Source organism: Dyadobacter pollutisoli, assembly GCF_026625565.1.
Taxonomy (GTDB): Bacteria; Bacteroidota; Bacteroidia; order Cytophagales; family Spirosomataceae; genus Dyadobacter; species Dyadobacter pollutisoli.
This window is the reverse complement of record NZ_CP112998.1, coordinates 4,385,532-4,846,904: the sequence shown is the minus strand read 5'-3', so window position 1 is coordinate 4,846,904 and position 461,373 is coordinate 4,385,532. Positions and strand designations below refer to the sequence as shown.

The window sequence follows — 461,373 nt, the reverse complement described above, 5'->3', positions numbered from 1 at the left end:
CAGCCTCACTACACCATACAATATTTCGGCGAAGTATAAATGGGACCAGTTTGAGTTTGCCAACATTACTAAAACGCTCGTTCCACCTGATGAAGCGCAGGTAGTACCGCTGTTGAGCACCATTAAAAAGGCTTGGACGATTCCCTACGTGGAGGAAGCTGGGAAGGTTTTCTATAATAAGTATTCGCCGAAATTCTTTATTCTATCAGGAAGTAACGAATATAATGCCGAAGGCTCCATTACGCTGGGTACTGCCGAGGGCGGCCGTAAGGTGGTTTTATACGGTGTAAACTTGTTCAAGATCAAGGGTATGGAGGGCTACAATGCCTCCCGTGACTCTGCCTTCGTCAAAGACTGGTTTTTGCACACGATACACCATGAATTTGGTCATATTCTGCACCAGACAGTTTTGTATCCTGTTGAATATAAAAACGTTACCAAGTCGCTGTATCAGGGTGGTAACTGGATCAACTGGTCAGATACGGATGCGAGGCGTGACGGTTTCGTGACAGCTTACAGTTCTCTGAATTTCGATGAGGACTTCGTAGAAATGATCGCGATGATGCTGACTGAGGGGCGGGCGGGTTTTGATAAAATTGTAAACTCGATCCCCGAAGGTACCAGCCCGAGAGGTGTGACGAAAGCCCAGGCTCAGGCGTCATTGAGGCAAAAAGAGGCGATCATCGTGGCTTATTATAAAAATACCTGGAAAATAGATTTTTACAGCCTACAAAAACGGGTTAGAGGATCTATGAACAAACTATTTTAATTATTAGATGAAAAAATCCATTTTATACCTGCTTTTTCTGGCAACTGCTTTCGTTTCTTGCGAAAACAGTGATGATACGGTTTTTGAAGAAACGGCAGACGCACGTCTTAATGCTGCACTCGCGTCTTATGAAAAACAGCTGGTAGAAGCTCCCTACGGCTGGAACGCTGTGATTTATCCAAATGGCGGCGGCAGTTTTGGTTTTTATTTTAAATTCGATGATAAGAACAGGGTAGTCATGTACTCCGACTTTTCGGACGCATCAGCTGCCAAATCCAAGGAAAGCAGCTACCGTTTAAAAGCAGTTCAGACGCCAGCATTGATTTTCGATACCTATTCCTACCTGCACGTGCTTTCGGATCCGGACGAGGAAGTGAATGGCGGTGAACGCGGCGAGGGATTGAAATCTGATTTTGAATTCAGCATTTTTCCCGACTCGGTGAAAGCCGACCGAATTGCATTGATCGGAAGAAAGAACCAAAGCAGAATGGTGCTTACCAAGGCTACACAAGCGCAGGCGACCGCGTACGCAGCGGGGGATCTGGCAAAGGGATTGTTGTTCAACAATATTGCCAAGTACATTGCTTATTTCAAAAGAATTACGCTTGGAGGCGTTACTTACGAAATAACTGCCAACCAGACCGAAAGGGTAATGAAACTAACCTGGCTGGAAGGAAGCGTAGGCAGGACGTTTACAACCAATTACTACTATACTTCCGACGGGGTGACATTTACTTCGCCGCTGGTGAATGGTTCACGGACCATAACAGGGTTCAGTAACATCACCTGGAATGCCAATACATTGTCACTTGGGCTATCTGCTGGCGGTGCCTCGGGTGTAGTTGTGAGCGCTATAAAACCACTGTCGGTGGATTTGGCCGCCTCCAAAAGATGGTGGCAGGATCCGATCGAGTCGGGCGGTGACTGGCGTACAGCTGATGGATTTCACGTGAACGGGGTGGATGATGCGTTTGGAGTGAAAGACCTGACTTTTGAAGGAGCGCAATATGCATTTTACATTTATCAGCCGGGCGTCAATGCAAATTATGATCTTTTGGGGCCAGTTTTTTATGCAGATAATTCACTGAGCCTGGAATATGCGCACGCTCCAAGAAGGCCTACATTTCCGGCTGATGGAAGGGTTATTTTTACGGAATACGGAACACTAGGGCCTGCACCTACGACAGGGCCAGCAGCGAACACCGCTAACCTTTTATACGATCCAAGCGGTTTTTACCTCGTCCAGACTTCTGAAACTACTTATGATATGGTGAGTGCCAAGGACGCGAAGGCGTGGATCAGCTGGCAATAAGTTCGCTGCAAAGCATATAAAAAAATGCCACACCCGTCAAGGTGTGGCATTTTTTTATTGATTACTGGCTGACTAGTTGTAGCCTTCGTTTTGAACCAGCTGTTTGTTGACATCTATCTCGCGTTGCGGGATCGGCAGGATCAGTTTCGGAGAGTTGAATGCTAATGCCCCTACGCTCTGCTTGTTGCGCTTTGCATCGTGTAGTGCATGGCCTTCAAAAGCGAGTTCCAAATGACGCTCTTTCTGAATGGATGCCAATGTAACCGCTGTTGCTGCTTTCAAGCCGGCCCTGGTACGGATCATATTTAAGTCAGCCAGCGGAGCGGCACCGATCACGGTTCCCAGTCTGAAATTGGTCTCGGCGCGTGTCAAGTACATTTCTGCCAGGCGGAATTGGAGCACATTACCAAATTTATCCAGGTGTTTTTGGGTAAAAGTATTATTGGTACTTACAAAAAATGCGCCTCTTGCATCACCGGTCTCATAAAGCGCGCGGTGCTTGGGCAGTACACGAATATCGCCACGGCCAGCTGTGCCAGGTATCGAAGTGATGGTAGTTCCGAAGAAAGTATTCATTTCGTTCACACCGTCCTGCTGGGTTACGATCATCGAGAAAATATACTCATCCGGATTGGATCCGCCATTGTTCAGGAAGGTAAAAAACAACGACCCGAACTCAGGTACCAGAGAAAACTCACCTGACTCGATCACTGTATTGGCTTCATCACGTGCCAATGCGAAATTGGATTGCATCAGATATACCCTGGATAGCTGCGCCGACGCGGCATATTTATTGGCATAATTGGTATTGGTCTCGGGCAAAAGAGATTTCGCAGCAGTAAGGTCTGCGAGGACCTGCGTGTAAACTTCTGCCACTGAGTTTCTGGGGATCTTGTCAGCGTCTGTCACCCCTCTTGTTGGTTTCAAGACCAAAGGTACTCCCGGGTTTGACCCATTGTCGCCGTCTCCCCAAGCCTTTGCATACAATCTCACCAGGTCGAAATACAAAGAACCGCGAATAAAGCGTGCTTCACCTTCAATGCGTGCACGTTTGTCCTCATCCACGATATCGAGGGCTGATAGAACGTTGTTGCAGCGGTTGATCGTTACGTAAGAATCTCTCCATGTAGAAAGGGCTGTTGCGTTGGCTGTGGTAATTTCCTTGTTGTACATTTCAAGCATGTTCTGAAATGTACCTCCAAAACCCAGCTCGCCGTCATTTCCCAAAAGTTCTGATGCAAACTGAAACGCGCCGCCGTAAACATCAATGTCCTGTAAGCCGTCGTAACAGCCGATCAATGTTACTTCAACGTCCTTGGAAGTGCTCAAAGCCGCATTCTCGTCTATACTTTGTGTGGGTTTAACGTCCAGTTTACTGTCGCATCCGGTTGCCAGAAACAGTCCTGCTGACAAAGCCCATGCATATATATATACTTTCTTTTTCATAGTTCTTTAATTAATTAGCCTGATGTTTTAGAAACCGATATTGATACCAACGAGCACTGTTCTTGGCTGGGGAGCAGTGTAAAAATCATTACCCAGCGCGAACTTCATGTCTTTGGCACTAAGGTCATCCGTATTCACCTCGGGGTCCCAGCCTTTGTAATTGGTAAATGTCGCCAGGTTCAATGCTGAAACGTAGAGTCTGACACGGTCCATTTTGATGCGGCTGATCAGGCTTGCAGGCAGGTTGTAACCCAATGTGAGCGAACGAAGACGAAGGTAAGAACCATCAAAAATGTAGCGGGACGACGCCTGGTTACCATTTCCGCGATAAAAGCGCGCTTCCGGAACGTCTGTGTTTGGATTTTCAGCAGTCCATGCATTCATTTGGTCAGCCGTCTGGTTATCTTCATAGATTCCGTTTGCCGAAGAATACTGGCCCACACCGTAGAAGTTGATTTTGTTTCCTGCTACGCCATTGAAGAATACATTCAGGTCAAAACCCTTGTAAGAGAATGTGTTGGTAATACCGCCGACAAATTTCGGGTTTGGATTACCAGCCACAACCCGTTTGGCAGAGTTATAGCCATTGTTAGTTACCGTTGTCCGGTCAATAGCTCCGTCGGTACCAGTCGTATTCTTGTAAAAAAGTGCATTCCCATTGGCTGGATCAACGCCGGCATATTCAACAGTGTAGAAAACGCCAACCGGCTGGCCTTCCATTACCCGGCTCATGCTGCGGATGCCACCCTCAATGATCTGTCCCTGAATGTCAGTAACCTTGTTTTTGTTGTTCGCAATGTTGAACGAAGTGTTCCATTTGAAAGCTCCCACAATGTTTTGAGTATTCAACACAAATTCAAAACCCTTATTTTCGAGCTTTCCTACATTGGCAACCTGAATAGAAAACCCTGACGTTGCAGGGACGTTTACTTCAAGCAAAAGTCCGTTGGTCTTTTTTACGTAATAGTCCAGTTCACCGTTGATACGGTTGTTGAACAACCCGAAATCAATACCAAAGTCGGCTTGCTTGGTTGTTTCCCACTTCAAATCAGGGTTTCCGATCTGAGACGGACGTTGCCCCGCTGCGCCTGCATAACCCGCGTCACCTGCGAATAAACCCAATTGAGGGAAGTCGCCAATTTCGGAGTTACCAGTTGAACCGTAGCTGCCCCGGAGTTTAAGAAAGCTCAAAGTGTTGTTGTTTTTCAGGAAGCCTTCTTCTGTCAAAACCCAGCCCAGCGATACGGAAGGGAAGAAACCGTAGCGTGAATTGGCACCAAATCGTGACGAACCATCTATCCTGGCACTGGCCGAGAGCAGGTATTTGTCAGAAAACTTGTAGTTGAGTCTTAAAAAGTAAGACAGGAACCGATAGTTGGTTTCCGAAGAGCTACCGTCTGACTTGGTCGCAGCACTGGCGATTTTTTTGTAAGAATCAGAAGGGAATTGCGTTCCTTCAATGAAGCTCAGCTTGTTTTGAGACTGCTGATACGACATTCCCAATGTGGCTGCAATGCCATGAGAACCAAGCGTTTTGTTATAGGAAAAGAAGTTGTTGGTATTGTAATTGGTCACGAAAGTGCCATAGTTACTTCCTAAGCCATTGCCTGCTGTGCTGATGTTACGTACGTTTTGGCTTTGGTAATAGCCTTCTTCGTTTTGGTTCAACAAATCGATACCCAGCTCACTGCGGAATTTCAGTTCAGGTGTAAAGCTGATCTGAGCATATGCATTCGTCAGGTTGCGGAAAGATGTTGCCGTAAAGTTGGCATACGCAATCGAAATCAATGGGTTGAAATACAACGGCACGTTCACATCACCAGGAGGTGTGCCGGTAGGCAAGCCTGTTTCAGGATCAGTAAAAGGAGTCAGGGGAGTTAATGCAGCCATTTGTAGTGGGTTTGAAAATGCATTATCACCCGGCAATCGCTGGTTTACAGTCCGTGCAAGGCCCATTGATAAACCAATTTGTAACCATTTGTAAGCCTGATGATCCAGGTTCATTCTTGCGGAAACACGGTTCAGTTTGTTGCCTACCAATGTTCCTTTTTGATCCATATATTGGCCTGACAGGAAGAATTTGGTCTTTTCACTTCCGCCATTCAGCTGAAAATCAAGCTGCTGCATGGGTGCTTTACGAAAAGCTTCATCCTGCCACGAATAATTTTTCTGATCAGGCGTGTTGAATGTTCCTAAGCTGTAATAATCCAGGTTGCCAAGCATGTAAGTGGTGTAGGAATCAGGATCTGCCGGGTCGACACCGTCGATACGGTCGCGGTTATTTGCCGCCATCGTGTAAAATTTGACATACTCGTCAGCATTCAAAAAGCGTACGCGTCTGGTCGCTTCCGATGATCCGATCTGATAGTTGATGCTTACATTGGTTTTACCAGCTTTTCCTCGCTTGGTAGTGATCAGCACCACACCATTCGCCGCCCGGGAACCGTAAATTGCTCCTGCGGAAGCATCTTTTAGTATTTCAATGGATTCAATATCATTGGAATTGATGTCCGCCAGCGGGTTTGTGGGACCGCCACCGCTGTTGCTTAGGTCGGAAGTAGTAATGGGCATACCGTCCACCACGTACAATGGCTGGCTGCTCGCACTGATGGACGAGTTTCCGCGCACACGTACATTGATCGCCTGACCCAGCTTTCCGGAGCCACCATTCACATACACCCCCGCCGCACGGCCCTGTAATGCAGCATCCACGCTGGCAACCGGCATATTCTGAATTTCCGTGCCTTTTACCTGCGCAATGTTACCGGTAAGGTCCCGCTTGATCTGCGAACCAAACCCGGTCACGACTACCTCGCTCAAACTGCGGGTGTCACTTACCAATTTAACGTCAATTACGCTTTGGCTTCCTACCGTGATCTCCTGCGCGGTCATTCCTACAAAGCTAAAAACAAGGATAGATGAAGAGGATGGAACATTGATAGCGTAATTGCCCTCAGCGTCAGATTGTGTTCCTGTTGTTGATCCTTTTAGTTGGACAGAGGCCCCGGGGAGGGGAGAGCCGTCATCGTTTGTTGTGATTTTTCCGGTGATCTGCAAGCTTTGACCGATAACGGCCGCGCAAGCTCCCACCCATGTCAGAATTGACAAGAGCAAAATTCTTCTCATAATAGTTAGATTTGGTTGAGTCACATTACTGTAAAAACAAATATATGATTATACAGATGTCAACCAAATTTAATTACGAATATTTTAATTTTGTCTTGTGGTAAATGTTATAAGTATTGTGTGATTAAATATAATATTTTGCATTAGTATGAATTACCAGTATTTTCCATTCTTTCGTGCGAACCAGAAGCCGCGCCAGAAGATTAGCAAGTGGTTATACAATGCAGGTAGTAGTCCAAAATGCTTTTGAAGTACCCGGAAGCGGTCAAGCAGGGAGCGACGGTGGCTTTTGACTGATATTCCTCCAAGCAGATATTTGCAGAGTAAGATGGGAAGATGGGTTACCTGCGCAGCATTTTTCAAACAGATGATTTCCCATTCAATGTCCGCGCTTAGGTTGTCGATATCGTACTTTGGGGCAATGTCTTTTTTCGCTATAAAAGCCTGGTGGCATACCTTCATACCCAATGCAAAATCCTGCCATTTCAAATGATCTGGAAGCTTATGGGGCGTAAAAAGGCTTCTTAACCCAACCTCACTCCCATCGGCTTTCACAAACATGGCATCGCTATAATACACATCTGCATTGGTTTCTAGCAGAGGAAGCAATGTGGACAGGACGTGGCTATCGTAAATTTCGTCGCCAGCATTCAGGAACCAGATATATTTTCCGGTTGCAAGCGCCTGCCCCTTGTTCATGGCATCGTACAAGCCTTTATCGGGTTCGGAAACAATGCGGGTAATAAATGATTGGTACTGGTTGGCAATAGCGAGTGTATTGTCCTTTGAATTACCGTCAATGATCAGATATTCGAGTAACGAGGTGTCATTTACGCCTTGCAGCGCTTTTTGCACGCTTTCTAATGTCCTGCCGAGAAAACGTTCTGCATTGTAGGTAATCGTAATGATCGTAAGTATCGGTTGCTTATTCATTCGGACAATAACGACTTGTACAAGTTTTGATACTGATTTGCGACGATGTTTTCGGAGTAGGTGTTGAGGACTTTTGTACGTGCATTTGCCGAGACAAGTCCATTGGAATTATTATTTAAAATCCAGTTAATACCTTCCGCCAGCGAATCCGAGGACTTCAATTCGGAGACAAAACCATTGACTTTATGATCGATCATTTCGGGTATGCCCCCGGTAGCGAACCCTACCGCGGGTGTTCCGCAGGCCATCGCTTCCATAATGGTGTTGGGCAAGTTGTCTTCCAGCGACGGTACCACAATCATATCTGCCGCATTGTATGCGTCTGCCATGTCTTCCTGCCGGGTTATTTTGCCTAAATAATGAACAGGAGCGGGAAATGAATCAAAAACGGCCGGATTGGCTTTCCCTAAAACCAGTATTTCCACTTCATCAGGCAAAAGTTTCAATGAATCTTTAAAATAGGAAAATCCCTTGCGTGGGTCCTGGGTATTGGCACCGGCAAATAAGATGAGTTTTTTATCTGTCGGCAAAAGTATTTTTTTTCTGATCAACATTTTGTCCGACGGAGCAAAAAGAGTCGTATCAATGCAGTTAGGGATGCTGTCAGAATAGTTACTCCGGGTCAATGCGGCGTTTTTTACGATCTGGTCCAGCCAGCGGCTTGGCGATATGAGCGCCATTTTTGCCTTTTCGTAAATGCTTATTTTTCTTTCAAACTGCGAAAAGGAAATGTCGTACTGTTCCGGTTTGGCAAGATAGGGGCAATATTGGCAATGGGAAAGATAATGGTTGCAACCTCTGCTGTAATGGCAGCCGCCCGTGAAAGTCCACATATCATGCAATGTCCAAACGACCGGCTTGCCTAGCGAAAAAAGTTTTTCCAGCGATGATAGCGATAGAAACCCGAAATTGATCCAATGTAAATGTAAAATATCAGCCTGCCGAACCAGCGGATGGTTGCTGATATCCGCACCAATTTCGGCCGGGGAAAAAGCAAATCTCACCGAACTATCTCTTTCTTGCGGAAAGAAATATAAACGCTCGGCAACAAACCGGCCCCAGGCTTTTTTCGATTCCCAGCTGTTTTTCGCCAATGCAGCTACATTTTCTTCGGGATTTTGTAATGTGGGTACCAGCATCCGCGACTCCGTTCCCGACTTTTGCAAAGCTCTGTGCAATCTTGTTGCCGCAACGCCGGCTCCTCCTTCCAAATGAAAAGTACTCAGGTGAAGTACCATGCGAATTGCTTATTGATTACGATGTTCCGGCAGCCCTGAAAATTCAGGCGGGTAAAATTAAATAGTTCTGTGGTTAAATAATTTTTATTCGTTAAAAGTATCTTTATCCCAAAAACAAGTAATCGGTTAACAATGTCTAACGAAAAGCGGAGCCACGAGGCGCATTCTGAGTGGTATGAGGTACAGTATGCTACCAAAGAGGCGAAAGATAAGGCCATTGAATTGTGGGAGTATGATGAAAAGCATAATACCATCAATCACTGGATCCATCAGCGGATGCTCCGGCTTACCGACCCTTTTGTTAGGGAGCAAAAGTCGTGGCTGACGGTGGGAGACGGCTACGGATTTGATGCTAATCATTTTTACCGAAAAGGCCTTGACGTGACGGCAACTGACATTTCCGGTACTTTTTTACCCCTGTCGCAGTCACGTGGTTTTCTTGACAAATATTCGGTTGAAAATGTTGAAAAACTGACTTTCGATGACAATAGCTACGATTACGTTTTTTGCAAAGAGGCGTACCATCATTTTCCGAGGCCGTATCTGGGCGTTTATGAAATGCTGCGGGTAGCGAAAGAAGCAATCATTTTAGTAGAGCCGCATGACCCCATCTCAAAAATGCCTTTTTTACTTGCATTGAGAAATATTTTTGACCGTTTCGATACAACGCTTTTACAGAAGTACTGGAAAAACAGGTACTCATTCGAGGAGGTTGGAAACTACGTTTTCAAGCTTTCTGAGCGAGAAATGGATAAATTGGCCAATGGTATGGGACTTCCGATGGTGGCTTTTAAAGGGATCAATAATAACTACTACCACCCTTCGTACAGCAAAGAAAAAGCGGACGATTCTTCCGGGGCTTTCAGAAAAATAAAACGCAAACTAGCCTTTCACGACTTCCTGACGAGGTTCTCGTTTATGCCATCGCAGTTACTTTGTGCGGTTATTTTCAAGAAAATGCCATCGGAACAAGTAATGGCTGCCATGCGGAAGGAAGGATTCCAGATCCACGTTTTTCCGCCTAATCCTTACGCCAGATAATCGGGTCGGCTAGTCATCATTTTGTTTAAAACCAATCGATTTCCTTTCGGACTGCGGAGGTTCAAGCAGATAATTAAGCGCCTGATGAATATCATTGAATTTGACTTTCATCTCGCTTTCCAGTTTATCTATTCGCTCCCGCAGGTCGTTCGAATCAAGATAATATTGGCGTATCAGTACAAAAGCACGCATAATCATGATGTTGACTGTGAGCGCTTTTTTGCTTTTCAATACACTTGAAAGCATAGCGACGCCTTGCTCCGTGAAAGCGAATGGGAGATACTTGCTGTAATTTCCCCTGCCGTCTAAGGTCACAGTTTGTGACCTTAGAAATCTATACTCTTCGTTAGTCAACTCGAACATGAAATCGTTTGGGAAGCGATCTGAATTTCTTCGCACTGCCTGTTTTAAAACCTTGGTTTCTATTTCGTACATTTCAGCGAGGTCGAAATCGAGCATTACCCGGTATCCTCGAATTGTAAAAACTTTGTCTTGAATAACCAATAAATCCATAGCGATGATTCGTCAAATTTGTAATGCCTTTATAGGAATACGTACAAATAGCACATTGGTCACGTGAGGATTTATAATTTTTTGGTAGGATTAAATATGCATAGTTTTATGAGTCATTAAAACATGCACGCTTAAATGTTACCCTTATCAGATCATAGAATTGCCGTTATTGGACTTGGTTATGTAGGACTGCCGCTCGCCGTGGCATTCAGTCAGAAATATCCTGTATTGGGTTTTGACATTAATAAAAAGCGGATTGATGAACTGAAACAGGGGTATGACAAAACCCGTGAAGTTTCCGAACAAATTCTGCTTAATTCGCCAGGCCTTGATTTTACAACGGATGCACAGTTATTATCCTCATGTACTGTTTTCATCGTTACAGTTCCGACACCGATAGATAGTTATAAAAAACCCAACCTCGTTCCACTTCTGGACGCAAGCAGGACAATCGGTAGGATACTCAAAAAAGGCGATGTCGTCGTGTACGAATCCACCGTATATCCCGGCTGCACCGAAGATGATTGTGTGCCGGTACTGGAAGCGGAAAGTGGCCTGGAATACAATAAGGACTTCTTTTGCGGCTATTCTCCTGAGCGGATCAATCCAGGGGACAAGATCAATACCTTCACCAGGATCAAAAAAGTGACATCGGGATCGACGCCGGAAGCTGCCCGATTTGTGGATGAGTTATATGCCTCAGTAGTGGAGGCGGGAACGCATTTGGCATCCAGTATTAAGGTGGCAGAGGCGTCGAAAGCCATCGAAAATGCGCAGAGGGATATCAATATATCATTCGTGAATGAGCTGGCCCTGATTTTTGACCGGATGGATATCGACACCACCGAAGTGCTGGAGGCAGCTGGTACCAAATGGAATTTTTTGAAATACAAGCCTGGACTGGTAGGCGGACATTGTATTGGGGTAGACCCGTACTATCTGGCGTACAAGGCTGAATCGCTGGGATATTATCCTCAGGTAATATTATCTGGCAGGAGGGTGAATGACACAATGGGCATTTTTGTGGCTAACAAACTAGTGAAGCTGCTGATCAGAAAAGGCCATAAAATTGAAGGCTCCAAAGTGCTGATCCTGGGGATCACATTTAAAGAAAACTGCCCTGATATCCGCAATACCAGGGTTACTGATGTGTATCGGGAGCTGAAAGATTTTGGTATGAATGTGGAAGTATACGATCCCTGGGCGTCCGCGGAGCAGGTATCGACTGAGTACGGAATTTCATTGATTCCCAAACCGGCAGGCCGTTATGAGGCGGTTTTACTGACTGTCGCCCATGATGTTTTTCAGACTTTGGATTTCAAGGATTTTGTAAAAACCGATTCGGTTATTTTTGACCTGAAATCAATCTTGCCCAAAGAAAGTGTTGATTCCAGATTGTAGACGCTTATTTATTCGCGCCAGCCGAAAATGTTGAGTTGCAGGTCCATGACATCGTTGCCGCGATAACGATGGTTGGTAAATGGTTTCAGCCGGTGCTGGTTGCTGTCAATGTAATACCGGAAACCGCTTTCTTCAAAGATTTGCATCACATCCGCCAGGCCCTGGGGATTTCCAATGTAAGAGTGAAATTCGACGAAGAGATTTTGAACATGACTAAGCGCATCCCGGCAGTCGGCCAGTACCTGTGTTTCGGCTCCCTCAATGTCTATTTTGAGAAAATCAATCTGTTTTTCTTTTATAAGAAAGTCTTTGAGACGGACAGAGGCTATTTTTTTCTTTTCTGCTGTGGAATAAATGGAGGAAGAGTCAGCGGCTTCGCTGCCAAACCAGATGCCGTCTTCATCGATCCAGACTGCCTTATCAATGATCTCGACACCATTTACTGCGTTTGCTTTCAGGTTCTTAGCGAGTAGCGCAGCGATTTCAGGTTCGGCTTCAAAGGCTATTACCCGGGCCTGAGGGTAAAGTTTTTTGAAATATAAAACGCTCATGCCCACATTGGCACCGCAGTCAAATATGACGGGCTGTGAGTTCGGCGTTTCAAAATAATAAAAATCGTCCGCGAAGATTTCCTTGTGCTGCCACAAAAACGACATGGTATCGGGGACTTCGAGCTGGAAATTGCCAAACGTTACCTGCGTGCGAGTGTGCCTGCGACTGTTGCCATACCGGAGCAATAGGCTCATAAATTCCCGGTTTGCCGATGTCCGGAGGGAATTGTAAGGTTCTTTTAACAGGTAGCGCAGCCAGTACATATTACTCAGTATTAAATCAGATCTGGTACTTGATCCAGTTTTTTATTTTTAATTGAATGGGCAGGTGATAGTAGTCATGAAACGATTCAATGACCGCATGATCAGGTTTAATGTCAGGATCAATGGCCACTTTTTCGAGGCTCATTTCCTTGCCGTAGTAACCTGTTTTGAAGGTAAAGTTAGTACCGCTTCCGTCCGTACCAATATTTTTTATTTTGGAATGAACCGGATAGATGCCGTACGCATTGTTTTTGAACTGAGCATAAGTCCATCGAATGGCCCAGGAATCGATAATCCCGCGTTGCTGCTTGACCAACATCGGCCACAGATCTTCGCCGCCTTTGGTGAAAGCATTGATCGCCGCTTTTTCTCTTTTTAATGTATCGAAATCACGCACGTCCCAATCGGCCAGCCGCCATTTATCGAGCCAGGTACCCCAGCCCCAGGAGCTGGCGCGGGGAGCGATGAACAAATCGTGCTTGTAATGTGCCGGTATGGAAATGGGAGGACTATATGCGGTAACTGAAAATATGTCCCGGCGCGACTCGTAAGCATCCAAAGCCTCATTCATAAACGAAAGAAAATCGGGCGTACTCAGCATATCGTCTTCCAGGACGATTATTTTTTTATACTGCTCCAATGTAGCCGTTACGCCTTTGATCACCGACGCGGCAAGTCCGGTATTGGTCTCAGAAGCAATGATTTTTTTACTTTTAAAGCCTTCAATGCCGAAAAGATAGCTTCTGATTTCTTCGATCAGCTTTCCGTCCGACGCTTGCTTGGGTCCGTCGGAATAGATGATCAGGTCACTTTCTGCCGCAAGGGTGTTGAGCTGTAACGATTCGATGGTCTGACGTAAATGCCAGGGGCGATTGTAACAGAATAAAACAATGGGGGCAAGAGTACCTGAGGAGCTCATTTTTAGCTTTTATAGGCGTCAATAATTAAGGATGTATAGCCCAATTTGCCATCCTTGTTACGCTCATCATGATCGGCCGATCTCCTGATCATACCGTCTTCGGGATTCCAGGGAGCTTTGTGAAACTGGCCATTTTCATCGAAATATTCCAGAAGCTTTACTTTAAAACCGATTTCTGTCAGAAAACCGGACATGATCTGATAGTTATACAGGAGTTTATGGTCGTCGGCGCCATTTCCAGTTCCACCGGGTTTGACATAGTTAATGTACTCCTCGCTTGGATTAAAGCCATCCGGTACTGCTACACGAAGAAATCCGCCGGGTTTGAGGTAAGTATAGCAGTGTTGAAAAGCAAGCTTGCCTTGCTCCGGCGTCAAATGTTCCCAGACGTGTTCCGCGAGGATTTTGTCGATTGAATTTTCAGGAAAATAATTTTCCCAATCACTTTTTACCAGAAGATTAAGTGTCTCAATATCAGTATGTATCCAGCCTTTATAAAGCGAGTACATGGAGCCTACCACGACTTTAACCGGTTTTGTACGGTCGTAGGTAGTGAGTTGAAAAAGACTACGCGGTTGTTTGAACAGGCCGGCGATTATTCTCTGAGTAAATGACATTTTGAATGCTTGGGATTGATCAGTTTCATTGAAATGGATGAAACTTAATTTTTCAAAGATAGCAAAAGTTGAAATGGCAAAAATAATGTGCTGCCAGCGAAGGCCACTTTCGATTTTTTTAATAACATTATTTTGCTTTGAAAACAGTGGATCTGACGAACGACCATCCTGCCCTGAATCCTGTGGAAATATCCTCTGAAACATTCCAGGCTAGTATTCCGCCTCCGAAAATGACAGCTACGGTAATGGATCGGATCGCCATGTCCAGTAATGTCGCGGGTAAACTTCTGACTGAGGCGGGATATGGGATGAAATAAACGATCGTATAGACCAGGATTGCCAATGCGATGACTTTCAAAGTGCCCTGGGTGAACGGCTGGATTCCCATTTTTTTACGGATAAAAAACAGTTTCACTACATTATAAGTAACCGTTGAAAATAATGCGGCGGCGGCGGCACCATTGTAACCGTAAACCGGAATCAGAAATTGGCTACTCAGTAAAATGAGTACGGTGAAAAAAAGCATGAAAACAATGTCGTACCGATAAAATTTGGAATTCGTCAGGATCTCGGAATTAAGACCCGTGGCCATGTCGGCGATGCGGGAAACCCCGACCATTAGCACCACCCATTTGCCTTGTGAATAAATGTCAGATTTGGGAATAATACTGAAAATCGCATCGATATTGGACCAAATTCCGAGGAAGAGGAAGGTGCCGATAATGAACAGATTGAGGGACGATTTTTTATAAATGGTATCAATGTGCGCAATATCATTCCGTGCATAAGCTTCGGAGATAATCGGTGCGCTGATCATCACAATGCTGTTTCTGGGAATTGAAATGACAAGGGCAATGCGGGAGGCAATGTCGAAAATAGCGGTACTTCCGAGCCCGCCTTCAAAAGCGGGCAGCAGGACTTTTTCGATATGCGGAAGCAATGCAGCACTGGCCCCGCCGAGCAAAACCCAAAGGCCATAACGGTACATTTCTTTGAAAGCCGGGTGCCTGATAAAGCCGAAATCGAGCGAAGTATAAAGCCTTTTTTGAAAGTATAAATAGATCAGCATTGCGATAATGGCAAGCCCGTAACTGGCTACTGTAAGGCTGACCATGGTATCGAATGTGATGACTTTGTATCCAAAAAGGATCACAAATAGACTGTTGGCCAGGCGGAGGCCCACTTCTCGAATGAGAGAAGGTACCGCAATCCTCAGATTGATCCGGGAGTAGGATTCCAGCGCCAGCAGATAAACCATACCTACCGTTAGAGGAATAAAAATGTAATAGTACTTGACCAGCATCGGAGAATGGTCAAGGTAAACCTTTATGTAAAGCGGCTTAAAAAGTAGGTACAGGCCGGCAAAAGCGGCTAAGCCCACGAGCGGTGTTATGATAATAAATGTAAAAAGCTGCCTGCGCGACTCATGGTCCTGAAACCTGCTGTGAAACCGTACCGCGACTGACGGAACGCCCAGCAAGGCAAATGACATGTAGATAACGGGGAAGGTTAGCAGAGTAGAAGCGTACAAACCCAGTTGCTCCTGGGTCATATATTGATTGTAGAGGATCAGGATATTGAAAATTCCGATGACTACTCCAATGTAGGAAACAATGGAGCTCTTGAATCCCTGACGTACTATAATCCCCATTGAGGTTTTTCTTGGTTATTAACAAGGCGAAATAAGACAAAAACGGTTAGATACCCTAGCGAAGGCGAGCGATTAGTTATCTGCCTTGCTTCTTCTATATTTGTTCCAACAATTAAACCACACACACTTGAAAGTTCTGAATATTGTAGGCGCCAGGCCTAACTTTGTCAAAATTGCGCCATTACATCGCGCCTTCTCGCAGTATCCCGACATGATCTCGAAAATTGTCCACACCGGGCAGCATTATGATTCCGTTATGTCCGGAATCTTTTTTGATCAGCTCGATTTACCAAAACCTGATTTCTTTCTTGGCGTAGCGGCTGGTACCCAAACGCAGCAAACGGCTCAGATCATGGTTGAATTTGAAAAAGTCCTGATCAGCGAAAGGCCTGACCTGGTGCTGGTAGTAGGCGATGTTAATTCTACATTGGCCTGTACTTTGGTGTCGGTCAAAATGAATGTACCCTTGGCGCACGTGGAAGCGGGGTTGAGAAGTGGCGACAGGAGTATGCCGGAGGAAATTAACCGGATACTGACTGACGCTGTTTCGGATCATTTGTTTGTAACAGAACAAGCCGCGGTGGATAACCTGCTGAGAGAGAATGTCGCTGATAATGAAATTCACTTCACCGGTAACGTAATGATCGACTCTTTGGAATACTATAAAGATGCAATCGACCGTTCGCCGATACTGAAAAATCTTGGAGTGAATGCGGCATCCTATGTGCTCATGACAATGCACCGGCCAGCTAATGTTGACGGGAAAGCGGGTCTGCAAAGGATTTTGAAAATAGTAAAAAGGCTTGCTTTGCTGAAAACAGTGGTGTTTCCTATTCATCCACGAACCTGGAAAAACATTGAAATAAACGGTTTGAAAAATGAGTTTGAAAATGTCCAAAATCTAAAAATCTTGGAACCACAGGGCTACCTTGAATTTCTTAACCTGACAAAAAATGCTGCATTAGTAGTCACCGATTCTGGCGGTATTCAGGAGGAAACCACTTATTTGAATGTCCCCTGCATTACATTAAGAGAAAATACGGAAAGGCCTGTGACCTTTGAAGTAGGAACGAACTTTCTGTTGAAGAACGCGGACGCAGAATCCGTGAGTTTGCTGGCTACGGAAATATTTGCAGGAAACTGTAAAAAAGGAACGATACCGGCAGGTTGGGACGGGAAAGCAGCGGAACGGATCGTTGCAATTTTGAGAGAAAAATACATTAATTCGTACGTTTGTGACAAATAAGACAAACAGGCTGCTGAATGATACTGAGGAAAATAAAGACTAGCGCATGGAATCTGCTCAATAGGACCGGATTAGGCGGCAGTGTACAATTATATATGGGCGGGGCTTTGAAGCAATATGGCTGGTTTAGAAGCTATCATACCAAACAGTCTGTGGATCTCAATGGCGATCCTCTGCCTTGGTACACTTATCCTTTTATACTTTTTTTGAAACCGAGGATCAAACCTGAATTTGTTGTTTTTGAGTACGGTTCGGGGAATTCTACACGCTGGTACGCGGCACAGGTGCATCACATTACGGCCGTGGAGCATGACACTGAATGGATCAAACTTATTAGTCCGAAACTTCCTTCCAATGCAAAGGTGCTGGACAAGCCATTGGGCGACGCTTATGTAAAAGCAGTCCAGTCCACAGGAGAGCACTATAATATCATTATTGTGGATGGTCGTAACAGGGTCAAATGCGCTAATTTTGCGGTGGATTACCTTACCGCCGATGGGGTACTGATCCTTGATAATTCAGAACGGGAATGGTATAGCAAGGCCAAGGAATATCTTAAAGAAAGAGGCTTCCGGAGACTCGATTTTATTGGAATGGCACCTATTGTTGGAATCGAAACTTGTACCAGCGTATTTTATAGGGACGGGAATTGCCTCGGAATCTGATCGATAATTGCCTCATAGTCTAAGTTGGTAACTAATCTTTTCACATTCCTGCCCGCCAATATTTTTCTTAAACCTGCTCAACGTTGGTTTTGGATCTCCATTTTTGTCGAGTGAAATGCCCAGGTCAATGATGCGTACGCCCGTTCGCTGACAGAAGTTGTAAATGGTTTCTATGAGCAAAACTACCGGACTGTATTTCCGGTATTCAATAAGGTCAGCCATTAGGAAGTTGTACAGGGTATCGTCGGTAACCTTAATAGTCACGGAAAGTGCGATAAGGGCGGCATTATCGAAAACGCTAAATAGTAACATTCTTTCAGGAAACAGACCGGCGAGTTCGCGCATTTGACAGAGAGATAGTGGCAACGTATAGCCAGCCTGTTCTCTGCAGTGTATTAGAAAACGATAAGCTTCATCCAGGTTCAGGCATTTACCCGAATGTACGCTATACCCCGTTCTAATGCATTTATTCAATCTTCTTCTTTCCGCCGGACAGATTTTCCTGGCAAATTCATTTGAATCAACCGGGATAAAGTGACTGGTAAAGGTTTCCGACCTGTGAAAAGCGGCTGCTTCGAAGCAATTTCTAAGTAAACCATGCATTTCGGGCTGGTAGCACGATGGGGCGGTTTTAATGCTTAGCGACTTGCCGGATTGTTGACAAACGAATTCTTTGATACACGATAACAGAAACCCAATTTCTTCTTCAGTGCAGTCGGGAGCGCATTGAATGCCTCCGAATGGCGCACGGGGAGGTGAAATCCATTCTCCTAAAGGGGTAGGAGCACATTGAAATATTGCCACAGCGCTATTCTGTGTTTTCCTGTACATTGCAAAGAAAAAGACAGTTTCCGTCGTCTGCGTGAGCAAATGTGCGCAGGTCAGATAGAGAAACGGCTGGAAACCCGGTTCCGGGCATTTTGCTCCGGGTTGAACGACTACTCGAACGTAAAGATTCTCGTTATGCCATTCAGATTCAGTACTCTGTGTGTGATAGATAGTGCTGGAAGTTTACCGGTTTGCACCGAATTGTAACCTCTTAAAATTCAGAAATTTGGATTAATCGACTAGAATGACGCCAAATGTTAAATAATTGATATACTAATTTGATATTTTTTATGTTTAATACAATGCTGATTACTATTTTTGTTAATTCATCAAACAGTTCAAATTGGATGTACGATATTGTTCTGGTTGGTAATCAGGATCTTGAAGAAAGAGGCAATCCGTTACAGAAAGTTGATTGTTTAATTTAACTTTGACACCCAGATCTTTTATATTTATTAGAACCCATCCAATACATGAAACACATACTTATTGCTGAAGACCACGCAGTGGTGCGCATCGGCACCAAACACCTCCTCAAGTCTTTAATTCCGGAATCAACCATTTCTGATGTAGACGATTTCGATAAGATACTTCAGGAGCTTGAAGTTAAGTCATATGATCTGTTGATACTCGATATTAACATACCTGGCGGAAATACCACGAAAATGGTTGAAACCATCCGGTTGAAATGTCCTGGAATAAGAATATTAATGTTCTCAAGCTATGACGAGCAGCTATATGGCCTCATGTACCTGCAGGCTGGTGCGGACGGCTACTTGTCTAAGGATGCGCCGGAAGAAGAGTTCAAAACGGCCGTAATGAGTGTTTTGAACAATAAAAAGTATATGAGCGAAGATATGCAGCAAATGAATATCAATCGCCTTATCAATCCAAAAGAATATCTTCCGGATCCGATCGTAAGCCTTTCACCACGTGAAACGGACGTTATGAATCTTTTGAAGGAGGGCTTAGGGACCGCTAAAATTGCTGAAAAACTAAATCTGCAACTTTCGACCGTTAGTACTTACAAAGCCAGGATTTTTGAGAAACTGGGCGTCAAAAATATTGTAGAGCTGATCACCAAGATCAAATAGAGAAACTGAACTATGAGGAAAATCCCTGTACCCAGACTGGTGCAGGGATTTTTTATTTACTTTTGAATGACGTCAGCGTATATGCTGGTACAGTATGATTTTTAAAAAGAAAAAATAATTAATGCGGAAACTGGGTGTTGAGGAAATGGGTCGTCTGACGGTCGAGGAATTTAAGGGATCTGATAAATTTCCGTTTGTAGTTGTGCTTGATAACATTCGCAGCCTGAACAATGTAGGTTCGTTTTTCAGGACGGCTGATGCTTTCAGGGCAAAAAAAATAGTGCTGTGCGGATATACCCAGGAGCCTCCGCATCGCGAAATCACAAGGAGTGCGCTCGGCGCTGAACTCTCGGTTGAGTGGGAAAAAAGCGCTGATACATTGGAGGCAGTGGAACAACTGAGGGCGGAGGGTTATCGCATATGGTGTGTCGAGCAAGTGGAAGGAAGTGTTTTATTGCAGAATTTTGACCCCAAACCCGGTGTTCCACACGCATTTGTGTTTGGAAATGAAGTAGAAGGAGTGAGTGACGATGTTATTAAGATATCTGACGGATGCGTTGAAATCCCACAGTTCGGGACCAAGCATTCCTTTAATGTGTCTGTGTCCGCAGGAATCGTGTTATGGGACTATGTCAGGAAAAACTTAACAGAAATATAACACGGAAAATTTGGTCTTTCTGATTTAATAGACAGTATTTGCAGGTTCTAAATATATTTACATATCAGCTTATGAAATCCGCTACAAAGAAGTTATCGACCGAAATTGCTGAGACGCTTACCGGAAAAATTGACGCAATCTCCGCAGGGTCGAAAAAAATAAAAAAATCAATCGAGAGGGCTGCTGAGAAATTGGCGAAAAAGGTAGCCAAGTTCGAAAAGGAAACGCTCAAAAAGAAAGCGAAAGAGGCGAAGAATGCGGAGAAAAAGCTAAAAGCAAAGTCGAAAGACAAAAAGGACAGCAAAAAAGGCAAAGCTGAAAAAATCGCAGCGCTGGTTGCTTCCGCTTCATCGAAGCCACCGGTTGTTCCTCCCACTAAGCCAACAGTAGGAAAAGAGGCTAGCGTTGCGAAACCAGCTGCAGCTAAAACTCCTGCCAAGCCAGCCGCCAAAGTATCGGCTGAGGCAGTTAAAAAAGAAGTTTCTAACGAAGGGGCTTAGTCCTCTTCTGATAAAAGTGAAAGATTCAACTCATCAGGGTTGAATCTTTTACTTTTATGCTAAATGTGTTTTAAATGGTGACCAATCCGATCGTCGCCAGCATTCTGCCTGTCAGGCCTTTCTCGTGACGGTAAGAAAAGTAATCGGCATTGTGCAATATCGTCGAATATTCCGATACTTCAATATTTTCCGGTTTCAAGCCAAGCACAAGCAGCTGATCTTTGTTCGCGAGTTTCAGGTCTACAAAAAACTTCTCTTTTCCGGCATCCCAGCGCTTGTGTACCGAATCAAAATACTGAGCTACGTCTTCACCTACCTCGAAAGAGCATTCGTCGATACAGGTACCAATGTAAGCCAGGCAGTTTTCCGGCTTTGTTCCGAATTCTTTTTCCATTGCTTCAACCGTTTTTCGGGCGATTTGTCCGGCTGTTCCGCGCCAGCCGGCATGTATGGCTGCCATAGCCTTGCCGAAAGTGTCATAGATCAAAATAGGAGTACAATCGGCCACGGTTACGGCGAGCTGCACATGAGGAACATTGGTGATCAATGCGTCGTAGCCTTCAAACCTGCCGGGTATGCGTACCGTAAGTATCTCCGTTCCATGTACCTGGTGGGATTTGGCAACATGATTTAATGGTACACTTAAAGCTTCAAAAAAACGTCGGTTATTCTCAACTACATGCTCAGGACTGTCTTGCGTGGAGCCTCCGAGATTGAGCGAATGATAGGGCGCTGTACTTACCCCGCCATGTCGTGTACTTTCCGCTGCGATGAGGCCGGGAATGTCCCGAAAAATGGACGGGGAGCGAAATAGGGGCTGTTTTACTAATATATTCTGTTCCGCCATGTGGCTGTGATTAATGCTGATGATTTTTCAAATGTAGATGTTTATGACTTTTTAATCACTTTCAGGAGAATTTATTTCGTTACAATAGAGTTATCTAACTTGGGTAAAAAGTAAGGTTCGAAACAAATGCTGCCGGATAATAGCCGGATTCAGATATTGGCAATAAATGATTTAAATTTGTCAAGAGCGGAAAAGCTTCCATCAAGAATTAGTGATTATGATAAAAGTGAGTGTGTGTGTAGTCACCTATAACCACGAAAAGTTTGTAGCTAAAATGCTGGACTCCCTATTGATGCAGCAAACTACATTTCCTTTTGAAATCGTCGTAGGAGATGACTGCTCAAAAGACAGTACAGTTTCGATTTTAAAGGACTACCAACAACGTTTCCCGGATCAGATCAGGCTTTTGCTTCATCCTAAAAATATGGGACTGAACGGGAAATTCAACGCGCTAGCCACATTTGCAGCCGCCAAAGGTGAGTATATCGCCCAGTTTGACGGTGATGATTACCTTCTTACTAATGACAAACTGCAAAAACAGGTAGAAATGATGGATGCAAATCCACATTACTCCGCTTGTTTTCATAACGCACGCGTAATTTTTGACGACAACGCAGCGCCGCCATATCTGGTTAATACGCTTACAAAAAGGGAATTTACGGTTGATGACCTAATAGGAGAGGACGAGCTTTGTTTTATCGCCACGTCCAGTCTGATGTTCAGAAGGGAAGACTTTGCTAGAAACCCTGACCCGGAATGGACAAACCTTTCCACAAGCGGCGACATTCCCCGCAACATTATGTTCGCTACGCGTGGGCCGATCGGATACATTGATGAGGTAATGTCTGTATATCGTAAAAACAGGGGCGGGGCAAGCTTTGCGGACAACCATTACGGCGCCGACTTTTTGTTCAACAGGATCCAGTTGTATTCCAATATCAATAAAGAGCTGGATTACAAGTACAACGAAACGCTCAAAAAGAACATTGCTACCTATTATTACAAATTACTTTTTTCGAGGGAATACGGTAAAACATACTGGCCGAGAGTGAAGTATGCATTGAAGTACCTGTCGATGGCGGAGCCTTCCGGTGAAAGGCGAAAAGAAGTGATCAGAGACTTCATCATACCGCCATTTGTTATGAAGATATATAGCTTTCTGGCTCTCAGTCTTTATAATCTTAAATCGAAAGCCAAGGCTTAAAAAGTTTGGGGAAATAAAAAAGGGACTTCACCGTGATTTGGTTAAAGTCCCTTTTTTTATTTTTAGAATAATTTTTCCTGAGGTGGTTTCACACCTTTAAGGCGGATGTAAACCGTTGCTTGTCCTCTGTGGTGTGTCTGGTGTTCGAATGCTTTCTCAAACGCTACGCCAGTTTTCATATCCATTCCAAAAACTTTTACGTCCTTGGCCATATCCGCATCTGTCATTCCTTTCAGCGAGGCGATAGCGAAATCGTAGCTATCCATTACTACTTTTGATACCGTCGCTTTCGACTGGTCCGCCATTTTTTCAGCAGATCCTTCGAAAGGACTTTTTTTACCGGTAGCTCCTGAAATAAAGGCGAAGTTAGCGTCAGCAAGGTGATCCATTTGTTGTGCAAAAGAGCGGATCTCAGGTGTCGGTTTGAACGCATAACCATCGTCAGGCATAGCGTCCAGATATTCCTTCGTAAATGTCTTAGCTCTCTCCCAATCAGCGATTTGCTTGGAAAGTGAGGTCTGTGCAAATGCGGAAGTTACCGCAAAAAGCATCATACAGGTAATGGTCAGTCGTTTCATTCGATTTTTGTTTTTGGTGGTCGTGAAATTTCAACGAAAGGTAGTTCTAAGGAATGCTATTGTCAACTGTCAGGCAAAATAATTGGTAACGCCAGTCCGTCAAATGGTTACATATTTTTGTTTTTTAGTTTGAAGAAATTATCGGGACAATGATTGTGGTTCATCAGGTTATTATTTTATTTACCTCAAAACAACTTGTCATCAACATTATCGTCGCCCAATGCCGGAGTCTTCCAAGGAACGTGCTGAGAAATACCTGGATCTTGGACATAGTGAAGCAGAGAATCACGCCAAAACCCAGCAGGAACTGTATGAGAAACATGTGAGGGAAACTTCCAATGTTACCAATGTCATATCGGAGTTTTTTAAAACCAATTTGTTCGGCTTTGCCTGGCATTACATTCGGAGCCGTTTCGGGCCCAGACATCCGTATCAGGCCTATCCGCGAAATGGTGACTCGGGCGTTTTTAAGATGCAGTCTTCTATCCCTTCCCGCGAAGAATTAAGCGTAGCATTGCTTTCGGACTGGGCGAGCGATACGGCTGAATCCGACAAGGTTGCGCACCTGGTCGCGAAGTACGCGCCTGACTACACGATACATATGGGCGACATTTACTTCGTAGGCAGCCCGAAAGAAATAGAGGAAAATTTTACAGCTCCTTATGCTTCGTGGTACTATGGGGCGTCGGGCAGTCTGGCGCTTTCCGGCAATCATGAGATGTATTCCAATGGCAATGCATTCTTTCAACACCTGCTGCCCGCGATGTACGCGCTGGATGGAGAAGTGAAAAAGACCCAGCAGGCGGGGTTTTTCTGCCTGGAAAACGAACATTGGCGGATTATCGGAATCGATACCGGTTATACCTCGGTCGGACGGCCATTTGTCGAGATTCTTTCTCCTCCTGACTGTCATCTCCGCAAGGAGCAGGTCGACTGGCTGCGTGATGTGGTGCGGCTGGGTGATCCGACGGACACGCGTGGCATTGTCATACTAAGCCATCATCCCTACATTTCGGCGTTTCGGGAGGAATACGCTCGTCCCGGAGAGCAGCTTCTGAAACTGATGGGTACCTTCAAACGCCCGGTTGTATGGTTTTGGGGGCATGATCATCGCCTGGTTGTCTACAATGCAGCGAGCAATGGAAAAGGATTGCAGGCTTTCGGGCGTTGTATTGGTCACGGCGGATTGCCGGTAGAAACGGGTATGCCTGATGCCGGCGAGCTTTCCAAAATTGATTTGTACGATACCCGGATCCGCACTACAATCAGAAGGCATTCTCTCGGATATAATGGGTTTGTACGGCTGGTATTAAAAGAAGAAGCCTTACATGCCGAGTACCTCGATCTGGAAGATACACGGGTTTACGAGGAATCGTGGGTAATAAACAAAGAAAACGGCGAGCTCTCGTGGAAAGCAATTCATGCTATCCCAGAACTGGCCGTTCGTTAAATCTTCATGCTGGCACGGCATCAAAACTGATAGCCGTCGCATTCACAATCAGTGATGGTCTGCGTCGTGGCTTTTATCTCTATAAAATGCTGCGAAGGTCACCACAAGACCTATTGTTCCCAGAATAAAAATAAACAGGTCACCAAACACTGCAAGAATTGCAAATAGAATTAAAAAAACTGCAATGTAAACCCCGCTTGACAGTGAAGTAGATTCGGTATGTGATGTATCAGACATTTCGGAATGGATTAATCTTAGTCGTTTATTCTGCGAAAATAATAAATACAGGTCAAGTTTCAGTAACCCGGTAGTTTTTTTTGCGGAAATGCTGTTATAGCCACTTTTGGAGGTATTTTGATCGTAAAATAGGGTCGAATTGTATTATTTGAATAATGTGCATAGAGAAGAGAATATTCATGTTACCATTCAAAGATTTACGATTGTTATTTAAATAACTTTAATACAGGGTTATATTTGGTTATTGATTCTCATTTCAATACAATATATCTTTAAATCGTATTTTAATAAAATATAATTTTTCAACTATCACATTGTAGCTGAAAAATTTTCACTCCTAAATTCAAGAAATAATGAAATGCTTTTACACAATTCTTTTCCTGGCCGTGATGGCCTGTGCTGGTGCAAGCGCCCAGACGGTTCAAATAAACGACTCCGAAGCTTACTTCTCTGATTTCTTTATCATACAGGTCAAACCCATGCAGTTTGAGATGAGTTACAAATATCCCAAAACCGATCGCGTGCTGGTGAGGATCAAGGATGAAGAGAAGAACATACTTTTTGCAGAGAAGACACTTGTTTATAAAAAGTATCACAAGTACTTCGATCTGTCGACCATGAAAGACGGCATTTATACATTTGAACTGACTGATGGCGAACACAAATTTGTCAAGTCATTCACAGTGGCCACCAAAACGCTTAGGATGGCGACCGCTTTGTGACATTTTCTGACGACGAATCCATACATTTGTTTTGGTGAACTCATGCACCGCACTGGCTTTTGAAAGCCCGTGTTAATGCTACTAAAACAATTGCAAATGCCCTATATAATTGGTTGTGATATCGGCACAACAAACGTTAAATCAGTTGCTTTCGACTCGGTTTCAGGCGCCATCCTGACCTCGCATAGTGAAGGTTATGAAATGCAGCATCCTCAGCCCGATTGGAGCGAGCAAGATGCGGACGAGATTTACGAGGCGACCTGCAAAACGATCAAAATCGTTACTGATTTTTGCAAAAACAAAGGAGAACTGCTGGGTATCAGCTTCAGTGCCGCCATGCACGGCGTATTGGCATTAGATAAAGCGGGAAAGCAGCTCACAAACCTGATTATCTGGGCGGATAACCGGAGTTCTGACATTGCGATCAAGTTGCGTTCGTCTCAGATCGGTAAGAAAATATACGATCACAATGGTACACCGATCCACGCGATGACGCCGGTGTGCAAGCTAATGTGGCTGAAACAGAACGAGCCTGAGATTTATAAGAGTACGAGCCGTTTTGTAGGTATTAAGGAATATGTCGTTTTCCGCCTCACCGGAAAGTTTGTGGTAGATTACTCCATTGCTTCCGCGACCGGAATGTTCAATATCCGCGAACTGAAGTGGGACGCTTACACATTGAAAAAACTGGGTTTGAAATCTGAAAAGCTTTCAGACGCGGTTTCACCTTACCACATTGAAAAGCTTCCTGCCAATAATCCGGCCGGACTTCCCGAAGGTACTTCGCTGATCATGGGCGCCAGCGACGGTTGTCTTGCAAATCTGGGTAGCGGTGCCATCAGGACCGGTTCTATGGCCGTCACGATTGGTACCAGTGCTGCTGTCCGTATTTGTTCTGATAAGCCCTATTCCGATCCGCTTATGCAGACTTTTTGCTACGTGCTGGACGAGAAAACCTACATTGTCGGCGGACCGTCGAACAATGGTGCCGTCATTTTTGAATGGTTAATGAACACTTTTTTTCCAAAAGAGGAATACGATACTGTTTTCAAAGAAGCATCGAAAATAAAGCCCGGATCTGACGGGCTCATTTTCTATCCTTACCTGCTGGGAGAGCGCGCACCGCTGTGGAGCTCGACGGTGCGTGGAGGCTTTTCGGGGCTGGACATTCAGCATACGCGCCCACATTTTGCGAGGGCTGTCATGGAAGGCATTCTGTTGAATCTGTACAGCATTGGCAAGATCCTGATGGAAATGCAGAACATCGATACGATTTATGCTAATGGCGGTTTTGCCCGCAGCCCTGTGTGGGTGCAGATGCTGTCTGATATTTTTGGTAAAAAAGTGATGCTGAATGAAACTGTGGAAACCGGTGCGGTAGGCGCAGCGATGATGGGGTTGAAGGCCTTGGGCGTGAATAAGGAATTTTCAGAATTAACGGCATTTACAACCGTTGGGCAGGAGTTCGATGCTAAGGCCAGCGTACATAAAGAGTATCATGCTTTGAGTGAAAAATTCATAAAGGGAGCTCAGTTGATGATGGCTCAATAAAAAAGTCCCGGTTTTATCATGAAACCGGGACTTTTTATTTCTAACCTTGTTTAAAACTTATAAGTAAGGCTTAATCTGTAATTTCTTGGAGGATCAGCTTGCCAGTAGTAGGCATTCAGCCACTCGTAATATCCTCCGCTGTAAATGTATTTGTCCAGGATATTGAACACATTCAATGTCAATTTCATTTTGTCTTTTTCCCAGAAAACCCCACCGTCCAATTTGAATGAGTTAGGAAGATTCAGACTGCTGTTTGAATTGCTCCAATTGGAAGTAGCACGGTCGCCAAGGTAGGTAAAACCAGCGTAGATTCCTGTCCCTTTCAGCACGCCATTCTGGATCTTGTAGCTAAGCCAACTGTTCACGACATGTTTTGCATAACCTGGAATCACATCGCCCACCTTCACATCGGTCACACCTTCGGTAACCTTCGTTACTTCTGAGTTCGTGTAAGCGTAGTTTGCAGTTAGGTTCAGACCATTCACGATGGTACCGCGAAGGTCAAATTCAACTCCCTGTGCTCTTTTTTGACCTAATACAATGCTTAGTCCTGCATTTGGGGGACTATTAGGATCAGAGGTCAGCTCATTTTCTTTCAAAATACGGTAGATAGAAATCGTTGTGTTCCAGCGTCCGTCTGCCCAATCTCTTTTTACACCAAGCTCGGTGTTGTTACCGGTAATTGGTTTCGCGCTCGCACCACCCGCAAGTCTGCCCGACTGCGGCAAAAATGCCTGATCGTACAATGCGTACACAGACGTATTTTTATCAATCGAAACGCTTAATCCCACACGAGGCGTAAAATGATTCGCTTTCTGAGCCTCGCCACCGTACGCAGACTGACTCACTTTGGTATAGCGACCAGCCAATGTAAGACGGATTTTATTATCCAAAAGCCCGATCTCATCCTGTACGTAAAGCCCGGTATATTTCTGGTCAATCGTGCCACCGCCATTAACAGCTCTTGCTTCAAGGTTCAGCGTGCGGTCGAACACCGGATAACCGTTAACAGGAGTAGAGTAGTAAGGGTTTTTCGGGTCAAATTCATGGCCTAATGTATCGAGATTGTGCGATTGCGACCAGTCGGCGAAGTATTCTTTGGTACCAACGTCGATACCACCCAGGATTTTGTGCGTGACATTACCAGTTGTTACTTTACCATTGATAAATGCCTGCGCCAATGTCATTTCGCTTTTTGCATCCCAGATACCAACCGCCCGGATCAACGTCCCGTTAGGATTCACGGTGTTTGGCCACATGCTGCTGCCTTTTTGCTGATAGTTGAGATAAGCCACCTGCGCAGTCAGTTTCCAGTCTTCATTAATCTGGTGTTGAAGGTTTAGGTAAATGCTCTGGTCCTTCATTTTGTTAGGAGGAAGCCCCGGGGATAATGTCGTAAACTCGCGTGGCAATGATGCGTAACCCTCTGGCGAGAACACGTAATACGAGCCTACATCCGACATTTTCGCGTACTGCATCGTGTATTCCGCGGTCAATTTGGTCTTGTCGTCCAGTTGGTAAGACACTACCGGGGCAACGCTGTATCGGTTATTATATTCAAACGGGCGGAAAGAACCCTTGTTTTGACCTGCCAGATTAAGACGATAAAGCAATTTTCCAGTCTTGTTCAGCTTGCCGTCCAGATCAAGGGCAGCACGGTAAAGTCCGAAACTTCCTGTCGTAAATGACGCCTCACCTTTGTTTTGTCCGGTTGGTTTCTTGGTAACTACATTGTACAAACCGCTTGGATCGCCGTTTGCAAGCATGAAACCTGCCGGGCCTTTCACGAATTCAATGTGATCCACAAAACTCATATCCTCTGTCAATGGTCCCCAATAGGAGCTTACTACATTGAAACCGTTGCGGAAAGCCTGTATTTGAGAGCCACGCATTGAAATATTCGCATACATATCACCCCAGTGTTCCAGGCGGGTAGCACCGCTCACATTGCGGATCAGTCCGTCACTCATGCTGATAATCTGCTGGTCGGCTAGTATTTGTGAAGTAACAACCTGAATATTTTGCGGAGTTTCAAGAATTGGTGTCATTAATTTTAAACTCGACGAAACCTGATCTGATTTATAAAGGTTGCCGCTCTTTACAATTACCTCTTCCAACTGGTTCGCGCTTTCCGAAAGCGTAAATAATACATTAGTGGTTTCTCCTGCAACAACTTCAACTTGTTTTTCCTGAGTAGCCAATCCGACGTAGCTGACCAGTAGCGAATGTGTTCCTATTTTAACCTTTTCAATGTTAAATTTCCCCTGTGCGTCTGAAATTGCTCCTTTTGAGCTTCCTTTCAAACCTACGGAAACTTGTTCAGCGGGTTGTCCATCCGAGCTCAGTATTTGGCCTGTTATCCTGCCGGTCTGCGCAAAAGCACTACTCGCCGAAAGCAGAAATAGGATGAAAATATAAAGTTTTTTCATTTTTTATTTGAAATTGGTCTAAATAATTGTTCCGGCGACAAATATGGAAGCGCAATTCTTGCCATACAAGTTTTTATTTAGATTTATTTCAAATAGTGAATTTCAAATGGCTTATAATCTGAGTTTTCGATCAATTTCAAAACAGAAGAGCCGCGTGGCTTTCGACCACGCGGCTCTTGAAAAGATATCTCAATCTACTTTTTCTCTTTTAAATCCTCCACCATTTTCTCGGTGACCATCTTTTTTTCGGACGTATTGCCCCACGAATTCATGATGTAATTGACTAGGTCCGCGATTTCATCATTACCCAATCCTGGATTTGGCATCATGTTATCATAGTCAACACCATTCACTTTAATTTTGCCAATCAAACCGAATTTGACTGCTTTAATGGCGTTTTCAGGGTTTTTGTCAAAATAATCTGCTTTGGCAAGTGGAGGAAATGTTGCAGGAATACCCTCACCACCGCCCATATGGCAGGTAATGCAGTTTTCGGAATACACCATTTTTCCGCGCTCAATGCTTTTTGCCAGTTCATCGTCCTGTTGTGGGAAAACTGCCGAGCAAAAGATGAATGCAGCAAGTATAGATATTAAAGGTTTCATTATTTTAATTTATTCATTTTTTTGGCTGATGCGTGCTACTAAAAGTTGGTGCGAAGCTCTGCTTCGTATCCAGTATTTTTAGGCCTCCGACCATCTGGATTTTACGAGAGCCGGCCAGAGGCCTGAGAATAATCGGCACGAAGCGGGAGCTTCGCGCCAACTAGCTTTTTGGGCTGATACGTACTACTTTACCTGAGTTTTCAAGAACCACATATACATTACCATCCCAACCCTGACGTACATCCCGCACACGACCGATTTTGTCGAAAATGATCTCACGGCTCAACACCTTGTTACCCTTCACAACCAAATGCTGCAGGTACATAAATTTCAATGAACCTACCAGCAGATCACCTTTCCAGTCCTTAAACTTGTCACCTGTCAGGAAAGTGATTCCGCATGGTGCGATGGATGGTTTCCAGTACACAACTGGTTGTTCGAGACCAGCGCGTGCGGTGTCTTTTGAAATGATGCTATTATCATAATCAATGCCAAAAGTGATCAGCGGCCAGCCGTAGTTTTTACCTTTTTCAATGATATTCAGCTCATCACCGCCTTGTGGACCATGCTCATGTTCCCAGATCACGCCCGTAGTCGGGTGGATGATCATTCCCTGTGGGTTGCGGTGTCCGTACGTCCAGATTTCTGGTCTGGCGCCTTCTGTTTTCACAAAAGGGTTGTCAGTAGGGATCTTGCCATCTTCATGCAGGCGCACCACTTTACCCTGGTCGCGACCCAGATTCTGCGAGTTTTCTTTCTGCCCGCGCTCTCCAAGTGAGAGGAACACATATCCTTTTTTGTCAAACACAATGCGGCCTCCATAATGTACATTGGCTTTTACATTTGGAATAGCCTTAAACAGCTGCTGAATGTCTGTCAAAGCATGGTCTTTCAGTTTGGCACGCATCAATGCAGTATTCGCACCGCCGTCATCTCCTTCTTCTCCTGCCGCTTTCGGTGACGAGTAGCTGATGTAGATCCAGCCGTTCTTTTTGTAGTCGGGGTGCAGGTTAATGTCCAGTAAGCCTCCTTGTCCTTTGTAAAGCACCTCCGGGATACCTGTAATTTCCTGCGGGTCGAGCTTACCGTTCTTTACCAACCGCAGCTTGCCGCCGCGTTCGGTAACCAGAAGATCGCCATTTGGCAGTAAAGCCGAGGCCCATGGCATCGTCAGGCCGGTAGCGACAGTATCTACTTTTAAATTCGCCTCAGTCAATTTTTGATCGGCACGGGTCTCACTGGTGATACCGCTATTGCTCATCAAACCGATCGAAGCGGTTAGCAACAGACCTCCAAACGCAAGCGGGAGGTATTTTTTTAGTAAAGGAATGTTTTTGCTCATAGATTAAGGTGAATAACTGTGCGATTTTTGGATTTCCTATTTAACTAATTTCAATTCATTCAAATGTCCGGTAATGAAATCGATTTCTTCCTTATTCAGGCTGATATCGATTGCGGCGGCGTTTTGGAGCGCCTGTTCTGCATCCCTGGCACCTACCAATGCGATGGTAATGCCCGGCTGTTCCACCGTCCATCGCAAAACGAGTTGTCCTAGTGTCGCATTTTTCTCCTCAGCCAGCGGCCTGATCTGGTCCAGAAAGGCATTGACCTTCACAAGATTTTCATCTTTATAAAAATGAATGGAAGCGCGGTGATCGTCTGCGCCAAACTTGTAACCGGGCTTCATTTTACCGGTCAATAACCCGCGTTCCAATGGGCTGTAAGCGAGTATAGCCTTGTCATTTTCAATGCAGTAAGGCACAAGTTCCGCTTCAATATCACGTTTTACCATGCTATATGGAACCTGATCTGAAACCAAATGAATGTATTTGGCAGCTTCCCGCATTAGTTCTGCATTGTAGTTACAAACCCCCGCATACCGCACTTTTCCCTGATCGATCAGCAGAGAAACTGCCTCCATTGTTTCTTCAATAGGAGTGGTTTTGTCATGCCAATGGATCTGGTACAGGTCAATGTAATCAGTACCCAGTCGCGTCAGGCTTTGTTCGCATTCTTTGATAATGCTGTCTTTGGCCGCGTATTTGTAAATGTTAATGTCCTGGCCTTCATTGTTTTTGCTATGCATGGCAAAGTCACCTTTTTCAAGGTCCCAGCGCATGCCATACTTGGTCAGTATCTGAACCTGATCACGGGGCAGGTCTTTGATCGCTTCGCCGACGATCTCTTCACTGAGTCCCTGTCCATAAACCGGAGCGGTATCAATGGAAGTCACGCCCGCATGAAACGATTCCTGAATGGCTTTTACAGCCTGGCTTCTTTCGGTACCGCCCCACATCCAGCCACCGGCTGCCCAGGCGCCGAATGTAATGACGGACAGTTCAAGGTCTTTTTGTTGAGGATTGGCATTGGTTCCTATTTTGCGGTAGAGCATAGTTTGGTTGGCTATCGGCCGTCGGCTGTCAGCTTTCGGCGTTTTTTTTTAGTTTTTGTGAACTTTTAATGAGCAAAGAGATTTTTTACCGCCGACCGCCGACCGCCGACCGCCGACCGCCGACCGCCGACCGCCGACCGCCGACCGCCGACCGCCGACCGGCGACCGCCGACCTTATTTCGTCAACGAAAACGGTGCTGCCTCGGGCTTGGTACCCCACACTTTGGAAGGTTTGCTGGCCATGTTGAACTGCACGGTTCCGCCTTTTTGTATATCAGCATGTTCCAGGAATGTATTTCCGTAGGGTTTCCCATTCAATGTCGCACCCTGAATGTACATATTGGCATCGCTGGTGGCGGGGGCCTGGATCGTAAACTTCTTGCCGTCTTCCATGGTCATCGTCGCCTTTTTGAATAGGGGTGAGCCTATCACATACTGAGTAGTACCAGGTGTTACCGGGTAAAAACCAAGTGAAGAGAATACATACCAGGCCGAAGTCTGACCATTGTCTTCATCACCGCAGTAGCCGTCCGGAGAAGCCTGGTACAACTTACCCATTACCTGACGCAGCCAGTACTGAGCTTTGTCAGGAGCGCCGGCGTAGTTATATAAGTAGATCATGTGCTGGATCGGCTGGTTTCCGTGTGCGTAGTTACCCATGTTCATGATCTGCATTTCGCGGATCTCGTGAATCGGGAAGCCATAGTAGCTGTCGTCGAAGATCGGAGGCAATGTGAAAACAGTATCCAGTTTCTGAACAAATGCTTCCCTTCCGCCCATTAAACCGATCAATCCTTTCACGTCCTGGAACACCGACCAGGTATAGTGAATGCTGTTTCCTTCTGTAAATGCATCCCCCCATTTGAATGGATTGAATGGTGACTGAAACTTGCCATCCTTGTTTTTACCACGCATCCACTTACTTTCAGGGTCGAAAACGTTGTGATAATTCTGGCTTCTTTTGAGGTACAGATCGATCTCCTTTTGGGGTTTTTTCAATGATTTACCCAATTGGGAAATACAAAAATCGGCGTAGGCATATTCCAAAGTCCTCGCTACGTTCTCATTCACTTTAACGTCGTAAGGAACATAACCCAGTTCATTGTAATATTCATGACCAAATCGCCCAACAGAACTGACCGGGCCTGCATTTTCAGTGTTTTTAATGATCGCGTCGTATAATTTATTGATATCATAACCACGAACACCTTTCACATACGAATCAGCGATCAGCGATGCAGAGTTGGAACCGATCATGCAATCGCGGTGACCAGGACTTGCCCATTCAGGAAGGAAGCCGCTTTCATCATACGCGTTTGCGAGGCCTTCCATGATATGCGAATTCAGGGTAGGGTACATTAATGTAAAGAATGGGAAAACCGCACGAAATGTGTCCCAAAAACCATTGTCTGTGAACATATAACCCGGACGAACCTCGCCATTATACGGGCTGTAATGTACTACTTTGTTCGCTTTGTCGAATTCATAAAACTTTCTTGGGAACAACAGCACACGGTAGAGGCATGAGTAAAATGTGCGGATCTGGTCGATATTGTCACCTTCTACTTTAATGCGCGAAAGCTCGTCATTCCATGCTTTGTGACCTTTTTCTTTGGTTACATCAAAAGAATCATTCCCTAGTTCACGTTGCAGGTTCAATTCCGCCTGCTCAGGGCTGATAAAAGATGAAGCTACTTTCAGGCCAACCTGTTCACCTTTTTTGGTTTTGAAACCTACGACCGCTCCTGCATGGCCGGCTTTCAGCTCCAATGTATCTTTTGCCAATGTCTTGCCATGAAAAGCAGATGAGAATGTAAATGCTTTGTCAAAAACGAGAACGAAGTAGTTTTTGAAATTGGAAGGCACACCGCCACTGTTTTTGGTTGTATAACCAATGATCTTACGTTCGGAAGGAATAACTTTCACATAAGATCCTCTGTCGAAAGCATCAACAAGTACAAAAGAGCTGTCCGCCTTCGGGAATGTAAAGCGGAATTGTGCAGCGCGTTCTGTGGGCGCTATTTCCGTGGTTACATCATAATCTGCGAGGTACACCTTATAGTAATGTGGCTTGGCTACCTCCGCTTTGTGCGAAAACCAGCTTGCACGGCTTTCCTCATCAATTTTCAGTTTTCCGGTGATCGGCAGGATAGAGAACTGACCATAGTCATTGATCCAGGGGCTTGGCTGGTGTGTTTGTTTGAAGCCTCTGATTTTCTCGGCATCGTACATATAACTCCATCCATCACCCATTTTGCCGGTTTGCGGCATCCAGAAGTTCATCCCCCAAGGCAATGCGATGGCAGGGTAAGTGTTACCGGAAGAGAGGCTGAACTTAGATTGGGTTCCCATCAGCGGATTCACGAGATCCACCAGATTGGTATTGGCAGTGGATTGTCCGTAGAGAAGAGGTGTGGTTATAAACAGTACGAAAAGGCAATAAAGGATTTTTTTCATGTTAAGGACAATTCTTTATATTGAATCAGAAAAGAGATAGTGTAACAAAAGTAATGCAAGGTCATGTAACATAAAGTATCGGGAGAAAAGATTTGCGGCTTCTTGACTTAAACATGACATTTTGTACGGGCATAGTTCTTTACGACGTTAAAACTGAAACGGGAGTATACTTGAACAAAACCGGCCGCGGCTACCAATAGCTGCTACAGGCCAGTATGTCTCCCGGCATAAAAATAACATCTGAGTTACGTATCGATATAAAAACACAATGACTGAACACTTAAACCGCCTAACCCCGCGTCAGATCGTTTTCGAGCTTGACCAATACATCATCGGACAAAATGACGCGAAACGCAATGTCGCCATTGCTTTGCGCAACCGGTGGAGGCGAATGAATAGCCCTGAGGATATACAGCGGGAAATTATTCCCAACAATATATTAATGATCGGTGCTACCGGTGTGGGTAAAACCGAGATAGCACGCCGGCTGGCCAAGATCGCCGATGCGCCGTTTGTGAAAGTAGAAGCGTCGAAATTCACAGAAGTCGGGTATGTAGGCCGGGACGTAGAGAGCATGGTTCGCGATCTGGTAGAGCAAGCCGTGGGAATGGTCAGGACGCAAAAGAAAGAAGAGGTAAAAATCAAGGCTGAGCAGGCTGTTGAGGATATCATTCTGGACGCGCTCATTCCACCGATCCATGGTGCGGGGGCTGCAAAAGTAAAATCTGATAACGGTACTTCCGACGTTATGCCTGATGATGACGGTGAACTGAACCAACGTACCAGGGAGCGTTTTCGTGAAAAAATAAGAAACGGAGAGCTGGACAGCCGCAAGATTGACATTGAAGTGCAACAAAATCAGGCCCCGAATGTGGGTATGATCGGCGGTGCGGTTGACGACGTTTCTATGATGAACATTCAGGAAATGATCGGTAATATGATGCCGCGTCGTGGTAAAAAACGCAAGGTAACGGTAGAAGAAGCCAGAAAAATCCTGCTGGACGAAGAAGCTTCCAAGCTGATTGATATGGATGAAGTGAAGATTGAGGCGATTAGGAAGGCCGAAAACCTGGGCATTATCTTCATTGATGAAATTGACAAGGTAGCATCGAGCCGCTCCGGCGGCGGAGGTGGCCCTGATGTAAGCCGCGAAGGTGTGCAGCGGGACTTACTTCCTATCGTGGAGGGTAGTGCGGTGAATACGAAGCATGGTGTGATCCACACCGATCACATTCTTTTTGTGGCGGCAGGTGCTTTCCATGTTTCCAAACCGTCGGATCTGATCCCCGAGTTACAAGGGCGTTTCCCGATCCGGGTTGAACTGAACAGCCTGACAGAATCTGATTTTTACCAAATACTGAAGACGCCCAAAAATGCATTAACCAAGCAATACGAGGCGATGATGGCATCGGAAGGTGTGGAGCTGGAATTTGAAGATGGCGCGCTTCGGGAAATCGCCAAGATTGCTTTCGAAGTAAACAGTGAAGTGGAGAATATCGGCGCAAGGCGCCTGCAAACGGTGATGAGCTTGCTGCTCAACGACTTTATGTTCGACATTCCCGACGTTATCGGCTCGGACAGCCACATTGTCGTCACCGCAGAATTGGTTTCGGAAAAACTCTCGCACCTGGTGAAGAACCGGGATTTGAGTCAATATATATTGTAAGAGCTACAAACAAAAAGAGGAGAAATTGTTCTCCTCTTTTTTTATTTTATTCAGAATAAAGCCATTTCAGTGCAATGGGGAATTCTTTACTCCATTGCTTTTCACTATGCTCACCCTTCGGATCTATAGATGCCTGGATCTTGACACGATTATATCCGAACCGTTGATTTTCAAGCATTTCGTGGAATCTTGTAAAGTTAGGCATCATGTTGGCGCCTTCTTTTCCTCCCGCGTATAGATAAATGCGTGTCTCGAAAGGCTCGAAGAAATGAATCGTGTCGAAATAGACGCGCTGCGAAATCCATAGGGAAGGAGAGAAAATCATCAGTCTTCCAAATATATGCGGGAACATTAAAGCTGCGTAAACGCTCAGCAGGCCGCCCACTGAGCTTCCTCCGATTCCGGTATTCAATCGGTCCGCCTTTGTCCTGTATTTTGCGTCGACATGTGGCTTCAGTGTATCCGTTATAAAGCGCAGGAACGATGCTCCGAGTCCTTTTCCTAATTTGGGATTGTCATAAGGAGACAGCTCATGGATACGGTCCTCGCCGCCATGCTCTATGGCTACGATGATCACATTGGCCTTGCCTTCTTTGGCAAGTTTGGTAAGGCTCTTATCTATCTTCCAGTTTCCGTACTCCGATCCCTCGCCGAACAGGTTTTGCGCATCGGTCATATAATGTACCGGATAATGCTGGTCGGGCCTGTCATGGTAATCATGTGGCAAAAGCACATGAATGCGGCGGGTCCTGTTCAATTGCGGTATTTCGAATGCTTCCGAAAGCACCTCGACGATAGGAGAGTAGTCAACTTTTTTGGTAATGTCTTTTTGCCATCGGGTGACATTGTCCTGTATCACGCCTTCGAGTTTGGTAATGACCCTGTTTCCATACGGTCTGCCAAAACGATCCAGCTCCACCTGGTCCCAGCCACCACGCGTGTATTTATATTCCAGGGGACTGGGGAGTTCCAGATCTTCGGGGAACTGGTACTGATATTCTCCTGGACTGACCATTGTCATTCTGAACTCTTCGAGGTCAGGAAGCCATTTGCAAAAATTCCCGGTAATGAACACCGGTCGTTTATCAGATGAGATCGTGGTTAATTCTATACTAAGGGTTTCAACTTCTACTTGCATTCTTAATACGGTCACTATGGGTTACGTGACAACAAAATTACTTATAAATCCGCTTTCTTAATATAATTTACGAATTCAAATTTGAATTTATGCCGATCATCAGCCTCATGAACAGTGCGTTCTGATTCAATCCAGGCGGCTGGCTCTGCAATATCAAAGAAAGTGTCACCTTCGATGACGGTATCCACTTCGGTGATATATAAGCGATCGGCGAGAGGCTCAGCCAATTTGTACAATTCGCCACCACCGACAACAAATGCTTCCTGATCTTCCAGTTCCCGCGCTTTTGAGATAGCCTCTTCCAAAGAACCGGCAGTAAGCACACCTTCAAATTTGAAATCAGGGTTTCGGGTAACGATAATGGAAGTCCGGCCGGGTAGTGCCTTGCCAATGGATTCAAAAGTTTTTCTACCCATGATCATCGGGTGGTTCAAAGTCAGCTGCTTAAACCGTTTGAGGTCATCAGGCAGCCGCCAAAGCAGCTGATTATCCTTCCCAATAGCACCATTTTCAGAAACCGCAACTATAATTGATATAAGCATTGAATTGGTTAGTTCGATATTGTTAGTAAATGTATGTTGGTGATGTGGTGCATGTTGTTGCATCCCTGACGGGATTTTCATTATTGCGCCAATTGTTTTTTTGCTACCGAGGTGACATCGCTACGCGATTTATTTTTAAAAATGCCGTTAAGCATGTAACCCTTTTACGACCTCATTCCGGTATTTTAAAGATGTATTTCTCATTATATCCAATTTCAAATTCGTCTAGAAGGAGTTTGTACTCATCCAAAAATTTGATTTTCCCGTGGTGTTCCTTCTGATTTTGAATGTATCGAATAACTCCCGGAATTTGAGATTTGGAATAAGAGAATGCTCCATACCCTGACTGCCATTCGAATCTGGTCGGGCAAAATTTGTTATTATTAATCCATTGAGACGAATCAGCCTTTACGTCTTGAATCAGGCTGGGAATTGATTGTGCCGGTCGATAGCCAATTAGCATGTGAATATGATCTTCCGTTCCATTTATTGCCAGCATTTTGTGATCATTCTTTTGAACAATACCGGTGATGTACTTATGGAGACGTATCTCCCAGTCGGGAGTGATCAATGCTGCACGAAATTTTGGCGTAAATACAAAATGAAGATGAATCTCCGAATGGGTATTTGGCATGATTGATAGTGTTTATGTGTATAGAAATTCTTTTGCAATATAGTTACATCCCTAACGGGATTCTTGGCGGATCTGCAATGTTATTTTTGCTACCAAGGTTACATCGCTACGCGATTTTGTATTGTTCAAAATGCAGTCAGGCATGCACCTTATGACAGTCCTAAGTCCGTAACTCGATTTTTAACAATATTGCATCGCTACGCTACTCGACAGTTTCGAAATGCCGTTAGGCATGCAATCTCGGTAGCATCGTAGCATTACAACCCATTTTCCGAAATGCCGTCAGGCATGTAACCTTTCCCACAACCCTACAACCGATTCCCCCTCAGAAAATCCCCGATATCCATTCGTTTTTTACCTTCCAGTTGCAGGGTTTCGATTGAAAGCCAGCCGTCGGATGTACGGAAATAGAGGTAGGATTTGTGGTCTGTTGAAAAATCTCCGGGGTTGCCATCGCTGGTGAATTCCACGGGTTTTGTTTTAAATATCTTGCAGGATAAGCCATTCAATGTTGTCCACGCGGCCGGGTAGGGGGATAATCCGCGGACAAAGTTGTGAATATCTTGCGCGGGACGGTTCCAGTCTATCTCGCAGGTTTCGCGGAAGATCTTGGGAGCTGATTTGATATTTTCGGGCTCCTCCTGCGGCTCTTGTGGGTAGTTGCCTTCGGTTATCGCATCCACCGTTTTTACAACGAGCTGTGCGCCAAGTGCCATAAGCCGCTCATATAATGAACCCGCATCGTCGTCGGGATGAATGCTTTCTTTTTCCTGAAAAATGATCTTTCCGGTGTCAATGTCCTTTTCTATGAAGAATGTGGTCACTCCCGTCTCGGTTTCGCCATTGATCACTGCCCAGTTAATCGGCGCCGCACCACGGTATTGCGGCAAAAGAGAGCTATGTAAATTGAACGTGCCCTTTGCTGGCATACTCCAAACCACCTCTGGCAACATCCGAAACGCAACTACGACCTGCAAGTCAGCATTCAAGGCTCTTAGTTCCTGCAAAAATTCAGGATTCTTTAACTTCTCAGGCTGAAGAACCGGAATGCCCTGCTCTTCGGCATAGATTTTTACGGGTGATTTCGTTTGTTTCTGGCCCCGTCCGGCAGGTTTATCCGGTACGGTAACGACGGCCACTACATTAGAATGATGCTCTACCAGGCTTTGTAAACTTGGGGCCGCGAATTCGGGCGTGCCCATAAAAATTATTCTCAATGGTTTTGACATACATGTGGTCCCTTTTGGATAAAAATCGTGTTACCATTTACAAATATTGTTATTTTTGTCGTTCTTAACAGAAAATTATGGTGAAGACAAAATCATATATCAACCGAAAAGACAAGGTTTTCTAACCTCCTGCTACGAGTGTGTTACTCTTGTAGAGCGGTCTTAGAGCCGTTCTTTTTTTTTGTAAAAATTCAAAAATTGTAAGACTTATAAACTAAACTAGGGTCATGGCTAAGATTTCATACTATACGGAAGAAGGATTAAATAAGCTGAAGAATGAGCTGAATGATATGAAAACCAAGGGCCGCACGGAGATTGCAAAGCAGATTGCCGAAGCGCGGGATAAAGGGGATTTGAGTGAAAATGCAGAGTATGATGCGGCGAAAGATGCGCAGGGAATGCACGAAATGAAAATTGCCAAGCTGGAAGAAATTATGTCAAACGCCCGGGTGATCGATGAGTCGTCAATTGATACCTCGCAGGTTGCTGTTCTTTCCAAAGTGAAGATCAAAAACCGTAAGAATGGAATGGAAGTCACCTACACACTGGTGTCGGAGGAAGAGGCGGATTTGAAAGCAGGCAAAATCTCGGTAGGCTCGCCGATCGGCAAGGGGCTGCTGGGCAAAAAAGTAGGAGAGACAACAGAGATCAAAGTTCCGGCGGGTATGATGGAATTTGAGGTACTGGATATAAGCAGGTTCAGCGAATAGTGTTACTGAGTTTGTTATAAGATGTTGGATTGTCGATGGATATGCCATTTCACAATCCAACATTTTTATTTAAAATTGACCTAGAAAAATAAACCAGCCGAAAGCAGGAAGCCGACGGCCTCCAAAATGAAATTCAAAGGTTTTTTACTAAACGTTTCTTTCCTTTGGGTAGAGGGTATGGCCTTTTTTCCATTCATTCTTTTAAGGCATAAATCCCCCGACCGCTTTCTGTTAAACCATGAACGGATCCATTTGAAGCAACAGCTGGAACTAGGACTGATCCTCTTTTACATATGGTATCTGACCGAATATTTAATCAGGCTTGCCCGGTACAGAAAGCATTATTTAGCCTATCTTCATATCTCTTTTGAAAAGGAAGCTTACCAGAACCAGGGGGATCTTGACTATTTAAAAACAAGGACTTTCTGGGCATTTTGGAAGTATTTATAAAAGGAAATAAATTGCAAAACAGCGTCAATCGATATTAAGTAATTTAAATAAACAGTATGTCAGATCAGAGCAGAGAGTTTCTTTATAAGTATTTGAACAATGCCTCGCCGACCGGGTTTGAGTCCACAGGTCAGCAGATATGGCTGGACTACATCAAGCCATATATTGAAGAAGAAATTATAGACGTGTACGGTACAGCCGTGGGCGTTATTGGGCCCGGGCAGGACTATAAAGTGGTCATTGAGGCGCATTCTGATGAAATTTCGTGGTTTGTCAACTACATTTCAGATGACGGCTATATTCACGTTCGCCGTAATGGTGGCTCGGATGCAGCCATTGCACCATCGATGCGGGTTAATCTGCATACCGCAAAAGGAGTTGTCAAAGGTGTGTTTGGCTGGCCGGCTATCCACGTGCGTGACGTAGCCAAAGATCAGGTTCCAAAAGTGCATGAACTGTTTATCGACGTGGGCGCTACAAAAAAAGACGAAGTACTCGAAATGGGCATCCACGTAGGTACCGTCGCGACTTTTGCGGATGGTCTCGATGAACTGAATGATAAGTATTACCTCGGCCGTGCGCTGGACAACCGCATGGGCGGCTACATGATTGCGGAGGTAGCAAGAATGTTGCATGAAAACAATGTTCGTCTACCGTTTACATTATATGTGGTGAATGCGGTTCAGGAAGAGATAGGCCTTCGCGGGGCGGAAATGATCTCGCGAAGGTTGAAGCCCAACCTGGCGATTGTTACCGATGTCACGCATGATACACAATCGCCTATGTACAATAAAAAAGAGCAAGGCGATCTGAAAAGTGGTAACGGTCCTGTGATTTGCTACGGCCCGGCGGTGCAAAACAATGTACGCGACTTGCTGATCCGCGTCGCTGACGAGAAAAAAATTCCTTTTCAGCGCCAGGCAGTAAGCCGCTCTACCGGAACGGATACTGACTCGTTCGCATATTCGACGGAAGGTATCGCGTCGGCATTGATTTCCCTGCCATTGAAATACATGCACACTACCGTTGAAATGGTACACAAAGAAGACGTGAAAAACGTAATCCAACTGATGTACGACGTCCTGCTTTCATTGAAAGGCGACGAAGATTTCAGATATATTAAGTAAACAGCAAGACTTGGTAGGTTTTGGAAACCTGCCAAGTCTTTTTTCACACACTACATTCTTCATTATCAAAAAACATCATCAACAAATGAACATCATCAACAAATGGACAACCGGGCAAGAGGGAGGGGCGCTGCGATTAATCCTCGCAACAAGTTCTTCAAAAACGAGATCGAGTACACATCCGAAGACTGGCATCAATGGGAAGACCCCGAAGTAAATCCTAGGACACAGTTTATTGAAGAAGAATCCAAAACACTGCTAAGCGTATCCGACAGTCCGGATCTCCCTGACTTTCATTCCATCAATCCCTATCGAGGCTGCGAGCACGGCTGCATTTACTGCTATGCCCGAAACTCTCATGAGTACTGGGGATACTCTGCCGGACTGGATTTTGAGACCAAGATTATTGTCAAGAAAAATGCTCCGCAGCTGCTGGAAAAGCTCTTTAATTCCAAAAAATGGGTACCCAAGGGGATTCACATTTCCGGTAACACGGATTGCTATCAGCCTGGTGAAAAGAAATACCGGCTCACGAGACAGCTGCTGGAGATTTGCCTGAGGTACCGGAACCCGGTGAGTTTGCTGACCAAAAATGCACTGATTTTAAGGGATATAGACATCCTGGAAAAGATGGCGAAGCTTAACCTGGTACACGCTGCCGTATCTATCACCTCATTGAACGAAGACTTGCGGATTGCATTGGAACCCAGAACTGTAACCGGAAAAAGAAGGTTGCAGGTAGTAAAAACATTACATGAAGCCGGGATTCCGATGGGTGTCATGACTGCGCCGATTATTCCGGGACTTAATGATCACGAAATCCCTGCTCTGGTGCAGGCGGCAGCTGAAAACGGGGCATATTGGGCACATTATACCGTGGTACGGCTCAACGGAGCCATTGCAACACTTTTCGATGAATGGATCAATCATCACTTTCCCGATCGTGCAGCCAAAGTGCTGAACCAGATCAAGGAATGTCACGGTGGTGCTGTTAACGATTCACGTTTCGGCATCAGAATGGTAGGTGAAGGGAATTTTGCCGAGCACATCAGGCAGCTTCATGATATGGCGTGCAGGAAATATTTTAAAGACCGGGAGATGCCGGCGTTGGATACTACGCAATTTATGAGAGGCGGGCAGATGAAGTTATTTTAATTAGATATTGCCACGGATGCACGAATTGACACGAATATTCGTGCCAATTCGTGCATCCGTGGCAATTAAAAACTATTTTAGCTAGCTAATCCTGATCCTGATGAAAACCTTTTTGTTTGCCCTGAGCCTTACCGCAATGCTATCCCTGAATAGCAATTGCGTCAATTCCACTTCACAGAAAGGCCCGACCATAACGGAAGGCGACTCGCTGAATTCGCCCCATGGTATTGCTGCAGAAAAAAAGCCGGTAACAGGCGCTGATCAGATCGGGGAGTATGTCCGCTATTTGAAAGGTAAAAAGGTAGGTATCCTCGTGAACCAGACGTCGATTATCGGAAACAAACCTATTGTAGACAGCCTGGTAGCCCTGGGTGTTAACATTGTTACCATTTTCGGACCGGAACATGGTTTCAGGGGAACTGCCAGCAATGGCGATAAAGTGAGTGACAGCGTCGATCCGAAAACAGGTATTCCCGCCATTTCGCTTTACGGAAAACAAAAAAAGCCTACTAAGGAGCAAATGGCCGCTATCGACCTGATGATCTTCGACATTCAGGATGTCGGTGCGAGGTTTTATACCTATATCAACACATTGGGTCACGTGATGGAGGCTTGTGCCGAAAGCAACAAGGAAATGCTGATCCTCGACCGGCCTAATCCAAACGGCTATCTGGTAGACGGCCCGGTGCTGGAAGATCACCTGCACTCAGGCATCGGCATGTACAAGATACCCATTTCGCATGGACTGACGATCGCAGAATTTGCTCAAATGATCAACGGGGAAGGCTGGCTGCCCAACAAAATGCAGTGCAAGCTTAAAATCATTAAAGTAGCAAATTACACCCATACTACGCCGTACACATTGCCGGTCATGCCGTCACCCAACCTGAATACGCAGCAGTCGGTGATGTTGTATCCGCATATATGTATGTTCGAAGGTACGATTGTGAGCCAGGGGCGGGGAACTTATATGCCTTTTACGGTACTGGGAGCCCCTTTACTGAAAGGCAAGTACGATTTTTCGTTCACTCCGAAAAGCATCAAAGGCATGAGTGAAACACCATTGCACCAGGATACGGAATGCTACGGGCTGGATCTGCGCAAGTATGATATGAAGCACATTGAAAAAGCGGGCCAGATACATCTTAAATGGCTGATTGAGATGTACAATGCCTATCCCGACAAGGCACGGTTTTTCGACAGGACGCAAAGCAAGCAAATGGGGGATATTGATAAATTGGCAGGAACTGAAAATTTGAAAAAGCAGATTATAGCCGGGGTATCCGAAGCGGAGATCAGAAAAAGCTGGGAGCCGGAATTATCCTACTATAAAGCAATGAGGAAGAAATACTTGATTTATCCGTAAGTGCCAATATTTCAAATCATTATAACACAAAACATCCCAGGGATAGCTTCCCGGGGATGTTTAATTATTCTCAACGATATTTAATTAAAAAACTGATGGTAAAATTTAGTTTAGGTTTGAAATGAAAAACAATGTGTGCATAATGCAAATATTTATGCAAAAATGTCTATTCCAATGTTAGTTACGTTTTTTTGAGTAAAAAGGATGCCTGAGCTGCAAAATTTTTTTAATTATTTTTTAATGTAACCCAGGCACCTAATCGGGGTAGAATATATATAATAGAAGAGGGTATTACGTGTTATAAAATTAGTTCGTAGCGTAATGCCTGACAAATCAATGTGGTGAAATCCAACTTTTTGGGGGTGAAGTTGGCAAAAGTGAAGGTGATGAAAAAAGGCAGTTGAAAGAGGTACTTTTCAGGAGAATGTTTTGATCCTGCTCAGCAAATCGTTGCGGTTATCGTTCGTGATCGGTATCTCAATATCGTTGATCATCACGTGCACATAGTCAATCGCCGTGATCGCATTGAGGTTGATGATGAAAGACTTGTGAACGCGGAAGAAAAAGTTTGCAGGCAGCTGCTGAAGCATGTTTTTCAGCGTTTCCCTGATAGTGTATTTCTTCTTGCCGGTATGTAATTCGAGGTAGTTGTCGTCGCTCCTTATATATAGGATGTCCGCGAGCAGTATTTTCGTGAACATATGCTTTTCCTTAATGAACAATGCATCCTTGATGACCGTAGTGTCTTCCTTCTCCACAATGTCGCTTTCTCCGGCAAGTGCGGCGAGCCGATAATTTTTTAATGCAAGCTTAACTGCTGTATAGACGGTAATCTTCTGAAATGGCTTTTGCAGGAATGCGTGTGGTGCCGCTGCCAGGGCTGCATTTACGACTGCTATATCGTCGTGGCTGGAAAGGAAAAGAAAAGGGATCTTGAAATTCTCCCGGATGTAATGCGCCAGATCGATCCCCGTCTGGTACCCGTTTAAATTGATATCCAGCAGCGCCAGATGAAATACTTTGCTGTTCAGGATTTCTGTTGCGGATGTATAATCCGAAGCAACATCATTGGCCTCATAGCCAAATCCGTTGAGTAAAAACTGAAGATGTTTTGCGATAATAAAGTCGTCCTCAACAATTAGAATATTCATCTTAGAATTTAAGTATTCAACCCTTATGCGCTTGGATAAGAGATTAACAGGGATTTACGAATTCAAAAAACATGAGTAGTCGCATTCCGACACGCATCAAATGCATGATAATATACGAATTAATTACATGTTGCTACATTTTTTAGTACTAGTTAATCGTCCGGATCGGACTTATAGGAGAGGCTGTTTACATTAAAAATCTGATATACAGTAAGTTATTGAGGGTTTGTCCGGATTTCAAAATGTTTGTTATGCAGGGGAGAAACGCTTGATTGCTTTAATGATAAATGTATAACTTTTTGTGAAAAAATTTATACAGACCTGCATTTAAAAAGATTTCACATTTCTTTCTTCCCATTTGATCTTATTGCGGTTTTACCGCGTATGTCTGTCAATCACGGGCTTCGGTTCCGTCCCTACCTTCACGATAATATTGCGAGTGCTTGTTGAAAATTGAGTTTTCGGTGTGTCTTTAACAGGCTTTGTGTCGGGCGAAAAGGATACAAAGAAGCGATCAATTTCATTCAGTTTACAGAATTCATTTCAATCTAATTCCATTTCAAATAGTTTAAACTTCTACCTCATGCAAATTTCTAGTTTGGGTCTCAGCAGGCTCAGGAATGGTGTCCTGAGCTTAGCAACGCTGCTCTGCTCCTTAGGCAGCTACGCCTCCAGTCACAGGGAGGCACCTTTAATTTCCAATGATCCGTTGGCTGACAATACGGATTTGTATGCGTTTAAAAGTCCGGATGATCCTAATTCCATTACGATTATTGCGAATTACATTCCTTTTGAATCTCCGGAAGGTGGGCCGAATTACTTCAATTTCGGTCCTAATGTGCGTTATGAAATACACATTAAGAACAAAACCTCAACGGCTGGTGACGATATTACCTATCGCTTCACTTTTTCAAGCACAAATGAAGATCCTACCACTTTTTTCAACATCCGTTTAGGTAAGCAAAACCTCAAAACGACTTACAAATGTGAAAAGAGTACCGACGGGGGGCAATCGTTCACAACCATTATCTGGAACGGTGTAGTACCGCCAAACAACATCGGGCCACGTTCTATCGAAGGTAAAACGGTTGGACTGGAAGCACCAGACTACAATTCACTGGTTGACAAAGCGATTGCTACTGCATCAAGTGGAGAAAAAGTGTTCTGCGGACCGGTTGACGATCCTTTCTTTGTAGACCTGGCAGGTGCTTTCGACGTGGGTAACTTCCGTCCGGAAGGCAACACGACCAATGCTCCGAAAGATGGCCTTGCCCGTTTCAATGTGCATACCATTGCTATCAAGGTACCGATTAACCTTTTACAAAAAGACGGAAAGAATGTAGGCCAGGCTTCTACGATCCTTGATCCTGATTTTGTAATCGGTGTGTGGGCTTCGGCCAGCCGTCAGATGATCAAAACGCTTTATGGCGGCGGAGATGTAGGTTATGATGGCAAATATGTTCAGGTTTCACGCCTGGGAATGCCATTGACCAACGAAGCTGTGATTCCATTGGGTATGAAAGACAAATGGAACTCCATGACACCTTATGGAGGAAACGATCTTCAATTTGCCAAATATTTTACCAATCCTGAGTTGGCCCTGTATATGGACGATTCTCAGTTTGGTACTGCAGTGCCGTCCATGAACGCGCTCCGTATCCAATCTAAATCTCTGGGAGCATTTGATTTTCGAAACGGCAAACCAGGGCTGTTTGGTTTGAAAGGTAATGCAGCATTGGATGGTACCGCTTTGGCGGAGGCTGCCTTCGGGGGAGTTCTGCTTCCCGACAACATGAGCCCTCGCGCTGTCGATCTGTTGCCAATATTCTACACAGGTGTTCCAAACCTGATCCCTTACCAGCTTGCAACAGGCAAAATGAACAATCCGCTGGCAAAAGGTAAGCCATTCATTCACAACTTCCTGCCTACATTGGGCGATATGCTGAGGCTGAACATGGCAGTGCCTGCTACGCCGCGTAATGATCCTAAATTTAGTTCATTGGGATTAGTTCAGGCAGCAGTTCTCGGTATTACCGATCCTGCTTACAATGCTAATGCGGATCTGCAATGGATACCTAATATGGACGGCTTCCCTAATGGCCGACGGCTGGAAGACGACGTAACTACCATTGAACTGCAGGCAGTTTCCGGTATCGTGTTGGCGGCTGTAGGTCTGTTCTATGATGATGCGACCGCTCAGGCACCCGTTTCACAGCAGCTACTTAACGTTTTGACATTTACCTCGGGGCCGACCAAGAACGATGCAGCTTTGAAAGGTGCGTTCCCATATCTCGCCAATCCTTGGAGAGGGTATGACTATCCTGAAAAAGCCCGATTCTGATCCCATCACTTTATAACAATAGTGTAATATGAAAAATCTTTTATATCTGATCGGGATACTGGCCGCGATTTGTATCGGGTCCGGTCAATCGGTAGCTTCCTCGCACCGTGAAGCCCCGTTAATCTCAACTGATCCGCTGGCAGATAACACCGACGTTTATGCCTTCAAAAGCCCTGTAAACAAGGAAAATATCGTCCTTGTCGCTAACTACATACCATTTGAGCACCCGGCAGGTGGCCCGAACTGGTACTCTTTCGGAGAAAACATCCGTTACGAAGTACATGTAGATAACAATGCAGCCACACCCGGCGCGGACATCGTTTACCGTTTCACATTCAAAAAAATGAATGAAGATCCGTCGACGTTTTTCCTGATCCGTTTGGGCAAAGAAAATCTCAAAACTACCTACACCTGCGAACGCAGTACCGACGGTGGACAGAGCTTTACTACCATTGTTTCAGGCGGTACAGTTCCTCCTCCGCACATTGGTCCACGGTCCATTGATAACAAAACGGTAGGTTTGGGTTCTAGCTACGATGCATTGGTTACGAAATCAATCATGACAGCCAGTACCGGGGAAAAAATCTTCTGCGGCCCGGTTGACGATCCATTCTTTGTGGACCTGGGTGGGATATTTGATCTTGGAAATGTACGCAAAACAGGCGCCAGGGACGGTGTGGCGAAATTCAACTGCCATTCTATCGTGATCGAAGTACCGGTTGCTACTTTGCAAAAAAGCCACCAAACAGTTGCGCAGGCATCAACTATCCTTGATCCAGACTATGTAATCGGTGTTTACGCTTCATCAAGCCGTAAAAAAATCACTACATTATATAGTGGTGCCGATGTAGGCTATGACGGTGACTGGGTACAGGTTTCACGGCTAGGTATGCCATTGACCAACGAAGCGGTGATTCCAATTGGCATGAAAGACAAATGGAATGCAACTTCACCAGCTAATGACCTTCAATTTGCCAAATACTTCACTAACCCAGAGTTGGCATTGTATATGGACGACTCTCAGTTTGGAACAGCAGTACCAGGCCTTGCCCCGTTGCGCATTCAAAGCAAATCACTGGGATCGTTCGACTTCCGTAATGGCAAAGCAGGTTTGTACGGCTTAAAAGGTAATGCAGCATTGGACGGCACCGCGCTTTCCGAAGCGGCTTTTGGAAGTGTGTTACTACCGGATGCGACCAGCCCCCGCGCTGTGGATATCCTGCCAATTTTCTACACAGGTGTTCCTAACCTGCCTCCTTATCAGCTTGCTACCGGCAAAGAGGGTAACCCGTTGGCGGCTGGGAAACCGTTTATCCATAACTTCCTGCCTACATTGGGCGACTGGCTGCGCCTGAACATGGCTGTTCCTGCAACACCTCGTAACGATCCTAAATTCAGTTCATTAGGACTGGTTCAGGCTGCTGCACTGGGACTGACAGACCCTGCTTACAATGGCAACAAGGATTTGCAATGGATACCTAACATGGATGGCTTCCCTAACGGTCGCCGCCTGGAAGATGATGTGACTACCATTGAATTGCAAGCAGTGGGTGGGGTAGTATTGGCGGCCATTGGTTTATGGTATGACGATTTCACTCCTGGTGTAACGGCAAGCCCTGTAACGCCAAACTTGCTGAGTGTGTTGACATTCAATGCAGGGGTTACCAAAAATGACACAACATTGAAAGCCAATTTCCCTTATCTGCAAAATCCATGGCCTGGCTTCCGCGGACCAAGCTACGAAGGGCCCGGACCTGTAACTGAGCAACCATTGGCAGTAGCCATCACGAACTTCAACTGCGTAACCGGTAGCTTCACATTCGAGCGCTCGGGTGGAGATCCTGCCAAAGCAGTGGAATTCTCTGCAGCTGGCGTTGTGAACGGAGGCTGGGGTACCAGCGTAAATCGGATGGTTGAATCGGAACTTTTCAAAGACGGTAACAGCAGCGGCGTTCTTTGGGCCAAAGTACGATATATCAATGATCCTTCTTCGGAGGCGACAATGATGTTCGATTTCCGCGCCAAATGCGGTATGACCTGGCGGCAGGGAGTGGCAGAAGCTGAAACACAGCCTGTTCCATTGTCAGCGGTGATCATGGGAAATCCTACTACCAATGACGAAGTGATGATCGAGATCAGAGGTGCGGTTGGCAAAAGAGTTCAGCTTGACCTCGCCAACAGCAAAGGACAGGTATACGGCCAGCAGGTGATCGCAAAAGCCACTGCTTCCGAACGTCGTGCTGTGAAACTGGGCGGTCCGTCAGGTATTTATTACCTGAGAGTGACAACTGCTGACAGCAAATACACGGTTAAAATTCTTCGTAAATAAATTACCTTAGTCAACAAAAAGGCCGGAGAGAACTGGTAACACATTGATCTCCGGCCTTCTTTAAGATTCCACAATTGTCTCATTTCATGGCATGTCTCTAAATTTTATCATGAAAACTATCACTACCCTTTGCATCGTAATTTTGGTATTTGCCCAGCTAGGATGTACCGACAAAAAGAAAACTGAAACGCCTCAGACCAACACTGCCAGTACCGACATTCCGGCTCTGTTTGAAAGGCACGGCGAGCTGGCCACAGCTGTTGAATGGCAAAAGACCAAACAAAAGGTCGAAGAGCTAAAATCGAAGATCAAAGAGAACCCCACCGATGTAAAACCTCGTTTGCAGGTCGTGGTGATATATCTGGCAGAGGCCAGGATTACGGGAGAGCACCCTTACTATTATCCTGCCGTGCTGAAAATCCTCGATGGTGTACTAGCCATTGAACCAAAAAACTTTGAAGCCACTACTTTCAAAGCGTCTGTGAAAATGTCGCAGCACCAGTTTGGGGAAGCCAGAGAGCTGGCCGAAAAAGCAAGACAGATCAATCCCAATAATGCTTACGTTTACGGGGTACTGGTAGACGCGAACGTCGAACTAGGCAACTACGACGAGGCCGTGGCGATGTCCGACAAAATGCAGGAATTGAAACCATCATTGGAAGCATACTCACGTGCTTCTTACCTGCGCGAAATTTATGGGAACTATCCTGGTGCGATTTCTGCAATGAAACTGGCCGTTCAAGCAGGCCTACCCGGCTCCGAGCCACAATGCTGGAGTAAAAACACATTGGGACATTTATACGAAACCACTGGTCAGCTGAAAGAGGCTGAAATCCAATATCAGGAAATACTAAGTATGCGTCCAAGTTATGCTTTTGCTTTGCGTGGTCAGGCGCAGATTTTCAAAGCCAGAAAGGAATATGACAAGGCATTGGCAGAGCTTGAAAAAGCGGCGAAGATCATGCCCGAATTTTCTTTTCATGAAGAAATGGCCGATATATATGCATTGCAGGGTAATACAGATAAGGCCAATGCCAAATACAAAGAGGTAGTGAAAATGCTGGACGAAGACGCAGCCTCAGGACATGCCGTAGACCTTGAACTTTGCAAACTTTACATTAAAACCGGTCAGCTGGATTCAGCCGTCGTTTACGGATTGAAAGAATATGCAAAAAGGCCTAAAAACATAGATGTTAACCACGCACTTGCACACGCTTATTTTAAGGAAAAAAATAACGACAAGGCTCAGCAACATATGAAAGTGGCATTGAGTACTGGAAGTAAAGACCCTGAATTGTTACAAGTCGCCGGTGCCATAGAACTGGCAATGGGCAACAAAACACAAGGTGAAAAGTTGCTTGCACAGGCTAAGAAAACAAACCCTAAATTTGTACTCTGATCATTTTTTGGTCAATGACAATGTACCTTGCCCTATATTGAAATGAAAAGATTTTTACTTCCGTTCTGTCTGTTCCTGATCAGTATGAGTGCATATGCCCACCTTGGAAGCATTTCTGGGGTGGTATATGATCAGGCGACAAATATACCTTTGAAGGATGTTACCGTCCAGCTCTCCGGACTGGGGAAAGCGACGCTCACCAATGAACTAGGTCAGTACAGATTTGAAGGATTGGTAGCTTCAAAATACAAAATTGAGCTATCGCACGTCAGTTTCCAGCCGCAGGTACTGGAAGTTTCAGTTCAAAACGACAAGACGGAATTTATCAAAACACTGCTAACTAGTGCCAACGTAGAACTAAGCGAAGTTTTGGTTTCTTCACAGCGTGCGCACGACCAGCAGCTGATCAGTAGTCTGGACATTAAGTTGAGGCCCATTACCAATTCTCAGGAAATTCTGCGAATGGTACCGGGCCTTTTCATTGGACAGCATGCTGGCGGCGGAAAAGCAGAGCAGATATTTTTGCGCGGCTTTGATCTCGATCACGGTACCGACATCCGGCTGACTGTGGATGGAATGCCGGTTAATATGGTCTCCCACGCTCACGGCCAAGGTTACGCCGATCTGCACTTTGTGATTCCTGAGCTGGTACAAGGTGTTGATTTTAAAAAAGGCCCGTATAATGCTGAAAAAGGCAACTTTACAACCGCTGGCTGGGTCGATTTCAGGACGAAGGACGCATTGGAAAAATCATTCGTAAAACTGGAAGCAGGTCAATACGATTCGTACCGGGCAGTGGCGGGGATTGATCTGCTGGGGCAAAAAGGGAAGGATAAAAACCAGGCTGCCTACATTGCTTCGGAGTATTCATTTACCAATTCTTATTTCGACAACCCTCAGGATTTCAACCGGCTGAACGTCATCGGCAAGTTTCACGGTCACGTGGCACCTAACACCAATCTTACGCTCACAGGTTCCACGTTTTGGAGCAAATGGAACCACTCCGGCCAGATCCCGGACCGTGCTTACGAGTCGGGGGCGATCGGGTTCTATGGTTCGGTGGACCCTACTGAGGGAGGCGAAACAAGCCGTACCAATTTCAATGTACAGTTCGTCACCGTCACGCCTTCCAATTATGTGATTAAAAATCAGGTGTTTTACAGCAATTATAATTTTGAGCTGTATTCCAATTTTACGTTTTTTCTTGAAGACTCATTGAATGGGGACCAGATCCGCCAGAAAGAAAGACGTAACCTGTTTGGCTATAATGGTAGTATTTCGAAACAAACTTACCTGGGCAAAACCAGCTGGACTACCACGGTGGGAGCACAGTACAGGCACGATCTGACCCGAAATACGGAATTGTCACATACCAAAAACAGGTCAGAAACACTCGATCCGTATCAACTAGGCAACATTAATGAACTGAATGCGGCTGTGTACGCCGATGAATTGATCCAGCTTACCGACCGCTTTACCATCAATGCAGGACTGCGGCTCGACTATTTCAGGAACCAATATCAGGACTTCCTGATTCAGCCAGTTGTTAAAAAACACGCCACTGATGCCATCATTTCGCCTAAACTGAATTTTTATTACACATTCAATCAGCGACTGCAGCTATACCTGAACTCCGGAAAAGGGTTTCACTCCAATGATACCCGGGTAGTGGTGCCGCAAGGTGGCAAGCAAATTTTGCCCGGTGCTTATGGCTCTGACTTTGGAGTAATTTTCAAGCCTTTTCCTAAGATGTTTATCAATGCCGCCGCCTGGTATCTCTGGCTGCAGCAGGAGTTTGTATATGTGGGCGACGCCGGGGTGATCGAGCCTAGCGGCAAGTCGAAAAGGCAGGGGCTGGATCTTTCAGTGAGGTACCAGCTGACCAAGACATTGTATGCCGATGTAGATGTGAGTACTGCCAAGCCGCGTGCGATCGGTACATTGGAGGGGATGAATTACCTGCCGCTGGCTCCATTGTTTACTTCTACGGGTGGGCTATCATTGCAAATGCCGAATGGACTAAGTGGTTCGCTTCGTTACCGTTACATGGCTAACCGGCCTGCGAACGAGGATAATTCGATTGTCGCAAAAGGGTATTTCGTGGGCGATATGCAGGTTAACTATGCCAAAAAGAAGTACAATGTCGGTCTTTCGGTTCAAAACCTTTTGAATACGAAATGGAAGGAAACCCAATTCAACACCGAAAGCAGGCTGCAAAATGAAAGCGAGCCCGTGGAAGAAATCCATTTCACACCGGGTACTCCATTCTTCGCCAGGCTAAGCCTCACTTTGTTTTTCTGATTAATCCAAAATCAATTTACAGCGACTTATGCCGTCCCGTGAGGGTAAAGAATGCAGCTACCACTGCCAGTCCTGCAAAAAACCACAAGCTGAGCAGCGCATTGTAGTACACGATGGCGACAAGACATATGCCTGATAAAACCAGTGCTACCCCCGGAAAATAGGGATAAAATGGTACTGAAAACGGGCGTTCCAATTGAGGTTCTTTACTCCGAAGAACAAACAACGCGACCATACTGATCATGTACATCACCACGGCCCCCAAAGCTGCAAGAATGATCACCTGATCGGTAGTACCCAATAGAAGAGCAAGACACCCGACAAGCCCGCCAGCGATGAGCGCCCAGTGCGGAGTTTGAAAACGTACATTCACATTCCCCAAAAAAGAAGGAAGGTAACCACTTCGCGCCAATGCGAAAATCTGCCGCGAATAGCCGATGACGGTCCCGTGAAAAGAAGCGATCAGCCCGAAAAGGCCGAGACTGGCAAAAAGTTGCGTGAGGCTGTTGTCGCGGCCAAGCACAATGCCTAATGCTGCCGGCAGAGGGTAGTCAATTTCACTGAGCTGGCGCCATGGAGCAACTCCGCCTGTAAAGATCATGACGGCCATTGCCAGTACTACCAGGGTTAAAATGCCGTAAATGTAGCCCAATGAAATCGTACGCTTGGGATCTTCTACTTCTTCGGCAACCATCGCCACACCTTCGATAGCAAGGTAAAACCAGATCGCAAAAGGCAACGCTGCAAAAACACCGGCCCAGCCAAATGGCATCGGTTCTGCGACAAATGTACTGTATGAAAAATGGGGCGCGACAATACCAATGTAGATCAGAAGCTCCACCACCGCGAGTAAAGTGACTATCAATGAAAATAATGCTGACTCTTTGATCCCCAATAAGTTAATGAGAATGAAGATCACGTAGCAGGCGAATGCCACGTCGAGCACCTGCAATGAAGGATACAGAAAATGCGAGTAACTCCCGAGTGCAAATGCAATCGCAGGAGGCGTGACCAGAAACTCCACCAATGTGGCGTAACCTGCTATAAGCCCGCCCCACCAGCCAAATGCCCGATATGCATATGAAAATGGCCCCCCAGCTTGTGGAATCGACGTTGTGAGTTCTGTGAAACTGAAAATGAATGTCACATACATGATCGTGACTACGACCGTGGCGATGAGAAAACCAATGGTGCCAGAAACGCCCCAGCCATAATTCCATCCAAAATATTCACCGGAGATAACCAATCCGACCGCGATGGCCCAAAGATGTATAGGTTTTAAAACTTTTTTGAGCGCAGCGGTTTGTTCAGCAGACATGAAGGATGGTTTGACTTATTCTAAAACAATACAATATAGTCTATAACTATCCGAATGCTATTTGATACTATCTAAAAATTAAATTTTGTCGGTATTTTATTTCGATTTACTATCTCGGTGCAGTACGAAGGTAGTCGCCCATTTCTCTTACCTTATCGGTATTCAGGTAGTCGACGCCCAGTGCCATCATGGTTTTCCAGGAATTGATATTATCCGGCGTCGCCCAAATCCGCACCTTTTTTCCAAGGTTATGTGTCTGAGTAATCATCTTTTGAATGTTCTTTCTTTCTTTTTCAGGAAGCGGTCCCTCGCCATTCCAGCCTGAATATTTTTGAAACGCCTGGCTGATCAAACCAATATGGGCCAGCTGTGCCGGGGTATAAGAGACCTCCGGGCGGCCGTCAAAATAAATGTAGGCGGGGTATTTCTCAAATAATGCGGGATCAGGCACATTTCCGCTCACTACTATTTTGATGGTGCCAGTAGGTGCGAGTACCTTCCGGTGCGGTTCCAATTCTCTGATCAGCGCAGCAAGTGTTTCTTCTCCTGAGGTTTTTAAGTCAATCAGCAATTGCAGAGGAGCGTCTTTCTGAGCGTAAATGTTGCCGTCGTTTTTCTGTACAAGCTCTAAAATCGGGCCCAGATACAATGCATGGAAAGTTCGTTCAGGTTTAATGTCTTTCAGATTATGGGCAACAAAAAGTGAGTCGTTAACCAGGAATATATCCGCCTCGACAGAACCAAATTGTTGCTCGTAAGCATCCATAAGGGCTCTTTTTCGCTCATAGTCATTATGGGAGTGCGCCTGCGCGGTGGTGTACGCATTGATGCTTTGTCCATAAATAGTTTGGACAGAAAGGCAAATAAAAACAACCAAAGAAGTAAATAATTTCATACGAGGTAGTGGAGTAGGAACGGTGGTAAGTCAGGTCGATAACACAATCTTGGACCGTTTGATTTCTTAACCAAGAATTTTCTATGGAATTTTTGGCATTCAGTGAACAAATTTTCAACGGATGCGGCGATGAGTTTAGAATATCGTTATTTTAGCCAAACTTATTACATACTGATACCTGCCAATCAGCTCCTGCATGAAACAAAATTCTTCTCTATTTCGAAAAAAGACGGTTGAACAAATTCTCAAAGACGCCCATTCAAATGAGCACGGCGGGCTAGCCAAAATACTCGGTGTCCGGGACCTGGTTTCTTTGGGAATAGCGGCGATAGTAGGGGCGGGGATTTTCAGTACCATTGGGGTTGCCAGTTACAATGGTGGCCCGGCGGTATCGTTACTTTTCATTTTCACAGCGATTGCCTGCGTTTTCACAGCGCTATCCTACGCGCAGTTTGCGAGTACCGTTCCCGTTTCCGGGAGTGCGTACACGTATGCGTATGTGGCGTTCGGAGAGTTGTTTGCCTGGATCATTGGCTGGTCGCTGATCCTGGAATATGCCGTTTCCAATATGGTAGTGGCCATTTCCTGGTCGGAATACTTTACTGGCATGCTTCGTGGATTCGGAATTGTGCTTCCGGGCTGGCTTACTGTTAACCTGGAAACTGCGTCGGAAGCATTTGCAAAATTGCAAAGTGCGGGGGCGGCTGAAATGAGTACCTACGAAAAGTTTGCAGCTGCGGCTTACGAAACGGCACCGATGATCGGAGATTTTCACATTATGCTGAACCTGCCCGCAGGATTGGTCACATTGCTCATTACGGCATTGGTATATATCGGTATCCGTGAATCGCGGACGGCAAGTAACATCATGGTTGTGCTGAAAATCGGCGTTGTTTTGTTGGTGATTTTTGCCGGGGCATTTTATGTAAAACCTGAAAACTGGTCCCCATTTGCGCCCAATGGGATTAAAGGGGTAATGGGCGGTGTAGCATCCGTTTTCTTCGCATTCATCGGTTTTGACTCGATATCCACTACCGCTGAGGAATGTAAAAACCCGCAGCGCGATATGCCCAAAGCCATGATCTACTGTCTTGTGATATGTACCGTATTATATGTGCTCATTACATTGGTACTGACCGGAATGGTCAATTATTCAGAACTGAAAGTGAGCGATCCGCTAGCATTTGTTTTTGAAAAGAATGGCCTTGATTTTATGGCTGGGATCATTTCTGTGAGCTCGGTGATCGCGATTACGAGTGCCTTACTGGTGTATCAGCTAGGGCAGCCGCGGATCTGGATGACGATGAGCCGTGACGGTCTTTTATGGAAACGCTTTGCCAAAATTCACCCGAAATATCAGACTCCTTCATTTGCCACCATTGTTACTGGTTTCGTCGTGGGGATACCGGCACTGTTTTTCAAGATGGACTTTTTTGTGGATCTGACGAGTGTGGGAACCTTCTTTGCATTTATTCTCGTATGCGGCGGCATCCTTTATCTGGATCACAAAGGTATCTCAGCCCAATCTAAATTCCGGGTTCCTTATTTGAATGGGAAATACATTGTGGGGATACTCTTTTTAGTAGCTATCGCAGGGCTTTTGACTTATGGTCAGGAAGCGATCGCGGAATGGAAGGGGTTGTCGGGTATGGAAATTATTGAGCATAAGCTGCTCACCATTGTCTTTTGGATAACCTGGGCGACGCTTTCTGTAATGAGTTTCAAATATAACTTCTCAACATTGCCGGTAGCAGGAATCCTGACGAACCTTTATTTAATGACGGAACTAGGTTCGTCCAACTGGCTGATATTTGTGATCTGGCTGGCGATCGGGCTGGTGATTTATTTCAGCTACGGTTACAGGAAGAGCAAACTGGCGTAGCTAATAAGCATTGTCAGCCTGATCGCAGTCGAAGGTCGTTGCTGACTAGGAACAATCCCTTTGTATTGTGCATGCACTTCGACCGCCGGGCGGCCCCGTGCGCTCTTTGTGACAAAAACTGTATTTGTCTTGCTTTTTACTTTTTCTCGATTTTCAAGAGAATGTAAGTGTCCTCAATCTTTCTGGTAGAATCAACTTTTGGATAAGGCTTCACAGCGTTCAATATCAACCGGTAATCTTCTCCTGCGAACTTCTTGTCTAATGTATCTGCTTCTTTAAATTTTTGATCACATTGTCCCAGGCACATTTTAACGTGTTCATTCACTCCGCCTTCGGTAGTTACACCCGATAGCAATAAATCAACCGTCGCATTACCTGCCCACACACATTGTACATTCTCGGGGCAGCGGCTGTCTTGAAGTCCAAAAAAAGTCAATGTGGCTTTTGGAACATCATTCAGAGTAACGGTTTCCTTGTACTTGATACCCTCTTCCTTTTTATCGACGCCGGAGCTTTTACAAGAAACGATACCGGCGATAGTCAGTACAAACAAAAAATACCTTTTCATAGCGGTTTTTCGATTATAGTTTAGCCAAAGACAATTCTCTGATTGAAAAGGTTGGAAGGAAGATGGAGTCGCCTGGACTTAACAAGACTTGGTAAGTCTGTCAGACTTGCCAAGTCTAGGCGACCCCGTCTCAAATAATCAATGTAAAAACCGTGCCTTTTCCTACTTCTGAGGAAACATTGAGCTGGCCGTTGTGCTGTTGTAAAATCTGGCGGGAGAGGCTTAATCCGATACCTGAACCGGTTTTTTTGGTGGTATAAAAAGGAATAAATATATTTTCAATGGCCTCAGGTTCAATGCCATCGCCATTGTCTTCTACCTCAATCACAACATTGTCGGTCTGATAGGCGGTTAACGTGATCAGCCGGTTGGTTTGCGAAGAGAACGATTCGGATGCATTCTTGATCAGGTTGATCAGTACTTGTTGGATCTGGCTTCCATCGGCCTTCACGATCAGCGTTTCGGGCTTGATAGAAAGTTTCCAAAGCACGCCCGATTGCGTAAGGTCGGTTTGTAATAATTGCAAAACTTCCTGCAAAAGCTCGGCGACGCTAAGGTTCGCAAATACCGGCTTGGGAAGTGTCGTAAAATCACGGTATGCATTCACAAACTGCATCATGCCTTTGCTGCGTTTTTCCAGCGTGGACAATGCTTCTTTCAAGTCATTCACCGCTTCCTGGTCGCTGGTAGACTTTTCAATATCCTCATTTACAATCAGGCGCATGGTACCGACGAGTGAAACGATCGGCGTCATCGAATTCATGATCTCGTGACGCAGAACGCGCGTCAGGTTTTGCCAGGATTCCACCTCCTGCTGCTGTAATTCCGTTTGAATATTCTGTAAAACGACTATCCTTACCCACATTCCCCGAAGCTGAATAGCCGCCCCCTGCAACGCCAGCGGCTGGTCGGAAGGGGTTCGGTATAGTTCCCGGACGCCGCTATCGAGATGGGAAAGTAGTTCGTAGAGACGGGGGTGCTTGTCTTTCAGTTCGCTAAGCTGATGCAGCCGGTAAATGCCAAGCATCCGCAAAGCGGCATTGTTGATCAGGTTTACCTGTCCATTGTTATCAAAAGTGATCAGCCCGGTACCAATGTGCTGGACGATCGTGTTCAGATATTGAAGGTTAGCCTCTTTTTCGGCCCTCGCTTGGCGGAAAGCATGCAGAACCTCATTAAACTGCTGGTTCAGCTCCTTAAATGTCCTGCCCATTTTATTGTCCGACCGGAAATTGATCGTAAAGTCCGAGTAGCGGACCGATTCAAGAAAATAGGTAAGCTTCCGGTTTACATTCGTGACATACTGATAGAGCAGCGAGGCTTGAATGAATATGAAAATAGCCCCCAGCACATACACCAGTATTTCGTTCGTATGTTTGGAAGCAAGCCATGCCAGGGCAATGACACTCAGGACAATGATTATTATCCTGATCATGATCATAATACTGAAGTGCCGAAGTCCGATCATTAAAAGCTAACGAAATAAGGTGGAAGGTTTTTAGTTGTCCAGGACATTCTGCGGAACACCCGACATTTCACTCAAAATGAATTTCTCCAAAGAATTGATCTTATAATGAGCCAGATTAAATTTTGGATCATGGAATACTTCCATTGCAGGTACTGAAATCGTAACCATTCCGGCCGCGTGCGCAGCGCGAAGTCCCGCGTGTGAATCTTCAAAAGCAACGCATTCTTCCGGCAGTACGCCCAATTTGACTGCGGTCGTCAGATATACTGCCGGGTGTGGTTTGGTGAATTCTTCCAGTTCGCCTGAATGCCAGGTGTCAAAGTAATCAATAATTTCCAATCTGCGCAGTACGCCTTCAATCAGCTCCATGTGCGAAGCCGACGCCACCGCCAGTTTGAGTCCCTGCGATTTCAACTCTTTTACAAGGGCAATGGCGCCGGGCATTGCCTCCGCGTTGGCAAGAATGGTATGGTGGGCTTTTTCGAGGATTGCGCTTTCCAGTTCCTCGAAGCTAGGCGTATTCCACGGCTGGATCTGGTGGCAGAAATCAAGGAAGAGCTTAATGGATAGTCCCGTGGTTTGCAGTTTTAATGCTTCTGTAATCTCAAAATTGACTTTTTGCATTACTTCACGGGCGGCTTCTGTCCACATGGGTTCCGAATCGATCAGTAACCCGTCCATGTCAAATATGGCTGCTTTAATCATTATCAGGTGAGTGTATTTTTTTAATAACCACCCAAAACTACTACATTCGCCGCTTCTTTCCTTCGGTGAAATCCTTTTGTGAAAATTATAGAACGCTCTACATGAACCGATATCCCACCATACTAACCATAGCAGGCTCAGACAGTGGCGGCGGTGCCGGTATTCAGGCCGACCTCAAAACTATCGCAGCCTTAGGAGCATACGGTACCTCCGCGATTACAGCATTAACAGCCCAGAACACGCGCGGTGTCAGGGCGATTCACCCTGTTCCGTCCATATTTTTACAAGAGCAACTCGAAGCCGTTTTTGAAGACATTACCATTGATGCAGTCAAGATCGGGATGATCAATACCGCCGAGGCTGCGCTGGTTATCGCCGGAGTATTGGCGCGTTTTAAACCCCGGTTTGTAATTTTTGACCCGGTTATGGTGTCCACCAGCGGTTCAAAGCTCATTCGTGAAGAGACCATTGAGGTGTTATGGAGTGAGTTATTTCCTCTTGCAGACCTGATCACGCCTAACCTGGACGAAGGGGAGATTTTGATGTCAGGCAAAATCGATTCTTTGGAAAAAATGAAAGAAGCAGCCTCGGAGATGATACGGAACGGCTGCAAAGCGGTATTGCTCAAAGGCGGGCATCTGGTAGGGGAAACATTATTTGACGTTTTTGCGCAGCGCGGCCAGGATACGCTTACGCTGGAATCCGACTACATCGACAGCACCAATGTACATGGTACAGGCTGCACATTATCGTCCGCGATCGCAACGTGGGTTGCAAAAGGAAGTTCTCTCACGGAAGCGATCATTTTTGCCAAAGAGTACATTTCCGGCGCGATTGAAGCTGGTAAGGACGTCAAAACAGGTCAGGGCTCTGGGCCACTCAATCATTCGTATGCTCCGATGCCGATGCAAATTTTATAGGGGTAGTATGTGACCACCTCGTCAAAGCTACGTCTAAACAAGTAAGAGTAATGCGGGCCGCTTTCACGCAAGCTCTTTGATCAGGATCTTTTTTGTAAATTTGTTAAAAGCCAGCTTGTTATGACAGATCTGAAACTATACACCAAATTGTCCGGGTTACCCCAGCATCAAAAAGCTGAGGTGTCAAAATTCATTGATTCACTCAAACCTAAATCCCGGGTCAAATCAAGCAAAAGGGTTGCAGGGTTGGCAAAAGGACTTATTGAGATTCAGGATGGTTTTGATGATCCGATTTTAGGGTTCCAAGATTACATTTAATGGATTTCTTACAGAGTGTCATGTGGCAGGTATAACAAGAAAATAATTTTTCAAACCAAAATTAGGGTAAGCCGTAGCTGAGTTGTCAGAATTGAAAACAACAGCTATGAAAAAATTTTTCTTCACATTAATGGCCGGGGCGTGGTGCGCCCTGGCTCATGCTCAGCAACCTACGCAAACTGTCAAAGGCCGAATCGTCGACACTGAATCTCAGCAGCCTGTCATTGGCGCCAATGTTATCGTCACTTCCGTCAATCCGATAATGGGTGCTGCTACGGACACCGAAGGGAATTTTCGTATCGAAAATCTAGCGATCGGTCGTCATTCGTTCAAAATCACCAGCGTGGGTTACGACGATGCTTTTCTTCAGGAAATCAATGTTGGCTCAGGAAAGGAGGTGGAACTAAATGTTAAACTCACGGAATCATTTCGGTCATTGAATGAGGTGGTTATCAAAGCACAAAAGGAAAATGGCGCCCCACTCAATGATATGGTTAGTGTGAGTGGCCGCTCATTTACGGTGGACCAGACCAAGCGGTTCGCAGCCGCTGTCAATGATCCTGCCCGGATGGCTTTGTCATTTGCCGGCGTTGCTACCAATGATGACGGCAGTAACCAGATCATTATCCGCGGAAACAGTCCCAAAGGAATGCTGTGGAGGATGGAAGGAGTAGAGATTCCTAATCCGAACCATTTTGCCCAGGAAGGTTCCAGTGGAGGAGGGATAAGTGCGCTAAGTGCCAATGTGCTTGGTAATTCGGACTTTCTCACCGGTGCTTTCCCGGCGGAATATGGTAATGCGACTTCGGGTGTATTTGATTTAAAACTAAGGAAAGGAAACAATGAAAAGCGGGAATATGCATTGCAAGCCGGAATCCTTGGACTCGATTTCGCCGCGGAAGGTCCCATTGGCCCGAAAGGCGGAGCTTCTTATCTGGCTAACTATCGCTATTCTACCCTCTCTGTTCTTAATAAGATTGGGGTTAATCTCAACGGCGATGCTTCGATCGATTTTCAGGATGGTGCTTTTAAGGTATATATCCCTTACGACGAGAAAGTGGTGGTTACCGTCTGGGGAATGGGTGGATTGAGCACTTCAACAGTGGATGACGATGATTTTAAGGAGAAATTTAAGTCCAATCGCGGTATTATCGGAGTCAATTATTTGAGATATATCAACAACCGTTCTTACATGGAGAACATCGTTTCCTACTCAGCCACGAGCCAGAGCGGGGATTTCTATGACAAAGATCTGAAAGCGACATACCAGCAAAATTTCGTCAACCAGGCACTCCGGCTTTCCTCGCTCTATAACTACAAAGTGAATGCTAGAAATACTTTAAGGCTGGGTGTCATTATAAACCATCTTGATTTTAACCTGTTCGACAGGGACAATGAGGATGGGCCATTCCAGGTCAACGTTGACCAGAAAGGGAACACACAGCTGTTCCAGGGATATGCGCAGTGGAAGTCGCGTTTATCGCCTACCGTAACCGTGAATGGAGGCGTGCACGGAATGCTTTTGGGGCTGAACAATCAGTATTCCATTGAACCCAGACTTGGAATGAAATGGTCGGTTGCGCCGAAATCTACCATTAGTTTCGGGGCAGGTTTGCATAGTAAAACCGAGTCGATCTCTACCTATTTTGCTCAGGTGAAGGTACCGGATGGTAAGACTGATCTGCTCAATAAAAACCTCAAACTAATGAAATCGGCGCATTTGGTACTAGGCTATGAATTTCGACCGACTTCGAGCTGGCGCATTTTGGGTGAAACTTACTATCAGCATCATTATAATGTGCCGATCGGGCCTGCGAACACGACGACGCCTTTCCTGCTACACAATTCACAAATCAACGAGATCAGCGGTTTCGTCAGCGATTCGCTGACCAGCGACGGAAAAGGACGGAGCTATGGTGTGGAGCTGACCGTGGAGAAAGCATTGACCGGCGGTTTTTACCTGATGAGTACTACTTCGCTTTATCAGTCCAAATACACAGGACGTGATGGGATTGAGCGTGACAGCCGGTTTAATGGTCAGTATGTGCAGAATGTGCTGGCTGGGAAGGAATGGAAAGTCGGGAAAAACAAGACCAATATTTTCGCAGCAAATGTCAAGTTGCTGGCCTCAGGGGGTAACCGTACGACTCCGATTGATCTTGCGAAATCGAGAGAAACCGGTAAAACCGAGAGGGATTGGACGCGCAGCTACTCGCAACAATTGCCACATTACTTCCGCACCGATCTCCGGGTAAGCTATACCAAAAATAAGAAGCGCACTACTTCCACGATTTCCCTGGATATACAAAATGTGACCAATCGTTTGAATGCGCATGACCAGCACTATGACAGGAAAAATGACCGTGTGAAACTCATTACCCAAACCGGTTTGCTTCCAATCCTGAACTACCGCCTCGAATTCTAAAATTTGATGTTCGGTTCGTCACCATATTTTGATGCTTCATCGGAATAATTATTAACTCCATCGGAATCAGCAGGCTCCATGATCAAAGTCAATATATATTTGAATATTCAGTAACTGACGGACAGTCGGTTACTGATTCAAAAAAAATGTTCTGAACCAAAAAAGCCTAAAATCATGGAACCGCTACGCAATGAATTCGTTTGGAGAAAAGCTAAAAAACGAGCTGCTTTCGTCATGCACCTACGCACTTACCTGATCGTGAATGGAGGTTTGTGGCTGATTTACCTGGTTTCAACATTTCCATTCACAGGCAATGATATTTTCCCGTGGCCTGTGTTTCCAATGATTGGTTGGGGAATCGGACTGGCCACGCATTATTTCACAGCTTACGGAAACCTTGACGAAAAACAATTGGCTGAGCGTGAGTACGAGAAATTGATGCGTAGCTGACGCTTCACGACTTTGGAACGGTTGTTGTAAGGATCTTTTGAAAATGATTGTTTCAAAAGATGTAAAATACAACAGTTATGGAAAAGGATTTTGAAGACAGAGAAGCCATAAAAAAACTGAAATCATTGGCCGAAGACATCCGGTTTTGCATGTATACCACTTACAGCGACGGAAAAATAGAGTCCAGGCCGATGACTACGCTCGAAATAGATACTGACGGGAATGTATGGTTTTTTACCAGCCGGAATACGGAAATTGGTGATGAAACAAACCGCCGGGAGCCGGTAACGCTTATTTACTCCGACCCAAAGAGCAATACATATATTAGTGTTTCGGGAAACGCGGCCATTGTAGAAAGTGAAGCGAGAAAAGAAGAACTGTGGAACCCTATGTCGAAGGCGTGGTTCCCGGAAGGTAAGGACGACCCTAATCTGGTGGTACTGAAAGTGACCACCGATGAGGCGGCCTATTGGGACAGTACTTCGTCCAAGATGGTCGTATTTTTCTCTATGATCAAGGCTGTGCTGACCGGAACGACACCCGAGGGAGGCGATCATGGGAAGCTGAATCTGGTTGGATAGATTGAATATCGTGAAATGTAAAGAGCTGGTTGACAATTTGTCGACCAGCTCTTTTTGCTTCGAATGCGGCGCGATTACTCTGCGTTTGCTTCCTCGTTCACATACGTTTCAGCCAGCTCGGTCAGCTTATGATCCGTTTCGCCTTCCTGGTCAAGTGTTTGTTGCAGCAGGTCCGCAACGTCGGTGTGGCCGAGAGTGCGGGCGATGTTTCGCAGCGTTCCATAAGAGGCAATTTCGTAATGTTCTACTTTTTGGGCGGCCATAATCAGTCCGCAGTCGCGCACCATAGTTCCTTTATCAGTACTGCTGATGATCTCGTTTGCTTCTTCAATCAGTCCTTCCATAGCAGCACATTTTTTTGCTTGTGCTTTTTCACCAACCATCCCGAAAATCTCCTCCAATCTGCTTACATGTTCTTCTGTTTCAGTAGTATGCATATCGAAAGCGGATTTCAATTCTTCGGAAGTTGCGTTTTTAGCCATTTTGGGCAATGCTTTTGTCAGATTCTTTTCTGCCCAGTAAATGTCTTTAAGCCCGTCTATAAATAGTTCTTTCAGTTTTTCACTATCTGTATCCGTAATTTGTCGGGTGGCAGTTTTGCTTTTGGTCGCTTTCATAGTTAGTCGTTGATTAAAAGGTAAATGGTTTTAAAATCGAATGAAACCTATCATTCTTCACAATTCCGGTTTAAAAACCATACCAAAATCAAAATTGGCTGTCGTTGCAGATTGGTTGTCTGGAATGAAGACTAATGTCCACATATACGTTTACGAACAGTTTGTTTTATGTGGAAGCGGGGTAAACTATGGAATGGGTATGAAGAATATAGGGAATGATTTTTTTAACAGAAGATTATCGATTTCATCATATTAAATCATTCGATATGCGCGGCAACAGGTTTCCTAAAACTGTAATAACCCTTCTGGTCTTAATTTCGATTGTTGGTGCTGGCTGGTATTTTTTCAAAAAGTACAAAGGCGATAATGCAAATCCGGCGTCAGGACTGAAACCCAGGGTCGAGATGGGGATCGGGCGTATCAGCAACATTACCGACAGCACCATTGACCTGTCGTTGAAGTTACTGGTCGACAATCCGCTGCCCTTCGGACTGGATATTGAAGATTTTAGTTACCTGGTGAAAATGAACGGCGTGACCATTATAGAGAATAAACATGCCGAGCTGCTGAGACTGGAAGCAAGGGATAGCACTGTGGTGGAGCTTCCATCGCAGCTGAAAATTAAGAAGCTGAAAGCCGAGGGAGACTCGGAAGCTGCAAAAGGAGAGGATAGCGCCAATTATCATTTCGAAGGCCGGTTCCATCTGGCCAAGCCATTTCTGGGAAAAGATACCATTGTGCTGGACATGGACAAAAGGTTGCCGCTATACCGGCTTCCGAAAGTGGAAATTGTGGATTATGATATGACCAAATTCAGACTGTCGAAGTCTCAGGTGGTGCTAAAACTCAAATTTTCAAACCAAAATCCGTTTCCGGTACAGTTTGAAGATCCTTCTTATGTGGTGGATCTGGGCAAGCAGAAGCGGCTGGCGGAGGGAAGTGTGAAGGGTACTACCAAAATCAAAGGGAAAAGCCATGAAATTTACGACATACCATTAGCGATCGATATGGGTAAAATTTTGAAAGCGACAGGCCAGTTGATCGCCAAAGGCAAGTCGCTTCCATTTACATTATATTTCAAAAGTAAACTAGTTTCCGAGAATGAGGTGTTCAAAAACAGTGACGTCAATATCATCGTCAATGGTGAATTGAAGGACCTGGAAACGGTTCAGAAGAATTTATCGAAATAACCGTTACCTGGCATCAAACCAAATCGTCATTTCATTCGCACCGCGGTTTGCCCAGGCGTAATAGGGGATCAATGTGATGTTCCCTTCGTTTGTTTTAAGCACATTGATACCGCCGAGCATGTCTTTTTGATACTGCGGAACAAAGGACTGTGTTCCCGAAATGCGGATCGAAAGTGCCTTGCCACCATTGTCGTGCCCTTCCGCACAGTAAAGTACAGGGCCGCGCTCAATGGCGACCTTACCCTGATTCGTTTTAACATTTTCGTTTGACACAACTTTGCGAACAGGCATATCGAGCGTCAGTTCTACTAGGTCACCCTTTTTCCAGGGGCGGGTAATTTTGAGATAGCCTTTTTCAATGGTAGCATCGCTTTTCTTTCCATTGATCAATAATGTGACCGGCTTGGAAAGTTTGTCCTGATAAGTGTACAAATTACCGGGAATGGCCTCGCCGGTAGCCCAACCCGGAATGCGGATGGATAGTGGAAAAGTGGCTGGCTTTTCCGGGTAAACAGTGATTTTGATATTTCCCTCCCATGGATAGTTGGTCTGCTGGGTCAATTTGACCGGTACATTGCCAACTGTCAGATTAGCCTCATTATCAGCGAACAGGTTCACGACGAGCTCGTTACCACGCGTCGCGTAAATGTAACCCGGCATGGAAGGAAGGAAACGCGATACATTGGTGGGGCAGCAGGCCGTTCCGAACCATGACTGCCGCTCTGCGCCATGACCACTTTTGAAATCATTCACACCATTGGAAGCCATTGGATTAACATAAAAATACTTATCACCATTGACCGACATTCCGCCTAAAAAGCCATTATAAAGCACACGTTCAAAAACATCCATATACTTGGCTTCACCCGTGGAAAGGTACATTTTATGATTCCAAAGCATATTTGCAATGGCAGCACAGGTTTCCGCGTACGCATTGTCATTGGGCAGGATGTAAGCTTTGTCAAACGCCTCGCCGTCTTCCCGCGCACCCACGCCGCCGGTAATGTATTGCTTTTTATGAGTAGCATCATCCCAGATCGCGTGAATGGCAGTCTCGTATTGGGGATTGTTTTCGAGCGTCAGCATATCAGCGACGGCCGTGTACAGGTATTGCGCACGTACCGCATGGCCGACCGCCTCGCGCTGGCGAACAAACGGTACCTGGTCCTGAAAATAGGAAGGGCCAAGCTTGTGTTCGTCCAAAAACAGGGTGCGTTTGTCGGAGCGACCACGCATGTCGATAAAAAAACGGGACAGATTGAGGTACTCTTTTTTGCCGGTTGTTCGGTAAAGTCTGATTAATGCAATTTCGATTTCTTCGTGACCTGGAACCACTACCAATTGACCTGGTTTAGGGCCAATGGTTTTGACGAGATGGTCCGCGTTTTTGATGGCGACATTCAATAAATTCTTTTTGCCGGTAGCTTCGTAGTGTGCAACAGCTGCTTCATAAAGGTGCCCCACATTGTAGAGCTCATGGCTGCCATTTTCGAAAGAATACCGGTAAGGGCCGGCGATCCAGTCGAAGGAGCCGGTCGTGTCTTTGTTGATCGTACGGAGCGTGTAGAGGTAGCCGTCGGGTTCCTGGGCTGCTGCAAAAAGGGTGATCAGGCTGTCCAGGTAATGATCCAGCTTTGGATCGTAATGATTTTGAAGCACATACGAGGCTCCCTCCACTACTTTGAAAACGTCCGAATCATTGAAACGGACGCCTTCGAATTTCCCTTTTTTGAGTCCTCCCGCCACCGCGAAGTTATTAATCCGGCCGGACTCCTCGCATTGTTGTAACGCATGCGGAATGGTCACATTCTGAGCGGATTGGAGCCGGTCGTGCCAGAAACCCTGACTGGTTTTGACGTTTTTTAAATGTACGGGGACAATTTTACTTTCCTGGGCAAATAAAGAGTTACAGCAAAAAATGAGGCAGAAGAACGGAATATATTTGGTCATTACCGGAACAAATTGATTTATATCGAATACTATCGCTCCTGCTAGTCCAAAAAACATGCCAGTTACAGCCCGTACTTTTCCATTCGGCGGTAAAGTGCGGCCCGGCTCAGGCCAAGTTCGCGCGCTGCATCGGTAATGTTGCCATTGAAGCGTTTCATTGCCTTCACGATCATGGTCTTCTCCATGTCTTCCAGGTCAAAACCGGTGGCGGTGGTAGGTTGTCCGGCGGAACTTTTCAGGAAAAGGTCGTCGGGCTGCAATGTTTTTTCCTGCGAAAGAATTACGGCGCGTTCAATGGCGTGCTGCAATTCGCGAATGTTACCGGGCCAGTTATATTGCTGCATCTTTTTGATCAATGCATTGCTGATATCATTAACCGGGCGGTTGTATTTTTTGGCGTATTGTTTCAAATAGTAGTCGGCCAGGGCACCAATATCCTCGGGACGGTCGCGTAGTGCCGGCAGGTCAAGCTCAATGGTATTGATCCTGTACAAAAGATCCTGACGAAAAACTTTCTCCGTCACCATTTTCTCAATGTTCATATTAGTCGCGCAAATCAAGCGCACATCCAGGGCAATGGGCTTGTTGGAGCCCACGCGGGTTACCCGGCGTTCCTGGATAACGGTCAGTAACTTGGCTTGCAATGCCAATGTAAGGTTTCCGATCTCGTCCAGGAATATGGTTCCGCCTTTTGCTTCTTCAAATCTCCCGGCGCGGTCTTCTTTTGCATCCGTAAATGCGCCCTTCACGTGACCAAAAAGCTCGCTTTCAAATAATGTCTCGCTCAATGCACCGAGGTCGACCACCACAAAAGGTTTGTCGGCACGCTTGGAGTGCTGGTGTATATGCTTGGCGAGCTGCGTTTTACCGGTACCATTTTCACCGAGTACCAGCACATTGGCATCGGTAGCTGCAACACGTTCAGCGGTTCCGAGTACCTGGCGCATGATCTCACTCGTAGCAACAATGGTATCAGAGGCAGACTTGCTTTTCTTACCGTCGTCTTTTGATTTTTCTTCTGCTATGGGAGCGACTTTATCTTTTCCGCCTTCGAGTGCTACTGCAATGGTAGCGAGCAGTTTATCATTTTCCCAGGGCTTTAATACAAAATCAATAGCCCCTGCCTTGATCGCCCTGATCGCCATTTCAATGTCGCCGTAAGCGGTGATCATGATCACTTTCGCGGCGGGATTAATGTCCAGGATACGGTCGAGCCAGTGAAAACCTTCCCGTCCGCTATTCACGTCGCGGGTGAAGTTCATGTCTAGCAGGATCAGGTTGTAATCACCATTGGTGACCAGAAAAGGTAATTTCTGTGGGTTTTTTTCAATGTCGACGACTTTTGCATGTCTTTTGAGCAAAAGTTTGGCTGCGCTTAGCACATCTACATCATCGTCTATGATCAGGATTTTGGCTTCGGAGAGTTGCATGGCTGTTTTCTTGTGGTGCGCAAAAGGGGTAAATTTCTGCGATTATAGGCTCTATTCTGAATTGTTTGGTAAGATAGCGGATGCAATTTGAATTTTATTTCATAACAAATCAAAAAGTAACTATTTTACCTGAAAAAGGGCATAAATATTCTTGTCCGCCGCCGAACAAAAATGTCCGATAACGGACATTGGAAACTGGCAGAAATTATTCAATTGCATTGATTTTCAATATATTATATCGGTTTGGTTTCTTTGGCATAGTGATTGGATAATGAGTAGGAAAGTTCAACTATCGAATCTCAATCACTAGCATATAATGGAAGTTAAAACACCTAACTCAACAAGCACCAACAACGGATTTTCCGGAGGATCGTCGTCTATGGACAAAATTAAACCCAAGAAATTCTGGACTACCCAGCGGATCGGTATCATCGCCGGCAGCACCCTTTTGGTTGCTTTTCTGGTATATCAATTCTTTTTTGCCGATAAACGCAGCAAACTGAATGTAGAACAGGATAAACTGACAATCTCTACGGTGAAGCAAGGCAAGTTCGATGAGTTTATCGTGGTAACCGGTGTGGTTCAGCCATTGAAAACCATTCAGCTGGATGCGATCGTAGGAGGATATGTTACTGAAAAACTGATCGAAGGCGGTAACATGGTGAAACAGGGAGATGTGTTATTGAAACTGGAAAACCAAAACCTGAAACTGAGCTTCCTGCAATCAGAAACAGAAGCCAGCCGATTGGTTAACGATCTTCAAAATACGCGCCAGAGTCTTAGAATCGCACGATTTAATCTTCAAAAGACATTAAGTGAACTGGATTTTCAGATTGATCAGGCGAGAGATGCGCATGAGCGTAATACAAAACTATATAAGGACAAGGTCATCCCGGATGCAGATTATCTGAAAACAAAAAGGGAGTTTGAGCGCCTTACCAAGCAACGCGACATTGAAGTTGAATCTCAGAAATACCAGGAGGAAAACTCTAAAATGCAGATCACACAACTGGAAGGAACATTGGCCAGTACTCAGAAAAACGTAAATCTGTGGAGACAAACACTGGAAAACCTGTCTGTGAAAGCGCCTGTGTCCGGTTTGCTTTCTTCCATGAACGTGGAAGTGGGTTCTAACATCAACCAGGGCCAGAACATTGGCCAGATCGATGATTTGAATGGGTTCAAAATGCGCGTCAGCGTCGACGAGCACTACATTTCAAGGATTTTTGCAGGCTTGCAGGGCTCCATGGAATTCAATGGAAAAGACTACGGATTGAAAATTATCAAAATCTATCCTGAGGTACTGAGCGGTCGTTTTGAAGTAGATATGCAATTCGATAAAGGAGCTCCTGAATTGATCAAAAGAGGCCAGTCAGCACCGATCCGCCTGCAATTGGGACAACCTTCACAAGCGACATTGCTGCCTGTCGGTGGGTTCTTCTCCGAAACCGGTGGAAACTGGGTATATGTAGTAGGCGACGGCGAAAAACGCGCATCGAAACGCAAAATCACATTAGGTCGCAAAAATCCTGAATATTTCGAAGTACTGGAAGGTTTGCAACCAGGTGAAAAAGTAATCACCAGCTCATATGAGAACTTCGGGGATAATGAGGTGTTGGAATTCTAAAAAGGCTGTCGGCCGTCGGCAATCGGCTTTCAAGGGTCGACAGCCGACAGCCGATCGCCGTAATAAACTCTATTAGAAAGTAAATAATCAATCACAACCTGGCCGACAGCCGACAGCTGAAAGCCGATAGCCAAAGAAAACCCAATGATTAAGATTAACAACCTGCATAAGATCTTTTCTACGGAAGAGGTAGAAACCACTGCCCTGAACGGGATAGACATGGATGTAAGAGACGGCGAGTTCGTCGCAATAATGGGTCCTTCCGGTTGCGGAAAATCCACATTGCTCAACATCCTCGGCCTGCTGGATAATCCAAGCGAAGGTTCCTACGAATTTTATGGCACGGAGGTAGCGAAAATGTCGGAACGTCAGCGGGCGCAAATCCGTAAAGGTAACATTGGTTTTGTGTTTCAGAGCTTTAACCTCATCGACGAACTAACTGTTTATGAAAACGTTGAGCTTCCACTGTTGTACCTGAAAACACCTCCTGCTGAACGCAAGGAAAAAGTAGAAGCAGCGCTTACCCGCATGAACATGATGCACCGCCGCAACCACTTTCCACAGCAGTTATCCGGGGGACAGCAGCAGCGTACGGCCATCGCACGGGCGGTAGTAGCTACACCCAAAACTATTCTCGCGGATGAGCCTACAGGTAACCTTGACTCTAAAAACGGAGAAGAAGTAATGAACCTGTTAAGCCAGTTGAATGCAGCGGGGACGACCATTCTGATGGTAACTCACTCACCATACGATGCAGGTTTCGCCCATAGGATCGTCAACCTGTTTGACGGAAAGATCGTGACCGAAAAGGTGCATGTTTAAAAGGCGCTATGCCAAATACCAAATCTAACCATGAAAAAACTCCTTACCATTTTACTCGCTGGTGTCAGTACGCTGGCGATTGCCCAGAAAAGAAATCATCTGAGCAGAAGCATTGACGATGATGGTAAAACATTATCCATTCGCGTGACTGGCACTATCGACGGAAAGGAAATTAATTATGATAAATCTTTCAATGTAGAGGAGCTTTCCAGCGAGGAGCGAATGGCATTGCGGGATAAAGTCCTGGATTCCATTGAGGCAGGTAATATGGATCTTCCCGAACCTCCGAAACCACGTTCCGCTCCGAAGCCAGTACCTGGCGTTGAGCATGTGAAATCGTCGCCCGAACCGGTGGTGTACTCATCCAACGGATCGAATTCGGTCATGATGATTCATAAGGACCCCAATGAGGACTTGACAGAAAGTACAGATCCCAAAGGATTTACAAAGCATGTCAGATATAATCCGGATTCAGGCGAGATGTTCCTGAAATACCGGTTTATGAAAAACAACGAGGAATACATTTACGAAAAAACAGTAGACGCTTCCGACAAATCGGAAAGCGAGCGCCAACGTATCATCGAGAAATTCGAGAACGAAATAGAGCTTCCTGGCAAAGGGATAGAAATGTAAAATTATGCTGCAAAACTATTTGAAGATTGCGTGGAGAAACCTGCGCAATCATAAGTTTTATTCGTTTCTGAATATTTTCGGCCTTGCATTGGGACTGGCAAGTTGCTTGCTGATCACGTTGTATGTCATCGATGAGCTCAGCTATGACAAGTCTTTTGGTCACGCGGAACGTATTTACCGGATCAATGCAGATATACGCTTCGGCGGAGCAGATATGTCGCTTGCGGTAGCACCTGACCCGCTTGCATTTACATTGAAGAAAGATTATCCTCAGATTGAACAGGTTGTGCGGCTGCGGGAAAATGGCAGCCAGCTGGTACGCAGGGCGGAAGCAGCAGAAAACCTCAAAGAAGAGCATGTTGTTTACGCTGACTCCACTTTTTTTAAAGTATTCTCCGTTCCAATGTTAATGGGGGATGCAGAAAAAGCATTAAAAGATCCTCACACGGTTGTCATTTCAGAAACCGATGCTGCCAAATATTTCGGGGCAGAAAATCCGATCGGTAAAGCGCTGATCGTTGATAATTCTCAAACATATACCGTTACCGGTGTCATGCAGGACATTCCGGCGCAATCGCATTTGCGTGATATGAATATGTTGCTTTCCATGAGTTCTACTGAGGAAAGCAGGCTGGGAGGATGGGGAAGCCACAATTTTAATACATATCTTTTATTTAGAGAGGGCGTTGATCCTGTACAGTTCGAAAAGAATTTTGAAACAGTCCTGCAAAAGTATACTGCAAAATGGCTGGTCAGCTTTTTGGGTGCCTCGCTGGATGAGGTCCGCAAATCGGGAAGTTATTTGCGCTACACACTCATTCCGCTTACCGATATACATTTGCATTCAGACCGTACCTCTGAGATCAATGTCAACGGTAATATTCAGTACGTATATATTTTTGCGGTCGTAGCCTTATTCCTGCTGACCATTGCCTGCGTAAACTTTATGAACCTCGCGACGGCGCGCTCTGCGAACCGGGCAAAGGAGGTTGGTGTGCGCAAAGCTTTGGGTTCCGAGCGTTCTTCTCTCGTCAGCCAGTTTCTCACGGAATCAGTGATGCTGAGTTTCTTTTCACTCGCACTGGCAGTTATTCTGGCTTATGCAGCGCTTCCGTATTTCAATAATCTGGCCGGTAAGCAGGTTAGTTTTCCAATACAAAAGGTTTGGTTCTGGGCTGCTTTGTTGTTAACGGGTGGTGCCGTGGGAATGCTGGCAGGGAGTTATCCTGCGTTTTTCCTTTCCGCTTTCAAGCCGCTAAAAGTTTTAAAGAACAGCGTGGAACTCCAAGGAAAGGGAGGCTATCTGCGTAATGGGCTCGTTGTTTTTCAATTTGTGATTTCAGTAATGCTCATTGTAGGCACCGGCGTGATCTATCGTCAGTTGAATTTTATCCAGACCAAAAAGCTAGGCTTCAACAAAGATCAAATGCTGATCGTGAACGATGCCTATGCGCTCAATAATCAGGTTAAATCATTCAAGGAGCAGGTTATGCGGATTCCAAATGTGGAAAGCGCTACTGTGACGAGCTTTCTGCCTACGCCATCGTCCCGCACTGACCATACATTTTTCCCGGTTGGGCAAATGGAGCAGGACAAAGGCATTAATATGCAGAAATGGGCCGTTGACTATGATTTTGTAAAAACAATGGGTTTACAAATAGCCAACGGACGTCCTTTCCAAGAAGAATTTCCGTCCGATTCTGCGGGCATTGTCATCAATGAAGCAGCTGCAAAAGTGCTGGGATATGCTGATCCGGTTGGAAAACGAATATTCGGATATGAAGACGCAGCTTTGACCCAAAAAGTGACTTACACAATCATTGGTGTAGTAAAGAACTTCCATTTTGAATCTCTGAAGAAAAATATCGGCGCGCTGAGTTTGGTGCTTTACCGAAGCAATGGGAATGTGGTTTTCAAGTTAAGTGGCGGCAATGTGGCGCAAACCGTCGGTCAGGTTGAACAGCTTTGGAAGAAAATGGCACCGGGGCAACCGTTCAGTTACCGGTTCATGGACGAAGACTTTAATCAGGTTTATCGCAGTGAAGAGCGGGTAGGGAAGATTTTTATCACTTTCGCTGTCATTTCGATCATTATTGGCTGTCTTGGTTTGTTCGGGTTGTCCGCCTACACCGCTGAACGCAGGACAAAGGAAATCGGCGTGAGGAAGGTGCTCGGAGCAAGCGTAGCCAACATTGTTACACTGCTTTCGAAAGAATTTTTGAGGCTCATCATCATTGCCATTGTGATTGGTATTCCTATTTCCTGGTTCGGGATGAACCAATGGCTCAACGACTTTGCCTATCATGTAGATCTTGCCTGGTGGATGTTCGTCGCAGCCGGGGCACTCGCTATCACAATCGCCTTGCTGACCGTAAGCTTCCAAAGTATCAAAGCAGCACTGATGAATCCGGTGAAGTCGTTGAGGAGCGAATAGTTGACTTCGGCTGTCGGCAATCGGCGGTCGGCTTTTAATTCAAATGAAGGGATTGATGATGGTAAGGTGGTTTCGAAAGCAGAGACCGGGTTTTCAATCTCAAATGCGATAACTTCTATCTGTTTGCCGATCAGTTTGTCCGGCAGGTTAAGCAGCTCAGAATTGCTTGTAGGCACTATGATTTTCATAACTTCTTAGCAAAAAAATATAACTCCAAAATAGGCGACAGCCGATCGCTGAAAGCCGACAGCCCTACTAACTCATGTTCAAAAACTACTTCAAAATCGCATGGCGGAATTTGTTGAAAAACAAAACATTCAGCCTGATCAACATCCTTGGCCTCGCGCTGGGAATGGCCTGCAGCCTGCTCATTATGCTTTGGGTGCAGGATGAAGTCAGAATGGATCGCTATCACAAGAATGATACGCGGCTTTTTTCGGTCATGGAGAACCAGTACTATTCTGGTGCGGTCAATACATTCTCTTCTACGCCCGGTATCTTGGCCGAAAATATTGTCAAGGACATTCCTGAAATTCAGATGGCCAGCCAGTTGCTTTGGGAAGAATCGCCGGTGTTCACCGTGGGCAATGTGTTGGATAACGAAAAAGGACGCTATGCCCAGGGTGATTTTCTTTCGATGTTTTCGTTTGATCTAAGCCAGGGCGACCCAAAGACCGCATTGAAACGCCCGGACGGCGTGGTGATTTCGCAAAAGCTGGTCAACAAGTATTTCAAAGGCCAGGATCCAATGGGCAAAACGATCCGGGTTGATAACAAAGACGATGTGATCGTTACCGGGATACTCAAAGAAATTTCGCCCTACTCATCGATGACATTCGATTTTCTGATGAGCTACGACCGTTGGCAAAAAAATAATAAATGGTCGCAGGAATGGGGCAACAATGGTCCGCGCTGCGTGGTAATGCTCGCTGGCAATACATCCGTTGAAAAGGTCAATGCCAAGATTAAAAATTATATCAAAACAAAAAATAAGGACAGCAATGTTGAGCTGTTTTTGATCAACTACGGCGAGTCCTATCTTTATTCCAACTGGGAAGCCGGCAAGCAGAACGGGGGACGGATTGAATATGTACGAATGTTTACCATTGTCGCCGTTTTCATCCTGATCATTGCCTGTATCAACTTTATGAACCTGGCGACAGCCCGCTCGGTGAAGCGCGCGAAAGAAGTAGGATTGCGAAAAGTGGTAGGAGCTTACCGCAGCAGTCTGATCACCCAGTTTATGGGAGAATCCATTCTGATCACATTGCTGGCACTTTTCTTTGCCGTTGTGCTGGTAGTAGTTTTACTGCCTTCATTTAACGCACTGACGGAGAAAAAACTGGCACTCGATTTTCTCGACCCGTCTTTGCTTTTGCTGCTTTTGGCATTGGCAACTGCAACGGGCCTCGTAGCCGGAAGTTACCCTGCATTGTTTATGTCCTCGCTGAATCCGGTGGTCGTGCTGAAAGGTGCATTGAAATTCAAGCCCAGTGCGGCTTATTTCCGTCAGGGACTGGTCGTGTTTCAGTTTGGCTTGTCGATATTACTGATTCTCTCTATGATCGTGGTGTACAACCAGATCCAGTACATTCAAAGCAAGAACCTCGGTTTTGCGCGTGAAAACCTGCTGTATATCAGTGACATTGAAAGAGGGATGGCGAAGAATTTTGCGTCTTTCAAGCAAGCGCTGGAAAACGAGCCCGGCATTAAATCCGTGTCCAGCTCCCAGGCCAATCCGATGAATTATGGCAGCTCTACCCAGGGTGTGCGGTGGCCAGGTAAGGATACTACCCAGCAATTGCTCTTTAATGTAAATCCGTCGGGTTATGATTTTGTCAAAACAATGGGCATCAAGCTCTTGGACGGCCGTGATTTTAGTCCGGAGTTTGGTACTGACACTTCCAATTACCTGATCAATGAAGCTGCCGCTAAAAAGATCGGCTACAAAGATCCGGTAGGAAAAGAGTTGACCATGTGGGGCAAAAAGGGCAAGATCATAGGTTTAATGAAGGATTTTCATATTGGCTCACTACATGTCGCTATCGAACCGCTGATCGTCAGCCTGCAACCGAAACAGGATACCTGGGGTGCGGCGCTGATCAGGACAGAGGCTGGGCGTACGAGTCAGGCTATTGAAAATATCGAGAAACTATTCAAGCGATACAGCCCGGGTATACCGTTTAAGTACCATTTTGCAGACGAAGAATTTGGCAATTTGTACAAAGCTGAAAACGTAGTCAGCAAACTTTCCAATTACTTCGCTTTTCTGGCGATTTTCATTTCCTGCCTGGGCCTGTTTGGTCTGGCAGCATTCACCGCGGAGCAGCGTACGAAGGAGATCGGAGTGCGTAAAGTGCTGGGTGCCAGCATTGCCAATGTTGTAGGGATGCTTTCCATGGATTTTGTAAAACTGGTCGCGCTTGCTGCCTTTATTGCGTTCCCCATTGCCTGGTACTTTCTCAGAGGCTGGCTCGAAAAATACGCCTACCGCATCGACATTGAATGGTGGTATTTCGTCGTAGCAGGAGTCGCGGCATTGCTCATTGCATTGTTTACCGTCAGTTTCCAGGCCATCAAAGCGGCGCTGATGAACCCGGTGAAGAGTTTGAAGAGTGAGTAGGGGCGGCGGTCGGCTGTCGGTTGTTGGCGGTCGGCTATCGGCTGTCAGACTTCGGCTTTCGGCAGTTGGCTATCAAGACAATGCTATGTACCTGATTTTTGAGATATAACAAGATTATTCCTAACTCTAAAAAAAGGCCGACAGCCGATTGCTGAAAGCCGACAGCCATTAGCTATGTTCCAAAACTACATCAAAATCGCGTGGCGCAGCCTGATTAACTCGAAGGTCTTTTCCTTTGTCAATATCCTCGGACTTGGCATTGGAATGGCCGTTGCTATGCTGGTTTCATTGTGGGTATGGGACGAAATTTCTTTTGATCACGGCAGCCCAAATTCGGAGAGTGTAGCCCGTGTTATGCTGCAATCGGTACAAAACGGTGAGATAGTTACATCACCCAACATGCCCTTTCCGCTATCCGAAGAATTGCGAAAAAGCTATCCCGACGATTTTGAGCACGTGGCACTTTCCTGGGACACATCTGACTATGACCTTCTGGTAGGAAAGAACAGATTCAGGAAGCGGGGCAGATTTATGGAGCCCGAGGGAGCTGAAATATTGGCACCCGAAATGCTATCCGGTAAGCGTTCCTTTTTAAATGATCAATCTTCCATAATTATATCTGAATCAGCCGCAAGAGCCATGTTTGGCGAGACTTCTCCAACAGGAAAACTCCTCACGATCGATGGCGAAATGAAGGCCCAGATTGCGGGTGTTTTTAAAGATTTTCCCAATAATTCCCAGTTTAGCGACCTTTCATTTATCGGGCCATGGGATCTTTTTGTTTCGGTAAAAAAAAGGAAATGGATGCAGGAAGCCACAAGCAACTGGTCGCTAAAAACGTTTGAAATACTGGTTCAGGTTTCTCCAAAAACAACGATAGGGGCGGTCTCGGGCAAAATAAAGAACACCATGCTCAACCGGGTTGGTGATATCAAGACGGAGGCCATTTTGAAGCCAGGCATTATTTTACATCCTATGCACAAATGGCATCTGTATTCAAAGTGGGAGAATGGGTTAAATACCGGAGGCTTTATTACCTATGTCAGGTTGTTCAGTGTTATTGGTGTTTTTGTGCTGATCCTTGCCTGCATTAATTTCATGAATCTGAGTACCGCCCGTTCACAGAAAAGGGCACGAGAAGTTGGTGTACGCAAAGCCGTAGGTTCTTTTCGCAGCCAGCTGATTTTCCAATTTTTGTGCGAGTCGATGATGATGGTCGTTTTCTCGTTTCTGCTGGCACTGGTCTTTGTTGAACTTGCGCTACCTGCTTTTAATGGTTTTTCGGGCAAAAAAATGGTCTTTCTGTCCGGGAATGACCTTGCGGCCCAGCCGTTATTCTGGATCGGTAGCTTCGTTATTTGTATTGTAACTGCCGTTGTAGCAGGTATTTATCCTGCATTCTATCTTTCCTCCTTCAAGCCTGTTAAAGCTCTTCAATCGGGGTCGTTTTTTTCAGGCCATTCCAATGGTTTTCCACGCCGGCTTCTGGTAGTCATTCAGTTTTCATTATCGATTATGCTGATCACCGGAACATGGATTGTACTAAGGCAAATCCAGTTTGGCAGGGATAGAAATGTAGGTTATGATCGGGAGAGGTTAGTAAACATCAGAATGGCAAATTTTCACGGGTCGCTGGACGCGCTCACCAATGAACTGTTGCGTTCTCCCGCTATTGTCAATGTGGCACAATCTTCCGGAATGGTAACTGATGTTCGTTCCAATGCCAGTGGTTTTTTATGGTCTGGCAAAGATCCGGGGCTCCGAGAAAGTTTTGCCGTCATTGCAGCATCACATGACTACGGAAAGACGGTTGGCTGGCAAATACGTGAAGGCAGAGATTTTGCAAGATCGTTTTCGTCTGATTCCAATGCAGTTATCCTGAATGAGGCCGCTGTCAAATACATGGGCATCAAGGATCCGATTGGTCAGACGATCAGATGGAAGGACGATACTTTCAATGATGATGTCTATCACATCGTAGGAGTAGTAAAAGACATGGTAATGGAATCACCTTTTGCGCCGGTGAAACAGACCATTTATTTCATGACCTACGCGCCAAATTTTTTGCTTTTAAGGGTGAATCCGAATGCAGATTTTGTCAGGACTATTACCGGAGTGGAGGCAGTTTTTAGGAAATATGCACCGGAGGCTACATTGGATTACAAACTGGCGGATCAAGAATATCAGGGGAAATTCCATAGCGAAGAACGCATCGCGAGTTTGGCCCGGTTATCAGCTTTTCTGGCGATTTTTATTAGCTGTCTCGGTCTTTTTGGGATGGTATCTTTCATCATTGAACAGCGAACTAAGGAAATCGGCATCCGCAAAGTACTTGGTGCATCCTCACTCAGGCTTTGGAGCTTGCTAACCAAAGATTTTGCCGGTTCTATATTGATTTCCTGCCTGGTTGCGACGCCAGTAACGTGGTACCTGATGGATACCTGGTTAAATCATTACGAGTATCGTTCTACAATTCCCTGGTGGGTATTTATAGTCTCTTGCACAGGTTCATTGCTGATCGCATTGGCAACCGTCAGCTTCCAGGCCATCAAAGCGGCGCTGATGAACCCGGTGAAGAGTTTGAAGAGTGAGTAGGGGCGGCTGTCGGCTGTCGGCTATCGGCTGTCAGACTTCGGCTTTCGGCTAACGAAAAATTAAGTGCCTGGTCCCTGATGATTGATTGAAACGATTTTTTCTTAAACTATAAAGGCCGACAGCCGATTGCTGAAAGCCGACAGCCATTAGCTATGTTCCAAAACTATTTCAAAATCGCCGTTCGGAATCTGACGAGAAACAAGGTTTTCTCGCTGATCAACATTGCCGGCCTGTCGCTGGGCCTCACCTGCTGCATGCTGATCGTGCTTTATACGAAGGACGAAGTCAGTTTTGACCGTTTCCAGGAAAATAAAGATCAGTTGTACAGGATCAAGGTGACCATGTCTGATCCGCGGGAAACGCGCACGATTGGCAGTACCAATGCGATCCACGGTCCCACATTTAAAGAAGAAATCCCTGAAATCAAGGAAATTGTGAGGGCCCAAAGCAGTTCATTTGTGACTAAAAAAGACAATGAGCTGCTGTACGAAAATGTGCTTTTTGCGGATGATAACTTCTTCACAGTATTCTCCATGCCGCTGCTTTCGGGCGACCCCAAGACGGTTTTGTCCGATCTTCGTTCCATTGTGTTGTCGGAAAAACTGGCCCAAAAATATTTCAATACGACTAATGCCGTCGGCAAGAGCATTGAACTCAAAATTGATACAACTTTCGAGTCGTTCATTGTGTCGGGTGTAGCGAAACAATGTCCGCAAAATTCATCGGTTCAATTTGACGCGGTGCTCCCTTTCAAATTTCAGGAGGCCCGGGGGTGGACGGATAAGGAATGGCTGGGCTTTTATATGAACACATTTGTTCTATTGAATGCAAAGGCCGATTATCGCGCGGTTGTTCCGAAGATCAATGCGGTTTTTGCTACCAAATCGGCGGACGAGATTGGCAGGATCAAGGACTTTAACCAAAAAATCAAATTTGATTTGCAGCCATTTCTGGACGTACATCTCGACAGCGAGCTCAGTGACCTGCGCAATGGTTTGGACAAAGGCAGCAGTCCTATTTATTCTTACGTACTTTCAGGAATTGCCATTTTTATCCTGCTCATCGCCTGCATCAATTTCGTAAACCTCACTGTCGCACGATCGTTGAAAAGAGCGAAGGAAATTGGTGTGCGTAAAGTGATAGGAAGCGAACGGAAACAGCTGGTAGCTCAGTTTTTAGGTGAATCTTTCCTGCTGTCATTCATTGCATTTTCACTCGCAATTTTACTGACACAACTAGTACTTCCGACATTCAATGAGCTGGCTAACAAGCAACTCGCGCTTTCTTACCTGCTCGACAGCGGCCTGGTTTCGGGATACATTGCACTGTTTTTTGTGACGGGATTCGTCGCCGGATTTTATCCGGCATTGGTGTTGTCGGGTTTCAGTCCGGTTCAGACTTTATACAACCGTACGCGGCTTACCAACAAAAATTATCTGACCAAAGGTTTGGTGGTATTTCAGTTTGCATTATCCGTTTGCCTCGTGATCGGTACCATTGTGATTTATTCGCAGTTTAAATATTTGACGGACAAAGATTTGGGATATAATGACAAAAATCTGCTCAGTTTCAGCCTGGGGCGTGGCCGTGACGGTGAAAAAAAGCTGGATGTGGTGAAAAGCGAGCTTAGTACTGTGCCTGGTATCGCTTCGGTAGCAGCCTGGAATGGCAATTATAATGGTACTGGCGCAAAAGTCGATGGCAAGGAGATCGGTTTCGGGTACATCGGTGTGGACGACGGCTTTCTTTCGACACTACAAATTCCGATCGTAAAAGGACGCAATTTTTCTAAGCTTTTTCCTTCCGATCCTACCCAATCCGTGATCGTGAATGAGGCATTTGTAAAGGAAGCGGGCTGGAAAGACCCGGTGGGGAAAGTGGTTGATTTTGAGTGGAAAAATGCGAAGATGAATGTGATAGGTGTCATTAAAAACTATCATTACGCTTCTTTGAAAGACACGATCAAGCCGTTGCTTTTGACGCAGGATCCAGGTTACGGACGCGGGACTGTTTATGCCAAACTGGACACGAAGGACATTCCGGCGACGATCAAGGCGGTGGAAGCGATTTTCCGGAGAAATGTTAAATTCCTTCCTTTTGAGTACAAATTCGAAGATGTTACCAATTTGAAAAGATATGAAAAGGAAGCTAAATGGAAGGAAATGATCACATTGGCCGCCATTTTGTCCATCTTCGTTTCATGCATTGGCTTGTTTGGCCTGGCGACTTTCAATGCGGAAACGCGGGTGAAAGAAATCGGTATCCGGAAGGTACTGGGCGCGTCGGTAGCGAGCATTACTGCATTACTGTCTGCTGATTTTATCAAACTGGTGTTGCTGGCGATCGTCATTGCAATGCCGCTGGCTTACTATGCGGTTAATATCTGGCTGGAAAACTTCCCTTACCGGATCGATATTTCGTGGTGGTACTTTGCCATCGCCGGTCTCCTGGCCATTTGCGTAGCCATTCTGACTGTCGGTTACCAGAGTATCAAAACAGCCATGCTGAATCCGGTGCGATCATTGCGAACTGACTAACATCGGCTGTCGGCCGTCAGACTTCGGCTTTTTTTGGATGAAAAATATATTATAAATTATTTAAAACGCCGAAAGCCGACTGCCGACGGCCGAAGTCTCCCAGACTATGCTCAAAAATCACATCAAAATTGCATTCAGAAATCTTTTAGCCTCCCGGCTTTTTACGACGATCAATGTGATCGGGTTGACTGGTGGAATGGTTACCGCGATTTTTATTTTGCTATGGGTCAAAAACGAGCTGAGCTTTGACACCTATCATCAAAAAACGGACCGGATCAGTCGTGTAGTGACGCATTTGAAAGTAAGCAAGGAGGAAACGTGGCATTGGTCGAATACGCCGTTGCTGCTTGCGCAGTATGCCAAAACGGTTCCTGAAATTGAAATGGTGACCCGGAAGAATTTTGCAAGCAGCCTGCCTATCAGGATCGGTGACCGGAAAATAGTGGGCGACAATGCCATTTACGTTGATTCCAATTGGTTTTCCGTGTTTGACTACCAATTCATAGATGGCTCTGCGGCGCAGTTTGCGTCTGGTGTAAGAAATATCGTGATGGCAGAAGCAAGGGCTGAGCAATTTTTCGGGACGCCCAATGCCGTCGGGAAAGTCCTTAAAATTGATACACTGGATTATATAGTAGCAGGTGTATTTAAAAATAACCCGGCCAATTCGAGCTTCCAGTACGACCTGATACTGCCATTAGCCGCTCATTGGGCCAATCCCAAGAATTTTGAAAATGACAACAGCTGGAACCAGTTCAACTACGAGACATTCATTGTAACGAGCAAAGGCGCAGATCGTGATAAGGTTTCCAAAAAGCTTTCTGCGATCATCGCCAATTACAAAAGAGATGATAAAGGTAACCCCGGTACCGACACCATGCTGGAAGCTGAGGCGCTGACACATATGCATTTCAATGCCGACATCCAGGGAGCGGGGCAGAATAAAGGCGATAAGAGGACCATCTATATTTTCTTCGGCCTGGCTTTGGTAATCTTGCTGGTGGCCTGCATTAATTACATCAATCTGACCACGGCGCGGGCGAGTATCCGGCTGAAAGAAGTAGGGGTTAAAAAGCTGCTGGGTGCGAAGCATGCGCATCTTTTCAGCCAGTTTATGGTCGAATCTATCATTACCTGCCTCAGCGCATTCGCATTGGCTTTGACACTCGTTTATGTACTTTTACCTGCATTCAACGAGCTTACCGGTAAAGTATTTACATTTTCGCTCACCAGCGCGTCGCTTTGGTATGTGCTGGTGGGTACTACCTTGACCGCTATTGTTCTCACAGGTGTTTATCCGTCGTTGTTGTTGTCGTCATTCAAGCCTTTTGAAGCGCTGAGAGGTAGTAATGTGCTGGGTTCAACCAATGCAGGTTTCCGAAAGGGTTTGGTGGTTTTGCAATTTACAGTAACGGTTGTGTTTCTGATATCTACTTTGGTGGTGTTTCAGCAAATGAAATTTATCAGAGAAAAAGAGCTCGGTTTCGACAAGGGACATACATTTACTTTCCGCCTTCCGTGGGGTATGGTACCCAAGGTGGAAGCTTCGGTTTTCAAAGAAAGACTGCTGAGCGAGTCCAATATTGGAGACGTGACGATTGCGAGCCAGAGCATTATCCAAATCAACAGCAGTACCACAGGTTCCTACGACTGGAACGGCCGCCCGAAAGATTTCAATCCCACTGTTTCGCAAATCGCAGTAGAGGACAATTTTCAAAAGATGTTCAGCCTCAAAATGGCGTCGGGCCGTTGGTTTGCGCCGAACAGCATTGCCGACAAACAGAATGTGATATTAAACGAAACTGCGGTTAAAAAGCTCAATCTACACAAGCCGGTACTGGGCCAGCGTTTTGATTTTCAAGGCAAGAAAGGAGTGGTGATCGGTGTTGTAAAGGACTTTCATTTCAATAGCCTTCGTGAAAAAATTGCGCCGCTGGTGTTGTTCACAGACAGCAAATGGAGCTCGGGTATTTATGTAAAAGCATTGCCGGGAAAAGAGGCGCAGGCAATCAGGACCGTGGAAAAGGTATGGAATGAAATGATACCCAACTATGCGCTGGATTATAAATTCCTGGATGAAACTTACGACAGGCTTTACAGCAGCGAAGAACGCACGGCCTCATTGTTCAATACATTTACTTTGGTAGCCATACTGATTTCCTGCCTGGGTCTCTTTGGTCTCGCGACGTTCACAGCTGAGCGGCGAGTGAAGGAAATAGGTATCCGCAAAGTGCTTGGCGCCTCGGTTTCGACTATCGTTTCATTGCTGACGAAGGATTTTATCGTCCTGGTAGTGATCTCGATCATCGTTGCATCGCCGGTAGGGTATTATTTTATGAATAAATGGCTGGAAGGTTTCCAGTACCGCATTGACCTAAGCTGGTACCTTTTCGCACTGGCAGGCATCGCGGCGATTGTGATTGCTATTTTTACGATCAGTTACCAGAGCATCAGGGCGGCATTGGCGAATCCTGTGAAGTCGTTGAAGATAGAATAACAGATGGCTGTGATTGGCTGTCGGCTGTCAGACATCGGCTGTCGGCTTTCTTTGGATGAAGAGACTTATAATAATTAATATAAAAAAAGGCCGACGGCTGACTGCCGAAAGCCGATAGCTACTATGTTCCGAAACTACTTCAAAATCGCTTTCCGTACGTTGTGGAAGAATCGCTTATTTACGGCGATCAATGTCATCGGACTTTCGCTGGGGCTGGGGAGCGCCGGTGTGCTGATCCTGTTCATTCAACGAGGGATCACGTTTGATACTTTCCACCAGGACAACGACCAGATCTACTATTTGCAAACGGAAGCCAAAGACGGTCGGTACAATAAAACCGTTTACCCGATCCTGGGCCAGCTGCTGAAAACTTATCCTGAAATAGAGGCCGGTACCCATGTTCAAGGCTGGAATAACGCCTGGATGAACTACAAAGGGAAGGATTTGCAGAAGGATACGAAATATGTAGAAAACAGTTTTTTCGATATTTTTTCCTTCAAACTCAAATATGGCGACCGGAAAACTGCACTGAAAAGGAAGGAATCCATTGTACTCAGCGAGCAGGTTTCGGAGGCGCTTTTTGGGAAAAGAAACCCGGTCGGTGAAACGATTACGGTCAATGATACTACGGCGGTTACCGTCACTGGTGTTCTGGAAGCAATTCCCAGCAATTCATCCATTCAGTTTGATGTGTTGATGCCCATTGCGAATCTGGAAGCCAATCCGGGATTTATGGAGAATGCCGACTGGTTCAATACATTCGCGTCGGTGTATGTAAAAGTCAGGAAAGGAGCCGATGTACAGAAGCTTGAAAAGCAATTTCCGGCATTTGTTAAAACGCATTTTGCAGCAGAAGTTAAAGACCGTAAAATCCATCTCACGCCTTTCAAAGATTTTATTCACTACGAGAATCCGGGTTTCAAAGGAATGATCTATGGAGCCGGGACCATTGTCGTATTTATTTTATTAATTATCAGCATTAATCTGCTAAACCTCAACACGGCAGTATCTTTTACACGTGCCAAAGAAGTGGCGGTACGCAAGGTAACAGGCTCAACCTTGCGACAGCTCTTGATCCAGTTCTGGACAGAGTCGGGTATTGTGCTCGTTGGATCACTTTGTCTTTCAGTGGTTTTGGCGATATGGTATTTAGTGCCGCAGTTCAATGAATTCAGAAAAGGTAGAATGCAGCTCGTCGTCGACTGGTCGCAAGATTATCCGACGGTAGTGACGCTCGTGACGATCATTCTCATCATTGCATTTGTGGCAGGAACCTATCCGGCGATGTATCTCAATAAGCTGGATCTGCGGGACACGATCAATGGCAAATTATCCAATAAGCCGAAATCCAACGGCTGGACAAGAAGTGGCCTGATCGTGGTGCAGTTTGTTGTATCATTTGTGCTTATGATCGGTGCGATCAGCGTCCACAAGCAGATCGCTTTCATGCGGTATTCCAATCCCGGTTTCGAGAAGGAGAATGTTGTGGTGGTACAGTCGGATCTTCAATACAAGGATGAGGAAAGTGCTGTGAGCCAATTTAAAGGCATATTGAATGATCTGCAACAAAACTCGAATGTAAAAAGCATTGCAACTTCCGGCGTGGTACCGACCAAATATTGGATTAATTATAATATTTATCAGCCTGAGGGCCAGAGTGATCAGGAAGTACGTTTCCGACATGTGGGGGCAGGCCCGAGGTATGCCGAAACATTTGGCATAAAAATGATTGAGGGAAGGGATTTTTCGGACGAGCTGGATAAGGACGGAGAAAACAAACCTGTGATCATCAACGAGGCGGCGATGAAAGCAATGGGATGGAAATCGGCTGTTGGCAAGCGGTTAAGGCAAAAGAATAATCCTGACGTATACACCGTGATCGGTGTAACGAAGGACTTCCATTATCAGGAAATGCGTGAGAAAATAGAGCCGTTACTGCATTGGTACGAAGGCAAAACTTCGCTCAACTCTTATCTGAGCATTAAATTCAATGATATAGAGCAGGCCAAATCGATCCTGGCTGATCTTGAAACAAAGACCAAATCGATCCCGGCCAAAAAACCGTTCAGCTACTTTTATCTCTCGGAGGAAGTGAGCCGGCAGTACAATCACCTCGATGGACTTTTGAAAATGGCCGATTTCGTGACGGTACTGTCTATTGTCATCGCATTTGCAGGGATATTCGGGCTGATCAGCCTGGCGGCAAACCAACGTACCAAAGAAGTAGGAATTCGCAAGGTGCTAGGTGCCAGCGTTTATGGTATAACGGTGCTATTGTCCAGGGAATTTGTCGTGCTCGTGCTCATTTCCGTTGTGGTCGGTACGCCCATTGCCTACACATTGGTCAGCAAGTACCTCAGTGATTTTCAATATCACATTACCATATCGTGGTACATCTACGCGACAGTAGGGTTATCCGCGCTGATCCTGACCGCATTGACTGTCGGCGTACAAAGCATCAAAGCTGCACTAATGGATCCGGTGAAGAGTTTGAGGAATGAGTAGGGGCTTTCGGCAGTCAGCTTTCGGCCGTCGGCCTTTTTTGCTGAGCTCTGCCGACTGACCATTGACCGCCGATAGCTGACGGCTGACTGCCGCCCAATACCGAACAAAAGTGTCCGAAACCGGACACTTTTTTGTTTGTATAACGAATGTAATTTATTGATTTTGAGGTATTTATTAGAGTGTGTGTCGGCTTGGTATAATTATTCGTCTGTGAGCTTCTGAGCCTTTGCAAAGAATGTTGCCGACCTGTAAGCCATGATTAGAAATTACTTAAAAATCGCCTGGCGGAACCTGCTGAAAAGCAAGCTGTTTTCCGCTATTAATGTGTTTGGACTGTCGGTAGGAATGACCTGCTGTATGCTGCTGCTGCTTTACATTTTAAGCGAAATGTCCTTTGACAGACACCAGGAGCATGCCAATGAACTGTACCTGGTGAGGAGTGAAAATGTCAGGTTCAGTGGCGAGAAAATGGATAACCCCAGGGCTCCGTCTCCATACGCTCAGGCCCTAAAACAGGAGTTCCCGGAAGTGGTTCAGGTTACCCGGGCATGGATGAATTTCCTTGAAAACAAGACATTGCTCAAAGTTGAAAACTCGGGGAAAACAGTAAAATCAATCTTTGAGACAAAGGGTTGTCACGTCGATTCTACATTTTTTGATATGTTTTCCTACCATTTTGTGGAAGGTGACCCGAAAACCGCTCTCAATGACCCGCATTCCGTAGTTTTGTCGGAAGATGTTGCCAGCAAATTGTTTGGCAATGTTTCACCAATTGATAAAGTTATCAATATCGGCGGAACAGACGGAAACGCTGAGAACTTCAAGGTTACGGGTGTTTATCGCGACGAAAGTGCCCGCTCTCATTTTGACGCTCGTTTCTTTCTCCCAATGAAATCGGGCTGGGTTGGAAATTATTTACGACAACCCAATCAGGATTTTTCGAACAACAACATGTTTTACACCTACATCAGGGTAAAACCGGGGACGGACCCTGAAAAGTTTAATCAAAAATTACCTGCATTTGTCGATAAGTATGCGGGCAAAGACATCAAAGCAGCCGGTTATGCAAAACACATGACATTGCTGCCGGTAAAAGATATCCATTTGTTCAGTAAGATTACGGATATCATCACACCCACTACGAGCACTACTTATTTGTACGTACTGGCATCCATTGCACTGTTTACTTTGCTGATTGCCTGCATCAATTTTATGAACCTGGCAACTGCAAGATCCGCGAAACGAGCGGCGGAAGTAGGAATCCGGAAGGTAATGGGAGCTGGGAAAAGCGGGTTAATAGGCCAGTTTTTGGGCGAATCGATGGTTCTTGCATTTCTGGCTTTGATTTTTGCATTGATAATGGTGGTATTGTTTTTGCCATTCTTCAATCAGATCTCGGATAAAACCTTACTGATCTCTAATTTATTGCAGCCTGAAATCATTGCCTCTTTTATTATTCTTGCATTGCTGACAGGCTTGCTTTCAGGCAGTTATCCTGCATTTTATTTGTCAGTTTTCAGCCCGCTTGATGTTATCAAAGGTAAATTTGTCAATTCCGTTTCGGCAACTGCTTTAAGACGCGGGCTCGTGGTATTTCAGTTTGTGATTTCTATTGGACTGGTGGTGGCAACTATGGTTATCCAGGGACAGATCAGGTTCATGCGCGATCAGCCCCTTGGTTTTACGAAGGATCAGCAGATTGTAATCCCTTTGCGCAGCGATCAGGCGCGTAAATCCTATGCTTCGCTTCGGAATGAGATTTTGCAGAACAATCAGATAATGGCTGCTTCCGGTACTTCCTACTATCCCGGCATTAAAAATCCAAGTGACATGTCGGTCTATCGACCGGATCAGACTATGGATGAAGGGGCAATTGTTAAAACAAATTGGGTTGCGCCGGATTTCATGAAAACGATGGGATTCGAAATGGCCGCCGGCCGAATGCTTTCGGCAGAATTTCCAGGCGATTCCAGTTTTAAAATGGTCGTTAATGAAGCTACCATCAGGAAATTTGGCATACCACTCGACAAAGCCGTCGGCTCCAAGCTCAATTTCAACATGGATGAAGGCAAATCACAGGGTATTGAAATTGTAGGTGTAGTAAAAGATTTTCATTTCGAGGGCTTACACAAGGTCATTGAGCCTTATGCACTTTTCCCCTCTTTTGGTAATGACTTCAACTACATCATTGCCCATGTCAACACCAATGAAGTGAGCAAAGTCCTTCCGTTTTTGGAAACAAAATGGAAATCCATGGTACCGGACGAACCATTCTCATATAGCTTTCTGGACGAGGATTTTCAACGGAACTACACTGCCGACGCCCGTACTTCCCGCATCGTCAATTCATTTACAGTCATTTCCATCCTGATTTCCTGCCTCGGTTTGTTTGGTCTGGCGGCATTTGCAGCACAGCAACGGATCAAGGAAATTGGTGTCAGAAAGGTACTTGGGGCTTCTGTGGGCAGTATTGTCAAGTTGCTATCCGGTGATTTTATCAAATTGGTGGTGGTGTCCATTGTACTGGCAACCCCGCTGACCTGGTACCTGATGAACAAGTGGCTGGACGACTTTGCGTATAAAATCAGCATTCAATGGTGGATGTTTGTACTGGCTGGTGGATTGGCTGTCGTAATCGCGATGCTTACCGTGAGTACCCAGGCGATCAAAGCCGCTATTACCAATCCGGTAAAATCTTTAAAAAGCGAGTAGCCATATACCAAATTTGAAATCATGTTCAGAAACTACATTAAAATCGCTTTCCGGAACATCTGGAAAAGTAAAGGATATGCTTTTATCAACATTGTCGGACTGTCGGTCGCATTCAGTATCAGCGTCTTTCTGTTCCTGACGGCCTATTTTGCGCTGTCTTTTGATAATTTCCATGCCGACAAGGATCGGATTTATCAGGTTTATTTTGCTGCCAATGATCCGGAAAAAGCAGGAAAAGCAGGGTCTATGCCTTTTCCGATCACGCCTGCATTGAAGGCGGAATTCCCTGAAATTGAGGGAATCACCAGGATTGTAAATGGTAGCGATGTGGTGGAATACAAGGGCAAATATTTTGATAAGGGTATCAAATTTACTGACCCGGATTTTCTGAAAATATTCTCTTTCCCACTTGTTAAAGGCAATCGGGAGGTGGCGTTGCAGGATCTGAGCAGCATTGTTATCAGTGAGAATATGGCCAAAGCCGTATTTGGCAACGAAGACCCAATGGGAAAGCAGGTTCAGGTGGGACTGGATGCAGCAAAAAAGCAGTATGTCGTGACTGGGGTACTGGCAGACTTTCCTGACAATTCGACGATCAAGTTTGACGCGTTTGTAAGAAGTGAAAATGCCGGCGGATATCAGGACCAGAAAGACCAGTGGGATGCTCATTCACACAGCGTCTATCTGAAATTAAAGCCCGGTACCGATCAGCTTGCATTTGAAAAACGCCTTAAACCATTCACCCGGAAGTATTTCAGCGAAAGCATTGCATCGCTTAAAAGGAAGGGCGCCAAACCTGACGAACGGGGAGATATTTTTGCCATCAGGTTGCAAAATTTCGAAAGCATTCACTTCGATACGGCATTGGCCGGTGGCGGCAGCGCGCCAATCGCATTGGTTTACGCATTAATGGGCATCGGCTTTTTTATATTGCTGATCGCCTGTATCAATTTCATTAATCTCAATGTTGCAAGATCATTCATCCGGGCGCGGGAAGTAGGTGTACGCAAGTCGCTGGGAGCATTAAAAAACCAGCTGTTTTTACAGATCTGGGGAGAGGCGGGAGTCATTTGCTTTCTCGGCTTTTTGGCCGGAATTGTGCTTACTGTCCTGCTGCTGCCCTCCTTTAATGCTACATTCAAAGGAAAACTAAGTCTGGATTACATACTGGAGCCAGACAAAATAGCACTTTTGGTGAGCCTGTTCCTGCTCGTGACATCGATCGCGGGTGGATATCCGGCCTGGCAAATGTCGAAGTTTAATGCGGTGGAAGTTTTGAAAGGGAAAGTGTCGCTAAAGAAACCCGGGCTGCTTCGTAATTCGCTGATCATTGCGCAGTTTACATTGTCGAGTTTGTTGATTTGCTGTACCATCATTGCCGTTCAGCAAGTGGATCATTTGCGAAAGGAACCGTTGGGTTATCAGAAAGAACAGGTGATCAGTATCCCGGTTGGGAACAAGGTCAATAGCCAGCAGGCGTTGCAAAGGCTGCGCAGCAAGCTGGAAGGAGATCCCCAGATTTTGGGTATTACCGGCAGCGGTGTAAACCTGGGTATGGGACTGGACAGAAGTTCGTCCAGGAGTGTGGTCGGATTTACTTATAAAGAAAAAGAAATATCCTCTGACTGGCTTCACATTGACTATGATTATATCAAAACGCTGAATATCAAATTGTTGGCGGGTCGTGAATTTAGCCCGACCTATCAGAGCGATACTTTGGACAGGGTTATCATCACTGAAAGCATGGCCAAACTGATCGGCGAAAAAGAGCCGGTAGGCAAATTTTTCCAAACAGATACGGCTGGAGTGAAGTATCAGATTATTGGGCTGATACCTGATTTCAACCTTTATTCATCCAAAAACGAAAAGAAAGCGATCACGATGTATCTCTCACATTCTGAGCCGCTCGGGTACATATTTGTAAGGGTGACGCCGCAGAGCCTGGCAGTTTCGATGGATAAGCTGAAAGGCGTTTGGAAAGAAATTGCGCCGGAATCGGAATTCATCGGATCATTTGTGGATGAAAATACCAATGCCTGGTACAAGGAAGAGGAGAGACTGTCGCAGGTTTTCAGCCTTGCTTCGGGAGTGGCGATTGTGTTGTCCTGTCTGGGCTTGTTCGCCGTCGCATTGATCGTCATGGAGCAGCGTACCAAGGAAATTGGTGTTCGTAAAGTGCTGGGTGCGAGCATATCCAATCTGGTATTCGTGTTGTCCAGGGATTTTGTCAAACTCGTGCTCATCGCGATCGTCATCGCCACGCCACTAGCCTGGTACGCCATGCAAAAGTGGCTCGATAACTATCCCTACCGCATTGAAATCAGTCCGATGGTATTCATTCTCGTCGGCCTCGCCGCCGTCCTGATCGCCGTCGTTACAGTAAGTTTCCAAAGCATCAAAGCAGCGCTAATGAACCCGGTGAAGTCATTGAAGAGTGAGTAATTGTCAGCTGACGATTTGAAATAGTATCTGAATCCCTGCGATGTGAGTTGCAGGGATTTTTAATTTTGCATTTGAAACTGGGCCAGATATGCTCGTGTAGGATTTTCATGTTGACAGGATTATATTTGTCAAAGTGCTTTTGAGTAAAAAAAGTCGTAAAATGTTGCTTTTTTGCATAACTATATGAACGATGTCGCAAGTAAAACCGGAATTATGGTTAAAAGTCCCGGTAAAATGAATGCTTCTGAGCTTAGAGAGTGGAAAAGGAAATCCTACGAGAGAGCTAAGGAGTATCTATTTTCGATAGGGCAGCCGTTGGTCTATTTTGGAAAAGATGGAACGCCGGTAGCGGAGTACCCGGACGGAAGAGTAGAAGCAGTTCAATGATTATATATCTGATAGCGGGGCCTCCTGGAATTGGCAAGAGTACCTATGGCAGGGAGCTGGTTCCGACAGATATTCCGATCGTCGATCACGATCTGGCTGCGCAACAATACAAAAAAGAGGGTTTGTTAGACTATTCTCAGCTCGCTTCACAAAAGGCCAATCAATTCATAAACGGTTGTATTAAGGAGAAAGTAGACTTTGCTCTGGAACTGAACCTGGGATATAAGTCTCATTATGAATATCTTCGGTCGCTTGTAGTTTCTGATAAACATGTCAGGGTACATCTGATCTTATTTTTTACTGAGAATGTAAATCTTTGCTTGCTGCGAGCTAAGGCGAGATTCGAAAATGGAGGGCATCTGGTAGCGCCGGGAATCATTGAAGAAATGTATAAAAATACGCTGCCGCTTTTGAAACGAAATTTATCAATATTTTCTTTGTTCACTTTTGTAAGTGTTACGAATACCGAGATTGAAGTAGTTACGGGATCAAACATTCCGGCCTGGGTTGAAAAATTTGACCTAACGAAATATATTCAATCTGGGATTTAGAAACTAAAAATAACGGCCGGCCCTGTTATGACCAACCAATCTCCCAAAGCACCGCAAAGTAATGCGATTGATAATACCGGTTTCAGCCCTAATAGTAGTGCGGAGGGGGGCAGGCTGACGAACAAAGACGGGCGGATCAATCTTCGGAAAAGCGGGGTGCCGTTGTACGAGCGTGTCAGCATTTATCATTCGCTGCTCCACATGAACCATGTTGTGTTCACGCTGACCGTTTTTGCCATATATACCTGTCTCAATTTATCCTTTGCCGCATTTTACTATCTCATTGGTATCGATCACCTCAATGGTACGCACGCGGAGGGAGATTTCATCCAGGATTTTTTGCAGGCCTTCTTTTTCAGTTCACAAACCCTCACTACGGTCGGCTACGGCCACATTAGCCCCGTAGGTTTTGTGACTAATGTGGTAGCTTCGCTCGAATCTTTTATCGGTATCATGTCTTTTGCATTGGTAACGGGTATGTTCTACGCTCGTTTTTCGAGACCCAAGGCTTATATCAGGTTTAGTCCCAGCCTGTTGGTGGCTCCGTTTAAAGGAGGTAGGGCACTTATGTTGCGGCTTGCTACCTACAAAAATAACCACCTCACAGATGCTGACGCGCAGGTTACCCTTGCCGTACACGTGGAGGAGGACGGAAAAACAGTGACGAAATTTTATCCATTGCCATTGGAAATAAATCACATTAATTCCCTGGCCCTCAGCTGGACCATCGTTCATCCGCTGGACGACAAAAGCCCGCTCCGCGATTATACAGAGCAGGATTTTATCGATTGTAAGATTGAACTGATGATCACGATCAAGGCATTTGACGACCATTTTTCCAATACCGTTCAACAGCGTACTTCTTACACTCAGGACGAGCTCGTATATGGTGCGAAGTTCATTCCGATGTATGCCCGGTCGGACGATGGTAACTACACGAACCTGATGCTGGAAAAGATCAATTTATACGAAAAAGTGGTTTTGCCGGCCTGAAGTAGGTTTCGTGATCTATTGCACCCTGTTCAAAGCCGTACATCCGTGTCCGAAAGCGAACAGCAGATTTATGAATTTAATTTGTAATTAATTGAAATTCAAGAATATGTATGGTTGGTATGAGTTTTAGGTAGTGATGTTGAATGCCAGAACCAATCTAACCAGCCATGATCAAAAATTACCTTATCACTTCATTTAGGAACCTCAGGCGCAACTGGAATTTTACGGTCATTAATATCACCGGGCTCACACTGGGGCTAGCCTGCTGCCTGCTCATTTTTTTTACCGTTCGATATGAACTGAGTTTTGACCGGCAGCACAAAGAAGTCGAACGCGTATTTCGTATTGTACAGCATAACAAGGCAGACGGTGACAAAGGCTATAATGCAGGCATGCCGTTGCCCGCTCTTGCAGCGATAAAAAGCGATTATCCGGAGGTTAAAGATCTGATAGCCTGTACCTATGCGATGCGGGAAACGCTAGTGACAATCGGAGAAGGTGCGAGCCGTAAAAAGTTCTCCGAGCCGTTTTACTCCGTATCGTTTATTGCTCCTGAATATTTCAAACTTTTTACCTACACCTGGCTGAAAGGGTCGCCGGCAACTTCATTGAAAAATCCAGGCACCGTCGTTCTGTCGGAAACCCAGGCGAAAAAATACTTTGGAGACGCTGACCCGATGGGCAAAACTATCCGGGTATCCAATCATAGGGATTTCCTGGTAACCGGCTTGATCAAAGACCCGCTGCCGACCACCAGCTTTCCGTTCAATACAATGCTTTCGTTCTCGTCTTTGAAAGATTACGGTTCATTTACGAACTGGGACGATTGGGTCAGTACCTACGGAGGTGGACAAATGTATATACGTTTACCAGAATCGCTCAGTAAGGAACGAATGGAGCAAAACCTGGCTATAATGAGTAAGAAATACCGGGCCCCTAAGGATGCAGCGGAATTGGAATTGGTATTACAGCCGGTTGATGATATTCATTTTGATAATCGTACGCCGAACTATGCCGGACGCACCATCAGCAAAGGAATGATTTGGGCAATGGTACTGATTGGCGTTTTTATTCTCGTAACAGCCTGTGTCAATTTCATTAATCTGGCTACTGCACAGGCTTTGCGACGGGCCCGGGAAGTGGGAGTGAGGAAAGTCCTGGGAAGCACACGCGGGCAGCTGCTCCGACAGTATTTTTCTGAAACCGGAATTTTAACAATCGTATCCGTCGTATTCGCATTGATACTTGCCCAAATTGCACTTCCCTCTGTCGCCGAGATATTGAATATTCAGTCAAAAGGCATTGTATTCGTCGCTGACCCCATCATTCTGGTATTCCTGCTTGTACTTGCGATCGTGACCACGGTACTTTCCGGTGCATATCCTGCATTGGTGGTATCGGGTTATCAGCCTATTCTTGCATTAAAAGGTAAGATGCGAACCACTGGAAGCGGCCAGTCCAACCTGCGACGCGGTTTGATCGTACTTCAATTCACTATTTCACAGGTTGTATTGCTGGGAACTTTGATCGCATACAGCCAGATGAAGTTTTTCCGGACGATGGATCTGGGTTTCGAAAAAGATGCGATTGTCAGCATGCACATTCCGGGACAAGGCCCGGGGCAGCTTGAAACTTTGTACGCGAAACTTAAATCGGAACCAGGTATTAAGGATATGAGTTTCAGCGCCTTCACTCCAATGTCTAGAAGCAATTGGCAAACTGGTTTTAAATTTGAGAATGATGCTGAAATGCTTGATTTCGAGGTGGTAATGCGGCCCGCTGATACCGCTTATGTCAAAACTTACGGGTTGCAGCTCATTGCCGGACGCATGTACCTGCCCGCCGATACCATGCGGGAATTTGTGATCAATGAAGCATTCGTGAAGAAGCTTGGATTCAAAAAGCCGGAAGAAGTCATTGGAAAACGAATGGCGATCGGCGGATCCGGCGTTAAGCTGCCAATTGTTGGGGTTGTCAAAAATTTCAATACTTATAGTCTGCACCGCGAAATTATCCCATGTGTTTTGACTACGGACCGGGGCAACTATAGAACACTTGGAATCAAGTTGGCGGCGGGATCGAGCCCTGCATTAATCGAAAAGGTGGAAAAAGCGTGGACAGCATCTTTTCCCGATTTCCTTTTCAAATATTCGTTTTTAGATGAAACATTAAACAGTTTCTACGAGAAAGAAGAAAAGCTTTTCGACTTATTTAAAATCCTATCCGCCATTGCTATTTTCATCGGATGTCTGGGTTTGTATGGGGTTGTGGCGTTCATGGCAGAATCCCGTACAAAAGAAATGGGAATTCGTAAGGCGATCGGTGCAACGGCATTCAATATTTTCAGTCTCTTCTCGGTGGACTTTGTAAAACTGGTTCTGGTTGCCCTCATCATCGCCTCGCCGATCGCCTGGTATTTCATGAATGAATGGCAGCAAGACTTTACTTACAAGGTGAATATCAGCTGGTGGCTATACGTTGCGGCAGGTATTTTTGCCATCGTAATTGCATTAATAACCGTCAGTTTCCAGAGTATAAAAGCAGCATTGGTGAATCCGGTAAAGGCGCTGAGAAGTGAGTAGTTTTTTTGCTACTAGCTTTTAGCCGTTAGCTATTTTTAATAGAATAAGATAAACGATACCAAAGAAACATTTATAAAAAGCTAAAAGCTAATCGCTAACAGCAAAAACCCAACCCCGTCATGATCAAGAACTATTTCGTTATCGCACTTCGTAATCTCTTCAAGAACAAAGTCTATTCATTTATTAACATCGCCGGCCTAGCAGTCGGAATTGCCGTGGCAATGCTGATCGGTCTCTGGGTGTGGGATGAACTTTCCTTTAACAAATACCATAAAAACTACGACCGGCTCACGCAGGCTTACATTAATCAGACATTCAACGGACAAACAGGCAGCGGCAGGGCCGTATCACTTCCGTCCGTGATGGAAATGGGTACAAAGTATTCGGCGGACTTCAAGAATACGTCGATGGCCTCGTGGAATTATGGGCATTTGCTGGCCAATGGTGATAAGAAGATCAACAAATCCGGGATGTTTGCCCAGCCAGCTTTTCCTGAAATGCTGTCGTTGAGAATGATCAGCGGGGACCTGAAAACAGCGTTGAAAGAGACCGGCTCGGTTGTTATTTCAGAAACTGTCGCAAAAGCATTGTTCGGCAATGAGGAGGCACTGAACAAAACACTTAAACTCGATATTAAAAAGGATGTAAAAGTGACCGGCGTATATGAGGACATTCCTTTCAATTCTGAATTCAATGAACTGAGTATGTTGCTCACCTGGAATGACTACCTGCTTTCTGAAAATTGGGTGAAAGATGCCCAAACGCAATGGGGCAACCATTCTTTTCAATTTTATGCACAGGTCGCCGATCACGCGGACATTGAAAAAGTATCATTGAAAATACGCGATGTTGAAATGCCGCATGCGTTTTCTAAAACAGACAATCCACGCTATTTCCTGCATCCAATGAGCCGGTGGCATTTGTATTCCGATTTCAAGGACGGTAAAAATGTGGGCGGCGGAATTCAGTTTGTTTGGCTTTTCAGCATTATTGGCGTGTTTGTGCTGCTTTTGGCGTGTATCAATTTTATGAACCTCAGCACCGCGCGGTCCGAAAAGCGTGCGAAAGAAGTTGGTATCCGCAAGTCGATCGGTTCACTGAGAAGCCAGCTGGTATTTCAATTCCTGAGCGAATCGTTTCTGGTAGTAGCATTTGCGCTGATACTCGCGATTTTGCTGGTTGCACTTACATTGCCTGCATTCAATGAGCTTTCGGGTAAAAAAGTCGGGTTTCCATATGAATATCCGCTTTTCTGGCTCATATTGATCGTCTTTTCATTATTTACAGGCCTCATTTCGGGAAGCTATCCGGCGTTCTATCTGTCTTCCTTTAATCCGCTGGCAGTTTTGAAAGGAACATTCAAGCTTGGCAAGTGGGCCGCTACGCCGAGAAAAGTAATGGTGGTCATGCAGTTTACAGTCTCCATTACGCTCATTATCGGCACGATCATCGTATTCCAGCAGATCCAACATGCTAAAAACCGGCCCGTAGGCTACGACCGGCAGGGTTTGTTGCAAATCGATATTTCTCCAAACATCTATGGAAAATATTATCCCTTGCGAGACGATCTTTTGAAAACGGGTGTGGTATACGAAATGAGCCAGTCGTCGAGTCCTACTACCGGCATTTATTCCAATCAGATCGGCTTTGAATGGGAGGGAATGGAAGCCGGTTCGCTACCGTTGTTCGGGACGATCGCAGTTACGCATGATTTTGGGAAGACCATTGGCTGGAAAATTATTCAGGGTCGTGACTTTTCAAGACAATTTTCAACAGATACCGCAGCTTTTGTTTTAAATGAATCAGCCGTCAAATTGACAGGGATCAAGGACATTGTGGGTAAAACGATCCGTTTCAATGGGAAACCTCGTCAGGTAGTGGGTGTGATCAAAGATATGGTCATGCAATCTCCTTATGAGCCTGCGGTGCCGACGGTGTTTTTAATGGATTATGAGTGGGCCAACCTGATCAATATAAAACTGACGCCGGGTACTGAGGTAGATAAAGCGTTGAAAAAAGTAGAAGCTGTATTTCGCAAACATGATCCGGATTCACCTTTCGAGTTCAAATTTGCGGATGAGGAATATGAAACCAAATTCAGGACTGAGGAGAGGATTGGTAAGCTGGCGCGTGTTTTCGCGGTTCTGGCGATCTTTATTTCATGTCTGGGCTTGTTCGGTCTGGCGGCTTATACGGCCGAGCAACGCACAAAGGAAATCGGGATCCGCAAAGCGTTGGGTGCCAGTGTGGCGCAAATGTGGGCCATGTTATCCAAGGAATTTGTATACCTGGTGATCCTCTCTTGTGCGATCGCCTCGCCCATCGCATTATATTTCCTCAACGACTGGCTGAAAAAATACGAGTATCACATTGAGCTGAGCTGGGTAGTATTCGCGGTTTCAGCGGTGACGGCCATTTTGATCACACTGTTGACTGTAAGTTTTCAGGCGATTAAAGCTGCACTGATGAATCCAGTGAAATCGCTTAGGAGCGAATAGGATATTTATTATCAACCTTTTTTTGTTACCCTGTTTTTTGGTCAAACTGAGTGGAGTCGAAGTGCATGTACTTCGACTCCGCTCAGTTTGACCAAATACCCCCCGGTGCTATCAAAGTTTTTCCTTTCAAATTTAAAAACCCGAAAAGTAACCACTCGTCGATGAAAACTACCATACTGTCTGGTGAAAGACCTGGTTCGCAGATTGGGTTTTAAGTGAATTAAACGTTTGTCAAAAAAGGCCCTCTAACCTACATAAACAAACAATTTAAACATTTTAGAAACCATGAGAAAGACCATCTTAGCCATCGCAACCATAGTTACATTAACAGTAGGTAACAGCTTCGCACAACGTTATAATCGTCAGGAAGTACCAGCCACAGCCAATTCCAGAGCTGACAATGCTTTTGAGGAATTCAAGATCAATAAGCTGGATGAAATCGTGAAACTGTCGCGTAAGCAAGAGAATAAAATCAAGAAGATCGAGAACCATTATGATCGCCTGACATCGTCCAACAGAAGATATAGCACATATCAGGGCGTTAAGCGTCTGGAACAGGAAAAGCAAAAAGAGATCCTTGCTGTGTTGACTCCTGCCCAACGTCAGCGTTTATTCGCTTACCAACAACACGGTAGCCAGTTTGACAATCGTCGTTACAATCGTAAAGGATAAATCGCAACGCTGATTAAACTTACCGGGGAACTTGCCAAATCTTTACGATTTGGCAAGTTTTGTTTCCTTTAAGCGAAGAAAATAATCAAACAACATCAATGCCGCCAACCCAATAATAATCAGCGAGTAATGCTGCGGTACATTGGCCATTTTGTCAGAAATAATGTGGGTCGAGCTTGTAGTCTTTTCAATGAAGCTAATGACCTTCGGAGTTTGTTCCGACGTACTACCCGGAAAGTAAAAACAAGCTGCAATGACCATTGACACCGTCGCAGCTATCCAATACCATGCTTTTTTCGGAATAATAGGTTGGTACCTGATCGCAGGGGAAGGGGCTGGCAATGCACGTAAAACCTGATCCGTAAATGCAGCGGATGGCTTTTCAAGACTCGTACTTTTAACCAGCATTTTCAATGCAGCGTCCTCAGTAGCAGTAATGTGCTGCCACTCCGCGCTGACTTTCTTCATTACATTTTCAGTAAAATCTACGCGAGGCTTATCTATTGCAGTCCTTCGCAGCAGTTTTCTGAAATTCTCTTCGTTATGGTCCTCCATTTCCATGCTCCGCGTTATAACAAAAATTGTAGTTCTTTTCCCAAAACCTTCCTGGCCCTGAACAGCTTTACTTTGATGTTGGCCGCAGACAAGCCAGTAATTTCGCCGATCTCCTCTACCGAATTTTCATTCATATAATACAACGTAATCAGCAGCGACTCTATTTTTGGCAGCTTCTGGATCGCGTCCTTTACAAATTTATCTCTTTCAGTGGCTTGTAGTTGTTCAATTTGAGGAGTTGAATGGTCATCATTGTAATTTTCACTTATTTCTTCATCAATAGAAAGAAACTGAAACTTGTCCTGCTGCAATTTAGAAACAGAAGTCCTGTAAACAATGGTGTATAGCCAGGTTGAAAATTTCGATTTCCCCTGGAACGCATTGATCTGAAGAAAAGCCTTGACAAAACTTTCCTGCGCCACATCTTCGGCGTCTTCCGCATTGCCCAAGATCTTGAAAGCAATGGTGTACGCCATATTTTTGTATTTGTCAACAAGAAAAGTGAAGGAACCCAGGTCTCCTTTTTTTACTTTCTCAATATGGATCTGATCCCCCGGATTCTTCATGCATTCAAGTTACTCATCTTCTGATAAGACAGGAATGCTGGGTGATCGGTTACAGTTCGGGCGATATTTTTTTTGTTTAATATTTTTCAAAAAATCTGTAACCGTGCGACGGTGTTTCCTGTCAAATGGGTAACATTAAAACAAAACAATCATGAACGGAGTAGTAATATCACTGGGCGCATTTGCCGGAATTTTCGGAATCATTTATGTTTTCCTGATGACGCGCCACCGGGAACGTATAGCCCTCATCGAGAAAGGTGCAGATGCATCCATTTTTACAGACAAGAATTTTTCTACCTATCCGACATTAAAGTTCGGGATGCTTTTCGTGGGTATTGGCTCGGGTATCCTGCTGGGCGATACGCTGGAAAAATATTATGATTTTAACAAAGGCACCGCCTATTTGTCAATGGTCTTTCTCCTGGGCGGAATAAGTCTGATCCTGAATTTTCTTATTGAACGGAAAATGATCAACTAACTGACTGATTTTCTGCTTCATGTTGAATGTCTTTACCGGTCAAATGAAATATTAGCCGTTCATCATTTAGTAAAAATAATCTCGCCTAGTACCTTGCATCACAAAGTACCTTAGAATACATTTGTATCGTCAGTTTGATTTCTAACTGTGATACCATGCCCATGAAGTAAGGAAAAGCAAGCCACCATTTTAACGACGTATTTAAAAGAGCCGCAATCTCTTACCGGAATTCCTATGCCTTTTGCATCTACTAGCCAACTCAAAATGTTCACCATGAAAACATTACTCCTAATTTTCATTTCTATTCTCTTCTCCGGACTCATGTGCATGAGCCGCGTGTCTTTTGGACAGACTATCAACACTGGTAGCCGGATATCCGGCATTGTTGCCGATTCTTCAAACAAGAAAGCGCTTGACTACATCACTGTCAATCTGATGACTGATAAAACCACGGCGATCAAGGCTGATTTTACCAAAACCGATGGATCGTTTGTGTTTAAAAACCTGAAACCACTGAAATATTCGATCGTCATTGTTGGGGTAGGTTACCAGACAAAAACGGTGATAGCGGACCTTTCGGACAGTACCAAAAAGAGCATTGATCTTGGCTCAATATCTATCAGTCCGAGCGTTACAGGCCTAAAAGAAGTAACCGTGACCACAGTCAAACCTATTGTAAAACAGGAGGTGGACCGGATCACCTACGACTTGCAGGCGGATCCCGAGAGTAAAGTTTACAGCGTATTGGAAATGATGCGGAAAGTGCCATTTCTGTCCCTAGACGCTGACGATAATGTTTATCTGAAAGGCAATGCGGATTTCAAGATCCTGATTAATGGCAAGCCGTCCAGTATGGTCGAAAGAAGTTATAAGGAAGTGTTGCGCAGCATGCCGGCGTCGTCGATTGAGCGGATCGAGGTGATCACAACGCCACCTGCCAAATATGATGCGGAGGGGTTGGCTGGGATTATCAACATTATTACCAACAAAAAAGTGGATAACGGCTACAATGGTACGATCAATGTCAGCGAGCGGTTTCCAATCGGCGGGCCTGGTTTTGGCGGATCGGTGTCGGCCAAATTGGGGAAAATAGGAATGACTGCCATGGCCGGTGGAAGCCAGTACAACACGCCATCAACATTGAATAGAGTGAGTAGGAGTACTTTCGGGGAATCTCTAACCAATACGAATCAGAATGGATTTGCGAAATCAGCCAACAAAAACGGTTATATAGGTTATGAAATCAGCTACGAAATTGATACGCTGAACCTGTTGAGTGCGCAGTTCAATATCAATGGCAGTAAGTCAGAAGGTTCAGGTTATCAGACGTCCCGATTGAACCGGAGCAGTGAAATCCTGGAAGCATATCGGGTTGACAACAACAACCGGGGGGATGGAAACGGAATGGATGCAGCACTCAACTTTCAGCGGACTTCAAAAGCGGATAAAAATAGGCTCCTGACATTCTCTTATCGCTATTTTGGGTATAACAATAAGCAAAACAGTAACCTCTCGATCTCGGAGCAGGTCAACTTCGGGCTGCCCGATTACCGCCAGATCAATTCACAAAGTTTTTCGGAACAGACTTTTCAGGTGGATATCGTGTATCCAGTCAAAAAACTGACGATTGAGGCCGGTTTAAAAGGCATTATGCGAGATAATCGCAGTGATTTTCGATATGATGTTTTTAATCCTGAGACAAACGGGTATCAGATCAGTCCCGGGATGAGCAACAAGTACAACAATACTCAAAACGTCTTCGGTGTTTACAATACCTATCAATATAGCCTAAAAAACTGGTCTTTTAAAGGAGGTGTACGCATTGAACAAACGGTCGTCGACGCGGACTTTATTTCTACCGATTCAAAGGTAAAGCAAAACTATTTCAACGTGATCCCGTCGATGTCTATCAACCGTAAATTCAAGAATAACAATGCATTGAACCTGGGTTACTCGCAGCGTATCCAGCGCCCTGGAATCTGGCAGCTAAATCCATTTATCGACCGCTCCAACCCAAATTTCGAAAGAACCGGGAATCCAAACTTGCGACCTGCATTTGTTAACGACGTTCAATTGACTTACAGCCTGAATAAAAAAGCATCTATCAATATTGGGACTGGCGTTACAGCTTTTCGTGACCTTATCTTCCAAGTGGCAGTTTATGACCCGGAAACGAACATCACACGGAATTCGTTTGAGAACACCGGTACGGCGCGTCTCATTATGCTCATGCTAAATGTCAATTATCCGATCACGAAAAAATGGAATTTCAGCCTGAATGCCAGAGCCGCCCATGGAAAAGTGAAAGGAATTGTAAACAACATTCCAGTGACGAATCAAGGCATTATGTCGCAAGTTTCGGTATCCACGGGTTACCGGCTGGTTAAAGACTGGAAAGTGAATGCGAATCTGAACCTGAATGGGCCCAATGTTAATTTACAGGGAAGCAGTAATGCCATGACCAGCTGTGCCTTCAGTGTGAGCAAAGACGTGATCAAGGATAAATTAACATTCTCGGCCGCAGCCAATAACCCATTTACCAAATTCAGAAACTTCCGGCGGGAGACGTCGGGGCCGGATTTCAGCCAGACTGATTATCGAAGGGATTACTTCCGGTCATTCAATCTGAGCTTGAACTACAAATTTGGCCGTCTGAAAGCTGCTATTAAGAAAAACCAGAGAGGTATCAGGAACGACGATGTACAAAGCGGAAATTAGCAAACGATAACCACCCCTAGATAGACTTAGCAAGTCTCAAAGACTTGCCAAGTCTTTTTTACGTACAACGCTGAACAAGAATGTCCGTTATCGGACATTATAAATGCGTTAAATTGTTGATTATTAGCTTTTTGTGTCAATGGCACAAATTTGTTAACCAAAACCCTGAACAACTCAATTTTTATGCTGAGAAACTATCTTAAAATCGCGCTGCGAAACCTGTTGAAACACAAGTCGTTCAGCTTCATTAATATAGCAGGTGTAGCCATTGGGCTTGCCTGTTTTCTGCTGTTATCCCTCTACGTGAAAGATGAGCTGAGCTATGACCGTCACCATGCGAATGCGGACAGGATTTACAGACTGGCAAGAACGTTTCTTTCCAAAGACGGTACCGAATCATTGCGTCTGGGACACGCAGCGCCACCTTTTGGCCCGCTCGTGAAACAGGACTTTCCGGAGGTAGAGCAGGTAGTGAGGTTGTTGGAAGTGGATGCACTCGTGAAGCACGGCGAGAAGATATTCAATGAAGAAAACATGTTCGCTGCCGAAGCCAATGTGTTCAAAGTATTCACTTTTGATGTCACGCAGGGCAACCCGGACAAAGCTTTGGAAAATCCATTTTCCATTATGTTCTCGCGGCCGATGGCAGAAAAATATTTTGGCAAAGAAAGCCCGATCGGTAAAACCGTGCGGCTGGATAACCAGTTTGACTACACCATTACCGGCGTTTTTGAGCCGCTTCCGGCACAATCACATTTTCATCCCAATTTTCTGGTCTCATTTTCGACATTGAATGACAACCGCGTTTACGGAGCCGAAGGATTGAGAACCAACTGGGGGAACAACTCATTCTCAACATTCCTGCTGCTGCCTAAAAATTACGACGTGCAAAAACTGGTCAAAGCATTTCCTGCATTCCAGAACCGTCATATTGATCCCAAAGCCTCAACTTACTCAGTATTGAACCTGATGAAGCTGACGGACATTCACCTGCATTCACATCTTGATTCCGAAATTGAGGCTAATGGTGATATACAATACGTATACCTTTTTTCAGCCATTGCGATTTTTATACTCATTATTGCCTGCATCAACTATATGAACCTGGCCACGGCGCGTTCGGCAACCCGGGCCAAGGAAGTAGGCATGAGGAAAGTGATAGGCGCGGTGCGTCATCAATTGATCCGGCAGTTTTTGAGCGAATCCATTTTGCTGGTTTCGGTTTCCCTGCTTTTTGCAATCGTGCTGGTGATCGTATGTCTGCCTTTCATGAATGATTTTACCCAAAAACAGCTTTCATTCCAATCCCTGATGGATCCTGTGTTCCTTTCCATCGTGGTAGGTATCACATTGTTTACCGGGCTGATAGCAGGAAGTTATCCTGCATTTTTCATGACGTCGTTTCAGCCGCTGAGCGTTTTCAAAGGTAAGATCGCCTCTGCATTGAAGAATGGAAACCTGCGTCAGGTGCTCGTAGTGACCCAATTTGCCATTGCTGTCGCGCTCATCATCAGTACTGCGGTGGTGTATAACCAAATGCGTTACATTAAAAATTACAAACTGGGTTATTCCAAAGACCAGGTTGTGCTGCTATCTGCCGGAAATGATTCTACGATCAACTATGAAAGCATTAAGCAACAACTGAAAGCCAATAGCAACATTATCGAAGTAGGCCGCTCCTCGCGGATTCCTTCGGGCAGGTTACTGGATTCCTGGGATGCCTATGTTATGAAAGGAGATTCCATGGCGCCAACCGATATCACTATCAAGTCATTATCGGTGGATGAAGATTTTATCCCTGCCTATGAGATCGAAATGGCTGCGGGAAGGAATTTCTCACGTGCTTTTTCAACAGATAAAACGGGTGGGTTTGTCCTCAATGAAACTGCGGTCAAACTTTTGGGCTGGAAAAATCCTGCGTATGCCGTAGGAAACAGGTTTGGCTATGGGGACATCCGCGGACAGATTATTGGCGTTACCAAAGACTACCACTTTGAATCATTACACCAAAAAGTAGCGCCTATTGCCATGTTTGCCCAGCCGGGCCGCATGGGCTGGATGTCTATACATATTTCGGGTGGCAACATTAAAGAAGCGCTGGCGCACATCGAATCTGTATGGCAAAATCATTTTCCCGACCGCCCATTCGCTTACGAATTCCTGGATCAGAAATTCGGACAGCTGTATGCGCGGGAACAAACTCAGCAGCTGCTTTTTGGAATATTTGCAGGCATTGCTATTTTCATATCGTGCCTTGGCTTGTTAGGTCTGTCCATGTTTATGGCCGAGATCAGGACCAAGGAAATAGGGGTTCGCAAGGTGCTTGGCGCGTCGGTTGCCAGTCTCGTGATTTTGCTTTCCAATGATTTTCTCAAACTGGTCCTCGTTGCGATCGTCATTGCCTCGCCCATTGCCTGGTATGCCATGAATAGCTGGTTGCAGGATTTTGCATATCATACCGAGATTAAATGGTGGGTTTTTGCATCGGCAGCACTGATATCGATTGTGATCGCATTATTCACGATCAGTTTCCAGAGTATCAAGGCAGCATTAATGAACCCGGTGAAGTCTTTAAAAAGTGAGTAACATATAAACTATGTCAAAACACATGCTAAAAAATTATTTTAAAATCGCTGTTCGAAACCTCTGGAAGTACAAAACCAACTCGTTTGTCAGTATTACAGGACTTTCACTGGGGATCGGCTGCTTTCTTTTGCTGGCCACTTATGTGCTTCATGAAGTCCGCTATGACCGCTTTCAAACGAATGGGGAGCACATTGTCAGGGTTAATTTATTTTACCAATCAGGTGATAGCGAGCCGGTTAATGTGGCAGTGACGCCAACGGCGGTGGCACCTGCTTTTGCCCGGGAATTCGGTGAAGTCAAAGAAGCGGTCCGCATTTATCCTTACAGCGGCGGGGGAGCGGTTGCCGTAAAATATAACGACGCACTGTTCAACGAAAAAAAGGTACTTTTTGCTGATGCATCATTCTTTAAGATTTTTCCAACCGAATTTATCGAAGGTGATCAGGCAACGGCATTGGCCCAGCCCAATTCGGTGGTGATTGACGAAACGACTGCCCGTAAATATTTTGGCGCAGAAAGTGCGATCGGGAAGTCGGTGACCATGAATGAAAAGCTCACGATGCAAGTGACAGGCGTGATTGCCGATATTCCTTCCTACTCACACATAAAATTCAACTGGCTCGGAAGTTACAGTACATTGCCCCGCTCAAAAACGGAGGCATTTGATTCCGCAAACGACTACACCTACCTGTTGTTGCAACCGCAGGCAAAAGTGGAAACTTTACAGGGGAAAGTGGATCAATTCGTTTCCAAAAACCTGAATAACCCACAAGATCCGTCCACTAAAGTGAGACTGAGCCTGGAAGCATTTAACCGTATTCACCTCTATTCCAATGTTTCTGCTGGTATGGAGGCTTCCGGCAATTACAAATACGTTTACATTCTCTCCGGCGTCGGGCTACTCATCCTGATCATTGCCTGCATTAATTTCATTAATCTGGTCACAGCACGTTCCGCAGTCCGGGCGCGTGAGGTAGGCGTACGCAAAGTAATGGGCGCTGCCAGGACACAGGTTTTTCGTCAGTATCTTTTTGAATGCGGCCTGATCACAGTCACGGCCATTTTAGTAGGGCTTATCATCGCATTTTTTGGCTTCCCAATTATCAGTAACATTTCCGGAAACACGCTTGGGTTCAGTATCTGGCCATCCGCTTCTGTGATCTTGTTGCTGCTTGCATTGGCCATTGGCGTAACATTGTTGTCCGGGCTTTATCCGGCAGCGGTGCTTTCAGGTTTTGAGCCAATCAAGGTTTTGAAAGGAAAAGTGCTTGCCGCGAATAGTGGAAGCGGTTTGCGCAGCGCACTGGTCGTTTTTCAGTTTACTATTTCAATCCTTTTTATCATCGGGACGATCGTTGCAAATCAGCAGCTTCGTTTTATTCAAAACAAAAATCTCGGGCTTAATCCCTCGCAAATCATTGTAATGGATGTCGGATCCGGAATTTCGGCCACGAAGCTGGAAGCAATGAAAAACGAGCTGCTCAACAGTCCGATCGTTAAGTCTGTGACTGCCTCCTACGATTCTCCGGTAAATGTGCAGGGCGGTTATACCATCACTGCCAGCGACAAACCGCAGAATTTCCAGATGAACATTACCGCCATTCCGGTGGAAAAGGACTTTGTGCCAACGCTAGGCATGCAGCTCCTGGACGGGCAAAATTTCAATAGCACCGATATTTTGCAAGCGACTGCCGATTCTTTTGCATTACGTAAATATGCCTTTATCCTCAATGAGTCTGCCGTAAAAGCACTAGGTTGGACAACAGCAACGGCCATTGGAAAAATGGTGAATATGAATGGTCGGGAAGGAGCAGTGAAAGCGGTTGCCAAAGACTTCCATTTCAGATCACTACACGAAAAAATAAGTCCCATTGCCATCATTCCTGAATACAATTATTTTGGAAAAGTAATGGTAAAAATTGCTGGTAATGAATCGACGCAAGCCATTGAATTGCTGAAAAAGAGCTGGAAAGAAAACTTCCCGATGCGCCCCTTCGAGTATCATTTTCTGGATCAGGAATTTGACGAAATGTACAAGGCTGAAACGCGTGTCTCTTCTATTCTGGCAGTGTTTTCGGGTATTGCCATTTTGATATCATGCCTTGGGTTATTCGCATTGATCGCATTCATTTCGGAGCAACGGACGAAGGAAATCGGAGTAAGAAAAGTCCTGGGCGCCTCTGTTGCCAGCATTGTGATGTTGCTTTCCAGGGATTTTGTAAAACTAATGCTCATTGCAATAGCCATCGCCACGCCAGCCGCTTGGTATGCTATGGATAAATGGCTCGCAGACTTTGCTTACCAAGTTGAAATGAGTCCCTGGACATTTGCAATAGTGGGACTGGCGGCCATCGCAATCGCATTATTCACGATCAGTTTCCAAAGTATCAAAGCAGCATTAATGAACCCGGTGAAGTCTTTAAAAAGTGAGTAGGGGCGGCTGTCGGCCTTCAAACATCGGCCGTCAGCTTTTTTTGGAAATAGAGTTTTTCTTAGTTATAAAAAAGGCCGACAGCTGATTGCCGAAGGCCGATAGCGCGAAGCCCATATGTTCTCAAACTATTTCAAAATCGCCCGACGGAACCTTTGGAGGAACAAGGCGTTTTCAGCCATTAATATCTTTGGACTGGCCCTGGGAATGGCTGCCTGTTTTTTTGTATTTCAATACGTTTACTTCGAGAAAAGCTACGACAGGTTTAACAAAAATGCGGAAAATATTTACCGCGTCCCGATCTCTTACTCGGGTAGCATGAGCGACGTGCCGACCACAGCCGCCAACCACCCGGCGCTGGGTCCCGCGATGAAAGCTGACTTCCCCGAGGTGGTCGACTACACCCGGCTGGTAGGCGTCTCGCTGTTCATGAATGCCTCGACAATGTCTTATGAACAGGGAAAAGGCGAGCCGCGGACATTCAATGAGGGCAGCATTTACATTGCAGATGCCTCATTTTTCAATGTATTTTCGTATCCGTTGATTTCAGGAGATAAAAAGACTTGCCTGGCAGCCGCGAACTCATTGGTTGTTTCTGCCACCACCGCAAAAAAGTATTTTGGAAACCAGGAGGCCATTGGTAAAGTGTTGAAACTGAATGGCCGGATGCCGATGAAAGTGACCGGTGTTTTTGCCGATATCCCCGAAAGCTCCCACATTAAATTCGATATGTTGCTGTCCTTCGAAACGGTGGGCCACAACTGGGGATTTACGGAATGGACCTGGCCGGAATTTTATAATTACGTGGTACTCGCCCCGGGTACCGATGTTAAAAAACTCGAAGCCAAATTCCCCGCATTCACCGAAAAGTACCTCGGAAAAATCATGAAGGAGCTGAACTTTCGGTCTACTTTTCATTTGCAGCCCCTGACCGACATTCACCTGAAATCCAATTATCTGAAAGAAGCCGAGGCCAATGGAAGTCAGAAGGAAATTTACTTTCTGGCGATCATCGGTGTATTTATCCTGTTCATCGCCTGGATCAACTACATCAACTTATCCACGGCCAAATCAATGGAGCGGGCCAAGGAAGTGGGGCTGAGGAAAGTGGTGGGCGCGGTCAAGCAGCAGCTGGTGACGCAATTCCTTCTCGAATCGTTCATTATCAATTTCCTGGCACTTATTCTTGCGGTGGCCATCATTACCGTTTTTGCTCCCTTTTTCAATCATTTTATTGGAAAGGAAATCAGTACCGGTTTCTTTTCGACAGGTTTGGGAGGCGAGCCTGTGTTCTGGATCACTGTTGTGCTGGTATTTGTTTCAGGAGCTTTGCTGGTAGGAGCTTATCCGGCTTTTGTATTGTCGTCATTTTTGCCGGCCAAAGTATTGAAGGGCCTCATGGTGCAATCCAAATCAGGTATTTCGCTGAGACGGGTGCTGGTGTCGTTCCAGTTTGCACTCTCCATTATCCTGATAGCGTCTACGTTTGTGGTTTTCAAACAGTTCAATTATATGCGAAATGGTAACCTGGGCTATAAAAAGGATCAGGTACTCATTGTCAAAGCACCAGTTATTTCGGATACGACGATTTTTGAAAAATATTCCTATTTCAAATCCGAGGTCAGCAATATATCCTCCATCCTCAATGCCACCGCCACGTCCGATATTCCGGGGAATATGATCAGATACCGGAATGGTGTGAGAAGGGCCAATCAGGACAAAAAGCAGAACTATGCTACCTACCTGATGGAGATCGATGAGAGCTTTGTCCCAACCTATCACATTGAACTTGTAGCCGGGAAGAATTTTGAATTGAATGATCGTTCTAAAATGGAAGCGAACGGTAATACCAAGGTGCTCATTAATGAAGAAATCGTCAAATCACTGGGATACAAATCCGCTGAAGAAGCTGTCAATCAGGATATCAAATTCACGCTGGGGCAGGACGACATTCATTGCAAAATTTTGGGAGTAGTGAAAAATTTTCACCAGAGGTCATTGAAAGAGAAATTTGACCCGATCCTGTTCTACTACCCGTCAAAAACCGAATGGAAATACATTTCAGTCAATCTCAAAGGTGCCGACGCGGCAAAGGGAATCGCAGACATTGAAGCGCTCTATAAAAAGGCGTTCACCGGAAATCCGTTCGAGTATTTTTTTCTTGATGAGTATTTCAACAGACAATACCAGGCCGACAGCAGGCTAGGCAACATATTTGGCCTGTTTGCCGTGCTGGCCATCATCGTTGCCTGCATGGGGCTTCTGGGTTTGTCGAGTTTCGTCATCAGGCTAAGGACCAAGGAAATAGGAATACGGAAAGTGCTCGGAGCTTCTGTCAGTGGATTGTTGGTGCTGATTTCCAGAGACTTTGTGCAACTGGTATGCATTGCATCGGTAATAGCGATCCCGGTCATTTATTTCACCGCCAATGCCTGGCTGGACAACTATGCTTTTCACATGGGCCTGGGTATTGCTGTGTTCGTGGTGCCACCGCTGCTGCTGCTCGCCCTCACGCTGCTGACCATATGTGCGCAAAGCCTGAAAACGGCATTGACAAACCCGATTAAGTCGTTACGGAGCGAATGAGATGGCTGTCAAACGTCGGCTTTCGGCCGTCGAACATCGGCATTTATTTAGAAAGTGTTTTTTGGTAAATCGATAAAAAAGGCTGACGGCTGACTGCCGGAAGCCGAAAGCTAAATTATTATGTTTAAAAACCATCTCAAAATCGCTTCCCGGACTTTGCTCCGTTATCGCAACTACACCATTCTCAATGTTCTGGGTCTTTCCGTGAGCGTGGCCGCGTGTTTGCTTTTGTATGTTGTTTATACGTATGAATCGGGGTTTGATAAATTTCACAAAAACTACGACCAGATATACCGGATCGCCAAAAAGACGGAATATCCAAACGGACAGATAGATTACACACCAGGCAGCCCGCTGCCTTACGAGGCTGCCCTGAAAGTGGATATCCCGCAGCTTGGTACCATTGTACCAGTTTACGGTACCATTGATCCGCAGGTGACGGTACTGGGAAAAAACGCGGATAGTCAGGCAACTGATAAAAAATTTAAGGAGGAAGATGAAGGAATAGCTACGGTTCCGGAGTTTTTCGATCTGTTCGACTATGCGTGGTTAACCGGTTCAAAATCAGTTTTGAAAGAGCCGAATGTAGTTGTGCTGTCCCAAAGAAAAGCCGAAAAATACTTTGGTAAATGGCAGGATGCGGTGGGCCAGTATCTGAAAATCAATAACAAAACGGTCATGAAAGTAGGTGGCATCCTCGAAAACCCGCCGCTGAACACAGATTTCCCAGTTGATATAGTGGTTTCCTACGAAAGCAAGCGAAAACAACCTTTATCGTTCGGCTGGGGCGGTTTTGATAACTGGGGCAGTACCAGCAGCAATGATCAGCTTTTTGTTCTTTTACCGAAGAATGTCTCTGTAAAAACCATTGAAAATCAGTTTCCGGGTTTCCTTAAAAAACATTATAAGGATGAAAGAAGCAATTCCAAAGTTTCGCATTTCCTGACTCCTTTATCAGAACAACATTACGACGCAAGGCTTAACAATTTCACCGGGCATAGTATCAGCAGAAGTGTGCTTTGGACGCTGGTGGTGATCGGCGTTCTGATCATTTCGATGGCGTGTATCAATTTTATCAACCTCGCAACAGTACAGTCGGCCCGTCGCTCCCGGGAAGTTGGTGTCAGGAAGGTTTTGGGCAGCGGTCGTCCTGAACTCATCAGCCAGTTTCTGAGCGAAACATTCCTGATCGTGATTGGTTCTGTCTCCATTGGCGTGGTACTTGCGGTGTTAAGTATGCCTTTACTCGGCCTGATCTCACATGTCCCGCCTGAACTGCCGGTCATAAACAATCCGGGGTTGTGGCTGTTTGTCCTGGCATTATCGCTTTTGGTCAGCTTTATTGCAGGCTTCTATCCGGCCATTGTCATGTCGGGTTTCCAGCCTATCGAAGCTATTAAGAGCAAAGTGGCCAACCGGTCATTTGGAGGAGTTTCGCTGCAAAAGTTGCTGATTGTCATACAGTTCGGTGTTTCGCAAATATTGGTTGTCGGAACCATTGTTACTATTACGCAAATGAATTTTGTAAGCAAGCTCGATCTGGGCTTTACAAAAGAAGGCGTTTATTCGGTCAATCTCGATGATGCTTATACCAGCAGGTTCGAGTCATTCAAAAATGAACTGCTGCAAAACCCGGACATTCAGTCTGTTAGTTTCTCCTCGGATGTGCCGTCTTCGGATAATAACTGGTCGGGTAACTTCGCTTTTGGCAACCGGGGGAAAGATGAGGATTTTCAGGTTTTCAACAAATTTGCTGACGAGGATTATTTCAAAACTTTTGGCTTGCAGTTCATAGCGGGTAAAGCTTACGAAAGAGGTGATTCAACCGGTGCTTGCGTAGTGAATGAAACACTTCTGGCCAAAGTGGGTATCAAGGATCCGCAGCAGGCCGTTGGGATGAACATCAGGCTTGGAGGCGGCAAATGGCAACCCATTGTGGGCGTTGTAAAGGATTTTAAAGCCAACTCTGCCCGTGAGGCCAGCAAGCCGATCATGATTTCTCCGTTGGCGCAATATTACTGGCTAGGAGGTATCAAAATACGCACCGCTAACATTTCCAGAGCCGTAGAAAGCATTGAAAAAGCTTATGCAAATGTGTTTCCCGAAGTAGCGATCCAGGGTAAATTTTTCGATGAAAGCATTGAAGAGTTTTATAAACAAGAAAAGCAGATTACATTGTTGTACCAGATTTTCGCAGGTCTTTCCATCTTCATCGCATGTCTTGGACTTTTCGGCCTTGCCACATTTATGGCCCAGCAGCGTATGAAGGAAATAGGAGTGAGGAAAGTACTTGGTGCTTCGGTGGCGGATATCGTGGGGTTGCTGTCCAAAGATTTTCTGGTACTGGTACTTGTGGCCATTGTACTGGCTTCGCCCGTCGCCTGGTATGTGATGGACCAATGGTTGCAGGAATTCGAATATAAAGTCGCGATCAGTTGGTGGATGTTTGCCGCTGGCGCTGGTATGGCCGTTATCATTGCATTTGCCACCGTAAGTTTCCAAAGTATCAAAGCCGCATTGATGAATCCTGTGAAGTCGTTGAGAAGTGAGTAGGGACGGCGATCGGTTGTCGGTATTCGGCCGTCGGCTTTTGTTTTTTCTTTGAATTGAGTTTTAAATTATTAAAACGCCGACAGCTGACCGCCGAAGGCCGATAGCCAATGATAACAAACTATCTCAAAGTCGCCATTCGGAATCTTGCAAAGAGCAAGACCTATTCCGTGATCAACATTTTCGGCCTGGGGCTGGGAATGGCTGTTTCAGTCCTGATCCTGATGTTCGTGATGCACGAATACAGCTATGACAAGTTCCATGCAAATCATCAGCGGATTTATAGGGTGCTGGGCAAAGTGAAAATGGGCGATAATGAGTTGCAGATGCCATCGTTTTCCTCTGACAAAGCGCTTGTCTTCAAAAATTCCGATGCCCGGATCAAGGATTTTGTGAGGATACTGCCAACCTACGACAAGATTGTGATGAAAAGTCCTGAAAAAGGGCTGTTTTTCGAGGAGAATTTTATGTTCGCTGATCCATCCTTTTTAAAGATCTTTTCCTTTACATTAAAAGAAGGAAATCCAGCGCAGGCGCTGGACAAGCCTTTTACTATGGTCATTTCAGAGCGCGCAGCCAGCAAGTATTTCGGTAATATTGATCCCATCGGCAAAATTTTGTCCTACCAGGGTAAGCATCCTTTACAGATTACAGGCGTTATGAAAAATGCGCCTTCGAACTCCACATTCAATCCCGATTTCCTTGCCTCCTTGTCAACTTATCCACAACTAGGACAACAGGAAAAGAACAACTGGATCTCGGGCGGCATATTCAACATTTATCTGCTGCTCGATTCGGAAAAATCTGCCAGTATTGCTGAACGTAACCTTAACAAAAAAGAGGGAGGAAAGCTGGATGCATTTGGAAGCAAGTCCAGGTACATCCTGGAAGGGCTGAGCAGCATTCATTTGGGTAACAATTCGGTTGACGGAGGAAACAATAAGCTCATTACTGTGTTTACAGGCGTCGCAGCATTGATCCTGTTCCTCGCATTGTTCAATTACATGAGCCTTACTACCGCTCGCTCTACCCTGCGTGCGAAGGAAGTAGGCGTACGCAAGGTCATTGGTGCCGGACGTAGCGGGCTTGTGAGGCAGTTTTACGCAGAGTCTGTGTTGCTTTGTACGCTGGCGTTTGCACTGGCATTTGTTCTGGTGCGATTTCTGCATCAGCCGTTTTATGATCTGCTGGATCTTCATATTGACGCTTCGTTTCTGGTATCACCTAATTTCCTTGCATTCCTGATCGCTTTGCTGGTGTTGACCGTACTCGTCGCCGGGAGTTATCCTGCGCTGGTGTTGTCGGGATTTGCTCCATTGGAAGTATTGAAAGGGCGGCTGGGCGGCAAGAGAAGTGGTGCCGGTGTAAGGAGATTTTTTATGGTATTCCAATTCACCGTTTCCATCGCATTGATCATCAGTAGTCTTGTCGTGAAAGACCAGCTGACATTTATGCAGAACAAAAAGCTGGGCCTACATAAAGACCAGGTACTGGCCGTGCCATTGACGCAATCGATCGCTGGTAACTATTTCCCTTTGCGGGAAGAAATCAGCCAGCAAGCCGGAATCCAAAACTATACTTTTTGTGATGTGGGGCTTTTCAAGGGCTATAACATGTTCTTTTTGAAAAATGAAACTAATAAAAAAGATGTCGGTATCGTCAGTATGCTGGTCGACGGCCGCTTCGTAGAAACCCTCGGTCTTAAATGGAAATCGATGCCGGTACCGGCGTCATTTAAAAGCACGAATTACTGGCTGCTGAATGAAACTGCCGTAAAGGAGCTGGGAATTAAAGGTGATCCCGTGGGCCAGGACATGCAGATCGCGGGAAAAATTGGCGGCGTTCTGAAAGATTTTCACTTCACTTCCGTGCAGAGCGGGATGAAAGCAATGGGCGTCCAGGTGGTCAACGACACGACCAATATTTTGAAGCGCCCCGGCGGGTCCAAAGCAGTTATGTACGTCAGGCTGGACCCAAAGGCCGATATCAAAGACAAAGTGGCGACCATTGAGACGATCTTCAAAAAGTATGACAAGGAAAAACCATTCGAATATTATTTCCTTGACGACGCCTTTAATGCCACATTCAAAACAGAGATCCGAATGTCGAAAATGTTCTCTGTATTTACCGGGCTTGCAATTTTCATCGCCTGTATGGGACTTTTTGGGCTGGTAACCTTCACCGCCGAAACCCGTACGAAGGAAATAGGGATACGTAAAGTGCTGGGTTCGTCTGTCGCCGGGATCGTTGCATTGCTGTCCGGGGACTTCATCAAACTGGTTCTCATCGCCATTGTGCTGGCTATTCCGGCGGCCTATTTTCTGATGGATAAATGGTTGCAGGATTTTCCATATCGCATTCAAATTCCGATTACTATCTATTTGTATGCGAGTTTATTGGCTATCGTTATTGCAGTGGTGACCATCAGTTTTCAGAGTATCAAGGCTGCCTTAATGAACCCTGTGAAATCTTTGAAAAACGAGTAACGGAAGCGTTTCTGGCCGCTTAATAGATTACTGAAAATAATATTTGATTTTTGGTAGATTTCTTTGTAAAATTTGTAGATAATCTGTTGCCGCCGAAACTAAAATCTATACTCATGCAAAAACGTTTTTCTATTCTCGCACTCGTTGTGCTGTCCCTGTTCCTTTTTAGCTATTCCTGTCAGGATCACGTAGTTCCGGGCGTTCCTCCGCAGTTGAAAACCCTGCCGTTTAGTGGCGGTCAAAATGCAAAATGTAGCTTGACCTACACGGTGGAAGTTACTGATGTGGGCACCATCCCTGTGAAAGAATACGGTGTGGTATTCAGCGCGGTTAACGATGGCAGAACTTTCGTCGTTAATCCGACTGTGGCCGACAATATCAGAGTAATCGTTGCCCTGCCATTTGTGGCCGGACCAAAGAGCAATGCAGGTCCGCAGATATGCACGAATCGAATTAATTACCGCGCATACGCCATTTTGCAAGACGACAGTGTAGTATATGGTAATACGCTTAATTATAACGACAATTAGTCAAAGGTTTATCACTTCCAAGTTTTCCTGCAAATCATTACGTTAGCTGTTCGATTTCGGACAGCTAATTTTTTTTGTTTATTGTAACTTACTTAAAATCAATGATATAAATTTCTGGTATGCATTTAATACTGTCAATTCGATAAAGCTGACAGTTCCCTAAGATCATGCTAAGAAACTACTTTAAAATCGCCTGGCGCACCCTTTGGAATAAGAAGGCGTTTGCGGCTATCAATATTTTTGGCCTTGCTATTGGCCTGGCCACGTGTATGCTCATTCTCCTGTACGTCCAGCACGAGCTCAATTACGACCGATATAATGAGCGTGCTGACCGTATTTTCCGCATCACCATGCACGGGAAGATCGGTGGCACTGAAATCAACATTGCAGTAGCCCCGGCTCCGGCAGGCCCATCTGTTGCCAGAGATTACCCTGGTGTTGAAGCATTTACACGTGTCACTACCGAGGGCACGTTCCTGGTAAAAAATGATCAGGAGCGGTTTAAAGAGGAGCATGTAGCATTTGCGGACTCTAATTTCTTTCAGGTTTTTTCTATTCCTGTTGTAAAAGGAAACCCGGCCACGATGCTGAAAGAGCCTAACACTTTGGTCATTACCGAAGCAATTGCGCAAAAGTATTTTGGAAATGCAGACCCGATTGGCAAAAGCCTGACGCTGGGCAACCGGGGACTGTTCCGCATTACAGGAGTTTGTCAGAACGTACCTTCCAGCTCTCATTTTCATTTCGATATTTTCGGTTCAATGAGTTCTGTCAAGCTTGGTGAAAAGTGGCTTTCTAGCGGCGCGCACACTTACCTGCTGCTCAAAAAAGGCTATCCCGTTGAACAGCTCGCAGCTCAGAGTTCGACCATCACGAAGAAATACATTGGGCCGGAAATAAAGGAGTTTCTCGGGATGACCTATGAGGAATATTTGAAAAAAGGTGACCGCTTTGGTTTTCAATTTCAACCCATTACCGACATTCACCTCAAATCCAATCTGGAAGGAGAGCTCGAACCGAATGGCTCGGTCAAATATGTGTATATATTTTCGGCCATTGCTGCATTCATTCTGCTCATTGCCTGTATCAATTTTATGAACCTCTCCACGGCGGGCTCGGCCAGTCGTGCTAAGGAAGTGGGTATCCGCAAAGTGTTGGGCTCGGTTCAGCAACAGCTTATCCGTCAGTTTCTAACAGAATCCATACTGCTCACGCTACTAGCTCTTTTGGCAGCATTTGCGCTGGTAATATTGGTACTGCCCAGCTTTAATGAACTGGCCGGAAAGCAGTTTGATCTGCATTCCATTCTGAATATAAAAATGATCTCGCTCGCTTTGGCCGGCTGCCTTTTCGTCGGGTTATTAACAGGCAGTTACCCCGCTTTTTTCCTGTCGTCATTTAAACCGATAGTGGTTTTAAAAGGAAGAATACAATCCGGCATGCGCAGTGGGTGGTTGCGTAATTCGCTGGTAACCATTCAGTTTGTAGTCTCCATTGGAATGATCATTGGTACCATTGTGGTATTCCAGCAGCTGCGTTTTATTCAGAATAAAAAACTGGGTTTTGATAAGGAACAGGTGCTAATCCTGCAAGACACCCACCTTTTGGGAGATAAATCAAAGACATTCAAGGAGCAACTGGGCAAGCTGTCACAGGTTGTCAATGTAACATTAGCGGGCTATCTGCCAGCCGGAAACTCCAACAATGGTACGGACGGTTTCTTGCCGGAGAGTGCCGACAACACGGTTTCTCCTTACCGGTTTGGTACCTATTATATTGACGATGACTATCTGGCAACATTGGGAATCAAAATTGCAGCCGGGCGTAATTTCTCCCGATCGTTCGGCTCCGACAGCGCGGCGGTGCTGGTCAATGAAGCTGCGGTTAAAAAGTTTGGCTGGAAAAATGCGATCGGTCAGCGCATACGCACGGTGGGTAACGGGAGCCCGGATAGTAAGCGCACGTATACAGTGGTGGGCGTGACGCGGAATTTTCATTTCAGATCGCTGCACGAACAGATCGCCCCGCTGGTGATGATGTACGGTGGCGACCATTATCAAATGGCGCTGAGAATTCGTACCAATGATTTCCCCGCTCTGATCAAAACCATTGAAAAAACCTGGAAATTAGAAACGGACAGTCCATTCTCGTATTCATTTTTGAACGAACGGTTTGATAAAATGTACCAGTCCGAGCAGCGGGTTGGAAAGCTGTTTGGCATTTTCGCGAGCCTGGCGGTTGTGATCGCCTGCCTCGGGTTGTTTGGCCTGGCGGCATTTACTACCATCCAGCGCACTAAGGAAATTGGTGTGCGGAAAGTACTTGGAGCGTCGGTAATGAGCATTGTCGCTCTCTTATCAGGCGATTTTTTGCGTATCGTAGTCGTCGCCATAGTGATCGCCACGCCAGTTGCATGGTATGGTATGAACCAGTGGCTGGCGGATTTTGCCTATAAGATTGACATTCAATGGTGGGTTTTCGTGCTCGCTGGCGTGTTGGCGGTTGCTATTGCCTTGCTGACAGTCAGTTTCCAAAGTGTGAAAGCAGCATTGGTCAATCCGGTGAAAAGTTTGAAGAGTGAGTGAGGGCGGCTGTCGGCGGTCAGACGTCGGCTGTCGGCTTCTTTTGAGTAGAGTATGAATTTGTAATACAAAAAAACAAAAAAATAAAAGCCGACTGCTGAAAGCCGACGGCCGATAGCTCTTAAAATCATGCTCAAAAACTATTTCAAAATCGCGTGGCGCAACCTTGTGAAGGAGCGCCAGTTCACGCTCCTGAACCTGGTCGGTTTGTCGACGGGCCTGACCTGTACGCTATTGATTTATCTTTGGGTAAATGATGAGCTTCACATTGATCATTACAATGCCAAAGAGGCGCAGCTTTATCAGGTAATGGCCAATCATCCCGGTGAAGACGGCGTGAAGACCATTAACCATACTGCCGGACTGCTCGCAAATGCGCTGGCGACCGAAATGCCGGAGGTTGAGCACGCGGTAACGGTAGCGCCTGCCTCCTGGTTTGGTAACAAAGGCCTGGTTTCCTTTGGTGATATTCACATTAAAGTGGGCGGCCAGTTTATCAGCAAGGATTATTTCAATGTCTTTACCTGCCCGGTGCTGGATGGGGACGAGAATGTGTTGTTTCGGGACAATCAAACCATTGGTATTTCGAAGGAGCTGGCCCTGAAATTGTTTCATACCACAGACAATGTCATAGGCAAAACTATTGCCTGGGATCACGGCGAATTTACCAGTAACTATAACATTGGAGCTATTTTTGAAGGGAATCCAGCCAATGCGGTTGAGCAATTTGATGTGCTTTTCAATTTTGATCTTTTCGTGGAAAAGCGCCCGAGCATGAAATCCTGGGGCAACAGCGATCCGAGTACTTTCGTCATCTTGAAAGAGGAAACGGATGTAGATCACTTTAATGGGAAGATCAAAAACTACCTTGCTACGAAAGACAAAGGGAGCAAAGTCCAGCTGTTAGCGATCAAATATTCAGACAAATACCTACATGGTCAGTTTGAAAATGGCGTACAGGCTGGTGGAAGGATCGCTTATGTAAGGCTTTTCTCGATCATCGCATTATTTATTCTGGTGATCGCCTGCATCAATTTTATGAATTTGTCCACAGCGAAAGCATCGGGCAGAATGAAGGAAGTGGGTATCAAAAAAGCCATCGGGGCATACCGCCGGTCGCTTGTGATCCAGTACCTGGGCGAATCGGTAATGATGGCTTTTCTGTCACTTTTCGTCGCCATTTTTCTGCTGGTCATTCTGTTGCCCCAGTTCAATCAAATTACCGGAAAGCAGATCAATCTTGCCTTTGATAGCCAGATCATTCTATCGACTTTCGGCATCACACTGCTGACCGGACTCATTGCCGGCAGCTATCCCGCGCTTTATCTCTCAGGGTTCAACACTATTTCGGTATTAAAAGGCTCCCTTAAAACATCGGCTGGGGAGCTATTTTTCAGGAAGGGACTCGTGGTGTTTCAGTTTGCCGTTTCAGTGATTTTCATTGTTTCCGTCCTCGTCGTTTACCGGCAGATCGAATACATTCAAACCAAAAACCTCGGTTACAGCCGTGACAATATCATTCATTTTGAAATTCCAATGAAGATGGATTCGGCAAGCCTCGCATCCTCCGAATCGTTTCTTAATGAAGTGAAAAACCTGCCAGGGGTCGTGAAAGCATCGAGTTTTAGTCATAACCTTACTGGTGACCACGGCGGTATTTCGGGTTTTGAATGGCCGGGAAGGCCGCCGGGCAAAGACATTGATTTCGCAAATCTGGAAGTGGGGTTCAATTTTATTGAAACGGTTGGAATAAAAATCAAGGAAGGAAGGGGCTTCTCACAAAATCAGAATGCCAGTAACGAGATTATTTTCAATGAATCGGCCATCAAAAGCATGGGGCTGAAAGATCCGGTTGGCAAGATCGTCAGGTTCTGGGGAATGGACAGACAAATCGTCGGCGTAGTAAAGGATTTTAATTTTGAATCACTTTACGAACGCGTAAAACCCTGCTTTTTTCAGGTATACCCGGTTATGCCCAACATTATGGTGAAAATCCAGGCGGGAGCTAAACCACAGACTATTGCGCAAATCGAAAAGACATTTCAGGCTTATCACAAAGGCAATGCATTCGAATACAAGTTTTTAGACGAAAATTATAATGCGATGTATGCATCCGAGCGACGGATCAGCGAGTTGTCGAGGTACTTTGCCGGACTGGCCATTTTGATCTCGTGCCTCGGCTTGTTCGGTCTGGCCGCATTTACCGCGCAACGTCGACAAAAAGAGATAGGTATCCGTAAAGTAGTAGGCGCAACGGTCGGTAATGTCGCGGTTCTATTATCAACTGATTTTCTCAAACTGGTACTGATCGCCATGGTAATCGCTTTTCCTTTGATATCCTGGGCGATGAACCTGTGGCTGAATGAATTCTCGTACCACGTCACCATCGGGCTGAATGTGTTCATTCTGTCAGGCGTATCCATCATCATGCTCGCAGTTGCCACAGTAGGTTATCAGGCAATTAAGGCGGCATTAAGTGATCCGGTTAAAATTCTAAAAAGCGAGTAAAATGGCTTTCGGCTGTCGGCTGTCAAACATCGGCTGTTGGTTTTGTTATTCAGGAAGATTATAATAATCATTTAAAAAAGGCCGACTGCCGAAAGCTGACGGCCGACTGCCCAATAGCTATGTTCACGAACTATCTAAAAATTGCATTCCGGCGGCTAATGTCGGACAAAACACACACTGCTATCAATGTGCTTGGTCTGGCGCTGGGTATGACGAGCTGCCTAATCATTTACATTTTTGTGCGCTATGAGATGAGTTTTGACGGTTTTCATACCCAAAGTGAAAATACCTATCGCATCGTCGAGCATAGCAGCCAAGCCGACGGCGTACAGCATTGGCCTACTACGGCATATCCATTGGCAGAAGCGATCCGGCATGATGTGCCGGGTGTGCAGGTTACACAAACCGCCGGCCCGCTAACCCGCATTATCAGTTCAGTGGACAGCAAAGGTAATGTCAGCCGTTTTGAAGAAAACCGACTGATGTTCGCCGATCAGTACTACCTCCAAACTTTTGACTTCGGCAAGGCTGTCCCTGGTGGAATTTGGCTCGCCGGAAATGCCAAAACGGCTTTTGAGCAAACCAATGCCGTGGTACTGACCCAGAAACTTGCTGACCGCTACTTTGCCGAATTCGAAGGACATTATGAAGAGCTGATTGGCAAGACTTTAACACTCAATAATTCAGACCCGCTGGTGGTATCCGGTATCATCAGAAACCCGCCATATAACACCAATTTGCTGTTTGAAATGCTGGTTAACTATCAGTTTTTCAAAAATAATAACCGGTATCAGGCTGGTAACTGGTCGGGAAATTACGAGGGAACTATCTATATCACATTACCTGCCGGCACTGATCCGAAAGGATTTGAGCCGCGATTGGCAGCATTGAAGAAGAAATACATGAATGCAGAGGATAACATGCGGGTGAGTTATTTCCTGCAACCGCTTGCCGATATTCATACCAATACGCTCTACGAAGACTTTCTGGGCGGCTATCATGTGAGTCGTCAAATGTTGTGGGTGTTGGGAAGCCTGGCCATTTTTCTGATTCTGATCGCTTCATTCAATTTTATCAACCTTACAACCGCCCAGGCTAGTCGTCGGAATAAAGAAGTGGGCGTTCGCAAAGCAGTTGGCAGTACGCAAACGCAGCTTTTTGGGCAGTTTATTGGAGAAACGCTGGTGGTAGCGATTTTGGCAGGCATTATTTCGGTTTGGGCGCTGGGTTTTCTGCTAAACTGGATCAATGCATCCCTGAGCATTATTAATCTGGATCTTCGCCCGGACGCAGCGGTTTGGATTTTTTGCGCGGTGCTCGTCCTGGTGGTAGCATTGTTCGCGGGTTTTTATCCTGCTACTTTGCTGGCCAGGTTTCAACCCGTGAAGGCATTGAAAAATGCTGGTAATGCTCAGCATCAGCGGTTTTCGCTTCGTCAGGGATTGATCGTATTTCAGTTTTGCATTACCTACGGATTGTTGGCGGGTACGTTTGTTGCTTCGCGACAAATGGATTTTTTCATGAACAAAGACCTTGGTTTTGCGAGGGATGCCGTGATCACCGTCAATGGTCCGCGTAATCAGGTACAGGCCAAATTGGAGGTTTTCAGACAGCAACTACTACGCGACCCAGCCATCAAAGAGGTGAGTTTTTCGTCCGGCGCTCCGATCACTGAAAATTATTTTGGTACCGATTTTCGACTAAAATCTGAATCCAGCCAAATGAACCGGCAGGCGGAAATGAAAGTCGTTGATTTAAAATATCAGTCGCTTTTTGGTCTCCAAACCATCGCCGGTCGCTGGTTTTCGACTTCCAACATTGTACCCGATGGTTCCGCGTTCAATGGTTTTGTAGTGAATGAAACCATGGTCAAAAACCTGGGACTTACTCCTGAAACAGCAATCGGGAAAGTGGTGACGATCAGTGAGGGTGAGGCACCGATTTTGGGAGTCGTCAAAGACTTTCATAATGTGTCACTTCAGCAGCCCATTGTGCCGTGTGTGCTGATGTGCTGGAATACAGGATTTTTTGAACAAATTCATATCAGGTTACAAGCTGCTCCTGGGGATCATAGTCTGGATTTGCCCAAGGCGCTTCAAACGATCGAAGGCAACTGGAAGCAGCAATTTCCGCAAGACGTTTATCAGTACGCATTTCTGAATGAGTCTTTGGCCAAAGGTTATATTGTTGAAAAACTGGTTTTTGACGCATTCCGGATTTTTGCGGCGATCTCCATTTTTATAGCCTGCCTGGGATTATTTGGTCTCATTACCTTCACCGCCAACCAGCGAACGAAGGAAATAGGAGTTCGAAAAGTACTGGGCGCATCGGTGGCCGGTATCGTAGCACTTCTTTCAAAAGATTTCTTAAAACTGGTAATGATCGCAATCGTAATTGGCATACCTATTACCTGGTTTGGCCTAAACCAGTGGCTTCGGAATTTTGAATACAAAATAGGAATAGAATGGTGGGTCTTTGTCGCGGCAGGGCTGCTTGCTATTGGGATAGCTTTATTGACAGTGAGTTACCAAAGTATAAGATCGGCATTAATGAATCCAGTGAGGAGTTTAAAAAGTGAATAACACATCCTACAAGCTATGTTCAAAAACTATCTAACAATCGCCTTTCGAAACCTTTACAAGAATAAAGGTTATTCCGCGATCAACATTGGAGGTCTTGCGATGGGAATGGCCGTTGCGATCATGATTGGCCTCTGGATCCACGACGAGTTTGCTTTTGATAAGTACCATCAAAATTATGACCGGATTGCGAAAGTAATGCAGACCGGCAATTTCGAAGGACAGATCTTTCATGGAGAGTACATGCCCGCGCCGATGGGAAATGAGTTGCGGGCCCAGTATAAGGATGATTTCAAATATGTGATCATGTCGTCCTTTAATGGGGAGCACATTCTGGCCAATGGTAGCAACAAATTCACCCGGAAGGGCAACTACCTGAGTGCCGAAGCGCCTGAAATGTTTTCGCTGAAAATGTTGAAAGGAACGCGGGCGGGGTTAAAAGACCAGGCGTCGGTTATGCTGTCGGCCTCGGTTGCCAAAGCGCTTTTTGGTGCCACCGAGCCGATGGACAAGATCATCAAACTGGATAATAAACATGATGTCCGCGTTACGGGCGTTTATGAAGACCTTCCATACAATACCGAATTCCGCGACCTCAGCTTCATCGTGCCCTGGGATCTTTACGTGAACACGCAGGATTGGGTGAAAAAAGCCATCGACAATGCGGAATGGAACAATAATTCCTGGCAGGTATTGGCTCAGATCAGTGACAAGGCTGACTTTGAAAATGTTTCGAACAAAATCAAGGACATTAAACTGAAGCATGCCCCGGAAACGGCTTTCTTCAAGCCTCAGGTATATTTGTTGCCCATGAGCCGATGGCATTTGTATTCGGGATGGGACAAAAATGGTAACCTTGATGGCCGCATTCAGTATGTATGGCTTTTTGGAATAATAGGCATTTTCGTATTGCTGCTGGCATCGATCAACTTTATGAACCTGAGCACCGCGCGGTCCGAAAAGCGGGCAAAAGAAGTGGGTATCCGCAAAGCGATCGGTTCCATGCGCAGCCAGCTGATCAACCAGTTTCTGAGCGAATCCATGATGGTAGCAGCATTGGCGTTTGTGTTGTCGCTGCTGCTGGTCGTGGTACTGCTGCCGGTTTTCAATGAAGTTGCGGACAAGCAAATGAGCATTTTGTGGACAAGTCCATGGTTCTGGCTGGCTGGGATTGCTTTTTCTCTGGTTACCGGGATGATTTCGGGAAGTTATCCGGCATTCTATCTGTCGGCATTTCAACCGGTGAAAGTTTTGAAAGGTGTGGCGCGCGTGGGCCGGTACGCCGCTATCCCCAGGAAAGTGCTCGTCGTTTTGCAGTTTACAGTTTCTGTGACATTGATTATCGGGACTATCATTGTTTTTAAGCAAATACAACATGCCAAGAACAGGCCGATCGGCTACGACCGTAACGGGCTGATCACGGTGAATATAAACACGCCTGAGTTGTACAGTCACTATAATGTACTACGGGAAAGCCTGCTGAAAACCGGGGCCGTTATCGAAATGTCAACTTCATCCTCTCCTACTACCGATGTAAATTCTTCCAATGGTGGATTTCAATGGGAAGGCAAGGATCCTAACTTCAAGGAGACCTTTGGTACCATCGCTGTGACGCATGATTTTGGAAAAACGGTTGGCTGGCAGTTTGTAGCAGGCAGGGATTTTTCAAGACAATTTTCTACGGATTCTTCCGGCATGGTACTGAACGAATCTGCCCTTAAATACATGAAAATGAAACATCCGTCCGACATCATTGGCAAGACGGTGAAATGGAACGACACGCCTTATACCGTGGTTGGGGTGATCAGGGATATGGTGATGGATTCTCCATTTAAACCGGCTTATCCTACACTGTTCATGGTGAACTATGATTGGGCTAATTTTATCAATATCAAATTGAACCCTGCATTACCAGCCAGGGAATCTTTGCATAAAGTGGAAGCGGTTTTCAAAACGATCAATCCAGGCAGTCCATTCGATTACAAATTTTCGGATGAACAGTATGCGGCCAAATTTGCAACCGAGGAACGTATCGCCACGCTGGCGTCCACGTTCGCGATCCTCGCCATCGTGATCAGCTGCCTGGGCTTGTTCGGGCTTGCTTCTTTCACGGCCGAGCAGCGTACCAAGGAGATCGGCGTTAGGAAAGTGCTGGGAGCTTCGGTAGCGAACCTGTGGGCATTGTTATCGGGTGACTTCGTGGTTTTAGTAGTGATATCCTGTGTTATTTCGGCACCCGTGGCTTATTATTTTCTCAATGGCTGGCTGCTCAAATACGAGTACCGGACCAATATTTCATGGTGGATATTCGTATCTGCCGCCGTCGGAGCGATACTGATTACGTTATTGACGGTCAGTTACCAGGCGATCAGGGCAGCATTGATGAACCCGGTGAAGAGTTTGAGAAGTGAGTGATTGGGGCCGTCGGCTATCAGCAATCGGCCGTCGGCTTTGACTTTTATAATATAAAAAAAACGACAGTCGATAGCCGACTGCCGAAAGCCAAATACTTCCCTTATGCTTCGAAACTCTCTTAAACTCTCCTTCCGCAACCTTCTTAAAAACAAGGTTTATTCGGGTATCAATATTTCAGGGCTCGCTATTGGGATGGCGGGGGCGATCATTATTTTTCAGCTGGTTTCTTATCATCTTGGGGTAGACCGTTACCACCGGAATGCAGCGCGAACCTATCGTGTGGTGGTGGATCTGCATCTGGAAGACGGCTCCGTTGAAAAAGAAAAGGGATCGGCATACCTGCTTCATGAAACGCTTAAAAAAGAGTATGGCGACGTGGAAAGTGCCAGCTACCTCGCCCAAAAGGAGCTGACCATAGCGATCGGAAATACAAACCCGAAGAAGTTTCTCGAAAAGGAGAACGCGGCTTTTACTAACCCTGATTTTTTTAAAATATTCGATTATCAATGGCTGAGTGGCAATGCGGCTGTTTTGAATGCGCCCAATACAGCCGTGCTGACGGAACGCTATGCACGGAAATATTTTGGAAAAAGTAATCCGGTAGGACAGTATATCAGGGTCAATAACCAGGAAAATGTAGTAGTAGCAGGAATTGTGAAGGACTACCCGGAGCTGACGGATTTTAAAAAGGACATCTTCGTGTCACTTCCTACATTGAAAAAACTGGTCCCGGAATACGGTTACCAGGACTGGGGCTGGATCGACAGTGGTCGCGAAACGTACATTACCCTGCGTTCCGCTGAGGATAGGGCGGCGTTCGAAAAGCAAATGCCAGCCTTTTCGAAAAGATACTACGGCGCTGACAGCAAAGTGTTTCATTATCATTTGCAAGGGCTGGCCGATGTCCATTTTAATGTTGACTACGGCGGAAAAATCAAGTACTCGACGATCATTATGCTGGGCTCAGTCGGGTTATTACTTGTTTTGATTGCCTGTTTCAATTTTATTAATCTTTCCACAGCGCAGGCTTTTAAAAGAGGAAAAGAAGTGGGCGTGCGAAAAGTGCTGGGTGTTTCGCAGGCGCAGGTTTTCTGGCTATTTATTCAGGAAACAGCCCTTTTTACTATCATAGCATTTGTTTTGGCCATTGCGCTGGCGGGTATGATGGCTATGCTACTCACCGATTGGCTTGGCATACACATTCAAAGCAGCGACCTCACGGACATTGGATTTGTGATATTCATTCTCATTTTGCTGGTTTTCGTGGTCGCCATGGCCGGGTTTTATCCTGCGGTCATGATATCGAATTTCAACCCGCTGCTCGCGATCAAGGGTTTGGCAGGGCAGCATGTGAACGGGCATTTTCCTATCAGAAAAGGCCTGGTGGTTGTCCAATTTGCGATCTCATTTGTCATGATCGCGGTTTCAATGGTCATTATTCTTCAATCCCGGTATCTCAAAAACAAAGACCTGGGTGTGGATAAGGACCTGGTTGTGCATATCAATCTTCCTGACGCGGAATCCGGTAAGATCGCAACATTCACAAATGAGGTGATGCGGTTGAAGGATGTGGCTTCCGTTTCTTTTTTCAGGACGCCGCCTTCCGCCCAGCTGGGCAGCGGAGGCAGTATTAAATTTGAGAACCGGGACTGGGAAAAATTCGTAGCCAGATCCAGGGTCGCAGATAACAACTATGTCAAAACTTATGGATTAAAATTGGTAGCAGGACGGAATCTGGCCGCCTCTGACACATTGCGTGAACTGCTGATTAACCAAAAGCTAGTCAAAGCGTTGGGCCTGAAATCGCCGGACGAAGCATTGAACCGACGGTTGCTCGTCGGGGATGCCGATAAAACCGGCGTGATAGTAGGCGTGCTCTCCGATTTCAATAACTCGGATCTGTACACCGAAATTGAGCCGACCGTAATTTTTTCAATGCTGAAACGATACAGGCAAGCCGGCGTCAAACTGGCACATTTGGGCCCCGGTACCATTCAGGATATTGAAAGGGTATGGTCAAAACAATTCCCCGATCAGGTATTTCAGCATAGCTTTTACGACGATGAAATCGCCCGTTTTTACCAAAGAGAGGAATTGACCTCACGCCTGACTTCCCTGTTTGCATTGTTGTCCGTGTTTCTTTCCTGCCTCGGGCTGTTCGGTCTGGCGGTTTTCTCCATTGAGCAACGGACGAAAGAGATTGGTGTGCGCAAGGTATTGGGCGCGTCGGTGATGAGTATCACAGGTTTATTGTCCAAAGATTTCCTGCGGCTGGTGCTCATCGCCATTGTCATCGCAAGTCCCGCAGCTTATTATTTTATGGATAAGTGGTTGCAGGACTTCGCATTCCGCATCGACATTGAATGGTGGATTTTTGCCATTTCCGCCTTGGTTGCAGCCGGTATAGCATTGCTCACAGTTAGCTTTCATAGCGTCAAAGCGGCATTGATGAATCCGGTGGAGAGTTTGAAGAGTGACTAGGATACTTCGGCTGTCGGCAATCGGCCGTCGGCGATTGACCATTTATTCAACCGATTTGTTATTGAAATTTTTTCTCAAACTTAAAAAAGCCGACTGCCGAAGGCTGACAGCCGAAGTTATTTACGAATTTTTTCTCAACCCCTAAAACAGGCCGACAGCCGACAGCCATGAATATGATCAGAAATTACTTTAAAATCGCTTTTCGGATCCTTTTGAAAAATAAGGGGTATTCGGCCATTAACATAGGAGGGTTGTCCGTCGGGATGGCCGTCGCGACATTGATCGGACTATGGGTTTTCGATGAATTGTCATTTGATAAAAGCCACAAAAACTATGACAGGGTCGCCCAGGTGAGGCAGTTTGTCAAGTTTGATGTGGAAAAAGCTATGTATGATGTGATGCCGATCCCGCTGGCGGAAGAGCTTCGCAGCAAGTATGCGGAATTCGAGTCGGTTAGTTTATCCAAAGAACGGACACACATTTTAGTGTCCGGCGAGAAGAAATTTTCAAAAACCGGTAATGCGGTTGAACCTGCTTTTGCCGATATTATGTCGGTGAAAATGCTGGCAGGCACCAGGGCTGGCCTCAATGAGGTCAACTCCATTCTGTTGTCCGGATCATTGGCCAAGGCTTTTTTTGGAAATGAAAATCCAATTAATAAACTGATCAAAATTGACAACAAACAGACCGTCAGGGTTACGGGCGTTTATGAGGATTTTCCTGAAAACAGCTCGTTTAAAGAAGCCCATTTCCTGACTCCCTGGCGGCTGCTGATCGCCATGGACGCCGGGGCAAAGCGTTCGCAGGATCAATGGGATGAAAATAACTTTCAGATTTACACTCAGCTCAAAGACGGCGCCGACTTTGAGCTGGTGTCGGGCAAGATCAGGGATATCCGCGTCAACCGCGCGGACCCGCCGGGGTATAAGCCTGAGTTTTTTCTGCACCCCATGCGCGACTGGCATTTGCGGTCTGACTTCAAGGATGGAAAGCAGGTTGGAGGGCTGATTGAGTTTGTCTGGCTGTTTGGTACCATTGGCTTTTTTGTATTGCTGCTGGCCTGTATCAATTTCATGAACCTGAGCACGGCACGTTCCGAAAAACGGGCCAAAGAAGTCGGTATCAGAAAAGCGATAGGCTCCATGCGAGGCCAGCTGGTCAATCAGTTTTTCAGCGAATCCATGCTGGTGGTGGCGCTTTCTTTTGTCATTTCATTGTTGCTGTCGTCCCTCGCGTTATCATTTTTCAATGAAGTCGCCGAGAAAAATATTTCGATACCGTGGTCTAATCCATTGTTTTGGGTCGTCGGAGTTGGATTCAGTCTGATCACCGGTGTCATTTCCGGAAGCTATCCAGCGATTTATCTATCGTCTTTCCAGCCGTTAAAAGTACTGAAAGGAACCGTTCGCGCCGGTCGTTTCGCAGCGATTCCGCGACAGGTACTGGTGGTTTTGCAGTTCACAGTATCCGTTACATTGATCATCGGTACCATTGTGGTGTTCCGCCAGATCCAGTTTGCCAAGAACCGCCCGGTAGGATACTCGCGTAACGGATTAATTGAGGTGAGCATGAACACGCCGGAGCTTTACGGACATTACGACGCCCTACGCAATGATCTGCTGAACACGGGCGGCGTGCGCGAAATGTCGGAGTCTTATGGTTCCGTCACTGTCCAGTACGGCGGTACTACCAATGTTTCGTGGGAGGGGAAAGCGCATGGCACGCAGCCATTAATCATGAGCAATTTTGTGACACACGACTTCGGAAAAACGATCGGCTGGAAAATGGCGCAGGGAAGGGATTTTTCAAGAGCATTCTCAGCTGATTCGGCAGCTATCATTATCAATGAGTCTGCCGTCAAGCTCATGGGTTTCAAAAAACCACTGGAATCTTTTGTTACCTGGAACGGCAGACCCTATAAAGTGATCGGTGTGACGCAAAATATGATCAAGGAAAATCCATTCTCACCTACCAATCCGTCCTTTTTTCTGTTGAATTATAAGAATGTGAGCGTCATTAATATCAGCCTCGCACCTGATAAAAGTACGAGTGAATCACTGGGCAAAGTGCAGGAGGTTTTCGCAAAATATAATCCGAGCAGTCCATTTGTTTACGATTTCGTAGATCAACAATATGCCAAAAAATTCGGAGAAGAGGAGCGGATAGGCAAGCTGACAGTTTTCTTCGCCGTACTGGCAGTGTTCATTTCCTGCCTGGGCTTGTTTGGTCTGGCCTCTTTTGTGGCTGAGCAACGAGTTAAAGAAATCGGGATCCGCAAAGTGTTGGGTGCATCTGTCGCCAACTTATGGCAAATGCTGTCGACTGACTTTGTCGTGCTGATCATCATATCCTGCGTGATCGCCGGGCCGGTCGCCTGGTACTTCATGAATGGCTGGCTGCAAAATTACGCCTATCATGACGAGCTTTCCTGGTGGATCTTCGCCGCGACAGGATTAGGAGCATTGATTGTGACATTGTTGACTGTCAGTTATCAGGCGATCAGGGCCGCATTACTGGATCCTGTGAAAAGTCTGCGAAGCGAGTGATTGCGGCGATCGGCTGTCAGCCGTCGGCTTTCGGCTTTTTTGTTATTGTGATAAACCTTTTTCTAAAAACTCAAAAAAAGGCCGACTGCCGAAAGCTGAAAGCCGACCGCCAACAGTCAGTTACATTAAATCATACGTGCCGGAAAAATATTTCTCAAAGGCTATTTATCTTGCAGGATATTCCTCATCAATAAATCATGCCATTGCAGAAAATATTTACCCACACTACAATTTACGTCCTGCTATTCATTTCGGGACAACTCTATGGACAAAAAAACGCTCTGGTTTCTAATCTGGAAGCAGGTCTCGAAGCCGGAGCGTATGTGTCTACCAATGATGATACACCTTTCTGGTTGCGTACTAATCGGTTCGGGATTGTTCCCAACGAGTCTACTTCCGGTGTTTTACAGGGTTATTTTCGCAGAAATTATCTTTTTTTCGACAGCCTGTCCAATCGTCCCAAAAAGCTTGACTGGAGAGTAGCCGTCAGTCCGGTACTGACCTATAATAAGTCCAGCCGTTACTCGCTGCTGTTGCCAGAAGCGAATGCAAGTGTCCGGTTCAAAATGACCGAAATTTACCTTGGCAGACGGAAAGAGGTGATGGGGCTCGGTGATTCTACCTTGTCGTCGGGCTTTTATTCCGGTTCAGGTAATGCATTGCCAATGCCCAAGATCCAGATCGGTACCATTGGTTTCACACCATTGAAATTGACCCGGAATTTTCTCGCGATACACGCCGGTTTTGCGCATGGATGGTTTCACACCGACTACCTGGATGGAGTACGGCTGCATCAGAAATTTCTCTATTTCAGACTGGGGAAACCGACCTCAACCAGTAAATTCTACTTTGGGCTGAACCATAATGTGATGTGGGCTGGCCATGGTGAGTATTTGAAACAACATCCTGAGCTGGCTTTAAATGGTGAGTTACCTTCTTCCTGGAAATTTTATCCCAATGTAGTGCTGGCCTACACTTCCAAAAACTGGTATAAGAAGAATGGATACAGCTCATTCGATAGTTACCGGCTCGGTAACCATTTGGGAAGCTACGATTTTGGTTTTGAAACAAAAGCCGGTGCGTATAAGCTGTTCGTTTACCATCAACACCCTTTCGAAGACGTGTCCAGTATGCTGTTCAAAAATATTCCGGACGGACTTTATGGTGTTAATTTCAAGCTGAAAAATACAAGCCGGCGCTCCGGCATCCTGCTGACCAACATTACGCTTGAATTCCTGTCAACGAAGGATCAGTCGGGGTCACAATTTTATATTACCGGAAGTAAATTCCAGGGGGCTGATAACTATTTCAATCATTCACAATACACAGAGGGCTGGTCGTACCGTGGCCGAACGGTGGGCACGCCATTCATTGTTCCGGGGAAAGATATGGATCCCACGAAACAGGGTAATGGACGCTACTTTCCAAATAATCGGGTGAATATGTGGTACCTGGGCGCGCAGGGAAGGTTGGGGAAAGCTTTGTCGTTGACTTTGAGAACTTCCTACAGCCGCAATTTCGGAACACCTGGCGCGGAATACAATCCTGTACGCGGGCAATTTTCATCCTTATTCGCTGCCGAATACAGGCTGGCGTTTATGGGCAACACCGTCGTAATGGTTCAATGGGCCATGGATAAAGGCGATATCTTCACCAAAAATAATGGCGGCTACATCGGTTTGAAAAAGGCGTGGTGACCCCCGCCATGTAACCTGAAATTCACATTGTTCATCCGTGAACAAAATTGTTCGTTTTCGGACAATTTGAAGTGATTTGTTCATTGTAATTAATTGATATATAGTAGTTTGGTTAGCTTGGCATAACTTTATTGCAGAGAGTTTTTTAAACTCTGCTATGCTCAAAAATTACCTCAAAATTGCCTTCCGTAATATCTGGAAAAACAAGATTTTTTCAGCCATCAATATTGTCGGTCTTGCTATTGGTATGGCTTCCTGTATTATGATCATGCTCTTCGTATTTTTCGAAAGGAGCTTTGATAAAATGCATACCAAAAATCTGTACAGACTCGATGAAGTGCAGAAATTTGAAGGTATGGTGGCGCCTCAGAAAGTGGCACTGTCCATGTTTCCAATGGGCCCGACGTTAAAAGAGGAATTTCCCGAGATCCGCGATTATACCCGTCTCACATCATTTAATAAAGTTTCTCTTACTTATCAGGAAAAGAAAATAGAACTACCCAAAGCACTGTGGGTTGATCCTAATTTTCTTCAAATGTTTGATTATGAGCTGATAGAGGGAGAAAAGGCTAATGTGCTGAAAGAGCCCAATACCGCTGTGCTTTCCAAAAGCAGTGCAGCCAGTATGTTCGGCAGCGTCGATCCGATCGGTAAGTCAATCATTCATTATGGCAATGATACACTCACTTTCAAGGTGACGGGGATCATGGAAGATGTGCCCGCCAACTCACATTTGCAGTTCGACGGCCTGTTTTCGTTCAGTACCATCACCGGTCCCGACAATATGAACAACTGGGGCGGCAACTGGCTCATTACCTATCTTGACTTGGGCAAAGATGCGGACGTTGGAGCATTGGAAAAGAAGTTTCCTGCCTATCTGAAACGGCATATGAAAGAAGGTGGCTGGAAATTTTATGAACTGTTCTTGCAGCCGCTTGCGGATGTGCACGCGCAGTCGGCCGACATTACGCATGACTATATCAATTTTCAAAAGTTCGACCGCAGTTATACCTACATATTTTCAGTTATTGGGATCATTGTCCTGGTCATTGCCTGCGTCAATTTTATGAACCTCTCCACAGCCCGCTCGACGGGAAGGGCTAAGGAAGTCGGTATCCGCAAATCCATTGGGGCACAGCGGTTTCAGCTGGCTGGACAGTTTATTGGCGAGTCCGTTTTACTGTCCATGATTGCTTTGGTACTGGCGGTGTTGTTGGTCAAATTGCTGCTGCCGGCCGTTAACCAGCTAAGTCAGAGAGAGCTGACCTTTGCTTTTTTTACCAATCCTGCTTTGCTGTTGGGTATTTTGGGAGGAACGGTCATTATCGGTATTTTTTCAGGACTTTATCCCGCCGCGTTCCTGTCTGCTTTTCAGCCCATTAAAGTATTGAAAGGCACATTGCAAAACAGTAAGAGCAATTTCAGGAATGCATTGGTGATCGCCCAGTTTTCGAGTGCTGTGTTTCTGATTATCGGTACTGCTTTTGCTGTCAAACAGCTGCGTTTTATGCAGAAAAAGGACCCCGGTTTTGTCAAAGAACAGGTGGTGATCATACCGCTGGATTCCAAATCAGGGCCTAAGTACCAGGCGATCAAGCAGGAGCTACTTTCCAGCTCATTTGTAGAAGCAGTAACTGGTTCGCAGCAGCGGTTAGGAAACAATTTCCATCAGACGGGCGTGACGTTTCACGGAGATGGGCCAGCCAAAGAGATCGCTTCGTCGCAGGTGGTCGTGGATCCGGATTATCTTTCATTATATAAAATCAAACTGGTCGCCGGCCGGAATTTTACATCCGATGCGTCGGACAATGCGAAGGCGTATATTATCAATGAATCATTGGCGAAAGAACTGTTAAAGGATCAGCCCAAGCTCACATTGGAAACGCTGATAGGGAAGCATTTCGGGTTTTCCGGAATGGATTCGTCGGGAACGATCGTCGGCGTCGCCAGGGATTTCAATTTCAACTCGTTGCATCATAAGATCGAAACATTATGCCTGTTTAACCAAAAGGACTGGGGTTATCAGGAAATGTCCGTGAGGATCAAAGGAAAAGATGCAAAGCAATCCATTGCAGCCATTCAGGCTGTGTGGGGCAAGTTGGTGCCGGAACAAACTTTCACGTATTCTTTCCTGGACGAACATTTCGCGGATATGTACCGGGCCGATAGCCAGGTGAGCGAAATTGTGGGCATTCTGGCTGGCCTCGCCATTTTCGTATCCTGTCTGGGGCTGTTTGGACTGGCTTCTTATTCTGCCGAAAGGAGAATCAAGGAAATCGGGGTGCGAAAGGTCATGGGCGCTTCTGTGGCCGGCATCGTGGCGCTGCTTTCGAAAGACTTTGTCAAACTGGTAATTGTATCGATCATTATCGCAACGCCTATTTCGTGGTGGGCGGTGAACACCTGGCTGGCGGATTTTGCCTACCGGATTGACATTGAATGGTGGGTTTTTGTGACGGCTGGATTACTGGCCATTGTCGTAGCATTGCTCACAATCAGTTTTCAGAGTATCAAAGCCGCGATGACGAATCCGGTGAAGTCATTAAGAGCGGAATAGGCGGTCGGCTGTCGGCTTTCAAACTTCGGCTTTCGACATTCTTTATTTGAAAATATATTTTATTAAAAAATAATAAAAAAGGCCGAGAGCTGACTGCCGAAAGCCGATAGCCATATAAACCTATGTTTCGAAACTACCTGAAAATCGCCCGGCGTAACTTGTTCCGTCACAAGAGTTTTTCATTGATCAACATTCTTGGACTGACGATAGGGCTGACGTGCTGTTTCCTGATCATGGTTTTTGTCCGGCACGAGCTGAGTTATGATCAATTTCATGCGAAGTACGACCGGATTTACAGACTCAATTATATGCCCAAGTTTGCTGGCTTCACCCGGTTTATTGGTCTTACTCCGGCAGTTGCGTCGCCTTTACTGCCTGACTTTTTTTCAGAAATAGAAAAATCCGCGCGCGTATACAGGAGCAACGCGACCATTGAAATACCTAATAGTACCGATCCCCGGCCTGTCAAATTTGATGAGGAGCGTTTCTTTTTTGCTGACTCTACATTACCGCAGATCTTTTCCTTTCAATTTATCGAAGGCGATGCCAGGACCGCATTGAAACAGAAATTTTCGGTAGTTATTACTGATCAGATCGCCCAAAAGTATTTTGGAACAAAGAATGCGCTCGGAAAAACGCTGCTGTACGAAGGAAAACATCCGCTAAAAGTTACAGGTGTTATCAAAGAACTACCCGACAATTCGCACATTAAAATAGACCTGCTGTCGGACTACCAGACCATGTATGCGACCGAAAGCGAACTGGTCAGGAGTAATATTCCTAAAAACTGGGTGATCACACATTCGGCAACTTATGTTCTGCTCCGTCCCGGGAAAACCGCCGAAAGTGTGAACGCGAGACTGCCCAAGTTTTTGGCTACCTATGCTGATCCCAATGTGAGCAAGGGAATTGAATACAAGCTGCAACCACTGGCCGACATTCATCTCAATGCTGACGTTGAAAATAACCCGGAACCGACCGGCAGCCGCACCTATATTTACGTGTTTCTCGGTATTGGACTGATGACATTGCTCATTGCCTGCATCAACTTCATCAATCTATCCACTGCCAGGTCGCTGAAAAGGGCGAGGGAAGTAGGGATCCGAAAGACATTGGGGAGCGAAAAGGCACAGATCGTTTTTCAGTTTCTGGGTGAATCCATGTTACTGAGCAGCATTGCACTGGTTTTAGCCATCGTTTTGATCGCGTTGTTGATCCCGGTACTGAACGATCTCACGGATAAAAATCTGACATTTTCGTATCTCGTGGAAAACCCGGGTCTGGTATTCGTTTTTGTTGCAGTCGCTCTTGTCGCAGGGCTGTTATCAGGAAGTTACCCGGCATTTTTTGTCGCCCGTTTCCAGCCGATCGCTAAATTAAAAGGAAGCTTTGTAAGTGGTAAGGCAAGAGGTGGAGGGCTTCGGCAAGTGCTGCTTGGCTTTCAGTTTATCGCTTCTATTATGCTCATTATAGGTGCAATGGTGGCATTCAGGCAACTGCAATTTTTGATGGAGAAGCCGATGGGTTTTGACAAAGACCATATCCTCACGGCAAGTCTCCGCAGCGAGAAAATTACAAACCTTTTCGCAACGCCCAACGACAGTTCCTATATGAAACTGAAAACATTCAGGGATATCCTGCTTAAAAACCCGAGTGTGAAAGAAGTTACATTTTCTACCCGGCAAATGGGCGCGGGAGCGGTTCAGCGCAACATTGTCCCCGAGGGAAAAACGAGGGAGGCTAATCTTTTCATTGGTACCGTGGGCGTCGATTTCAATTTTGTAAAAACCTATGGCCTCCAACTAGCGGCTGGCAGGGATTTTTCAGAAAGTCATGCTACCGACAAGTCGGCGGCGTTTTTGATCAATGAAACGGGCGTGAAACAATTGGAATGGAAATCCGCACAAGATGCAATCGGGAAATCCATTAACCTGGAAGGGAAGCAGGGAAGGATTATCGGGGTATTGAAGGATTTTCACAATCTGTCGCTACAAAACCCAATTCAGGGCATGGTGATGGATATTGCCCAACCCATGTTTACGCAGGTATCGATCAAACTTTCACCACGTGAAATGGATAAAACACTGGCTTATGTCGGTGCGGAATGGGACAAGTATTTCCCCGAGAAAGGATTTGACTATGAATTCTTGGATCAGAGCATTGCCGCGGCTTATGCTACCGAGCAGCGGTTGAGCAAGCTGATCGGCTATTTCGCAGGTATGGCGGTGCTGATTTCCTGTCTGGGATTGTATGGCCTGGTTTCCATCGTGACCCAGCAGCGTACCAAAGAGATCGGCGTCAGGAAAGTACTCGGTGCGTCGGTGAACAGCATTGTGCAATTGTTGTCCAGGGATTTTGTGATACTGGTTGTGGTGTCGCTTGTCATTGCAAGTCCATTGTCCTGGTATGCAATGAACAAATGGTTGCAGGATTTTGCATTCAAGACAGACATTGCCTGGTGGATTTTTGCTTTGGCGGGTCTTCTGACCATTACAGTCACGATTTTAACAGTAAGTTTTCAGAGTATTAAGGCCGCATTGACCAATCCAGTGAATTCGCTGAGGAGTGAGTAGGGGCGGCCTTCGGCCATCGGCTGTCACTACATAGGAAGTATTCAGTTTTTATAAAAAGACAATTGCCGACAGCCATTTAAAAAGTATTCAATTTTTGTATAAATAAAAAACAATAGCCGAAAGCTGATTGCAGAAAGCCGACGGCCTAAACCATAGTCAATCATGAGCCACATTGCGATCCCGATCCCGCCGCTTCAAGGCAAGCAGGAGATTAAAGTTGAAGTAACGATCAATGGAATTAAACAAAACTTGTTTTATCGTGTTGAGCTTTTTTATTGGGAGGACTGTACCAATCCGGTTGCTCACCGTGCCGACTGTATCAGCGAGATGCTGTCCCACCATGATCCTGAGTGGACTGTTTACTATATTGGCGCGCCTACGGACGAGTTTGTACCCATCACATTTGTAAAGAAAGAAAGCAGGAACCTTCTCCGGGAAGCGATTGCATAAATTTTACTACCTACTCAAAACCAGAAATTGTCCGAACCTTCGGCAGGTTTCCACTTGCTTTTCGGTTCGAAATGGTTCCAGATTATGGCAGAAACTTTTCGAATGAGGACATAACCTTCATTCTGTTTTTGCCAGGTCTGGTCCTGTTGGTTTTTGGTTGCAATGCACAATACATAATCGCCATGCGGCGCGTGAACGACCAGTGCCTCGGACTTAGCCTGGTTGACAGCGCCGCTTTTTGCTGCTGTTTTAATGTAAGGCGGTATCTGCGAAATCGCCTCGCCGTCCCAGAACTGCATGCCCATGTACCGGTACATTCGCTCACTGATTGCCGGACTAATGGCTTTTCCGTTGCGGATCATAGCGACCAGTTCCGCCATTTCGCGGGGTGTAGTCTGGCCCCAGCCGTATTTCGCTTGCCCGTCTTTTCTGCCCGGTGTCCTCGAATTCACTCTCGTACTTGCAAATCCATTGCTTTCCAGCCATTGGTTGATCGTCGCGCCACCGCCGGCCATGGCCTGCAACCACAAGCTACCGGTATTGTCGCTCAGCGAGATCATGAGATGGACGATTTTGGGTAGTGCAATTTTAGTACTGTCCTTAAATGAACCTACCACGCCATTGTCATACTTCAACGAGTCGCGGTAAACGAGTTCCTGGTCAAATTTGATCTCTCCCTTATTGATCTTGTCAAAAAGCCCACACATGATCGGCACTTTCACCATGCTGGCGGTTGGGAAAATAGTGTCTGCATGGACGGCAGCAACCCGGTTTGTTTTGAGATTACGTACATAAACTCCGACCTCCCCATGAAAGCCGGCCAATGCTTCTTCAAGCTTCGCAGTCAGCTTTTTATCGACGGAAGTTTTGTCAATAGCGAGTGGCTGGGCATACAAAATCCCGGCGGTCAGGGCGAAAAGAATGGTGTAATATAACTTTTTCATGTGCGGAGCTTGTCAGTTGTTTTTAACAGTGTCGTCAGTCTTTGTCCTGCCCGGTTTTTGAGTACTGAAATGCAGATACCCCCAGTACTCGGGATAATGCATGTTGATAATGCCTTGCGGGGACCATACCCAGTTATATTCCGGGATGATTTTGTTGGTTTCAGGATTCCTTTTTCGTGCGTACTTCCCGTCTTCGCCGATCGTGTGCTGCCAGTTTACCCGCGAAAAATTGATTCTCCATTCAGAGTTGTTTTCAGGGATGATGGCTTTGACCTGATCGGTCGACAAGGACTCGAAAGGAATGGCAATTTCCAGTGTCCAACGCTTATCCTTGTCTTTGCCATTGTTGAGGGTGCCGTCAATAGTAACCGCTGATTTCAGGTTCTTAATGTTCCATTTTAGTTGCGCGCGACCGCCACGGCGGTAAGATTTGGGCAGGAAAAGGTCAAATGTGTTATTGATCGCATTGATTTCCAGCTCGTAGTAGTTGTCGGTATCGCCGTCGGGGTCGATAAAAACTTCAAAATCATTTTCCAGGTAAACGATCTGGTCTTTTTTGTCCTGGTATGCCCAGATATGCTCTTCTTCAATGACGGTGGCGATGTAGAGATACTCCTTGTCCCAGAGCATTTTTACTTTCGTTTCCTGTAATGGCCGAGGCTTTTTGTCGCCTTCAATGTCCACAAAAGAACTCGTCCATTCTGCTTTTTTCCAGGGCCCCTCATTGAGCTTTCCGTCAATGTTGATTTTTTTGTCAGTCTGGTAGCAGGTGTAACTTTTGGGCGGAGCTGGCGGCTGTGCAATACTTTGTGCAAAACTTAAAATCGATACAGCAAGTGTGAAAACGGCCGCTATGGGTAGCTTGGGCAGGTATTTGCGTTGGAATCTGCTTTTTTCTTGGAGTAAGTTAAAATTTTTCAAGATCAGTAAAGGAAGTGATTTAGGAATCTCAATATAGCCCGAACTGACGGAAGAACCGAGGGATTGGCCTAGTATTTACTTCACCACATTGATTTTCAAATGCATCTCGGTCAAGTCCCGTCGGGACGTAATATTGGTGGCCGCAACGCGGCAGAAAATCAACAACGACCAAAATTCAAATGCCGTAGGCATGCAACCTTGCGTACCAACGGCACTTGCGAACTTCTTGACACATTTTGCTACTACCGATATTGCATCCCTAGGGGATTTTGGCAACTGGAAAGTTTACACACAAAGATGTCGCAAAGAGCATGCATATATACATTACTCAGTTTTCACTAAAAGGTCACTTGCTTTGACCTGATTACTTAATAGTTCCTCGAATAATTTCCAGCGAAGGGCCGGGTTGGCTTCTGTGCCGCCTTTTGACCGGATATAGTTTTTGATCAGATCCTGGCCGTAGTTGTAATTGATGACGTAGCTGCGGTATTTTTTGATGAAATTGAAATAAATAGTTGCACCCTTTTCAGTGAGCAGGCAATAGTCCGTAAGCCATCTGATCGCTTCTGGCCCACTCATTTTATTGCTCAACAGGCCTCTCGCCACTTCATTTCTGGCATAGTTCAGTTCGGACCTGATTTCCAAAGCCTCAAAATAGGCATTGGTGCCGGTGGTATCCAGTCCTGCCAGCGGCATAAGTACATTCTTGCAAAACTGCTTCTGCTCATCGCCTGGAAACGCAAGAGATATGCCAAAATTAGCGCTGCCTTCCGCGATTAGCGATTGTGGACTAAATAGTGGATACAGCGAAATTTCAGTCCAACCTTTGTCATGATAAAGATTCTTTTCCAGCAAAGCATTGTAAACGTGATGACCAGGATATCCCTCATGGCAGGCCAGATCAATGGCTCTTTCAATGAAGATCGGCTGACTGATATTGATCTGGATCAGGCTTTTGTAATTGCCTTTGTACCAGTTATATCCCGACCAGGGTTTGTCTGTCACATATTCCAGCTGAAAATTCTCCTGAGCGGGCATTTTATAGTGCTCCAGCGTTCTCTTTCTCGCTTCAGCGATCGCAGTTTTGAAGAGGGTATCAATCTTGTTTTTAGGGATGAGAAATCGCGAAGCCATTTTCTGAAAACGATCCGGCAAAGGTCCCTGCCCAGGGAGAATACTGTCGAGTCGCGCGATCAATGATTGGAAATGGCTTTCAGAATACACTGGCGCCACTGCGTCAAACAGTTCCTTCGACTCGGTATCAAACGGAGCGGATTCGCCTGAAAAAATGAGAACCCGTCTTTCGAATGCGGTCAGCTGGGACGTCATCCAGCCTGCCCTGTCTTTGATTGTATCATTGGCTGTTTTACCAGCCAGATCCGCCAATGCACTTTTTAATTCCTTTATTTTCATCAGGAAGCTATCTTTGGGGAAGACAGTGCCTGCTTTTGTGGTTGGTTTTAGGGAATCGGGGCCGTAGTAGGCGTCTACAAAGTCACCGTCGTACCGGCCGATGGTGAGTCCAAGTTTTACATACTCCTTCGCAATACGGTCAAATCCCACTTTTTCGCTGTTTTGACTGGTTTTTGAAGTGCAGGAGTATAACAATAGAACGAGCACTAATTGAGCGATATTTTTTGAAGGCATGACATATATAATTTACAGGTTATCTATCCCGATTTGATGCGTAAAATACACATATTGATTGTAAAGTGAGGGTGGTACAGAATTATTATGTACTGATATGATCAGTCGTAATCCCAACATGATGCCCAAAAAGTGTACATATAGTCAGCAGGAATTAATACTGCTTCTCCGGAGCAACAGCCGCGAGGGGTTTGAGTATTTGTATGATAATTATTCGCCCGCTTTGTATGGCATTATCCTCAAAATCGTGAAGGATGAAGAGAGGGCCGCCGATGTGTTGCAGGACTCGTTTCTTAAAATCTGGAAGAATATTGCAAGTTATAACGGCGAAAAAGGTACGTTATTTACATGGATACTGAACATCGCACGCAACACAGCCATCGATAAACTGCGGGTAGAAGTAAAGATCGACAAGGTAGTGAAGTTGGACTCTGTCACAGAAAAGGAACTTTCCAATGTGGCGGTCTTCAATCCGGTACCAGCTCTGATGGACGTCAGGGACATTGTTGAGATGTTGCTGCCGGAACGAAAAGTGGTGATAGATATGGTTTATTTCCAAGGTTATACCCACGAAGAGGTGTCCGAAAAATTGAATTTACCCCTCGGAACCGTCAAATCAAGGATACGCAAGGCATTGCAAGAATTACGAGATGTATTTGCAATTCGGAACTCAACATTGCGGTTCGCCTGAAACCATTTACTCCCGATTTTACTTGTACAAGTAAATTTGCATATCATCGATTATTCTACACGATATGCGACCTATTAGTCTGCTATTTGCTTAATTGCCCATCTTTTATTCTGCTGTTGATCCTTGTCGCCATATGACCATGCGTAGTATGTCCCGGTAATTCCAAATACTATATGTTTAAAATCCTGTATTACAGGTATAAAACTACTGTTACATCTTTTGGTCCAGCATAAAACTTGTAGAAGTCACCCTTTTGGCAAAAAATAATTTTGTCGAAATTCTTCAGTGACTATTTAGGCATATCCACAAAATCAGGCCTCACTGAATGCAAGAGGCTTATCGCTTACCCTTTCATCTTCACCATCTTCCAGATGCCAGGCTTATAGAATCAGTTCTATAACGGCTATGGTACTTTATTAACAAATTTTTTTAATAAAGTAAGTATAGGAAAGTTACATGTAAAATCAGCTAAGCTAAAAACGGGCACCCCACCTTTTACGGGGGCATCTCCCCGCTAAATCAGGAGGGAGTAAAAGTGCGTGTCCGCCAGACATCGTATTCAAATAGTTATATTACTAATTTTCAATGTGCCCGTTTATTACTTATGCATGATACTCGAATTGATTACATGTAAAGTAGTGAATTTGAGATATTTTACTTATTTTTTGTATAGAAGTACTTTTTATAATACGGATCGAAATACTTGTAAAATTAGTTTAAACGTAGTTGAAACTCATATGTAATATAAAAAAAATCATATTTTGAACCGATCCAAAACATAACTTTGTAAGTACATTATACTGACTTTCTTATCAAGCTAATTAGTTACAAATCAATTATGTTATGAAAAATTTTACCTTACTCATTTCCTTACTCTTACTAAACCTGGCCATCAGTCGGCAGGCGTTCAGCGCCGTCACAGATTGCGGCTGCTCCGACGCTAGCAATGCATTGAAAAATGGAAGTTTTGAATCTGGTACCGATAATTGGAGCAAAGCGGACGGCACCAATTTTGGCACAGACAATGCATATGATGTTTGCGGGGAAAAAAATGGGTTGATCACAGGCGCAGGGTCAATTTATCAGGATGTCACGCTGGTTGCAGGAAGCATTGTAGATCTTACCGTATATGGTGGAACGCATGATCTCAGTAAAACGCATTTGTTCAAGCTTACCTTCTATAATAGTTCGGGACAAAAGATCGACGGTGATCATAATGTATCGGTAGATATGAACTACAAGGTGACCGATAACCACGACCTGAAACAATTCAGTTTGTCAAGTACTGCTCCCGCAGGAGCTACGAAGGTTCGCTTTTCTGCCACGTCAACTGGCGACTATTTCAAAATAGATGTGGCTTGTATGAGCGTTACGCCACCGGCTCCGACTGACTGCGGCTGCCCGGATGCAACGAATGCATTGAAAAACGGCAGTTTTGAATCAGGAACGGGTGATTGGTCCAAATCAAGTAATACCAACTTTTACACAGACACGAAATACAGCGAGTGCGGTGCGAAAAATGGTCTGATCGATGGATCTGGCTCTATTTATCAGGAAATAAACCTGTCAGCAGGCAGCAAAGTAGACCTTACTGTTTACGGTGGTACGCACGACACAGGTTTCTCTCACAAGTTCAAGCTTGATTTTTACAACAGTTCAGGTCAGATCATTACAAGTCCCAACAACAATAAGTCTGTGGACATGAATTACAAGGTGACTGAATACCACAAACTGCAACAGTATACCTTGTCGGCAACTGCTCCTGCGGGTGCTGTGAAGGTTCGTTTCTCTGCGACTTCCAATGGTAATTACTTCAAAGTGGATGTGGCCTGTATGACTATTACCACAGTTCCTCCGGTAGATTGCGGTTGCAAGGATGCTGAAAATGCGCTTAAAAATGGCAGTTTCGAATCGGGTACCGACAACTGGACTAAAACGGACGGTACTAATTTTGGTTCTGACGAGGCATATAGCATTTGCGGTAGTAAAAATGGCTTGATCACAGGTGCCGGTTCTATTTATCAGGAAGTTAATCTGGTTCAGGGTAGCAAAGTAAACCTGACTGTTTACGGCGGAACGCACGATATTTCGAAAACACACAAGTTCAAACTTGAATTCTATACCGCTGCCGGAGTACTGGTCCCGATCCCTGAGGATATCAATAACACGGTGGAGATGGATTACAAAGTGACTGAGACGCATAAATTGCAGCAATATACATTGTCAGGGACTGCTCCGCTGGGTGCCGCCAAGGTTCGTATCACGGCTTCTTCAACAGGTGATTATTTCAAAATTGACGTGGTATGTATGAGCATTACCTCTCCTCCGCCAGTAACCTGTGAAGAATGTACCGGTAATAAGATCGCAAACGGCAGTTTCGAGACCGGAACAGATAGCTGGAGCACGACGGGAAATGTTTTTGCAGACCCGATCATTGCAAACTGCGGATCAAAAAGTCTGATTCTTGCCGGAGCAGGTTCGTTCTCACAGGATGTGACAATATTGTCGACTTACGGAAGTACCATCAATCTGAATTTTTGGGGAGCGGTGAAGCAAAACAGAGATCAGAAAGTCGAAATCATATTCCTGGACGGTTCCAACAAGGTTTTGGGTACGCTCACTCAGCAGATTGATAAGCTGGTAGAGTCAGATCCATGGGGTTTACAGAAATATACATTGGCAGGTGTGATACCTACGGGTTCGACAATCGCACGTATTAAAGGTTCGGGATCAGAGGATTACCTGGCCGTTGACGGATTCTGCCTGACATTCTCAGGCTCCCCGCTTCCGGTAACACTCGCCGCATTTGATGCGCGGAAAGAAGGTTCAACAGCATCGATCACATGGTCTACAACCACTGAAAGTAATTCCGATCATTTTGATGTTCAGCATAGTCAGGATGGCAAAGTATGGTCAATCCTTACCACGGTCCAGGCACAGGGTGAAAGCAAGGTGTTGGTTCCTTATCACTATACGCACACTAGTCCTTTTACCACCAACCTGTACAGACTGAAAATGGTTGATATCGACGGAACATTTGCATATAGCAGCATTAAGAGCCTGAATTTCAATGGTGAGGAGCAAATGACTATTTATCCAAACCCAACGGCTGACCGTATCAAGCTGAACGGCAACATGCAAATTGCCAATGTTAAAATTTACAGCCAGAGTGGCGTAATGGTGATGAACACCCGTCCTGATTCCGGGAACGAAATTGACCTGACGAAACTGGCGCAGGGAACGTATTTTGTGAAAATCAATAACGGTACGCTTACCCGCAAGATCCTGATCGTAAGGTAGGTTCCAGCGGTTCTTTGTAAATGCGATTTTTTAAAACCCTTCCTCTGCATAATTGCAGGAGAAGGGTTTTTCTTTGCTAATATGTTCATAACTTTCTGCGGGAAAGATCAAATTAAGCGTTTTGACAGAGATAGAAAGCATTGCTACCCAGCCTGCAAGTGCCGGGACAGATCAGATTGACACCGAGTCGATCATTTCAAAGGAGGATTTTGGAAGTGACTTCCGCTGGGGAGTTGCTACTGCCGCTTACCAGATAGAAGGCGCTGTGAATGAGGATGGTAGGGCTGATTGCAACTGGGATGTGTTTGCTAGGCAGAGCGGCAAAATCAAAAACAGGGATCAGGCAACACTCGCCTGTGACTTTTACCATCGCTATGAAGAGGATCTGGAACTTGTTCAGTCGTTGGGTTTTAAACAATTCCGGTTTTCGATTTCCTGGTCGCGCATTCTCCCTGATGGTTTCGGGAAGGTAAATCAAAAAGGCATTGATTTTTACAACAAGCTCATTGATAAATGTTTATCGCTGGATATTGAGCCATGGATTACATTGTATCATTGGGATTTGCCTCAGGCGCTGGAAGTTTTGGGCGGCTGGAAAAACAGAAAAGTAGTAGAATGGTTTGCCGACTATACCAGGATATGTACGACGGCATTTGGCGACCGGGTGCGCTCCTGGATCGTGCTCAATGAGCCAATGGCTGTGGCCGGGCTAGGCTACACGACGGGCCTGCACGCGCCGGGTAAAAAAGGGATATGGAATTTTTTACCGGTGGTGCATCACCTTGCCCTTTGCCAGGCTGAGGGTGGCCGGATCATTAGGGACAATGTTGCCAACTCTTACATTGGTACCGCGATTTCCTGTTCCTATGTACACGCTTTCAGCGAGAGCGCGCGGGACGTGAGCGCGGCAAAACGTGCGGATGCGCTGATGAACCGGCTTTTTATTGAACCTGCGCTCGGGTTGGGATACCCCTCAGATGCTTTTCCTTTTTTGAAAAACATCAACGCCTATATGCTCGAAGGAGATGCAGAAAAGCTGAAATTCGACTTCGATTTTATTGGTCTGCAGAATTATTTCAGTGTGGTCGTCAAGCATTCATACCTCGCACCCGTAGTTTGGCTGAAAGAAGTCCCTGCCAAGTTGCGTAACGTTCCTACTACGGCGATGGGCTGGGAAGTCAATCCTGATGGGATGTATCAGATCCTGAAACAATTTGAAAAATACAAGGGGATCAAAGAGATCATTGTGTCGGAAAACGGGGCTGCATTTGAAGATGTTTTTTTCGAAAACGATGTTTCAGATACCAAAAGAGTAGTTTTTTTCCAAAGTTACCTGGCAGCTATTCTCAAAGCGAAACAGGACGGCGTGAATGTGAAAGGATACTTTGCCTGGACATTGATGGATAATTTTGAATGGGCAGAGGGTTATTCAGCACGGTTTGGCCTGGTGTTTGTAGATTTTAAAAGTCAGGAAAGAGTTGTGAAAGATTCGGGGAAATGGTTTGCAGGGTTCCTGAAAGAGGCAAAAACCTGCTAAACGTTCCAACCATTTTAGGACAAGATGCATCTTTGTATTAACCTAAAAGAAATTGAAATATGAAAATTTTGATTGTTTTATTTGGCTTGCTAGCCTGGATCGGCTGCCATGACGAAAGTAAAGTATTGGACGAGGAGGTCCTTGAAACGGATGCTACCTGGACTAATATGCTGGCGGCGGACGGATGTGCCTGGCATTTTGCAGTCGTTAGCAAAGACACTTCCTATTACTTTATTCCAAATGAAGCATCCAAATTAAAGATCGATGCCGTTTTGGGAAAACAAGAAAGCAGTTACAGCTTTACGGACGTGCATTTGAAATACAGCTATACCGGCAATAAGGGAACGGTTCAATGCGGCTGGGGTACCAAAGCGACCTACAACGAAGTCAAAATCATTGAAATACATAAAAAATAAAACTCCCAGATTAAGAATGCTTCTGGCTTCTTTTTCTGAATAATAAGGATCAACTCAGCTTCATCAATAATCGCCTGCACCTGCACATCTGTCGCAGGTGTACTTTTTTGGAACGCTACCGAGAATTTTGAAAAGTCTGGTGCAACTTCTCCCCGGATTTCTACATCATTATCCAAACAAATCGACGAATCATGAAAAAGAAACAACTACTTCTGATAATGTGTACCCTTTTCGCCAGTGTGGCGTGTAGCGCACAGTCAGATGAGGACAAACCTTATGTTACCAAAAATTTCACGTCTGCTTCTTTGAAAGAACTAACAGTTGAAACTTCCGGTGGCTCGATCTCCGTGACCGGCGGCCAAAGTGGTGGTTTCAAAGTGGAAATGTATGTGAGGCCTAACAACAACTGGAATGGCAAAAAGGAACTTTCCAAAGAAGAAGTCGAAGACAGACTGGAAGATTACGACATTCTGATCGGTACTGAGGGAGATAGGGTTGTGGCGACTGCGAAGAGAAAAAACAATGTCAAATGGAACAACGACAAGAATGTTTCCATTGGTTTCAAAGTATTTACACCAAGAAATGTGGCTACTAACCTGAAAACGAGTGGCGGTAGTATCAAAATCGCATCGCTGACAGGTGAGCAAAACTTCACTACCAGCGGAGGAAGCCTGAAAATCGATGATCTGGACGGTATGATCCAGGGACGTACTTCGGGGGGAAGCATCAATGTTACCAATTGCAGGAACGATATCAATCTTCACACCAGCGGCGGCAGCATTAAAGCCGAGGCATTGAAAGGCAAAATTGAACTGAAAACTTCGGGCGGCAGCATTGAGCTGAATAGCCTGGATGGTGAAATTGAGGCGCATACAAGCGGTGGAAGCGTTAGGGGTGACAACATCAGAGGAGCCTTGAATGCGGGTACATCGGGTGGATCGGTGCGGTTGGCCAATGTTTCGGGAAGCCTGAAAGCCAACACAAGTGCCGGAAGTATTGAAGTAGAGCTGAAAAGCCTGGGCAAGTACGTGGAGCTTTCGAGCTCGGCGGGCAGCGTGCGGGTAACGATGCCGCTGGACAAAGGCGTAGACCTGAACCTGAAAGGGAACAGGGTGTCTATCCCGCTTAAAAACTTCGACGGAGAAGCTGAAAAGGACTTTGTACGTGGTAAAATGAATGGTGGCGGCGTTCCTGTAACACTTTCGGCAAGCAGCGGAAGTGTTTATGTGAACCAATAGAACCAATATGAATGCCGGAGAGGGCGGGAACGGAGCTGGTGCTTCTGTTGTCCGCCTTCTTTTTTTGTCCAAAACCGAAACCAAAGAGCAACACTTGCGTCAAAAGGAGAAATGTTTTCAATCCGGCGCATGTACAGAAAAATTGTCCAGCAGTTACAGGACTACTTTGGGATATCGAGAAAAGAGGCCAGGGGAGCCCTGGTACTTATTTTGTTATGTTTTTTGATGGTGTGGACGCCATTCATTTTCAGGAGATGGGTATTGCCTCTAATGCCATTACGATCGGAACCTCCTTCAATGAAAATGCTGGATAGTCTCGCAAATTTACTGGAAAAAGAAAATCAGCAGAAATTCAAAAAACAGAAGTTCTATCCCCAAAAGTATAAACCGAAAGTTGCCCGGCCTGTCAGGTTGTTTGACTTTGACCCTAATCAGGTGTCGGTGGATCAAATGGAGGAGTTAGGTATTCCCGCGTTCCTTGCAAAAAGGATCGACAAGTTTCGTAGCAAAGGTGGGAGATTTCGAAAAAAGGAAGATCTGTTGAACATTTACGATTTTCCTTCCGCCATTTATCAAAGGCTTGAACCGCACATTGTACTGACGAGCCCTTCGGCAAAACGCCCGGAAGACGCTGGAAATCCATCAATTCAGCGGGTAGAAAGATCTTATCCGGCCAGGGAGACTTATTCCAAACCTGTGAAACCGGCTTTGGTTGCATTTGATATTAATACTGCCGACACTACCCAGCTAGTGCGGCTTCGGGGCATTGGTACCAAGCTTTCGTTGCGCATTCTCAAATTCCGCGACGCATTAGGAGGGTTTCATTCAACAGCGCAGTACACCGAAATCTTTGGCCTCGATTCCGTTGCATTGTCCGAACTGAACCGCTACGCAAAAGTGACTAGCGGAGTCAAGAAGTTGAATGTCAACACTGCTACCCTGGAAGAATTGACGGCACACAGCTATTTGAGAAACAAAAAGATAGCAACGATCATCATCAACTACCGGAATCAGCACGGGGCATTCCAAACCATTGACGATTTGAAAAAAGTAAGAGTAGCAGATGACGCTACGATCAAAAAGTTAGAGCCGTACTTGTCGTTTTGATACAAGTATGGCTCCACTTTTACCTAGAAATTCGGTTTCAGCAAATACTTCGAATAGAAGTTGTCAATGACCTTCACAGCCTCGTCCGGTGTATCGACCACGCTGATCAGTTTGAGGTCTTCAGGATTAATGTTCTGCTCAATCAGCATGGTACTCTTGATCCAGTCGAGTAACCCTAACCAGTAGCTGCTGCCAACTAGCACAATGGGGAAGCGACCGATTTTTTTTGTCTGGATCAATGTCATTGCTTCGAAAAGCTCATCCAGTGTTCCAAAACCACCGGGCATTACCACAAATCCCTGTGAGTATTTTACAAACATGACCTTTCTCACGAAGAAAAAATCAAAGTTGATGCTCTTATCGTGATCAATGTAAATGTTGCTGTGCTGCTCAAACGGCAGCTTGATGTTGAGCCCCACGGACTTTCCGCCCTGCTCGAATGCACCCTTGTTGCCGGCCTCCATAATACCCGGGCCACCACCTGTGATGACGCCGTATCCATGCCTTACGAGTTTGGCGGCAATTTCTTCCGCGGTTTTATAATGCGGATTGTCAGGAGTCGTCCTGGCGGAGCCGAACAGGGAAACGCAGGGGCCGATTTTGGCGAGTTTGTCGAATCCTTCTACGAATTCGGCCATTACTTTAAATATGACCCAGGAGTCGGCACTCTTTATCTCATTCCAGTTTCTGTCTTCAAATGCTTCTTTAATCCGTTTTTCATCTTCGGGAACCGCCGGATTCAGGAGGGACACATCAATCAACTCAGCATTTGTTGGTTTTACTTCTTCACTCATATTTAGGAATTCAATTTAGTTGTTGAATCAGATAATAGTAACTTTGTACCAGTATCATTAAAAATAGAAACTTTTAACTTTATCTGCTGCTATTTCAGACAACGGCAGATTACAATTAACAAAAAAGTAATGAGAAAAATTGCTATTGGCTCTGACCACGCAGGGTTTCCCTATAAAGAACCGGTTATCAACTGGCTAACAGCGAACGGGTTTGAAGTAAAGGATTTTGGGACGTACAGTGCCGACTCAGCCGATTATGCTGACTTTGCGCATCCGGTAGCGAGCGGTGTTGAAAATAAGGAATTCGAAAAAGGCGTGTTGCTTTGCGGAAGCGGGCAGGGTGTTTGCATTACGGCCAATAAGCATCAGGGAATCCGTGCCGCATTGGTTTGGGACCTGCCTTTGGCATCTCTCGCGCGCCAACATAATGACGCGAATGTGATCTGTCTGCCGGTACGTTTTATCGAGCTGGAAACGGCGCTGGCGGCTGTGGGCGCTTTTTTAAGTACAGAATTTGAGGGTGGCAGGCATCAGACGCGTGTCGACAAAATCTCCTGCTAATCGATCCGCTGGTAAATACCTTTCCACGGGCTTAGCTCATATTGTTTTTTCAATGCCGGAACCCTGTTGAGGAGTTTCGGCATTATATTTACCTTATCTACAACAAATTCAGGCGGATCTTTTCTGAAATTGTCATACACGTGAATAATGCTGTCAAAGTTATCCAGGTTGCGTAAATCGTAACTCGCCAGTTCCCAGTTGAGGTAGGGCGTGGCAGTAAAATTGTTGATATACTCTCCTGAATGCTGGCCGAGCACGAGTAACCGCTTGTTGCGGATGTGCTCCGGAAGTGCTGCTGGTTTGGCTCGCAGGTTTTCCAGTTTGCCCATTGATATTCCTGGAATAATCCCTCTCAATCCCTGATATTGGATCAATAAAATCACCGCGCCCATCAATGTAAATTGCAGCTCATCAGCCCAGCTGTTCTTTTTGAAACTTTGAAAATAATGCGTCGCGAAGAATGCAGCCGGAGGTACAAAAATCACAAACTGCATCGGTGCCAGAAACTGCATCAGCGGGATTGTAAACACAGCTACAATGAACCAAAGCGCCATTACCTGCTGAATCCTGGTCTGGTAATTGACAAAACGGAGCGTAGTGAAAATCCGCATGAAACCCATGATCCCAAACCCGAGCGGGAGTAGTAATGAGGCCAATAGGGACGAAAAATCATTGAGGTTATATTGTTTTACCTGAAACACGGAAGTCAGCAGGTTCCTGTTCAGGCTTTCTATACCATTATTGAGATAAAAGAAAAGTACGACCATGAGCAGCGGGAAGATCGAACCAAATAAGCCCAGCAAATGGTGACGGAATGTGGAACCTGTGTAAAACAGCAAGGCGAGAAATGCCCAGATCATGAATAATGAGGCTGGCAGATAAAAAAGCGTGGCAATACCAATGTAAAGGCCCATTTCAAAAACCTGCGTGGTGACTTCCCGCCTGACCAGTATTTTCACCATTGAACCAAATGCAAATAATAGAAAGGTGCTGGCAAGCAGCATAGGCGACAATGTGCCCATGTCAAATGATATATTCAGAAACAATGCATACAATGCACCGGGCAGGAAAGTCCTCTCGGGAAAAACCTCCCGGGAATGGATAACGTAGTTGAAATAAAGCAGCTGAATAATGGACACGGCCATTGCAGCAAGCTGGTAAACCCATTGTGTCCGACCGAAAATGCTATCGATGAGCCAGTAGGTAAGTCCCGAAAACGGGCTGACATTATCCCAAACATCGCGGTACAGCATAAAGCCGCGGCCCATCTGCTCACCCACCAGCATCCAGCTTAGCTCAGGGATAAGCAGCGGCGCACCACCCAGGAAAAACGGCAGCCGCAGCAGCAGGAAAAATACTACTAAACTGATGGTCTGATACCGTGCGTTGACGCGAAAAAAACTAAGCAAGAAGTATGTGGATTATGTATCTTGTGGGAATAACTTTCACGAAATTACAACTCCGAATTCTACAAAAACAAAATAAGTATGGATATTTGTACTTATTTAAAGGAGTGGGAGAATGACTTAGGAAATGTAAGTTTACATAATCCTAACTTGCGTGGCGGGACAGGCCGAAACAAGATAGCAACGGGTCCCTCCGGATAATGATCAATAATATGGAATCGAAAAGACAACAAAAAGTAGGGCGGCAGATACAAAAGGACCTGGGAGAGATTTTTCAGAAAGATGCACAGCATTTAACCAGCGGATCATTTGTTACCATCACTGCCGTTCGCGTTACACCGGATCTTAGCATCGCAAGAGCATATCTGAGTTTTTTACCGGACAAGAATAAAGGGTTTTTACTGGAAACCATTAAGGACAATACGCGTTTCATACGTCAAAAGCTAGCGGAAAGGGTGCGTCATCAGTTGCGCATTGTGCCTCACCTGCAATTTTATATCGATGATACCGCAGAGTATGCGGCTAAAATGGATCTGTTGTTTTCAGACCTGGTTATTCCGCCAGCTCAGCCGGACGAGGAAGACGAGAATAACTGATTCAAGCACGTTCGCTCATGCACCTCTCTTACCGGATCGCCGTACGCTACTTTTTTTCACGTAATAAGCGCAGTTTCATCAGCATCATCGCCCGCATCGCTATGGCGGGTGTGGCCGTAGGAACGATGGCAATGGTGGTGGTACTATCGGTTTTTAACGGTATGGAGGACCTGAACCGCAGGATTTTCAAAACGTTTGACGCTGACGTAAAAATATCGCCTGCCGAAGGTAAAAGATTTAAGGTTACGGAATCGCTTCTCGGACAGATCAGATCTACCGACGGCGTGAAGCTGATAACGGAAGTCATTGAGGATAATGCCTTGGCAAGATACGGAAGCCAGCAAACGATCGTACGACTGAAAGGGGTTGATAATACCTTCGAGCAACAGGGCCAGCTGGATACGGCGCTCATTGAAGGTTCATTGAAACTTCATGGTAACGGCGGCACGCCATATGCGGTGATTGCGGAAGGCGTTAGAAATGCCTTGTCGATATCCTTGGAAGACATTATTACGCCGCTGGAATTGCTATATCCAAAAACGGGGAGCAAAACGCTGAACCTGACCTCCTCAGAAGCATTCAACCAGGTGTCGCTCAGGCCGGGAGGAATATTTTTTATAGAGCCCCGTTATGACGACTACGTGATCGCCCCGCTGGCACAGGTAGCGTCGCTGATGCAATACCAGGGAGATCGTTCTGCATTGGAAATCAGGATCGGCCCCGGCTTTGACGAACAGCAGGTCAGTAAGGCATTGGCGAAAAAACTGGGGGAGCAATTCGTAGTGAAAGACAGGGATTCGCTCAATGCTGACCTTTTACGTGCCATCCGGTTTGAAAAACTATTTGTCGCAGTGACCTTATCTTTGATTATTTTAGTAGCAGCCACCAACATCTTCTTTTCGCTGAGTATGCTGGCGATTGAAAAGAAAAAGGATGTTGAGATGCTTTATGCATTGGGCGCGACACCAGCGTTGATCCGGCGGATATTTTTGGCTGAGGGGGCGATTGTGGCGCTTTCAGGCGCTATAGTTGGCTTGGGCGGAGGTATTCTGATATGCTGGCTGCAAATGACATATGGCCTTGTTTCTATGGGTATGACAACGTCCCTCGTCGAGGATTATCCCGTTAAATTAATATGGGGGGACATACTTTTTACAGGCATTATCGTCGTTATCATTACTATGGTTGTATCGTACGTGCCGGCGAGAAGGGCAGCACAGGCGGGGCAGATACTACGTGTTTAACATGATTTAAGAGACGAAAATAACGCTATACCAACTCAATTACTTTGATTTACTTCCTAGCATTCAATCTGAAAGCAGATATGACCGGTAACACAAAAAAACGTTTTTTGAACCGATTGATCTTTACATTTTTTGGAGTTACACTACTTTTACCTTTACAGTCCTATGCATCAGTAAATGGTGCCAAGGCAGATACATTGTTTCGCAGAAACCCCGGGACCGTCACCCCAAAGGGACCGTACAGACCCGAAAGGACCAAGAAAAGTGACATTCTCTATACCCGTCTTGATGTACAGTTTGACTGGGTAAAACAGCAGGTACCCGCTTCCGCTGTCCTGAAATTCAAATCTCATTTTTATCCGCAGAATACGTTGGAACTCGATGCAAAAGGGTTCGAGATCAAAGGTGTGGCATTGCTTGATACAGTTAGAGATTACGGTGTTCTGACGACAGAGGAAATCACAGGTAAGGTTAAGAAAAAACTGGAATACACTTATGACAAGCGTAAGCTCATTGTAAAACTTGGACAGAACTATTCGAGAAAAGACACGCTTTTTATCAAGATCGACTACGTCGCTCGCCCCAATAATGTATCTCGCGACAAGCCGGACGACAGCCAGTCGGACAAGGGACTATACTTTATCAATGCCGATGGAATGGATGAGGGAAAGCCTCGGCAGATCTGGACACAAGGCGAAACGGAGGGTAGTTCATGCTGGTTCCCGACCATTGATGCACCTAACCAGAAATTTACACAGGACTTTTACATTACTGTCGACAGTACCTACAAGACATTGTCAAACGGACTGCTGGTAGGGCAGGAGGAGGGTAAAAAAGGCACTCGCATTGACCATTGGAAACAATCGCTTCCCCACGCGCCCTACCTGGCGATGCTGGCGGTTGGTGATTTTGCTGTGGCCAAGGATATGATGCCCAATGGTCTCGAATTGAGTTACTACGTCGAGCCGAAGTACGGAGTGGATGCGCACGCGATTTTTGGAAGGACGCCGGAAATGATAGGTTTCTTTTCTAACATTTTCGGAATGGAGTTTCCCTGGGAAAAGTACGCACAGATCGTTGTAAGGGATTTTGTAGCGGGAGCCATGGAAAACACGACCGCTACTGTACATGAGGAGGGAGTGCAGAATGACACGAGATCGCTGGTCGACGGGAACTCCGATGCGGTGATTGCGCATGAGTTGGCGCATCATTGGTTTGGCGACTATGTTACCGCCGAAGAATGGGGCCAGCTGCCATTGAATGAGTCATTTGCCAATTATTCGGAATATCTGTGGAGCGAGTACAATGACGGAAAGTACGAGGCTGACTGGGGTAATTTGCAGGAAATGAAGCAATATCTGGCAGAGTCTGAAACCAAGCAGGTTCCGATGATCCGCTATTTTTACAAGGACCGCGAGAATATGTTCGATAGCCATTCTTACGCAAAAGGTGGGCGTATCCTTCATATGTTAAGGTCTTATGTAGGAGATGACGCGTTCTTCGCGGCCTTACAATATTACCTTAAAACGCACGCCTTTGGCACAGCTGAAATCGATGACCTGAGAATGGCCTTCGAGAAAATTACCGGGCAGGATCTTAACTGGTTTTTTGATCAATGGTTTCACCGGCCTGGACATCCTTCCTTGAAAATTCAGCAAGAGTATATTGCGCCTTCGGGGAAGGTTTTACTCAAAATCAAACAAACGCAGGACACAACTGCCACAACGGTATACCGGCTGCCATTGAAAGTCGATGTATGGGTGAGCGGGAAAAAGAGCCAGTATGAAGTGCTCGTGGACAAAGTAAACCAAACCCTGGAATTCCCCGCCGCTAAAAAACCCGATCTGGTTATTTTCGATTCCGATGCGCAACTACTTGGCGTGGTGGAGCATGAGAAGAACCGGATCGAAATGGAATTTCAGTATCTGAATGCGGACCGTTTTCTGCATAAATACGAGGCTCTTTCGCAGTTAGAAGGTAGCCTTGCCGACAGTACGGTCAAGAATATACTGGTGAAAGCCATGGACGATCCTTTCTGGAAACTGAGACAAATGGCGATCAGTAATTTTGGCGAGTATGCTGGTGAAGGGTTTGCAGATATCGAGAAAATAATCCAGAGCCACGCGCGTCTGGATCCGCATCCGCAGGTAAGGTCGGAGGCGATCATTACGCTGGCTTCGTTCGGGGACAACAACAGCGACCCTATTTTTAGAGAAGCATTAACGGACAGTTCATACCAGGTGGTGTCGGTTGCCATTGAAAAATACCTGATGGGGCAACCCAATGATGCCAATGAGATCGCGGCTCAGTTTGAAAATTCTCCCAATGACGCCATTGTAACCTCTGTTGGTAACTACTACGCAGGACTTGCCCAGCCGGAACGTTTTGAATGGTTTCTGGAAAAAATGAAGTCGATGAAACCGACAGAGAAATACAACTTCTTACAGGTTTTCGGAAAGTACCTTATCAAGTCAAAACAAGATATTCAACGCAAAAGTATACCGGTGCTGGAAGGTCTGGCAAGAGAAAGCCCATCCTATTTTGTGAGATTCGGCGCATTTCAGGCATTGGGCCTTTTGACCGATATTCAGGGAGTTTCGGCCTTGCGAAAAGATATACGCGCCAAAGAAACAGAACCCAAACTGAAAGAGATGTACAGTCAGTTCGGGGACTTGTAGGCGTACCGAAAAGTCACTTATAGTCATGTATTGTCATTTTTGGTCATGAATTGTCATTCATCGTATTAAAAAAAATAAATGACCATCATGACCACACCTGACAATAAATGACCACACCTGACTGTTAATCGACCGAACGCTACTTCTGTGGATCAAGATAGTAATCCAAATTTTCCCTGGTAATAATGTCCAGCGGAAGGAATTTGATAGGCGGGATCTCTTTCTTGAAAACAAGATGGTTTGCGAGCTGGTGAATGCCCCAATATCCTTGTCCCAGCGGATTTTGATTGATCAGAAAGCTAATGATCTCCTTATTCAGATAGTTCAGGTTAGGTTCCAGTAGGTCATAACCAACCAGTTTAATATGGGTTATGTTGTTTTTTTCAAGATAGGAAGCCACTTCAAAAGCTCTGGAATTGGTCACATAAACAGCGCTCAGATCACTGAACTCCGCTAGTATCTGATCCAGCTGATCGTCAATCGTTTCGCCCTCGGGATAATTAATTTCCTTGCTGACGATATTAAATGCAGTCCCTCTTTCGCTATTTTCGAAATAATCCCTGAACCCGTTTTCTTTGGTGATCAAATGCGCCGAGTTCGAAATATCCTCATTAATGTGCGCCACCAGCACACTCCCTGACGATTGCAGTCCAAAACTAAGTATCTTGGCCGCAAGCGAGCCGCTCCGGTAAGAGTCCTGTCCGATATAACATAGTGGCGCTACGTGCTCTATTTGGGTGTTAAAAAGCACATATGGGATGTTTAGCTCGGCCCATTCTTTGAAAAAGGGAAGTGCCTGCTTGTAGAAGACTGGTGCAATGAGCAGTCCATCAGGATGTTCGCGGGTAACTTCCTGCGCTTTGGCGATAAAAGAATGTTCTTCGTGCGGGTTAAATATAAAAGGAGTAATGTAAATCCCGTATTGGCGCAGTTCCTTTTCGGCCTTTTCAAAGCCCGTTTTCGGTGCTACCCAATAAGAATCCAGTCCAGGATCCGGCATGAGAACAGCAAGATTAAACGTCCGCTGTGATTTCAGTGACTGAGCAATGAAATTAGGCTCATAATTCAGTTCCTTGATAATAGCAAGGATTCTTTCACGGACATCATCCGCCACTCTTCCACGATTATGCAAAACACGGTCAACGGTCCCTTTAGAAGTTTGGGCCTTTTCCGCAATATCTTTAATTCTGACTATTTTCTTTTTCACACTTAACTTAGATTCAGAGAACTTTTGATTAAAAAGCCAGCAAAGCTAATAACTAATCATGAACAAGGGACATATAAGCCCTCTTAGTTAAACCAGACCATAATGAACAATATTTTTCAAATTATTTTTATAATAAATTTGAGATTGTCCAGAGAACAGCTTAGTTTTACTTGATCAAAATTGACTATTGCCGATGAAAACGTGTACGAACCCGAAGTACATAATCTAGTGTGTGCTCGAACACTTTTTCAAATTTTAGTAGGATTATCGAATTTTACAATTAATTTTGTAATTAAGATCTGAAAGAAAATATTATTTGCCTTTCAGATCAAAGACATTAGTAAACTCTTTACAAATCCACATTGGATTTCAAGAAATTACCTAGCCCTTAACCTTTTCTGAAATTCTTAGCGGAATTTTTCTAATCCTAAATCCCGTCCGGCGTACGAAATCACATTTCGTACGCTTTTTTATTGTCCGACACGGATTGTTACATTGTCGCCGTCCGGATAAGCAGAGCAGGTGAGTATCCAGCCTTCGCGCAAATCCCTGTCCGTAAGCACCTCATTCACGCTCATATGTACCGACCCGCTTGTGCAGACTCCCGCGCATGTGGAGCAACGTCCTCCCTTGCAGCTGTATGGTAACTGTATGCCTGCCGCTAGCGCGGCATCCAATATGGTTGTATGCGCAGGTACCATTAATCCGTACGTTTTGTCGCGGTATTGCAGGGTGATTTCGTGAGGGTAGGATATCGGTGGAGGTGGTGGCGGAGCGGTGATGACAAAATTCTCTTTCCGGATTTGAGCATCCGAAAAGCCCATGAAATGTAGTGTGATTTCAGCTGACCGCATCAGGTCAAACGGCCCGCAAATAAAGAAACGGGCGTGTTGCCGGTCGTATCTCAGCGATTTGTTAACCAGTTGTTCGAGCCGTGTATTGTTGATCCTGCCGCGGATACCATTCCATTCGTCGGAGGGCTGGCTGTGAATGTGTATCACCTGCAGCCTTTCGGGAAAACGTTTTTGCCAGGCAATGATTTGCTCGTGAAACAATGTGTTCCTTACGTTCCTGCTCGCATAAATAAGCGTGACGTGGTTTTCCTGTTCCAGAGTAAGCGCCTGCTTTAAAATAGAAAACAAAGGTGTAATGCCGCTTCCAGCCCCCACCAGAACAATATCCCTTGGTTGTCCAGTGCTTGCTTCCAATACAAAACGACCGGAAGGGGGTAATGCTGTAAAAGTATCGTTCTCACGAACAGTATCGATCCAGAAGCGGGAAATTTCGCCGTTTGGAACGCGCTTGACGGTGATCGCAGGAAACACGTCCACACCTGGGGCCGAGCTCATCGAATAGGAGCGCCGGACTTCATGCCCGTGCATTGGGATAATGAACGTGAGGAACTGGCCTGCTTTATAGAGAAAAGGGTTTCCGTCGGTTCTTTCAAAAATAAAAGTCTTGGTATCATCACTTTCCCTGATAATTTCTCTTACACGCAATGATATGGTCGAGTCAGACATGTTGATCTGCTGGGATTTGAATAGTCAATATAACATTATCTGTTCAATGAGGATTGCCATAACGCCTCATATTCGGCCAGCAAGGTCCAGCAATGCGCCTCGCATACCCAATGCATATGAAACAGCGGATGGACAGACAAACGGTAAAGTAGGGGATTTTCATAAGCCGTCAGCAGGCCGGCGATAAAAAAATAAAAGCCCTTAAAATCCTGAACTGTAAAATTTTCAACAGGAATCCTTTCAGTTTTAACCCCAAGCCTGCTCAGGGAACCTGCTAAAATCACCCGATCCATTGGACTACTGGTCCGGCTCAGCAATTGAACTGTATCCGCGATCAGTTTGTCACGGACCGGTTTTAATTCCTCAGGGTCAAAGGCGGCGATAAGCCTGGTAACATGGTAAATGATCAGCGGTGTTCTGGGGTATTGATGTGCACAGCGAAAAGGTGCATCCATATAACGACCTGTTGCAATGACAGATCTGATATAGGTCAAACTGGCGTTGTCATGTTCATTGAGCGGCAAGTTGTGATGCAATATGCAGTACATCAGATTGCTCAGCACACTTACATCGAACTCGATGTACATATTTTTACCAAACCAGGTGGAGTAGGCCCTGAGCGGCTGATATTCGGGATACGTATTTCTGATCCATTGTTTCGAACCGTTGGCGTGCAATGCAAGCTTGTCTTTCAGCCACAGCAATTCTTCGTGGCCAGGGTTAGAGGTCAGGTACACGAAAGCGGTATCGTCGACATCGTCCGGTATGCGAAAATGTTCAAAATGACGAAATAGATGACCATTGGGAAAATGTAATGAAGGACGCGTCTTCCAGAAATTGTAGGTTTTCAGACCATCCTTATTCTGAAATGCGGGATAGTTATCAATAACATCTGCGCAAATCCTGTCAATCTGTTCGCCGAGATCTTGGCCAATATTTTTCTTAATGGATTGAAGTGTGAAGCAAGTAATTGCTGAAAAAAAGACGGTAGTGTCCTGCCTTTTGTAGCCAATCAGAGGATTGACTCTTTGCGCCGGAAATATGCCTTTCGGGAAATACCGGTCACCTTTTGATTGAAGGTCTTCGATCCGATCTAAAAATTGATGCAGCAGTTGCTTCATGCTCCGAAACTAACAAAACACATTAAAAAAAGAAACCCTGCCTACCAGACAGGGTTTCCACAAATATCAATAAGTCAGTCAGACTCCTTCTGCTACTACCTGTTTTACATCGGGTACCATGCGTGTCAGGAGGTTTTCGATGCCTGCTTTCAATGTCAATGTAGATGACGGGCAGCCGCTGCAGGAACCTTGCAGCAACACTTTCACGACTCCGGAATCTTCATTGAAAGAATGGAAGTTGATAGCACCACCATCTGATTCGACCGCAGGCCGAACGTACTGGTCCAGTGCGGCTTTAATTTTTTGAACGGTGTCAGAATCTCTTGAATCAACGATTACAGTATTTTTTTCAATCGTGGTTTCCTCGAAAACCGGATGATTTTCTTCAAAATAGATCTTGATAAATTGCTTGGTATCACGCAGAACCTCCTCCCATGCAATGGCATCATCTTTGGTGATCGTGATGAAATTGCTGGCGATAAATACTCTTTTTACATGCGGAAACTGGAAAAGATCAGATGCCAGCGGAGAAGCGCTTCCTTCCTCCATAGCCGCTTGCTGCGACGGATAATCAAATGAAAGGCCATCAGGTACCAATTCGAAGTTCAGTACAAACTTCATTGAATTGGGATTGGGACTTAATTCTGTATATACAAAAACGGGACGTGTTAGCATCTTAATGGATAATCAGTTGGATTGCGTAAAACTTACTCTTTTGTGAAACAAGCAAAGTTGACTTTTGGTTTGAACAACCTGCATTTATAACACAATAAAAAACCCGTTAGACGATTTGTCTGACGGGTTCCTGAAATCTCTGTAACGAAAATCTCAATGACTTACTATGCTTCTGCCGCAGTGGATGCTGCCGTAGCGGCTGCTGCAACTGCGATTGGTTCAATGTGTACAAAAGACTTGTTCTCACGAGTCTTGCGGAATACTACATTGCCTTCAACCAATGCAAATAAAGTATGGTCACGGCCGATACCAACGTTTTTACCAGGATTGTGTTTTGTTCCGCGTTGACGAACCAAAATATTACCTGCTTTGGCAAGCTGACCACCGAATAATTTTACTCCAAGACGTTTGCTTTCTGATTCACGTCCGTTTCTTGAGCTACCTACACCTTTCTTATGTGCCATGATATCTTAACTATTAATTATAATTTCTTAATTAAACTGACATTGACTTTCCTGACGGATTGTCAAAAGTGAAAATGGTTAGGCAACGATTTCGTCGATGCTGATCTTAGTCAAGTATTGGCGGTGGCCATTTTTAACCTTGTAACCTTTACGTCTCTTTTTCTTGAAGACGATTACTTTTTCACCTTTAAGGTGTTCAAGGACAGTTGCCTTAACAGAAGCTCCTGCTACTGTTGGAAGACCTACCTGTACCGTGCCTTCGTTATCAACGAGAAGGACTTTGTCAAACACAAGAGCAGCGTTCACGTCACCTTCAAGCCTATGCGTGAAGATTTCGAGACCCTTTTCAACCTTAAATTGCTGACCTGCGATTTCTACGATTGCGTACATGTTAATAAATTATGATATAACGAATTCGAAAATGAGGTGCAAAGATAGATACATAAATGCAGAATAACAATGCTTTACCTGCTAATATTCGGTTTGGTGATCAGTATTTTTGACGTTTAAAAAAAATAAGGCGCTGCCACAGGGTAAGAGCCCGTGTCGTTGTCTTCATACCGATGTTCACGTCTTTGGCATAATTATTTGCCCCTGGATAGTTAAAGCGGGCCGAAGCATTACCTTTATATATTATGTCGCCATCATAACGTTTAGTCAGTAATGGTTTATTGATTGTCTTAACAAACTTTAACAGTCCGGTTTGTTACTTTTATTGATAGATTACGTCTAACCATAGAATGATTACTAAAAGCAAAAAAATGAAAATTTGTCTGTGGGTTTCAATGGTTCTGTGCGTGGTGCTGGCGCCCCAATCTTTCTCAGCTGATCTGAGGGAGTCGAAAAATGCTGTTGCAGGACAAAATGCGGCGGGTTACCAGATCGGGGACGCGGTAGCAAACTTCCGGTTGAAAAATACCGACGGAAATATGGTTTCCCTCAACGATTTTAACAATGTCAAGGGTGTGATCGTGATTTTTACAAGCAACCATTGTCCTTTTGCAAAAGCATATGAAGACCGTATCATCGCACTGAATGGTAAATTCGCATCACAGGGATTTCCGGTGATTGCCGTCAATCCGAGTGATCCCGGAACGCATCAGGACGATACATTCGAAAAAATGAAGGAACGTGCTTCTGCCAAAAGCTATGGCTATCCTTACCTTGTGGACGATTCGCAGCAGACTGCCAAAGCATTTGGTGCTGCCCGTACACCGCAAGCTTATGTATTGCAAAAAAGCGGGGCCAAATTTACAGTACGTTATATCGGTATGATCGACGATAATCCGCAGGATCCGGCTGGTGTAACCAAGCTGTATGCCGAAGAAGCTGTCTCTAACCTGATAGGAGGGAAACCGGTGGTAACCACCATTACCAAACCGGTTGGCTGCGCAATTAAATGGAAAAACTAGTAATTATTTGATTGAGAAATATTTATGAATAAAACTCTTACGCTCCTCGTCTCTGTTTTTTTGCTATTGACCCAAATTGCTTTCGCTCAGACAAAAAGTAAGAAATTTTCCAGTGAAGGCGAATTTACAAGTAACTGTGAAGGGCCGGCAGTGGATAGTGATGGGAATGTGTATGCTGTGAACTTCGCCCGGGACGGTACTATCGCCATTATGAACGGCAAAGGTAATGCAAGTTTTTTCGTGACACTTCCCAAAGGCAGCACAGGTAATGGTATTCGTTTTGCGGATAAGAACACATTCTACGTGGCTGACTTTACCGGGCACAACGTTCTGAAAGTAAATCTCATCACGAAGGATGTAAGTGTATTTGCCAATGAGCCCAAAATGGACCAGCCTAATGACCTGGCTATTACCGCTTCTGGTCACATTTTTTGCTCGGATCCTAACTGGAAAGACGGTACCGGGCAGATTTGGCACGTTTCTCCCGACGGCAAGACCCGGCTAGTGGCTGAAAAGATGGGTACTACCAACGGAATAGACGTAAGTCCCGACGAGAAAAAGCTCTATGTCAACGAAAGCGTGCAACGAAACGTATGGGTTTTTGACCTTGCCCCCGACGGGACATTATCCAATAAAAAGCTCTTGCACAAGTTTGAAGACGGTGGGATGGACGGAATGCGTGTCGATATACATGGAAACCTGTATATAGCCAGGCATGGAAAAGGTGAGGTAGCAGTACTTTCACCAGAAGGCAAGGTAATCCAGACGATTCAAACGATTGGCAAAAAAGTATCCAATATCTGTTTCGGCGGCCGCAACGGCAAGACCTGCTACATTACGCTGCAAGACAGAGGCTGCCTGGAAACTTTCAAAGCAAAGACTGCCGGGCGTGAATGGGCTATGATGAAGGCCTTTGAAGAAAACAGCAAAAAGTAAATCCCTACATATCGTCGAGCTGCCCAAATTCTTTTTGAAGAAGTCCTTTTGATTTATTTACTTTGTAATTCAAAGTACTTTATCAAAAACAGATATGACATTGGAAAAACTGGTACGTTACCTTCAAAACAACCAAAAAGTAGCGCTTCTTGCATTTGTTTCAGGGGCGGCAATGGTATTGCTTGCACTTAGGATCGGGCTTCGTGACTGGCATTTTATTTTTCTCGCCTGGAATTTGTTCTTGGCCTGGGTGCCATTGGTTTTTATTAAATGGGTCTGGGAGCAGGAAGTGAAACGTCAGGTTCCTTTCGGATTATTAATGATTTATCTTGTGATATGGCTGCTGTTCTTTCCTAACGCACCTTATATCATCACCGATCTCAAACATTTGAGGGGAGTGCCAGAAAATATGATCTGGTTTGACGCAATCATGATCTTTACCTTCTCCGTAGCCGGATTTCTGACCGGTCTTTACAGCATCCGCATTGTGCACCGGATCATCACACAACGCTGGAACGAAAGGTTAGCCTGGGCTACCATCTTAATAGCGATGTTTATGAGTGGGTTTGGCGTATTCCTGGGCCGCTACGGAAGGTGGAACAGCTGGGACATTGTAACGCAGCCTGGTGCACTGGCCCGGGGTATTTTTGCCAGTTTGAGAGATCCGCTGGCTATAAGACACACATTCACGTTTTCGTTCGTGCTGATGTTGTTGTACTTTGCGTTCCATATTTTCGCTGAACTGAAACAAAATGAACGGACCCATAAATATTCCTAAGGCTCTGCGCAGTTTCCGCTATGCCGGAGTGGGTATTTACAATTTGTTCCGCTACGAGAACAATGCCCGCATTCACCTGATGGCTTGCATAGTAGTAATTATAGCAGGCGTCTTTTTCAAAATATCCCCGGTTGAATGGTTATTGATCGTGATTCAGATCGCGCTGGTGTGGTCTGCTGAGGCATTCAATACGGCCATTGAGAAGCTTGCAGATCTGGTCTCCGCCGACTATCATCCTGTGATCAAGATAGTAAAGGACACGGCTGCGGCCGGCGTGTTGATACTCGCCATTTCAGCGGTCATTGTGGGTGGGGTCATTTTTATTCCAAAAGTGTTGCTGTTTTTCTAATTTCCCCGTAAGGACTTTTTCCAAAACTGATTTATGAACCCTAGTCAGGATTCTCTGCATACCTTGAATGAAATCCGCAACCTGATGGAGCGGTCTTCAAAATTTTTATCGCTCAGCGGACTGAGCGGCGTTTTCGCAGGCGTGTTTGCACTCATCGGGGCAAGCGTAGCGTATGTGCGGTTTAAAACGGACTGGCTGGCTGATATTCTGATCCCTTTCGGCACTTATGCAGGACATTCCCGCCAGGGCATCATTCAGTTTCTGTTGCTTGATGGCATCTGTGTCTTATTTCTATCACTCGCAGTTGGTATTATCATGACCGTTCGCAAGGGAAAGAAACGCGGTCTCACGCTTTGGAACGGAAGCTCCAAACGACTGCTGGTCAGCATGCTGATACCGCTCGCCACGGGTGGGGTGTTCTGCATTGCGATGCTTTATTACGGCATTATCTGGCTTGTTTTTCCGGTTACCCTTATTTTCTATGGTCTGGCATTGGTCAATGCGAGCCGGTTTACGTATCCCGAAGTGTTTTTTCTCGGTTTGTCAGAAATCGGTATTGGCTGCATTGCATTGTTCCTGACCGGTTATTCCCTTCTTTTCTGGGCATTTGGGTTTGGTGTGTTGCACATTATCTATGGACTGACAATGTATAACCGCTACGACAGGGAGAAACTTTCTGTGGGGAAAACAGGTGCTAAAAGTATCGTTGGATTGATATTCTTATTGGTGTCAATCAATAGCCATGCGCAGATCCCGGGCGACAGTACACTCAGCAAAGCTAAAAGATGGTATGATAAAGAGACTATTTACATGCGTGGTGGCAGTAGTTTCGTAAAAAACAATGTTATTTATACCGGTCAAAAGGCATTGCGCCGGGAGTTTATGATCTCAGAAGGCGGGCTGCAGCTTTATGTAAAGTCCAGGCGGATGAGAAGCATTGGCTTGGTTATTTCAGTAGCTGGCTCAGCAGGATCCATCATTTCGCTGATCTCAGGTAACCGGGACAATCTTAAAAAATTCTTTTGGGTGTCAGTAGGCACCGGCATCGTGTCATCCGTCCTCACCATGCAGGCGAATAACCTGCGTGATCAGGCCGTGTGGCTGCGGAACCGCGATGCGATGCTCCTATTGGATGCCGATCAATAAATTGGGTTAAAGACCTGGCAACGGGGCTGGTATAATGGAATGGTTAGAAAAGTTTAATAAAGTTTTTGAAAGTAAGATCAGGCTCGGGCTAATGTCCGTGTTAGTGGTGAACGATTCTCTCAGTTTTAATGAACTGAAAGATCTTTTGCAGCTCACAGATGGTAACCTGGCTTCACATTTGAAGGCCCTCGAAGAAATAAAATACGTTGAATTTCAAAAGCAGTTCCTGGGCAGAAAGCCTCTGACAATCTATAAAGCCACTGATGAGGGGCACAAGGCTTTTACGGAACACTTGCAGGTACTTGAAAATATGATCCGGCAGAATTTGTAGATAGCTTGTCGCATTGAGAGAAGCAACTTGTCACATTGACCTGGCGACTTGACTTGTCACAAAGGAGCGGAGTCGAAATGTAGCATTGTACTGCATTTCGACTCCGCTCCTTGTGACAAAAGGTTTAATGACAAAGTCGTTTGAGATGGCAAAAGGCTTTGTGTTACAGGTAATTAAAACTTCAAAGGAACCGAGAACCCTACTTTGTCCCATTGAAAGTCAAGAGAGGTGTCTTTTACCGTGAAGGTAAGTTTCTCTTCTGATTGTGGATATGTTTTGTTGGGAACAGTCACTTTTAATACGTCTTTTGCTTTTATCTCCTCGTATTTGTAAGCTCCCCATTGTTTCAGTTCGCTGTTCAGGATGATAGTCCAGTCTTTTTCGGTAGGTAATGCAAAAAGTGTATAAGTTCCCGCTTTTACGGCCTTGCCGCCAAACATACCATCCTTTTTAAAAGTAATCTCTGTGGCTTCATTTGCACCGATCCGCCAAACTTTTCCATAAGGTTCAAGACTTCCGCTGCCTGCTTTTCCAAAAAGAACACGCCCTTTTTTAGATGGCTGACCATAAGAAATACTTACGTTTTTGCCATCAGCAGTAATCCGGGGGCTTTGTGCAGAAGCCCAGGTAAATGCGATAAGGGTCAGGAAAAGCGATAAAAATGTTGTTTTCATAAAAAAATAAGAATTTAGTAATTGGTTTGGTTGAATAGATAATTTAAAATTTAACGAAATACGTAATTCAAAAGTTGTGAACCAAGACCTATACTCGCCCGTTAACTTAGATTAACATATGTAGTACCCACAATCGTTGTTTTAGTGATTTCAAGCTATATTTGAGCGATGACTTCAGAAACAAACCCATCTGTACGGACCCGTTTTTTTGACACTAAAATTGAATTCCTGAAAGGAGTAGGGCCTCAAAAAGCCGCTTTGCTGAATCAGGAGCTAGGGATATTTACATTTGGAGATCTTATTCAGCATTATCCATTCCGGCACGAAGACCGCTCTGTTTTTCACAAGATCAATACGCTCAATGAGCAAATGCCTGCGGCCCAAATCCGTGGACGGCTCAGGGAATGGACTACGATTGGCGAAGGCCATAAAAAAAGACTGGTAGGTTATTTTACAGACGGTACCGGCCTGATCGAGCTCGTGTGGTTTCAGAGTGTTGCCTGGTATGAAAAGAACCTCAGGGCTAATACTGAGTACATTGTATACGGAAAACCAGTTGCGTTTGGAGGGAGATGGAGCATTACGCATCCTGATATTGACCTGGTTACTGCGGAAAATGAACAAGGCGGTTTTTGGCAACCGATCTACCCGCTCACTGAAAAGTTGCGCAAGAAATTTCTGGATAGCCGTGCGCTGAGCAGAATCATGAAGAGCTTGCTGGAAATATCCCGGCCATACATCAAGGAAACACTTCCCGAAAACCTGGTCCAGAAATACCGGCTGGTTTCAAAAGCAGATGCACTTTGGAACTTCCATTTGCCCCAAAATCAGCAAGGCCTTCACCAATCGCAACGCAGGCTGAAATTTGAAGAGCTGTTTTATAATCAGTTCCGGCTGATTAAAAACAAGTTGCTGCATAAGACTGAATTTCCAGGCCTGGTGTTTAGTAAAGCGGCATTGGTCAAAGAGTTCTATGACAAGCATTTGCCATTTACGCTTACCAATGCACAAATCCGGGTACTGCACGAAATTCACGAAGACCTCAAAACCGGCAAGCAAATGAACCGGCTCTTGCAGGGCGATGTAGGTTCTGGAAAAACCATTGTGGCGTTCATTGCAACGCTTTTCGCGCTGGACAACGATGCACAGGCCTGTTTAATGGCGCCGACAGAAATACTTACAGACCAGCATTATCAGGGCTTAAAAAAGTTCGCTGACCTTTTGGGGGTGACCATTGGAAAACTCACCGGTTCCACGAAAAAGAAAGAACGTGAAATAATTCATAAGCAGCTGCTGGATGGCTCTTTACACATCATTGTCGGCACACATGCGTTGATTGAAGACATTGTACAGTTCAAAAATCTGGGACTTTGCATCATCGATGAGCAGCATAGGTTTGGTGTCGCTCAACGTGCCAAGCTATGGGCCAAAAACCCTCGTATCAGCCCGCATATGCTGGTAATGACCGCTACTCCCATACCCAGGACATTGGCCATGACGCTTTACGGCGACCTGGACATTTCGGCGATTAATGAATTGCCGGCAGGACGAAAGCCCATAAAAACTGTCCATCGCTATGATGCGCACAGGTTATCGGTTTTTGGTTTTTTGAAAGAAGAAATTGCCAAGGGACGACAGATTTATATGGTTTACCCATTGATTGAGGAATCTGAGAAAATGGACCTCAAAGATCTTATGGATGGCTACGAAAGTGTTGCGAGAGCTTTTCCCGATGTGCCGCTCAGCATTCTGCACGGTAAAATGAAATCGCAGGATAAAGACTATGAAATGGGCCGTTTTGTGCGTGGTGAAACCAAAATTATGGTAGCGACGACCGTGATAGAAGTAGGAGTGAATGTGCCCAACGCCTCGGTAATGGTGATTGAAAACGCTGAGCGCTTTGGATTATCGCAACTACACCAGTTACGGGGCAGGGTAGGACGTGGTGCCGAGCAATCCTACTGTATCCTCATTACGGATTACAAGATCAGCAAGGAGACCAAATTACGCATTGAAACGATGTGCCGAACCAATGACGGGTTTGAGATAGCCGAGGTAGATTTACAATTGAGGGGGCCGGGCGACATCTCAGGAACGCAGCAAAGCGGTCTGGTCGATCTTTTGGTGGCGAACCTGGCGCAGGACGGAGAGATATTGAAAGCTGCGAGGCAGTCGGCGGAAGCTATTTTAACCGAAGACCCCGATTTGCTCCAGTCTGTCAATCAGCCCATACGCGCCCATTTGGAGAATTTGCGTAAAGAGGAAACAAACTGGAGCAGGATCAGCTAGGGTTAGGGAGCGATTTCTCTTATCTCCGATGAAAAATCAAATGTCTGTGGGCGTGTCACGTGCAGCGCAGCGCCCAGGGACGTCGCATATGGCAGATCTGTCGCATAAACCTTGTGTTTAGGATATCTGCGGGCGATCAGCCTGGTGAAAATTTCATTTCTTGCAAACCCACCGTCAATATAAATCGCCTGAACATCATTAACTCCTACCAGGTCGAGCGAAACAAAAAGTAGCTCCGTCAAACCTTTGATCAAATGGTGATATGCTGCTTCGGCCGAGCTGAAAGCACTGATTTGCCATTCCTGCGTGTTGGCTTCCGGGAAAGGCCCGTTGCCGGTCATACAAGCCGTGTAGAATGGTGGTGTATCCGCTTTCAGGATATCGTCATTGAATACTACTTTTTTGTAAAAATCACCTTCAATGCGGAAATACTCAGCTATCCGTGCGACCTGATAATCGTGCTCGCGGCCCAAAAATAAGCGCGAAGCAGTAACGCCGCTACCTTCCGGCGTCAGGTAGTTCATGCAGTCACGTTCCAGCTGATAAGACGTCAGCGGCTTGGAAGCAAACGAGTTGAAATTGATGCACCAGGTACCAGTGGACAAAAGCACAAAAGGCTTTTTAACCGCCATTCGGTAAGGAATGAGCGCAGATGAGCTGTCGTGAAGGCCGAAACCTGACTGAATGCCTTTGTCTTCGTGACGATAAATGAATGAAGACGACGCCAGTACAGGCGCAAGTTTCTTATGAATTCCTTCGGTTTTTACCCACTCGTGGTAATCCCACATTTCGAAGCTCCATAATGCGGTATGGCAGCCTAATGAGGTGTAATCACTCACTTTTCTGCCGGTAAGCAGGTAAAGAATGTATTGGGGCAAATGCAGGGTAGTAACGATCTGCTGATAAATTTCCGGCCTGGTATATTTCAGCCAGTACAGCTGCATGCCGGAGTTGAGCATACCCATGTTGGGCGAGCCGGTTTGAAGCGAAATTCTCGTAGGATCTCCGTATGTGCTGTAAAACTGTTTGGATAAATCCTCAGGGAACGGTTTCAGGTAAGAATAAAGCGGCGTGAGCGGCTTGTTGGCGGCATCCAGGTGAACCAGACTCGCGCCATAACCTGCTACATTGACGGCCTTAATATCATATTTCGGATTCTTAAGTAATGCGTTCCACCGGTCCTGAACCCATTTGGTCAGCAGCTCGCAATCTTCGCTCGGAAAGCCATCCTCGTCCGTGGTCTCAGGAAGTGATTCGGAGAATTCTTCCAAGATCTGATACTTTTCGTCAAAAAGTACATACTTTTTATTGGTCCTGCCAATGTCAAAAACCGCTGTTACTTTCATTATTAGAATGCTATATCACTTTTTTACCCGGAAATGTATTTTTGCGGTCAATATATAGTGACTTTACGTTAAAACCTATACCCTTATTCGTTCTTTTAAAATGTTTGTAAAAGCAGTGCAGAACAGGATAGCTTTACACGGTTTTTTCCAGTATCGGTTTGAAAACCTTTGTCCACCGCTTATACCCCTCACCGTTCATATGCAGGCTGTCGCTAAGAAAAATACTGCCGTCCGGGCGACCATTTTTTAACATTACAGGCCACACATCTATGTACTGATGATTCTTGTCGGTTTTGATATAATCCTGAATCAATTTGTTCGCCTTGATGACGTCATCTTTTTTTGCCCAGCGAGAAGGAGAGGGTTTTAGCGACACACCATAAATCAGCACATCAGGCAGTTTTTCCCGGATTTTTTTCACGAGTGTTACATATGCGTCCCTTACCTGCTCGGGTGTTTTCGGTTTGGAGCCGAACATGTCATTTTCACAATAAATAACAACAGTTTTCGGCTTGTATTTGGTAATGGTGCGATCAGCATAGTAAATCACCTCGGGTAATGTAGAGCCGCCAAAGCCACGGTTAATGATCGGGAGCGGGGCAAGATCTTCGGCTGCGGACTGCCATTTGGTGAAAGATGAGCTTCCCGTAAAAACGATACCACCCGGCGCCGGCATTTTTTCAGCATCTTTTTTTTCAAAAGCTACAATCGAGCTCTCGGACCGGTTAAGTTTGTAGTCCGGCTCCCACGGAGCAGCGATATTGTTAGTATTGGTTTTTTGGCAGGCTGTGAGCCCGGCAATGAAGAGAACCAAGTAATATTTTTTCATTCTAACAAAAAGTGGATATGCCATATAAGGTATATCCACTGTGTTTTTAATGTAAAAACCGCAATTATTTCACGAAAACGACATTTACTTAATCCTTGAAAAAGTATCTCAGGCCCACTCCTACACTAGGGAAATTAATAGCGGGATAAAACCCATAGGTGAAGTTATGCCTCGTTAGCTGATCTGAATCAGGTAATTTGACTGTGTTTTCCAGCGTATATTTTGCTGCGAACGGCTGCGAAAATCCGAGGCTGGCGAGCAGCCACCACCTCTCATTCAATTTGTAATAAGCGCCTGCTTCGAGGCCTAGTGAGAGAGAAATTGAGTTCTGTTTAATCTCATATATTTCCGCTGTTGTTCCATCCGATTGGACATTGGTGGTTTTGCCATAGTTGTAATTCACGTTCACCTGGGGGCCGCCAAAAACGCCAAACTTCTCATTGAAATGTTTGTAGTAGTGCCAGAAATGACCCACTCCCACACCTATTCCATTGATCCCCTCTACCGTTCTCGGTTCGAGTGTTGCACCCACATACTGCTTTCCGCCAGTTAAAGACGTGCTCAAATTCCAGCCGGAAGCCCGGGTATTCGTTTTGAATTTTCCTAAACCGATATCAAAGTTATATCCGTAACTGTTTGAAGAGGGGCTATGCTTGGGATTAGTGGCACCCAGTCCGACAGATAACGAACCGGAAATAAATCGTTTGCCATCCATCTGGGCAAAAACAGCGCTATTTGATATTGCGAGTATAAGAAGAGTAAATAAAAATATCTTTTTCATGACCAGGTTCATTTAGGTTGTAGATACCACGACGCACGAATTCCAAAATATTGAGAAATGGAAGAGGTAATTCCGGTATTGAAATTGAAAGAATTATTATCGTTAAAATGAGTATAAGCGAGATTGAGTGAAAGAACATTGATATCCGATTCCAAAGAAAACCGTGGTGTTACCCAGAAAGACACGCCAGGGTTCAGATAGACCCCTCCCGAATAGCCATTCTCGAAGGTTTTATCGTCGTTATTGAAGCTTTTTGATCTTAAATAAGCAAGATTGACGGCTGAATGGAGATAGATAGCCCACTTGGGACTCAAAGATTTGTAGTGTCTGAGAAATGGTGCCAGATTAATCGCCATGATATTGCTGCCCGACTTATATTCGCCAGCCGGTCCATCATTTTTATTTCGAGACCAGCTCAGAGAAGGGCTCAGCCTTAATCCGAACATTTTATTGTCATCGATAAACCACCCGGTTTGAACTGAAGGCGTCACGTTGAGCACATGTCCTTTCCACTCTGTATTTTGCGGATAGTCATACTTACTGTGATCTCCGTTACCGGTAACAGTGGCTCCCCAATACCTCGTACCTTTTTGAAGCTGGGCATTAACTGAGCCTGCCAGGCAGACTCCGCCCAGCAGAAACATTAGAAAAAGTTTTTTCATGACCGTTGTTTTTAGTTATGAAAAGCAAGGTAATAATCTTTATGTAACCGTATCATTATTTAGCTTTATTTAACAAAAAACATAAAAAAGAGGCAGCCCGAATAGGACTGCCTCTAAAAATTACCGATACCAAATTTAACCTAACAGTCTTGATGGCTGTCAGCTTTCGGCTCTCGGCCGTCAGCATTTTCAGCACATTAAATTTTTTATAAGAAGCCGACCGCTGAAAGCCGATGGCCGACAGCTGCCTAGAATACCCCCTGCCAGTTACCCTGACGATAGTATTGTAAAAGTCTTTGTTGCATTAAGAAATCATATTTTGCCTGGATCGCGTTGCCCTGGGCTTTGGCCAGGTTCGCTTTGGCCAGCGAATATTCATAAGAGTTTGCGATGCCTGCATTGAGCTTACTTTCTATTACTGCGAAACTCGCGGTCAGCGACTCTACCTGGCCTTGGGCAGCTGAATACTTGTCCGATAATGCATTCAGGTTGAGTACTGCCAGTTCAATCGCTTGTCGCAGGAGCTGGTTGGTTACATCCAGTGAGTTTTGTGCCTGCCGTTCCTGAACTTTCGCCAGCTCCACCCGAGGGCGGGTAACCCAGCGGCCCATGATCGGAATATTCAGGCTGAGGCTTAAAGAGCCGTTGCGGGTTGCATTCAATTGCTTGAAATAATCGAGGTTCGCATTGGTTGATGCGTAAAATGCGCGTACGTTGGCTCCCAGGCTCAGCGACGGATAGTTGGCGGCTTTAATGGATTTTACCTGATAAGAAAAGCTCTGACGATATAGTTCGGCACTTTTAATTTCAGGAAAAGTCTTTTGTGCATCCTCGTAAATTTCGATCGCATTTGCCGCAGTAACCGTCGTATCTTTCGGGGCCAGCGCTTCAAATTCCACCTGGTCATCAGGGGCGATGTTGATTCTTTGAAACAATGCCAGCCTAGCCGTGCGATAGTTATTCAAAGCGGTCACTTTGGCAAAAACGTCATTAGCAAGCTGTGCCTTGATCTCATAAAGCAAGTTTGAGCCAACGGTACCTGCATTGACCTGCTTTCCGACACGGTCCACCTGCTGTTTGGAGGACTCAACCTGCTGATCGGCAGCTTCCAGCAATGCTTTGGTTGCCAGTACATTCACATATCCTTGCATCAAAAGCACTGTCTGCTGGTTCAGCACGGCAGTCCTGTTTTCCATTGCCGACTCTTTCAGCAATACGCCCTGACGAATCTGGTTCTGTAATTTGAAACCTTGAAAAATAGGTATGTTAAGTCCTGTTCCCAGCGCATTGTAGCTATAAACCTGATCTATATACTCGTTGGTATACTGGTCAATACTTCTACCAATATTCAAACTTTGATCGGCTCCGATGTAGATCTGAGGAAGGATCTGCGATTTGGTTTGCCGCAATTGTGCCTGGGCTGCTTCGGCTTGGAGGCTTCCCTGCTGATAAGTCAGGTTGTTCTTGACCAAAAGGTCAACGCATTCTGCCAATGTCAGGGTAGCCTGTGCCTGGCTGAGGAATGGTAAAAGGCAAAAAAGTAATAAAAAACGTTTCATGGCTAATAGATAATTATGATGTTAGGCTAACCATCCGTCCTTCAATCGAACCACCCGGTTTCCATAACCGGCATTTAGTTCTGAATGGGTTACCTGGACTATGGTGACTTTGTCTTCCTGGTTCAATTTTTGGAATAGTTCCATAATTTCAATGGCTTGTTCTGAATGCAGGTTACCTGTTGGTTCATCTGCGAAAATTACTTTTGGGTTGTGGACAATGGCCCGGGCAACACCTACCAGCTGCTGCTGTCCTCCGGAAAGCTGGTGCGGGAAAAGGTCTTTTTTCGCTACCATATTAAATCTGTCCAGCAATTCTGCTACCCTGCTTTTGCGCTCCGATCCCGAAGTCCCTTTGTACAACAATGGTGTTTCAATGTTTTCATAAACCGTCAGTTCGTCGATCAGGTGATAGGCCTGGAATACAAAACCAATGTGGTGACGGTGCAACTCAGTCCGTTTTTTCTCGGATAATTTCTGAACTGGCTCATCCAGGAAAAGATATTCTCCTTCCGATGGTTCTTCGAGTAACCCAAGGATATGCAGGAGTGTGGATTTGCCTGAACCTGATGGCCCCATGATCGAAACAAACTCACCTTCCTTAATATGTAAATCAATGTGGCGCAAAACGTAAGTCTTGCCAAAACCTGCCGGGTAATACTTTGATATCTTTTCTAACTTAATCATAAAAATTTTTGGGTTTGAGATTTCAGGTATAATTACAGACAAGCTATTTCAAAAGCAAATGCCTATACCGGCGTCTCTTATGCCAATCCTATTTTAAAAAGCCTTGCCAAAAGGTTAAGTTATTGATTTACATATTTTTAAATTTTATTCTGAAAGCCTAATCGTTCGAAATCGTACAAAATGTGTACGGTATCGGACGATGAAAAATGACCGGATTTTGAACGCATTTCTGACCTTATTCCGAACCGAGAGAATGAACCGGATCAGCCATTGTAGCCTTGATTCCCTGTGAGCAAACCGTTATCAGGGCGATCAGAACGGCCAAAGAACCTGGCAGGATCATTGTTATGGACGGAATGCTGATCTTGTATGCAAAACCGGCCAACCAAATGCTCATCAGGTAGTAGCCGACAGGACATGCGAGTACAATTGCGAGCAGGATCGGTTTCATAAAATCCTTCGAAAAAAGAAGGGCAATGTCCAAAATAGTTGCGCCCAGTACGACCCGGATACCGGTTTCACGCGTGCGCTGTGCCGTTGCGAGATGCGCCAGCCCGAATAACCCCAGACTGCAAATCAGCACAGATAATCCTGTGGCATAGGTGATTATTTTCTTCCATCGTAACTCCTGCTCATACTCCAGCGCGTTTTGTTCATTCAGGAATGTGTACTCGAAGGCAGCATACGGAAGGATCTTTCTAAAAGTTTTTTCAAGAAGGCTCAATGCTTTTTTTTGCTTGTTCTGATTGATCTTGACCCAAATTTCGTCTCCGCCATATTGTTCGCTCATCAGCATGATCATAGGACGGATACGCTCCTTTAAAGAACTGTAATGGAAGTCTTTCATGATACCGACGATCGTGAAATTATTTTCGCCAAAATAGTTATCGGGCCTCAATTGCCTGCCAATAGGGTTGGAAAGATTGGCGGCTTTGATAAAAGCCTCATTGACGAGCACTGAATGTGTTTGATCGGAAGGATAGTGCGAGGAAAAATTCCGGCCTTCTTTTAAGCTGATTTCAAGCATGGAGAGATAATGCTGGTCAATACTCCGATAATTGCTCAGGATGTTGAGATCATTCACCTTCGTTTCGCGAAAGCCAAATTCACCGATGAGTGATAATTGATTGATCAGGGAATGATTGCTCAGCTCACTCCTGAATTCCGCATTGATCTGATGCGTGTCTCTCACACCCGAAATGTTCATTTTTACGATCAGTTCAGGGTTGTATCCCAAATATCTGGACTGAATGAAATGCATTTGTTTGTAAAAAACCAAGGTAGCAATGCCCAAAAGAATGGCGATCACAAATTGAAATGCCACCAGCCCGCGGCCGAGCACATTCTGCCCCGAAAGTTTTGCTTTTTTGTATAGGACCTGCACCGGACTCAGCCCTGACAGAAGATAGGCTGGATAAAGCCCGGAGGCCAATGTGTTGAAAATCAATATTCCTAAAATCCAGAAGGCTAATCCTGGCTGAATCAGTTGCTGCCAGGTTATTTGCTTGCCTGCCAGTTCGTTAAAGACGGGTAACAGCGCAAACGTGACTAATGTTGCCAGTATTAATGTAAAAAAGCAAAGAATGGCGGACTCTCCCAAAAACTGAAAAAGGATCTGAATCTGGCTGCTCCCGGTTGATTTTCGGATGCCTACTTCTTTCGCTCTTTTGAGGGAATTGGCAATGTTGATATTGATAAAATTAATGCTCGCCATGAGCAATATGAAAATAGCAATACCCAGGAAAATGTAGGAGTAAACCGGTTTGCTTCCATTGATCACCCCGGATTCACGGTTTTGGTTTGAGATCTCCTGCGGATTAAGGTGAATGTCAGTGATGTTTTGCAAGCCGTAGGAAACGTTTCTGGTTTCGCCGGTAGCTTTTATGTGTGCCGATAATTGATCTTTTGCATTGATTTGATGAATCTGGTTAAATTTTTTGACAACAGCATCGGGATCGGCTTTGGGGTTCAAAACCACAAATGTGCCCAGGTATGCATTCAGCCAGCTCGTATCGTCAAATGACAGCTTCATAAAGCTGAAAGGAAACAGCATGTCAAACTGAATTGACGAATTAATAGGCGGATCTTCAACTACTGCGCTAATAACCAATGGTTTGCCCAATCGTATCGCCGACGGATCTGCATCCATTTGTAAAAACCTGCCCACGACGTCGGTACGGTTAAAGAATTTCAATGCAGTTTTTTCAGTGACGACGACCGAGTTTACGTTTTTCAGCGCTGAATGTTTATCGCCTGTTTTGATTTTGAAACTAAAAACATCGAAGAATGAATCGTCCACAAATAGCAGCCTGAGTTTGAAAGCCTTGTCGTCAGCCCGGACGTTGCCATGAATGTCGCCGCCCATGACGCGGGTATAGTGGCGCACTTCGGGTACCTGAGCTTGGAATGCAGGCCCCTGCACTTGTCCGGTACCGCCGGTGGTGACGATTTTGCCTTCATTCAAAAATGTGGTCGTGATGCGGTAGAGATTAGGGCTCTTGCTGTGGAAATTATCAAATCTCAGCTCGTCCGTAATGAAAAGCGCTGCCAGCAGTACACAGATTGTGCCGAGGGCGAGACCGGTAATGTTAATGCATGCATATAACCTGGCCTGCCACAAATGGCGACCGGCAATTTTCAGGAAAGTTTTGAACATAGGGTCAGGAATGAACTTCCATTTTGTAGCCGACGCCGTGAATGGCGGTAATTTTCACATGAGGATCATTGGCGAGCATTTTTCTGAGCCGGGACACAAACACATCAATACTCCGGCCCACGGTCACACCTTCATCCTCCCACACCGATTTCAGGATCATATCCCTTTCCAGAACTTGGTTGGTGTGGCGTGCAAAAAGACCGAGAAGTTTGGTTTCGCGGAACGTCAGCTGTTGAACAATGTTACCGGAAACCAATGTTTGATTTTGTATGTCCAGGTAGGATTTACTGAATTCCAGTTTGGGTGAAATCAATGCTTCCTGTGTCGGTTCTGTGATTTTTCGATGCCGCGACTTATTCCATGCCACGAGGCCGAGTCCTGCCAGCGCACCTCCCAGAGATAACATGAACCAGTTCTGCCCGCCGCTATTTGCTTCCTGTTTCTGAGGAATAAAGCTCACCTGTAACTGGTAGCATTGTCCTTCATTCTTGCGTTTCTGGCATGCAACGCCATCTTTTTGTTTGAGTTCAAGAAAATTATAGCCAAGCCGTAATTCGCCTTTGTCGCAATCCAGCACCGCGACATTGTACCCCGAGGTAATGTCTTGCATTTTAAGGGATTCCTGTAAAAGACCCGGCAGCTTCGCATAATCCAGTACATGCTCCATTCGGATCGAAAATGTATTGGCATCCAGTTGTTTCACTGGCGGAATGGCCGATAATGTATCCCCGTTGGCGATCAGCAAGTGATGAGCAGTACGCCGCAACGCCAGATTCGCCTTCTCCGCGAAACGCACGGACTCGTTATTGGCAACCGAGCGATTGCCTGGCAAACACATCACCGCAAACAGAAAACAAATATTTCTGAGGATCGTCTTGAAAACCGGTGATGCTGAATGGATCATTTGAAACAAAATAAAGGGATGTGCGGCCAAACAAATTTATCGAAATGGTTACTGGCTTTCAGCAACCGTCGCCTTTTTTATTCGGAGTGAAAAACCAATTGAACTGCGGAACCAGCTGGATAGGGGTTACGTGGATCACCTTGGGGCCGGCCTGGTCATTTTTTTTGTCAACGGGATCAATGATGATATCGTCTCCGGCTTGTGCGAATTTCAATATATTGGCGATCTCGTATTGCAGCATTGCATAGTGATACGCGTACGAATCCCCATCAATCAGTTTTCCTTGTCTTTTCAGATACACTTTGAAAGGAACATTAGTCTTGACCATTGCCTGAGGATTGCCTTTTACCAGCGAAATTACGCCTCTGTTGATCGAAGAAAGCTGCGTAAACTCGACAGCCACCCCATTCAAAAGGACAGAATTATTAGGATACTTTTCAGTAACCTCCCGAGGTAATGCGACGGAGGCTGATAACGAAAGAATCAGTACCAGCGTCGGAAAGATCTTGTTGATTATGTTTTGTATCATGACATTGGTTTTGGTAGTAATTGTGAACTCTTCCAAAAGTATGAATACAACCAAAAGCGCCAGTAAAAGGCCTGTAAAACATTGTAAATGAAATGTAAAAGATTGATTTTGACTCTTTAATACTTTCAAATGATATCGTATCAACAATTTATATTAATTTTTAATTAAAGCAGAACATAATGGCACAGCAATCGTGTTACCTTTTTGAACACCACAATTACTGATTTGAAAACAGTATCTTCACAAGATCCCTACGCTGCACTACGCTACTCCGATTTCAGGTTTTTCATATCCAATACTTTTCTTTTTTCGGCGACTATCCTTATTCAGGAGGTGATTGTCGGCTATGAATTGTATAAAATGACACATGATCCGCTCGCTCTCGGGCTGATTGGTCTGGCCGAGGTGGTACCATTCATTATTACCTCCATTTTCGGAGGGTACATTGCCGACCAGAAGAATAAGATTTCCATTATGCACATTAGTCTGGTGGTCATTTTATTGGGCTCTGTGATCCTATACACAGCTTTTCAGCCGGTGATTTACAATGCGCTCACCCAGTCGCAGCACCTGCTGGTGATCTATTCGGTTTTTGCATTGATCGGTTTTGCCAAAGGATTTTACTCTCCGGCTTCCAGTTCTTTAAAGCCTTTTCTGGTTCCACGGGCTATTTATCATAATTCGTCGACGTGGAGCAGCTCTTTCTGGCAGGCAGGATCGATTACGGGGCCAGCGATTGCCGGTTTTTTATATGCTTTTTTGGGGCTTACAAATACGCTGCTGATCGTTATTTTTAGTTTTGTCATCTGCTGGATATTACTTAGCATGATCAAAACACGGCCAGAATTTCCGAAGATATCAACGCCGATCCTGGAAAGTCTGAAAGAAGGTTTCAGGTTTGTGTTCAAAACCAGGATCGTACTCTATGCGATTTCTCTTGATCTTTTTTCTGTCCTTTTTGGCGGGGTAGTAGCACTTTTACCTGTTTTTGCAGAGGATATTTTAAAGGTAGGGCCGGAAGGGTTGGGCTTGTTACGGGCCTCACCGTCCATTGGTTCGTTGCTGACGATGTTTGCGATGGCGTACTATCCGCCAACACACAATGCATGGCGTAACATGTTGATTGCGGTGGCTGGTTTTGGGATTTTTACGATTGTTTTTGCAGTTTCGACCAGCTTCCTGTTATCCTGCGCCGCATTGTTTGCAACTGGTGTTTTCGACAGTGTAAGTGTCATTGTCCGGCAAACGATCCTGCAAATTTACCCTCCCGATGAAATGCGCGGCCGTGTTGCGGCGGTGAATGGAATGTTTGTAAGCTCTTCCAACGAGCTCGGTGCATTCGAATCCGGCGTGATGGCAAAAGCATTTGGTACTGTACCTTCCGTCATGATGGGAGGGGTGCTCACCATCATTGTAGTCTGCTGGATTTATAGCCGCTCCAAAGATTTGTTTTCGGTGCGGCTGAGTTGATAATTACCTAATCACTCTTCAAACTCCCCACAGGATTCATTAACGCCGCTTTGTAAGTTTGGAGACATACCAGGGCTGTGATCAGGATGGCGAATGCGAAACCGATCTCGGCGAAGGTAGTCCAGCCAATATCAATGCGGTAGGCGTAGATTTGCAGCCACTTTTTCATCAAAAAAAAGGCCATCGGAAACGCTACTGCCACCGCGAAAATCATCACCAGCAAGAATTCTTTCAGGAAAAGCGCGACGACGCTCATACCCGACGCTCCCAAAACTTTGCGTATGCCTACCTCACGCGTCCTGCGCGCGACATTCAGGGATACCATTCCTAAAATCCCCAAAAGCACAATCACAATCGAAAGCACGGTAGCTGCCTGAGAAGCCTTTTTTAACTGCATCTCGGACTGATATAGCTTTTGAAGCGTTTCGTCCATAAATGAAAACTCAAATGGCGCATCCGGCATTAATTGCCTCCATTTGCTTTCAATGGCAGCCATCGACTCTCCCAGGTTGGACGGAGAAATCCTGAATGACAGGTACCGGTAAGAATTGGAACCCCGAATGTGTACAAATGCCAATGGTTTGATCGCCTGATGCATTGATTCGAAATGAAAGTTTCCGGTAACGCCTGCAATAGTCAGCGCATTGGGCAAATTGTGAACCCGTACTTGCTGGCCTATTGCTTCGCCCGGGCTGGCATACCCCAATCCTTTTATTGCAGCCTCATTGAGCACGATCCTGTCAGGTTGATAGGTACTGTTTTTGTTTTGGAAAAATACGCCCGCAAGCATCTTGATCCCATAGGTATTGGCGTAATTTTCATCTGTTCCCAGAAACTGCGTGTGAATGGCTTGCACTGAATCCTGTCCAGGCTTGTATACTCCAAAATGTCCACCATAATTGCCATTCGGGATTTCGTAGGATAGGCTCGCCCCGCTTATTTCTTTCAGTCCCGACAATTCATTCCTGATCGATTCCATTTTTGCCAGGCCCGCGGGAGTCCAGTCGCGGGGGACGCCGACTGAAATGAGTGACTCTTTTTGGTAACCCAGATCTTTGTTGAAAAAATAATTTACCTGCCTCGTGACGATGGCTGCCCCGGCAAATACGAAGAGGGCAATGCTGAATTGCGAGCTGATCAGCAGGCGTCGGAAGTAGACATTCTCACGAACCGATTTCAATGTTCCTTTCATCGAATCGACCGACGGAATGGATGATAGCACAAATGCTGGGTATATTCCTGCCAGCATCCCCGTCACCAGTGCGCAGATCACGGGGATCAGCAGCGAGTAGGGAAGTAGCATCAGTACGGAATGGATGGGTTTATCAAGAAGGTCGGCGAAAAATGGCCTGAATAGCTCGTAAAAGCCAATTGATAAAACCATTGCGAGTAATGAGAGCAAAAAAGATTCTGCCAGGAATTGTCCGATCAATTGCCGTTTCAAGCTCCCCAAAACTTTCCTTACACCAATTTCCTTCAACCGGGAAGATGAATTACCAATTGAAATATTGATAAAATTCACAATCGCCATCAGCAGAATAAATGCGGTAATACCCGAAAGAGTCAGTATCATTTTATCGACCAGACCATTATTAGCTTCGCGGTAATAGGTTTTCAATGGCGTAAAATAAACCTGCAAATTGGCCCGCATTGCCTCGTTAGCATGCGTCTGCATCATTTGTTCGACAGGTTTTTTAAGGTCTTCGATTAAAACGCCGTCTTGCAGTTCAATATAGCTGACCATATAAGGGAAATTCCAATTGTCCTCCGAGCCTTTCCGGCCTTCCAAACTGCTGAACGGAATAAAGATCTCTGCCTGATTGGGTAGTAAATGCGTGACGGAATTATTGGATAAGTTTTTCAAAACGGCGGTAATCAGGTACTCTTGCCTACCTCCCATGAAATTATGCAATGTCAAAGTCTGACCAATGACATCGGTTTTGCCAAAATATTTGATGGCCTTACTTTCTGTGATCGCAATGGTATTGGGCGCATTCATGGCGGTACGAGCGTCGCCATGCAGTAGTGGAAATCCGTACATGGCCAGCAATGTGGAATCGCCCGTTTGTACATCTTCGCGGAAATGTTTGTCGCCTTTGGAAACTGCCACGGTAATGCCGTCGTAGCGGTAGTAATTGGCAACCAGGTTGGGATAATCCTGTTTTAAAGTTTTTGCCAATGGGCCAAGCGTAGCAATGTCCACACCCATATCCGGGTTTTTCCATTTGCTGCGGATGATCACCTGGTTGTCCGCTTTGCGAAGGTCCCGGTTCACATTCAGCTCGCCGGAAACATAGCTCATCATGAGAAAGGTGAAGGTCATCCCGACTGAGAGCCCGAAAATAGTTACCAGCGTATAAAATTTACGTTTTAGTAAATTCCGCCAGGCGATTTTGAAGTAGTTGTGGAGCATGCCATAAAACTAGCCAAAAATCGTAATGCTGATTTGGGCTGACATGCTGTTTAACTATTTTTAACTTATTGCAAATGAGCAGTATTAATCAGTTTTTAGTGTTTCGGCGGGATTGGTGATCGCCGTTTTGTAAGTCTTGATACCGATGGTGAGCAAGCCGATAAGTGACAGTGCTCCCAGGCAGGTAAGGAACACGCCCGGCCCAAGCTTGGCGTGGTAGGTGAAAATGTTCAAAAACAATGCACCGAGACCGTAGCCGATCGGTAAGGCAATGATAGCGGCGATGAGGATGATTTTTACAAAAGATCCCGACAAGAGCCGCATGATCTGGGCGACACTAGCACCCATTACCTTCCTTATGCCCACCTCTTTCGTACGTTTTTCCGTGCTGTACGTAACCATTCCGAGCAGCCCCATTGCAGCGATAACAAACACGATGAGTACTAACAGGCTTGTGATCTGTTTGTCGCCACTTTCAGCGTAGTCGTCATACAACTGCTTTTCATACCATGAATACACAAATGATTCGCGGGGGTAATATCGCTTCCATACTTTTGAAAGTGAAGCTGTTACTCTCTCCTGATCAGCACCTTCCGCAATTTGCAGGGACATTACCTTTATTTCTCTCGGATCAAAAGCAAGTACCAGCGAGGAAACCGGCAATTCGTAGCGCATAATGCAAAAATCCTTTACGACGCCTGAAACAATGACTTTGGTTGCATTCAGCAGGATGGTTTGCCCGACAATGTCCTGCGGATTCGTCCAGCCAAGTGATTTGACGGCTTTTTGATTTAAAACAACAAAATGAACGGAGGTATCGGCAGTAGCCGGCATATTTTGGCCAGCCAGAAAGACCAGTTTCATATTCTCAATGAAATGGGCGTCTACCGCATAGATAAATGCATCCCTGGCAGTAAGATCTTTATTTTTGGAATCAATTTTATCGAGCTTGACCTTTCCTGCAAATTCGTTGAAAGTGGCCGAAGCCAGGCCAACACGCTCGACACCAGCTTGTTTCAGCATCTCATTCGTGAGCAGTTTGTAATCGCTACCCGGAGCAAGCGGCACGTTCAGTATGTTTTTTCGGTTAAAATTCTGATTGTCAGTAGCCATGTATTCGAACTGACTATTCATAATCCCAATTCCGGTCATAAATACCAGCGCGACCACAAACTGAATGATGGTCAATACCTTTCTGAAACCAAACTTGCCGACACCAACGGGCGTGAGTTCTCCTTTCAGGATTTGCACGGGCTGATAGGAAGACAGAATCCTTGCCGGGAGGATGCCAGCGAGAAAACCTGTGAACAGGGTAAAACCAATGAAAATGATCCACAGCAGGCGGGTATCGTTCACTTCCCAGGTCAGCCAGCGCACGTGAATGTAAGTTCGCATCAGAACGAGTCCGAAGTATCCCAATGTCAATGCTAGAAAGGCAATGACGGTTGTTTCTGTTAAAAACTGCCCGATCAACTGCCAGCGTTTGGCACCCGCCACCTTACGTACGCCCACCTCGCGGGCACGGCTCAGCGACCGGGTGAGCGTGAGATTTATATAATTGAATCCGGCAAGAAGTATGATAATGAGGGGGATTAGCAGACTGACACCTATCTTCCAGATCGGTTCCACATACGGATTGTTGCGCAGGTTCTCGAAGTCAGGTGAAATGTCGCTCAGTTTTTGACTGCGGAACGAATGTCCTTTAATGTCCTTAAAATCGACCGTCTTTTTATTCTCTTTTGTGATCGTAGCGAGTGCCCTGTCCAGATCGGCTTGCTGGTTTCCTTTGGCTAACAATACATAAGTGTAAGAATTGTAATCCAGCCAGTTATCCTTGTCTAAGCCCACATTCAGCAATGGAAATGTAGCCATCGATAGCACCATATCCGATTTGAAATGCGTCTGAAACTTACCCAATGGTTTGAAAACACCAGTAATGGTAAAGGGCCCGAAATCGTCGTGAATCAATATTTTTCCAACGGGATCGGCATTGCCAAAAAACCGCTCGGCAGCCTCGTGGGTCAGTACTACGGTTCTTGGTTCAATGGCCGGTTTGCCTTTTTCAAGTTTAAATCCAAAAACATCGAAATAAGACGGATCTGCGTACAAACCATCCATTCGCAGGGACTTAATACCATTGCTCAGCTTGCCGCCAAAGTTCCGGTTGACCCGCACTGACTTTTCGATCACACTTTGCTCATTCCCCAGTTTTTCACCCAGCGGCAAGGGTGTAGAGGCGAGTGAAAAAAGCTCGCCATCGCTACTCGTCGCGTCCGTCAGGATCCGGTAAGTACGGTCGGGGTAGGGATGGAAGGAGTCTTTTTCGAAACTGCTTTGGACCTGAATGAGCTGCATGAGGCAAAATGCCATAGCCAGGCCAAGGCCAAAGACATTGATCAATGAAAACATTTTATGCTTCCAAAGGCTGCGAATGGCGATTTTGAAGTAGTTTGAGAACATGTGTAGGGCTGTCAGCCGTCGGGCAATCAGCTGTCGGCCATTTATATTTTTGAACTTATATAGATCATCAGTAATATACTACCAGCTATCACTTTTTTCCGAAAGCCGAAAGCCGAAAGCCGAAAGCCGAAAGCCGAAAGCTTTTATTCTGTCCGCAGCGACTTCACTGGATTCATGATCGCGGCCTTCAATGCCTGGAAACTGACGGTAGCGACTGCAATAATGATGGCGATCAATCCTGCCGATGCAAATATCCACCAGGATAACCCGGCGCGGTATTCGAAGTTTTGCAGCCATTTGTTCATGGCGTAGGCCGCAACGGGGATACCAATGATGATGGCGACGAGTACCAGTTTTACGAAATCTCCTGATAGCAGTACTACCACATTTTGAACACTGGCACCAAGCACTTTTCTCACTCCTATTTCCTTCGTGCGGGCTTCTGCTGCAAATGCAGCCAGTCCGAATAGACCCAGGCAGGCGATCAGCACGGCAAGTATTGCAAAGGAAAGCAGCACGCGTCCCTGTCTCTCTTCCGATTGATATTGTTTTGAAAAATTTTCATCCAGAAAGTGAAAGTCAAGTTTTGCTTCGGGATCAAATTGTTTGTAGGCAGCACTGATGAACGCCAGCGCTTCTTTTGTTTTCTCAGGCTGGATCCGCACATACACATTGTCTTTATCCGACGCTTCCGGGAGCTGGATCAGCAGCGGCTCAATCTTATGTTGAAGAGAATACGTATGGAAATCTTTAACGACCCCGATCACTTTTGCTTCTTTGGTAGTACCCTTATCATCAATGAAGTACTGAACTCTTTTGCCTATTGGATTTTTCCAGCCCTGTTTTTTGACCATTGCTTCGTTTACAAGCACGGCACCGAACAGATCAGCGGGAGAATCGTCCTTGAAATTTCTTCCCTGCAACAATTTGATTTCCAATGTTTTCAAATAATCACCATCAGCCGAAAACTTCTGAATGATCTGTGTCGAACTTGGCATTTCACCGGTTTCCGTTTCAATAAGCAGTCCGGTAGCGCCCATATAGTTGTTTCCCAGAGGATTACTTGCCGCTGCCACGCTTTCTATCAGTGAACTTTGCGTCAGTTTTTCCTTAATGGCCCGAATCTGATTTCTGGGCTCGTTCTTGTCGATATGGAAGGTCAGCACCTGATCTTTGTTAAAACCAAGGTTTTTGTGGTTCACATAATCCAGTTGGCGATAAACAATGCCGGAGCAGGCGATCATAATAACGGTTGCTGCAAACTGAAAAACAACGAGTGACTGACGAAACCGGATGCCACCGGCCTGGCTTCCCATTTGTCCTTTCAGAGCAGAAACCGGACGATATCCCGACAGCATCAATGCCGGATAAAAGCCACTTACCAGCCCGATCAATACTATAAAAGCTGCGGCAACCAAGGCGGTAGACCAGCCACTGTAATTGATGGTCAATGATTTTTCGGCCAGTTCGTTAAAGAATGGTAATGCGATTTTGACCATCAAAACTCCTACAAATCCTGAGAGGAGGGTCATTAAAAATGACTCGGTCAGGAACTGTCCTATTAACTGAAAACGCTGCGAGCCGATCGCTTTCCTCACACCTACCTCGCGAACGCGCTTCATGGAGCGGGCGGTGTAGAGATTGATGTAGTTGATGCAGGCAATGATGAGGATCAATGCGGCAACAACTGAAAAAATATAGATGGTATTGATGTTACCATTAGCGCCGATCTCGTAGTCGAGATGCGAATAGAGGTGGATCGAAGTTAGTGGTTGCAAAATTAGTTTGTAATCCACATTACCTATTTCTTTTTTCAGATATTTTGGAAAAAAGCCAGCTAGTTTTTTCTCAAACTTTTGATAGTCAACCCCTTTTTTTAACAAAACATAGGTGTAAAGCTCCGATTGCTGCCAGCCGCCAGAATAGTTTTCAGGTAGGGAGCGTAGTGCACTGAAATGCAGGTGGGAGTTTGCAGGTGCGTCGGCAATGACGCCTGAAACGGTATTGGGATAATTATTTGAGAACAGTACAGTCTGTCCCACTGCATTGGATGCATTGCCGAACAGCTTTTCAGCCAGTGTTTTGGTCAGTACTATTTTTTGAGCACCCTTTAATGCAGATTTTGGGTCACCATATAAGAATGGATAGGAGAATATGTCGAAAATTCCGGCATCGGAAAAGTAAATGTTATTGGCATCGATCGTCTTTTCTTTGAAAGCAATTTTTCCGCCGCCCTCGGGATGGATCCGTACTGTTTTTTCAATTTCGGGATAATCGTTTTGCAGAGCGGGGGCATACGGCGCAGAAGTTGGCGCCAGTTTAAAGCTTCCTGTCGGCCATTTGGCTTCGTGCACCACCCTGAAAATACGGTCTGATTTGCTGTGGAAACGATCATAACTCAATTCGTCGGCGACATACAGCGCCATAAGCCACACGGCAGCCATACCGATTGCTAGGCCAATAATATTTAATCCGCTGAACAGTCTATGGTTCAAAAAATTCCGAAACGATATTTTAAGGTAGTTAAGTAGCATAGTCAGGTTATTTTAAGAATAAGTCTGGTTCAATTAATAAAATTATGTGCCATTGTATTTTATGTGCTGATAATCAGTTTTTTATGCAACTTTTTATTTGACAAAGTGTTCGCTATTGGACAGTCCTGTTCAGTGTTGGACGGGTTACTTATTTTCTTAATTGGTTACATTGGCGAGCTTTCGAATTGATATAAGTGCTTAATTTGGAAGATATTTACTCAATTTAACTTATAATATTATGAAAGGCTCGAATGCGTGGTTGCTAACATTTCTATTATTTGTAATGGCAGGTTGCGTTGAAGTATCGCATCCTCAAATTGACACGCTATATGTTTCAAGCAAAGACTTGAAATTGGAACGCGACGGCGCGATTGCTACATTATATGAGCATTATTCTGCTAGCAAGAAGGACAAGGAGGTTTATGAAGTGATTGCGAAAAAGCATGACCGGTTCATCATTAACTATGCACCGGGGACAAAGATGCTAACCCTGTGTAGTGATCCGGGAAGCGGCTGGTCCAGGCAATATATAGATTTCGATGAAGCAATGCTGCAAATGTTAATCGACGACAAAGTTACCTTTGACCAACTCGATGGTTTTGGAACGCTTCCCGACAAATACGACAGCCTGCTTGTCATGAACAATCCGATATTAAATGTTAAAACGAATGGTAGTCCAACAATGTAGCGTGCGGGCTTACTCTTCTAAAATTTGTTTGCTTCGTCCTACATTGCCGTCAAAATCCCTAATTTTGCCAAATTCATGATTTTGATGGATTTAATAGTCATTTTTTTTATTGATTTTAAACGAATAGAATGAACCAAGCACCTGCTACTTCTTTACAAGACATTGTTGGGCATGCCAAGGAATACGGTTTTGTGTTCCCCTCTTCTGAAATATATGATGGATTGCAAGCCGTTTACGACTATGGTCAGAACGGTGTGGAATTGAAAAATAACCTGAAAGCAGCTTGGTGGAAGGCAATGACGCAGCTGCACGACAATATAGTTGGTATCGATGCTGCGATTTTTATGCATCCGCTCACTTGGAAAGCTTCCGGTCACGTGGATGGATTTAATGATCCGATGATCGATAACAAGGATTCAAAAAAACGCTACCGGGCGGACCAGTTGCTGGAAGGCAAGGCGGAACAATACGAAGCGGACGGCCAGCCTGAAAAAGCGCAGGCATTACTTGCTGAAATGGGTCGGTTGCTAAGTGCGGAAGATCTGGCAGGAGTGCGCGAGCTGATCATTGCAGAAAATATTAAATGTCCTGTATCAGGCACCACTAATTGGACGGAGGTTCGTCAGTTTAACCTGATGTTCAGCACGCAGGTAGGATCAGTTGCGGAGGAATCGAACCTTATTTACCTGCGTCCGGAAACGGCACAGGGTATATTTGTTAATTTCCTGAATGTGCAGAAAAGCGGAAGGATGAAGATTCCTTTCGGTATCGCGCAGATCGGCAAAGCATTCCGCAATGAAATCGTGGCGCGCCAGTTTACCTTCCGTATGCGGGAGTTTGAACAAATGGAAATGCAATTTTTCATTCGTCCTGGTACTGAAATGGCCTGGTATGAATCATGGAAAGAGGCGCGTATGAAGTTTCACAAAGCGATCGGGCTGCCTGCCGAAAAATTGAAGTTTCATGACCACGAAAAACTGGCACATTATGCCAATGCAGCCGTGGACATTGAGTATCAGTTTCCTTTTGGCTTCCGCGAAATGGAAGGTATCCATTCAAGAACCGATTTTGACCTCAGAAACCATCAGGAGTTGTCGAAGAAAAAGCAGCAGTACTTTGACTCCGACCTGGACGAAAACGGCAAGCCTTACGGTAACTACATTCCTTATGTGGTGGAAACTTCGGTAGGCGCCGACAGACTTTTTCTTGCAACATTCTGCAATGCTTATACTGTGGAGACGGTGGGAGAGGGTGACAATACCAAAGAACGTACATATCTGAAACTGCACCCTGCATTGGCGCCTTTTAAGGTAGCCGTGTTGCCATTGGTGAAGAAAGACGGCCTGGCCGAAAAGGCGCAAATCATTGCTAACTCACTGAAATCGTCATTCCGCACCACTTACGATGACGGTGCGGCGATTGGAAAGCGTTATACGCGCCAGGACCTGATCGGAACACCATTCTGCGTGGTGGTGGATTACCAGACCATGGAAGACGATACCGTTACCATTCGTCACCGCGACACGATGGAGCAGGAACGCGTTTCGATTAGTGAATTGAAAGAAAAAATCGGCTATCAGGTGGCTATCGAGCGAATTCTGGAAGCCATTTAACATTTGATTATAGATAAAAAAGGGTTGTTTCGCGAGAAACAGCCCTTTTTTATGTTTAGATTGAAAAAATCTAACTTTTTAATTAATTAGTCGCCTCAATAATTCCAATGCACGCATGATCAATGAATTGTACGACACTTCACTAAGCCTTTTAACCGACCTGTATCAGCTTACAATGGCTTATGGCTACTGGAAAGCTGGAAAAGCGGAGCAGGAGGCGGTCTTCAACCTGTATTTCAGAAAGCATCCTTTTCAGGGAGGTTTTACCGTTACCTGCGGCTTAAACAGTGTTATTGACTATTTGAACGAATACCGGTTCAGTGAAGAAGACCTTGATTACATAAGGACATTGACCGGGAATGACGGGCAAAAATTATTTGAACCCGGGTTTCTGGAATATCTTCGGACGATGGAGTTACAATGCAGCATTCATGCGATCCCGGAAGGTACCGTGGTGTTTCCTAATGAGCCACTACTAAGGATTCAGGGGCCTATTCTTCAATGTCAGCTACTGGAAACACCGCTTTTGAACCTCATTAATTTTCAATCGTTGGTTGCGACGAAAGCCGCGAGAATGCGGCTGATAGCGCAGGATGACGCTTTGCTGGAATTTGGCTTGCGTCGGGCACAAGGCCCGGACGGGGGCGTTACAGCGAGTCGCGCCGCATACATAGGAGGCTTCGACGCTACTTCCAATGTGCTGGCGGGGAAGTTGTACGGCATTCCTGTCAAAGGGACACATGCGCACAGCTGGGTTATGTCATTCGATAGCGAGCTGGAAGCATTTGAAGCCTATGCGCGGTTCATGCCCAACAATGTGACCTTGCTGGTGGATACTTACAATTCGTTGAACGGCGTGCGGCATGCAATCAAAGCTGGGCAGCAGCTGCGTAAGCGCGGTTATGAGCTCGGCGGGATACGGCTGGACTCGGGGGATCTTGCTTATTTGAGTATCGAGGCCAGAAAGCTGCTGGACGAGGCTGGGTTTGAGAGTACAAATATTGTTGCCAGCAATGATCTGGACGAATATATTATGGATAGTTTGAAGATCCAGGGCTCGAAAATCGATATTTGGGGAATCGGAACAAAGCTGGTCACAGCCTTTGATCAGCCAGCCCTGGGAGGGGTTTTTAAGTTAGCAGCCATTAAGGCTGACTCGGGAGAATGGGATTACAAACTGAAATTATCTGAGCAAGCGATCAAGGTTTCCACGCCGGGAATTCAACAGGTGCGCCGGTTTAAGGACTCGAAGGGTTTTGTTTCGGATATGATTTTCAACATTGAAACACCTCTGATGGGCAAGGCGACGATGGTGGATCCTTATGATTTTACTAAAAACCGGTCCTTTGCAGAATCCACCCAGTTTGAAGATTTACTTGTTCCAATATTTGCCAAAGGCCAACTGATCTATACCTTGCCGTCCATTTATGAGACGAGGAAGCGTGTGCAGGAGCAGCTGTCCCATTTTTACAAAGGTATCAAACGTTTTGTCAACCCGCATACCTATCCCGTAGGGCTGGAAAAAGAGCTGTTTGATATGAAAACTGACCTGATCATGAAGTTGCGGGCGGGGAACGAAGAATAACATTAAAAATCATGCAGGAACTCCCACAACCGGATTCAGAAATGCTCAAAGAACTGATTCGCTATAAAATGCCTTTTGGCAAATATAAGGACTGGATCATCGCCGATCTACCAGTATCCTACCTAGAATGGTTTCAAACGCAAGGCTTCCCCGCGGGAAAACTAGGGATGTTGCTCAGCACCATGTATGAGATCCGGCTGAATGGGCTGGAATTTTTGGTACAAGGGCTTCGGAAGCTGAAATGATATTTGCCTTCGTACCGCTCCCATCACCCATGGATCCAGGAACCCAGGAACCCAGGAACCCAGGAACCCAGGGCTTAAGCCCTGGGCTATACGATGTGCGGCACCTCCGGGACGGCTTTAGCCGAAGCTCTGCACGACTCTACTACACATCCGATACCTTTTGCAATTCGCAACGTCTAAGACATAGATAGTTTATAGATTCACTGTAAAGCTAATTCATATGTCTTATGTGAAAATTTGGGTACACGCTGTTTGGAGTACAAAATACAGGCAACCTATTCTTGAAGAGCGAATCTTGCGAGAGGTTTGTGCACACATTAAAACGAATGCAAGGTCAAAGGATATTTTCATTGATCGGATAAATGGTCATGTAGATCACATTCACGTGCTAATGTTGCTCAAAAGCGAGAATAGCATTTCAAAGCAGATGCAGCTGCTGAAAGGGGAAAGTGCTTTTTGGGCAAATAAAGTTGGATTGGTTAATGGCGGCTTGGAATGGTGTGTCAAATATTTTGCATCCTCCGTCTGCGATGACAAGCTTGATATTGTCAGGAGATACATTGACAATCAGGCTGTTCATCATCGGAAGCAATTTTCTCAGGAAGAGCATAAGATCTTTTTGGAAGAGCTGGGATATACGGAGGAGGACTTTGGCTAAAGCCTGGCATGTATAGCACGGGGAGAACCCAAGGCTAAAGCCCTGGGTTGGTGTCGTGGGTCCCACATGTCATATAGCCCAAGGCTTTAGCCTTGGGTGCATGGTGCATGGTGCATGGTGCATGGTGCATGGTGCATGGTGCATGGTGCATGGTGCATGGTGCATGGTGCATGGTGCATGGTGCATGGCGACCAGCCCAGGGCTTAAGCCCTGGGTTACTGGGTGCACGGGTTCATTTCTTCTCTGGCATCAGCACAACCTTGATGAAGTTATCATCGTTGAAGTACTTTTGTGCGGCGGCTTTTGTGCTTTCTACGGTCACGGATTTTAGGAGTTTATCTTGCAGGAAAACTTCGTCCAGGTCGTCGCCAAGGAATGTATTGTCGTCCAGGTAGTCGAGCCAGAAGTTGTTAGTTTTTAATGCAGTTTCTGTTTTACGCTGGGTTTCAGCCACAAATTTTTCAATGTCTTTCGGATCGGCTCCGTTCTGCTTAATCTTAGCGATTTCTTCCTGAGTGCGCTTAACGAGCTTGTCCACATTCTCCGGCGCGCAGCCAAAGCCAACACTAAACCGGTAATGTCCCGTCGGAAATTTGTCGGTACTCTCCGAAACTCCCACGCCGTAAACGCCGCTTTCTTCTTCACGCAATGACTCGATCAACTTGATCTGTAGTACCTCTTGCAATGCTTCGATTTGAATATTGTTTTCAGGGCTATACTCGTACTCACCGCTTGAAACGAGTGTAACACGGCTTTTCGGTTCCAATCCCTTATAAATGGTCTTCTCTATCCGTCCTTTCGGAGGGAAAATCGATGGGTGTCTGAATGTGTCATCCCGGTCTGTTGACGGTAAGCCACCCAGGTATTTTTCAATCAAAGGTTTAATATCCTCTATTTTGAATGCACCCACAATGGTAAAGACAAAGTCGGAAGCATCTGAGAAACGATCCTTGTAAATAGCCACCGCGCGGTCCAGATTTACTTTGTCTACGCTTTCCGGTTTCAATGGTTTACGCTTCGGATTGTAGCTCGTTAGTACGGCATTCAGCGAGTCGGAGTACACTTTTTCGGGTGTTAATGTCTTCTGCATATTTTCCAGATATGCTTTTTGATTCGCCAAAATACCAGTTACTACGTCAGCATCTTTTCTTGGTTCTGTGAAATAGGCGTAGATCAGCTGCAATGTTGTTTCCAGGTCTTTTGGATTGGTATTACCACCAATTCCCTCGGTCAATTCACTCACATAAGGCCCGGCATTCGCGGTTTTTCCGGCAAGGAATTTTTGCAGTTGCGTCTGATTGTAAGGCCCCACACCGCCCGACTGGATCAGGTAACTTGTGAATATCCCCGTCTCCCTTTCGTCCGGGAAAAGCGAATATCCTCCTTTGGCAGTCGCCTTGATCAGGATTTCGTCGTTTTTGAAATCAGTCGGTTTAAGCAGCACTTTCACACCATTCGACAGTGTAAGTTCGGTGGTACCCAGTTTTTCAAGCTTCTTTTCTCCCGTTATTTTTCCCGCTTTGGGCTCAGTAGGGAGTAGCGGAGAATCAACGACGTCATCCACATAGGCCGTTACATCCTTCCCCGCCTCGGCGAGGAGCTTGCGTATTTCAGCCTCTGTTGGAAGCGCATCTTTGCTTTTCTCAGGGCCCATTACTACCACGGCCCTGTTCTTGTCTGTAATATATTTTTTAGCAAGCGCATTGATTTCGACCAGCGTGACACCATCCAGGTGTTTTTTAACAAATTCAAAATATGCTGCTGCCCCCATGTAAGGCTTGTCGTGCAGAAAGTGATTCAGGTATTCCTGTACATGATTACCCGATTTGGTCTTATCTCTTTCCTTATAATACTGTTCGATGGCGTTGAAAAAATCCTTCTTCGCACGATCCAATTCTGGTTGCGTAAAACCGAATTTCTGAACACGGGCATTCTCTTCCAACAATGCAGTTAATGCTGTTTTCATAGAACCTGCATCTTTCGCCAAAGCAACCGAAGTATAAGAATCCAGGTTGCCTAGGAAGTCGCCATACTCACTTCCGCCATAGAGAAATGGAGGATTTGCCTTTTGCGTCAGCTCCTGCATCCGCTGGCCCATCATGGAATTGTACAGTTCCTGACTAAAATTGTTTCTTACATCCTGCAAAGTTTTTTCTTTGCTATTGGGCTGTTTATAAATAAGCTGGATTAAATTTTGAGGATATTCCGGGTCCGTCACAATGGCTACTTTGGTAGAACCGTCCAACGGAATGTCATATCTGATCCGTTTTTTGGGGTTGGCCGGAGGAGCAATTGAACTGAACTTTTGAATGATAGTAGCCTCCACTTTGGCAACATCAAAATCCCCCACGGCGATCACCGCCATCAGGTCGGGGCGGTACCAGTCTCTATAAAAAGAGGCGATCGTTTCGGGTTTGAAAGATTTCAAGATGCTGTCTTTCCCAATCGGCAAACGCTCTGCATACCTTGAATTATTCAGGATCACTTTCAGGAATTTATCCCGCATTCTTTGCTGCGCGCCACGGCCCATGCGTGACTCTTCCAAAACAACGCCTCTTTCTTTATCTATTTCGGATGGATCAAGCAATGCACCATGCGCCCAATCTTCCAGCACCTGGATCCCTTTGTCCAATAATCCGGCCGAATCCGTTGGGATTGGCAGCATGTACACGGTTTCATCAAAACCAGTATATGCATTCAGGTCAGCCCCGAATCTTACTCCGATCTTTTGCAGGAAATTGACTAATTCATTTTTAGGGAAATTGGTGGTCCCATTGAAATTCATGTGCTCCATGAAGTGGGCCAATCCCTGCTGATTATCATTTTCCAGCACCGAACCTGCTTTCACAGCAAGCCTCAGTTCTGCGCGATTTTTCGGCTCTGCGTTCTTTTTGATATAATAAGTAATCCCATTTTTGAGTCTTCCCATTTTTACATCGGGATCAAGAGGGACTTTTTGAGTACTTAGGTTTTGTGCTGAAAGAGGGGTCGCAAAACATATTCCCAATCCGGCAAAGCATATCGCTATAAATGCCTTTTTCATTTTTCTTATTTTAATTTTGATAAATTCAGGAGGGCGAAATATATAGTTAAAGATTGCGATTGCAAAATGTTTTAACAGGCTAAATGAAAACTACTCAATCATTTCAGGACATTTTACGCCTTTGAAAGAAAAGCTTTTTCTGAAATTCAGCTTCGATCGGTCTTTGAAAATCATCTGTCCGTTTTGATCAATGACAGTGCCAAAACCTTCCTGCCAGGCACTCCCTTTTTTTAAGAATGCGACCTCTCTGGTAGACTCTGTTCCCTCAGCGACAAATGTGTACGTCGCCAACAAGGTATCTCCTCGCATTACGCCATTAATTTTTCCCTGATTTTTATCCTTTTCAAAAAACAAATAAACGAGTTCACCCGTCACAATGCTGTCGGCGACATTGATATGCATGAATGCCGAATCTTTTTTGGCCTTGTAAGCGAAGCATTCATAAATTTCGAAATCGGTAATCAATTTATCAGGAGAAACGGTTTTAGAATAGGAGAATTTTTCACCATTTCTTTCGAGAATCAATGTGCTGTCTGCAACTGAAATGATTTTGAGCGTATCGGCAATTCTCTTCTGATCGTCAGTGCCGCTATTCCCATAGATGATCAGCCTATCGCCCTGTTTTTCCCAGTTTTCATAATTCACCTCACCCAGGTTGATAGCTACCGCGTTTCCGTCAGCTTTGAGTGTAAAGCCCTGTTTGTGTTGAGGCTGATCCGGCATATCGGTTACCCAGCTGCCGGTAATGGAGCCGGATTCCCTGGTGCATGACAAAGTGCAGACGAATAATAAGAGAAGGCAAGTGCGCTTTTTCATTGTTTTTCTAATCAATTATTCAATGATTGCGTGGTGATCGGACGCAGACCAACAAAACTGATTAAGAACGAAAAAGTACTTTTGGAATTATTTTTGAGGCACTATGAATTGCTTAGCAGTTGTTTTTCTCGTGATCCAGAAGCCATTGTTTTCTCCATAGTCCGCCCCCGTAGCCCGTGAGCATTCCATTCTCGCCAATTACGCGATGGCAAGGGATCAGGATTGAAATCTTGTTCATACCATTCGCATTGGCGACGGCGCGCACGGCGTCCGGTTTGTCCAAAGCAATGGATTGCTGCTTATAGGAACGGGTGGCTCCGAAAGGAATGTTGCGTAATTCCTGCCAAACCATCTGCTGGAAATCGGTACCGGGTGTAAAGAGCGGAACTGTAAAATGTTTGCGTTTTCCCTCAAAGTACTCGTCAAGCTGGGCTTTCAATGTGTCAAAGTGGCGGTTGGCGCCCTGAATGATGACCGCGTTAAGCTTTTTAGATAAATATTTGAACTCCGTTTCGAGCATTTTTCGGTCTGTAAATTCAAGAAGGCAAATTCCTTCCTCCACGGCGCAGGCATACATTGTCCCGAGCGGCGTTTCCAGACGGACAATGTTAATGATCTGCTTGCTTTTGCTATGCACGGGAGATACCCCAAATATGGATTTGAACGAATCATTAAAGCCGCTGAGCGACTCATAACCTGCGTCGAAAGCGGCAGAAGTGACCGATTCGCCGTTTTGTATTTTCTTGAAGGCCGAATTGATCCTGAACATCCGCTGGTAGGCATGAAATGTGATCCCGTGATTTTTGAGAAACCACCTCCGGATTTTGCTTGGCTCAATCCCTCTTTGCAACAGGTTCCAGTCTTTGAATTTGAGGGAAGGGTCAGCATTGATCTCTTTTAGGATATCTGAAATGTAATGCGGCGTTTCTCCCATCTTTTCCAAGGGGTTACATACTTTACAGGGTCGGTATCCGTGTAGAATGGCTTCCTTGGTTGTTTTGAAAAACTCAACATTTTCAGCTTTTGGTTTGCGGGCTGTGCAAGTCGGTCGACAAAAGATGCCGGTAGTTTTCACGGCCGCGATAAATGTTCCTTCGTAAGAAACGTTCTTTTCAACCAGGGCCTGATACATCATTTCAGTAGTAAGCATATTCTTTTTTCTACAAAAATACCCGCAGGTGTCAGGATGCAGCAACCGGAAATTGAACAACTATTTTTTTACCGCTCATTTTAATACAAATACCTGTGTTAAGGTAGTTTGTTGACTTATTTATTGTAAATTTTGGAGAATAATATACAAAACCCACTCATTTAAATTTCTGATCACCAGATTGTTACCTTTTTAATTTTTTAATTTGAAATCTAACAACGGTTAAATGGTTTTTGTAAGTGGTGTTCTCAGGGATATTATTTCCGTCCGGCTTTCGCGGCAAAACTGCGCATTGATTTTATGCGTTTTCGTGTATATACTAGTGGAATCCTACTATTTGTATGGACGCTTTGCCAGTCATCAATCTGATCTCACGTTATATTACAGTACAGCCGTGAATTTACTGGAAGGTAAAGTGCCTTTTAGAGATTTCAAGCTGGAATACCCGTTTTTTGCATTGATCCCCATTGTCATTCCGCAGATCCTGAATGGTTTAACGGGAGGCAGTTTTGCAACTTATCCTTTTTGGTTAGTTGTTCAAAACCTGTTCTTAGGCCTTGCAATCGGATTACTTATATACAAGACCGTCGGGTTGCATAAGAAGATCGCAGTGTACAAGTACGCCGTTATTCTGATTTTCTCGTTGCCTATTTTCCTTTATCGGTTTGATCCATTTCCTGCTTTTCTAACCATTTTTACTATTTATTCCGTCCTGTTAAAGCCTTTCTTTTCCGGGGCATCTCTTGTGACTTCCATTGGTGCGAAGCTTTACACCATTATTTTTTTACCGGTTATCGGCCTGTTTTATCTGATCAATCGACGCTACAATGTTGCCTTACTTAGTCTTTCAGGCGGTTTATTCATCGTGTTGATATCGTTTCTCGCTTTCTTTTTGATGGAAGAAAATGGAATCCGTGATTTTTTGAAATATCATCAATCAAGGGGAATTCATTTGGAAAGTTTTTTAGGAGGTTTGCTTTTGTTGCTTTATCAGTTTGGTATAGGCTCTGTGGAGGTCAAGCACAGTTTTGGTGCTATGCATTTGGTCACGCCCTGGACCGATGAGCTTTTGTTTTTCGTCAAGATCATTACACCGCTTTGTTTTGCTGCGTTGATCATTTTTATCGGCTGGGCGTTCCGTGAGCAAAAATTAAACGAAAGAAAAGTCCCTGTTTTAAGTCTTGTTCACGCATTTGCAGCGCAGCTCCTGCTTTTCCTGCTATTGAATAAAGTTTTATCACCGCAATATATGGTTTGGCTATTGCCGATTATTCCCTTTTGCAACAGTCGGATCTTTCTCATTTTTACGGCCGCTCTAATGCTGACGGTATTTATTTTTCCCGGCGAATATCATTACCTCATAGCCCGCCACATTTCGATGGTGCTAGTGTTGAATTTGCGTAATTTATTGTTGGTCTGGCTTCTGTTTGAGGTTTTGTATGTACTATGGCCGAGGAAACAAGTACAATGACACTATCTTACCGCTGAATCCATTCGGGTCATTTCAATGACTTCGATACTCAGAAATCCGAATTCGTCCATTACTTTGCCGAAGATCTTGTATACCCCTTTTCCTGAAAATTTGAACTTTGACGCAACCGGCGGGAAGTGAACAGTGTCAATAAACTGCCCCTCCTGATCCAGAAATGTACCAAAATACATCGTTTCTCCTCTCGCAGTCCGGGTATTTTTGATCGCGACTAAATAACCATATTGTACCACTTCACAGTCAATATAGTTGTGCAAGTCCTTCGACATCACACTTTTGGGCAACTCATGTTTTAAAAGGTAAAAAGGGCTGCAAAGCGCAAAACCCAGTAGCTCGATCTGGTCGTACGCATCATCGATAGCGGAAGAATGAAAAACGGGTAGCTCAAAATCCTTCATTTCGGTATGAAACAACTGTTTCTGCGGCACCTTAGGTGTTTTATTAATCCAGAAATGAGCCTTCCAAAGCAATGTTTTTTTATCAATGCCGGTAAAACGAAATGCATTAATGCGTATCAGAATGGTCAGTTGTTCAATGGAAATAGAAACACGGTCGAGAAAATTGCCCAGCGACGTAAATGCCCCGTCCTGCTGCCTGGCTATCAGGATTTTGTCGATGGTTTTCTCTTCAATTTCATTCAGAAACTGCATTCCCAGATAAATGTCCTTTCCCTCAATGGTGGTTTCGCCGGCGCTGTGGTTGACACAAGGCGCCAGTACATTTGCGCCCAGCATTCTCGCCTCGTGTACATATAACTCAGGTCCGTAAAACCCGCCACCATTGTTCAAAACAGCCACCATGTATTCCAGCGGATAGTAGGCTTTGAGGAAAAGTGTCTGATAACTTTCCACCGCGTAGGATGCAGAATGGCCTTTTGCAAATGCGTAACCGGCAAAGCTTGCGATCTGATTCCAGATGTCCTGGGTCATTTGCTTGTCGTAACCCAGCTCTTCGCAATTTTTGAAATATTTTTTCTTAACCCTCTCAAATTCATCGCGACCACGAAATTTACCGCTCATGCCACGCCGAATTACATCAGCTTCTCCCAATGTCAGTTTGGCAAAGTAATGTGCTACTTTAATCACATCTTCCTGGTACACCATGATACCGTAAGTCTCAGGCATCAGCTCCATTAATTTGGGGTGCGCATCCTCTCTTTTTTCAATGTTCTGATGCCGCAAAATGTATTCCCGCATCATCCCGCTCTTGGCAACGCCCGGTCTGATAATGGAACTGGCCGCGACCAAACCCAGGTAATTGTCTACTTCGAGCTTTTTAAGCAACATTCGCATGGCGGGAGATTCCACATAAAAACAGCCAATGCATTGCGCCTCTTTGATCAGGTTGTTGATTTTCGGGTCAGTCTTGAATTTTTTGACATTGTCAATATCAAAGGCCGGGGCGTCCGGACGGTTGTAGCGGATCACTTCCAATGTCTCCTTGATCTTCGCTAATCCCCTTTGACCAAGAATGTCATACTTGTTCAGGCCCACATCTTCGGCAATGACCATGTCAAATTGGGTGGTTGGGAAGCCTTTGGGAGGAAGGTCAGTGGCGGTAAAGTGATGAATGGGTTTTTCGGAGATCAATATTCCACCGGCGTGAATGCTCAGATGGTTGGGCTGATTGTTATCCTGCAAATATTTGGCATACTTGATGACTAGCGCGGAAAACTGGTCCAGCTTGTTCGGATCGTACTTACCCTCGCTCAATGCTTCGATCTCGTAAGCAGGCAAGCCAAATACTTTCCCCAGCTCCCGCACCGCCGCGCTGTGCTGGAATGTGCTGTAAGTAGCTAGTAACGACGCCTGCCCGTTCTTTCCGAAAGTATCGAAAATGTATTGAGTTACGTCTTCGCGGTCGCGCCAGGAAAAATCGATATCAAAATCGGGTGGATTTTTACGATACAAATTCATGAACCGCTCAAAGTACAGGTCCAGCTCGATGGGATCTACATTGGTAATATTCAGCAGGTAGGCAATGATACTGTTCGCACCACTTCCACGCCCAACATAGTAATAGCCTTTGTGGCGGGCGTAACTGGTAATGCTGTGATTAACCAGGAAAAAGGGAATGAAGTTTTGCCTTTCGATGAGGTCCAGCTCCATGGAAATCCTGTCAAAAATAATGTCATTGACACTATCTCCGTACCTGTGTCCAATGCCCTCGTAGCTGAGTTTACGGATCAGTTGGTAATCATCTTTTTTACTTTTACCAAATACCCGCAAATTCTGATGCTCCTTGTCGTCGCCAAAACTGAAATTGATATGACATTCGGCCATTAACTTTTCAGTATTATAAATGATGGGGTCAAAATCTTTGAAATGATATCTGAGAACGTTTGAGGGGAGTATTTGCTCAGTTTCCTGCGCCGTGTGAGACGCATTAAGCTTACTTAGCAATGTGCTTTCATCGACCGCCCGTAACAACCGGTGTGCATTGAAGTCCTTTTTATTGCGAAAACTTACAGGCTGCAAAATGACAAGCTTGTCCTGATGCTTGAAAAGTGGAGAAAACTGTACTCTGTTCAAATCCCTGGTAGAAATTCCGATGTATTCGTTGGGGAGGAATGTTTGTTTGCGGGTTCTGACGAGTTTTTCAAAAGGATAAATAAAGAAGGCATTTTCGAGGGCGGGGGCTTCGTCCGGGAAGTCTTCTTTTGTATGTAAATGTTTGGACAGGAACGCATTCAACTCCTGGAATCCGGCATTGTTTTTGGCTATTCCTACAAACTGCTGCTCAATGCCGTTTCGGAAATCAATGCCGACAATGGGCTTAATGTCATGCTTCGGCGCCATTCTGATAAAATTCAGACAGCCGGATGTGTTGTTAATGTCGGTCAGCGCGGCACAGCCGTAGCCGTTCTCCTTGCTCATTTTAAGCAACTCTTCCTCCGGGATCATCCCATATCGCAGACTAAAAAAAGAGTGACAGTTGAGTAGCATGGTGTTGGAAACTTTCAGAAATTCGAAAGAACTTTACTGTTAATTCAATGGAAAAATTAAAAAACATTCATCCCGGCGAAATCCTTTTGGAAGAGTTTTTGAATCCAATGGGGATCTCGGCATATAAACTGGCAAAAGAGACTGCTATTCCCCAGACAAGAATAAGTGAAATTGTAAAAGGCCGCAGAAGAATAACCGCGGATACTGCCTTGCGATTCAGTAAATATTTCGGAACAACTCCGAAGTTTTGGCTTGGCTTGCAGGATGATTTCGATCTGGAAGAAGAGCAGCATCTGATTTTTGGAGAATTGAGTAATATCAAGACTTTACAATACGATGTAGCATAGTTACCATCGCTACGCATTCCGGTGTGCCGGGATAATGGGGGGATCTCCGTTGAAGGGGTTACCCATACTGGCGATATTCGGAATACCCAGCGTTGTGCCCCAGCTCAAAATCGAGTTGCCACGGTTGTCTGTTCCATAGCGGTTCCTTATGTAATCCATGGCCATATACAGGTTAAGCCGCTCCTCTGAGTCATCGAACAGGTTAATCTGATAGTTACCCGTTACGAGATCACTGAAATTGACCCCGACCAGCCGCACCATCATTCGCCGGTTATGAAGCTGATCAAATAGCCGCTCAATCTGTGGGATCAAAATGTGATCTGCTGATGTATAGGCGATTTTAACCTGTTTTGATACCGTGTTAAAGTCGGAATAACGGATCTTGACAGAGACGCATGACGTTAATTTATTTCCGGTCCTGAGCTGATAAGCTAGATTTTCCCCCATTGCCCTGATCATCTCCCTCATTCGCTGCACATCACCCGTGTCTTTCCCAAATGTCCTTTCATTGGAAATAGATTTTCTCTCGTGAAAAGGAACAATAGGCGAGTCGTCCAGACCATTGGCCCTGTTCCAAAGTAATGTGCCGTTCTTGCCGAGGATTTGCGTCATCATTTCAACGGGCATTTCTTGTATGGTTTTGACATACTTCACGCCCATATCATACAGGACTTTGCTCGTTTTGTCGCCCATCATTGGGATTTTCTGTACCAGCATCGGGGCGAGAAATGTCTTTTCTGTTCCCGCGTCTATCTTTTTCTGATTATCGGGTTTGGCTTCTCCAGTAGCTACTTTTGAAACCACTTTACTAGTTGACAAGCCAAAGGAAATCGGCAGGCCGCTTTCTTTCTTAATGCGCTCCCTGAGTTCCGTCGCCAGATGGTAGCTGTTATGAAATTTTTCCATTCCCGACAGATCGGCATAGAATTCATCAATACTTGCCTTCTCAAAAACCGGAACAGCTTCTTTAATGATCTCGGAAACTGTTTTAGACTCCTTCGAATAAATCCCCGCTTCCCCGCGTATGACGGTCGCTTGCGGACACAGCATCCGGGCCATTTTCATCGGCATGCCTGAATGTATACCGTAGGGCCTGGTTTCATAACTGCAGGCAGCCACCACCCCGCGGTCCCCTGTACCGCCTACGAGTACGGGGATGCCCCTGAGGCGGTCATCGTGCTTTCGCTCGACAGATACAAAAAATGTATCAAGGTCCATATGTAGTATCGTGCGCTCCACTTGGCGTTTCACTCGGTTTGGAATTTTTACAAATTTATGGATTTATTCCAAATATATGGATCATATCCATGATATAAAAGGAAATATTCCAAAATATTTTGTATATTTGACTCTGTTAAGAAGTTATGTGATTTTTTGATTTGACCAGTCAGCTATGCCCATTGACGAGGAGTTCAGACGTTTTAAGCAAATAAGGGAAGAATTGAATCTGACCCAGTCCGCATTTGCGGATGAGCTTGGTATTAGTGCCACGACGGCTGACATTGAACGAGGCCGCACGCGTATCCCGGGTCAGGTTGTGAAAGAGCTTCTGAAAAAGTACCATATTAACCCATTGTGGCTTTTTGGTGATAGCACTCAGAAATACCTGCACGCTGAGAAGCTTTCGATCAACCCCAAAATTGTGACTGTTGATAATACGGGCCATGAAAATATTGTGCTGGTAAGTGCCAAAGCAGCAGCTGGTTATCCCAATAATATCGGCGACGCACAATGGTTTGAAAGTCAGCCGGCTTTCAGTATTCCATTACCGGAGTACCGCAATGCTACGTTCAGGGGGTTTCAGGTGGAAGGAGATAGCATGTTGCCGGTACTTCATTCAGGTGAATGGATCGTAGGTAAGGCTGTGGATGACTGGGAAAACCTCAGCGATAAACGCATGTATGTGATTGTTACCGTGGACAGTATCCTGGTCAAAAGAGTGCAGAAAGAAACGCACTCAACTTATATTAACCTTATTTCCACTAATCCCGAGTACGCACCAATTCGTATCGATCGTAACGAAATCCGGGAGGTGTGGCTGGTCAATAGCAAATTAACATTCGATCTGGAAGCCGATACCCAGCAGGTTAGCCTGCATAGTTTGCATCAGGAGATGAAGGAGTTGCGCGCGGAAGTGAAGAAACTGGTGAAGTGAGGCTTAAATTGATAGGTTAGGCTTCGTAGGGGTCTAGTAGCGATAAATTAGCGATTCCTATAAAATCTTTTTTATTGCTTGTAATTAAAGTCAAATTATAGACCAATGCAGTAGCCGCAATAATCGCGTCAGGGAGTTTGATTCGGTATTCTTTGCGCACCTCAGCCGTTTTGATTTTAATGTCTCTTTCCAATTCAATAACCAGCGCATCTTCAACAAATGAATGAAGAATTTTTAAGTCGCTATCGGTAGGAGTTTTCCAGCAATACAATTCAATTTCAGTGATTGCAGAAATGATAATGGTGTAATCTTCAACAATCTCATCCATTAACTTGTCAGCATTTGTGGAGAACTGTTGCTGCAAATAATAGATGACAGTATTGGTATCCCAGAGATATTTTACTCCCATTCGTTTCGTAGGTCCTTCAATTGATTATCAATCTCTTGAAGTGGCTGTTTAGACATGGATCCCTTATATCTGGTTTTTAAATTTTTATTGCTGGAACGAGGATCTGTAATTTCTCTACGCAAACGGATAAGTTTCAAGCGTTCTAAATCCATTAACAGATTTAGTGCCTTATCATTTATAATGTCAATGGTTACGGTTTGCAGCATAAACCTATATTTAGAATATTTCTATTGCAATGAGTAGTGAAGTTACCTAAAAATCTCAACTTTTCGTCCAATGTGATTTTCCTAAACCTCCTCGGCAATCAACTGCTTCTCGTAAAGCTCTTTATAAGCGCCATTGGCGGCCATCAATTCTGAATGTGTGCCTTGCTCAACTATTCTTCCTTCATCCAGAACCACGATTTTGTCGGCAAGCTTGGCAGAAGAAACGCGGTGCGAAATGATCACCGAAGTACGCTGATCCATAATCCGTTTCATATTATTGAGGATAATGTTTTCCGTATTGGTGTCCACAGCCGAGAGGCAGTCGTCGAGTACCAGTATTTTGGGGTCACGTGCGATGGCTCTGGCAATGGAAAGGCGCTGCTTTTGTCCTCCTGACAATGTAATCCCCCTTTCTCCCAGCATGGTTTCGTAGCCTTGTGGGAAATCAATGATGTTATTATAAAGATCTGCGTCTTTTACTGCTTGTTCGATTCTTTCGAAAGGCATATCGACGGTTCCGAAACGGACATTGTTTTGGATCGAATCTGAAAAAAGGAAGACATCCTGAGGCACATAACCAATCTGGCGACGGTATGCATGCACATCGTAATCCTTCATCGGAATGTTGTCAATGAGAATCTGACCTTCTGTTGGATCATATAAACGGCATAGCAGATGCGCCAGCGTGCTTTTGCCGGAACCGGTCGTTCCCAATATCGCAACCGATTCTCCCGGATTTACTTTCAGATCAAAATGTTGCAGCGCCTGAATTCCTGAATCAGGGTAGATAAAGCCGACATTCTGAAATGTGATAGCCCCTTCCAGCGGTTTGACAAGGTTTTTCTCCGAAACCAATGTTGTCTTTTCATTCAAAAATTCATTGATCCTTGTTTGCGACGAAGCAGCGCGCTGGATCTGGCTGGTAGTCCAGCCCAATGCCATCACTGGCCACGTAAGAATATTGACATATAGAATGAACTCAGTGATATTGCCCGGCGTCAGTCTGCCATTAATGATTTCCTGGCCACCTACATAAATGATCAGAATATTGCTCAAACCAATGAGCAGTAGTATAACAGGGTAAAAGAATGCGTCAACTTTGGTGAGGCCGAGGGATTTGGTCTTAAAAGTTTCTGCCTCTTTCTGGAAATTGGAAAAAGAATGATCTTCCTGAACAAAAGATTTGATCACCCTGATCCCTGAAAAAGCTTCCTGTACATACGTCGAAAGTCCTGAAAGTTGCTTTTGAATCTCCTGAGAACGTTTCATGATCATACTATTGACGACATAAACGCTGATCGAAAGCACAGGCAACGGGAGTAGCACATAAAAAGTCAGTTTGGTGCTGACAGATGCCATGTAGGAAATTACCAGAATGAAAAGCACGATCAGGTTAATGCCGTACATGAGCGCAGGCCCCAGGTATATCCTCACATTGCTGACGTCTTCGGATATCCGGGCCATTAAATCACCGGTGTTGTGGCGTCTGAAAAAACTCGCAGGTAGCGTCTGGTAATGTTGGTATATGTCGTTTTTGAGTTCAAATTCAATGTGCCGGGACATGACAATGATGGTCTGCCGGACGAGGAACAGAAAAATTCCCTTCAATAATGCCATCAGCAGAATGAGCAAACCATACAGCAGGATGCTGAAAGCAAAAATGTCATACATCCCGCTTTGAAGCGAAGCCCCATTGAAAAGATAGTAAATATCGAGGGTTTCGATCACCAGATCAAGGGCGTAACGCACCAGCTGGGCAGGGATTATTCCAAAAAGGTTAGAAATAATGGTAAAAATGGTTCCCAGGATGAGATACCATTTGTATTTCCATAAGTACTGGTTGAGGTACTTTAATGCTTTCACTCGATAAAACTTTTAGACCGGAGATTTCAAACAGATGCGGGACTATCCTAAACCAACATCCTATTCATTTAAAACGTTGCAAAATTAAAAGGCGGTGTTTCATTTTTTCGATTCTAAACAAAATAGTCTAATTTTGCGGTCAATTTTAAAACACAAATGCGGGGTATGCTAAATGAATAACCTTGCTATACATGCAAAAACGTTCTTTGATTTACTGTACCTTTTATCCAATTAGTATTCCGGCTTATGCTGAATAGAAGATTATTAAGAACCAAGGCGGTCCAGGCGCTTTATGCAAGACAGTTGACAGCAGATGCCAATCGTTTGCTCGCACTAGATCACATTGATGAGGCTTTTGCGCCGGATCTGAACTCCATGGAACCTCAAAACCGGCAGAAGTTAGCAGGGATGAAACGTCTGGCTGGAATGACGCTCGACGAATTGATTAAAAACGGAAAACCCAATGAGGATGAGGAACTTCCGGAGCAGGTTTTGAAAGTTGCACGCAGTGCATTTCAGGCATACAGCCGCCAGACAGCTACGGATGGAGAGAAAATGGTAAGGAGGGTATTGAATGAGACTGAATCGATCCATGTTGATTTTGTACGTGTTCTTTCAATGATCATTGAACTGGCGCATCAGGCCAAAATTGACCGCGAAAGAAGATATGACGATCCTGAATCGCCTTTTCCAAAAGACTCTGGCTTGGACACCAACAGAGTTGTGAGGGTGCTGATCGAAGATAAAAACCTGGAAGAGGAAATTATCAGGAACGGTATCAACTGGTCCAATGAAATGAACCTTGTCAGGAAAACTTATCGTGAAGCATTGAGGAAAGATGCGCAGTACGAAGCTTATTGCAAGGAAACCTCACATACCCCTGAGGAAGATCAGGCTATCGTTCAATATATTTTAAGACAGGTTATCTTAAAGCACGAAGTTCCGCTTGATTATTTTGAACAGCGTGACCTATATTGGAGTGATCATAGTGAACTGATCCGTAGTCTAGCCATCAAAACGTTGAAATCAGCAGACAATAGCGCTACTTTTCAGTTGGCGCCTTTGACCAAAGATTGGGAAGAAGACCGGTTCTTTGTAGAAGAACTATGCCGGATCGTGGTAGCTGAAAGTGATAAATACGATCTATATCTGGATGATCAGCTTAAAAACTGGGAGCTGGAAAGGGTTGCGCTCGTGGATCTGATTATATTGAAAACTGCGTTGGCGGAACTGATCCATTTCCCGGGCATTCCCGTTAAAGTAACAATTAACGAGTTTATTGAAATAGCAAAAAGGTACAGTACCCCAAAAAGTGGTAAGTTTGTAAATGGCGTCCTGGACGTGCTTTCTGTGAAGCTTTCGAAAGAAGGGGTGATCAGAAAGAGCGGCCGCGGATTGATAGATAATAAATAACGGCTTTCGAAAGTTATACAGGTTTTACCGCATGGAATAATTTTTGAGGGCTTACCAATATCAAAAAGGCTGATAGCCGCAGCAACAGCTAAAACTTAAAAACTCATGAGTAAAACCAGTAATAGTTTAATCGCATTCCTGACAGGTTGTGTCACCGGCGCTGCATTGGGGATTCTTTATGCACCCGACAAAGGGGAAGTTCTTCGCACCCAGCTGACTTACAGATTGTCGAAATACAGGGAGAAATTGGAAGGCGTGATCCAGGATATGGTTGATAAAAAAGACCAGCCGGATAGTCTCGCCAGAACCGAAGGCGAGCGGGTTGTGAATGACGCCCGCGAAAAAGCTGAAAAGCTGCTCGAAGATGTGGACCGTTTGATGGCTCAAATCAAAGGTCAGGCCAATTAATTACCGATATGAAAAAAATATCCATTTGTGTTTTGTTAGGAATCGCATTGGTTTTTTCCGGTTGTTCCAAAAAAGAAGATAAAAGCGAAGCGGAACAGGCAGATTCAAAAATGCCTGTTTTTGCTTTGATCGATAGCTCATCGTTCGATTTTGGAACCATTCAGGAAGGAGCTATTGTGGAGCACAGTTTCAAATTTCGCAATGATGGAGAATATCCGCTGATCCTGAACAATATCACTTCTTCCTGCGGCTGTACAACGCCGGAATGGCCCAAGGAGCCAATTGGTCCCAAAGAGACATCAAGTATCAAAGTCCGTTTTGACAGCAAACACAAGTCGGGTCCCCAGGTAAAAACCATTACGGTGTATGCCAATACGGAACCTGCTTATTCGGAGCTAAGGCTCAAAGGAGTTGTCAATTCCGCACCAACAAAATAAACTTTCTAATCTATCTCTTACAATGAATTTTTCTTTATTAGCACAAGCAGCAGCAGGCGGCTCACAAGGTATGATTTATCAGGTCGTGATGTGGGTCGGGATAATCGGGGTGTTTTATTTTTTCATGATACGCCCGCAGCAGAAAAAGCAAAAAGATCAGAAAGAATTGCTTGGTAACCTCAAAAAAGGCGATCAGGTGGTAACGATTGGAGGAATCCACGCCCGGATTTATACAGTAGAAGAGACAACAGTTACGTTGGAACTGGATAAAGGAGTAAAGTTAACAGTTGACAAATCAGCCATCTCGCGTACTATTGCAGGATAAATTCTCGTAATGAATATTTGTTCGTTGCTTTGAGATCGCTGTTTAGTAATGAATAAATAATTTATGAACAGCATACATTTTCGGATGTATGCCCATTTTAATTTGCTGTGAGTAACGTACCGTCAGGCCAGAACAGGATCAAAACTTTTTTCGTATGCATCCTGGCAGCCTCTTTTTTTTGGTTGATGAATGTGTTGAATAAGGATAATTATTCAATCAAGCTTAATTACCCGCTGGAAATTGAGTACGATAATTCCGCATTCGTTCCCATGCAGCCTTTGCCCAAGAGAATTTCAGTAAATGTATCGGGTGATGGTTGGACTTTACTTCAAAAGTCATGGCTGAATTTCAATGCTAATCCGGTAGTATACAAGGTGTTGAATCCCAATGAAGCTAGCTTTATCAATTCAACGGCCCTGACGGACCAAATTACAGAACTTTTCCCTAACCTGCATGTCAACTATGTCATTGCAGATACGTTTGAGTTAAATTTCGAGCGCAAGATCAGGAAGATCATCCCTATCAGGGTGGATAGCGCCGGTATCAATATTCGGGACGGGTACGTGATATCAAGCATCATCAATGTGTCTCCGTCGCTGATCTCGGTGGACGGGCCGGTTTCACTGATCCGCACCTATCCCGATACCATTCGCATTTCAATTCCTGTTCCAAAAATCCAGAATAATTTCGACGAAAGCCTACCGATTCCATTGCCCGTATCTCCATTGGTGGAGGTGAGTCATCGGGACGTATATGTCAGTTTTGAAGTTGCGCAGTATTTAAATGCTGCTCCTCAATAACCATCTTTCCCCGAAACCATGTCACTTCCACTTCAGATAGGAGTTACCGGCGGTATTGGTTCCGGCAAGAGCATAGTCTGCCAGGTATTTTCCTGCCTTGAAATTCCTGTTTATCACGCCGATTCCCGTGCCAAATGGCTTACCAATCATGAACCTGAGATCAGAGAAAAGGTAACGGATTTACTCGGGCCGGAATCGTATGATTCGTCAGGAATGTATAATACTTCGTTTGTTGCCTCCGTGGTTTTCAAAGACGAAAAGCTCTTAAAAAAGCTGAATGCCATTATCCATCCAGTGGTCATGAGAGATACCCAGCATTGGGTTTCGGAACATGCAGACTCTCCATATGTGTTGAAAGAAGCGGCCATTATGAACGCGGCCGGGCAGGGGAATTCACTGGATTACGTCGTGGTGGTTCACGCGCCGGAAGATCTGAGGATCAAGCGTATTCTGCAAAGAGACAATCGTAGTGAGTTGGAAATCAGATCGATTATCAAAAGGCAAGCGTCGGACGAGTCGAGAAAGCAGATCGCAGATTTTATCATTACCAATGACGAAACCGCTGCTTTGATCCCGCAGGTTTTGCATCTTAACCATCAATTTCTGGAAGCGGCGAAAAACCGTTAGAAATCTACGTCAAGGCCCAGTGCCTGCTTCAATTCCAGCAGATAGGGGTTCTTTTCAGCCATATAATTGAATTTTTCGGCAGGAGTATAGGGTAGCCGGTTTACCTCCTGGGGCGCTACACGGGGGTTAATGTCCAGCCTGGGAGCATCGATCCGGCTTTTCAGAAAACCCAGCAGATCATAACGCATGTTCTGGACTGCTTCCAGCTGGTGCGTGTTGTCAAGCGCTATTTCAATGGTGGTACCTTCCAGTTTGAACTCTCTCCTTAGTGTAATTTCCTCGGTGGTCGAGTTTCCGGCTTGCTGTCTCTTTTCTGCAAATTCATACCAAAGCCTTTGAAGTGTTTCAAAGGTCAATGCCTCCTTTTTGACATTACTGCCGGCTGCTACGGCAGCATAGTCAGTTTGAGCCGCAACGGTTTCCTTAACCGGTTGGCTGGTAATGGGAGTGGTGGCAGTGAGCGGAATCGTGCTTTTCAGTCGTGACGGTACAGCTGGAGTTGCTACTGGCTGTGGCGGCGGTGCGTAAGAGCTTCCATTGGTTGGAGCGCCGTTCGTTGGCGGTATTGCCGGAACAGAAGGCTGCGAATTTAATGGCTGTTGCTGTGGCTCAACTTTTTTTTTTGCCGTTTCATCAACGGCTGCAAGTGAATTAAGTTGAAGAACGTGCGGTAAATTGGCGAGCTTCATGAGGCAAAGCTCCACATGCAGTCGCTGGTTTTTGGCTGATTTGTAATTGATATCACATTGGCTCGCGATACTAAGCGCAGAGAGCAGGAAACTCATATCGGCCATCGCAGACTGTTCCTGGTATTTACGCTCGGCAGACTCCGAAACCTGCAAAAGCGTCACAGTAACAGGGTCTTTACCCACCAGCAAATTCCTGAAATGTTCCAACAGCCCTACCACAAACAAATGTCCGTCAAAACCTTTTCGCAAGATCTCGTCAAACAAAACCAAAGACCGCGCTATACTGCCGGCAGTCAATGCATCGGTGATTTTGAAGTAATAATCATAGTCCAGGATATGCAGGTTTTCGAGTACTGCTGCATAGGTAAGGTGATTATTAGTTGAAAAAGTAACATTCAAATCGAACATTGAAAGCGCGTCACGAAGTCCTCCGTCCGCTTTTTGCCCGATCAGTTCCAGTGCTTCTTTTTCAGTTTCAATGCCTTCTTTTTTTGCGATATCAGCCAGATGATATGCGATATCTTTTGGCTGTATCCTGTTAAAGTCAAAGATCTGGCAGCGCGAAAGGATAGTAGGCAGGATCTTATGTTTTTCCGTAGTTGCCAAAATGAAAATGGCATAGCCCGGCGGTTCTTCCAATGTTTTCAGGAATGCATTGAATGCGGCCTGAGAAAGCATATGAACCTCATCAATGATGTAGATTTTGTATTTTCCAGTCTGGGGTGGATAGCGAACCTGATCGATCAGGTTACGGATATCTTCCACCGAGTTATTGGAAGCAGCATCCAGTTCGTGGATATTGAAAGACGCATTGTTTTGAAAGCTGACACAGGATTCACATTCGCCGCAAGCTTCTACATCATCGCCGAGGTTCTGGCAGTTAATTGTTTTGGCTAAAATCCGCGCACATGTAGTTTTTCCTACACCCCTCGGACCGCAAAAAAGAAAGGCTTGCGCGAGGTGATTGGTGCGAATTGCGTTTTTTAATGTGGTAGTGATGTGTGATTGGCCAACCACCGAATCAAAGGTGACGGGACGATACTTCCTGGCCGAAACAACGAAATGATCCATGGTGCAAGATACTTCCATGCACTGGAATTTCAAAGTTACTTTTTCTCGACAAGCGGGTAAACACGGACGTAATCGACCTCCATTTTTTGAGGGAAAATGCTGTCATCCACGCCTTTTTGCCCTCCCCAGTCACCTCCGACAGCTATATTTAAAATAAAATGAAAAGGTTTGTCGAACGGCCATTGCTGCCATTGATAACCGGCTTCTTTCTTGAATGTAAAATAGGATTTACCATCCACCAGAATGGAAATGGCATCGGGTGTCCACTCGCAGGAGTAGGTGTGAAATTCCTCTGAGACCTGGTCGACCATAACATTATTTCCCTTGTTGGTTCCAATGGTATGGTTAAAAGCTTTGGTATGGACATTGCCATGGACTTTACCGTGATCGAAGCCAACATGCTCCATAATGTCGATTTCACCATTATCAGGCCAGCCTTTATTACCGTATCCATTTTCGCTGGCTAGCATCCATATAGCTGGCCAGGTGCCTCGTCCTTTCGGCAGTTTGGCCCTGATCTCAAACTTTCCATACAAAAAATCCCCTTTCCCTTTTGATACCAAACGGGCAGAACTGTGATCCAGTTTTCCGGATTTTTCTTTAATGGCAGTGATAACGAGGTTTCCGCCCTCTACTTTGGCATTAGCGATTTTGTCCGTGTAATCTTCCAGTTCGTGATTGCCCCAGCCATGATCACCGAGGTCGTAGCCCCATTTGGTAGGGTCAGGCTTTCCGGGAGTATCGAATTCGTCTTGCCAGGACGGGTTAGTGCCGAATTCGTAGGTTTTCTTGCTGGACGGAGTTGGTGGGCTGGATGGTTGAGAACAGCACACAAAAAAATTAGACAAAACTAGGACTGCTGATAGTATCAATTCTTGCCTGTTCATTTATTTGAATGACGATTAAATAGGTTTGATAAATCTGTTTTTCTTAACAATTCATTCATCTCGTCCAATTCCTTTTGCACAATTTCATCTCTGACTAGCTGCCGAGGAGGTTCGTTGTGCAGACGAACTACACTGCAACGTGGATTTTTTTCTAAAAAGTCACTCACAATGCAGGAGACTGTTGTATTAATTTTGGCTAGATCGTTCGCATCTTTTTTCGATGGAGAGCCAAGCTCGTCATTGTCTAGCAGGTCAAATAACGCCAGATTATAAATCTCGTTTTCGTCTGTCTGACTTAATACAACAACCTTCTTTACTTCTTTGTCCGCACTAACACTGACAAATTCATATCGCAATTCTTGACGCGACAGCGCGAATGGGTAGGAACTTTCGTTCATTTTGGAGGATAAGTGTGTGTAATTTGAATCAAACATAGTGTTTTTCCGGGACAGAAGAAATTGGCAGAGTGCTGGGTAGAACAAATACTGCTAATTTTGCAGAAGACATATTTGCAGATGAATGAAGGAGATTAAGCTAAGTACCGAAGTCAGTATCACGCCGTCGGAATGGAAGATCAGCCACCACTCCAAAATAATGACCATCGGTTCGTGCTTTGCGGAGGTATTGGGTACCCAACTTGGCGGCTATAAATTTGAAGTACTTAATAATCCGCTGGGTACTGTTTTTAATCCATTGGCCATCAGCAAAATATTAGATGCTGCCCTCGAAGAAAAAGCTCCTAATCCGGCATTGTATTTGCAGAATCAGGACCAGATATGGCTGCATCATGACTTTCACTCATCGCAATGGAGTCAGGATAAAAATGAGCTGGAAGCAAGCCTGACAGACAAGCTAGCTAACATTAAGCAGTTTTTAAAACAAGCCGATGTGCTGGTCATTACTTTTGGTACTGCCTACGCCTACCGCCATCGCCAGACCAACCAGATCATCGGCAATTGTCATAAACTTCCGGGAGAGAAATTTGTAAAGGAATTGCTTCATCCCGACCAGATCAGCATTGCCTGGGAGCAATTGATCCAGAAATTGCAGACTTTCAAAAGGGATCTTCGGATCGTTATGACGGTGAGTCCCGTGCGCCATACGCGAGATACATTACCATTGAACCAGGTAAGTAAGTCAACATTGCGGCTGGTATGTCATAAGCTTAGCGAAAAGTACAAGCAGGTCGAATACTTCCCTTCCTATGAGATCATGATCGACGAGCTGCGCGATTACCGGTTTTATGAGGAAGATATGATACATCCGAATAAGATTGCGGAACAATATATTTTCAATGGTTTTGAAGCAGCTTTTATTGATACCGAAATGCAGGCATTCATGAAAGAATGGGACGCTGTGAAGCAAACGATCCATCACCGGCCATTGCACGGATTTACGAAAAGCCAGCTGAAACTACTGAAATCATTATGGAGCAAGCTGAATGCACTTTCGCGAAATATGGACGTGTCCGCCGAATTGGAAGAAATTGAAAAGAGAATCAGAGAATTTCCGGTTTCCTAACAAACTCATTGAGGACATTTGTTGTTGAACAGTATTAAGACAAAGTACGTAACCAGTATAATGGGAGAATTTACAATCAATAAAGAAAAAGTTTTACAGGCATTAAGTACCGTGGAGGAGCCTGACCTGAAAAAGGATCTGGTGACGCTGGGGATGATCCAGGATATTGAGATTGGGGTTAATCAGGTGCGTTTTACAGTGGTGTTGACCACACCGGCCTGCCCGCTGAAAGAATTGATCAGAAGGAATTGTGAAGCAGCTATTCATGAGCATCTGAGTCCCGATGTGGAAGTGATTATCAAGCTTACTGCCAATGTTACTTCCACGCGGGATAGCGGCCCTATGATCCCGGGAGTTAAGAATGTAATTGCGATTTCGTCAGGAAAAGGAGGGGTAGGGAAGTCGACGGTAACTGCAAACCTGGCAATGGCATTGCACCGCTCAGGCGCGAAAGTGGGAATTATTGATGCAGATATTTCAGGGCCGTCGATACCGGTCATGTTCGGAGCTGAAAACATGCAGCCGACCATTACACCGAAAAATGGCAAAAACTATATAAATCCGATCCATCAGTACGGGATCAAAATGATATCCATAGGCTTTCTCACGCCGCCCGACAGCGCGGTGGTATGGAGAGGGCCGATGGCAAGCCAGGCATTGAAACAGTTCTTTGGCGATACCGATTGGGGCGATCTGGATTACCTTTTGATAGACCTGCCTCCGGGAACCAGCGACATTCACCTTACTTTGGTGCAAACCGTGCCGGTAACAGGGGCTGTAATTGTGACTACACCCCAAAAAGTGGCCCTGGCCGATGCAATTAAAGGATTGTCTATGTTCCGTCAGCCGCAGATCAACGTCCCTATTTTGGGCATCATTGAGAATATGGCCTGGTTTACGCCTGAGGAATTGCCGGATCATCAATACCATATCTTTGGAAAAGGTGGAGGGCAATTGCTAGCCGATAAGTTTAATGTGCCGTTGATCGGTCAGATACCTCTGGTGCAGGGGATCAGGGAGGCGGGAGATGAAGGTCGTCCGGCTGTTATGGACACGAACCCGATTGTGAACGATGCATTCCGGGATGCTGCCGAATCGCTTGCCCAGCAGGTGGCGATCCGCAACGCAACCAGAGAAAAAACCCTTCCGGTAGAAATACAGGTTTAGGCAGAGTCTATTAATGATTTGATTTTTAGAATATAATCTTGCATATTAGCAAATAGATTTTTTAACAATGGATTCAAAAGAAAAAACAATAGAGCTAATCGAGCAGGCACTCGAATCGGTACGTCCTTATTTGCTTGCAGACGGCGGTGACGTGAAATTAGTTGAATTAACGGACGATATGGTTGTCAAACTGGAATTGCAGGGATCATGCCAAAGCTGCCCGATGAGCGCAATGACATTCCGGGCAGGCCTGGAAGAATCAATCCGTAAAGCGGTACCGAATGTTAGTAAAGTGGTTTCCGTGAATGTTCCGGAGCTGGCCTGATACGGTCTGAAACTTATATTTATTTAGATAAAAAGCAGTCTTCGGTTATGAAGGCTGCTTTTTGTGTTTAAAATTCCGCCGCAACTCTGACAGAAATTGATTCATCTCAATTAGTACCTTATATTGCAGCTATGATCTAAATGCATTAATCAGGATATCTAAATATGCGTATCGGAATTTTTTTTGGTGGTCCCTCCCGTGAAAGGGAAATTTCATTTGCGGGTGGCAAGACTGCTTTTGAGTATCTGGATAAGTCCCTTTTCGAGCCCGTGCCGGTCTTTGTGGACAGCTTCGGTCGTTTTATACTTTTGGAAAAAGAGTTAATGTATTCCGCTGAGATCAGAGAGTTTTATCCATTGAAAAGCGCTCAGCTCAACGGTTTCAAGACATATATCGAATCTTTTCCCGAGTTGGCAGATCAACCGCTGCCAGCTGAAATAGGGAAGTTGCTGGCTCCGTCAGAATTTAAGCAACATTTCGAATTTGCGTTCCTCGCCATGCATGGTCCTGACTGTGAAGATGGCGCTATACAGGGATTGCTGGAATGGTACAGAATTCCATACAGTGGCCCAGGGCTAATGGGTTCCGCAGTTGGTATTGACAAAATATTGCAAAATGAAATGATCGCACTGGTGAATGGTCAGCAGAAGAAAAGCTGGACGTTACGTTTTAGTCAGTGGGTTCCCCGCGAATATCCTATTCTTTTTCAGGTACTTAAAAAACATCTCGGCCTGCCACTGGTTATTAAAGCCCCGCACCAGGGTTCGTCAATCGGGGTAGCCATTGTGAAGGAGGATTCTCTTGAAGAATTCATTGCCGCTGTAAACCAATGCTTTTTCCAGATCGAACTCGATGCCAATATCTGGAATTCATTGGATAGGCCAGAAAAACAGGCATGGGGCCAAAAAATAGCTAATCTGGACGAGGGGATAGGTTTTCCTGTTGTTTTCTCCGGTGAAACAGTTTACCATCCTGCTAATCTGATCGCTAAACTGGACGAATATTTCGCCAGCGGCCAGGAGCACGCGTTTATCAGTAGTTCCAATGGAGAGGATCAGGTTTTAATTGAAGAATTTATCGACGGACAGGAATTCTCCTGCGGTTGTATTCAGCTCAGTGATGGAAAGCCATTAGCATTGCCTCCGAGCGAAGTGATCAAAATGGTAAAGGTTTTTGATTTTAATGCAAAATATAAACCGGGTGCTAGCCGCAAAAGGATTCCGGTTGATACAACACTTGAAAAAAACCAGGAAATACAGCAGGTTATCGCACAGGTTTTTCAGCAACTTGGTATCGATGTCTGCGTGCGGATCGATGGGTTTTTGACCGGTGACGGCACCATTCTGCTGCACGACCCGAATACCATTCCGGGCATGTCACCTACCTCCTTCATTTTTAAACAAATGGCAGAGATTGGCCTGAACGTTACCCAGGCACTGACTTACCTGATACGCCAGTCTATCCGTGAGCGGATCCGTTCCGGCAAAAATACCTGGGAGCAAAGAAGGCTTCTCGATTCACTGGATAATCAAATCAACCTCAACAGAACTACCGAGAAGCCATCCGAGCTAATCGTCTTCGGCGAATCCGATGAAGAGTATGTTGCGGCGCGACTGAAATATGGTCAATTGAATGCAGAAGGCAAGATAAAGCCGGTGCCCGTATTGAAGGGAGCTGATGGGAAGTTTTATAAGTTGACTAACCCTTTGATGTTCAAGGAATACGTGTCAGACGTGGAAGCTTTGCTGCATACCGAAAGGCATCCTTTACTTTCCGAAACATCGGCTAAGGCAGCACCTACTACTGCTTTTTATGCGGGAGAAGTTAACTATCAGGTGGAGGTACATTCAAATCTTGATTCAATCCTAAGCCCGGCAATAAACTAGCGCTTTTTTGGAAATAGAGGTTCTCAGATTATTACTATTAACGGGTGGAGGTCGTCTTTTCGGCATTTTAAAATTTTTTAATTTTATCCCGGTTTATGGTGTTTTTGAAAGCCGGTTTTTTAAATTGTGTTGATTTACAGTGAAATTCATTCCTTTCGAAAATTGATATATTAATGGCACACGGCGCTGAGAAAGTAAGATTAAGCCTTCAAAAGGATAATAGGGGATGGAAAAAGTGGGGACCTTATTTGTCTGAACGCCAGTGGGGAACGGTTCGAGAAGATTATAGCGGCAACGGTGATGCCTGGAACTATATCACCCATGAGATGGCGCTTTGCAAGGCGTATCGATGGGGTGAGGACGGCATTGGCGGGTTTTCGGACAATAAGCAACACATATGCCTCTCCTTTGGATTTTGGAACCATAATGACAAAATTCTGAAAGAAAGGATCTTTGGATTGACCAACCGCGAGTCAAATCATGGGGAGGATGTGAAGGAAATGTACTACTATCTGGATAGTACGCCGACACATTCTTACACCAAAATGTTATACAAATATCCTCAGAACCCCTTCCCGTATGACAAGCTTCGGCAGGAAAACGGGCGGCGCGGGAAACAGGATCCCGAGTACGAAATCATGGACACGGGTGTGTTCGATAACGACGAATACTTCGATATTTTCATTGAACATGCCAAGGCGGACGAGGAGGACATTATGATGAAAGTCACGGTTTTTAACCGTGGTCCGAAAGATGCTCCGATCACAGTCTTGCCTACGATCATGTTCCGTAATACCTGGTCGTGGGGTTACGAAGCATTCAATTACAAGCCGATCATGAACGGTATTTCCAACCGTCTCATTGAGGTAACCCATCGTAAGCACGGCAAGTATAATTTATATCTGGACGGGGCCGATGAGCTTTTGTTTTGTGAAAATGAGACAAATTTTAAGAAACTGTACGGTACTGCCAATAATACTGCATATCCCAAAGACGGGATCAACGATTACGTGGTTAGTGGCAAAAAATCAGCTACGGTTAATCCCAACAACATCGGTACCAAAGCTTCTGCAAGATTTACCAAGACCATTAAAGCTGGCGAAAGCGCTACTTTTAGAATGCGTTTTGTAAATCATTCTATTTCGGAGCCTTTTGGCGGTTTTGAAGATCTTTTTGCCAAAAGGATCAGAGAAGCCGATGAGTTTTATGACGATTTGCAAAGGGATGTAGCTGACGCTGATTTGCGTTCCATTCAACGCCAGGCTTATGCCGGGATGCTTTGGAGCAAGCAGTTTTACTACTATAATGTCTACGAATGGCTGAAAGGCGATCCTGCGCAACCAGGACCCAATCAGGGACGAAAGTGGGGACGCAATTCGGGTTGGAAGCATCTGTACGCAGCCAACATTATCTCCATGCCGGACAAATGGGAGTACCCGTGGTTTGCCGCGTGGGACTTGGCTTTTCACTGCGTTCCGCTGGCGAGGGTTGATGCTGATTTTGCAAAAAGACAGCTTGAAATCCTCCTGCGCGAGTATTATATGCACCCCAACGGGCAGATACCCGCTTACGAATGGAATTTTTCAGACGTAAACCCGCCGGTACATGGCTGGGCTACGTGGAAAGTCTATGAGATTGACAGGGAGCAGAACAATGGGGTAGGGGACATTGAATTCCTTGAAAAAATATTCCATAAACTGCTGCTGAACTTCACCTGGTGGGTTAATCAGAAAGACGATACGGGTAACAACATTTTCAGTGGAGGCTTCCTCGGTCTGGATAATATCGGTGTTTTTGACCGGTCTACCCCGATGCCTTTTGGTGGGAAGCTGCAACAGGCCGACGCTACGGGCTGGATGGCGATGTATACGCTGAATATGCTGCGCATTTCGGTTGAAATTGCGTTGGTGCATCCGGTTTATCAGGATATGGCGTCCAAGTTTTTCGAGCACTTTCTGCACATTGCCGGCGCCATGGAATCGATCGGCGGGAAAAACTCTTCGATTAGTCTTTGGGACGAGGAAGACCAGTTTTATTACGACGTCATTCACATCCCGAACGGGCAAAGCATTCTGTTAAAAGTGCGGTCTATTGTGGGGCTGATACCATTGTTTGCTGTGGAAATTCTTGATCCTCAGAATCTTGACAAAATGCCGGTGTTCAAGCGGCGTGTGGAATGGGTGCTTGCAAACAGGCCCGATCTGGCGCGCTTGATCTCGCGGTGGTTCGAGTCAGGAAAAGGAGAAAACAGGCTGTTATCAATCCTGCGTGGCCACCGGATGAAAATGATCCTGAAACGGATGCTGGATGAAAGCGAATTTTTGTCGGACTACGGCGTTCGCGCATTGTCCAAGTACCACGAAGAGAATCCGTACAAGTTTTATATCAATGGAGAGGTGTTGCAGGTGGATTATACTCCTGCGGAAGCATTGACGGATATCATGGGAGGGAATTCGAACTGGCGCGGCCCGATCTGGTTCCCGCTGAACTACCTCATTTTTGACTCACTGATGAAGTTCCACGCCTACTATGGAGAGGATTTTATGGTTGAGTATCCGACAAATTCAGGGAACCTGGCAACTATTAAAGATGCGGCCATGGCGATTGCGTGCCGTCTGATTGATATTTTCAAAAAAGATACCGAAGGCAACAGGGCGGTGTACGGTCACGATGTTAAAATGCAGAAGGACCCGAATTTCAACGATCACGTGTTGTTTTACGAATATTTCCACGGAGACAATGGACGCGGATGCGGGGCTAGCCATCAAACTGGCTGGACTGGCCTGGTAGCGGAACTGATCCATAAGACTGCGAAGGAAACATTTAAGCAAACCGAGAAAGAAGAGCTGGAAATAAGTAAATAATTCCGGCATATATTTACATTTATGATACTAACGGAGTTTTGAGATAATCCTTAGTCCCTTTTTGGTATAAATTTCTGATTGTCAGATGTATATATCGAAAAGGGATTCGCTTTAAATTTAATTTCTATAATCAATTCTATTTAACTCAATTATGACTGCAAAATTGGAACCGAATGTGATGACCAAAGTGAGCAGCTGGCTCAACGGTGATTATGATATCGATACAAAACAATCCATTCAACAACTCATTGATGAAGGGAACGACACGGAATTAACGGATGCATTTTATAAAGATTTAGAGTTTGGAACAGGCGGATTAAGAGGATTGATCGGGATCGGGTCCAACCGGATGAACCGCTACACAGTGGGTACTGCCACTCAGGGGCTCGCCAATTACCTCAATAAAGCGTTTCCAAACGAAGACAAAAAAGTAGCAATTGCTTACGACAGCCGTATTAAATCGGATGAATTTGCGAAAATCATCGCAGATATTTTTTCAGCAAATGGCATTACAGTTTATCTTTTTGAAGCATTGCGGCCTACGCCTGAGCTTTCTTTCGCGATCCGTTTGCTGGGCTGCAAAAGTGGTGTTGTAGTGACTGCTTCCCACAATCCAAAAGAATATAATGGCTACAAAGCATATTGGGACGACGGTTCTCAGGTGGTAGCTCCCCACGATACTAACATCATCACGGAAGTCAATGCCATTGAATCGATTGACCAGGTGAAATTTGACGGTGATGCTTCAAAGATCATCAAAATCGGAGCAGAGGTAGACGAAAAATACATGGATCACATTTTGTCGCTTTCCATTTCAAAAGGTGCATTGGAGCGTCAGAAAGGCCTGAAAATAGTTTATACCCCACTTCACGGAACTGGTGTAACGCTCGTTCCTGCTTTACTTGCTAAAATGGGTTTTGAGGCAGTAACTGTCATTGAAGAGCAGGCCGAGCCAAAAGGTAATGGTCAGTTTCCGACGGTGGTCTATCCAAACCCTGAGGAAAGCGAGGCAATGTCGAAAGCGGTAGAAAAAGCGAAGGGAATCGACGCAGACCTGGTAATGGGAACCGATCCTGACGCCGACCGTGTAGGTATCGCCGTAAAAAACCATCATGGCGAAATTCAGCTACTGAATGGTAACCAAACAGCCAGCGTGCTCATTTACTATCTGCTAAATGCGTGGAAGGATGCGGGAAAACTGACTGGAACACAGTTTGTTTGCAAAACGATCGTGACCACGGACCTTATCGACAAAATGGCGGCTGCCTATGATGTGAAATGTTACAATACCCTTACCGGATTCAAATACATTGCACAGGTAATCCGCGAGAAAGAAGGTATCGAACAATTTATTGGTGGTGGTGAAGAAAGCTACGGCTACCTGATCGGAGATGCAGTTCGTGACAAGGATGCAATTGCGTCCTGCGCGATGATCGCCGAGCTTACTGCTTATGCAAAAGACAAAGGGTTGAGCCTCTTCGATATGTTAATGGAAATCTACAAACAGTTTGGTTTCTATTACGAAGGTTTGATTTCTCTGACCAAAAAAGGCAAGTCGGGTGCTGATGAAATTCAGCAAATGATGGCTGATTTCAGGGCTAATCCTCCGAAAACATTGGCAGGTTCGCCGGTAATTAGGATGGACGATTACAAAGCATTGAGCACTGTTGATTTTACAACTGGCACCTCGCATTCTATTCCTTCCGGCGAAATGGGTATCGAGCCTTCGAATGTGTTGCAGTTCTTCACGGAAGACGGAACGAAATTTACCTGCCGTCCATCCGGTACCGAACCGAAGATCAAGTTCTACGTCGGTGTACGCGCAGCATTGGAGAAAAACGAGGATTTCGATAAAGTGTATGCTGATTTGAAAGAGAAAGTAAAGGCGATTGGTGAGGAGTTGGGATTGAAATAATGCCTTTTATATAAGTAGTAAAATGCGAAGGCGGCTTGTTAGGGCCGCCTTCTGTTATTTGGTATAGATAATAAAGTAAGTTTTGTGCTGGTTGTCCTCCCTGAAAGCAACCTTTTTGATTTTATCTATGGTTATTTTACTCGCTTCATCTCGGTTTGAAGGCATCGTGTTGATGTAATATTCTGCATTTGCATGCTTATCGGTAAAGAGCAATGTGTTTTGCTCCGATTTTCCGAAGCCTTCTCTTTCCAGCAACTGTTTGTTTCTATCGCTGCTGAGCACCGCCGGCCCTACCGAGCCTCCCGAATTAGGCCCGATTCGGCTGACAAGTTCGTGTTCAAAGAACTCGACGTCTTTTGACTTCTTAATGCCTAGTGCATTCTGATAATCTGTTTCCATTTCGGTCTTCAATGGCGCCGGTGGACGTTGCCCCATTCCCAATCCCCCTTTTGATACGTAGCCAGAGTAGCCCTCCATTGGGGTGGAGTCGTCGTCACCAGTGCCGCCTGTGCCCGAGCCGCCGTTGTCTTTAATATGTACAGAAAGGGAAGTGATAAAGCTCTGCAAGGGATCGTATTGTAACTTGTTGATGATCATATCGTAGCCGAATTTTCTCATCTCGCCTTTCATTGCGTTGATCTGGTCCCAGGTCGTTAAAGGTGTAATAGCCCAATATAGTGTGTCATTTTTGATTAATATACCTTTAACTTTTGGCTTTCCCGGTTCGATGAAAGTAGAGTCGACCTTGTTTTCAATCGGAATTTCTTTCTTTATTTTCTTTGACTCTTCTTTGTGTTCTTCCACATTGACCTCAGGTATTGAGGTATTATCTTCTTCAAACACCACCCCAACCAAAGGAGGCAGAAATTCAGCAACCTTCACCGTATAAGGTGCTACGAATGCGGAGGATAAATATAGTATCCCGATCAGTAAGCCGTATTTGCCCCAGGCAAAGTAATGTGACGGTTTTTTGTTCATCATCCGGATGCGTTTTTTCAAAAGTGACTGGGCAAATGAATTGGTTAATGGCAGCTCCCTGTTTTGAAGAACCGTTCTCAGCAAATCGAACTGATATTCTTTTTTCTCACAACCGCGATCCAGCACGCCGCGGTCGGCCAGATATTCCAGATTGGCCTGAACAAGTCGCTGATGAAACCATGCGAACGGATTGAACCACAATGCAATGCGCTGCAATTCGGCAAGCAGAAGATCCAGACTGTGCCACTGCAATACGTGTTCAGTTTCGTGTGCAAGAATATGCTGTAATGTGCTTTTCGAATGATTATGAGGATTGTAAATTACCCAACGGAAAAATGAATAGGGCGAAGTATTGCGCTCATCCTGAGTGAATATCACGCCATCCGCTGATTTTTGAGAAGGAGATTTCCATAGCAGGCGTATTAAACGGCCCACTTGAAAAAGGAAAATCGCTAACATTATGGCAACACCTGCCAGGTAGATGAGAGTCAGCGCATCCATGATATTCCATTGCGGTAAATGATGGCTGTTGATGAAAGAAGGTGCAGGATTGAATGACGAAATCTCCTGTTTTACCACCGGAACCACCTTTGCGATCTTTGGGATTGTCTGGTGAAATTCGGCCTGTACCTCTACCGGGCCCCAGTCGGCAAGCGGAATAAGCGGTAACGACCAGGCGGCAAGGACATTCAGCCAGAGTAATGCACGATTGAGTTTCGAAAATGTCTCGAACTGGATCAGCCAGCGATAACCTAGCGTCAAAACAGCCAGTAACAAACTGACCTTCATGAGATATAGGAACAACATAAGGTTTTGATTTAATGGTGAAACATCAATTCATTACTCTCCTTCTTCAATCATCCTGATGATTTCGCGCAAATCATCAGGACTTACTTTTTCATTTTTGGCAAAATAGGCCACCAGGTCCTTGTAAGAGTCGTTAAAGTAATTTCCGACCACCTTGTTGAGCACAAAGTGATTCTGGTAGTCTTCACGGCTCACAATTGGAAAATATTCATAGGTATTTCCAAATTGTCGATGGTCCACATAACCCTTCTCTTCCAAGTTCCGGATAATGGTCGAGAGCGTATTGTAGTGCAGTTTCGGTTCGGTAAAAAGCGGGAGCATATCTTTTACAAAAGCACTTTGCAAATTCCAAAGCACCTGCATCACCTCTTCTTCTTTGTTAGTAAGCTTGTCCAGTTCCATGTGACAAACATATAACTATTTTTGTAGTTAACAAACTATTTTTCTAGTAATGTTACTTTTTTGACCTTTCGTATTCTAAATAGGGTAGGGTTGCAATTTGAAAAAATGGTATCGATTATGTTACTCCAAGTTAATTAATAGAGTAGTATTTGTATTACTTTTTGTAGAAAAATTGCAATTTACATTGTAAAATTCATTTTAATCTTACCTAACTAATGATGATGAACAAACTACTTCACAACAAGTTATGGGTCGTCTTGCTCACTTTGACGATTTTTTGGAATGCAAAAGCGCAGAACGCTGTCGTAACCGGAAAGGTCACGGATCAGAACGGATCGGAGATTCCCGGCGTCAGTGTGAGTGTTAAAGGCACCTCGCAGGGTACCTCTACGAATGAAAAAGGCGAGTACAGTATTTCGGTCACTCCTGGCGGAACATTGGTTTTTAGTTTTATAGGTTTCAAAAGGGTGGAAATGAATGTGACCAGCCAGAAAGTCATGAATGTGACCATGCAGTCCGACGTGTCGGTGCTGGACGAGGTGGTTGTGACTGCATTGGGACAGACGCAGGAAAAGCGTGCGATTGGTTACTCAGTACAGTCTATTAAGTCCGATGAGATCCGGAATTCGGGCAATCCCAACATGATTGGGGCATTACAGGGAAAGGTTGCGGGTGCGGTCATCACAGGCTCTGGTGGCGCACCGGGAGCGGGTGTCAACATTATTCTGCGCGGGATCACATCATTGAGTGGAAGCGCGGATAACCAGCCGCTGTTTGTCATCGATGGCATTATTATCAGCAATGCTACCACCGCCGGAAACCCGCTTCCCAGCGCTGGAACAGCCTCTCCCGGCGCGTCGGAGCAATTTGCGAATACCAACCGTGCAGCCGACATTAATCCTGATGACATTGAAAGTATTTCCGTGCTGAAAGGCCCCGCGGCGACGGCATTGTATGGACTGCGAGCGTCCAATGGAGCGATTATCATCACTACCAAGCGCGGTAAATCCGGGAAGCTGAATGTATCAGTCTCAGCATCAAGCGGAGTTGATGTGCTGGGGAAATCTCCTGACATTCAGACGCGCTTTGTTCAGGGACGGTTCGGAGAGTTTATTTCGCCCACGGAAATCAGACAAAGGACACCCTACCAGTCATTTGGCCCGTCGATCATTGACAATACAACGGATAAGATCTACGACAACTTTCGGGGATTTTACCAAACAGGCTTTCGGACCAACAACAATATCACATTGACCAAAGGAACAGAAAAAGGTAACATTTATTTTTCGGTAGGTCATAATTATCAACAGGGAATTGTGCCGACCACCGATTTTGCGAGGACGTCGGGTAAAATTGCCGGTACTTATAATTTTACCAAAAAATTCTCTGCTTCCGGGTCATTTAACTACATCAGGTCTGGTGGAAAACGGCCTCCTGCCGGAGATAAATCGATTTTCAGCGCATTGTCCTATTGGCCTAATACCTATGACGTAAATGATTACCTGAATCCCGACGGTTCTTATAAAAACCTGCTCCCCGGCTTCACCGACAACCCGCGTTATCTCGTGGAAAAGAGCCCCAGGATTGATAAAGTCAACAGGTACATTGCCGATCTCACATTAAACTACCAGATCACGGACTGGTTGACAGCGAAATACCAGCTCACCTACGATGCATTCAACGAGCACCGAAAGCGCCAGGTGGACAGTACTTTTGATGTTGGTACGGCCGTGAAAGGGTTTTTGATCAAAGAATCGATCAATTACCGCGAGGTCAATTCCAATTTGTATGTGACTGCCAGCAAGCAGTTTAATGAAAACTGGACAGGCTCGCTGATGGTTGGGAATTCTGTGGTCGATAGCAAACGTCCGAACAGCTACTACGAACGTGGCGAAGGATGGAAAGCACCTTTTACGGACGAAATCAGCAGCTATCGAAACCAGCAAAAGCGTTTTTATTCACCGCTTCAATACCGCATTGTAAGCTTTTTTGGTGATGCCAAGCTGAGTTACAAAGATATGTTGTACCTGAACATTACCGGCCGGAATGATATGGTTTCAACATTGCCTGTGGCCAGTAATTCATTCTTTTATCCCTCATTCAGCCTGGGATATATTTTCACCGAAAATCTTCCGAAGAACAATGTCCTGACCTACGGCAAGCTTCGTGCATCATGGGCGCAGGTGGGAAAGGGCACGGATCCGTATGTGATAGGCGCTTATTATGAGCTGGCCGATAATTTTCCTTTTGGTAACACGGTACCGGGCTACGTCCGGCGCTCTACTACTGCCGCCGATGATCTGAAACCGGAAAGAACTACCTCTATGGAATTCGGTACCGAACTGCGTTTTTTCAGAAACCGCGTGATGGTGGATGCGACCTATTTTACAATGGACAGCAAGGATCAGATCGTCCGGGCACCGGTTTCGAACGTATCGGGGTATTCATTTTATTATACCAATATTGGGCTGATCAGGAATAAAGGTGTTGAATTACTGGTTTCGGTCAAACCCGTGCAAACCGGCAAATTCAATTGGGACATGTCTCTCAATTTTACCAAAATGTCGGGTAGGGTAATTGAAATGCCGGACGAACTGGAAGAGATTTCCTACTTCGACAATGGCAGCCGCGGCGTGCTGAAAGTGCGGGAGGGAAGCAAAGTGGGCGACTTGTGGGGACTCGACTATCTGCGGGCACCGGACGGACAGATGATTATACAGTCCAATGGTTATCCGCTTACAAGCCTGGTTACTACTCAGTATGGCAACGCGCTGCCTGATTGGACGGCGGGGCTTACCAATACCTTTAATTACAAAGGTCTGGGCCTGTCATTCTTGCTGGAATGGAGGCAGGGCGGCGATGTCGTGGATCTGGGAGAAAGAAATGCATTCCGCGCCGGCTCCATTAAAATCACGGAAAAGCGTTACGAACAGGTTGTTTTTAAAGGAGTAACCGAGCAGAACTCAGCTGACGGGAAGGTTACTTATGTGCCCAATACCAAGGCAGTCGTGCTGGATGACGCTTTTTACAATCCCTCCACGGCGAGGTATCTCGGTAATTCTGCCGAGTTCAACATTCAGGATGGTTCCTGGTTCAGGTTGCGCACGGTTAGTTTGAACTATGCTTTACCGCAGAGCCTGATCGGAAAATCAGTTTTTGCAGGAGGCGTCAGGTTCAGCTTTACAGGAACAAACCTATTCCTGAACACACCATTCAGAGGTTATGACCCCGAGGCGCTCACGTTCGGGTCAGGTACCAACCTGATTGGGTTCGTGGGCAGGAATAACCCTGCCACCAAAAGTTTCCAGTTGGGTGTAACAGCTAATTTTTAAGATCCTATGAAAAATATCAAACAAATATTCTCATTGCTGCTGGTCGGCGCACTGATTACATTGTCGGGCTGCAACAACTTCCTGGATGTGAATGTGGATTCAACATTGAAAGGCGATGCCACGATGCAGGAATTGCTGCCAACGGCCCAATTTTACACTGCTGAGGCAAGTTATCAGCAAGCCTATGTTGCCTGCCAGTATGCGCAGCAGCTCGGAAATGCCATTGGTGCCAACGGTACCGACACTTACGCTGAGACGGACAACACGATCGGCTGGTCGAACCTGTACCTGTATGTTTTTCCACAGCTCAATGTTATTTTGCAAAAAGGACAGGCTGAAAGTGCTTCGGCTTATGTAGGTATTGCCAAAACGCTGATGGCTTATAACCTCGGTTTGGCGACCGTAAACTGGGAGAATGTGCCTTATTCGCAGGCCGATCAGAAGAACTTTTCACCCGCCTATGATACGCAGGAGCAGATATATGCCACCATTCAAAAGCTGCTGGATGAAGCGATTACAGAACTGGCCAAAAACACAGGTACCAAACCAGCCGCCGATGACCTGATCTACAATGGTGATACAGCTAAGTGGATGAAGCTCGCATACTCATTGAAGGCACGTTATGCGATGCATTTATCTAATAAAAATCCGCAACAGGCTGCCCAGGCAGCGATTACTGCTTTGCAAAACGGGATGAAAAGTAATGCTGACGATTTTCAGCTGCAATACAATTCCAAAAACCTGAGCCCCTGGTATAGCCGCGTGGCGATACCGAACACGACGAGCAATTTGTCAGTCACTTTTACCAACACTTTTGTCGATTTGATGAATGGTGCCGTCCAGGGAATTCAGGATCCGCGTATTTCAAAGGTAATATCATTGAAAAATAACCAGACCGTATACTCCGGCGTGATACCTGGTTCGGGAAGTGGCTCCACGGTGGATCTGACTGCGAAAGCGTGGCATTCGAACATTCAGTCGCCGCTGGTAATGATGACTTATTCGGAGACGAAGGCGATTGAAGCCGAGGCCAAATTTCTGCTGGCAGGCGCTTCCAATGCTGACGCCTATGCGGCATACCTTGAACTCATCACTTCCAATATGAAAAAAGTGGGTGTGGCCGACGCTGATATTGAAACTTACCTGAAAGCTCCCGTGGTGAATGTGAGTGCGTCGAAACTGACGTTGAAACACATTATTACTGAGAAATTCAAATCGATGCTGCTGATCGGGGACATCTGGACGGACATCAGGAAATACGATTATCTGGATTTTCCAATGCCGACCAATGTTAATCCTGACTTGGGTGGAAAACGGATCCAGCGCATGAGGTACCCCGATTCAGAGATCACCCGGAATTCCAAAACGGTGCAGGCGAATCAGAAAGATCCTGAGACACCGATGTGGTTGCTGAATAAGTAGCAGTTGAAATTCAATCCATTGACTTAAATTTTAGCAAAATGAAGAAATACATGAAAGTGATTTTCGCCATTCTCTCAGCCGCATTTGTATTGACCGGCTGTTATAAAGAACCGGATCTATTTGAGGATCTATTGGTGAGTAATGGTAAGGTGCCGCAAATCTCGGTACTGTGGCTGGGCGATAAAAAGGTGTTTTCGGCCGCGGGAGTCTTGCAGCCAGGCATCACAGTCGATTCAATGACAACGGTTATGGTCAATATCGAGTATACCTCTGAAATTCCTTTGAAAGAGTTTAAGATATACTCGGCGGCGACCACATCAGGTGCGCAGACGCTGGTGAGCACAACTCCCGCAGGTACCCAGAAGTATGACACGGAACTTCGAAATTATGTAATGAAGATTCCGGTTACCGCGCCAAAATCTAAAAACACGACATTGGTGATCTTTGCCGAAGCCATCGGGAATAATGGCCTGGCGTCCTCGCAGAAGAATGTGACATTAAAAACCAAACCATAAACATTTCGGCCCGTCATGGGCCGAAATGTTTTCAACAATCGTGGTACATATTCAGTAGTTTACAAACTCCTCATTTATCTTTGGAATGAAAAGCGCTGAAACCTTACATGTACCCGATTTTGAATTTTTGCAACCATACATTCTTCGTTAGATCCCTGCTCATTGCTTTGATACAGCTGTTTGCATTGACCCACAGTTTTGCACAACAGGCGGGAACAGTTACATTGACAGGAAAGGTAACGGATGAAAAAACCGGCAAACCGCTACCATTTGCGAATGTTTTTGTCAACAATTCAACGATCGGGACGAATGCTGACGAGAATGGAAACTATAAACTCACCAATCTGACAGTTGGTAACCTTGAAATGGCGGTGTCGTTTCTGGGCTACGAAACGGTGAAGCAGACATTGCGATTTGAGCAGCCCGGCGTAAAAACCGTTTTGTTCAAATTGAAAGAAGGCATGGAGCTGCAGGGCGTAACCGTTTATGCCAGAAAGAACAAAAAGCGTGAAAAACATTTGAAAATAATCACCAGGGAATTGTTGGGTAACAGCAAGTTCAGTAAGCTGTGCAAGATCATGAACCCGGAAGTATTGCGCATTTCAGAAGACGATGACGGTCATTTGGGTGCTCAAACTACCAAGCCCCTCATCATCGAAAACTATGCATTGGGCTACCGCATTCACCAGGATCTGGACGATTTCGATTATTTCAATGGCAAGGTTTATTACGGAGGCAGTACCCGTTTTGAATTGCTGGTGCCGAAGGATAATGCGCAGAAGAAACTATGGCGGGCCAATCAAAAGGTCGCATATCAGGGGTCGCTGAAACATTTGATCGCGAGTATGGTTTCGGATAGCCTACAGGAGCAGGGGTTCAAGGTTTATCAGGTCATCCCGGATTCAATGCGAATGTTCAAGTCCGTCCGCAGCACGAATGGGTTGAATATGCTGAGCAACCATGTTCACAACCGCATTGAGGCGGTGCGCGGTATGCGACTGGTACGTCCCGGCGAGCTGGAAACGGAGCGTTTGGTAGTGTCCATGACGCAGCTGGAAGTTTTCAATATGAACAAAAGAGGTCGCTCGCCATACTCGGATATGGGTTACGCGTATACACAAATCACTTTACCGCAGGGCTATATGGTGGTGACACCGCAAGGCTGGGTGGTAATGCCGATGGGTTTTGAAATTGCCGGAGATCTGGGTAATGACCGCTTTTCATCATTACTGCCTGCGGATTGGAAGCGGGATGAATAGGATCAGGGTTGAATGGTCTTATTTTTCAAAACGATAAAAGGCAGGTGTACATTCCAGCTGGGTTGCACATGCTCCTGATTGAGAAAACCTTTTGAGTAATTTCCCAAAATAATGTCATCATCGCCGTCCCCGTCAAAATCATTGACGTCCATGCAGATCCACCGTCCGTCGCGGTGAACAGGTACAGCATTGGCTCTGAAAGTCTTATCAGCATTGTTTTGTTCAAAGTATGTGAAAGTCTCCTCGGGTTTATTTTTCAGATCAGGGAAAAAAGCGATGGTGGCTATGTCGATATCGCCGTCTTTGTCAAAGTCAGAAACCATTGCTTTGGTACAACCATTGATGGGATAAAAGAAGCTTTGTCTGAACTCAAAATTACCGGATTGTATGAAAATGTACAGTCCGTGGTATGGCTTCAAAATTCGGGAATAGTCGCTGTTGTCGCCGGCGGTGTAGACGATATCCTCCTTGCCATCATGATTCATGTCAGCCAACTGAAAGCTGCTTGATCCATAAACGGGAGGGAATCTCAGCAGATTCCTGGCCGTGAAGCCACCTTTTCGGTCGTTGAGAAATACCCAGATCCCTTCGTCACCATGTGCAAAAAGGGTTATAATGTCAGGCCAGCCATCCCTATTGAAATCGCGTATATGGGACATCGTTGCACCTGGTATTTCCCGAACGGGCACTTTCTGAAAGGTATGGTCGGATAGCTGTTTCAACAGGTATAGGCCGCCACGGTTATGCCCGAAAGCGGAGACAGCGTAGTCCATCAGTCCATCGTTATTAAAATCGATGGGCGTACTTTGGATGGGCCGGATCATTTCTGAGGATAACATTCGCGGCTTTTGTTGTCGTTTTTTATCAATCGCCGTGATCTGCCCGAGGGTACCATCAAGCGCACGCATGCCGCCCATACACGTCACAATGTCGGGTTCGGTAGCTTTGGGTGGAAAGTAAATGTCAATCGCTACAGATTGTAATGGCGTCATTCCCTTTGGATGGAAATCATTATCGAACCGGTACAGGCCAGGTTTTTCGGAGTTGCTGGTAACGATATTTTTCGTCGCGGTATCAATGGCAACCAGCATAGTACTACTGATCAGGTCAGGTTGTTCCTTGGGTTTTAAGAGGCTGAAAACTGCCCAGTCGTTGCGGAGTTTGGAGTCTGTTTTGCTGGCAAGTAATGTATCAGGAGCCAGTGTTTCATAATATTTCAGGATTTTGGACCAATCAGCATGTGAAATCACAGACTGCTTTCCGTGGAGGTAAAAGTTGTCCTGCAAAACCTCTATTCCAAGTTGTTCGGCCATCGCCGGAATCACGCTGGTGATCCAGGTTTTTTTATCAAGCAAACCAGGATCAGGTACTACGTGGCAGTTCCCGCAGTACTTGGTGACCAAAGGTTTTCCCACTTCGCGGGCCCGTTCATCAATGTTACCTGAGCAAGCCATGAAGCAAAACGGTAAGCTGAACAGGAGCGGGAAATAAATGGGAGCCAAAACGCGCCTGAGGAGATTCATAGAGAATGGTGAAATGCATTAATTACCTTACATAATAATATCCTACAATAAATCTACTTCAAATAAACCTTGCGAAACAAGGAGAACATAGCCGAAATAGAGTGTATTGGTGACATTATTTTATCCATTTATGATACTATTCCGTCAAAAAATGAAAATATAAACCAAAATCAGACAATTATTTGTGTAAATAATAATAGATTTGCTAGCTTAATAAAATATTAACCTAACAGGAAATTATGAAAAGAATCTACAAGAACTCCGCCCGGAGTATCTTTTTCTGCTTCATGCTAAGTTTCGCAGCACTCTCATTGTTTGCACAGGAGCGTAAGGTAACAGGAAAAATCACAGACATGACAGGTACCGGCATTCCGGGTGCCACGGTTGTCTTGAAAGGAACTCAGACGGGAACAAACACAGACGGCGACGGAGCGTTTTCGATCAACGTGGGAAATGCTACTACATTGGTGATCAGCTTTGTAGGTTACAAAACCAAAGAAGTGGTCGTTGGAAACCAAAGCGTTGTCAACATCCAGATGGAAGATGACGTGTCGGCGCTTGAAGAAGTCATTGTAACGGGTTACACCATTGATAGTCGCCGGGAAACAACCGGGGCGGTTTCAACAGTAAAGTCGAAAGATTTGACTGCGACACCTTCCGGAAACGTTGAACAGCAATTACAGGGACGTGTAGCGGGTGTGACTGTTATTACAAATGGTCAGCCGGGAACTACCAGCCAGATCCGTGTAAGGGGTTTTGGCGCATTTGGTGGTAACGAACCATTATATGTTGTGGATGGGGTGCCAACGGGGTCAACAGATTTCCTGAACCCTGACGACATTGAAACTACAACAGTTCTTAAAGATGCGGCGGCGGCTTCTATCTATGGAGCGAGAGCTGCGAACGGTGTAATTGTTTATACCACAAAGAAAGGAACGAAAAAAGCTAAAAAATTGAGCGTTACTTATGATGGCCTTTTCGGGGTAACAACGCCTGGTAAAGGACAAACCATGTTAACGCCTCAGGAACAGGCCGACTGGACCTGGCAGGCAATCAGAAACAACGCGTTTCAGGGAGATTCACTTCCTAAGTTTAACAATATTGCCAGCGGACAATATGGTTCAGGCGACAAGCCAGTTTTGCCTGATTATATCAACGTAGGTGGAAAAACCGGTGTTGTGGGCTCGGTAGATCTGGCGGCAGAGAAATTGAAATACAACATAGATCCAAGCCAGGGATCCATTTACCAGGTAGTTAAGGCCAATAAGCAAGGAACCGACTGGTATGATGCCATTACCCGGAACGCGCCGTTGCAGAGACACTCCCTGGGCTTCTCAGGTGGTGGTGACGCCAGCCGTTTCTACGCAGGTTTCAGTGTGCAGGACCAAAAAGGTATCTTGCTGAACAACGGTTTCAAACGCTATGCTTTCCGTGTTAATACAGAGTTTGACGTCTTGAAAAACCTCAGAATCGGGCAAAACGCACAGTTTACTTATCTACAGGTACTCGGACAGGGTGGTGCAGCAGGTGGACAAGGTGTTGCTGCCGATGAAAATGATATCCTTTCGGCATTCCGTATGCCTTCTATCATCCCTATTTATGATGAATTTGGAGGATATGCCGGAACAGCTGCAAAAGGTTTCAACAACCCCCGTAACCCGGTTGCCAGCAGAGACGGTCTTAAAAATAATGCAGGCTTCGCAGGAAATGGTTTCGGTAACTTCTACGCTGAACTGGATATCATCCCAGGATTGATGTTGCGTTCCAGCGTTGGTGCTCAGTACGCTAATTTTGCCAACCGCGGTTTCAGCAGGTTACAGTATGAAAACTCTGAGAACAATTCAGCATTTGGGTATAACGAAGGTTCTGGCCACCGTTTCAGCTGGACACTGACCAATACGCTGAACTTCAAGAAACAAATGGGACTACATAACCTGGACGTGATCATTGGACAGGAGGCGTTAAATACAGGTTTCGGTAAAAATCAATCTTCTTCCGGTCTGAATCCGTTTTCGACAGATATCAACTATATCAACATGACGAATGTTAGTTCGCGGGTTGTGAATAGCAATTTTTACAAAGGGGTTACCTTTTATTCGCTATTTGCCCGTGCTAACTACACATTCAACGACAAGTATATCCTGACAGGGGTTGTTCGTCGCGATGGTTCTTCACGTTTTGGAGCAAACAATCGTTACGGGGTGTTCCCGGCGTTCTCTGCGGCATGGAGGATTTCTTCTGAAAACTTCATGAAAAGCATTCCTTTCATCACCGAGCTGAAACTTAGAGGGGGCTACGGTTTGATGGGTAACTCAAACAACGTGGATCCGAACAACCAGTACAGTTTATTTGGTGCTAGTCTTGGAGACTCATCCTATGACCTTAACGGGACCAATTCAAGTGCTTTGGAAGGTTACTACCGTACACGTATCGGTAACAGAAGCGCAAAATGGGAAACTAGTATCACGAAAAACATTGGTATTGACGGTACTTTCCTGAAAGGAAAACTGGATATCATCATTGACTTTTGGCAAAAAGATACCAAGGATCTTTTGTTCCAGGTTCCTGTGACTGCAACCGCGGGATACAATGCTGCTGCGCCTTCGGTTAACGTAGGTAAAATGTCAAACAAAGGAATTGACCTGCAAATCATCAATCGTGGCCGCATTACCAACGACTTGGGTTACGAGGTGAATTTCACTGCAGGTATCATTAAAAACAACATTGAGTCTCTTGCGCCGGGTATCAACTACCTGACCGTTAACCCTGATTTCCGTGGTATTAAGCCAATCAGAAACCAGATCGGATACTCAATTTCTTCATTCTACGGTTACAAAGTGGCTGGTCTTTTCAAGGACAGAGCGGAAGTAGATGCTGCTCCTGATCAGGATGGTGCAGGCCCGGGCCGTTTCCGTTATGAGGATATCAACAAAGACGGTGTGATCAATGCGGATGACAGAACTTATCTGGGAAGCCCCGTTCCGAAGTTTACAGGTGGTATTAACCTCAAATTCACTTACAAAGGATTTGATCTTGAAACTTACATGTATACATCGGTTGGAAACAAGATCTTCAACCTTTCAAAATGGTTTACAGATTTCTATCCATCATTTACAGGAGCTGCGGTTAGTGACCGCGTAAAAGATTCGTGGTTGCCAACCAACACGAACACATCGACGCCGATCTTCGAAAGCACTTCTAATTTCAGTACCAATACGCAATCAAACTCTTTCTATGTGGAGGACGGAACATTCTTCCGTATGCAAAATATAACACTTGGCTACACATTGCCAGGCAACATATTGAACAAACTACGCATGTCGAAATTGCGCGTCTTTGCTTCGACCAACAACTTGTTCACTGCAACAAAGTACAAAGGTCTTGATCCAGGTGTTGGCGGAAACGCGGATACAAACTTCGGAATCGACGTGGGTAACTACCCGATTACAAGAAGCTACACATTGGGTATCAATTTAGGTTTCTAAAATCGAAGAAACAGAGCGCTTATTTCACAATATCGGTTTAGACAGATTTTGATAAAAAAATGAATCAAATGAAAAAAATAATATCAAAAGGAGGGTTAGCAGTTTTGGTGGCACTGATGCTGATCGGATACTCCTGTAAAGAAAGTTTTTTAGAAATTCCCGCTACCGGCCAACTTGATGAAGGACAGCTTTCAACCAAAAAAGGGATTGAAGGTGTGCTGGTATCAGTGTATGGTCAGCTCAATGGACGGGCCAACCGTATGGCCAGTGCGAGTAACTGGGTATGGGGAAGTATCCGCGGTGGTGATGCCAACAAAGGAACGGACCCGGGTGATTTTAGTGATATCAACCCGATTCAACGTTTTGAGTATCAGACCACACAAGGTGTGATCCTTGACAAATGGAAGGGGTTATATGAAGGGGTAGCCCGCGCCAACCTGGTTATGAAGCTGATCGGAGTTGCACAGGCTGATGTTTCAGAAGATGACAAAAAGAGAATAGCCGGTGAGGCCCGTTTTCTTAGAGGTCATTATTATTTCGAGCTGAAAAGAGGATTTAACAATACACCTTACGTTGACGAAACGAAGGACTATGGTACCGGAATCGAGACTGTTCCAAATACCGTGGAATTGTGGCCTTTAATAGAAGCTGACTTGAAATATGCTTACGACAACCTCCCTGAAACACAGGGTGCTGCGGGTCGGACAAACAAATGGGCTGCTGCTGCTTATCTTGCAAAGGCATACATGTATCAAAAGAAGTTTACCGAGGCAAAGGCACTTTACGATCTGATCATTGCAAATGGTAAAACCACCAATGGAAAGAAATACGGCCTGGTTCCAAAATTCCAGGATGCTTTCAAATCAGCAAATGACAACAATGCAGAATCTGTTTTTGCTATTCAGGCGGCCGCCAATACCGGAAGTGTCAACAATGCAAACCCAGAATTTGACCTTAACTGGCCATACAACACCGGCCCGAACGGTCCTGGTAACTGCTGCGGTTTTTTTGCGCCAAGCTTTGAATTGGGTAACTCTTTCCGGACTGATGCTGACGGCCTTCCATTGCTGGATGGTTCCTACAACACAGCTGGTAAAGAGTTGAAAACAGATATGGGCTTGAAATCCAGCGATCCGTTTACACCGGATGCAGGTCCTGTTGACCCTCGTCTTGATCACTCCATTGGTCGTCGTGGCCTTCCTTTCCTTGACTGGATCGATCACCCAGGAAACGACTGGATTCGTAACCAATCCAATGCAGGGCCATATTCTCCAAAGAAATATGCTTACTACAAGGCGGACATTGGATCATTGCAGGACAACAGCTCATGGACGCCGGGTTACACAGCTATCAATGTAAATATCATCAGATTTGCTGACGTACTTTTAATGGCAGCAGAAGCTGAGATCGAAGTAGGATCATTGGAAAAGGCAAGGGAATATGTGAATATTGTCCGGACCCGTGCTTCCAACCCTGAGAGCTTTGTTAAAAAAGGAAATGCTAATGCCGCAAATTATGTGATCGGTATTTACAAGACCGCATTTGCAAGCAAAGAGGCTGCGCGCACTATCGTACGCTTCGAACGGAAGCTCGAACTTTCAGGAGAAGGTCACAGGTTCTTTGACCTTGTACGCTGGGGAATTGCCGATCAGGTCGTGAATGCATACCTGAGCTACGAAGGCAAAAAGCTGAGCGGAGCTTTGGGAGGTGCTAAATTTACACCGAACAAAAACGAGTTCCTTCCATTGCCACAAGAGCAAATTGACTTGCTTGGCAAAGAAATATTGGTACAGAACCCAGGCTATTGATAACAATCTTTGAAACTAAAAGGGGAGGTGGCATTAATTTGCCATCTCCTTTTGTTAATTTCGGAGTATCCCAATTCCACCATTTCATTGCATCAATCTAATGTCTTCAAAGTATTTGTATCCGGCACTTTTGATTTTGCTGTTACTGACATCCTGCAAAAAGAAACTGAAAACTTTTACCCAGCTGGATAGTGGGGAGACGGGTATTCAATTTTCCAATCGCATTGCAGAAAATGACACGATGAACATTCTGTCGTTTGAATATGTGTACAACGGTGGCGGAGTCGCGCTAGGGGATTTTAACAATGATAGCCTTCCGGATGTATATTTTACGGGAAACACGGTAGAGAACAAACTGTATCTCAATAAGGGAGATTTTAAGTTTGAAGATGTCACCAGGACGGCGGGAGTTGAGGGCAAAAGCAAATGGTCAACCGGCGTGGCGTTGATCGATATCAATAACGATAACTTGTTGGATATTTACGTTTGTTCGTCGGTGCGAAAAGTTGCGCGGGAGCGTGAAAACATGCTTTATGTCAATCAGGGCCTTGATAAAAACAAGGTTCCGGTCTTCAAGGAAATGGGTAAGGAATACGGAATTGCGGATACTACCCATACCACCAATGCAGCATTCCTCGACTATGACAATGATGGTGACCTGGATTTGTTTTTGGTGGTGAATGAAATGGACGACAATAATTTTCCAAATAAATATCACAAAAAGATCGTCGATGGTTCGTCGAAAAGGACGGACAGGCTTTACCGAAATGACTGGAACACCAAGCTAAATCATCCGGTTTTTACCAATGTATCGAAGGAAGCAGGAATCCTGATCGAAGGTTACGGTTTGGGGGTCAATGTGACAGATATTAACCAGGACGGCTGGAAAGATATATATGTGACGAATGATTATCTGACCAATGACCTGATGTATATCAACAATGGCAATGGAACGTTTGCCGACAAGGCGTCAACTTACTTTAAGCATACCTCGCATTCCGCCATGGGGAACGACGTAGCCGATATCAATAATGATGGCTTGGTGGATGTTTTGGCGGTGGATATGATGCCGGCGACCAACCGGCGAAAGAAAATGATGACGCCTTCAAACAGCTATGTTACTTATCAGAACAATGAGTTGTTTGGCTATCAATACCAGGTTGCCCGTAACACACTGCAACTTAATCTCGGGAGTCAGACAAAGAATGGTAAAGATCCGGTTTTCAGCGAAATAGGATTGTTGAGCGGTGTCGCGGAAACGGACTGGAGCTGGACGCCGATGGTCACGGATTTTGACAATGACGGGTTAAGGGATATTATCATTACCAACGGTTTCCCTCGCGACATTACCGACCTTGATTTTGTCGCTTACCGCAATGAAGTGTCGAGTGTTATGGAGCCAATGATGATGCTGGATTACATTCCGGCGGTGAAACTGACCAATTTTGCGTTCAGGAATAGAGGTAACCTGGGCTTCGAAGATGTTACAAAAGAGTGGGGAATCGAGTTGGCCAGCTTTTCTAATGGGGCTGCCTATGCGGATCTGGACAATGATGGTGACCTCGACTATGTTGTTAATAATATCAATGATTCAGCGTTTGTCTGCCGTAATAACAGTATTCAGCTGCTGCCGAACGAAAGCAACTATTTGAGGGTTGCGTTTAAAGGTGAGCGTTACAACAAAGCCGGTATTGGGGCCATTGCAGAAATTACCTATGCAAATGGTCAAAAACAGATTACGGAAAACTCACCATATCGCGGCTATTTATCTTCTGTGGAACCTATCGTGCATTTTGGTTTGGGTAAAGTAAGGCAAGTTGATCAGTTGAAAATTACCTGGCCAGGCGGAAAAACACAGATATTGAAAAACATTCAGGGTAACAAAGTTTTGACAGTTTTTGAAAAGAATGCTACGGATATGTCGGCTCAGCCAGACGATGACAATGTCACTGATAGCACACTTTTTAACGATATTACTGCCTTGCTAAATGTTCCCTACCGCCACGAGGAGACGGATGTGATCGATTTCAACCTTCAAAAACTGATACCCCATAAAATGTCCCAGTTTGGACCGGCACTGGCAGCCGGCGACGTGAATGGTGACGGACTGGATGATGTGTTTGTGGGAGGAGCCTACATGCATAAAGGGCGCTTTTTGTTGCAGCAATCCAATGGCCAGTTTAAAGTTTCTGACTTGCTCCCCGGAGCCGAAGGGTTGGTTAAAGAAACGGAAGATATGGGCGTACTGCTTTTTGACGCGGATAATGATAAAGACCTGGACCTCTATATCGTGAGTGGAAGTTACGAGATCAAGGCGGGATCCAATGGTCTTAAGAATATGCTTTATATCAATGATGGTAGTGGAAAATTCAATGCAGATCCCTCCGCATTGCCACAGTTTCTGGTCAATGGCTCCTGTGTGAGAGCGGTTGATTATGATAAGGATGGTGATCTGGACCTTTTTATTGGGGGTAGGGTGGAGTCAGGCGTATATCCCAAACCGGTTTCCAGTTACGTGTTGCGGAATGATACCAAAAACAATGCTCCCCGTTTCTCCGACGTGACTACCAGCGTTGCGCCCGAGCTTGCTAACATTGGTTTGGTTTGCGATGCCTTGTGGACCGATTTTGACAATGACGGATGGGTGGACCTGCTGGTGGCAGGGGAATGGATGCCGCTTACTTTCTTTAAAAACACCGGTGGTAAATTTGCGAGGATTAATTCAGGGCTTGAAAATCGGAAAGGTTGGTGGAGTAGCTTGCTTTCGGGGGATTTCGATAATGATGGAGATATGGACTATGTGGCTGGAAACCTGGGTGTGAATTCATTGAGCAGGGCTTCTGAAACCCGACCAGTGAGTATGTATGCCAAGGATTTCAACAATGACGGTTACTTTGATGCGATTCCGACGGTGTTTTACGAGGCTTTGGACAACACTTACAAGGAATTTCCATACAATACCCGTGACGATATGGGCAAGCAGATTATTCAGGTACGTCAGCGGTTCCAGGAATACGGAAAGTTTGCCGAATCAGGATTAAGCGACATATTGAAACCGGAGGAGTTAAAGGACGCCTTGCATGTTTCGGCAACCTGGATGCGCAGTAGCTATGTTGAAAACCAGGGGAATGGTAAGTTTATGATTCACGAATTGCCGATTCAGGCACAGTTTGCACCAATATTCGGCATGATAGCCGACGATTTCGATCAGGACGGTAACCTGGATGTTATGATTTCAGGTAATGACTATGGGTCAGAAGTGTCTGTGGGGAGGTATGATGCATTTTATGGGTTGGTTTTAAAAGGTAATGGTAAAGGCAACTTCCAACCTTTGACGCTGGCACAAAGCGGTTATTCCACATCAGGTAATGCGAAAGGCCTTGTGAGGCTCGCTGCACCAGGAAACAGATGGCTGACGGTTACTTCGCAAAACCGCGATTCTTTAAGATTTCATCAGAGTATCAGCGAAGTAAGACAGGTTGCACTTTTGCCAAATGAGACAACGGTGACACTTCAGTTCAAAAATGGGAAAAGTAGAAGGGAAGAAGTTAGCTACGGCTCATCGTTCCTATCTCAGTCCTCGCACACGCTGTTCTTGCCAGGATATTTGCGGGGGGCCATAATATTCGATTCAAAAGGACGGAAAAGGCAAATTAAATAACGGACCTGACTTATTTTTTGATGCATAAGCATTTACCGGTGGCCTGAATAGAACAAACTATTCAGGCCTTTTTTTTGTGCCTCTGATCAGACATAATAAATATAATTATTCCGTTATCAACAATGATATGTCAATTTTACAATTATAACTTTTTACAGTTATTATGTAACTATATTTTTATTTATATATTAATGTTTTTAGGTCATTTGATAGCTCAAAACCAGGGTTATTTTATATCGGATATTGACATTTTGTAACCATATATTTACTATAAAATGCTAAAAATGTGATATTTGTAATATTGACACTTTAAAAAATCACATTAAAATTAAGTTAAAAGCAGTATGATTTAAGTCAATTTTTATTGAAATAGTACAATAAAAATTGATATTTTAAATTGAAAAAATACAAATGTATATTTTGTAGAATATATAGACTGTTTATTAGATTATTTGATGATGAAAAATTATAGTTTTGAGATGTATAACTAATATTAACCTAACTAGATACGATGAAACAAAATTACCTTCTCCTGGGAAGCAGGCTTATGTTTAGTATGTTACTGTTTCTCTTATGTCAAAATGCATTTTCCCAGGATATTACGATCTCGGGGAAGATTTCGGATGAGTCAACAGGTTCAAGCTTGCCCGGTGCTTCGGTTACTTTGAAAGGTTCCACGACAATCGGTGTCACTACTGATGCTGATGGAAAGTACACCATTAAAGTGCCCTCCAGTGCTCAAACCATTGTTATTTCATTCATCGGCTACTCTGCAAAAGAGGTCGCCATAGGAAACAGGACCGTTATTGACGTAACCCTGGCCAGTGATGTAAGCGCATTGGAAGAGGTAATTGTAACTGGCTATGGCTCGCAGTCCAAAAGAGACATTACTGGTTCGGTAACCACTGTCAATGCGAAAGACCTTCAATCGGTTCCGGCTACCACATTTGCCCAGCAGCTGCAAGGCCGCGCGTCCGGGTTGAACATCGTAAATGATGCAACACCGGGTGGAAATGCAACCGTACGTATACGGGGATTCGGTACCATTGGTAATAACGATCCTTTGTTCATTATCGACGGCGTCCCAACCGAGAATCAGGGTAACCTTAACCCTAATGACATTGAAACCATTCAGATCCTGAAGGATGCATCATCTGCATCAATTTACGGTTCTCGTGCGGCAAACGGGGTAGTCATCATTACCACTAAAAGAGGAAAAATAGGTAAGCCGGTTATTTCCTTCAATGCTTACTACGGTACTCAAAAAACTTACAAGGATGCGGAAGCATTGAACGCAAAGGAATTGGGCACGTACCTGTACCTGGCAGACAAGTATGCTGGTAAAACACCGTCTCATGGTCAGTATACATTTGGCCCCAACGGTGAAATAACCGTCCCTGACTATGTATTCCCAAGTAAAGGTAAAAACGGTACGCCGGATGTTGATCCGGCCAAATACTCACTGGTGCCGGGTAACATTTATGCGATAACCAAAGCAGCCGACACCAACTGGTGGAAAGAGCTGACTACCACTGCTCCGATCCAGAACTATCAGCTTTCGGCAACCGGCGGAACTGAAAACAGCCGTTACGCACTTTCTATCGGTTATTTCAGCCAGGATGGGGTAGTGAAATTCATCGGTTATGACCGTTACACGATCCGCGCCAACACCGAGTTTTCTGCACTGGGAAAACGATTGAGAGTTGGTGAAAACCTTGCCGTATCATTTGACAACAGAAAAGGAGGATTTGGTAACAACCAGGAACAAAATGCTGTATCTGGTAGCTACAAACACCATCCTTTGCTGCCTATTTATGACATTGCAGGAAACTTCGCAGGTTCACGCGGAGCCAACCTTGGTAACAACTCTAACCCATACGCAACATTATACCGCGAAAAAGACAACACAACTTATCGTCTGCGGGCATTTGGTAATGTGTACGGAGAGTTTGATATCATTCCTAACCTGACCATTAAAACCAGTCTTGGTATTGACGGGGTTAGCCAGAGAGGACGTTATATCGGCCGCGCCAACCCTGAATACGTGGAAGGTAGCTTCAACAACGGATCTACATCTACCGACTACTACTCGTACCAGTGGGTCTGGTCAAATACATTGAGCTATTCAAGGAACTTCGGGACCAATCACAAAGTGGATGCTTACATCGGTATAGAATCTATCCGGGAATTTGCTGAGGAGTTTGGTGCGTCCCGTTCAGGCTATGCATTTGAAATTCCATCTATTATCAATTACCTGAACCTGGGGGATGCTACGAAAGCAACCAACTATGGTGGTGTGAACAGGGATTACAGCCTTTACTCGCAATTCGGTAAAATCAACTACGGTTATGCTGATAAGTACCTGTTCCAATTTATTTTGAGAAATGATGCTTCATCACGTTTCCAACAAGCTTCCAGAAGCGCGCTATTCCCTGCATTCAGTGCGGGATGGAGGCTTTCGGAGGAGGGTTTTATGAAAGGGATCAGTTTTATCAACGACATGAAACTCCGTTACGGATGGGGTAAAACAGGTAACCAGAAAATCGGGGATTACAACGCATTTACAACATACCGCGCTGATATTTACCATGCAGGTTACCCGATCGACGGCTCAGGCAGCCAGCCTACTATCGGATATGATGCTTCGTCATTTGGTAACCCAAAAGCTAAATGGGAAACAACAACTTCCAATAACCTTGGTTTGGATGCAACATTCCTGAATGACGCGTTAACATTGGAAATTGATTTCTGGAACAGAAAAACAGCAGACATGTTGTTCTCGACGCCGATCACCTTTACAGCGGGTGACGCAAATGCACCGTCATTCAACGTAGGTGCGATGACCAACAAAGGTATTGACCTTGGTATCGGCTATCGTAATACATTGATGAAAGGTGATTTCCGTTACGGGGTATCTGTTAACTACTCCATGTACCGTAACACAGTTGATAAACTGGATGAAAGTGATGCTACCAAATATTTCGGTTCTGGCTCACGCGTTCCTGCTGTAACACTTACTCAGGCAGGTCTCCCAATTTCGTCTTACTACGGATACAAAGTTTTGGGTCTGTTCCAGTCCGACGAAGAAGCCAAAGCATGGGCTCCTTACGGATCTTATAATAAGGCTGGTAAATTCAAAATCGCCGATATCAATAATGATGGAAAAATCACTGATGATGACCGTACTGTGATCGGTAATCCACACCCTGACTTTGTATACGGCGTTAACCTGAACCTGGGTTACAAAGCCTTTGATCTGACTATTTTCGGTAACGGTGTGGTTGGTAACGAAATCTTCAACTACCTGCGTTACTTCACGGATTTCAATACATTCCAGGGTAACAGAGCGAAACGCGCACTTTACGATGCATGGCAGCCTGATCACAAAGAAGGTACTGTGCCCATTATGGATGCAGATGACCAGATCAGTAGCCGCCCGTCCAGTTATTTTGTGGAAAAGGGTACCTACTTCCGTCTGAAAAATGTCCAGCTGACTTTCACATTGCCAAAAACAGTTGCTTCGAAAATCGGATTTAGTAATGCACAGGTGTATGTACAGGGTCAAAACATGCTGACTATCAGCAAGTATTCAGGTCTTAACCCTGAAATTCAGACAGGTGCAGATAATACCCTTGGCTTTGACGGAGGTTATATGCCAGTGTCCCGGACGTTCCTGTTGGGTCTAAATGTTTCTTTCTGATAACCGGTTATTGTAGTTGACCCTAAAAATATTCAAATATATGAATACGAAAATTTTAAAATATTTGCTTTCAGTGGGACTGGCGATCGGGATTGTATCCGCTTGTAAGGACTCATTTTTATCCAAAGACCCACAAGGGCAGTACAGCCCTACGGCACTCAAAACTCCAAGTGGGGTAGAAGGTTTGCTGATTGGAGCTTACGCTATGATCGACGGGCAAGGACTCGACGGCCAAGATGCCTGGAACAATGATATCCAGAGCTGGGTGTTTGGAGGATTGGCCTCAGACGATTCTTACAAAGGAACGGATGCGGGTGACCAGCCGGAGCAGTCGTTCATTGAAAAGTATGACTTCCAGCCAACCAACAACCACATCAAAAACAAATGGCGTGGACTTTATAAAGGTATTGCCAGAACCAATGATGTGATCAATACATTGTCAGAAGTTAAAGAAGTAGGCGACACCAGACGGAAACAGATCATTGCGGAAGCACGGTTCCTGCGCGGGCTTTTCCATTTTGAGGCAAAGAAAATGTGGAAGACGATTCCCTATATCGACGAAAACGTTTACAAGCTGGATGACCTCGAAAGTACAAAAATTCCTAACGACAAAGATGTTTGGCCGTTGATCGAGGCGGATTTCAAAGCTGCGTCGGAAGGTCTTCCGGAAACTCAGTCGCAGGTTGGACGTCCAACCAAATGGGCTGCATTGGCGTTTCTTGCCAAAACCTACATGTACCAGGGCTGGAATGTTACTACGGGAGTTGCCAATACCGCTGTTTTGCAAAAAGCTAAACCAGTGTTGGAGCAGATCATTGCTTCGGGCAAGTTTTCGCTTGCACCTAAGTTCGAAGACAACTTCCTGATCGCGACGCGTAACAATGTTGAATCTATTTTTGAAATTCAGTATGCAGTTTCAAGTGCCTCGGGCGATGCTGCCGATGCAGGTGTAGGTTTGGCTCACCCATACATTGATCCATGGGGTTGCTGCGGATTTTACCAGCCTTCTCAAAATCTTGTAAATGCATTCAGAACGTCTGCTACGGGCCTTCCTCTATTAGATACTTTCAATGATACCGATGTTAAGAACGACCAGGGATTGAAGTACACAGATCCTTTTGTCCCTGAAACGGGCCCATTGGATCCACGTTTGGATCAGACTGTTGGTCGCCGTGGCATTTTGTTCAAAGATTTCAAGATACATGGTAGCGACTTTATCCGTGACCAGACTTATGCAGGACCTTATTCACCTAAAAAACACATTTCCGAAAAAGCGGGTTTTGGTATTAATGGCTGGGGGAACCTGTCAAGCAACAACTACCGGATCATGCGTTATGGAATGGTGTTGTTGTGGCTTGCTGAATGCGAAGTGGAGCTTGGCAATTTGGAGAGTGCAAGAAAGCTTGTCAATCAGATTCGTACCCGTGCAGCTAATCCAGCTGGGTTTGTTAAAAAAGCGGTGCAGGGAAGCAAGTCGCGGGATGACTATACCGTCTTGAACGAGCCGGCTGCTAACTATGTGATTAAGACGTACGACCAGGCATGGGCCGACGCGGAGACAGCTCGCAAGGCAGTAAGGTTTGAATCGCGCCTTGAATATGCGATGGAGGGACACAGGTTCTTCGATCTTCAGAGGTGGGGAATTGCAGCTGAAACATTGAATAAATATGTTACTGTAGAGTCTAGCAAAAGAGTTTATAAAAAGGGAGCTGTTTTTACAAAGGGTAAAAATGAGTATTTCCCAATTCCTCAGGAAGCCATTGACCGTTCCTATAAAGCTGGTGTACCAACACTGACTCAGGATCCGGCATATAAATAGTTTGGTTAATATAACCAATATTTGTTAAGCGTTTGTAGTCTAGAAAAGCCTCTGCACCCGAATTGTGCAGAGGCTTTCTTCTTTTATCTCCGTTAATTAATCCTTATTTCCTGAGAAGGCTTTTCGGAACCGGGAATGATGGGAAGCGTTAAATGAAGGATACCATTCTGATACTCGGCTTGTATGTTTTCAGTATCCACTGTCTGATCGATCATGAAAGTTCTTTCAAATGATGTTTTGCTGAATTCATGGCGTATCCAGTTCCGGTTTTCTTCACCTTCTTGTTTCAATTCGTATGAAACAGTCAGTTCGTGACCCTTCACGCTGATCCTGAAATCCTCCTTCGCTCTGTCCGGAGCGAAAACAAGCAGTTCGTAACTGGTTTCGCTTTTCACAATGTTGACGGGAACCTTATACTCCCTGTTTGGGCCAAATGACCTGCTGAAATGTTCGTGGCGCATTCCATACCCACGGTTTCCATATCTGTTATTGCACATGGTTGTTTTTGTTTTGAAGTTTAAAATTTTTGAGAATCCTTATCAGGAAAGTCTTCCGGCTTGGCATGATGCCTTTCATGATTGTCGGAGCGCTGCTTCCATTGATGGGCGCAACTTGATTTTCCGTAGTGCCGGGACATGCGCTGATGAAATCGTTCTCCCACTGTCAAATGGAGGCTTGCTGCGGTAATAACAGCTACGCTGATACCCAGCAGCATTCGGGTGCTTCTTTTCATGGCTTATATTTTTTGTGGATTTTGGTTATAATGATCTCTTAGGCCTTCCTTTTGTCCAAAATCATTATAGTGGGCATAACGATCATAGTGACGATGATAATGTCGCCAGCGGCCTCCCCATCTCCTTCTGGCAAAAAGACGAAAAATGAGACCCACAAACAGGAAGAAGAACAATGCTTTAAAAAGCAGGAATGGAATTGCAAACAACAGGAACCCACCCAGGATTCCGGCGAAGATTACTTTTAAAACTGATGCGAACATGGCTTTTAAGTTTTGATGTACAGTATTATCGACGTATCAGTTGGAGAATTACTTTAATGGATTTGGAAAAAAATAGAAAAGCCCGGCTTGTGGCCGGGCTCATCCAATATCACTCATCCTCAGGAGGCTTTCCGCATCGGTTGCGCATTTGCTGCCGAAATTTGATACGGTCTTCGGCGCTCATTTCACGCCACTTGTTTCGCCATTGTGGTCCGAAGGGTTGATCTCCAAAATCGTTGTCTTTGAATTTTTCCCAATTTCCCCAGCGTCTTGGTCCACCACCTTTCGATCCTCCAAAATTTCCGAAAAGGATCCTGCACAATACAAGCAAGCCCACCGACTGCCAGTAAGATATCGGATTGACATTCAGCAGGGCGGGCAAAATAGCATTCCATAAGAACCGGACGATCGCTCCCAGCGCCAATGCGGCTAATACCGCAAAAACGGGCATCGCAAAACGCATTTTGTATCTATGTGGGTGGTTCATGATTGACAAATTTAATAATTTACAAATTCCTGATACAATGTTTCCAGTCGCTCGCGCAAATGCCGAACTGCATAACGTTTACGGGAAATGAGTGTTTTAATGTTTTCACCGGTACGGTCAGCGATTTCCTGGAAAGTTTGATCTTCCAGTTCATTCCAAACAAATACCTGACGTTGATTTTCGGGCAGCTCTTCCAGGGCAATGCCCAGTTGCTCCCAAAACAGCTCTTTCATATATACCGTCTCGGGCGTACCGTCATCGGCGAGCAGAATGTCCTTAAAATAAAATTCGCCGTCCTCATCCTCATAGCCGTAATCTTCCAGTGAATCGGGCTTCTGCTTCCGGTATTTGTCGATGATCCGGTTGCGTGCTACTCTGTAAAGCCAGCTCCCGATTTGCTCAATTGCTTCAATTTCAGGTACGCTGCTCAGTTGAAACCAAACATCCTGAAGAATATCTTCCGCATCCTCATCCGTGTTCACGCGCTGCCTGATAAAACCCAGCAACTGCTTACTATAGGAAGTGACCGTTTGAATGATATTTGGTTTCTTTTGCGCCAAATTGAAAGTTAGATGATTAGTAACAGGTTATTAGACGGCGGGCAGGCGAAAATACTTTAAGTAAAAATTCATTTTTATTGACAATAAGGCCTTATCAATGGTATTTATTAGTAAAGTACAATATCTATGCAATTGTACTATTTTAATCTATGTGTCAAATTTCAAACGACTTGTTGTACTATTGTTATAATGATATAACTATTCTAATATTAATAGATAACAACAAAAAGAACTTTAAACAGCCGAATAGTTGCTTATTGACTTGTATTTAGAATGTTGAGTAAATTTGAATCATCAAACGGAGCAAAAGGGTAACCGAAGCACTAGTTTGAAAGAACTTAAAGTACTGATTAAGTAAATATCTAAAAAGTACAATTGGTTAAATTAATTCAGACATTAAACATTCAAAATAAAATGAAAAAAACTATCTTGACAATCGCAGTTTTGGTGGGAGTATCAGCTGCTAATTTTTCTATCGCTAATGATAAAGTGAAAGAAAACAATTCATCAATTGAACTGGTTTCTTCAAGCGAATTGAAATTCAAATTGACGCTTGACAACGTAAAAGAGAGATCTTCTCTGACTATCAAGGATTTCAACGGAGACATCGTTTACAGCACTTCTCTTCCAAAATCTGAGAACTACTCTAAAATCTTCGATCTATCGAACCTTGCTGACGGTAACTACAGCTTCATTATCAACAATGGTAACGAAATTTCTTCAAAACCATTCGTAATCTCAACTGAAACAAAACGTCAGGTTACTGCTGTAATTAAGTAATTGAGCATATCATTTCAACGTTATTAGTATGAAAAAAAGGCAGTTCCGTTGTGGGACTGCCTTTTGCATTCTATGAGGTTCTTGTTAATAAGTCATTACCTTCTTTTCGTTGCTGCTCTGGAAGGCCAGGTCGATAACCCGGGTAGTGCGGAGGATTTCTTCCGGCTTTACTGCTAGCTCGGCACCATTCACGATGGCATCATATACGTTCTGATAAAATGGCGCGTAGTCACCGGCCTCGCTTTCAATAATACCAGTGTACTCCTCGCTCGACAATTTTCCCCAGCGATCTTCCGGTTCAACACCCCACGGCTTTACGTTTGGCAGGACATTTTTACGCAAAGTTTCTTCCTGAGGGTCCAATCCGCCTTTGATGAAAGATCCTTTTGAGCCGTGAATCTGGTAACGCAAATGATTTTCGTAAACCATCAGGCTGGATTTCAGAATGATAAGCTTGTTGTCATAACCCAGTCTTACGTCAAAATAGTCATCGATTTCACTATTTGGTCTCACTGAACGCACTTCCGCGGTAACGGTTTTCGGTTCGCCAAACAATACCAACGCCTGGTCGATCAGGTGAGGGCCGAGGTTATACAGGTTTCCACCAACATCAACCTTTTTTTCTTTCCAAGATTCGGTTGGTACCACAGGCCTGAAACGGTCGTAGCGGCATTCGTACTCAACAATATCTCCGAGTTTATCTTCTGCGATCAGTTTTTTAATGGTCAAGAAGTCAGAATCCCAGCGACGGTTCTGATACGCGGTCAAAACAAGGCCTTTTTGCTTTGCAAGCTCCACTAATTGTTTAGCCTCCGCTTCTGTCGCTGCGAATGGCTTTTCGATCACAACATGTTTGCCGTTTTCCAGCGCGTCCATAGCATAGGAAAAGTGGCTTGCATTGGGCGAACAAATGAACACTACATCAATCTCCTCATCGCTTAGCAGTTCCTCTACCGATCTCGCGTTGCCGATCGACGGATCGAACTCCTGTGCTTCATTTTTACTTCTTTCAACAACCGTTTTGATCTTGAAACCGGGATTGGTACTCAGAAACGGAGAATGAAAATATCGTCCGGACAATCCGAAAGCAATTAACCCGACATTGAGAATTTTTGAAGGCATAGTTTTAAATTTAGTCTTTGTGGCAAAGTTAACTTTTGACGGCATACGCCCAATAGCTAGTTTTGGTTTTATGCCGTTGTTTACTATTTGAGATTTGAATTAATGACATTATATTTGACTAATACTAAATGCTTTCGCCATGACAACGGAGGAAAAGAAAATTGATCTTATCGGAAAAATTATTAGTCTTGAAAACGATGAGATCATTGATATGGTTAATGATCTGCTGAACGGTGCAAGAGAAGAAGCAGGGTTAAGAAGGGCAGGATGGGGAAAGGGGATGGTTAACTATGTTTCCGAAGATTTTGACGATTTTATCCCACCAGGCTTCTCCAAAAATACCAAACTACCTCATTGACACACACATATTACTTTGGCATTCGGAAAACGACACAAAACTATCTCAGACGGTTCTCGCTGAGCTCAATTCTCCAAGTACAAAGCTCTATATAAGTCAAGCTACCTACTGGGAAATGACTATCAAAAAAGGCCTTGGCAAGCTCAATCTGACCGGTTCCATTAGCGACTTCTATTTATCCGCCCTACAAAATTCATTTCAGGTTCTGCCTTTTGATATTGGCCATTGCCAGGTTCTCGAAAATCTTCCTCAATACCATAGTGATCCTTTTGACAGGATGATTATCGCTCAGGCCATTGCGGAAAACCTGGTGATTATCACACAAGACGAGAAGTTTAGATTGTATGAAGAGCTAGTAACTATTTTCTGGAACTAGACAAAAAAGCTAAGGCAGCGCAAATGCAACAAACTTGTCGCCAGACCTGGTATTGAGCTTCCCGCCACCACATGCTATGACGATATATTGACGACCATTCACTGAATAGGTACTTGGAGAAGCGTATCCGGCAGCGGGTAATGTGGCTGTCCAGAGGATCTTTCCGGTTTCTTTTTCAATGGCGCGAAACTGTTCGTCCCTGCTGGCGGCTATAAATATCAGGTTGCTGGCTGTTACCAGCGGACCACCGTAATTGTCAGTGCCGGTAGGAGGTATTCCTTTGTCAATGAGCGCTTTGTATTCTCCCAAAGGTATCTGCCAGCGACGTTGGCCGGTATTCAAATCCACAGCAGTAAGCGTGCCCCAAGGCGGCTGACTCACCGGATAACCATTTTTGTCGTACCAACGATTGTAGCCGGTATGTTGGTAAGGGACTGTTCCGTTTTTGGTTGCTACCAATGCATTGTTATCATTTTTATTGAAAAGAAAATCGACAATGGCCTTCCTCTCGGCCTCTGAAATATGTGAAAACGAAGGCATCATACCTTTTCCTTTTTGCAAAATGGCGTGTACCTGCTCTGTTTTTAATCTTTTGTCAACATTGGCCAGAGATGGATACGAGCCATCGTGGTTGCCCATTTTGTCAGCTCCGTGGCAGGCGGCGCAGTTTAATTGGTACAAATTTGCACCTGTAACTCCTTTTTTATCTGAAATCACTTCCTTTTTTACCAATGATGTATAAACCGGGATTTCCTTCGCGGGTACATATAATATGCCTTCCTGGTCCGTAGCAGCACCTCCCCATTGCGCGCCGCCGTCTGTTCCGGGATAAAATATCGTCATATCGCCGGTAATGGGAATGTAAGCACTGCCAGTTTTTGCTTTGCTTAATAAGCCAGCCAGCGAATCCCGATCCGCTACAAATGAATTGAAGTTCTTTTCATGAAAAGTTTGCCGGGTAAAAGGTAAAGGTAAGGTCGGTATCGGCTGGGTACGACTGGGTTTTTCACCGAGCATGGCATCCATTACAAAGGCCGTTTCCTTGATCGGGAACAATGGTTTTCCGGTAACCCTGTCAAATACAAAAACATAGCCCTGCTTGGTAATCTGCACTACGGCATCAACCTGTTTTCCCTGATGCGTCACTGTTACCAGATTCGGCGGGGCGGGAGGGTCGCGGTCCCAAATGTCGTGATGTACCAGTTGAAAATGCCAAAGACGTTTGCCGGTTGCAGCATCCAATGCAATAAGGCAATTAGCAAACAGGTTGTTTCCCGGCCGGTTGCCGCCATAAAAGTCATAGGCCGCAGATCCGGTCGGAATGTAAACGATGCCACGACCGCGATCAATCGCCATACCGGCCCAGGCATTGGCACCACCAAAGTTCTTGCGCGCGGGCTGCGCTTGCCATGTGTTGTAGCCGTATTCTCCGAGCGCAGGTATCGTGTGGAATGTCCACGCCAGCTTGCCTGTGAGCACATTGTATGCGCGTACATCACCCAGGAGAGCGGTCTCGGATTCTGCGACGCGGGTACCGACGATGATCAGGTTTTTGAAAATGGTATTAGGCGTATTCGAAGTAATGTAGTCATCGGCTCCGGGACGTTCTATGTCGGTTTTCAGGTTGATCCGCCCTTTTTCTCCAAAAGATTCAATGAGTTCGCCGGTAGTAGCATTCAATGCGTACAGCCATTTTCTCGCACCGAAGAAAATCCTTTTATCAGAGCCCTGTTCCCAGTAGGTAAGCCCGCGACTGGTGGTTCCGCCATTGTCTGTCAGGCTGGTTTTCCATATTTCCTTCCCTGTGGCCGCGTTAATGGCGAAAGCCTGCGTACCGGCTGACACTCCGTAAAGAATGCCTTTGATAATGATCGGGTTACATTGGATCTGGCTTCGGTTGCCGATTGTATCTGCGCCGCCAGACGCGTAAGTCCAGGCGACTTTCAGTTGTTCTACATTCTCCTTGCTGATCTGGGTGAGCGGAGAGTAATGACTTCTGGCGCCGTCACCATTGTATTCCGGCCAGGAGGTATCTCCCGGGTCCGGAAAAAGCAAAAAGCCGGTAAGGATCAGAAAAATTCCGGAAAGGATAATCGGTACTGACTTCATCGATAGCAGGTTGATAGATACGGTTTAAGCTTCCGCCCACAATTCCTTCACCCGTTGCAAATCACGTTTCATAGCATCAAAGACCACTTTTTTATCAACAGTAATCTTATCAGCACCCTGATCGGCCCCGCCTAGTGGATATTCGAGGTGCAAACATACCGGTACATCGATTTTGAACTCTTTTATTAACTTAAAATAGGTTTTGAAATCGACCATTCCTTCGCCCAGCGGGACGCTTTTCACGGCCCATTTTCCAGCATTATTTTTCTCCCAAATAAAATCTTTGAGAACAATGGTTTTAATGTATGGACGGATCAGATTAAAACCGGTTTGCCACGAAAGCCCGCCTTCCACCGTCGCGTGGCGAATGTCGTACTGCGCTCCCATTGTTTTGGTATCAGCCTTCTGAAGGATATTCCAGATCTCAAACATCGAAGCGCCTACCATTCGGCCCGAATGGTTTTGGTAGCAGCCGGTAAGCCCTATTTTACTGTTCAATTGACTTAATCCTGCCATTTTCGACTGGTAGTCGGTCAAAAGTTCAGGAATGCTTTTCTGCTCGTTGTATTTGTACCAGTTCATCCGGTAGTATTTGAAACCCAGCTTAGCCGCTGTTTCCAACACATTTTTATCAAGAGGATTACCCGCGTCTTCCACCGCGGTACAGAACATCAGTGGCGTAAAACCTACTTTTTTCATCGCTTCGACGGCCATAGGAAGGTCGGAATCTACTTTTTCGGGAAGTACATGACCTTTTGGACGAACTGTAAGGTCAATACCATCAAAGCCAAGCTCTTTCGCAACTTCCGCCATATCCCGGTAATTCAGGAATTGCAGGTGTTTTGAAAAAATATTGATCTTTGGCGTATCGGCCAATGCAGTCTGACTTTTTGCAAAAGCTTCATGGGTCAGCATTGGAATGGCGCTTCCGGCTAAGGCTGTGTTGATCAGGAAATTGCGGCGGGAAATCTGAATGGACATAGTTAAGACTTTGAGATCACAAAAACGTATTTTCCTTTCTGTTTTAATGCTTTACTGCGTAGAACAATTCTCTGTACCGGGTGGCTGTCCCACTTGGTTTTGAAACTGTTGTACTCCATGCCTTCGGTCGACGGAAATTCTTTGGTTACAACCCAGAGTTTAGGATCATAAGTGAGTGAGACCGTTTTTTTACCGGCAGAAGTAAAAATGATTTTTCCAGGTGTTTCGAGGTTTACATCGCAAATCGTCATGAATATCTGTTTCAATGAATCCGGTGCCTGGTTCAATGCATAATCATCCGAGATTTCGATCAGGTTTTTGGGTTTGCTAAGCTTCACGAGCCTGTTCCAGGAGATAATGCCCGCTTCCTTGGGATATGAAGGTGCAATGTCCATAGCCAATGAAACTTCTTTATCAGTAGCAATGCTTTTTACATTTTTTGCATTAAAATTCCGCCCTGCCGATTGACCATAATCATTGATAATGGGCAAATTATGGTACTGCGACTGCGTAAACCAAAGCTCATAACGCTTAGATGAAAACGTGCGTGCCGTATAATTTCCCCGTCCCGCATCAATGATAATGGGCTCACCGTCAGCATAGACAATGAAATCACCAACATCATTATGATTGTGACTTTCAGCATTGTGGCCAGCATGTGTAGCCAGGTACAGACCATTGGAAGATCGGGCGGTCATGACTTCAATGTCTGACAACCATGCATTTTTGACAGGGTCAAATTGTTTTTTTGGTTCGCCTGTGATCTTTTTAATGGTCAATAAATTTTCGACTTTTCTAGGTCTGTGAAATCCACCGTTGCCTATTCCGCTGCCGAATTTTTCATATGCCCATTCTCCAAAAGACACCAGATCGGGATCTCCCACAGCTTTACCAAACCGGTACAGCATCAATCCGTCAGGTTTCAACTTGGGATCAGCGTCTGCAAAATTGACGAAGTAATCATCTGCAATGTGAACCTTATAAACATAGGCTGCCATTTTCTGAATGAGCGGGTCTTTGTATACATTAACCTTGCCATTCGTCGCTTTTTCCAGAATTTCAAGACAGTCGTAAGCACTGGCCCCTGCTGCGAACCAGTAACTGGGACCTTCGTCGCAGCCGCCATCATCGCCCAGGCTGTTGAAATAGGAATCAAGGAATACCATATAATTGTAGGCGTAGTCGATTCTTTTCTTGCTATCCTGTTCCAATAAAAGATCCGCAATGAGCAGGTTGGAAACGATCCACGGATTCCAGTTGTTGACAGGGCTCGTCTTGCTCAGGTATCCGTATCGGTTGGTTTGTTTGATGGGTTCGAAAACCTTTCTAGTAGTTTCCTGATAAATCCTGCGGCGAATGAGTGGGGAAATCTTGTCGAGCTGTTCGCCAATAAAATAGTCCGTCAATGCGAGTACGCCGGCGGTTTCAGCTGTAAACAGATCTACCGTGGGATCTTCTGCGTCGGGCAGGCCATTCTTTGCTTTTTGAACGCCCAAATGCGCCGGTACGCCCCAATAAGTTTCCTCACAAATCGCCCAGACCAGATTGACGATTGCTTCGGTGAACCTGCCTTTTCCTTCGATACTTTCAGCCAAAATCAGGCTCATCAGCTGGTTTCTTCGCCCAAAAGAGGCGGTACTGTGCCTTTCTCGGTCACCGCTACGGACGTAATCAAGCAGCAACGAAGCCGTAACGGCGGGTATCGGCTTAGCCAGCGCCTCTTCGCCGCTCTGAATGATAGCGTCCAAGTCTTTTTGATCGACCTGCTTTTTCCATTCTTCGGGCGTTTTGGGGTAGGGTGCCCAGTTTTCCCTTGGGACCAAAGCCTGCGCGATGGTTTCCGGAGAATACTGTTTGGACAAAATATTACGCTGTGTGACCTGAGCAGCAGCACTGCCGATGAAAATGACGGACAGAAACAGTGAAATTCGTAGCATATTTTAAGTGTTTAGGAGCATTTAAAATCACCAGCTTACAAGGTTTGCATGGTAATTAGAAACGAGAATGCAGATATACGATCTAATTCAGTAGAAACATGAGTTTTCATCTTTTTTGTTAAAATTTTGTTGGACTTTTCTTTCAAATTATATGAATGTTGAACGTATGCAACGTCGGGATTTCCTGAAAGCAGGAGCGGTCGTTTCTTCTTTTATGATTGTTCCAAGGCATGTTTTGGGTAAAGGTTATACTGCGCCGAGTGACAAGGTTGCTCTGGGTTTTATCGGATGCGGCCGTCAGAGCAGCGGGTTGCGCAATCGTTTCCTGGATACTATGGAAACCCAGATCGTAGCTGCTTCGGATGTATATGCCGTCAAACTGGACTCATTTTTGAATGTCACAAACAAATGGTATGCCGAAAAGCTGGGCCAAAATAATTATAAATCCGCAGTAGGGATCACTGATTTCCGCGAGCTGCTTTCGCGAAAAGACATTGATGCCGTCGTAATCGCATCGCCCGATCACTGGCATGCTGCGATGGCAGTTAGAGCGGCGCAGGCGGGTAAAGACATTTACTGCGAAAAGCCGTTATCGCTGACCGTAAAGGAAGGACGAGCAATGGTGGATGCTACCCGGAAAAATAATCGCGTTTTTCAGACGGGAAGTATGCAGCGTTCATCCAAAGAATTCACACAGGCTGTGCAGCTGGTACGTAGCGGTGCTATTGGTAAGATTCAAAAAGTATATGTGAATGTGGGTGGGCCACCGAAAGTATGGGACTTGCAGCAGGAAGCTGCTCCTTCCGGGTTAAACTGGGATATGTGGATGGGACCTAATGTCACGAGCCGGCCCTATAACAATGTGCTGGCACCAGCTATGGATGCCACATTCTGGCCAAAGTGGCGCGATTATACGGAGTTTGGCGGGGGCGGAATGACTGACTGGGGTGCACATATGTTCGATATCGCCCAGTGGGGCCTGGGTATGGACAGCAGCGGCCCAACGGAACTCATTTATTCGGAACCGGGGAAGGGATTGGTTTACAAATATGCCAACGGCGTAGAGGTCATTCACCGGCCGATGGAAGGGAAACCGCATTGCCATTTTGTGGGATCAGATGGAGAAGTTTTTGTGGCACGAGGCGAGTTGCGTACCACTCCCGAACCATTGAAAGACAAGGTTTTTCAGGAAGGGGATTATAAGGTGTATGTCAGTACGAATCATTATAAAGATTTTTTAAACGCGATAAAGACAAGGAAACCGCCCATTTGTGATGTGGAAACAGGGCATCGGACGGCGTCGGTTTGCAATATTGGTAACATTACCTACCAGTTGCAGCGCTCACTCAAATGGGACGCGGAGAAGGAGAAATTTGACGATAAAGAGGCAAATAAACTGCTCGGTCGCGAGATGCGTAAAGAATGGAAAGTGTAGTGCGCTGATTCACTGATCGATAGAAACCGGGAGCTTCATACAGGCTTCCGGTTTTATTTTTTAACGCCGGGACAGGGAGAGCGAATGGATAAAATTGCAGTGAGTTTTTCCAAATTGTGTATTTTTGTAACATGATCGCAGAGCCTACCACCATACATTTTAAAGAGCTGGATGAGCTGCAAGCGGTTTCGTCTCAACTGCTCCAAATTGGTAAAGACAGGCCGGTTTGGTTGTTTGAAGGGCACATGGGGGCCGGGAAAACAACACTGATCAAAGCGCTTTGCCGACATTTGGGCGTCACAACCCATGTTCAGAGTCCCACTTTTTCGCTGGTCAATGAGTATGAATCGGATAGAGAAGTAATCTATCACTTTGATTTTTACAGGATTAAGGATGAGGCCGAAGCGCTGGATATGGGAGTGGAAGAATATTTTGATTCAGGTAGCTTTTGTTTTGTGGAGTGGCCGGGAAAAATTGAGTCCTTGTGGCCAATGCAGTATTTGATGCTGCATTTATCGGCCGACGAAAGTGGTATGAGAATATTAGAAGTAAAAAAGGTATAAGAGGTTACTGGCAGTTAATTACGTTTTCACTTTCATTTTTTTGCTATTCCATGGCGCAACCTCAGATTACCGGTTTCGAAGAGCTGGCCAAGCAATCGGTACTATATCCGCAAGAATCGTTACTGGCTGTTAAAAAAGATCAAAATTCGTTGCATATAGGCTTGCCGAGGGAGGTTTCTTTGCAGGAAAACCGCATTGCCCTCACCCCGGACGCGGTAGGTATCCTGGTCAGGAACGGGCATGAGGTATGGGTGGAAAAGGATGCGGGAAAAGGCTCTAACCTTTCTGATCATGAATACAGCGAGGCGGGTGCAAAAATAGTCCAGAGTGCCAAGGAGGTTTATCAGGCCAATTTAATTCTCAAAGTGGAACCGCTGGTCGAAGAGGAATTTAGCTACATTAAGTCTGGTACGACCCTGATCTCGGCATTGAATTTGCCAGCATTGGAAAAGCAATATTTTGAAAAACTGAATGAGCATAAAATTACTGGTATAGGTTACGAGCTGATCGAGGACAAGGTAGGAGGAAAGCCCATTATTAGGGCTATGGGCGAAATCGCCGGGAGTACCGTGTTATTGATCGCCGCCGAATATTTGTCGACACCCAATGGCGGACGAGGCATTATCCTCGGAGGGATCACCGGTGTACCGCCAACGAAAATCGTCATTCTCGGTGCTGGTACTGTTGCGGAGTACGCAACCCGCGCGGCAATCAGCGTCGGTGCTGACATTAAAGTTTTTGACAAACATATTTACCGTTTGCAGAGGCTTAAATATTCGATCGGGCAGAATTTATATACTTCTATTATCGATTCCGACACATTGGCCGAGGCTATTGCAAGGGCTGACGTGGTCATAGGCACGATGCGTGCCGAAAACGGGATCAGTCCATTGGTGGTAACGCGTGAAATGGTGTCAAAAATGAAGCCGGGTTCTGTGATCATTGATGTAAGTATCGATCAGGGAGGATCGTTTGAAACTTCGAGGATGACTTCCCACAAGAACCCGACATTCAAATACAATGATGTGATCCACTATTGTGTTCCCAACATTCCTTCGAGGGTTGCGCACACGGCCAGTACTGCCCTGAGCAATGTATTTTTGCCGTTTTTATTACAAACAGGAACAATTGGAGGTATTGAGGAAATGATTTACGCGAATCGGTGGTTTATGAAGGGAGTGTATTGTCACAAAGGCACGCTCACCAATTCGCACATCGCACGTAGCTTTAATATGCGGTACAAGGATCTGACGTTGCTGCTTGCGGCGAGAATGTGATTGGGGCAGTCGGCTATCGGCTATCGGCAGTCGGCTTTTTTGCGATACTGAACGCCGATCATTGATTGACTATCATTGATATTTTGACCAAAAAACTAAAATAAATAGCCGATGGCTGACTGCCGAAGGCCGAAGTATATGATTAATAATAGTAATGAAAATACCTTGATGGATGATGCCAATTCTCCGGAATTGAATCAAAAGCTGATGGGTTACATATCGCAGGATTTTATCAAAGTTGCTGACCAGCTGAAAGAAGCGTCGTACCAGATCAGAAAAAGGGGATTTTCAGAAAACCCGATTTTTGTCGTGACTAATAACGACCTGGAACTTGGTGCGATGCTGATTGATAGGACGGAATTGACGAACCTTTATTCTTATCGGGCATCTTATATGCAGGAGTTTGTGGACCGCAAGCTCATTGGTGAAGAATCGGTTTTGTTATTCACCGAGAACTACAAAAATCCGGACGAATTCTGCTGCCTTTTTGCGCTGCTGGGCGATTTCTCGGGGTTTGTATTTGTCCCATATCCAGAGGATTAATCGGCCGAAAGAGCATAATTTCCCAGACTAAAAAGGGGAGGAGAACCGATTAATAAACAAATCGGGCAGGAGGGAGAAAATTTGACGTCTGAATCAAAAAATTATTTTTAGATTTATCAAATAAATAATTGACTTTCAGCTTAAACATCCCTCTTTATGGAATCAAAACTACTTCTTGAAAAAGAACTGGAACCCATTTTTCTTCAAAAGTTTCCCCCCTTCTCTGAGGAAGTGAAGGAGTTTTTAGTGAAGTACGGCCCATACATTATGCTGTTCTTTTCTGTCCTTGGTATTTTTGCCTTGCTTACCGCATTCGGTTTGGGTGGAGCGATCTTTGGAATGGGCGGAGCTGCTGCGGGCCTGGGAGCTACTTTTTACGTGGGCGTTGCCCTGGGTGTGATCACATTGATCATGTACCTGATGGCCTTCACTCCATTGAAAGCACGTAAGAGAGCTGGCTGGAACCTGTTGTATTATGCAGTACTGGTCGGCTTGGTAAGTAACCTGATCCAATTTCAAATCGTGGGTTTCATTATCAGCGGTCTGATCGGCTTTTGGGTTTTGTTCCAGATTCGGGAAAAATACATCTAGGAGACATTCCTACATTAGTTTTATTGAAAAAAGCGAGCGGATATCCGCCCGCTTTTTATTTTTACCATTAATCCGTCAAATTACGCTTTCATACTTGTAACTTTAATCGAGCCGCTTATACTTTGCATATTTGGTGCATATTCACCGATCCTTCATCCCTATGAATATTATAGAAGTCCGGAATGTTACAAAAGAGTATTCCAACCACATTGCCCTCGACGATGTAAGTATTTCAATTCCCAAAGGCAGTATTTTCGGTTTGCTAGGCCCAAACGGTGCCGGAAAAACCTCACTCATCAGGATCATCAACCAGATCACCGGGCCAGACAAAGGAGAGATTTTGTTTGACGGCCAGCTTTTGAATTCCAGTCACATTTCCAGGATCGGCTATTTGCCGGAGGAAAGGGGGCTTTATAAAAAAATGAAAGTGGGGGAGCAGTTGCTATATCTCGCCCAGCTCAAAGGATTGTCCCAAAAAGAGGCGATGGATAAACTGAAAACCTGGTTTGTCAAATTTGACATTAAAACCTGGTGGGACAAAAGTGTGTCCGATCTTTCGAAAGGAATGCAGCAAAAGGTCCAGTTTGTGTCCACCGTGCTTCACGAGCCCGACCTGATCATTCTCGACGAACCGTTTTCAGGATTTGACCCTATCAATGCCAATCTGATCCGCGATGAGATCCTGGAATTGAAGCAAAAGGGCAGTACTATCATATTTTCGACCCACAGGATGGAAACCGTGGAGGAGCTTTGCGATAACATTGCATTGATTCATAAAGCCAAAAAAGTGCTCGATGGTCCCAAAAAGCTGATCAAGGAACAATTCAAGACGCATACTTATTTTGTCGAATACAAGGGACATATCGACGAACTTGACCCGATTTATGGTATTCTGGAAGAAAAGGAGCTGGAAGACGGGTACTATCGCGCCAATATCCATCTCGGAGAAGGTGCCAGTCCCAATGCGCTGCTGCTGAACCTGGTTTCCAAAGTAGAAATCAGGGCTTTCGGGGAGAACATTCCTAGTATGAGTGACATTTTTATGCGTTCAGTCAATGAGGTTCCAGAAGCGTAAGGGACGTTCCAACATTTAAATTTCTTTAAAATGCGTAATATATTTTTGGTGATCAAAAGAGAATACATGGTCAGGGTCAAGAAAAAATCCTTTCTGATCATGACTTTGCTCGCGCCTTTGTTATTTGTCGGATTTTATGCCGCGGTGATCTGGGTGGCATTGGGCTCTGTGGATGCAAAAACGGTGCAGGTGCTCGATGAGAGCGGTTTATTTCGGAATGAATTCAAGGATTCCGAGACATTGAAATTCACTTACATCTCCACCAGCATTGATTCTGCCAAAGCCGGTTTCAAAAATAGTGATGTTAATGCATTGGTATATATTCCAGCCAATGTGATCAAGGAGCCCAAAAGTGTCCGGATTTATGCTGCCAAAAACGTAAGCCTTGACCTGAAATCGGAAATTGAGAAGGTTATCGAAAAGCAAATTGAGGATATCAAACTTTCGGAGGCAGGTATTACGCACAAAATTCTGGAAGATTCACGTGTTAATGTCAGTTCAGAAACGATTAGTCTGAATGAAGAGGGAGAAAAAACCAGTAGTTCCGGTGCGGCGACGGTGATCGGCGGAATCTGTGCTTTCCTGATCTATATGTCGGTTTTTATTTACGGAACGCAGGTAATGCGGGGTATTACGGAAGAAAAGACCAGCCGGATCGTCGAGGTCATTATTTCGTCTGTCAAGCCTTTTCAACTGATGCTCGGCAAAATCATCGGAGTGGCTTTGGTTGGTCTGACGCAGTTTATCCTGTGGATTTTGCTCACTACCGCCCTCACCAGTGCGACGTCGGCGATTTTCAGCAGCAGGATGTCCAAAGATCCTGTTCAAATGTCTCAGGAAATACGTCCTGGGATGCCAACTCAGGGAATGCCGGGAGGTAACGTTGAAAATCCTATATCTGAGGTGTTAGGAGCTGTTGGTAGCCTCAACATTCCACTTATTGTAGGATGTTTTCTGTTCTATTATCTGGGCGGGTACCTTCTTTACAGCGCACTTTTCGGCGCCGTCGGGGCTGCGGTGGACAATGATGCGGATACGCAGCAATTTATGCTTCCGATTACGTTACCCATCATCTTTTCATTTGTATTTGCCCAATTTGTACTGCGCGATCCTGACGGTACCCTCGCATTTTGGACGTCGATCATACCATTTACCTCACCGATTATTATGATGGTGCGAATACCTTTTGGTGTGCCTGCCTGGGAAATCGCCTTGTCAATGGTGTTGCTTGTGCTTGGTTTTATGGGCACAACATGGCTTGCAGCTCGGATTTACAGGGTTGGGATATTAATGTATGGTAAGAAAGTAAGCTATAAGGAACTGGCTAAATGGATATTTTATAAGTGACCATTGACCGCCGCTAGCCACTTCTTTAACGTTTTTTAAGAGACGGAAAATCTTGCTGTTGTGGTAAATTTGCTAATTTTGGCCGACCATTGATAAAACTGCTCAATAAGAGTTGCCATCTTTGCGGATCGTGCATATAACTTTTTCAAATTTACCGTCTTTCAGATGACCCGTTTCAACCGTTCCAACAACCTTACGGGTTGGATAGTTTTCGCAATCGCATTAGTCACATACTCACTTACGGTCGAGCGGACCGCAAGTTTTTGGGATTGCGGAGAATTTATAGCTTGTGCATTCAAATTACAGGTGCCTCACCCTCCGGGAGCACCATTTTTCCTTTTAATAGGCCGGATATTCTCACTTTTTGCATTCGGTGACCTCACCAATGTGGCTTACTGGATCAACATGGTTTCGGTCATGAGCAGCGCATTTACGATCCTTTTCCTATTCTGGACGATCACATTGCTGGCTCGCAAACTGATTTCTAAAACCGAAGAAGAGCTTACTCAGGGCGATATAGTCCTGTTATTGGGTTCCGGCATCGTCGGTGCTTTGGCTTACACATGGTCCGACTCATTCTGGTTTTCGGCCGTGGAAGCGGAGGTTTACGGTATGTCGTCTTTCTTTACAGCTATTGTGATCTGGGCAGTGTTCAAATGGGAACGAGTGGAAGATCCTGCTGCCGAAAACCGCTGGTTAATTTTCATCGCCTACCTGGTCGGCCTATCTATCGGTGTCCACTTATTGAACCTGGTTACGATTCCGGCGCTTGCATTGGTTTATTATTTCAAAAAATACCCAAAACCCAGCGTATTTGGAGGTATTTTGGCATTTATAGGTGGCTTAGTGATTCTGGGGATTATCAACTCTGGTATCATTCCAGGGTTGCCAAGCATTGCGGGTAAGTTTGAGATATTTTTCGTGAATTCACTGGGGCTTCCTTACAAGTCCGGGGTGATTTTCTTTATCATTATATTCATTGGGGCGCTTATCTGGGGAATTCGTTATTCTCACAAAAAGGCTAATGTTTTACTCAATACAGGCTTGCTTTCATTGGCTTTCGTCCTGATCGGTTACGCGAGTTACCTGATGGTTTTGGTACGTGCTGAATACAATCCGCCGATCAACGAAAACAACCCTAATGATGTCCTGAGCTTCGTTTCTTACCTGAAAAGGGAGCAATATGGTAGCCGTCCGTTATTGTATGGTCCATCGTTCGTGTCCCGTCCGGTAAGCCAGAAGCGCGGTGCGCCAATGTACCGGAAGCAGGATGGTAAGTATGCGATCTACGATTACCGTCCTGAGTATGAATATGAGCCAGGCAGCAGCATGCTTTTGCCTCGTATGTACAGCACGCAGCCCGGTCACCCGCAGCTTTATCAGCAAATGACCGGTTTGGCAGAGGGGCAGAAACCTAATATGGCACATAACCTGTCCTTCATGTTCTCGTATCAGATCGGGCATATGTACTGGCGGTATTTCCTATGGAATTTTGTAGGCCGTGAAAGTGATGAGGAAGGAGCAGGAAATATGCTGCCGTGGGACGTTGCCAAAAAATATCCCGCGCCTATCGCTAACAACAAGGCGCACGATAACTACTTCATGCTGCCGTTCATTCTCGGTTTGTTTGGATTGGTAATTGTTTATTTCCGTCAAAAACGCGATTTGCTGGTTCTTGGACTGTTATTCGTGCTGACCGGCGTTGCCCTGGTAGTATACCTTAACTCACCGCCGACAGAGCCTCGTGAAAGGGATTACATTTATGTGGGTTCTTTCTATATTTTCTGTATCTGGATTGGTTTTGGGGTGATCGCCATTGCCGATGCGATCAGCAAATTTGTTCAGAGCGCAACAGCCCGTGCAGGTGTTGCGACCGGTATTTGCCTGGTAGTACCTGTTATTATGGGGGTAAAAGGCTGGGATAACCATAACCGTGACCACCGTTATCATTCAGTTGATTTTGCCAAAAACCTGTTGAATTCATGCGCGCCCAATGCGATCTTGTTTACAGGCGGCGATAATGATACATTCCCCTTGTGGTATGTTCAGGAAGTGGAAGGCTTCCGTACCGATGTGCGCGTGTGTAACCTCAGCTTGCTCGGCACCGACTGGTACATTGACCAGATGAAACGTAAAACGTATTTGTCAGAAGCGCTTCCGATTTCTTTGGATAAAAACAATTATGCTTTCGGTAAAAACGACATTGTGCCGTTTTATGAAATTCCAAGTGTGAAGGACGGTATCAACCTGAAAGAATACATGGGATTGGTGAAGCAAGAAAACAAAGCGATCCAGGTTCCATTGACCAGCGGCGATATGACTTCCATCTTGCCGTCGTCTGTTCTTTTCCTACCTGTGAATGCAGAGGCGGTTAAAAAGATGAATATCATCAAAAGCGACTTGCTTCCATTTGTGAGCGACTCTATCAGCTGGACAATCGGGAAAGGTGATTTGTACAAATCAGACCTGATCATGCTGGATATCATTGCTACCAATGACTGGAAGCGTCCGATCTATTTCTCGTCGACACTGGGCGGTTCAAGCTACCTGAATCTGAAAGAATACATGCAGCTGGAAGGTTATGCATATCGTTTGTTACCGGTAAAAGTACCTGGTGCAAGCGACGGTTACGTAAATGCGGATGTGATGTACAAGAACCTGATGACCAAAATGTTCTGGCGTGACCTGGATAATCCAAACACGTATTACGACAATACATACCTGGGCTCTCCGGTGGCTACTGCACGCATCGCGTTTCTTCGTTTGGCCGGTCAGTTGATTGCTGATGGTCGTAAAGACGAGGCTAAGAAGGCGATTGATAAGTCATTAGCGACGATGCCAGACAAGAGCATTCCTTACGATCAGTTCTCGGCCAACTTCATAGGGCCATTGTTTGATCTTGGAGAAACAAAAAGAGCACTGGAAATTGCCGAAACCATGGCTACGCGTGCAGATGAAGTACTTACCTGGGCAAAAGACAATGGCACTACCAAGCGTCGCGACAGCAATGTGTACCTATACATCATGCAGATCATCGTGCAGGAATGCCGCGAAGCAAAACAGGAAGCAGCCGCTAAGAAATACGAAGCCATGTTCCAAAAACACCTGGCGGCGTTTAATATGTATGGCAGTGGCGCAGCTCAGTAATAATTGTCTGAGCGCAGCGGCCGCCGCTGCGCTCAGGATGACAAATTATAAAACGAAAACGGGGAAATGGTCTGACCATTTCCCCGTTTTCGTTTTATAATTTTCAATTAATCTACTTTCACCTTCACCCAAACCAACCGGTGATCTGAACTAGACTCCCGCTTCTCCACCAACTCCGCCATCGGTTCACCTTTCGGTGGCCAGAAAACGCCGCTATCGATGATTTTGAAGCCTTTTCTGGAAGGTAGGACATAGTCTGCACGCATTCTCCAGAAAGCAGTGTGATTCTTGGCAAATGCATTGGCACTGGTATGTTCTGCTCCGCCTTTGCTCGACGGGGGCATATCATTATTAACCGCAGGATGGCTCAGTAATGATCTTATTCCGGCAGTAAGTGCATTGCCTTCGTCAGGAGATGCATTCTGGTCACCCATGATTACAAAGTTGGCATTGGCTTTGAGGCCGCCTTTGTGGCCCTTATCGTCATAAATGTAAGTACTGGTATTCGTGCTGATGTAGTCCCGCCAGAATCTTATCTCATCATGATTGCGCTTGCCGTTACGGTCTTCGGCACCGTCGAAAGTAGGAGGGGTAGGGTGGCTTGCGAGTATATGGATGATCTTGCCTCCGGCCTGTACCGGAATGTCCCAATGTGATTTGGAGGATAACGGAAACTTTGCCCAGGCTTCTGGCTGATACCAATCGGTTCCGTCTGGTTTAGTGGTTTTCAATGCGCCAGGCATGTCCTTCCATTTGAAATTTTGAAATGTCCGCACATTGTTGACATCAATAGGGTAGCGCGATAAAAGTACCATTCCGTATTGTCCCGGATAGTTTCCAAAACCCCAGGCATCTGCGCCGAACTGCTCGGCTTTGCCATTGTTGTCCAGGTCGTATGGGCTTGGCTGGCCGGTGTTCACTGTGGAGTAGTAGTAATAAGGGTAGTCAATGCCTTTTGAACCGTCAGAATCGTCTTTCAGGTATGCTTTTACAAATTGCAAAACGCCGGCTTGCGGGTCTTTTACATAGTCAAATTCATTGAGCAGTATCACATCCGGCCGGACAGTCTTGATAATGCGGGCAATGTTGCGGATCTGCTGATTGGTGCCCGAAGCAAGTTCTTTGACCAAAACCTGTTCAGAGATACCTTTGGTACCTCTCGGAACATAGTTCTCAGCCTCCATACTGACATTATAAGTCGCAAAAGTGAGTTCAGCAGGGGCAGCAGACTGTGAAAAGAGCATTGGAGCGTAGAGTAGGGCAATGGATAATAGAATGGGTTTTATCATGGTTGTGTGATTTCAGTTTATTGATATGATAACAAGAAATACATATTAGTATCATAATGCTGTCGCGGGACGAATTGGTTCGCCCCCCGGATTACTATAATATTAAGGTATGCGATTTCGGGAGCAAATAAAAGGCCGTTCCACGAATGCAACGGCCTTTGTCAATATTTATACGATCCGGAATTTCAATGGAAGAAATCCTTCATTTTATCGAAAAATCCTTTTTCATTCTTGCCTGGCTTAGGCTGAAAATTAGGAGAATGTCTCAGTGATTCGAGCGTTTCACGTTCGTCGGATGATAATTGCTGAGGTGTCCATACATTAATGTGGACCAGCTGATCACCTTTTCCGTAGCCGTTCAGGTCCTTGATACCTTTTCCTTTCAGGCGAAGTATCTTTCCAGCCTGCGTACCCGATTCAATATTGATCCTCGCTTTACCGTCAATGGTCGGGATTTCAACCGAAGTGCCCAGTGTTGCATCAATGAAGCTCAGGTGCATATCGAATACCACATTGTTCCCGTCACGTTTCAGCAATGCGTCCTCTTCTTCTTCAATGACGATCAGCAGGTCGCCAGCCACGCCACCACGGGTTGGTACATTACCTTTGCCCGACATCGAAAGCTGCATGCCTTCCGCAACACCGCCCGGAATGTTCAACGTGATCAGGTCGTCCTGTAACAGTCTTCCTTCTCCCGCACAAGAATCGCAACGCTCGCTGATGATCTTACCATCACCATTACAGGTAGGGCAAGTACTTGTCGACACCATCTGGCCTAGCATAGTGCTCACTACTTTCCGAACCTGCCCAGTCCCGTTACAGGAATTACAGTTGGTCAGCGAAGTACCATGTTTCGCGCCGTTTCCACCGCAGGTATTACAGGTAACGTGTCTTTTGACTTTTATTTTCTTTTCAACGCCGTTGGCAACCTCTTCCAGGTTCAGTTTCAGTTTGATCCTGAGGTCGGAACCTTTACGTACCCGGCGTCCGTTTCCACCGCCCTGACGTCCGAAAATGTCTCCGAAAGGACTGCTATCTCCGAAAATATCTCCAAACTGAGAGAAAATATCGTCCATTGAGAACCCTCCGCCACTGAACCCGCCAGCACCTGCTCCCGACGCACCACCCACACCTGCATGACCAAACTGATCATATCGCTGGCGTTTGTTTTCGTCACTCAGGATACTGTAAGCCTCCGCTGCTTCTTTAAACTTGTCTTCAGCAGTAGGATCGTCAGGATTTTTATCCGGGTGAAACTTGATTGCCAGCTTGCGGTAAGCCTTCTTAATGTCGTCAGCAGCTGCGCCGCGATCTACCCCAAGGATTTCGTAATAATCTCTTTTCTTTGCCATTTTAAATTGCTAATATATCTTGTTCCGCGGCCAGCGTAATGTTAGGCGCCAACGATCACTTTTGCGTAGCGAATCACTTTATCGTTCAGGTAGTACCCTTTTTCAATCTCATCGATCACTTTTCCTTTGAGATCTTCGGAAGGAGCAGGGAACTGCGCGATAGACTCGTGAATTTCAGCATCAAAAGTTTCTCCTTTTGACTCCATGGCTTTCAGGCCTTTGGATTCGAGGGTTTTAAAAAGCTTGGTGTAAATCAGGTCAACGCCTTCTTTCAGCGCGTCAATCTCAGTTGATGAGTCGAAAGAAACCTTGGCACGTTCAAAATCGTCCACGATAGGCAGGATAACTTTGACCATGTCGGCGCTTGCACCGGATATCATTTCCAGTTTTTCTTTCGCTGTGCGTCTGCGGAAATTTTCAAAATCGGCATATAGGCGCAGATACTTGTCTTTCAGTTCAGCAATTTCAATTTTGGCAGCATCTAATGGGTTAGTTTCGGCTACGGGCGCCTCACCCGAGGGCGCCTCACCGGCGGGTGCCGCACCAGTAATCTCCTGGCCTGCGTTGTCGAGTGGCACAGAATTGGAAGTTTCGGTATGCTCTTCATTTACCAGATTGTCAGTTTCCAATGGGGCTTGTTCCTCGTTCATTTCGTAATTTTTGTCTTGATCTATGTTGAAGTCTGTATTTTCCGGCATAATTCTCTTTGGTAATGTACCTTTTGCAATAGCCATTTACCCTCTAAATTATTTTGCCAGGCCTAAAATACTGACAAGATGGCATTTTACAAGCATTTCGTAACTTTGCAATATGACTACAGATGATATCGTAAGGCAGGAAAGGAGTCAGTTTATCAAGGCGAAGGCCATTGAAAATGGTTTTGATTTTTGCGGTATTTCAAAGGCGGAATTCCTCGAAAACGAGGCGCCGAGGCTTGAAAACTGGCTGAACCGTAACCAACACGGGGCTATGGGCTATATGGCCAACCATTTCGAAAAGCGGCTCGATCCCCGGAAGCTCGTCGATGGTGCGAAAAGCGTGATCTCTGTTTTACTCAATTATTATCCCGAAAAAAGACTTCCCGAGGGAGAAGACGACCTCAAACTTTCCAAGTACGCTTACGGAACAGACTACCATTATATACTAAAGGAAAAGCTGGCCTCTTTATTGCTAGCCGTTCAGGGAGAGATTGGGGAGGTGAGCGGCCGGATTTTCGTCGACTCTGCACCGGTCATGGACAAAGTGTGGGCCGCAAAAAGCGGATTGGGCTGGATCGGGAAACATTCCAACCTCCTGAACCGCGACATGGGCAGCTTCTTTTTTATAGGAGAAATCATCTGCGATCTCGATCTTGCCTATGATGGCGCGGTGCAGGATTACTGCGGAACCTGTACGCGCTGTATCGACGCCTGCCCGACCGATGCCATTACGGAGCCCTTTGTCGTGGACGGCAGTAAATGCATCAGTTACTATACCATTGAATTAAAGGATTCGATCCCGCAGGAGGTTCAGGGCAAGTTTGGCAACTGGATATTCGGCTGTGACATCTGTCAGGACGTGTGTCCCTGGAACCGCTTTTCCAAACCACACACAACCAGTGAGTTTGCATTGCCGGAAAGTTTGGCAGGCTTTACCAACAATGACTGGCAGGAAATTACGGAAGAAATTTTTCGTGAAATTTTCAGACGTTCCCCTGTAAAACGTACTAAATATGAAGGTTTGAAGCGCAATATAGATTTTGTTATATCGTCTAAATAAAAAGCACAATTAATTTTTAAACCTTATATTTGAATCTAGGGAGTTCCTTTCGATGACTGAATAAAACACTCAAAACATGAGAAAACAATCTGTCAATCTTTGGGCCGTGCTTGTATGTGTGGTGATTGGGCAAGTAATACCAGCCTTGTGGTATAGTGCTTTTTCAGAAAAATGGATGGCTTTAAATGGCTTCACAATGGAGCAGATCAAAGCCGCTACCAGTCCGGTACCCTACCTGGCCAGCATTGTTTCCGCTTCCTTCATGGCCTACACGATGGCGTGGGTCTTTACCAAAATCCCTGTTAAATCTTTACTCGTCGGTTTTCTAACCGGCCTGCTCTTTGGTGTGGTGTTCGTTTTGTTTGAAACCATCGTCAAAGATATGTTCTCCATGCGGCCGCTACTGCTCTCGCTGATCGACGGAGGTGTGAGTGTGCTCGTGTACGCAATTACCGGCGCGATCCTCGGAATATGGCGTAAATACGAATAACGACTGCATACCCTTCGAACCTCTATCTTACAATAATACTAGTTCTCATCTGCGGGACCCGCGGGTTTGGAGCAGTTTCGCACCTCTTTCATTGCGGTTACACAAAATATGTTCAATCCCTGTGCTGCCAAGCAAAACAATTTGAAGAAGGCCAAATGTTAATTGGTGTTTCGAGCACGCAGCGAAATATTATTGATTTCTTTAAATGTAATTTAGACAAATAAAATTTCTTATACGGTCTTGTATCGGACTTTTAGTGCTTTGATGGCTTATAAATTCAGAATATTAGTTTAGTACAATTAAAATTCTCAAAATAAATTGCAATGTTTCCGAATTAGATTTAAATTTCATGAATATTCAATAAACCCATCTTTTACCTATGAGAAAAACTTTACGGTTAATGCTACTTACACTGGTGCAAGTAGCATTTTTCATTTGCACAGCAGAGGCCCAGGACCGGCAGATTACCGGTAAGGTCACTGATGAAAATGGCTCGGGATTGCCAGGTGCCAACATCCTGATTAAAGGTACGACGCGCGGAACAAACACAGATGCTGAAGGTGCTTTCAGTTTATATAAGACGTTTAATCACTGACGTATATTAAAAAGTTATAAATAAACCCAGTTGTTCTTAAAATTATTTAATTATCAAATATTTTAAGATATTTGTTCTATCTGGACCGTTGCGTGGCAATTATTCGGCCTATACCAAATTTAACCAATTATTAATTTACTAATTTATTAAGTTATGAAAGAAAAGCTACTTAGAGCCTTAGGGAAGGGAATGATCCCGCTCGTGCTTGTTTTGCTTTTAACCTCCTTATCAGTCTTCGCCCAGGACAGAACAGTGACCGGTAAAGTGACGGACGAAAAAGACCAGGGTCTGCCTGGTGTTTCAGTGACGGTGAAAGGTTCCACAAGAGGAACCAATGCGGATGCAGAAGGTAATTACTCACTAACTGCTGTAAAGGACGGGGATGTCCTTGTGTTTAGTTCTATTGGTTATCTAAAGCAAGAGCTAAGTGTGGGTAGTCGCAGCTCGTTGGATGTGAAAATGGTGCCGGATGCGGCCAATCTTGAAGAAGTTGTCGTAACAGCTTTGGGTATCCAGAGAGACAAGAAAGCCCTAACTTATGCAACGCAGCAAATCGGAGGGAAGGAATTGCGGCAAGCTGCCAATACCAACTTTGTTGATGCCTTAAATGGTAAGGCCGCTGGTATTGATATAAAAGTGAGTAGCTCAGGTGCAGGCGGTTCCACCAGGGCAGTCCTTAGGGGTAATAAATCGTTGCAGGGATCAAGTGAGGCTCTTTACGTAATCGACGGTATTCCCATGGTCAATAACAAAGGTGCGCAACCAGGTTCTTATGGTGGAACAGATGGTGGTGACGGTCTTTCTGCTATTAACCCTGCTGATATCGAAAGTATCAGCATATTGAGGGGGGCAAATGCTTCTATACTTTATGGTAGCCAAGGTGCCAATGGTGTCATCTTAATCACAACTAAAAAAGGCAAGGAAGGCAAATTGTCTGTTGATTTCAATTCCAGTGCAGTCCTGGAAAAAGTATCCGGTCTTCCTAAATTTCAGTATCGTTATGGAACTGTGGGTGGTGATTATAGCTGGACGCCAGTAGGAACTCCAGAGGTTAAATCGGACAATTATCAGAAGGATTATATCGAGGACTTCTTTCGGACTGGTACCACCTTTACCAACTCGGTGGGAATCACTGGCGGGAATGCTAAGACGAGCGTATATTTCTCTTACGCGAATATTTCTTCCAACGGTGTCATGCCAACTAATACCTACCGGAAAAATAACTTTTCGTTCAGACAAAGCACCAAAATGCTGAATGACAAGATGACGATCAGCTCTGGTGTGATCCTATCTTCTGAAGTATCCAAAAACCGCCCGGGTGCAGGTTATTATAACAACCCGCTGACGGGTCTGTATTTATTCGCCAGAGACCGCGACTTCAACAACTATAAAGATAACTACGCGGTATTCAACGAGGCCAGGAATATGGATAAGATGAACTGGTATTCGACAGAAGAAAAGCAGAACAATCCTTACTGGGAACTTAACAAGGATCCAAAATTGCAGTCTTACAAAAGGCTTATTGCCAATGTGAAACTTTCGTATGATATCGTTGAGAATCTCAGATTTGACGTAAGAGCCAACATCGATTACAATAATGTTTTGGATGATAAGCGCTACGCAGCGGGTGGTAACTCTGTAAGTGTCAGCCCGAACGGTACATGGGCCTACGCAAAATACACAGATCAGTCCATATACACGGATGGTATCCTTACCTATAACAAGAGCCTGGGCGATTTCAGTTTAACTGCGCTGGCTGGTCTTAGTTATCAGAAAAACAAATACTTCGATGGAATGACCGTGAACAATGGTACGGTATCGTTGCAGTATCCCAACGTATTTACGTTTGCGAATATGCCTTACAACGTAATTTTCAATAATCATCCGGATTATAGCAATACCATAAAGCAAGGTGCTTTTGCCAACTTATCTCTTGGTTATAAGGACTTCCTGTTTCTGGATCTCGCAGGACGTAATGACTGGGCGTCCACCTTGGCTCTTACCGGTAATCAGTCCTACTTTTACCCATCTATTGGAGGGTCTGCCGTGATTAGCCAGATGCTTGATTTGCCCAAGGCCATATCGTTATTGAAAGTGAGGGCTTCGTTTTCGCAAACAGCAAACGAAGTACCTTATAACCGGGTGCTTCCCTTGAGTACTATCGGCGGTGCTGGTGGTCCATCCGGTATAGGTGGTATCAACAGACCCACGCAGGTGCCCTTTACAAACTTGAAACCTGAAAAAATTGTAGCCAACGAGTACGGTCTGGAATCCAAGTTCTTTCACAACAAGTTAGGGCTTGACTTTACCTATTACAGCGGCGCCAGCACCAATCAGTTCCTTTCACTGGCAGCACCTTCGGGTTCGGGATATACAACTTACTATGTCAATGCGGGAAGGATCGAAAACAGTGGGTTTGAGCTAACTCTTACTGCAGAACCATTCCGTACAGATCATTTCAGCTGGACTACTGCGATCAATGCCTCACAGAACAAAAACAAGATAGTAGAATTGATCGCGTCAAATCCTAACTATCAGGTAGGTGGCGACAATGAGGGTTTTGCGTCGATCATCAAAGCAGGCGGGTCTTTCAATGATGTCTACATTTACAAATTCGCCCGCAATGACGCTGGACAAATTATTTTGGATAAAAATGGTGTCCCAACCAAGGCGGCGACACAAACAATTGTAGGTAACGTAAATCCTAAGCTTTTGCTGGGATGGACCAACAATCTGACTTACCGTAACTTCTTCGCCAGCGTCCTGGTTAATGGTAAATTCGGTGGCGTTGCGTTTTCAAAGACAGAGGCATTCCTAGATTCTTATGGTGTGAGTGAAAGGTCTGCGGAGGCAAGAGATGCAGGATCAGTTCCCATAAACGCGGTTACGCCCGAAGGCGCAGCGGTTACTTCCATTGCTCCGTATACCTATTATTCTGCCATCGGCGACAGAAATAAGATCATGGAACCTTATGTGTACTCAAGAACAAACGTCAGGTTAGGACAGTTTGTGATAGGCTACAATTTCAAGAGCAAAGGCACAAACCCGGTATTTAAGGACGCCTCAATCTCTTTCGTAGGAAGGAACTTATTCTTCTTCTATAAAAAAGCACCTTTCGATCCTGAGCAAGCTATGAGCACCAACAACTCTATGACGTCCACTGACGTGTTTGGTTTGCCATCTACAAGATCTTATGGGCTGAACCTGAAGTTTTCATTCTAAAAGCTTTAAAATCATTGACATGAAAAAAATAATTATAGCACTGGTATCCGTGATTGCGTTCGCGGCGTGTACCGATAATTTTATAGAGACAAACCAGAACCCGAATCAAATTTCGGATGAAGTACTTAAACAAGATTTTAATCTTGTAGGCTCTCCATTTTCCAACATGATCTTCAACTTGAACGGTCACCAGATCGAAGAGGATCTATGTTCCGACAACTGGATGGGCTATATGGGCACGCCGACGGACTTCGTGGGGAATGTGAACAATACGACTTACTATATCCGATGGAATACCTACTGGAACCGGGTATATGGCAGCGTGATGTCGCCTTCGAAGCAGGTAATTCAGCTGGCAAAAGACAACAATTTGCCAATGTTTGCGACCTGGGCTAAATTGATCCGTGTTTTCGCTGTGTCCAAATTGACGGGTGTACACGGGCCGGTAATTTATTCCCAATACGGTTCTTCCGCTAATTCAATTCCGTACGACAAGGAGTCGGATCTGTATCCGCTTTTCTTTAAGCAGCTGGATTCTATCCAGACTGACTTTAACGCCAACAAAGAGTATTCGGGGTACAAAAAATTCGACCCATCTCTTTATGGAGGCAGCATTCCTCGGTGGCAGAAAGTAGTAAACTCGCTACGCCTGAGATTGGCTATGCGCCTTTCAAAGGTGGATCCGGCAATGGCTAAGGCCGAGGGGGAAAAAGCCCTGGCCGATCCTGCCGGCCTAATAACCACCAATGCTGATAATTTTGTCAACTCATTGAATGGTAACAAGATACCAGTTGCTCAGATCTGTTACGAATGGGATGATACCCGTATGGGAGCTGTAATGGAATCGTTTTTGGTCGGCTTAAAAGATGGCCGCATATCCAAATATTTTGCTCCAATGACTAATGCTGCATTGTACGCTGATCACCCGACGATGCCATACAAAGGCGTTCGGAATGGTGCTTACATTAAAGCAAAAGCGGATCATGTGCCTTTCTCAAAAGTGAGCGAAGATTTCCAGACAGTGCAGACCAGAAGAAACTTCACGGCAGCGGAAGTGGCCTTCCTTAAAGCAGAGGCCGGACTTAGAGGCTGGGCTGGTGCGGGCGACCCCAAAACCAACTACGAAGAAGGTATCAAACTCTCCTTCGCCGATTGGGGTGCGGGTGGCGTAGATGCCTATCTTGCCGACGCTACGAGCAAGCCAATCAGTTATGTAGACCCGATCGACGCCCGTAACAATTTCACTACTGCCTCCACCATTACAGTGGCATGGAACAACGCAGATTCTGACGAGCTGAAGCTGGAAAAGATCATTACTCAGAAATACCTGAACACCTTCACCAATACGCAGGAGGCATGGGTCGATTTCAGGCGCACTGGCTATCCTAAAATACCACATGTGGCCAAAAATGACAGTAATGGCGACTGGGGCGCTATTCCGGCAACAGAGTGGATCAAAAGGATGCCATTTGTAAATGCCGAGAGAACCGGTAACACTGCCGCCGTTGCAGATGCTGTGACAAAAATGGGTGCTGGCGCGAAAGACGATATCGCTACCCGCCTATGGTGGGATACGGGTAAAGTTGCAAACTTTTAAATATTAAAAGTGCGGATGTCTTTGAATTGGGATGGTGCTGAGCCATCCCAATTTTTTTTGCTGGGACAAATAAAATAGCATAAACGAAAGCAGTAAGAAACGTAAATTTTCTTACTGCTTTCAACAAAATGAGTGGACTAAGTTTTAACTTCAACTTTCGGTTGAAGTTTTTTTAATTTATAAGTAAATCTTCCTTTTCTTAACTCGGCATCAGTACATTAATGACTATCCGGAACCGCCGCCTTTCTTTACTATTGCTCCTTTTTCTGACATTTCAGCTGTCCGTTGTCAGAAGCCAGCAGCTTTTTAAGTTGCTTCCTGCCAAACAAACCGGCATTGATTTCAGTAATGTCATCAATGAGGACGAAAAGCAGAATGTGATGTCCTACGAATATTTTTACAATGGCGGAGGTGTTGCGATAGGCGATCTCAACAATGATGGTTTCGATGATATTTTCCTGACCTCGAATATGGGTTCCAATAAGCTGTACCTGAACCTTGGGGCGGAAAAAGGAAAGGAGATGAAATTCAAAGACATTACCAGCTCAGCCGGAAAGGAAATTGAAGGCAGAAAAGGAGGGTGGAAAACCGGGGTGACCATGGCCGACGTGAATGGCGACGGGCTGCTCGATATCCACATTTGCTACTCAGGCAAAGTCGAGGACGCAAAACGTAAGAATCAACTGTTCATCAATCAGGGTAATCTCAAATTTATAGACCAGGCTAAGGAATACGGGCTGGACAATATCAGTTACAGCACCCAGGCGGCTTTTTTTGACTACGACAATGACGGTGATCTGGATATGATGCTGCTCAACCATAGTGTCAAGAAAATCGACAATATGGAACTGGCCAAGTTCAGGCAGGAAACGGATGCGCTGGCAGGAAACAAACTATTTGAAAATCAGAAAAATCATTTTGTAGAAGTAACCCAAAAGTCCGGTATTCATCAGTATCCGCTCACATTCGGGTTGGGAATGGCCATTGCCGATGTGAATCTGGACGGCTGGCAAGATATATATGTTACAAACGACTACAACGAGCCCGATTACCTTTACATCAACAACAAAAACGGGACATTCACGGATGTTACCAAACAATATTTCCGGCACCTCGCCCAGTTTTCAATGGGTATCGACATTGCCGATTTCAATAACGACGGACTTCCCGATGTCATGTCGCTCGACATGCTTCCGGAGGATAACCAGCGTCAGAAATTATTGCAACTTCAGGAAAACTATGAGTCGTTTGAACTCATGACGAGCCAGGACCTGCACAAGCAATACATGCGGAACATGCTGCAGTTGAACAATGGCGACGGTACATTCAGCGAGATCGCGCAGTTCGCCGGCGTTTCCAACACGGATTGGAGTTGGAGCCCGCTTTTTGCAGATTTTGACAACGACGGTTATAAAGACCTCTTCGTGTCCAATGGGTATCTGAGGGATTATACTAACAAGGATTTTCTCAAATACTGGGGCGACTACAAGGTCAGGAGAGCAGTGGACAAGGAACCCGTGCAGCTGATGGACCTGATCAAAGCCATGCCTTCTACCAAGCTGGCTAGCTATATTTTCCGCAATAATCAGGATCTTACTTTTACCAAAATGCAGGACGTATGGGGTATGCAGGAGCCATCCATTTCCAGCGGTGCCGTTTATGCCGACCTTGACAATGATGGGGACCTGGACCTGGTGGTGAGCAATATCAATGACCCCGCATTTGTGTACCAAAACATGGGCCGAGAGCAAAACGGCGGCTCGTGGCTGCAACTCAAACTAAAAGAAAAGTCGGTTAACCGGAACAGCGTCGGGGCCAAAATTTCGGTTTTTAACAAAGGTAAATTACAATATCAGGAATTGAACCCTAACCGGGGATACCTGTCCTGCATGCCGCTGAGGCTGCATTTTGGCCTGGGAAAGGAAACGGTAGCAGATTCTGTACAAGTGGTATGGCCGGATGGTACCGAGGAAACGCTACGGCAGGTAAAAGCCAATCAATTGCTGACCATTGAAAAAAAGGATAAAAAGCAGGCAGAGAAAAACACGATGTCTTTTGAAATGAATCCTGTTTTTAAAAAGCAACAAAGTGTTATTGCGTACCGGCACGAGGGTTTTAATGAAAATGATTTTAAAAGACAGCCGCTCATGTTGTCGATGTACTCGCAGACCGGCCCGATCGTAGCGAAGGGTGATGTGAACAAAGATGGGCTGGACGATATTTTTGTAAGCGGGGACCAAAACAAGAAGGCGGAGATCTGGTTGCAAAAAAATAATGGCACATTCGCTGAAATGCCTGATTTTGCGGTAGGGGATGAAAGTATTTCCGCGGCGACAGCTGCTGTCTTCTTTGATGCAAATGGCGATGGTTTCGACGATCTCTACATCGGTAAAGGAGGTTATTCGATGTTTGAACCCAATACTGTTTCATTGCAGGACGAAATTTATCTGAATGACGGAAAAGGAAAGCTGAACCTGTCGGTACTCTCCACGCCTAATTTAAAAGCGAGCAGCAAGTCCTGTGTACGTCCATTTGATTTTGACAAAGACGGTGATGCGGACCTCTTCGTGGGAGGGCGCATTATCCCTGGCCGCTATCCCGAAGCACCGGTTTCGTATCTGCTTATTAATGACGGAAAAGGCATTTTTTCGGTAAAGGAATCACCGTTTTTCAAAGTGGGAATGGTGACCGACGCACAATGGGCGGATCTCAATGGTGATGGCAGCGTGGAGCTGGTGATCTGTGGAGAAATGATGCCGATCAAGGTCTTTTCTTACAATGGAAAGGATTTTGAAGATCAAACTGCGAAATATTTCAAAAATGAAGAGAGCGGAATGTGGGCCTCATTGAAAATAGAAGACCTGGACGGCGACGGAAAACCCGACCTGCTAGCGGGAAATCTGGGACTTAACTCGCAGATCAAGGCTTCAAAAGAACAGCCTGCGGAATTGTACTTCGCGGATTTTGACAAAAATGGCTCCATTGACCCGTTTTTCTGCTTTTATGTGCAAGGGAAATCGTACCCATTCGTAAGCCGCGACGAGCTGAATGATCAGATTTATCCAATGCGTAAGAAATTTCCTTACTACAAAGACTACGCAAATGCATCGATCAAGGAAATGTTTTCACCCGAGGATCTTAGCAAGGCAGCCAAACTGGAAATGAATGAGACCCGTACGGTCTGCTTTTTGAACAAAGGAGGTCAGTTTGAAAGGAATGTTTTGCCTGTGCAGGCGCAGTTTGCGCCAGTTACTAACATACTTGTCCAGGATTTTAATCATGATGGTAAAAAGGATCTGCTGCTGTTGGGAAATAAGGCGGATAACCGTTTGAAACTGGGAAGTATGGATGCGAACTACGGATGCCTGCTGACCGGCGACGGAAAAGGCGGGTTCAAATATATGGACCAGCCGATATCAGGTTTATCGGTGTCGGGCGACGTGAAATCGGCAGTCGATGTGACCATTAACAAGGAGCGGGTTATAGTGATCGGGGCGTTTAATGAGTCGCTTCAGTTTTATGAAAACAAAGAAAATTAATGCGTAGGTTTTTACTGATTATATTGTTTTTGAGTCAATTTGGCGGCATTGCTAGTGCAAAAGACGAGCTGCGTAAGCATTTGCAGCCTGCCGTCTTTTCGGTGACAATGGTCATGATCCACGACGTCGTGAATCCGCCTGCGGCGAGCCGTTTTTATACTTATTGCATGATGGGAGCATACGAGATCGTCGCTCAGAACAACAAGCAGATCGTGGCCCCGACCTCATTTATCAAGAGCATTGAACCCATTAAAATAGAAGCTGCCACTGGTTATGATTACCAAATGGCGGCGCTTTACTGCATACTGGAAACGGGGAGACTGATACTGCCATCGGGATATATGTTGGAAGAGGATCAGAAAAAACTGATCATAGCGCTGCTGCGGGAAGGACACACGCAGAGAACCATTGACCAGGCGGTGGCTGTGGCGCAGGAAGTGGCAAAAAAAATCGCCGCAAATGCAGCCACTGACGGATACCTTAAACTCAGTACCAGGCTAAGATATCGTCCTACAAAAGGGGATAGCTACTGGTACCCGACCCCACCGGGATATATGGAAGGCATCGAGCCGCATTGGAAAACGATCCGCCCGATGCTCATCGATTCGTGTAACCAGTTTGTGCCAAAGCCTCCGGTGGAGTTTAGCAAAGATTCGACTAGTGAATTTTATAAGCTGGCGACCGAAGTGTACCAAGTTGGCAAACGACTGACAGAGAAAGAACGCTTTATAGCATCATACTGGGACTGTAACCCGTTTGCGATCAACACTTCGGGGCATATGTCGATCGGTTTTAAGAAAATCAGTCCGGGCGGGCACTGGATGAACATTACCGGGATTGCTACTGCCCGGGCGAATTTGGACCTGGACAAAGGAATAATGGTGCATGCATTGGTAGCGGCAACATTGATGGATGCGTTCATCAGTTGCTGGGACGAAAAATACCGCAGCAACCGTATCAGGCCCGAAACCGTGATCAACAGGTACATGGATCCCAAATGGCAGCCTCTTTTGCAAACGCCGCCTTTTCCTGAGTACACCAGCGGGCATAGCGTGATTTCAACCGCGGTATCGGAGACGCTGACCTACCTGCTTGGCGACAATTTTACATTCCGGGACGACACAGAAGTGATATTCGATTTGCCAACCCGGGATTTCAAATCATTCAGACAAGCAGCCGAGGAGGCGGCCATTTCGCGTTTATACGGAGGCATCCACTACCGCGACGCCATTGAAAACGGCCAGGTACAAGGCAGGGCAATCGGGCAGTTTGTGATTGAAAAGCTTAAAAAAGAAGGAATTAAGCCAGTTATTTGAGATAATATAGTTTTATTTTTCTTCAACTCCTATTGATTTCCACCGGATAAATGAGGCATGCCTCATGGAAACTTTTTCCGGAAGAATTTTGGATCAAAGCGTATTTTCATAGCTTTCGGCACTTGTTTGACCTAGATATGAAGAAGTGGAAAATCTCTTTTTTTGTTTGCCTGCTACTTTTGTTGATCATCATTGTATTTAGTGCATTTTCAATAGTAGATCAAGCTATTTCCATCTCCTACATGAGAGAAGGATATGCTGAAACTGAAAATGATTTGAAAGGACCGGTTAAAACTCTCAATTCCAGAAATCGAACCAAGACAGAGATCGAAAAATTGCTTTCAGCTGATTCGTCCTATATGTTAAAGAGCGTCGGAAGGGATTCGATTTTTCTAAATAGGGCAATTGTTAGTTTAACGTATAATCAATTTTTTTAAAATACACTATGCTTAATTACGGATTTGAAGTTGAATTAAATTCCGAACATTTATGTACTGCGGGTATCGATACGCAACATTATGTTATAACATGTATCCTTAGTTCAATTATGCGCAAGGATGAAGAGACACAAGAGATAGGTATTGTAATAGGAGGACTTAATTCAGTTACAAACGACAGCTTGGAATGGTCAAACAAGCTCTTGGGTATGGGGGATGTAATCACTATAAAAGTAGTTGATAAGAATTTTGATCCACCTTTGAAGATGAACACTTCTTCCGATAAGGATTTTATATTGAATCAAAAAATAAAATACTATTACCGACTAAAAGAAGAATTAAAGGAATATCTTGATCGCTAACGTCTGATTGAAAAAAGAGGCATCCACTACCGCGACGCCATTGAAAACGGCCAGGTACAAGGCAGGGCAATCGGGCAGTTTGTGATTGAAAAGCTTAAAAAAGAAGGAATTAAGCCAGTTATTTGACAAATATATAGTTTGAGAAAGGTGATTTTGCCTCGAAGTTAGTAGTTTTGAAATCTGGTAAAATCCGTCGTTTTTCAACCAATGAATAAATATTTTCCCTTCTTGTTGCTCATTTTTTGCCTATCGTGGCTGCCGCTGAGTGCGCAGGTCGAATGGAGAAAGGAGCCGGAAGAGGCTCATCAGGAAGAGGTATTTCCCAAATGGAGCTTCGGGTTGAACGGGGGCTACGGATACCGCTTATTCAGGTCGGGAAGAAGGCTGAATGCTTCGAACAAAAACTACATTAAAAATCTGAAATCGGGTATCGCATTTGGCGGGGAAGTCTCTTATTTTAAATGGAAAAGGGTAGGGTTTGGCCTCAAATACGAACGTTACCAGAGCAAGGCAGGAGATGACAAAGATCTGAGCGAGGATGTAACCGTTCAGCATTTCAGCGGCTCATTGATCCACCGCACATTTCTCGAAAATAATAAGAGCACTGTTTTAGCGTCCTTTCTTCTTGGATATCAACCGTATCAAAATAAAACGGTGGCGGGGGCGGAGCAATTTACATTTACCGGCAAAACAATGGGCTGGGGGTTCAGTGTTGGAATTGAGCACCGTTTGACGAATAAATTTGCGCTTAACCTTACCGGCTCAGCCATGATGGGCGCGGTATACCGGCTGAAAAGAGAAACTGAAATCAATACCGAAGTTCTCCGTTTGTCAAAGGATAACAGCGTAGACCTGTCCAGGGTGTCGCTGACAGTAGGGGTGCGATTTTTATAGATACCGTCTGAATTGTCTTATGAAAAAGTAAGGGAAAAGTAGGATGAAACAGTCTTCCACTTATATTCTAAACTCACTAAGATTGAACCTTAAAAATTGTAAGATGAATTTAAAGCAATTCTGCGTTTCCTTGCTCGTACTGGCGGTTATTGGCCTCACATTCACCGGCCAGGCAAAAGCACAATCCAAAAACAAAAAGCCATTGGTGGTTTTCGTGACGGGTGACCATGAATACAGCGGAGAGGAAACTCTGCCGATCATTGCGGCTGAACTGGAAAAAAATTACGGTATGAAAACCATCGTACTGAAAGCATATCCCGACCACAACAGTGAAAAAAATATTCCGGGCCTGGAAGCATTGAAGGATGCAGATCTGGCTGTTTTTTACCTGCGCTGGAGACAACTGCCTCCCGATCAGCTGGCACTCATTGAAGCATACCTTAAAACTGGAAAGCCGGTAATGGGCTTCCGCACAACCACCCACGCATTTAATTTCCCAAAAGGACACGAAAGCGAGAAATGGAACGCATTCGGTGAATTTGCATTGAATTCGCCTCCGGGCTGGGGCGGAGCGGCGAAACACACGCATTACGGACACAACAGCAGTACCGACGTGACCGTCATTCCCGAGCAAGCCAATAATCCTATTTTGACAGGAGTAAAAGGCCCTTTTCATGCCCGTTCATGGTTGTACCGCGTTTTGCCGGACTATCCTACCAAAGGCTCAACCTGGTTGCTAATGGGCAAATCGGTGAATCCTGACAAGGAGGCTATTGAAAACCCTGTCGCCTGGACGGGTACTAATTCTTTTGGAGGTAAAGTGTTCATGACCACGCTCGGCCATCCCGAAGATTTCAGGCTTGAACCATTCCAGCGACTGGTTGTCAATGCTATTCACTGGGAGCTTGGCAAAAAGGTTCCCAAAGAATGGAAAGGCAAGCTTGACATTCAGGTTCCTTACCGCGAGGCAAAATAAATACCCCATATTTCCTAAATCTAACTACAAGATTACCGATCAATGTCTAAACCCAGGAAAATCAGCGTCTCCGTTTCGCTCCTAGCATTTGTATTGGCCATCATTGGCTTCAGTGCTTTCAAATTCAATCAGTCCGCGTCCATTGATGTTAAAAAAGGCTCGCACATCATTCTGCTGGGTAACAACCTGGGGTCAAGAATGATGAATTACGACAATTTCGAAACTGAAATGCAGGTAAGGTATCCAGAGGATATGTTGTACATCCGCAATATGTGCGATGGCGGCGATACCCCCGGATTCAGGCCACATGCCAGCCGTAATACACCCTGGGCATTTCCGGGAGCTGAAAAGTTCCAGACCGAGCTCGCCAATCCTTCTCAAAGTGAGGGACATTTCGACTATCCTGACGAATGGCTTACCAGGCACAAAGCGGATGTGATCCTCGCTTTTTTCGGATACAATGAGTCTTTCGAAGGAAAAGCGGGACTTGAAAACTACAAAGCAGAGCTTGATGCATTTATCAAATACACATTGAGCCAGAAATACAATGGTACTACGGCTCCCCAGCTTGCCATCATTTCTCCGATCGCTTTTGAGGACCTATCCGCAAAATTTGATCTTCCCAATGGTAAAAAAGAGAACGAGAATATCCTTTTGTATGCCAAAGCAATGAAGGAAGTTTCGGAAAAGAACAATGTGCTGTACGTGGATGCTTTCACGCCTTCTCAAAAATGGTATGCTGAAACAAAGGAAGATCTGACCATTGATGGTTCGCAGCTGAATGAGGAAGGTTATAAAAAACTGGGCGTACTGCTAGCTGATCAGGTTTTTGGAAAAGCAGCACCGAAAGCTGAAAAGAACCGCCAGCTTGTCCACGATGCGGTAATGGAAAAAAACTGGATGTGGCATAATGACATCAAAATTCCAAATGGTGTACACGTTTATGGACGCCGCTACAACCCGTTTGGCCCTGATAACTATCCTGCTGAAATCCAGAAGATCAGGGAAATGACTGACATCCGCGACAAAGCAGTATGGCTGGCGGCTTCGAAAGGAGAGAAAATGGACCTTGCGGCTGCGGATAAGAACACGACGCCATTGCCTCCTGTTAAAACGAATTTCAATCCTGAGAAAAACGGAAGCCTTGAATATCTGTATGGTAACGATGCCCTTAAAAAGCTAAAAGTGCCCGAGGGTTATAAAATTGAGCTTTTTGCGTCGGAAGAAGAGTTTAAAGATCTTGCCAAACCAATGCAAATGTCCTTTGACAACAAAGGCAGGCTGTGGATCGCGACAATGCCAAGTTACCCGCATTACAAGCCGGGTGATTCAAAACCAGATGACAAGATCATCATTCTGGAAGATACTAATAATGACGGTAAGGCGGACAAGCAAACGGTTTTTGCCGACGGACTGCACCTTCCGCTTGGGTTTGAAATAGCGGCAGAAGGTGTTTACGTTTCGCAGGGAACTAACCTCAAACTGTTTACAGATACCAATGGTGATGACAAGGCCGATAAAGTGGAAATTCTGCTGAGCGGGTTTGATGACCATGATACCCATCATAATAGCCACGCATTCACCGTGGACCCTTCGGGAGCTATTTACTCCGGCGAAGGGGTGTTTTTACATACCAATGTCGAAACTTCTTACGGACCGGTACGTGCAACGAACGGTGGTTTTTACAGGTATACGCCACAGCGCAAAAAGCTGGAACGTACTGCCCAGCTTTCCATTCCTAACCCCTGGGGTATTGCATTTGACGATTGGGGACAGCCGTTCTTCGCTGAAACGTCCAGCCCGGATGTGCGGTGGATGCTACCTGGTTCTGTTTTGCCAAGGTATGGAGAAGCGAACCACAAGTCAGTTCAGCTGATCGAGAGAGCGCACCTGGTAAGACCGACCTCTGGTTTGGAGTTCGTTTCGAGCCGTCATTTTCCTGACGATCTTCAGGGAGACTTTTTGATTAATAATACCATTGGTTTCTTAGGGACCAAAGAACATACATTGACCGACGACGGTACTGGCTACAAAAGTCATCACCGCCAGGACCTGATTGTAAGTGAAGACAGAAACTTCCGTCCTGTGGATATGGAATTCGCACCGGACGGCTCGCTATACGTGATCGACTGGCACAATATCCTGATCGGGCACATGCAGCACAATGCACGTGACCCATTGCGTGACCATTCGCACGGAAGGGTTTACCGCGTTACCTACCCTTCGAGACCGCTGGTAACGCCTGCAAAAGTGGCGGGAGCGAGTATTGACGTGCTTTTGGAAAACCTCAAATTACCTGAATACCGCTCACGATACAGAACCAGACGCGAGCTGAGAGGACTTGACGCTGCGAAAGTTTTGCCGAAATTGACTGCCTGGACTGCTAGTCTGGATAAAAGCGACCCACGTTACGAGCATCATCTGCTGGAAGGATTGTGGGTAAGCTGGGGCTTGAATAAAGTGGATCAGAAGCTTTTGAAGCAAGTATTGAAAGCGAAGGATTACCACGTGAGAGCAGCTGCCGTGCAGGTGTTGCGTTACACCGGCCACCAGGTGCCCGACCAGGCTGACCTGCTGATGCAGGCGGTAAAAGATGAAAATAGCCGCGTGAGACTGGTGGCTATTGTAGCCGCTTCGTGGATAGGTAAAGAAAAAGGTTTACCGATATTAGCGGAAGCCAAGAAAATGCCACTAGATGACTGGATGATCCATGCGCATGAAACTGCGGTTGCCCACTTGAACGGCCAGAATGTGAAGAAAGAAAAACAAACGGTTGCAACAACCAGTCTGAAAGGCAAGGAGCTGATATTGTTCAACATGGGACGGCAGATCTACGCGAAGGAAGGATACTGTTCAACCTGCCACCAGCCCGACGGTAAAGGTTTGGCAGCTTCCGGGTTTCCACCGCTGACTGGTACCAACTGGGTTTTGGGCAATGATGAACGTTTGATTAAGCTGGCACTAAAAGGATTGCTGGGCCCTATTGAGGTAAACGGACAAAAATATCCTGGCCAGGTACCGATGACACCTTTTGCAGGGTTATTGAAGGATGAAGAAGTGGCTGCGGTGCTTACTTACGTGAGAAATTCATTCGGAAATAAAGGGCCTGCGATCATGCCGGAAAAAGTGAAGGCGGTGCGGGCAGCGACAGAAAGCAAGAAGGATTTCTACTCCCCAGATCAGCTGCTGAAAGAGCACCCTTTGGAAAAGATGTAGGATATTGAATGGATATATTGAAGCAAAAGGACAGGGCCGGCTCCTGTCCTTTTTGTTTTAGGGAGGGCGAAATGTTTATTCGGTTAGCAAGAGTACGGCTATTGTTTTAACTTCGCGATTGAAATAAAACAATCCGATATGCTTCGAATTCTTGCCGGTATTGCCATCAGTTTTGTCATTTTCATATACTTCGTTTACAATTTTTACTTCTCCGTCAATTTTCCTTTTCAAGACGATTTTTTGCTGATCCAGTTCATCGAGACAGTTTCTCAGGGCGGACTTGGCTTCGTGGGACTGGTTAAGGAGCTTTTTCGGACGTTTAACGATCATAAGGCAGTCATTCCAAGGTTTATATCCCTCGTTGAGTATAGTATCACCGGCACGCTCAATTTCAGGCTGTACATTGTCCTGGTGTTACTGAATGTCACTTATATCTTCTATTTCCTATACCTCCAGTTCCGCAAAACGAAACTTCCTTTATACTATTTTCTGCCAGCGCCATTTTTGTTCTTCCACCCGCTTTATCATGAGATTTCGGGCTGGGCTTTGAACGGAATGCAGCATTCTTATCTGACTGCATTCACTGTTACGGCCATTATTCTGGTGTCGCGGCGTAGTAAATGGGCCTTTTACGTGGCTATGCTATGTTGTTTTCTGGCGACTTTCACGCACGGCAACGGGGTTTTGTCATTTCCCGCCATTGTCTTCTATTTCCTGTGTCTGAAAGACTTTAAAAAGGCCGGGCTAACCGCTCTTTTTATGGTGATCTGTCTGGGCATTTACCTGGCTGGATATGAATCAGGGCAGGCGGGCAAATTGCCCAAGGATTTGATCAGTTTCATTTCCTCCCTTTTTGGTTTTATCGGGTCGAGCATGTCATTGTGGAGCAATCCAGTGGTGTGGTCGGCGCTGTGGGGTGCGGTGATCATTGGTTTTATGATTTTCATCACAGTGAAGGTTTCTGCGATATATTTCAACAAGCCTGTCACAGTGAAGCCGGGTACTGTGGAGCTGCTTACGCTTTTTGCGTTTATTTTTATTACCAGCACAGTCATTGCGCTGTTCCGTTCCTGGGCGGGCAGTACCATTGCGAGCCGGTTCCAGATTTATGCGTGCCTGTCTACCGTCATGTTCTACATCCTTTTACTGGACTACACGACGATATTCCGCAAGATGGCGGTGCTGTATACCATTACCGCGCTAAGCATATTTTACTGGGCTTATTCGCATTATGCGTACACCGGTGTGGTTGCGACAAAGAGGACAACCTACCTGGCCGATGTCTACAACTGGCAGACGAACCGTAATATGTTCTCGGTCGAAAAAACAATTGTCAGGAATGCTAATTTCTACCTGTTACCCGCTTACGAAAAAGGGTTTTTCAAAGTACCACAGCCTGTTGCGACCAAATCACAGCTCGATTCTATGTTTATTGCCAGCGCAGCGGTCACTGACGGGCAGCAAACTTACCTGGAAAACTGGCAGGTGCAGCGTTTGGTACGTGAAGGCGTGGAAGATCTCACTTATTTTTTTGTCGCCGATAATGTTTTCCCTGACCGCAAAGGCCTGCTAGACGATCGTTTTCTGGTTTTAAAAGATACAAAAACGGGACAAATCCATATGATGGGTGCTAATGCCAAAATAGCTGCCAGAAAGGAAATCCTGACCAAGCTGACATACTACAAAAAAGGCTTTAATACGTTTATCAGGAATGATGATCTCCCCGAAAGCTCCTATGAACTTGGTATTATCGATGTAAAAAATAACGGTGGCAAAAGGTTTTACCGGCTCGGAAAATCATTAATTGTTACCGGTGGCAAACTTGCGCTTCGCTAGGGTAATTTTTTCTTTGGAGGGATTTATTCCCAAATAACCTCCTGTACCCGAATATTGGTTATTTAATATTTCTATCAGGGGTTTTAGTGGCATTAAATCGTGCCAGGAACCTGGATTTCTGCGAAAAAAATCGTATCTTTACGTGCTTAAAAAGCCTGAAAATGGTTCTTTTTATCCAAGTGTAAAACAAACTATATGTCAAACGAAACAGTGATTGAAGTAAATAGTTATTCAGCCGAAAATATCCAGGTTCTTGAAGGTTTAGAGGCAGTTCGCAAGCGTCCGGCCATGTATATTGGTGACACTGGTTTTAAGGGGGTTCACCATCTGATTTGGGAGGTTGTTGATAATTCCATTGATGAGGCGATGGCCGGCTATTGCGATACCATCAATGTTACGATAGAAAAAAATAATTCCATTACTGTTCAGGATAATGGCCGCGGTATTCCAACCGGAATGCACCCCAAAGAGAAAAGATCTGCATTGGAGGTAGTACTGACCGTACTGCACGCAGGGGGTAAATTTGATAAAGACACATACAAGGTTTCAGGCGGTTTGCACGGGGTAGGGGTTTCCTGCGTTAACGCACTTTCTATACACCTGCGTGCTGAGATTCACCGCGAGGGTAAAATATTTGAACAAGAGTTCAGCGAAGGCAAGCCTTTGTACGCTGCACGCGTTATTGGCGAGTCTGAAAAAACCGGAACATTCATCCATTTTTTACCGGATGCTACGATTTTCTCGGTGACAGAATTCAAATACGAAACTGTGGCTACCCGTCTCAGGGAATTATCCTATTTGAACAAAAGAATCCGGATCACGCTGGAAGATAAGCGCGAAGAGGATGAAGACGGCAAGTTCAGAGGAGAGGAATTCTATTCTGAAATTGGTCTGAACGAGTTTGTGACCTATCTGGATGCAACCCGCCAGCCATTGATCCCTGAGCCTATCCACATGGAGACCTTGAAAGGAACTGTTCCCGTAGAAGTGGCCATGATGTACAATACCTCGTACAGCGAGAATGTATTCTCATATGTAAACAATATCAACACCATTGAAGGTGGAACGCACGTTTCTGGTTTCAGGGCTGCATTAACCCGGACACTAAAAAACTACGCTGAAAAATCGGGTGTTCTTGCGAAAGAAAAAATTGAGATCAGCGGGGACGATTTCCGTGAAGGTTTGACTGCCGTTATCTCGATCAAAGTGCAGGAGCCTCAGTTTGAGGGTCAGACAAAAACCAAACTGGGTAACTCAGAGGTAACCGGGGTCGTAAGTCAGGTAGTGGCAGAAATGCTCGATACTTATCTGGATGAGCACCCGAAAGAAGCCAGGGTAATCATTGACAAAGTGATCCTTGCTGCGAAAGCGCGTATTGCGGCCAAAAAGGCCCGTGAAATGGTGCAGCGTAAGAATATATTGACAGGTACGGGACTTCCGGGAAAACTTTCCGACTGCTCTGAAACAGACCCTAACGTTTGCGAATTGTACCTGGTCGAAGGGGACTCGGCGGGTGGAACTGCCAAGCAAGGCCGTAACAGGGCTTATCAGGCAATCCTGCCGCTTCGAGGTAAGATCCTGAACGTTGAAAAAGCACAGGAATACCGCATTTACGAAAATGAAGAGATCAAGAATATGTTCACCGCAATGGGTGTGCAGATCGGTAAAGACGGTGACGAACGCGCATTGAACATTGATAAGCTGAGGTATCACAAAATCGTGATCATGACCGATGCCGATATCGATGGTAGTCACATTCGTACGCTGATCCTCACATTCTTCTTCCGGTATATGAAGATCCTGATCGATCATGGCTACATCTACATTGCCCAGCCACCTTTGTACCTCGTGAAAAAAGGTAAAGAAGAAAGGTACTGCTGGACTGAATTGCAGCGTGAGGAAGCGGTAAGGGCCATTGGTGGCGGTCGTGAAGATTCCGTGCATGTGCAGCGTTACAAGGGTTTGGGAGAAATGAATGCGGAACAATTGTGGGAAACAACCATGAACCCGGACCGTCGCAGCCTGAAACAGGTTTCAGTAGAGTCAGCAGCGGAAGCAGATCATTTATTTTCCATGCTGATGGGTGATGAAGTAGCACCCAGGCGCGATTTTATTGAGAAGAATGCTAAGTATGCGCGCGTTGATGTGTAGCCGCTAGCTCCGATATTTTGATTGGAAACGGATGGCTGTCAATTTCAGCCATCCGTTTCTTTTTTAGTACAAAAAATAACAGAAAGTTCATACACCCGAAAACAATAGATTGTTTAGATTCGTTGAATTTTTAGTCCCATTTAGCAAAGTAGCAATTTAAAGAATTCCTTATGCCAGGTTCCACTGACCCCATATATAGCAATGAAAAAAGAGGCAAACTCACTAATCTTTTTGCTTTCTTCAAAAGTCCAAAGGAACAAGCTCCGGCGGATGACAGCAAAGTGGTAAGCTCTTCGGAAAAAGCCAATACACTGGTTCAGCAAAGCGACCTGATCAGCCGCGACCTGAGCTGGTTGAAATTCAATGACCGGGTGTTGGACCAGGCAACCAATGAGGATAGGAATCTCTTCGACCGGCTCAAATTTTTGGCTATTACCTCCTCCAACCTGGACGAGTTTTTATCCATTCGTGTGGGAAGTCTTTATAATTATCTCGACTTTGGAAAAGAACGGCTGGATTATTCCGGCCTGCGCGAAATTCCTTTCAGAAAGGTTTTGATGCGCGAGTTGCATGATTTTGTTCGTCGCCAGAATGATTGTTACAAAAACCAGTTATTGCCATTATTTTCAAAGCATGGATTTCGGATCGTAGGAATTGATGAAGTAGAAGAAGACGAAAAAGGCGCGGTAGAGCAATACTTTGAACGGACAGTGTATCCTATGCTGACGCCAATGCTGTTTGACTATACGCATGCTTTCCCGGTGCTGCTTGCCAAAGTGCTGATTCTGGGTGTGATCACGCAGGTTAAAGGCACGACTTCGGAAGAGGATAGAAAGCTTTCTTTTGTGCAGCTACCGCTTAACTTGCCCCGGTTTTACGTCATCGAGCGGGAGGATGAGTTATTGTTTCTCCCCATTGAAATGATCGTTCGAGCTCATATAAACAAGCTTTACCGGAATGTCGACATTGTTTCGACCAATTTATTCCGTATCCTCAGAAACGGTGATTTTACATTGGAAGAAAGTGATGATATTGAGGCTGATTTTATTGATGAGATTAAACAGAAAATAAAAAGCAGGCGTCTGGGCCGTGTGGTGCAGGTTTACATTGAACAGGATACCAATCCGGACTTGCTGAACCTGATCAAAAAGCGTTGGGAAATTGATGATTACAATGTGTTCCCAATAGACGGATTGATTGACTATACCGCATTCTGGAGCATAATCAAACATCCTGAATTCAAAGACCAGATACCAACAATACATCCGCCGGTACCGCCGCTCGGGATGGATAGGGAACGTATACCCGATATTTTCGAAGTAATGCGTGAGCGCGACATTCTGCTGCACCACCCATACAACAACTTTGAACCTGTTCTGCAATTGTTGGAGCAAGCCGCAGAAGACCCCAAAGTGCTATCCATTAAACTGACCATTTACCGGTTAGCGAAGGATTCCAGGGTTACCGAGGCACTTTTGCATGCCGCTGAAAACGGCAAGCACGTAGCCGTTTTATTCGAGGTAAAGGCACGTTTCGACGAGGAAAATAACATTAAGGAAGCACAACGTCTCCAAAAGGCAGGTTGTTTTGTCATTTACGGTATTGGTTTGTTGAAAACCCATACGAAACTGTTACTTATCGTCAGAAATGAAGGAAACCGGGTGCTGCGTTATGCGCATTTATCAAGCGGTAACTACAATGAGGATACCTCCAGACTCTATACGGATACAGGTTTGTTAACTTCGAATGAGGAGTATACCCATGATATTTCAGAGTTTTTCAATGTCATTACCGGCCACTCGATCCCGTCGGAATACCAGAACCTGATCACCGCCCCGCGTTATATGCGTGCGAAACTGATCGAGCTGATCCAGCAGGAAGCAGAGAATGCGAAAGCAGGTCTGAAAAGCGGTATTTGTATTAAGATCAACTCACTGGAAGACAGGGATACCATTCTGGAACTGTACAAGGCTTCGGAAGCAGGCGTACCGATCAAGCTGATCGTTCGTGGAATGTGCTGCCTGCGGCCTCAACGTGTAGGATTGAGCGAAAATATCACCGTACGTTCGCTGGTAGGGGACTTTTTGGAACATTCGAGGATATTCTATTTCCACCAGGACGGCAATCCGCTGGTATACGGCGGCAGCGCCGATGCGATGGTCCGCAGCTTTGACAAACGTATCGAGTCACTTTTCAAACTGGTCGATCCGCGGGTGAAGCAGGAGGCTATCCATATTCTTTACTACAGCTTGATGGATAATGTGAATTCCTACGAAATGCAGGAAGACGGTACTTACATTAAATGCGAGCTGGAAGGTTCGGAGCCATTGAATGTACATCAGGCGTTTTATGACGTGACCCTGGACGAGGTAATGGCTACGCACCTGTTTGTAGAAGAAGACAAAAAAGAAAAGCCAGCAGAACCGGCAGAACCAGAGGTTTCTGACGCGGAAATGCAGGCGGAAACGGAACCTTCCTAAGGTTACTCCTTATAAAAAACTCGTTTGACCCGGTCACCGATGCCGGTCAGCAACTCATAGGGGATGGTGTTAATGCTTTTGGCTAGCTCAGTAATGGGTACTTCTTTGCCGAAAACAATAACTTCGTCCCCTTCTTCTGCCCGGGCACTGGTCACATCGATCATGGTCATATCCATACAAATATTCCCGATGGTAGGGCACAATGTTCCGTTCACCAGCACCTGTCCGGTACCGTTGCCAAGCCCGCGATCGTAACCGTCGGCATAGCCAATCGCCAGGGTCGCAATCGCTGAATCGTGCTCAATGTGGCCTTTTCGGCTGTATCCCACGGTTTCGCCCGACGAAAGATATTTGATCTGCGAGATAATGGTTTTCAATGTGCCCACCGACTGCAACGCACGTTGCTCCTGCCCGGTCGCTTCGACACCGTAGAGCCCGATCCCGAGCCTTACCATATCCAGCTTATAGTCGGGGAAACGTACAATTCCGGCTGAATTCAGAATGTGTTTGATCGTTTTGTAGCCCAAAGCATCTTCCAGCAGCGCGGCACCTTCCTCAAATTGCTGGTACTGATGTTTTGAAAATTCGTTGTGAACACCTTCATCAGCGCCAACCAAATGGGAAAAAATACTGGCGACTTTCACGGCCGGGTGACTCTGCAACTGCCCGATCAGCCATTCATAATCATCCTTCACAAAACCCAGGCGGTGCATTCCGGTATCAAGTTTTAAATGCACAGATGGGATTTCGGACGGGTCATTGATTTTTTTAATGTAATTGATCCAATCCAGCAAGATGCGACGACTGTAAATTTCCGGTTCAAGTTTGTACTGAATGAGCAGGTCAAATGCAGGAACTGTAGCATTCATGACCATACAAGGCAGATTGATACCATATTGGCGGAGTGCCACGCCTTCGTCCGCATAAGCCACACCCAGGTAGTCGACGCGGTGGTATTGCAGCAATGACGCCACTTCCGAGCTGCCACTGCCATATGCAAATGCTTTTACCATGGCCATGATCTTCGTGCCGGAGCCTACTTTGGACCGGTAGTAGTTCAGATTATGCGCCAAGGCGTCCAGGTTGATTTCCAGGACTGTGCCGTGTGCTTTTTGCTGCAACCGGTGGACGATTTTTTCAAAAGAAAATGGTCTCGCGCCTTTTACCAGTACCAGGCTGTCTGACAATGTATTGAAAGGAAAATCACTTAAAAATGTGTCCGTATCCGGGAAGAAATGCTGATTAGGAAGCTCGAACAATCCAGCCTGGCTGCTTATTTCCGGGCCTATCCCAATGACTTCATCGATCGCTTTTTCTTTTAGCAATTTAGCGACCAGCCCGTAAAGCTCAGCGGGAGTTTGTCCTGTTTGCAGTACGTCCGAAAGTATTACTGTCTTCTTTTGACGCTGTTCCTGTTGCCCCAGAAAGTTAAGGGCCATCGAAAGTCCCTGAACATCATTGTTATAGGCATCGTCGATGATATAGCAATGGTTGATCCCTTCTTTCAGTTCCAATCTCATGGACACTGGTTTCAGGTGAAAAATCCTTTCCTGAATGGTGCTGTGAGAAAGTCCGAAATCGAGCAGAAATACAATGCAGTGGGTAAGGTTTTCCAGCGAAGCATCATCCCGAAACGACGTTTCAAATGTATGCTCGCCGAATTTACCTTTGAAATCGATAAACGTTTTATCTTTTTGAAGGTCGTAAACAACTTGAATGGATGCTCCTGAATGGCCGCTACCCCAGCTGATCACTTCCAGAAACGGATTCACCGGCCGAAGGATCAGACTGACCTCTTCGTCAATGTCTTTGTAGTCTTTTCTATAAATGAGTTTTCTGACCTTGGTAAATAAACGCAGCTTCTCGGTGATCTTTTGCTTGCGACTGCGGAAACCATCATCATGTGCCGGGCCAATATTGGTAAATATGCCGATACTAGGCTGCATGACCGGTTGCAGATGCTCCATTTCATGAGCCTGGGAGATACCTGCTTCAAAAATCCCCAAGTTATGTTCCTTACTCAGGTTCCAGACGGAGAGCGGAACTCCTATCTGTGAATTATAGCTTTTCGGGCTAGCTACGACCCTTTTTCCAGGAGCAGTGAGTTGTACGAGCCATTCTTTTACGATCGTTTTTCCATTACTTCCGGCAATACCAACCACCGGAATATCAAACTGGCGCCGTTTTTCTGAGACTAGCTTTTGTAATGCACGGATTGCGGACGGAACCACCCATATTTGGGCGTCGTCCCATTGTGAAGTGAGTGTACGAAGTGCTTCGGAGAAGGATGCTTCCTCCACTACAAACTCCCTGACACCGCTTTCGTATAACTCGGGAACAAACTGGTGGCCATCGTGTCTTACTCCTTTGATGGCAAAAAATATACTTTGTTCAGGAAAGGAAACCTGGCGGCTGTCGGTTAAAATGTAAGCAGCTTTTGTAGTTATTCCCTGTGCGTTATTTCCGGTAAGGCTCATTCTAATACTTTTGTTCAAAGCACAAAGGTATCAAACCTACGTCCATTTTTTAGACTTGAAATAAAATATCATCCCTACCGTCACCACCGCCATCAGCCCCCAGACATAAAAGTATCCGTACCTCATTTTCAGCTCTGGCATATAATCAAAGTTCATCCCGTAAACGCCCACTATGAATGTCAGAGGCATGAAAATGGCTGAAAAAACCGTCAGCGTTTTCATGACTGAATTCATTCTGTTGCTAATGGTCGACAGATGTACGTCCGCCAAGCTGGCGAGTAATTCGCGGTAGGAATCAATGGTGTCCAGCACCTGCATTATGTGGTCGTACAGGTCACGGTAGTATGGAATTGCCTCTTTTTCAATGAGTGCATTGTCCTCCCGGATCAGCTGGTTGATCATGTCGCGTAGGGGCCAGATCTGCCTGCGGGCCATGGTCAGCTCACGTTTAAGGGCATATAACTCTTTTAATGACAAATCTTCTGAGCCGCGGATCACCTGATCTTCGGTATAGTCGAGGCTGTCGCCCAATTTTTCCAAAACGATGAAGTAGTTGTCAACGACGACGTCCATCAGTGCAAAAAGCAGATAGTCGGGGCCGTTTCTCCTGGTTTTTCCCACGGACGCCTCCAATCTGTTCAGTACCGGAGTAAAAATGTCATCCGTAAGTTCTTCCTGAAAGGACAACAGGTACTTTTCGCCCAAAACGAAGCTCACATGCTCTGAGGTAATACAAATAGGCGATTCGGTTTCAACATGAAGCATTTTTAATGTCAAAAACAGATAGCCATCATCATAGATTTCCAGCTTGGGCTTGTGCTCCGTGTTGACGATGTCTTCCAGCAGCAGCGGATGCAGATCGTACAATTTCCCCAGCTTTTCAATCAGCCCGGTTTCGTGAATACCGTCCACATCCAGCCAGGTGATCACCGGTTCCCCGTTTTCGGCGGGTCTGCATTCACTCAACGATTTGACCGGCTCATTCCTGAACAAATGATCATTAAACTGTATCCGCCTGATCTTGGTTTTTAGCTCAATGTCAGGCCCAATGTACGTCAATGTGCCCGGAGAGGTCAGCAGGTTACGTTTTTTGTAACGTCTCGACCTTTTGATGACCGGATCCAGCTCCGTCGGCTTGGCGTGATGACTATGTTCTGTCCTGCTCAATGACTGATCACTTAAGATGGAAAACAAGCAATGGGACGTGCGTATCCACGATCAGTTTCCTGGTTACGCTCGGGTTGATCAGAAATTCCTCGATAAACGATCTCTCCCTGGAAGACATAATGAGCAAGTCAGCATTCACTTCGTCGCAATATGCTTCAATGCCGTCCAGCACATGCCGGTCCTCGCGGATCACGATATCTCCTTCTTTGATATCAAATTCAGCCTTGATCTCAGCAATGTACTGGTTGTCTGGCTGAATGTCGGGCTGGCTGTCCGACTTGATTTTAAGCAATGTAAGACTGCTCCCCAAATGGTTCATCAACACAAATACCTCTTTGAGAATGTCGGTTTCGTCGTATTCAAACTGCGTAGCATACACGACTTTTTGGAATTTGGCGGGATTGGCCTGCGGTGGGATCACCAGCACCGGGCATTGCGCATGAAGAGCGATATGAGTGGCCGAGGTACCGATCAGTTTGTCCAGAAATCCGCCAGAACCCGTTCTGCCGATCACTACCAAAGATGGCTGGTGCTCTTCTACGGCTTCCTCCACGGACGACTGCACGCTGCCTATCATCCACACAGCCTGTGCACGATATCCTTCTTCTACCAGCTTGTCGGCATATCCCTCCAGTCTTTTGCGGAACTCGTCTTCCAGTTCCGTAGTAAGCGACAGAAAATCTGATCCTCCTATTCCCGGTAAAACGTTCCCGGGCGTTATATTTACGTCGGCAATGTAGGGTTGGTATGCGTGGAGTATCAGCAATTCAGTAGATTCTTTCTCCGCTATAATTTTTGCAGCAGCAAGGGCTCGTTCGGCATTCTCAGAAAAGTCGATCGGGACAAGTATTCGATTCATGGTCATTGAGATTATGATGAGGAAATGCAGTTTTCGAACATATCAATTTTAGGAACTGAAACAAAGGATTTTTTTTAAAAATACTGGTCCAGGTTTCGTTGTACAATTTGCCGTTAAACAGATATTTATTTTATAAACTATCATATATTTAATACAATCATTAAATAAAAATATTCAAAACATATAATAAATTTTGCAATTTGACTTAATTGCGGCTGTTGGTGTAGTTGGCTTTAAATTGATTTTTTATAAGTTTACCGTTCAAACTAATTCCTCATTTCAACTTTCTGTATGAAGAGCAAGATTACCATTATCAACATTGCCCTGGTTACCATTGCTGCGATAGCCACCGTATTAAGTTCCTATGATATTCTTCCCTTATCCGATAATATTCTGATCACATTGCGCTGGCTTGCATTGGCCGGGCTGGTCGTTTATGCAATCCTGAAAAAAAACCTGACTACTTCCATCCTGATTTCCATGCTGGTAGGAACGGAAATCGGTTATGATTACCCGAAAATGGGGACGGAGCTGCACTTTTTGCGGCAGATCTTCTTGCAAATGATCAAGACGGTCATCGCCCCGTTACTTTTCGCGACATTGGTGACCGGTATCGCCGGTCATTCGGATCTGAAACAAGTGGGCCGCATGGGTTGGAAGTCGCTGCTGTACTTTGAAGTGGTGACTACTTTTGCATTGATAATCGGTCTGTTTTTTGCTAACTGGTTCAAACCCGGCGTCGGGATCATTGCTCCTGCAACACTGAATGCCACGCTACCGAAAGTGGCCGAGCAAACATGGCAGGACATTGTACTGCATTCATTTCCGGAAAACGTAGCCAAATCCATTTACCATGGTGAAGTGTTACAGATCGTAGTATTCAGCGTATTGTTCGGGATTAGCCTTGCATTATTGCCTGCTGCGAAAAAGGAGAAGTTCGTGCATGGTGTGGAGCTGCTGGCTGAGGTCATGTTCAAATTTACCAAGATCATCATGTACTTCGCTCCGATCGGTGTGGGTGCTGCGATCGCTGAAACGGTGGGGCACATGGGTATTGATGTGCTTAGAAACCTGGCATTGCTGCTTGCAACATTGTACTGCGCATTGATCGTTTTCATCCTGATCGTTTTTGTACCTATCGCGATGTTCGCCAGAATCCCGGTGATTAAATTCGCAAAAGCCATTTTTGAACCTGTATCCATTGCTTTCGCCACTACAAGTTCCGAATCCGCATTGCCGAAAGCGATGGAGAAAATGGAGAAATTTGGCGTGCCCCGCCAGATCGTGTCGTTTGTAATGCCCACCGGTTATAGTTTCAACCTCGACGGTTCAACGCTTTACCTGGCCCTCGCAACAGTTTTTGTGGCGCAGGCCACCGGGACAGAAATGTCGATCGGACAGCAACTTACCATGGTTTTATTGTTAATGTTGACCAGTAAAGGCGTTGCCGGTATTCCAAGAGCGACATTGGTGATCCTGTTGGGTGCTATTGCTAATTTTGGAATGCCCGAATGGCCGGTACTGCTCATTATGGGTATCGATGAATTGATGGATATGGCCCGTACATCGGTGAACGTGACAGGAAACTGCCTGGCTACGGCGGTGATTGCACGCTGGGAGGGAGAACTGGATGACGAGAAAATGCACAATTCAGATCTCGTGATAGACGAGCCTGTTGCTTCCGAAGTTTAAGTATTTATTTTTTAGAGTAATTCATTTTTATGTTGACGGTTTACGGAATACCCAATTGTGACACAATCAAGAAAACACGCACCTGGCTTGATAAAAATCAGATCGCATACAAGTTTCACGATTACAGAAAAGACGGTCTGGGCGAGGAAACGATCGATAAATGGTTCAAAACGCTTCCCTGGGATAAAGTGGTAAATAAGGCTTCCACTACCTGGAAGGAGCTTAGTGACGAAGAAAAGGCGGCAGTGACGGACGAAAAATCAGCAGCCAAACTGATGATATCCCACAGCTCGGTCGTCAAAAGACCACTCATTGAAGATGAAGCTGGCAATGCATTGCTGATAGGCTTTTCTGAAAAGGTATTTGAAGAGAAATTCCTAGCGAATTAATATTTGGCAGTAACGATTACTGCTTTGGAATTGTCGGAAAGGGTGGTGGCGAAAAGATAAAAGTCGCCACCCTCTTTCAGCTTCCACTTTTTTCTTAGCTCCTCAGGTTTTGCAGGAAAATTTCTTGTCGTCAGGTTGGCCTTGTCGCCGTTAATGTACTTCGTTATCTCTTTCATATCCGGTTTACAGATAGCGATAATTTTAAATGACCTGCCCGGAAAGCCAGCAACCGGCTCATTGGAGGTATACAACTGACTGTTAACAGCCAGTTTATTCACATCATAAATGCTACAAATGCTTTTGAACGCGCCGGCTTTCAGTACTGCCGCATGCGGTTCATATAAATAGGAGAGAGGATCTGAGTAAGTCGCAATCGCGTTCCGTTCCGTTTCCCTGTCAAAATCCAGCTGATGTAATATATCGCCAGCCGCATCAACTACTCGAATTTTTATCTTAAAATCTCCACCGGAAGTATTCCTGTCCAGTACAAAGAGCAGCTCCTTACATTCCTGCTCATAACCGACGGTGTGTACCTCTGTCAGGTTTGTTAATTCTTTGGCAGCCAGTTCGATATCAAGTAATGGAGACGTTTTTACCAGGACTTTTGGCGCGTTTTGAAACAAAAGAGAAAGGTTCGAGGGAATGTCAGGCGTGCAGTCGGAAAGTAGCACTACTTTATCTTTGTTAGCATCGCGGCGGGCAGGATCAGTGTAGATCCAGTCGGACGGTTTTGCGTTATTGCGAAGTGCTTCGAGCGAGTCGCCGGAATGTACGGTAATGTGATCAGCGCCCAGTTTTTGGAAATTGAACCACGCAGTTTTCGCTACTTCTTGCTGTTGTTCATAGTAGTCGGCGCTGGCAAAATTCCTGCTCATGTAGTAAATGTCCACGCCCATGCCACCAGTAATGTCAGTAAGCTGCTGTCCCGAAACCAGGCTGGCCTTGTACTTCGCCGTTGCTTCGGAAGAGCATTGCTCTACGGACAATGCGGACGGGAAAATCAGTTTGGTGTTTGCGTACCATTCCCGAAGTTTTTTTACGGCCTTTTGGCGGGAGAGGATCTGTGCAGCCAGTTTTTTTACGTCAAAACCTTTGAACTGGCCTGCTTTCAATATAAGCTGACCGGCATTTTCATGTTTATGTTTTTGGATAAATTCAATTTCCGGTTCCGAAAAACCATTTTCCAAATTCTCCTGCCTGTTCAATGGCTCATTCATAACAAAACTTAGACACACTGTTTCAAGTCCCGAAAGTACGGCATTTTGGTTTGGAGTCACAGCCGGGCCACGCGGAAAAGTATAATAGAAAGATTATCAGATTGAGGACAATTCATCTTTTGGTCTTATGTATTGAGTATCAGCAATATGGATCAGATGGGGTTAATTTTCTGTTTTGTATTAAGTAGGACTAACCAAATGAAAATTATAAATTGTCAGCCAATATCCTATTTCCCTAAGTTTAACCTTTATTTATCATGAGAATTAAGACCTTTGAAGAGTATCAGGTTGCCTACAAACAAAGTGTAGACGATCCCGAAGGTTTCTGGGCGGAAGTGGCCCAACAATTTCAGTGGCGTAAACCGTGGAAAAAAGTTCTGAGCTGGGACTTTCATGAAGCGAATGTAAAATGGTTTGAAGGCGGGGTGATGAACATCACCGAAAATGCATTGGACCGTCATTTGGCGGATAAAGGCGATCAGAAGGCAATTATCTGGGAGCCAAATGATCCCGAAGACCAGGCGGTCACCATCACCTATCGTGTTTTGTACGACAGAGTCTGCCGTTTTGCCAATGTGCTTAAAAAGCACGGGGTTAAAAAAGGCGACAGGATTTGTATATATCTGCCGATGGTACCTGAACTTACCGTGGCCGTACTTGCCTGCGCACGCATCGGGGCGATCCATTCGGTGGTTTTCGGAGGGTTTTCTGCCAAATCCATTGCCGACCGTATCAATGATGCCGAATGCAATATGGTCATCACTTCCGACGGAGCCTTCCGCGGTTCGAAGGTAATACCGATGAAAGCGACTGTGGATGAGGCTTTGGTGCAATGTACCACGGTGAAAAACGTGATCGTGATGACACGTACCCGCACACCGGTTTCCATGATCAAAGGGCGCGACTTGTGGTGGGAAGAGGAAGTGAAACATGTGGATTCCGTTTGTCCGGCTGAGCCAATGGACGCTGAGGATACGTTATTTATCCTTTACACTTCGGGATCGACAGGGAAACCAAAAGGTGTTGTGCACACGTGCGGTGGCTACATGATCTACGCGACCTACACTTTCGCGAATGTGTTTCAGTACGAGCCCGGCGAAATTCATTTTTGTACAGCAGATATCGGCTGGATCACCGGCCACAGCTACATTGTTTACGGACCGTTGTGCTACGGGGCGACCTCGATCATTTTCGAAGGCGTACCGACTTACCCGGACGCTGGCCGTTTCTGGCAGATCGTTGAAAAACATAAAGTAGACACCATTTATACAGCGCCTACCGCTATCCGTTCGCTGATGAGCTTCGGGTTAGATCCTGTTAAAAAATATGATCTTTCGTCCCTGAAAAAACTGGGATCTGTGGGAGAGCCTATCAATGAAGAAGCCTGGCATTGGTATAAAACCAACATCGGTGCTGACCATTGTCCATTGGTAGATACCTGGTGGCAGACTGAAACGGGTGGGATCATGATTTCTCCGCTGGCAGGCATAACGCCTGAAAAACCAACATTCGCCACTCTGCCGCTACCAGGCATCCAGCCGGTATTGGTAGATGAAAATGGCAAGGAATTGGAAGGTAACGATGTGACCGGAAACCTTTGCGTGAAATTCCCATGGCCCGGCATTATCCGCACTACTTATGGAGATCATGAGCGTGCCAAACAGACCTATTTTTCAACTTACCCGGGTATGTACTTCACCGGAGACGGCTGTTTGCGTGATGAGGATGGCTACTACCGCATTACCGGCCGTGTTGACGACGTACTCAATGTGTCAGGTCACCGGATAGGGACTGCGGAAGTGGAGAATGCGATTAATATGCATTTAGGCGTGGTAGAATCAGCGGTGGTAGGTTATGCGCATGATATCAAAGGACAAGGCATTTATGCTTACGTCATTGTGGAGAAGGAACCAGATGATGCTGAAATGTTCAGAAAGGACATTGCTGCCACGGTTTCCAGTATTATTGGCCCAATTGCGAAGCCTGACAAAGTGCAGTTTGTAACAGGCTTGCCAAAAACCCGTTCAGGAAAAATTATGCGCCGGATTTTGAGAAAGATATCGGAAGGCGATTTCAACAATCTTGGAGATATTTCCACTCTGCTTGACCCTGCCGTGGTTGAGGATATTAAGAAGGGGGCATTGTAAAAAAACAGGTAGCCCCTCCGGGGCAAAAAAATAATTAAAAACGGATTGCTACAAACAGGTAATGCCTCTGGCATTTATCAAACCGCAGAGCGGTTTTCTGTTTGTAGCAATCCGTTTTTTGATGTGAAAAGCCCCGGAGGGGCTTCCTGTTTGTTAATTATCCCATTTTTGCATCCGATGCCGCCTTGTCTGCGGCGCAGCCGCATCCTTTTGCACATCCGCCGCTGTTGCGGCTATCGAATGTTTTCCATATGCGCCAGCCAATGTATCCGGCTGCGGCGGCGAAAAGGAGGAAAATAATGATCTCTTGAACTGGCATAGCTTAAAAACACTTTACGATTGCCAATTGTTCCTGGCCGCCAGCCTGTAAGCATGCTGGTAATGGTGCTCGCTATGCCACGCATAACTCGCGATCACTTCATCCAAACGGGTTACACGGCCGGTAGCGGGATGCACATATGTTCTGGCCAGATCGTTTTCATCCATTGAGTTCAACAACAAAACCCAGCGTAAATGCACATAGCGCAGCAACTGAATAGATAATTCTACCTGTGCCATTTTGGCATCCGGCAACTCAGCCCATAATTGTTCCTCATAAGGCTTAATCGTCGGATTGTCCTCAGTCATCGCCAGCCTGCACCGTGTGTAGGCATTGATGTGACTATCCGCCACATGATGAACCAACTGCCTTACTGTCCAGCCGTCCGGGCGATATGGTGTATTCAGTTTGTCGTCGTCCCAGGCACCCAGCAAATTGATGAATTTAGAAGGTAGGGCACTGATGATCTGAATATTCGATTTTACTTCCGTCGGGGTATAGCTGTCCTGGGCTTGAAATTTGCCGATAGGATAACGAAGTTGGTCTGAGTCCATTTAATTTTGAATGAGTGAATGAGTGAATGGCCGAATGAGTTGCTGGCGCGATACTTGAGAGGTTTTAAAAATTTCCCCTGATTACTTCTACCAGTTCCTTGTGAGCACCGGAAGCTGCGATGATATCTCCGCCGAAAAGATAGTTGTCGTCACCATTGAAATCAGTTACGGTGCCGCCTGCCTCTTTGATCATCAATACGCCGGCCGCCATATCCCAGGAATTGAGATTATATTCATAAAATCCGTCGAAACGACCTGCTGCGACGTAAGCCAGATCCACTGCTGCGGCGCCCATTCTGCGGATACCGTGCGTTTTTTGCATCAGCAGTTCGAGAATGTACATATACCGTTTTTGCTTTTCGAATTTATAGTAAGGGAACCCTGTGGCGATCAGGCTGTCCTGCAAAAGCGGCACATTGGAAACCTTGATACTCTTGCCATTGCACCAGGCCCCGCCTCCCTGCCAGGCATAAAACATTTCGTTCAGGCTAGGCTCGTGGATAACGCCGAGCAGCAATTCTTTGCCTCTGGCGAGCCCTACGCTCACGCAATACACAGGTATGCCGTGAATAAAATTGGTAGTCCCGTCGAGCGGATCGATGATCCAGTTCAATGCCTCAGGATCCGGCTCCTGACCCGTTGTACCTTCTTCTGTAATGTAACTTGCTTCCGGGAGAATTTGGCTTAATCCCGCAACCAGCAGTTTTTCAGCCTCTTTATCGACATAAGAAACCAGGTTATTCAGGTCTTTGTACTCGATTTTATCACGGGAAAAAAGTGCAGCTTCCTGTTGAATAAATGAAGAAGCCTGCCTTACAATTTCAATGGTTTGTTGTGTCAGCAGTTCAAGATCCATACTATATTTATCCTTTTTCGGGAATTTTAGAAAGTGAATTATTAATGTAGTAAACCCTGATGATCAATGTTAAGATGATAGGGATCACTACATAATTATGTTTCAACACATTGCCTGTTGCGCAAAGTAAGAGAAATCCGTAAAATATTAACAAGAACTGGAACCAGTAAGGTTTCTTCTTCTCGGAAAAGAAGAAAATCAGCGGCATCCACAATGGAAAGGCCCATAGAATATCATAGTTCCATTGGGTAGTGCCATCGTTCCTGATCGCCCAGAGAACCACTAAAATCCAGCCGGCAAGCCCGACAACAGAAAACAGTATCTTGTCCAAAGTAAAGTTGACGATCTCTTTTTTTGTCTGCCAATAAGTTAATGTCAAGACCAGCACTGCTAACGTCCAGAATGTGACTGTTGGCGTAAATATGCCTTTGTATATGATAGGTTCAGCGGTAAACAAATCGTGCTTTGCAACAACCAGAGGCATAATACCCGATGCGGTTTTAATTTTTGCGTCAGCGAATGCAGTAGCCAGATTGTCCGGTAAAAAAGTGGCTTGTTCAGCAGTCGCAATTTCATCAGCCTGCGCACCAATCGCCAGGTCCATTCCAAAGTCGGCCCAGGGATTTTGTTTAAAAGCATATCTGTCAATCCATTGCCTGAAACTTAGTTTTTCTTTGGTATACCCCGTATAAATTAGGCTATCGCCGCTTGCCGCTTTCAGGGCATCCACCAACCGGGTCGCACAGTTGTCGTAGAAAAATTTATATTGATATAAGCGATTTTGAGGCAGGTAGTTAGTTTCCAGATAGTTGTAAAGCTTCTGTTTTTGTGCCTGCGAAAGATTTAAAACCTGCTCGGAAACAGACCGGTTTTCTGATCTGTAAAAAGGTATAAGAAGCGCCATCGGCTCTACTGAGATCTTGTACGGAAGCGTCCCGCGCAGAAATTTGATATAAAAATTGCCCGACTCGAAACTAAAAGTGCCATAACTGTAAGCATTGTCGAGCCCCAACATAGGATCGGAAATCCAGATCGTGCTATGCCCGAATCCTGAATATAACTCCTCCCCAGGCCCAAAAGTGACCAGGCTTACCTTTGCGTGGGGGCTCAATGTGGCAAACTGGGCAGATGCCGTCAAACTAAGGCCCAAAAAAAAGAGAACGGCAATTGTTAGGCTTTTAAAAGACTGGCGATAGTTCGGGTTCATATTATTCGGGATCTTCGTCCGCATATTTTTCAGATTTCTTTTTCTCTTCGGCCTTACCGGCCAGGACGATGACAATCTCCCCTTTAACTGTTTTTTCGGAAAAGTAGGCTATTACTTCCTGAACCGTTCCCCTGACATTCTCTTCATAAATCTTCGACAGTTCCCTGGAAACACAAACCTGCCGGTCGGCGCCAAAAAACTCTGCAAACTGCTGTAAAGCCTTGATCAGCCGATGAGGAGATTCGTAAAAAATCATCGTACGTTCTTCTTCTACCAGGTTTTGAAGACGAGTTTGGCGACCCTTTTTATGGGGTAAAAAACCTTCAAATGTAAAGCGGTCGCTCGGGAGGCCTGAGTTGACCAATGCGGGGACAAAAGCGGTAGGGCCGGGGAGACATTCAACGGCAACGCCCTGTTTGATACATTCCCTCACCAGCAAAAAACCCGGATCCGAAACGGCAGGTGTTCCTGCATCCGAAACGAGGGCCATGCTTTCGCCCTTTAAAATACGTTCAACAACCCGGGTAACGGTCTGATGCTCATTGTGAATGTGGTAACTATGCATGGGTTTGGAGATCCCAAGATGTTTGAGCAATGTACCTGAGGTGCGGGTATCCTCAGCCAAAACCACATCCACACTCTTCAACACATTGATAGCTCGGAGTGTGATATCTTCCAGGTTGCCAATGGGCGTGGGTACTATGTAAAGTTTCATTTAAATTCTTTAGGGCACTAAAATATGGGAGGCAGTTATTTGCTCTTTTCAAAAATTGCATCAATCGCCGCCGCCAGCTTCTTATCTTTTTCGGTTACAATATCCCCCGCATCGTGGGTGTTCAATTCAAAAGTGACCTTGTTGTACATATTGGTCCAAAAAGGATGATGGTCCATTTTGTCAACCGTTTCTGCGACTTCGGTCATAAATGCAAAAGCTTTCTTAAAATCTTTAAAAGTGAAGCTTTTTTTTAGTTTGTTATCCTCTTCTTTCCACATCATTCTGTCGGTTTATCGGGTAACGCTTACCGGGTAACGCTTACCGGGTAACGCTTACTGGGTCTTTGTGACCTTGTATTCCACATACTTATCAGGCCTCTCAGTCCTGGTACATTTAATGGTTTCGATCACGTACAGGCTGGTACCTTTAAAGTTGCCGGTGCCAGTCATTGTTATTCTTCCGCAATCATCTTCGCCCACTCCCCGGTCGTAAGTGAAATTGAAGCCGGTCAGTTCTATTTGCTTAACGTGGTTGAAAGGCGTTATTTCTTCAATGTTCATTTTTTGGTCTGAAACCCATTCTACTTTCATGGTTACAGCCAGCGAATCTTTGTACGACTTGTTGAAAAATTTATAGCCTTTATAGGTTCCAACGAGGCTCTTTTCGGTAAGCTCAGGTTCCTTCACAACAGGCTCTTTCTCGGCTTCCTTTTTACAACCTGTACATAAAACCAGACATAACATTATGCCAGCGCATAGTTTTAGCATCTCAATGAAGTATTAAACTTTTAATAAAAACGAATATACAAGGATTATAGTAGTTTTTAAATTATTAAGGTAAATAGCCGATTCGCTAATGATCCAGTATATTTGAACTTTGATTCTGTCCAAATCCTTAAGAGATAAAGACGATCAAAATCATGGATGGAAGATCCGTCCGGATAACCCGAGTAGCAAATTATGAAAGTAGAATTAGTCCGCGTAAACGACGCCTTCCACTTTGAAGGCAGCGGTTCATCAGAAGTAAAAGTACATACCGACGGCTCGCCTGACATTGGCGGAAGTAACCTGGGTGTGAGACCAATGGAGTTATTATTAATGGGCCTGGCAAGTTGCAGCGCTATTGATGTGGTGCTGATTTTGAAGAAACAACGTCAGGATATTACAGATTTTCGCATCATTACGGAAGGCGACCGCGAGCAGGAAGCGGATACCATGAGGAAACCATTCCGTAAGATCCATTTGCTGTTCAAATTTACCGGTAATCAGCTGGATGAGAACAAGATCAATCGCGCGATCGCATTGTCAATGGAAAAGTATTGCTCAGCTACTGCCCAAATGGAAGCGCTGGCAACCATTACTTACAGTGTTGAAATAACGGCTGCTTAGTTCAGAATCAATAAAAGTGTCAATTCAAATTTCCAATGCAGCAATATCACGATTTATTACGCCACATTCTTCAAAATGGTGTCCGCAAAACAGACCGGACCGGAACTGGTACCATTAGTGTTTTTGGCTACCAAATGCGGTTTAATTTAAAGGATGGCTTTCCGCTGGTAACCACTAAAAAGGTGCATACCAAGTCAATAATCTATGAGCTGCTATGGTTTTTACAGGGTGATACGAATATCAAGTATTTGAAAGACAATGGTGTTTCCATATGGGACGAATGGGCCGATGAAAATGGCGACCTCGGACCGGTTTACGGCAAACAATGGCGCAGCTGGGAGGGAGCCAATGGTAAGTCTGTCGATCAGTTGCAGGAAATCCTGAAACAGCTGAAAAACTCCCCTGATTCGCGCAGGATCATTGTTTCCGCCTGGAATCCTTCCGAATTGTCGGAAATGAAATTGCAGCCATGTCATGCATTGTTCCAGTTTTACGTCGCGCCTCCCGACACCGATGCTGGCGAAACAAGAGGCAAACTGTCGTGCCAGCTTTACCAGCGTAGTGCCGATGTTTTTCTGGGAGTACCATTCAACATCGCAAGCTATGCCCTGCTGACCATGATGATCGCGCAGGAATGCGAGCTTGATCTGGGAGATTTTGTATGGACAGGCGGCGATACGCATATTTATCTCAACCATTTGGATCAGGTAGAGTTGCAACTCAGCCGCGAGCCGAGAGACCTGCCTCAAATGGCTATCAATCCTGATGTAAAAAGTGTGTTTGATTTCAAATTCGAAGATTTTGAACTTCAAAATTATAATCCCTGGCCTGGCATTAAAGCGCCGGTAGCGGTTTAGGGATTCATAGGAATGAGCATTCAGTATATTTTAGAGATCATTGGAACCTTTGCTTTTGCAATTTCCGGCGCGCTTGCCGTGAAAGACCAAAAGCATCAGGATTGGTTTGGTGCCAGTTTTACCGCATTCATTTCGTCCATTGGCGGAGGTACATTAAGGGATATTTTGCTTGATAGCTACCCGCTGGTTTGGATCAGCGACATTACCATTGTTTATGCGATTATGGCCGGTATTCTGGTCACATTCGTATTTTACAAATACCTGTTACGTCTCCGCAAGACCTTGTTCCTGTTTGACACTTTTGGTATCGCCCTTTTTACGATCGTCGGGACTGAAAAAGCATTGCATTTAGGTGTCAGACCTGAAATTGCAGTGATTATGGGCGTTTTTACAGCGACTATGGGTGGGGTAATACGGGATGTAATGACCAATGAGATTCCGATCATTTACCGGAAGGAAGTATATGCAACGGCGTGTTTTGCGGGAGCGTGCAGTTATTTGTTATTGGATAAATTGGGAGCAGAACGAAATGTCGCCTTTATTACAGCGTCGCTCGTCATCATCGTGATCAGGATCCTGGCCGTCCGCAACGGATGGAGTGTTCCGAGATTTTTTAGATAAAATGCCGTCAGGGGATGTTTGTTACATACCTGACGGCATTTTGAATATTTGTGAAAATCTTTTTGCTACCGCGGTTACATGCCTAACGGCATTGACTTGGCACGGTGTAAAGTCGCGTAGCGACGCAACCTCGGTAGAAAAAACGAATGTTGATGATTTTCAAATCCCGTCAGGGATGTAACAATTGCACCATCCGCGACCTGCAAACGATCATTTCTTTTTCTTCTTTCCTTTTACTGCCGACACAACTTCTTTCACTGGTGTCGCTTTGGATTGCAAATCTGCCAACCCTTTCTCGATTTGACCTTTGTAGAATGACGCAAATGCACCATCGCCCGATGCGGCGCCTACTGTCAACGCCTTTTGCGCAACCGGAATAGCTTCGTTTACTTTGCCTAGTTTGCTAAGGATCTGCGCTTTGATCCACAAGTTTGAGAATGATTCTTTCAAGCCAATCGCTTTGTCAGCCAGGCCTAATGCAATTTGTAAATCTTTGCCTTTTGACAGTAAATATCCTGCTGTGCTTTGCAATACTGCTACATCTTCGGGTTTTTCTGCAACTGCTTTGTTCAATGCATTCAATGTCAGGCTTTCTGTGCTAACCGCAAGTGGAATGGGGATATTAACAGACGACCATGAAATATTAAGGTAAGCAGTGCTGTCATTCACCGGTTCAATCTCAATCTTGAATGCTTCGTTGAACTGGTTCGATGTAGGTACTACCATGATCTTGGCCAGATCATCGGATTCCTTGTAACCTTCTGCTCCCTGCTCATAATTTTTATTCAACATCACCGTCCAGGCGGCGCCGGATGGAATGGTGAACAATGCATACTTACCAGCTGGAACCTTCCTGCCACCGAATGAAAACTCAGTACTGGCTTCGAATGTGGTTGCAGCATTGGCTCCGGTACGCCAGATCTGGTTGTAGGGTGCCAAAACGGAGCTGTCGGCGAACACTTTACGTCCTTTGATGAATGGCCGGGAATATTTAACTGTAAAATCAGTGACACCAATAGTCTGCATAACCCCAGCTGCCGGACTTGGTTGCGGCGTGCGCTGGCCCATGGATTGGGTAACCAGCAAAGCGGCGATGGAAACAGATAATAGATACTTTTTCATTTTGAATAAGGTGGTTTATTTCTTGAAGTATTAAACTTGTGGTGAAATTAGAATGAAAATATTACATAGCCTACATGAAAAGAAACAGTTTGCTTTCCCTGCTCAACTCCTATCAGCCAGAACCCGGAATGGAAGAAGAAATGTGGCAGGATACCATTCATTTTGTGAACGAGAACCCGGATTGTTTCGAAAGAAGTTTACTGAAAGGGCACATTACAGCGTCGGGATGGGTGCTGTCTGCCGACAAAAGTGCGGTTTTGCTGATGCACCATAGCAAGTTGGATAAATGGTTTCAGCCGGGCGGACATTGTGACGGAGACCCGGCAGTAGAGGATGTAGCAAGGAAGGAAGTGTGGGAGGAGACAGGTGTGGAAGATCTGCAATTGTTGAAACCCGGTATCTACGACGTGGATGTACATTTGATCCCGGAACGAAAGGAAATTCCGGCACATTATCATTATGACATCCGCTTTGTGTTCGCTGCTGGCAATGATCAATCCATCACAATGAATGCGGAGTCCAAAGACGTGAAATGGATTCCTTTAACCGAAGTGGAAAACTTTCACGATTCTGAATCGATTATGCGAATGGTGCGGAAGGTCAGCGCTTTATAAATTTCAATGTCCTTTCCTGGCTGGCTACCTTAATGTTGATCAGGTATAGGCCCGACGGAATATTGCCTGTCGGTATCGAATGGTTCCTGGTAAGCCGGGACTGAGACGCATTCAATGCTTTTCCATTTATTCCGAGCAACGTCAGTTCAGCATTTTGTCCTACCAATGTTTGAGGAATAGTCAGCCTGACTTCATTTTGAACCGGATTGGGAGCCAGAACGATTGATGTCAGTAATTCATTTTCTGTACCCAATGGTTTGAACTCTGCTACAAATATTTCCTCTGCTTTGGTCAGGTTTGGCACGCCGTAGCCCAGCAGATTATCCGGTGCCGAAGCCTGGTGTCCTGATTTTTTTAATACATAAATGATCTGTTGCGCAGTCAGCTCAGGATGTGCCTGCCAGAATAGCGCCGACACGCCTGCAATGAGTGGAGAAGAAAAAGAGGTACCACTACCTCCCGAAACGTTACCGGAAGTATTTCCAACAATGGTTCCCGCACCCACGGCTGCTACGTCGGGTTTTTGAATTCCTGCTGCATTGGGGCCTACTGAACTTAATGCGGCGTAGGAGCGATCGTAGTTACTGGCGCCAACGGTGAATACCGAATCAACGTCTGCCGGAGCGCCAATGAAGTGCCAGCTTTTGTTACCATCATTACCAGCCGAATTGGTGACGATCATTCCGCTGCGTGTCGCAAAACGTGCTGCGCGGCTCACAATCGTGGTTTTTCCATCCATATCGGCATAAGTGTGATTGTATTCGTCCGTATCAAATTCTCCCTCAAAAGTGGTGTAGCCTAGGGAAGAGTTAATGATATCAGCGCCGACGCTGTCAGCACGTTCCGCTGCCAGCAGCCAGGTTACCTCTTCGTAGGGAGTCTCGGCTAAGTCATTTTCGGTACGGTACAGTGCAAAGGAGGCTTTAAATGCAGCTCCTATCATGACAGTCGGCTGATTGGCAGCAATGGTCGACAGTACAGCCAGACCGTGAGAGCCGTCGGCGTAAACGTCACTGTCCCGCGAAACAAAATCATGTGTATCGACGACCCTGTTCTCATCTTTCAAATGTTTCAGAAAAGGGACGATGTTACCATTGTTAAACCCATTGTCAAGGACGGCAATGAGCATATTTTCGCCGTGAAATCCCTTTTTGTGCAGTTCAGGCACTTCCATGAGTGCTAGCTGCGCATTCATGCCGCCGTAGTTAAGGTCTTCGTTAGCTTCGAACTTGTCTTTCACAGCCACTACTCGCTCTATTCCCGGTGTTTTGGAAGTGAGGTTCGCGATCGGTAAGTTCAGTTCAATGCCTTTGTAAAAAGCGAGTTTTTTAATCGCAGTAAGTTGTGTTGCCGAGGCTTCTACCACCGAACCATTGAACCAGCGGGAGGAATAAATGATCCTGGCACCGGTTTGCTTCACCGCCGCCACATAGTCAGGGTTCACAGGCAAGTCCTGCGTTTGGATGGGAATGTTCTGCCGGTTCCTACGGGTTACCGAACGTTGCGATAGAAAAGCAGTTGGCTTATCAATGGAAAAAGGAGAATTGGCCTTGTCCTTGTATAAAACGAGGTATCTGGGATTACTTTGCGCCTGACAAAAAGGTTGGGCAGCGAGCGTGAAAATGATGAAGTATAATAAAGATCTGATCATTGTTTTCCGAATTTTTGAATGATAATCACTTCCTTGGAGCCCGAACTGATGATTCCTTTTCCAACGCAATCGGGTGTATAGCAATATTGTAAGGTGATCCGCTCACGCCGTATGAGACCAACGTTCTGCGCATATATTTCAATATACTTATTTCTTGACAAAAGTGTGGAATCATCCTGCCTGACGATAGTAACAGTATTCGGGAAATACAATGCACCATTCCGGCAGGGTTTTCCAATGTCTTTTACATTACAAAGACGTGTGCCTGCCTGGTTATACGCATTGGCATTCCAGGACATGCCGTCGTAAAGGGGAGAAGTAATTTTAATGACCGGCTGGCCGCTTTCTTGTGCAAATGCCTGAGAAAGAGTCTGCCATGTTACCGACGCAGAATCCGTGGACCAACTGTGGTCGGGATTTTGATGATCATAGGATAGGGGAAATGTGAGCTGTCCATTCGATTGCGCAAAAGACTTGCCGGTCAGCTGGCGAATGTAGTAATGCTTTGTGCTAACCTGTCCATCGGCTGTGAACCGAGTTTTTTCCACATTAAATTCCGAATACTGGCCTGATTCGAGCGGGAAGTAATCTCTTCCTGATCTGCTAATTGGTTGATCAGGATCGGAGCAGGAAGTAATTAGGAAAGGTACCAAGAGGCATAGGGCGTGTTTTTTCGATAGCATGTGATTTCATAGTGTGTTAGGTAATTGTCAGGCAACTTTTTCGCCGGGGATTTTCCGGCCGCCCAGATGCGGGCATTCCAGCAAGGTTTTAATGCCTGGGTAAGGTACGATTGTTTTCAAGTAGCCATAATTATCGGCCAACGGAATGGTCCTGTTGTTATCGCCCATCGAAATATCAACATCATTCATGCCAAACTGGCAAGGATGTTCATAGCCGCTTGCATGTGTGATTTCAATGATTTCTTTGGCCATCGTGGTCATATAATTACTGAAACGCTCACTTTTAAGCGTAGGATCAATGCCGGATTCGAGCCATTTATTATTGGTAGCAATTCCGGTGGGGCAGCGATTGGTATGGCAAGACTGGGCCTGAATGCAGCCTATGGACATCATTGCTTCCCGCGCTACATTGATAATATCTGCACCCATTGAAAATGCCATGACAGCCTGAGCCGGTAGCCCGAGTTTTCCTGAGGCAATGAATGTGATCTTATCATTGAGGTTTCGTTTTTGGAAAATCTTGTAAACCGTACTGAATGCAAAAACCAATGGTAACGATACATGGTCTGCAAATGAAGGGGGCGCGGCACCGGTACCGCCCTCACCACCGTCGATGGTAATAAAATCAGGGCCTTTGCCGGTTTCCACCATCAGATCGGCTAGTTCTTCCCACATATCCGTTTTACCTACCGCTGATTTTATCCCAATCGGTAGTCCGGTAGTTGCGGCCATTTGCTCAATAAAATTGATCATTCCGCGAACGTCCGAGAATGCGCTGTGATAAGGTGGCGACACAATGTCCACACCCATCGGTACCTGACGTATTTCTGCGATTTCAGCGGTGATTTTGCTGGCGGGCAGTACGCCGCCTTTTCCGGGTTTTGCACCCTGCGAAAGTTTCAGCTCGATCATTCGCACACTTGGATTGTTCTGGGTCATTTTGACCAGTTTCTCCATCATGAAGTTTCCCTCCGGATCACGTACACCGAAGTAAGAAGTACCCATATTGAAAACCACATCGGCACCGAACTTATGGTAGGGCGACAATCCGCCTTCGCCGGTATTATGGTAATTGCCAAACTGGTAAGAGCCTTTGTTCAGCGATTCAATGGCGCGGGAAGACAGCGAACCGAAGCTCATTGCGCTCACATTCACCACAGAACGGGGGCGATATGGGCGCTTGCGCTGATGGTATTCGCCTATTATTTTGGCAGAAGGAATGGTATAATGATGGGGGTCATTACCATTTTTGACGTGATGATTATGCGTAGAATCCAGCTTGAATGGCAGCATGGCAGGTTTGATCAGGACGTAGCCCGGTTCCTGCATATTTTGGTCTGTGCCAAATCCCTGGTAGTTGTTTTCTTTTTTGGAAGAAGCATAAATCCAGGAGCGCTGCCGACGGTTAAACGGAAGCTCTTCGCGGTTATTGGCAACAATGTACTGGCGAAGCTCAGGTCCGATCCGCTCGATCATATACCGGAAATGTCCCACCAGCGGAAAGTTATGCCGAATGGTATGCTTTCGCTGCAAAATGTCCCTGAGTGCAATGAACGCAAGCGCTAGGATGATGTAAACCCAAACAGGAACAGATCCTAAAAACGAAAACACATTCTCCATAAAATCAGCGTGTTGATGAAATCCGGGGATTATATTTCTTCCCAGGATGTAACTTTTGCAAGGTCGTTCCAGTAGCCCGGATAAGATTTTACGACTACCCCAGGTTCCTCGATAATGATCGGGCTCACCATACCTGCCGGCGCGAAAGCCATTGCCATACGATGGTCGTCGTACGTATGAATAGAAGGAGGTGTGGTCAGTACGGCGTCTTTATTTACCGCAACTTCATATAAATGATCCTTTTCAATCTCTTTAAGCTCAGCACCCAGTTTTCTAAGTTCTTCCTGTAAAGCAAAAATCCGGTCGGTTTCTTTGATTTTCAAACTCTCGACACCGGTCATGGAAAGACGGATGTTTTTCACGGCACAGCAAACTGCTACTGTTTGTGCCAAATCAGGGCAATCGGTGAAATCCCAGCCAATGGACGGGGCATCAGGAATTTTGGTCAACAGCACACCACCGTCGGTGAATACGCTCTCTACCCCCAGGTGCCGCATGATATCTACGATGGCGCTATCACCCTGCAATGAGTCTTTTTTCAAGCCCAGCAATTCAACTTCGGCTTCTTCTGCCAATGCCACTATGCTATACCAGTAGCTGGCACCTGACCAGTCGGATTCAATGGCGTACGGCTTGGGTTGATACTTAAATGGTGGTATTTGAATGGTATTGGTCTGCCAATCCGCTTTGTAGTCGATACCAAAATATGCCATTTGGTTCAATGTCATTTCGATATAAGGCTTTGAACCCACTTCGCCTTCCAGCTTAATAGTAATCCCGCCGGGCAGTTCCGGTGCGATCAATAGCAATGCAGAAATGTATTGGCTGCTGACGTCACCGCGCATAGTAATTTCATTCGTACCTGAATATGTAAATCCGTTCAGTTTCAATGGCGGGTAACCCTCTACTTTTTCGTATGTAATGTCCGCGCCCAGTACGCGCAATGCATCCACGAGTATTCCGATCGGCCGCTCACACATGCGGGGCGTTCCCGTCATGATTTTGGACTGATTAGTAACTGCAAAATAGGCAGTCAGAAACCGCATGGTAGTACCCGCATCAATCACGTCCGCAATGTGGTCCTGGGAATTAAGCAATCGCTGCATAGTTTGCGAATCGCGTGCCTCCGAAATGTTGGAAAGCTCTGATTTAAAGCCAGTAAGGGCATTAATGATCAAGGCACGGTTACATTCACTTTTGGAAGCTGCTAATTGGATGACTGCCCTTATAGGTTGCTGCGGGGGATTGACAAGAATGGATTTCACTTTAAAAAATTCAGAATTAAAACTAAGATTTCAATAAGTTTCAAGCACTTTCAACTTATTCCTGCCATTGATTTTCAGGGAAGAAAAAGTAAGCTTATAACAGATATATCCGGCGGCCATCAGTGCGCCACCCACAATGAGAGAAGAAGTATCAGTCGTATATCTTTTATTGTCAACGCCTTTGTTAAAAAAGTCTGCTCCGATGTAGATCACTCCCGCAAGAGGTAAAATGGGTGCTAGCTGTGTGATAAAAGGAATGCGTTTGGAAACTTTCATAAGCCGGATGTCTTTCAGCAAAATCTCCTGATAATCCATTCGTCCGACAGCCTCGTTGATGACCGCAATGCTGAAAGAAGAATCGGTTACATTGGCAATGGTTTCATTGAAGCGGATCGTTTCATCGTGCATTCTGAACTTGATATTATCTCCCGGGAAAAACCGGTAACGATGGAAGCCTCCGATGACCGGAGATGCGTCAAGAACGAGGTATTTCTGGCCTGGCGTGGCTATAACTCTGTTGGTACCGCCCTGTTTTATAAAAAGTTCTTCACTGGTAAGGGCTTTTTTTGGGTCGTAGTGATCCTGAGACCAGGCCCGCTGATTCCCTAGCAGGAGCAAAAGGACAATTGGAAGTAGTTGTCTCATATAATAAAAAGAATGGTTCAAATATAGGGAATCATTCTTTTAAACGGGCAAAAGTGTTGCAATGTTGCTCCTTAAAAATACATTAAATTTCCTCCTCCTCAGGGGTTTCCTCTTTTGAAACTTTGACAGAAACACCTCCGGATACCAGCATTTTCATCACGTCGGTCGACTTCGCTTCGAGCAATGTCACATGTTCGGTAGGCACAATGAATAATTCGCCGGACAGGGAGTAGGAGAGGGGCATGTAAACGGCTACATGGTCTGCGATTTTCAAGTGGCTGAGATCCGTTTGCGTGATAAAACCGATTTTTTTAATGTCAGTTTCCTTGTACATCGTCACCAGCACCGGCTGATTGAATTTCTTTTTATCACCAACAAAAGCGAGGATCAGGTCTTTGATAGAGTAGTAGATCAGGCTTACCAGCGGAAGCCGCCGCATGATGCTTTCCGTGAATTTGAAGAAAGATTGTGGAATAATGGTCGAAAACAGAAAGCCAAGCAGTACGATTCCGAGTATGATGATCAACACGCCAAGGCCGGGCAAATACACTGATTGCTCGTTCGAAATGGGGATATCGATCGGGAGAATGTTGTCGAGGTACTCAACGCCGGTCCAGATGATCAGTGCCGTTGCGTAAAGAGGAGCCACCAGAACAAGTCCCCGGATAAAATAACTGATGATTCTTTTAAAGAAGAAGTTTTTTATTTCCATTGAATATGTAGCCCGTTATGTGCCAGGCTGATTTGCAGGACAGTTGCTTTTTATTTTGTGGCTAATCAACGACCGGACTGTTGCTGCGACCGGTGGGAAAATTCAGATCCTCCATGCGAATTATTGGACGATGCCGATTGAATTAGGATATTTGCAAAAAAACCGAGGTTTAAAAGCCTGACTTTTACAATACCCGGTAAAATTAAAAAGAAGTTCATTCATTTAACGTATATGTATCAGGCCAGTTATTTAAAACATTTTACCGAGGAGGTTTTTCTTGCGATAGGATGTTCACCCGAAGAGGCCCGACTGGCTTCCGAAGTATTAGTCAGTGCCGATCTGCGCGGGGTTGATTCTCACGGAATCGCCCGGTTGGCGGGTTATGTGCGCTTGTACGACCATGGAAGGCTTAATCCTAATCCTGAGGTAAAGGTTGTGTACGAAACACCCAGCACAGCTGTCGTGGACGGTGACCGTGGGCTGGGGCTGGTGGTAGCACCCAAAGCCATGGAAATTGCAATGGAAAAAGCGGAAAAGGTTGGTTCAGGCTGGGTATCGGTCCGGAATTCTAACCATTTTGGTATTGCGGGCTATCATGCGATGCTGGCGCTGGAAAAAGATATGATCGGATGGACCATGACGAATGCTGCCCCGCTGGTTACCCCTACTTTTTCTTTGGATAAATTGCTAGGCACCAACCCGATAGCAGTGGCAGTGCCGGCGAATGAAGAGCCTGCATTTGTGGCTGATTTCGCTTCGACGGCCGTTGCCTATGGTAAATTCGAAATATTGCAGCGCAAAGGTTTGCCCGCTCCATTGGGCTGGGCGCAGGATGCAGAAGGCAATGCTACTACCGATGCCAATGCGGTAAAGAGTGGGGGAGGTTTGCTGCCACTCGGGTCGGACCGGGAGCATGGAAGCCACAAAGGCTACGGGCTGGGCGCTATTGTGGATATTTTTTCGGGTGTGCTTTCCGGCGCTAACTTTGGCCCGTGGGTACCACCTTTCGCTACGGCTGGTTTCATGACCGCGCAGCAAGGTGTGGGACTCGGTACCGGGCATTTTTTGGGTGCGATGCGTGTTGACGGTTTCCGGCCTGCGGATGAATTCAAAGATGATATGGATAAATGGATTCGTGCATTTCGCGGCGCCAGGGCTGTGGAAGGTCATAAAGTAATCATTCCCGGCGACCCTGAACGTGAAATGGAAGCGGAGCGCGGGGTTCATGGAATTTCTTTGCTGGAACCGGTAGTTGTATCACTCGATGAACTAGCCAAACGATTTGGCATACCATTTGAAATAAATTTATAACAAAAAAGCCGACGGCCTACCGCCGAAAGCTGACAGCCAAAAAAATATGTCGCGTAATTTCAAAGTAGGGTTGTTCGTCACCATCGCAATTCTGGCAACAACATTCTCATTTTATTTCTGGCAGATCTTTAAAACGCCTAATCTGCAGGCCGATACTGATGCCAGTTTTGTGTTGCTGATACCGGAAGGTGCCACTTACAAAACAGTTTTAGACACATTGAACAAACATGATGTGATCAATGATCACATTTCCTTTCAGTTTTTGGCCAAACTTTTGAAATACACCGAAAAAGTGAAGCCCGGGCGGTATGTTATCAAGCCGAAGACTAACAATTATACGGCCATTAAAAAGCTGATATCAGGTGATCAGGATGCGGTGAAACTAACATTCAACAATATCCGGCTGAAAGAAGACCTGATCAAACGGATCGGAAGCCGTTTTGAGTTTGGTGAAGAAAATTTCAGAAAAGCATTGGACAGCCCGGAAGTATGTAATAAGTACGGTTTGGATACGCTCACCATTGTTTCCATGTTCTTGCCGAATACCTATGAGATCTTCTGGACGACGGGTACTGAAAAGTTCCTGGACAGAATGCATAGTGAGTACAAAAAATTCTGGACTGACGAAAAGGTCGCCAAAGCGAAAGCGATTGGGCTGACACCTGTTCAGGTTTCCATTCTCGCATCAATTGTAGAGGAAGAGCAAGCTCAGAAAGTAGACGAGCGCCCAAGAGTAGCCGGTTTGTATATCAACCGTTTGCATGCTAATATGCCTTTGCAGGCTGATCCTACTATCAAGTTTGCTTTACAAGATTTTGGGATCAAACGGATATTAAACGGGCATCTTTTAACTAAATCCCCGTACAATACCTACGTCAATACCGGCCTGCCTCCCGGCCCGATCCGGGTTGCTGATTTTAATTCGCTGGACGCAGTACTCAACTACGACAAGCACGATTATATTTATATGTGTGCCAAAGCGGACCTTTCGGGTTACCATGCTTTTGCTACTAATTATACGGATCACCTCGCCAACGCCCGGCTATACCAGGCGGAGTTGAACCGGCTTAAAATCATGAAATAAGCATGTTTAGCTACGAAGTGAAGGGAGTCAGGGTGCGTTATGCCGATACTGACCAGATGGGATACGTGTATTACGGAAATTACGCACGGTACTACGAAATAGGAAGGGTAGAGGCATTGAGAAGCCTCGATTTTCATTACAAAGTGATGGAGGACGAAGGTGTGATGATGCCGGTTTATGAAAACCGTTCCCGGTACCTGAAACCTGCCCGGTATGATGACGAATTGAGTATCAAGGTAACATTGCACGATATGCCGGGTATCCGGGTGGTTTTTCATTACGAAATCCGCAACCAGAATGATGTTTTGCTCAATACCGGCGAAACTACATTGGTTTTTCAGCGTCGCGACAACGGAAAGTTGTGTATGGCGCCGGAAAAATTGCTCAACAAGCTGAAACCGCATTTTGAAATCAAGGAGTAACCCAAAAGGACACACTATGCTTGAAAAACTGTTGAAAAACCGCCATATCAAGCGAATTATCATTTGGTTACAGCAAACCATGCTGCTCAAAGGAACTGTCTCTTTGTATGACATCCTGATCAATCTGGTCAAGAGTAACCGCAAATATGATATCGACCAGCGGGCTTCGGCAGTTGCGTACAGCCTTACATTGGCCTCATTTCCGGCCATTATCTTCCTTTTTACACTCATCCCGTATATTCCGATCGAGAATCTGGATAAACAGATCATGGAATTGCTGAGAGAAAATATTCCGAGAGGAATTTATGAGGATGCGGATCAAACCATCATCGACATTGTCAGCAGGCCGCGGAAAGGCGTGTTGTCGCTCGGTTTTATATTTGCCATGATCGCTTCCACCAACGGAATGATGTCATTAATGCGTTCGTTCGACATGGTTTACGAAGATCACGAGACACGTGGATTTCTTCAGATACGGGGAATAGCCATTTTACTGACATTGCTTCTGATCGCAGTACTTTTCCTTTCCGTCATTCTGCTGATCGTCGGCGACGGTGTTATGAACCTGGTCAGCGACTGGCATATTTTGAAAGATAACTGGCTCATTACCTTGCTGAACATTACCCGTTATCTGGTCAGTTTCGGGTCATTGATGTTGACGATCTCCATTATTTACCGATTCGCCCCATCGCACGGCAGGCAGCACGCTTTTGTTAATGCAGGCTCCATTGTGGCCTCCATTCTGATATTGGCGGCGACCTACGGGTTTTCGTTTTATCTGTCCAGATTCAGCTCCTACAACAAGCTTTACGGGTCGATCGGTACCATGATCGCACTAATGATCTGGCTCTATCTGCTTGCATTCGTAATCATTCTGGGTTTTGAAATCAATGCCAGTATTATGGCTGCAACGAGGATTAAAAAGGTGACCAAGAGGTAACTTACCGCTAAATAACAATCTCGGTAACTTCATTTTATTGTTCCTAGCTTTGTGACTTACGGCGTACAAATTAACTACGATCGCCGTCGTGAGATTGGAATTCGCGTTACTGCGTGTTGAAATGAAAGCATTGGAAAAGCCATTGGTTACTGTGATCCTGACCACATATAATCAGGAAAAATACATAGAGGAGACTCTTACTTCGGTATTTTATCAGACATATCCCTACATTCAGCTCATTGTAGTCGACAATGCCAGCACCGACAGTACGCTTTCGCTAATTGAGCGATTTAAAGCATCAGCCCCCGCATTTCAGATCATCAGAAATAATACCAATTACGGCTTGTGTAAAGCATTTAACCAGGGACTCAACATTGCCAATGGCAAATACATGATCGATCTCTCAGGAGACGATATCATGATGGCCGACCGGATCGAAAAGCAAGTTGAGGCTTTTGAAAAATTACCGGAGGAATTTGCAGTGGTGTTTTCAAATGCCATTTACATTGATCAGAAAGGCTCACGGCTGCATAATCACTACGCGGTCGATGGCAATGAAAAAGCACTGGCGCCTGTTCCCTCAGGCGATGTCTACAAAAATATCCTCGAAAAATATTTCATCTGCACGCCTACCATGATGATGCGGACAGCGGCGCTCAATCAAATGGGCGGCTACGATGAGAGCTTGCTGTTTGAGGATTTCGACTTCTGGATACGCTCTTCTGTTCTCTTCAAATACTTTTATCTGGACGATATCCTGACAAAAAAAAGGATCCACCCATCTTCACTTTCTACCAAAGTTTATCAAAAAGGAAGCGGTATACTGGCTTCTTACTATGCGGTTTGCAATAAGGCTTACGATCTCAATCGCGATCAGCAGGAATTTGATCTTTTAGCGGCACGAATCCGTACATTTATCAGGAAATGTCTGTATGCTCAGGAGTTCGAGCTGGCGATCCGTTTTAGACGATTGCTTAACTACATCGAGAACCCGGGCTGGCAGACAGAATTGATCGTTTTTATGTGCAGGCTGCATCTTCCGCTGAATTTTGCTTACAGGTTTTATATCAAAAACTTAAAAAAAGTACTGACCCAGGAAGGATTTAGCTTTTAGAATTGTTAACTCAAAAAGCTATTTAGTTCCTATGCCCGCTGAATTCATTAAAATTTACCCGCAAAATCCTGACGAAAGGAGAATACGTCAGGTAGTTGATTGTCTGAAAGATGGTGGTTTGGTGATTTACCCTACTGACACTGTTTACGGTTTGGGCTGCGATATTTACAACTCCCGCGCCGTTGAAAAAATAGCCAGGATAAAGGGGATTAAGCCGCAAAAAAATGACTTTTCCTTCATTTGCTACGATCTGAGCCACATTTCGGACTATGCCAGAGTAGGTAATGCAGCATTCAAAATCATGAAGAGGGTTTTGCCTGGCCCATATACTTTTATTCTTGATGCAACGAGTAATGTACCAAAACTGCTCAATACAAATAAAAAGACGGTTGGTATTCGCGTGCCGGGCAACCTTATTCCGAGATTGATCGTAAAAGAATTAGGGAATCCTATCGTTACTACGTCAATCAAGGATGATGACGAGATCATCGAGTACTCCACTGATCCTGAGTTGATCTACGAGAAATTTCAGCATCAGGTAGACATGGTGATCGATGGCGGCTATGGCGGTAATGTAGCCTCGACGATTGTCAAAGCTGACTCCGATACTTTTGAAATAATCAGGGAAGGTTTGGGTGACATAAACGTTTTTTTATGAGGCGAAAATTGTAATGATCTAAGTTGGTTTTGAACAATGCTGACCACAGAAAATAATTATTATAAATTTTTTGATAATATCATAAGGCTTTACCATATTTGATAGTGCCAGAATTAGTAAGTATTAATGGTCAGTCCAGTGAAGTAAGGATTGAATTGCAGTATCTGCCCTGTTTGGAGTATTTTACATGTTTATTGCAGTACGACCGGATTTATATTGATGTGGATGAGCGGTATGTGAAGCAGACTTACAGAAACCGGTGCAGCGTGCTTACTACCAATAAGATTGACATATTAACAGTACCTGTAAAAGGATACGACGCAGCCAGCCCCACAAAAGATATATTGATTGATTACAACCAGGATTGGACTCGGCGTCACTTGGGTTGTTTGAAATCCGCCTACGGAAAATCTCCGTTCTACGAATTTTATGCACCCGAATTCATCCGGATATATCAGAAGAAATTACCTTTCCTGGTAGATTTGAATTATGAATTATTGACAAATTGTCTTAGATTGGTAGGTATAAAGAAGGATATAAGGTACAATTTGTCAGGTGAGTTAGAAGGCAAAATTGGCGTTGAAAATGCTATCTCGCTTATTAACAACAAGAAAAGCCAGAATTCTAATCAATATTACAAGTCAGTACCGTATTACCAGACCTTCGGGAATGATTTTGTGAGTAACCTAAGTATTGTTGATTTACTTTTTAATATGGGGCCGGAAGCAAAGAGTGTTTTGTTAAGATCCTGTAAGTCCCAATAGCGCTATTTTTGAACAAAGATGGATCAAGTAGCGTTTAGAATTTTAAAACACTTTTTATTGCTACACAATGGAAGCAAAATTTTCGAATAGAGTGAAAGAGGTAATCTCGATGAGCCGGGAAGAGGCCCTCCGTCTCGGACATGATTACATTGGTGCGGAACACTTGTTACTTGGAATGATCCGTGAGGGTGATGGAGTGGCGATTGGCTTACTTAAAAAACTCGGCGTATCCCTGGACGATGTTCGTCAGACTATTGAACAGGCTACAAAAGGTGCCGCAACCAACAATGTTAAAAATTTACAAAATATACCGCTGACCAGGCAGTCGGAAAAAGTTTTGAAAATTACTTATCTGGAAGCAAAAATATTCAAAAGTACCCTTATCGGTACTGAGCATTTGCTCCTTTCCATTTTGCGGGATGAAGACAATGTTGGCACCCAGATACTTCATAAATTTAATGTTAACTACGAAGTCATCAAAGAAATGTTAGAATATCAATCATCAGGATCCAGACCCCATATGGGACCGGAGACCGAAGACGGAGATGATGAAGCAAGAGGTGGCATGTTTGGAGGAGGAGGAGGCTCCGCATCCGGAAAAGAATCAAAAGGCGCAGAGAAATCCCGCACGCCTGTGTTGGATAACTTTGGCAGAGATTTGACCAAAATGGCCGAAGTTGGCAAGCTTGATCCGATCGTTGGACGTGAGAAGGAAATCGAACGGGTTGCCCAGATCCTTAGCCGTCGTAAGAAAAATAATCCAATTCTGATCGGTGAGCCGGGTGTTGGTAAAACTGCTATCGCAGAAGGACTTGCCCTGAGGATCGTACAGAAAAAAGTGTCTCGCGTGCTTTTCGGAAAACGAGTGGTAACACTTGACCTCGCTTCATTGGTTGCCGGAACGAAATACCGCGGACAGTTTGAAGAGAGAATGAAAGCCGTCATGAATGAACTGGAAAAGTCTCCGGACGTCATTTTATTTATCGACGAACTTCATACAATCGTGGGAGCAGGTGGCGCATCCGGATCTTTGGACGCTTCCAACATGTTCAAACCGGCATTGTCCCGTGGAGAAATTCAATGTATCGGAGCTACTACATTGGACGAATATCGCCAGTACATTGAAAAAGACGGAGCCTTGGCACGTCGGTTCCAAATGGTCATGGTGGATGCTACTTCCATTGAAGAAACCATTCAGATCCTTGAAAACATCAAGGATAAATACGAAGATCATCACCATGTGAACTACACTGCCGAGTCGATCAGTACCGCGGTGAAATTGTCCGAACGTTACATTACAGATCGTTTCCTTCCGGACAAGGCTATCGACGTATTGGATGAAGTAGGAGCAAGGGTTCACATTAGCAACATCACTGTTCCTGAAGATATTCTGGTTTTGGAAGAACAAATCGAGAATATCAAACAAGAAAAGAACAGGGTTGTTAAAAGCCAGAAATACGAAGAAGCAGCGCAACTGAGAGATCGTGAGAAGAAATTGATCGATCAACTTGACCGTGCGAAATTGGCTTGGGAAGAAGAAACCAAACAGAAGCGCTACACTGTTACCGAGCACAATGTTGCTGAGGTAGTAGCAATGATGACGGGGATACCTGTTACCAACGTTTCCATGGACGAAGGCAAGAAATTGCTAAACATGGCCGACGAGCTGAAAGCCAAAGTAATTGGTCAGGATCCGCCGATTGAAAAGCTGGTAAAAGCGATTCAGCGTACCAGAGTAGGGTTAAAAGATCCGAAAAAGCCGATTGGTTCTTTCATATTCCTTGGACCGACTGGTGTTGGTAAAACGGAGCTTGCGAAAGTGTTGTCTACCTATCTTTTCGATAAAGATGATTCACTGGTTCGCATTGACATGAGCGAGTACATGGAGAAATTCAGCGTATCTCGTTTGGTAGGAGCTCCTCCGGGATATGTAGGATACGAAGAAGGTGGTCAGTTAACTGAAAAAATCCGCCGTAAACCATACAGTGTGGTACTTTTAGATGAAATCGAAAAAGCGCACCCTGATGTTTTCAATATCCTGCTGCAAGTTTTGGACGATGGTATTTTAACAGATGGTTTGGGTCGGAGGGTCGATTTCAGAAATACGATCATCATTATGACCTCGAACATCGGCGCGCGTGATTTGAAAGATTTCGGATCAGGCATCGGTTTCTCTACCAAAGCGAAAACCGAAAATCAGGACGACATTATGAAAGGCACCATTCAAAGTGCGCTTCGTAAAGCATTCTCTCCTGAATTCCTGAACCGTTTAGATGATGTGATCGTGTTCAACTCACTGCAACGTGAAGATTTGCACAGAATTATCGACATTTCCCTTGGCAAGCTGTTTAGCCGTGTTAAAGGGTTAGGATACGAAATTGAATTGACCGTAGCTGCGAAAGATTTTCTGTCGGATAAAGGGTACGATCCACAGTATGGAGCTCGTCCTTTGAACCGGGCGATCCAGAAATACCTGGAAGATCCCGTTGCTGAGGAAATACTTAAAGGAGATTTGCGCGAAGGCGATGTGCTGGTTGCCAATCACGAAGAGAACAGTGAACAACTTGTGATCAGTGTTCGTAAAAAAGAAGAAGAGCTGGCTAACTAGTTGGGCGGTTTCTGAAAGCAATAATAATGCTGAGAGGCGGATCGAAAGGTCTGCCTCTTTTTTGTGAATTGACAATTATTAACAAATTGCAGCAAAAAGGAAATATCACTTTTATCGCAATGGCGTTATGAATTAGTTTATATTTAGCCATTGAAAATTCTAATAACGACATGGGAATAAATCTGTCTAAAGTCCTCCTTCTTGTCACTTTTGGCTTGTTTGTAAACTTTGCCGAATTAAGAGCGCAAAAACTCTCTCCCGGACCTCAGGTACTAAGTTTCTTCTCGGATGCTGATGACACCGAACAGCCCTATGGTGTGTACCTTCCTAAAAACTACGATCCAAACAAAAAGTACCCGCTGGTGATGATGCTGCATGGTGCGGGTTCCAATCACCGTCTTGCGCTTCGCAGGGTTTTTGGAAAAAGCAATGCTGAAGGTGAAACTGATGCAGAAGCGACCAGAGAATTTCCACAGTGGGATGATGTCGATTTTATTGTTGCGTCGCCTTATGCACGCGGAACGGCGGGTTATCAGGGAATCCCCGAGGAAGATGTTTATGACGTGCTGGACGACGTGAAAAGGCGCTTTAACATCGATGAAAACAAAATATATCTGACAGGTTTGTCAATGGGCGGTGGCGGTACATTGTGGATCGGCCTTACGCGTCCGGATATTTGGGCAGCGATAGCAGCTGTTTGTCCGGCCCCACCGGCAGGTACATTCGATCTGGCAGCTAACGCTTTGAATTTTCCTGTTCACTTTTTTCATGGAGATGCGGATCCTGTGGTTCCGGTGGCAGGTACCCAGAAATGGGTGGCACATTTGCAGGACATTGGCGTCGAGGTGAGTTACAAGGAGTTTGTGGATGTAAAGCATGACAGCTGGGTGAGTGCCTACGACAATGAATTTATATTCGAATGGTTCGGCCATGCAGAGCGGAACCCTTATCCCGATCGGGTGAAATTTGTAAGTAAGAAGTACAAGTATAACAAGGCGTTCTGGGTGCAGTTTGACAAGATAAACTTAGGTACACTAGCTGACATTGATGCGAAATTGATCAAAGTAAATACCGCTGAAATCATAACGAAAAACCTGAACGCATTTACTCTTAACCTGAAAGGGCACCCCAAGTTCAAAGGCGGGCAAGTGTTTAATGTTAAAATTGACGGCTCCAATGTGACTGCCACAACCGATAGTTCTGTTTCTTTTGCTAAAAATGGCAATGTCTGGGCAGTCGCTTCGAAAAATGAGACAGCCGCCGGATTGACCAAAAGGAAAGGGGCAGAAGGACCCATTTTTGACGCATTTTCTTCACGTCACGTGTATGTGTACGGGACAGCCGATAATCCTTCGGCAGAGGAGTTGAAAAGACGAATGGATATTGCGAATCAGGCGGCGGCCTGGTCGCATTACCGAGGCCCGTTTTTGGGTAGGGTAATGTTCTTTCCACGGATTATGTCAGACAAGGAAGTGCGGCCCAGTGACCTTGAAAGCTGCAATCTTGTCCTGTTTGGGACAAAAGAAAGTAATGCATTGATCGCTAAATATGCAGACAAACTTCCTGTACATTTGAATCCGGCTGACAAACTGCACGGATTGTTTTATGTCTTCCCCATGGAGAAGCGCTATGTAGCAGTAAGCTCAGGTTTACCCTGGTGGACGGGTGCTGTGGATCAGGGTTTCCCGTTTGTGCCGGTCATGCACCGGAAACTGGCGGAATATAAGGACTTACTGTTTTTTAAAGAATCTGCCGACAAAATCGTGGCGGATGAATATTTCACGGAAAACTGGAAACTGACCGAGGAGGCTAAGAAAAAACTTTCCGGCTCAGGCGCAATTAGTATTACTCAATAGAACAATTACCTTTTATTTTTTTGATTTAAACCAATGAATAGCAACGAAAAGATTTCACGGAAATCATTTATCAAAGCAAGTGCTTTTGCACTGGCAACCCCGATGCTCTCGAAGCTGGACTGGGCTGCGAAGGCTCCTTCTAAAATCGGATTGCAACTTTATACCCTCAGAAACGACATTTCAAAGGATTTGGAAGGTACGCTGAAAAAAGTGGCAGCTATCGGTTATAAGGAAGTGGAACTGTTCGGATATTCGGATGGCAAGTTCTTCGGAAAAACAGCCAAGGAGCTTAAAGCGATCCTGAATGGTCTCGGACTTGCTCCTGTGAGCGGGCACTATGGCGCTGGTGTACAGAACAAGACTACCAAAGGTACATTGAGCAACGATTGGCAAAGAGCTGTAGACGACGCGGCGGAATTGGGGCAGAAGTATGTAAACTGTGCCTACCTGACCGACGGAGAGAGAAAATCCATTGAGGATTATAAGAAGTATGTTGATCTGTTTAATAAATCAGGTGAAGTAGCCAAAAAGGCAGGTTTGCAGTTTGGCTATCACAACCATGATTTTGAGTTCAAGCAACTGGACGGTCAGCTTCCTTATGATGTGATCGCGAGTACCGATCCTAAGCTGGTGAAGCTGGAACTGGATCTTTACTGGATCGTTAAGGCTGGTCTGGACCCGGTGGATCTTTTCAAAAAGTATCCGGGCCGCTTCCCATTGTGGCACGTGAAGGATATGGACAAAACTGACAAATCGTTTGCAGAAGTAGGAACGGGATCCATTGATTTCAAGAAGATCTTTGATAACCGTAAGCTAGCGGGAATGACGCATTTCTTTGTAGAGCAGGACGTTGCGAAGATACCAGCCGTGGAAGCAATCGAAATCAGCTTCAAGAACGTGACCAAGATGAAGGTTTAGCACTTCGCTGCAATAAAAAAAGACCCGGCCGCATAGCAGCCGGGTCTTCCAAATTATGCAGATAAAAATATCAGTTTACTAACTGTAATTTAAGTTCATTAAGGCGGCTTTTCAGCGAAGCGTCGATTTGGCGATCATCAATACGAAGTACGTAACCTCCGATCAGGCTTGAATCCACTTTTTCAGCAAGCTGCACTGTTCTGCCCGTTGCCGAGGTAACAATGTCAGTGAATTGTTTGCGAAGTGCATCGGTAAGCGGGGTAGTAGTTACCACAGTTGCTTTCTGAATGCCTTGATTAAGATTATAGGCTTTGATGAATTCTGCGGCGATCTCGTCCAGAATAGCCTCTCTGTTTTTTCTAGTAATAATTTTGAAAATGGCGTAGGAAACAGCATTCACGCGACTTTCGAAAAGTGCCTTTAAAATGCCCGCCTTCTTTTCGTGACGTACAACAGGGCTTTTCAATGCAAGCATGAGGCCTCTGTTTTTATCAGCTGTATCTTTGAACAAAACCATATCCTGATAAACAGCTTCCAGAACATTTTGTTCTTTGGCAAGATCGATCAGTGATTTTGCATATCTGGCAGCTACAATGCTTACTGACATCGGAAATTAAATTTAAATACCTTTTAATTAAGACGCGCAGATGAAGCAAGTTCTGCGATCAATTTTTCCTGAGCTTCTTTGTCTTTCAATTCGCGGTTCAGAACTTTCTCCGCGATTTCCAATGAAAGTGTCGCAACTTCTTTTCTGATCTTGGACACTGCAAGCTGCTGTTCATTGCGGATGGCTTCACGTGCACTTTCGATCATTTTTTGTGCTTCTACGGCAGCTTTGTCTTTTGATTCAAGGATGGTGCGGTCAGCAGCATCTTTGGCATCACGAAGGATCTGATCACGAACTGCATTCGCTTCTGCGATCAGTTTTTCGTTGTCAGACTTCAATTTAACCATTTCAGCTCTTGTTCTTTCTGCAAGATCAAGTGCTCCCTGAATTTCGTTTTCGCGTTCTTTAAGACCATTAATAATTGGTTTCCACGCGAATTTTGCCAAAATGAAAACTACCAGCAAAAATACCACCAGCATCCAGAAAATAAGGCCTGGGTTTGGAGTAAGCAATGACATAGTATAAATGAGTTTTGAGTGTAAGATTATAAAGGTTTCACCCTTTTACTGGCTCTCTTCTTATTAAAATTTCGTGGAAGCCTAATGCTCCCACGACGATTTTTTGGTTACCTCCGTACCTAATGTAGCAGAAGTAAGGACCTGAGTCCAATGTTTCTACTAAAGCTTGAACGAGATCAGCAGACAGATTACCGCCGCGAACAACGCTACCGCTTCAATAAGGGCCGCGATGATAAGCATTGCAGTCTGGATAGCACCGGCAGCTTCTGGTTGACGGGCGATACCTTCAACAGCGCTACCACCGATTTTACCAATACCAAGACCAGCACCGATAGCTGCAAGACCAGCACCGATAGCAGCACCGAATACCGCAAGACCTGCACCACCTTGTTCTGTAGCCTGAAGCAAAATTTGAAGCAACATAATTGTGTTTGTTTTAAAATATAATTAATAAAAAAGAGATTCAGATCAATGTCCGTGGTCTGCGTGGCTATGTTCTTCGATAGCGCTGCCGATGTACATGGACGACAAAAGGGTAAAAATAAACGCCTGGATAAATGCTACCATGATTTCGATAAAGTTCAAAAACAAGGCGAAAAGCGAGATAACCGGTGCGATTGCAAAACTTTGGAAAATGAATATCAAACCGAAAAGGCTCAATAGGATAATGTGGCCTGCTGTCATGTTGGCAAATAACCGGACCATCAATGAAAAGGGCTTCATGAACACACCTACAATCTCGACGGGGATCATGATGATCAACAGCGGCAGAGGGACACCAGTTGGTCTTACAAGGTGTTTGTAGTAATTACCATTTGCATTCAGGTGAACGACAATGAAAGTCAGTAAAGCCAATGTCATGGTTACCGCAATATTTCCGGTAAGGTTGGCTGAGCCTGGAAGCAATCCTAAAATGTTATTGATCAGAATAAAGAAAAACAATGTCAGCAGGTAAGGCAGGTATTTTTCATACTTAGGGCCCACATTCGGTTTTACAACATCGTCGCGTATGAAAAGGATAATGACCTCCATCGCAGACTGAAATCCTTTCGGTGCTTTGCCTTTGTTATTTTTATACCAGCTGGCGATGCTTGTGAATACGAGGATCAGAATGACCGCGCTCAGCAGCATCGACGCTACGTTCTTAGTAATGGAAAAGTCATAGATAACGCGCGACTCGTCAACAGGTACAATCTGCTCGGAGTCACCGTGAACGAGATGATAACCGTTGTATTCGTGGTGATCGTTATGGAAATTGGAAGACGAGAAAACTTCAAGCCCGCGATCAGCAGAATAAAGAATAACAGGTAGAGGGATAACAACACCGTGCGTCATTTCCCATTCGTGGGAATCGGCAATGTGGTGCATGATCATCTCACCAATGTTGAACTTCGCTTCCGACTCTTCAAGCTTATGTTCAATTTTATGCTCTTGATCATTAATGCCTTCCACAACCTTTTCAGCGGTGTGCTGGGTAGGTTCTTCTGCCCGTGCAGGAATGTTGAAAAGGCAGGTTGCCACAACTAGGGCAGTAGTAAAAAACAGTCTCAAATAGGTATACATAAATGCTTGAAATACTATGCTTTGTCAATCGCGGCGCAAGTTACGATACAAACCATATATTTCAAAGCATGTATAAAATAAATAGAGTGCAAAAAAGTTGGTAACAAATAGGAATGAATCACTTAGCCCCTGATATAAAAACAGCGCTATAAACACCAGGCTAAGTACAATGCGGCCAACAATGGTAGAAATGTAAAATGTGACAAATTTTTCCCGATTGTTTCTTAATCCGAATTCCATCAGCCTGTGAGCAAAGAATGACAAGCCGAAAAAGAAGATCAGAATGTACCATATATAAGGATGCAGGAAAGAACCGTAGTGAAAGTACTGAGCAAGGAAAAATACAATTCCCAGGATAACAGATGCGAGTAAAGTGCGTAACATGTGGGATGGTTTACGTGGTGTTTTACTGTTTGGTAAAACTTTTGATTAGAAGATAAAGAGACGCTGCAATGGAAGCAAGAGACAGGATAAGCGTCCACACGGGAAGCTTGTTTTGTTGCCACTCGTCCAATTTGTAACCGCCATAAGTAAAGACCAGGATGGTGCCCAGCATTTGCATGGCCATACCCGAATATTTCAGAAATCGCGAGGGCGAATTATCACCTGAGTATTTACCATTCGCATTCGCGGGATTACTATTGTCTTTTTTCATGCAATTGGTGTAGAATATTAAGGTAAAATTGCTTCAAATTTTACAAATGACCTTATCTTCGATACGTAATTATTCAAAATACCGTTTTAGATTTGCTTGAATAGAAGAAAAAAGACATCCCTAACGTCAACTTTGTGGCCGACCGCTTAGCTCCCCATTTCCGCAGAACAGCATTATTGATCACTACTACCTGTTTGCTGGCTGCCTGCTCGCAGTTTAGCAGCCGCCCGGGAGCGACGACTTTCCATAATATTTCTGCGCGGTACAATGCATATTTCATGGCAGAGCAGGATATGATGGAGGCGGAATTTGCCATGCGGAAGGCTTTCAAGGAGGATTACAATCAGTTGCTGCCGATTTTGTTGCCAATGGATTCGCTTCTCTCGCTGCCAGTGAAGCCTCAATTACAGGATGCTATCAAAAAAGCATCCATTGTCGCTGAAAAGCACCAGAATAGTAAATGGCTGGATAATAGTTACATTATTTTGGGTAAATCGCGACTTTACCTCGGGGAGTGGGCCGACGGGCTGGAAGCATTACGTTACGTATATGCCAACGGCCGCGACGAGAATGATAAAAACAATGCGCTGATCCTTTTAATGCGGGCATACATTGTCAGAAAGGACTACTCCAATGCGCTCGGCGTGGCAGAATATCTGAGTCAGCAGCCTCTCAATAAATCAGCAGTTAAAGATTTTTATCTCACAAAAGCATATTTACATCAGCAAAATGGCGAGTACCTTACTTCCGTCGCTATTCTGGAAGAAACGTTTCCATTGCTGAAAAAATCAATAGAAACAGCTAGAATACATTTTGCCGCGGCTCAGATGTACGACCGGCTCGGGCAGTATGCATTGGCTAACAAACATTACCGCAGCGTGAGTAAAAACCGTCCTGATTATGATCTGGGCTTTTATTCTTCTATGAACTCGCTGCAAAATGAGGTGGTTTTGAATCCCAAAAAGGATTTGAGCTCGGTTGGTTTTGACAGAATGCTGAGAGACCGCAAGAATGATGATCTGAAAGACAGGATTTATTTCACAATGGGGCTACTTGCGGAGCACAGGAAGCAAATTCCCGAAGCTGTGGCTTACCTTCAAAAAGGTGCAGCGGCGTCGAAAGGAAAGAACCTCGAACAAAAGGCTTATACCTATTTACAGCTGGCGAGAATTCACTACGAATCGCTCGAAAATTTTGAGAAATCCAAAGCATATTATGATAGTGCGCTGGCGATCTTGCCGCAACAGGCTCCCGAATATCGCCTGGTAGCAGATCGAAAAAGAGCATTGGATAGCTTCGTCTCTCAATATACCATTGTGTCTACCGAGGATAGTTTGCAAAAACTGGCGAGAATGAATCCGGCTGCGCTCGATAACAAGATCGATGCGATCATTGAAGAAAAAGAAAAACAGCGGCTGGCAGAAGAAGAGAAAGCCAAAAAAGCATTGCTCGCCGCGCAAAATGCAAATCCCCAAAACAACTCACCTAACCTTTTAAGCAACGGTAATGAGAGAAGATGGGAATTGTACGATCCGGCGCAGATTAACCAGGGTAAAATAGAGTTTAAGAGAACCTGGGGAAACAGGCAACTCGAAGATGATTGGAGAAGAAGCAGCCGCCCACTACGATCGATCGCCGGTAATAATGGCAATAATGCGGCTGATAGCTCGGCTTCTGTGGCGGGAACCGCAGCTTCGACAGGAATGAAAAAGGGCGATCCTGAATGGCAGGAAGTGCACGACCTGTTGAAAAAGAATATTCCGTTGACCGATCAGCAGTTCGCCGATTCTCAAAAAAAGAAAGAGGATGCTTTGTACAATCTCGGCAAGATATATCGTTTCGACCTGAAAGAATCGCAACGTGCCATCATCACATTTGAACGTGTGCTGGCTGATTTCCCCAAAACACAGTATAAAGACGAGATCTACTATTTGTTATACCTGAGCTACGAAGACAACAATCAAAACAAATCGGCTTGGAAAGACAAGTTGCTCAGCGAGTATCCGACCTCCACTTACGCAAGGTTGGTTAGTAAATCTACAGATGCGGCTGGTTCAGCGAATTCCGGAAATCCGGTGAAAGAGTATGAGGCGGTATATAAATTGTACACTGACGGTAACTTTACCAAAGCATTAGAAGACATTGAACAAAATCTTCCCGCATATAAAGGCAGTTCAATGGAAGACAAATTTGCACTCCTGCGCGTTTTCCTGATTGGTAAAGTCAGAGGCAAAGAGGCTTACTCGCAAGCCATTACGGAGTTTATTCGACTCTATCCTTCCAGCATTTACCTGCCCAGGCTCAAAGAAATGCAGGAACTTAATTCACTTTCCATGGGAAAGAGATAATAGCCTGAAATTGTATCTTTGTTTGTTTACTACCTAATAACCCCACATATATGATTGAATTGCAACCCGGAAAGTATCGTCGCACCATTGTCCGCCTTTGGAAATATGTTGCAATTGGACTGGGTCTTGCTATACTTTACATAGTAGCAGTAAGTTTCAATTTTTTCTGGCTGTTCGGTGATATGCCGGATTTAAAAACACTTGAAAACCCCAAAAGTGAATTAGCCTCCGAGGTAATCAGCGAAGATGGCAAGTCACTAGGCAAGTATTTTATCGAAAACAGGACTCCGATCGAAATCTCCCAGATTTCCCCTAATCTGATCGATGCGCTGGTAGCTACAGAAGACGCGCGTTTTGTAAACCATTCAGGTATCGACCCACGGAGCTTATTGCGCGTTTTTAAAGGTGTTGTCTCCGGAAATTCAAGTTCAGGAGGTGGTAGTACTTTGACGCAACAGGTTGCAAAGAACCTTTTCAATACCCGTTCAGAAGAGTTTGAAGGCTTATTGGGAAAGATACCAGTGGTTAGGATTGTAATCGCAAAAACCAAAGAATGGGTACTCTCCGTTGTTCTGGAAAGAAAATATACCAAGCAGGAGATCATGCAGATGTATCTCAACACGGTATCATTTGGTAATAACACATATGGGATTAAAGTTGCTGCCAAAACCTATTTTAATAAAGAAGCCTGGGACCTCAATGTGACCGAAGCTGCATTGCTGGTAGGAATGCTGCAGAACCCGACATTGTACAATCCGCTACGTTTTCCGATCAATGCATTGAACCGCAGAAACACGGTACTGGCCCAAATGACGAAGTACGATTACATTCCTGAGGAAGACTTTTTAAGATATAAAGAGAAACCACTAGGTCTCGAATTCACGATTGACAGCCATAACACAGGCCTGGCGCCGTATTTCAGGGAATCCATGCGCGGGTACCTGAAAAGCTGGGTGAGGGTTTACAATGAAGAGCATGATACAAACTATGACCTGAACACCAGCGGGTTACGTATTTACACCACCATTGATTCCCGCATGCAACGGTACCAGGAGGATGCCCTCAAAGAACACATGAAGCAGCAACAAAAGCTGTTTGACGAGCATTGGAAAGGCCGCAATCCGTGGTCTTATGAGAATGGAAAAGAGATTCCCGGCTTTATCAAGACGGCGGCTAAAAGATCGCCGCATTTTATATCATTAAAGAGAGATCTAGGGGAAGAGGAAGCTTGGAAAATTATGCGTAAACCTTACAAAATGAAGGTTTTTACATGGGATGGAGAGAAGGAAATGATGATGAGCCCAATGGATTCCATTGCTTATTATAAGCGTTTCCTGAGAGCCGGAATGATGTCAATGGATCCAAGAAACGGCCATATCAAGGCCTGGGTAGGTGGTATCAATTTCAGGTATTTCAAATATGATCATGTTAAGCAAGGATCGAGACAGCCGGGTTCTACCTTTAAGCCGTTTATATATGTGTCAGCCCTGGACAAAAACTTCTTGACAACCTGTGATCACGTAACGGATGCACCGGTATACTTCGGACCTTCTGATGGTGTGCCTGGTGGATGGTCTCCGCATAACTCCAATAACAAATATTCCTACCAGTCACTGTCATTGAGACAGGCGTTAGGTAAATCGGTGAATACGGTGAGTGCTTACCTGATGAAAATGGTAAGGCCTAAAACTGTTGTCGAGTATGCTCATAAGCTGGGTATTACCAGCAAATTGCAAGAAGTACCGTCGCTTTGTCTGGGAATTAGTGACGTATCTGTTTTTGAAATGGTGGGAGCCTATTGCTCATTTGCAAATGGCGGACACCGTACGGAGCCAATGACGGTTTTGAGAATTGAAGATCGTCATGGTAATGTTTTGCAGGAATTTTTCCAAAAGCAAAATCAGGAGATCAGCGAAAATATGGCTTACAATATGTTGTACCTGATGCGAGGCGCTGTGGAAGATCCGGGCGGAACAGCTGGTCGTCTGCGCCAGTATGGCGTGACCGAAGGCAATGAAATCGCTGCTAAGACCGGTACAACTTCCAATTATTCTGATGGCTGGTTTATGGGAATGACGCAACATCTCGTGTCCGGGATCTGGGTAGGCGGCGAAGATCGCAGCATTCACTTCCGTACCATTGCACTCGGGCAGGGTGGACGTGTTGCTATGCCTGCGTGGGGAATGTTCATGCAGAAAGTTTATAATGATCAAACGCTTGTTCAGTACCGAAAAGGGCCTTTTAACAAACCTGAAAACTATGTGAGGGAATGTGGCGGCGTGGCTACGGACAGCACCGATACATATGTACCACCGTCCCGTTCGGACGACGAAGGTGTGTTGTTTTAATTTTCACTGAATACCTCTGCCAGATCCTTGAATATACTTGTAGCACCCGACAAATTCCGTGGTTCACTGGAAGCAGCCGATGTTTGTCAGGCAGTTACAGAAGGTATTTTGATGGCTTATCCGGAAGCCAATGTGACATCCATTCCATTGGCCGACGGCGGCGAAGGCACTTGCCGGATATTGACCAGCCAGGCGCATGGAACCTATGTCAAAGTAACAGTATCTGATCCGCTGGGCCGCGCGATTGAAGCAGAATACGGTTTGTCGGAGGACAGGCAAACGGCTTTTATAGAAATGGCTGCCGCTTCCGGCCTCGCCATTTTGTCTGCCACAGAACGTAATCCATTGCTAACAAGTACTTATGGTACCGGTGAACTGATCAAAGATGCGCTGGACAAAGGAGTTAGCAAAATTATTCTCGGCATTGGAGGCAGCGCGACTACGGAAGGTGGGATCGGCATGGCAGCTGCATTGGGTTGTCGGTTTTATGACAAAAGTAATAATCTGCTGTCCGCCAATGGGGCTTCTCTAAATGCAATCCATTCTATTGACATGTCCCAACTGGATGCCCGTTTAAAATCAGTCTCGGTTGTGGTTGCCTGTGATGTTACCAATCCATTGTTTGGGATTAATGGTGCTGCATTTGTCTATGGTCCTCAAAAAGGAGCCGATCCTGAAATGATCGTGACGCTGGACAATGGATTGAAAAACCTGGCCAAAGTGGCAAAGGAAACACTCGGGAGGGATGTTAGTGACGAACCTGGTGCAGGAGCTGCGGGTGGCCTCGGCGCTGGCTGCCTGTGGTTTTTAAATGCAACATTGAAAGACGGTGTCAGCATTGTAATGGAGCAAAGCAACATTACGGATATCATTGAAAACTCAGATTTGGTCATTACCGGTGAGGGGAAAGTAGACGAGCAAACGCTGGCCGGGAAAGTGGTAAAAGGCCTTGCAGATTCCTGTCAGACCTATAAAGTACCTTTGGCAGTCGTTTGTGGAACATTACAAATTACTCCGGAACAGGTACGTTCGGCGGGGATAACATACGCTGTTTCGGTTTTGACTAGACCAATGGATCTGGATCAAGCGCAGCAAGAAGCATTCGCGCTGGTTAGGGACGCAACTTTTCATCTGGTGAGGTTGTTTTTTTCAAACAGGAAGAATTGATTGCCCCAAGCATACTTACACTCAATGTCTGAATTCAATTACAAAGAAGAACTTTCTAAAATTCCTTTCGATCCGGGCGTTTACCGTTATTTTGACGAAACCGGCGAGGTTATATATGTTGGCAAAGCCAAAAGTTTAAGAAACAGGGTTTCCAGTTATTTCTTAAAAAACAATCAGCACGACCGTAAAACGAAGCGGCTCGTGAGCCAGATCAGGCGGATAGAGTACACCATTGTACTCAGTGAATGGGACGCTCTTTTGCTGGAAAACCAGTTGATCAAGCAGTTGCAGCCCAAGTTCAACATCTTGTTGAAGGATGACAAAACCTATCCTTTTATCTGTGTTACCGATGAACCGTTTCCGAGGGTTTTTCCGACCCGCAACATGGATCGGACCAAAGGTACATTCTACGGCCCATTTGCCAATTTGCGCTCCATGCATACATTGCTGGATATGTTCAAGTCATTGTACCAGATCAGGTCGTGCCAGTTACCGCTGATGAAGTCGAATATTGAGGCTAAGAAATTTAAGGTTTGCCTCGAATATCACATTGGAAACTGCAAGGGACCTTGCGAAGGTTTGCAAAGCGAAGATGAGTACAATGCAGAAATAGAGCAGGTTCACAATATCCTCAAAGGTAACCTGTCGTCCCCCCAGCAGTATTTTAAGGAAAAAATGTTAGCGGCGGCCGAACAAATGGCTTTCGAAAAGGCCCATTCATGGAAAACCAAAATCGAGCACCTTTCCAATTTTCAGAGCAAAGCGACTGTCATTAACCCACGGATCGGTAATATCGATGTATTGACTATCGTGTCGGACGAAGAGGCAGCGTACCTAAGCTTTATGAAGATCAAGCAGGGGTATATGGTGGCTACACAGACCATTGAGGTCAAGAAGAAGCTGGATGAGAGTGATATGGAAATTCTGGCTTTGATGATTGTCGAAATGCGGACAACCTATGGTTCGGAAGCGAAGGAGTTGATCTCTAATCTGAAACCTGACCTGGAAATGCGGCTCACGGTTACCGTACCTCAGCTCGGCGATAAGAAAAAGCTGCTCGATATGTCCATGAAAAATGTGATGTATTTCCGGAGAGAGAAAGCCGAGCGGCGGGAGGTAGAGGCGTCTGCCACATCATCGAAAAAGGACCGTATTCTGATCAGATTGAAGTCTGACCTTCAACTCAAATCAGTACCGCGTCATATTGAGTGTTTCGACAACTCCAACATTCAGGGTACCAATCCGGTAGCCGCAATGGTGTGTTTTAAAGAAGGAAAACCGTCTAAAAAGGATTACCGGCATTTCAATATCAAAACCGTTATCGGGCCCAATGACTTTGCTTCCATGAATGAAGTTGTGAGCAGAAGGTACCTGAGAATGATTGCCGAAGATCAGCCGCTTCCTGACCTGATCGTCATTGACGGTGGTAAGGGGCAGCTGGGTGCGGCGTGTGATGCATTGAAAAGTTTGGGCATTTACGGACAAGTACCCATCATTGGCATTGCGAAAAGGCTGGAAGAGATTTATTTCCCGGAAGATTCACTGCCATTATACATTGATAAAAAGTCGGAATCATTAAAGCTGATCCAGCAGATCCGTGACGAAGCGCACCGGTTTGCCATCACTTTTCACCGGGATAAGCGAAGCAAAAGCAGCCTGATCAGTGAAATGGAAGGGGTAGTGGGCGTAGGAAAAGTAACTGCCGCCAAACTGCTGAAACATTTCGGTTCTGTGCGTGGCATTCGTGAAAGTTCACTGGAAACATTGACGGAACTCGTAGGACTGGATCGTGCTCGGAAAGTCAGGGCCTATTTCGATGCAATGGCCGAGTAACCGGCATTATGCACCGATATTTTTACCCGCAATGTACCCGGTAGTCCAGGCATTCTGGAAATTGAAACCTCCTGTAATGCCATCAACGTCAAGTACTTCCCCTGAAAAAAACAACCCGGGAACGGAGCGGCTTTGTAATGTGTCCGGGTCAATGTCGGTCAATGCAATGCCTCCGCAGGTCACGAATTCTTCCTTAAAAGTCGTTTTGCCTTTTACGTCAAACTGGCTGTTACTGAGCAGTTCTGCAAGTCTGTTCAGTACTTTATTGGTAGCTTCCGACCAGCGCAATCCTTCATTGATCTCTGCTTTTTCAGCGAACGTTTTCCAAAGACGCGACGGTAGCCCAAACTTCGCGTGAGAAGAGATTTGCTGCTTGGGTGCTTTGGTTTTTTCCAAAATAAAGACCTCCCTGATTTGCTGCTCATTCATTTCCGGCACCCAGTTAATGCGGCAAATAAAATGGTATTCCTTCTCAGCCAGATCGCGCGCTCCCCAGGCTGATAACTTCAAGACAGCCGGTCCGCTGAAACCCCAGTGTGTAATTAACAATGGTCCGCGCCATTCATGTTTGGTACCCATAATCCTTACGTCCACGTCTTGCACGGAGACTCCGGCCAGTGGCAGAAGGTAGTTGTCGGGCGTATTGAATGTAAAAAGAGATGGAAGAGGGGGGATGATGTGATGATCATGTTCCTGCAACCAGTCAAAACCGCTTGCTTTTGGGTACCCGCCAGTCGCGATCAGAAGGCGGTCTGCGTGAATGGTTTCGTCATCGAGCTGAATGGCGAATGTGTTTGTATAATCATTCTGTATTTTGGAAAATGACTTGATATTAGTCGAAGTACGGATTGCTATCTGATGATTTTTGGCGGTTTTGATAAGACATTCAATGATGGTATGCGAGGAGTCGGACACTGGGAACATGCGTCCATCGGTCTCGGTTTTTAATTTCACGCCTCGTTTTTCAAACCAGTTAACCGTTGAATTTGCGTCAAATTGGTGTAAAAGTTTACGAAGCAATTTTTCTCCTCGGGGGTAATTTTTGATAAAAAACCTCAAATCTGACGGATTATGGGTGACATTGCATCGTCCGCCTCCTGAAATCCGGACTTTGTTCAGAACTGTCTTATTCTTTTCAAAAATGGTAATCCTGGCATCCGGATAAGTTTCAGCAGCTGTGATCGCCGCCATGAATCCGGATGCTCCTCCGCCTATTATTGCAATTTGCATGTCGCCTTTTTTAATCATACAAAAATGACATGTAAGTTTTAAAAACTGCAATTTCTTTTCATATCTTTCAAAACAGCTTCAAATATTCAAACGAAAACCATCAATAACTATACATGCAAAAAATTCTCGTTATAGGTCTTGGAAAAGTCGGCTCCCTGGTAGCCACTTTGCTCAGCAAAAGATTTGATGTTACCGGCCTGGATAAGGCGCAACCGGCAGTAGCGCTCTCGTTTCCGGTGGTGACTGGCGACATTAGTGATCAAAGTTTTCTCGATCAGGCCCTGGCTGGTTTTGACGCCGTGGTGTCCTGCATGCCTTATAATTTGAACTTACCTATCGCTCAAAAGGCTTGTGACGCAGGTATTCACTATTTTGATCTTACCGAAGATGTGGCTACTACCTCGGCGATCAGGGAAATGGCCAAAGACAGTCGCAGCGTTCTGGCACCGCAATGTGGACTTGCCCCTGGGTTTATCGGCATTGTCGGCATGGACCTGGCGAAGCGTTTTACCAAATTACGCGACATTGAATTAAGAGTAGGAGCATTGCCGCGCTATCCGAACGGATTGATGGGTTATTCATTCACCTGGTCCCCTGCAGGAGTGGTGAACGAGTATATTAATGATGCCGAAGTGATCCACAATGGAGTCCGCAAGATGGTACCTTCACTCGAAGGAGTCGAAATGATCAATATAGAGGGGCAGGAGTTTGAAGCATTTATTACTTCGGGCGGCCTGGGTACGATGTGCGAAACACTGGAAGGAAAGCTGGATACATTGAACTACAAAACCATCAGGTATCCGGGGCATTGCAGTTTGATGCGGTTTATGTTGTATGAGCTGTGCCTCAAAGACAAACGTGAACTGGTAGAGCAGATATTGACTGAAGCCAAGCCGCCTGTGCAGCAGGATGTGGTGTATGTGTATGCGGTCGTGGAAGGCTGGAAGGATAAGAGGCTGGAAAGGGAAGAGTTTTACCGCGCTTATCACCCCATTCAGATCGACGGCCAACATTGGCGCGCGATTTCCTGGACTACTGCGGCTTCCATTGCATCGGTGGTGGAAATGGTGGCGGACGGTGTGTTGCCAGGTAAAGGGTTTATCAAACAGGAAGACATCATTCTCAGTGATTTTCTTCAAACCCAGAACGGCAGGTATTTTGACTAACCGGTTTTCAGGAAAAGCATTAAAATCATGACAGATATAAAGGAGATATTGGACAGGCTGGGGATCAAGCCGGTCAATAATGGTATTAGTACCGGGCAGATAAACTGGGCTGGGAAAGGAGCAGTTATTGAATCTTTTTCACCTGTTGACGGCCAAAAAATTGCGGAAGTCGCGGCAGCGGAACGGAGTGACTACGAGCAGATTATTGAAAAATCGACCGCGGCTTTCAAGGTATGGAAATTGATACCCGCACCCAAAAGAGGCGAAATCGTACGACAGATGGGCGATGAGCTGCGGAAGTTCAAGAGTGAGCTGGGCACATTGGTAAGCTACGAAATGGGTAAAAGCTTGCAGGAGGGACTGGGGGAAGTGCAGGAGATGATCGACATCTGCGATTTTGCGGTAGGACTTTCGCGTCAGCTTTACGGGCTGAGCATGCATAGCGAGCGACCGCAACACCGCATGTACGAGCAGTGGCACCCGATCGGGGTGGTTGGTATTATCTCGGCATTTAATTTTCCTGTGGCCGTGTGGTCGTGGAATGCCATGCTTGCGTGGGTTTGTGGGGACGTGTGCGTATGGAAACCGTCTGAGAAAACACCTTTGACTGCATTGGCCTGCCAGCATATCATTGAAACTGTGTTGAAAAATAATGAGGTACCGGAAGGCGTATCCTGTATCCTGACGGGTGGACGTGAATGCGGAGAATGGCTGGCCAATGATCCTAAAATCGCACTGGTGTCGGCCACAGGCAGTACTCCAATGGGCAGATCGGTGGGAGAGGCAGTCGCGCGGAGGCTTGGGCGGAGCTTGCTGGAACTCGGTGGTAACAATGCGATCATCGTCACACCTTCTGCGGACCTGAATGTGGCGGTTCCGGGGATTGTATTCGGGGCGGTGGGCACCGCTGGGCAGAGATGTACTTCTACCCGACGGATCATTGTTCAGGAGGATATATATGAGGAAGTGAAAAAGCGATTAGTAAAAGCATATGCCCAGTTATGTATCGGGAATCCCTTAGAAACTCACAACCATGTCGGCCCATTGATTGATAAATCGGCTGTAAAGCAGTATCAGGAAACCGTTCGGAAAGTGAAAGAGGCCGGTGGTACATTTATTGTTATGCCCGAAATCCTGAGTGGGGAAGGTTATGAGTCGGGATGTTACGTCGCGCCGTGTGTTGCCGAGGTCGCAAACAGCTACGCGATTGTTCAGCACGAGACGTTTGCTCCCATTTTGTATTTGATCAAATATAGAGATCTCGACGAGGCAATAGAGATTCAGAATGATGTTCCGCAGGGCCTTTCTTCGGCCATTTTTACGTTAAATATGCGCGAATCCGAACAATTCCTTTCCCAATCGGGATCGGATTGTGGTATTGCCAATGTTAATATAGGTACCTCGGGCGCGGAGATTGGAGGTGCTTTTGGAGGTGAAAAAGAAACGGGAGGTGGCCGGGAATCAGGGTCGGATGCATGGAAAGCATACATGCGCCGACAGACAAACACGATCAACTATGGAACGGCCTTGCCTCTTGCGCAGGGAATAAAGTTTGAGATTGGGTGATTAAAATTTTTAACTTTGTGTCAGGAAAGAGCACATTATAGTAAGTACAGCCCCATTCTCTTATCATGAAATATCAGTTAACGTCAGACCAGATTTCCTCGAAAGTAGCAGGTGAAACAGTTATTTTAAATCATAACAAAGGTGCATATTTCGGATTGGATGAAGTGGGGGTTCTGATCTGGGATACATTGGAAAAGGGGCCGCAGACCATTGATTCCCTTTGCGATGTAGTGACTCAGACGTACGATGTGGATATGGATACCTGCAAGGAAGACATTGACAGCCTTTTGAAGGACCTTATTTCGGAAAAATTGGTCGAAGAAATTAAATAGACAGTTGGGAAAAGCAAGCAGATACATCGGTAAATGGAACAGCTTGTCCGGTTACGGGAAAACTACCTTCCTCAAATCGGTCTTCTGTTTGCTATGGATCAAAGCGGGATTGTCGTTTTTACCTTTTTCAACATTCCGGAAGTTTTTCCACAAGCTGACAAGTAATCAACGCATTAATGAGTATTCACAAGATCAGATTGACATTACGGTCTGGGCGGTGGATACGGCGGCAAATTTACTTCCATTTGAATTGCTATGTTTGCCAAGAGCCCTGGCTACCAAGTATCTGTTACGAAAGGCCCCATCATTAACACTTGAAATAGGAGTTGAAATTAATCCGGCCAAGAAATTTGAGGCGCATGCCTGGATAGAAAAAAATGGCACCATTATCATGGGAAACTGGCCGACATCCGTTTCCTACCAGCGCCTTTGGGTGTGGGATTAACCTACTTTTAAACGACACACATGTATTTTTATAAAGCCTTCGGTTTAAATATCCATTCTGAAATCATATTGCCGGAGCTGAGCGACGGGGATCGTACCGTAAATGCAGATCTCAACATCCGGGCCGCAACTTTCACGCTACCATCATTAAAAAATACGCAAATTTATCGCCGGGGTGTTAAAGCTTCGTTTGGTCAAAATGAAGGAAAAGAGCTATTTCTATACTGGAAAGGCATAGCGGCTTTCAAAGTAACTGATGGCAATTTACTGCTGGTCTCTCCCGAAACAGAAGACGAAAATCTGATCAGTTTGTTTACGGTAAGTGAAGCACTGGGGCTTATTTTGTTCCAGCGTGGGTACTTTCTGCTGCACGCCAGCTCTGTGATGGTAGGAGATGAAGCCTGGTGTTTCATGGGAACACCGGGTGCCGGAAAGTCCACAACTGCCGCAGCTTTTATCAAAGCAGGATGTAAACTACTTAGCGACGACCTGACTGCCATTAGTTTTGACGGGCAAGGAGTGGCTTGGGTGATTCCTGCCTACCCACAACTCAAAATTTGGGACAATACAGTGAATGGTCTCGAGTATGACAAAGCCAGCCTGCAACCTGTGAGCGAGGGTGTCAATAAGTTCTCATATCAGCCCAAATCAGGGTTTCAACAGAAGCCCGTAAAGTTGAAAGAGATTTATTTTTTACACAAGGCAAGAAATAAAAAGCCGCTGTCCGCGCTCTCAGGTCCGGAAATTCCGATTGAAACACTTAAAAATTTCCCGCTGCCGATTGGTCTTCTCAATGATGAATCATTAAAGAGGCATTTTCTGCAAAGTTTTCAATGTGTAAAATCGGCAGATATGTGGCGAAAGAGGAGGCCCCAAGGTTTTGCAAAACTGGAAGAATGGGTGAATGAGGCCGTTAGCGAGGTTAATGTACAAATGCATGAATAGATCCCTTGCACCCGAGCTTTCCTTATTAGTCGCATCGTGTCTGCATATTGAGTATGAAGAGCGCCGGCTGATGGATTCGAGGCACTTGTTCAATCTCCTCTACTACCATCAAATCCGCCCGGTTTTTCTGTCTTACATTCATGAGAGAGGAATAGATGTTAACTTTAAACAGAAACTAACGAATGACTGCCAGCATATCACATTCTCAAATATGTTGTGCGCCCAGGAACTGGTTCGGGTCGATAAGCTATTGACTGCCAAAGACATTACTACCTATGCGTATAAAGGTAGCGTGTGGGCCGACTGGCTTTACGGCAACGTCGGGCAAAGAGAATTTGGCGACATTGATTTGCTGATACCCAAAGAAGATTTTGCAGAAGCCATCGAAGTTTTGTCAAACGAAGCAGGTTATCTGGCAGACGATTACCGCAAATACTTGCTGGAAACGCCCAAAATGAGAAAGCGTTTTTTCAGAACTGATTATCACATTCCAATGCTCAGAGAAACCGGAGACTCTACTAATGTCCTGGAAGCACATTGGGAAATAGCTTATCCCAGGCTGCTTTTCACATTCCCGTCCGATGAATGGAGCCGGTATTCCGAGAAATATATGTTACTGGGCAAAGAACTGAATGTGTTTCAAAAGGAGTATCAGTTTTTGATTTTGCTTGTTCACCATGGCGGCAAGGAACAATGGAAAAAACTCAAATATATTGCTGACCTGGCTGCCTATATGTTCAGGTACGGTCATCTGACTGACTGGGAAAAGGTTACGGCGCTGGCGAAGGAGAAAGGTATTTACAGCCTTCTGACATGGAGTTTAGGCATTTTGAAAGCACTATGCCTTCCCTGGAAAAAGGAATGGCCTCAACAGATCGTTTCTGTTGAGGTTACTTCGTTGATTAAACAATGGGAGACCGCACCGCGGCTACCTTCCAATTCTACCTGGCCGTACTTCAAGCATGGATTGGCCATTCATGACGGTTTCAAACACAAAAGTGCCCTGATTTTCGAGCATCTGAAGTATTTCTCTGAATGGCAGCTTCTTTGGCACAAAGCGGCCTGGTATAAAAAGAAACAGTCCTAAGCCAGGTTTACAGTAATTGTTCCTGAAATGGTTTGCCCAGGTGCAAGAATGTTCAGTCCGTCGCCGGAGTTGAATGAATCTACATTTGCTGTCAATGGCTCAATGGCTACACAATCGCGAGCGGGTGGTGTGTACAAGACCAGAAAGTTGAACTTACCTTCACCTGTTTCCTGACTGATTCGCAATGTAACATTTTGGTTTTCAGAGATTAGTTCGGTAACTGCATTGCCGCTTTCCGGTGCCACGATGAAACAGTTATCAAAAGCTTTTCTGTAAAGCAAAGTTGGCTTTTCGAGGTAGAACGGCTCTTTGCCCGTCGGGATCTGATTGGAATCAAAGGTAACGATTTCGTTGGATGGAATGCTTACTTTCCATGCATCGGCCATTTCATCGCCTATCTGAAAGTAAGGATGCCAGCCGAACATGACCGGGCAGGGCTGCGAATCATTGTTCCTTGCCTCATAATGCAATGTAAATCTTCCGTCAGCGTGTAGCGTGTATTCAACCGAAAAATGCACCTCGAATGGATATCCTTCTGTTTCATTCAATGTGAATGATAATTTCAATGAAGCATAATCAGCGTGAACGGATTGCTCTTCCAGATGAAAGTTCTTTTTACGAACCAGGCCATGAATAGCGTTCAGTCCACCAGTTTCATTTTTTGCAAGCTGATATGGCTTTCCAAGAAACCTGTATTTGCCATCGGGAATGCGGCTTGCAAATGGAAAAAGCAGCTCGCTGGCGCTTTTGGCATCTTGCACCAGCCCGTGCGGGGTAGGTGGGGTTTTAAGGACAGAAAAAAGTGTCAGGTTTTTGCGCAGGGAGAGCTGACGAACAATCCCTCCCAGTTCAGGAACAATGACGCACCGGTTTCCAGTGGACGCTTCCTGAATAATGTACTCTGTTAATTCGCCGAATTGTTGTTTAAATATCTCGAATGGCATTGCAATGCAGGTTTGGATATAGGTTTTAGTAAGTGACGCAAAAATAATAGCCGGACAGTATTAATGTCCGGCTATCAATTTATTTATTATGAAATTCGGTCCAGGCTAGTCGTTGGTAACGTCTTTGCCAGCGACTGCCATTTCTTCTTCTTTTCCTTCTTTACCCTCTTTTTCCAGAGTTTGTTTCACAACTTCCTCGTGGATAGCTGCTTCCTCGTTGGAACGACGGTTAATATATGCCTGATAGCTTGTTTCCTTTTCGTAAGGACGCTTACCGATCAGTTTTTCAAGATCACTTTGGAAAAGAATCTCTTTTTCCAGCAATTCTTTGGCCAGTACTTCGAGTTTGTCTCTTTTTTCCATTAAAAGGTTTTTAACGAACTGGTAAGCCTGATCAATCAGTTTTCTTACTTCTTCGTCAATCGCCTGTGAAGTTGATTCGGAGTATGGTTTTGTAAATGCGTAATCGCTTTGTTTGGAGTCATAGTAAGATATGTTTCCGATTCGCTCATTCATACCATACATTGTCACCATGCTGTAAGCCACTTTCGTTACTCTTTCAAGGTCACTCAATGCACCGGTCGAAATTTTTCCAAACACTACATCCTCAGCTGCACGACCACCCAGTGTCATACACATTTCGTCAAACAGCTGCTCTGTACGATACAAATACTGTTCTCTTGGCAGATATTGGGCATAACCAAGTGCAGCTACACCACGGGGAACAATCGATACTTTCACCAAGGGATCAGCGTGTTCCAGGAACCAGCCTGCTACTGCGTGACCAGCTTCATGGTAAGCAACGATCTCTTTCTCTTCTGGAGAGATCAGTTTGTTTTTCTTTTCAAGACCACCGATCACACGGTCCATTGCATCCTGAAAATCCTGCATGGTCACCTCGTCGCGGTTACGGCGTGCGGCGATCAGGGCAGCTTCGTTACATACGTTGGCGATCTCTGCACCCGCAAAACCCGGTGTCTGGGAAGAAAGTTTTTGAATGTTAACGTCTGTTGCCAGTTTCAATGGTTTCAAATGCACTTTGAAAATAGCTTCACGACCAATAACGTCTGGCTTGTCAACGGATATCTGGCGGTCAAAACGGCCTGGACGAAGCAATGCCGGATCCAGTACGTCGGGACGGTTGGTTGCAGCTACGATGATAATGCCTGAATCGGTGGCAAAACCGTCCATTTCAACCAACAGGGAGTTCAATGTGTTTTCACGTTCGTCATTCGAACCTGGCATTGCGCCGCGGCCACGGGAGCGACCAACGGCATCGATCTCATCAATAAAGATGATACAAGGCGCTTTTTCTTTGGCTTGCTTGAAAAGGTCACGAACACGTGCGGCACCTACACCCACGAACATTTCCACGAAATCGGAACCTGAAAGTGAGAAGAATGGTACGCCAGCTTCGCCCGCCACTGCTTTTGCCAACAATGTTTTACCTGTTCCCGGAGGGCCTACCAGGAGTGCACCTTTTGGAATTTTCGCACCCAGCTTCTTGAATTTGTCCGGGCTTTGAAGGTATTCAACGATTTCTTTAATTTCTTCTTTGGCTTCATCAAGGCCAGCCACATCGTTAAAAGTGATCTTAACCTTGTTCTCAGCATCAAACAATGTAGCCCGTGAGCGGCCAATGTTGAAGATCTGGCCACCGGGCCCAACTCCTCCTGACATTCTGCCAAGGATGAAGTACATCACCAGGATCATTACAATGAAGAAACCCCAGGTTCCAAGGAAACTGGTCCAGTCATTACGTGTATCCACTACAAAAGGCACTTTGTCGTCGTCAGGAACACCTTCCTGCATTTTGTCAAAATCCTTCTTGAATGTTTCAGCTGATGTTACCTGGAATTGATAATGTGATGCAGACTCACCTCCGAAGTAGTTATTTTCTTTTGCAACAACTTTGTATTTATCAAGTTTTAGCGCCTCTGGTTTCAGGGTAACTTCCACCGATTTATCATTTACAATGGTAACCCTGTCCACTTCCTTATCTGCCATCATTTTTTCGAAACGCTTCTGAGTGGTTTCGCGTATTGTTGATGTTCTGTTAAGGTAAGTAATTCCCAGTATAGTGGCGATCAGAGCGGCTATAATCCAGCCTTGATATCCTTTTTGAGGACTTTTAGGACTGAGAGGCCCTCTTTTGTTATCGTTTTCGGACATTCTGTGTATTAATTAAGAGGAAATATATTAAACAACATTTCCGGGAGGGCAAATGTTACCCTTCCGGTCCTTTATACCATAGAATCTTCCAGGTATGTCACCTCTGCATCTCCCCAAAGTTCTTCCAGATCGTAATGCTTGCGACGGTCTTTGTTGAATATGTGGACAACCACGTCCACGTAGTCAATCAAAATCCATTCTCCATTCGCCTTTCCTTCTTTCTGCCAGGGTTCAGTTTTGGACATTTTGTAAACTTCGTCTTCAACCGAATTGGCCAAAGCATCTATCTGGGTGTCGGAGTTACCCGAACAAATTACAAAAAAATCAGTTATTGAATTTTTAACTTTTCTGAGGTCAAGAATTGTTATGTCCAGGCCTTTCTTTTCTGTCATTCCTTTTGCTACCAGCTCCGAGAGATCTTTTGAGGATAGTTCTTTATTTTTGCGTTCTTTCATGCGTAGATTAATTCCTTTTCTAAACCCTAAAGTAAAACAAAAAAATTGTACAACTCGACACAAGATACCTTAATAATTGGTAAAAAAGTTATATACCTGCCAACTTGTCATTCTACCAACGACATTGCGGCTGAAATAGTACATGCTGGTTTGTTTGCGGAGGGGACGGTTGTCATAACTGATAATCAAATACAAGGAAGGGGGCAGAGAGGTACGATATGGACCGCAAATGCAGGAGAAAATCTCACTTTTTCTGTTATTCTGACGCCCGATTTTATTCCAATTTCCGAACAATTTCTGATCAGTCAGATGACCGCGCTGGCTTTGCGTGCCTATGCTCACGAATATGTGAAGGATGTGAAAATCAAATGGCCGAATGATATTCATGCCAACGGGAAGAAAATCAGCGGGGTACTGATCGAAAACGCTATTCAGGGCGCAAAAATCACAACTTCGATAATAGGTATTGGATTGAATATCAACCAGTTGGTATTTGGAGGTGGCTATGCTACGTCTTTGGCCAAAGAAACGGATGTTAAGTATCTGTTAACCGAGGAATTTCACCGGTTGTTGAAATACCTGGATTCGTTTTATAATAAATTGAGGAGTTTGTCGCAATGGCAGTCCATCCGGATGGATTATCTGAAGCACCTTTACGGCTATCAGGATGAGGTCAGGTTCCTGTATCAGGATGAGATCGTGACAGGTTATGTGACCAACGTGACGCCACAGGGAAAAATTTGTATCAAACTTTCCACGGAGGCGCACGTTTTAGAATTTGCATTGAAAGAAATCCAGTGGGTAAAAGGCTGATTTCAGCCCCATTTACCAAGTACCAGCATTACGACTGCACAAATCCCCAGCCCGAGCGATTCTCTGGCAAGTTCAATATTTAAGCTTCTCATCGCTGTTTCGCCGAAGAAAATACCTTCAAATTGTGGCGGCCATTGCAGAATACCACCGATAATGTAGCCGGCTGCCAAAACATAAAATACCCAGCTAGGCCATAACTCCCTGATACTCATGAAGCAGGCCAGCGCGGCAAAGCTATAAATTGCGATCCACGTCCCCGAATCAGGGTCATTGAGTTGCAGATACGCGAATATGACAAAAATGATTCCAAAAAATATTTTAACGAGTCTCATGATTAGTGGGGTTTGAATGGATGTCTTTCAGGATATCAAAAGCCTTTTCCTGATGATTATTAACGATATCGGCCCTGGTTTTTGTTCAAATGCTAGTTACAGAATTGCGCCAACGCATTGGCAGCATCCTGATAGCCCAGATTTACAGCTTGTTTCAAGCTCGTGCAGCCTAAATCTTTTTCTCCGTCATTCCATTGAGAAAGCCCCAGCCCATAAAATGCCTTACCATATTGACCATCCAGTTTGACAGTTTGACGAAATGCGAGCGTTGCTTTCTTGTAATCCTCACTCCGGTAATACGTGTTGCCGAGGTTGTACCAGGCTTGTTTGTTGTTTTCGTCCAGTTTAGTAGCTTTTTCAAAGTCAGTGATCGCCTCCGGAATTTTTTCCATGAGTACCAGCAGCTGACCGCGGTTCAGGAATACGTCGGCGGTGTCCGGTGCAAGTGTGGCTGACTTGTTGTAATCGGCAAAAGCAGAATCGAGACGATTTTCATCCGTGTAGAGCAGGGCGCGGTTGAAATAGGGGCGGTAGGAGGAAGGCTGCAGTTTAATGGCCTGACCAAAGTCGAGCAATGCATTGGGGAATTCTTTTAATTCATAGTAAGCTACCCCACGCAAATTGAATGCTTCCGCATTTGCAGTATTTTTTTCAATGGCCTTGTTGATGAATTCGATGGCTTCACGGGTTTTTCCCTGCTGCATCAATTCTTTCCCTTTTTTCAGGAAAGCGTCAGAAGATTGGGAACAAGAGTAGAGGAAAAACAGAAAAATAAAAAAAAATAAACGGGGCATACTGATTCATTTCTAGTTGATTCGCACAAAAGTAAGGTGAAACACGAAATGAATGTTTTCTTTTTGTTAATAAAATGTCTTTATCTTTGCACCTGGCAAATCGGAACTACCAGCTCCTTCCGAATCCCCCAGGTCCTGACGGAAGCAAGGGTAGGTGGTCGATGCGGTGAGATTCTCGGTTTGCCTTTTTTTGTGCCCTTCCAGTTCTAATTTCTTCTTTCTTTTTGCTTTTATCCAGGGTTTTCTACTTTTGTGGAATATTCTAACCAATCAATTCCTGTTATGAAATTTTTTATTGACACTGCCAACCTGAAAGAAATTCAGGAGGCACACGAACTTGGTATATTAGATGGTGTTACTACTAACCCGTCATTAATGGCTAAGGAAGGAATTACCGGCAAGGATAACATCATGCGTCATTATAAAGCTATTTGCGATATCGTTGACGGAGATGTAAGTGCGGAGGTAATTTCTATCGATTTGGCTGGAATGATCCGTGAAGGAGAAGAGTTGATCGAGATCGACGATAAAATAGTAGTGAAGATCCCAATGATCAAGGAAGGCGTGAAAGCTTTGAAATATTTCTCAAGCAAAGGTGTACGTACCAACTGTACATTGATTTTCTCTGCAGGGCAAGCACTTTTGGCTGCTAAGGCTGGTGCAACGTACGTTTCTCCATTCATTGGTCGTCTGGATGATATTTCAACAGACGGTATCGCTTTGATCGAGCAGATCCTTACGATTTACAGAAATTACGGTTTTGATACACAGGTACTGGCTGCCTCAGTTCGTCACCCGATGCACATTATCCAGTGCGCAGAAGTTGGTGCTGATGTGATGACAGGTCCTTTGAGCGCAATGGAGCAGTTACTGAAGCACCCGCTTACTGACCTTGGTCTCGAAAAATTCCTTGCTGATTACAAAAAAGGGAATTCATAATATTTGACACACTGAGCGCGGTCGAAGTGCATGTGCACTTCGACCGCCCGGCGGCCCGGTGCGCTCAGTGTGACAAAATAGCGTAAACTTGCTCGCTTTAAAAGCACTTTTTAGATTACTATGACAGAGTCAACAGAGCCAATAGTCGTACTGGAACGGGCGGATATATATCAGGGTGAACGGCCTGTTTTAAACGATGTACATTTTGAGATAAAAAACGGCGAGTTCGTCTACATGATCGGACGGACTGGTAGTGGTAAAAGCTCCCTGTTGAAAACGCTTTATGCTGATTTGTGGCTTCACACGGGATCTGCCAAAGTTGCCGGTTACGAACTGCATAATATCAAAAGGGCTGATGTCCCATACCTGAGACGCCGTATCGGTATTGTTTTTCAGGACTTTCAGTTGCTTTCTGACCGCTCCGTTGAGGATAACCTTGCTTTTGTATTAAGAGCGACCGGCTGGGAACAGCAGGCGAAAATCTCTAAACGCATTGCGGAGGTTTTGATGCAGGTGGGATTGGGTACTGCTCAGAAAAGAATGCCGCATCAACTTTCGGGAGGAGAGCAGCAAAGGGTAGTAATTGCCCGTGCAATGCTGAATGAGCCTAGAATATTGCTGGCCGACGAACCAACCGGTAACCTGGACCCGGAAGTAGGGGACCAGATTATGCAGGTTTTCAGGACGATTAATAATGCTGGAACTGCCATATTAATGGCGACACATAACCACGATTTTCTTAAAAGATTTCCGGCTCGTGTACTTAAATGCGAAAACGGGAACGTGATCGAAGGTTGAAAATACCGTTACAAAAAAATAGCTCAGAGTTATCTGAGCTATTTTTTTGTGCCTTGTCTAATTTTATTTTGCTTTCAAATCAATAATAGGAATGATCATTTCCTCCAATGATACCCCGCCATGCTGGAATGTATCGCGATACAGGTTCACATACTGGTTGTAATTGTTGGGGTAAGCAAAGAAATAATCCTCTTTCGTGAACACATAAGACGTGGAAACGTGAGGTTTCGGTAAAAATATGCGCTCCGGTTTGCGGCATACCATCAGGTGGTTGTCGTCAAATCCCAGGTTTTTTCCGTGCTTGTAACGCAGGTTTGTATTCGTTTCTCGGTAACCAATGATTTTCACCGGTTTCTGAACGCGGATCATACCATGGTCGGTAGTCAGGATCAGCCTGCATTTCTTTTCTGCCACTTTCTTGATAAAGTCGAGCAGGGGCGAATGTTGAAACCATGATTTGGTAATCGAGCGGTAGGCGGCTTCATCCGGCGCTAGCTCCTTGATCATCTGAACATCGGTACGTGCGTGGGACAGCATATCCACAAAATTATACACCACCACATTCAGCTGATTGTTCAGCATATTATTGAAATTATCGATCAGCGACTTACCCTGATTGGTATTCAGGATTTTGTGATACGACGATTTAATGTTGAAATGGTTCATTTCAAGCTGCTTTTGAAGGAAATCATGCTCGTGGTTGTTCAGCCCTTCTTCGCCCTCCGGTGTATTTTCGTCGCTAACCCACCATTGCGGATGCTTGCGTTCCATTTCGCTAGGCATGAGCCCGGAGAAAATAGCGTTTCTGGCGTAACCCGTAGTCGTCGGTAATATGGAGTAATAAGACGATTCTTCCTCAATGTTGAAATACTCCTGAAGAATCGGCTGGATCATTTTCCACTGGTCATAACGAAAATTATCGATCAGCAGAAAAAACAATGGTTCGTCGGATCCTTTCAGATGTGGAAAAACCTTCTGTTTCATTAGCTGATGTGACATGATAGGCTTATCCGATCGTGGATCGTTCAACCAATCTTCGTACTCATCTTCAATAAACTTGCAAAAATTTGCATTCGCTTCGCTTTTCTGCATGCTGAAAACTTCGGCCATGCCCTGATCTTCGGAGTTTTCCAGTTCCAGTTCCCAATAGATAAGTTTTTTATAAATATCAGCCCATTCTTCATGGCCAATTCTGTCCTGGTATTGCATGGCCAGGTTGCGGAATTCCTGCTGGTAGCTCAGTGTGGTTTTCTCGGTAACGAGCCTTTTGTTATCAAGGATCTTTTTAACAGAAAGTAGTATCTGGTTGGGATTCAGTGGCTTGATGAGGTAATCATCGATTTTAGAACCAATGGCGTCTTCCATAATGTGTTCCTCTTCACTTTTAGTGATCATTACAACAGGAAGATTAGGCTGCTGCTGCTTGATCTGGGCCAGAGTTTCCAATCCCGTCATACCTGGCATCATTTCATCCAGGAAAACGATATCGAAACGGTCATTTTCAATACGGTCAAGGGCATCGGCTCCGCTGTTGACTGGCGTCACGTTGTAACCCTTGTTGGTAAGAAACATAATATGTGGTTTAAGAAGATCTATTTCATCATCGGCCCAAAGGATGTTATATTGCATATGGTTGGTTTTTCAATGGTAATTAAATTATAAAACAATGTTAGCGTAACGAGGCAATCGTAACCAGTCGTATAAAAATACCGCTTTTAACGTTTTTTAAGAAATTGAAAACGGTAATATACGTTCGTCGTTGGTCCTTAAAAATCCATACCAATTGAATGGTCTATTGCAGAAATTTCTTTGTAACCCGATCCAGATCATCCGGGGTATCCACTCCGTGAGAGTCGTCAGAAGTAATAACAGCTTTAATTGAATATCCGTTTTCCAGCCAGCGTAATTGTTCAAGTGCTTCGGCCTTTTCCAGCGAAGAAACTGGCAGTTTAGTGATTTCAGCCAGAACGTCGGTGCGGTAAGCGTAAATGCCGATGTGCTTGTAAAAAGTATGAAAGGAAAGCCAACCATCTGTTTCCACATTTCTGAGGTATGGAATTGTCTGGCGGCTAAAATACATTACTTCATTTCTTTTATTCAAAACCGCTTTCGGGACATTAACATTGAATAAAATATCTTCACTATCAATCACTTTCACCAATGTAGCGAGCTCGGTGCTGCCATCAAGTACTTGCGCCAACCGGTCGATAGGCTCCGGGCTAATGAATGGCTCGTCCCCTTGAATGTTGATCACATATTGGTATTCGCCTTCCGTTTTGGTCAGCGCTTCAAAGCACCGGTCGGTACCGCTATGGTGGTCCTGCGATGTCATAACCGCTTTTCCTCCAAAATTCAGTACATGTTCCAGGATTCTTTCGTCGTCTGTTGCCACAATAACCTGAGCCAGTTGCGTAGCTTTGGAAGATTGTTCATAAACCCGCTGGATCATACTTTTGCCACCAATGTCAACCAATGCTTTGGCTGGAAAACGGGTAGAAGCGTAACGGGCGGGAATTATTCCTAATATTTGCACGAGGTCGTTGTTTGTAAGATCTTGTTCTCAATTTTGTTTCAAAATAAAGCTAAAATATTGCAAAAACTTTTTTCATATACCTTTTCGCAAAATATCTGGCGCGTAATCCCCGATGCAGATCCCGATAGTAATCAGTGGGTCATTGAGTTACGCGACGTTTCGGAAAAGGTAGTTTCACTTGCAGTAGTCGATCTGGCCCGGGAAGAACTGATGTGGCACGGTGTGCCGGAAGGTGTGGATTGGTGGACTTCGCTTACTGCGTTTTCTTACGGGCGTATTTTTCTCCACAATTACCGATACCCGGAAATCCCGGAACCCACGGATCTGCTTGCTGTGGATGGGAGTGAAGGCCAACTTCTGTGGGCATTGCCCAATCACATACTAGTGAAGTCGCTGGACAAAAATCATTTGGAAGTTGCCAGAAAATTGGCCGGGCAGTTTCAATACATGCAATGTGAGGCAGCTTCCGGGGAAATAATGCCCATGCAAGAAGTGTCGGTACCACAGTCGGGGGAAATAATTTTAACCGAGCCTATTCGTTACAAGGAAGGGAATGTATACTATCCCAAGCTATCGTCATTCATTACGGATATAACCGGCGGGCATATTCCGCTAAGCATTGATTATTTGGAGAAAAGACCCTATATAATCTTTTCTTATTATATTTACGAGCAAGATAAAATTGTTCAATATCTCCTTATTTTGACAGACCGGAAAGAGCTTGTGCTGCATGAAAAACTGACGGAAAAGCGCGATGGGATGGGCAGTTCAACGATGATGCTGAAATCGTCAACGCTGGTATTTCTAAAAAACAATAATGAGTTTTCGAGTTTAACGCTTTCATAATAAATGAAATATATTTTTTGCCTGACCATTTTGGCAGGTTTGTTGACAGGAATGGTGAGTGCCCGGGCTAAGGGAACGAATGTTGCAGACTCGGTAGGAGTCGAAAAAGTGGGGGGCAAAATATTTGTTCTGCACAGGGTAAATCAGGGACAGACAATGTTTGCAGTGGTGCGCCAGTATGGAACCACGATTCAGGCCCTGCGGGAAGCTAATCCAGGAATGAGTGATCAGATCCAGTCCGGACAGACGATACGTGTCCCCTACACTCCCAAGGTTTCGAAAAAAGAATCCCGGAAAGAGGATAAAAAAGAAGAGAAAAAAGAGGCGCAAAAAGCTGAGGTGAAGGACGTGAAACCAGTAGTGGATACGCCTCGTACACAGGTCCCTACACCCATCACATCATCGCCCACAGCGGGATCGGCGGTTTCAATAGCACCTAACGGAATACACAAAGTCGAACCAGGGCAGACTTTATACCGCGTTGCGGTAAAGTATGGCGTGTTAATGGCCGATCTTCGGAAATGGAATAATCTGACAGACGATAATCTAAAAGATGGTCAGGAACTGATCGTAAGCGAAAAAGGTGCTGAAAAAGCAACTGCCGCAATGACCCCTCCTGCTCCCAAAGTTAATACGACGGTAGTTAAGGATTCTGTAAAGGCCAAAACCGTAGTACCTGAAAAAGTAGTGAAGCCGGTGGAAGAAGTTGCTCCGCCAAAAGTGGTGAAAGGCAAGAAGAAATCTGAATCAGGTCTGGCGGAAGTCATTGAAACAGATGAAAGTACGAGCAAGTTTCTAGGTCTTCACCGCACAGCTCCTATCGGTGCCTTGGTGGAAGTCTTGAACGAATACAATCAGGAAAAAATCATTGTCAGGATTATTGGAAGGATACCCGACACGAGCATTAATGATGACATTGTGATCAAGCTATCATCCCGTGCTTTTGAAAAAGTATCACCCAACAGCAAACGATTCAGGGCGGTAGTGAGTTATTTAGAGTAGCGCCCCGAAATTTAACACTATGAAGCATTCACCAGAGTTTAGGTCCAAAAGAGAAGAGGAGCGGGCAGCATTGAAAAATACGCCCGGGTACAAAGTGTGGAGCATCATGTTCACATTGCTCTACCCCTTCATCGCCATATTTACATTCGTCTTTTCAGGGATTGTCATGTTTTTCTCAGGTATATCAAGAGTACTGGCTTACCTGTTCGGAGGGAGCCATGCCAAGCACTGAGATCTCTGTTCCTACGATTTCATCCTACATCTTTGAGTTACTGGAAGAAAAATCCGCGCAGTACAACCGCCCGGATTTTATTGCTTTCGACCCGATCAGCATTCCCCACCGATTTTCAAAAAAGCAGGACATTGAAATAATGGGTTTCTGGGCAGCAGTACTAGCCTGGGGACAGCGAAAGACCATTATTAATAAATGCCTCGAATTGTCGGCTTTGATGGATAATGCACCTTATGATTTTGTCATGAATCATCAGGACAGTGATTTGAAGCAATTTCTGAATTTCAAGCACCGCACTTTCAATTCGACAGATACCCTATACTTCATTCATTTTTTTCAACAATACTATCGTCAGCACGAGTCGCTCGAATTTGCTTTCAGCAGCCATTTAAAACCTGGCGACATTACTATTGAAAATGCATTGATCGGCTTTCATGACCTGTTTTCAAATTCAGAACACTTTCCGACCAGAACCCGAAAGCACATTGCTACTCCTGTGCGGAAGTCATCGTGCAAGCGCCTGAACATGTTTCTACGCTGGATGGTCAGGACCGACAACAACGGTGTCGATTTCGGTATCTGGAACACCATTAAACCCTCCCAACTCGTATGTCCATGCGACGTACACGTAGACCGCGTCGCCCGCCTCCTGGGCCTGATCAAACGACCCGTCACTGACTGGCAAACAGCAATCGAACTAACAGCTTCTCTTAGACAAGTCGATCCAAATGATCCGGTGAAATATGACTTTGCATTATTTGGGTTGGGTATTGAAGGATTTGCGAAGTAGTTGTTTGCGACTCAAAATACTGCGCGTCGTAATATTTTATTACTAGTTATTCCGCTTTCAACTACTAAACGCGTGGCGCAAAAATTACTTACTATGGAAATGACCGATGGGCTATAACTATCTCAAAAGCTTGACCGATCGTTAATTACCGCTGCCCTTAAATCGTTATTTTTCTTTTAATGTGGTTTAAATGAAAAATTTGAATGCGCGAATTGCGCTTCAATCATCCATTTAAACTATAAAGTAATGAAACGAATTTACAGGTTGGCGGGTGCTATGATGATAGTGGCCGGCGTGTGCAATAATCTTAGTGCTCAGACAACATCGCTTGGAGACGGGGCTGGGAAGCAAGGCCAGGAAGGTACATATGTAGGAGGTTTTGCAGGGATGCAAACTACCGGCATTGAAAATACCTTTATTGGCGCAGCATCCGGTATGAGCAATATCGGCGGTAGCCAAAATACTGCGTTGGGAAGTAAATCTGCATACTCCCTTAAAACAGGTACCGAAAATACGTTCTTGGGAGCCTATTCTGGTAAGTCAAATGATGTTGGAAGTTTTAACACCTTTATTGGCGCTCGATCCGGCTTCGGTAATAATGAAGGGTTAAGAAACTCCTTTGTCGGAGTTATGGCCGGACACGAAAATAAGAAAGGCAGCGACAATGTTTTTTTCGGCCATAAAAGTGGATATGCCAATATAAGTGGCGAGTATAATTCATTCGTTGGCAATCGAGCCGGTGAAGCAAACGTGAGTGGGGTACTAAATGTTTTTCTTGGATATAGGGCTGGTTATAATAATGTTGATGGCCACGGTAATACGTTTCTAGGCTACCTGGCATCGGGAACAGCAAGCATTAAAAACTCGACGGCTTTAGGTGTGGGATCACTCGTAACAAGAGACTTTAGTGTCGTCCTTGGAAGTACATATAGTAATGTGGGTATTGCCACCACGGCACCCCTTTATAAGCTTCATGTAGGTTCTTCCGATGTTGCCAAGGTGGGTTCCTCGACCTGGATTATAGCTTCAGACCAGCGTCTGAAACAAGATGTCTCCGATTACAAGGACGGCCTCGAGGCATTGAAACAAATCAAGCCGGTATGGTTTAGCTACAACGGGCAGGCAGGCATGCCAACAAAGAAGAAATTTGTAGGCATTATTGCGCAGGAAATGCAGAAGATCGCGCCTTACACGGTTGGCAATTTTACTTATGTTGATTCTCTGGGGAATAAAACAGACTATCTTGACTACGATGCAAATGCGATCACCTACATGATTATCAACTCCGTAAAGGAGCAGCAGGAAATCATCGAACAAAAAGAAGCTAAAATTCAGGAAATAAGCGGACAAGTTGCTGAACTGTCGAAACGTCTTGAACAATTGGAACGCATTATTGCCTCGGGACCATTAAAGCCAGTTGGAAACCCTGCGGCCAAACTTGGTAATGAACCGAACGAAAATGGTGTCGTGCTCGATCAAAATGCACCTAATGGTTTTTCACAAAGCACTTCGATTAACTTTTTTATTCCGCAATCCGTAAAAGATGCAGTGATTAACATTTATTCGACCGACGGCGTAAAAGTGGGTTCATACCCGGTAACTGATCGGGGACAATCTGCATTGAAACTTTCAGCTAAAACTTTTCGCAGCGGCGTATTCATCTATGACCTTGTTACAGATGGCAAAAGCAATGGCGCAAAGAAAATGGTTGTGACAGAGTAAAAGCTTTTTCTAGAATAACTTAAAAATAAAAAAGGGGACTTCGCAAGAGGCCCCCTTTTTTATTTTATACTAAATCCGCTTTACATTGCCGCACCATTAAACTGTATCGTCTCAACAGAGAACAACGGCTTACCTCCTGACTCCGGATTCTTGAATACAAAAATCAATTTGTGCAGATTGCTATCGACTGCCTTGACAGTAATGCTGACAGTTCCAGCCGATGATACTTTCACTTCCCCTACTTTTGGCCCGGTCGGCGAGTCAAGACGGGCTTCGAGAATTCCTCCGGCAGTTGTGCCTTCTCTGAATCCTGCTGCTACTTCAATGTTGCCAATGCCTGTCAGGTCAATGTCGTCAAAAGTAATGTAGCTGCCGTTTTTGGAACCTAGTACGATTTCAGGGCCGCTTGGTAACTTGAACTTCGCTACGTCTTTTCCATCATCATAAGTGTTTGCATTGATTTTAGCTGGTCGCAAAGCCACCGTTTTCGAACCTGTCAAAGGTCCCATTTTACCATTGCCCTTGTCAGTATAGCTGGCCGTGAAAATGTAAGAACCGTCTTTTTGCTTCGCCTGGGTTACATAACTGCTTTTCAACGGTTTTTTATCAACAGCCTTTTCGTTTGCAAGCGAAAGAATGTACTTCACCATATCTTCCACTTCTTCTGGCTTGTGCTGCGGGTGTCCCGGCATAACCTGTTCGCCCCAAACTCCACCACCGCCTTTTAAAACTTTATCTGTCAATGTTTTGAGGGAATTTCTTTCGCTGGCGTATTTTTTAGCCACTTCTCTATACGCCGGCCCGATTGACTTTTTGTCATTGGAATGACAAGCTTTACAGTCGCTTAGTTCGATCAGACGCTTGCCTGTTTCAAATCCTGTATTAGCCTGATGGCCTTGCGCAAGCTGCGTTTTATCGAAACCTTCCAGGTAATTGATAGTCAATGTTACCTCGTCTTCCGGGATTTTTTTATTGGCCAAACTACCATCCTCCTTGTCGCTTACTGCTACTTCATAATTGACAGGCTTATCGTTCCAGTAGAAGGTTTTATTGCCTTTGATCGCAACATCAACCTTTGGTATCGCATTACCAACCCTGACGATTACTTCCGAAGTATTGGAGTTGCCCGCATTGTCTGTTACTTTCAAAACCGCAGTATACTCGCCTGCTTTGGCATAAGTATAGCTTGGGTTAGGCAGCGTGTTTTTAGGCAATCCTTTGCCAAACGACCATTCATATTTGATCGCGTCGCCATCGTAATCCATTGAGCCTTTTGATGAAAAATTGACTTTTAACGGCAATGCGCCTGTTGTGTTGGTTGCAGACGCGGTTGCTACGGGAACGCGATTACCTGCATTGTAGGTGATATGCGACAAGCTCGCTTCGTCGTTTTGTGCGAACCAATTCGGGCCGTATTCCAATGTGTACAATGATCCGTCGTTGGCGAATTGCATATCGATCGGGTGACTGAACTTAGTGTTTGGCAAGAAACGCTCAATGTTCATCAGGTCTCCCTGCTCATTCATGGTTACAATATTGATGTAATCACGAATCCAGTCATAGGCGAAGAATTTGCCATTATAATACTGAGGGAATTTGTCTTTACCGTCCTTAAAATCAGCCGCATAGTAAACAGGGCCTGCCATTGCATTACGTCCGCCTTTGCCTACGACCGCGCCGAAATCAGGCGAATCGGCGTACGGATAATAGATATATGCAGGCTGGGCTGGAGGCAATTCTTGCAAGCCGGTATTATGCGGCGAATTGTTGATCGGTTTTGCAGCGTCAAAGGGTTTCCCCGATGTACTGTCTGCGAAGTTAAAATCAATGTAAGGCTTGTTGTCGGCGATGAACAATGGATAACCAAAGTACCCTGCCTTTCTGGCCTGATTCACTTCATCGTATCCCCTCGGGCCTCTTTTAGGGTTGTCTTCCGAAGCATCAGGGCCAACATCGCCCCAATATAGATAGCCATTATGCTGATCCACTGAGATACGATAAGGATTTCTGGTACCCATCACATAAATTTCAGCGCGGGTTTTATCGGTACCTGGAGGGAACAAATTTCCTTCCGGAATGTCGTACAAATTGGTCCCACCAGGCATATTGGCACGACGGTCTCCATAGCGAGGTTTAATACGCAATACTTTTCCTCTCAGTGAGTTAGTGTTTGAAGAGGAATGTTGGCCATCCCAGCCTTCTCTACCCGGACGTTCATCGATAGGGCCGTATCCATTTGATTGGAAGGGGTTTACGTCATCGCCGGTTGACAAATACAAATTCCCTTTACTGTCCCAGGCAATAGAACCGCCTGTGTGGCAGCAATCTGTTCTTTTAACCGGTACGGTCAATAAAACCTCCTCCGTACCCAGCATAAGCGTATCCTTCACGTCGTCGTATTTGAAACGTGACAAATGTTGTGCAGTATCAGCCTCCGTGGATGGTGGCGAATAGTACATGTAGATCAGCTTGTTGGTTTTAAAATTAGGATCAACGTTCAGCCCCATCAAACCATATTCCTGCTTGGTATAAACCGGTACTTCACCCACCAGTTTGATCTTACCGGTCTTTGGGTTATATAATTTCAGCTTTCCTTTACGCTCTGTAAACAAAACGCGCTGATCGTCCAGAACGACCAGTTCAGTAGGCTCGTCAAGTTTGGTAGCGAGTACTTTTTTAGTGAAGCGGTTTTCTTCCGGACGTGCTTTGGAATAATCCAGTTTGGAAGCCATTACATATTCCAGACCACCTGTCAAATGTTTGACAAACACAGGATTAACGAATGTAGCGTCCTCATGGCCGAAATTGGTGTAGAATGCTTTTCCGCCATCGTATTCGTGGTACCATGACATCGGGTGGTTATCACGCATTTTGCCATCTTTATAGGTCTTTTCGTCAATTTTGACAAGAACCGTTACTTTGGGATTGAAACTTTTGAAATCATAAAACTCATCCTTGATCGTCCATTTTTTAGGAAAATCCTTCATCGACGGATGGTTATCGTTCACTACATATGCTTCCCCTTCCTGTACATTAGGATTGCCCGGGTGGCTTGCAAAATACGCGCCTGACAGTTTGTTATACCATGGCCAATCATATTCGGTGTCCGTCGCAGCGTGGATTCCCACATAGCCCCCACCAGCCTGGATGTAACGCTCAAATGCATCTTGTTGTTTATCATTAAGGACATTCCCTGTGGTATTCAGGAAAATGACCGCGCTGTATTTTTGCAGGTTTTTTTCTGTAAAAACGGCAGAGTTTTCAGTAGTATCGACTGCGAAGCTCTTTTCCTGGCCTAGTTTGATCAGTGCAGCTCTCCCTGCCGGGATAGAACTATGACGAAATCCGGCGGTTTTGGAGAACACCAGCACACGTTTTTCAGGTGTAATGACTTGCGCAAATGCCTGAAAACACGCGCAGGCCACCAGCAACATGCTTAATGTTCTGAGTTTTTTAAGGGAATTAGGACAAAGGAGATTACTCATTCTTCAAATTAAAATTGGTTAGCTAAATGGAAAAAAACCTATCGTTCATAAGTACGATAGGTTTCTAATATACTTGTTATTGTGACAATTATAATCCCAGAACTTTTCGGTTAAATGCCTCATCGGCACCTGTTCCGGCAAAATCGTCAAATGCTTTTGTAGTCACTTCGATGATGTGACCTTCGATGAATGGCGCACCTTCCGCAGCTCCTTGTACAGGTGATTTGATGCAGCATTCCCATTCCAAAACCGCCCAGCTATCGTAATTGTACTGAGATAATTTTGAGAAAATGCTGCCAAAATCAACCTGACCGTCACCTAATGAACGGAAACGGCCCGCTCTGTCGGCCCAGCCCGCAAAGCCACTGTACACACCTTGTTTTCCGGTAGGATTAAACTCGGCATCTTTTACGTGGAATGCTTTGATACGGTCATGGTACAGGTCAATGAATTGCAGATAATCCAGCTGCTGCAATACAAAATGGCTTGGATCGTAATTAATATTGGCGCGGGTATGTCCGCCCAGATAGTCTACGAACATTTCAAACGTACTTCCGTCGAAAACATCTTCACCCGGGTGAAGTTCGTAAGCTACGTCAACACCGTTTTCGTCATAAACATCCAGAATTGGTTTCCACCTTGTAGCCAGTTCTTTAAATGCAGTTTCAACCAGTCCTGCCGGGCGCTGAGGCCACGGATAAAGGAATGGCCAAGCCAATGCTCCTGAAAAAGTCGCGCTCGCTTTCAGTCCAAGATTAGCGCTTGCTTTGGCTACATATTTCAAATGTTGTGTCGCCCATTCCGCACGTGCCTTTGGGTTTTTTCTAACCTCAGGTACTGCGAAACCGTCATACATTTCGTCGTAAACAGGGTGAGAAGCCACCAGCTGCCCGATAATGTGAGACGCAAGTTCAGTGATTTCCAGTCCTTTGTCAGCCAATTTACCTTTAAGCTCATCAGCATAAGTCTGAGATTCAGCTGCTTGCTTCACGTCGATCACGCGAGGATCCCAGGTAGGAAGCTGCAAACCTTTGTAGCCTAGTCCAGCCATGTAATCTGCAATGGTGTCCAATGAATTGAACGGAGCTTCGTCTCCAAGAAATTGTGCAAGAAATATCCCCGGTCCTTTAATAGTTTTCATATTTTTAATGTTGAATGACTGAATGAGTGAATGAGTGAATGAGTGAATGAGTGAATGACTGAATGTAAGGTTGTTAGCTGGCGGTTTTGCGGGCTTTTGAGAGAATTTTTATTATTTCTGTTGCTTCATTCATTAGGTTTTGTAATTTTTCAATAGGAAGAAGTTCAGCTTCCGAAATGATTTCCATCCAGAATAATGACTCGTCCGCTTCTTCGATTGTAATACTAAGTTTTGCGAAAAACTCCCTCTGACTTCTCGCTCTACATGCAGCTCGATAATTGGCACCAACAGAAGATGAAGACCTCAAAAACTGCTTACCAATAACTCGCGCCTCTTCACTGGAGGGAAGGGACTTAAACAGGCGAATGCTACGCAAAACAAAAGTCTTAGTCCTATCACGAAGTGCGCTGACAAACACTTCCTTAGCATTAAAATCATTCATATATAGTGTGTTATTTAAAGAAAATCATCAAAAATTCACTGCCCGGCCGCCCGGTCATTCACTCATTCACTCATTCAAAATTGATTAAATAGTTACCCAAGCCTGGGCCTTGTTACTTTCTAGTATTTTTTCACAAATGAGCAATTCGCGATAGCCGTCGGCGAATGTTGGGAATGTTGGATTTTCGGGTTGTTTGCCTTGTTCAATCGCAGCGTAAACTTCTTTGAACATTTGTTTCGAAGTATCAGGGAAACCTTCATTATGTCCACCTGGGAATGTGATCGTAGAACGTACATCCTCGTTCACAAGTGAAGGATCGCGCATCAGGATTTCGTTGGCCTTGTCGCGGTTACCGATCCACATTTCATTCGGTGATTCGGAGCACCAGCTAAATGTTTTCTTTGAACCTGAAATTTCCAGGGACATACGGTTTTTACGTCCTGCAGAAACCTGTGATACCGTAATTACACCTTTGTTTCCATTATCGAAACGAAGCAATACGTTCGCATGGTCTTCTGTTGTAATGGGAACATCCGCGTAATCCTCAGGTTGCAGCATTTTGCCTGAATAGGTTTCAACCGCTTTAAGGGGCTTTTTACGGGTTTTGTGAACCGTATTGAAATCAGCCATTACCGCCACAGTTTTAAGGCCGGTAATGTATTCCAGGATATCCATTAAGTGAGAACCAATGTCCGCGATCGCGCGGGAATCACCTGATTTGTCTGGCTCAAGACGCCAGTTGTAATCGGTTTGGTAAAAAAGCCAGTCTTGCAGGTAAGAACCAATGAAAGAATAGATCTCTCCCAATTCGCCTTTTTCACGCATCGATTTCATCTGGCGTGCCAAAGGATAGTAACGAAGGTTAAAGTGTACTGCATTCACCAATCCGGTTTTAGCAGCCAGTTCAACTAGCTCTTCTGCTTCCACCAGGTCTTTGGCAAGAGGCTTTTCACAAATAACATGCTTTCCAGCCAGCAAAGCAGCTTTTGACTGCGAGTAGTGAAGGAAGTTGGGTGTACAAATGTGAATAGCCTGAATATCGTCTTGTTTCAAAAGCTCATCAAAGGTATAGGAACGGGCAATTCCCAGGCTATCAGCTTTTGCTTTGGCCAGTTCAGCGGTTACTTCACAAAGTGCAGCCACTTCTACATTAGGAAGACGTCTCAGAGCTTCAATGTGTGCGGGTCCAATGAAACCTGTACCGACAACGCCAACTTTAATTTTGTTCATAAACGGGTATTGAATGAAAGGTGAAAAACATCCGCCGGGGCGGTTTAAGCATTGAATTTAATTGTAGAGATAAAATCAGAGATCGGTCCACTTGGTGTCCGAATTATTGGAGGCGATCACAGCGTCGATAAATTTCATCGCTCTCACGCCCTCTTTTGCGGTCGGGAAATCGTATACAGGGTCAGCATCACGTCCTTCCCAATGCGCTCTCAGATGAATGGCGAAGTTCCGGTACAGGTTTGCGAAAGCCTCGAAATAGCCCTCGGGATGACCGGCAGGAATGCGGGTATTGATCTGTGCGGCCTTTGACAGATTACCTACACCGGTGCGGATAATACGCACACCATGGTTCGTTTTGTGTATCAATGTGTTAGGGTCTAATTGCTTCCATTGCAAACCACCCGTTTCACCGTAGACCCTGATATTCAGGTCGTTTTCTTCTCCATTTGCGATCTGGCTGTTTTGCAGGATACCCTTTGCACCATTGTTAAAACGAAGCAAAATATTGGCGTCGTCATCCAGCAGACGGCCTTCCACAAAAATCGTCAGGTCAGCACATACCTGGGTAATTTTGAGGCCGGTAATATATTCCGCAAGATTTTCGGCGTGCGTTCCAATGTCGCCCAAACCACCGGCAGCGCCGGAGCGTTTGGGGTCTGTACGCCAGGCAGCCTGTTTGTTGCCCGTCACTTCAACGAGCGTAGCAAGCCAGCCCTGTGGATATTCTACGATGACTTTTCGGATTTCCCCAAGAGCACCGGAAGCGATCATACTCTTCGCTTCTTTCACCATTGGATAGCCGGTATAATTATGGGTCAGACAAAAAATAAGCCCTGTTTTCTCTACTAAGGCGGCAATTTCTTCGGCCTCCTCGGTATTTAAGCAAATAGGTTTATCGCAAACTACGTGAAATCCGTTTTCAAGGGCAAGCTTGGTAGGGGCGTGGTGAACGTGGTTAGGTGTAACGATCGCCACGAAGTCCATTCTGTCTCCCTCAGGTAATTGTTTCTCTTTTAAAATCATCTCTTCAAAGTCATTGTAAACCCGGTTTTCAGGGAGATACAATGCTTTTCCCGTTTCTTTTGACTTGGCGGGATCAGAGCTAAACGCACCGCAAACAAGTTCAATTTCTCCATCCATGATCGCTGCACGGCGATGGACCCCACCTATAAATGCATCAAGGGATCCGCCTACCATACCCATTCTGATCTTTCGTGACATTCGAGTTGGTTTAAGGTTTTAAAAAGATTTTACAAACATAAAGAGTAGTATAGAGGACTCTTACTTCTTACAAATATAAATTTAACGCGTAAAAAACACTGCCTGAGAGTTGTGAAATGCAGTAGAATTGCGCTTAATTTGTTTTTTCTGTGAAATTCTTAAATAAAAGCGATACCCCCAATAAGTTCTTAATTCATCCAATTCAAATAATTAAACCCTTTTAGTCTCATGACTCAAACAGTTAACAGCGGAAGACTCTTCAATGCCAGTTGTTTTGCGCTAATAACCACCGCATTCTCATTTAGTATTCGCGCGGGGATTCTTCCGCAATTGGGTACAGAATTCAATCTTACAGCTGAGCAGCTGGGTTTTATCAACTCCATGTGGTTCTTCGGGTTTCCCCTGGCGATGATCGTCGGAGGGCTTGTTTATCACTCAGTTGGGCCAAAAACGATCATGCAGGTAGCATTCGTTTGCCACGCGATTGGTATTATAATGACGATCTATTCAGGCGGATATACCGGGCTTTTGATCTCTACATTCCTGATCGGTGTAGGTAACGGATGTACAGAAGCGGCTTGTAACCCAATGATCGCAGATGCTTATACGGGTTTGCAAATGAACAAAATGCTGAACCGTTTCCACATGTGGTTCCCTGGCGGAATTGTGGTAGGCAGTCTTGTTTCTAAATTCATGACGGATGCAAATCTGGGATGGCAGGCGCAAATCTGGGTAATTATCATTCCAACTTTGATCTACGCTTACCTGTTCTGGGGACAAGCTTTTCCGAAACCACACGTGGATGGCGTTACTTCAATCGGTGAAAACCTGAAAGCAATGGCAACTCCATTGTTCATATTTATCTTCGTGTGCATGGCGTTTACTGCGATCAGCGAATTTGGCCCTCAGCAATGGACTGGCTTGATCATGAGCAAAAGCGGAGCAAGCCCCATGTTGATCCTGGCACTTGTAACCGGATTAATGGCTTTGATCAGATTCTTTGCACACCCGATCGTTGCTACGATCGGAGCGACTGGTATACTTTGGGGATCGTCCATACTCGCGGCGATAGGTATCTACCTTTTCAGCACAGTGACTGGCCCTACGGCTTACGCAGCAGCTGTTATCTTCGCAATGGGAGTTGGTTTATTCTGGCCAACGATGATTGGTTTCGTAGCTCAGAATGTACCTCTTAGCGGTGCATTGGGTATGTCAATCGTAGGTGGCGTAGGAATGTTCTCAACTGCGATCTGGCAGCCTGTAATCGGTAAATGGCTTGATGACGCCAAAGCTGAGAAAATCGCAGCAGGACTAACCGGTGATGAAATGGAGCTGGCAGCGGGGCAAGCCACATTGAGTACAATGGTGATGTTCCCAGTTGTATTGATCATCGCGTTTGGTGTTCTGTACTTTTGGATGAGAAACCGCAAGGGAGTGCCAGCGACAGCAGCAGCACATTAATATATTCCGCAAGACTTATAAAAAGAGAGGGAATGACCAACGTCATTCCCTCTCTTTTTATACATTCGCTTACTTCAACTTTACAATGGTCACTCCCGCGCCACCACGGTCCGGATGCTCGTCCTGCATGCCTGATACCTGCGTGTACCCGCGCAGATGGTTACGTACGAGCGTGCGCAAGATTCCGTCCCCTTTGCCGTGAACAATGCGCAGTTCGTCGTAACCCAGCATAATGGCATTATCCATAAACTGGTCCACAAGTCCCAAAGCTTCTTCCCCACGTTTTCCGCGCATATCGAGGTTAAAACTGAAATTCATCATGCGCTCGTTCAGATCAACACCCTTCGCGCTGGTTTTTAGCTTTTTCTCGCCCGTTGCAGCTTTGTAAGTTTTGTTGGATACTTTTTCCAGCCTGTTCAGTTTGATATTGGATTTCAGATCACCGATCCTGATCTCAACATCCTTGCCTTTTACAGCCAGTACTTCACCAATGGCCGTTTGCCCAATGATCCTGACGTAGCTTCCGGGAACAATGTCGCCTGCTTCCGGTTCGAAAACTTCTTCCGTCGTAACAGGTTCAGGTACTACTTCCAGTTCAAGGTTTTTCTTGCCAAAAGTTTCAAGTACGGTCCTAACGATCTTGGTTTTTTCCTTCTCAGCTTTATTTTCCTTTATCTCTCTTATTGTATTTTCAATGAGCTGGTTAGCGTCGGAAATCAGGTTCTTGGCTTTTTGCTTGGCCTCGTTTACGATTTTCTTTTCATTGATTTCGAGCTTTTCCTTCAATGAAGTGTAGTCAGAAAGCTGTTTGGTCAGCTTGCGTTCTTTCACGCCAATTTCAATGTTTTTTTCAGCGAAAACCCTTCGCTCAATGTCCAGTTCTTTCAGCAGTTTTTCAAAACTAACCTGCTGAGTTCCCAGTTTTTCTTTCGCCTTGCTGATGACGGCTTCCGGCAGTCCTATTTTGGAAGCGATTTCGAAAGCAAATGAGCTGCCCGGTCTTCCGATTTCAAGCTGATAGAGTGGTTCCAGATGCTCCCCGTCGAAACGCATTGCACCATTCACGAGACCATCCATTTTGTCTGCAAGCACTTTCAGGTTGGTATAATGGGTATTAATCACACCAAATGCGCCCGATTTGGTCAGGTTTTCGAGAATTGCCTCCGCAATAGCCCCGCCCAGACCTGGCTCAGTTCCAGTACCGAACTCGTCGATCAGGAATAACGTCCTTTTGTTCGCCAGCGTCAGAAAATGACGCATGTTGGTGAGGTGGGAGCTATATGTACTCAGGTCGTTTTCCAATGATTGCTCGTCGCCAATATCAATGAAGATATTTTGAAAAAAGCCCATTGACGAGCCCTCGGCTACCGGAACCAGCAATCCGCATTGAAACATATACTGGATCAGTCCGACGGTTTTGAGCGCCACCGATTTACCACCGGCATTGGGCCCCGAAACGATCAGAATGCGCTGGTTATCTTTGAGTTCAATGTTAAGCGGAACTACTTTTTTGCCTTGTTTTTGGAATGACAAATGCAGCAATGGATGACGCGCGTCACGCCATTCGATAAACTGACGATTGCTGAATGGTGGATTGATAGCGCCCATTTCAGCAGCCAGTTTCGCCTTTGCCCGTAAAAAATCCATTAATCCCAAAAACTGATATGCTTTTTGAAGATCCGGAACAAATGGCCGGAGCCTGGCAGTCAGTTCGAGCAGTATCCGGTTGATCTCCCTGCGCTCCTCATATTCCAGTTCGCGGATCTCATTATTAGACTCAAAAACATCGGTAGGTTCAATAAAAACGGTTTGTCCGGTCGCCGATTCGTCGTGGATAAATCCTCGCACTTTTCTTTTATGTTCCGCTGCTACCGGGATCACCATTCGCCCATTACGGATCGTCAGCGACACATCATCCCCAATCCAGCCGCTGCTTCTGGCGGATTTCAGGATGGTATCCAGTTTTTTTCTGATGCCGGCTTGTTCTGAAATGAGCCTTTTTCTGATCCTTGAAAGTTCAGAGGAAGCAGAGTCACGGATTTGCCCGCGATCATCGATAATGCGGTCAATGGCGTCGGTTATCTCCTTTTCGATCCTGATGGTTTTGGCATATTCTCCTAAAATAGGAAAGGATTCAGGCTCCTGACTTTCGAAAAAGCGCAGGCACAACCGGATGGTTTGCAGGGATACTTTTAGATCCGAAAACTCGGGCTGGGTGAGGAGCATTCCCTCAATGGACGCCCTTCGAAGATATGGTGTAGCGTCAATGTAGTTTTGAGAAGGGAAATTCTCGCCGATTTGCATAATACGTTGCATTTCGGCGGTCTGGCTTACCAGTTTTTCCACCAGGCCAAAGTTCTCAGAAAACTTGATTTTTTCTACAAAGCCCTGGCCCAGCGGACTGATGCAAGCTTCCTTTAATCGTTCCCTTAGCTTGTCAAAACCTAATTTTTGTTCTAATGTATTGGGATATAGCATTGTTTTATGGCTGTCGGCTGTCGGCACTCGGCCGTCAACCATTTTTTATTCAAATAAGTATTCGACAGCCGAAAGCCGACCGCCGAAGTTGTTAAAATAATGTCCTAATCTCGTCTTTTAGTAACTTCAATGCATGGGTTACCGGCTGTACGTCCTTATCAATAACCTGTGCGAAAATCTTTTTAGCCAAGTCAGCAGGAGGGGCATCGGGCGTTACTTCCAAAGCCGCCTGATTGATAGCCGCTACCGTTTCGTTCATGGCATTGTTGATCTGTTCCCAGGCAATAGTACTCATATATAGTTGCTGGGCAACATTGTGATTGTATTCTTCCCGGATCTCATGCAGTAGTATCTGTTGCAATTCCAATGCGCTCATGGCGGAAGGGACCAAGCGCAACAACAAATTGCTTGGGCTGATCCGTTCCAGGAAGAGGCACATGCGTTCGTAGGCCTGCAAACGTAGGGGAAGTGTGATCTCAATATTTTTGCTCCTGATATCCAGTTTTTGTTTTTCAAAAAACTTGTCGGCGACTGTTGTAATGGTCAGATAAATCACAACAGCAATAACAGCTCCAAGCAAAAGGATAGTAAGCAACAAATAGAATTCCATATAACAACAGTAATTTTATGCTAAAACGAAGCACAAAATTAAGGGATTGCCAAGATTAAGCAGTTATTTATTTAAAATACGAATGGAACACGGCACGGGGGATTCGTGTTCATGGTTACGAAAGATACAGATTGAGGTTACAATATGGAAAGTCCTATCCAGCTAACGGAGAAAGCCAAGCTCGAAATCAAGACAACATTAGAGGCCAATAAGATTCCTGACACCTATGGTCTAAGGGTAGGGCTCCGGGGTGGCGCGTGCAGCGGTACCTTTCTGCTCGGCTTTGATACCGCCACAGAATTTGATCAGACCTATGTCATTGAAGGCATTCAAGTCTTTATCGATAAACGTCACCTGATGTATGTGATCGGCGTATCTGTCGACTACGAAGAAGGAGCGAACGGCAGCGGTTATACGGTTTCTACCGCGGAAAAGAAGTGAGTTAGTAAATCAATCAATCTTCAATGGTTACATGTTTCCAGTTCTCTCCTGAACGGATCCGGTTAAGCTGAGTATGCGTGATACCAAACTGTTTGGCGATCATTTTCAATCGGTTATTGTCATTCTTAAGTAGCTTTTTAATGATGCGCACCTTGCTTTCAGTAAGCTTGTAATTTTTAGTACGCCTCGGAATGACCCGGTTGATAAAAGCAGGATTTTCACGGTTGTGATCGATCATTTCTGCCTTGGTAACCCATTTAAGGTTTTCAAAATAGTTGTTCTGTTTCTCAAAATCTACATGGATCACGAAGTTGTGCTCGTCGCTGGTTTTGTCCACAAAATGCTCGGCTACTAACTTATGTACGTACCTGTTGATCGTTTTTCCCCCTGCCACACGGATATTCAGGGACCTGTAACCCTGAATAACCGATCCTTTGATAATTACCCCTTCCTTCGGGTTGTTCTGAAAACTTTTCAACCTGCCGTAATTCGATACTTCGTAATGAGGAGCGTTCTCGATTTCGTCGAATTTAATTTTTGCCCACTTTTCGTTCCAGAAACTCCGACTTACATTTAACTCATTCATTTTGATTATGATATAATATTAGGTTCAAAGGATTTATTACACTGATGTTACTCCAAAACTTCCCGGGAAACGTTTTTTTGATATTTTACTGTTATTTAAAGTGTGTGGGAATCATGGATTCTTATTGTTCACCAATTTCAAAAAGTATGAAACGTACTCTTATCATAGGAGCATCTTCTAATCCATCCAGGTACGCTTACCTGGCGGCTCAAAAACTCAGGAACTACGGACATCCCGTATTGCTTCTTGGTCGCAGAAAAGGGTTTGCATTAGGCGAAGAGATTCATCTGGAAAAAATAGAGTGGGAGGATGTCGACACAGTTACCCTGTACATTAACCCCAGTCACCAGCCCGAATACTACGACTACATCGTTTTGCTTAATCCTAAACGCGTCATCTTTAACCCTGGTACAGAAAATCCTGAATTTAAAAACATTTTACTTAATAAAAATATCGTACCAATCGAAGCTTGCACACTTGTGTTGCTCTCAATCGGGCAGTACTAGCGTGTGCTTACCACCTGATCAGCGCCGAAGCCCAGGTAAACCCGCTTCCAAATGCAGCAAGGCATAACAGGTCGCCGTCTTTAAGCTGCTTGTTTTCCCACGCCTCCGAAAGGGCGATCGGAATGGAGGCTGCGGTGGTGTTTCCAAAACGCTGCAAGTTGTTGATAACCTGCGATTCAGATAATCCCAATTGCTGCCTTACATAATCGCTGATGCGGATATTGGCTTGATGTGGTACCAGCAGATCGAGGTCTGCGGGGCCGTATCCGTTGGCAGCCAGGGCCTCATTGATTACTTCTCCGAAGCGAACGATTGCGTGTTTGAACACGGCATTCCCGTTCATAAAGACGTTAAATCCTCCTTCTTCCAGTATTTCTTTCGTGACCGGCCTGCCTGCGCGGCTACTACCGGGATCACGCACATATAACTCTTCCGCATAGCGGCCATCTGCGTGAAGGTGTGTAGATAATATACAATGTTGTGGATCTTCAGTGGCGGTAACCACCGCAGCACCTGCCCCGTCACCAAAAATAACCGCGGTATTTCGTCCCGCAGTACTCTTATCAATCCATGTGGACTGGATCTCCGAACCCACCACCAGCGCAGTTTTATACATGCCGGATTTAATGAATTGATCCGCGATCGACAAGGCATAAACGAAGCCTGAGCATTGCTCGCGGATATCGATCACCGGTTTCCCGTCCATTCCAAGTTCGCGCTGCATCAGAAATGCGGAACCCGGGAAAAAATAATCGGGTGTGATGGTGGCGTAAACGATGACGTCAACGTCGTTGGGAGTGAGTCCGGCGCGATCGAGGGCTTGCCTGGAAGCCGCAGCGGCCATGCTATAATTGGTGTCTTTTCCGAATTCAAAATAGCGCCTCTCGCGAATTCCTGTTCTTTCCTGAATCCATTCGTCGGATGTCTCCATCCATTGAGTTAGGTCACTATTGGTAACAACGTTCTCAGGAACATAGTATCCTAGTCCTGTAATTCGCGACAATGTCATACTTTCTAAACTAAAATGAATTGGTAATGAGATAGTTGGGAAATCCCGGTCAGACTTCATTACATGGTTTACTTACGAGGCAATGTACTTAAAAAATGACCACAAAATTGCAACAAAAACTACTGGTTAGCAATTGATTCATTCTTTTTCCTGAGATTTTCAACCACTGAAAGCAAGACATAAAGTATTAGAATAGCAGGAACGGCCAGGATTTTCAGCGTAATCAGTAAAACAATTGTGAGGAGGATCAGAATGAACCGCGCTTCATTTCCTTTCCATTGAAAATGCTTGAATTTTAATGCGATGAGCGGCATTTCCATCACAAGCAGGTAGGACATTACGACAGTCAGTATCAGCAGATTATTCGTATTAATGATCAGATCTTTCCAAAATACGTCCTGTGTATGGACAATCAGTGGCAGAGAACCGATCAGCATGGCATTGGCCGGTGTGGGGACTCCAATAAATGAATCGCTCTGTCTCGGGTCATTGTTGAACTTCGCCAGCCTGATCGCAGAAAAAATAGCCATGATAAAGGCTGGATAAGCCTTCCAAATCCCGAGAAGGTCAGGAATGCTTTGCATCAGCAACTGATATAGAATAATGGAAGGTAGCAACCCGAAAGTGACCATATCCGCCAGTGAGTCGAGGTCTTTTCCTATGGGTGAGCTTACTTTCAGCAAACGGGCCAGAAATCCGTCAAAAAAATCAAAGATCAGGGCGATGCCGATTAGTACGCAGGACAATAGCAAGTTATTATGAAACGCTTCGACAACGCCAATGCATCCGCAAAGGAGATTTCCACAAGTGAGTGCATTCGGAATGTTGCGACGGATCATATAGGTAGGGTTATGTTTTACGGACTGAAAATAGGAGTTATCTGAAAAAGGGATTGTGTTTTTTCTCAAAACCAATGGTTGTGGACTGCATATGTCCAGGAAAAACCTGGTAGTCGTCAGGTAATGTGAAAAGTTGTGTACGAATGCTCGAAAGCAATGTGGCATGATCCCCGCCTGGTAGGTCTGTGCGGCCGATGGATAGATGAAATAGTACGTCGCCCCCGATCACAAACTTTTGCTCATCGTTCACGAAAGCAACGTGGCCTGGCGCATGGCCCGGGACAAAAATGATTTTCAATGATGTATTTCCAAAAGTGACCGATTCGCCTTCTTTCAGGTACTGGTCAATTTCCGGCTCATCGAAAACAGCAAACCCGTAATTGGAAGCATAGCTTTTCACAGCTTTTAATACAGGCTCGTCGAGGCGGTGCAGGTAAAACGGAATATTGTACTTTCTTTTGAGCGCGGCAATTCCCAAAACGTGGTCGATATGGGCATGTGTGTTGATGATCTTAACTGGTGTCAGATTGTTGGAGGCAATGTAGTCCGTTAGTGTTTTGTACTCGGACTGGTCATAACAGCCTGGATCAATGATAATTGCTTCCCCGGTCTCGTCGGAAAGCAAATAAGTATTTTCTGAAAACGGGTTGAAGACAAAAGTCTGTATTTGGACCATTCAGGTAACGATTTAAAGCATTGTTTGTATTTTGTGGCGAAGTTACGAAACACTTTGGAATCCGTCTTGCAACCGTTTGTTAATATCGCTCAAAACAAAAACGCCGCTACATTCAAGGATGCCGCGACGTTTTTTTGAAGCTGAGGAAGTGTTAATTAATTGATCTGTTGCTCATGAATGGTCACCGTGATCCTGTCGTAGTAAAGTTTGGTCAGTCCCTCATAGCCGGAATCGGTTCCTACAAAAAGCCAGATCTCGCCATTGGAAGCCGCCTTCACCGTAAATGGCCTGCCGGAATTTGATCTTTTGACCAATGCATATTTCGTGTCTTCACGGCCACTGGCCACATCACCCAGTACCAGCGCATCAGTGCCGCCCTCGGACTGCTGTCCCTTATCCAATGTAAATTGATAAAAGCTTTTTACGAGTTTTCTCGCTGGCTCGCTTGCCGAAGCACCTGCTTTGAGATAAACCGAGCTTCCCGGAGACCCCCCGGCGCCAACGCTGCTGGCAGGATAGTTGGTCGCAAGGTTAATATCGAACTGCACGGCGTAAGTACCATTTGGCACAAATCCCGTCACCTTTTTCTTCAGATACATAAACATATCGTCGCTGCGGTTCGTGCTCTGGATCATGAATGCGTGCTGTGACGTGTCCAGGCCTGTTGGTAGTCTGGATTGAGCAAACTTCATTGTTAATGTGCTGTCAACTGTCGTCGTATCATATTCAGCGAATTCGGCCGTCCATTTGTCGGTACCTGTTTCGAAATTGGAGTCAACCACCGTGATCACGTCCAGGCCGTCATCATTACAAGCTGATACCATTGCGGCAAGAGCCAGACTTGTCCATATTATCCATTTTTTCATGACCTTGAATTGATTTTAACCATTTAGAAAAACTAGTCACTTTCCGTCAAGATCGGATTGCAGAATATTTGGTTGGAAAGAAAGTAACTATACTTTTTTTTGTGTTATTGCAAATGATTGATTTGTAGTTATTTAGAAATGATTTTAGCCGATTATAAAAATAGTAGGCTTTTTGTGCAGGTCGGGCAAATGTGATTTCCAGTTTTTAATTGACATCGTTTTGATAAATTCATCACCTGCTGTGACATTAGAAGCAATACATAACAATGTGTCCGGCGCACAGGTTTCAAGTACAGCCTCCAAGAGCTGATTATTCCGAAAAGGCGTTTCCATAAATATCTGGGTCTGCTGACGCTGCCTGGCTTCACGTTCAAGCGACTGGATCGTTTTTTTTCTCAGTGCTTTATCAATAGGAAGGTAACCGTGAAAAGCGAAGGACTGGCCGCTCATTCCGGACGACATCAATGCCAGCAAAATGGACGATGGCCCCACCAGCGGCACTACACGTATGCCCATTTGATGCGCCAGATTTACCGCCACCGCGCCAGGATCGGCTACTCCGGGACTCCCAGCTTCGGAAATAACCCCCGCATTTTGAGTAAGCTTTTTCAGTTCCTGCGCAGTAACCGACTCAGGCGTATCTTTATTTAGCTCAATAAAAGTGATATCGTCAATGACCTTTCCAAGTTTCAGGCTACTGATGAATCGCCTGGCCGTGCGTACATTTTCAACAAAGAATACATTCAGCTCACCAACCACCTCCCTGATTTGGGGACTGAGCACCTGGTGTTGGGTTTCCTCCGCAAGGATAGTAGGGATCAGATAAAGCGACAATGCAAGGTCATTCATTTTAGGAATTTTTAAGTTTTTCCAACCAAATGAGCTGGGAATGGATCATAGATGTGTGAACAAAGTTAAAACAATGAAACGACTGCTATATATTCCCCTGTTCCTGATCGTGCTGCTGTCCTGCAAGAAGGATAGTATGGATGGCGTCATGTCATACGTGGATTTTAAGACTATCCAAGGCCCTTGGCGCTTAATTGAAATCGAAAGGACCTCGTTAGATAACAAAAATGTTTGGGAATCGGTGGCCAGCGCCCAGTCAGATACGCTTACTTTCCGGGAGGACGGGGTTATCTTAAATACCGACGGTACCCCGGCCTGCTGTCCTCCCAAATCGCTTATTATTAATGGCCAGCTGCTGGACATTAAACCACAAGCTGCATTACCTGCAAACCCGATTTGTGCGCTTGTAAACTGCGTTTATTGCCCCACCTGGGAAATAAGTTTAAGCGACGATCAGCTGATTGTTTCGTCCTGCAACAGTCAAAAAAGGAAATATGTCAGATAGCTGCGCCCAAAAATTCAAGTAAGGTAGCCACAAACGCTTTCGGTTGGTCCGCCTGTACCCAGTGACCGGCACCGGTAATAGTTTCCAGCCGGGCATTGGGGAACAAGTCCAGAATCCCTTCCAGATCTTCATCCAGAATGTAAGTACTCTTTTCGCCTCGCATAAATAATACCGGCGCTTCCACTTTCTGGTTGGACTTGATTTCCGCACCTACATTGGCCATATCGGTACTCAGCAATGGCAGATTGAACCGCCAGCCGAATCCTCCTTCGTCTTTACGGTAAAGATTTTTCAAAAGAAATTGTCTTACCGGTAAAATCGGCTCGTATTCGCTAAGAATTTCATCAGCTTGGTTCCGGTTTTCGATGATATCGACCGGAATTGCATTCAATCCTTTCAATATTTTGCTGTGGTGAATGGGGTAGGCTTTGGGGCCAATATCCACGACAACCAATTTTTCAAAACTTCCCGGATAAGTTACCGCATATTCCATCACTGTTTTTCCGCCCATTGAATGTCCGATCAAAACAGGGTCAGAAATTTGCTGCTGTTCCAGAAATTCTTTGAGGTCGGCTGCTAATGTTGCAAAATTGAGCGGGCCTTCCTGAGGTGACCTGCCGTGGTGCCGTTGATCCACGAGATACACCTTAAAACCATTGTCGGCAATAGATTTGCTGATAGTGAGCCAGTTATCCAGAAAACCAAAGACGCCGTGAAGGATAATCAGCGGCTTGCCAGTTTCCCCTATTTGTTTAAAGTTGAGCTGCATATGTAATGTAAAATGCTGATGCGGAATTTGTTAGTAGAAATAATTCTCTTGATTTAATGACGTATTCATATTCCTCATGCTGCAAAGGTGGGTACTATTTTTGTTACCGTAAAAACATCACTTTGGAAAAAGTTAACAATATCGTAACAAGCGCTATTCTGAATGTCTCCCAATGAGGAAGAAAAAGAGAAAAAAATTTTTTTCAAACTTCAAAAATCGGTTTAAAACCTGTACGCCGGTTATTAATTAATTTTAATAATTTGTTAACATTCAAAATATTGAAGTATTGGTACACTAATCTGTATTATTCCAATAGGTCAAGTAGTTACACGGATTAGTATTGCATTTTAGTAGGATTTGTATTTTTGTTATTGAAATAAAAAAGGTATTCTTTTGCATCAAATATTACTCATCGCCCCCAGATGAAACCTTCTAATATTACAAACCAAATCACTAAAATTTATGAACGGGAAAAGTTTACTTTTCAGGGCAGCGGGCCTCGCGCTGGTTGTACTTCTATTATCATTACTGGGTCCTAATGTACAGGCGCAGGTTACCTCATCAGCAATCACCGGTCGTGTAGCCGACAGCAAAGGAGAAGTTCTTCCCGGCGCAACTGTCGTAGCTGTTCACGTTCCATCCGGTTCAAAGTACGGCTCTATTACCAATGAGCAAGGTCTTTATACCATCCCGGCAGTTCGGGTAGGCGGGCCTTACACAGTTACAGTTTCATTCGTAGGTTTTAGCGAACAGGCGCAGGAGAACATTTTCGCCAACCTGGGAACAGCAGCCAACGTTAATTTCGACCTAAAAGACGGCGGAACACAATTGAGCGAAGTAGTAATCACGGGCGCAGGAAGCGATATTTTCAGCTCTGACCGTACCGGTGCCGCTACTACATTCAACAAGGGACTGATCACCAGCCTTCCTACGCTTGGACGTACGCTGAACGACATTACCAAATACAATGCATACAGCAATGGCCGCTCATTCGGAGGCCAGGACAGCCGTTACAATAACTTTACGATTGACGGTTCTGTTTTCAACAACGGTTTTGGTTTAGGGAATGAAGCAGCGGCAGGTGGCCGGACAGGTTCCACGGCCATTTCCCTGGATGCGATCGAAGAGGTTCAGATCAACATTGCACCTTATGATGTTCGTCAGTCAGGTTTTGCGGGAGCGGGTATCAATGCAGTAACACGTTCAGGTACCAATGAATTCTCAGGATCGGTTTTCCACTTCTTCAAGAACAAAAGCCTTGCAGGTAACAAGCCTGATGGTAACAAGATCACCATCAATGAGTTCAATGAGAAAACAACCGGTTTTAGATTGGGCGGTCCTATCATTAAGAACAAACTTTTCTTCTTTGTAAACGGTGAATTTGTAAAGCGTTCCAGCCCGGCACTTGATTTCGTGTTGAACCGCGGCCAAACCGGAAGCAACGTTTCCCGCACCACAGCAGCTGATCTGGAAGACCTTGGTTCTTTCATGAAAGAGAAATTCAAGTATGACATTGGTGCGATCGACGGCTTCAACAACGAAAACACGAGCAAGAAATTCCTTGCCCGTATCGATTACAACATCAGCGACAAGCATAAGCTGACATTGCGTTACTCACACCACGATTCTGATTCTGATGTATTGATCAGCCAGAGCAACAGTAGTAACACAGCGGGTTTTGGTAACCGTACCAACTCACTGTCAGCGATTTCACCACAGAATACAGGCTATATCATTCAGGACAACACCCGTTCATTCGTAGCGGAACTGAATTCAAATTTCGGGGGAAAATTTGCTAACAACCTGATCGGAACTTTTAACAAACAAATCGAAGACAGAAAGTACAAAGCGCCGATCTTCCCGACTGTTGAAATCCAGAAAGACGGATCTACCTACACAACTATCGGTTCTGATCCATTTACTCCAAACAACCGCCTGGATTACGCGACATTCAACCTTACTGATAACCTGACGTATTTTGCAGGCAAGCATACAGTAACATTGGGAGCGGCTTACGAGCATTTCAAGTCTAATAACCTGTTCTTCCCGACTTCAAACGGAGTTTACGTTTTCAAATCGATCCAAGATTTCAAGAATGCGGCGAATGCATATCTTGCTAACCCAGAATTGACTGTTGCTCCTGATACATTGGTTCGTTTCAACTATCGTTACTCATTGCTTCCAGGCCAGGCACCACCTTGGCAGGTATTCAAGACTCAGACGTTCAGCCTTTACTTACAGGACGAATTCCAGGTTACTTCCAATTTCAAGGTTACTGCCGGTCTTCGCGGGGACTACATTACAATCCCAAATACTTCTAAGCAGTATTTTAATGCAGATGTAGCTTCCAAGACTTTCAGAGACCCGGAAGGACAACCTTACATTGTTAACACAGGAAATGTACCAAAGGCTCGCATTTATTTGTCACCACGTATCGGGTTCAACTGGGATGTTAAAGGAGATCATACTACTCAGGTTCGCGGTGGAACAGGTTTGTTCCTTTCAAGAATTCCTTACGTATTGATCTCGAATCAGTTGGGTAACAATGGTGTCAACTCAGCGACCATCGGGGCTAACAATACCGTAGCTTATCCATTTACATTGGATCCGTCACGTTATAATCCTACCACCACTACTAAATTGTCAGGATATCAGGTGAATGCTTCGGATGAAAACCTGAAATTCCCTCAGGTTTGGAAAAGCAATATTGGTATCGATCAGCAATTGGGCTGGGGTGTAGTGGCTACGTTGGAAGGTATTGTTAACAAAAATTACAACGCACTTCGCTACATCGATGTCAATCTGAAAGCACCTACTGCTACTTTTAGCGGGGCTGACGGCCGTGATCGTTTTCCTGCTTCGGGTCTTTCAGGAAGTGCTGCGAACACTGCCCGACTGGTTGAATCATCTATTTCCAATGTATACGTGTTGACCAACACTAACAAAGGCTACTCGTACTCGATCACTGGTAAACTTGAAAAACCAGCTACGAGAGGATTCGGTGGAATGGTAGGTTATACTTACGGTAAGGCTAAGGACATTGCTTCAGTATCCAGTACAGTTGAAGGAAACGTACCAGGGGTGAATGGTTTGAACTACCTGGATCTTGGCTATTCAGGAAATGACCTTCGTCACCGTTTTGTAGGATACGTCTCGTATCGCAAAGAATACGGTGGAAAGTTCGGAGGAGCGACGATGTTTACATTGGGCGGTGTGTCTAACAGCGGAACCAAGATCTCTTACATCAGTTCAAGCGATATGAATGGTGATGGTCAAAACAATGACTTGTTATTTGTTCCAAAAAGCGCTTCGGACATTGTTTTCTCGACTTTGACTACCACGGTTAATAAAAAGACCTACACATTCTCTCCCGAGCAGCAAACGGAAGCTTTCCAGAAATACATTGATAACCATCCTTACTTGTCAGAAAGAAAAGGAAAGTATGCGGAACGTAATGGTGGTGCCTATCCATGGTTAACCAGATTTGACTTGACGGTAGAGCAGGATTTCTACATTAAAGTGGGCGCTAAACAGAAGAAAAACATCATTCGTCTGAGAGCCGATGTTTTCAATGTTGGTAACCTGATCAACAACAAATGGGGTGTTGGGAACCAGGTAACTGCTTCGTCAAACAGTACGCAGTCCAACCCGCTTAACTTTGCAAGTGTATCGGCAGCTGGTGTTCCTTCTTACAGAATGGGTACTCAGATTGTCAATGGCGAGCCAATCCTGGTCCGCGATGCATTCGTGAAGTCGCAAACGATCAATGACGTTTGGCAGGCGCAGATTGGTATCCGTTATATTTTTAACTAATAGCACGTTAGTATAAAAAGCAAAGAGCCCGTTCATTCGAACGGGCTCTTTGCTTTTTACTATTCCTTTTTTCTAAAAATACTATGAACAAGTACCGGGTTGTCGGTACAGATGATATCGGGTCCGCCGCTTTCCCAGATCTTTTGGTAAAGTGGCCGGGAGGCATTTGTTTGAAGCGTATCGATATTTCCATTGGTACCCAAAGAGGCTACTACATTCAATGAATGAATTTTGCTGTAAAACGAAGGCTCCTGCAACTCCCGGGGCGTTAATGCCACCAGACTGCTCATAGGAATGCCTGATTGCTCCACTGCTGCAATGTGTTCCCTGCTGTTAAATCCAACTGCCAGCATCAGATCAGGCGCGAGCTGATGGGCTTGCTTTGCTTCCTGAAATGTAGGTATCGGGTACTCTGTGATAGTGCCGTGAGGATCTTTGAGTTTCAATTTGCTTACTTCCTTCCACTTTTTCTGGCTTAGTAAACCTTTCCCGTTGGTACGGATATCCAACTCGTTATCGTGGGAAATGATGAGCAGACTGTCTGCCGTCATCCTGACATCAAATTCCAGGAGTACGCACGGCACATTTTTATAAGTCCGTTCAAAAGTAGCCATGCTATTGCCGGGAAATCCGTCTTCAATACCTCCCTGGTGGGCCATAATCAATGGCGTGGCACGTTTGGAAGGTTTCAGATAGGCCTTTAACTTGTCCGGGGAATTAAAAACACATTCACCAGACTGCGCCATGACGTTGGATATTCCTGCCACGGCGAAGAGAAGGTGGAAGACTACCGTTTTTGTTTTCATAGCATTTCCGATTATTCAGGAATCTTTTCAGCCTTTAAAACCGATTCAATTCCAGCCCGGTAGCCCTCAATGATCAGTCTCGATATGTCATCCGAATTAAAATGCTGCAGATCCAGAAAAAGCGGTGCAATGGGGCGTATCACGGTAAGTTTCATCGGCTTGCCCCGTAAAATAGAGCGGTCCACATAGGATTCCGCCCAAAGAATGTTGCTGTTCACGATCTGATTGACGGTAATGTCACGCACTCTTTCAATCAAAGTGATCAGGTTACGGGTGTTGATGTCTTCGGGCTGGTAAAGCAAAGGAGAGTGGCAGGCGATCAGCACAATTTCGGTTGCGCCATCATCAATAGCCTGTCTGACGGGTGCCACCTCCCTGATCCCGCCGTCGAGGTACAGCTGATCCTCAATTTCGACAGCTGGCATCAGCATAGGAATGGATGAGCTGGCAAATACGAAATCCAGGTAATTGGACTGTTGCGGACTAACATACCGCATTTCTCCCGTCGCAATGTTGACAGCACCTACTTTTACTTTAATGGGCGTTTTGGCCAGATATTCGTCGTTGACATTTTTTCTGATCAGCTGATGCAGGGGCAACGGATCGACGATCCCGTCAAAACGGCTCATTAATGTATTCATCCCCAGCTTGACGCGTGAGCGCAGCATGGATATGTCCTGAGGTGCAGTGATATTTTTGATCCAGAATTCCAGCAATTTCCTCCCCGCCACGGGCCATTGAATTTCATTGTTTTCCTGCATCTGTCTGCCGGCTTCGTTCGCCAGAAATGTAGCGTTCAAAGCGCCCACCGAAATTCCATAGACCATTTCAGGCTGAAAACCGTTTTCCAGGACTGCCTGGATCACGCCCACCTGAAAAGCGCCCTTCATTGATCCTCCGCCGAGGACAAGTGCTTTCATATCAATAACTTTCCAAAGTGTACTTTATAGGTTCAAGTCAGCCGCTACGCTGTACCTTCCGGGTTTTTTTTCAATTCTAAACATTTTCAAAATAAAATTGATATAAACAGAAGATTTTATTCCAAATTTGAAGATTAGAGTTCAGAGTTCTTAAAATCCATCCGTTGGTAACTCTGTCCGCGACTTTTTAATATCAGGAGGGGAGCATCAGCCCTCGTTCATTAATATGACCCTTTCAATAAAGGATATTCAGGCTCCTATTGCAGACGAAATGAAGGCTTTTGAGCAAAAGTTTCGCCAATTTATGAAGAGCGATGTAATGCTGCTGGACCAGATCATGAATTACATCGTCAGACGCAAAGGCAAGCAACTACGTCCCATGTTTGTGTTTCTTTCCGCCGGGGTCTGCGGAAATATCTCCGAATCAACATACAGAGGAGGGGCGCTTATCGAACTCCTGCATACCGCTACCCTTGTTCACGACGATGTGGTGGACGATTCTAATTACCGCCGCGGTTTCTTTTCAGTCAATGCATTGTGGAAGAACAAGATAGCCGTTCTGGTGGGTGATTACCTGTTGTCCAGAGGCCTTCTTTTGTCCGTCGATCACGAAGAATTTGATCTTTTGAAAATCGTATCCACGGCAGTGCGCGAGCTTAGCGAAGGAGAATTGCTTCAAATTGAAAAAGCGCGCAGACTGGATATTAATGAAGAGGTGTACTATCAGATCATTAAACAAAAAACGGCGTCACTAATAGCTTCCTGCTGTGCGGTAGGAGCGAGTTCGGTAGGTGCGGGCGCCGAAGTAGTGAAAAGAATGCATGCATTTGGAGAGAAAGTAGGAATGGCCTTTCAGATCAAAGATGATCTTTTCGACTACGGCGAGGACGAAATCGGAAAGCCCCTGGGCATCGATATCAAGGAGAAAAAAATGACCCTTCCGCTGATCTACGCACTGAACCAGGCCGCCTGGCTGGAAAAACGGCGCATTATCAACATTATCCGCAACGAAAGCCACAAACCCAAAAAAGTCAATGAAGTTATCGCATTCGTGAAAGATTCGGGCGGGTTACGTTATGCGCAGGAGGTAATGCAGCGCTACGTAGAAGAAGCCCGGGTATTACTGAATGAATTCGCCGATTCACCCCACCGTACATCACTGGAACAGCTCGTACAGTACACCATTGAGCGAAGTAAGTAGCTTATTATCGGGATATTATAAATTTTAAATAATTTCAAAAGGAAAATATGTAAGTAACTATAATAATATGACTAAACTTTTAGTTATGTTAGTACTTCCATAAAAACCTTTTTGTCATGAAAGCTATTGTATCTGCATTAATCTGTTTGTGCTTGCATAACACCTATGCGCAAATCAGGGTTTTATCCGTAAAAAACGTTGCGAAAGAAGGTGTAAACAATGTCGCGCTTGCGAATGACTATGAGCGGGGGAATACCGCTGCGGTTAAAGAAGTAATGAACAAGTTCAGTGAGGTTGTTGCTTCTGCATTCCCAAAAGATCCCAGGCCCGGGATATCGATCTTTACCCAATTTTACTTGAATGCATCCGGTAGCGTCGACTACCTCATTTTTGATGTAAGGACAGGTGAGGGATACAACAAAGATTCATTGGATGAGCATTCAAAAATGGCCTTTCTAGCAGGTTTTGAAAACTGGAAAGTGACCAAATCACCCGGCAGAAAGTTCTCGGTAACCTCCTTCCAAAACATCGGCAAACAGCCCGTTATCCGCGAGGTGCGGCGTGGAGACAGTTCGGTAGTGGATCTGAAATCTGCATTGGTATTTCACGATACATTGAAAGTGAAGCGGCTATATTTGAACCAACTGGAATTGAAGACATTACCGGACGTTATTTACAGATTTCCTAATCTGGAAGAGTTGTATTTAGGGGGTAATGAACTCAAAGCGGTGAATATCAATATGCAGCGACTGAGTAAACTAACGCAGCTTCATTTACAGGGAAACCAACTAACGAATAGTAGTTTTGAGATTTCGCCCAATAAGACATTGGCATTGTTAAATCTGAAAGAAAATAAATTCGATGACATTCCAAATGTGGTGCGAGAGTCTAAAAAACTCGCGGTACTTTGGCTTGGTGGCAATCCGTTGTCTGCTTTGTCCAGCCGCAGTTTTCGTAAGTTAAAGCAAGTGCGCGATCTTAATTTTTACAAATCTGACATTGCAGTTTTGCCAAAAGGAATTAAAAAAATGAAGAATCTGGAAGTGCTGGATTTGTATTACAATAAATTGGAACAGCTGCCGAACTCCATTGTTCGCCTGAAAAGACTAACCCATTTCGCTGTCTCAAATAATCAATTGACAAGCTTACCAAAAAAAATTGACAAACTTAAAAACGTACATACGTTCTACGCACATCATAACCACCTAAGCAAGCTTCCGGAAAGAATCGTTAAAATGCAAAAGCTCAAAATTATGGATCTTGGCTATAACTGGTTTACCACTTTCCCGGCGGAGCTGACTGCGTTTGTCAACTTGCAGGAACTCGATCTGTCTTCCAATAATTTCCCTGATTTTCCGGAGCAGCTGCTTAATATAAAACGCCTCGACAAGCTGTATCTCAGAGGGAACCCATTTCTGAAAGAGGATGCTGAAAAACGGTATAATCAGCAGCTGGGTCTTCTGAAAAACAAGAATATCGAGGTGTTTTACTGAGCTTTTACAGGTTCCACCAGTAGGTGAATTTCAACACGATCGCACGGTTTTTGACCCTGAAATTTTCGGGCAGGTAGTTGTCTGTGTATACAATGAATAAGTCCGACGCAGGCTTGTACCGCCATTGCAGACGCGCATTCAGGTTGATGTTGTCAGCCTGATTGTTGTACTGCATGAATGTGGTAAAGAACAGACTGTTCGTAAATGTAACATCGACACGAGGGCCAACCAACCAAAGCTGCGTGCGTTTCCACGGCTCCGGCAAGCGGATATCATTGTAATTACCAGCCATCGTGATCGCTACGTAAGGTTGTACGCGGTAACCCAGCTCGGCGCGCAGGTTATTGCGGTGCCCGTTCTGATAATACCCTCCAAATATCCCGGATGCTGCATAGGTAAGACGGTTTTGCGGGCCGGAGACGATATCAAACCCGGCTGCTTTCCAGTTGTGCTCGCTGCCGGTAGGTAAGGTGCCCACGCCGAGGTTAGTCGGGTCAAACGGACGCAAAAGACGTACATAGTTGCTGGAACCCCAGACAGCTACCGTGGCCCGGTTGATAAAATTCAGGTTGTAAGAAAGAATAAACTCGCGGTCGCTCAGGTCGAATTTTTTATCCCAATACACATTACTGATCAGCTTGGGGCCGTGGCTGATGATTTTCGGTGATTTGACAAAGAAAAGATAGGCAACATTGGGACTGATCTTGTAATATCCCAGGCGGACAGCATTGGGAACGTAACCCACTTCTGCATTATAGTTTTTGCCCACATACTCGTGCTGCCATTGCCACGAGAAATTTGCTTTGGTAAATTTAAGGTCAGCCGCGTGCGTGAAATCGTCAGAAGATTTGCCGGGGGTGAATGATTTCAGGAACATTACCTTGCCCGTCCACAGGTTTTTGGAACTGGCAAGGTTGAATTCCGCCCCAATGTTACGGTTATAACGATTAGCAGAACCGTGCCTGTCCAGGGAATAGTTGGTAGCGTCTTTATTAACAAAAATAAACCGGACATTGGAACGGGCCAATAATTGTCTCTGCAATGCAAAAACCGCATAGTTATTTCTCGGAGTCAAACTGTCGGGAGAACCCGTTTGTACATCCAGCACACCGATACGCCAGTTTTTATTGATCTTCCCGCTCATGCGTGCGCCAAACTGAATGGGTACCCCCAAACCAATGCGACGGGAGAAAAAAGGCCGAATGGTAGCGTACCCGAAGTTGGCGAAAAGGTCAGCGTTTTCGAGAAAAAACTGACGACGCTCCGGGAAAAACAATTCAAAGCGATCCAGGTTCGTCTGCTGAACGTCCACATCAACCTGTGAAAAATCCGGGTTTACCGTCAAATCCAGGTTCAGCGAAGGGGTTAGCCCGATTTTAACATCACCTCCAACGGTAGGCTTATATTTGGTAGGGGTATCCTTTTGATGGTCTTTCGTCAGGCGGGTCGCAAAGTATGGGATCACGGAAATATTGGGCCCTGGATTCGGTGGCGGAACATCCCAAACAAGTACACCTGTGTATGCAAGCGAGGCCGAAGGAAACTGCCTGGGGACAGGAGCCCAGGACGATTTTTCCGAAATAGTAAGGTCCTGGCGGCTGAAATTAATTCCCCAGCGCGTGATACCCGGCTTATAACGGATGCTTTTGAAAGGAATAGCAGCCTCCCAAACCCATTTATCATCATCATTTTTTACCGAGCTGACCCATTTATTGTCCCAGCTCAGGTCAACAGTTCCTCCATCGCCCTGCTGGCCGTCCCAGGGAGCGCCAGCCGCATTGGCACCGAACGAAAAGCCGTTTGTCTTATCGTCGAAAGTGTCCATGAAAAGGAGAAAATTATCATTTTTCCCAAAAGCAAAGTCGCGTTTCAGAGACTCGACAATGATCGATCCTTTGATGGGTTTGTAGTTAATAACCAGGATGTAGAGGTTGTTTTTATCATAGCACATCTTCACGTCCGTCTGTGCACGCGAGAAGCTGGTGTCCATCGGGGTAATCATGAAAAAATCTTTTGCAGTTTCCGTGGCAGACCATGCAATGTCGTCCGCAACGCCGTCAATGGTCAGCGGGGAAGTGGCGGTGTGGATGTGGTATTGATAATTTTCGTTGGGTTTCTGAGCTAAACTTTGAAAAACGATTAAACAGAAAATGATTGGGGTTAGGATAAAATTACGTTGCACTTGATCGGTTTGGGGTGTAGGAATTTATAAATGACTAATTACCAGGCACATTTAGCTTCTAAACCACTTGGCATCGGCATAAAATGTACCGAACGGAACCAGTGAAGAAAGGAACGACAGGAATGATTTTTTGAATGTCCAGCTTCTTTCAGTAGCCACCTGAATGAGTAAAATGACAAACAAAACGAATAGCACGCCGTGGGCCATTCCGACGACTCGGACCGCCTGAGGAATACCCACGATATATTTTAACGGCATCGCGATGCCCAAAAGAATGAGGTAGGAAACGCCTTCAAGAAACGCGACGATCCGGAGACGACCGAGTGCAGATTTTATTAAGGTGGAAATCATGAGGAAATTGGCAAATGAGAATAATGCATTTTCGTCGTAAAGATACGGATTCAAACGCTTGCATTACACCATCGTTTTAAAACCTTTTACATGGAATTGTCATATTTCCATAAAATCTATATGTAACTTATATATAATTTGGCGCAAAATATTTTTCTTAAAATATTATTTTGATAAAATCGCGAATAGTAATGTATTATTGCATTTTATTCTTTATTCAATACTAAATAGGCGGTTTATGACCAGAGCTTTCTTTACACTCATTTTTACCCTCTCGTGCGTCATTTCGTTTGCTCAAAGCCTTAAAGTAACCGGCAAAGTAACCGATGAAAAAGGGGAGCCACTGATCGGCGCATCGGTAATCGAAAAGGGTACTAACAATGGAACAACCACGGATGGTGGAGGAAACTATGCATTAACGGTTGGGTTTAACAATGCGACGCTGGTCGTTACTTATGTGGGTTACAACAAAATTGAAAGAGAAATAAATGGTGCCGGGACGCAGGATTTTGCACTCACGGACGCCACGGTCCTTAACCAGGTGACAGTTGTCGGCTCACGAAATTTGAACAGATCATCTGCGGACACTCCGGCGCCAGTGGATGTGATCGATATTCGGGAAGTGACTACTAAGCAGGGCCAGCTCGATGTAAATCAGCTTCTTCAGTTCGCTGCCCCTTCATTTAATTCAAACCGTCAGACTGGTTCAGATGGTGCAGATCACGTCGATCCTGCCTCACTACGTGGCCTTGGGCCTGATCAGACATTGGTTTTGATCAATGGAAAACGGCGCCATCAATCTGCGTTGGTGAACCTTTTCGGCTCACGTGGCAGGGGAAACACCGGTACGGATTTGAATGCAATCCCGGCTGCTGCGATTGAAAGAATTGAGATTTTGAGAGACGGTGCCGCCGCTCAATACGGCTCGGATGCCATTGCGGGGGTTATTAACATCGTGTTGAAGGAATCCGTCAATCAGCTGACGGCGAATGTGAATGCAGGTATTTTTAAGGCAAAATACCGATATGACGATAAGAAATATGATGGCTTGAATTACAATGTAAATCTGAATTATGGTGTTAAAATCGCGAAAAAGGGATTTGTGAATGTAACGGCAGACTACAACTTCCGTGACCATACCAACCGCGCTAATACGGTTGATAGTGAGGCTGACCTGGCCCGGAGGCAATTCGGTGATCCTAAAATCAATAATACGGCTATTTACTACAATGCGAAAATTCCTCTGGGAAGCAATTTTCAGGTTTATAGTTTCGGCGGTTTGAATGAGCGTAGCGGTGACGCATACGCCTGGACGCGTTTTCCGGACGACGACCGGAACATTCCGTCTATTTACCCCAACGGGTTTGATCCGATTATTACCAGCAAGATCAAAGATCGTGCGGTAACCGTGGGTGTGCGGGGGATATGGAAGTCCTGGGACATTGATTTGAGTAATACTTATGGGCTCAATAAATTTCATTTTGGCGTCAAAAACTCATTGAACCGGTCATTCGGAGCGCTTTCTCAAACCAGTTTTGATGCCGGCGGTTTTCAATTAGGGCAAAATGTGACCAACCTGAATGTTACCCGTTTCTACAAGAGCGTTTTGCAAGGCCTTAACCTGGCTTTCGGTGCGGAGTACCGGACGGAGCGATACAAGATTTTCGCAGGTGAACGTGCCTCTTATTACAATTATGATCCTACTTATCCGGGTGGTTCACAGGGATTTCCGGGGTACAGCCCGGCTGACGTGACTGACAACGACCGCTCGAATGTAGGGGCTTATGTGGACGTGGAGGCTGATATTACCAAAAAGTTCCTCGTGGATGCTGCGTTGAGGTTTGAGAATTACAGCGATTTCGGGAGCACGTTGAATGGTAAATTGGGACTTCGATACAAGTTAACCGATGCTTTGGCGATCCGCGGATCGGCTAGTACGGGGTTCAGGGCGCCTTCGCTTGCGCAAAAATATTTCAACTCTACATTCACCAATTTCGTCAACGGGCAGGCTGTGGAGGTGCTGCTCGCCAATAACAACAGTGCGGTTACCAAGGCACTCGGTATCCCGCAATTGAAGCAGGAAACTTCCCAGAATGCGAGCCTGGGGATTACTTTTACGCCTGCGTCCCGGCTGTCGGTTACCGTGGACGGATATTACGTGAAAGTGAAAGACCGGGTCGTGTTGACAGGGCAGTTTAGCGATGACGACGAAGAAATCGGTGATTTGTTGAAGGCTTTAAGGGTAGGAAAGGCGCAGTTTTTTACCAATGCATTGTCATATACCACTACGAAAGGCCTGGACGTGATCATTGCGCATTCCGCTCCGGTAGGAGTAGGACGGCTTAGTACCACATTGGCTGCCAACTTCAACTGGATGGATCTGGGGCCTGTCAATACCAGCCCTAAGCTGGCTGGTAAGGAGGATATTTATTTTGATGAACGCGAACGCCGCTTCGTACTGGCATCTGCACCGCCCTCGAAAATCAACCTGACTTTTGACTACTCTGTGGATAAATTCAGCCTGATGCTTCGCTTGATCCGTTTTGGGGAAATCAAGCTGGCTAACTGGGACTATGAGATTGATGTTTACAAACCAAAAATGCAAACTGACCTGACGCTGAATTACAAGGTGACAAAAAACTTCTCGATTTCGGTGGGTGGCAGCAACATCCTGAATGTATATCCGGATAAGTCGCTGCCTGCTCTTACTGAATCTGGTGGCGGATGGGACCCTGTTCAAATGGGTAGCAATGGTGCCTTTTTCTTCACCAGGCTTGGCTTCCGCTTTTGAAAATCAGGTATTAGGCGCCGATTACTTCCAGGGCCGCCGTTTCACCGGAGACCAAAGCCCCTTCCATAAATCCCTGCCAGTCGGCCAGATGTTCGCCGGCGAAGTGTGTGTGGAGGAAGGGTTTTTGCAAAGCGGGCCTGGTGGTATGCCATTGATTGATGCCATACATCGCGTAAGCACCTTGTGAAATATTGTCGGTGCCCCAGTAGTAATTTGCCTGGGATTGCAGCATGCCGCGCACGTCACCAAAGAATGGATTAAGCGTCTGATGGATCATTTCTTTGCGCCACTCGTCATTTTGATTGGCTATCAGTTCGGCCTTTTCGCCGATTGTATATGAAATCAGCACGCCTTTTGCAGAGGGCTGATTTTTAGTGGCGTGGTAGAAATAATGAGGTACCTGATCGGTGATCATGTCAAAGTTTTCAGCTTCCCAGAACCTCTTATTGAACAGCAGCGCATTTTTATTGATCCGGGCATATTGCAGCTCATTCAAGGCCCGGGTTTTTTCGTCAGGCATGCCGGGTTCCCATTGAATGTTTTTAATGGCAAATGTCGGGATCGCGCAGATCAGTTTGTCGGCTTCGAAAGTCTTGCCATTTTCACAGTGGACAATCACATTTTCTTTTTGTTCAATTTTGGTGACTTTGTGACCGGTGAAAATGTTCTCCTGACCAATCTGTTCGGCCAGTTTTTTGGCAAGCTGGGCATTACCATTTTTGATTTTGAGGTCCATTTCATTTTTCTCACTGCTTTCAGCAAATGTGGCCAGGGCAATGAATGCGGAAACGTGCCTGATACTTTCTCCAAAATCGGTGCTGTCGAGTAGTTCACGAAGAATGAGGTCCTTTCCCTCGCAGCCATTATTCACCAGATACCGCCACCAGTCCATTTGATCCAGATGCAGCTTGTCCTGGTCGGTCATGGTTTGGTACTGCTTTAAAAGTACCTTGAATTTACCTTTCCAGTCGTCCGAGAAGTCCCAGTCGGTGGTCTTTGAATATTGATTTTTATAAATAAGATGTGTGTCAAACTGATTGTTGAGCAGCTCTAATTTAAACTCATCACATAGCTCACGAATGCGGGTATGAGAATTTCCCACCCATTCAGCGCCGAGTTCCACGGTCAGGTTTTGGACAGGGTCAATGACGTGTGAAAACACCCGGCCACCCAACCTGTTGCGAGACTCTATTACAGTTACGTCTACATTCTTTTTGCGGAGTGCGTAAGCTGCCGCAAGTCCTGCGAAACCGCCGCCAATAACGATAACTTTTGTTTTTTTGCCGATTTGAATGTTACCGAATGCATTGGCTGATACAATGGCGCTGCCGGCTAGTAGTGCGGACTGGCGAAGAAATTCTCTCCGGGAGCTGAGTTGAGTGATAGTGTTCATGTATAGATTTAAGAATGTTTTTTAGAGGAACAATCCTAAATTAGGCATGTATATACGCAACTCAAACGAACCTTTAGTTAGTGGTTAATTTATTTACTATTTGGTGGTTGTATCGAAATGAAAAAGGGATCATTAGCGCTGGCTATTGATCCCTTTTTACTGAAAATTGATGTGTCAGACAGTCTGGACTTTTGGTTTTACCTTACGCTGCCCAGCCGGCTGGCTTTCTTTGTTTCTCATTTTTACAAAGTCTTTGAAACGCCTTACCGTAGCCATGATAAAGCCAATGACCAGCACGAAAGTACCAAGCCAGAGGATGTTAATGAGTGGTTTTTCGGTCGCTTTCATGACAATAAAATCTCGCTGCGTGGTGTTGACGGAGAAAGAGAACTGCCCGGTCTGCGGATTGATTTCCTGAAACTGAATACGCATGCCCAGTTCATTGCTTACCTCAGGCTTGCGGGCTACCATGCGGTCGCGGATCACAAAAGAAGGCGTAATAACGAATTCCTTGTCCTTGTCAAGAACGCGGATTATGGCTTTTACTGCCGCGTCGCCTGCTCCAAGCGTAACACCTTCAACCTGTTCAGTCCTTACCACATTGTCCAGAATGGCCACATAGTCATTCACAAAGAATGTGTCGCGCAGGTTAACGGTGAAATTTTCCGTCTGGCTCCAAACTGGTTCTGCATTTGGATTGGTAACCATGGAAACATAAGTGTACAAGTCCTTATCCACTTTGCGCTGAATGTCCGGCGAAGAGACGATGCCGCCCATTCTCGGGTTGATCTGCACTCGTGGGAACAATGTGAAAATCCTGCCCGACGGTTCACGGTATTCGATCTCGTAGTAGAAGTTTTCAGGGAAAATCTCGATGGTATCGCCTTTCGAATTGTATTTCTTGCCGTCAAGTACAATGTCTTTCAATGCAACAGCGTGAAAATCGCCTTCCACAATGTCCACCCAGCTTTTTGGAATGTACCCGGGAATGTGGCGCGGTTCTACACGGACATCACGCCAGGTGAGCATGTAGTCGCCCATTTTCTCAGCTTTATTCAGCCAAAGCGTGATGTTCTCCTTATTTTCTTTATTATCGTTGCTGGTGAATTCCTCGCTGCGGGAAATCATCAAGCCTGAGTTATTGATCGAGACAACCCTCGTATAGGCAGAAGAAAAGAGGATACCGATCAGCATCAGGGCTACACCAATGTGTGTGATCGCCCCGCCAGAAAGGTTATAATTTCCGCGAATAATATTGAGCAAAATCGTTCCGTTGGCCACCACAGCAAAGATCGCGGTTGTCAGCAGCACGATGTACTGAATGTCCTTTACGCCTTTGAAGGTAATGACCGCCGCGCTAATCAGCAATGCGATCAGCAGAGGATTGTACAATGCCTGCAACTTGCCTTTACCAACTCTTTTCCACCAGAAAAACTGTCCGATACCTGTCAAAACGATGATCAGTGAGAAAAACCACAGCTGGAATTTATTGTAATGCGCTACCTGATCCGCTGGCAAAGCCATGTTCAGGACAGTACCGAATGCTTCGGCGATCTTGTTATAAACCGGAATGGAGGTGGTTGCCAGAATCTGGAAGCCAGATAGGCAAAGCAATGTGGCCCCAATAAAAATCCAGAATTCCTGAGAGTAGGTCGAAACCTCTTCTTCATCATTAGGAAGGCTTTTCCAGCGATATACAAGCAAACCGATGGCTACAATGGTGAATGTCAGCAGGTAAATCAGCAACTGACCGGAAAGCCCCAAATCCGTAAACGAGTGTACAGAGGCATTTCCCAATACACCGCTCCTCGTCATGAATGTCGAGTACAGGATCAGTATAAATGTGGCAATGGTCAGTATAAACGACGTTTTTAATGCTGTCGCGTTTTTCCGCCCGATGATCATGGTATGAACCGCAGCAACTAAAACCAGCCAGGGCACGATCGATGAGTTTTCAACGGGATCCCAGTTCCAGTAGCTACCGAAGTTAAGCGTTTCGTAGGCCCAGTAGGCACCCATCAAAATACCAATACCCAGAATCATGGCCGAAAACAATGCCCATGGCAATGCCGGGCGTATCCATTCTTGAATTTTCTTGGTCCAAAGACCTGCAATAGCAAATGAGAACGGGATCAGCGTGGTAGCGAAGCCGAGGAATAGCGTAGGAGGGTGGATTACCATCCAATAGTTTTGTAATAACGGGTTTAGACCATTTCCGTCTTTTGGAATAAAATTCGGATCCATCTTGTAAACAGGCAGGTCCGGCATTACTTCTTTCAGCAAAAGGAATGGTGTAGAACCAATTTTCAGGTCCAGGCCAGGAATGACTACACCCAGTATCATGGAGGTCAAAAAGGCTTGTACCAATGCAAAAACGGTCATTACCGGTGCTTCCCACGACCGATTTGAAAAAATGAGCACGGTACCCAATATTACATTCCAGAAGATCCACAAAAGAAAACTACCTTCCTGATCCTGCCAGAAACTGGAAATGGTATAGCCGGTCGGGAGCGACAGGGACGAATTTTTCCAGGCGTAGTGGTATTCAAAATAATGATTGCCAATGATCCAGTACAGCGAGAAGACGACGCCAAGCACTGCTGCAACGTGAAAATAGAATACGATCCTTGCAAAACGCTTCCAAGTGAGGGTATCTTCAATCGTGCCACCTGCCATTCCAGCTTTGAAATAGGCATAGGTTGCCACGAGAGCGGTTACAAATGCGACAATTACCAGCAGGTGCCCTGTATTTCCAATCGTGCTGTGAATCATGATTTTGTAGCGGTATGTTCAGTGGTTTCCATTTTACCGTTCTCGTATTTCGAGGGGCACTTCATTAGTATTTTTTCAGCGGAAAAAGCACCGTCTTTCATTTTTCCAACTACAACAACCTGTTCGGATTTGTCAAAATCCTGTGGTTTGGTATTTTTATAAATTACTCTCTGTTCCACATTCTGGTTGTCTACCAATGTGAAAACGAAGTAGTTAGGGTCGATCTCGGGTTTGTACTCCATTTCTACGATCCTACCGGCAACGTCTTTTTTCAATTTACCAACGACGTGAATGCTTTCATTGTCGCCATCCTGCGCCATTTCCTTTGCTTTCGTAAAATCGACATAGGTACTGGCGTCGCCGGCCGTTGAAACAATAATTCCAATGGCAACTGCGATGATCACTAGGCCGAATATCTGGATCTTTTTCATGGTACTACTTGATATTTAGTTCCTTTTCAATTTTTCTGAGCTTAGCATCTATCCTAAGCATATTCACCGCGATTCCAGCAAAAATGACTGCAATTACAGCCACCACAACCCATATTTTGCCATCCTCACGTAGCTTGTCTGCCATGGGTACCGCTTCTGACGCCTGAGCCATCAAATTTCCTGATATTAGAAACAGGGTTAAGAGGATAAGGGTGATTCTTTTCATTTTAATAATTGACTAAAATCTTAACGAATTTTTGATTTGAAATGTTTGCGATGCTGAAAAATACCGCCTTTGCAATTAAGCTCTGTCGGCGGTAATGATCGCTTCTTCACGGATGCGGTTAATTCTCTTAATCCTGATCCGCAGCTCAGCAAGCCAAAGACCCAGTAACACATAGCCGATGACAGCAGGATATAGAACTTTTCTAATATCATTGTCAATGTCGTAGGATCCAAACGTGCTGTTTCCACCACTTCCCGGATGCAGTGAGTCTGTCAGGCGGGGGAGTATATAAATGATGGGGATAAATACAGCGAAGGCGAAAATGTTGTAAACCGACGAAATGCGGGCTTTTCGCTGCTCGTCTTCAAAAGAGCTCCTCAGTAAAAGGTATGCGAGGTAAATCAATATTCCGATAGCGGCCCCATTCAATTTTGGATCATTCGGCCAAGGATCACCCCAAGTATAATTGGCCCAGGTAGAACCCGTCAGACAACCAAGTATTCCAAAAAAGATGGCGGATTTGGCAAGCTCGCTTGCGATATCATCATTCTTGATGAGTCCCTTGTTTAGATATTTGACGGAAAATATCATGGATGTGAAAAGGAGTATGGTCATGGCAAACCATAGCGCAACATGAAAGTAGGTGTTACGGATACTTTCATTGATAATAGGTAGACGTGGAACAGGTCCCATTATTCCCATCACGATCACATAGAATATGATGACGATGCAGAGGATTTTCCACCAGATCTTTCTCATTTTGAATCTTTTAACTTTTAAAATAAACTTCGCTTGCCCCTAATCATCAGCTTCTCCATAAATAAGGAAAAAGCAGAATGCTGAGCGTAATTACTATGAGGTCAATGGATAATAGTGTGGTGATTTCGTCCGTGCTAACCGACCAGTCCAGCCCGTCCAATGCATTTTTTGACAGTTTGATGGTCATCAATAACATAGGCAGAATGATCGGGAAACTAAGTACGGCCATTAATGTAGCGCTGTTGTCAGCTTTGGATGCAATGCCTGCTACCAATGTCAATACCGAGGCAAACCCGATGGCGGCCAGTACGATACAGATCACAAACAGGCCCATATCCTGAACCGAATTGCCCATTACAAACGTGTAAAAAATAAATCCAAATGCAGATAACAACAACATAATGAATGAGTTGTAAATGATTTTGGAAATGATAATCGCCTGCGGACTGCACAGGTTGTAATAGTACAGCAACCGGCCGTACCGTTCCTGTGAAAAGCTTTTGGCGATGGCATTAACCGCGGTGAAAAGCAAAATGATCCAGAAAAGTGTATTCCAGACGATAGGAGTGAGTTGGTTCCTTCTGAGATTGAAACTTAGGTAACACACAAAAACGGTACTGACAACGTAGAGCAGCATTCCGCTTAATGCGTATTTTTGCCTCCATTCCAGTGTTACTTCTTTCCAGATAAGGGTTTTGATCTCGTTCAAGATGTTATTCAATCCGCTGTTTTTACTCCTGTTTTTATTTTATAACAGACCATTCGTGCTGCAAAAGTACTACATAAAGCCTGAGGGAAATAATAAATTGGTTACGATTTTGACTGATTTGTATCATGCCTGATACAATTGCAGGAGTATTGTTTGAATTACCGTTTGTTAGTGCTTAATTTGTGTTTTAAATAAACTGAATCTAAATAAGGAGCGTATGTCTGCTCGTACAGTTTCTCATCTCAGAAAGGGTGAAAAGGGGATTATTAAGTCTTTTAATAACCGGGCAATGTCTTTGAAATTGCTTGAAATGGGCTGCCTTCCCGGTTGTGAGGTCCGGCTGGACGCGATTGCTCCTTTTGGAGATCCTATCTGTATCAATGTAGGAGGATGCTACAGTTTGTCCCTGCGCCTGAACGAAGCTTCAGTGATTGAATTAGAGTAAAAGTACGTTCCGTTTTCAACCTCTCCATTGAAACAAGTAAATATAAAAGTTGCGCTGGTAGGTAACCCCAATGCCGGCAAGTCCACCTTATTTAATGACCTAACAGGTTTGCGTCAAAAAACCGGGAATTTCCCTGGCGTAACAGTTGAAAAAAAATCCGGTACTTTCCGTATCAATGCAGAGGAAGTTTCCAATGTAACCCTGGTCGATTTGCCGGGAACTTACAGTATTTATCCCAAATCGAAGGACGAAACCGTGGTCATGGATATCCTGGCCAACCCCAAACATCCTGATTTTCCGGACGTGGTAATAGTTGTTGCCGATGCCTCCAACCTGCAAAGAAACCTGCTTCTTTTTACTGAAATCAGCGATTTGGGCATACCGTCCGTACTTGCCCTGAACATGCTTGATGTGGCTGCGAGTATGAATCTGACAGTGAATGCGGTTCAGCTAGCGATGCAGTTGAATGTTCCCGTGGTTCGGATCAATGCGAGAACCGGAGAAGGAGTTAACAATTTGAAAGAAGCTGTCCGGCAGGTGGCGCGGTCCAGCAACAAGCGGGCTATGCAATATTTTTATGAGCCAAAAGGCCACGAAATGGAGTTGATAGAAGAAGTGAAGGGTTTGTATCAACTTGATAATGATTACGTTGCCCTGCAATATGTTTGTCAGCATGACAATTTTTCATTTCTGGAACAACCCGTCCGTGCCAAGCTGGATACATTAATTGAAAAATACGGATTTGATGAAAATAATTTCCTTGCCGAAGAAACGGTCGCGCGCTACGAGAAGATAAAACCTATTGTAAGCAAAGCAGTTAAGTCAGAAGGAGCCTCAGAACGGCCTTTCTGGACGCGAAAACTGGATAGCATTCTGCTGCATCAGGTTTGGGGATATGTCATTTTTGCCCTGGTGTTGTTGCTCGTTTTTCAAGCGATTTTTGCGTGGGCCACGTTTTTCAGCGACTGGCTGGACGCAACAGCCGCACAGGGCATTGAATGGGTAAAAGTAACCTTGCCCGAAGGCGTTTTGAATGATTTGATCACGGATGGCATCCTCGCGGGGATCGCAGGAATTATAGTCTTTATCCCTCAGATCGCCATTCTATTCGCATTGGTTTCGATTTTGGAAGAGTCGGGTTATATGGCCCGGGTGATGGTGATTATGGATAAGTTGATGCGACGTTTTGGTTTGAATGGACGGAGTGTTGTCCCGCTTATCTCGGGAGTGGCTTGTGCAGTCCCTGCGATCATGACCACAAGAAGTATCAGCAGCAGATATGAGCGTTTGCTAACCATTTTGGTCACTCCTTTAATGAGTTGCTCTGCCCGTTTGCCTATTTACACTATCCTCATTGCACTGATAGTTCCTGCAAATGAGATGGTTGGTATTTTTAGTATGCAGGGTCTGATATTGTTTGGGCTGTATTTTCTGGGTCTGGTCGGAGCACTGGCGTCTGCCTGGTTGCTTTCGCTTTTTATTCCGAGAAAAGAGCCCAGCTATTTTATGTTGGAAATGCCGTCTTACAAATTGCCGCGCTGGCGACATGTTGGTTTTGCGATGTATGAAAGTGTAAAGTCATTTGTACTGGAAGCCGGAAAAGTGATTATGGCTATCTCCATTATTTTGTGGGTGCTGGCTTCATATGGCCCCGGTGATAATATGGATGTAGCGGAGCAGCAGACGATAGCAGCAATGCCTAATGCTTCACAGGAACAAATAGAGGCAGCCGTTGCATCTATCCGGCTTGAAACTTCCTACGCAGGTGAGTTCGGGCACTTTATCGAGCCGGTTATCAAGCCACTGGGATATGACTGGAAAATTGGTATCGCATTATTAGCGTCATTTGCCGCGCGGGAAGTGTTTGTAGGAACTATGGCGACTATTTACAGCATCAGCGGCGATTCGGAGGATGTGCCTACTGTTAAGCAAAGGTTGGTTCAGGAGAGAAACCCGGATACCGGTGGGCAGATGTTTACACCAGCTGTCTGCTATTCATTGCTGATGTTTTATGTTTTTGCCATGATGTGTATGAGTACGATCGCGGTGGTGTATCGCGAAACCCACGGCTGGAAATGGCCATTAATTCAGCTAGCCTATCTCACGGTGCTGGCGTATGTTTCAGCTTTCGCGGCTTATCAGTTGCTGAGTTGAATGAAGGGAAGATCTTGAATGGTGATCTTACCTTTTTTCTCAGAAAGGCGAATTGCCGCGTCGAGATCAACCATGAAATCGCAGTCAAATTGACTCAGATTTACATTTTGTGAAATTGTTTTTACAAAAAATATCTTGTCATCCTTTTTCATAAGTTTCCCTTTCTATTAAGACGTTTCCAATTCTAATAAGTAACAGGAAGTAAAAGAATTATTAGCCCTACCAGCCTAAACAATCCACAACATCCGAGGCGATCAGGGCGCTTTGGCCTTTTTGTTCGGCTGCGCGGTCGCCGGCAAGGCCGTGCTCGTAAACTCCCAGAATAGCAGCATGCTCGGGACTGTATTTTTGGGCTAATAAACTAGTAATGATGCCTGTCAGTACATCACCGGTACCACCTGTTGCCATTCCGGCATTTCCGGTAGAATTGAAATGAATGTCGCCATTTGGAAGAATGACAGCGGTGTTTGCGCCTTTTAGGCAAATGATAACCCTATACTTTCTGGCAAAATCTTTGCCGAGTTCTAGTCGCTCATATTCATTTTTACTTTCACCGGCAAGCCGCTGAAATTCCTTTGGATGAGGTGTTAAAATGGTGTTCTCAGGTAATTTGTCAAGTAAAGAGCGATTTTGTGACAAAATATTAAGTCCATCCGCGTCAATAATCAGAGGCACTTTTATCGTTTCAAGAAGCTGCTCCATTACTTTAACAGTAGCCTCATCCTGCCCAATCCCTGGTCCGATACCTATGGCCGAATAGGCGTCCAGTTCGGGTAACTGGCTGATGGTTTTATGGTTATTATCCATGACAGCCATTGCTTCGGGAATAGAGATTTGTAGTATATCGTACCCGCAGCCAGGCGAATGCATGGTCAATAAACCTATTCCCGATCGTAGGCAGGCCTTGCCTGAAAGTACGGCCGCGCCCATCTTACCAAAACTACCTGCGATGAGCAGTGCATGGCCGTATGTTCCTTTATGGGAGAATTTCTGCCTGGGCTTAATGAGTTCTTCCGCCGTTTGTTTGTCTGTATAATGTAATGGAGTAGGAGTTTTGCGGATATAATTTTCACTTAGTCCAATGTCCACCAAATGCCAGTCGCCGGTATAAGTAGCATTTTGGGGTAGCATGAAGGCGAGTTTGGGAAGCTGGAATGACACCGTAAAGTCGGGTTCAATGATGGTGTCGCCTTTGCCATTTGGTTTGTCGGCATACAAACCGCTTGCAATATCAACGGAGACCAGGTTATTGGGCAATTTGTTCAATGAACCAATGATTTCTGCCAATAAGCCTTCAACGGGTCGCGACAGGCCCGAACCAAGCAGCGCATCGATACAAATCGCATTTGGAGCAATGGATGGGAAATCTGCTATCCGATGAATGCTTTCGGGTTTTAAGTGGTTTTGAAGTCTTTCCAGATTGCTTTGAAAGTCCGGGGTAGCATTGGCGCTGTATTCGGCAATGTACACTTTTACATCATAGCTGTGAGTTGATAAAATTCTCGCAATGGCCAGTCCGTCCCCTCCGTTGTTCCCTTTTCCACAAAATATACGGACAGGGCGGGTGTTCACAAACTGATTACAAAACCACCGGATAAATGCATTCGAGGCGCGTTCCATCAAATCTAGTGATGAAATCGGTTCATTTTGAATGGTATAGGTGTCTAGTGAACGGATTTGTTCTACGTTGAAGATCTTCATAAAAATTTTACCAAAATGATCGTACCAAGCAACTGGTAGTCAGTGTTTCAACCTGCTGAATTTCCTGTAAATTTTTGCATATAAACTCAGAAAACGCTTTTACATACAAGGAAATAATCTTAGCTTTGCACTCGTTTTCGCAAGAGCTGTTTTGAATGAAGGGGCGTCACCCCATCCGCTGGAAGCAAGCTATCATTTTTAATCCATAAAAGCATTCGTCATGAGCGAACTTATTAAACTCGTAGAAGCTACGATTGAAAATCGTAAATCCGAGTATCCTGAATTTACTTCAGGCGACACGATCAACGTACACGTTAAGATCCGCGAAGGTAACAAAGAGCGTATCCAGCAGTTTCAGGGTACGGTAATGCAACGTCGTAATCTTAGCGCAAGCGGTGAAACTTTCACTGTACGTAAAATCTCAAACGGCATTGCTGTTGAACGTGTTTTCCCAATCCTTTCACCAAGTATCGCAAAAATCGAATTGATTCGTCGCGGTAAGGTGCGTCGTGCCCGTCTGTTCTTCTTACGCGGCCGTCAGGGTAAAGCCGCTCGTATTAAAGAGCTTAAAGTATCGAAGTAAGATAAATATTCTTCGGACAAAAATTTTAAAACCCTGCAAGCGATCTTTTCCTGCAGGGTTTTGTTGTTTTGTAGCATAGTTGTTGACACGCATAGTATATGAGCATTCCATTTTATAAATACCAGGGTACAGGAAACGATTTTGTACTGATCGATGACCGGAGCCAAACATTCCCCGTTTCAAAAGCATTGATCGCATCCATTTGCCATCGCCGCTTCGGCGTAGGATCGGATGGTCTCATTCTGCTTCAAAATGCTGAAGGTTACGATTTCAAAATGGTATACTTCAATGCCGATGGGGGTGAAGGTAGCATGTGTGGTAATGGAGGAAGGTGTGTGGTCAGGTTTGCCAATGATCTCGGACTGTTTTCGGATAGTACTAAGTTCATTGCGGTTGACGGGGAGCATGAAGCCAGCGTTTCAGGGGATACTATCCGCTTGAAAATGTCGAATGTAAAAGAAGTGGCACAATATGACGAGTTCGACTTTATCAATACGGGTTCTCCACATTACATTACTTACGTGGATCATATAGAGGAGGTTGATGTAGTGAATATTGGCAGTGAGATCCGGTACGGTTCAGTATATGGCCCGAAAGGTGGTACCAATGTGAACTTTGTAGAGGTTATCGAAGACAATCATCTGAGCGTTCGCACTTATGAGCGCGGTGTGGAGGATGAAACCTTTTCGTGCGGTACAGGCGTGACGGCTTGTGCGTTATCAGCGCACTTGCATAAAGGTTGGGCTGGACCTGTTACTGTGGAAACGATTGGAGGCACTCTGGAAGTTGCTTACCATGAAACCGCTCCCGGCGAATTCAGTGATATATATCTGATCGGCCCTGCAGTGAAGGTTTTTGAAGGGAATTTAGACATTTAATAACTTTGAGACTTACCAGTCTTCGAGACTTGGCAAGTCTACTCTGCCTCAATAATCCCACCTTTGACATGGAAAATCTGCTTAGCAGCCCATTCCGGCACCCGGCAGTAATCCATGGCTGCTACTTTGCTTCTCACGCCATTGGTACAAATCACGATGATAGTCTGGTAAGCGACTAGCCAATCGCGTTTTTCTCTGATTTCTGCCAGCGGAATGTTAATCCCGCCCTCATTAAATTCTTCGAATTCCCAGGTCTCGCGTACATCCACGAGTACCGCGCCGGGCTCTTTACTCAGCTGCTGCGCTTTTTGTAAATCAATGTCAGTATAGGTATTTTTTGCCATGGTCCTGAAATGCAAAATCGTTACCGGTTATCCGAGCACGGCTGACCAGTAACGAAGAAATCGGTAATGTTTTTGCTTTATCTTACTGCATAAGGATGATCATTAACTACCGGAATATTCTTGGCGATCAGTTTGTGAATATCCTTCAAGAATGTTTTTTCTTCCCGGTCACAAAACGAAAATGCCGTTCCTTTTGCTCCTGCACGGCCTGTGCGCCCGATTCTGTGGACGTAGGTTTCTGGAATATTCGGGATTTCGTAATTGATCACATGTGTCAGATCATCTACATCAATACCTCTGGCAGCAATGTCGGTAGCAACTAAAACACGTGTCGTCTGGCTTTTGAAGTTCTTCAATGCATTCTGACGTGCATTTTGTGATTTGTTACCATGAATCGCCTCCGATGTTACGCCAGCTTTTCTCAGTACTTTCACTACTTTGTCCGCACCGTGCTTCGTTCTCGTGAAAACTAATGCAGTAGCAATAGTTTGGTCTTGCAAAATATGCAGCAGCAGAGAATTTTTATCCGATTTATCAACAAAAAATACGGATTGGCGGATGGTATCAGCTGTCGAAGACACCGGTGTAACCTCCACTTTCGTAGGGTTTCTCAGTATCGTGTTTGCCAATGTAACAATGGCCGGTGGCATAGTGGCTGAGAAAAACAGGGATTGTCTTTTCGCTGGAAGCAATTTGATAATTTTCTTCACGTCGTGAACAAATCCCATGTCCAGCATACGGTCCGCTTCATCCAGAACAAAAAATTCAAGCAGGTTCAATTTAATGAAGCCCTGATTGATCAAATCCAGTAATCTTCCCGGCGTGGCGATCAGTACATCAACACCTCTTTGCAATGCGTCGGTCTGAGGTTTTTGACCTACACCTCCGAAAACTACGGTATGTTTTACACGTGTGTGACGTCCGTATGCCGCAAAACTTTCTCCGATCTGGATAGCAAGTTCGCGCGTTGGAGTCAGTATGAGCGCCCTGATGCGGCTTTTTTCAAATTTGCCAACAGGATTATCATGAAGGAGTTGCAACATTGGAATGGCAAATGCCGCGGTTTTTCCCGTACCGGTCTGGGCACAGCCCAACAAGTCCCTTTGCTCTAAAATAATTGGAATAGCCTTTGCCTGAATAGGTGTGGGAGTATTGTATCCTTCTTCTTGCAGAGCCTTAGCAATAGGCTCAATGAGTTTTAAATCTTGAAATGTCATTTGGTGTTTTTAATCGGCTATTCATATTAAAGTTTTGATAGAAACAGCCTTGAATCATATAAAAAGCCTTGTAAGCCAAGGGTATAACAGAACTAAATTTTTAAACGTTCAGTAGTTACATTTCTGCAAAAGTATTCAGGAATTTGTAACTTTCGTCTACATTCATCAACTCATCAGTGATTATGATCAGAGCCATTACATTAACTATTTTATTATCAGCCGCATTCCTTTCAGTAAATGGACAGGACGTGCTGGTAAAAAGAAACGGTAAGACCATCGAGGGCAAGGTTACCGAAGTGGGAATTGACAAGGTTTTGTACAAAATCAGCAAAGATCCGGACGGTGCTAATTTTGTAATACGCAAAAACGAACTAAACAGGATTGAGTTTGGAAATGGCCAGACCGTTTTTATAAACGACCGTTTTCAGGATAGTAGTAAAAAGAGACGCGGGCAGGTACTTGATGAAGATTTTGGAAGAAACCTTATCAATTTTTCGCCATTCAAAGCATTGGACAGCGGCCCGGGGTTCGGGATAAGTTATGAAGCCATTGTTGACAAGCGCAGATATTTCGGCGTCATACTGCCTGTCACAATGATCTTTCCCGACAGCTACTTTTATAGCTATGATGGCCGTCGTAACAATTCGCAAATGTATTATTTCTCACCAGGACTTAAAATTTATCCATTTGGTCAGAAAAAAGTAACCTACGCAGTCGGGCCCACAGTTTTCATGGGATGGGGCAATAGACGGAGTACTTATACTAATTACGAACCAACGACAGGCATTTATACAGACGAGGACGATAACGCCAAAAGGTTCAGGCTTGGGATGCTTGTCAATAATTATGTCAATTTTCAGATCACTCAGCATTTTCAAATCTCCCTGAATGCTGGCCTGGGTTCACGATACATCGACAGGGAGACTTCTAAGTTCCGAAATTATAGCACAAGCGGCATGCAAATTATGGGCGAGTTCAATTTCAGCCTTGGGTTCCGGTTTTAACCAGTCAGAATTTATTTCAAAACCCTGAACACAGGATATCTTAGGTATTCCTTCTCGGCGTACGGTGAATTTTCGTAGATAAAATCAAGCTGGGCACTTCCACTTTTGGCAAATTCGGGATCTGATTTCCTTTTTTCTTCGAGCCGTTTTTTAAGCTCCGGCGATTTTTCCAGCAATGCCAATGCCAGTTCTTCGAAAACGTAGGCCGAGTAGTGTTCTTTTGCCTGCAAAATGGTATCGAAGAAATTCCATTTGAAAAACGAATCGACAGCTTTGGGTTCCAGCGTTTCTATAATGTACCTGTTCGTCCATTGATTAACAGGTACATACCAATCCCCTTTTTTGAAAGATAGCTTCTGTTTTTCTGTTCTCAAAGTAACCGAAGTATGCCAATAGTGACCTTCAAATGGCTGTTTGGGTGATTCGTACTTTTCAATGTAGTAAGTCTCTACACTCATTTCAGTGTCTTTTTCAAGTTGCTTCACATTCACTTGGTTCAGCTTCAGGAGATCGATGATGTTATACCAGCCTTGCGGGATAATGTACGCTTCGGGCCGGGTTACTTCGTCCAGCGGTACATAGGTATCGTAAAATGGGACGGATCTGGTAAATGGTTTGGTGCGGTCGTAATGCAATCTTTCCGCTCCACTCACCTTACTGGGCAAATATTCGGGTTCATAGCCTTTGAATTCGATCGGCGTATTTTTCTCCTTGTCGACCTGCCAGCTTATCGCAAATTTTTCTTGCGATTTTACAGCCTCTTTCGTCTCTTTTCTCAGTTTCAAAAGTTTGGACCTGTACGTGGCAAGGAAGCGGATATTGCCGTGCAGGTAGGAATAGGTAGCTTTTACACGCTGATCGTAGGGTTTCAGCATATGCGTTTCAGTCATCACGCCGATGGTGTGAAACAGCGCTGCATAACCCGTGGAGTAACGCGGCCAGTCTGGGAATTGTACAAAACCTTTGTCCGGCGTCTGACCCCAGGAATTGACATACGGGGTTGCCTCAAAACCGGCCTCTTTCAAATGCTTGTACATGTATGGAAGGAAAACCTTGTCATTGAATTCACCCAGCGAACCTCCCAGCTTGTCTTTTTGCGCATAATCCAATGTCATCACATACTGGTAATCTGCTCCGTTGCTGACGTGTGTATCGGCAAAAAGATCAGGGTCCAGCTCATGGAAAATGGCTGCAAAGCTTCTTGCATTACGCGTATCGCTTTTGATAAAGTCTCTGTTCAGATCATAATTCCTTGCATTACCCCGAAATCCATATTCCTCCGGCCCATCCTGATTAGTCCTGGTAGTACTGTTCCGGTTTAGTGCTCCGCCAATGTTGTAAAACGGAATAATGGCCAACACAATACTGTCCAGTTCCGGGAACTTGGCCGGATTCGTAACAATGTCCCTGAGCAGCATCATCGAAGCATCCACACCATCCGACTCGCCTGGGTGAATGGCATTGTTTATAAACAAAATCGCTTTGCCCTGCGCTTTCAGCTTTTGAATGTCAAACTGTTTGTTTTTGGAATATAAAACAAGATGTAAAGGCTTTCCACTATCCGTCAGCCCCTTCTCCTTCATTTGAATGGTCGGAAAATTCTTGGCCAATAGCTGATAAAAGGCAATTCCTTCTTCGTAAGTAGGTGTTTGTTTCCCTCCGCTGATCTCAAAACGGGTTTTATATTGGGCGTTAACAGAAATTGTTAAAAATGATAGGAGAGTAAGCAGGAGTGTCCGCATCGCTGAGTTATAGGGCAATTTTAGTGTTTATATTTTTTAAGTAAAAACAGGTATGGATCCACAGAATGGTGGACGAATACCTTGTCATTCGAATTAGCAAACTGTTTGAAATATTCGGCATCGGCTAAAAGAACAATGGTAGGACCGGTCCTGACATAGTGATTACTGTTGTAATAAACCGGCGGTTGAAATTCCGGGAGATTCTTTACGACGTACTTTGAAGCATAATTGCCCAGGTATTTCTGATAGTTACGTTGCGCCTTTTCACCGGGGTTTTTCATGCCCTTATAAGCATGTTTTAATGCAATCCTGGCGAGCAGTTTCTGTTTTTTAATGATGCCGTCTATATTTTTGAAGGGATTAGTCTCGTTAAAATCTTCCATTGTTTGCACTGAAAAAGGAAGTTCCGGCACCCAGTCAGCCGAGTTAACGACATTGTAACCCCAGCCGCCGTCGACCATACTTTCGTATTCGTAGCCAAAGTAAGTGTTGCCAACCTTCGGGCTGGCGCTTGCATAAGTTTTGAAACGAATATCTTGTGGAAGCTTATTTTGCTTTTGAAGCGAATATAGGTGGGATGTAAGCAAAAAAGTGATTGCGCCACCCTGGCTATGTCCCATAATCAGAAATTCTTTAATGCCGGCCTTGTAACACGAGTCGATTTTCGGGACAATGTCCCTCGCAAGAAAAGCCATACCCACCAGCCAGCCAATGTGCACCGCCGCTTTCGGATTATCGGCCAGATGGTATTGAAAAGTAAAATCATTGGCCAATTTGAGCTCACCCTTTGCAGGTACCATCGCTGCATAGAAGTTTTCGAGCCAGCCGACCGGGTTCTGGGTTGTACCCCTGATATTGAGGACACCAACCGACTTGTCGTCATTTGTCCACAACTGCCAGCGGTTATCGAGTCCCATGATAGGTGATTTGTAGTGCGATTTGAAATGAGCCGGCTTAGGTAAAATGGAATTCGGTTTCGTCGGATCGATTTTCATCGAATCATAAAGTTCCACATGCATGTAAAGCAACTCAGTGTATTCTGCCTTGTCAAAACCGGGGTGTAGCTTACCGGTTTGCGCGAGAACGGCAGCAGAAATGAAAAGAAACAGGAATGTAACGTACCGGTAGGAAGCTTTCTTTTTCATAAGAATCGATTTAGCCGCAAAATATTACGTAGCAAGGATACAATCGCTTACAATGTAGGAATTCTAATGGTACAACTTCCTTTCTTACCGGCGAAAAACCCATTTGCGGCTGTCTTTCCGATGCTTACCCTCGGGCAACGAGCCAGCCGGTTCAATAAGGAAAGTAGCTGGTTACAGAGGTGTTGCCGGTTCGACGAGCCGATTGATCAATGCGTTGACCTTATTGAGCCACAAATACTGGCCGTCACAAGTCCAGTGTGAGTCACCTTTCAGGTAAGAATGACGTCCCATTTTACGATAGTCGGCGAGGATATCTACGTAAGGAAGTTTAAGATTTGGGTGGGCATAAACCCTTTCGATCAGGCGATTATAGGTTCCGTAGTTGGGACTCAAAACGGACACTTTGTTGGGAATGATCGACAGTATTACATGGTCAAAACCCAATGAGTCGGCAAAATCACGGCTTCGGTTCAGGTTCATAACGACCGTATCAATTTCGGTATTCCTGATTTCGGAAAAAGAGGACGTAACATTAGGCGTGTCGGTGTCGAGGTAATACACCATGTCCCGATCGTCGTTCACGAGCGTTACTGATTTATTTACGCGATCAAAGACTTTGTAATTAAAATCTGCCTTCCAGCTCTTCAAGGTCAGAAAAATGTCATTTTGGAATAGCAATCCGTCCAATCGGTCGGCAGTGAAATTTGCTTTCAAAGCATTGTCGAGCTGTTGCAGGATTTTTGGGGATTCAGTGGTTGTCACGAACGTCGCCGTGTCGGGAATAAGGACTTTTATCCTCGCTACCATTTTTTGCCTCAAATGTCTTTCCACAGATTCAAGCAAAAGGATATTGGTTTCTGAGGTATCGATTTTGATGTGGAGAAAATCATCCCATTTAACCTGAGTATAGTTGTCCACCACAAAATCTTTCTTGCTGACCCGCTGCTTTTCAGTGAAACTATCTCCTATGACGTACAAATGCACCTTTTTGTCCGGGCGCGCATGGGCTGGGGGAGTGTAATCCTCACATTGAACCCTGGGATCCCTGAATTCGGATAATGTAGATAGCCGGAACAAATCGCCATACTGGTAGCCGTCATGGATCAGATGCCAGCTTCCGACGAGCGAAAACAGCGGCTGGCTGATACTAATGGCCCAAATGAGGCACCCCAAAATCAGGAATAAATATTTCAAAAACTTCATAGCTGTTATCGCAACTTAACCGACCAAACCTGTATCTTTTTCTCCGATCGACTGAATATAAGCAATTTAGAATATCCTGGCTGGTATGTGAGCTGTACCGGCATTTCGGAGGGAATTGCTTTATCGCCCAACCGTTTTCCGCTCATATCGAACACAGTCGTATAGTTACCGGATTTAATGGTGATAAACCGGTTGTCGACTCCAAAGAAATGGTACTGGATCACGGAATTGGGAAGGATATCTTTGATTTCAAAAAGATCTTTTCCTTCTTTGGTAATGATCGCTGTTTTGGAATTTAATGATCTTATCAGAATCCAGTCGAGCGAATTCCGGTCGAAAAGAGTCCGGAAGCGTGATCCTGGTTCAGGCCTCAGTAGCTGTTTTCGGGAAGTTATTTTTCCATCCAGACTGATCCTCACCAATTCTCCGGAAACGCTTACACCAACTAGCTCAGGCTGGCCCGAAACGGGATTTTGCGCCCAGGTAAAAGCGCTTTCCGTCCGTGTAAGAATGTCGACGGGGAACCCTTGCCGAACCGTTCCGTTTTCTTTTAAAAGATAGATCTTGCCATTTTTCTGAGTGACTATAAAGCCACGGTTGCCAATTTGGTTCAGGCTCACCACCGGGCTTTGAATGTTCTCAAAAGCCACAGAATGGTTTAGCCGTTTGATCGGCTTCGTGACATTTTCCCAAATAAATAACTCCTCTGCGGCATTTTTGATAACAAAACGATTACTTCCGTCATCGCCTCCATCAATAGAATACAATGCGGTAATGTCCTCTGCAGAAGGTAATGTAGCCGTAAATGTGGTTACGGTCGTCGAATCATCTTCATCGAGTGCGTAAATGGTCCTGTTGGTCGCGAAAATCCTTTGTTGCCTGCCGATGTTGAGAAAATCCACTTTATAAGCAGAAGTAATGATCGGGCCGTTGAGTTTGGCAATAGTTTCGGTTTTGCCTTCGCGTAAATTGTTAGTTCTTAGGAGGTTGTTCTCTTTATCTGTGAGCAGTATCTCGGAGCTTCCGTCCAGCGGATTCTGTAAAGCTGCCAGTTGTGTATCGTAAATGTCCGGCCATTCAATGTCAATGTTCAGGAAAGTGCGATTTAACACCTTGCTGGAAGTTTGTCTTTTTTTAGGGCGCAACGTTATTTCAGGGAACGTCTGATCGCCGTCGTAGTGACATTCCAGAACTACAGATTCCATTTTGGCGATCAGGTCAGAATATTTTATGCTGCCTTCTCCACCGGAACCTGACTGTGCTTTCCGCAAATTAACGACCATTGAAAGCTGCGCTTCTGATACCGCACTGGTCAATACGCTGTCATATTCCGGGGACTGTTTCCAGGTAATCTGATTTTCATAGTCTACAATGTAATTTTGCAGCACCTGAGAGTTATTGCTGATCACCAGATAAGGCGGCACGTAAGTAATGTAGCTTCGCGGAAACCCGGAAAACATAGGTCCGTAAAGTCCTGACGGAAGTTCGGGAATTGGAACAGAATAAATGTCATAACCCTGGTACTGATCGATGGAAACATTACTTTCCTGATTGGCAAGTCTCGCCAGTTTTTGAAGAACAGGCCTCATTTTGTCGTAGTTAGAGAATTCGGCCAGCAAGATTTTCCCGTCGCTGATGCTATTGTTTTCTTCGAGTTGGCATAAAATCAGTTCAGCGCCAAGATTATCTATCAGCAGGTTACTTTCCGCCGAAATGTAGTAATTAAGCTTATCCCAGGGCTCTGATTTGTATTTTTTATGCCATTTCAAAAACTCCTTTTTAAATGCAGCTTTATCGACCACAGCTGAACGATAGAGAAAGGAAGTTTGCTGAGAAATGTGTTTGTGGCCCGCAAAAGGTGAACCGGGAATGTCCTTGATAATGTCAGTGAGGTAGTAGTCAGGAGCTATTGTTCCCGCTGATTTTAGAACCAGGTCACCTTTATTTTTAGTCGTTTCAATGTGAAAATCCTGGTGGTTAGGAAAATTTTTTGCAAACTCTTTGAGAATCCCGTTCACATTTTCAGGGGAAATGACGGATTTCCAGGCATCATTTCGCAGGTAAATGCTGGTACCGTACTCAGAATCATCAATACCCGAAAAATGAGACCTCAGCCTGAAAGATTCAATGTTGAGTGACGATGCCCTCACTGCGTCTTCGATCAGATCGCCATAGTAGCTTAGGATCAGAAAGTTGTCTTTTACCAGATAGGAGAAAAGCGGTCTCGAATTGTTGTCGATGATGTCCGTGATGCGATGGTCTTGAAACGTATGGTGCAGAGTCCGGGTATTCGTTCGCTGCGGGCTACCAAGCCATTTGGCTTCATCGTCATTAACGGGAATATACATTAATACACCCCATTCTGTACTGGTGCGGGGATGGTAGGAATAGGAGAGCGCCTTGCCTTTTAGAAAACTGTAAAGCCGCTTTTTGTCGGCGGTCAGCAGGTTGAGCAGTGATAAATTGTCGCTTGCAACGTCGAGTAATGGGAGTCGTTTGATGTCCAGGTTAGCGTCGGTTGCCAGATAAAGCGAATCTTGTAAATGTTCGCTCGTAATAACCACAACCGCATTGGACGGAATAAATTTCCAGGCGGCAGAAGAACCGCGTGACCATTTAAACAGGAAGTATCCTGCTGACGCGACGATGGCAATCAGCAGGATAACAATAATATTTTTTTTCGACACAAGCCTATTTTTTAAGCACGGATCGCTTTTACTTTTTTATTGAGTTCTAGGCGAAACCGCAGCAGTTCTTTAAAGCTTCGTATACAAACTTTCCACAGATTCCATTTAACTATTGAAACCGTGCCTGTTTCCCTGTCTTTGTGGGTAATGGGGATATCAAATAATTCCTGCCCTGATTTTTTTGCCATCACCGAAAGAAAAATGTTCGGAGCAAATGGTTCAGGATCAGGTAATTGATTCATTAATTTTTGTAAAAATGTCCCTTTGATCAAACGGAAAGGAATATTGCTGTCCATAATGTAGGTACCATACACTGTGGAAATTGTTCCGCGCAGGAACTTGGTGATAAACAACCGGACGCCTGCGTCGTGACGTACTTCCCGGTAGCCCAGGATAAACTGCGACTGGTCGCGCTTGTTCCAAAGTTTATCAAAATCATCGGAAACGAACTGGTCGTCACTGTCAGTTTGAAAAACATATTGAGAACCCAGTTCCAAAGCTTTGCGGTAACCGTTCACTACTGCATTGCCATGACCACCATTTTTCTGATTGATAACTGTCAGATTGGAAACCTCCTGTTGTAATTTATCCAAAAGAACTTTGGTATTGTCTTTGGAACCGTCGTTGATTACAATTAGTGTGGTATTGTCGTTTGGAAATTTATTTTTGAGAAAATTAGTCCAATTATATACTACCTTTTCTATACAATCCTGTTCATTGTATGCGGGCATTACTATACTAAGAAGGTATGACATGCAGAATCTTATTTGGTATGGTTGCGCGAAATTAATAAATAAAGCCTGTAACCGGGCTATGCAAAATGATTATTTAGTAAGCGTACTTATCCTTCAATGCATTAATTGGTTTCTCGAAAAAGTACCACGAAACGGACGCGACCGCGATAGTGAGCGAAACAACGATCAGCGCCTCGAAGGCAATATTCCCTTTTAAATCAGGGACATACTGGTAAATTTTGCGAAACAGCCTCACAGTTGGGTGCATTGGGCCGCTGTGAAAGTGGTTATAGACAAAGTTGTGATAGAGGTATAAACCATAACTGATCTTGCCGAGATAGACGCTCACCGGGTTTTCAAGGAAGCTTGCCATCCATCCATTGTAACCCATCACAGCTCTTCCAATCAGGAAAAATCCAAAAATTGAAGAAACCGTTCTGTCTAAAACGACAAAAGAGATGTTGTATTTTTGATCAAAGGATTTTGACCAGAATTGCAATAATATCCAGCCCAGCATGGCGATCACCACAGGCCATGATTTGTTGAAAAGCCTGACAAATGTTTCATTCTTGTAAAGTTGCAACCACGCCATTAACCCTCCCAATGCAAACGAGTCAAAACAAGCGGGCGTACTTACATACGTGACGATCCAGTTGTCAGCCCCAAAATCTTTGACAGAGAAGAAATAAATGAAGCGGAAAGCAATACCCAGCGCTCCGAGCATGCCCAGAACCGGTATTAGCTTTTTCTTTGGGATAAAAAATATCAGGAATGGAAAGAATAGATAAACTTGCTCTTCCACTGCCAGCGACCACAAATGATCCACCGAACCCAGCCAGGTTTTGTGCGAAGCCATGTAGATATTGGTCGCATAAAGAGCCAGCCATCCCAGTTTTTCACGGACGGGCGGAACGTCAAATACAAAAAGTAATACAATGATCAGATAGTAGACCGGGAAAATTCGTATCGTTCTTCTAATGAGGAACTTGCGAAGATATTTCTTAAATCCACCTGGTGTTCCCTCGGTCTTCTCCTTGCTTTTTAAAAGTATCCTGGAAATGAGAAATCCACTGAGTACAAAGAAGATAGTAACACCCAGCGCGCCGAAAGGAATAACATTTATCTCCACGAAAAGGTGGTCGAGCAGTACCAGTCCAACTGCAATGAAGCGTACCCCGTCAAGCTGTATGATATGTCCTTGTGATGTACTCTTCATATTTACCAGTTTACCTTCACTTTATTTTTCGTGGTTTGACTGACTTTAATTGTCTTGTCTTTGAATAAAATGCCTGTTTCCTCTCCTAATTTTCGGACGATAGCCACTTTATACGTACCTTTTTCCAGCTCTGAAAAAGGTATTTCAGCATTGAATCCAGGTGCGAAATAGTATTGTTTCAGGAACAGTTCTTTTCGGCTTTTGTTTCTCGTGCGGTTAGCTGGAAATAGGTAAAAACGCTTGTCTGAACTTAGTAGAATGTATACGCCGCTATCCTGCAACCGTTGGTTCGAAAAAGTACTGTTTGAAACTTTCAGCAAATCTTTCTCTGCATTAAAACTCGTGTGATCATACAGTTCGACAAGTCCCCGTGAGCTTCCGGCAAAAGTTTGTCTGTCTGCCACGGCAATCATGGGTAGTAAGGTATCGTAGAAAACAGGTGTTTTTTCGACGATATTGGCCGCGAGCGTAGTGTCCGATGGAATTTTAAGTGTCTTATCCTCAAAACTTCCATTAAACTGAGCAGTCGTCAGATACTTCCGCAGGTTGTAGGCATCCACAAGGTGATAATGGTAGCTGAATACATTGAATGTGATTGCCAGAAATACAATGGCCGTAATGTAGGGAGACAAAAAGCTACCGCGTATTGGAATGACTATATATAGATACGCAACTAACAGAAGCAGCACAGAATAAATTTTATACTTACTATCTGTGAGCCCTTCCAGACCAAAACCTGCTCTTCCATAAACTACAACAAGTGCTGTCCCCAATATAAAAAGGATCGCTCCGAGACAAAAGAGGTCCGTGTATTTCTCAAATTTGTTACTGTATTTATTTTTTGAAATCCTGAAAAGGGTAGCTGAAATGATTGAAACCGCCACCAAAAACAGTACAATGCCGATAAAGAAACAAACCTTGAAGTGATCTAGTACGGGGATGGATTCGGCGAATGAACCGAGGAAAGCCATGTAACCCTTTACAAGCTGAAAGATAGAGGCCTTTGAATCTGGATTAGCCTCCGATTTAGCGTAACCATAAAAGTAGCCGAAAATAAATACACCGCTGGTAATAACCCATAGCGCAAATCGCTTGCGGTTTTGAGTCAGAAAAATTAAAAACGCGCCGATTGGAAGGACAAATAGAGCATTCGGACTAGTCGAGATTGCGATGAAGGCCAGGACAATGGATATTACAAAAGGTGTTGTTTTGGGATTTATACAAAGATAGATCGTCCATAATGTCAAAGTCACAACGCCGAAATTCTGGATAGATGCCATTCCCCAGTACATATTCTCCCAAAAAGCGAGTGAAAGCCAGATAAACGGGACTGGAACAAGTGCAAAAAGCGGTTTCTTGTTCTTTCTTAGTATTTCATACCAAAGTGGAATGATACCTAAAAGAAGGACATTCCCAGCCAGCATCAAATGCTTGAAATTCAGAGCCCCGAAAACAGAGTAATCGATCCAGGTAAAAAGTCTGGTAAGTGCGATCCGGTGCTCGTTATGTTGTCGATAAAGCGCGAGGATCTTATTCTTCCAGCCTGGTGCATGCGCATATTCCAGAATGAAGGTTTTCAGCGCATGATCATCCCATTTGGGGATATTGATAGCATAGTAATTCCAGACCGTAAAATAAATCAGGACTGGTAGCAATAGAATCAGGCTCAGAATGATGGTTAAAGCCTTTTTTGTCATGCCGGGATCATTAGTTTACCAATATGGGACAGAATAGAATCCGGGTCAAGGCCTGAAAGTTTCTGATGATAAGTCTGGCTTCCGTAACGGCTGTTCGGATAGCCTTCTGCTTTGAGACTTTTAAAACTGCGTGGGAAAATCCCTTTTTCCAAAAGCTGTACCGAAAGTTGCTGCGCCAGTCCGCCGGTACTGATATGCTCTTCCGCTACCAAAATGGATGGGGCTTTTGCTATCAAATCTGCCAGGTCGTCATTAATCTGCAATGGAAAATGAAGTGCAGTAATGACATTGACCCTGGAAGCCAATTCCTGAGACAATGATAAAGCTGTCAAAACATTATTAGCAATCGGTCCAAGTGCAAAAACCGTTATTTCCGCATTTTTAGAATGGTGAATTACCTTAAAAGAACCGGTACTAAAACTATTGTCAGGTGTTGTTTTACCCGCGCCGAGCCGTAAATAAGCCGGTCTGGCATCCGACGTAATCTGACGTATCACTGGTTCTACTTCATCAGCAAATGCCGGCACCCACACGTTGGCGTTCTGTTGTCCGCTCAAACATGCCAGGTCCTCAATAGTATGATGGCTGCTCCCCATAATTCCATAACCATAACCACCTCCATTACCTACCAAAAAAACCGGCAGGTTATTGAAGCACACATCATTACGGAATTGTTCAAGACATCGATAAACGATAAAAGGGGCAATGCTGTAGCAAAAAACCTTGTATCCTTTATGAGCAAATCCGGCTGCGACACCAATCATATTCTGCTCAGCAACTCCGGCATTGATAAATCTCTTGCCCATTTTGGCTTGCAGATTTTCCAATGCATTATATCCCAGGTCACCCGTTATGAAAACAATGGAGTCGTCCTCCATTGCTAACTGTTCCATGGCGTTTGAAAATTCTTTTCTCATTTGAAATATCGCAAAAGGCTATTATTAGCCGATGTTAGAATTGTCCTAAGTGACGTCAGGCGTGCAGAGAAATGGTCTGTAACTGCTCTCCCAATTGATGAATAGTGCCCAGTAATTTTTTGGACTGTTCTATCGATGGATGTTTAACTCCGCTGGCATACTGTCTTACAAGCGCCGGATTAATTCCGCTCCTTTTCGCAATCGCCGTTATATTTAAAAAATCATGCTCCTCAAAGAAAGCCTGCAGATCGTAGTGCAACTCAAATTCGACCGTGTTAATATCAACCTTCTTCCAGAATTTATCGTCTTTCCCCTCATTAACCTGATAGTCAAGAATAATTTCTTTCAGATTATTCAAGGCATCTTTTGGCGTCAGGCCGTAACCATTAGGCATATAATTTCCTTTACCCTCTATCCGAGCAAAAAAATTGACATCCTGTTTTTCGATTATTACCTCTATTTTTTTCATTTGCCGACAACTTTTTTCAAGATGCTGCTAGCCAGTCCCTTTGCACCGTGAAAAGGAACGGGAATGGTTTCGCCAGTTTCCGGGTTCTGGAAAATCTTGTGACTTCCTGTTTGCCTTATTTCGACCCAACCGGATTTTTTCACCAGCCTGAGCAATTCACTCGACTTCATTTATAGTGTGTTTATCAAAGGTAGCAAAAATGCTACTTATTTCCTCAGTTGCTTCACCAAAGTCCTGATCTCGTCAGCTGTTTTGTAAGACTTGGAGCCGCGGCGTATCCTGGTTCTGATGTATTTGGGCCGCTTTTTTGTTTCTTCAAAAATCTTGGTAATGTATTCTCCTAAAAACGAAATACCGAGAATGGTTAGTCCGCCGAAAAATACGATCAGGACGATCACTGTACTGATCCCTTGCGGTGTATCAGGAAAAAAGAATAGTTTCGCAAGTATCTGCCAGAAGATGCCCAGAATGGACAAACCGGTCAAAGCGAAACCTGCATAGCTCATGAGTTCCAACGGTGCAAAACTGAATGAGAATATGGCTTTCTTCGCCCACCAGATATTCTTGGTCCAGTTATTGGTCGAAACCCCGAACATTCTTTCTGGTCTCACATAAGGGACACCCGTTTGCTTGAATCCTACCCAGGCACGCAACCCGCGTAAGAATTGCTCAGTCTCAGGTAAATCCACCAGTTCCTTCACTACTTTGCGATCAATCATGGAGAAGTCGCCTGCATCACGGGGGATTGGAATGTAGCTGAGGCTTTGGAATATTTTGTAAAAGGATTTGTAAAAAAAGTGAATGTGCGGCTTCATCTCACGTTGTACCCTCACGCCATAAACCACATCATTACCCTCCATCCATTTTTCGTAAAACGAAGGAATAATTTCGGGTGGGTCCTGCAAATCCCCGTCCATTAACACCACGCAATCGCCTGTGGCGATCTCCATACCACTTAAAAACGCCGACTGAGAACCGAAATTACGGGAATGGCTGATACCCACCACATTCGGATCTTTGTCGCAGATTTTATTGATCACTTCTTCCTGATTGTCGGGAGAATTGTCGTTTACGAAAATGATCTCGTAACGTACTTTCAGTGTATTAAATGTCTTGACCAACCTTTCGTACATAAAAGGAATAGCCTGCGCATCTTTATAACAAGCAATAATCGCAGTAATAACCGGATTCAGCTTCGGATTTTCGAAGGCTGGGATTACGCTGCTTTCGTACTTAATTTCTTCCTGCCAATGACTGTATTTTGAAAGACCTGTTTCTAGTGAAGTACGCGCTTTCCATCCAAAATCATCTTCGAAAGAGGTTGGATCGCCGTACCATTCTGCCAGGTCCCACTTGCGGTTGGACATGCTTCCCCAAAGAGGCTCCTGCGTGATTGCAAAGGTTTTTCTGGAAGTATCAACCAGGTCACCCATCGTCGTCTTGCGCCCGGTAGCAATGTTATACGATTTCCCAGAAGTGCTGGAATCAATTTTCAATGCGGCATCCAGAAAGGCTTCGACGCAGTCTTCAATGAAGACAAAGTCGCGGCTGATATCCGGGGAAACCAATGAAGGAAGCTGCTTTTTGCGAGCATTTTCAATCAATTTCGGTATCAATCTGTCCGGCTCTTCCCAATATCCGTAAATAGAATACAAACGTAAATTCAGCGTTTTCAGATCGAAAACCTTGGCATAATATTCCAGCAAATACGCCGCTGAGACCTTGGAAACAGCATAATGGCTGTTGGGTTCTACTCGGTCCGTTTCTTTTGGAGAGGTACAGTTAAAGCCATACTCAGAGCTGCTACCTGCATGAATGTATACCATTTCTCGTGTACAGTTCTGCAAAATATTAACCGTCCCTATTACATTGGTTTCGTAGGTCAGATTGACATTGTTTTGCTTGCTGTAAGCGCCGTAAGCGGCAAGATTGAATACGGTCTGTGGTTTGTATTTTTCAAAAACCTCCTGAACCGAGTTATTGGACAGAATGTCGCAATGCACAATGTTCTCAAAAGGAACATTCAGCAATTTCAGACGCCAGGCTTTCGTCGCATCGTGCGTCAAAGCATAGCAGTCTTTACGGATTTTGAAAATATCGTTGAAAAGATTAGCGCCGATAAAGCCGCTGGCACCAAAAACAAAAACAGGCCCTTTTAATTTTTCTATTTTATCGCGGTAAACCGGTAAATGATCAAGCATTCGTCAATTCATTAAAATAACGTTCCTTAACTTCCATTGTAGCTTGCTCATACTGATCCTTGTTCATCGGCAAGTAATGCCATTCCAGCTTGTTTTCCATATAGGAAACGCCCTTACCCTTGACAGTGTTCGCGATAATCGCTTTGGGTAACCCGTTTTTATGAGACTTTAATTCATTGATTGCCAAATGAATGGAGGTAATATCATGACCGTCCAGTTCAACCGTTTCAAAACCGATGGCATTCCATTTTTCAACCGAGGCAGTTTCACCGAGGACTTTATCCGTAAACCCAAAACCTTGCAAACCATTTTTATCAACGATCATAAAGAGGTTATCCAGCTGGTTTTGAATAGCATAATGTGCTGCCTCCCAGGTTGTTCCTTCATTGGTTTCTCCGTCGGAAAGCAATGCGAAAGAATAGGTGCCGTCTCCGCTTACCTTGGCGGCGTGAGCGATACCGGTAGCAATCGGCAATCCGTGGCCCAATGAGCCCGTTGCAAATGGAATTCCTTTATATTGGCGCGGAGCAGGGTGGGCCGGAAGCGTAGTACCGTCCTCGTAGAAAGTACTCAGTTCTTCGTCTGTAATTTCACCCAGTACATTAAGGCAGGCGTAAAGTGCCGCGGCAGCATGTCCTTTCGAAAGGATAAAAGTATCTTCTTCGGCTTTTTGAAGGAAAAGAACTGCGATCATCAGGTCAATGCAGCTCAAAGAACAGCCTATATGCCCGGCATTTGCTTTATGGTATAGGCCCAGAATTTTAAGCCGGAGTTCTCCGCTTATTTGTCTTGGGTCATTCAATATTTCTTCTGCAGTCATGCCTTAATGTGTATATCAATGTAAGAAATTATTGACAAAATAACGGCCAAATCTCCGGTTTCGAGTATGCAATATACAAAATCTTATTTGTCGGCTCGGGATTCAGCGCCTAATTGGTTACTCCGATCCATACCTGAGACCCTTTAATCTCTTGATCTCCACAGGTGCCGGATTGTTGGGCTTTTTGATCCATATTACCTCAGTCTGAGTGGTATCCATGGCCTGTATGTATTGTGCCGTTTTTGGTAAATACAAATTAGTCAGCTGGGCATCCTGGACTGAATAAGGCAGGAAAGTGCGGTCCATTTCTGATAGTATCCTGAATCGTGGTGCCGGATAAAAAATGGTATCCCCCGGTTGGTAGAGCTCTTTGATCTTCTGAGCAGCTTCATAGTAAGGATTTGGAACCCGCGGAGTAGCGAAATAACCGTATTTCACCGATTTGTCTTGATAAAACTCATTGAGCCTTGATCCAACGAAATACAACTGGGCAGTCAGAAATACAAAAATCAACACTCTGAATTCAACTTTTAATGTATTGTAATATTGCAAAAGCAGGCTCAGAACGATGATTACGTAGGGAAATGAAAATCCGGAATAACGTTGTGTAAGCCCATTGGTATGCCCGCTTTTGAACGACATTAAAATCAGGAATAAGGTTGGAAACAACCCCATGATGTAACACATCCAAAGTCTTTTTTTCTCAGCCGGATTGGCTTTATCATGAATGTCGGGAATAAAAGAAAGGGCAAAAATGCTTACCGAGAGAATGGTAAACTGCAATTTATGATTGGTATAAAAAACAGAACTCAGAATAACCAGCAGGTAAGGAAAGCGATGAGTAAGCCAATCCGGCGTTTTGGTCCGGTCTTTGAACCGGTACCAGACGATCAAAAGAATGCCCGTAAACAGAGCAATGATGACATTCTTTTTGCCAGCAAGAGCGTCGGTTAACCCGTTCGTGAAAAAGACGAGATCTGTAAAAATGGGCAGTGATTTGTTGAAGACATTGGCCGCAGTTGCTGGTAGAATAATACCAAACGGATTATTATACGGCATGGTTTCAGCCACCCTTTTATACAGATCGGCTTGGTAATTCAGCGTATAAAGGGTGTATTGGCCACCGCCATAAAGCATCCACAACGTTACTCCCGACAATGCTAACACCGCCGAAATAGCCATCCTGACCCATCCTTTGATAGATCTCAGAAACAACAATGCATAAATTGCATGGGCCATTAAAACGGAGATCGTCAGAAAGTGCGATAACAAACCGAGACCGGCAGCAAGGCTATATCCCAAGTATAAATAGAATGTCTTTTTGTTATCAGACTTATTTTCAATGATTTGGAGAAATAAATAAGTAGCCAGCAGCGTGAGAAAGAAGGTAAGCGAGTAGTTGCGGGCCTGATGACTGTAAGCTATAAAAAATGGCTCGATAGCGACAATCGCTGCGGCGATCAGTCCGGTGGTAACATTGAAAAACCTTTTGCCGAAAAGATAAGTAAGACCAATGATCAAGACACTGAAAATGACGGACAGTGAGCGTGCGGAAAAATCAGAAAGGCCGAAAATTTCCATCCACCAATGCAATATCAGGTAGTAGAAAGGACTGTTTCCGATGTCGCTTCTATTGTTAGCTTCAAAGTAGTCTTCTAGTGTTTTAGGTGCCCAGAATTCGGCCGGGGTGAATGCACGTGGACTGAAGGTTTCGCTATATGTAAGCGACCTATGTACTTTTAGAGGCCGGTAGTCGAGTGTCGGCGTTTTCCAGAATTGGGAGTCCGATAATTTAAGTGTCGAGAAAACCTCTTTCTGATTAGCACCTTCCAATACCACGCCCTGGCTTATCACCATGGTACTTTTCTCATCAAAGAATATGCTGAACTTATCGAGATGATAAAGTCTTAAAGCCAAACCTGCGACTAATATAGCTAGGAGAATAAGCCGGGACCGAAGGTTTTCTTTTGTGTGGTTTAAAGACATTACGGATGATGTTGGCTGATGACTGCGCTTGCTGTTCGCCACGCGGCGAACCGGGATAAACATGATCAAGTTGCCGCGAAATTAAGCAAATTTCCTTTTACAGGATGTTTTTCAAATTTTAAGAATCGTAAACTCTACTCTACGGTTTTTTTGGCGGGTCTGTTCGGTCAGGTTGCTGGCAATGGGTTTGGCAGGACCCCAAGCTTTGGTTTGTATTCTTTTCGGGTCAATTCCTTTGGACAAAAGATACCGTTTCACCTGCTGCACCCGATCCTCAGAAAGCTTTACATTTTTTTGGACTTCTCCCTGATTGTCTGTGTGTCCTTCCAGCAAAATTTCCATCGTAGGGTAGGCATTCATCGTCGAAACGATCCTGTCCAGTTCGGAAAAAGAAGAAGGTATCACTTCTGCGCTGCTCTGGGAGAACATGGTATTGGTCAGCCTGATCTGCTGGCCGGCTTTGATGGGTTGCAGGTAGAGATTCTTTTTGATCGTCCGGAAACTGGTTTCGGCCGAAAGATCCAGATCTTCTGATACCGGGAAATAACCTTCGCCAGACGCTGAAATGCGGTATATTTCTTTTAATGGTAAAATAAGCCGGTACTCGCCGGTTTCAGGGTCGAAAATGGCTTTGGTAAAAACCTCATTGTTCTTTTTAATGTCGGCGACGATTTCTGATTTGACGGATTTATTGGTTTCAGCCTCATAAATCGTTCCGGTAATGACAGCTACCGGATCAGGTTTGATTTCCGGCGTCATGCGAATGCGGAAAATGTCTTCCTGCCCCAGGGATTTTTCACTTGCACTGAAATAAGCATAGTCGCCGGTTGCCGGAATGTTGATGTAGGCATCCCAAAGTGGTGTGTTAATGGAAGGGCCCAGATTTTCTGGTTTGGACCAGTTGACCCAGGTATCGTCCAGACGTCGTGTCAGGAAGAGATCGCCTTCACCGTAGCCACTATGGCCCTGCGAAGAAAAATACAAAGTCTTGTTGTCGAGTGCAAGAAACGGCGTACCCTCGTAATCCGCGGTATTAATGGTATTTCCAAGATGCCGGGGCTCCGACCAGCTATCATCTTTTTGTAAAAATGAAACATAAAGATCCTTTCCTCCCTCCGTGTCACTTCTTTGGACGGAAATAATCATGACATTACCGAAAGGCGAAACCGTCAGCTCCATGCTACCGACATAGCCAGCCAGGTTGGTGATCTTATATTCTTTGGGAAAGCTCCATCCCTGTTTGGTTTTAAAAGAACGGGAAAGTCCAAAATACATGGAGCCGTCCGGGCGATACACATTGATGAGATAGATCGTTTTTCCGTCGGCCGAAATACTTGTAATTGCATTATCCCCCGCATTGTTGATCGGTGAACCGATGTTAGTTGCCTCAGTCCATTGATTTTTATCATTCAATGTAGAAAACCACACGTCCTGCTTTTGGTATGACCCTACATTGCCTGCAAAATTGCTTCTCGTGAAGTACAAGGTTTTTCCGTCCGGAGAAATAATGGGCGCTACTTCCTGACCTTTGCTGTTAATTTCTTTTCCAACGTTTTCTTTCTGGGTTTTCAACTGAACATCGGCTGCTATGTTGATAACTGCCTCGATAGGCTTGCTACTGGGGGAAATACCAATCGCATCTACCTGATTAAAACCAGAAACTTTGCCAGGCTGAAGTACGATCTTGACGGCATTGGCGACTATATCCGACTGCTTTGGGAATACCCGTAACATTCGGCCTTTCACCACCTGCTGAGCGGCTGGTGCTTCGAGGATCAGATACTCTTTTCCTGATTCATCGTAGGCATAAATACGGGTGATAGCGCCGGGGTTGAAGTTCTCGGCAATGGCGACTTGTTTTAAGGGAATGGCTTTTTCGAACCCAACCTTGATCCATTCTTCATTTCTGCCGTCGGCTTCGGCCGGGGACCAGGCGCAGGGACTATTACCGAAATCGGGCAATTTATTGGGGATTCCGAGGATTTGTTTGGCGCGGTAAGTGTGGCCGTACTGGGCAGGTCGGTATTCGGACGAGTAGCCAAGAACTTTATTTGCCCACAAAATATCCTGACCGTAGCAATGACTCGATAGCAATGCGTAGAGCAGGAAAGTGGCTATACTTTTAAAAATAACGTTCATGGGTGCTCCAAGGGCCGGCCGTGCAATTCAATAAAGAGTAATATTATTAAGAATATGGCTGAATGTCAAACCTACTGCTTTGTTCCGATCAGCAATATCCAGTCCCAGCCGGGTTGGGAGTCGGGTGGCTGAACCAAAGCTTCGTTGGACGATTTGAATTCCCCGCCGCTCCATCTTCTGCCAGTCCTCGGACTGTACCAGACAGCACCGAAGTCGGTGCCATTCAAATGGCTCAGATTCAGCTTTACCGGTCGGGAGTCGGGGAGGTAGAGCATGGCCATTCGTTTATTGGACAAAGTGACAATGCCGATTTCAGCCTTGTCCAGCGAATCCACCAGTAGCTCAGGGGAGTCGGGCTGCATATATTCCCATGGGATTCCTTTCAATATTTTGACGAGTTCGTGAATGTACTCGGCCCCGTCCTTGGTAATGTTAGCCTTCCAGGTCGTATTAAAATTTTTGATGGTACTCATGTGGCAAAACCCTGCCGCAGAGCTCAGAATGGACTGGTATGCCTGATTTCGGATCAGTACCGACTGGTCTGTGATCTCTTTGGGGAATTCGGAATTGGCAATCAAAAAGGGGCGTAATGCTGCTTCTGCTGAGTTCTTTTGCCAGTTTGCCAGGGCTGCATATTCCGATGGCGTCACTGTTGAATCCGGAATGATAAATTTTAAATCGGAACGATTGGTAGAATCGTCGTTCATGTTCGTAGGGGAGCAGGTATTGAGTGAGGCCAGGATCTGCCCGTCAGATTCAGACCTGATACCGTCGGAAATGGCTTTGAACTGGAATGCGCTCTGATACTCTTCTTCGCTGACGATCCAGATAATGTTGGAATATTTTGCAAACCTTTTCCCTACATAAGCTCCATAGCTTTTCCAGATTTCTTTTTGTTGAGCATCAAATACTTCGTTCCAGCTTTTTCTCGAAACCACAATTCCAACAACCAGATTTCGCTCTTTCGCAGCTATAATAATCTTTTCAAAATAGTCAAAATAGGGCTTATTCGGTTTGGAAAGGTCATTATCGAGAAATGGGGCGACTTTGTTGTAATTTTTCTGATTGGGTAATGCAGGTAGCAGCTGTACCAGGAAAGTATTGAACGACTGCGATTTACGGATATCCATATATTGAACCGCTTCGGTGTAACTCAGCTTACGCAACATTTGCCACGCCACATCCGCCACCATCAGAAATGGCGAACCGTGGCTGTCGGTAATATGCTTACCGTTTGGACTGATTTTAAGCGGAAACTTGGCATCAGCTTCTTCGAGACTGACAGCAAAAGAAATATGGACAGCGAGACAGGCTGCGAAGATAAAACTGTAAAAATATGGTCTGGACAGTTTCATAACGTAGGCCCGAATGTCTTAACAATCATCATGTTTGGGGTTAAATCAAAAGAATAAATCTTAGCTATTCCTCAGATCTTCAATGGTTTTGATCGGATCTGCGGAGCTGAACACGAAGCTGCCCGCGACTAATATGTCCACACCTTCGCGGACAAGAACGGGCGCATTGTTCAGATTAACGCCTCCGTCGACCTCAATCTTGAAGGTGTACCCGAATTTTTCTCTCAGGTCATTCAGTTTTGCGATCTTTTTGTAGGTATTCTCAATGAATTTTTGCCCGCCGAATCCCGGATTGACAGACATAATCAGCACGAGGGAAACATCACCCAGGATTTCTGACAATACTTCTACGGGTGTATGCGGATTGAGAGCGACGCCCGGTAGCGCACCCAGCTCTTTAATGTGCTGAATCGTGCGGTGCAGATGCGGGCATGCTTCGTAATGTACGGTAAGCGTAGCAGCACCGGCGTTTCTGAATGCTTCGAGATATCGATCCGGCTGTTCGATCATTAAATGTACATCCAATGGTTTTTGCGCATGGCGGTGAATGGCTTCACAAACGGGTAGACCGAACGAAATATTGGGAACGAACATACCGTCCATAATGTCCACATGGATATATCCGGCGGTACTGGCGTTCAGCATTTCAACGTCGCGCTGCAGATTCGCAAAGTCGGCAGCTAATATGGAAGGGGCAATTTCAGCCATGAAATTTCAATAGTAAATGATAAAACTGGCCGAAATTAACGAATTTATATGATTGCGTTAACTTTAAAAGAAAGGCCGTCGAGCAACGGCGATTGGACCTGCTCATCATTTGAAAACGTGGCGAACAGCTCGTACTTCCCGTTCAGCAATGTATGAATCTCGATCGAAGGCTTCTCAGGGAACACGATCCAGAATTCCTTCACACCATATCGTTCATAAATTTTCTTCTTGACAACCGTGTCCAGGCGAAAATTGCTTTTGGAGATAATTTCTACCACAAGGTCAGGAACACCCCGGATCCAATCCTGAATGATGTGCTCGTTTTCCCTGGCAATAAACATAAGATCAGGTTGAAGAGAGTTCACGCCATCTTCGAAAATAACATCAAGTGGCGCATTAAAAACATCTCCCAGGTTTTTGGCTTCCGCATGATCTTCCAGAATTCTTTGAAGCTTCCTTGAAGCCTTTTGATGCGGCGTTTTTGGGCTAGGAGACATAATCTCCTCTCCATTGATGATCTGTGTGAGATCCGGGTTGTACCAAATGGCAGCTTCCATAGTTTTCATAGGTGTCACCTGTTTTACGAAAATACTCAAATTTTGTGAAAAGAATCATGTTGAAAAGTTGCTTGTAACACGCAGTCGGTTATCGACATATTATAGAATACGTGGAACGGAGGTATCGGTCACATTTTTGACATTATTCCCAAAATTTGGAATTAATCTTAAATTTGGGCCGAATCACCAAAGCAGCCGCTATAACCATGAGTCCCGAACAGAAAATCCAGGAGCTAACCGACCAGCTGAACCATTACAACTACCGATATTACCAGGATAGCGTATCGGAAATTTCGGATTTTGAATTTGACCAGTTGTTAAAGGAATTGAAAGCGCTGGAAGATCAGTATCCTGATTTCAGATTGGGCGATTCCCCGACTCAGCGGGTTGGCGGCGCCATTACCAAGAGCTTTAATGCAGTTTATCACCGCTATCCGATGTTGTCGCTGGATAACACTTATAATGAGCAGGAGCTCCGGAATTTCGATGAGCGTGTGCGGAAGGGATTGGACGGGGAGCCGTACGAGTACATCTGCGAACTCAAATTTGACGGGATTTCATTGAGTTTTACCTACGAAAATGGCGTGCTGGTGAGAGGGGTAACCCGCGGCGACGGTACCCGTGGCGACGAAATTACCAATAATGTGAAGACCATTCGCTCCTTGCCACTCCGGGTAAAAGCAGAAGACCAGCCACCGATTTTTGAAGTACGCGGCGAAGGTTTTATGCCCATCACTTCTTTTCAGAAATTGAATGAAGAAATGGAAACGCTGGGCGAAAACCAGTATGCCAATCCCCGGAATGCGGCTTCGGGCTCATTCAAATTGCAGGATTCAGGCGAAACGGCAAGGCGGGCGCTGGATTGCTATGTTTATACTTTTCTGACTGACACAGAATTCTTTAAAAGTCATGAAGAAAGCCTGTTGGGACTGAAATCCTGGGGATTTAATGTTTCGCCGGGCTGGAAAAAGGTTAGTAACATTGATGAGGTGATCGCCTACATTCATGAATGGGAAGATAAAAGGATGACATTACCGCTGGCGACGGATGGTATCGTGATCAAAGTCAATTCCTTTGAGCAGCAGCGTGAACTGGGTTTTACGGCCAAAAGCCCTCGCTGGGCCATTTCATTTAAATACAAAGCAGAAAACAAACCTGCGATCCTGCGGTCGGTGAACTATCAGGTGGGCCGCACGGGAGCTGTGACGCCCGTCGCCAATTTGTGTGATCTGACTGAACGCGCACTTCCATATAATAAAGTAAAAGGGGTGCATCTTTCGGGTACCAGGGTGAAAAGGGCCACATTACACAATGCAAACGAGCTGGAAAGGCTTGGTATACAGCTTGGTGATACGGTTTTTGTTGAGAAAAGCGGCGAGATTATCCCGAAAATAACCGGCGTAGATGTCAGCCAGCGCGAATTATACCCTACTACACCAATCATTTTTCCAACACATTGTCCCGAATGTAATTCTGAACTGCAGCGAAATGAAGGAGAAGTGGCCTTTTTCTGTCCGAATGACAGCCATTGCCCGCCACAACTGAAAGGCAGGATCGAGCACTTTATTCATCGTAAGGCCATGAACATTGAAAGTTTGGGCGAGGGAAAAATTGAATTGCTCTTCGACCTGAATATGGTGCGGACACCGGCCGATCTTTATGACCTTACCTATGAAAATTTGCTAGGCCTCGAAAAAACCATTGTCAATGAAGAAACAGGCAAGACTAAAATCATCAGTTTCAGGGAAAAAACGGTTGAAAATATCCTGAAAGGTATTGATCTGTCAAAAACGGTACCATTCAAAAATGTGCTATTCGCGCTCGGAATCAGGTTTGTAGGAGCTACGGTTGCAGAAAAACTTGCTGCCTATTTCAAATCCATTCAGGCATTGCGGACGGCCACTTATGAACAGTTGACGGCGGTACCGGAAATCGGTGGCCGCATTGCATTGAGTATTGAATCCTATTTCAGCATTCCCGAAAATCAGGATCTGGTGGAACGGCTCGAAAAAGCGGGGCTACAAATGGAGAGCGACGAAAAACCAGTGGAGCTGGAAAGCGATATGCTGGAAGGAAAGACGTTTGTGATCTCCGGTGTTTTTGAAAATTTCGAAAGGGACGATTTGAAAATGAAAATTGAGGTGAATGGCGGACGGGTCCTTAGCGGGGTGTCAGGAAAGCTGAATTACTTACTTGCCGGTGCAAATATGGGACCTGCCAAGCTCGAAAAAGCACGAAAACTGGGCGTTACCATTCTGTCCGAGGAAGAATTTTTAGCAATGATTGAGAATAAGTAAAGAAAAACGGCTCAGAAAGCTAACTTTGTGTTTTAAAATTAACCAATTATATAAGTAAATAATGCCATTGGACCAACGTTTCAAAGGGGTGGGAGCAGCGCTGATCACGCCTTTTGATGAGCAGAATGAGATTGATTACCAGGGGTTGAAAAAATTAATCGACCTGGTGACAGAAGGAGGAACGGACTATCTTGTCGTTCAGGGAACCACAGGGGAATCACCTACCGTAAACTCCAAGGAAAAACGTGAAATTCTGGCATTTACAATCAAGAACAACTATAAGTCCCTGCCAATAGTTTACGGCATAGGAAGCAACGATACCCAGTCCGTTCTGGATTGCATTAAGGAGACCGATTTCAATGGAGTCGACGCTATATTGTCGGTTTGCCCATATTACAATAAACCTACTCAGGAAGGTATCATCGCACATTTCACGGCTATCGCGGACGCTTCACCGGTACCTGTGCTTTTATACAATGTACCAGGTCGTACGGTGACGAACATGAAGCCTGATACCATTGTGGCGCTTGCGGCGCACCCGAATATCATCGGTATCAAAGACGCAGGCGGCAGCATGGAACAAAGTATGGAACTTGCAGCACGAGTACCTGACGATTTCCTGTTGCTTTCTGGCGACGATAATCTGGTTACAACCATGGTGAGCGTAGGCTGGCATGGAGTGATCTCCGTGATTGCCAATGCATTCCCTAAAGAATTTGGTGAACTTACCTGGCATGCATTGGAAGGTCGTTTCAAAGAAGCTGCCAAATTACAGCTCGCATTCCTTGAATTTGACACACTGCTTTACATTGAATCCAACCCGGTCGGCATTAAGAAATGTCTTGAAATTAAAGGAATTTGCAGCTCGGCCGTTCGTTTGCCTTTATTGAAAGCTTCCGATGAATTAGGCGGGAAATTAGAGAAAGCAATGATCCGCGAAGGGTTTTTATAAAAATTAGAAACTTCGATATTTAGCATCACAGGATGGAGGTTTCAGTCTCCGAAGCCTGTGATGTTTTTGTTTAAAATCAAACCGATGAGCCATGATCACGTTTTATCCCGGTCCCTCCAAAGTTTACCCTGAGGTTCAGCATTATGTAAATGAAACTTTCGATAGCGGAGTGATCAGTGCTAATCACCGGAGTGAGGCATTTATGAAAATGCTCGAAGAAACAATTTCCGGGCTGAAATCGAAACTCAATGTGCCTGCGGATTACGAGGTATATTTTGTTTCGTCGGCTACCGAATGTTGGGAAATTATCGCACAATCGCTGATTTCGGAGGGAAGTTTGCACATTTACAATGGTGCTTTCGGGGAAAAATGGATGGAGTACACCCAAAAGCTCACGGGGAGTGCAAGAAGCCTGCCTTTTGAACTGAATGAAGAATCTGAAATTGGAAAAGTTACCTCCAGTGCGAATGAAGTCATTTGCCTCACTCACAATGAAACTTCCAACGGTACTGTCATTTCTGATCAGGTACTGAATGCTTTACGGGCAAGAACCGATAATATCATTGCCATAGACGCTACTTCCTCTATGGCCGGCGTAGTGCTGCCATGGGAAAGTTGCGACGTTTGGTACGGATCTGTACAGAAATGCTTCGGACTTCCCGCGGGAATGGGCGTCATGATTGTTTCACCAAAAGCTGTTGCACGCGCCATTGAAATCGGAGAAAATGCACATTATAACAGCCTGCTTTTTATCCGGGATAATTTTATCAAATTCCAAACACCATATACACCCAACACATTGGGAATCTATCTGTTGGGCAAGGTAATGCAGCAGGTAGCATCAATCCGGGAAGTGTCTGATGAGACTAAAAAGAGGGCGGCTGAATGGTATTCGTTTTTGGCGGACAATGGTTATCAGGCTTTGGTACAAAATGAAGCGGTTCGTTCGGATACTGTCATTGCTGTGCGAGAAACCAGAGAACGGATCGCAGAACTTAAAAAAGCTGCAAAGCAGGCTGGAATCGTACTGGGTAATGGCTACGGCAAGGAAAAGGAGACGAGTTTCCGGATCGCTAATTTCCCTGCTATCACTCAGGATGAGATCGACATTTTGAAGCAATTTCTGGTCAGCATGACATCCCAGTAGCGAAAAAGAGTAGTAAACGGGACTGTTTGCATTTACTAACTAAATATTATTACTCACTCCCGCAGATTATAGATTGTGCGTTTAGATATATTAAAGCAATACCAGGCCCAAACTAAATGTCTTGTCGCCCTGGACTCGATTATTTTTGGTTTTGACGGCGAGGAATTAAAACTTTTATTGGTCAAAAGAGGCATTGAGGACGAGCATCATACATGGTCTCTCATGGGCGGCTGGGTGCAGCCCGACGAAAGTCTGGAAGGGGCTTCGTCCCGCATTCTTTTTGAACTGACCAACCTTACTGACATTTATCTTGAACAGCTTCATACGTTCGGGAGCCCGCGGCGTGACCCCGTGGAAAGAACGGTTTCTGTGGCTTATTTTGCGTTGATTAATGTAGAGGATTACGATTCTAAAATTTCCAAAAACTACGAAGCGCAGTGGTTCTCCATGCAGGAATTGCCGAAATTGCTGTTCGATCATGGCTCTATGGTGGATATGGCGATTGAGCATTTGAGGTATAAAGCCTCGCAGCATCCGGTTGGTTTTGAGCTGCTTCCGGAAAAATTTACAATTCCCCAGCTTCAAAAACTATACGAAGCTATTTTCGGTACCGAGCTAGACAAGCGTAATTTCAGCCGGAAACTACTGTCGACGAATTTGCTGATCAAGCTGGACGAAAAACAGAAAGGTTATTCAAAAAAAGGAGCATTTTTCTATAAAATCGACGAGGAAAAGTACAAGAAGCAGTTTAATACATTCCTGAATTTTCTTCCCGGAAACGGTTCCTAGTATCCTTATTTACCCACTTCCAGCCGGAAAGGTTGTGTAAGCAGACGGTTTTGAGCAACTTTGCTGAAAAATCGCCGGGGGCAACGTCATGTTTAATTTCAAGGAGATAGTATCCGTTACACTTATTCTTTTTTCAGTAATCGATGTCCTTGGTTCGCTACCGGTCATTGTGGATTTTAGAAAAAAACTGGGAAAAATTGAGTCCGAAAAGGCCACATTGGCAGCCGGGTTCATCATGATCCTGTTTCTTTTTCTGGGAGAGAGACTATTGAGCCTTTTTGGGGTTGATGTCGCTTCTTTTGCCATCGCGGGTGCCATTATCCTGTTTCTTTTGGGACTGGAAATGATCCTGGGACGGAATATTTTCAAGCACGATAATATGGATGTGGGAGTCGCTTCCATTGTCCCGATCGCTTTTCCGATCATTGCCGGTGCCGCTACCATGACCACTTTACTTTCGCTTCGCTCAGCTTATGCGATCGAGAACATTCTGGTGGGGATATTGCTGAACCTGTTCTTTGTCTATCTGGTTCTGAAATCTTCAAACTGGCTCGAAAAGAAGCTGGGACAAGGTGGTACCGACATTTTGCGTAAAGTATTTGGTATTATCCTTCTGGCCATTGCCATTAAACTGTTTAAAACAAATCTGTCGATGTAAGTCTTTGACAGGTATTTATTTATAATTCAATACAAATTTCAAAAACCAATACAGAAATGCAACAACTGGACAGCCTGAATCAAGTCGCGGAATTCCATAAAACATTTAAACACCCTATTCTTGAAACACCCACGATCCCTTCGGAAGAAAGAAGCCGTCTTCGGGTAGCGTTGCTGGCTGAGGAGTTGAAAGAACTGGAAGTGGCGATCCTTGAAAAAGACATTGTGGAAGTGGCAGACGCGCTTTGTGACCTGCAATATGTATTGTCCGGGGCTATTCTGGAATTTGGGTTAGGAGGAAAATTCAGAGAACTGTTTGACGAAGTACAGCGCTCCAATATGTCCAAAGCATGTCTGACCATTGACGAAGCTGAGGCAACAGTGGCACATTACAAGGCAAAGGGGACAGATTGCTACTACAAGGAAGACAGCGGGAAATACCTCGTTTACCGCACGGCTGACGACAAAACATTGAAAAATATCAATTACTCGCCAGCAGACCTGGCTTCCATCATCAGTTAATATCCATTTGCCCATTCACTATACCACTATATGACTTCCGTACTCGAACGTTTTCTGCGCTACGTACAAATCGATACGCAATCGGACCCGAATTCCGAGAGTTTCCCCAGTACCGCCAAGCAGCTTAACCTGAGCAATCAATTGGTAGTGGAGTTGCAGGAGCTGGGTGTTACGGATGCGCACGTTGACGAGCACGGGTATGTATACGCGACCATTCCTTCGAATTCGGAGAAAACGGATATCCCCGTGATATGCTTTTGCTCTCACGTAGATACTTCGCCGGATGTTTCCGGAGCGTATGTGAAGCCGATCGTTCATCATAACTGGGATGGCTCCGATATTATATTACCGGACGATACCAATCAGGTTTTGAGGATCGGCGAATTGCATGATCTGGACCAGCAAATCGGAAACGACATTGTTACAGCCAGCGGTACCACATTACTGGGTGCTGATAACAAAGCCGGCGTGGCCGAAATTATGGCCGCTGCTGAGTACCTCATGGCGAATCCTGCTGTGAAGCACGGGGACATTAAAATCCTTTTTACGCCCGACGAAGAAGTAGGGCGCGGAACGGAGAAAGTAGACCTCATCAAACTGGGAGCCGATTACGGCTATACTGTGGATGGAGAAGCGATCGGTACTTTGGAGGACGAAACCTTTTCTGCTGATGGAGTAAAAATCACCATTCACGGCGTGAGTACGCATCCTGGTTATGCAATTGGGAAGCTGGAAAATGCTTTGAAGATCGCGGCGGACATTCTTGCTGCATTGCCAAAAGGAAGCCTTTCGCCTGAAAGTACGGAGGATAAACAGGGCTTTATTCATCCTGTTCAAATGGAAGGTATCCAGGAAAAAGCAACATTAAGCTTCATCATCAGGGATTTTACAGTTTCCGGCCTTCATGAAAAGGAAGCATTGCTGAAACAAATCACTGACGAGGTACTGACAAACTACCCGGGATCATCGGCGGAGTTCAAGGTTCAGGAGCAATACCGGAATATGAAGGAGATATTGGACCAACATCCGCAAGTGATTGAACATGCACTGAATGCTATGAAAATGGCCGGACTGGATCCGATATTGCGTAGTATCCGAGGCGGTACCGATGGCTCACGGCTGTCATTTATGGGCCTGCCTTGCCCGAATATCTTCGCTGGCGAACATGCGTTTCATTCAAGATTGGAATGGGTTTCGGTACAGGATATGGAGAAAGCGGTAGAGGTGATCGTCAATCTTTGCAAGGTTTGGGAGCGGAGTCATTTCAATGATTGAATGAGTGAATGAGCGAATATTTATCCATTCACTCACCGCACAAGCAACTCGGCCATTCATTCATTCGCTCATACATTCATTTATTCACTCATTCAGTCATTCAAAATTCAGTCATTAAAAATTCATGTCCAAGAAGACAAAATACTACGTAGTGTGGCAGGGGCGGAAAACGGGGGTCTTTACAGATTGGAAAGAATGCGAAGCACAGATCAAAGGCTTTGAGGATGCGCGTTACAAGTCATTTGAATCAATAGAAGAGGCGGAGGCGGCTATCCAGCGTGATTACTGGGAGTTTGTTGCGAAGAAGGATAGCAAGCCAGCCATACTTAAAGAAGCGCCAGCTAACATTGGTAAGCCCATCAAAAACAGCATTGCAGTAGACGCAGCCTGGAACACGGCTTCGGGTGACATGGAGTACCAGGGGATGTATTATGCCACCGGAGACCGGATTTTTTTGCAAGGCCCATTCAAAGACGCGACGAATAACATCGGAGAGTTTCTCGCGATTGTGCATGCACTCGCTTATTTGCAAAAAAAAGAAAGTGATTTGCCCATTTATAGCGATTCGAGAACGGCAATCAGCTGGGTCAAAAAAAAACATGCTAATACCAAACTGGTCCTGACGCCGCGGAACAAACCTGTTTTTGAAATGCTGCAACGTGCGGAGCGGTGGCTGGCGACCAATACCTTTAAAAATAAAATCCTGAAATGGGAAACGGAGTACTGGGGTGAAAACCCGGCAGATTTTGGACGAAAATAGAAACTCTTATGGCACGCAACTCCCACTTTAAATTCAAACAATTTACGGTTCAGCAGGACCAATGTGCCATGAAAGTTTGTACAGATGCCTGCGTGCTCGGCGCCTGGGCAGATGTAAAGGATGCTGATCACATTCTGGATATTGGTGCTGGTACGGGACTACTTTCGCTCATGGTAGCGCAAAGAAATTCTTACGGGATCATCGACGCCGTGGAGATCGACGCTGAGGCGTTCTATCAGGCTGGTGAGAATGTAGAAAAAAGCCCTTTTCATGACCGGATCAAGCTTTTTCACTCTGCCGTGCAGGAGTTTGAATCGGATCACCGGTATGATGTGATTGTCACCAACCCACCGTTTTTTCAGTCAGACCTGCTATCTCCCATCGACAAGAAGAACATTGCACATCATGCGAAGTCGCTTGATTTTGAGGAGATACTGGAATCCATTGTCAGACTTCTGACGCCGGAAGGAAAATTTAATATTCTTTTCCCGGTCGATGAAGGAAACCGTTTCAGGGAAAAGGCCGAAAAAACAGGATGGTTTTTAAGCCGCAAACTTACTTTGTTCCATCATGAGGGGAAAAAAGCATTCAGGCAGCTCATGACATTTCAAAGAGAGAAAGTGCTTCAAAATCTGGAAGTTAATGAGGTAATGTACATTTACGAAACTGACGGAGTGACTTACCACCAGGCTTTTAAAGAATTATTGAAAGACTTTTATTTAATATTTTGATCAGGAAAAACACGAACTTTGCACCGCCATGCCGGTACAGGCATACCACTGAACATTATTCATGACCGATTCAGCTATTCAGATTTCCGTTGTAATTCCGCTTTTTAATGAAGAAGAGTCGTTGCCCGAACTCTGCGAATGGATAGACAGGGTAATGGAGGAGGATGAATTTTCGTATGAAATTCTACTAATTGATGATGGTAGCAAAGACCGTTCCTGGGAGGTCATCACCAAATTATCGAAGGAAAACCCGTATATAAAAGGCTTGCGTTTTGTCAGAAATTACGGGAAAACTGCGGCACTCCAGACCGGTTTTCAGACGGCGCGTGGCGAAGTGATCATTACTATGGACGCCGACCTGCAGGATAGCCCCGATGAGATCCCCGAATTGTATAGTATGATTGTCCAGGACGGTTATGACCTAATCTCAGGCTGGAAGAAAAAGCGATACGATCCGATTACGAAGACTATCCCAACCAAAATTTTCAATGCGGCTACACGAAGTATATCCGGCGTATCACTCCATGATTTCAATTGCGGGCTGAAAGCTTACAGAAAAGAGGTGGTGAAAAACATTACCATTTACGGCGAAATGCACCGTTACATTCCGGTGATTGCCAAATGGAATGGTTTTGCGAAAATAGGAGAGAAAGTAGTCCAGCACAGGGCACGCAAATACGGTTACACAAAATTCGGGCTGGAACGGTTCATTTTTGGCTTTCTGGATTTGCTTTCGATTGCCTTTGTGAATAAGTTTGGGCGTAGGCCAATGCATTTATTTGGCAGTCTGGGAACCCTTATGTTTTTTCTGGGAAGCATTATAGCTTTTTGGTTGCTGGGTAAAAAGATCTATAATATTTACAATTTGCAGCCCTACCGGAATGTTACTGAAAATCCATTATTCTTTTTGGCACTGGTAGCTATTATGGTTGGTTCGCAGCTATTCCTGGCGGGGTTTCTCGGGGAATTATTTGTGAAACAGTCCATTTCAAAAACCGGGGACTACAACATCTCCGAGCGGGCCGGAATGTGACAGATATTTGAATTTGAACGAAGAAATTATTCATAAAAAGTTATTACCTATTACACAAATAATGATCGCTAACGTACACAAAGCACATCCCTGGCATGGAATTCCAATGGGTGAAAATGCGCCAGAACTTGTAAATGCATTTATTGAAATTGTTCCTACTGATACAGTTAAATACGAAATTGATAAAACAACCGGCTATCTGATGATCGACCGGCCGCAAAAGTATTCCAATATTGTACCAGCCCTTTATGGCTTTATTCCAAAGACCTATTGCGCTGAAAAAATTGCATTATTGGCTCGTGAGCGCTCAGGAAGAGATGTGACCGAAGGAGATGGTGACCCTCTTGATATTTTGGTGCTTTGTGAAAAAATCATTTCTCACGGAGATATCCTTTGTACTGCCAAACCAATCGGAGGAATCCGTTTGATCGATGGCGGCGAGGCCGACGACAAGATTATCGCAGTATTGAAAGGTGACGAAGTATATGGTGGTTTTTCAGACCTGAGCGAACTTCCTGAGGGAATTGTAGAGCGTTTGAAGCATTACTTTTTGACTTACAAGAACTTGCCTGGCGAAAAAGCGCACATTGAAATTACCAATGTATACGGCAGAGATGAGGCACATGAAGTGATCATGACTTCGGTTGAAGATTACAAACACTCGTTTTACTGAGATTCGATTTAAGCATACATCATTTGCTTCGCTATAATTTTGAGCCGTCCCGGTTAGGGGCGGCTTTTGTTTATTCTTATCTTTGTGCAAATTTTAGATATTTAGTAACAAATAGGTTGAAATCACAAGCTGCTGAATAAAAAGAGCTTAGGATGTCGGCCGGAAAGATAAATGGTAGAGTATACCAGCCCGGTATGAGTAATTTACAAGAAATAAAGAAGCGTCGTACGTTCGCTATCATCAGTCACCCGGATGCGGGGAAAACTACGCTTACAGAAAAGCTGCTGCTTTTCGGAGGTGCGATTCAGACGGCGGGTGCGGTAAAATCCAATAAAATCAAGAAGACTGCAACCTCCGATTTCATGGAAATTGAGAAACAGAGAGGTATTTCGGTAGCTACTTCGGTCATGACCTTTGAATACAAAGATCTGCTGATCAATATTCTGGATACACCGGGTCACAAGGACTTTGCGGAAGATACATACCGTACATTGACTGCTGTGGATAGCGTTATTCTGGTGATCGACTGTGTGAAAGGGGTAGAGGAACAAACCGAGCGTTTGATGGAGGTTTGCCGAATGAGAAATACACCGGTGATCGTTTTTATCAACAAGCTGGACAGAGAAGGTCAAAATCCATTCGAATTGCTGGATGAACTGGAAACAAAACTGAGCATCCGTGTTCGCCCACTGACCTGGCCGATCAATATGGGGGCTAATTTTAAAGGTGTTTACAGCTTGTACGAACAAATGCTGTATTTCTTTAAAATCAATAAAACCAAAATCGAAAGTGATGTCGCGAAAGTAAGTCTGGAAGATGAAAATCTGGCAGAATTATTGGGAGAAAAGGATGCCGAGCAGCTGACAGAGGATGTTGAACTGGTGGAAGGCGTTTATGATGTGTTTTCAGAAGAAGCTTATCAGAAAGGACAACTGGCCCCCGTATTCTTCGGTAGCGCCATTAATAACTTCGGTATCAAAGAATTGCTGGATACCTTCTGTGAGATTTCACCCATTCCTCAGCCACGCCCAACGGATGTACGCGAGGTATCACCGATGGAGCCAAAATTCACCGGTTTTGTTTTCAAAATCCACGCCAACCTGGACCCGCGTCACCGCGACAGGATCGCATTTTTGCGGATTTGTTCGGGGAAATTTGAAAGAGGTAAGTTTTACAAACATGTCAGATTAGGCAAGGATGTAAGGTTTTCGAGCCCCTTTACATTCATGGCTTCGGATAAAAGTGTCATGGATGAAGGTTTCCCGGGCGATGTAGTGGGACTTTACGATACCGGTAACTTTAAGATCGGAGATACATTGACAGAAGGAGAAAATCTGCAATTTTCAGGTATCCCAAGCTTCTCGCCAGAGATCTTCAAAGAATTGATCAATATGGACCCTATGAAATCCAAGCAGTTGGAAAAAGGGATTCAGCAGCTTACAGACGAAGGAGTTGCCCAGTTATTTACATTAGATTTGGGTAATCGTAAAATCGTGGGAACGGTAGGAGAACTGCAATTTGACGTAATCCAGTACCGTCTTGAACATGAATATGGCGCAAAATGTCGCTGGGTTCCTATGAGTGTTTCGAGGGCATGCTGGCTGACGGCGGATGAAAAGCCTGCTATGGACCAGTTCGTTCGTTTGAAAGGTAACCAAATTGCCTATGATAAGGATCGCAACCCGGTGTTTCTGGCCGAATCTGAATGGATGATCAGAATGAACAGGGAGAATAATCCTGCGATACATTTCCACTTTACTTCCGAGTTTAAAACCGAAATGGCTGTTTAAGTCATTTCAATAAAATAAAGAGGGTTGCTGTCAGTTTTTGATAGCAACCCTCTTTATTTGTTTAGATCAGTCTTAGTCAGTTTCTGGGGCCTCTTCCGCCGCCATTAGCACGACGGTCTTCCAGCATGGTTTTGTATTTTTCCTGCTGTTCAACGGTCAGGATTTTGGCCAGTTCCGTGTTGAATGTTTCCATAGATGCCCGCATTTGTGAGCGGTCCTGGGTTTGTGCGTCCCTGAGCTCCTGCATTTTCTGTGCGCGTGCGAGGCTGAGGTTATACACTTGCTTCTGCTGATCCTCGGAAAGACTAAGATTTTCGGTCAATGTCTTGGTTTGATTTTCAGCGCGCTTTTCCGGAGTGGCATTAGCTTCCTGCCTTTGTGCGAAGGCGGTCATGCTTACGAAAGCCATTAATATGGCAAACAATGTTTTCTTCATGGTTAAGAAGTTTAAATACCAGGGTTAGAGTTGAAAAGCGGAGATAGGTTTAACCGGAACTGGAATTTTTTAATAAAGCATTTTTACAGCCAATGCGACTGCAATCGCACATGTATAGCTCATCAGTGTCCCTACGAGTACATACTCCGATTTTTTGCTGATATAGGCTGGCGGAATCTCTCCTCCCGCAGTTTTATCATTGTATCGTAAAAGCGATTTGGCGGCGATCAGAAAGCCAATGGCAGAGAACTGGCTCACCAGTACAAATACAAAAATGAGGAGTCTTTCGGACATTCCTATCCAGCGGCCTGCATTGGCCAGGTTATCATCAATGTCGGGTGCGAGCTTGGTGAGCTCTTCCCGCCACGGTTTTGTGAGGATTCCGACCAGGAATGATATTGGCGAAAGGGATAGCAGTGCGCCGGACAGTATAGCCAGTGTTTTTGGTGTGTAAAGCCAGGTTTTAAAAGTTTCAAAACCAATATTCAATTTGTTGGTAATGATCAAAGTGGCTATGATAATGGTGATTAAATGCGCGGCCTGATCTGCAATGAACCAGGTAAGTGTGCCTTTTTTATCAAACTTAATTTTGACAATATCAATGATGCCGTGGGCTATTCCCAGAACGATAACGGGCATTGGATTGTCCCATTTACCTAACAAAATATAGGAAATGGCAATAACCAGTAATACGTGAAAATAGAGGTATTTGGAGCGTAGCGATTTCTTCTTTTTATCAATTACCCACGAAGTCGGTTGCCAGTAGAAATCAACAAGGACATGCGCCAGGAGGAGCAGCAAAAATTCAGTCATGGCTGTTTATCGTTTTGTGTATAGTGCTAAATGCTTTGGAAAGGTAGCCAAAAAATTTTCAATTGCCCACCATTTGGAGGCCGCAACACGTTGGCTTGCTGCCGACTGACTAATACCTAACCTTTCGGCAATCAGGCTTATACTTTGGTTTTGAAGCAATGCGACGATCACTTCACTTTGTGCGGTTGTCCAATTCTCAATAACCGTTTCCAGCAGATCAAGCGTGGCATTTAGTGGTTCAGACGAAACAGGTAGGGCAATGCCGATCCGTGCCTTTTGCATTCGGATATGGTCCGCCAGGTGCCCTGATAACCTGAATGCTTCCCCGTCAGAGGTTCCCGGACGATCGGTAACCAGTTCGGTTTTACCAATACCAATTGCAATCCGCAGGTCAGTATGAGGCGAGTTTGATCGCATAGCTGCCCTGGCAAGCACCGCTACGTGCATGGCGTCCCCGACATTTTTTAAAACTCCCTGGAAGCTGTCGCCACGATAGATCTCAGGTTTTAAAACCCATTGGAAAGTAGGGCTTTCGCGAAGTATTCTGATCAGTTCTTCTAACCATAAAGCAGCGTCTTCCCGAGCAAAACCCGTGGAATTCACCATGTCAGCGGTGATAACGGCCTGAAATCGTTTCATAACTATATAAGCTTTTTACCTTATAATCGGTAAATATAAGGTAAAAGCCTTATATCGGTTCGATATAAGCTAAAAACCTTATATTTTTTCAGAGAAATAACGGGCTAACTCTTCCCATTCTTCCTTTAATGAACCGTTAAATGTCTCTGAACCAGCGCGTCTGTACCAGTATCCTGCATTCCATGTGTCGCCTTCAACACGATGTAGATATGCATGTAAACGATCATAAGAACGGGTTCCTTCACTGCTTTGGGCAATGTCGTGAGCAGCTTCCCAATCGCCTTTTGCGTCATACCAAAGTGCTTTAAGTAGCACAGAAATGCCTTCCGGCGGTGTAGAGAGAGCAATGGATTCCTTAAATTGATCGTAGGTCATAAGAAAATGATTAAGCAAAAACCTGATACAAGATGCAAAAAAATAGAATGAACAGGAAAATTCTGTTGCCTTATTGTAACTTCTCCTGAATCGATCCGCCCGGCCCTGACTTTTTAAATTTACTTGTATATTGTAATGCTGAATTGTAATTAAATTAACAATATATGTTTAAACAAATATCAACCTTACTAACCGGGCTGACCATTGGCATATGCTGTCAGGCGCAAGGAACATTTCCGCAAAACGGAGCTTACGATGAGCGTCCGGGGCGATATGCTTTCACGAATGCGACGATAGTGGTGGATTCCAAAACTACCATTACGGCTGGCACGATGCTTATTGAGAACGGGACCATTCGCGAGGTAAGCAAGCAGGTTAAAATACCCGCAGGCACTGTCGTGGTGGATCTCAAAGGAAAATACATTTACCCATCACTGATTGACCTGGACTCCGATTACGGATTGCCCGAGGTAAGGAGGGAAAGAGCGGCGGGAGGAAGACAGACGCCTCAGATTGAATCCAATAAAAAAGGCGCTTTCGGCTGGAACCAGGCCGTACAGCCGGAAACTGACGCTAGTTTGTTATTTACACCTGACGCAAAAAAAGCCGAGGATTTCCGTAAAAATGGCTTCGGAACCGTGCTGATCCACGCGCACGACGGTATTGTGAGAGGGAATGGGGCATTGGTGACATTAACGGACGAGCCAGCCAACAAAGCATTATTGAATAAGAAAGCATCCGCGCATTTTTCATTCAGCAAAGGGTCTTCTTCACAAACCTACCCATCGTCCACAATGGGCGTAGTGGCATTGCTGCGTCAGAATTATTACGATGCCGACTGGTATGCCAAAGCTGTCGACAAAGAGACCAACTTGTCTCTAGATGCTTTTAATCAGATCAAAAGCCTGCCTTCCTTTTTTGAAACGAATGATAAATATAGCGTCATGCGGGCTGATAAAGTAGGGGATGAGTTTGGTATTCAGTACATTATACGTGGTGGTGGTGATGAGTACCAGCGCATTAACGAGATAAAAGCAACAAAAGCTACGCTAATATTGCCACTTCAATTTCCCGACGCTTACGATGTGAGCGATCCCTGGGATGCGGACGTCATAAGCATGTCACAGCTGAAACATTGGGAACTGGCACCTAAAAATACCTCCGAAGTAGCCAAAGCAGATATACCTTTTGCATTGACAACTGCCGGCCTGAAAAACAAAGCTGACTTTTGGAAAAACCTAAAAACAGCCATTGAATATGGTCTGCCGAAAGAAAAAGCACTGGAAGCATTGACTACCTTACCTGCAAGTTTGATCAAAGCGGAGGGCCAGATCGGAAGCCTCAAAACCGGGTTGCTTGCCAATTTTATCATTACGTCAGGGGATCTGTTTGGTAAGGACAACGTGATTTATGAAAACTGGATCCAGGGCAAGAAATTTGTGCTAGCCCCAATTAACGCTCCCGACATCAGAGGAACTTACTCATTGTCTTTAAACAACGAGCCGGCCGGAAAAATACAGATCACAGGTTCTCCTGAGAAGCCTGAGTACAAAATTGTTGTTCAGGATTCGATAAAAATCACGCCCAAAGCGATCCTGTCAAACGAATTGCTGACATTGACATATCAGAATAAACCCTCAGGAACAGTTCGCTTGACGGGCTGGCTCACCGGCGCTGATCTGGCAGGAGAAGGAGTGTTACCGGACGGTTCGGTTATCCCCTGGTCGGCGGTACTTTCGGAGAAATACCAGCCAGCAGCAGTTAAAGACTCTACCATTGCGAAACCGAAGGAAACAGGCCAGGTAGTATATCCTTTCGTAGGATTTGGAAACGAAGAATTACCAAAATCTGAGACGGTACTCGTCAAAAATGCGACGGTATGGACGAACGAAAAGGAGGGAATTTTGCAGAATACGGATGTTATCGTGCAGAATGGTAAAATTACCAAAATCGGAAAAGGATTAGCGGCCCCCGCGGGTACGCGGACTGTGGATGGAACGGGCAAACACCTTACCAGCGGCATTATTGACGAGCATTCGCACATCGCGCTGTTCACGATCAATGAAGGCGGGCAAACCAGCTCGGCGGAGGTGAGAATGAGTGATGTCATCAACCCTGACGATATTAATATTTACAGGCAACTGGCGGGCGGCGTAACAGCATCACATTTGTTGCATGGATCTGCCAATTCAATCGGTGGGCAGAGTGCCTTGATCAAGCTGAAATGGGGTGCCAGCCAGTCGGAAATGCTACTGCCTGAGGTAAAGACGATCAAATTTGCTTTGGGTGAAAACGTGAAGCAGTCCAACTGGGGCGATATCGTGAGAACCCGTTTTCCCCAAACCAGAATGGGTGTGGAGCAAGTATATTTCGACCATTTCATTCGTGCGAAAGAGTATTCCAACTCCTGGAAAAAATACAATGCAGCTTCCAAAAAGCAGCCGGGAGTTGCCCCACGCCGGGATATCGAACTGGACGCACTGGTGGAGATCCTGGACAGCGAAAGATTCATTACTTGCCATTCATACGTTCAATCGGAGATTAATATGCTGATGCACGTCGCTGATTCGCTGAAATTTAAGATCAATACATTTACACACATCTTGGAAGGCTACAAGCTGGCGGACGGAATGGCCAAAAGAGGAATCGGTGGATCAACATTCGCTGACTGGTGGGCCTACAAAATGGAGGTAAAAGAGGCGATTCCTTACAATGCAGCCTTAATGTACCACGAGGGAGTTACGGTTGCGATCAACTCTGATGATGCCGAAATGGCACGCAGACTAAACCAGGAAGCTGCAAAAACAGTGGAGTATGGTGGAGTGCCCGAGGAGGACGCCTGGAAAATGGTGACGCTGAATCCCGCCAAACTATTGCACGTGGATCACCGGATGGGCAGCATTAAAGCAGGCAAAGATGCCGATCTGGTACTCTGGAATACTAATCCATTGTCAGTATATGCACGTCCGGAATTTACAATGGTAGAAGGTACTGTTTACTTTGACCGGAAAAAGGATGAGGAAAAGCAAAAATCAATGGCGACGGAGCGGGAGAGGTTAATTCAAAAAATGCTTGGAGACAAAGCGGAAGGTAAACCTACCCAAAAGCCCCAGGCTACCCAGCCACGCATGTGGCACTGCGAAGACATCGTGGGCGTTCATGCAGAGCACGAGGGAACCAAGTAATTTTACATTTCATTGATTGTCAATTCGATATTATGATAAAAAATAAATTAATCCCGGTAATAGGCTGGACGTTGCTGCAATTTTCAATTGCCATTTCCGGGGCAATCGCGCAAAACCCGGCACCCGCCAAAACTCAGACAAAACCGGTAATCCTCACAGGTGCCACCATTCACATTGGAAACGGACAGGTAATCGAAAATGGTGCTGTCGCCTTCGATAAGGGGATCATTACCCAGATTGGCCCGGCTTGGATTATCAATGACAATGGATCTGAGGTCATTGATGTAAAGAAGAAGCACATTTATCCGGGAATCATTTCGCTTAATACTACCGTCGGGTTGCAGGAAATTGCATCGGTACGCGCCACATTGGATTTTAATGAAGTAGGGCAGATCAACCCGCATGTGAGGGCATTGGTCGCTTATAACACGGATTCCGAAGTGATCCCGACATTACGTGGCAATGGAATACTGGTTTCGCAGTCTGTGCCGCAAGGAGGCGCGATTTCGGGCTCTTCGTCGGTATTTTACAGCGACGGCTGGAACTGGGAGGACGCCGTTTTGAAAAAAGATGACGGAATATGGCTGAGCTGGCCACCGTTTTTGTCGAGTACTTTCAATTACGATGATTTTACGGTATCGGTTAAAAGGAATGAAAAACGTCAGGAATTGCTGGATCTTTTCAAATCTACCTTTTCGGATGCCAAAGCCTATTCCGAAACAGCTAATCCAAGTCCTGTAAACCTGCGTCTGGCAGCTATGAAACCATTATTTGATGGTTCGGCGAATCTTTACATTCGCGCCGATTATGCCAAAGACATCATTGAAGCTGTCAAATTTGCGAAGGAGGCAGGCGTAAAAAAGTTGGTGATAGTAGGAGGGGATGAGTCATATAAGGTGGCTGGCTTTTTGAAAGAAAACAATGTTCCTGTCATCCTGAACCCTACGCATCGTCTTCCAAACAGGGCAGACGAAAATGTATATATGCCTTACGAATTACCGGGCTTGCTTCATAAAGCTGGTGTTAAAGTCGCGGTTACCTATGCGGATGAATGGTGGCGCACGCGCAACCTCGCATTTCTGGCCGGTACTTCTTCCGGTTTTGGCAACGTTGCTCCCGAAGATGCTTTGCAATTTATTACCAAAAATGCAGCGGAGATCATAGGAGCAGAAAAGGAAGTAGGAACCCTGGAAAAAGGCAAGCAAGCTTCACTGATCGTTTCCGAAGGTGATATACTGGATATGCGTGGTAACGTAGTGACAATGGTTTTCATCAAAGGCGGGAAAGTAGACCTGGATGATAAGCAGAAACGGCTTTATGAGAAGTATAAGGGCAAATATGGGAAGAAGTAAAACAGAAAATGCCGGGTTTTGCCCAGTCACGGTCGGAAGATTTATTCTTCCGATTTTTTTTGTTTAAAATGGTTTAGTTTTATTTATTATATAATGGATAATCAATTGATTATATCTTAACAGGCAGATTTTTTGGCTATCTTTAATTATTGATAACCAGTAGGATATGCCCGTTTTTAAGGATCACAGAATCAATATAAACATCTGTTGGGGTTTGCTCCCGAAGCCCTTATCGACCATTTATCGGCAACCACCCGGATCGACCATTATACCAAAGTGCTGCATGGTAAGAAGATGTTTTATCTTTTGATGGTGTGCTGCTGTGTCATTCTGATGTCTTTACCGCTGCCCGGCTATGCCAGCGAAGATATGGCCTTGCCAGAAGCAGATATATGGGACATGTTGAAAAGGATAATGGGCACCGTAATATTTTGTGAGCCATCTGGTCTCTTTGGGCAGGAATGGAATACAGATCATGCTATACATGACCCTGATGGCGACTATGATCATTTTAATGTACAAAAAGGCCAACACCATTGGATATAAAACCGCCAAACGAAGGTTTTCGATGGAGGTCAGACACTTGGCAATTGCTTTGATCGTGATCCATTACGGCGGAAACCCGAATCGGCTTTTTAAGACATAAAAAATGGCCGGAATTTCTTCCGACCATGGCTGCGGGATATCCCGCCTCTTTCTAATAACTTTTGATTAAAATCAGAACTTATCCCACCACAGTTTGGTAGTAGCAAGGTCACCACCGATGGCGGTACCGGCAGCTTCGCGATTAGCTGGGTTCAAAGTCTGTTCGTTGATCGGATATATGATCCTTACTGGAATTGCTAATCCCGCGGGAGCGCTTCCGCCCGAAGGAGGGAGTAATTTTGGATAATCCAACCTTCTCCATTCCAGCCAGGCTTCCCATCCACGGTTGTACAAAGCGATCCATTTCTGGAAACCGATTTTTTCTTTAAAATCACCTGTTGCAGTAGTGTAAGCAACTTTTGGCTGCGCCAGATAGGTAGTTGCATCTGCCGCAGTACCACCCCAATATAGTATCGAAGCAGTGATCGCCGCATTGTAATGTTCAGGAGCAGTCCCGGAGGTTATAAAGCCTCTTTCAACAGCTTCTGCAAGATAGAATTCAACCTCAGTGTAGTCCATTAACAAACCTTCCAATGCTGGCTCGATAATTTTTGTTCCTACGTGAGAGAAGTTTGCATAAGTATTGAGAAAACCGTAGTTACCACCAACATATTTTCCATCTGCTGTTGTTGTGAAGAATGAAGCCCTTCTAGGATCGTTCAATGCATTCAATGGATCGATCAGCGTAGACGCGCCTACATAATCCTGCCGTGTTGAATACAGAATGTTAAGGTTCTGTGCGATTGGATTATAGTTTGGTGGTGTGGCGATATATGGGAATCGTGCTCTGTCCGCATTTGAGGTAAACACGTTTGGTGCTGCAGCAGCTACCAAAGTTTTTGCTTTTGCAGCATCGACATCCGCAAGGATCATTCCCAGTTTCAGTTTCAGGGAGTTTCCGAATTTAACCCATTTGGTCATGTCAGATTTTCCTCCAGTGTTATAGATCAGGTCACCTGCGCCAAAATTGCTACCCGCAGCCGGATCTATCGAAGCCAATGCCGCGTCAAGACGAACCAAGATCGCGTCGTAGACAGTCTTTGCATCATCGTATTTTGGAAGCGGATTGCTTGGATTCAAAGCCTCTGAATAAGGAATGTTTCCGAAAGTGTTCAACAGTACCGACCAGCTGTAAACTTCGACGATTTCAAGTTGTGCCAATTCGTTTGCTTTGACTTTGGGATCAATTAGCGCATCTTCATTAAGAAGTCTTTTTGCCTCGTTCAAATCGGAAATCACATCGCGATAAACTGCCTGCCACAGAGCTTGTGGAATGGTACGCGCGGTAAGGTTGTAACGTGGCTCATCCAAATAAGTGGTTGTAGACCAGTGCTGAACATATAGGCGGTAGTTGTTTGTGTTTACGCTGGGCGTAGTCAACACGTCTGCCAAGCCTTTCAGGGCATTGGAAAAAAGGGTGACCGGGGGGACAGTCGTCGCCTTCTTCTCATTGATGTTATAGTCATCCAGGCTATCTACGCAGGATGCTAGCAACACGATTGGTAATAAGAATATGATTAATTTTTTCATGTTGTTTTTAAAAACGGAATTTAACATTGAATCCATAATTTTTCACCGCTGGATAAGCACCTGTCTGGTAACCACCCGCGCCTGCCGATAGTCCTGAACCCAAACCATCCTCTGGATCTTGGTAATCCATATTTTTGTGGATGATCCACAAGTTGCGACCGATCAGTGAGATATCGATTTGTTTGAAAGCCCTCAATTTTGAAACGAGTGACTGAGGTACGCCGAAAGTCAATGCAACTTCTCTCAGTTTCACATAGCTGCCATCGTAGATATACATCGCTCTTGGAGGGTTGGCTGGGTAACCGTAAGCCGTTGCGCCACCACCATCTGTGTTTGCAGCATATACTGTGTTTACAGATCCGTCAGCTTGTACACCTGGGTAGAGAACACCACCACCAGCTGAAACCGGGTCTCTTTTAGGAATTCCTTTGTCGTTGAGGCCAGCTGTGATCGGGTACATACCAGTGCCTTCTCCATACCATTGATCCAGGGACCAGATATCTCCACCGTGACGAACGTCGATCAGGAAGCTAAGAGACAAAGTTTTGTATTTTAATGTGTTGTTCAAACCGCCGATCCAGTCCGGGTTAGGGTTACCGATGATTTGAGCAGAGCTTGCGCTTGCCTGGTACATTCCGTTTGCTTTCACAATTTTCTGACCTGCGTCGTTGTAAACGAAGTTTGTTCCACGGATGATACCGAATGGCATTCCATGAACTTTTCCGTTTGCATCTTTTGTAAATGCAGCATTCAATGTTACACCACCTTGCAGGGATGCGATTTGTACGTTTTGTACGTCTCCGTAAAGGCTTAAAACCTCATTGCGATTTCTTGCAAAGTTTGCAGTTAACGTCCATTCGAAATCACCAGTTTTAATTGGCGTGATGAAAGCTGAGACTTCAACACCTTTGTTTTGAACTTCACCGGAATTTACGTACCGGGCTGTATAACCTGTTGCTGATGTAATATCAACCGGAAGGATCTGATCAAGCGTGTTACTTTTATAATAAGTAACATCAAAACCTGCACGTTCCTGCAAGAAACCCATTTGAAGGGTGAATTCCAGGTTTTTAGTTCTTTCTGATTTTAGTTGAGCGTTGTTCTTCGTATTAGGCAACGAGAAATAAGGGACAGAGCCGATTGCTGTTGGTTTGTCATAAATATCCCTTGTAGCTCCAAATGGTGCGTCGTTACCTACTTCTGCGTAGTTAGCACTGATCTTGCCAACACTCAACCAGTTGTTTTTCAGAGCAGGGAGCTCAGAGAAAACAAAGTTGGCCCCAACAGATGGATAGAAATAAGTGTTGTTGGATTCAGGAAGCGTGGTTGATTTATCCTGTCTTGCAGTTAATTCAAGGTTAGCCAGATCTTTGTATCCAAAAGAAGCCTGTCCGTACAAACCATCCACTCCTATGCGTTGAAGTTGCTCAACTGGTGCTTCAACCGGGTTTTTGGAGTTTTCAATAGAGTAAAGGTTAGGAACTACAAGTCCACCGTTAGTTTGTGTACGGATTGAAGTCATTTTCGATCTTCT

Annotated in this window: 363 protein-coding genes (2 of these 363 running past the window's edge); 200 read left to right on the top strand and 163 right to left on the bottom strand. The window is 45.2% G+C overall.

Annotated features, from left to right (window positions below):
- A protein-coding gene (locus tag ON006_RS19740; protein ID WP_244821095.1) for a zinc-binding metallopeptidase crosses the window boundary here: on the top strand, positions 1-769 show its 3' portion. It extends 158 nt beyond the left edge of the window; 769 of the gene's 927 nt are visible here — the last part of the coding sequence; the start codon falls outside the window, past its left edge; its stop codon occupies positions 767-769.
- Between the two features lie 7 nt (positions 770-776).
- On the top strand, positions 777-2,081 hold the full coding sequence (locus ON006_RS19735) for a DUF4302 domain-containing protein (protein WP_244821094.1): 1,305 nt from the start codon (positions 777-779) through the stop codon (positions 2,079-2,081).
- Positions 2,082-2,153: 72 nt separating this feature from the next.
- On the opposite strand, the gene ON006_RS19730 is transcribed toward ON006_RS19735, so the two are convergent.
- The 4 genes from ON006_RS19730 to ON006_RS19715 form a co-directional block, all read right to left on the bottom strand.
- Positions 2,154-3,527 carry a RagB/SusD family nutrient uptake outer membrane protein gene (locus ON006_RS19730; RefSeq protein ID WP_244821093.1) on the bottom strand — a complete coding sequence of 458 codons (1,374 nt, stop codon included), beginning with the start codon at positions 3,525-3,527 and terminating at the stop codon, positions 2,154-2,156.
- A 27-nt stretch (positions 3,528-3,554) separates the two neighbouring features.
- Positions 3,555-6,653 (bottom strand): SusC/RagA family TonB-linked outer membrane protein, encoded by a 3,099-nt coding sequence (locus ON006_RS19725; protein WP_244821092.1) that lies wholly within the window; start codon positions 6,651-6,653, stop codon positions 3,555-3,557.
- Between the two features lie 153 nt (positions 6,654-6,806).
- A complete protein-coding gene (locus ON006_RS19720; RefSeq protein ID WP_244821091.1) occupies positions 6,807-7,586 on the bottom strand; it encodes a glycosyltransferase family 2 protein in 780 nt (259 codons plus the stop codon).
- Positions 7,583-8,824 (bottom strand): glycosyltransferase family 4 protein, encoded by a 1,242-nt coding sequence (locus ON006_RS19715; protein ID WP_244821090.1) that lies wholly within the window; start codon positions 8,822-8,824, stop codon positions 7,583-7,585. Before ON006_RS19715 ends, ON006_RS19720 begins: the two co-directional genes overlap by 4 nt.
- A gap of 132 nt (positions 8,825-8,956) precedes the next feature.
- Here ON006_RS19715 and ON006_RS19710 point away from each other — a divergent pair, with 132 nt between their 5' ends.
- A complete protein-coding gene (locus ON006_RS19710; RefSeq protein WP_244821089.1) occupies positions 8,957-9,865 on the top strand; it encodes a class I SAM-dependent methyltransferase in 909 nt (302 codons plus the stop codon).
- Positions 9,866-9,874: 9 nt separating this feature from the next.
- Here ON006_RS19710 and ON006_RS19705 read toward each other — a convergent pair whose 3' ends face one another.
- Positions 9,875-10,378: an ORF6N domain-containing protein gene (locus ON006_RS19705; protein ID WP_244821088.1), complete on the bottom strand. Its 504-nt coding sequence runs from the start codon at positions 10,376-10,378 to the stop codon at positions 9,875-9,877.
- 135 nt (positions 10,379-10,513) lie between these two features.
- Between ON006_RS19705 and ON006_RS19700 the strand changes: the two genes are divergently transcribed.
- Positions 10,514-11,779, top strand: coding sequence for a nucleotide sugar dehydrogenase (locus tag ON006_RS19700; RefSeq protein WP_244821087.1), 1,266 nt, complete (start codon positions 10,514-10,516; stop codon positions 11,777-11,779).
- A gap of 8 nt (positions 11,780-11,787) precedes the next feature.
- On the opposite strand, the gene ON006_RS19695 is transcribed toward ON006_RS19700, so the two are convergent.
- The 4 genes from ON006_RS19695 to ON006_RS19680 form a co-directional block, all read right to left on the bottom strand.
- Positions 11,788-12,594: an FkbM family methyltransferase gene (locus tag ON006_RS19695; protein WP_244821086.1), complete on the bottom strand. Its 807-nt coding sequence runs from the start codon at positions 12,592-12,594 to the stop codon at positions 11,788-11,790.
- 16 nt (positions 12,595-12,610) lie between these two features.
- Positions 12,611-13,513: a glycosyltransferase gene (locus tag ON006_RS19690; RefSeq protein ID WP_244821085.1), complete on the bottom strand. Its 903-nt coding sequence runs from the start codon at positions 13,511-13,513 to the stop codon at positions 12,611-12,613.
- A gap of 2 nt (positions 13,514-13,515) precedes the next feature.
- Entirely contained in the window at positions 13,516-14,130 is a 615-nt protein-coding gene (locus tag ON006_RS19685; RefSeq protein ID WP_244821084.1) for a class I SAM-dependent methyltransferase, read from the bottom strand.
- A 127-nt stretch (positions 14,131-14,257) separates the two neighbouring features.
- Complete coding sequence (locus ON006_RS19680) at positions 14,258-15,781, bottom strand: lipopolysaccharide biosynthesis protein (protein ID WP_244821083.1); 1,524 nt, start codon at positions 15,779-15,781, stop codon at positions 14,258-14,260.
- 127 nt (positions 15,782-15,908) lie between these two features.
- Between ON006_RS19680 and wecB the strand changes: the two genes are divergently transcribed.
- Positions 15,909-17,027 (top strand): non-hydrolyzing UDP-N-acetylglucosamine 2-epimerase, encoded by a 1,119-nt coding sequence (gene wecB, locus ON006_RS19675; RefSeq protein ID WP_244821082.1) that lies wholly within the window; start codon positions 15,909-15,911, stop codon positions 17,025-17,027.
- A 17-nt stretch (positions 17,028-17,044) separates the two neighbouring features.
- Positions 17,045-17,692 carry an FkbM family methyltransferase gene (locus tag ON006_RS19670; protein WP_244821081.1) on the top strand — a complete coding sequence of 216 codons (648 nt, stop codon included), beginning with the start codon at positions 17,045-17,047 and terminating at the stop codon, positions 17,690-17,692.
- A gap of 12 nt (positions 17,693-17,704) precedes the next feature.
- On the opposite strand, the gene ON006_RS32355 is transcribed toward ON006_RS19670, so the two are convergent.
- A complete protein-coding gene (locus tag ON006_RS32355) occupies positions 17,705-18,295 on the bottom strand; it encodes a GNAT family N-acetyltransferase (protein WP_374760218.1) in 591 nt (196 codons plus the stop codon).
- A 698-nt stretch (positions 18,296-18,993) separates the two neighbouring features.
- On the opposite strand from ON006_RS32355, the gene ON006_RS19660 reads away from it, so the two are divergent.
- The 3 genes from ON006_RS19660 to ON006_RS19650 all read left to right on the top strand — a co-directional run bounded on the left by ON006_RS19660 (position 18,994) and on the right by ON006_RS19650 (position 20,772).
- Positions 18,994-19,614: a response regulator transcription factor gene (locus ON006_RS19660; protein WP_244821079.1), complete on the top strand. Its 621-nt coding sequence runs from the start codon at positions 18,994-18,996 to the stop codon at positions 19,612-19,614.
- 121 nt (positions 19,615-19,735) lie between these two features.
- A complete protein-coding gene (locus ON006_RS19655; RefSeq protein WP_244821078.1) occupies positions 19,736-20,272 on the top strand; it encodes an RNA methyltransferase in 537 nt (178 codons plus the stop codon).
- Between the two features lie 71 nt (positions 20,273-20,343).
- Positions 20,344-20,772, top strand: coding sequence for a histone H1/H5 family protein, HCT subfamily (locus ON006_RS19650; RefSeq protein WP_244821077.1), 429 nt, complete (start codon positions 20,344-20,346; stop codon positions 20,770-20,772).
- Positions 20,773-20,842: 70 nt separating this feature from the next.
- On the opposite strand, the gene pgeF is transcribed toward ON006_RS19650, so the two are convergent.
- Positions 20,843-21,619 (bottom strand): peptidoglycan editing factor PgeF, encoded by a 777-nt coding sequence (gene pgeF, locus ON006_RS19645; protein ID WP_244821076.1) that lies wholly within the window; start codon positions 21,617-21,619, stop codon positions 20,843-20,845.
- Between the two features lie 217 nt (positions 21,620-21,836).
- Between pgeF and ON006_RS19640 the strand changes: the two genes are divergently transcribed.
- On the top strand, positions 21,837-22,823 hold the full coding sequence (locus tag ON006_RS19640) for a glycosyltransferase family 2 protein (RefSeq protein WP_244821075.1): 987 nt from the start codon (positions 21,837-21,839) through the stop codon (positions 22,821-22,823).
- Between the two features lie 62 nt (positions 22,824-22,885).
- Here the strand turns inward: ON006_RS19640 and ON006_RS19635 are convergent, their stop codons facing one another.
- Complete coding sequence (locus tag ON006_RS19635) at positions 22,886-23,401, bottom strand: DinB family protein (protein WP_244821074.1); 516 nt, start codon at positions 23,399-23,401, stop codon at positions 22,886-22,888.
- 220 nt (positions 23,402-23,621) lie between these two features.
- Here ON006_RS19635 and ON006_RS19630 point away from each other — a divergent pair, with 220 nt between their 5' ends.
- The 3 genes from ON006_RS19630 (at position 23,622) to ON006_RS19620 (ending at position 27,361) form a co-directional block, all read left to right on the top strand.
- Entirely contained in the window at positions 23,622-24,851 is a 1,230-nt protein-coding gene (locus tag ON006_RS19630; RefSeq protein WP_244821073.1) for a metallophosphoesterase family protein, read from the top strand.
- Positions 24,852-25,441: 590 nt separating this feature from the next.
- A complete protein-coding gene (locus ON006_RS19625; RefSeq protein ID WP_244821072.1) occupies positions 25,442-25,810 on the top strand; it encodes a hypothetical protein in 369 nt (122 codons plus the stop codon).
- 96 nt (positions 25,811-25,906) lie between these two features.
- Positions 25,907-27,361 (top strand): gluconokinase, encoded by a 1,455-nt coding sequence (locus ON006_RS19620; protein WP_244821071.1) that lies wholly within the window; start codon positions 25,907-25,909, stop codon positions 27,359-27,361.
- A gap of 50 nt (positions 27,362-27,411) precedes the next feature.
- Here the strand turns inward: ON006_RS19620 and ON006_RS19615 are convergent, their stop codons facing one another.
- The 5 genes from ON006_RS19615 to ON006_RS19595 form a co-directional block, all read right to left on the bottom strand.
- Positions 27,412-29,790 carry a TonB-dependent receptor gene (locus tag ON006_RS19615; protein WP_244821070.1) on the bottom strand — a complete coding sequence of 793 codons (2,379 nt, stop codon included), beginning with the start codon at positions 29,788-29,790 and terminating at the stop codon, positions 27,412-27,414.
- 194 nt (positions 29,791-29,984) lie between these two features.
- The gene (locus tag ON006_RS19610) at positions 29,985-30,395 is read right to left on the bottom strand and encodes a c-type cytochrome (RefSeq protein ID WP_244821069.1); all 411 of its coding nucleotides are present in this window, start codon (positions 30,393-30,395) and stop codon (positions 29,985-29,987) included.
- Between the two features lie 160 nt (positions 30,396-30,555).
- On the bottom strand, positions 30,556-31,737 hold the full coding sequence (locus ON006_RS19605; RefSeq protein ID WP_244821068.1) for a PQQ-dependent sugar dehydrogenase: 1,182 nt from the start codon (positions 31,735-31,737) through the stop codon (positions 30,556-30,558).
- A 36-nt stretch (positions 31,738-31,773) separates the two neighbouring features.
- Complete coding sequence (locus tag ON006_RS19600) at positions 31,774-32,787, bottom strand: aldo/keto reductase (RefSeq protein ID WP_244821067.1); 1,014 nt, start codon at positions 32,785-32,787, stop codon at positions 31,774-31,776.
- Between the two features lie 174 nt (positions 32,788-32,961).
- The gene (locus ON006_RS19595) at positions 32,962-35,244 is read right to left on the bottom strand and encodes a GH92 family glycosyl hydrolase (RefSeq protein WP_244821066.1); all 2,283 of its coding nucleotides are present in this window, start codon (positions 35,242-35,244) and stop codon (positions 32,962-32,964) included.
- Between the two features lie 268 nt (positions 35,245-35,512).
- On the opposite strand from ON006_RS19595, the gene hslU reads away from it, so the two are divergent.
- Positions 35,513-36,910: an ATP-dependent protease ATPase subunit HslU gene (gene hslU / locus ON006_RS19590; protein ID WP_244821065.1), complete on the top strand. Its 1,398-nt coding sequence runs from the start codon at positions 35,513-35,515 to the stop codon at positions 36,908-36,910.
- Between the two features lie 46 nt (positions 36,911-36,956).
- Here the strand turns inward: hslU and ON006_RS19585 are convergent, their stop codons facing one another.
- The 4 genes from ON006_RS19585 to fmt form a co-directional block, all read right to left on the bottom strand.
- Positions 36,957-38,048, bottom strand: coding sequence for an alpha/beta hydrolase (locus tag ON006_RS19585; protein WP_244821064.1), 1,092 nt, complete (start codon positions 38,046-38,048; stop codon positions 36,957-36,959).
- Between the two features lie 41 nt (positions 38,049-38,089).
- On the bottom strand, positions 38,090-38,590 hold the full coding sequence (locus ON006_RS19580; protein WP_244821063.1) for a dihydrofolate reductase: 501 nt from the start codon (positions 38,588-38,590) through the stop codon (positions 38,090-38,092).
- A 172-nt stretch (positions 38,591-38,762) separates the two neighbouring features.
- Entirely contained in the window at positions 38,763-39,224 is a 462-nt protein-coding gene (gene tnpA, locus ON006_RS19575; protein WP_244821062.1) for an IS200/IS605 family transposase, read from the bottom strand.
- A 308-nt stretch (positions 39,225-39,532) separates the two neighbouring features.
- Entirely contained in the window at positions 39,533-40,453 is a 921-nt protein-coding gene (fmt, locus tag ON006_RS19570) for a methionyl-tRNA formyltransferase (protein WP_244821061.1), read from the bottom strand.
- A gap of 227 nt (positions 40,454-40,680) precedes the next feature.
- Between fmt and greA the strand changes: the two genes are divergently transcribed.
- The 5 genes from greA (at position 40,681) to ON006_RS19545 (ending at position 45,261) form a co-directional block, all read left to right on the top strand.
- Entirely contained in the window at positions 40,681-41,163 is a 483-nt protein-coding gene (greA, locus tag ON006_RS19565) for a transcription elongation factor GreA (protein WP_244821060.1), read from the top strand.
- Between the two features lie 126 nt (positions 41,164-41,289).
- Complete coding sequence (locus tag ON006_RS19560; RefSeq protein ID WP_244821059.1) at positions 41,290-41,613, top strand: hypothetical protein; 324 nt, start codon at positions 41,290-41,292, stop codon at positions 41,611-41,613.
- Between the two features lie 56 nt (positions 41,614-41,669).
- Positions 41,670-42,740: a M20/M25/M40 family metallo-hydrolase gene (locus tag ON006_RS19555; RefSeq protein WP_244821058.1), complete on the top strand. Its 1,071-nt coding sequence runs from the start codon at positions 41,670-41,672 to the stop codon at positions 42,738-42,740.
- Between the two features lie 102 nt (positions 42,741-42,842).
- On the top strand, positions 42,843-43,895 hold the full coding sequence (locus tag ON006_RS19550; protein ID WP_244821057.1) for a PA0069 family radical SAM protein: 1,053 nt from the start codon (positions 42,843-42,845) through the stop codon (positions 43,893-43,895).
- A gap of 100 nt (positions 43,896-43,995) precedes the next feature.
- Positions 43,996-45,261 carry an exo-beta-N-acetylmuramidase NamZ family protein gene (locus ON006_RS19545; RefSeq protein WP_244821056.1) on the top strand — a complete coding sequence of 422 codons (1,266 nt, stop codon included), beginning with the start codon at positions 43,996-43,998 and terminating at the stop codon, positions 45,259-45,261.
- 416 nt (positions 45,262-45,677) lie between these two features.
- Here the strand turns inward: ON006_RS19545 and ON006_RS19540 are convergent, their stop codons facing one another.
- Complete coding sequence (locus ON006_RS19540; RefSeq protein ID WP_244821055.1) at positions 45,678-46,412, bottom strand: LytR/AlgR family response regulator transcription factor; 735 nt, start codon at positions 46,410-46,412, stop codon at positions 45,678-45,680.
- Positions 46,413-46,995: 583 nt separating this feature from the next.
- Between ON006_RS19540 and ON006_RS19535 the strand changes: the two genes are divergently transcribed.
- From ON006_RS19535 to ON006_RS19520, 4 genes are all read left to right on the top strand, one after another.
- Entirely contained in the window at positions 46,996-48,753 is a 1,758-nt protein-coding gene (locus ON006_RS19535; protein WP_244821054.1) for a DUF4331 domain-containing protein, read from the top strand.
- A 28-nt stretch (positions 48,754-48,781) separates the two neighbouring features.
- Positions 48,782-51,082, top strand: coding sequence for a DUF4331 family protein (locus ON006_RS19530; RefSeq protein WP_244821053.1), 2,301 nt, complete (start codon positions 48,782-48,784; stop codon positions 51,080-51,082).
- A gap of 109 nt (positions 51,083-51,191) precedes the next feature.
- The gene (locus ON006_RS19525) at positions 51,192-52,481 is read left to right on the top strand and encodes a tetratricopeptide repeat protein (protein WP_244821052.1); all 1,290 of its coding nucleotides are present in this window, start codon (positions 51,192-51,194) and stop codon (positions 52,479-52,481) included.
- A 42-nt stretch (positions 52,482-52,523) separates the two neighbouring features.
- Positions 52,524-54,782 (top strand): TonB-dependent receptor, encoded by a 2,259-nt coding sequence (locus ON006_RS19520; RefSeq protein WP_244821051.1) that lies wholly within the window; start codon positions 52,524-52,526, stop codon positions 54,780-54,782.
- Positions 54,783-54,798: 16 nt separating this feature from the next.
- Here ON006_RS19520 and eat read toward each other — a convergent pair whose 3' ends face one another.
- Together eat and ON006_RS19510 are read right to left on the bottom strand one after the other, a co-directional pair.
- On the bottom strand, positions 54,799-56,100 hold the full coding sequence (eat, locus tag ON006_RS19515) for an ethanolamine permease (RefSeq protein ID WP_244821050.1): 1,302 nt from the start codon (positions 56,098-56,100) through the stop codon (positions 54,799-54,801).
- A 109-nt stretch (positions 56,101-56,209) separates the two neighbouring features.
- Positions 56,210-56,995, bottom strand: a complete 786-nt coding sequence (locus ON006_RS19510) for a phosphatidylinositol-specific phospholipase C/glycerophosphodiester phosphodiesterase family protein (RefSeq protein WP_244821049.1) — start codon at positions 56,993-56,995, stop codon at positions 56,210-56,212.
- Positions 56,996-57,191: 196 nt separating this feature from the next.
- On the opposite strand from ON006_RS19510, the gene ON006_RS19505 reads away from it, so the two are divergent.
- Positions 57,192-58,877, top strand: coding sequence for an amino acid permease (locus tag ON006_RS19505; protein ID WP_244821048.1), 1,686 nt, complete (start codon positions 57,192-57,194; stop codon positions 58,875-58,877).
- A gap of 136 nt (positions 58,878-59,013) precedes the next feature.
- On the opposite strand, the gene ON006_RS19500 is transcribed toward ON006_RS19505, so the two are convergent.
- From ON006_RS19500 to hxpB, 3 genes are all read right to left on the bottom strand, one after another.
- Complete coding sequence (locus tag ON006_RS19500; protein WP_244821047.1) at positions 59,014-59,445, bottom strand: hypothetical protein; 432 nt, start codon at positions 59,443-59,445, stop codon at positions 59,014-59,016.
- Positions 59,446-59,575: 130 nt separating this feature from the next.
- Entirely contained in the window at positions 59,576-60,886 is a 1,311-nt protein-coding gene (locus ON006_RS19495; protein ID WP_244821187.1) for a sensor histidine kinase, read from the bottom strand.
- A gap of 57 nt (positions 60,887-60,943) precedes the next feature.
- Positions 60,944-61,618: a hexitol phosphatase HxpB gene (gene hxpB / locus ON006_RS19490; protein ID WP_244821046.1), complete on the bottom strand. Its 675-nt coding sequence runs from the start codon at positions 61,616-61,618 to the stop codon at positions 60,944-60,946.
- A 101-nt stretch (positions 61,619-61,719) separates the two neighbouring features.
- Here hxpB and thiD point away from each other — a divergent pair, with 101 nt between their 5' ends.
- The 5 genes from thiD (at position 61,720) to ON006_RS19465 (ending at position 66,312) form a co-directional block, all read left to right on the top strand.
- Positions 61,720-62,538 (top strand): bifunctional hydroxymethylpyrimidine kinase/phosphomethylpyrimidine kinase, encoded by an 819-nt coding sequence (gene thiD, locus ON006_RS19485; RefSeq protein ID WP_244821045.1) that lies wholly within the window; start codon positions 61,720-61,722, stop codon positions 62,536-62,538.
- Positions 62,539-62,658: 120 nt separating this feature from the next.
- Positions 62,659-62,856 (top strand): type II toxin-antitoxin system VapB family antitoxin, encoded by a 198-nt coding sequence (gene vapB / locus ON006_RS19480; RefSeq protein ID WP_244821044.1) that lies wholly within the window; start codon positions 62,659-62,661, stop codon positions 62,854-62,856.
- 106 nt (positions 62,857-62,962) lie between these two features.
- Entirely contained in the window at positions 62,963-65,281 is a 2,319-nt protein-coding gene (locus tag ON006_RS19475; RefSeq protein WP_244821043.1) for a TonB-dependent receptor, read from the top strand.
- Positions 65,282-65,455: 174 nt separating this feature from the next.
- Entirely contained in the window at positions 65,456-65,731 is a 276-nt protein-coding gene (locus tag ON006_RS19470) for a 2TM domain-containing protein (protein ID WP_244821042.1), read from the top strand.
- Positions 65,732-65,808: 77 nt separating this feature from the next.
- Positions 65,809-66,312 carry a pyridoxamine 5'-phosphate oxidase family protein gene (locus ON006_RS19465; protein ID WP_244821041.1) on the top strand — a complete coding sequence of 168 codons (504 nt, stop codon included), beginning with the start codon at positions 65,809-65,811 and terminating at the stop codon, positions 66,310-66,312.
- A gap of 74 nt (positions 66,313-66,386) precedes the next feature.
- Here the strand turns inward: ON006_RS19465 and ON006_RS19460 are convergent, their stop codons facing one another.
- Positions 66,387-66,929, bottom strand: coding sequence for a YciE/YciF ferroxidase family protein (locus ON006_RS19460; protein WP_244821040.1), 543 nt, complete (start codon positions 66,927-66,929; stop codon positions 66,387-66,389).
- Positions 66,930-67,195: 266 nt separating this feature from the next.
- Between ON006_RS19460 and ON006_RS19455 the strand changes: the two genes are divergently transcribed.
- Positions 67,196-68,119 carry an LEA type 2 family protein gene (locus ON006_RS19455; protein ID WP_244821039.1) on the top strand — a complete coding sequence of 308 codons (924 nt, stop codon included), beginning with the start codon at positions 67,196-67,198 and terminating at the stop codon, positions 68,117-68,119.
- A 3-nt stretch (positions 68,120-68,122) separates the two neighbouring features.
- Here ON006_RS19455 and ON006_RS19450 read toward each other — a convergent pair whose 3' ends face one another.
- Entirely contained in the window at positions 68,123-70,069 is a 1,947-nt protein-coding gene (locus ON006_RS19450) for a glycoside hydrolase family 127 protein (protein WP_244821038.1), read from the bottom strand.
- A gap of 62 nt (positions 70,070-70,131) precedes the next feature.
- The gene (locus tag ON006_RS19445; protein WP_244821037.1) at positions 70,132-71,499 is read right to left on the bottom strand and encodes a sigma-54-dependent transcriptional regulator; all 1,368 of its coding nucleotides are present in this window, start codon (positions 71,497-71,499) and stop codon (positions 70,132-70,134) included.
- Between the two features lie 379 nt (positions 71,500-71,878).
- Between ON006_RS19445 and ON006_RS19440 the strand changes: the two genes are divergently transcribed.
- From ON006_RS19440 to ON006_RS19360, 17 genes are all read left to right on the top strand, one after another.
- Complete coding sequence (locus tag ON006_RS19440; protein WP_244821186.1) at positions 71,879-73,126, top strand: efflux RND transporter periplasmic adaptor subunit; 1,248 nt, start codon at positions 71,879-71,881, stop codon at positions 73,124-73,126.
- 144 nt (positions 73,127-73,270) lie between these two features.
- Complete coding sequence (locus ON006_RS19435) at positions 73,271-73,948, top strand: ABC transporter ATP-binding protein (RefSeq protein WP_244821036.1); 678 nt, start codon at positions 73,271-73,273, stop codon at positions 73,946-73,948.
- A gap of 30 nt (positions 73,949-73,978) precedes the next feature.
- Positions 73,979-74,581: a hypothetical protein gene (locus ON006_RS19430; RefSeq protein ID WP_244821035.1), complete on the top strand. Its 603-nt coding sequence runs from the start codon at positions 73,979-73,981 to the stop codon at positions 74,579-74,581.
- 4 nt (positions 74,582-74,585) lie between these two features.
- Positions 74,586-77,015: an ABC transporter permease gene (locus ON006_RS19425; RefSeq protein WP_244821034.1), complete on the top strand. Its 2,430-nt coding sequence runs from the start codon at positions 74,586-74,588 to the stop codon at positions 77,013-77,015.
- A gap of 262 nt (positions 77,016-77,277) precedes the next feature.
- The gene (locus tag ON006_RS19420; protein ID WP_244821033.1) at positions 77,278-79,638 is read left to right on the top strand and encodes an ABC transporter permease; all 2,361 of its coding nucleotides are present in this window, start codon (positions 77,278-77,280) and stop codon (positions 79,636-79,638) included.
- 174 nt (positions 79,639-79,812) lie between these two features.
- A complete protein-coding gene (locus tag ON006_RS19415) occupies positions 79,813-82,233 on the top strand; it encodes an ABC transporter permease (protein WP_244821032.1) in 2,421 nt (806 codons plus the stop codon).
- A 152-nt stretch (positions 82,234-82,385) separates the two neighbouring features.
- Positions 82,386-84,770: an ABC transporter permease gene (locus ON006_RS19410; RefSeq protein ID WP_244821031.1), complete on the top strand. Its 2,385-nt coding sequence runs from the start codon at positions 82,386-82,388 to the stop codon at positions 84,768-84,770.
- A 106-nt stretch (positions 84,771-84,876) separates the two neighbouring features.
- A complete protein-coding gene (locus ON006_RS19405) occupies positions 84,877-87,267 on the top strand; it encodes an ABC transporter permease (protein WP_244821030.1) in 2,391 nt (796 codons plus the stop codon).
- Positions 87,268-87,390: 123 nt separating this feature from the next.
- On the top strand, positions 87,391-89,772 hold the full coding sequence (locus ON006_RS19400) for an ABC transporter permease (RefSeq protein ID WP_244821029.1): 2,382 nt from the start codon (positions 87,391-87,393) through the stop codon (positions 89,770-89,772).
- A gap of 255 nt (positions 89,773-90,027) precedes the next feature.
- The gene (locus ON006_RS19395; RefSeq protein WP_244821028.1) at positions 90,028-92,484 is read left to right on the top strand and encodes an ABC transporter permease; all 2,457 of its coding nucleotides are present in this window, start codon (positions 90,028-90,030) and stop codon (positions 92,482-92,484) included.
- Between the two features lie 21 nt (positions 92,485-92,505).
- On the top strand, positions 92,506-94,926 hold the full coding sequence (locus tag ON006_RS19390; RefSeq protein ID WP_244821027.1) for an ABC transporter permease: 2,421 nt from the start codon (positions 92,506-92,508) through the stop codon (positions 94,924-94,926).
- A 213-nt stretch (positions 94,927-95,139) separates the two neighbouring features.
- Positions 95,140-95,313 (top strand): hypothetical protein, encoded by a 174-nt coding sequence (locus ON006_RS19385; RefSeq protein WP_244821026.1) that lies wholly within the window; start codon positions 95,140-95,142, stop codon positions 95,311-95,313.
- Complete coding sequence (locus tag ON006_RS19380) at positions 95,310-95,864, top strand: hypothetical protein (protein ID WP_244821025.1); 555 nt, start codon at positions 95,310-95,312, stop codon at positions 95,862-95,864. Before ON006_RS19385 ends, ON006_RS19380 begins: the two co-directional genes overlap by 4 nt.
- A gap of 27 nt (positions 95,865-95,891) precedes the next feature.
- Positions 95,892-96,857: an ion channel gene (locus ON006_RS19375; RefSeq protein ID WP_244821024.1), complete on the top strand. Its 966-nt coding sequence runs from the start codon at positions 95,892-95,894 to the stop codon at positions 96,855-96,857.
- Between the two features lie 167 nt (positions 96,858-97,024).
- Entirely contained in the window at positions 97,025-99,439 is a 2,415-nt protein-coding gene (locus ON006_RS19370; RefSeq protein WP_244821023.1) for an ABC transporter permease, read from the top strand.
- A gap of 119 nt (positions 99,440-99,558) precedes the next feature.
- A complete protein-coding gene (locus tag ON006_RS19365) occupies positions 99,559-101,937 on the top strand; it encodes an ABC transporter permease (RefSeq protein WP_244821022.1) in 2,379 nt (792 codons plus the stop codon).
- 285 nt (positions 101,938-102,222) lie between these two features.
- Positions 102,223-102,609: a hypothetical protein gene (locus ON006_RS19360; protein WP_244821021.1), complete on the top strand. Its 387-nt coding sequence runs from the start codon at positions 102,223-102,225 to the stop codon at positions 102,607-102,609.
- 42 nt (positions 102,610-102,651) lie between these two features.
- Here the strand turns inward: ON006_RS19360 and ON006_RS19355 are convergent, their stop codons facing one another.
- Both ON006_RS19355 and ON006_RS19350 read right to left on the bottom strand, forming a co-directional pair.
- A complete protein-coding gene (locus ON006_RS19355; protein ID WP_244821020.1) occupies positions 102,652-103,164 on the bottom strand; it encodes a hypothetical protein in 513 nt (170 codons plus the stop codon).
- 14 nt (positions 103,165-103,178) lie between these two features.
- Positions 103,179-103,730: an RNA polymerase sigma factor gene (locus tag ON006_RS19350; RefSeq protein WP_244821019.1), complete on the bottom strand. Its 552-nt coding sequence runs from the start codon at positions 103,728-103,730 to the stop codon at positions 103,179-103,181.
- A gap of 151 nt (positions 103,731-103,881) precedes the next feature.
- Here ON006_RS19350 and ON006_RS19345 point away from each other — a divergent pair, with 151 nt between their 5' ends.
- The 18 genes from ON006_RS19345 (at position 103,882) to ON006_RS19260 (ending at position 142,483) form a co-directional block, all read left to right on the top strand.
- Positions 103,882-104,208, top strand: coding sequence for a DUF6249 domain-containing protein (locus ON006_RS19345; RefSeq protein ID WP_244821018.1), 327 nt, complete (start codon positions 103,882-103,884; stop codon positions 104,206-104,208).
- A 273-nt stretch (positions 104,209-104,481) separates the two neighbouring features.
- Positions 104,482-106,926 carry an outer membrane beta-barrel family protein gene (locus ON006_RS19340; RefSeq protein ID WP_244821017.1) on the top strand — a complete coding sequence of 815 codons (2,445 nt, stop codon included), beginning with the start codon at positions 104,482-104,484 and terminating at the stop codon, positions 106,924-106,926.
- Positions 106,927-107,109: 183 nt separating this feature from the next.
- Positions 107,110-109,512, top strand: coding sequence for an ABC transporter permease (locus ON006_RS19335; RefSeq protein WP_244821016.1), 2,403 nt, complete (start codon positions 107,110-107,112; stop codon positions 109,510-109,512).
- A gap of 22 nt (positions 109,513-109,534) precedes the next feature.
- A complete protein-coding gene (locus ON006_RS19330; protein WP_244821015.1) occupies positions 109,535-111,946 on the top strand; it encodes an ABC transporter permease in 2,412 nt (803 codons plus the stop codon).
- 114 nt (positions 111,947-112,060) lie between these two features.
- Positions 112,061-114,529, top strand: coding sequence for an ABC transporter permease (locus ON006_RS19325; RefSeq protein ID WP_244821014.1), 2,469 nt, complete (start codon positions 112,061-112,063; stop codon positions 114,527-114,529).
- A 120-nt stretch (positions 114,530-114,649) separates the two neighbouring features.
- Positions 114,650-117,082, top strand: coding sequence for an ABC transporter permease (locus ON006_RS19320; RefSeq protein ID WP_244821013.1), 2,433 nt, complete (start codon positions 114,650-114,652; stop codon positions 117,080-117,082).
- Between the two features lie 107 nt (positions 117,083-117,189).
- Positions 117,190-119,565: an ABC transporter permease gene (locus ON006_RS19315; protein WP_244821012.1), complete on the top strand. Its 2,376-nt coding sequence runs from the start codon at positions 117,190-117,192 to the stop codon at positions 119,563-119,565.
- Positions 119,566-119,678: 113 nt separating this feature from the next.
- Positions 119,679-120,095 (top strand): hypothetical protein, encoded by a 417-nt coding sequence (locus ON006_RS19310; RefSeq protein WP_244821011.1) that lies wholly within the window; start codon positions 119,679-119,681, stop codon positions 120,093-120,095.
- 167 nt (positions 120,096-120,262) lie between these two features.
- Positions 120,263-122,680, top strand: a complete 2,418-nt coding sequence (locus ON006_RS19305; RefSeq protein ID WP_244821010.1) for an ABC transporter permease — start codon at positions 120,263-120,265, stop codon at positions 122,678-122,680.
- A gap of 126 nt (positions 122,681-122,806) precedes the next feature.
- Positions 122,807-125,185 (top strand): ABC transporter permease, encoded by a 2,379-nt coding sequence (locus ON006_RS19300; RefSeq protein ID WP_244821009.1) that lies wholly within the window; start codon positions 122,807-122,809, stop codon positions 125,183-125,185.
- Between the two features lie 119 nt (positions 125,186-125,304).
- Entirely contained in the window at positions 125,305-127,767 is a 2,463-nt protein-coding gene (locus tag ON006_RS19295) for an ABC transporter permease (RefSeq protein WP_244821008.1), read from the top strand.
- A 15-nt stretch (positions 127,768-127,782) separates the two neighbouring features.
- The gene (locus ON006_RS19290) at positions 127,783-130,179 is read left to right on the top strand and encodes an ABC transporter permease (protein WP_244821007.1); all 2,397 of its coding nucleotides are present in this window, start codon (positions 127,783-127,785) and stop codon (positions 130,177-130,179) included.
- 102 nt (positions 130,180-130,281) lie between these two features.
- Entirely contained in the window at positions 130,282-132,660 is a 2,379-nt protein-coding gene (locus tag ON006_RS19285) for an ABC transporter permease (RefSeq protein ID WP_244821006.1), read from the top strand.
- A gap of 173 nt (positions 132,661-132,833) precedes the next feature.
- On the top strand, positions 132,834-135,206 hold the full coding sequence (locus tag ON006_RS19280; protein WP_244821005.1) for an ABC transporter permease: 2,373 nt from the start codon (positions 132,834-132,836) through the stop codon (positions 135,204-135,206).
- A gap of 197 nt (positions 135,207-135,403) precedes the next feature.
- Positions 135,404-136,903 (top strand): capsule assembly Wzi family protein, encoded by a 1,500-nt coding sequence (locus tag ON006_RS19275; protein WP_244821004.1) that lies wholly within the window; start codon positions 135,404-135,406, stop codon positions 136,901-136,903.
- A gap of 157 nt (positions 136,904-137,060) precedes the next feature.
- Positions 137,061-139,460 (top strand): ABC transporter permease, encoded by a 2,400-nt coding sequence (locus tag ON006_RS19270; protein ID WP_244821003.1) that lies wholly within the window; start codon positions 137,061-137,063, stop codon positions 139,458-139,460.
- A 122-nt stretch (positions 139,461-139,582) separates the two neighbouring features.
- Complete coding sequence (locus ON006_RS19265) at positions 139,583-142,033, top strand: ABC transporter permease (protein WP_244821002.1); 2,451 nt, start codon at positions 139,583-139,585, stop codon at positions 142,031-142,033.
- Between the two features lie 162 nt (positions 142,034-142,195).
- On the top strand, positions 142,196-142,483 hold the full coding sequence (locus tag ON006_RS19260) for a hypothetical protein (protein WP_244821001.1): 288 nt from the start codon (positions 142,196-142,198) through the stop codon (positions 142,481-142,483).
- Positions 142,484-142,497: 14 nt separating this feature from the next.
- Here ON006_RS19260 and ON006_RS19255 read toward each other — a convergent pair whose 3' ends face one another.
- The 3 genes from ON006_RS19255 to ON006_RS19245 all read right to left on the bottom strand — a co-directional run bounded on the left by ON006_RS19255 (position 142,498) and on the right by ON006_RS19245 (position 145,995).
- The gene (locus ON006_RS19255; protein WP_244821000.1) at positions 142,498-143,427 is read right to left on the bottom strand and encodes a serine hydrolase; all 930 of its coding nucleotides are present in this window, start codon (positions 143,425-143,427) and stop codon (positions 142,498-142,500) included.
- Positions 143,428-143,439: 12 nt separating this feature from the next.
- On the bottom strand, positions 143,440-144,348 hold the full coding sequence (locus ON006_RS19250) for a carbohydrate-binding family 9-like protein (RefSeq protein WP_244820999.1): 909 nt from the start codon (positions 144,346-144,348) through the stop codon (positions 143,440-143,442).
- A 324-nt stretch (positions 144,349-144,672) separates the two neighbouring features.
- Complete coding sequence (locus ON006_RS19245; protein WP_244820998.1) at positions 144,673-145,995, bottom strand: hypothetical protein; 1,323 nt, start codon at positions 145,993-145,995, stop codon at positions 144,673-144,675.
- 97 nt (positions 145,996-146,092) lie between these two features.
- On the opposite strand from ON006_RS19245, the gene ON006_RS19240 reads away from it, so the two are divergent.
- The 6 genes from ON006_RS19240 to ON006_RS19215 all read left to right on the top strand — a co-directional run bounded on the left by ON006_RS19240 (position 146,093) and on the right by ON006_RS19215 (position 154,284).
- Positions 146,093-146,686, top strand: a complete 594-nt coding sequence (locus tag ON006_RS19240; RefSeq protein WP_244820997.1) for an RNA polymerase sigma factor — start codon at positions 146,093-146,095, stop codon at positions 146,684-146,686.
- An 843-nt stretch (positions 146,687-147,529) separates the two neighbouring features.
- Positions 147,530-149,986: a DUF7850 domain-containing protein gene (locus ON006_RS19235; RefSeq protein WP_244820996.1), complete on the top strand. Its 2,457-nt coding sequence runs from the start codon at positions 147,530-147,532 to the stop codon at positions 149,984-149,986.
- Between the two features lie 121 nt (positions 149,987-150,107).
- Positions 150,108-151,523, top strand: a complete 1,416-nt coding sequence (locus ON006_RS19230; RefSeq protein ID WP_244820995.1) for a GH1 family beta-glucosidase — start codon at positions 150,108-150,110, stop codon at positions 151,521-151,523.
- Positions 151,524-151,582: 59 nt separating this feature from the next.
- Complete coding sequence (locus ON006_RS19225) at positions 151,583-151,939, top strand: hypothetical protein (RefSeq protein ID WP_244820994.1); 357 nt, start codon at positions 151,583-151,585, stop codon at positions 151,937-151,939.
- 191 nt (positions 151,940-152,130) lie between these two features.
- A complete protein-coding gene (locus ON006_RS19220) occupies positions 152,131-153,177 on the top strand; it encodes a DUF4097 family beta strand repeat-containing protein (protein WP_244820993.1) in 1,047 nt (348 codons plus the stop codon).
- Positions 153,178-153,306: 129 nt separating this feature from the next.
- Complete coding sequence (locus ON006_RS19215) at positions 153,307-154,284, top strand: ComEA family DNA-binding protein (protein ID WP_244820992.1); 978 nt, start codon at positions 153,307-153,309, stop codon at positions 154,282-154,284.
- A 23-nt stretch (positions 154,285-154,307) separates the two neighbouring features.
- Here the strand turns inward: ON006_RS19215 and ON006_RS19210 are convergent, their stop codons facing one another.
- A complete protein-coding gene (locus ON006_RS19210; RefSeq protein ID WP_244820991.1) occupies positions 154,308-155,078 on the bottom strand; it encodes an LOG family protein in 771 nt (256 codons plus the stop codon).
- A gap of 129 nt (positions 155,079-155,207) precedes the next feature.
- On the opposite strand from ON006_RS19210, the gene rpiB reads away from it, so the two are divergent.
- Positions 155,208-155,639 carry a ribose 5-phosphate isomerase B gene (rpiB, locus tag ON006_RS19205; RefSeq protein WP_244820990.1) on the top strand — a complete coding sequence of 144 codons (432 nt, stop codon included), beginning with the start codon at positions 155,208-155,210 and terminating at the stop codon, positions 155,637-155,639.
- Here the strand turns inward: rpiB and ON006_RS19200 are convergent.
- Positions 155,636-157,048 carry a hypothetical protein gene (locus ON006_RS19200; RefSeq protein WP_244820989.1) on the bottom strand — a complete coding sequence of 471 codons (1,413 nt, stop codon included), beginning with the start codon at positions 157,046-157,048 and terminating at the stop codon, positions 155,636-155,638. The genes rpiB and ON006_RS19200 overlap by 4 nt on opposite strands.
- Positions 157,049-157,257: 209 nt before the next feature.
- Here ON006_RS19200 and rbfA point away from each other — a divergent pair, with 209 nt between their 5' ends.
- The 3 genes from rbfA (at position 157,258) to ON006_RS19185 (ending at position 161,563) form a co-directional block, all read left to right on the top strand.
- Positions 157,258-157,641, top strand: a complete 384-nt coding sequence (gene rbfA / locus ON006_RS19195; protein ID WP_244820988.1) for a 30S ribosome-binding factor RbfA — start codon at positions 157,258-157,260, stop codon at positions 157,639-157,641.
- A 17-nt stretch (positions 157,642-157,658) separates the two neighbouring features.
- Positions 157,659-158,885: an ABC transporter permease gene (locus ON006_RS19190; protein ID WP_244820987.1), complete on the top strand. Its 1,227-nt coding sequence runs from the start codon at positions 157,659-157,661 to the stop codon at positions 158,883-158,885.
- 80 nt (positions 158,886-158,965) lie between these two features.
- Positions 158,966-161,563: a M1 family metallopeptidase gene (locus ON006_RS19185; protein ID WP_244820986.1), complete on the top strand. Its 2,598-nt coding sequence runs from the start codon at positions 158,966-158,968 to the stop codon at positions 161,561-161,563.
- 139 nt (positions 161,564-161,702) lie between these two features.
- On the opposite strand, the gene ON006_RS19180 is transcribed toward ON006_RS19185, so the two are convergent.
- The 6 genes from ON006_RS19180 to rplU form a co-directional block, all read right to left on the bottom strand.
- Positions 161,703-162,770, bottom strand: a complete 1,068-nt coding sequence (locus tag ON006_RS19180; protein ID WP_244820985.1) for a LacI family DNA-binding transcriptional regulator — start codon at positions 162,768-162,770, stop codon at positions 161,703-161,705.
- Between the two features lie 470 nt (positions 162,771-163,240).
- A complete protein-coding gene (locus tag ON006_RS19175) occupies positions 163,241-164,290 on the bottom strand; it encodes a ferredoxin--NADP reductase (RefSeq protein WP_244820984.1) in 1,050 nt (349 codons plus the stop codon).
- A gap of 35 nt (positions 164,291-164,325) precedes the next feature.
- Positions 164,326-165,411 carry a hypothetical protein gene (locus ON006_RS19170; protein ID WP_244820983.1) on the bottom strand — a complete coding sequence of 362 codons (1,086 nt, stop codon included), beginning with the start codon at positions 165,409-165,411 and terminating at the stop codon, positions 164,326-164,328.
- Positions 165,412-165,489: 78 nt separating this feature from the next.
- The gene (locus tag ON006_RS19165) at positions 165,490-166,086 is read right to left on the bottom strand and encodes a NifU family protein (RefSeq protein WP_255772903.1); all 597 of its coding nucleotides are present in this window, start codon (positions 166,084-166,086) and stop codon (positions 165,490-165,492) included.
- A 164-nt stretch (positions 166,087-166,250) separates the two neighbouring features.
- Entirely contained in the window at positions 166,251-166,550 is a 300-nt protein-coding gene (rpmA, locus tag ON006_RS19160; RefSeq protein ID WP_244820981.1) for a 50S ribosomal protein L27, read from the bottom strand.
- A 78-nt stretch (positions 166,551-166,628) separates the two neighbouring features.
- Complete coding sequence (rplU, locus tag ON006_RS19155) at positions 166,629-166,940, bottom strand: 50S ribosomal protein L21 (RefSeq protein ID WP_244820980.1); 312 nt, start codon at positions 166,938-166,940, stop codon at positions 166,629-166,631.
- Positions 166,941-167,311: 371 nt separating this feature from the next.
- On the opposite strand from rplU, the gene ON006_RS19150 reads away from it, so the two are divergent.
- From ON006_RS19150 to ON006_RS19125, 6 genes are all read left to right on the top strand, one after another.
- Positions 167,312-167,962: a thioredoxin family protein gene (locus ON006_RS19150; RefSeq protein ID WP_244820979.1), complete on the top strand. Its 651-nt coding sequence runs from the start codon at positions 167,312-167,314 to the stop codon at positions 167,960-167,962.
- A 24-nt stretch (positions 167,963-167,986) separates the two neighbouring features.
- A complete protein-coding gene (locus ON006_RS19145) occupies positions 167,987-168,898 on the top strand; it encodes an SMP-30/gluconolactonase/LRE family protein (RefSeq protein WP_244820978.1) in 912 nt (303 codons plus the stop codon).
- A 94-nt stretch (positions 168,899-168,992) separates the two neighbouring features.
- On the top strand, positions 168,993-169,676 hold the full coding sequence (locus tag ON006_RS19140; protein ID WP_244820977.1) for a DUF1361 domain-containing protein: 684 nt from the start codon (positions 168,993-168,995) through the stop codon (positions 169,674-169,676).
- On the top strand, positions 169,651-170,025 hold the full coding sequence (locus ON006_RS19135) for a diacylglycerol kinase family protein (RefSeq protein WP_244820976.1): 375 nt from the start codon (positions 169,651-169,653) through the stop codon (positions 170,023-170,025). Before ON006_RS19140 ends, ON006_RS19135 begins: the two co-directional genes overlap by 26 nt.
- 33 nt (positions 170,026-170,058) lie before the next feature.
- Positions 170,059-171,171 carry a hypothetical protein gene (locus ON006_RS32165; protein WP_310590199.1) on the top strand — a complete coding sequence of 371 codons (1,113 nt, stop codon included), beginning with the start codon at positions 170,059-170,061 and terminating at the stop codon, positions 171,169-171,171.
- Between the two features lie 34 nt (positions 171,172-171,205).
- On the top strand, positions 171,206-171,502 hold the full coding sequence (locus ON006_RS19125) for a winged helix-turn-helix domain-containing protein (protein ID WP_244820975.1): 297 nt from the start codon (positions 171,206-171,208) through the stop codon (positions 171,500-171,502).
- 173 nt (positions 171,503-171,675) lie between these two features.
- On the opposite strand, the gene ON006_RS19120 is transcribed toward ON006_RS19125, so the two are convergent.
- A complete protein-coding gene (locus ON006_RS19120) occupies positions 171,676-172,176 on the bottom strand; it encodes a DUF2911 domain-containing protein (protein ID WP_244820974.1) in 501 nt (166 codons plus the stop codon).
- Positions 172,177-172,344: 168 nt separating this feature from the next.
- Here ON006_RS19120 and recG point away from each other — a divergent pair, with 168 nt between their 5' ends.
- Positions 172,345-174,465 carry an ATP-dependent DNA helicase RecG gene (recG, locus tag ON006_RS19115; protein ID WP_244820973.1) on the top strand — a complete coding sequence of 707 codons (2,121 nt, stop codon included), beginning with the start codon at positions 172,345-172,347 and terminating at the stop codon, positions 174,463-174,465.
- 2 nt (positions 174,466-174,467) lie between these two features.
- Here the strand turns inward: recG and ON006_RS19110 are convergent, their stop codons facing one another.
- The 9 genes from ON006_RS19110 to ON006_RS19070 form a co-directional block, all read right to left on the bottom strand.
- Positions 174,468-175,811: an FGGY-family carbohydrate kinase gene (locus ON006_RS19110; RefSeq protein ID WP_244820972.1), complete on the bottom strand. Its 1,344-nt coding sequence runs from the start codon at positions 175,809-175,811 to the stop codon at positions 174,468-174,470.
- 133 nt (positions 175,812-175,944) lie between these two features.
- Complete coding sequence (locus ON006_RS19105) at positions 175,945-176,640, bottom strand: GDSL-type esterase/lipase family protein (RefSeq protein WP_244820971.1); 696 nt, start codon at positions 176,638-176,640, stop codon at positions 175,945-175,947.
- A gap of 88 nt (positions 176,641-176,728) precedes the next feature.
- Positions 176,729-177,421: an outer membrane beta-barrel protein gene (locus tag ON006_RS19100; RefSeq protein ID WP_244820970.1), complete on the bottom strand. Its 693-nt coding sequence runs from the start codon at positions 177,419-177,421 to the stop codon at positions 176,729-176,731.
- Positions 177,422-177,429: 8 nt separating this feature from the next.
- Positions 177,430-178,083: a hypothetical protein gene (locus ON006_RS19095; RefSeq protein WP_244820969.1), complete on the bottom strand. Its 654-nt coding sequence runs from the start codon at positions 178,081-178,083 to the stop codon at positions 177,430-177,432.
- A 248-nt stretch (positions 178,084-178,331) separates the two neighbouring features.
- The gene (locus tag ON006_RS19090; protein WP_244820968.1) at positions 178,332-179,642 is read right to left on the bottom strand and encodes a TolC family protein; all 1,311 of its coding nucleotides are present in this window, start codon (positions 179,640-179,642) and stop codon (positions 178,332-178,334) included.
- A gap of 21 nt (positions 179,643-179,663) precedes the next feature.
- Positions 179,664-180,326: an ABC transporter ATP-binding protein gene (locus ON006_RS19085; protein WP_244820967.1), complete on the bottom strand. Its 663-nt coding sequence runs from the start codon at positions 180,324-180,326 to the stop codon at positions 179,664-179,666.
- Positions 180,327-180,561: 235 nt separating this feature from the next.
- A complete protein-coding gene (locus ON006_RS19080) occupies positions 180,562-182,982 on the bottom strand; it encodes an ABC transporter permease (RefSeq protein WP_244820966.1) in 2,421 nt (806 codons plus the stop codon).
- Positions 182,983-182,986: 4 nt separating this feature from the next.
- Positions 182,987-183,886, bottom strand: a complete 900-nt coding sequence (locus tag ON006_RS19075; protein ID WP_244820965.1) for a winged helix-turn-helix domain-containing protein — start codon at positions 183,884-183,886, stop codon at positions 182,987-182,989.
- A gap of 58 nt (positions 183,887-183,944) precedes the next feature.
- Positions 183,945-184,415, bottom strand: a complete 471-nt coding sequence (locus ON006_RS19070) for a hypothetical protein (RefSeq protein ID WP_244820964.1) — start codon at positions 184,413-184,415, stop codon at positions 183,945-183,947.
- Between the two features lie 225 nt (positions 184,416-184,640).
- Between ON006_RS19070 and ON006_RS19065 the strand changes: the two genes are divergently transcribed.
- Positions 184,641-185,885, top strand: a complete 1,245-nt coding sequence (locus ON006_RS19065) for an MFS transporter (protein WP_244820963.1) — start codon at positions 184,641-184,643, stop codon at positions 185,883-185,885.
- 7 nt (positions 185,886-185,892) lie between these two features.
- Here ON006_RS19065 and ON006_RS19060 read toward each other — a convergent pair whose 3' ends face one another.
- From ON006_RS19060 to ON006_RS19050, 3 genes are all read right to left on the bottom strand, one after another.
- Positions 185,893-188,298 carry an ABC transporter permease gene (locus ON006_RS19060; protein WP_244820962.1) on the bottom strand — a complete coding sequence of 802 codons (2,406 nt, stop codon included), beginning with the start codon at positions 188,296-188,298 and terminating at the stop codon, positions 185,893-185,895.
- Between the two features lie 84 nt (positions 188,299-188,382).
- Positions 188,383-190,758, bottom strand: coding sequence for an ABC transporter permease (locus ON006_RS19055; RefSeq protein WP_244820961.1), 2,376 nt, complete (start codon positions 190,756-190,758; stop codon positions 188,383-188,385).
- Between the two features lie 143 nt (positions 190,759-190,901).
- The gene (locus tag ON006_RS19050) at positions 190,902-193,292 is read right to left on the bottom strand and encodes an ABC transporter permease (RefSeq protein ID WP_244820960.1); all 2,391 of its coding nucleotides are present in this window, start codon (positions 193,290-193,292) and stop codon (positions 190,902-190,904) included.
- A 238-nt stretch (positions 193,293-193,530) separates the two neighbouring features.
- Between ON006_RS19050 and ON006_RS19045 the strand changes: the two genes are divergently transcribed.
- From ON006_RS19045 to tnpA (ON006_RS19025), 5 genes are all read left to right on the top strand, one after another.
- The gene (locus tag ON006_RS19045; protein ID WP_244820959.1) at positions 193,531-193,980 is read left to right on the top strand and encodes a hypothetical protein; all 450 of its coding nucleotides are present in this window, start codon (positions 193,531-193,533) and stop codon (positions 193,978-193,980) included.
- A gap of 128 nt (positions 193,981-194,108) precedes the next feature.
- Positions 194,109-195,593, top strand: a complete 1,485-nt coding sequence (locus ON006_RS19040) for a glycine--tRNA ligase (protein ID WP_244820958.1) — start codon at positions 194,109-194,111, stop codon at positions 195,591-195,593.
- Positions 195,594-195,708: 115 nt separating this feature from the next.
- On the top strand, positions 195,709-197,178 hold the full coding sequence (locus tag ON006_RS19035; RefSeq protein ID WP_244820957.1) for a nicotinate phosphoribosyltransferase: 1,470 nt from the start codon (positions 195,709-195,711) through the stop codon (positions 197,176-197,178).
- Between the two features lie 11 nt (positions 197,179-197,189).
- Positions 197,190-197,423 (top strand): DUF3820 family protein, encoded by a 234-nt coding sequence (locus ON006_RS19030; RefSeq protein ID WP_244820956.1) that lies wholly within the window; start codon positions 197,190-197,192, stop codon positions 197,421-197,423.
- A gap of 229 nt (positions 197,424-197,652) precedes the next feature.
- Positions 197,653-198,081, top strand: coding sequence for an IS200/IS605 family transposase (tnpA, locus tag ON006_RS19025; RefSeq protein WP_244820955.1), 429 nt, complete (start codon positions 197,653-197,655; stop codon positions 198,079-198,081).
- Between the two features lie 232 nt (positions 198,082-198,313).
- On the opposite strand, the gene ON006_RS19020 is transcribed toward tnpA (ON006_RS19025), so the two are convergent.
- From ON006_RS19020 to ON006_RS19010, 3 genes are all read right to left on the bottom strand, one after another.
- Positions 198,314-201,124 (bottom strand): M16 family metallopeptidase, encoded by a 2,811-nt coding sequence (locus tag ON006_RS19020; RefSeq protein ID WP_244820954.1) that lies wholly within the window; start codon positions 201,122-201,124, stop codon positions 198,314-198,316.
- 90 nt (positions 201,125-201,214) lie between these two features.
- Entirely contained in the window at positions 201,215-201,940 is a 726-nt protein-coding gene (locus ON006_RS19015; protein WP_244820953.1) for a lipocalin family protein, read from the bottom strand.
- 112 nt (positions 201,941-202,052) lie between these two features.
- Positions 202,053-203,090 carry a bifunctional transcriptional activator/DNA repair enzyme AdaA gene (locus tag ON006_RS19010; protein WP_244820952.1) on the bottom strand — a complete coding sequence of 346 codons (1,038 nt, stop codon included), beginning with the start codon at positions 203,088-203,090 and terminating at the stop codon, positions 202,053-202,055.
- A gap of 226 nt (positions 203,091-203,316) precedes the next feature.
- Here ON006_RS19010 and ON006_RS19005 point away from each other — a divergent pair, with 226 nt between their 5' ends.
- Positions 203,317-204,561: a glycosyltransferase family protein gene (locus tag ON006_RS19005; RefSeq protein ID WP_244820951.1), complete on the top strand. Its 1,245-nt coding sequence runs from the start codon at positions 203,317-203,319 to the stop codon at positions 204,559-204,561.
- A gap of 2 nt (positions 204,562-204,563) precedes the next feature.
- Here the strand turns inward: ON006_RS19005 and ON006_RS19000 are convergent, their stop codons facing one another.
- On the bottom strand, positions 204,564-207,524 hold the full coding sequence (locus tag ON006_RS19000) for a DNA polymerase III subunit alpha (RefSeq protein ID WP_244820950.1): 2,961 nt from the start codon (positions 207,522-207,524) through the stop codon (positions 204,564-204,566).
- A gap of 47 nt (positions 207,525-207,571) precedes the next feature.
- Between ON006_RS19000 and ON006_RS18995 the strand changes: the two genes are divergently transcribed.
- Positions 207,572-207,871, top strand: a complete 300-nt coding sequence (locus ON006_RS18995) for a HigA family addiction module antitoxin (RefSeq protein ID WP_244820949.1) — start codon at positions 207,572-207,574, stop codon at positions 207,869-207,871.
- A gap of 9 nt (positions 207,872-207,880) precedes the next feature.
- Here ON006_RS18995 and dinB read toward each other — a convergent pair whose 3' ends face one another.
- On the bottom strand, positions 207,881-209,122 hold the full coding sequence (dinB, locus tag ON006_RS18990; RefSeq protein ID WP_244820948.1) for a DNA polymerase IV: 1,242 nt from the start codon (positions 209,120-209,122) through the stop codon (positions 207,881-207,883).
- A 142-nt stretch (positions 209,123-209,264) separates the two neighbouring features.
- Between dinB and ON006_RS18985 the strand changes: the two genes are divergently transcribed.
- A complete protein-coding gene (locus tag ON006_RS18985) occupies positions 209,265-210,026 on the top strand; it encodes an XRE family transcriptional regulator (RefSeq protein WP_244820947.1) in 762 nt (253 codons plus the stop codon).
- Between the two features lie 16 nt (positions 210,027-210,042).
- Here ON006_RS18985 and ON006_RS18980 read toward each other — a convergent pair whose 3' ends face one another.
- Together ON006_RS18980 and ON006_RS18975 are read right to left on the bottom strand one after the other, a co-directional pair.
- Positions 210,043-210,435 (bottom strand): type II toxin-antitoxin system VapC family toxin, encoded by a 393-nt coding sequence (locus ON006_RS18980; protein ID WP_244820946.1) that lies wholly within the window; start codon positions 210,433-210,435, stop codon positions 210,043-210,045.
- Between the two features lie 287 nt (positions 210,436-210,722).
- Positions 210,723-212,504, bottom strand: coding sequence for an ABC transporter ATP-binding protein (locus tag ON006_RS18975; RefSeq protein ID WP_244820945.1), 1,782 nt, complete (start codon positions 212,502-212,504; stop codon positions 210,723-210,725).
- 246 nt (positions 212,505-212,750) lie between these two features.
- Here ON006_RS18975 and nusB point away from each other — a divergent pair, with 246 nt between their 5' ends.
- The 6 genes from nusB (at position 212,751) to coaE (ending at position 216,514) form a co-directional block, all read left to right on the top strand.
- Positions 212,751-213,917 (top strand): transcription antitermination factor NusB, encoded by a 1,167-nt coding sequence (gene nusB / locus ON006_RS18970; protein ID WP_244820944.1) that lies wholly within the window; start codon positions 212,751-212,753, stop codon positions 213,915-213,917.
- 105 nt (positions 213,918-214,022) lie between these two features.
- Positions 214,023-214,325, top strand: a complete 303-nt coding sequence (locus tag ON006_RS18965; RefSeq protein ID WP_244820943.1) for a YtxH domain-containing protein — start codon at positions 214,023-214,025, stop codon at positions 214,323-214,325.
- An 8-nt stretch (positions 214,326-214,333) separates the two neighbouring features.
- Positions 214,334-214,762 carry a DUF1573 domain-containing protein gene (locus ON006_RS18960; RefSeq protein ID WP_244820942.1) on the top strand — a complete coding sequence of 143 codons (429 nt, stop codon included), beginning with the start codon at positions 214,334-214,336 and terminating at the stop codon, positions 214,760-214,762.
- Between the two features lie 22 nt (positions 214,763-214,784).
- Positions 214,785-215,087 (top strand): preprotein translocase subunit YajC, encoded by a 303-nt coding sequence (gene yajC / locus ON006_RS18955; RefSeq protein ID WP_244820941.1) that lies wholly within the window; start codon positions 214,785-214,787, stop codon positions 215,085-215,087.
- 107 nt (positions 215,088-215,194) lie between these two features.
- Complete coding sequence (locus ON006_RS18950; protein ID WP_244820940.1) at positions 215,195-215,887, top strand: YbbR-like domain-containing protein; 693 nt, start codon at positions 215,195-215,197, stop codon at positions 215,885-215,887.
- Between the two features lie 18 nt (positions 215,888-215,905).
- Positions 215,906-216,514, top strand: coding sequence for a dephospho-CoA kinase (gene coaE / locus ON006_RS18945; protein WP_244820939.1), 609 nt, complete (start codon positions 215,906-215,908; stop codon positions 216,512-216,514).
- On the opposite strand, the gene ON006_RS18940 is transcribed toward coaE, so the two are convergent.
- From ON006_RS18940 to ON006_RS18930, 3 genes are read right to left on the bottom strand one after another with little or no spacing between them, the layout of a single operon-like run.
- Positions 216,511-218,274: a DNA polymerase III subunit gamma/tau gene (locus ON006_RS18940; protein ID WP_244821185.1), complete on the bottom strand. Its 1,764-nt coding sequence runs from the start codon at positions 218,272-218,274 to the stop codon at positions 216,511-216,513. The two genes, coaE and ON006_RS18940, sit on opposite strands and share 4 nt — an antisense overlap.
- Positions 218,275-218,309: 35 nt before the next feature.
- On the bottom strand, positions 218,310-219,161 hold the full coding sequence (locus ON006_RS18935; RefSeq protein WP_255772901.1) for a glycoside hydrolase family 16 protein: 852 nt from the start codon (positions 219,159-219,161) through the stop codon (positions 218,310-218,312).
- A complete protein-coding gene (locus tag ON006_RS18930) occupies positions 219,158-219,559 on the bottom strand; it encodes a DUF6934 family protein (protein WP_244820937.1) in 402 nt (133 codons plus the stop codon). The genes ON006_RS18935 and ON006_RS18930 overlap by 4 nt, the downstream gene beginning before the upstream one ends.
- A 121-nt stretch (positions 219,560-219,680) precedes the next feature.
- On the opposite strand from ON006_RS18930, the gene ON006_RS18925 reads away from it, so the two are divergent.
- From ON006_RS18925 to ON006_RS18900, 6 genes are all read left to right on the top strand, one after another.
- Positions 219,681-220,682: a GSCFA domain-containing protein gene (locus ON006_RS18925; protein WP_244820936.1), complete on the top strand. Its 1,002-nt coding sequence runs from the start codon at positions 219,681-219,683 to the stop codon at positions 220,680-220,682.
- A gap of 60 nt (positions 220,683-220,742) precedes the next feature.
- Positions 220,743-221,849, top strand: a complete 1,107-nt coding sequence (locus ON006_RS18920; protein ID WP_244820935.1) for an Mrp/NBP35 family ATP-binding protein — start codon at positions 220,743-220,745, stop codon at positions 221,847-221,849.
- A gap of 67 nt (positions 221,850-221,916) precedes the next feature.
- On the top strand, positions 221,917-222,174 hold the full coding sequence (locus ON006_RS18915) for a NifU family protein (RefSeq protein ID WP_244820934.1): 258 nt from the start codon (positions 221,917-221,919) through the stop codon (positions 222,172-222,174).
- Between the two features lie 164 nt (positions 222,175-222,338).
- Positions 222,339-224,060: a D-alanine--D-alanine ligase family protein gene (locus ON006_RS18910; RefSeq protein ID WP_244820933.1), complete on the top strand. Its 1,722-nt coding sequence runs from the start codon at positions 222,339-222,341 to the stop codon at positions 224,058-224,060.
- Positions 224,061-224,233: 173 nt separating this feature from the next.
- Entirely contained in the window at positions 224,234-226,924 is a 2,691-nt protein-coding gene (locus ON006_RS18905) for an MGH1-like glycoside hydrolase domain-containing protein (protein ID WP_244820932.1), read from the top strand.
- A 151-nt stretch (positions 226,925-227,075) separates the two neighbouring features.
- A complete protein-coding gene (locus ON006_RS18900) occupies positions 227,076-228,839 on the top strand; it encodes a phospho-sugar mutase (protein WP_244820931.1) in 1,764 nt (587 codons plus the stop codon).
- Between the two features lie 54 nt (positions 228,840-228,893).
- On the opposite strand, the gene ON006_RS18895 is transcribed toward ON006_RS18900, so the two are convergent.
- Complete coding sequence (locus tag ON006_RS18895; RefSeq protein ID WP_244820930.1) at positions 228,894-230,624, bottom strand: M56 family metallopeptidase; 1,731 nt, start codon at positions 230,622-230,624, stop codon at positions 228,894-228,896.
- Positions 230,625-230,657: 33 nt separating this feature from the next.
- Positions 230,658-231,020, bottom strand: a complete 363-nt coding sequence (locus tag ON006_RS18890) for a BlaI/MecI/CopY family transcriptional regulator (protein WP_244821184.1) — start codon at positions 231,018-231,020, stop codon at positions 230,658-230,660.
- Positions 231,021-231,241: 221 nt separating this feature from the next.
- Here ON006_RS18890 and ON006_RS18885 point away from each other — a divergent pair, with 221 nt between their 5' ends.
- The 4 genes from ON006_RS18885 to ON006_RS18870 all read left to right on the top strand — a co-directional run bounded on the left by ON006_RS18885 (position 231,242) and on the right by ON006_RS18870 (position 237,554).
- A complete protein-coding gene (locus ON006_RS18885) occupies positions 231,242-234,358 on the top strand; it encodes a SusC/RagA family TonB-linked outer membrane protein (protein ID WP_244820929.1) in 3,117 nt (1,038 codons plus the stop codon).
- Between the two features lie 6 nt (positions 234,359-234,364).
- Positions 234,365-235,780, top strand: coding sequence for a SusD/RagB family nutrient-binding outer membrane lipoprotein (locus ON006_RS18880; RefSeq protein ID WP_244820928.1), 1,416 nt, complete (start codon positions 234,365-234,367; stop codon positions 235,778-235,780).
- A 38-nt stretch (positions 235,781-235,818) separates the two neighbouring features.
- A complete protein-coding gene (locus ON006_RS18875; RefSeq protein ID WP_244820927.1) occupies positions 235,819-236,295 on the top strand; it encodes a hypothetical protein in 477 nt (158 codons plus the stop codon).
- Between the two features lie 167 nt (positions 236,296-236,462).
- Positions 236,463-237,554: a carboxypeptidase-like regulatory domain-containing protein gene (locus ON006_RS18870; RefSeq protein WP_267609888.1), complete on the top strand. Its 1,092-nt coding sequence runs from the start codon at positions 236,463-236,465 to the stop codon at positions 237,552-237,554.
- Between the two features lie 2 nt (positions 237,555-237,556).
- Here the strand turns inward: ON006_RS18870 and ON006_RS18865 are convergent, their stop codons facing one another.
- Entirely contained in the window at positions 237,557-239,077 is a 1,521-nt protein-coding gene (locus ON006_RS18865) for an FG-GAP repeat domain-containing protein (protein ID WP_244820925.1), read from the bottom strand.
- Between the two features lie 239 nt (positions 239,078-239,316).
- On the opposite strand from ON006_RS18865, the gene ON006_RS18860 reads away from it, so the two are divergent.
- From ON006_RS18860 to ON006_RS18840, 5 genes are all read left to right on the top strand, one after another.
- A complete protein-coding gene (locus tag ON006_RS18860) occupies positions 239,317-242,562 on the top strand; it encodes a SusC/RagA family TonB-linked outer membrane protein (protein WP_374760216.1) in 3,246 nt (1,081 codons plus the stop codon).
- Between the two features lie 68 nt (positions 242,563-242,630).
- Positions 242,631-244,370, top strand: coding sequence for a RagB/SusD family nutrient uptake outer membrane protein (locus tag ON006_RS18855; protein WP_244820924.1), 1,740 nt, complete (start codon positions 242,631-242,633; stop codon positions 244,368-244,370).
- 100 nt (positions 244,371-244,470) lie between these two features.
- Positions 244,471-248,031, top strand: a complete 3,561-nt coding sequence (locus ON006_RS18850; RefSeq protein ID WP_244820923.1) for a VCBS repeat-containing protein — start codon at positions 244,471-244,473, stop codon at positions 248,029-248,031.
- 511 nt (positions 248,032-248,542) lie between these two features.
- The gene (locus ON006_RS18845) at positions 248,543-251,731 is read left to right on the top strand and encodes a SusC/RagA family TonB-linked outer membrane protein (RefSeq protein ID WP_244820922.1); all 3,189 of its coding nucleotides are present in this window, start codon (positions 248,543-248,545) and stop codon (positions 251,729-251,731) included.
- A gap of 40 nt (positions 251,732-251,771) precedes the next feature.
- Positions 251,772-253,550 (top strand): RagB/SusD family nutrient uptake outer membrane protein, encoded by a 1,779-nt coding sequence (locus tag ON006_RS18840; RefSeq protein WP_244820921.1) that lies wholly within the window; start codon positions 251,772-251,774, stop codon positions 253,548-253,550.
- A 92-nt stretch (positions 253,551-253,642) separates the two neighbouring features.
- On the opposite strand, the gene ON006_RS18835 is transcribed toward ON006_RS18840, so the two are convergent.
- The 5 genes from ON006_RS18835 to ON006_RS18815 all read right to left on the bottom strand — a co-directional run bounded on the left by ON006_RS18835 (position 253,643) and on the right by ON006_RS18815 (position 255,591).
- Positions 253,643-254,047 (bottom strand): Hsp20/alpha crystallin family protein, encoded by a 405-nt coding sequence (locus ON006_RS18835; protein ID WP_244820920.1) that lies wholly within the window; start codon positions 254,045-254,047, stop codon positions 253,643-253,645.
- Between the two features lie 20 nt (positions 254,048-254,067).
- Positions 254,068-254,283, bottom strand: coding sequence for a hypothetical protein (locus ON006_RS18830; RefSeq protein WP_244820919.1), 216 nt, complete (start codon positions 254,281-254,283; stop codon positions 254,068-254,070).
- A gap of 3 nt (positions 254,284-254,286) precedes the next feature.
- Positions 254,287-254,544 (bottom strand): hypothetical protein, encoded by a 258-nt coding sequence (locus ON006_RS18825; RefSeq protein ID WP_244820918.1) that lies wholly within the window; start codon positions 254,542-254,544, stop codon positions 254,287-254,289.
- Between the two features lie 109 nt (positions 254,545-254,653).
- Positions 254,654-255,031: a hypothetical protein gene (locus tag ON006_RS18820; protein ID WP_244820917.1), complete on the bottom strand. Its 378-nt coding sequence runs from the start codon at positions 255,029-255,031 to the stop codon at positions 254,654-254,656.
- A gap of 11 nt (positions 255,032-255,042) precedes the next feature.
- Positions 255,043-255,591, bottom strand: a complete 549-nt coding sequence (locus tag ON006_RS18815; RefSeq protein WP_244820916.1) for an RNA polymerase sigma factor — start codon at positions 255,589-255,591, stop codon at positions 255,043-255,045.
- A 414-nt stretch (positions 255,592-256,005) separates the two neighbouring features.
- Here ON006_RS18815 and ON006_RS18810 point away from each other — a divergent pair, with 414 nt between their 5' ends.
- The gene (locus tag ON006_RS18810; RefSeq protein WP_244820915.1) at positions 256,006-256,371 is read left to right on the top strand and encodes a T9SS type A sorting domain-containing protein; all 366 of its coding nucleotides are present in this window, start codon (positions 256,006-256,008) and stop codon (positions 256,369-256,371) included.
- Positions 256,372-256,455: 84 nt separating this feature from the next.
- Here ON006_RS18810 and ON006_RS18805 read toward each other — a convergent pair whose 3' ends face one another.
- Positions 256,456-257,493, bottom strand: coding sequence for a Gfo/Idh/MocA family oxidoreductase (locus tag ON006_RS18805; protein ID WP_244820914.1), 1,038 nt, complete (start codon positions 257,491-257,493; stop codon positions 256,456-256,458).
- Between the two features lie 139 nt (positions 257,494-257,632).
- Here ON006_RS18805 and ON006_RS18800 point away from each other — a divergent pair, with 139 nt between their 5' ends.
- Together ON006_RS18800 and ON006_RS18795 are read left to right on the top strand one after the other, a co-directional pair.
- Positions 257,633-257,851, top strand: coding sequence for a hypothetical protein (locus ON006_RS18800; protein WP_244820913.1), 219 nt, complete (start codon positions 257,633-257,635; stop codon positions 257,849-257,851).
- Complete coding sequence (locus ON006_RS18795; RefSeq protein ID WP_244820912.1) at positions 257,784-258,227, top strand: type II toxin-antitoxin system VapC family toxin; 444 nt, start codon at positions 257,784-257,786, stop codon at positions 258,225-258,227. The genes ON006_RS18800 and ON006_RS18795 overlap by 68 nt, the downstream gene beginning before the upstream one ends.
- 9 nt (positions 258,228-258,236) lie before the next feature.
- On the opposite strand, the gene ON006_RS18790 is transcribed toward ON006_RS18795, so the two are convergent.
- Genes ON006_RS18790 through ON006_RS18780 form a run of 3 tightly spaced genes read right to left on the bottom strand, consistent with a single transcriptional unit; the run spans position 258,237 to position 263,254 of the window.
- Positions 258,237-260,336 (bottom strand): outer membrane protein assembly factor BamB family protein, encoded by a 2,100-nt coding sequence (locus ON006_RS18790; protein ID WP_244820911.1) that lies wholly within the window; start codon positions 260,334-260,336, stop codon positions 258,237-258,239.
- 24 nt (positions 260,337-260,360) lie between these two features.
- A complete protein-coding gene (locus ON006_RS18785) occupies positions 260,361-261,317 on the bottom strand; it encodes a sugar phosphate isomerase/epimerase family protein (RefSeq protein WP_244820910.1) in 957 nt (318 codons plus the stop codon).
- A 2-nt stretch (positions 261,318-261,319) separates the two neighbouring features.
- Complete coding sequence (locus tag ON006_RS18780; RefSeq protein WP_244820909.1) at positions 261,320-263,254, bottom strand: heparinase II/III domain-containing protein; 1,935 nt, start codon at positions 263,252-263,254, stop codon at positions 261,320-261,322.
- Positions 263,255-263,405: 151 nt separating this feature from the next.
- On the opposite strand from ON006_RS18780, the gene ON006_RS18775 reads away from it, so the two are divergent.
- From ON006_RS18775 to ON006_RS18740, 8 genes are all read left to right on the top strand, one after another.
- On the top strand, positions 263,406-264,689 hold the full coding sequence (locus ON006_RS18775) for a Gfo/Idh/MocA family protein (protein ID WP_244820908.1): 1,284 nt from the start codon (positions 263,406-263,408) through the stop codon (positions 264,687-264,689).
- Between the two features lie 131 nt (positions 264,690-264,820).
- Entirely contained in the window at positions 264,821-265,252 is a 432-nt protein-coding gene (gene tsaE / locus ON006_RS18770) for a tRNA (adenosine(37)-N6)-threonylcarbamoyltransferase complex ATPase subunit type 1 TsaE (RefSeq protein ID WP_244820907.1), read from the top strand.
- A gap of 50 nt (positions 265,253-265,302) precedes the next feature.
- Positions 265,303-266,529 (top strand): alanine dehydrogenase, encoded by a 1,227-nt coding sequence (locus ON006_RS18765; protein WP_244820906.1) that lies wholly within the window; start codon positions 265,303-265,305, stop codon positions 266,527-266,529.
- Between the two features lie 138 nt (positions 266,530-266,667).
- On the top strand, positions 266,668-267,072 hold the full coding sequence (locus tag ON006_RS18760; RefSeq protein ID WP_244820905.1) for a hypothetical protein: 405 nt from the start codon (positions 266,668-266,670) through the stop codon (positions 267,070-267,072).
- Positions 267,073-267,228: 156 nt separating this feature from the next.
- Complete coding sequence (locus ON006_RS18755) at positions 267,229-267,663, top strand: hypothetical protein (protein ID WP_244820904.1); 435 nt, start codon at positions 267,229-267,231, stop codon at positions 267,661-267,663.
- 160 nt (positions 267,664-267,823) lie between these two features.
- Positions 267,824-268,738, top strand: coding sequence for an ABC transporter ATP-binding protein (locus ON006_RS18750; RefSeq protein ID WP_244820903.1), 915 nt, complete (start codon positions 267,824-267,826; stop codon positions 268,736-268,738).
- A 30-nt stretch (positions 268,739-268,768) separates the two neighbouring features.
- Positions 268,769-270,085, top strand: coding sequence for an ABC transporter permease (locus ON006_RS18745; protein WP_244820902.1), 1,317 nt, complete (start codon positions 268,769-268,771; stop codon positions 270,083-270,085).
- A gap of 165 nt (positions 270,086-270,250) precedes the next feature.
- Positions 270,251-273,232 (top strand): glycosyltransferase family 117 protein, encoded by a 2,982-nt coding sequence (locus ON006_RS18740; protein ID WP_244820901.1) that lies wholly within the window; start codon positions 270,251-270,253, stop codon positions 273,230-273,232.
- Positions 273,233-273,339: 107 nt separating this feature from the next.
- Here ON006_RS18740 and ON006_RS18735 read toward each other — a convergent pair whose 3' ends face one another.
- The 3 genes from ON006_RS18735 to ON006_RS18725 all read right to left on the bottom strand — a co-directional run bounded on the left by ON006_RS18735 (position 273,340) and on the right by ON006_RS18725 (position 276,571).
- The gene (locus ON006_RS18735) at positions 273,340-274,521 is read right to left on the bottom strand and encodes an endonuclease/exonuclease/phosphatase family protein (protein ID WP_244820900.1); all 1,182 of its coding nucleotides are present in this window, start codon (positions 274,519-274,521) and stop codon (positions 273,340-273,342) included.
- A 185-nt stretch (positions 274,522-274,706) separates the two neighbouring features.
- Positions 274,707-275,873 (bottom strand): molecular chaperone DnaJ, encoded by a 1,167-nt coding sequence (gene dnaJ, locus ON006_RS18730; protein WP_244820899.1) that lies wholly within the window; start codon positions 275,871-275,873, stop codon positions 274,707-274,709.
- Positions 275,874-275,914: 41 nt separating this feature from the next.
- Positions 275,915-276,571 carry a nucleotide exchange factor GrpE gene (locus tag ON006_RS18725; protein WP_244821182.1) on the bottom strand — a complete coding sequence of 219 codons (657 nt, stop codon included), beginning with the start codon at positions 276,569-276,571 and terminating at the stop codon, positions 275,915-275,917.
- A 112-nt stretch (positions 276,572-276,683) separates the two neighbouring features.
- On the opposite strand from ON006_RS18725, the gene queG reads away from it, so the two are divergent.
- The 14 genes from queG (at position 276,684) to ppk1 (ending at position 300,742) form a co-directional block, all read left to right on the top strand.
- Entirely contained in the window at positions 276,684-277,631 is a 948-nt protein-coding gene (gene queG, locus ON006_RS18720; RefSeq protein WP_244820898.1) for a tRNA epoxyqueuosine(34) reductase QueG, read from the top strand.
- Between the two features lie 76 nt (positions 277,632-277,707).
- On the top strand, positions 277,708-278,121 hold the full coding sequence (locus ON006_RS18715) for a DUF1761 domain-containing protein (RefSeq protein WP_244820897.1): 414 nt from the start codon (positions 277,708-277,710) through the stop codon (positions 278,119-278,121).
- A gap of 379 nt (positions 278,122-278,500) precedes the next feature.
- Positions 278,501-278,716 carry a carboxypeptidase-like regulatory domain-containing protein gene (locus ON006_RS18710; RefSeq protein WP_244820896.1) on the top strand — a complete coding sequence of 72 codons (216 nt, stop codon included), beginning with the start codon at positions 278,501-278,503 and terminating at the stop codon, positions 278,714-278,716.
- A 153-nt stretch (positions 278,717-278,869) separates the two neighbouring features.
- Positions 278,870-281,938: a SusC/RagA family TonB-linked outer membrane protein gene (locus ON006_RS18705; RefSeq protein ID WP_244820895.1), complete on the top strand. Its 3,069-nt coding sequence runs from the start codon at positions 278,870-278,872 to the stop codon at positions 281,936-281,938.
- Between the two features lie 19 nt (positions 281,939-281,957).
- Positions 281,958-283,535 (top strand): SusD/RagB family nutrient-binding outer membrane lipoprotein, encoded by a 1,578-nt coding sequence (locus ON006_RS18700; protein WP_244820894.1) that lies wholly within the window; start codon positions 281,958-281,960, stop codon positions 283,533-283,535.
- Positions 283,536-283,756: 221 nt separating this feature from the next.
- On the top strand, positions 283,757-287,074 hold the full coding sequence (locus ON006_RS18695) for a VCBS repeat-containing protein (protein ID WP_244820893.1): 3,318 nt from the start codon (positions 283,757-283,759) through the stop codon (positions 287,072-287,074).
- A complete protein-coding gene (locus ON006_RS18690; RefSeq protein ID WP_244820892.1) occupies positions 287,074-288,390 on the top strand; it encodes a vanadium-dependent haloperoxidase in 1,317 nt (438 codons plus the stop codon). Before ON006_RS18695 ends, ON006_RS18690 begins: the two co-directional genes overlap by 1 nt.
- 445 nt (positions 288,391-288,835) lie before the next feature.
- The gene (locus tag ON006_RS18685; RefSeq protein WP_244820891.1) at positions 288,836-289,189 is read left to right on the top strand and encodes a hypothetical protein; all 354 of its coding nucleotides are present in this window, start codon (positions 288,836-288,838) and stop codon (positions 289,187-289,189) included.
- A 207-nt stretch (positions 289,190-289,396) separates the two neighbouring features.
- Positions 289,397-290,083 (top strand): outer membrane beta-barrel protein, encoded by a 687-nt coding sequence (locus ON006_RS18680; RefSeq protein ID WP_244820890.1) that lies wholly within the window; start codon positions 289,397-289,399, stop codon positions 290,081-290,083.
- 103 nt (positions 290,084-290,186) lie between these two features.
- On the top strand, positions 290,187-291,059 hold the full coding sequence (locus tag ON006_RS18675; RefSeq protein ID WP_244820889.1) for a ThuA domain-containing protein: 873 nt from the start codon (positions 290,187-290,189) through the stop codon (positions 291,057-291,059).
- A 42-nt stretch (positions 291,060-291,101) separates the two neighbouring features.
- Entirely contained in the window at positions 291,102-294,275 is a 3,174-nt protein-coding gene (locus ON006_RS18670; RefSeq protein WP_244820888.1) for a PVC-type heme-binding CxxCH protein, read from the top strand.
- A gap of 138 nt (positions 294,276-294,413) precedes the next feature.
- Complete coding sequence (locus ON006_RS18665; protein WP_244820887.1) at positions 294,414-296,111, top strand: hypothetical protein; 1,698 nt, start codon at positions 294,414-294,416, stop codon at positions 296,109-296,111.
- A gap of 195 nt (positions 296,112-296,306) precedes the next feature.
- Positions 296,307-298,262: a DNA topoisomerase (ATP-hydrolyzing) subunit B gene (gene gyrB / locus ON006_RS18660; RefSeq protein ID WP_244820886.1), complete on the top strand. Its 1,956-nt coding sequence runs from the start codon at positions 296,307-296,309 to the stop codon at positions 298,260-298,262.
- A 170-nt stretch (positions 298,263-298,432) separates the two neighbouring features.
- Complete coding sequence (gene ppk1 / locus ON006_RS18655) at positions 298,433-300,742, top strand: polyphosphate kinase 1 (protein WP_244820885.1); 2,310 nt, start codon at positions 298,433-298,435, stop codon at positions 300,740-300,742.
- Positions 300,743-300,744: 2 nt separating this feature from the next.
- On the opposite strand, the gene ON006_RS18650 is transcribed toward ppk1, so the two are convergent.
- The 3 genes from ON006_RS18650 to ON006_RS18640 all read right to left on the bottom strand — a co-directional run bounded on the left by ON006_RS18650 (position 300,745) and on the right by ON006_RS18640 (position 305,245).
- Entirely contained in the window at positions 300,745-303,219 is a 2,475-nt protein-coding gene (locus ON006_RS18650; protein WP_244820884.1) for a bifunctional UDP-N-acetylmuramoyl-tripeptide:D-alanyl-D-alanine ligase/alanine racemase, read from the bottom strand.
- A 36-nt stretch (positions 303,220-303,255) separates the two neighbouring features.
- Complete coding sequence (gene corA / locus ON006_RS18645) at positions 303,256-304,332, bottom strand: magnesium/cobalt transporter CorA (protein WP_374760217.1); 1,077 nt, start codon at positions 304,330-304,332, stop codon at positions 303,256-303,258.
- A gap of 61 nt (positions 304,333-304,393) precedes the next feature.
- A complete protein-coding gene (locus tag ON006_RS18640) occupies positions 304,394-305,245 on the bottom strand; it encodes a universal stress protein (protein WP_244820882.1) in 852 nt (283 codons plus the stop codon).
- A gap of 291 nt (positions 305,246-305,536) precedes the next feature.
- Between ON006_RS18640 and ON006_RS18635 the strand changes: the two genes are divergently transcribed.
- Both ON006_RS18635 and ON006_RS18630 read left to right on the top strand, forming a co-directional pair.
- A complete protein-coding gene (locus ON006_RS18635) occupies positions 305,537-306,937 on the top strand; it encodes a dicarboxylate/amino acid:cation symporter (RefSeq protein ID WP_244820881.1) in 1,401 nt (466 codons plus the stop codon).
- 29 nt (positions 306,938-306,966) lie between these two features.
- Positions 306,967-307,326, top strand: coding sequence for an ArsC family reductase (locus ON006_RS18630; protein WP_244820880.1), 360 nt, complete (start codon positions 306,967-306,969; stop codon positions 307,324-307,326).
- Here ON006_RS18630 and ON006_RS18625 read toward each other — a convergent pair.
- Positions 307,323-308,543, bottom strand: a complete 1,221-nt coding sequence (locus ON006_RS18625) for a THUMP-like domain-containing protein (protein WP_244820879.1) — start codon at positions 308,541-308,543, stop codon at positions 307,323-307,325. The genes ON006_RS18630 and ON006_RS18625 overlap by 4 nt on opposite strands.
- Positions 308,544-308,800: 257 nt before the next feature.
- On the opposite strand from ON006_RS18625, the gene acs reads away from it, so the two are divergent.
- Positions 308,801-310,690 (top strand): acetate--CoA ligase, encoded by a 1,890-nt coding sequence (acs, locus tag ON006_RS18620; RefSeq protein WP_244820878.1) that lies wholly within the window; start codon positions 308,801-308,803, stop codon positions 310,688-310,690.
- Between the two features lie 157 nt (positions 310,691-310,847).
- Here acs and ON006_RS18615 read toward each other — a convergent pair whose 3' ends face one another.
- The 7 genes from ON006_RS18615 to ON006_RS18585 form a co-directional block, all read right to left on the bottom strand.
- Entirely contained in the window at positions 310,848-311,009 is a 162-nt protein-coding gene (locus ON006_RS18615) for a FeoB-associated Cys-rich membrane protein (RefSeq protein ID WP_244820877.1), read from the bottom strand.
- Between the two features lie 14 nt (positions 311,010-311,023).
- Entirely contained in the window at positions 311,024-311,563 is a 540-nt protein-coding gene (locus ON006_RS18610; RefSeq protein WP_244820876.1) for a YfiT family bacillithiol transferase, read from the bottom strand.
- Positions 311,564-311,627: 64 nt separating this feature from the next.
- Positions 311,628-312,419, bottom strand: a complete 792-nt coding sequence (locus ON006_RS18605; protein ID WP_244820875.1) for an inositol monophosphatase family protein — start codon at positions 312,417-312,419, stop codon at positions 311,628-311,630.
- Between the two features lie 7 nt (positions 312,420-312,426).
- Positions 312,427-313,650 carry a lipoprotein N-acyltransferase Lnb domain-containing protein gene (locus ON006_RS18600; protein ID WP_244820874.1) on the bottom strand — a complete coding sequence of 408 codons (1,224 nt, stop codon included), beginning with the start codon at positions 313,648-313,650 and terminating at the stop codon, positions 312,427-312,429.
- On the bottom strand, positions 313,628-314,341 hold the full coding sequence (gene rsmI / locus ON006_RS18595; RefSeq protein ID WP_244820873.1) for a 16S rRNA (cytidine(1402)-2'-O)-methyltransferase: 714 nt from the start codon (positions 314,339-314,341) through the stop codon (positions 313,628-313,630). The genes ON006_RS18600 and rsmI overlap by 23 nt, the downstream gene beginning before the upstream one ends.
- A gap of 35 nt (positions 314,342-314,376) precedes the next feature.
- The gene (locus ON006_RS18590; RefSeq protein ID WP_244821181.1) at positions 314,377-314,619 is read right to left on the bottom strand and encodes a 4a-hydroxytetrahydrobiopterin dehydratase; all 243 of its coding nucleotides are present in this window, start codon (positions 314,617-314,619) and stop codon (positions 314,377-314,379) included.
- 54 nt (positions 314,620-314,673) lie between these two features.
- Positions 314,674-315,084: a hypothetical protein gene (locus ON006_RS18585; protein ID WP_244820872.1), complete on the bottom strand. Its 411-nt coding sequence runs from the start codon at positions 315,082-315,084 to the stop codon at positions 314,674-314,676.
- Positions 315,085-315,300: 216 nt separating this feature from the next.
- On the opposite strand from ON006_RS18585, the gene ON006_RS18580 reads away from it, so the two are divergent.
- Genes ON006_RS18580 through ON006_RS18570 form a run of 3 tightly spaced genes read left to right on the top strand, consistent with a single transcriptional unit; the run spans position 315,301 to position 317,207 of the window.
- Positions 315,301-315,729 carry an OsmC family protein gene (locus ON006_RS18580; protein WP_244820871.1) on the top strand — a complete coding sequence of 143 codons (429 nt, stop codon included), beginning with the start codon at positions 315,301-315,303 and terminating at the stop codon, positions 315,727-315,729.
- Positions 315,730-315,764: 35 nt separating this feature from the next.
- Positions 315,765-316,586, top strand: coding sequence for a thymidylate synthase (locus ON006_RS18575; RefSeq protein WP_244820870.1), 822 nt, complete (start codon positions 315,765-315,767; stop codon positions 316,584-316,586).
- Positions 316,587-316,598: 12 nt separating this feature from the next.
- A complete protein-coding gene (locus ON006_RS18570; protein ID WP_244820869.1) occupies positions 316,599-317,207 on the top strand; it encodes a trimeric intracellular cation channel family protein in 609 nt (202 codons plus the stop codon).
- Between the two features lie 210 nt (positions 317,208-317,417).
- On the opposite strand, the gene ON006_RS18565 is transcribed toward ON006_RS18570, so the two are convergent.
- Entirely contained in the window at positions 317,418-318,329 is a 912-nt protein-coding gene (locus ON006_RS18565) for a DUF2911 domain-containing protein (RefSeq protein WP_244820868.1), read from the bottom strand.
- Between the two features lie 74 nt (positions 318,330-318,403).
- Here ON006_RS18565 and ON006_RS18560 point away from each other — a divergent pair, with 74 nt between their 5' ends.
- Complete coding sequence (locus tag ON006_RS18560; protein ID WP_244820867.1) at positions 318,404-318,943, top strand: NUDIX hydrolase; 540 nt, start codon at positions 318,404-318,406, stop codon at positions 318,941-318,943.
- Here the strand turns inward: ON006_RS18560 and ON006_RS18555 are convergent.
- The 6 genes from ON006_RS18555 to ON006_RS18530 all read right to left on the bottom strand — a co-directional run bounded on the left by ON006_RS18555 (position 318,930) and on the right by ON006_RS18530 (position 325,519).
- Positions 318,930-320,594: a S8 family peptidase gene (locus tag ON006_RS18555; RefSeq protein WP_244820866.1), complete on the bottom strand. Its 1,665-nt coding sequence runs from the start codon at positions 320,592-320,594 to the stop codon at positions 318,930-318,932. The two genes, ON006_RS18560 and ON006_RS18555, sit on opposite strands and share 14 nt — an antisense overlap.
- A complete protein-coding gene (locus tag ON006_RS18550) occupies positions 320,591-321,247 on the bottom strand; it encodes a hypothetical protein (protein WP_244820865.1) in 657 nt (218 codons plus the stop codon). The genes ON006_RS18555 and ON006_RS18550 overlap by 4 nt, the downstream gene beginning before the upstream one ends.
- 57 nt (positions 321,248-321,304) lie before the next feature.
- On the bottom strand, positions 321,305-322,897 hold the full coding sequence (locus ON006_RS18545; protein WP_244820864.1) for an FMN-binding glutamate synthase family protein: 1,593 nt from the start codon (positions 322,895-322,897) through the stop codon (positions 321,305-321,307).
- 29 nt (positions 322,898-322,926) lie between these two features.
- Positions 322,927-324,162, bottom strand: a complete 1,236-nt coding sequence (locus ON006_RS18540) for a 3-phosphoshikimate 1-carboxyvinyltransferase (RefSeq protein WP_244820863.1) — start codon at positions 324,160-324,162, stop codon at positions 322,927-322,929.
- A 30-nt stretch (positions 324,163-324,192) separates the two neighbouring features.
- Complete coding sequence (locus ON006_RS18535) at positions 324,193-324,807, bottom strand: hypothetical protein (protein WP_244820862.1); 615 nt, start codon at positions 324,805-324,807, stop codon at positions 324,193-324,195.
- Positions 324,808-324,889: 82 nt separating this feature from the next.
- Positions 324,890-325,519 carry a DUF502 domain-containing protein gene (locus ON006_RS18530; RefSeq protein ID WP_244820861.1) on the bottom strand — a complete coding sequence of 210 codons (630 nt, stop codon included), beginning with the start codon at positions 325,517-325,519 and terminating at the stop codon, positions 324,890-324,892.
- A 231-nt stretch (positions 325,520-325,750) separates the two neighbouring features.
- On the opposite strand from ON006_RS18530, the gene ON006_RS18525 reads away from it, so the two are divergent.
- The 10 genes from ON006_RS18525 (at position 325,751) to ON006_RS18480 (ending at position 337,194) form a co-directional block, all read left to right on the top strand.
- Positions 325,751-326,830, top strand: coding sequence for an Ldh family oxidoreductase (locus ON006_RS18525; RefSeq protein ID WP_244820860.1), 1,080 nt, complete (start codon positions 325,751-325,753; stop codon positions 326,828-326,830).
- A 46-nt stretch (positions 326,831-326,876) separates the two neighbouring features.
- Positions 326,877-327,914 carry an endolytic transglycosylase MltG gene (gene mltG, locus ON006_RS18520; RefSeq protein ID WP_244820859.1) on the top strand — a complete coding sequence of 346 codons (1,038 nt, stop codon included), beginning with the start codon at positions 326,877-326,879 and terminating at the stop codon, positions 327,912-327,914.
- A gap of 2 nt (positions 327,915-327,916) precedes the next feature.
- Complete coding sequence (locus tag ON006_RS18515; RefSeq protein WP_244820858.1) at positions 327,917-328,336, top strand: acyl-CoA thioesterase; 420 nt, start codon at positions 327,917-327,919, stop codon at positions 328,334-328,336.
- 16 nt (positions 328,337-328,352) lie between these two features.
- Positions 328,353-329,276 carry a YihY/virulence factor BrkB family protein gene (locus ON006_RS18510; RefSeq protein ID WP_244820857.1) on the top strand — a complete coding sequence of 308 codons (924 nt, stop codon included), beginning with the start codon at positions 328,353-328,355 and terminating at the stop codon, positions 329,274-329,276.
- Positions 329,277-329,364: 88 nt separating this feature from the next.
- The gene (locus ON006_RS18505; RefSeq protein WP_244820856.1) at positions 329,365-330,390 is read left to right on the top strand and encodes a glycosyltransferase; all 1,026 of its coding nucleotides are present in this window, start codon (positions 329,365-329,367) and stop codon (positions 330,388-330,390) included.
- Positions 330,391-330,421: 31 nt separating this feature from the next.
- A complete protein-coding gene (locus ON006_RS18500) occupies positions 330,422-331,048 on the top strand; it encodes an L-threonylcarbamoyladenylate synthase (RefSeq protein WP_244820855.1) in 627 nt (208 codons plus the stop codon).
- A 104-nt stretch (positions 331,049-331,152) separates the two neighbouring features.
- Positions 331,153-331,812: a WbqC family protein gene (locus ON006_RS18495; protein WP_244820854.1), complete on the top strand. Its 660-nt coding sequence runs from the start codon at positions 331,153-331,155 to the stop codon at positions 331,810-331,812.
- Positions 331,813-331,879: 67 nt separating this feature from the next.
- Positions 331,880-334,420 carry an ATP-dependent Clp protease ATP-binding subunit gene (locus ON006_RS18490; RefSeq protein WP_244820853.1) on the top strand — a complete coding sequence of 847 codons (2,541 nt, stop codon included), beginning with the start codon at positions 331,880-331,882 and terminating at the stop codon, positions 334,418-334,420.
- A gap of 170 nt (positions 334,421-334,590) precedes the next feature.
- Entirely contained in the window at positions 334,591-336,276 is a 1,686-nt protein-coding gene (locus tag ON006_RS18485) for a carboxylesterase family protein (protein WP_244820852.1), read from the top strand.
- Between the two features lie 33 nt (positions 336,277-336,309).
- Positions 336,310-337,194: a sugar phosphate isomerase/epimerase family protein gene (locus tag ON006_RS18480; RefSeq protein ID WP_244820851.1), complete on the top strand. Its 885-nt coding sequence runs from the start codon at positions 336,310-336,312 to the stop codon at positions 337,192-337,194.
- A 70-nt stretch (positions 337,195-337,264) separates the two neighbouring features.
- On the opposite strand, the gene atpH is transcribed toward ON006_RS18480, so the two are convergent.
- The 6 genes from atpH to ON006_RS18450 all read right to left on the bottom strand — a co-directional run bounded on the left by atpH (position 337,265) and on the right by ON006_RS18450 (position 340,537).
- Positions 337,265-337,801 (bottom strand): ATP synthase F1 subunit delta, encoded by a 537-nt coding sequence (gene atpH, locus ON006_RS18475; RefSeq protein WP_244820850.1) that lies wholly within the window; start codon positions 337,799-337,801, stop codon positions 337,265-337,267.
- 23 nt (positions 337,802-337,824) lie between these two features.
- Positions 337,825-338,319, bottom strand: a complete 495-nt coding sequence (gene atpF / locus ON006_RS18470) for a F0F1 ATP synthase subunit B (RefSeq protein ID WP_244820849.1) — start codon at positions 338,317-338,319, stop codon at positions 337,825-337,827.
- 159 nt (positions 338,320-338,478) lie between these two features.
- The gene (atpE, locus tag ON006_RS18465) at positions 338,479-338,742 is read right to left on the bottom strand and encodes an ATP synthase F0 subunit C (RefSeq protein ID WP_244820848.1); all 264 of its coding nucleotides are present in this window, start codon (positions 338,740-338,742) and stop codon (positions 338,479-338,481) included.
- 45 nt (positions 338,743-338,787) lie between these two features.
- Entirely contained in the window at positions 338,788-339,882 is a 1,095-nt protein-coding gene (gene atpB, locus ON006_RS18460) for a F0F1 ATP synthase subunit A (protein ID WP_244820847.1), read from the bottom strand.
- A 24-nt stretch (positions 339,883-339,906) separates the two neighbouring features.
- Positions 339,907-340,266, bottom strand: coding sequence for a hypothetical protein (locus ON006_RS18455; protein ID WP_244820846.1), 360 nt, complete (start codon positions 340,264-340,266; stop codon positions 339,907-339,909).
- Positions 340,267-340,288: 22 nt separating this feature from the next.
- Positions 340,289-340,537: an AtpZ/AtpI family protein gene (locus tag ON006_RS18450; protein ID WP_244820845.1), complete on the bottom strand. Its 249-nt coding sequence runs from the start codon at positions 340,535-340,537 to the stop codon at positions 340,289-340,291.
- Between the two features lie 134 nt (positions 340,538-340,671).
- On the opposite strand from ON006_RS18450, the gene porW reads away from it, so the two are divergent.
- The 4 genes from porW to uvrC are packed head-to-tail and all read left to right on the top strand — an operon-like array spanning position 340,672 to position 348,233.
- On the top strand, positions 340,672-342,885 hold the full coding sequence (porW, locus tag ON006_RS18445) for a type IX secretion system periplasmic lipoprotein PorW/SprE (RefSeq protein WP_244820844.1): 2,214 nt from the start codon (positions 340,672-340,674) through the stop codon (positions 342,883-342,885).
- A 50-nt stretch (positions 342,886-342,935) separates the two neighbouring features.
- A complete protein-coding gene (locus ON006_RS18440; protein WP_244820843.1) occupies positions 342,936-345,233 on the top strand; it encodes a transglycosylase domain-containing protein in 2,298 nt (765 codons plus the stop codon).
- Positions 345,234-345,260: 27 nt separating this feature from the next.
- On the top strand, positions 345,261-346,400 hold the full coding sequence (locus ON006_RS18435) for a glycerate kinase (protein WP_244820842.1): 1,140 nt from the start codon (positions 345,261-345,263) through the stop codon (positions 346,398-346,400).
- A 24-nt stretch (positions 346,401-346,424) separates the two neighbouring features.
- Entirely contained in the window at positions 346,425-348,233 is a 1,809-nt protein-coding gene (gene uvrC / locus ON006_RS18430; RefSeq protein ID WP_244820841.1) for an excinuclease ABC subunit UvrC, read from the top strand.
- Positions 348,234-348,239: 6 nt separating this feature from the next.
- On the opposite strand, the gene ON006_RS18425 is transcribed toward uvrC, so the two are convergent.
- Complete coding sequence (locus ON006_RS18425) at positions 348,240-349,463, bottom strand: BaiN/RdsA family NAD(P)/FAD-dependent oxidoreductase (protein WP_244820840.1); 1,224 nt, start codon at positions 349,461-349,463, stop codon at positions 348,240-348,242.
- A gap of 113 nt (positions 349,464-349,576) precedes the next feature.
- Between ON006_RS18425 and ON006_RS18420 the strand changes: the two genes are divergently transcribed.
- From ON006_RS18420 to ON006_RS18395, 6 genes are all read left to right on the top strand, one after another.
- Positions 349,577-350,629 carry a saccharopine dehydrogenase family protein gene (locus ON006_RS18420; protein WP_244820839.1) on the top strand — a complete coding sequence of 351 codons (1,053 nt, stop codon included), beginning with the start codon at positions 349,577-349,579 and terminating at the stop codon, positions 350,627-350,629.
- Between the two features lie 27 nt (positions 350,630-350,656).
- Positions 350,657-352,195, top strand: coding sequence for an L-piperidine-6-carboxylate dehydrogenase (amaB, locus tag ON006_RS18415; RefSeq protein ID WP_244820838.1), 1,539 nt, complete (start codon positions 350,657-350,659; stop codon positions 352,193-352,195).
- Positions 352,196-352,260: 65 nt separating this feature from the next.
- Entirely contained in the window at positions 352,261-352,527 is a 267-nt protein-coding gene (locus tag ON006_RS18410) for a PqqD family protein (protein ID WP_244820837.1), read from the top strand.
- Between the two features lie 4 nt (positions 352,528-352,531).
- Entirely contained in the window at positions 352,532-352,972 is a 441-nt protein-coding gene (locus ON006_RS18405; protein ID WP_244820836.1) for a lasso peptide biosynthesis B2 protein, read from the top strand.
- Between the two features lie 20 nt (positions 352,973-352,992).
- Entirely contained in the window at positions 352,993-353,916 is a 924-nt protein-coding gene (locus ON006_RS18400) for a serine kinase (protein WP_244820835.1), read from the top strand.
- Positions 353,909-355,003 carry a nucleotidyltransferase family protein gene (locus ON006_RS18395; RefSeq protein WP_244820834.1) on the top strand — a complete coding sequence of 365 codons (1,095 nt, stop codon included), beginning with the start codon at positions 353,909-353,911 and terminating at the stop codon, positions 355,001-355,003. The genes ON006_RS18400 and ON006_RS18395 overlap by 8 nt, the downstream gene beginning before the upstream one ends.
- Here ON006_RS18395 and ON006_RS18390 read toward each other — a convergent pair.
- The 3 genes from ON006_RS18390 to rsfS form a co-directional block, all read right to left on the bottom strand.
- Entirely contained in the window at positions 355,000-355,947 is a 948-nt protein-coding gene (locus tag ON006_RS18390; RefSeq protein WP_244820833.1) for an aldose 1-epimerase, read from the bottom strand. The two genes, ON006_RS18395 and ON006_RS18390, sit on opposite strands and share 4 nt — an antisense overlap.
- A gap of 105 nt (positions 355,948-356,052) precedes the next feature.
- Positions 356,053-358,119 (bottom strand): ATP-dependent zinc metalloprotease FtsH, encoded by a 2,067-nt coding sequence (ftsH, locus tag ON006_RS18385; RefSeq protein ID WP_244820832.1) that lies wholly within the window; start codon positions 358,117-358,119, stop codon positions 356,053-356,055.
- Positions 358,120-358,190: 71 nt separating this feature from the next.
- A complete protein-coding gene (gene rsfS / locus ON006_RS18380; RefSeq protein ID WP_244820831.1) occupies positions 358,191-358,574 on the bottom strand; it encodes a ribosome silencing factor in 384 nt (127 codons plus the stop codon).
- Positions 358,575-358,619: 45 nt separating this feature from the next.
- Here rsfS and ON006_RS18375 point away from each other — a divergent pair, with 45 nt between their 5' ends.
- A complete protein-coding gene (locus ON006_RS18375; RefSeq protein ID WP_244820830.1) occupies positions 358,620-359,387 on the top strand; it encodes a biotin--[acetyl-CoA-carboxylase] ligase in 768 nt (255 codons plus the stop codon).
- A gap of 2 nt (positions 359,388-359,389) precedes the next feature.
- On the opposite strand, the gene ON006_RS18370 is transcribed toward ON006_RS18375, so the two are convergent.
- Together ON006_RS18370 and ON006_RS18365 are read right to left on the bottom strand one after the other, a co-directional pair.
- Positions 359,390-359,719 carry a transmembrane 220 family protein gene (locus tag ON006_RS18370; RefSeq protein ID WP_244820829.1) on the bottom strand — a complete coding sequence of 110 codons (330 nt, stop codon included), beginning with the start codon at positions 359,717-359,719 and terminating at the stop codon, positions 359,390-359,392.
- Between the two features lie 92 nt (positions 359,720-359,811).
- Positions 359,812-360,513: a tetratricopeptide repeat protein gene (locus tag ON006_RS18365; protein ID WP_244820828.1), complete on the bottom strand. Its 702-nt coding sequence runs from the start codon at positions 360,511-360,513 to the stop codon at positions 359,812-359,814.
- A 282-nt stretch (positions 360,514-360,795) separates the two neighbouring features.
- Here ON006_RS18365 and fsa point away from each other — a divergent pair, with 282 nt between their 5' ends.
- Together fsa and ON006_RS18355 are read left to right on the top strand one after the other, a co-directional pair.
- Complete coding sequence (fsa, locus tag ON006_RS18360) at positions 360,796-361,452, top strand: fructose-6-phosphate aldolase (RefSeq protein ID WP_244820827.1); 657 nt, start codon at positions 360,796-360,798, stop codon at positions 361,450-361,452.
- 120 nt (positions 361,453-361,572) lie between these two features.
- The gene (locus ON006_RS18355; RefSeq protein WP_244820826.1) at positions 361,573-362,250 is read left to right on the top strand and encodes a cell division ATP-binding protein FtsE; all 678 of its coding nucleotides are present in this window, start codon (positions 361,573-361,575) and stop codon (positions 362,248-362,250) included.
- Positions 362,251-362,313: 63 nt separating this feature from the next.
- On the opposite strand, the gene porX is transcribed toward ON006_RS18355, so the two are convergent.
- Together porX and kdsB are read right to left on the bottom strand one after the other, a co-directional pair.
- Positions 362,314-363,879 carry a T9SS response regulator signal transducer PorX gene (porX, locus tag ON006_RS18350; RefSeq protein ID WP_244820825.1) on the bottom strand — a complete coding sequence of 522 codons (1,566 nt, stop codon included), beginning with the start codon at positions 363,877-363,879 and terminating at the stop codon, positions 362,314-362,316.
- A gap of 163 nt (positions 363,880-364,042) precedes the next feature.
- Entirely contained in the window at positions 364,043-364,783 is a 741-nt protein-coding gene (gene kdsB, locus ON006_RS18345) for a 3-deoxy-manno-octulosonate cytidylyltransferase (protein WP_244820824.1), read from the bottom strand.
- A 57-nt stretch (positions 364,784-364,840) separates the two neighbouring features.
- Here kdsB and ON006_RS18340 point away from each other — a divergent pair, with 57 nt between their 5' ends.
- The 5 genes from ON006_RS18340 to ON006_RS18320 all read left to right on the top strand — a co-directional run bounded on the left by ON006_RS18340 (position 364,841) and on the right by ON006_RS18320 (position 369,375).
- Positions 364,841-365,629: a DUF4905 domain-containing protein gene (locus ON006_RS18340; protein WP_244820823.1), complete on the top strand. Its 789-nt coding sequence runs from the start codon at positions 364,841-364,843 to the stop codon at positions 365,627-365,629.
- 3 nt (positions 365,630-365,632) lie between these two features.
- Positions 365,633-366,631 (top strand): septal ring lytic transglycosylase RlpA family protein, encoded by a 999-nt coding sequence (locus ON006_RS18335; RefSeq protein ID WP_244820822.1) that lies wholly within the window; start codon positions 365,633-365,635, stop codon positions 366,629-366,631.
- A gap of 19 nt (positions 366,632-366,650) precedes the next feature.
- Positions 366,651-366,863, top strand: coding sequence for a hypothetical protein (locus tag ON006_RS18330; RefSeq protein ID WP_244820821.1), 213 nt, complete (start codon positions 366,651-366,653; stop codon positions 366,861-366,863).
- Positions 366,850-367,653, top strand: coding sequence for a TIGR02757 family protein (locus ON006_RS18325; RefSeq protein WP_244820820.1), 804 nt, complete (start codon positions 366,850-366,852; stop codon positions 367,651-367,653). Before ON006_RS18330 ends, ON006_RS18325 begins: the two co-directional genes overlap by 14 nt.
- Positions 367,654-367,899: 246 nt before the next feature.
- Positions 367,900-369,375 carry a tail fiber domain-containing protein gene (locus tag ON006_RS18320; protein WP_244820819.1) on the top strand — a complete coding sequence of 492 codons (1,476 nt, stop codon included), beginning with the start codon at positions 367,900-367,902 and terminating at the stop codon, positions 369,373-369,375.
- Positions 369,376-369,455: 80 nt separating this feature from the next.
- On the opposite strand, the gene ON006_RS18315 is transcribed toward ON006_RS18320, so the two are convergent.
- The 5 genes from ON006_RS18315 to ON006_RS18295 form a co-directional block, all read right to left on the bottom strand.
- Complete coding sequence (locus ON006_RS18315) at positions 369,456-372,809, bottom strand: ThuA domain-containing protein (RefSeq protein ID WP_244821180.1); 3,354 nt, start codon at positions 372,807-372,809, stop codon at positions 369,456-369,458.
- A gap of 139 nt (positions 372,810-372,948) precedes the next feature.
- Positions 372,949-374,001, bottom strand: a complete 1,053-nt coding sequence (locus ON006_RS18310; protein WP_244820818.1) for a sugar phosphate isomerase/epimerase family protein — start codon at positions 373,999-374,001, stop codon at positions 372,949-372,951.
- Positions 374,002-374,074: 73 nt separating this feature from the next.
- Entirely contained in the window at positions 374,075-374,443 is a 369-nt protein-coding gene (locus tag ON006_RS18305; RefSeq protein WP_244820817.1) for a four helix bundle protein, read from the bottom strand.
- Positions 374,444-374,527: 84 nt separating this feature from the next.
- Positions 374,528-375,673 carry a Gfo/Idh/MocA family protein gene (locus tag ON006_RS18300; protein WP_244820816.1) on the bottom strand — a complete coding sequence of 382 codons (1,146 nt, stop codon included), beginning with the start codon at positions 375,671-375,673 and terminating at the stop codon, positions 374,528-374,530.
- Positions 375,674-375,748: 75 nt separating this feature from the next.
- A complete protein-coding gene (locus ON006_RS18295; RefSeq protein WP_244821179.1) occupies positions 375,749-376,876 on the bottom strand; it encodes a Gfo/Idh/MocA family protein in 1,128 nt (375 codons plus the stop codon).
- Between the two features lie 246 nt (positions 376,877-377,122).
- On the opposite strand from ON006_RS18295, the gene ON006_RS18290 reads away from it, so the two are divergent.
- On the top strand, positions 377,123-378,355 hold the full coding sequence (locus ON006_RS18290; protein ID WP_244820815.1) for an MFS transporter: 1,233 nt from the start codon (positions 377,123-377,125) through the stop codon (positions 378,353-378,355).
- Between the two features lie 69 nt (positions 378,356-378,424).
- On the opposite strand, the gene ON006_RS18285 is transcribed toward ON006_RS18290, so the two are convergent.
- The gene (locus ON006_RS18285; RefSeq protein WP_244821178.1) at positions 378,425-380,833 is read right to left on the bottom strand and encodes an endonuclease MutS2; all 2,409 of its coding nucleotides are present in this window, start codon (positions 380,831-380,833) and stop codon (positions 378,425-378,427) included.
- A 91-nt stretch (positions 380,834-380,924) separates the two neighbouring features.
- A complete protein-coding gene (locus ON006_RS18280; RefSeq protein ID WP_244820814.1) occupies positions 380,925-381,443 on the bottom strand; it encodes a DUF7935 family protein in 519 nt (172 codons plus the stop codon).
- A gap of 144 nt (positions 381,444-381,587) precedes the next feature.
- Here ON006_RS18280 and ON006_RS18275 point away from each other — a divergent pair, with 144 nt between their 5' ends.
- A complete protein-coding gene (locus ON006_RS18275) occupies positions 381,588-381,884 on the top strand; it encodes a HesB/IscA family protein (protein WP_244820813.1) in 297 nt (98 codons plus the stop codon).
- 13 nt (positions 381,885-381,897) lie between these two features.
- Here the strand turns inward: ON006_RS18275 and ON006_RS18270 are convergent, their stop codons facing one another.
- Positions 381,898-382,470 (bottom strand): NUMOD4 domain-containing protein, encoded by a 573-nt coding sequence (locus ON006_RS18270; RefSeq protein ID WP_244820812.1) that lies wholly within the window; start codon positions 382,468-382,470, stop codon positions 381,898-381,900.
- A 146-nt stretch (positions 382,471-382,616) separates the two neighbouring features.
- Here ON006_RS18270 and ON006_RS18265 point away from each other — a divergent pair, with 146 nt between their 5' ends.
- The gene (locus ON006_RS18265) at positions 382,617-382,976 is read left to right on the top strand and encodes a CoA-binding protein (RefSeq protein ID WP_244820811.1); all 360 of its coding nucleotides are present in this window, start codon (positions 382,617-382,619) and stop codon (positions 382,974-382,976) included.
- A 7-nt stretch (positions 382,977-382,983) separates the two neighbouring features.
- Here ON006_RS18265 and ON006_RS18260 read toward each other — a convergent pair whose 3' ends face one another.
- The 5 genes from ON006_RS18260 to ON006_RS18240 form a co-directional block, all read right to left on the bottom strand.
- Positions 382,984-383,985: a 3-oxoacyl-ACP synthase III family protein gene (locus tag ON006_RS18260; RefSeq protein WP_244820810.1), complete on the bottom strand. Its 1,002-nt coding sequence runs from the start codon at positions 383,983-383,985 to the stop codon at positions 382,984-382,986.
- A 119-nt stretch (positions 383,986-384,104) separates the two neighbouring features.
- Positions 384,105-384,824, bottom strand: coding sequence for a CDP-diacylglycerol--serine O-phosphatidyltransferase (gene pssA / locus ON006_RS18255; RefSeq protein WP_244821177.1), 720 nt, complete (start codon positions 384,822-384,824; stop codon positions 384,105-384,107).
- A 37-nt stretch (positions 384,825-384,861) separates the two neighbouring features.
- Positions 384,862-385,500, bottom strand: a complete 639-nt coding sequence (locus ON006_RS18250) for an MBL fold metallo-hydrolase (RefSeq protein ID WP_244820809.1) — start codon at positions 385,498-385,500, stop codon at positions 384,862-384,864.
- Positions 385,501-385,655: 155 nt separating this feature from the next.
- Entirely contained in the window at positions 385,656-386,366 is a 711-nt protein-coding gene (locus ON006_RS18245) for a hypothetical protein (RefSeq protein ID WP_244820808.1), read from the bottom strand.
- Positions 386,367-386,510: 144 nt separating this feature from the next.
- Positions 386,511-387,215: an SAM-dependent methyltransferase gene (locus tag ON006_RS18240; RefSeq protein WP_244820807.1), complete on the bottom strand. Its 705-nt coding sequence runs from the start codon at positions 387,213-387,215 to the stop codon at positions 386,511-386,513.
- Between the two features lie 73 nt (positions 387,216-387,288).
- On the opposite strand from ON006_RS18240, the gene ON006_RS18235 reads away from it, so the two are divergent.
- Positions 387,289-387,720 carry a hypothetical protein gene (locus ON006_RS18235; protein ID WP_244820806.1) on the top strand — a complete coding sequence of 144 codons (432 nt, stop codon included), beginning with the start codon at positions 387,289-387,291 and terminating at the stop codon, positions 387,718-387,720.
- Here ON006_RS18235 and ON006_RS18230 read toward each other — a convergent pair.
- The gene (locus tag ON006_RS18230; RefSeq protein WP_244820805.1) at positions 387,713-388,489 is read right to left on the bottom strand and encodes an alpha/beta fold hydrolase; all 777 of its coding nucleotides are present in this window, start codon (positions 388,487-388,489) and stop codon (positions 387,713-387,715) included. The two genes, ON006_RS18235 and ON006_RS18230, sit on opposite strands and share 8 nt — an antisense overlap.
- A gap of 462 nt (positions 388,490-388,951) precedes the next feature.
- Here ON006_RS18230 and ON006_RS18225 point away from each other — a divergent pair, with 462 nt between their 5' ends.
- Positions 388,952-392,302 (top strand): TonB-dependent receptor, encoded by a 3,351-nt coding sequence (locus tag ON006_RS18225; protein WP_244820804.1) that lies wholly within the window; start codon positions 388,952-388,954, stop codon positions 392,300-392,302.
- Positions 392,303-392,361: 59 nt separating this feature from the next.
- Here the strand turns inward: ON006_RS18225 and ON006_RS18220 are convergent, their stop codons facing one another.
- Together ON006_RS18220 and ON006_RS18215 are read right to left on the bottom strand one after the other, a co-directional pair.
- Positions 392,362-393,108, bottom strand: coding sequence for a glycerophosphodiester phosphodiesterase family protein (locus tag ON006_RS18220; protein ID WP_244820803.1), 747 nt, complete (start codon positions 393,106-393,108; stop codon positions 392,362-392,364).
- Positions 393,109-393,119: 11 nt separating this feature from the next.
- Entirely contained in the window at positions 393,120-394,028 is a 909-nt protein-coding gene (locus tag ON006_RS18215; RefSeq protein ID WP_244820802.1) for a patatin-like phospholipase family protein, read from the bottom strand.
- 226 nt (positions 394,029-394,254) lie between these two features.
- On the opposite strand from ON006_RS18215, the gene ON006_RS18210 reads away from it, so the two are divergent.
- Positions 394,255-395,229, top strand: coding sequence for a polyprenyl synthetase family protein (locus ON006_RS18210; protein WP_244820801.1), 975 nt, complete (start codon positions 394,255-394,257; stop codon positions 395,227-395,229).
- Between the two features lie 116 nt (positions 395,230-395,345).
- A complete protein-coding gene (locus tag ON006_RS18205) occupies positions 395,346-396,722 on the top strand; it encodes a leucine-rich repeat domain-containing protein (RefSeq protein ID WP_244820800.1) in 1,377 nt (458 codons plus the stop codon).
- Positions 396,723-396,726: 4 nt separating this feature from the next.
- Here ON006_RS18205 and ON006_RS18200 read toward each other — a convergent pair whose 3' ends face one another.
- Both ON006_RS18200 and ON006_RS18195 read right to left on the bottom strand, forming a co-directional pair.
- Entirely contained in the window at positions 396,727-398,904 is a 2,178-nt protein-coding gene (locus tag ON006_RS18200) for a DUF5916 domain-containing protein (RefSeq protein ID WP_244820799.1), read from the bottom strand.
- Positions 398,905-398,955: 51 nt separating this feature from the next.
- The gene (locus ON006_RS18195) at positions 398,956-399,255 is read right to left on the bottom strand and encodes a DUF3817 domain-containing protein (RefSeq protein ID WP_244821176.1); all 300 of its coding nucleotides are present in this window, start codon (positions 399,253-399,255) and stop codon (positions 398,956-398,958) included.
- A 238-nt stretch (positions 399,256-399,493) separates the two neighbouring features.
- Between ON006_RS18195 and ON006_RS18190 the strand changes: the two genes are divergently transcribed.
- A complete protein-coding gene (locus ON006_RS18190; RefSeq protein WP_244820798.1) occupies positions 399,494-402,046 on the top strand; it encodes a TonB-dependent receptor in 2,553 nt (850 codons plus the stop codon).
- A 10-nt stretch (positions 402,047-402,056) separates the two neighbouring features.
- On the opposite strand, the gene ON006_RS18185 is transcribed toward ON006_RS18190, so the two are convergent.
- The 6 genes from ON006_RS18185 to ON006_RS18160 all read right to left on the bottom strand — a co-directional run bounded on the left by ON006_RS18185 (position 402,057) and on the right by ON006_RS18160 (position 408,348).
- Positions 402,057-403,439, bottom strand: coding sequence for a flavin monoamine oxidase family protein (locus ON006_RS18185; RefSeq protein WP_244820797.1), 1,383 nt, complete (start codon positions 403,437-403,439; stop codon positions 402,057-402,059).
- A gap of 174 nt (positions 403,440-403,613) precedes the next feature.
- Positions 403,614-406,211, bottom strand: a complete 2,598-nt coding sequence (gene ccsA / locus ON006_RS18180; RefSeq protein ID WP_244820796.1) for a cytochrome c biogenesis protein CcsA — start codon at positions 406,209-406,211, stop codon at positions 403,614-403,616.
- Positions 406,208-406,642 carry a cytochrome c maturation protein CcmE domain-containing protein gene (locus tag ON006_RS18175; protein ID WP_244820795.1) on the bottom strand — a complete coding sequence of 145 codons (435 nt, stop codon included), beginning with the start codon at positions 406,640-406,642 and terminating at the stop codon, positions 406,208-406,210. The genes ccsA (ON006_RS18180) and ON006_RS18175 overlap by 4 nt, the downstream gene beginning before the upstream one ends.
- A 4-nt stretch (positions 406,643-406,646) precedes the next feature.
- Positions 406,647-406,868: a CcmD family protein gene (locus ON006_RS18170; RefSeq protein WP_244820794.1), complete on the bottom strand. Its 222-nt coding sequence runs from the start codon at positions 406,866-406,868 to the stop codon at positions 406,647-406,649.
- A 75-nt stretch (positions 406,869-406,943) separates the two neighbouring features.
- On the bottom strand, positions 406,944-407,627 hold the full coding sequence (gene ccsA, locus ON006_RS18165; protein ID WP_244820793.1) for a cytochrome c biogenesis protein CcsA: 684 nt from the start codon (positions 407,625-407,627) through the stop codon (positions 406,944-406,946).
- A 46-nt stretch (positions 407,628-407,673) separates the two neighbouring features.
- Positions 407,674-408,348, bottom strand: a complete 675-nt coding sequence (locus ON006_RS18160) for a heme exporter protein CcmB (protein ID WP_244820792.1) — start codon at positions 408,346-408,348, stop codon at positions 407,674-407,676.
- Positions 408,349-408,553: 205 nt separating this feature from the next.
- Between ON006_RS18160 and ON006_RS18155 the strand changes: the two genes are divergently transcribed.
- Together ON006_RS18155 and feoB are read left to right on the top strand one after the other, a co-directional pair.
- The gene (locus ON006_RS18155) at positions 408,554-408,781 is read left to right on the top strand and encodes a FeoA family protein (RefSeq protein ID WP_244820791.1); all 228 of its coding nucleotides are present in this window, start codon (positions 408,554-408,556) and stop codon (positions 408,779-408,781) included.
- Positions 408,782-408,808: 27 nt separating this feature from the next.
- Positions 408,809-410,935 carry a ferrous iron transport protein B gene (gene feoB, locus ON006_RS18150; RefSeq protein ID WP_244820790.1) on the top strand — a complete coding sequence of 709 codons (2,127 nt, stop codon included), beginning with the start codon at positions 408,809-408,811 and terminating at the stop codon, positions 410,933-410,935.
- Positions 410,936-411,154: 219 nt separating this feature from the next.
- Here feoB and ON006_RS18145 read toward each other — a convergent pair whose 3' ends face one another.
- On the bottom strand, positions 411,155-412,636 hold the full coding sequence (locus ON006_RS18145; protein WP_244820789.1) for an NAD(P)H-hydrate dehydratase: 1,482 nt from the start codon (positions 412,634-412,636) through the stop codon (positions 411,155-411,157).
- Between the two features lie 220 nt (positions 412,637-412,856).
- Between ON006_RS18145 and rplS the strand changes: the two genes are divergently transcribed.
- Both rplS and dapF read left to right on the top strand, forming a co-directional pair.
- Entirely contained in the window at positions 412,857-413,219 is a 363-nt protein-coding gene (gene rplS / locus ON006_RS18140) for a 50S ribosomal protein L19 (RefSeq protein WP_244820788.1), read from the top strand.
- Between the two features lie 98 nt (positions 413,220-413,317).
- Positions 413,318-414,097 (top strand): diaminopimelate epimerase, encoded by a 780-nt coding sequence (gene dapF / locus ON006_RS18135; RefSeq protein ID WP_244820787.1) that lies wholly within the window; start codon positions 413,318-413,320, stop codon positions 414,095-414,097.
- Between the two features lie 38 nt (positions 414,098-414,135).
- Here the strand turns inward: dapF and ON006_RS18130 are convergent, their stop codons facing one another.
- On the bottom strand, positions 414,136-414,441 hold the full coding sequence (locus ON006_RS18130; RefSeq protein ID WP_244820786.1) for a rhodanese-like domain-containing protein: 306 nt from the start codon (positions 414,439-414,441) through the stop codon (positions 414,136-414,138).
- 77 nt (positions 414,442-414,518) lie between these two features.
- The gene (locus tag ON006_RS18125; RefSeq protein WP_244820785.1) at positions 414,519-415,658 is read right to left on the bottom strand and encodes a DEAD/DEAH box helicase; all 1,140 of its coding nucleotides are present in this window, start codon (positions 415,656-415,658) and stop codon (positions 414,519-414,521) included.
- Positions 415,659-415,840: 182 nt separating this feature from the next.
- On the opposite strand from ON006_RS18125, the gene ON006_RS18120 reads away from it, so the two are divergent.
- A complete protein-coding gene (locus ON006_RS18120; RefSeq protein WP_244820784.1) occupies positions 415,841-416,662 on the top strand; it encodes a hypothetical protein in 822 nt (273 codons plus the stop codon).
- 11 nt (positions 416,663-416,673) lie between these two features.
- Here ON006_RS18120 and ON006_RS18115 read toward each other — a convergent pair whose 3' ends face one another.
- The 17 genes from ON006_RS18115 to ON006_RS18035 form a co-directional block, all read right to left on the bottom strand.
- Positions 416,674-418,422, bottom strand: a complete 1,749-nt coding sequence (locus ON006_RS18115; RefSeq protein WP_244820783.1) for a M14 family metallopeptidase — start codon at positions 418,420-418,422, stop codon at positions 416,674-416,676.
- Between the two features lie 2 nt (positions 418,423-418,424).
- Positions 418,425-419,549 carry a lipase family protein gene (locus ON006_RS18110; protein ID WP_244820782.1) on the bottom strand — a complete coding sequence of 375 codons (1,125 nt, stop codon included), beginning with the start codon at positions 419,547-419,549 and terminating at the stop codon, positions 418,425-418,427.
- A gap of 171 nt (positions 419,550-419,720) precedes the next feature.
- Positions 419,721-420,752, bottom strand: a complete 1,032-nt coding sequence (locus tag ON006_RS18105) for an alginate O-acetyltransferase AlgX-related protein (protein ID WP_244820781.1) — start codon at positions 420,750-420,752, stop codon at positions 419,721-419,723.
- A gap of 5 nt (positions 420,753-420,757) precedes the next feature.
- A complete protein-coding gene (locus ON006_RS18100; RefSeq protein ID WP_244820780.1) occupies positions 420,758-423,439 on the bottom strand; it encodes a DUF3352 domain-containing protein in 2,682 nt (893 codons plus the stop codon).
- Between the two features lie 11 nt (positions 423,440-423,450).
- Positions 423,451-424,194: a glycosyltransferase family 2 protein gene (locus ON006_RS18095; RefSeq protein ID WP_244820779.1), complete on the bottom strand. Its 744-nt coding sequence runs from the start codon at positions 424,192-424,194 to the stop codon at positions 423,451-423,453.
- Positions 424,195-424,267: 73 nt separating this feature from the next.
- On the bottom strand, positions 424,268-425,389 hold the full coding sequence (locus ON006_RS18090) for an acyltransferase family protein (protein WP_244820778.1): 1,122 nt from the start codon (positions 425,387-425,389) through the stop codon (positions 424,268-424,270).
- Positions 425,390-425,391: 2 nt separating this feature from the next.
- A complete protein-coding gene (locus ON006_RS18085; RefSeq protein WP_244820777.1) occupies positions 425,392-427,086 on the bottom strand; it encodes a hypothetical protein in 1,695 nt (564 codons plus the stop codon).
- Positions 427,083-428,003, bottom strand: coding sequence for a transketolase family protein (locus ON006_RS18080; RefSeq protein ID WP_244820776.1), 921 nt, complete (start codon positions 428,001-428,003; stop codon positions 427,083-427,085). Before ON006_RS18080 ends, ON006_RS18085 begins: the two co-directional genes overlap by 4 nt.
- A gap of 55 nt (positions 428,004-428,058) precedes the next feature.
- Positions 428,059-428,472, bottom strand: a complete 414-nt coding sequence (locus ON006_RS18075; protein WP_244820775.1) for a hypothetical protein — start codon at positions 428,470-428,472, stop codon at positions 428,059-428,061.
- A complete protein-coding gene (locus ON006_RS18070; RefSeq protein ID WP_244820774.1) occupies positions 428,469-428,642 on the bottom strand; it encodes a type II toxin-antitoxin system HicA family toxin in 174 nt (57 codons plus the stop codon). The genes ON006_RS18075 and ON006_RS18070 overlap by 4 nt, the downstream gene beginning before the upstream one ends.
- Before the next feature lie 36 nt (positions 428,643-428,678).
- Entirely contained in the window at positions 428,679-430,673 is a 1,995-nt protein-coding gene (locus tag ON006_RS18065; protein WP_244820773.1) for an NAD-dependent epimerase/dehydratase family protein, read from the bottom strand.
- Positions 430,666-431,493 (bottom strand): transketolase, encoded by an 828-nt coding sequence (locus tag ON006_RS18060; protein ID WP_244820772.1) that lies wholly within the window; start codon positions 431,491-431,493, stop codon positions 430,666-430,668. The genes ON006_RS18065 and ON006_RS18060 overlap by 8 nt, the downstream gene beginning before the upstream one ends.
- Before the next feature lie 117 nt (positions 431,494-431,610).
- Positions 431,611-433,410, bottom strand: coding sequence for a glycosyltransferase family 39 protein (locus tag ON006_RS18055; RefSeq protein WP_267609887.1), 1,800 nt, complete (start codon positions 433,408-433,410; stop codon positions 431,611-431,613).
- 180 nt (positions 433,411-433,590) lie between these two features.
- A complete protein-coding gene (locus ON006_RS18050; RefSeq protein WP_244820770.1) occupies positions 433,591-435,618 on the bottom strand; it encodes an OmpA family protein in 2,028 nt (675 codons plus the stop codon).
- 71 nt (positions 435,619-435,689) lie between these two features.
- Positions 435,690-436,973, bottom strand: coding sequence for an apiosidase-like domain-containing protein (locus tag ON006_RS18045; protein WP_244820769.1), 1,284 nt, complete (start codon positions 436,971-436,973; stop codon positions 435,690-435,692).
- 60 nt (positions 436,974-437,033) lie between these two features.
- Complete coding sequence (gene rpe, locus ON006_RS18040) at positions 437,034-437,681, bottom strand: ribulose-phosphate 3-epimerase (RefSeq protein WP_244820768.1); 648 nt, start codon at positions 437,679-437,681, stop codon at positions 437,034-437,036.
- 44 nt (positions 437,682-437,725) lie between these two features.
- Positions 437,726-438,247: a Uma2 family endonuclease gene (locus ON006_RS18035; protein WP_244820767.1), complete on the bottom strand. Its 522-nt coding sequence runs from the start codon at positions 438,245-438,247 to the stop codon at positions 437,726-437,728.
- Between the two features lie 197 nt (positions 438,248-438,444).
- On the opposite strand from ON006_RS18035, the gene ligA reads away from it, so the two are divergent.
- The 12 genes from ligA to ON006_RS17975 all read left to right on the top strand — a co-directional run bounded on the left by ligA (position 438,445) and on the right by ON006_RS17975 (position 450,864).
- Positions 438,445-440,535 carry an NAD-dependent DNA ligase LigA gene (gene ligA / locus ON006_RS18030; protein WP_244820766.1) on the top strand — a complete coding sequence of 697 codons (2,091 nt, stop codon included), beginning with the start codon at positions 438,445-438,447 and terminating at the stop codon, positions 440,533-440,535.
- 61 nt (positions 440,536-440,596) lie between these two features.
- Complete coding sequence (gene dapA, locus ON006_RS18025; RefSeq protein ID WP_244820765.1) at positions 440,597-441,487, top strand: 4-hydroxy-tetrahydrodipicolinate synthase; 891 nt, start codon at positions 440,597-440,599, stop codon at positions 441,485-441,487.
- Between the two features lie 91 nt (positions 441,488-441,578).
- Complete coding sequence (locus ON006_RS18020) at positions 441,579-442,634, top strand: aminotransferase class V-fold PLP-dependent enzyme (RefSeq protein ID WP_244820764.1); 1,056 nt, start codon at positions 441,579-441,581, stop codon at positions 442,632-442,634.
- Between the two features lie 75 nt (positions 442,635-442,709).
- Positions 442,710-443,423 (top strand): NUDIX hydrolase, encoded by a 714-nt coding sequence (locus ON006_RS18015; RefSeq protein WP_244820763.1) that lies wholly within the window; start codon positions 442,710-442,712, stop codon positions 443,421-443,423.
- An 88-nt stretch (positions 443,424-443,511) separates the two neighbouring features.
- Positions 443,512-444,081: a MarC family protein gene (locus tag ON006_RS18010; RefSeq protein ID WP_244820762.1), complete on the top strand. Its 570-nt coding sequence runs from the start codon at positions 443,512-443,514 to the stop codon at positions 444,079-444,081.
- A gap of 56 nt (positions 444,082-444,137) precedes the next feature.
- On the top strand, positions 444,138-444,602 hold the full coding sequence (locus ON006_RS18005; protein WP_244820761.1) for a pyrophosphohydrolase domain-containing protein: 465 nt from the start codon (positions 444,138-444,140) through the stop codon (positions 444,600-444,602).
- A 30-nt stretch (positions 444,603-444,632) separates the two neighbouring features.
- The gene (gene pepT, locus ON006_RS18000; RefSeq protein WP_244820760.1) at positions 444,633-445,877 is read left to right on the top strand and encodes a peptidase T; all 1,245 of its coding nucleotides are present in this window, start codon (positions 444,633-444,635) and stop codon (positions 445,875-445,877) included.
- A 124-nt stretch (positions 445,878-446,001) separates the two neighbouring features.
- Positions 446,002-446,637, top strand: coding sequence for a ribonuclease H1 domain-containing protein (locus ON006_RS17995; protein ID WP_244820759.1), 636 nt, complete (start codon positions 446,002-446,004; stop codon positions 446,635-446,637).
- A gap of 8 nt (positions 446,638-446,645) precedes the next feature.
- A complete protein-coding gene (locus tag ON006_RS17990; RefSeq protein WP_244820758.1) occupies positions 446,646-447,368 on the top strand; it encodes a tRNA1(Val) (adenine(37)-N6)-methyltransferase in 723 nt (240 codons plus the stop codon).
- 61 nt (positions 447,369-447,429) lie between these two features.
- Positions 447,430-448,401 carry a glycosyltransferase family 2 protein gene (locus ON006_RS17985; RefSeq protein WP_244820757.1) on the top strand — a complete coding sequence of 324 codons (972 nt, stop codon included), beginning with the start codon at positions 447,430-447,432 and terminating at the stop codon, positions 448,399-448,401.
- A 61-nt stretch (positions 448,402-448,462) separates the two neighbouring features.
- Positions 448,463-449,074 (top strand): inorganic pyrophosphatase, encoded by a 612-nt coding sequence (locus tag ON006_RS17980; protein WP_255772900.1) that lies wholly within the window; start codon positions 448,463-448,465, stop codon positions 449,072-449,074.
- A gap of 194 nt (positions 449,075-449,268) precedes the next feature.
- Positions 449,269-450,864 (top strand): peptide chain release factor 3, encoded by a 1,596-nt coding sequence (locus ON006_RS17975; protein ID WP_244820756.1) that lies wholly within the window; start codon positions 449,269-449,271, stop codon positions 450,862-450,864.
- Positions 450,865-450,940: 76 nt separating this feature from the next.
- Here ON006_RS17975 and ON006_RS17970 read toward each other — a convergent pair whose 3' ends face one another.
- The 4 genes from ON006_RS17970 to ON006_RS17955 all read right to left on the bottom strand — a co-directional run bounded on the left by ON006_RS17970 (position 450,941) and on the right by ON006_RS17955 (position 453,127).
- The gene (locus tag ON006_RS17970; RefSeq protein WP_244820755.1) at positions 450,941-451,300 is read right to left on the bottom strand and encodes a DUF4890 domain-containing protein; all 360 of its coding nucleotides are present in this window, start codon (positions 451,298-451,300) and stop codon (positions 450,941-450,943) included.
- Positions 451,301-451,369: 69 nt separating this feature from the next.
- Positions 451,370-452,113 (bottom strand): DUF3307 domain-containing protein, encoded by a 744-nt coding sequence (locus ON006_RS17965; protein WP_244820754.1) that lies wholly within the window; start codon positions 452,111-452,113, stop codon positions 451,370-451,372.
- Between the two features lie 6 nt (positions 452,114-452,119).
- Positions 452,120-452,752, bottom strand: coding sequence for a SatD family protein (locus ON006_RS17960; protein WP_244820753.1), 633 nt, complete (start codon positions 452,750-452,752; stop codon positions 452,120-452,122).
- 78 nt (positions 452,753-452,830) lie between these two features.
- Complete coding sequence (locus ON006_RS17955) at positions 452,831-453,127, bottom strand: hypothetical protein (RefSeq protein WP_244820752.1); 297 nt, start codon at positions 453,125-453,127, stop codon at positions 452,831-452,833.
- Between the two features lie 164 nt (positions 453,128-453,291).
- Here ON006_RS17955 and ON006_RS17950 point away from each other — a divergent pair, with 164 nt between their 5' ends.
- From ON006_RS17950 to ON006_RS17940, 3 genes are all read left to right on the top strand, one after another.
- A complete protein-coding gene (locus ON006_RS17950) occupies positions 453,292-456,312 on the top strand; it encodes an amidohydrolase family protein (protein WP_244820751.1) in 3,021 nt (1,006 codons plus the stop codon).
- 32 nt (positions 456,313-456,344) lie between these two features.
- Positions 456,345-457,664, top strand: a complete 1,320-nt coding sequence (locus ON006_RS17945; RefSeq protein ID WP_244820750.1) for an amidohydrolase family protein — start codon at positions 456,345-456,347, stop codon at positions 457,662-457,664.
- A 207-nt stretch (positions 457,665-457,871) separates the two neighbouring features.
- Positions 457,872-458,210, top strand: coding sequence for a hypothetical protein (locus ON006_RS17940; protein ID WP_244820749.1), 339 nt, complete (start codon positions 457,872-457,874; stop codon positions 458,208-458,210).
- A 171-nt stretch (positions 458,211-458,381) separates the two neighbouring features.
- On the opposite strand, the gene ON006_RS17935 is transcribed toward ON006_RS17940, so the two are convergent.
- Positions 458,382-459,839 (bottom strand): SusD/RagB family nutrient-binding outer membrane lipoprotein, encoded by a 1,458-nt coding sequence (locus ON006_RS17935; protein ID WP_244820748.1) that lies wholly within the window; start codon positions 459,837-459,839, stop codon positions 458,382-458,384.
- A 7-nt stretch (positions 459,840-459,846) separates the two neighbouring features.
- Positions 459,847-461,373, bottom strand: partial view of a SusC/RagA family TonB-linked outer membrane protein gene (locus tag ON006_RS17930; RefSeq protein WP_244820747.1) — the 3' end only. It continues 1,737 nt past the right edge of the window; 1,527 of the gene's 3,264 nt are visible here — the last part of the coding sequence; its start codon lies off the right edge, out of view — the gene reads right to left on this strand; it ends in the stop codon at positions 459,847-459,849.

Bases quoted from the DNA above. Each gene is read 5' to 3' on its own strand.
- ON006_RS19325 (WP_244821014.1), top strand. From the start codon at position 112,061: ATGTTCTCAAACTATTTCAAAATCGCCCGACGGAACCTTTGGAGGAAC.
- ON006_RS18590 (WP_244821181.1), bottom strand. From the start codon at position 314,619: ATGTGGAAAGAAGAGGATAACAAACTAAAAAAAAGCTTCACTTTTAAA.
- ftsH (WP_244820832.1), bottom strand. From the start codon at position 358,119: ATGTCCGAAAACGATAACAAAAGAGGGCCTCTCAGTCCTAAAAGTCCT.
- ON006_RS18410 (WP_244820837.1), top strand. From the start codon at position 352,261: ATGAAATATCAGTTAACGTCAGACCAGATTTCCTCGAAAGTAGCAGGT.
- ON006_RS18270 (WP_244820812.1), bottom strand. From the start codon at position 382,470: ATGAATGAGTTAAATGTAAGTCGGAGTTTCTGGAACGAAAAGTGGGCA.
- ON006_RS18960 (WP_244820942.1), top strand. From the start codon at position 214,334: ATGAAAAAAATATCCATTTGTGTTTTGTTAGGAATCGCATTGGTTTTT.
- ON006_RS19550 (WP_244821057.1), top strand. From the start codon at position 42,843: ATGGACAACCGGGCAAGAGGGAGGGGCGCTGCGATTAATCCTCGCAAC.
- ON006_RS18525 (WP_244820860.1), top strand. From the start codon at position 325,751: ATGTATCAGGCCAGTTATTTAAAACATTTTACCGAGGAGGTTTTTCTT.
- ON006_RS19320 (WP_244821013.1), top strand. From the start codon at position 114,650: ATGTTTAAAAACCATCTCAAAATCGCTTCCCGGACTTTGCTCCGTTAT.
- ON006_RS18265 (WP_244820811.1), top strand. From the start codon at position 382,617: ATGAAACGTACTCTTATCATAGGAGCATCTTCTAATCCATCCAGGTAC.
- ON006_RS18155 (WP_244820791.1), top strand. From the start codon at position 408,554: ATGTCTGCTCGTACAGTTTCTCATCTCAGAAAGGGTGAAAAGGGGATT.
- ON006_RS18535 (WP_244820862.1), bottom strand. From the start codon at position 324,807: ATGAGACAACTACTTCCAATTGTCCTTTTGCTCCTGCTAGGGAATCAG.
- ON006_RS19700 (WP_244821087.1), top strand. From the start codon at position 10,514: ATGTTACCCTTATCAGATCATAGAATTGCCGTTATTGGACTTGGTTAT.
- ON006_RS19135 (WP_244820976.1), top strand. From the start codon at position 169,651: ATGAACGGACCCATAAATATTCCTAAGGCTCTGCGCAGTTTCCGCTAT.
- ON006_RS18640 (WP_244820882.1), bottom strand. From the start codon at position 305,245: ATGAATCGAATACTTGTCCCGATCGACTTTTCTGAGAATGCCGAACGA.
- ON006_RS19380 (WP_244821025.1), top strand. From the start codon at position 95,310: ATGATTATATATCTGATAGCGGGGCCTCCTGGAATTGGCAAGAGTACC.
- rpmA (WP_244820981.1), bottom strand. From the start codon at position 166,550: ATGGCACATAAGAAAGGTGTAGGTAGCTCAAGAAACGGACGTGAATCA.
- ON006_RS19495 (WP_244821187.1), bottom strand. From the start codon at position 60,886: ATGATCATGATCAGGATAATAATCATTGTCCTGAGTGTCATTGCCCTG.
- ON006_RS18235 (WP_244820806.1), top strand. From the start codon at position 387,289: ATGAAACGACTGCTATATATTCCCCTGTTCCTGATCGTGCTGCTGTCC.
- ON006_RS19260 (WP_244821001.1), top strand. From the start codon at position 142,196: ATGAGCCACATTGCGATCCCGATCCCGCCGCTTCAAGGCAAGCAGGAG.
- ON006_RS19690 (WP_244821085.1), bottom strand. From the start codon at position 13,513: ATGAGCTCCTCAGGTACTCTTGCCCCCATTGTTTTATTCTGTTACAAT.
- ON006_RS19010 (WP_244820952.1), bottom strand. From the start codon at position 203,090: ATGCTTACTACTGAAATGATGTATCAGGCCCTGGTTGAAAAGAACGTT.
- mltG (WP_244820859.1), top strand. From the start codon at position 326,877: ATGTCGCGTAATTTCAAAGTAGGGTTGTTCGTCACCATCGCAATTCTG.
- ON006_RS19545 (WP_244821056.1), top strand. From the start codon at position 43,996: ATGAAAACCTTTTTGTTTGCCCTGAGCCTTACCGCAATGCTATCCCTG.
- ON006_RS18310 (WP_244820818.1), bottom strand. From the start codon at position 374,001: ATGAAAACTATTAAAGGACCGGGGATATTTCTTGCACAATTTCTTGGA.
- ON006_RS19245 (WP_244820998.1), bottom strand. From the start codon at position 145,995: ATGCCTTCAAAAAATATCGCTCAATTAGTGCTCGTTCTATTGTTATAC.
- ON006_RS18485 (WP_244820852.1), top strand. From the start codon at position 334,591: ATGGGAATAAATCTGTCTAAAGTCCTCCTTCTTGTCACTTTTGGCTTG.
- ON006_RS18170 (WP_244820794.1), bottom strand. From the start codon at position 406,868: ATGAAAAGAATCACCCTTATCCTCTTAACCCTGTTTCTAATATCAGGA.
- ON006_RS18685 (WP_244820891.1), top strand. From the start codon at position 288,836: ATGCTTAATTACGGATTTGAAGTTGAATTAAATTCCGAACATTTATGT.
- ON006_RS18625 (WP_244820879.1), bottom strand. From the start codon at position 308,543: ATGAATGAGCCATTGAACAGGCAGGAGAATTTGGAAAATGGTTTTTCG.
- rbfA (WP_244820988.1), top strand. From the start codon at position 157,258: ATGGAATCGAAAAGACAACAAAAAGTAGGGCGGCAGATACAAAAGGAC.
- ON006_RS18605 (WP_244820875.1), bottom strand. From the start codon at position 312,419: ATGGATCTTGAACTGCTGACACAACAAACCATTGAAATTGTAAGGCAG.
- ON006_RS17985 (WP_244820757.1), top strand. From the start codon at position 447,430: ATGACCGATTCAGCTATTCAGATTTCCGTTGTAATTCCGCTTTTTAAT.
- ON006_RS19365 (WP_244821022.1), top strand. From the start codon at position 99,559: ATGATCAAGAACTATTTCGTTATCGCACTTCGTAATCTCTTCAAGAAC.
- ON006_RS19355 (WP_244821020.1), bottom strand. From the start codon at position 103,164: ATGGAGGACCATAACGAAGAGAATTTCAGAAAACTGCTGCGAAGGACT.
- ON006_RS17980 (WP_255772900.1), top strand. From the start codon at position 448,463: ATGATCGCTAACGTACACAAAGCACATCCCTGGCATGGAATTCCAATG.
- ON006_RS18965 (WP_244820943.1), top strand. From the start codon at position 214,023: ATGAGTAAAACCAGTAATAGTTTAATCGCATTCCTGACAGGTTGTGTC.
- ON006_RS18650 (WP_244820884.1), bottom strand. From the start codon at position 303,219: ATGAGCCTTACCGGAAATAACGCACAGGGAATAACTACAAAAGCTGCT.
- ON006_RS18700 (WP_244820894.1), top strand. From the start codon at position 281,958: ATGAAAAAAATAATTATAGCACTGGTATCCGTGATTGCGTTCGCGGCG.
- ON006_RS19280 (WP_244821005.1), top strand. From the start codon at position 132,834: ATGATCAGAAATTACTTTAAAATCGCTTTTCGGATCCTTTTGAAAAAT.
- ON006_RS18220 (WP_244820803.1), bottom strand. From the start codon at position 393,108: ATGAAAACAAAAACGGTAGTCTTCCACCTTCTCTTCGCCGTGGCAGGA.
- ON006_RS18745 (WP_244820902.1), top strand. From the start codon at position 268,769: ATGCGTAATATATTTTTGGTGATCAAAAGAGAATACATGGTCAGGGTC.
- ON006_RS18500 (WP_244820855.1), top strand. From the start codon at position 330,422: ATGCCCGCTGAATTCATTAAAATTTACCCGCAAAATCCTGACGAAAGG.
- ON006_RS18530 (WP_244820861.1), bottom strand. From the start codon at position 325,519: ATGGAAATAAAAAACTTCTTCTTTAAAAGAATCATCAGTTATTTTATC.
- greA (WP_244821060.1), top strand. From the start codon at position 40,681: ATGGCTAAGATTTCATACTATACGGAAGAAGGATTAAATAAGCTGAAG.
- ON006_RS18370 (WP_244820829.1), bottom strand. From the start codon at position 359,719: ATGAGACTCGTTAAAATATTTTTTGGAATCATTTTTGTCATATTCGCG.
- ON006_RS18920 (WP_244820935.1), top strand. From the start codon at position 220,743: ATGGGAGAATTTACAATCAATAAAGAAAAAGTTTTACAGGCATTAAGT.
- ON006_RS18260 (WP_244820810.1), bottom strand. From the start codon at position 383,985: ATGACATTGTCGCGAATTACAGGACTAGGATACTATGTTCCTGAGAAC.
- ON006_RS19535 (WP_244821054.1), top strand. From the start codon at position 46,996: ATGCAAATTTCTAGTTTGGGTCTCAGCAGGCTCAGGAATGGTGTCCTG.
- ON006_RS19720 (WP_244821091.1), bottom strand. From the start codon at position 7,586: ATGAATAAGCAACCGATACTTACGATCATTACGATTACCTACAATGCA.
- rplU (WP_244820980.1), bottom strand. From the start codon at position 166,940: ATGTACGCAATCGTAGAAATCGCAGGTCAGCAATTTAAGGTTGAAAAG.
- ON006_RS19710 (WP_244821089.1), top strand. From the start codon at position 8,957: ATGTCTAACGAAAAGCGGAGCCACGAGGCGCATTCTGAGTGGTATGAG.
- ON006_RS18365 (WP_244820828.1), bottom strand. From the start codon at position 360,513: ATGCCCCGTTTATTTTTTTTTATTTTTCTGTTTTTCCTCTACTCTTGT.
- ON006_RS19105 (WP_244820971.1), bottom strand. From the start codon at position 176,640: ATGAAAAAATATTACTTGGTTCTCTTCATTGCCGGGCTCACAGCCTGC.
- ON006_RS18795 (WP_244820912.1), top strand. From the start codon at position 257,784: ATGTTTCCGAAGATTTTGACGATTTTATCCCACCAGGCTTCTCCAAAA.
- rsfS (WP_244820831.1), bottom strand. From the start codon at position 358,574: ATGAAAGAACGCAAAAATAAAGAACTATCCTCAAAAGATCTCTCGGAG.
- ON006_RS19725 (WP_244821092.1), bottom strand. From the start codon at position 6,653: ATGAGAAGAATTTTGCTCTTGTCAATTCTGACATGGGTGGGAGCTTGC.
- ON006_RS19540 (WP_244821055.1), bottom strand. From the start codon at position 46,412: ATGAATATTCTAATTGTTGAGGACGACTTTATTATCGCAAAACATCTT.
- ON006_RS19000 (WP_244820950.1), bottom strand. From the start codon at position 207,524: ATGCTACTCAACTGTCACTCTTTTTTTAGTCTGCGATATGGGATGATC.
- ON006_RS18930 (WP_244820937.1), bottom strand. From the start codon at position 219,559: ATGAACGAAAGTTCCTACCCATTCGCGCTGTCGCGTCAAGAATTGCGA.
- ON006_RS19505 (WP_244821048.1), top strand. From the start codon at position 57,192: ATGAAACAAAATTCTTCTCTATTTCGAAAAAAGACGGTTGAACAAATT.
- ON006_RS19615 (WP_244821070.1), bottom strand. From the start codon at position 29,790: ATGAAAAAACTTTATATTTTCATCCTATTTCTGCTTTCGGCGAGTAGT.
- ON006_RS19225 (WP_244820994.1), top strand. From the start codon at position 151,583: ATGAAAATTTTGATTGTTTTATTTGGCTTGCTAGCCTGGATCGGCTGC.
- ON006_RS19680 (WP_244821083.1), bottom strand. From the start codon at position 15,781: ATGGGGATTATAGTACGTCAGGGATTCAAGAGCTCCATTGTTTCCTAC.
- ON006_RS17970 (WP_244820755.1), bottom strand. From the start codon at position 451,300: ATGAAGAAAACATTGTTTGCCATATTAATGGCTTTCGTAAGCATGACC.
- ON006_RS19175 (WP_244820984.1), bottom strand. From the start codon at position 164,290: ATGTCTGACTCGACCATATCATTGCGTGTAAGAGAAATTATCAGGGAA.
- ON006_RS18900 (WP_244820931.1), top strand. From the start codon at position 227,076: ATGACTGCAAAATTGGAACCGAATGTGATGACCAAAGTGAGCAGCTGG.
- ON006_RS18600 (WP_244820874.1), bottom strand. From the start codon at position 313,650: ATGCGGACGAAGATCCCGAATAATATGAACCCGAACTATCGCCAGTCT.
- ON006_RS18440 (WP_244820843.1), top strand. From the start codon at position 342,936: ATGATTGAATTGCAACCCGGAAAGTATCGTCGCACCATTGTCCGCCTT.
- ON006_RS19150 (WP_244820979.1), top strand. From the start codon at position 167,312: ATGAAAATTTGTCTGTGGGTTTCAATGGTTCTGTGCGTGGTGCTGGCG.
- ON006_RS19015 (WP_244820953.1), bottom strand. From the start codon at position 201,940: ATGAAAAAGCGCACTTGCCTTCTCTTATTATTCGTCTGCACTTTGTCA.
- ON006_RS18390 (WP_244820833.1), bottom strand. From the start codon at position 355,947: ATGCCATTCGAGATATTTAAACAACAATTCGGCGAATTAACAGAGTAC.
- ON006_RS18840 (WP_244820921.1), top strand. From the start codon at position 251,772: ATGAATACGAAAATTTTAAAATATTTGCTTTCAGTGGGACTGGCGATC.
- ON006_RS19555 (WP_244821058.1), top strand. From the start codon at position 41,670: ATGTCAGATCAGAGCAGAGAGTTTCTTTATAAGTATTTGAACAATGCC.
- ON006_RS18275 (WP_244820813.1), top strand. From the start codon at position 381,588: ATGGAAAGTCCTATCCAGCTAACGGAGAAAGCCAAGCTCGAAATCAAG.
- ON006_RS18775 (WP_244820908.1), top strand. From the start codon at position 263,406: ATGAATGTTGAACGTATGCAACGTCGGGATTTCCTGAAAGCAGGAGCG.
- ON006_RS18705 (WP_244820895.1), top strand. From the start codon at position 278,870: ATGAAAGAAAAGCTACTTAGAGCCTTAGGGAAGGGAATGATCCCGCTC.
- ON006_RS19470 (WP_244821042.1), top strand. From the start codon at position 65,456: ATGGAACCGCTACGCAATGAATTCGTTTGGAGAAAAGCTAAAAAACGA.
- ON006_RS18630 (WP_244820880.1), top strand. From the start codon at position 306,967: ATGTTGACGGTTTACGGAATACCCAATTGTGACACAATCAAGAAAACA.
- ON006_RS18290 (WP_244820815.1), top strand. From the start codon at position 377,123: ATGACTCAAACAGTTAACAGCGGAAGACTCTTCAATGCCAGTTGTTTT.
- ON006_RS19035 (WP_244820957.1), top strand. From the start codon at position 195,709: ATGATCAATGAATTGTACGACACTTCACTAAGCCTTTTAACCGACCTG.
- ON006_RS18865 (WP_244820925.1), bottom strand. From the start codon at position 239,077: ATGAATCTCCTCAGGCGCGTTTTGGCTCCCATTTATTTCCCGCTCCTG.
- ON006_RS19580 (WP_244821063.1), bottom strand. From the start codon at position 38,590: ATGCTTATATCAATTATAGTTGCGGTTTCTGAAAATGGTGCTATTGGG.
- thiD (WP_244821045.1), top strand. From the start codon at position 61,720: ATGAACCGATATCCCACCATACTAACCATAGCAGGCTCAGACAGTGGC.
- ON006_RS18060 (WP_244820772.1), bottom strand. From the start codon at position 431,493: ATGACTGCAGAAGAAATATTGAATGACCCAAGACAAATAAGCGGAGAA.
- pssA (WP_244821177.1), bottom strand. From the start codon at position 384,824: ATGATCCGTCGCAACATTCCGAATGCACTCACTTGTGGAAATCTCCTT.
- ON006_RS19635 (WP_244821074.1), bottom strand. From the start codon at position 23,401: ATGAAACGACTGACCATTACCTGTATGATGCTTTTTGCGGTAACTTCC.
- ON006_RS18850 (WP_244820923.1), top strand. From the start codon at position 244,471: ATGTCTTCAAAGTATTTGTATCCGGCACTTTTGATTTTGCTGTTACTG.
- ON006_RS18395 (WP_244820834.1), top strand. From the start codon at position 353,909: ATGAATAGATCCCTTGCACCCGAGCTTTCCTTATTAGTCGCATCGTGT.
- ON006_RS18615 (WP_244820877.1), bottom strand. From the start codon at position 311,009: ATGCCAGTTCAAGAGATCATTATTTTCCTCCTTTTCGCCGCCGCAGCC.
- ON006_RS18575 (WP_244820870.1), top strand. From the start codon at position 315,765: ATGCAGCAATATCACGATTTATTACGCCACATTCTTCAAAATGGTGTC.
- fsa (WP_244820827.1), top strand. From the start codon at position 360,796: ATGAAATTTTTTATTGACACTGCCAACCTGAAAGAAATTCAGGAGGCA.
- ON006_RS18455 (WP_244820846.1), bottom strand. From the start codon at position 340,266: ATGTTACGCACTTTACTCGCATCTGTTATCCTGGGAATTGTATTTTTC.
- ON006_RS18005 (WP_244820761.1), top strand. From the start codon at position 444,138: ATGCAACAACTGGACAGCCTGAATCAAGTCGCGGAATTCCATAAAACA.
- ON006_RS18690 (WP_244820892.1), top strand. From the start codon at position 287,074: ATGCGTAGGTTTTTACTGATTATATTGTTTTTGAGTCAATTTGGCGGC.
- ON006_RS18985 (WP_244820947.1), top strand. From the start codon at position 209,265: ATGCCCATTGACGAGGAGTTCAGACGTTTTAAGCAAATAAGGGAAGAA.
- ON006_RS19705 (WP_244821088.1), bottom strand. From the start codon at position 10,378: ATGGATTTATTGGTTATTCAAGACAAAGTTTTTACAATTCGAGGATAC.
- ON006_RS19055 (WP_244820961.1), bottom strand. From the start codon at position 190,758: ATGTTCTCAAACTACTTCAAAATCGCCATTCGCAGCCTTTGGAAGCAT.
- ON006_RS18915 (WP_244820934.1), top strand. From the start codon at position 221,917: ATGGATTCAAAAGAAAAAACAATAGAGCTAATCGAGCAGGCACTCGAA.
- ON006_RS18325 (WP_244820820.1), top strand. From the start codon at position 366,850: ATGCCAAGCACTGAGATCTCTGTTCCTACGATTTCATCCTACATCTTT.
- ON006_RS18245 (WP_244820808.1), bottom strand. From the start codon at position 386,366: ATGAAAAAATGGATAATATGGACAAGTCTGGCTCTTGCCGCAATGGTA.
- ON006_RS19345 (WP_244821018.1), top strand. From the start codon at position 103,882: ATGAACGGAGTAGTAATATCACTGGGCGCATTTGCCGGAATTTTCGGA.
- ON006_RS19685 (WP_244821084.1), bottom strand. From the start codon at position 14,130: ATGTCATTTACTCAGAGAATAATCGCCGGCCTGTTCAAACAACCGCGT.
- ON006_RS18670 (WP_244820888.1), top strand. From the start codon at position 291,102: ATGTCTAAACCCAGGAAAATCAGCGTCTCCGTTTCGCTCCTAGCATTT.
- ON006_RS18010 (WP_244820762.1), top strand. From the start codon at position 443,512: ATGTTTAATTTCAAGGAGATAGTATCCGTTACACTTATTCTTTTTTCA.
- ON006_RS18110 (WP_244820782.1), bottom strand. From the start codon at position 419,549: ATGAAAAAGAAAGCTTCCTACCGGTACGTTACATTCCTGTTTCTTTTC.
- ON006_RS18825 (WP_244820918.1), bottom strand. From the start codon at position 254,544: ATGTTCGCATCAGTTTTAAAAGTAATCTTCGCCGGAATCCTGGGTGGG.
- gyrB (WP_244820886.1), top strand. From the start codon at position 296,307: ATGTCAAACGAAACAGTGATTGAAGTAAATAGTTATTCAGCCGAAAAT.
- ON006_RS18845 (WP_244820922.1), top strand. From the start codon at position 248,543: ATGAAACAAAATTACCTTCTCCTGGGAAGCAGGCTTATGTTTAGTATG.
- ON006_RS18230 (WP_244820805.1), bottom strand. From the start codon at position 388,489: ATGCAGCTCAACTTTAAACAAATAGGGGAAACTGGCAAGCCGCTGATT.
- ON006_RS18190 (WP_244820798.1), top strand. From the start codon at position 399,494: ATGACCAGAGCTTTCTTTACACTCATTTTTACCCTCTCGTGCGTCATT.
- ON006_RS18050 (WP_244820770.1), bottom strand. From the start codon at position 435,618: ATGAACGTTATTTTTAAAAGTATAGCCACTTTCCTGCTCTACGCATTG.
- rpe (WP_244820768.1), bottom strand. From the start codon at position 437,681: ATGGCTGAAATTGCCCCTTCCATATTAGCTGCCGACTTTGCGAATCTG.
- ON006_RS19335 (WP_244821016.1), top strand. From the start codon at position 107,110: ATGCTGAGAAACTATCTTAAAATCGCGCTGCGAAACCTGTTGAAACAC.
- ON006_RS18065 (WP_244820773.1), bottom strand. From the start codon at position 430,673: ATGCTTGATCATTTACCGGTTTACCGCGATAAAATAGAAAAATTAAAA.
- ON006_RS19605 (WP_244821068.1), bottom strand. From the start codon at position 31,737: ATGAGCAAAAACATTCCTTTACTAAAAAAATACCTCCCGCTTGCGTTT.
- ON006_RS19170 (WP_244820983.1), bottom strand. From the start codon at position 165,411: ATGAAGCAACTGCTGCATCAATTTTTAGATCGGATCGAAGACCTTCAA.
- nusB (WP_244820944.1), top strand. From the start codon at position 212,751: ATGCTGAATAGAAGATTATTAAGAACCAAGGCGGTCCAGGCGCTTTAT.
- ccsA (WP_244820796.1), bottom strand. From the start codon at position 406,211: ATGATTCACAGCACGATTGGAAATACAGGGCACCTGCTGGTAATTGTC.
- ON006_RS18285 (WP_244821178.1), bottom strand. From the start codon at position 380,833: ATGCTATATCCCAATACATTAGAACAAAAATTAGGTTTTGACAAGCTA.
- uvrC (WP_244820841.1), top strand. From the start codon at position 346,425: ATGTCTGAATTCAATTACAAAGAAGAACTTTCTAAAATTCCTTTCGAT.
- ON006_RS19455 (WP_244821039.1), top strand. From the start codon at position 67,196: ATGCGCGGCAACAGGTTTCCTAAAACTGTAATAACCCTTCTGGTCTTA.
- ON006_RS19030 (WP_244820956.1), top strand. From the start codon at position 197,190: ATGCAGGAACTCCCACAACCGGATTCAGAAATGCTCAAAGAACTGATT.
- ON006_RS18785 (WP_244820910.1), bottom strand. From the start codon at position 261,317: ATGTCCATTCAGATTTCCCGCCGCAATTTCCTGATCAACACAGCCTTA.
- ON006_RS19270 (WP_244821003.1), top strand. From the start codon at position 137,061: ATGCTCAAAAATTACCTCAAAATTGCCTTCCGTAATATCTGGAAAAAC.
- coaE (WP_244820939.1), top strand. From the start codon at position 215,906: ATGTCACTTCCACTTCAGATAGGAGTTACCGGCGGTATTGGTTCCGGC.
- ON006_RS19405 (WP_244821030.1), top strand. From the start codon at position 84,877: ATGCTCAAAAATCACATCAAAATTGCATTCAGAAATCTTTTAGCCTCC.
- ON006_RS18830 (WP_244820919.1), bottom strand. From the start codon at position 254,283: ATGAAAAGAAGCACCCGAATGCTGCTGGGTATCAGCGTAGCTGTTATT.
- ON006_RS18925 (WP_244820936.1), top strand. From the start codon at position 219,681: ATGAAGGAGATTAAGCTAAGTACCGAAGTCAGTATCACGCCGTCGGAA.
- ON006_RS19375 (WP_244821024.1), top strand. From the start codon at position 95,892: ATGACCAACCAATCTCCCAAAGCACCGCAAAGTAATGCGATTGATAAT.
- ON006_RS18095 (WP_244820779.1), bottom strand. From the start codon at position 424,194: ATGTCATACCTTCTTAGTATAGTAATGCCCGCATACAATGAACAGGAT.
- atpB (WP_244820847.1), bottom strand. From the start codon at position 339,882: ATGTATACCTATTTGAGACTGTTTTTTACTACTGCCCTAGTTGTGGCA.
- ON006_RS19585 (WP_244821064.1), bottom strand. From the start codon at position 38,048: ATGCAAGTAGAAGTTGAAACCCTTAGTATAGAATTAACCACGATCTCA.
- ON006_RS19735 (WP_244821094.1), top strand. From the start codon at position 777: ATGAAAAAATCCATTTTATACCTGCTTTTTCTGGCAACTGCTTTCGTT.
- ON006_RS19620 (WP_244821071.1), top strand. From the start codon at position 25,907: ATGCCCTATATAATTGGTTGTGATATCGGCACAACAAACGTTAAATCA.
- ON006_RS19185 (WP_244820986.1), top strand. From the start codon at position 158,966: ATGACCGGTAACACAAAAAAACGTTTTTTGAACCGATTGATCTTTACA.
- ON006_RS19465 (WP_244821041.1), top strand. From the start codon at position 65,809: ATGGAAAAGGATTTTGAAGACAGAGAAGCCATAAAAAAACTGAAATCA.
- ON006_RS18635 (WP_244820881.1), top strand. From the start codon at position 305,537: ATGAAGAGCAAGATTACCATTATCAACATTGCCCTGGTTACCATTGCT.
- ON006_RS18735 (WP_244820900.1), bottom strand. From the start codon at position 274,521: ATGATAAAACCCATTCTATTATCCATTGCCCTACTCTACGCTCCAATG.
- ON006_RS17945 (WP_244820750.1), top strand. From the start codon at position 456,345: ATGATAAAAAATAAATTAATCCCGGTAATAGGCTGGACGTTGCTGCAA.
- ON006_RS19085 (WP_244820967.1), bottom strand. From the start codon at position 180,326: ATGATTAAGTTAGAAAAGATATCAAAGTATTACCCGGCAGGTTTTGGC.
- ON006_RS18295 (WP_244821179.1), bottom strand. From the start codon at position 376,876: ATGGGTATGGTAGGCGGATCCCTTGATGCATTTATAGGTGGGGTCCAT.
- ON006_RS18400 (WP_244820835.1), top strand. From the start codon at position 352,993: ATGTATTTTTATAAAGCCTTCGGTTTAAATATCCATTCTGAAATCATA.
- ON006_RS18175 (WP_244820795.1), bottom strand. From the start codon at position 406,642: ATGAAAAAGATCCAGATATTCGGCCTAGTGATCATCGCAGTTGCCATT.
- ON006_RS18580 (WP_244820871.1), top strand. From the start codon at position 315,301: ATGAAAGTAGAATTAGTCCGCGTAAACGACGCCTTCCACTTTGAAGGC.
- ON006_RS18710 (WP_244820896.1), top strand. From the start codon at position 278,501: ATGAGAAAAACTTTACGGTTAATGCTACTTACACTGGTGCAAGTAGCA.
- ON006_RS19440 (WP_244821186.1), top strand. From the start codon at position 71,879: ATGGACAAAATTAAACCCAAGAAATTCTGGACTACCCAGCGGATCGGT.
- ON006_RS18665 (WP_244820887.1), top strand. From the start codon at position 294,414: ATGCTTCGAATTCTTGCCGGTATTGCCATCAGTTTTGTCATTTTCATA.
- ON006_RS19600 (WP_244821067.1), bottom strand. From the start codon at position 32,787: ATGCTCTACCGCAAAATAGGAACCAATGCCAATCCTCAACAAAAAGAC.
- amaB (WP_244820838.1), top strand. From the start codon at position 350,657: ATGACAGATATAAAGGAGATATTGGACAGGCTGGGGATCAAGCCGGTC.
- eat (WP_244821050.1), bottom strand. From the start codon at position 56,100: ATGTCTGCTGAACAAACCGCTGCGCTCAAAAAAGTTTTAAAACCTATA.
- ON006_RS19430 (WP_244821035.1), top strand. From the start codon at position 73,979: ATGAAAAAACTCCTTACCATTTTACTCGCTGGTGTCAGTACGCTGGCG.
- ON006_RS19730 (WP_244821093.1), bottom strand. From the start codon at position 3,527: ATGAAAAAGAAAGTATATATATATGCATGGGCTTTGTCAGCAGGACTG.
- acs (WP_244820878.1), top strand. From the start codon at position 308,801: ATGAGAATTAAGACCTTTGAAGAGTATCAGGTTGCCTACAAACAAAGT.
- ON006_RS19415 (WP_244821032.1), top strand. From the start codon at position 79,813: ATGTTCCAAAACTACATCAAAATCGCGTGGCGCAGCCTGATTAACTCG.
- ON006_RS19715 (WP_244821090.1), bottom strand. From the start codon at position 8,824: ATGGTACTTCACCTGAGTACTTTTCATTTGGAAGGAGGAGCCGGCGTT.
- ligA (WP_244820766.1), top strand. From the start codon at position 438,445: ATGAGTCCCGAACAGAAAATCCAGGAGCTAACCGACCAGCTGAACCAT.
- ON006_RS18420 (WP_244820839.1), top strand. From the start codon at position 349,577: ATGCAAAAAATTCTCGTTATAGGTCTTGGAAAAGTCGGCTCCCTGGTA.
- ON006_RS18320 (WP_244820819.1), top strand. From the start codon at position 367,900: ATGAAACGAATTTACAGGTTGGCGGGTGCTATGATGATAGTGGCCGGC.
- ON006_RS19695 (WP_244821086.1), bottom strand. From the start codon at position 12,594: ATGTACTGGCTGCGCTACCTGTTAAAAGAACCTTACAATTCCCTCCGG.
- ON006_RS19255 (WP_244821000.1), bottom strand. From the start codon at position 143,427: ATGAAAAAGTTATATTACACCATTCTTTTCGCCCTGACCGCCGGGATT.
- ON006_RS19350 (WP_244821019.1), bottom strand. From the start codon at position 103,730: ATGAAGAATCCGGGGGATCAGATCCATATTGAGAAAGTAAAAAAAGGA.
- ON006_RS17960 (WP_244820753.1), bottom strand. From the start codon at position 452,752: ATGAAACGATTTCAGGCCGTTATCACCGCTGACATGGTGAATTCCACG.
- ON006_RS18910 (WP_244820933.1), top strand. From the start codon at position 222,339: ATGCGTATCGGAATTTTTTTTGGTGGTCCCTCCCGTGAAAGGGAAATT.
- ON006_RS18195 (WP_244821176.1), bottom strand. From the start codon at position 399,255: ATGATTTCCACCTTAATAAAATCTGCACTCGGTCGTCTCCGGATCGTC.
- ON006_RS18800 (WP_244820913.1), top strand. From the start codon at position 257,633: ATGACAACGGAGGAAAAGAAAATTGATCTTATCGGAAAAATTATTAGT.
- ON006_RS19165 (WP_255772903.1), bottom strand. From the start codon at position 166,086: ATGCTAACACGTCCCGTTTTTGTATATACAGAATTAAGTCCCAATCCC.
- ON006_RS19370 (WP_244821023.1), top strand. From the start codon at position 97,025: ATGATCAAAAATTACCTTATCACTTCATTTAGGAACCTCAGGCGCAAC.
- ON006_RS19340 (WP_244821017.1), top strand. From the start codon at position 104,482: ATGAAAACATTACTCCTAATTTTCATTTCTATTCTCTTCTCCGGACTC.
- hxpB (WP_244821046.1), bottom strand. From the start codon at position 61,618: ATGATTAAAGCAGCCATATTTGACATGGACGGGTTACTGATCGATTCG.
- ON006_RS19110 (WP_244820972.1), bottom strand. From the start codon at position 175,811: ATGAAAGTAACAGCGGTTTTTGACATTGGCAGGACCAATAAAAAGTAT.
- ON006_RS19640 (WP_244821075.1), top strand. From the start codon at position 21,837: ATGATAAAAGTGAGTGTGTGTGTAGTCACCTATAACCACGAAAAGTTT.
- ON006_RS18980 (WP_244820946.1), bottom strand. From the start codon at position 210,435: ATGGGAGTAAAATATCTCTGGGATACCAATACTGTCATCTATTATTTG.
- rpiB (WP_244820990.1), top strand. From the start codon at position 155,208: ATGAGAAAAATTGCTATTGGCTCTGACCACGCAGGGTTTCCCTATAAA.
- ON006_RS19450 (WP_244821038.1), bottom strand. From the start codon at position 70,069: ATGACCAAATATATTCCGTTCTTCTGCCTCATTTTTTGCTGTAACTCT.
- rplS (WP_244820788.1), top strand. From the start codon at position 412,857: ATGAGCGAACTTATTAAACTCGTAGAAGCTACGATTGAAAATCGTAAA.
- ON006_RS19520 (WP_244821051.1), top strand. From the start codon at position 52,524: ATGAAAAGATTTTTACTTCCGTTCTGTCTGTTCCTGATCAGTATGAGT.
- ON006_RS32165 (WP_310590199.1), top strand. From the start codon at position 170,059: ATGAACCCTAGTCAGGATTCTCTGCATACCTTGAATGAAATCCGCAAC.
- ON006_RS18675 (WP_244820889.1), top strand. From the start codon at position 290,187: ATGAATTTAAAGCAATTCTGCGTTTCCTTGCTCGTACTGGCGGTTATT.
- ON006_RS18215 (WP_244820802.1), bottom strand. From the start codon at position 394,028: ATGAAAGCACTTGTCCTCGGCGGAGGATCAATGAAGGGCGCTTTTCAG.
- ON006_RS19385 (WP_244821026.1), top strand. From the start codon at position 95,140: ATGGTTAAAAGTCCCGGTAAAATGAATGCTTCTGAGCTTAGAGAGTGG.
- ON006_RS18565 (WP_244820868.1), bottom strand. From the start codon at position 318,329: ATGAAAAAGTATCTATTATCTGTTTCCATCGCCGCTTTGCTGGTTACC.
- ON006_RS18860 (WP_374760216.1), top strand. From the start codon at position 239,317: ATGAAAAGAATCTACAAGAACTCCGCCCGGAGTATCTTTTTCTGCTTC.
- ON006_RS18780 (WP_244820909.1), bottom strand. From the start codon at position 263,254: ATGCTACGAATTTCACTGTTTCTGTCCGTCATTTTCATCGGCAGTGCT.
- ON006_RS17995 (WP_244820759.1), top strand. From the start codon at position 446,002: ATGTCCAAGAAGACAAAATACTACGTAGTGTGGCAGGGGCGGAAAACG.
- ON006_RS18090 (WP_244820778.1), bottom strand. From the start codon at position 425,389: ATGAAGAGTACATCACAAGGACATATCATACAGCTTGACGGGGTACGC.
- ON006_RS32355 (WP_374760218.1), bottom strand. From the start codon at position 18,295: ATGCATGGTTTACTTAGAAATTGCTTCGAAGCAGCCGCTTTTCACAGG.
- ON006_RS18075 (WP_244820775.1), bottom strand. From the start codon at position 428,472: ATGAAAAAAATAGAGGTAATAATCGAAAAACAGGATGTCAATTTTTTT.
- ON006_RS18715 (WP_244820897.1), top strand. From the start codon at position 277,708: ATGAGAAAACAATCTGTCAATCTTTGGGCCGTGCTTGTATGTGTGGTG.
- ON006_RS18805 (WP_244820914.1), bottom strand. From the start codon at position 257,493: ATGCCTTCAAAAATTCTCAATGTCGGGTTAATTGCTTTCGGATTGTCC.
- ON006_RS18695 (WP_244820893.1), top strand. From the start codon at position 283,757: ATGACTATCCGGAACCGCCGCCTTTCTTTACTATTGCTCCTTTTTCTG.
- ON006_RS19445 (WP_244821037.1), bottom strand. From the start codon at position 71,499: ATGCAACTCTCCGAAGCCAAAATCCTGATCATAGACGATGATGTAGAT.
- ppk1 (WP_244820885.1), top strand. From the start codon at position 298,433: ATGCCAGGTTCCACTGACCCCATATATAGCAATGAAAAAAGAGGCAAA.
- ON006_RS18080 (WP_244820776.1), bottom strand. From the start codon at position 428,003: ATGAGAAAAGAATTTTCAAACGCCATGGAACAGTTAGCAATGGAGGAC.
- ON006_RS19510 (WP_244821049.1), bottom strand. From the start codon at position 56,995: ATGAAATTATTTACTTCTTTGGTTGTTTTTATTTGCCTTTCTGTCCAA.
- ON006_RS18330 (WP_244820821.1), top strand. From the start codon at position 366,651: ATGAAGCATTCACCAGAGTTTAGGTCCAAAAGAGAAGAGGAGCGGGCA.
- porX (WP_244820825.1), bottom strand. From the start codon at position 363,879: ATGCAATATAACATCCTTTGGGCCGATGATGAAATAGATCTTCTTAAA.
- ON006_RS19220 (WP_244820993.1), top strand. From the start codon at position 152,131: ATGAAAAAGAAACAACTACTTCTGATAATGTGTACCCTTTTCGCCAGT.
- ON006_RS18545 (WP_244820864.1), bottom strand. From the start codon at position 322,897: ATGGAGAATGTGTTTTCGTTTTTAGGATCTGTTCCTGTTTGGGTTTAC.
- ON006_RS18510 (WP_244820857.1), top strand. From the start codon at position 328,353: ATGCTTGAAAAACTGTTGAAAAACCGCCATATCAAGCGAATTATCATT.
- ON006_RS19475 (WP_244821043.1), top strand. From the start codon at position 62,963: ATGAAAAAATTTTTCTTCACATTAATGGCCGGGGCGTGGTGCGCCCTG.
- pepT (WP_244820760.1), top strand. From the start codon at position 444,633: ATGACTTCCGTACTCGAACGTTTTCTGCGCTACGTACAAATCGATACG.
- ON006_RS19670 (WP_244821081.1), top strand. From the start codon at position 17,045: ATGATACTGAGGAAAATAAAGACTAGCGCATGGAATCTGCTCAATAGG.
- ON006_RS18895 (WP_244820930.1), bottom strand. From the start codon at position 230,624: ATGTTGTTCCTATATCTCATGAAGGTCAGTTTGTTACTGGCTGTTTTG.
- atpF (WP_244820849.1), bottom strand. From the start codon at position 338,319: ATGTCATTGCTTACTCCAAACCCAGGCCTTATTTTCTGGATGCTGGTG.
- ON006_RS19240 (WP_244820997.1), top strand. From the start codon at position 146,093: ATGATCAGTCGTAATCCCAACATGATGCCCAAAAAGTGTACATATAGT.
- ON006_RS19400 (WP_244821029.1), top strand. From the start codon at position 87,391: ATGTTCCGAAACTACTTCAAAATCGCTTTCCGTACGTTGTGGAAGAAT.
- ON006_RS19390 (WP_244821027.1), top strand. From the start codon at position 92,506: ATGTTCAGAAACTACATTAAAATCGCTTTCCGGAACATCTGGAAAAGT.
- ON006_RS17975 (WP_244820756.1), top strand. From the start codon at position 449,269: ATGAGTAATTTACAAGAAATAAAGAAGCGTCGTACGTTCGCTATCATC.
- ON006_RS18995 (WP_244820949.1), top strand. From the start codon at position 207,572: ATGGAAAAATTAAAAAACATTCATCCCGGCGAAATCCTTTTGGAAGAG.
- ON006_RS19655 (WP_244821078.1), top strand. From the start codon at position 19,736: ATGCGGAAACTGGGTGTTGAGGAAATGGGTCGTCTGACGGTCGAGGAA.
- ON006_RS18130 (WP_244820786.1), bottom strand. From the start codon at position 414,441: ATGGCAAAAAATACCTATACTGACATTGATTTACAAAAAGCGCAGCAG.
- ON006_RS19090 (WP_244820968.1), bottom strand. From the start codon at position 179,642: ATGAAACGTTTTTTATTACTTTTTTGCCTTTTACCATTCCTCAGCCAG.
- ON006_RS18205 (WP_244820800.1), top strand. From the start codon at position 395,346: ATGAAAGCTATTGTATCTGCATTAATCTGTTTGTGCTTGCATAACACC.
- ON006_RS19215 (WP_244820992.1), top strand. From the start codon at position 153,307: ATGTACAGAAAAATTGTCCAGCAGTTACAGGACTACTTTGGGATATCG.
- ON006_RS19290 (WP_244821007.1), top strand. From the start codon at position 127,783: ATGTTCAAAAACTATCTAACAATCGCCTTTCGAAACCTTTACAAGAAT.
- ON006_RS19020 (WP_244820954.1), bottom strand. From the start codon at position 201,124: ATGAAAAAGGCATTTATAGCGATATGCTTTGCCGGATTGGGAATATGT.
- ON006_RS19360 (WP_244821021.1), top strand. From the start codon at position 102,223: ATGAGAAAGACCATCTTAGCCATCGCAACCATAGTTACATTAACAGTA.
- ON006_RS17955 (WP_244820752.1), bottom strand. From the start codon at position 453,127: ATGACCTACGATCAATTTAAGGAATCCATTGCTCTCTCTACACCGCCG.
- ON006_RS19610 (WP_244821069.1), bottom strand. From the start codon at position 30,395: ATGAAACCTTTAATATCTATACTTGCTGCATTCATCTTTTGCTCGGCA.
- ON006_RS18875 (WP_244820927.1), top strand. From the start codon at position 235,819: ATGAAGAAATACATGAAAGTGATTTTCGCCATTCTCTCAGCCGCATTT.
- ON006_RS19435 (WP_244821036.1), top strand. From the start codon at position 73,271: ATGATTAAGATTAACAACCTGCATAAGATCTTTTCTACGGAAGAGGTA.
- atpH (WP_244820850.1), bottom strand. From the start codon at position 337,801: ATGTCAGTAAGCATTGTAGCTGCCAGATATGCAAAATCACTGATCGAT.
- ON006_RS18225 (WP_244820804.1), top strand. From the start codon at position 388,952: ATGAACGGGAAAAGTTTACTTTTCAGGGCAGCGGGCCTCGCGCTGGTT.
- ON006_RS18020 (WP_244820764.1), top strand. From the start codon at position 441,579: ATGATCACGTTTTATCCCGGTCCCTCCAAAGTTTACCCTGAGGTTCAG.
- ON006_RS19075 (WP_244820965.1), bottom strand. From the start codon at position 183,886: ATGATCCATTCAGCATCACCGGTTTTCAAGACGATCCTCAGAAATATT.
- ON006_RS19300 (WP_244821009.1), top strand. From the start codon at position 122,807: ATGCTCAAAAACTATTTCAAAATCGCGTGGCGCAACCTTGTGAAGGAG.
- ON006_RS18125 (WP_244820785.1), bottom strand. From the start codon at position 415,658: ATGACATTTCAAGATTTAAAACTCATTGAGCCTATTGCTAAGGCTCTG.
- tsaE (WP_244820907.1), top strand. From the start codon at position 264,821: ATGATCGCAGAGCCTACCACCATACATTTTAAAGAGCTGGATGAGCTG.
- ON006_RS18425 (WP_244820840.1), bottom strand. From the start codon at position 349,463: ATGCAAATTGCAATAATAGGCGGAGGAGCATCCGGATTCATGGCGGCG.
- ON006_RS19500 (WP_244821047.1), bottom strand. From the start codon at position 59,445: ATGAAAAGGTATTTTTTGTTTGTACTGACTATCGCCGGTATCGTTTCT.
- ON006_RS18280 (WP_244820814.1), bottom strand. From the start codon at position 381,443: ATGGAATTCTATTTGTTGCTTACTATCCTTTTGCTTGGAGCTGTTATT.
- ON006_RS19045 (WP_244820959.1), top strand. From the start codon at position 193,531: ATGAAAGGCTCGAATGCGTGGTTGCTAACATTTCTATTATTTGTAATG.
- ON006_RS18300 (WP_244820816.1), bottom strand. From the start codon at position 375,673: ATGAACAAAATTAAAGTTGGCGTTGTCGGTACAGGTTTCATTGGACCC.
- vapB (WP_244821044.1), top strand. From the start codon at position 62,659: ATGACAGATCTGAAACTATACACCAAATTGTCCGGGTTACCCCAGCAT.
- ON006_RS19460 (WP_244821040.1), bottom strand. From the start codon at position 66,929: ATGAAAGCGACCAAAAGCAAAACTGCCACCCGACAAATTACGGATACA.
- ON006_RS18515 (WP_244820858.1), top strand. From the start codon at position 327,917: ATGTTTAGCTACGAAGTGAAGGGAGTCAGGGTGCGTTATGCCGATACT.
- ON006_RS19330 (WP_244821015.1), top strand. From the start codon at position 109,535: ATGCTAAAAAATTATTTTAAAATCGCTGTTCGAAACCTCTGGAAGTAC.
- ON006_RS17990 (WP_244820758.1), top strand. From the start codon at position 446,646: ATGGCACGCAACTCCCACTTTAAATTCAAACAATTTACGGTTCAGCAG.
- ON006_RS19050 (WP_244820960.1), bottom strand. From the start codon at position 193,292: ATGCTACTTAACTACCTTAAAATATCGTTTCGGAATTTTTTGAACCAT.
- atpE (WP_244820848.1), bottom strand. From the start codon at position 338,742: ATGTTGCTTCAAATTTTGCTTCAGGCTACAGAACAAGGTGGTGCAGGT.
- ON006_RS18105 (WP_244820781.1), bottom strand. From the start codon at position 420,752: ATGAAGTTTTTGAAATATTTATTCCTGATTTTGGGGTGCCTCATTTGG.
- ON006_RS19305 (WP_244821010.1), top strand. From the start codon at position 120,263: ATGCTAAGAAACTACTTTAAAATCGCCTGGCGCACCCTTTGGAATAAG.
- ON006_RS18450 (WP_244820845.1), bottom strand. From the start codon at position 340,537: ATGAAAAAAGACAATAGTAATCCCGCGAATGCGAATGGTAAATACTCA.
- ON006_RS19285 (WP_244821006.1), top strand. From the start codon at position 130,282: ATGCTTCGAAACTCTCTTAAACTCTCCTTCCGCAACCTTCTTAAAAAC.
- ON006_RS18555 (WP_244820866.1), bottom strand. From the start codon at position 320,594: ATGATCAGATCTTTATTATACTTCATCATTTTCACGCTCGCTGCCCAA.
- ON006_RS19060 (WP_244820962.1), bottom strand. From the start codon at position 188,298: ATGCTCCACAACTACTTCAAAATCGCCTGGCGGAATTTACTAAAACGT.
- ON006_RS18570 (WP_244820869.1), top strand. From the start codon at position 316,599: ATGAGCATTCAGTATATTTTAGAGATCATTGGAACCTTTGCTTTTGCA.
- ON006_RS19560 (WP_244821059.1), top strand. From the start codon at position 41,290: ATGAAATTCAAAGGTTTTTTACTAAACGTTTCTTTCCTTTGGGTAGAG.
- rsmI (WP_244820873.1), bottom strand. From the start codon at position 314,341: ATGAAACTTTACATAGTACCCACGCCCATTGGCAACCTGGAAGATATC.
- ON006_RS18335 (WP_244820822.1), top strand. From the start codon at position 365,633: ATGAAATATATTTTTTGCCTGACCATTTTGGCAGGTTTGTTGACAGGA.
- ON006_RS19005 (WP_244820951.1), top strand. From the start codon at position 203,317: ATGGTTTTTGTAAGTGGTGTTCTCAGGGATATTATTTCCGTCCGGCTT.
- ON006_RS18610 (WP_244820876.1), bottom strand. From the start codon at position 311,563: ATGGACTCAGACCAACTTCGTTATCCTATCGGCAAATTTCAAGCCCAG.
- ON006_RS17965 (WP_244820754.1), bottom strand. From the start codon at position 452,113: ATGACTGAATTTTTGCTGCTCCTCCTGGCGCATGTCCTTGTTGATTTC.
- ON006_RS18755 (WP_244820904.1), top strand. From the start codon at position 267,229: ATGGAATCAAAACTACTTCTTGAAAAAGAACTGGAACCCATTTTTCTT.
- ON006_RS19145 (WP_244820978.1), top strand. From the start codon at position 167,987: ATGAATAAAACTCTTACGCTCCTCGTCTCTGTTTTTTTGCTATTGACC.
- ON006_RS19410 (WP_244821031.1), top strand. From the start codon at position 82,386: ATGTTCCAAAACTATTTCAAAATCGCCGTTCGGAATCTGACGAGAAAC.
- tnpA (WP_244821062.1), bottom strand. From the start codon at position 39,224: ATGCCAAATACCCATTCGGAGATTCATCTTCATTTTGTATTTACGCCA.
- ON006_RS19630 (WP_244821073.1), top strand. From the start codon at position 23,622: ATGCCGGAGTCTTCCAAGGAACGTGCTGAGAAATACCTGGATCTTGGA.
- ON006_RS18560 (WP_244820867.1), top strand. From the start codon at position 318,404: ATGAAAAGAAACAGTTTGCTTTCCCTGCTCAACTCCTATCAGCCAGAA.
- fmt (WP_244821061.1), bottom strand. From the start codon at position 40,453: ATGTCAAAACCATTGAGAATAATTTTTATGGGCACGCCCGAATTCGCG.
- recG (WP_244820973.1), top strand. From the start codon at position 172,345: ATGACTTCAGAAACAAACCCATCTGTACGGACCCGTTTTTTTGACACT.
- ON006_RS19265 (WP_244821002.1), top strand. From the start codon at position 139,583: ATGTTTCGAAACTACCTGAAAATCGCCCGGCGTAACTTGTTCCGTCAC.
- ON006_RS18680 (WP_244820890.1), top strand. From the start codon at position 289,397: ATGAATAAATATTTTCCCTTCTTGTTGCTCATTTTTTGCCTATCGTGG.
- ON006_RS19275 (WP_244821004.1), top strand. From the start codon at position 135,404: ATGCCATTGCAGAAAATATTTACCCACACTACAATTTACGTCCTGCTA.
- ON006_RS18035 (WP_244820767.1), bottom strand. From the start codon at position 438,247: ATGAAAACTATGGAAGCTGCCATTTGGTACAACCCGGATCTCACACAG.
- dapA (WP_244820765.1), top strand. From the start codon at position 440,597: ATGCCATTGGACCAACGTTTCAAAGGGGTGGGAGCAGCGCTGATCACG.
- ON006_RS19310 (WP_244821011.1), top strand. From the start codon at position 119,679: ATGCAAAAACGTTTTTCTATTCTCGCACTCGTTGTGCTGTCCCTGTTC.
- dapF (WP_244820787.1), top strand. From the start codon at position 413,318: ATGAGCATTCCATTTTATAAATACCAGGGTACAGGAAACGATTTTGTA.
- ON006_RS19235 (WP_244820996.1), top strand. From the start codon at position 147,530: ATGAAAAATTTTACCTTACTCATTTCCTTACTCTTACTAAACCTGGCC.
- ON006_RS19315 (WP_244821012.1), top strand. From the start codon at position 117,190: ATGATAACAAACTATCTCAAAGTCGCCATTCGGAATCTTGCAAAGAGC.
- ON006_RS19210 (WP_244820991.1), bottom strand. From the start codon at position 155,078: ATGAGTGAAGAAGTAAAACCAACAAATGCTGAGTTGATTGATGTGTCC.
- ON006_RS19295 (WP_244821008.1), top strand. From the start codon at position 125,305: ATGTTCACGAACTATCTAAAAATTGCATTCCGGCGGCTAATGTCGGAC.
- queG (WP_244820898.1), top strand. From the start codon at position 276,684: ATGACTACAGATGATATCGTAAGGCAGGAAAGGAGTCAGTTTATCAAG.
- ON006_RS19120 (WP_244820974.1), bottom strand. From the start codon at position 172,176: ATGAAAACAACATTTTTATCGCTTTTCCTGACCCTTATCGCATTTACC.
- ON006_RS19070 (WP_244820964.1), bottom strand. From the start codon at position 184,415: ATGATACAAAACATAATCAACAAGATCTTTCCGACGCTGGTACTGATT.
- ON006_RS18880 (WP_244820928.1), top strand. From the start codon at position 234,365: ATGAAAAATATCAAACAAATATTCTCATTGCTGCTGGTCGGCGCACTG.
- ccsA (WP_244820793.1), bottom strand. From the start codon at position 407,627: ATGAGAAAGATCTGGTGGAAAATCCTCTGCATCGTCATCATATTCTAT.
- ON006_RS19395 (WP_244821028.1), top strand. From the start codon at position 90,028: ATGATTAGAAATTACTTAAAAATCGCCTGGCGGAACCTGCTGAAAAGC.
- ON006_RS18740 (WP_244820901.1), top strand. From the start codon at position 270,251: ATGACCCGTTTCAACCGTTCCAACAACCTTACGGGTTGGATAGTTTTC.
- ON006_RS19650 (WP_244821077.1), top strand. From the start codon at position 20,344: ATGAAATCCGCTACAAAGAAGTTATCGACCGAAATTGCTGAGACGCTT.
- yajC (WP_244820941.1), top strand. From the start codon at position 214,785: ATGAATTTTTCTTTATTAGCACAAGCAGCAGCAGGCGGCTCACAAGGT.
- ON006_RS19140 (WP_244820977.1), top strand. From the start codon at position 168,993: ATGACATTGGAAAAACTGGTACGTTACCTTCAAAACAACCAAAAAGTA.
- ON006_RS18070 (WP_244820774.1), bottom strand. From the start codon at position 428,642: ATGAAGTCGAGTGAATTGCTCAGGCTGGTGAAAAAATCCGGTTGGGTC.
- pgeF (WP_244821076.1), bottom strand. From the start codon at position 21,619: ATGGCGGAACAGAATATATTAGTAAAACAGCCCCTATTTCGCTCCCCG.
- ON006_RS19420 (WP_244821033.1), top strand. From the start codon at position 77,278: ATGTTCAAAAACTACTTCAAAATCGCATGGCGGAATTTGTTGAAAAAC.
- ON006_RS18480 (WP_244820851.1), top strand. From the start codon at position 336,310: ATGAATAGCAACGAAAAGATTTCACGGAAATCATTTATCAAAGCAAGT.
- ON006_RS18240 (WP_244820807.1), bottom strand. From the start codon at position 387,215: ATGAATGACCTTGCATTGTCGCTTTATCTGATCCCTACTATCCTTGCG.
- ON006_RS18585 (WP_244820872.1), bottom strand. From the start codon at position 315,084: ATGTTATGTCTGGTTTTATGTACAGGTTGTAAAAAGGAAGCCGAGAAA.
- ON006_RS19100 (WP_244820970.1), bottom strand. From the start codon at position 177,421: ATGAAAAAGATATTTTTATTTACTCTTCTTATACTCGCAATATCAAAT.
- ON006_RS18765 (WP_244820906.1), top strand. From the start codon at position 265,303: ATGGCGCAACCTCAGATTACCGGTTTCGAAGAGCTGGCCAAGCAATCG.
- ON006_RS18760 (WP_244820905.1), top strand. From the start codon at position 266,668: ATGATTAATAATAGTAATGAAAATACCTTGATGGATGATGCCAATTCT.
- hslU (WP_244821065.1), top strand. From the start codon at position 35,513: ATGACTGAACACTTAAACCGCCTAACCCCGCGTCAGATCGTTTTCGAG.
- ON006_RS19625 (WP_244821072.1), top strand. From the start codon at position 25,442: ATGAAATGCTTTTACACAATTCTTTTCCTGGCCGTGATGGCCTGTGCT.
- ON006_RS17935 (WP_244820748.1), bottom strand. From the start codon at position 459,839: ATGAAAAAATTAATCATATTCTTATTACCAATCGTGTTGCTAGCATCC.
- ON006_RS17950 (WP_244820751.1), top strand. From the start codon at position 453,292: ATGTTTAAACAAATATCAACCTTACTAACCGGGCTGACCATTGGCATA.
- ON006_RS18315 (WP_244821180.1), bottom strand. From the start codon at position 372,809: ATGTTGCTGGTGGCCTGCGCGTGTTTTCAGGCATTTGCGCAAGTCATT.
- ON006_RS18045 (WP_244820769.1), bottom strand. From the start codon at position 436,973: ATGAAACTGTCCAGACCATATTTTTACAGTTTTATCTTCGCAGCCTGT.
- ON006_RS19095 (WP_244820969.1), bottom strand. From the start codon at position 178,083: ATGAAAAAACTTTTTCTAATGTTTCTGCTGGGCGGAGTCTGCCTGGCA.
- ON006_RS19080 (WP_244820966.1), bottom strand. From the start codon at position 182,982: ATGTTCAAAACTTTCCTGAAAATTGCCGGTCGCCATTTGTGGCAGGCC.
- ON006_RS19040 (WP_244820958.1), top strand. From the start codon at position 194,109: ATGAACCAAGCACCTGCTACTTCTTTACAAGACATTGTTGGGCATGCC.
- ON006_RS18145 (WP_244820789.1), bottom strand. From the start codon at position 412,636: ATGAAGATCTTCAACGTAGAACAAATCCGTTCACTAGACACCTATACC.
- ON006_RS18750 (WP_244820903.1), top strand. From the start codon at position 267,824: ATGAATATTATAGAAGTCCGGAATGTTACAAAAGAGTATTCCAACCAC.
- ON006_RS19525 (WP_244821052.1), top strand. From the start codon at position 51,192: ATGAAAACTATCACTACCCTTTGCATCGTAATTTTGGTATTTGCCCAG.
- ON006_RS18790 (WP_244820911.1), bottom strand. From the start codon at position 260,336: ATGAAGTCAGTACCGATTATCCTTTCCGGAATTTTTCTGATCCTTACC.
- ON006_RS19125 (WP_244820975.1), top strand. From the start codon at position 171,206: ATGGAATGGTTAGAAAAGTTTAATAAAGTTTTTGAAAGTAAGATCAGG.
- ON006_RS18085 (WP_244820777.1), bottom strand. From the start codon at position 427,086: ATGACAAAAAAGGCTTTAACCATCATTCTGAGCCTGATTCTATTGCTA.
- ON006_RS18885 (WP_244820929.1), top strand. From the start codon at position 231,242: ATGATGATGAACAAACTACTTCACAACAAGTTATGGGTCGTCTTGCTC.
- ON006_RS19425 (WP_244821034.1), top strand. From the start codon at position 74,586: ATGCTGCAAAACTATTTGAAGATTGCGTGGAGAAACCTGCGCAATCAT.
- ON006_RS18120 (WP_244820784.1), top strand. From the start codon at position 415,841: ATGATCAGAGCCATTACATTAACTATTTTATTATCAGCCGCATTCCTT.
- ON006_RS18305 (WP_244820817.1), bottom strand. From the start codon at position 374,443: ATGAATGATTTTAATGCTAAGGAAGTGTTTGTCAGCGCACTTCGTGAT.
- ON006_RS19530 (WP_244821053.1), top strand. From the start codon at position 48,782: ATGAAAAATCTTTTATATCTGATCGGGATACTGGCCGCGATTTGTATC.
- ON006_RS18185 (WP_244820797.1), bottom strand. From the start codon at position 403,439: ATGAACACTATCACTCAACTCAGCTCCCGGAGAGAATTTCTTCGCCAG.
- ON006_RS18935 (WP_255772901.1), bottom strand. From the start codon at position 219,161: ATGAACAGGCAAGAATTGATACTATCAGCAGTCCTAGTTTTGTCTAAT.
- ON006_RS19190 (WP_244820987.1), top strand. From the start codon at position 157,659: ATGCACCTCTCTTACCGGATCGCCGTACGCTACTTTTTTTCACGTAAT.
- ON006_RS18210 (WP_244820801.1), top strand. From the start codon at position 394,255: ATGACCCTTTCAATAAAGGATATTCAGGCTCCTATTGCAGACGAAATG.
- ON006_RS18250 (WP_244820809.1), bottom strand. From the start codon at position 385,500: ATGGTCCAAATACAGACTTTTGTCTTCAACCCGTTTTCAGAAAATACT.
- ON006_RS19595 (WP_244821066.1), bottom strand. From the start codon at position 35,244: ATGAAAAAAATCCTTTATTGCCTTTTCGTACTGTTTATAACCACACCT.
- ON006_RS18835 (WP_244820920.1), bottom strand. From the start codon at position 254,047: ATGTGCAATAACAGATATGGAAACCGTGGGTATGGAATGCGCCACGAA.
- ON006_RS18490 (WP_244820853.1), top strand. From the start codon at position 331,880: ATGGAAGCAAAATTTTCGAATAGAGTGAAAGAGGTAATCTCGATGAGC.
- ON006_RS18810 (WP_244820915.1), top strand. From the start codon at position 256,006: ATGAAAAAAACTATCTTGACAATCGCAGTTTTGGTGGGAGTATCAGCT.
- ON006_RS18855 (WP_244820924.1), top strand. From the start codon at position 242,631: ATGAAAAAAATAATATCAAAAGGAGGGTTAGCAGTTTTGGTGGCACTG.
- ON006_RS18725 (WP_244821182.1), bottom strand. From the start codon at position 276,571: ATGCCGGAAAATACAGACTTCAACATAGATCAAGACAAAAATTACGAA.
- ON006_RS18820 (WP_244820917.1), bottom strand. From the start codon at position 255,031: ATGAACCACCCACATAGATACAAAATGCGTTTTGCGATGCCCGTTTTT.
- dnaJ (WP_244820899.1), bottom strand. From the start codon at position 275,873: ATGGCAAAGAAAAGAGATTATTACGAAATCCTTGGGGTAGATCGCGGC.
- ON006_RS18940 (WP_244821185.1), bottom strand. From the start codon at position 218,274: ATGGATCATTTCGTTGTTTCGGCCAGGAAGTATCGTCCCGTCACCTTT.
- ON006_RS18355 (WP_244820826.1), top strand. From the start codon at position 361,573: ATGACAGAGTCAACAGAGCCAATAGTCGTACTGGAACGGGCGGATATA.
- ON006_RS19660 (WP_244821079.1), top strand. From the start codon at position 18,994: ATGAAACACATACTTATTGCTGAAGACCACGCAGTGGTGCGCATCGGC.
- ON006_RS18905 (WP_244820932.1), top strand. From the start codon at position 224,234: ATGGCACACGGCGCTGAGAAAGTAAGATTAAGCCTTCAAAAGGATAAT.